Origin of the sequence: Bradyrhizobium sp. Ghvi (genome assembly GCF_900115265.1) — a bacterium.
In the GTDB taxonomy this organism is placed as follows: Bacteria; Pseudomonadota; Alphaproteobacteria; order Rhizobiales; family Xanthobacteraceae; genus Bradyrhizobium.
Genome location: NZ_FOVU01000003.1, coordinates 1 through 454,502, shown reverse-complemented (window position 1 = coordinate 454,502; position 454,502 = coordinate 1). Strand labels below are relative to the sequence as shown.

Here is a 454,502-nt window from a genome sequence, read left to right as displayed (position 1 = left end):
GCATCATTGGTCAGATTGGCGAGGTCGATCTTCCCTTGTTCCGTCAGGGCGGTGAAAGTGTAGCTCACCGAAACCTCCGTCTGCGCGGGGCGGGCCTTCTTGCAACTCACCTCCACGAATCCAAAGCGTGAACTCGGGGTCACGCGCGCATACCGGACCCGGTAGTCAGACGGCTTCCATTCAATGCAGGACCAGAGCGTCTCGTCTTGGTCGCGGCCGGTTCGAAAAACCATGCCTTCGCAGGTCTCTCCGTTCTCGGGGTGGATGAAATCCGGATTCCAGCCCGGCACCCACAGGGTCTCTCCCTTAGGCGTGAAAAGCGGAAACACCTCATTGATGGATCGGGCAACCGTGATGTTGTGACGTCGCTCGATACGGTTCATCAAAGACGCTCTTCATCTCCATACGACCGATGACTATCGGCGGCTGTCAGCTCCAAGCCGTAGATCCGCTTCAGCTGTTCGATCACGCTGAGCGTCTCTTGCGAGAAGGGAATGCGACCCTCGAAGGCGTGCAACACGATACCTTCGATGAGATCGCCCAGGCTCATGTCGCGATGCTCGGCTAATGCCTTGAGCACCTTCAGTAATCGCTTTTCCAGGCGGACGCCGGTCTGTACCCGTTCCAAATCCATTCCCTAATGTACCATGGTACATTGGTACAATAAAGCATGTTTTTGTCCGGTATCGCGTTGCTCGTGGCCCCCGTCGCCATCGCATCAGGCTTACGAGGGCGTCTCCGCGACAGCGGCAACGGAGGCGAATGCCTCGGGGTGCGCCGGCGCCTTCTTCCGCCGCAGCTTGTCCAGGATCAGATACATCGCCGGCGTCGAGTACAGCGTGAACACCTGCGCGACGACGAGGCCTCCCATGATGGTGATGCCGAGCGGCTGACGGATCTCGAAGCCCGGGCCGGTGCCGAGAGCGATAGGCACGGCGCTCAAGAACGCGGCCAGCATCGTCATGGTGATGGGGCGGGCCCGCAAGCGCGCCGCGAGCAGGATGGCGTCGCGGGCGCTGAGGCCGCGATGCCGCTCCGCATCGAGAGCATAGTCGACCATCATGATGGCGTTCTTCATCACCATGCCGACCAGCAGGATGCAGGCGATCGTGGTCACCAGCGTGAACTGGGTGCGCGTCGCCCACAGCGCGACCAGCGCGCCGAAGGCGGTCGGCGGCAAGGTCGAGAGAATGGTCAGTGGATGGACATAGCTCTCGTAGAGCATGCCGAGCGCGATGTAGATCGCGATCAGCGCCGCTGCGAACAGCGCTGCCTGCTTGGCGATCGACTTGTCGGCTTCCTTGGCCTCGCCGCGGAATTCCGCCTTGACCTCGTCGGGCAGCTTTGCCGCTGCCTCTTCCCTGCGGATCGAGGCGATGGCATCGCCGATCGACGTGCCGGGCTTGATGTCGAAAAAAATCGTGGCGGCCGGAAACTGGGCGCTGTGGCGGACCCACATCGCCGCGTGCGCGCGCTGCGGCCGGGTCAGGGCCGTCAGCGGCACCGCTTTGCCGCTGGCGCTCGGGACGTAGATCTGGCTCATCGACTCCGGGCCCGTTGCCGCTTGCGGCTCGACCTCGAAGATCACGCGCGAATAGTTGGTTGGAAAATACAGGAGATTGACCTGGCGCTGGCCGAAGGCATCGTTGAGCGTGTTGTCGACCGCCACAGGCGTGACGCCGAGCATGGCGGCGCGCAGGCGGTCGATGGTCAGGCCGGCCTGCAAGCCGCCGGTCTCCCAGCTCGGGATGATGTCGATGACCTGGGGAATGCCGCGGACGCGGCGGATCATGGTCTCCGCGGCGCGCATCACCTGCTCCTCGTCGATACCCCAGAGCGTATATTGAAAGCGCGAGCCGCTGGACTGGACGCCGAGATTGAGATCCTGGAGCGGCACGAAGAACACCCGGACGCCGTCGATCTGGTTCATGCGCTCGCGCAAGCGCGTGATGACCTGCTGGATCGACTGTTTGCGGATCTCGGGCGGCTTGAGTGCCACCAGCATCTGTCCGACGCTGAGCGCGTTGCCGTTGCCCTCGCCGATGTAGGACGTCAGGCCAGAGATCGCGGGATCTTGCAGGATCGCCTCGCCGACGGCGCGCTGCCGGTCCTCCATCGACAGGAACGAGATGTTCGAGGGCGCAATGGTCCGCACGAACATCACGCCGGTGTCCTGGGTCGGCATGAAACCCTTGGGCAAAAGAAGATAGAGCCAGACGCTGGCCCCGGTCAGCGCGGCGATCATCAAGGCGGTCAGGAAACGGTGGCGTAGCGTCCAGTCGAGGCTGCGGGCATAGAACGTGCGGCGACCCGGGTCTGCATCGGGATTGTGCAGCCGCTGCCGGCCGCGATCGAGCAGATGGCCGCACATCATTGGCGTCAGCGTCAGCGAGATCGCGGCGGAGGACACGATGGCGACCACCAGTGTCACGCCGAACTCGCGGAAATAGCGGCCGACGACATCAGGCATGAACAGGATCGGGATCAGCGCCGCGATCAGGGCGACGGTGATGGCGACGACCGTGAACGCCATCTGCCTGCTACCGTTGATGGCAGCCCGGAGCGCCGGCTCGCCTTCGGACATGCGGCGGATGATGTTCTCGATCATGACGATGGCGTCGTCCACGACGAAGCCGGCCGCGATGGTCAGCGCCATCAGGGAGAGATTGTCGAGGCTAAATCCGCACAGGCTCATCACGAACAGGGTCGCGGCCAGCGAGACCGGAATCGTGACGCTCGGGATCACGGTCGCCCAGAATCGCCTGAGGAATAGCGCGATGACGAGCACGACCAGCGCCGAGGCGACCACGAGCGTGAGCTTGACGTCGTTCACGGCTGACCGGATCAGCGTGGTGCGATCGTAGATCGTATGCAGCTTGATGCCCGGCGGCAGCCAGCGCTGGATCTCCGGCAGCTGCGCCTTGATCGCATCGACCGTCTCGACGATGTTGGCGTCCGACTGCTTGTAGATGAACAGCACGACGCCGCGCTCGGTGCCGTACCAGCCGGCAAGGCGGTTATTGATGACGCTGTCAGTGACCGACGCGACGTCGCCTAGACGAATAGGCGCGCCGTTGCGCCAGGCCAGCACGATGTCGCGATATTCGGACGCCTGGAGCAACTGGTCGTTGGCCTCGATGGTGAAGCGCTGGCCGTCGACCGAGACGGCGCCCTTCGGCAGGTTCTGCGATGCGCTGATCACGGCGACGCGGGCCGCCTCCAGCGACAGGTTCATCGCGGCGAGTCGCGCCGGGGACACCTGGATGCGCACCGCGCTTCGCTCGGCGCCCGTCACGTTGATCCGCGCGACGCCCGGCAGCTGCGACAGTTTTGGCGAGATCACGCCATCGGCAAGGCTGTAGACCTCGCCGGAAGTGAACACGTCGCTGGTGAGCGCCAGCGCCACGACTGCGGCGCCCGCCGGATTCGCCTTCCAATAGACCGGCGGCCATGGGCCTTTCGGCAGGTTCGGTCCCGCCGAGTTGATGGCGGCCTGCACCGCGCCGGCGGCGGCATCGAGATTGACCGAGAGCTCGAACTCCACCGTGATGCTGGTGCCGCCCATGGCGCTGAACGAGGCGATTTCGGTCACGCCCGGGATCAGCGCGAGCGTGGTCTCGAGCGGCTGCGCCAGTGCGCTCGCGACCGTGGCCGGGCTCGCACCGGGGAATGGCGCGTAGATCCCGATCGTGGGCCGCTCCACCGCCGGCACCGAGGCGATCGGCAGGCGCACATAGGCGACACAGCCGAGCAGGAATACGCCGATCATCAGCAGCGTCGTCGCCACCGGCCGCAGCACGAATTGTGCGGTGATGCTCACGGCGCCGGCCGTTCGGCCTGAGCCAAGGCCGCCACCTCGGATGAGGGTCGCCATCCGAACCGGCTGCGCAGCGAGGCGAATGCCAAATAGACGACGGGGGTCGTGTAGAGCGTCAGCACCTGGGAAACGATCAGGCCGCCGACGATGGCGATGCCGAGCGGCTGGCGCAGCTCGGAGCCGGTGCCCGAGCCGATCGCGAGCGGCAGCGCGCCGAACAGCGCCGCCATCGTCGTCATCATGATCGGGCGGAAGCGCAGGATGCAGGCCTGCCTGATCGCGTCGAACGAGGACGCACCGTCCTCGCGTTCGGCGGCGAGCGCGAAATCCACCATCATGATGGCGTTCTTCTTGACGATGCCGATCAGGAGGATGATGCCGATTAGCGAGATCAGGTTGAGATCCTGCCGGTACAACATCAGCGCCAGCAGCGCGCCGATGCCGGCGGAAGGCAGTGTCGAAAGGATCGTGATCGGGTGGATGTAGCTCTCATAGAGCATGCCGAGGATCAGGTAGACCGTGACGATCGCGGCGAGCAGCAGCCATTTCTCGTCGCTGAGCGAATTGGCGAACTCGGCGGCCGTGCCGATCAGCCTGGTGGTGACCGCGTCCGGCAACCCGATCTCGCGTTCGGTCTTGCGCAGCGCCTCCGTCGCCTGGCTCAGCGACACGCCGTCGGCGAGGTTGAACGAGATCGTCGTGGCCGGAAACAGGCCCTGGTGCGAGATCAGCAGCGGCGCGTGCTGCCGCTCGATCCGTGCGAAGGCCGATAGCGGCACCGGCGTGGAGGCCCTGCTGAAGGCGCCGCTGAAGCCGCCGGTTTGCTGATCGATGGTGCTGGCCTGGGCCGCGGCGGCAGTGAGGTAGATCTTGCCGAGGATGTCAGGATCGTTGCGAAGCGCGGGATCGACCTCGACGATGACGTGATACTGGGTGAGGGGGCCGAACACGGTTGCGATCTGACGCTGACCGAACGCATCATAGAGCGTCTGGTCGATCGTGTTCAGGCTGATGCCGTAGCTCGATGCGAGCTGGCGATCGATGGTGACGGACATCTGCAGGCCTTCGTCCTGCCGGTCATCGGCGACGTCGGCGAGCTCCGGGCGCTTGCGCAGTGCCTCGACCAGGCGCCGGCCCCAGAGGCGAAGCTCCTCCTCGTCGAGATCCTGCAGCGCATATTGATATTGCGTGCGCGCGACGCGCGATTCGATCTGCAGATCCTGCGCGGGCTGCAGATGCAGCGCGATGCCGTGAACGCCCTCGACAGCATGTTGCAACCGCGCCATGACGGTGGCGGCGGACGATTTCCGCACGTCGGGGCTGCCGATATCGATATAGAGGCGGCCGCTGTTCAGCGTCGTGTTGACGGAGCCGATGCCGACGAAGCTGCCGACGGTGACGACGTCGGGATCCCCGGCGATAACCGCCGCGAGTTGCTGCTGCCGCTCGGCCATCGCCGCAAAGGAGATGTCCTGGGCGGCATCGGTGGTGCCGATCAAAAGGCCGGTGTCCTGCAGGGGCAGGAATCCCTTCGGGATGACGACGTACAGCATCCCCGTCGCCACCAGCGTGAGCACGGTGAAGGCCAGCGTGAGGTTGCGGTGCCTCAGCACCCAGTCGAGCCCCCAGAGGTAGAAACTCGCGGAGACGTCGAAGCCGCGTTCGCTGAGGCGGAACAGAAAGCCGTGCTGCGCATCAGGGTCCTCGCGTTGCAGCAGCTGCGCGCACATCATCGGCGTCAGCGTCAGCGAGACGAGACCCGAGATCACGACGGCAAGGGACAGCGTGATCGCGAATTCCCGGAACAGCCGGCCGACCACGCCGCCCATCAAGAGCAGCGGGATGAACACGGCGATCAGCGACACCGTCAGCGAGACGATGGTGAAGCCGATCTGCCGCGCGCCTTTCAGTGCCGCTTGAAGCGGATCCTCGCCGTCCTCGACATAGCGCGCGATGTTCTCGATCATCACGATGGCGTCGTCGACGACGAAACCCGAAGCGATCGTCAGCGCCATCAGCGAGAGATTGTCGAGGCTGAAGCCGCACAGCGCCATGACGCCGAAGGTCGCGATCAGCGAGACCGGCAGCGTGACGCTCGGGATCACGGTCGCCCACAGCTTGCGCAGGAAGATGAAGATGACGAGAACGACCAGCGCGACCGTCAGCACCAGCGTGAACTGCACGTCGTGGATCGCGGCCCGGATCGTCGTGGTGCGGTCGCTGACGACGGAGATCCTCAGCGCCGCCGGCAGCGAATCCTGCAGCTTCGGCAAAATGCTCTTGATCGCGTCAACGACCTCGATCGTGTTGGCGCCGGGCTGGCGCTGGATATCCAGCAGCACGGCGCGCTCGCCCTGGAACCAGGCCGCCTGCTCGGCATCCTCGACGCCGTCGATGGCGGTGCCGACGTCGCGCAGCAAGACCGGCGCGCCGTTGCGATAGGCGATCACCGCATCCTGGTAGGCCTCCGCGGTGAACAGCTGGTCGTTGGTGTCGACGTGGAACGCCTGCCTCGGACCGTCGAGCGATCCCTTGGGATTGTCCGCGGTGGTGGCGGCGATGCCGCGGCGGACGTCGTCGAGGGACATGCCGAGCCCGGCAAGCCGGGTCGGGTTCATCTGCAAGCGCACGGCTCGCGTTTGTCCGCCCTCGATGCTGACGGCGCCGACGCCGGGGATCTGCGACAGCTTCGGCACGAGGATGGTCGCAGCGTGATCATTGGCCTCGTGCAGGGCCATCGTCTTCGACGTCAGTGCCAGGATCAGCACCGGCGTATCGGCCGGATTGACCATGCGATAGGTCGGCGGGCTCGGCAGCTGCTCGACCGGGATCCAGCCGGCCGCCGCATTGATCCGCGCCTGCACGTCCTGCGCGGCCGCGTCGATCTTGCGCGAAAGGTCGAATTGCAGGGTGATCTGGCTGTAGCCGTAGGAGCTGGTCGAGCTCATGTCGGTCAGCCCGGAGATCGTGCCGAAATAATGCTCCAGCGGCGCGGTGATCGAGGTCGCCACGACATTGGCCGAGGCGCCGGGATAGCGTGTCACCACCTGGATGGTGGGAAAGTCGACATTCGGCAGCGGTGCAATCGGGAGCTCACGATAGCCGAGCATGCCCAGCAGAACGACCGCGACGATCATCAGCGTCGTCGCGATCGGCCTCGTAATGAAGGGCGCGGACATGGCGGACCTCAGTCAACGCGCGGCTCGGAGCGCGGCTGGGTCGTGGACTGCGCCTTCGCGGTCGGCGTCTGGCCTTCGATCGTGATACGGGAGCCGTTCTCGAGCCGGTAATAGCCGTCGGTGACGACGCGCTCGCCCTTGGCGAGGCCGCGCTCGATCATCGCGCGTCCGTCGAAGATCTGCCCGACCACGACGGGGCGAAAGGCCGCGGTGTCGTCCGGATTCGCGACCCAGACGAAATCTCCGCGCGGTCCGTGCCGCACGGCCATTGCGGGCGCGGTGATCGCGTTCTTGCGCGTGTCCACCGTGATCCGCCCGTTGGCGAAATTGCCTGGCCAGAGTTTCAGCGCCTTGTTGGGAAAGCTCGCCTTCAGCTTGATCGTGCCGCTGGCCTGGTCGACCTGGTTGTCGACCAGCGTGATCGTGCCCTTGTCGAGCTCGGCCGTGTTGTCGGCCGTGAGCGCGACCACCGGCGCCTCGGTCTGGCCGAGGCCGAGCCGGGTCTGGCCGACGGCGGTCGCGGCAAGGGTGAAGACCACCGAGATCGGCTGCAATTGCGTGACGGTGACGATGGTCGCCGGCGACACCGCGCGCACGTAATTGCCCTGGTCGACCTGGCGGATGCCGAGCCGTCCGCTGATCGGCGCACGGATATTGGTGAAGCCGAGCTGCGTGCGCGCATATTCGATCTGGGCCTCGTCGTTCCTGACCTGCGCCTTGTACTGCTCGACCAGCGCATGCTGCTGGTCCACGACCTGCCGCGAGATCGCGGCGGTCTTGATCAGCGCATCGTAACGCTCCATGTCGATCTGGGCGCCGTCCAGCAGCGCCTGGTCCTTCTGCCGGATCGCGATCTGCTGATCGAGCTGGGCCTGGAACGGGCGCGGATCGATCACTGCGATGATGTCGCCTTGTTTGACGTCCTGCCCCTCCTGGAAAAGGATCTGGACGATCTCGCCGTCGACCCGGCTCTGCACGTTGACGGTGTTGGAAGCCTGGATCGTGCCGATGCCTGTCAAATAGATCGGGACGTCCTCCGCTTTCGCGGCGGCGACCTTGACCGCGACCGGCGGCCGTGGCGGAGGTGCCGCAGGGCTTTGCTCGGCTTCCGCCGTCCGCATGAAGGGCAGCGTAAGCGGGAGCTTGAGGTCTCGACCGTAATAATAGGCCGCATAGCCGGCCGGCACTGCGACCATAGCCCCGATGAGGAGTTTTGCTGCGCGTTTCACGTTCAAACTCATCACCTTGGCCGGGCACCGATGTCAGAGACTATCGTCCCGCAATTGAAAACCACTCGGCATGAAGAAGCAACCTGACGTGGTCACGTCAGGCGCCTGCCCGCTACCGCTCGTAACACTAGCACGCGTAGCATATCAAGATCAACGGCGCTTACGGGAGTGAACGTCTGCCTTGCTGATGGTTTTGCGGGGGCCGGGATAACTCGCTAGACGACCTCGACCGTGGCCGCGTCGAATTGGGTGCCGGCGCTCCGATGACGCGCCAGCACCTCGGCCGGCAGCTCCGAGACCTCGTTTTGCGCGGTGCCATCCAGCATCGCTTGAACGCGCTTAGCTGAGGCCTTCAGCACCGCCGGATCGAGCTTTCCGGAATCGACGCCGTTGAGGATCGATTGTGCGAGGAAGCGGGCGCGTTCGGTGTCGGTCAGATGCGAGCAGATCATCAGCATGTCATTGCCCGCGGCCATGAAGCGCGCGCCGGAATCGGGCGCATCCAGCCGCCCGGCCATCGCGCGCATGCCGACGTCGTCGGAAACGATCACGCCGCGGAAATTCATCGCCTCGCGCAGCAGCCCCTGCGTGATCGCGCGCGACAGCGTGACGGGATCGTTGGGATCGAGCTTGCGGTACAGGATGTGCGACGTCATCATCATCTCGATGCCGCCCTCGATCGCGGCGGCGAACGGCTTCAGCTCGCGCGCCTTGATCTGGTCGAGATCGAGATCGAGCACCGGCAATTCGTGATGCGAATCCACCTGCGTATCGCCATGCCCCGGGAAATGCTTGCCGCAGGCCCGAACGCCGCGGCGTTCCATCGCCTTGGCGAACGGCAGCATCGATTTGATCACGTCGTCGGCCGTGCGGCCGAAGGCGCGCTCGCCGATCACGGGATTGGCGGGGTTGCTGTGAATGTCGAGGTCAGGCGCGAAGTTCAGGTTGCAGCCGAGGGAAGCGAGCTCGACGCCCATGGCGTCGCCAACCTGCTCCGCAGTCGAAGCCCAGCGCGCCGCATAGGAAAAGCGCGTGATCGGCGCCGGCGTGCGGCACACGCGACCGCCCTCGTGGTCGATGGCGATGAACTGCTTGTCGCGCTGCGAGGCGTCGCGGATCGCCGCAATCAGGTCGCGGTGAACGGATAGCCAGTCCCGATAGGGCAGGTCGTGACGGAAATTGCTCTTGTAGAGGATGACGCCGGCCGGCCGCAGATCCCGCAGCAAGGCGCGATCCCGGTCATCAAGGACGCTTGTCGGCCGCAGGCCAATGAAGAAATGGTCGCCGACCGTTGCAAGAAGGGAATCGCTCATCCGCCGGGCCGCCACAGATCGTTTCGGTTGATTGGGATGGAGCTGGACGCAACGCGAACTCTCGAGCTCCTGTGCGGGCCTTCAAGCTGCCCGCTTCGCCACGACAATATTTCAGATTCCTTAACGGAATCAATCTTCGAATTTCGTCGCATGCCGGCAAGGTCGGCAATCGCTGCCTTGCCGGCGCGCTTTGCTCAAGCCGCAGCGAGCGCCGGCTGCACCGGCCGCCGGCCGATCATCAGCGAGAGCACCGCCGCGACGATGCCGGTCGCGCCGGCGATCATGAAGGCCTGCAGGTAATCGCCCTGCGCCGAGCGCATGAAGCCGGCGAAGAAGGCGGCGCAGGCCGCGCCGAGCTGATGGCCGGCGACCACCCAGCCGAAGATCAGCGGCGCGTTCTTGTCGCCGAATGCCTCGTTGGCGATGCGCACGGTCGGCGGCACGGTCGCGATCCAGTCGAGGCCGTAGAACACCGCGAATACAGACAGGCTGACGAAGGAGAAATCCGAGTAGGGCAAGTAGATCAGCGACAGCCCGCGCAAGCCGTAATAGAAGAACAACAGCTTGCGCGGATCGAAGCGGTCGGTGAGCCAGCCCGATAGCGTGGTGCCGAACAGGTCGAAGAATCCCATCAGCGCGAGCAGGCTCGCGGCCTGCACCTCGTAGATCCCATGGTCGCCGCAGAACGCGATCAGATGGGTGCCGACGAGGCCGTTGGTGGTGAAGCCGCAGATGAAGAAGGTCGCGAACAGGAACCAGAAGGTCGGCGTCGTCGCCGCGCGCAGAAGGTTCCTGATCGCGGCGACGAACGGATTGCCTTGTGCGGGCGCGGCCGGTTGGTCGTCGTGCGTGCTGCCATAGGAGCGTAGACCGATGGCGGCGGGCCGCTCCGGCACCAGGAAATACACCAGCGGAATCAGCGCCGCGCAGCAGGCGGCGACCGTCAGCACGACAGGCTTCCAGCCGCCCCATTCGACCAGCGATGCGAGGCCCGGCATGAAGATCAGCGTGCCCGTGGCGGTGCTGGCCGTCAAAAGCCCCATGACGAGGCCGCGATTGGTGGTGAACCAGCGATTGACGATGGTAGCGCCGAGCACGTTGGCGACCGCGCCCGAGCCGATGCCGGAGAGCAGTCCCCAGCTCATGAACAATTGCCACGGCGCGGTCATGAAATAGCTCATGGCCGTCGAGATCGACATCAACGTCAGCGCGCCGAGCACGGTGCGGCGGATGCCGAAGCGCTGCATCACCGCTGCGGCAAAGGGACCGGCGAGGCCGTAAAGGAAAATGCCGACGGCGGCCGAGGACGAGATCACGCTCACATCCCAGCCAAAGGCTTTCTGCAGTGGCAGCATCAGCACGCCCGGCGTTGCACGCAGGCCGGCGGAGGCGAGCAGCGCCAGGAAAATCACGGCAACGACCACGAAGGCGTAGTTCTGGCCGAACGGCCGGCGGGAGACGGAGGAGGGTTGCACGGAGGCTTGTTGAAACGAGGGCTGGGGCATGTTACTTACCGGTACGTATGGCGATGCCGTATTAATACGTACCGGTCGGTAACATTGTCAAGCCCAAAGCCAAGCCATGCCCAAGACCAGACCAAGCCGCATGTCGAAAAAAGCCGAGAAGGCCGCAGACGCCCCGCTCCGGGCCGCCGACCGGATCAGAGCCTCCGCCAGCGAACTCTTCTATCGCGAGGGCATCCGCGCCGTCGGCGTCGACGAGGTGGTGGACCGGGCCGGGGTGACAAAACCCAGCCTCTACCGCGCCTTCGCCTCCAAGGACGATCTCGCCGCTGCTTATTTGCGCGACTACGAACGGAACTTCTGGGAGAATTTCGAGCGGCCCGGCGGTAAGGCCTACAGCAATGCCCGCGACCACGTGCTGGCCTATATCGGCCAGCTCGCCCCGCGCGCGGTGGCCAAGGGCTATCGCGGCTGTGGCCTCAGCAACGCCGCGGTGGAATATCCGGCGCGGGACAATCCCGCCCGCCAGGTCGCCGAAGCCCACAAGAAGGTGTTTCGCAAGCGTCTGCGCGAGCTCGCTAGCGCCATGGGCGCGCGCCAGCCTGATGTGCTCGGCGATGCGCTGTTGCTCCTGATCGAAGGCATCTACGTCACCGGCCAGCAGTCCGAAGCCGGCCCCGCACAATCGGCTCTCGCAGCGGCGAAGCTATTGATCGATGCGAGCGTGAAGGCGGGGTGACGTTCCGGCGGACACAATGCGCTCGGCAAGCCGCAAAAAGCGGGCTTGCATTGTCAGCCGGGAGAGCGGCGACTCGCGGCCACGGTCTCGTTGAGGATGTCAACTCGCCAGGGCACAAACCTGTATATATCTCAATTTTAAGACAAGGCGAGTGCAGGTCCGGGCCGGCGTCGCCAAGGGCCGATGCATCCGCGTCACTCCGGCGCTGGTCACCGATGAGGCCGATCTCGACCTCCTCGTCGAGGCGCTGGCCGTCGTTACAGGGACGAAGACAGGGTGAGCCGCGGGCGGCGCGGTCGGTTCGCCTCTCAATGATGGGCATTATTTGCCAGGATGCTGGCTGACGGGCGACGTGAGATTGGGCGGCAGCCGTTCGTGGCCACCGGTCGCATCGTGCGCCGCATTGGTCAGGAGGGGCTCGCTGCCACGCGGCGGACCGATCAGGCAGGCGAGCCGGTCATGCCAGGAGCGCGACCGCCACAGATCGCGCGCCAGTGCCGCCCATTCGTGAAACGCGATCACGATCGGATTGTTGGAGCGCAGCGGCGTGACGAGCCCGTAGCGGCACGGCAAATCGTCGCGCTCCGCGACGAAGGTGCCGAACATGCGGTCGAATAGGATGAAGATGCCGCCGTAATTGCGGTCGAGATATTCAGCGTTGCAGGCGTGGTGCACGCGATGATGCGAGGGCGTGTTGAGCACATATTCGAGCCAGCCGAGCTTCGGAATCCACTCCGCGTGTAGCCAGAACTGGTAGAGCAGGTTGACCGCGGCAGCAGTGAACACCGGGCCCGGGGCGAAGCCGAGCCAGATCATCGGCACGAAGAAGACCGCAGTGCCGGTCAGCCGTCCGGTCCAGCCGAAGCGGTAGGCGGCCGCGAGGTTGAAGTCGTTCGAAGAGTGGTGGATCGCGTGCGTTGCCCAGAACCAGCGCACGCGATGGCTGCAGCGATGGAACCAGTAATAGCTGAAATCCTGGGCAATCACGAGCACGGCCACGGCCAGTGGACCGTTCAGCGGGACGGTGAACAGCCGATGCTTCCAGGCCAGCTCGACCAGTGGCTGCGCCAGGCTGAGCGGCAAAAGCGCGTAGACGAAATACTCCCGGCCGAGCGCGTCGGCGAGGGAAGCCAGATAGGCCCGCCAGTCGTAATCGGACCGGATCACCAGGGCAAGGACCAGGCCTTCCAGCGTCGCGATCGCGATCAGGGCCGGGAGGGCGAATTTCAGCACTTGGAGCAGCAGGGGCATGGCGTTCTCCGCATCGCAGGCTCGCGACCTGCGGGGAGAAAGCTGGCATGGCGAACATGCCCCGGCGCGCCGATTCCTGCAGGCGGAATGGCCGATTTCCGCAAACGGCCCGCCTCGTATCAGGAATCGGTCAGGCCTCGGCCGTATCCGGTCCGACGGCCGCTCCCGCGCCGGAAAGGCGAGCCCGCCGGTACTCCGACGGCGTCAGCCCGGTCTGCGCCTTGAAGGCGCGGTTGAAGGGACCGACCGAGCCGAAGCCTGCATCGAGCGCGATGGTCAGGATCGGAACGCTGGCCTGCGCGGGGTCGCTGAGCGCGGCTTCGGCATCCGCGAGCCGGTAGCCGTTAACGAAGGCGTTGAAATTGCGATGGCCGAGCCGCCGGTTGATCAGATGGCGCAGCCGATATTCCGGGATGCCGAGTTTTTGCGACAGCGACGCGGTGCTCAGGTCCGGCTCGCGAAAGACCTTGTCGTGCTCGAGCAGGTGCTGGAGCGCCAAGAGCTGCGCCGAATCGGGTCCGGCTGCCGGCGCAACGACCTGCGGATCGAATGCAGGCGCCGATGGCCTGGCCTGTACGGCGGCGGACGCCAGCTGCGTCTCCGCCGTAATGATCGAGGCCTGTACGGCGAACAGGAAGATCAGCGCCGTCAGGGCGGCTGCATTGGCGAGGCTGACCGAACTCGCCGAAAGGCCGCCGGGCCAGAGCCAGTCCGCCGCGATCGCGACCAGCGCATAAAGCACCGTGATGGCAGCGTACCAGACGCGAAGCCTCCGTCGCCCTTCAACCAGGTCGATCCCGCGCCCCGACCATGCATGCCAGGCGCCGAACAGCAGGAAGGCCACCGACAGGCCGGTGCGTGCCACGTCGACGGACATCGGGTGCCTGAACTGGTCCATCACGGCGAGCGCCACCAGCGCCAGCCAGCCGAGCGCATGGGACCAGCGCGGCCGAAACTCGTCGGTGAACATCGCGCCCATGGCGATCCAGAACGCGGCCGGCAATCCCGCGCTGACCATTGCGACCGGAATGCGCAGGCTCAAATCAAGCGCACCGAAGCCCGGTGCGGACTCGACGATAAAGGCCGCGATACTCGCGTTCAGCAGCGCGGCATAACGGCTCACGGGGTCGCGCCGCGTATTGCGAGCGGCGACGGCCGCGCGGAGAAGAAGGATGACGACAGCTCCTCCACGCAGTGCAGCTTCCAGGGTCGACATGCAATTCAGGGGTCCGGCAGGGATCAGCTGCGACGCAGAATTGCATCAGGAGCAGTCCTGTCAACAGCATGCGTGACTCTCGCGCAGGAACTTCCATTTTTTCCCGGCGTTGAACCGGTGGCGCCTATCGGCGGCCGGCCCCGCGAGATGAAGAACTTTTCCAACGCCGCATTTTCCCCAGAGGTGATCGAGCTGATGACCAGCGCCCTGGATGCTGCGGTCGCGACCCTGCCGGAGCCTGTGCATTCGTCGCACGTTACCGCGCTCGCCGAATCCATCCTGCGCACCGCAGGCGCAGGCGAGCGCGATGTGGCGAACTTGCAGAGGATCGCCTTGCTGGAGCTGCAACTGGCGCCGCGCAAATGATGAGATCGACATGAAGACGATAGCCGCCGTCACCCTTGCACTAATGCTCGCTTCGCCGGTTCTTGCCCGGGCCGACGCTTGGACGGCCTACCGCATCCCCCAGTCCGGGACATCGGTCGACATTCCCACCTCGATCTTCACGGAACAGGCAGGCAAGCCGGACGGCTACGGCCAGAAATTCCGCACGCCCGACGGCACTGCCGATCTCACGGTGCAGGCCGTTCCTCGCGAGCAGGGGATTTCGCCGGCCGCATTCCTGGCGGCGAAGCATCCGCCGTCCGGCATCGTCTACAAGCGGATTGGGCAAAACTTCTTCGTCGTGTCCAGCATCAAGCATGACAAGATCTGGTACGACCGCTGCAACTTCACCAGCGGCTACGTCCACTGTGTGCTGATCAATTATCCCGCGGCCGAGAAGCGGCAATGGGATGCGGTCGTCACGCGCATCAGCCATAGCCTCAGCGGCGGTTGAACCGGGGCAAAAGAGCTGCCCGATCGGATCGGGCAGCAGGTCGTGAGGATCAAAGCGTTTGTGCGAAGCGCTATCGTGCCGTCGTCGACGTGGTCGACATGGTCGGCTTCGAGCCCGGCACGTGCGACATCGTCTTGGTGGTCGAGCCGACTTGTTCACCGGCCTTCACCTGCGTGCGCGTGTGCGAACGGCTGAACGTGCCGCCCTCATGCGCTTGTGCGCGGGCGTTGGAATTCAGCACCGGGCCATTGCCCTTGTTCATGCTGACACCGGTCTGGCTCTTGCCATTGACGGCGGCGGCGCTTCCACCAGTCGCAATCGACGAGCCTGTGCTGCCGCTTGCCGAGGTCGACGTCCCGCCGGTGCCGACGGTGGAGGCGGAGGTGCCGCCTGCGGCGGCCGAGCCGCCTGATCCGCCGGTGATGCTGGTCTGCGCCAGCACAGGTGAGGTGGCGGCAAGCAGAAGCGCGACCGCCGAGGTCGTAGCGAGTATTCTCATGTTGCAATCCTCTGTTCAGGGTGACGAGGTCGAGATCGTGCAGCCGTTGACGGTGATGGTACTGGCGCTCGTTGAGCCAGGGCCGCCTGCCGTCGATGACGAGCTCGAAACATTGCCGCCGCCGGCCTGCACATGCACCGACGATCCGCCGGCCGAGCTCGAGCTCGACAGCGAACCGCTTGACGCCGTCGATCCGGTCGTGCCGGAGCTAGATGAGCCGAGCGCAGTGATGCTGCCGTCGGCATGTTTCTCGACCGTGACCTTGCAGGTTTCGCCGGAGGCCGTCTTGCCGGTCTTTTCCGTCGTTGCGGCCAGAGCGGTGCTGCCCATCAAAGCCAATGCTGAAATCGCAATGATCGATTTGTTCATGGCAGTTCTCCTCCAACACAGACAAAGGAGCGGCATCGCTGCCGCTCCGTGGACCTTAAGGCGTTAATCCCTGTCCTTGTCCTTCTTCATCTCGTCCTTGTGGTGGCCCTTGCCCTTTTCCATGCCCATCTCGCTGGCATGGCCCGCAGACGAGCCGGCCGCACCAACGGTCGAGCCGCTCTTGCCGCTGCCCGCGGACGAGCCGCCAGTGCCGAGCGTCGAGGCGGAGTTCGAGCCTGAGCCCGCTGCCGAGCCGCCGGTGCCGACGCTGGACGAACTCTTGCCGCCGCCCGCCGACGAACCGCCGGTGCCGAGCGTCGAAGCCGAGCCGCTGCCCGAACCGCTGCCGGCCGCGGAGCCGCCGGTCCCGACAGTCGAGCTGCTCTTGCCGCCGCCCGCCGACGAGCCGCCGGTGCCGAGCGTCGATGCCGAGCCCGAGCCGCTGCCACCAGCCGACGAGCCGCCGGTCCCGATCGTCGAGCTGCTGGTGCCGCCGCCAGCGGACGAGCCGCCGGTACCGACCGTCGAGCTCGATTGCGCAACGGCCAACGCCGTGCTGGCCAGCAGAGCGGCCGCAGCCGCGGAAAGCTTCAACATCCTCATCTCTGTCTCCTCCAGTTTCCAAAAATCGCCAAATCAGGCCCGGGATAAATTGGCAATCGCGCAAACGTTCCCCTGCATGCGCGCCGTTCACGGCTGATCCGCTGTGTCCGCAGTTTCGCGGCGCGTGGAGTGGGCGAACATCGCGGCGTCCATTCATCTGCTGTTCATGCGCTGCTTTCCGCGCAATGCAGACTCGCAAGTTTCTCGTGTGCGAAGCGAACGCGAATGACGGTTCGCTCGATCTCATCGGCTGTCGAAGGTGCAGCAATCGGCGGCAGATTTCCGGATTACAAAAAGCAACCCCACGATCAGTGCGCCTGCGAACGAAAACATCGGATGGTGGGCATCAGGCGCTGCTACGAATCACCAAACGCATACGCGGCGGGCCGCTCCTCCACGACCCGCCGCGGGCGGCGCTAGTCGACTTCCTGGACGACCATGCGCGTCTCGGGATCGACCAGCATCACGTGGCTGCCGGAATAGACGTAACGATACTTGGTGAGCGAGGGACCCCAATCGCTCGGAACGGTCGCGAGCTCGACGTCGCGCGGGACCGGCGAGCCGACCACGATCTTTTCGTGCGTCTCGACCGGGCGGATCTTGTGCTCGGTGACGTAGGAGTGGATCCTGGTGCGATACTCCGGCTCGATCTGCACGGTGGCACCGTGCGCCGCGCCCGTCGTCGTGGTCACGGTGGTTTGCGCCATCGCGCCCGTCGACACGAGCAGGGCGGCGGCTGAAATCAACATCAACTTCTTCATCGCGTTCTCCCTCGCCGCTGGATGCGGCGCTGCGATGAACTCATGATCTGCCTGCGCGTTCCCTGGGGAACCGGGGAACGTCTGCCGCTTCTTGCTATTTTCCTTCGGGAGCAGAATTGGAGGAGAGGACAGATGCCTGTTTTGATTCTTTGGGCCTTGCCCGCAATCCTGGTCGTCGGTGGTGGAATCTATCTCATCGGCCATATGCACTGACTGCTCGGGCCCGTTTTCTCGCTAGAGGAAGCGGGCTTTCCGGCTGACCCCGCACATTGGAGACGAATGCGCCGGCGCTAGGCACGTAAGCGCATGATGTTGGAACGCCGCGTTCCGATCCTCGTTGGGCCGGCATGAAGTGGCTTATCGCCGCGTTCGCCGTCTTGACGCTGTGCTTCTTCGTTTATGCAGGTGTGGCATTCGCTTCGCTCGCCGGCCTGATTGCTGCGGCGCGCAGCGGCGACGCCGATCAGGTGCTTGCCCGGACCGATCTTCCGCGCGTGCGCCACGCTTTTGTTGAGCAGCTGATCGATGCCTATCTTCGCCGCCTCGGGCAAACGCGCCCGGTCAAGCCGTTCGAGCGCCTCGCCATCAACACGTTCGGCGCCAGCCTCGCGGATGACCTCGCAGGCAAACTGCTGACGCAGGACAATATCGCCGTTCTGCTCCGGACCGGGACGGTGCGGAGCAACGTCGAGCTCGGCAGCATTCCGCCGCTGACGGAGATTGACGTCTCGAACATACCGGGAATTGTCCGGCGCTTCACTTTCATCAAGCCGGTGGAGTTTTCGCTGCGGCTCGGTGCCACCAGCGATGCCGGCAGCATCAGCATGCATTTTGCCGGCGATGGCTGGCGGCTGTCGGCGGTGAAGCTTCCGGCCGCGATGTTGGCGAAGCTGGTGGAGCGCCTGCCGACGCGCTAGGGGCGCGCGAGCTGACACGATGTGACAATCTGCAACAGGCATGAAGACGGGCGATACCATCAGATTTCATCCTGCGGATTCATCTACACTTAACTTGTTGACGTGCATACATCGGTTGAAACAACCGTCACATACACGCAACATGATATATAACTCGGGGAGGCCCGTTTGTTGTCCACCTTCAAGAAGTTCCTCGCCGATGAGAGAGCGGTGCAACGGCGATCGAGTATGGGCTGATCGCCGCAGGGATTGCCCTGGCGATCATCACCGCCGTCAACAGTCTCGGCGGCTCCCTGAAAGGCGTTTTCACGAGCGTCAACACTAAGCTCACCACGAAAGCGAGGCGGTCAACGCCGTCCCAGCGGCGACGGCCAGAGGCTCCATCATGGCCGAGCGGTTGGCCGCCTCGCTCCACTTCACACGACCGGCGATGCGCGCGAGGGCGGGCTCGCTAGAAAGCTAGCGCCACCCCAGCGCCGGCGCCACGTGGGTCAAAATCGCCTCGATCGCGTGCGCGCAGTAGTCGACGCCGAGCTGGTTCGGGATGGTCAGCAGCAGCGTATCGGCTTCAGTGATCGCTTCGTCCTGCCTGAGCTGCTCGATCAGCACGTCCGGCTCCGCCGCATAGGAGCGGCCGAAGATCGCGCGGGTGTGCGGGTCGATGAAGCCGATCTGATCCTCGCCGCCGCGCTCGCGGCCGAAATAGGCGCGGTCGCGATCGTCCATCAGCGCGAAGATGCTGCGGCTGACGGAGACGCGCGGCTCGCGCGTGTGGCCGGCTTCCTTCCATGCGGCGCGAAAACTGCGGATCTGCGCGGCCTGCTGCACGTGAAAGGCTTCACCTGTTTCGTCGTTCTTCAGCGTCGAGCTCTGCAAATTCATGCCGAGCTTCGCCGCCCAAACCGCCGTCGCATTCGAGCCGGCACCCCACCAGATCCGCTCGCGCAAGCCGGCGGCATGCGGCTCGAGGCGCAACAGGCCCGGCGGGTTCGGAAACATCGGCTGCGGATTGGGCTCTGCAAAACCTTCGCCGCGGAGCAGATCGAGAAATACTTCGGCGTGGCGCCGCCCCATGTCGGCATCGCTCTGCCCTTCGGCCGGGCGATAGCCGAAATAGCGCCAGCCGTCGATCACCTGCTCGGGCGAGCCGCGGCTGATGCCGAGCTGGAGCCGTCCGCCGGCGATGAGATCGGCGCTGCCGGCATCCTCCACCATGTAGAGCGGGTTCTCGTAGCGCATGTCGATCACGGCCGTGCCGATCTCGATCCTGCTGGTCCTGGCGCCGACCGCAGCCAGCAGCGGGAAGGGTGAAGCCAGCTGCCGCGCGAAATGATGCACGCGAAAATAGGCGCCGTCCGCGCCAAGCTGCTCGGCCGCGACCGCAAGATCGATCGATTGCAGCAGCGTATCAGCCGCCGAGCGCGTCTGCGATTGCGGCGAGGGTGTCCAGTGTCCGAAGGACAGGAATCCGATCTTTTTCATGAGCCCCAAGCTAAGCGTGACCACGGCAATTTGCGATAGGCCGCCTGAATGAAAAGTTGGGCAGGCACGGAACGCGTGTCATCGCAAATGTCGCTGTCTGAGCAGCCCGCGCCGCCATTTGCAACCTGGCCTTTGAGCAGGTCGGCTTGTCAGGGTGGAGCGGAAGCGGCGATGCCTAAACCGACCGAATTAGTTCAGGGCAACGTACCGCCGGTGTGTTATCCTTGGACCGCCAGCGGATGGCCGGCGCTGCGAAATGCTGCTTTTCGCTGGACTAGCACCGTCAGGAGCTGTCGATGACATCCATTGACGAACGGCTTCTCGAAAGCAAGATGACCCAGATCGAGCAGGCCAGAGCCTGGAGCCCGCGGGTCATTTCCAAGTTTGAAACCCTGATCCGTAGTGGCGACGAAGTCAGCATCTTCCGCGCCAACCCCTTGGCGTTCGCTCGAGATCGCGGCGTGGCTGAGCAGGAAGCGATCGACCTGTTCCTCCACGCTGCTCGCGCCGGGCTCGTCGACTTGCATTGGGACATTCTGTGTCCCCATTCAGGCTTGGTCCTGGAAAGCTTCGGCAAGCTGCGAGCGCTTCGGAGCCATTTCGTCTGCGGGCTATGCGATATCGACGGACAGACGGACCTCGACGACTTCATCCAAGCTTCTTTCTCCGTCTCGCCGCAAGTACGACGTCTCGCATTGCACGACGTTGACAACCTCTCGATCGAAGACCTGCATTGGAAACTGAAGTTCGCGGACAGCGGGCGGCTGCCGGGAGGACAAACCCGATTTGTCGACGTCCTGCGCACTCTGGTACGCGGCATGACATATCTGCCACCAGGTGTGACCACGACCCTGCAGACCGAGATCAAGTCCGGCGCCCTTTCAGGCGTTAACGTCCAGACGCAGGCTGGCTTCACGCTTCCCGTGGTGGAGTCCTCGGCACCTTCGCCCGGCACTCCGACCATCATCCGCATCACCTACGATGGGCAGCGCTTCACATCCCCTGTTTCGGCCGTGCCGTCGGGGCGCGCCGTCTTCGAGATCAGCAATACAGGGGCGAAGCGCGGCTCGGTGCTCCTGATCAACTGGCCACCCGAGATCGTAGCCATGCCGGAGAAGCCGACACTCGAGTTTGATCCCTACGTGTCTGGCGGCATGCTGCTGACGCGGCAGACTTTCCGCAAGCTCTTCCGCTCCGAGCGTGTGGACGAGGAGGAAGGCCTCGGCGTCCGCCAGGTGACGCTCCTGTTCACCGACTTGAAGGGTTCGACCGCTCTTTATGAGCATCTCGGAGATCTCAACGCCTATGCGTTGGTCAGGGAACATTTCGCTCTGCTCGACGCAGTCGCCCAACGGCATGCAGGTGCGATCGTGAAGACCATCGGCGATGCCGTGATGGCTGCGTTCTCCCGGCCGGTCGACGCGGTCGCAGCGGCGCTCCAAATGCTGCAGGGAATCGATCAGTTCAACTCCGAACGAGACCAGCCCGCCATTATCCTCAAAATGGGCGCACACTGCGGGCCCTCGATTGCCGTGACCCTCAACGAGAACCTCGACTACTTCGGCCAAACCGTGAATATAGCCGCACGGGTCCAGTCATTCGCGAATGCGGGAGAAATCTGTCTGACCGAAGCGCTCTATACGACTCCCGGCGTTCGCGAACTCGTGATTGGCCACGATGTCGAAGAATTCGACGCGCCTTTGCGTGGCGTGGAGGGTAGCGCGAGAGTCTATCGCATCACTGGTCGATCGTAGCCGATGCGCTCGAACCAAGTCTGCCTGAACGAATTAGCCTCGGACTCTTGCGAACGTTGACCGGACGAAAGTTGGGCGGATGGGAACGTGTGTCATCGCAAGTGGCGCTCTTCGTCGAAGAATGGCCACTTGATCGGACCGGGCGATCTCACATAGACTGCCTGCGCGGGATCAAGCAGACTCCCGGCGAGACTTCGGTCCAAGCTCTGCGCAGCACGCAACACGTGGAGCTTGCGCATGAAGACCGAAAGACGATCCTCCTCCCGACCCGCCGTCGCCATCCTCTCGCGAGGAGATTCTGCTGCCCGCCAGAACGCCACTTCGAAAACCGGTCGCTTCGCCGACGTCTTCGAGGCGCTTGATGCCATCGGCGTCGAAGCACATCCCGCGATTTACGACGAGAGCTTCGCGGATTCCGTCCGCGAACAACTGCTCGCCGTGGATGGCGTGCTGGTCTGGGTCAATCCGATCCAGGACGGCCGAAACCGTGCCGGCCTCGATGCCCTGCTGCGCGACGTCGCCGCGCAAGGCGTCTGGGTGAGCGCCCATCCCGATGTCATCCTCAAGATGGGCACGAAGGACGTCCTCTATCATACCCGCGCGATGGGCTGGGGATCGGACACGGCGCTGTATCAGACTGCAGAGGCGATGCGTGCCGAGCTGCCGACGCGGCTTGCTGCCGGCCCGCGTGTCATCAAGCGCAACCGCGGCAACGGCGGTCAAGGCGTCTGGAAGGTCGAGCGGCTCGAGCCCTCGCCCATGGTGAAAGTGCTGGACGCAACCAAGGAGATCTCGGAGGAATTGACGCTGGACGATTTCATTCGGCGCTGCGCGGAGTATTTCGACAACGGCAGCGTGATCGATCAGGCGTTCCAGCCTCGCCTCGGCGAGGGCGTGGTGCGCTGCTATATGGCAGGCGATCGGTGCGCCGGCTTCGGCCATCACAAGGTCAAGGCCCTGGTGGAGTCGCCGGCTGCGCGTTCCGAAGCCGGACCGCGGCTCTACACCTCGAACGCGGACCCCCGCTTCCAGCGGCTGCGTCTGATGATGGAGGACGAGTGGACGCCGCAGCTGATCTCGCTGCTGGACATCGCGCGATGTGACCTGCCCGCGATCTGGGACGCCGACTTCATGCTCGGCCCGGTTCAGGCCGACGGTAGCGACAGCTACGTGCTCGGCGAGATCAATGTCAGTTCGGTGCATCCCTATCCGAAGGAGGCGCCGGCGGAGATCGCAAGGCGCGTCGCCGATCGGCTGCAGCTCAAGCTTTGACGCATGTTGACGGTCAGCGGACTCAAGCGCCTGCACATCTGCGTGTCATTCGACCTGAGGGGCGGCGAATGCGTCGCCCTGCAGGGGCCTTCCGGCGTAGGCAAGACCTTGCTGCTCCGCTCCATCGCGGATCTCGATCCGAACGAAGGCGCGGTCAAGCTGGATGGAAAGCTGAGAGAATCGATGCCCGCCCCCGCCTGGCGAAAGCAGGTGACCTACCTTGCCGCCGAGCCCGGCTGGTGGTCCGACACGGTGCGGGAGCACTTCACGGCATGGGATGATGCGCTGCCGCTGGTCAAACGCTTGCGGCTGCCGGAGGACTGCGCCTCCTGGCCGATTCAAAGACTGTCGACGGGCGAGCGACAGCGATTGGCGCTTGTGCGCGGTCTCGTGCTGCAATCGCGCGTGCTGCTGCTGGATGAGCCGACGTCGGCGCTCGACGCAGCATCGGCTGCGGCCGTGGAATCCCTGATCGCCGATCGGGTAAAGCAGGGCGCGAGCGTGATCTGGAGCACGCACGATGATGCTCAGGCGCGGAGGGTCGGGTCGAGGATTTTACGGATGAGCACTGGCGGCAGGATCGAGGAAGAGCTGACGTGACCTACATCCCCCTGGCTTACGGCGATCTGATCCTGCCCGCGCTCCTCGTTGTCATGGACGGGGTTCTCTCGCTTGTCCTCCACCTCAAGCTCGAAAGGCAACTGGCGGTCGCCACGGTGCGGATGGTGGTCCAGCTCGTGCTGGTCGGATACGTTCTGACGTTCCTGTTTGCCGCCGTCTCGCCGCTCTGGACCGCGCTTGCGGCCTTCGTCATGGTCCTGTTCGCTTCGCGCGAAATCGTTGCGCGGCAAAAGCGGCGTCTTCCCGGCATCTGGAGCTATGGCCTGGGCGCGTCATGCACGCTGCTCGCCGCCGGCAGCGTCACGATGTTCGCGCTGCTGACGGAGCTGCGACCGGATCCCTGGTATCACCCCCGCTACGCGCTGCCGCTGCTGGGCATGATCCTGGGCAACACCATGACGGGGATCAGTCTCGGACTGGACGTCCTGATCACCGGCCTCGTGCGCGAACGAAGTGCCATCGAAGCCTGCCTTGCGCTCGGCGGCACCCGGTACCAAGCCGTGCTGCCGGTCGTCAGGGACGCACTGCGAAGCGGCTTCACGCCGATCATGAACAGCATGGCGGCGATCGGCCTTGTGTCCCTGCCGGGAATGATGACCGGCCAGATTCTCGCCGGTGTCGCGCCGGTCGACGCGGCAAAATATCAGCTCTTGATCATGTTCCTGATCGCAGGCGGAACGGGCTTGGGAACGCTGGCCGCCGTGCTCGGTGGCGCACGGCTGCTCACGGACCAGCGCCACCGGCTGCGCCTCGATCGCGTTTCGAGCGGAGACTAGGCTCAACCGTTACGTCAAATCCTGCGAAGCAATCGCTCATCGGCAGCTGCCCCCACGAGCCCGCCAGGGGGCCGCTTGCGCCCCAAAGTGGACACATCCGATGAGTGGCGCGGCATAAAATCTGCTCTCGTTCACCACATTTAAACCATAAGTTTCTACGAAGGGACTCACCTGGGCTGCAGCATCATGCGCATAGCCTTCGTACGGAAGCCATCCGTGGACTTCGGGCAATGAAGGTTTGGCAGACCAGCTGCATCGTGGCTCTCATCGCGTCCGTTGGGCTTGGTCTGGCCGCCGGTAACAGACCGGCCGCGACGGTGCCGGATGTCATTCCGGCAGCGGCAGCGAACATGGCGCCTGCGATCGTGGTGACGCCTGCCCTGTACGCCGAGGCATCCGCCAGACTTGCGGCAGCGCTTCGGGCCGAAAGAGCAGAGCCTGGTTCGGCGATATCAGCAGGTTCCGGACCATCGAGCAGCGGAGCCGAGATCGTCGATCAACCCGTCGCGCCAAAATTGGCGTCGTTGGGACAGGACATCGTGCAGCCGCTGCCGGCAGAACCGGATGCATCCAACGCTGCGCCGAAAGCGGCGTCGACGCAGGATTTCCGTTATCTGGTCTACTACGTCTGGTCCGAGCTGCCGCCCGCCGAGAAACCGGCGGAGATCGTCTTGCGTGCGTTCAAGGACATTCCGCTCGGAACGCCGGCCGAAGAGATCAAGCGCGCTGCCGACGCGTTTGGTCTCGATTTCAATTTCATGATGGCGGTTGCCAAGATCGAATCCGGTTTCAATCCCAATCAACGCACCGGATCGTATATCGGCCTGTTTCAGTTGAGCCAATATGAGTTCGGCAAGTTCGGCTCCGGGCAGATTCGCAATGCCAGGGACAACGCCGTTGCGGCCGCCTACAAGATCATTACCGAAGGCGTCCAATTCGGGTGGATCACGCACCGGACGCCGGACATGAGCGATCTTTACCTGATCCATCAGCAGGGCTGGGAAGGCGCCGCTGAGCACATCAGCCACCCCGCTCGCTCCGCCTGGAAATCGATGTGCGCCACCAGCGAAGGCAAGGAGAAGGGCGAGAGGTGGTGCAAACGCGCGATTTGGGGCAATGCGCTTCCGGCGTTCAAGCGCGCCTGGAAATCGGTGGACAACGTGACCTCGGAGGCGTTCGTCGGTATGTGGCGCGGCCGGGTCGCCGAATTCTACACGAAATATGTGGCGACCGCCGCTGCAGCGGCCAGCCAATAATTTTTGTTGTCGCCAGCGCGATCCGGCGGCAGTCAGCCACGCTTGGACTTCCGCGCTTTCGATACAGCGTGGCGCCACGCTATCTCCAGTGCCGATTTCAGCTCGCCCGATGTCAGCTTCGCCAGAGTTGCCGTGGTCCAGCCTTGCTTGCCCCAGGCGTTCGGGACGGGAGCGAACGCCTCCGGCGACGTGAGGCATTTGAACTCCTGCTCGTCTGGCGTGAATTTGAAGTTGGCCGTCTTGCCGTCGGCTGCGAGCGTCACGTAGATCCGGGCCACCTTGAAAGCGGCGCGATCAAAGTGAGGCGCCTCCGTCGTCCCGGAAAGCGACAGGGCTATGCGGCGAAGGTCTGCGCTGGTGGCCATCGGCGACTCGTGGAAAATCAGCTCGTGCGGGGGCGCCGTTGGAGACAGCGGTTGTCCCAGGGCTCCCGGTCGTGCACTTCCTAAACTAATACGGGTTGAGCACACTATCGAGAAACCGCTCCTTTTCGCCAGGCGCATAACCCTGACAAGCGCCGAAATACGGTTCTGGCCTGTCACAGGGGTCGGCGGTCCGGTAGTATTGACGCGGCGCATAGGCAAAACCCGGGGCTCGGCCTGGTGGGTAGATGTGATGATGGGGACGAACCACCGTGTGCCGGTGCCCATGATGCGAAGTTGCCGCGTTCGCGGACCCGCACAGGCCTATCAAAACGCTCAAGGCCAAGATCGAACGCATCGCCTTCTTCCTCCAGAGAATTTTGCCCCGCCGGCTCAATGATCGCCGTGATGCAGCGTTCCAACGCTGGATCTTGCGTCTCTACGTTGGCCGGGCTGTGGCTTACGTGTGTGCTCTTTCGTCGCGTTCCAGGGAGAGCAGAAGGTCCTATGGTGATCACGACATGATCCACGTCCTTGACATCGACCCGCGCATTGCGCGGCGTTGCTTGCACGCCGGACGGCTCCAAGCAGGAGCTTAGCCGGACGGTAGTTGGTGCCGTCCGGATTACCCCCTTCCTTCATCAAACCGATTTGGTGTGTGGCTCTCCCGCGACGAGAAGCCCAAACAAGGAGGCATGTCGTGAACACCCTCTTTTTTCCGACCGTCACTCTTCCGGCGTCTGACCATCGCCGCTTGGAACGGCTCGCGCAGCGGCGCGCAGATCAAGGCGACGTCGACGCACGTTTTCTGTTGAGTGAGATCAACCGCGCGGAAGTCGTCCCTGATCGCGCGGCCAAATTGGACAGCATCGTCACCATGGGTTCGTGGGTGACGTTCCGGATCGCCTGGGGCTTCCCCCACGAGACAAGGCAACTGGTGCCCGAAGACCACACGTCCGAGCGAACCCAAATCTCCGTGATGTCGCCGTTGGGCGCAGCGTTGGTCGGGCTGAAGGTCGGAAGCGAAATCCCCTTCTTCACCGCTGGGCGCACCAACGTCGTCAAGATCGAACGCGTCAGCCGGGGTGATCCGAATGATGTTGTCAGGGCTCTGTTCAGCAATCCAGAGGTCAAGGGCAGGAAGCTCCTTGATGACGATGATCCGGGACCATCGGCCGCCTAGAAAGGACAGAAGATTATGAGCAAGACCAATCGCAAGGGAAAACCTGAAATCGTGTTGCCACCCATCATTGTGATAGAGGATGAGGCGCGGCGTCTTAGCGCTCTAGCCAGTTCAAGCGCGGTGCTCTTCCCGCGCGTGGCCCATTTCCTTGCACAGGAGATAGAGCGTGCAAGCGTGGTGGCGGAAAAGTCCGATCTGCGCGGCGTAGTCAGCATGGGCTCGCAGGTCCGGTACTGCGATGACAAAACCGGTGAAGTCCGGGACGTGGTACTGGTTTATCCCCACGAAGCGGACATAACGCTAAAACGGGTCTCGGTTCTTACGCCGGTCGGAGCTGCGTTGATCGGCCTGTCGGTTGGCCAAGCCATTGAGTTTCAAACCCCGGGCCACAACAAGCGGTCCTTGACCGTGCTGGGCGTGTCCAATTGAAGGAGGCGTCGACATGCGCGACGTCTCAACCAGACAGGCCGCCTTGACAATCATCGGTATCACCATCCTTTTGGCTGCCGTGTTCTATCTTGCGACCTTTTTCAAGGCTTGAAGATCCAACCTCTTGGGGTGGCTCCTCTCGAACTGGGCCACCTCGGCGGCGCGGGCTCCGTGATCGCTGACGTCGATCTGCCGTGTGACCTCACAGGCGAAATACGCCATGCATCCCGAAAGACGCGGCAGGCCGGTGGACCGGTGAGGCTGGCGCGCGTCAAGCGTACGCGACCCAGCCGCGGAAGGTGAAGCCGGTGTAGAACACGGTTGGCGCGGAGAAGCCGGCGCTGCGCAGGATCGCCTCGTCCTGCTCCGGCGGCAGAATGCTCAGTTGCGCGTCGACCGCGGCGCGCGCGGCAGCCGCCTTGTCGGGCGCGAGGCCGGCGGCAGCCAGGAAAGCGGAATAGCGCTGGAGCCAGATCGGTCGCTCATCCTCGCCGGCGGGAATGCTGAAATGGGCCGCCACGAACGGCGCGCCCGGTTTGAGGCGGCGATGGATCTCGGAGGCGATGCGATGCCGTTCCTCGGCATCGACGAAGTGCAGCGTCAAAAGGCACGTCGCGCCGTCGAACGGGCCCTCCGGCGCGCGGTCGATATAGCCTTGATGAAGCTGCGCGCGCGAGGCGAGCGCGCCCAGCGTTTGCCTCGCGAGATCGAGCATTGCCGCCGAGGGGTCCACGCCATCGAAACTCCAGCGCGGCTGCGCCTCCGCAAAAGCCTTCAGTTCGAGCCCGCCACCGGCGCCGAGCACGAGAATGCGCGCATCCTCACGCGCACGCTCGGCCAGCAGGATCGCCGCCATGGACAGCATCGAAGTGTAGCCGGGAACGGCCCGCGGCGGTCCTTCGGTATATTTCGCCACCATGTGCGGATCGGCAAACGCGCTCTGAATGTCGGTCACGATATCGTCCTGCTTGATGGCGTTGATCACCGATGATGCGCGCTGATGCCCTGCTGCTTTCGTGATCCCAGCCGCCGGCCAAGATCCTCGCTCAGCATCGCCAGCGTCACCTCGCCGAGGCGCGCCAGCAGCAGCGCCTCGGCATCGTCAAAGGCCTTGCCGAGGGCCGCATTGACGGCCTTCTCGACCAGGCAACCCGGCGCTTCCGTCCGGTTGCCCATGGCCAGAAGCGCAGGGCTGCCGAGCGCGACGTAAACGTCGCGCAGCGTCACCTTGGAAAGATCACAGGCAAGCGTCCATCCGCCCCCGTGGCCTTTTTCCGAGCGCACGTAGCCGAGGTCCCGCAAGCCCGCCATGATGCGGCGGATCACCACCGGATTGGTGTCCACAGCCTTTGCCAAGGTCTCGGACGTGAAGGGCCCCGGCTGCTGCGCCATGTGCAGCAGGACGTGGAGGACGCCTGACAGGCGGCTGTCGCGTTTCATGTAACTTTGTATGTTACATGATGGAGGAAATGTCAATCGACCACCTGCTTTGCGACCCTTTTTCGACTTGGATGGATCAGCACGTCGGCGGAGATGCCGAGACGTTGGCTAAGTCCGGTTTACCTGTGCAGCCGACCTGCGGATAAGCGGACTCAGGGGCCGCAGCACACAGGCATCTCTGTTCGATCGTCGGCTCGTCCGAGCAACGTCGGCAGTTGTAAGACTTTGTGCTTACGCGTTTAGAGTTCCTGAACGCAGTTCTAATTTGGGCTGTGCCTTTAACTATCTCAGGTAGCGTTGCCGAGTAAGATCTCCAGACGTCTTCAATGACAGTTTGCGAGGCGAAGGATGGTTGGAACGCCTGAATTGGCTGACACACCGAAATTGAGGCAGATCGTATCGTCATCCCAAGAGGTGATCTCGCAAGATCCGCTGGTCGTGGCCGCAAACTTTGTGACCCTCATCACAGGAACACGTCGACCCAACATTTGGCTGACAGGCCTTCGGGAGCCGACGGCTTGCGCGTGTCCGACGAGCGCGGGCGTGTCTTTCCGCTTCGATTCTGAGGAAGGCGTGTCAGGAATTTTCTACTTTTTTCCGGACTTCGCCGCCGTTCAACCGGACGGAGAGGCCCCGGGGCGCCCGCCGATTCCGACCAAGATGATCACAGATCGCGTCGCCGGATACGCCGACGCCCTGGATACTTTGCTGGGAACGACCCCACGTCCTCCCGATCTCAAGAAGCAACCCGCCAAGCGTTCCGGTCTTGCGTGGATACTCAAATATCTTTGAGGTTCAACCGGGCCGCTGCCTTGCCTGAATCTCCGCACAAGGGAGTTCGCTGTGAATTCGCCCTTCACGAAAGCGCTTGATGCAAACCGTCACCCGGCGATCTGGCTGAGAAGGGTGGACACATTTCGTTCGGCCTCCAAACTCGGCGGTCTGCCGTGGCTGCCCAAAGGCGTTGCGTGGCCGCGCCAACTTAAGTCAAAAACGCCGCTGCATTTCCTTGCGCAAATCGATCTCGCCGCGCTGCCAAGGAGCCCGCTTGAGCCCGGCGGGCCCAAGCTGCCCACAACAGGCATTCTCTACTTTTTTGCCGACATGTACGAAACGATGTTGTGGGGAGATGATGAGGTGGGCGCAGTCGATGACTTCAAGTACTCGACCCGCGTCATCTATTCGGCAGCGCCAGGAGCGGCACCGGGCGTTGCGCCAACGGAATTGCCGCCTCAAGTCGCACATGCCTTTGGTCAGGATGGAGGCGGCCGCAGCCGCGGGCTGCGCATTTTTCCAGAGGCGCCCCTCAACGCTCACCTCGTCGATACGTTCGTCGGCTGTCGGGCAATTTTGCGCGACGACTATACGATCGCAGCCGACCTCAGGACGGTTGCGTCCATTGAGCGAGCGACCGGCGAAAAGACACCGATCGTTTCGGTCCCGCCTTTTGATGGCCAAGCGGGCTTGGCCCAGCCCTTCTATCGCACGGAAGGCCAAGATGGCGGCAGAAAATTTAGCGCAACGCACTTCGTTCGCCATCAGATGCTCGGTCCGCCGACGGGTCCACATGGGTTCAGCGATGACGTAGGGTTGGGAGAGGATGTCTCGCTCTTCCAGATCGATACCGACCCGGGGCTCAGCAGGGAGTTCTCGTTTTCACAGGGTGGCCCGGCTCACTTCTGGATCACGCGCGATGACCTTGCTGCAGGTCGATTTGACCAGGCATATGCGACCACGGCCTGAAAGGCGCGATGACTGTCCCATTCTTCTGGCGCAAGAATCGCCGGATATTTCCCTTCCTTACGCGGCCTCCCGATGTCCCTCGCTCAGCAATTGTCGCAACTCCGTCCCCTGATGATTCCGGCCGAGATTGAAGCGCTTCTTGGGCCGGAGGCTACGAAGCGGGCACTGGATAGGTTGGGCCGCTTTGAGAGCGCCACCGGCGTGTCGGTCGATTTTTCGCATGCGGATGGGGTCATCGATTCCATCTTCTATTCGGCCATGTTCAATTTCCCCCGCGACGTGGCGGTGTGCGGCGTACAGATCGGCATGACCGTCGACGCCCTGCGCAAGGCGCTGCCTGAGGTGCGTTTGGCGGACGGCGAGACGGGCTTGCCCAACGAGCGCGGGTTTATCAGGTATCGAGCCAAACTGACTGCCCTGAATGCGAGGATTGATGTCTCCATAAAGGATGGGCAAGTGTATGCGTTCGGCCTGTACCGGGCCGACCTCGACGAGGCGCGGGAGCGGCGACAACGGCAAGATACCGAACGACGCGCGGAAACCAACCGCAAGCGGGAGCTCGCCCACAAATGGAAATCCGTCGAAGACCCCGATCAGATGCTGCTGAGCTGGGCCGAGCATTGTTCGCCCTGGACTAACTACCCGCCCCAGAAATTCGTCAGGTTCGCCCGTTGGCTCATGGCAACGACGGATCCGGATATCTGGCACGTCGTGGCGACGAGGTGGAATTGGGATTACAGCCACGCGCCCCTGTTATGGATCATCAGGCAACAGAAATGCGATATCGCGACCGCGCTCGAGATATTCTTCCTTGCAGAGCCGACCTATTATTTCCGATGGGCCAAGGATCGTTCGGCCGTCCCGACCGATAACCTCGAAATGTTCGATTTTCTGGCGGAGCTTCGCGCGCGACTCGCGCGGGGATTTTACCGGCGGTCCGAAATCGCCTTCGACGGCGAGGAGCATATGTCCTACATCAATCGAGGGCTGCAGACCGCGGAAGAAAGGGGCTTGGCCGAGAGCTTCTTTCCGCTGGAGGCAGGACAGAAGATTCCGGGACGCGACCTGAAGGACAGTGAGGACGGCAAGTTCGGCGAATGCTACGCCATGTTGGCGACCGTCAATTAGGCCTGGCTGGCCGTGTCCGCTAATGGGATGGTCCGGCCGTGCTCCCGCCCTGTAAGCCCTGGATTCCCACAGTCTGGCTACTGTGCATGGGGTTGTTTTCGACTTTGTTCGCGGACGCGAACGCCTGAGGCGCAATTCGGCGCTCGCGCCGCTACTTCATCACGCGCACGCCCTTGGTCGTGAACTTCTGCGTCCTGCCGCCCGGTCGCACCGGCCGCCGCGTGCCGGCAGCCTTGCCGGTGCCGGGCGGCTGGTGCGCCGGGACGAGCTGGTGCGGCTGCGAGCCGATCAGGTCGCGGCGGCCCATCTCGATCAGGGCCTCGCGCAGCACGGGCCAGTTGTCGGGGTCGTGGTAGCGCAGGAACGCCTTGTGCAGGCGGCGCTGGCGCAGGCCCTTGATCGCCTCGACCTTGTCGCTGCCGCCGTGGCGCACGCCGCGCAGCGGATTGACGCCGGTGTGGTACATCGCGGTCGCGGTCGCCATCGGCGAGGGCAGGAAGGTCTGCACCTGATCGGCGCGATAGCGGTTCTTCTTCAGCCACAGTGCGAGGTTCATCATGTCCTCGTCGGTGGTGCCCGGATGCGCCGCGATGAAATAGGGGATCAGGTAATATTTCTTGCCGGCCTTTTCCGCGGCTTCGTCGAACATCCGCTTGAACTTGTTGTAGGCGCCGATGCCCGGCTTCATCATCTTGTCGAGCGGGCCGCGCTCGGTGTGTTCAGGCGCGATCTTGAGATAGCCGCCGACGTGATGAGTGACGAGCTCCTTGATGTATTCGGGACTCTCGACCGCGAGGTCGTAGCGCACGCCCGAGGCCACCATCACCTTCTTGATGCCTTTGGTCTCGCGCACCTTGCGATAGAGGCGGATGAGCTCGTCGTGCGAGGTGTTGAGGTTCGGGCAGATCTCGGGGAAGACGCAGGACGGCCGCCGGCACGCTGCCTCGACCTTCGGGTCCTTGCACGCCATCCGGTACATGTTGGCGGTGGGGCCGCCGATGTCGGAGATCACGCCGGTGAAGCCCGGCGTCTTGTCGCGGATCTTCTCGATCTCGCGCAAAATGGAACCCTCGGAGCGGTTCTGGATGATGCGGCCCTCGTGCTCGGTGATCGAGCAGAAGGTGCAGCCGCCGAAGCAGCCGCGCATGATCGTGACCGAGAACTTGATCATGTCCCACGCCGGGATCTTCGCATCCCCGTACGACGGATGCGGCGCGCGCGCGTAAGGCAGGTCGTAGACCGCGTCCATCTCCTCTGATGTGAGCGGGATCGGCGGCGGGTTGAGCCAGAGATCGCGGTCGCCGTGGCGCTGCACCAGCGGCCGCGCATTGCCGGGATTGCTCTCACGGTGGAGCACGCGTGAGGCGCGGGCGTAGGCTTCCTTGTCCTGCTCGACCTGCTCCAGCGCGGGCAGACGGATCACGGTCGCACCCTTCTGCCGCGTGGCGCCCTCGTCGGCGGAATCGAGATCGTCGGCGTGCAGCTCGGTGTAGTCCGCCGGGACCTTGCGAAACAGCGCAACGCCCCTGATGTCGTCGAGCTCGCGCGGGCTTTCACCGGCGGCGAGGCGATGCGCGACTTCGACAACAGCGCGTTCGGCGTTACCGTAAAGCAGGAGGTCGGCCTTGGCGTCGGCCAGCACCGAGCGCCGCACCTTGTCCGACCAGTAATCGTAATGTGCGATCCGGCGCAGCGAGGCCTCGATGCCGCCGAGCACGATCGGCACATCCTTGAACGCCTCGCGGCAGCGCTGGGCGTAGACGACGGTCGAGCGGTCCGGCCGCTTGCCCCCTTCGCCGCCAGCCGTGTAGGCGTCGTCATGGCGGAGGCGCCGGTCCGCGGTGTAGCGGTTCACCATGGAATCCATGTTGCCGCCGGTGACGCCGAAGAACACCTTCGGCTTGCCCAACGCCTTGAACGGTTCCGCCGACTGCCAGTCGGGCTGGGAGATGATGCCGACCCGGAAGCCCTGGGCCTCGAGCAGGCGGCCGATGATCGCCATGCCGAAGCTCGGATGGTCGACATAGGCGTCCCCAGTCACCAGCACGATGTCGCATTCATCCCAGCCGAGCGCGTCCATCTCGGCGCGGCTCATGGGAAGGAACGGCGCCGGCTTGCGCGGGCGCGCCTGGGCCGTCAGGGGCTTGGTGGCGGCGATGATCTGGGTGTCCATGGGGCCTAGGCATAGGACTCCGGGCGGCCGAATTCAACCGATCGGTGTGCCGACTTTGCCGATCGGGACGTCACGCGCGACTGTGACACCGTCCACATATGGCCCGCAGCCTGCCGCTATCGTCGCGACGCGATGAGCCGAGGGTTCCCGTCCCCTCGGGGATCGCGCACTCGGCTATAGGAACCAACCCGGCCACGGAACATTCTGATGGAGGGTTCGACGCGAGCCCGGTCCGCGTGCGCCTCCACGATGTGGCGCTCGCTGTATCGCCTCGGGCGACGGGGGAGCTGTGAGCACAGTCATAGAGAATTTGCTGCTGCGGAAGCAGAAGCTCGTGGAACAGCTTCAGAAGGCGCAGTCGGTCGAGGATCGCGAGAAAATCGAGCATCAGCTCGACCAGATCAACACCGCATTGGATTTCCTGGACAGGCCGGGACCGGAGGGCGCACGCTAGAAGCGCTCACCCCCTTTGGGTGCCTCGACCTTCAAGGCCTTGGCGTAGATCACGCCTGAATTGGTGATGTGCGTGGTCATGTTTGCCTCGAACGTCGCAAACTCGCCGCGCGCGAACAGGTCGAGCAGCTTGCGGTGCTCGTCGAACGACGAGCGGGTGCGCACGTCGATCGGCGAGGTCAGATTGGTGCGGAGCGCGGCGACGCGGCCGGAGACGAGCTGATAGGATTCGGCGAGATAGCGGTTGCCGCAATGGCTGAATAGCGCCTCGTGAAAGGCGGCGTCGGCGCGGCCATAGGCGATGTTGTCTTTGGCCTCCACCGCCGGCTCCATCGCCGCAATCGCTTCGGTCATCGCGGCGATCGCACCAACGCGGTCATGACGAAAGGCGAACTCGGCGGCCTTGGGCTCGAGCGCGATGCGGAAGCTGCACAGCGCGGTGATGTCTTCTGCGCTTGGCGTGAACACGAAGCTGCCAACCTGCGGCCGGATCACCACGAGCCCCTGCGCCTGCAACTGACCCATCGCCTCGCGCACCGGCGTGCGGCTGACTCCGAACGAGGTCGCCACCATCTCCTCGGAAATGGCAGCGCCCAGCGCGAACTCGCCGTCGATGATCGCCTGCCGCAGCCGCAGCATCACCCGCTGCGACAGCGATTTCGGCGCATCGAGCTTGAGCGAGCGCATCGGGGATCTCAGATCACCTTGCCGGGATTGAGCAGATGATCGGGATCGAGCGCGGCCTTCAGCGTCCGCATCAAGGCGATCTCCGCCTCGCTGCGGGCGTGACCAAGCCATTTCTTCTTCAGCGTGCCGATGCCGTGCTCGGCCGAGACGCTGCCGCCCATGTCGCGGACGAGGCCGTAGATGATCGTATCCATCTCCTCCTTGGGCTGCTGCTCGACGGGAAGGCCTGTGACCCAGGAAACGAGGTGCAGGTTGCCATCGCCGATGTGGCCGTAATAGGCGCTCTCGCAGCCCTTGATGCCGTCAGCCAGGGCCGCCTTGCAACGCGTCGCGAACTCGTCCATCCGCGCCACCGCAAGGCCGATATCGTAGGAGATGTGCGGGCCCAGCACCTGACCGAACTCGGCGCAGATGTCGCGCACGCGCCAGAAGCCTTGCGTCTGCGCCAGCGATTGCGCCACGGCAGCATCCGTGAGCAGGCCGCGCTCCATCAGCTCTTCGAGCCAGGCCTGGAAACGCGGCGCATCGACGCTCTCGTCGGTGCCTTGCGCCTCGACCAGCACGTAGAGGCCATGGCCGGCGGCGACCGGCGGCTTGACGCCGGCGCGGGTCGTGATCACGTCCCAATAATCCGGCCACATTACCTCGAACGCCGACAGCAGCGGACCGAGTCCGCTGCGGGCGGCGCCGAGCAACTCGATCACCGCGGCATAGTCCTTCAGGGCGCAGAGCGCGGCCATGGTCGAGCGCGGCTTCGGAAACAGTTTCAGCACCACGCGGGTGATGATGCCGAGCGTGCCTTCCGAGCCGATGAAGAGATGTTTCAGGTCGTAACCGGCATTGTTCTTCATCAGCTTGTTGAGGCCAGTGATGACAGTGCCATCGGGCAGTACCACCTCTAAGCCCAGCACCAGCTCGCGCGTCATGCCGTAGCGGATCACGCGGTTGCCGCCGGCATTGGTGGAAAGATTGCCGCCGATCGCGCAGGAGCCGCGCGAGCCGAGATCGAGCGGAAAAAAGAAGCCGGCTTCGTCTGCGGCCTTCTGGATCGTCTCCAGCGGCGTGCCTGCTTTCACCGTCATCGTCATCGATGCGGGATCGATCTCCTCGATGCCGGTCATCCGCTCCAGCGAGATCGCGACCCAGCCGGCTTCGGGCGCGGCGCCGCGGCAGAGGCCGGTCAAGCCGCCCTGCGGCACGAACGGCAGGCGCGCCTGGCGGCAGGTGAGGATCGCATCGGCAACGCCCTGGGCATCGCGCGGGCGGATCACCGCCAGCGGTATTTGCGGCAGGCTCGCGCTCCAGTCGTTGCAATTGCGTGTCGGCACATCGCTGCCGGTCAGCACGGCCGCGGCGCCGAGCTTGTCGCGCAACGTTTCGAGCAATGAGGCGGGATGTCCGACGGGCGTCAGCATGTCCATGTGAGACCTCTTGCATATCTGGCCGAGCCGCCCTGGGCGGAGCTACGGCAGGGAATTGCATCTCTCTTGTATGTAAGGTACAAGAGGCAAAGTAAAGCAAAAACAGCCTCATGGGCCCCGAAGACCGTTACGGATCAGGGCCTTATTCGGGATGCAACAATGGGTGGTGCTATGACGGAGGCAATTCGCGGGTTCTGGGTGGCGTCGGCGACGCCGCTGGCGGCGAACGGCAATGTGGACTCTGCGAAGCTCGCTGCGCATGCCAAGCAGCTGTTCAGCAAGGGGGTCGATGGTGTCGTGCTGTTCGGCACCACCGGCGAGGGGACCTCGTTCAATGTTGCCGAACGCGTCGCGACCATCGACGCCGTGCTCAAGGCCGGCGTGCCGGCGGAGCGCATCGGCGTCGGTGGCGGCTTTCCCGCCATCAGCGACAGCATCGCGCTGACGCGCGCCGCACTCGGCCTCGGCCTGCGCCACGTGCTGGTTCTGCCGCCTTACTTCGACCGCAGCGTCACGGCTGAGGGCATCGAGGATGCGTTTGCGGCCATCATCGACGGCGTCGCCGACGATCGTCTGCGCGCCTATCTCTATCATATCCCGCAGATCTCGGGTGTCGCGATCCCGACGACGGTCGCTGCAAATTTGCGCAGGCGCTACGGCAATGTGGTCGCGGGCCTGAAGGACTCCAGCGGCGACTTCAAGCAATTTCAGGCGTTCCGTGCCGCGGCGCCTGAGCTTGCCATCACCGTCGGCAATGAAACCGACATCGCGCGCGCGATCGCCGGCGGCGGCGCGGGGACGATCTGCGGCATGGCCAATATCGCGCCGGAGCTGGTCAAGGCGATGATCGACGGCAAGGATGTCGAAGCGCGCATGCAGGCCGCGGTCGACATCGTGGTGAAGTCGCCATCCTTCCTGACGACGCTGAAGGCCATCCTCGCCGCGCAGACCGGCGATGCCGGCTGGCTGCGCGTGCGTCCGCCGCTACGTGCTTTGTCTGATGGCACCGCGCTCAAGGCGAAGCTGGACGAGCTGACCAGCCCCGCCATCGCCTGAGCTTGCAGCAATGCTGCGACACGTTGCCGCGAATTCGTGCGCGGCGTGTCGCAGCTGCCTTTCTCCGTTGCTCTCAATCTAGAACGATTCAACACTAGAGCTATTCAAGTCCGGCCACGGTTCTCTTCGTTCGCAGCGGCTGCTAGACGCGCCAGCGTCAATGCTGTGACTTGGAAGTGAATCGAAAGTGCGTACCTCTCTGGGTGGCCCTCGCGTCAGCGGCCATCGAAATCGCGCCGGTAACAGCCGCGCAGGTTTTCTCATCGGCGCAGCCGTGCTGCTCGCCGAATCTCCCTCCGGCAGTACGATCGCGCAGGCGCAAACGGCGCTGCCGCCCGTGAACGTGGATGCGCCGACGCAGCGGCCGAAGCCGTCGCGCGCTTCGGAACAGTCGCAACGACGTACGCAGGCGGCCGCGCGCCGCAACCAAAGCACCGCTCCGCCCGCCGCACCGAACCTGTCCGAGCGTGCCGCGGCAGAGGCCGCCGCGCAGCAGGCCGCAAAGCTCGGCTATCGCGCAATGCCGAGCGCGACCACGCTGCGCTCGGGCGCATCGCCGCTCGACACCTCGCAATCCGTCAACATCGTGCCCGCCCAGGTGCTCAAGGACCAGCTGCCACGCAACATCGACGATGCCTTGGTCAACATCAGCGGCATCACGCAGACCAACACGCTCGCCGGTACCCAGGATGCAGTGATCCGACGCGGCTTCGGCGATAACCGCGACGGTTCGATCATGCGCAACGGCATGCCGCTGGTGCAGGGGCGCAGCCTCAATGCTGCAGTCGACAGCGTCGAGGTGCTGAAGGGGCCGGCCTCGCTGCTCTACGGCATCATGGATCCGGGGGGCATCGTCAACACCATCAGCAAACGTCCGGAGTTGTACCAGCACGGCTCAGTTACGCTGCTGGGCTCGACCTACGCCAACAATCGCAACGGCGCCGACGGCACATTCGACGTCACCGGTCCGATCGGCGACGGTGGTCTTGCCTATCGCTTCATCGGTTACGGCATCAGCGAGGACTATTGGCGCAATTTCGGCCGCCACAGGGAAATGCTCGTAAACCCGTCACTCGCCTGGTACGGCGAGACCACGACGGTCCAGCTCACCTATGAGCATCGCGAATTCATCACTCCCTTCGACCGCGGCACCGCATTCGTCAACGGCGCGCCGCTGGCGATTCCGAAGACACGTCGGCTCGATGAACCCTTCAACAATATGTGGGGCACGTCGGATCTGGTGCAGGGCTCGGTCGAGCAGAAGCTGAGCGACAATTGGAAGGTCACGGCAGCCTACAGCTACAACACGGAGACTTACAGCGCCAACCAGCTTCGGATCACCGGCGTCAATGCGAAGACGGGCGTTGAGACCCGCAGCAACGATGGCACCCAGAACTCGCTCAGCAACGCCAGCTACGGCACCTCCTACACGCAAGGGGACGTCTGGGTCGGCGGCTTCCGCAATGAGATTCTGTTCGGCGGCGAGGCGCTGTATCGCACGATCGATCGCCGCGACTTGATCCGGCAGGCGACCCCGAGCTTCAATGTCTACAATCCGGTCTACGGGCTGATCACGCCTGGCACGACCATTTCGCCTGTCGACAGCGAGCAGACCGACAAGCTCGGTACCCGCGGCTTCTTCGCCCAGGATACCTTCCACCTGACTAACTGGCTGTCCGTGGTCGGCGGCGTGCGCTGGATGCAATATGAGCAGCTCGCCGGAAAGGGCCGGCCTGTCTTCGTTACCAACACCAACCTGTCGGGCGACAGGGTGCTGCCGCTCGGTGGCGTCGTGGTCAAGCTGAGCGAAGAGCTCTCTTACTATGTGAGCTATACGCAGTCGTTGAAGCCGACTTCGACCATTGCGGCGTTCACCAGCGGATTCGTCGTCGATTCCACCATCGCGCCCGAAGAGGGGACGCAGTGGGAGACCGGGCTGAAGTTCGACAAGCGGTTGTCGGGCACCTTTGCGGTCTACGACATCCAGAAGAAGAACGTACTGGTGCTGGACGAGATCGGCGGTGGCAGGTCGACCGGGCGCGCCTCGGGCGCGGCCCGATCGCGCGGTGTCGAACTGGACGTCACCGGCAGGCTCACGGATGAATGGAGCGTGATCGGCAGCTACGGCTACACCGACGCGCGCCTGATCGACGATCCCCTCGTCGGCAATGCAAAGCTGCTGAACGCTGCGATGAACACGGCGTCGCTCTATCTCGTCTACGATTTCGGCGACCGCTTGCCCGGACGCCTGCGGCTCGGTGGCGGCGCGCACTATGTCGGCGATCGGCCGGGCGATTCCGCGAACACGTTCTTCCTCCCAGCCTACACGGTTGCCGATATCTTCACGACCTACGACACGACCATCGACAAAGTACCCGTGACGTATCAGTTCAACGTCAAGAACCTGTTCGACAAGGTCTACTACACCTCCACGACCGGGAGCGCCCTGAACGTCGCGATGGGCGATGGCCGGCGCATCTCACTGTCGGCGACGGTGAAGTTCTAGTCATGGCGATACGACAACAGGGCAAGAAGGCCCGCGCCGATGCCTAAGCTCGGGCCCGCAATCAAAGCCGCACTACTTCAGGTCCATTCCGTCGTCGGCCTCGTGCTGGCGTTGCTGCTCTCCTTGATCGCGCTGACCGGTGCGATCATGAGCTTCGAGGACGAGATTGTCGATCATCTGAATGCCGGCATCATGCAGGTCGCGCCACGGACGACGCCGCCACTGCTGCCGGACGAACTGGTATCGCGCCTGAAGGCAGTGCCCGATGCCGGCAAGGTCGCGGCCATCACGCTGTCGAGCGATCCGTCCGCGGCCGTTCACATCCGCTTTGCCCGTGACGAGCAGGGCACGCGGCCGTCCTCGCTCTATGTCGACCCCTATGATGGAACCCTGCTTGGCGTGCCGCGCGGCGAGGACTTCTTCGCGACGGTGCGCAGACTGCATCGCTGGCTGCTCGTTCCCGGCGATGCCAAGGGGTGGGGACGCCAGATTACCGGCGTTGCCGCGCTAGGGTTGATCGTGATGCTGATCTCAGGGCTCGTACTGCGCTGGCCGCGTCGTGCAAGCAGCATGAAGATGTGGCTGAAGCCAAATCTCGGGCTGAGCGGCCGCGGCCTGCATCGCTCGCTACATGCGGTCATCGGCACCTGGGTGCTGCCGGTCTATCTCGTGATGAGCCTCACCGGGCTCTGGTACTCGTTCGATTGGTACAAGGATGGCGTCGTCTGGTTGCTGTCGCGCCCACATGTGGCGGCGGCGAAGGGGCCACCGCATTCATCCCGTCGTCCGGAGCCGAGCCAGCCCGTCGGGTTCGATCGCGCGTGGTCGACCCTCCGGCATGAGCAGAATGAGGGCTTCGCCAGGGTTCAGCTGATGCTCCCGGCTGGGCCGGGCACGGTACTGCGAATACGGTCGTGGCCGAAGGACTCCACGCTCGAAAGCGTACGCGACGAGCTTCGCATCGATGGCGCTACAGGCCAGCTAATCTCCGCGGAGCGCCATGGCGACAAGACGCTCGGTGAGAAGGCGATTGCGAGCGTGTTCGATATCCACCGCGGCGCTGTGCTGGGCTGGCCCGGCAAGATTGCTTTCATGATTGCCGCCGCGTTGATGCCATTGTTCGCGATCACCGGCTTGCTCTTGTACCTGTCGCGCCTCAAGCTGCGGTCCTCACGCCAGCGCACAGCGTTCGGCGATAATGCCGCTGATCGCGCGGGTGAACGGCAGGTTGCAGCCCTCGGCAATACCAAGGGCTAGCTCGACCGCATTGAGCTGCGGCAGGTCCACTAGATCGCCCGCGTGCCTCAGCGATTTGCGGTCGCCCAGCTTGACGGGCAGGGCTGCATAGCCGAGGCCGGCTTTGACCGCGCCGACCAACGCGGAGAGACTGCGCGCCTCGCAAGCGATGGTCCATTCCCGCCCGACCAGGCGCAGGCTGCGGAGCGCTTCGCCGCGATAGGCGCAGCCATCGGCAAAGGTCACCAGCGGAACGGTATCGTCGGAGCGACTTGATGCTGGTGCCTGGCCGAACCACGCCATCGGCTCGAACGCGATCGCCGCGTCAGCTTCGTTCGAGGGCGCACGCTTGTAGAAGGCGAGATCGAGCCGGCCGTGCCCGAGGTCCTCAGCGAGCCGCGCCGAGAGGTCGGTGCGCACCGAGAATTGTACTTTGGGGAAGCGCGATCGGATATGGTCAAAGGCCGACGCGAAATCGCGCTCGAGAAAGTCGGCGGGCATGCCGAGCCGGACCGGCTCGTCCGAAGCCGGCCGGCGCATGGCGGCCACTGCGCGCGCGTTGAGCGCGATCATCTCCCGCGCATGCGTAACGAGCTCCGCGCCCTTGGCCGTCGGCCCGAGCACTCGGCCTCGAATCCGCTCCAGCAGGGGATGACCGACCACGGCTTCGAGCCGGGCGATCTGAAGGCTGATCGCAGATTGCGTTCGTCCCAGCTGCTCCGCCGCGCGCGAAAAGCTCTTCAACTCGACGATGGCGAGCAGCGCGCGGAGTGTATCGATATCGAGGGTTGTCGGCATGGGTAGGCTCCGAACGGCGCCACCGGACCGAGCTCCGGCGGAATGAGATTTATCGATCAAGGCATTGCAGAAATCAATTTCCCCCGCGCGGATCTTGCGGGCTATCAGGTAGGCAGCGCTAGCTGAAATCGAAGGCGCGGGGGAAACGCATGCAACGCCGCAATGTACTTAAAGGGCTGGGTCTGACCGCCACCGCCGCAATCGCCACCACGCCGGCCTTCGCGCAAGGCATGGCCCAGTCGGCGAACGCACCCTCATCTCCCTGGCCGGCGCCGCAACTCGCGACCGGTGGTCGGCTCGGCCATTGCCGCATCGGTAACGGCCCCACGGTCTGTGTGGTGCTGCACGAATGGCTCGGCGATCACGTCAACTGGGAGCCGGTGCTGCCCTATCTCGATCCCGCGCGCTATACCTTCGTGTTCGTGGACCTCAGAGGTTACGGCTGGTCGCGCGGCATGAGCGGCAGCTACACGTTGGACGAAGCTGTGGCCGACGTGCTGCATACGGCCGACGAGCTTGCCATCACCCGCTTCCATCTGGTCGGTCATTCGATGTCCGGCTTGGTCGCGCAGAAGGTCGCGCTTCTGGCCGGAAGCCGGCTTCAGAGCGTGACGCTGTTCTCGCCGGTGCCGCCCACCGGCTTCCGCGCCGATGAGGCCGCGATGAAGGCGCTCAACGCCGTTATCGACGAGGACGAGGCGGCCGGACGCGCGATCACGGCCCGCACGTCCGGTGGCTACGGCGCCGGCTGGCTGCGCCGCAAGCTCGCCATCGCGCGCGAGGCCTCGACGGTCGAGGCCAAGCGCGGCTATCTCACCATGTTCACGAGCTCCGCCATATCAGGCGAGACGCATGGGCTGGCCGCCCCCACGCACGTCGTGACCGGCGCCCTGGACATCCCGTTCTATCGCGGCGAGCCGCTGCGGAATGCCTTCGCACTTGCCTATCCCCGCGTGACATTCGAGATCATCGACGATGCCGGCCATTATTCCATGCTCGAAACCCCGGTGCGGGTCGCCAGCATCATCGAGAAGCAGGTAGCTGGGGCAGGCTGAGACACGCCTGTCGCTTCGAACCTCATCCTGGAGATCCGGTACAAAATCCCGGATGGCTCAGGGAGAGGATGATGTCACCAATCCGACGCTTGCTTGCATGCACGATCTGTCTCACCGCGCTTCTCGGCCTGTTCGATACGCCGAGCCGTGCCGATGCGCTCTGCAACGAGCCGGAAACGGGGTCGAAGGAGGCTCCGATGGTCTCGCCGCCGACGTTGAATGTGGTGACAGGAGCCGGGCGGTTGCAATTCTACTCGGCGCCGAAACCCGACCGTCCGATGAAAGGGATCTTCGTCATCCCCAGGGACGAGCTGATCGTCTATGCCCGAAGCGGCGATGGCTGGTCATCGGTGATGTACATGAATCCGAGAACGCAAGACAGCGTATCCGGCTGGGTCAGGTCGGAGCGGTTGAAGCAGACCGGGACCGTCGCGCCGAAGCAATGAGGGCCTGCGTCCGGAGTGACTAGCCAACGCGGCGGCAATGGTCCAAAAGCGTCAGATCCTTCGACCTTCAGGCGCGCTTTCTTATGACTATTCCCAGCGAAACTCCGGCCGATGTCCGTCGCGCGTTGCTCCTGCGCGAGGAGATCGCGCTGCTCGATCTCAGGCATGAGGCGGCCTTCGCCACCGGCCATCCGCTGTTTGCGGCCAACATGGCCGTGGACCGGATCGCGATCGAAGCCGAGGTTCGGCTGCCGCGCAAGGGTGTGCCGGTCGTGCTCTATGATGATGGCGAAGGGCTGGTCGCAACGGGCGTCGAACGCCTCGCAGGGCTCGGCTACCGCGATGTCCGCTCACTCGATGGCGGAATCAAAGCCTGGCGCGCAGCGGGCTATGAAGTGTTTGCGGACGTCAATTCCTATTCGAAGGCGTTCGGCGAGCTGGTCGAGGCGCGTCGTCATACGCCGTCGCTTAGCGCCGACGAAGTGGCCAAACTGATCGCGGACAAGGCCAACATCGCCATCCTCGACGTTCGCCGCTTCGATGAATATGCGACCATGAATATTCCGGGCTCGGTCAGCGTGCCCGGAGCTGAGCTGGTGCTGCGAGCCGGCCAGGCAGCGCCCGATCCAAACACCACGATCATCGTCAATTGCGCCGGTCGCACCCGCTCGATCATCGGCACCCAGTCGCTCATCAACGCCGGTGTGCCCAACAAGGTGCGGGCCTTGCGCAATGGCACGATCGGCTGGACGTTGGCGCGGCACACGCTTAGCCATGGCGCCGACCGGCGCGGCGGGATCGGCTCATTCGAAAACGGTCCGGCCAATGCTCGCGACGTTGCCTATCGCGCTGGCGTCCGCCATGTCGGCGCGAACGAGATGCCGGCGCTGGTCGCTGCGACCGACCGCACGCTCTATCGTTTCGACGTGCGCGATGCCGAGGAGTATGCCGCCGGTCATCTCCCGGGCTTCCGCCACTATCCCGGCGGCCAGCTCGTGCAGGAGACCGATATGGCCGCGCCGGTGCGCGGGGCGCGCATCCTCCTGAGCGACGACAAGGGCGTGCGCGCCGACATGACGGCCTCCTGGCTCGCCCAGATGGGCTGGGAGGTCTACGTGCTCGAAGGTGGCTATGACCGCACGCTCGAGGTAGGCCCGCCGCTGGCCCTGCCGAAGCCCGACCCTGCGCATCGCTACCGCCGTCCCTATGAGGGAACCGACATCGCCGAGGGCGCGATGCAGGCCTATCTCGACTGGGAATACGGCCTGGTCGACCAGCTCCGCCGCGACGGCACGCACGGGTTCTACGTGATCTGACTGACGACGAGCAGCAACTCCGTCGTCCTGAGGCGGCCGCCCCTTGGCGGCCCTCGAAGGACGACGGGGCCCGGCTGGCAGCTCGGCCGTGCCTCCTTCGAGGCTCCCGGCGCGATGCGCATCGCGCCACTCGCACCTCAGGATGACGGGTCTGGTACACCAAGCGCAGCCATCCCCGCCATCTTCTTCTTGTATCCAGCCCTATTGTGCTGTGCGGCGTCCGCGGTCTATGTCCTGCGACAAAGCCGCCAGTCATGGAGATACTATGTCAGCCCCAGGCCAAAGCCCTGAGCGGAGCGCGAAGGCGCTGCTGCTTGAAGGTGTCAACGACAGCGCCGTGGATCTGTTCAAGGGCGCAGGCTTCACCAATGTCGAGCGTCTGACCAAGGCTCTGGATGGCGAGGCACTGCGCGAAGCGCTCAAGGGCGTCTCGCTGCTCGGAATCCGTTCGCGCACCCAGATCACCGACGAGGTGCTGGAAGCCACCGACGGGCTGCTCGCGGTCGGCTGCTTCAGCGTCGGCACCAACCAGGTCGATCTCCTGGCGGCGCGCAAGCGCGGCATTCCCGTGTTCAACGCGCCGTTCTCCAACACGCGCAGCGTCGCCGAGCTCGTCATCGGCGAGATCGTGATGCTGCTGCGGCAGATCTTCCCGCGGTCGGTATCGGCTCATGAGGGCGGCTGGGACAAGTCCGCGGCCGGCAGCCGCGAGGTGCGCGGCCGCACCCTCGGCATCATCGGCTACGGCAATATCGGCTCGCAGCTCTCGACGCTGGCCGAGGCCATGGGTATGCGGGTGATCTATTACGATCGCACCGACAAGCTCCGCCATGGCAACACCGAGCCGCTCGAGAAGCTCGAAGAGCTGCTGGCGCAGAGCGACGTCGTCAGCCTGCACGTGCCGGAGACGCCGGAAACATCAGGTATGATCGGCGAGAAGGAGCTGAGGGCGATGAAGCCGGGCTCGTTCCTGATCAACAACAGCCGCGGCACCGTGGTCGATCTCGACGCGCTCGCGGGTGCCTTGCGCGACGGCCATCTCGCCGGCGCCGCGATCGACGTGTTTCCGGTCGAGCCGTCGTCGAATTCGGAGCGTTTCAAGAGCCCCATGCAGGGTCTCCGCAATGTCATCCTTACCCCGCATATCGGCGGCTCCACGGAAGAGGCGCAGGAGCGGATCGGGGGCGAGGTGGCACGCAAGCTGGTCGACTACTTCATCACGGGGTCGACGATGGGCGCGGTGAATTTCCCCGAGGTGCAACTGCACCTGCGTCCCTCCGGCGCGCGCTTCAGCCATGTCCATCGCAACGTGCCGGGCATGCTGCGCCGGCTGAACGAGGTTTTCCTCCAGCGCGACATCAACATCGCCGCGCAATATCTGGAGACCGCAGGCGACCTCGGTTACGTCGTGCTCGACGCCGATCTCGGCGGCCAGGATTCAGGCGCGCTGCTGGCGCAGATCCGCGGACTGGAAGGTACCATTGGCGCCCGGCTGGTGTTCGAGCACTAATGCGCCGGCCCGCCGGCCGTCTTCACACGCCGCGTCAGCAGCACCGCGATGGCCGCAAGGATCAGCATGGCGCCAATTACGGCGAACGCGTCCGAATAGCCCATTACCAGCGCCTGGCGCTTCACCGTCTTGCCGAGTGCGATGATCGCCTGCTCACGGGCGGCATTAGGGTCGGGCAGGCCATGGGCCGTGAAGTAGTTCGTCATCTGCGCAATGCGGGTGCGAACTTCCTCGCGGCCGAGCGAGACCGACTGGCCGATGATGTTGGAATGGAACTGCTCGCGCTTGGTGATGATGGTGGCGAGCGTCGCCGTGCCGATCGCGCCGCCGAGATTGCGGAGCATGTTGCTGATGCCGGAGGCTGCGGCCGCATCCTGCGGCGCGATGCCGCCTGTCAGCACCGAGGTCAGCGGCGTCAGCACCATGGCTTGGCCTACCGCGCGCACGATGTTCGGAATCCAGAGCTGGTCGCCGGCATAGTCCGGCGACATCGCGGTGTTCATGAAGCAGCTATAAGCGAAGATGAGGAGCCCGGTGATGGCGATGTAACGCGTGTCGAAGCGCTGCATCAGTTTCGGGATCAGCGGGATCAGCACGAGCTGCGGCAGGCCGGTCCAAGCCAGCACGTTACCGATCTGCTCTGCATTGTAGCCCTGCGCCTGGCCGAGATAGGCAGGCAGCATATAGACCGAGCCGAACAGGGCGAAGCCGACCATCGTCATCGCGATCGTACCGAAGCCGAAATTGCGTTGCGTCAGCAGGCGCAGCCGGATCAGCGGCTTTTCGATCCAGAGCTCGATCGTGACGAACAGCGCGAGGCTGACGGCGGAGATCACGGCGAGCTTCAAGATGAAGGGCGAGGAGAACCAGTCGTCCTTGTTGCCTTCCTCGAGCACGGCTTGCAGCGCCGACAGCCCGATCGCCATGGTCACGATGCCGGCCCAGTCGCCCTCCTTCAGGAGGCCAAGCTGCATCTTCTGCCGCTCCAGCGTCACGTAGAGCGCGGCTACCATCACCGCGGTCGGGATCACGTTGACGAAGAAAATGGTGCGCCAGCCATACGTCTCGGTGAGATAGCCGCCGATGGTCGGGCCGATCGCGGGAGCAAAAGTGACTGACAGCGCGAAGATCGCAAGACCCACCGGCTGCTGCGGCTTGGGCAGCTTGGTCAGCACCAGCGTAAACGCCATCGGGATCAGCACGCCGCCGGCAAAGCCTTGCAGGCCGCGCATCGCGATCATCGACGGGAGATCGTGGGCGAAGGCGCAGGCGACCGAGAAGGCGGCGAACAGCGTCGCGCTTGCCAGCATGTACCGGCGGAACGTGAACACGCGGCTCAAATAGTCGGTCAGCGGGATCACGATGATCTCGCCGATCAGGTACGACGTCGAGATCCAGGAGCCGTTGTCGGCGCCGGTGCCGATGCCGCCCTCGATATTGAGCAGCGAGGCGTTGGTGATCTGGATGTTCAGGATCGCCATGAACGAGCCGATCATGGCGGCCAGCACGGCGATCCAGGTGGCGGCGCTCGCGCGATTCGGATCGGCGACCGGCCGGTCAGACGTCGCGGCCGATGTTGCTTGTGTCGAAGGTGAAAGGCTGTTTGACATGGCAAGACCCTCCGGAAACGAGCTTGGCCTTAGCTGCATCGGCCGCGTTCGCGGTCGGCGCGGTCGAACGTGTTGCGATCGTCGGTATCACGGACATGCCGGGGCGCAGCGCGATCGCAGCTCCGTGTTTGTCGTCGAGCGCGATCTTGACGGGAATGCGCTGCACCACCTTGGTGAAATTGCCGGTGGCGTTGTCGGGCGGCAGCAGGGCGAACTCCTGGCCGCTGGCCGGTGCGATGGAATCGACGTGGCCGTGCACGACCTGGCCCGGGAACATGTCGACCTCGATATCGACGGCTTGGCCGGACTTCACATGGGTCAGCTGCGTTTCCTTGAAATTGGCGACGACATAAGCGGCATCCGTCGGCACGATCGACATCAGCTGCGTGCCTGCCTGCACGAACTGGCCGACGCGCAACGACCGATTTCCCACCACGCCGTCAATCGGCGAAACGACGGTGGTGTAGCCGAGGTTCAGTTCGGCCTGGTGCTGCACGGCTTCCGCTCGTGCCGCGGCCGCCGTGGCTTGCACGATCTCCGCCTTGAGCAGGTCGACCTGCTTGAGCGCCGAGGCGAGATTGGCAGTGTCGCGTTCGAGCGTTGCCTGTGCAGAGGCGATGCGTGACTGCGCCTGTTGCGCATTCTGCACGCTGCCCGAGCCGGTCGCGGCGAGATCGGTGTAGCGCTTGTTGTCTTGTGCGGCGAAGGTGAGGTTGGCCTGATCGACGTCGAGTGTGGCGCGCGCGGCCTTGATCACCGCCTGCTGCACCTCGATCTGCGCTTCCTTGCTGGAGATGGCGGCGTTCGCTGCCGAAACGTCAGCCCTGGCCTGATCGAGCGCGACCTTGAAGTCGCGGTCGTCGATCCGCGCCAGCATCTGGCCTGCCTTCACATGCTCGTTATCGGCGACGAGGACCCCGTTGAGATAGCCGCTGACCTTCGGCGCGATGGTGGTGTTGTCAGCCTTCACATAGGCATCATCGGTCGAGACGAGATACTGGCCGACCGTCCAGTAACCGTAGCCGTACCAGCTCGCGCCGGCGAGGGCGACGGCCGCGGCTCCCATCAGCAAGAGCTTGCGGAGATTGAGCTTTTTCCGGACGGTGCTTGTTGACGCCTTAGGCAAGACGCCCTCCAGCGCCGTCGCGGGGAGGGCGGTTTCGGCGGCAGCGGATGGGGTGGTGTGGACGGTCATGGCCGGCTCCCCTGATTTAGGAAACTTGACGATTTCCAAAATGAGATTAGCTTTGGAATTGTCAATGGAATGACAGGCATCATGTAAAGACATGGCTCAGGCAAAATCGGAAAGCGAAGTCCGTCCGCGCGGACGTCCGCCGGTGCGCAGCGACGAGGAGACGACGCGAATCGTCCTTGAAGCCGCGCGGCATATGTTTGCGGTGGAGGGATATGCCGCGACCAGCACCGAAGAGCTGGCGCGCCGCGCCGGCATCTCGACCAGGACGCTCTATCGTCTGTTCCCAGGCAAGGCTGCGCTGTTCGAGGCGATGTGCGCAGACAGGCTCGAGCGGCTGCTCTCTGCGGTCGATCTCCAAGCCGGCGATGACGTCGATATCGAATCGGGCTTGCGCGCCGCGTTAATCGCCTGCGCCGATCTCGCGCTGGATCCTGAGGTCGTGGCGTTGCAGCGTATGGTGCTACAGCAATCCGCAACCTTCCCCGAGCTCGCGGCAAATTTCTACGCGAACGGCATTGCCCGCACCGCCACGGCGCTTGCCGGCTGGCTGCGCCTTCAGGTCAAGCGCAAGCGAATCGTCATCGACGATGCCGAGGAAGTCGCCGGCATGCTGATCGGCATGGTGGCGTCGGCGCCACAGCGCGCGGCGATCTATGGCGGCCTGCCACTGCCGTCACGCAAACAGATCGAACGCCGGGTCCAGACCTGCGCGGCCCTCTTCCTCGACGGCTGTCGCGCCAAATCGCCCTAGGGGCTCTCCTTTGACAATCCAATTCGCCTCGGCTATCTATTTCGCATGCGAAATAAATCGTCCGAGGCGGGACATCACCGGCTGATCTATCTGCTGAACGTCGCGCAACGACGTTTGCGGCGCTGGATGGCAGCGCGGCCGCAGAACGAGGTCACGCCGGCGCAGGCGGGGCTGCTGTTCATCCTCGGCAAGCAGGACGGCGTCCTCATGGGCGAGGCGGGCGCAGCGCTCGATATGGGGCCCGCCGGCATTTCGGGTCTGGTCGATCGGAGCGCTGCGGCAAAACTGGTCGAACGGCGGGCCGATCGCGAGGACGGCCGCGCCTGGCGGGTGTGGTTGACGCCGAAAGGCCGCAATGTGCTGGCGCAGGCGAAGAGCGATGCGGCTGCGGTCAATGCCGCGCTGACGGAGGGATTCACCACTGCCGAGATCGACGTCGTCGCGCGCTGGCTGGCGAGCATTCAAGAGAAGTTTCCAAGAGACGCCACAAGAGATCCAGAGGAATAAGAGGAGATACCCATGACCGAGCATGTGCAAGTTGAGAAGAACAAAAACGGCATTCTCACGATCACGCTGGCGCGCCCCGACAAGAAGAATGCGCTGACGGACGCGATGTACGGCAAGCTCGCCGATACCATCCACTCCGCCGAGTCCGATCCGTCCACGCGCGTCCTGCTGATCCGCGGCGAGGGCGACATGTTCACCGCCGGCAATGATGTCGGCGAGTTTGCAGCCGTTGCGTCAGGCAAGTCCGAAGGAAGCCGCAATGTCGGCCGTTTCATCCAGTCGCTGGCGCGCTGCAGCCGTCCGCTGATCGCAGCAGTGCAGGGCCGCGCCGTCGGCGTCGGCACCACGATGCTCCTGCACTGCGATCTCGTGGTGCTCGCCGACGATACCCTGTTGTCGACGCCCTTCGTCAGTCTCGCTCTCGTGCCGGAGGCGGCCTCGAGCTTGCTGATGCCGGCGCGCATCGGTTATGCCCGCGCTTACGAGATGTTCGCGCTTGGTGAGACCGTCTCCGCCAAGGCCGCGCTGGCATGGGGCCTCGCCAACCGCGTGGTGCCGCTCGACAAGCTCGATGCCGAGGCGCTTGCGCTCGCCCAGCGCCTCGCGCGCCAGCCGGCTGGGGCACTCACCGCGACCAAGAAGCTGATGCGCAATGGTGAGGCGCTGGTCGCGCAGATGCTGGCCGAGGGCGAGCAGTTTGCGCAGCGTCTGCGCACCGCCGAGGCGCGCGAGGCGTTCACCGCGTTCGCCGAGCGGCGTCCGCCCGATTTCACCAAGGTTTCGTGACCTCCGAAGCCTGCTCAACGGGTTGGGAAGTCCAGAATTCCGGCGTCTGACAACAACCTTAACGGAACATTGGCAAGTCGCGGTGCAGGGTGGCCACGCTTTAAACGTAGGCCCCTTGTGACCCATGGCATTCTTTAAGAAATCGGTAAGCTCGCTTCTCCTGACCTTGATGGCCCTGCTGGCGGCCGGTGCGCTGGTCTCTACGGCCATCCAGATGGTCGGGGCGTTCGGCCGCTACAGCGACAGTCTCGAGACCGCGCGACTCGCCGCCGCCGACAAGGCGATTTTCCATGGCGTCCTGTCCCTGCGCAACAATCGCGGCGACGCCCAGAGTGCGTTGCTCGGCGACGACGACGCCCGCCCAAAGCTGGCTGAGGCGGAGAAAGCGGAGCAGGGCGGCTTTGATGGCGTCAGCGCCGCGATGGCCAGCGTCAACTTCGCTCGGCGCGACGAGCTTGCCAGCACGCTGAAGCAGCGCTGGGGTGAGGCCGCGCCGCAATTCCAGTTGTTCTACGACGAAGCCAAGCGTCCGCGTGCCGAGCGCAAGATCGAGCGGACCAATTCCTGGTACGACGCCGTCACCAAGGTCATCGAGACGGCGAACCTCGCCTCCACGGCGGTGTCGAACCGCGCCTGGATGGACGACCCCTTCATTGCCCGCATGATCCAGGTCCGTCGTCTCGCCTGGCAGGTGCGCGACCGCTACGGAATCCATTGTTCGACATTGCGCTCGAACGTCAATAGCAGCAAGCCGCTCGACGACAATCAGAAGCGCACGCTGGCGCAATGGGACGGCACCATCAGTTCCGGCTGGTCCGGCATGGACGAGCTTTTGGCCTCGCCCGACGTGGCCGCGGAGCTGATCAGCGCCGCCAAGGAGGCGCGCGCCAAGACCGACGGCGCTCTCAAGCAGATCGGGGAGATCACCAAGAATTTTGACGGCAGCGGCAAGCCGGCCATGGCCGCTTCGGATTGGAACGCGCTGTGCCAGTCGCCGTTCGCGCCTATCGTGGCCGTCGCGAACAAGGCGCTGGACCAGTCGATCGCGCGGGCGGAAACGGTGCAGGCGAAGGCGCTGACCAATCTCGTGGTCCAGTCGCTCGCCTTCCTGCTGGCGCTCGCCGTGACCTTGGCCGGCGTCTATGTCGTGCGGAATCGTCTCATGCGCCCGGTGCGGGCCATCCTCGATGCGATCGCCCGTATCAGCGCCCGTGACTATGCCACGGCGGTTCCGCAATCCCGATATCCCGACGAGTTCGGCACCATGGCTGCCGCGCTCGAAAGCCTGCGCGAGAGCGCGGCCACCGCGGAACGTCTCGGCCAGGAGCGCGAATCGCAGCAGGCATTGCAACTCGCCCGTTCGGGTACGGTTGATGCCGCCTGTCGCAGCTTTGACGATACGGTGCAGGCTGTGATCGAGAGCGTCGCCGCGTCGGCGAAGGAGCTCGATGCCACCGCGACCGATGTGCGCTCGCTGGTGTCGGAATCGAGCAGCCAGACCTCCGCAGTCTCGTCCGCTGCCGAGCAGGCGACCAATAATCTCGAGACCATAGCGGCTGCGACCGAGGAGCTCTCGGCCTCCGTCGGCGAGATCTCTGCCCAGGTGCAGTCGAGCGCGCGCGAGGCCCGTGAGGCCGTGGCGCAGGCCGAGCAGACCAACGCGACCGTCGAGATCCTCGATCAGACCGCAGGCCGCATCAGCGAAGTCGTGAAGATGATCCACGCCATCGCGGGCCAGACCAACCTGCTCGCGCTGAACGCCACTATCGAGGCTGCCCGCGCCGGCGAGGCCGGCCGCGGTTTCGCCGTGGTCGCGGGCGAGGTCAAGAGCCTCGCGTCGCAGACGGCGACGGCCACCGAAGAGATCTCGCGCCAGGTCGAGGAGATCCAGGGCGCGACCGGCCAGGCTGTTGCCGCGATCCGCGCGATCGGGGGGGCCATCAGCGGCATCGACGAGAAGATGACCGCGATCGCGGCCGCCGTCGAACAGCAGCGCGCAGCCACCACCGAGATCTCGCGCAACTTCCAGCAGGCCGCCCAGGGCACGCGCGAGGTCACCGACACCATTGGCAGTGTCGCCAAGCTCAACCAGGAAACCGGCAATGCCGGGACGGTGCTATCCCAGTCCGTGACCAAGATGTCGGCCGACGCCGACCGTCTCCGTGTCGCGGTCGAAGGTTTCCTTGGCGCGGTGAAGACCGCCTAGGTTCCACCCCTGTTCAACGGCGCGGATCGGCATTGCCGCGCGCGCGTCCGCCCTGTAAATGGTAGCGGTACCATGGTCTGACGTGCCTTGCTGGCGCATCATGACAAGCGACAGGACTCCAGGGAGATATCTTCGATGCCGGTCACCCCTCACAAGGCCCAGCGCCCCTATCGCGGCGTGTTCCCCGTCGCGCCCACCATCTTCGACGAGCGCGGGGAGCTCGACCTCGAGGGCCAGCGCCGCTGCATCGATTTCATGATCGATGCCGGATCGCACGGTATCTGCATCCTTGCCAATTTCTCCGAGCAATTCGTGCTGACCGACGCCGAGCGCGAGAGCGTGATGCATGCGGTGCTGGAGCAGGTCGCGGGCCGCGTGCCCGTGATCGTCACCACCACCCATTTCAGCTCGGCCGTGTGCGCGGCGCGCAGCCGGCAGGCCGAGGCCGCCGGTGCGGCCATGGTCATGGTCATGCCGCCCTATCACGGTGCGACCTTCCGGGTGCCTGAAAAAGGCATCGTCGAATTCTTCAAGGTGCTCTCGGGCGCGATCAACATTCCCGTCATGATCCAGGACGCGCCGGTCGCGGGTACGCCGCTGTCGGTCGAGCTGCTGGCGCGGCTGGCACGCGAGTTTTCCAACATTCGCTATTTCAAGATCGAGGTCGCAGGCGCGGCGTCAAAGCTGCGCAGCCTGATCGAGGCCGGCGGCAGCGCGATCGAGGGTCCCTGGGACGGCGAGGAAGCGATCACGCTGATGGCCGATCTCGATGCCGGCGCCACCGGCGCGATGACCGGCGGCGGCTATCCCGACGGTATCAGGCAGATCATCGATCCCTATTTCGCCGGCGATCGCGAGAAGGCGAAGGCCGCCTATGAGCGCTGGCTGCCACTGATCAACTACGAGAACCGCCAATGTGGCCTGATCGCCTGCAAGGCGATGATGCAGGCCGGCGGCGTGATCAAGTCAGATGCGGTCCGCCATCCGTTGCAACCGCTGCATCCGGCGACGCGCGCCGGGCTGCTGGAACTGGCCAAGGAGCGCGACGCGCTGGCGCTGCGGTGGGGGAGGTAACTCTCTCCGCCGTCATTGCGAGGAGCTCTCGCGACGAAGCAATCCAGACTGCTCCCACCGGAGAAAGACTGGATTGCTTCGCTCCGCTCGCAACGACGCGTGTGACGTGCGAGCTCCCGGCTAATTCACCAGCTTCCACTCACCAATGATGCGGAAGCGTACCTTCGCGTCGTCCTGCTTGAACAGCGTGATGCGATCGATCTCGAGCGTATCGAGCCTCAGTGCCGCAAATCGCCTGCGCAGCATCTCCAGGATAGGTGCGCGCCGCTCCGCATCCAGCCGTCCCGTCAGCGTCATGTGGAAGCGGAATTCTTCCAGCACGTAAGGGTAGCCCCAGCGATCGAGATATTCGCGCTGGCGCTCGCTAAGCTTTTCGGGTTTGCGCCGGGCGCGGTCTTCCGCCGTCAAGGGCGGGCGGAAGCAATCGAAATCGCGTACGCAATCGGCGGCCAGTTGCTGGAGAGCGTCGACAGGTTCAGCGGGGATGATGGCAAGGAAGCCGCTGATGGCGTCGACGATCGGCGGGATCGTCGGAATCGGCCGTACCTTGCCGGCAAATGTCGCGCACGCGGTCACGAGCTCGGCCTCGGTCCTGCCTGATGCCAGGGCCATCGGAGCCTTCAACGTACCGTGAAATCCGTATTTGCGGGGATCGGCAGTGATATCGCGCCAGTCCGGCGCGATGCGCAACGCCTCATCCGCAAACGGGACCTCGTCCCCGGTGTAAGCCTCATAGCCCAGCAGCTCGGCGCCGAAGCGGGTGAGCGCGCTGTCGGCACCGGCGGCGAAGTAGATCGCGTAGCGGGGAAAACCAGTCATCGTCGCAGCATAACCAAATTATGCCGCAACGACAGTCTCGTGCGGCATTGTTGCCGTCCCGAGCAGCCGCGTTGCATCGGTCAGATGCACGAGCTTTCCGGCCGATATCACCGCGACCAGGCGAGGCCGCAACGGGGCGCTGTCTTCGACGAGCAGGATGTCGGCGCGATGGCCCGGAGCGAGCGTGCCACGATCGGTCAGGCCGGTGGCTTGCGCTGGCGCCGACGAGATCAACTGCCACGCTTGGTTAAGCGGCAACACGCCGTCTGCGGCAAGACGGAACGCGGCGAGCAGCGGTGCCGGATAGTAATAATCCGAGGCCAGCACCGTGCAGAGTCCCTTCGCGATCATGTCAGATGCGTCGGTCCAGCCGGTGTGGCTGCCGCCGCGCACGACATTCGGTGCGCCGTAGACGATCGCGTCACCATGGACCGCGGCTTCGCGCGCCGTCGCCTCATTGATTGGAAACTCGGCGAGTGTCACGCCCATGGCGCGAAAATTCCGCCGCATCTCCGGCGTCGCATCATCATGCGAGAGCATCCGCACCCCGGCTGTGCGAGCAACGGTTGCGAGTCGATTGATCGACGCCGGAACACCGCCGGCGCGCGAGATGATATGTGCCACGAGCGTGTCGAACTCCTCGCTCGACAAGCCGGTGCGCTCCACCATGCGGTTGCGCTTGCGCGGCTTGGCCATGTCGGCGACGGTGCCGTCCATGTGATCGTTGAAGGCGAACAGGTCGACGCGCCCCTCGGCGAGCCATTGGCCGATCTCGTCCTCTGCATCGAGATTGTAGGTCTCGTGGCGCAAATGGAAGCGGGTGTCGGCGGCGAAATGCGGACGCTGCCGCTCGATCGCCTCGAGAAGGCGTCGTGCATTGTCGCCGCTGCGCAAGCCGGGCTCCCACGACCAGGTCGTGGCGTGAAATACCGTGGTGATGCCGTTGCTGATGACCTGGCGGTCAGTCTCGGCCAGCGCCACGTCGATCGGGAAATCGACGCCAGCACGCGGCATCATCTGCCGCTCGAAGGCATCGCCGTGCAGGTCCACGATGCCGGGCAGCACTAGCAGATTGCGTGCATCGATCGCGAGCCGCGCACGGCCGCGAGGCCCATCGATCTCAGCAATGTCGGTACGGGACACCGCGAGCGAGGTTTCGACGAGCTCGGAGCCGATCAGGGTTCGGCCGCCTTCAAGGAAAATGTCTGTCACGCGACCGCGCTTCGTTTGCTGGAGGAGGAGCTTGCTCCTGCTTCGTACGTGGTCAGGAAATCTTTAATCGAGAGCTTGCGGAAATTGGGCAGTGCTTCACGCAATTTGTCGTGATCCCAGTCCCACCAGGCAAGCTCCGCGAGCCGGCCGGCAATCTCCTCCGAGAACCGGCGCCGAACGATGCGCGCCGGATTGCCGGCGACGATGGTGTAGGCCGGCACGTCCTTGGTAACGATGGCGCCGGCCGCGATCACCGCGCCGGTGCCGATGTTGCGGCCAGGCAGCACGATCGCGCCATGGCCGATCCAGACGTCATGGCCGATATGGATGTGATGCTGGCGCCGCCAGTCAAAGAACTCGGTGTCATCGCTCTCGCCCGGGAAGTAAGCACTGGAGCGGTAGGTGAAATGCGCCTGCGTGGCGCGGTGCATCGGATGATTGCCGGGATTGATGCGGGTCATCGCCGCGATCGAGCAGAACTTTCCGATAGTCGTGTAGGTGATCTGCGCGTCGTTGACGACATAGGAGTAATCGCCCATCGTCACTTCATGCAGGATCGTGCGCGCGCCGACCTCGGTGTAAGCGCCAAGCCGCGTCTCGTGCAGCTTCGCGGAAGGATCGATGGTCGGCTCGACCGATAGCACCTTCATCATGTTGCATCCGGAAGTTTGAGGACGGGCGTTCGTCTTCGAGCGGGTTGATGACGACGTCGTGACACAACGATGACAGGGGACGAGATGTGCTGGATCGCCGCACCGCGGACTTCGTGTCACACAAGTGTCAAGCACGCGCGTTAGCGGTTGGCTCCAGCTGCTACTTGGGAGCCCCGCATGCTGGTGTTGGAAGGTCTGACGTGCCGCTTCGGCGCAAAAGCCGCGGTGGACGACGCTTCGTTTCAAATCGCTCCCGGCAGCTTCGTCGGTGTGATCGGGCGCTCCGGCGCAGGCAAGTCGACCCTGCTGCGAACCATCAACCGCCTGGTGACGCCGACGCAGGGCCGCATCCTGTTCGACGGCCTCGATGTCACCGCGTTGCGCGGCAGAGAGCTGCGGCAGTGGCGAGCACGATCGGCGATGATCTTCCAGCAGTTCAACCTGGTCGGCAGGCTCGACGTCCTGACCAATGTGCTGATGGGGCGTCTCGCCACCATGCCGGCCTGGCGGTCGCTGTCGCAGCTCTGGTCCGAGCAGGACAAGGCCCTGGCGATGTCGGCGCTCGAGCAGTTCGACATCGCCGCGCTCGCCGCGCAGCGTGCCGACCAGCTTTCCGGCGGTCAGCAGCAGCGCGTCGCGATCGCGCGGGCGCTGGTACAGCAGCCCGACATCATCCTCGCCGACGAGCCGATCGCCTCGCTCGACCCGCGCAACACCAAGATCGTCATGGATGCGCTGCTGCGCATCAACAAGCATTTCGGCATCACCGTGCTCTGCAACCTGCATTCGCTCGACCTGGCGCGCAGCTATTGCGATCGCCTGATCGGCATGGCGGCGGGCCGCGTGGTGTTCGACGGCGCGCCGTCCGCGCTGACCGACCTCGTCGCGCACGAGCTTTACGATCTCGAGGCCGCCGACGTCATGGGCGCTACGCCTGCGCCGGTGCCCGAGGACGTCCCGGCACTCGGAACGGCCGCGGCGGCCTGAGCGGCGTCGCGTCACTCGCTTTCGTACGAACCGACCTTAACCAAAGAAGGGGCTAACGATGATTACTCGCAGACTGGTTCTTGCCGGCGCAGCCGCGCTGACCTTTGCCGGATCCGCTTCCGCCGAAGACTGGAGGGCGAAATATCCGGAAATCACCTTCGCCGCGATCCCGGCCGAGAACGGCTCCGGCGTGACCGAGCGCTACGCTCCCTTCATCAACTATCTGTCGAAGGAGCTCGGCGTCAAGGTCACGCTGCGCGTCGCCAACGACTACGCTGCCCTCATCGAAGGCCAGCGCGCCGGCAACATCCAGATCGGCTATTACGGTCCGGCTTCCTTTGCGCGCGCCCGTCTCACCGGCGTCAAGACCGATGCTTTCGTCATCGACGTCAACTCCGACGGCTCGAAGGGCTACTACTCCGTCTTCTACGTGCTGGCGAAGTCGCCGTACCAGAAGATCGAGGACCTCAAGGGCAAGAATCTCGGGCTTGTCGATCCGAATTCCACGTCCGGCAACAACATGCCCCGCTTCAAGCTGAATGCGATGGGCATCGATCCCGACGCCTATTTCTCCAAGGTGGTCTTCACCGGGAGCCACGAGAACGCCGTTCTCGCGCTGGCGCAGGGCACCGTCGACGTCGCCGCCAATTGGTGGAACGCGGACGACGATTCCAACCTGACCCGCATGCTCAACAAGGGCATGGTGAAGTCGGCCGGCGGCACCGTGATGAAGAAGGAGGACTTCCGCATCATCGTGAAGTCCGACCTCATCATCAACTCGCCCTACGCCTATCTCAGCGATCTGCCTGAAGACATGAAGGCCGCGATCAAGAAAGCCTTCCTCGAGGCGGCGCAGAAGGATCCCGAGGCGTTCAAGAAGCTCTCTGACGGCAAGAACAAGCCGTGGGAGCCGGTCGCCACCGAGGACTACAACAAGACCATCGAGCTGATTAAGTTCGTCGACAATCTGCGTAAGAAGGCGTCCTGAGCTCGTCGGGACGATGCACTCGAGCCGGGTCGATGGACCCGGCTCCTTTTCTTGATGGACCCTTTACACCGAACACATGACCATCGCGGTCTCGATTCTCCCCGAGCAGCAACTCGCAGGCCTGAATGCTGCCTATCGCAAGGCGGTCGCGCGTAAGCGCCTGCGGTTGTTAGCAGGCCTCGTCCTCTTCGTCGCCGCGCTGATCGTCTCATCGATCGGCGCCGAGGTGAACCTTCGCACCTTCTTCACTTATTTCGGCAATTTCATCAGCTATTTCGACCGCATCCTCACCCTCGACAGCGGCCAGCGGGTCTGGACCAATGTCGGCGAGTGGTTCTGGGGCCTGCACAAATGGCTGAAGCTGCTCGGCGAGACACTGCTGATCAGCTATGTCGGCACGCTGATCGGCGCCGTCTTCGCCTTCGCGCTGAATTTCTTCGCCGCCGAGAACACCTCGCCTGCGCCCTGGCTGCGCTTTACGGTGCGGCGGTTGCTCGAATTCGCGCGCACCGTGCCCGGCATCGTGTTCGCGCTGATCTTCGTCATCGCGTTCGGCCTCGGCCCGATGGCCGGTGTGCTCGCGATCGCGATCCACTCCACCGGCGCGCTCGGAAAGCTGTTCTCGGAAATCGTCGAGAATGCTGACATGAAACCGGTCGAGGGCATCCGCTCCACCGGCGCGAGCTGGCTCTCCTGCATGCGCTTTGCGATCCTGCCGCAGGTCTCGGCGGGCTATGCTAGCTACGCCCTGCTGCGCTTCGAGATCAATGTGCGCGAGGCCTCGGTGATGGGCTTCGTCGGCGCCGGCGGCATCGGCCAGGAGCTGATCGTCGCGATCCGAAAATTCTACTACTCCGACGTCAGCGCGATCCTCGTGACCATCATCGTCACGGTCTTCCTGATCGACATCACCACCGGCTGGGTGCGCGGCCGCCTGTTCGGCAAGGAGGCGCGGACGTGAACAGGAAGCCGGACGTGAATGCGGCGGAGCTCCGCGGGCGCTATCCCCAAGTCTTCGATCGGCCCGCGTCGTCGCGCATGGCGACGCCCGTCGTGCTTGCCGTTGCACTGGCGATCTTCGTGTTCGGCCTGGTCGATCTCGATTTCTCGCCATCGCGCTTCATCTCGGGGCTGAGCCAGCTTGGCTGGATCAGCATGATGATGATCCCGCCAGATCCCGGCTCCTCGCTGCCGATCTATCTGAAGGCGCTGGGCGAGACGCTGTCGATCGCGCTGCTCGGCACCACGCTCGCCGCGGTGCTCGCGCTGCCGGTCAGCCTGCTCGCGGCGCGCAACGTCGTGCCCTCGATCATCCTGCGCTTTCCGGTCCGTCGCTTCCTCGATTCGATCCGCGGCGTCGATACGCTGATCTGGGCCCTGGTCTGGATCAACGTGGTCGGGCTCGGTCCGTTCGCCGGTGTGCTCGCGATTGCCGTGTCGGACTTCGGCGCTTTCGGCAAGCTGTTCTCCGAGGCGATCGAAGGCGCCGACCAGAGGCAGGTCGAGGGCATCCGTGCCTCCGGCGGCAGCGCGCTGCACGAGATCCGCTTCGGCCTGATGCCGCAGGTGCTACCCGTCATCGCAGGCCAGGTGCTGTATTTCATCGAATCGAACACGCGCTCTGCCACCATCATCGGCATCGTCGGCGCCGGCGGCATCGGTCTGCAGCTCGCCGAACAGATCCGCGTGCTGGAGTGGCAGAAGGTGTCGTTCCTGATCCTGATGATCCTGGTCGCGGTCGCGGGAATCGATTTCATCTCGGGCAAGCTGCGCTTTGCGATCATTGGGCGAAGGGCGATAGCCTAGTCAAAGCTGCCGTAGGGGGGTTAGCCGCGGGCGTAACCCACCACTGTTCATCTCCGGGCAGACAGAAGAGGTGGGTTACGCCTTCGGACTGCGCTTCGCGCAGCCGACGTCTAACCCACCCTACGGCGCCGGCGTCGTGGAAAGAGTCCCTTACGGCTCCACCACAAACTCCACCCGCTCCGCCGCGAACCGCGAATGCTTGGTCACCAGCGGCTTGCCGTCGAGATCGTGGTCGGTCGCGTCGACCACCAGGATCGGCCGCCCGAGCGGCAGGTCGAGCCGCGCGGCATCGGTGGCGTCGACGATGCCGGCGGTGATCCTTGTCGCGCCGCGGCGATAGTCGCGAATTCCGTAATGCTCGAGCATCTTCGTCATCGAGCGTGTCGCGGCAAACACCGTGCCCGCGCCCGGAAACAGCTCGGCCGACAGCCAGGTGGTGGAAACGCAGATCGGGATGCGATCGGCGAGGCGAATGGCTTCGATCCGCACCAGCGGCGCGCCGGTCTTCAATCCCAATTCGCGTGCGAGCTCGCGCGTTGCGACATCGTCTGACGCCTCGATCATCCTTCCATGCGGCTCGCGGCCGCCAGCGCCGACGATCTCGGAGAAGCGTGTGCGCGAGCGCAAGGGGTAGGCGAGCTTCTGCGCCTCGACATAGGTGCCACTGCCGCGCTCGGCGCGCACGAGGCCGCGCTCGGCAAGGGCCGCGAGCGCGCGCCGCACGGTGTGCCTGTTGACCCGGTAGGTCTCGGCGATCTCCATCTCGCCCGGCAATTTGTCGCCGGCGGCGAAGCGGCCGTCGGCGATGCCGCGTTCGATGCCGTCGGCAACGAGGCGCCACAGCGCGACGCCCGAGGAGGCGGTGTCCTGCATGCTCATATCGCCGACCAGCCTAGCCCGAAAATCACACCCTTGTCACGAAACAGTCATGGCGCTCCCGTATGAAGTTGTCTAGTATCATAGACAACTTGGATTCGGCAAGTTCTGCCTTCAGTTCGGTGGTTTCGGTGAGCCAACACAATACCCAGCAAGCCCAGCGCCAGGCCGCCATGGCCGTGCTGGCGCACGCGGAGGCGGGCGAGATCGCCGCCCGCCTCCGCACGATTCCCCTGCCAGGCCATCAGGATCTGCGAGCGCCGGAAAACGGCCTCGTCATGCTGCGGGGCCGGGTCGGCGGCGATGGCGCGCCGTTCAATCTCGGAGAAGCCACCGTGTCGCGCGCCGCGGTGCGGCTTGCGAGCGGCGAGGTCGGGTTCGGCTACACGCTCGGGCGCGATGGCGAGAAGGCGCGGCTGATCGCGCTGTGCGATGCGCTGGTGCAGTCGCGCGACTTCGGTGCCGTCGTCGAGCGCGACGTAATCGCGCCGTTGCGCGAGCAGCTTAGGGTCAAACGCAAGCGGCAGGCCGAAGAGACTGCGGCGACGAAGGTTGATTTCTACACCATGGTGCGCGGTGAGGGGTGAGGCCATGACCACGATTGCGGAACTGCCGCCGGGCTTCGCCGACAAGGTGTTGTCGGCGCAATCGACCTTTCGCTCGGTGATGGATGCAATGGCCCGGCCGGGCTCGGTCCAGCGTATCGTGCCGATGGCGGGAACGGCTGGTCCAATGATGCGCGGCACCGCCGCGATCGCGCTGACGCTGTTCGACCACGACACGCCTCTCTGGCTCGATGCACGGATGTCGGACAGCTCCGACGTCCTGAAGTGGCTCAAATTCCACACCGGTGCGCCCGTGGTGCAGGACACCTCGATTGCCTCGTTCGCGCTGATCAGCGACGGTGGCGCGCTGCCTTCGCTCGAACGCTTCGCGCTCGGCACCAATGAATACCCTGACCGTTCGACCACGGTCATCATTCAGGTCGACGCCCTGGACGCGGGGCCCAGCTTCGAGTTGCGCGGTCCCGGCATCGACGGCGTCGCGACGCTGCGGGCCTCGATCAAGCCCTTCGATCTGTTCGAGCGTCTACGCATCAACGAGGCGCTGTTTCCGCGCGGCATCGACGTGGTCCTGGTTGCCGATGAGGCCGTGGTTGCGATCCCGCGCACGACGCGCATCGTGAGCAAAGGAGCCTGACGCATGTATGTCGCAGTCAAAGGCGGCGAACGCGCCATCGAGAACGCCCATCGCCTGCTCGCCAATGTCAGGCGCGGCGACCAAAGCGTGCCTGAGCTCTCGCTCGACCAAATCTCGGAGCAGCTTGGGCTGGCGGTCGACCGCGTCATGAGCGAGGGCTCGCTCTATGACCGCGAGCTCGCGGCGCTCGCAATCAAGCAGGCGCGCGGCGATCTGATCGAGGCGATCTTCCTGGTTCGCGCCTTCCGCGCCACCCTGCCGCGCTTCGGCGCCAGCGAGCCTGTTAACACCGGCGCGATGCGGGTGCAGCGTCGGGTGTCCTCGACCTTCAAGGACATTCCCGGGGGCCAGATCCTCGGGCCGACCTTCGATTATACGCACCGTCTGCTCGATCCCTCGCTCGCGGAAGGGTTCGTGCCTGAGGCGCCGGCCGTGGCCGAAGCTTCGACGGCGCCGACACCGCGCGTGACCGATATTCTGGGTCGCGATGGATTGATCGAGACGTCGCCGCAAGCCGGGGACGGCGCCAGTGTCGGCGACCTCACCCGCGAGCCGCTGAATTTTCCGGCGGACCGCGACCTCCGTCTGCAGAATCTGGCGCGCGGCGACGAAGGATTCCTGCTGGCGATGGGTTACTCCACCCAGCGCGGTTACGGTCGCAACCATCCCTTCGCCGGCGAGATCCGCTTCGGCGAGGTCGAGGTCGAACTTATCGCCGAAGACGTCGGCTTCGCCGTGCCGCTCGGCGCGATCGAGCTGACGGAGTGCCAGATGGTCAACCAGTTCAAGGGGTCGGCAACGGAAGCGCCGTGCTTCACCCGTGGCTATGGCCTCGCTTTCGGACAGAGCGAGCGCAAGACCATGTCGATGGCGCTCGTCGACCGTGCGCTGCGTGCGCGCGAGCTCGGTGAAGAGGCCCTCGCTCCGGCGCAAGATGAAGAATTCGTGTTGTCGCATTCGGATAACGTCCAGGCGACCGGCTTCGTCGAGCACCTCAAGCTGCCGCACTACGTCGACTTCCAATCCGAGCTTGGCCTCTTGCGCAAGCTGCGCAGGGAGTTTGCCGAATCCACTGCGGTGGCGAATGCGTCCAATGCCATGAAGGAGGCCGCGGAATGAACGCGCCGGCCTACAATTTCGCCTATCTCGACGAGCAGACCAAGCGGATGATCCGCCGTGCGATCCTGAAGGCGATCGCGATCCCCGGCTATCAGGTGCCGTTCGCCAGCCGCGAAATGCCCATGCCGTATGGCTGGGGCACCGGCGGCGTGCAGGTGACTGCCGCGATCCTCGGGCCGCAGGACGTGCTGAAGGTGATCGACCAGGGCTCTGACGACACCACCAATGCGATCTCGATTCGAAAGTTCTTCGCCAAGACCGCGGGCGTCGCGACCACGACATCGACTGACCATGCGACCGTGATCCAGACCCGGCATCGTATTCCCGAGGCGTCGCTGCACGAAAGCCAGGTGCTGGTTTATCAGGTGCCGATCCCGGAGCCGCTGCGCTTCCTCGAGCCGCGCGAGACCGAGACGCGGCGCATGCATGCGCTCGCTGAATACGGCCTGATGCATGTAAAGCTTTACGAGGACATCGCCCGCTTCGGCCACATCGCGACCGCATACGCTTATCCCGTGAAGGTCAACGCGCGCTATGTGATGGATCCGTCCCCGACGCCGAAATTCGACAATCCCAAGATGGACAATTGCCCGGCCTTGCAATTGTTCGGCGCCGGCCGCGAGAAGCGCATCTACGCGATCCCGCCCTACACGCAGGTGGTGTCGCTCGATTTCGAAGATCATCCGTTCGAGCCCTACCGCTTCAACGCGCCCTGCGCGCTGTGCGGGGCCGAAGACTCCTATCTCGACGAGATCGTCACCGACGACAAGGGCAGCCGCATGTTCGTCTGCTCGGACACCGATCATTGCGAGGGCCGCCAGGCCGCCGGCCATCGTGGCGCCTTGAGTGCTGCGCCGTACAAGGACAAGGCGCAGGGAGAAGCAAATGGCTGATCTTCTGGAAACCGATCAGCCGCTGCTGATCGCTGACAGCCTGAGCAAGTCCTATGGACGCATCGCCGCCTGCCGAGATGTGTCGTTCTCGCTCTATCCCGGCGAGGTGCTGGCGATCGTCGGTGAATCCGGCTCCGGCAAGTCGACGCTGCTGCAGCTGCTGTCGGGCCAGCTCGCGGCCAGCGGCGGACACGTGTCTTATCGCATGCGCGACGGAGTCACCCGCGATCTCGCCTCGCTCGGCGAGGCCGAGCGGCGCCTGCTGTTCCGCACCGATTGGGGTTTCGTGCACCAGGATCCGGCGCAGGGCCTGCGCATGGCCGTCTCCGCCGGCGCCAATGTCGGCGAGCGGCTGATGGCGGTCGGCTGGAATCATTATGGCCGTATCCGCGAATCCGCCTCCGACTGGCTCACGCGGGTCGAGATCGACGTTGCGCGCATCGACGATGCGCCGCGCACCTATTCGGGCGGCATGCGCCAGCGCCTCCAGATCGCGCGCAACCTCGTCACCGGGCCGCGGCTGGTGTTCATGGACGAGCCGACCGGCGGCCTCGACGTTTCGGTGCAGGCTCGCCTGCTCGATCTCTTGCGCAATCTCGTCGCCGAACTGCACCTCGCCGTCGTCATCGTCACCCACGATCTCGCGGTCGCGCGCCTGTTGTCCCATCGCGTGATGGTGATGAAGGGCGGCCGGGTCATCGAAACAGGTCTCACCGACCAGGTGCTGGACGATCCGCGCGAGCCCTACACCCAGCTTCTCGTCTCCTCGATTCTGCCGCCATGAGCCTTCCTATGACCGCCATGATCGACATCGCCGACGCCAACAAGACTTTTACGATGCACCTGCAGGGTGGCATCGAACTGCCTGTCGTGCGCGGCGTGACCTTCCAGGTCCAGCCGGGCGAATGCGTCGTGCTGTCAGGGCCGTCAGGCGCCGGCAAATCGTCGATCCTGAAGATGATTTTTGGCAACTACCGCTGCGACTCCGGTCGCATTGGCATCCGGCATCGCGGCACGCTGATCGATCTCGCCACCGCCGAGCCACGGCAGGTGCTCAACATCCGCCGCTCCACCATCGGCTATGTCAGCCAGTTCCTGCGCGCCGTGCCGCGGGTTGCGACCATCGACGTCGTCGCCGAGCCGCTGATCGCCGGCGGCACGGCTCGCGCCGACGCGCAGGCCCGTGCCGGCGAGCTCTTGCATCGCCTCAATATTCCGGAGCGGCTCTGGCGGCTTCCGCCCGCGACCTTCTCCGGTGGTGAGCAGCAGCGCGTCAACATTGCGCGCGGCTTCATCTCGGAGCTGCCGATCCTGTTGCTGGACGAGCCGACCGCCTCGCTCGATGCCGCCAACCGCGCCATCGTGGTCGAACTGGTTGCCGAGAAGAAGCGGCAGGGCGTTGCCATGGTCGCCATTGTCCATGACGACGAAATCCGTCATTTGATTGCCGACCGCATCGTCGATGTCACCGGCTTTGCCGCCGCGGCCTGAAGGAACTGGGGACATGAAGCCGAAAGACACAGTGATCGCCAACGCCAGGATCGTGCTGGCTGACCGGGTGATCGAGCAGGGCTGGCTTGCTCTTGCCGCTGGACGCATCGCCGAGATCGGCGAGGGCAGGGCACCCGGTGGGGCGGAGGAGGCCGGCGGCGATCTCATCATGCCCGGCCTGATCGAGCTCCACACTGATCATCTCGAAGCGCACTACGTGCCGCGCCCAAAAGTGTTCTGGAATCCCGTCGCCGCCGTCGTTTCCTATGATGGCCAGCTCGCGACTTCAGGCATCACCACCGTGTTCGATTCGCTCCGGGTCTGGCGCGAGGACGGCGCCGAGGAGGTCGACGGCCGCGCCGGCGTGCTCGCCGCCGCGATCACGACCGCGCGCGACTCGAATCTGCTGCGCGCCGACCACTTCCTGCATCTGCGCTGCGAAATCCCGATGCCGAGCGTGGTCGAGGAGGCCAAGGAGCTGATCGACCGGCCCGACGTCAAGCTGATGTCATTGATGGATCACACGCCCGGCCAACGTCAGTTCCGCGACGAGGTCAAACTGCGCGACTACTACCGCGGCAAGGGCGGCGGCAAGACCGACGCCGAGCTCGACGAGCTGTTTGCAAAGCGCTTCGAGTACCAGAAGAAATATGCTGCGACCAATATGCGCGAGATCGTGGCCCTGGCGCACGAATACCGGATTCCGCTGGCGAGCCATGACGACACCACCGAGGAGAACGTCGCGGATGCCGTGCGTGACGGCGTCGCGGTGGCGGAATTCCCGACTACCCTGGAGGCCGCGCGCGGCTTGCACCAGGCGGGTATCGACATCCTGATGGGCGCGCCTAACGTCGTGCGCGGAGGCTCGCATTCCGGCAACATCGCTGCCGTTGATCTCGCGCGCGAAGGCCTGCTCGATATCCTGTCGTCGGACTACATCCCGTCCAGCCTCTTGATGGGCGCACTGCAATTGCCCGAGCATGCGCCCTCGATCAGCCTGCCGGCTGCCGTCCGCACCGTCACCAAGGCGCCGGCCGATGCGGTCGGCCTCACCGACCGCGGCGAGATCGCCATCGGCAAGCGGGCCGATCTGATCCGCGTGCACATTGCCGGCAGCGTTCCCGTGGTCCGCAGCGTCTGGCGCGAAGGCGGCCGTGTCGCATGAGCGAGACGGAGACCATGGCACAGGACAGGGCGGGCGCGATCGGTCCCGGCCGGCTCGTGCTCGTGGTCGGTCCGAGCGGCGCTGGCAAGGACACGCTGTTGCGGCTCGCGCAGGCGGCCTGCGCCGATGATCGGAACGTCGTCTTCCCGCGTCGCGTCGTGACGCGTGCCTCTTCGGCCGACGAGGACAATATTGCGGTGAGCCCGGACGATTTCGCCCGCGCGCGCGGGCATGGCGATTTCGCGGTGCATTGGGACGCGCATGGGCATTCCTATGCCCTGCCAGTGGAGATCAACGACGACATCCGTGCGGGACGCACCGTTGTCGTCAACGTCTCGCGCACGGTCATCGGCGCGCTGCGCCGGGCCTATGCCAACGTGGTCGTAGTCGCGATCACGGCGCCGCCGGACGTGCTGGCGCAGCGTCTTGCTGCCCGAGCTCGGCACAGTGACGGCGATCTTGCGGAACGGCTCTCGCGCAGCGTCGATGATTCGTCGGCCAATGCCGATGTCACCATCCTCAACGCCGGCAGCGCGGACTATCATGGCCGCCAGCTCGTGCGCGTGATCAGGAATGAAGGCTGGCAAGACTAGTTGCCGGCACAAGAAGGAGAGCGGAATGACGGTGATCGAAACGGTCGAACAGTTAGAAGCCATCTATGGCGCCACAAACGACGCCTCGACCGTGAAAGTCGCCGACCATATCACCCCGCTCTACCGCATCTTCATCGAGAAGGCGCCGTTCGCGGCCCTCGCCACCATCGGCCCCGAGGGCGTCGACTGCTCGCCGCGCGGCGATCTCCCCGGCTTCGTCCGCATCCACGATCCCAAGACGCTGATGCTGCCGGATCGCCGCGGCAACAACCGGATCGATTCACTGCGCAATATCGTGCGTGATCCCAGGGTGTCGCTGATGTTCCTGATTCCCGGCTCCGGCAATGCGGTCCGTGCCAACGGCCGCGCGCATCTCTCGGTCGAGCCCGAGCTGCTGGCCTCGTTCGAGGTCCAGGGCAAGGCGCCGCGCAGCGTCATGGTGATGAGTGTGGACGAGATCTACTTCCAATGTGCCCGCGCCATCGTCCGCGCCGACCTCTGGAATCCCGACAAGCGCGTCGACCCGAATGCGCTGCCGACGCCAGGCCAGATCCTCGCCGAGATGAGTGAGAACAGGGTCGGCGGCGCCACGTATGATCGCGACTGGCCAGAGCGGGCGGCCGCGACGATGTGGTAGTCGTTCTCACCCTTTCCCCTTGTGGAAGAGGGTGGCTCGCCGCGTCAGCGGCGAGAGGGGTGAGGGGTATCTCTCCGCAAACGCACACTTCGAGTTCACGGACAGATACCCCTCATCCGGCGCCATAGCCGAAGCTTCGCTTCGACGTTCTTAAGAACGGCGGCCGAAGGCCGCCTATGCCACCTTCTCCCACAAGGGGAGAAGGAACATCGCGGGTGCCGCGAGCACTACGTCCCCTCAGTTAAACGCCATCCCGCCGCTCAACGCGATCGTCTGCCCCGTCATATAGGCGTTGTCGACCAGCAGCATCACCGCTTTCGCCACCTCGTCCGCGGTGCCGAACCGGCCGAGCGGGATGCGGCTGACGAGTTGCGGCTGGTTGCTCATCATGTCGGTCTCGATCAGTGACGGCGCCACGGCGTTGACGGTGATGCCTTCCTTCACCAGGCGTGCCGCATAGCCGCGGGTGAGCCCTTCCATGCCGGCCTTGGACGCATTGTAGTGCGGGCCGATCGAGCCGGCGCCGCGCGCAGCACCCGAGGAGATGTTGACAATGCGGCCCCACTTCTTCGTGCGCATCGACGGCAGCACCGCCTGCGTGCACAGAAAGGCGGATTTCAGATTGACCAGGATGGTGCGATCGAAATCCTCATCGGTGAGATCGTCGACGCCGCGGGTGATGGCGATGCCGGCATTGTTGACGAGAATGTCGATCGGGCCGAGCCCGGCTGTGACGCGCTCGACCATGCCGGTCACGGCGCCCTGCTGAGAGACGTCGGCTGCGGCGACGATGGCGCGTCCGCCCTGCCGGCCGATCTCGCCCGCGAGCTTCTCGGCTTGGTCGATTCTTTCGCGGCAGTTGATCGCGACGGCCACGCCGGCCCCAGCCAGCGCACGGCAGACGGCCGCGCCTATCCCGCGCGAACCGCCAGTGACGAGCGCGACGCGTCCCTTGAGAGTCTCTGACATGAAAGCTCCGATCGATCCAATCAAGACCGGATCGTCAGCCGGCGGCCGCTCGCGTTCAATTCACAAGGCCGCTACACGCCATCAACTTCGCCGACGCGCCCTGGTGCGTGCCGCCTTCTTCGCGGCGGCGGAGCGGGCCTTGGCGCCCTTGGTGCGGCTCGCTTTCCGCGCGGCGGCCGAGCGGGAGGCTGCGCTGCGGCGGGTTGCGGCGCTCTTGGCTTGCTTCGACAGCGCCTTGCGCGATGCCGTCGAGCGCGGCTCCTTCTTCAGGACATTCTCGACAGCGCGTGACACCTTCGGCCGCCGCTTTGGCGTGCGTTTGCCCTGGCCGGCCTCATAGGCGTACTTGGCGCTGCGGCGCGTCGATTTCTTGGTGCGCCCTTTGCGCGGCGGCGGCAGATCGACGCCGGCGCGGCGCGCCTCGGAAAGGCCGATGGCAATCGCCTGCTTGGTCGAGCGCGCGCCGTGCCTGCCTTTCCTGATCTTGTCGATCTGGTCCTTGACGAATTCGCCGGCCTGCGTGCTGGCCGATTTGCCGGCGCGCTTGTCCTGCCTGGCTTTGCGAATGACTTCTTGTCTTGGCATGGGTCGAGTTCCCTCTGAGAGTTCACAGGGATGTCTGACCGCAACGCATGACGCGGACGATTGATCCGCTCAGTTCCTCAAGGCCGCCAGCAGTTCATCCGGACGCTCGGCCATGATCATGTGGCCCGCGCCCGGCACCACGATCGTCTTCGCTTGAGGGATCGCCGCCGCAAGCGCTTTGCCGGCCTTCGGCGGCGTCATCATGTCCCGCTCGCCGAGGATGAGGGTAACAGGCACTTTCACGCTCGCTGCTGCCTGGAGCGCGTTCGCATAGGCATTGCAGGCCGACAAATCCCGGAACAGCACGCCAGGTTCGCAGTGCTTCAACACCGCCTGCGCGCCGCCATGCATCCACAGGCCCGGCGCGAGGCTGCCGCCGAGCTCGGCCCTGAAGCCGAGGCCCCAGATCGAGACCATGTCGTTCGCATCCTGCGAGTTGGCTTCTGCCGCTTTGAGCAAATCCGGGCCCACCGTCATGGTCGCGGCCGTGCCGATCAGGCTGAGCGCGGAAACCTTCTCGGGGTGCCGCGCAGCGGTCTCCAGCGAGATCAGCGATCCCATGGAATGACCGATCAGGTGAGCCTTCGTGGCTCCTGCCGCATCGAGCAGCGCCGCTGTCCAGTCTGCCATGTCGGCGATGCTTCCCAGTGACGGCCCGGCCGAGCGGCCGTGACCGGGCAGGTCGGGCGCCAGTACGCCAAAGCCGTGATGGGCGAACCAGCGCGTATGCAGCGCCCAGGTGGAATGGTCAAAGCCCGCGCCGTGGATGAAGACGACCGCGGGCAGGGACTTGTCGAACTCGCGGCCGCCGGTTGCGACGAACACCTCAGTGCCGTTGACGGTGAGCTGCATCGTGTCAAACCTTCTGCGAGATGCGCAGCGCCTGCGCGAGATCGTCGATGATGTCGGAAGCAGTTTCGATGCCGACCGACAGCCGCACCAGCTCCTCACCGATGCCCGCGGCCTTGAGCTGCTCGGCATCCATCTGCTGATGCGTGGTGGAGGCCGGGTGGATCACCAATGTCTTGGCGTCGCCGACATTGGCGAGATGGCTGATCATGCGAAGCGACTCGATGAACTTTCGACCCGCGGGCCGGCCGCCCTTGATGCCGAACGAGACGATCGAGCCGGCGCCGCGCGGCAGCAGCGTCTTGGCCAGCTGATAGTCGGGATGGTTCTCCAGGGAGGGATGCAGCACCCAGTCGACAGCCTTGTTGGACTTCAGGGCTTCCAGCACCAGATGCGTGTTCTGCATGTGCCTGTCCATGCGAACCCCGAGCGTCTCGACGCCCTGCAACAGCTGGAACGCGTTGGTCGGCGACAGGCAGGCGCCGAAATCGCGCAGCCCCTCGGTGCGCGCGCGCATGATGAAGGCGGCCGTGCCGAACTGCTCGTCGAAAACGATGCCGTGATAGCCGCCATAGGGCTCGGTCAGCACGCCGAACTTGTCCGATGCGCGCCAGTCGAAGCGGCCGCCATCGACGATGGCGCCGCCAATGGCGATGCCGTGGCCGCCGATCCATTTGGTGGCCGAATGCATCACGATGTCGGCGCCAAGCGCGATCGGCCGGCTGAGATAGGGCGTCGCAAAAGTGTTGTCGATCAGCAGTGGAATCTTTGCCTCGTGCGCGATCGCCGCAACTTTTGGAATGTCGAGCACCTCCAGTCCGGGATTGCCGATGGTCTCGCCGATTACGAGCTTCGTGTTGGGCTTGATCGCGGTACGGAACGCATTGAGATCGCGCGGCTTCACGAACGTCGTGGTGATGCCGAAGCGCGGCAGCGTGTGCGCGAGCAGATTGATGGTGCCGCCATAGAGCGAGCTCGACGCCACGATGTGGTCGCCGGCGTTGAGCAGCGTCGCGATGGCGAGGTGCAGCGCCGCCATTCCGCTCGCGGTGCAGATCGCGCCGACGCCGCCTTCGAGCGCCGCAAGCCGCTCCTCCAGCACGCCGGTGGTCGGATTGGAAATCCGCGTGTAGATGTGGCCGGCGCGCTCCAGGTTGAACAGCGCGGCGGCGTGGTCGGAATCCTGGAACACGTAGGACGTGGTCTGGTAGATCGGCACCGCGCGGGCACCGGTCGCGGGATCCGGATGCTGGCCCGCATGCAGGCTCAGGGTTTCGAAGGCAGGCGGTTTTGGCGCGGGCATGCGTGGCCTCAAAGGTCGGTCGGCGATGGCGGACCTTGTGCCACAAAAACGCGCGTCACGTCAGCCCATTGAATTCCAGCAAAAGATCGTCATGCCCGGGCTTGTCCCGGGCATCCACGTTCTTCGTTCACCCTCCCTTCAGCCCTGAGGGGGCGTACTTTCATCGCGGCAACAATCGTGCCCGCTCACACCACCGGGTGTTTCGCCAGCCTGCCCCTTACCTCCGCCGCGATCTCGAACGAGCGCAGCCGCGCGGCGTGGTCGTAGATCAGGGCCGTGGTCATCAGCTCGTCCGCGGCGGTGTCGGCGATCAGCGCCTTCAGTTTCGCTTCGACCGCATCAGGCGAGCCGACCGCGGAGCAGGCGAGCGACTGGACGATGCCCGCCTTCTCGGCCGGCGACCACAGCGCGTCCATGTCGTCGATCGGCGGCGGCAAAGGTCCGGGCGTGCCGCGGCGCAAATTGATGAACTGCTGCTGCAGCGAGGTGAACAGGCGCTGCGCCTCGGCATCGCTGTCGGCGGCGAACACATTGACGGCGACGATCGCGTAGGGCTTGTCGAGCTGCGCCGAGGGCTCAAACCGTGCGCGATATTCGCGCAGCGCCGGCATCAGCATTTGCGGCGCGAAATGCGAGGCGAAGGCGAACGGCAGCCCCAGCATGGCCGCAAGCTGCGCGCCGAACATGCTGGAGCCGAGGATCCATAGCGGCACCTTCGTGCCCATGCCGGGCACGGCGCGGATCGTCTGGTTCGGTTCGACATCGCCGAGCAACGCCTGCAGCTCCAGCACGTCGTGCGGAAAGTTTTCGGCGGCGGTCGCAAGGTCGCGCCGCATCGCCTGTGCGGTGAGCTGATCGGTGCCCGGCGCGCGGCCGAGCCCGAGATCGATCCGCCCCGGGTAGAGCGATTCCAGCGTGCCGAACTGCTCGGCGATCACCAGCGGCGAATGGTTCGGGAGCATCACGCCGCCCGAGCCGACGCGGATCGTCTTCGTGCCCGCAGCGATATGGGCGATCACCACCGAGGTCGCTGCGCTCGCGATGCCCGTCATGTTGTGATGCTCGGCGAGCCAGAACCGCTTGAAGCCCCACCTTTCGGCATGCTGGGCGAGGTCGAGCGAATTACGAAACGCCTGCGCGGCGTCGGAGCCCTGCCGGATAGGCGCGAGGTCGAGCACGGAGAAGGGGATCATGGGGCGGGTTACCAGTGAGGGGCTGCGCGTCTTGAGAGATCACATGTAGGGTTGGCGCGTCGGATGGGTAGAGCCCGCGCGAGGCTCGCCCATACCGCGTCCTGCTTGTCGCAAATGGTCGCGGAGCGTATCCTCTCGCGATGACCGCCAGTTCCCCCGATCTGAAGGCCTTCCTGCTCGCGACGCCGTTCTTCGGCGGTCTATCGGATGCAAGTCTCGACCTCCTGATCTCGATGCTGGTCGAACGCCACTTCGAGGCCGGCGCGACAATTGTCGCCGAAGGCGAGCCGGGACGCTCGATGTTCATCGTCAAGTCCGGCCGCCTGGCAGTAAGCAAGCAGGCGAATGCGGGCGGCGTCATCCCGCTGTCCGCACTGGAGCCTGGCGACTTCTTCGGCGAGATGACGCTGATCGAAATGCAAAACCGCTCCGCCACGGTGGTCGCGGAAAGCGAGACCGTGCTGTACGAACTGACCGCCCAGAAGCTCTACGCCTGCTACAAGGCCGACATCCACGCCTATGTGATCGTGCTGCAGAACATCAACCGCGAGCTGTGCCGGCGGCTGCGCCGGGCGGATGAGCGCGTTGCGGGGCATCGGGCCGGCGACGAGGAAATCTCTGCGAGATGAATGCGCGCGTAACTCCCGAACTCATCATCTTCGATTCCGACGGCGTTCTGGTCGATAGCGAGGTCATCGCACTGACCGTTTTTGCCCGCATCGCAGCCGAGGAAGGCGTGGCGATCAGCGTGGAGGACGCCGTGCGGTGCTTCCGCGGGGTCAAGATGGCCGATTGCGTGCGCGAGATCGAGCGCCGGCTGGGGCGCGGCGTCCGGGAAAGCTTCATCGCCGACGTGCGACAGGCAACCGCGCTGGCGTTTGATGCCGAACTGAGGCCTGTCGATGGAATTCATGCCGCGCTGGCTGAAATCAATATTCCCGTCTGCGTGGCGTCGAACGGGCCGATGTCGAAGCTCACGCAAGCGCTGGGGTTGACGAAGCTGCTTGGCCACTTCGAGGGCCGCATTTTCAGCGCCTACGAGGTCGGTTCGTGGAAGCCGGATCCCGGCCTGTTCCTGCATGCCGCGCGAACGATGGGCGCGCAGCCGCCGGCTTGCGTCGTCGTCGAGGACTCCATGTCCGGAGCCCGCGGGGCCAAGGCCGCGGGAATGAAGGTCCTCGGCTTTGCCGGAGGTCATCCCGAGGCCGAGCAGGAGTTGGCGGCGATCTGTGACGGCGTCTTTCATCGCATGAGCGACCTGCCGGCGTTGCTGGCATCTCCCGCGGTGAGGGCGTAGGCCGCTCTTCGAGCTCGAAGCGCGGATGGAGCGAAGCGCAATCCGGGGCATGTGTCCGCAGTTGGTGCCCGGATTACGCTTGCGCTCCACCCGGGCTACGAAAGTTCGTTGCCGATGCGGCTACAGCAGCGCCAATGAGTACAGCGAATTTCGATGAAGGCCGAAGGCGACCAGGCCGGAGAGAAGCAACGCAGTCCCAGTCACGATCAGGCAAAACGCAAACACTATTAAAGCCCCTGGTACGTCTTGAATGACCAGGAAAATAATAGATAAAATTTTACCGACAATCGAAACGAAGAATTAACCTTACTTGTGCGGTCGCAGGAGAGTCCGACCCGTCGGGCAAAACACCCGTCTCCCGCCAAACCCCGTCAACCTCTTCTCGCAAAAATATTCCGCTTTACCGAAATTCGGTTTTGCGACATTCTCTCGCCATCCCGGCCCGTTGGAGAGGGGCGATCGTACGTCGTCACGAACGTGGGCTGGGGAAGCGGTGGACGCGGCAGCGCCGGCGCGGATGTGAGGGCAGGGCGGGCAGAGGATTGAGCCGAACCCCGTGAGCCCGGCACAAGCCGTGTCGTACGAACGGCGCCTGAACCCGGCGAAGCCCTCTTGGGCGAAGTCGGGCTGCGTACGGCAAAACCGTGTGGTCCTGGCCGTCGTCGCTACGGTCAAGCCTTTGCGGAGGCGGCACTGGCGTCAACCGGCGCGGTGCCGGTGAATTCCGTGAGGTGAGGGAGGCCAGAAGGAATTCGGCTCCCGGGAGAGCACGGCATAAGCCGTCCAACCATCGCGCAGGGAAGGCCGAGTGTTCGGCGTCACCTGTATGCTGCTGTGCGGTTTCCTTGCGCTACATTTTCGCGCAGCGGACCGCGGGTGCCCGTCGGCACCCGGTCTTCCCTGCGCCCTCTTCAAAGGAGGAGGGCAACAGAGACGAGCAAAACTCGGGCGTTCGGGGCCGCGAGAATGCCAATCCGTGCTTGTTCTGGGAAGAATGGATGGTGCTGCCAGACAGGATTGAACTGTCGACCTCTCCATTACCAATGGAGTGCTCTACCACTGAGCTACGGCAGCATGTGCTGGGATAGAATCGGCCGCCCGAGGGGCCTACCAAGCGGGCCGATATCTGCCACAGGCCTCCCCGCTGTGCAAGCTTGCAAGATCAGCCAAAACGAGAAAATCGGAGCGATATCGGAGGTATTACGGCTGTTTTGGCCCGAAATGACCGACCCTCCGTCGATTTTGGTTCCGCTTCCCCCACCATCTGGCCAGTTGGCCCCTGGAGCGGATTCGACCCATTTTGGATTTCCGCACGTCGGGACCATCCGGGCCTCTTGAGCTGCCGCATTCTCTGGGCATGTTAGCAGCCAAGAGCTGGATGGACCTGTGATGGCTGACGAGACCGACAAGAGCGCGAGACAGGCGAAGTCATCACGCGACGACCGCCTGAAATCGGCGCTGCGGGAGAACCTGAAGCGGCGCAAGGCGCAGGCGCGCGAACGCGCCGCAAGCGGCGACCCCTCGCAAGCCGGTGATGATTCCCTAAATGAGGGGACCGCCGGCGAGGCTGGTGACTAGAAATTTTGGAGTGCAAGAACGTGGCCATGGGGCAGAATGACCAGGACCGAACCGATCGCGACGCGATGATGTCGCGTTTCACCCGCCCCGAGCAGACGTTTCCCGCGCTGACCTTGGCCGAGATCGAGCGCACCAGGAATTTCGGCGAGCTCCGCACGTATAAGGACGGCGAGCTGCTGTTCGAGACCGGCAAGCCGGGGCCGGGCATGTTCGTCGTGCTGAAAGGCCATGTCGCCATCACCCAGCGCGACGGGCTCGGCAACGTCACCCCGCTGATCGAGCAGGGCCCGGGGCAATTTCTGGCCGAACTTGGCCAGCTCTCCGGCCGGCCGGCGCTGGTCGACGGCCGCGCCGAAGGCGATGTCGAGACGCTGCTGTTGCCGCCCGAGCGCCTGCGCGCGCTGCTGGTTGCGGAAGCCGAACTCGGCGAGCGCATCATGCGCGCGCTGATCCTGCGCCGGGTCAATCTGCTCCAGGCCGGCGTCGGCGGCACGGTACTGATCGGTCCCTCGCATTCGGCCGGCGTGGTCCGCCTGCAGGGCTTTCTCACCCGCAACGGCCAGCCGCATCATCTGCTCGATCCCGACCGTGACCGCGATGCCGCTGAGGTGATCGCGCGCTATTCGCCTAAGCCCGAAGATTGGCCGCTGGTCGTCACATCAGACGGCGCGGTGCTGCGCAACCCCGGTGAGACCGAGCTTGCGCGCGCGATCGGTATGATCGGCGGCCCGCGCAACGACCGCATCTACGACGTTGCGATCGTCGGCTGCGGCCCGGCCGGGCTCGCCACCGCGGTGTATGCGGCGTCCGAAGGGCTGTCGGTTGCCGTGCTCGACACCAGAGCCTTCGGCGGCCAGGCGGGCGCCAGCGCGCGCATCGAAAACTATCTGGGATTTCCAACAGGCATTTCCGGACTGGCGCTGACCGCGCGCGCCTTCAACCAGGCGCAGAAGTTCGGCGCCGACATCATGATTCCCGTCACCGTGAAGTCGCTCGACTGCACGCGCACGGACGGCGCGTTTACCGTCGCGCTCGACGGCAGCGATTCCCTGCGCTCGCGCGCGGTCGTGGTCGCGAGCGGTGCGCGCTATCGCCGGCCCGAGATCGCCAATCTCGACACATTCGAGGGCCGCGGCGTCTGGTACTGGGCCTCCCCGATCGAGGCCAAGCTGTGCGCCGGCGAAGAGGTGGCGCTGGTCGGCGCCGGCAATTCGGCGGGGCAGGCGGCCGTGTTCCTGTCGGGGCACGCCAAGAAGGTCCTGATGATCATCCGCGGCGGCGGCCTTGGCGCCAGCATGTCGCGCTATCTCATCGAGCGCATCGAAGCGACCCCGAACATCGAGCTGCTGTTCAACACCGAGGTCACGGCGCTGGAGGGCGACGAAGCCGCGCTGCTGCGACGGATCCGCTGGAAGAGCCGGCTGTCCGATGACGAGGATTCTGCCGACATCAAGAACCTGTTCCTGTTCGTCGGCGCCGATCCCGCCACCTCCTGGCTCGACGGTTGCGGCGTGACGCTCGACCGCGGCGGCTTCGTCGTCACGGGCGCGCAATCCGAGCAGAACCAGGGCCGGCTGGTCGCGCCGCTCGAGACCTCCGTCCCCGGCGTCTACGCCGTCGGCGACGTGCGCTCCGGCTCGGTCAAGCGCGTCGGCGGCGCCATCGGCGAAGGCGCGCAGGTCGTGGCCTCGCTGCACGGCTATCTCGGCGACGCCGCAAAACCGGCGCTTTAATCAAGCAGAAGACAAGCGGACGGCAAGTCGAATGTGACTTGCCATCTCGCCGTGTCCCACGGACTATCGCCACGTCGCGAGATCAATCGCGCGAAGACAAAGACTCAACTGGGAGGACTAAATGGCCGAACTCGTCGTGCTCTACAAAACGCCCAAAGACGCTGCCGCCTTCGACAAGCACTATGCCGAAACTCACATTCCGCTCGCCAAGAAGCTTCCTGGCTTGAAGAAATACGCCGTCAGCACCGGTGCGGTCGGCTCGCCCGCTGGACCGTCAGGCATTCACCTCGTCGCCATTCTCACGTTCGATAGCGTGGGCGACATCCAGAAGGCATTCGGCAGCGAAGCCGGCAAGGCGGCCGCAAGCGACGTGCCGAAATTCGCCAGCGGCGGTGCCGATCTGCTGATCTTCGACACCAAGGAAGTGTGAAGGATCGATTCAACTTTCATCGAAAGCTCGGTCGTCCAAAACTGCCGTCGTTTGCGACAGCGGTGCAAAAAATTCAGCCATGCGTTTTTCGACTCGCACGAACACGCATGGCTGCGCGCGCATGTGTGATGCTAGTGCAGGTGGTAATCCGGTGAGGGGAGTATTATCAATCTCCCGATCTCAATGCAGAGAGTAGGAGAGATGCCATGGTCCTCGGCTTGAGCCTTCCCGCCTTCACATTGGTCCACGTCATCATCAGCCTGATCGGTATCGTCGCCGGTCTGATCGTGATGTTTGGCCTGCTCAGCTCGAAGCCGATGCCGGGTCTGACCGCGATCTTCCTGCTGTTCACGATCCTCACCAATGCCACCGGCTTCCTGTTTCCGTTCAAGGAGCTGCTGCCCTCGTACGTCATCGCCGCCATCTCGCTGGTGCTGCTCGCGATCGCGTGCATCGCGCTCTACGGCATGAAACTTTCGGGCCTATGGCGGCCGGTCTATATCGTGACCGCGATGATCTCGCTCTACTTCAACGTCTTCGTGCTGATCATCCAGTCGTTCCTGAAAGTGCCGGCGCTGGCCGCACTTGCCCCGGCCGTGCCGCCGGCGCCGCCGTCGGGCCCTGTGTTCGCCGTCGTGCAGGTCCTCGTGCTGGTGTTCTTCGTGCTGCTGACCATCGGCGCTTGGCGCCGCTACAAGCCGATGGCGTTGGCCTGATCGTTTCTGACTGAAGGAGTACCCAATGCCGACCATCACCACCAAAGACGGCGTCGAGATCTTCTACAAGGACTGGGGCTCGGGCCAGCCGATCGTGTTCAGCCACGGCTGGCCGCTGTCATCAGACGACTGGGACGCGCAGATGATGTTCTTCGTCACCCGCGGCTATCGCGTCATCGCCCACGACCGCCGCGGCCATGGCCGTTCGGCGCAGGTCGCCGACGGTCACGACATGGATCACTATGCCGACGATCTCGCCGCCCTGACCGCGCATCTCGACCTCAAGAACGCCCTGCATGTTGGCCATTCCACCGGCGGCGGCGAGGTGGTGCACTACATCGCGCGCCACGGCGAGTCTCGCGTGGCGAAGGCCGCGATCATCTCGGCGGTGCCGCCGCTGATGATGAAGACGGACGCCAATCCCGGCGGTCTGCCGAAGAGCGTGTTCGACGGCTTCCAGACCGCGCTCGCCGCCGGCCGCTCGGCGTTCTATCGCGACATCGCCGCCGGTCCGTTCTATGGTTACAACCGCCCCGGCGCAAAGCCGTCGGAAGCGGTGATCCAGAACTGGTGGCGTCAGGGAATGATGGGCGGCGCGAAGGCGCATTACGACGGCATCGTGGCGTTCTCGCAGACCGATTTCACGGAGGATCTCAAGAAGATCAATGTGCCGGTGCTCGTGATGCATGGCGATGACGACCAGATCGTGCCTTACGCCGATTCTGCGCCGCTGTCGGCCAAGCTGCTCAAGCACGGTACGCTGAAGACCTACAAGGGCTTTCCCCACGGCATGCCGACCACGGAAGCCGAGACGATCAACGCGGATCTGCTGGCGTTCTTCAAGGGCTGAGGCGCGGCCTCACGCCAGGATCGCCCTGATCGCATCGAAGGTTCGCTTGACGAATGCCTCCGGCTTGTCCCGTGAGCCTTCGCTGAGCCAGCTCTCGCCGCCGACGCGCATCGCGCCGGTGGCGATCATGGCGACAAGCCGGGCCTTCAGCCGGTCCGACTTGCGGCCCGAGCGTTGCGCGAGCCCGTCCGCCAGCGCACGCTCGAGCTTTTCGTATTTGAGCTGGTCGCGGGCCTGCAGTGCGGGATTGTCACGCTTCAGCCGCGACATCGCCGCAGTCTCGGTCGGGTCGATCCGTTTGAGCGCGGCTGCGATCGCGTTCTCCGCCGCAGTCAGCATGGATTCCTCCGCGGGCCGTGCCAGGATCTCAGTCACGAGGGCCGTTGCGGCATCCTCCTGCCAGGCGGCCACGACGTCCTCTTTCGAGGCGAAATAATGAAAGAAGCTCCGTCGCGACATGTCGGCTGCATCAGCGATGTCGTCGATGGTGGTGGTTTCGAAGCCGTGCTCCAGGAACAGCGCCATCGCCGCTCGCTTCAGCCGCTCGCGGGTCGCCTGCTGCTTGCGCTGGCGCAGACCGGCGGAAGCCGGAAGTTTCTCTCCAGGGATCAAGGGCTTGGGACGTTTCCCGCTCGGCTTCGACGCCTTCAAATTATTTCACCTCTTGCAAAGTTGCACCAAGTGCACATTTAGACCTGTCGCGGGCGGCATTCCAGCCCCGAACGGAGATTGGCATGACCGACTGGACCACGGCAGACATCCCTTCGCTCAGCGGCAAGACCGCCGTCGTCACCGGGGGCACCGGCGGCCTCGGCTATGAGACGGCATTGGCGCTGGCAGGCGCCGGAGCCATCGTCATACTCACCGGACGCAACGACGCAAAGGGCCTGCGGGCGATCGAGGGCATTTGCGCGCAGTTTCCCAACGCTCTGATCGCCTATGAGCATCTCGACCTCGCCAGTCTGTCCTCGGTCGCCGATTTCGCCCGGCGTTTCGCGGCCAGCAACGACCAGCTCGATCTCCTCGTCAACAATGCCGGCGTGATGGCGCTGCCCAAGCGGCAGCAGACCGAGGATGGTTTCGAGATGCAATTCGGCACCAACTATCTCGGCCAATACGCGCTCACGGCGCGCCTGTTGCCGCGCCTTCGCCGCGCCAAGGCACCTCGGGTCGTCAATCTGTCGAGCCTTGCGCATCGCTCCGGCGCCATCAATTTCGACGATCTGCAGAGCGAGCGGTCCTATCGTCCGTTGCGCGCTTACTCCCAGTCCAAGCTCGCCGTCCTGATGTTTTCGCTCGAATTGCAGAGGCGGAGCGATGCGGCCGGTTGGGGGTTGCGGAGCATCGCCGCGCATCCCGGCTTTGCGCGAACCGATCTGATTTCGAACGGGCCCGGCGTGAACACCTTGCAATGGCGCGTGGGGCGGTTGCTCCAGCCCTGGATCAGCCAGTCCGCGGCCGAGGGCGCTTGGCCCACGCTTTTTGCGGCGACCTCGCCGGCGGCCGAGCCCGGCGGCTATTACGGTCCGAGCGGGTTTTACGAATTGAAGGGATCGCCGGGGGTTGCGAGGATCATGCCACAGGCGAAGGATTTTGCCGCGGCAGCCATGCTCTGGGATGCTTCGGCGACGCTGACGGGTGTATCTTTCGACGAGATCGCAGCCGCCGCATGAGCCGCGACATCGATGGGAATGTCCCGATGCAGGTCATCATCTTCGGCGCAACGGGCATGGTCGGGCAGGGCGTCCTGCGCGAGTGCCTGCTCGATGACGGCGTTGATCGCGTGCTGGTCGTTGGGCGTAGCCCGACCGGCGTGCACAACGCCAAGCTGACCGAAGTCATCCATGACGATTTCACCGACTATATGGCGATCGAGGCGAAGCTGATCGGCTATGACGCCTGCTTTTTCTGTCTCGGTGTCTCGTCGATCGGCATGAGCGAAGAACGCTACCGCCGTCTCACCTATGACATTACGCTTGCGGCTGCGACGACGCTGGCGCGGCTCAATCCGCAGATGACCTTTACCTACGTCACCGGTGCCGGCACCGATTCCAGCGAGCAGGGCTCGCGGATGTGGGCCCGCGTCAAAGGCAAGACCGAGAACGATCTGCTCAAGCTGCCGTTCAAGGCCGCCTACATGTTTCGGCCCGGCGCGATCCAACCTTTGCACGGGATCAGATCAAAGACGGCCTGGGTGCAGGCGGTCTATGATGTCACAGGGCCGCTATGGTCGATGCTGCGCCGGATTTCGCCCAGGCTCGTCACCTCGACCGAGCAGATGGGCCGCGCCATGATCCATGTCGCCAGGGTCGGCTATCCCAGGCGGGTGCTGGAGATGGAGGATATCAATAGCCTCTAGTCCGTTTGCCGCGGGATCGCTAGTTTGCGCGGAAATTTCCGCAGTTCCAGGCGTTGAGCCGTATCAGCCCTAGAGGAGAAATGTCGGTGATGTCTCCCCAGCTCAAACTGATCGCGCTCGATGCCGACGATCTCGCCGTGATCTCGACCCATGTGCAGGATGCCCGCATCCAGCCCTCCGACATCATCTGGCGGCAGGGCGAGAAGCGCCTGGTGGTCGGCATGAGCCGGCTGGACTGGGAGCAGACGCTGGAGGGAGAGGCCGAACCGCGCCGGCTGGTCGCGGCGCTTCGCTTCGACCGCGTGCTCGCCTGCAAATCGCGCAACATCGACTTGGGAGCACCGGACAAGATTCTGGACCTCGTCGGCATTGAATTTCATCCACAGGGCGGCCGTGACGAGGAGCCCGGCGGCAGCGCCTTGTTGCTGTTTGCCCATGGCGGCGCCATCCGCCTCGACGTCGAATGCCTGGAATGCCAGCTGACCGATCTGGGGACGGACGAGCTGGGGACGGGAGTTGGAAGCGAGCGGGAGGGGTGAGGTGGCCGGTCTACCAGTCCCCTCGGCTCGGACCTCGTTGGAACGGTAGCTTCCAAGGGTTGGCTGCCAAGGGTTGACGCAGCTTCCCGGTCGCGCCATTGAGCAGGGGGCCGGTGAGCCAGACTGCGCCCCCCTCAACCAGCAGAAGCCAAGCCCCAAATGCCCGTTCGTCTCGACCGCAGCAGCGCCGATTTCGACCAGCGATTTCAGGCCTTTCTCGCCGCCAAGCGCGAGGTCTCGGCCGATGTCGAAGCCGCCGCGCGCGCCATCGTCGACGATGTGGCCAGGCGCGGCGATGCCGCCCTGCTCGAGGCCACCGCCAAGTTCGACCGCTTGAGGCTGGAGGCATCCGGCCTTCGCGTCTCAGCCGCCGAGATCGAAGCAGCGACAAAGGCCTGCGAGCCTGCGACGCTGGTCGCGCTGAAACTCGCACGTGACCGCATCGAGACCTACCATCGCCGCCAGCTGCCGAAGGACGAGCGCTTCACCGATCCGCTCGGCGTCGAGCTCGGCTGGCGCTACACCGCGATCGAATCCGCCGGCCTCTACGTGCCCGGGGGAACTGCGGCCTATCCGTCCTCGGTGCTGATGAATGCGGTGCCGGCCAAGGTCGCCGGTGTGTCGCGCCTCGTGATGGTGGTGCCCTCGCCCGACGGCAAGCTCAATCCGCTGGTGCTGGCGGCTGCCTCGCTTGGCGGTGTCACCGAGATCTACCGGGTCGGCGGTGCGCAGGCGGTGGCCGCGCTCGCTCACGGCACCGCGACGATCGCGCCGGTCGCCAAGATCGTAGGTCCCGGCAATGCCTATGTCGCTGCCGCCAAGCGTCTGGTGTTCGGCAAGGTCGGCATCGACATGATCGCCGGTCCCTCCGAGGTGCTCGTGATCGCCGACGACACCGGCAATGCCGACTGGATCGCCGCTGATCTGCTGGCGCAGGCCGAGCACGATGCCAGCGCGCAGTCGATCCTGATCACGGACTCGGTGCGGCTTGCAGCCGATGTCGAGAAGGCCGTCGAAGCGCAGCTGAAGACGCTCCCGCGCGCTGGCATCGCGGGCCGCTCCTGGGCCGATTTCGGCGCCATCATCATGGTCAAGAACCTCACTGAGGCCATTCCGCTCGCGGATGCCATCGCCGCCGAGCACCTTGAAATCATGACCAGCGATCCCGATGCGCTCGCCGCCAAGATCCGCAACGCCGGCGCGGTGTTTCTTGGTGCGCATACACCGGAGGCCATCGGCGATTATGTCGGCGGCTCCAATCACGTGCTGCCGACGGCGCGCTCGGCGCGATTCTCCTCAGGCCTGTCGGTGCACGACTTCATGAAGCGCACCTCGATCCTGAAATGTGGCCCGGACCAGCTGCGTGCGCTGGGGCCGGCCGCGATGACGCTCGGACAAGCGGAGGGGTTGGATGCCCATTCGCGCTCGATTGGATTGCGCCTCAATCTGTCATGACAAAGCCGCCCGAACAGGACGACTCGACCAATCGCATCGTCGCGGTCACCCTCGACGAGGACTCGATCGGCCGTTCAGGGCCCGACATCGAGCATGAGCGCGCGATCGCGATCTACGATCTGATCGAGCAGAATCTGTTCGCGCCCGAAGGCGCCGACTCGAAGGGGCCGTTCACGCTTCATATCGGCATCAGCGGCAACCGGCTGATGTTCGACATCCGTCGCGAGGACGGCACGCCCGTGGTCGCGCATCTGTTGTCGTTGACGCCGTTCCGGCGGATCGTGAAGGACTATTTCATGATCTGCGACAGTTACTACCAGGCGATCCGCACCGCGACCCCGGACAAGATCGAGGCGATCGACATGGGCCGCCGCGGCATCCATGACGAGGGATCGCGCACGCTGCAGGAGCGGCTGAAGGGCAAGGTGCGGGTCGATTTCGAGACGTCACGCCGGCTGTTCACGCTCATTACTGTTCTTCATTGGAAGGGTTAAAAGCGGATGGCTGCGCCCCCACGCGCACGCGATCCGCAATCAGTGCTGTTCGCCTGCGCGATGAACAGCGTGCGATCGCCGATGGCCGAGAGCCTGTTGCAGCACATGTTTCCGCAAGGCCTCTACGTAAGATCGGCCGGCGCCAGGAAGGGCGAGCTCGATCCGTTTGCCGTCGCCGTGATGGCCGAGCTTGGCCAGGACATCTCCGCGCACAAGCCGCAGACCTTCGAGGAGCTGGAGGACTGGGAGGGGCTGAATTTCGACCTCATCATCACGCTCTCGCCCGAGGCGCATCACAAGGCGCTGGAGCTGACCCGCACGCTCGCCGCCGACGTCGAGTACTGGCCGACGCAGGATCCCACCACCATCGAAGGCAGCCGCGACCAGAAGCTCGCCGCCTACCGGGAGGTCTGCGACCAGCTGTTGATGCGCATCCGCCGGCGGTTCGCCAAGGTCGGCGCCGCGAGCGGATAGGTCGCGGTGCCCGTAACACCCGCGTCACAGACGGAGGGCACAGGCATATCGGTGACCTTCGAATCAGCAAAGTCGGGGTTCCCGGGTTGTGAAATCAGCCCCCTTCCGATAGGTTCCGCGCGCAATTCACCCCTGCCTCATCTCTCCAAATCACCTGATGCTCGGCCGCCCCAAATTCGTTCTTGCCTCCGGTTCGCCGCGGCGCCTGTCGCTGCTCAACCAAGCGGGCATCGACCCGGATGCGCTCCGGCCGGCCGACGTCGACGAGACGCCGAGGCGGGGCGAGCTGCCGCGCGCCTGTGCCAACCGCCTGGCGCGGGCCAAGGCTGATGCGGCGCTGAAATCGGTGCAACTCGACGACGAGCTGCGCGGCGCCTTCATCCTGTCGGCCGATACCGTGGTGGCAGTCGGCCGCCGCATCCTGCCCAAGGCCAATCTCGTGGATGAGGCCGCCCAGTGTCTGCGGCTGCTGTCGGGCCGCAACCATCGTGTCTATACCGCGATCTGCCTGGTGACGCCGCGCGAGGCCTTCCGCCAGCGCCTGGTCGAGACCCGCGTCCGTTTCAAGCGCCTCTCGGAAGACGACATCCAGGCCTATATCGGTTCCGGCGAATGGCGCGGCAAAGCCGGCGGCTATGCGGTGCAGGGCATCGCCGGTTCGTTCGTGGTGAAGATGGTGGGCTCCTACACCAACGTGGTCGGCCTGCCGCTGTACGAGACCACGACGCTGCTCGGCGGCGAAGGTTTTCCGATCCGCTTCGGCTGGCTCAACGCCACTTCTGTGTAAGCACGGTCCGACGAAATCTCGAAAACAACCCCATGCACAGTAGAATCGCCCGGCGGGGCCGATGCGCCTTTGTCGCAGGAACCCGTCTGCCGAGAGGCTCTTGAACCTCGTGACCTCGTGTAGACTGCCGTCATCATGGACGACCAAGTCAAAAAGCCTACCAAGCCCCTCAAAACCTGCCCGATCTGTGGCAAGCCGCAGGTGCAGGCCACCCGCCCGTTCTGCTCCTCGCGCTGCCGCGACGTGGACCTGAACCGCTGGCTAAAGGGCTCCTACGTCATCCCCGGCCGGGACGACGAAGCGGATGATGTTGAATAACTTAATGATATCAAAAGTTTATTCGGGTTGCCGATGCGCCGCGCGTTCGCCGCGGCAGGCCTGCCCGGGCTTGTGCACAACCGGGCCGCGCGGCACGGGGTCAACGGCGAAGCGTGGGTGGACAGGCAGCTCTCGGCCCACTATAAACCGCCCGCTCGATGGGCTTTGGCCCCTCTCTTGGAGCACGCCCAGGTAGCTCAGTTGGTAGAGCATGCGACTGAAAATCGCAGTGTCGGTGGTTCGATTCCGCCCCTGGGCACCAAAACTACGCTTTTCCACGCTGCAGCTCGCTCCTCGCACGATTGCCTTCGCTAGATGACCGGCACGAAGAGCGCTCGTGGATTGTCTCACAAGAGCCGCCAAGTCTCGTAAGTTCAAATTCAGCCTTCGCAACCACGATGCTTGCGATATCGGCGCCGGCGGTCGGGTGGTCAGTCGGGTTCGCCTATTCTCGAGGCCCGATGACAGGGATTGCGTCAGCACCCCGAAAATCGTTCAGCAGGACGCCCGTCATGGCATGCTTGAACGCCAGACCGATCACGCCGACGATCTGCCTCGCCGCGTCTTCCGGTGACAGTCCTGCGGGACGAATATTGGATATGCAGTTTCGGCTCGAATCCATTGTGCCGATCTGCGGCCGCCACGTCACATAGGCACCGAGCGAGTCCGCCGCCGACAAGCCGGGCCGCTCCCCGATCAGGACGACAACCAGCTTGGCGCCAAGCAGTTCACCGATCTCGTCACCGATCGCAACGCGTCCCTGCTCGACAAGAACGAGTGGTCCGATCGAGACTGCTTGCGCTAACAGGAGCCGCCGCAGATGATCGAGCAACGGCAGAAGGTTGGTTTCGATAGCGGATGCGGAGAGGCCGTCGGCGGCGACGATCACGACATCGTTGCCGCGTTGCTGGCCGTCGATGACAAGGCGATCGGCGGGCGAGAGGCGGCGTCCCAGATCCGGGCGGCGCAGATACTCGCCCCGATCGGCAGCGGCGCTCCGGACAGCAACGACACTCCAGTCCCGCTTGCACAATGATTGCCCAATAGAATCAAAATCGAGTGCGGCGTGAACGGCGTCACGTGCGCGCGCATGATCGAGCATGAACCTGAGGCTCGTGGCGGTGAGCTGCCCGGAGCCGGCTCGCCCGAGCCCGATGCGCGCCGGCGTGAATCGTCGCAGGCGCGCGAGCTTGTCGGCTACTACGAGCTGATCGCTCTGAGCTTGCGGCTCGTCTCGCATCATCAGGCTTTCATCGTCTCGATCTGTGCAATGGCCGGGCCGATCGCTCCGGACGCCGGCTTCTCGAGCAGACGACCGTCTGCGTCGGTGAGGCCCATCCGCTGCAGCCAATCCTCGAACTCCGGAGCGCATCGCCGGCCGAGAGTCTGGCGGGCGTAGAGGACGTCGTGAAACGCCAGACTCTGATAGTTCAGCATGACGTCGTCGGCGCCGGGGACCGCGATGACGAAGGTGACGCCCGCGGCGCAGAGCAGCGTCAGCAGTCCATCCATGTCGTCCTGATCGGCCTCGGCATGATTGGTGTAGCAGACGTCACATCCCATCGGCACGCCGAGCAGCTTGCCGCAAAAATGGTCCTCGAGCCCGGCCCGCGTGATTTCCTTGCCGTTATAGAGATATTCGGGACCGATGAAGCCGACGACCGTGTTGACGAGCAGCGGCGTGAACCGCCGCGCGATCGCGTAGGCGCGCGCTTCCATCGTCTGCTGGTCAATTCCAAAATGCGCGTCGGCGGACAATGCGCTGCCTTGTCCGGTTTCAAAATACATGACGTTCCGGCCGACCGTGCCGCGCGCCAGCGAAAGCGCGGCATCATGGGCCTCCGTCAGGACCGACAGGCTGACCCCGAACCCTCGATTGGCTTTTTCCGAGCCGGCTATGGACTGAAAAACGAGATCGACCGGGGCGCCGAGATTGATGGCCTGGATCGCTGTCGTGACATGACCGAGGCAGCAGGTCTGGGTGGGGACATCGAGGCGCTCCCTGATATCGTCGAGCAGGCTGACGACGCGCATATAGTCCTGCAAGGTATCGGTCGCGGGATTGACGCCGATCACTGCATCACCGGCGCCAAACAGCAATCCGTCGAGCAGGCTGGCGGCAATTCCGCGGGAATCGTCGGTCGGATGGTTCGGTTGCAGCCGGGTGGAGAGGCGACCCGCTTGTCCGATCGTGTTGCGGAAAGCTGTGACGATGTTGCATTTGGCGGCGACCGCGATGAGGTCCTGCGCGCGCATGATCTTGGACACGGCGGCGGCCATTTCCGGGGTCAGGCCGGGGGCCAGCGCCGTCAGATGGCTTGTCATGGTCCGCGTGTCGAGTAGCCATTCGCGGAATCCGCCAACGGTCAGGTGGGACACCGGTTCGAATGCCGCCAGGTCATGACTGTCGAGGATCAGACGAGTGACCTCGTCCTCCTCATACGGCACGAGATCGACATTCAGGAAGGTCTTGAGAGGGAGATCAGCCAGCGCCATCTGGGCGGCGACACGTTCGATCGCGCTCTGCGCCGCGAGGCCGGCCAGAGCATCGCCGGAGCGGGCCGGCGATGCCTTGGCGAGCAGCGTCTTGAGGTCATGAAAGGCCCAGCGGGTGCCGTCGATCGTCGTGTGATAAGACATGAGGCCTCACTCGGCCAGGGCGCTGCCGCTTTGCCGCGACCGGCGGCCGAGCAGATTGGCCACGATCAGCAGCAGGATCGACAAACCCATCATCAATGTAGCGGCCGCCGTGATCGCCGGGCTCAATTGCTCGCGCAAGCCGGTGAACATTTCGAGTGGCAAGGTGCGCTGCTGGGCGTTGGCGAGAAACTGTACGACGACGACCTCGTCGAAGGACGTCACGAAAGCGAAGGCTGCGCCGGACAATACACCGGGTAGGATCAGCGGCAGCATGACCCGAAGGAATCCGGTCAGCGGTTTCGCTCCGAGAATCGACGTCGCCCGCATCAGGTTGCGATCGAACCCCGAGAGGCTGGCTCCGACGGTCACCACGACAAACGGGCTCGCCAGCACGGTGTGGGCGAGGATGATGCCGGCATAGGTGTTGGCGAGTCCAATGCGCGCGTAGAAGAGATAGGTGCCGACGGCCGTCACGACGACCGGGACGATCAGGGGCGAAATCAAGAGCGGCACGACGAAGCGCCGCCCCGGGAATTTCGGATCCGACAAGCCGATCGCGGTCAGCGTTCCCAAAAAGGTCGCGAGCACGGTTGCGCCTGCCCCGACCAGCAGGCTGTTGCCGATGGCGGCGCGCCAGCGCGGTGTCCCGAGCACGACTTCGTACCAGCGTATCGAAATGCCCGCGAGCGGGAAGGTGAAGAATGACCCGCTGTTGAAGGACAGCGGCACCGGCACGAAGATCGGCACAACGAGGAAGATCAGCACCAGCACGCACCAGATCCACAGCGCGGCGACGCGGATCCGTTCAGTGGTGGTCGGGTAGGGCGACAACAGCATGGCGCTTCATCCCATCTTGAAGAGGTCGAGACCGAGATAGCGTGTCATTGTCACGTACAGGCCGAGCGTGGACACGAGCAGCACGAAACTGAGCGCCGCCGCCATTTCCCAGTTCAGTTCGACGTTGACGTAGTTGGCGATGAAGTTGCTGATCAGCTGGTCGCTTGCGCCGCCGATCAGGACCGGCGTGATGTAATAGCCAAGGCACAGGATGAACGTGAGCAGGCAGCCGGCCAGAACGCCCGGCATGACCTGGGGCAGATAGACCCTGCGGAACACGGTGAAGGGCCGGGCGCCGAGCGACTGAGCTGCCCTGAGCTGCGACGTTTGCACCGCGCGCATCACGCTGTAGATCGGCAGCAGCGTGAAGGGCAGCTGGATGTGCGTCATCGCGATGATGAGGCCCGTCCGGCTGTACATCAGCTCGAGACGCTCCGACGTCACGCCGAGCCAGAGCAACAGGTCGTTGAGCAGGCCGTACTTCTGCAGGATCACGGTCCATGCCGCCGTGCGCACGAGGATCGACGTCCAAAATGGCAGCAACACCAGGACGAGTACGATGCCGGCAATCACGGGCCGCACATTGGTCATGACGTAGGCGAGTGGAAAGGCGAGCGCCAGCGTCGCCAGCGTCACCAGCGTCGCGATCAGGAAGGTCCGGCCGAAGACCCGGGTGAAGACGGCCTGATGCGCCGGTACCGCGCCGATCGTTCCCTGGTCGGTCCAGCGCAGATCGAACGCGCTGAGGAGAAAGAACGAGGTGAAGCGGTTCGTACCGGTTCGGATCGCTGACCAGCTTTGGTCTTCGCCTAGAAGCGGCGCGGCTTTGATTATCGCCTCCTTGGTGACCCCCCGGTCCTGACCGGCAAGGCGCGCCACGCGCAACACCTGGCTGCGCGCGCCGGGCAGGCGAGTGTTGAGGGTTTTGGCGAATTCATAGATTGCGCCTGCCGCCTGTGCCTCCTTCAGATCGGCCGCGAAGGCGCCGAAGACCGGTTCGCCCGGCACGCCCCTGGCGCTGTCTACCCGTAAAGCCGCGACGGTACGTGGAAGCGCATTGGCAATGGTCGGCTCGTATACGGCGCGCGACAGCAGCGCCACGATCGGCGCGCCGAAGCTGAAGGCGAGCAGGAGCAGTAGCGGCGCGGCCAATGCCAATGGTCGCAGGCTGTCGCTGCGATCCGTCGCGATAGTCCGTGTTTTGAAGCCTGATATTGCGATCGACGACATAAACATCACCTCGCGTGGTCGCTGACGATCGGGCAGGGCCGTCCGATCGCGATGTCGGCGCGCTATCTCACTGGGCGAGCCAGGCGTTGAATCGCTTCACCAGGTCCTCACCATGGTCGCCCCAGAACTCCACGTCTCCGACCAGATAGGCCTTCATGTGGTCCGGTGCCGTCGGCAGTTTCGGCAGCACATCCTTGGGAACGAAGGGCGTCGCATCCGACATGACCGGACCATAGGGAATATGCTGGCCCAGCTGCGCGCTCACCTCGGGTTCGGCTGCGTAGGCGAGATACTTGTAGGCGAGATCGAGGTTCTTTGCGCCCTTCGGAATGGCGATCATGTCGTATTCAACGATCTGGTTGTTCCAGACGATTGCGAACGGCCGCTTGTCCTTGTCGATCGCGTTTTGAATGCGTCCGTTCCAGGCGGTCGTCATCACGACTTCTTTGGATGCGAGCAGTTGCGGCGGCTGCGCGCCGGCCTCCCACCAGACGATGTCCTTCTTGATCGTGTCGAGCTTCTTGAAGGCGCGGTCGACGCCATCAGGAGTTCCCAGCACCTTGTAGACGTCGGCGATCGGCACGCCGTCGGCCATCAGAGCCCATTCGAGATTTTGCGCCGGGGCCTTCCGCATGGCACGCTTGCCAGGGAATTTCTTGGTGTCGAAGATATCGAGCACCGATGTCGGCGCCTCTTTCAGCACGGTAGTGTCGTAAGCAAGGACGTCACCATATACGTCGATGCCGACGCCGCAGTCCAAAGCCGTGCCGGGTAGGAATCGCGAACGATCAGCGATCCTGGAATAGTCGAGGCGGATGAGCACGCCGGCGTCGCAGCCCTGAAGCACCGTCGATGTTTCAACCGTCACGAGGTCGATCGGCACGTTGCCTGTCTCGACCATCGCTTTGATCTTGCCGAGCTCGCCGGTGTATTCCTGCTCGTTGAACTGGATGCCCGCCTTCTTGGCGAACGGGTCGAACCAGGCCTTCCGCAGCGCCGACTGCCATTCGCCACCAGTCGCCATGACGGTGAGCTCCGCGGCGCCGGCAGGCTGGATTTGCGCAACGATCGCGGCGCTTGCCAAGGCAAGCAAGGTCGTCCTGTAGATCAGCTTCATGAAACGCTCCCTGTGTTCGCGGTGTTGCCGTCCGGGGCGACGCCCGCCGGAAAAGCCCGGCAATCGGCCGTGCGCCAGCCAAGGTCGATCGCTTCGCCCGCTGCCATTGTTGCATCGGGGCTAATTTTGACGGTCAGGACCTGCCCGCTCGGTAGACGCGCGAGGAGACGTTGATGGTCACCGTGATAGATCCGTCCGTCGACCGTCGCCTGAAAACGATTGTCCGAATGGTCGCCGCCAGCGCTCGCGATTCGCTCAGGCCGGACCGCCAACTGGACTGGTGCGCCGGGACAAAGGTCTCCGATCGCCATCGCGGTCGTCTTCAATCCCGTAGGCAGCGTGACCAGGCATTGATCGCCCTCGACGCGTTCGACGATGCCATCCAGCGCATTGTTTTCACCGATGAAGCTGGCGACGAACGCGGTGGCGGGCTCGTTGTAGAGTGCATCCGGCGTTCCGATTTGAACGATCGCGCCGTTTTCGAAGATCGCGACGCGATCCGACATCGTCAGCGCTTCGCTCTGGTCGTGCGTCACGTAGACGATGGTTACGCCGAGCATTTCGTGGATCTGCTTCAACTCGATCTGCATATGCTCGCGCAGCTTCTTGTCGAGCGCGCCCAGAGGCTCGTCCATCAGAACGAGGGCTGGCTGGAAGACGAGCGCACGGGCGAGCGCGACGCGCTGCTGCTGACCGCCGGAGAGTTGCGTCGGCTTGCGATCCCTGAAGCGCTCCAGCCTCACCATTTCGAGCGCACGGGTCACGCGCGGCCCGATCTCGGCCTTGGGGACCTTCCGTACCGAAAGCGGGAAGGCGACGTTATCAGCCACGCTCATATGCGGAAACAGCGCGTAGTTCTGGAACACCATGCCGATGTTCCGATCGTAGGGCGGCAGGCGATCGACCGATTTGCCGTCGAGCGTGATCACGCCCTGGCTGGGACGTTCGAAGCCCGCCAGCATGTTCAAAGTCGTGGTCTTGCCGGAGCCTGACGGTCCGAGGAATGTCAGAAACTCGCCGCGGCCGATGCTGAGATTCAGGCGGCGGACGGCTTGAAAATGGCCGTACATTTTCTCGACGTCGATGAACTCGACAAACTTGGCGTCGGTCTGTTTCGCATTCTCGCGACCGGCGGCCGGCTTGCTTGTCGCCGCGGTGCCCGTCTTCCTACCAGCGACGGCTCCTTGCTCGCCCGTAGAGGAGAGCGCGCCTTCGGCCAATGCTTCTCGAAGCGACGAACTTTGTCCGGTTGAAATCATCGCTCCACCTCCAGGGCGCTTTGCCGTAGTTATGTGATCACACAATAGGAGATTGGGTGACCGTACAATGCGAAAATAACGGCGTCAAGCTGGTCAAATGATGCAATTTATGGCAGACATCGTGCCATATAATAGGCTGTCAAAGCCTGTTGGTATGCATACAAGTCTGATTGTCTGGTACTTTTCTCCATGTTAAGAAGGCTTTGCTGACGACAGGAACGGTCGGGGCGCCAAGCTGAAATGCTCGAAAATCTGGAACTGCCGAACAACGATCGACCAATTTATCAGCGTTTGGCGGATGCCATCGGTGAGCGAATTGCGCGCGGCGAACTGGCTGAAGGCGACCGGCTGCCACCGCACCGGGAAATCGCGCGCCTGCTCGGCATCAATGTCACGACCGTCACGCGTGCCTTCTCTGCGCTTCAACAGCGAGGACTTGTGGAGGCGCGTCCTGGCCGCGGGACCCTTGTCGCGGGCAAGGACACCGAGGAAGGCGGCTTCAAATCGGCTCCGAGCGACGAGGCCGGCTTGATCGATCTGTCCGTCAACAGGCCGGCCACGTCGGCCTATCGCGAGGCGCTCGCGCTGCTGCTGCCGCATATCGCCAGGGATCGCAGGTTCAGCGCCTTGCAGGATTACCATCCTCCGGAAGGCCCGGAATGGGCGCGCGCCGCGGTGGCGGATTGGCTCGACGGAGTCGCGGGCGACGGCGATCCAGGTCGTGTCGTGCTGACCGACGGGGCCCAGCACGGCCTTGCCTGCGTGTTGCGGGCCCTGACGCAACCCGACGATATCGTGCTGGCCGATTCCATCACCTATCAAGGCGTCAGCGCACTTTGCCGGTCACAAGGCGTCGACCTGCGCGGGGTGTCGATCGACCGCGAGGGTATGCGGCCCGACGCATTCGAGGCCGCCTGCGCGACCTTGCGCCCGCGTGCGGTTTTCGTCGTACCCAGTCTGCACAATCCGACAACGGTTACATTGAGTGAAGAGCGCCGCCGCGCACTCGCCGCGATCGCGCGCCGCCACAACGTGCTGATCATTGAGGACGATGTCTATCGTCCGTTGCTCGATCGCGCCGTTCCATCTTTCGCTGCCCTTGAGCCCGAACTTACCGTCCACATTAGCGGCCTGTCGAAATGCATTGCGCCTGGATTGCGCTACGGGTTCGTGGTCGCGCCGCGCGCAGTCCTGGGCAATGTCGCAGCCGCCCTGCGGATCGATTGCTGGAGCATCAGCCCGCTCACGGCGCTCATCGCCACCATTTTGCTGGAAGAGGGGACCGCGAAGCGCATCATCGAAGTCCAGCGCGAGGAGTTGCGCCGGCGGCAGGCCATTTTGCGCGATGCGCTCACGGCATTCGATGTTCAGACACAAGAGATGTCGCCTCATGCCTGGCTGCATTTGCCTGAACCCTGGCGTGGCGCGGCGTTCGCCCGCGCCTGCCGTCAGCGTGGCGTCGGCGTGCTTCCCGCCGATGCGTTCGCCGTGGGACGCGAAACTCTCGCCCATGCTGTACGAATCAATGTGGGCGCCGCGCCGTCATCCGGCGAATTGCGGCAGGCGCTTTCGATCATGACCGACCTGCTGAATGCAGGTCACTTCGAAATCTCGGGCGCGGTCTGAGGTGTCGTGGCGGAATTGATCAAAACGGACGTCGCGATCGTCGGGGCCGGAATCATCGGGCTTGCGATTGCATTTCGGCTGGCCGGGGACGGCCGTGAGGTTGTCGTCGTCGACCCGAACGAGCCGGGTTCGGGTGCCTCCTACGGCAATGCCGGGACGTTGGCTCCCTACGCCTGTGCACCGGTCGGCAACCCCGATGTCTTGCGGAATCTGCCAAGCCTGCTTGTCGATCCGGACAGCCCTTTCGCCATGCGGCTGGCTGCCTTGCCCGCGCTCATTCCGTGGCTGTCGCGCTTTCTTTGGCAAGCCTTGCCTGTTCACGCGCGCCGCAACGCCTACGCGCTCGCGGATTTGCTCAAGGACGCGATGCCGGCTTGGCGCGAGCTCGCCGAAGAGGCTCGATTGTCGGACCTTCTTCGATTTGAGGGCTGCCTCTATCTCTATCGGGGAAGAATGCCGCGAGACGACGGCGAATGGGGCGCTCGCTTGCGGAGCGAACTCGGCGTCCGACAGGAGCGGTTGACGCCGGAAGAGGTCGCAAGGATGGAGCCTGCGCTTCCTCCGGCGGCCGGGGGCATTTTTTTCCCAGATGCGGCTCACACCGTCGATCCGGCCGCACTGACCAGCCGGCTGGCGGCCGCGGCCGCGGCAAGAGGCGCTTTGTTCGAGCGCGCGCGTGCCGATCGGCTGGAGCCACAGGACGGCGCAATGTTCCGTTTGGTATGCGGCGATCGCACGATCGACGCGCGTACGGTTGTCCTCGCCGCCGGCGCATGGTCGCGGCCTCTGGCCGAGCAGGCCGGCGAGAATATTCCCCTCGATACCGAACGCGGTTACCACATCGAATTCGCGATGGATGCCTGTCCGATCAAGAGGCCCGTTAGCCCGATCGATCTTGGCTTCTACGTCACGCCCATGGCCGGCCGCTTGCGGGTCGCGGGAACGGTCGAGCTCGGCGGGCTCGAAGCCCCGCTCAATCCAAACCGGATTGCTCTTCTGGAGCGCGGCGTCCGCAAGCTCTTCCCGGATCTCGGACCCGTTCAATCCAAGTGGCTCGGCTTTCGTCCCTCTCTTCCCGATTCCCTGCCGGTCATCGGACCCAGCCGAGGTTACCCGAACCTGATCCACGCGTTTGGCCATGGACATCTCGGCATGACCCTGGCCGGCGTCACGAGCCGCATCGTTGCAGGCCTCGTCGAAAGGCGAAACGTCCCTCCGAACCTGGACGCGTTTCGGCCTGACCGCTTTGCTTGAGGGAGCCAAGCTGCCCGCCAATAACGAAAAGCTCCCCCGCGATCGTGAATTTTCGCGATGTAGCCAACTTCGCCACCTCGCGCCTTCGGATCGTCAAGATGAGCACCCGCTTTCACGCAACATCGCAGCAGCTTCGAAAGGGTGGAATCGGAATAGATCGAGAATGATCCGACGACGGCACCGCTTCTAACGCCGTGAAGGCTCGACTGGCCTTGTCAGGAAACGACGTACGGCTGTCCTGATCCGCAGGATCGCGTTCGTTGTCCTGGGCACCATCCATTGCGATATGTGGCAAGCGAGGCGTCGCCCTCGGATCGGCCGGCGAAGGCAACCGGGAGCCGTCGGCGCAACCCAACGAATGGTCGACGGCAATCATGACAAGCTGAGCGCAAGGAGAATGTGATGATCCCGAGCAGCATCGTTTCTCAGGCAAACGGAGAGGGAACTCATTCAACAATGATGGCCTGGCGCGTGCACGAGTTTGGGTCGCCAGACGTCATGAAGTTCGAGCGCGTGCCGCGACCCGAGCCAGGTCCTGGCGAGGTCCTGGTCAAGGTCGAGGCCGCTGGTGTCGGTCCCTGGGATGGCTGGATCAGATCCGGCAAGAGCGCTTTGCCGCAACCGCTCCCCCTCACTCTGGGCTCGGATCTGTCTGGTGAAATCGTCGCGATGGGGTCCGGGGTTTCCGAACTGCGTGTCGGAGATCAGGTTTATGGTGTTACAAATCCGCAGTTTGTCGGGGCCTACGCCGAATACGCTCTAGCTTCGGGGGGCATGGTCTCGAATAAGCCGACCTCGTTGACCCACGTTGAAGCCGCGTCCGTTCCTGTCGTTGCCGTAACGGCATGGCAGGCCTTGTTTGATCACGCCCGCCTCAAAGCAGGTCAAACGGTGGTCATTCACGGCGCGGCAGGCAACGTTGGATCCTATGCGGTTCAACTAGCTCGTGACGCGGGTTTGCAAACTGTCGCAACCGCATCGACGGGCGATGTTTCCATCCTGCGCACTCTGGGCGCAAACACGGTGATCGACTACCGGACGCAGCGCTTCGAGGACGAAGTTCGGGACGCCGACGCTGTGATTGATCTGGTCGGCGGCGAAACCCAAAGCCGTTCGTTCCAGGTCCTTCGTCGCGGCGGCAAGCTGATTTCGGCAGTGTCCCGCCCCGATCAGGATCTTGCAAAGCGCTACGGTGTTGAAGCCACCTTCTTTTTGGTCGACGTCACGAGCCAATATCTGACGAAGATCGCTCGCTTCATCGATGATGGCAAACTACGAACAAACGTCGGGGCAGTCTTGCCACTCGCGGATGCGCGCGAGGCACATTTGATGCTGGAACGCGTGCGGCCTCAGCCGAAAGGAAAGATCGTGCTCGCCGTCGGAGCAAGTTGATCAGCACGAATTTCGTCGTTGCGCGCAACGCGCAGCCAAGCCCCACGGTAAACTTGAAAGGACGCAACAATGACCATTCGAAATTTGGCCCAGGCTCTCGTCATTCCCGATTCGTTGCTCGCGAAAGAGGCGACAGACATCCTGCGCGAGCATTCCACCGATCTGCTGTTCAATCACTCGATCCGTGTCTACCTGTTCGCCGCCGAGCAGGGTCGTCAGAGGAATCTGCGCTTCGACCGTGAGCTTCTGTACGTCGCCGCCGCATTTCACGATCTCGGCTTGATCAAGAAGTTCTCGAGCCCGGACGAGCGCTTCGAGGTCGATGGCGCAAATGCCGCCAAACAGTTTCTTGGCACCCACAACATCGCTGAAGACCAGGTGCAGACCGTCTGGCAAGCGATTGCGCTGCATACCACCCCCGGCATCCCGAAGCATATGGGGCCCGAAGTGGCGCTCCTCAACTCCGGTGTGCTTCTCGATGTCATCGGGGTGGGATTCGATCAATTTCCCGCGGAGCTACGCGAGGAAATCGTCGCCAAGTACCCGCGCACAAATTTCAAGGAAGGCTTCATTCAGGAGTATTTCGCCGGTTTTGCGCACAAGCCGGCGACGACGTATGGCACCGTCAACGCCGCCGTCTGCGAACGTTTCATCCCGGGGTTCAAGAGCCCCAACGCCTGCGACCTGATCGCTGCATCGCCCTTCCCGGATTCCCAGCATAAGGCTCACCATCATGAATAGGACGCATCCTGCGCTCCAGGAGCTGAATCCCGAGCGCGCGCAAGCTACCGGCGCCGACCCGCTGGCCTCTTCCATCCGGCCATCGGCGCGCAATGAGCTCGCTAGAAGAAGAGGTGCGATGATGTCGATCAGTGGATTTGCCTACCGGGTTGCTGCTATATCAAATCCTCGAGCCATGTCGGCAAAAGCAGCGAGACGAGCGCTGCGAACGGCCGCCGTCCCGCTGATAGCGACAGCGATCGCCCTGGGAGCCTCGCCAGCGATCGCGCAGGATCGGGAGCAGGTGAAAGTCGCCTTCGCGCACGCACTGCCGAATATCGAAGGAAAGAGGCTGGTTGCTGTGACGGTGACTTATCCTCCCGGAGCCAAATCGCTCGCTCATCACCACGCAGCGTCAGCTTTTATCTACGCCTATGTCCTGTCCGGGGCCATCCGCAGTCAAGTCGGCGACGAACCCGCGAAGGTCTATCACGCGGGCGAAAGCTTTTACGAAATGCCCGGTTCACATCACAGGGTCAGTGAGAACGCGAGTGACAACGAGCCCGCCAGCTTACTGGCGGTCTTCGTCGTGGATTCCAAGGACGAGCCCTTGACGACGCCAGACAAGGCGCCGGGATCACAATAGCGGCGCGACAAATTCGCCTGTTTCCGGGATGCGCGGATGTTCGTCCTGTTGCCTACCGGATCGCGCCAGACCTTTTACAGGGTCCGGACTACCTGCATAATGAGGCTCCACGGTGGAGAGGCAGGAGCAGGTGCCGGTACAAGCTGTCGCGATCGTCGTCTGTGAGGGGGTCCAGGCCCTGGACGTGGCGGGTCCGATGGACGTGTTCAGCGAGGCGAACACGTTTCTCGGCAGCGCGGATCGCTACGAAGCCGTATTGGTTGCTGCTCACCGCAATCCGCTGCGCGCGTCGAATGGCATACGCATGGTCGCCGACCTGACCTTCGAAGAGGCGGCGGGCGGCTTCGACATCGTTCTGGTGGCCGGCACTCCGACGCCACCCGAAGCGGAGCCCGAACCGTCCTTGCTTCAGTGGATCAAGGAGCTGCCGTGGCGCTCGAGCCTTTATGGATCGATCTGCACAGGGGCTTTTGTGCTCGGCTACGCCGGACTCCTCGACGATCGGCGGGTTACGACTCATTGGCAGGATGCACAGGCGCTGGCTGTCAGGTTTCCGAAGGCAAAAGTCGAGCCGGACTTGATCTATGTCCGCGATGGACGGCTGATCACCGCGGCGGGCGTGACGGCGGGGATAGATTTGGGCCTGGCGCTCGTCGGGCAGCGCCACGGCGCGGAAACGGCCCTCAAAGTCGCCAAGCGACTGGTCGTGGTTGCCCAGCGGCAGGGCGGACAGTCGCAGTTCAGTCCCTATCTCACGGCGCCTGCCGATCCGGAATCGCCGATCGCGCGCATCCAGGACCATGTCATGGCCAATATTGGGGATCGCCACACGCTGGAGTCGCTTGCCGCTGTCGTCGGCATGAGCGCCCGGAATCTGGCTCGGCATTTCGGGCAGGTGACCGGGACCACGCCGCACGAATTCATCGAGCGTGCCCGTATTGATGCCGCGCGCATGATGCTGGAAGCAAGCGATCGACCGCTGAAGGCCATTGCCTTCGATTGCGGCTTCGGATCGGCGGATCGGATGAGGATTGTCTTCAGCACCCGTCTCGGCGTGACTCCTGTCCAATACCGCGCCAGCTTCCGGCGGGCGGAATCGGAATAGTTCGCGAGCTATCGGAGGCCGATGCCTCCTGTTCCCTGAATGCTCCGAGCGGCCTTTTGTCAGGAAACGACGTACGGCTGTCCTGATCCATAGCATCCCGCTCGTTGTCCGGCGCAGGGCTTCGTTGCTTAATTCCGACAAACAACCAGCCCGTTATCCAACCGAGGAAATTGCGCCATGTCCGAGATCATCGCCGGCATCCGGGTGCCCGACAGTGCAATCGCGCGTGCCGCCACGCAGCTCGTGCGCGATACCGAAGACGACCTGCTCTATAACCACAGTCGCCGCGTCTTCTTTTGGGGCGCGTTGAGCGGCGAGCGCCGCGGGCTGAAATACGATCCGGAGCTGCTTTACCTCGGCGCCATGTTCCACGACATGGGTCTCACCGAGAAATATTCGAGCCCCGATCTGCGCTTCGAGGTCGATGGCGCCAATGCCGCCCGCAAATTCATGAAAACCTACGGCGTGCCCGAGCGTGACATCGAGGACGTCTGGACTGCCATCGCGCTCCACACCACGCCCGGAATCCCCCAGCATATGCGCCCGACCATCGCGCTGGTGACCGCCGGTGTGGAGATGGACGTGCTCGGCGTTGCCTATCACGACTTCACGCATGAACAGCGCGACCATGTCTGCGTCCATCATCCGCGCGAGGCAAACTTCAAGGAGAACATCATCGATCACTTCGCCAACGGCATCATCAAGAAGCCGCTGACGACGTTCGGAAACGTGAAGGCCGATGTCCTCGCGCTGAAGGACATGAACTATGCCCGTCAGAACTTCTGCTCGATCATTCTTGGCTCAGCGTGGCCGCACTGATTCCGTCGTTGGTGTGCGGCATCTCGGTCGGGAAGGCCAAGGTCGAGGAGACAGAAAAAATTGATGCCACGGCCGGTTATTGATGAGTTCGCCACGTTTCAGGGATTCGAAGTGTAAGACTTGATCGAAGAGGAGAGATCACCATGGGAAGCCGGGAAATACTGATCCAGCGGAGCATTTCGTTTCTCCGGGAAGTCAAGGACATGACCCCCGGAGCTGAAATGGAGCGCTGGCTTAACGAGACCTATGGCGAAAACAGCGCGCTCTACCAGGATCTGGCTCGCCTGATCAAGATCGGGGTCGAGGAGGGATGGGCGGCAAACCAGGAGGTGGATGGTCCAAACTACCGGCGCAGCCGCATCCTGGAGCCGACCCCCGAAACGTTCCAGTTCAGCATCACCGCTGTCTACATGAACAGCGCTGATCCGCGCCGCTTCAAGGACGAAGATGAGCACGACGTGTTGCGCGGGCAGTATCACGGCCATCCCTATGGCGAGCTCAATCTTGTGGTGCCCTTGAACAAGGGCGCGGAGTTGAAGGGATTGCAGGGCTGGCAGGGACCGGGCTGGACGGCGCCCGATCCGGGCAGCAGGCACTATCCCGAGGTCAGGGGCGGTGCGGTTATCGCGTTGTTCTACCTGCCGGCTGGACGCATCTCATACGATTTCAAACCCCCCGCCTGATCATCGAACAGCACATCTCGAGCAACGCTACCCTCGTGCCACACGTGTCCAGCTATCAGATCACGCTTTAGGCCGTCAGCCGAGCCGGCACGCTGCGACTACGGCTGATCGCTTCCGCGACGTGATGGGCGTGTGCTGTTGAATACCATGTAGATGATCGCGGCTTATTCTTCCGCCCCTCGCCCTAACCCAGCTTCTTCCTCTGCCCCAAATAACGCAGCGCAAGCTTGATGAAATTGTGCACCACCATCGAGGTCTCGTCTTCTCTGAACACCAGGAAGACGTCGGCCGCGGGCGGTGAGGGGCGGATCGGGCGAAACGCGATGTCGGCTGTCGTGAAACGCGCGATTGATTGCGGCACCAGCGCGACGCCGAAGCCGGCCGCAATCAGGCTCGGGATCGACTGCGCGTCGACGACTTGCTGGGACACTTTCGGCAGGAAGCCGGCGTCGACGCAGCACCTCTGTACATAGCGCGCGAAATCGGAGCTGTCGGGGTCCAGGATGACGTGGTCCTCCGACGCCAGTTCGGCGAGCGCGACGCGCTTGCGTTTGGCCAAATGGTGGCCGCGGGGCACCGCGAGGACCACCTCCTCTCGCCAGGCCAGCTTGCTGGTGAGGTCGCGTTCGCCGGGAACGCCACGAATGAGCGAGATGTTGGTGGTGCGGTTGAGCAGCGCCGCGATCTGCAGCGCCGGCGCCTGCTCATGCACCGTCATCCTGACCAGAGGCGCGACCTCCCGGTAGGCCGCAAGCAGCTCCGCAAGACGACCGCGCAGGATGGAGCCGGTCGCGCCGAGATCCAGCGTTCCGATCAGGCCGGCGCCGATCGAGCGCACCTCGTCTTCCGCGGACTTGACCTGCTGCAGGATGGCCCGTCCGCGCAACAGCATCGCTTCGCCGGCCTGGGTCAGTTCGACCTTGCGGCTCGTCCTGTAGAGCAGCTGGGTGCCGAGCTCGGCCTCCAGGGCCTGGATGTGCTGGCTGAGGGGCGGCTGCGAGAGGTTGAGCCGGCGGGCGGCAGCGGTGAAGCTGCGCTCCTCGGCCACCGCGATGAAGTACCTGACCTGGCGGAGATCCATAGGGAAAACCTATCAATCGTGTCGTTCTATATATTGGACTTGATGTCGCAACTGGTCAACGAATGACCGATGGAGCTATGGTCTGCCGCTGCAGGCGGCGGCTGGCTCTCTCTGCAGTGGCCTCATTGCCGCCGCCAACGACAACATGGCGAAAGGCTTAGAGCCGCCGACCAAGCCAGACCGACACCAGCCACGCGAGCGAGGAAAACCATGCCCAGGATCTTCAAGTCACTCTTCTTCCAGGTCGTCGTCGCACTCGCGCTCGGCATCGTCCTCGGGATGGCTTATCCCCATACGGCGGTGCAGCTGAAGCCGCTGGGTGACGGTTTCATCAAGCTGATCAAGATGCTGGTGCCCGTCATCGTGTTCTGCGTCGTGGTGCAGGGAATTTCGGCAGCCGGGGACCTTTCGAAGGTCGGCAGGGTCGGTATCCGCTCGCTGCTCTATTTCGAGATCGTCACCACCATCGCCCTGATGTTCGGAATTGCGCTGGCCTATTATTTCCAGCCGGGCGCCGGCATGAACATCGATCCCGCGACGCTGGATGCGAAGGCGCTCAGCGGCTTCAGCCAGACCGCGGCTCAGGTCGCCGGCGGCGGCGTCTCCGAGTTCCTGATGAAGCTGATCCCCGGAACGATCGTCGGCGCTTTCAGCTCCGGCGATGTCCTGCAGGTCCTGATCGTCTCGATCATGTTCGGCTGTGCGGTCTCGCTGTGCGGCGAGCGCGCCAGGCCGGTGGTCGATTTCATCGAGCGAGTGAACGAGATCATCTTCAAGATGATGAACTTCGTCGTCCGACTCGCCCCGATCGGCGTGTTCGGTGCGATCGCCTTCACCGTCGGCAAGTACGGCATCGGTTCGCTCAAGCAGCTCGGCGGCCTCGTCGGCCTGTTCTATCTGGCGGTGGTCCTGTTCGTGGTGGTCGTTCTCGGCGCCATCATGCGGCTGTCGGGCTTCAGCCTGTTCAAGCTGCTCGCATACTTGCGCGAAGAGCTGATGATCGTGCTCGGCACGGCCGCGGGCGACAGCGTGCTGCCGCAGACCATGCGCAAACTCGAACTGCTCGGGATCAAGCGATCGACCGTCGGTCTCGTCATCCCGACCGGGTACTCGTTCAACCTGGACGCTTTCTCGATCTACCTGACCCTGGCTGCTGTCTTCATCGCGCAGGCGACCAATACGCCGCTTGCCATGGGGGACCTGCTGGCGATTCTCGGCGTCGCCTTGCTCACCTCCAAGGGGGCGCACGGCGTTCCGGGCTCGGCCATCGTCGTGCTCGCGGCGACGCTGTCGGCGATCCCGGCCATCCCGGCGATTGGCCTCGTGCTGATCTTGTCGGTGGACTGGTTCATTGGTATCGCTCGCGCACTCGGCAATTATGTCGGAAACTGCGTTGCGACGGTCGTTGTCGCCTCGTGGGAAGGCGATCTTGATCGCGCCAAGGCCCATCGTATCCTGAACGGTGAGATGGTTGCTTCGGGCGAGACCCTGCAGGCCGAGCCTGATGCCGCGGCCGCGCCTGCCGCGGGGGTGTGAGGGGCGGAGACAGTTGAGGTTGACGATGGCGACAGTTTCGATCGAACCCCTGACGAAGCAGGCGTTCGCGCCGTTCGGCGAAGTCATCGAAACTGATGGGGTGACACCCCTGTCGATCAACCAGGGCTATGCCAGTCGTTTCAACGACCTCGCCGGCATCGATGTCAGCGCGGAAGGCGGACAGACGAATATCAGCTGGTTTGTCGCCTCGCTGCGTCCGTTGCCGATTGCAATTCGCCTGATGGAGCGCCATCCGCTGGGAAGCCAGCTGTTCATGCCGCTCGGCGGCGTGGACTGGCTGGTCGTCGTTTGCACGGACCCGCGCGATGCTGCGAGCTATCGGGCTTTCGCTGCGACGGGACGCCAGGGGGTGAACTATGCGAGGAACTGCTGGCACCACCCGCTCCTGGTGCTGAAGGACGCAAGCCCCTTTCTCGTGGTCGACCGAAAGGGCGGGGGTGATAATCTGGAAGAATATTGGCTGGACGAGCCCATGCAGCTCGATCTGAAGCCGGATCACCACGAGGCCTAAACGATGTCATCGCGAACCTATCACGTCCCGCAGGGCGGTCTGCCGCCGCAGACGGATCTTCTGGGCGGCCGCGCGGTCTTCACGACCGCTTACGCCGTGATTCCGAGCAGCGTGCAGCGCGATATCGTCGTCAGTTACCTGCCGCACTGGGATAACACGCGTGTCTGGGTTCTCGCGCGACCGCTCTCCGGCTTCGCCGAGACGTTCTCTCATTACCTGATGGAGATCGCGCCGGCTGGCGGCAGCGACATCCCCGAGCCCGAGAAGGACGCCGAGGGTGCGCTGTTCGTCGTGGGCGGGCAGGTCGTCCTCAAGCTGGCAGGCAGGGAAAGCGAGCTGAAGGCCGGCGGCTTCGCCTATGTTCCGCCGGGTTGCGCGTGGAGTTTGCGTAATCGCGGCCCGGGGCCAGCCCAGCTGCACTGGATCCGCAAGCTCTATCAGCGCGTGCCGGGTGTGGCTGATCCCGAGCCGATCGTGACCAACGAACAGTCGATCGCGCCGACGCCAATGCCTGATACGGAGGGGCGTTGGGCCACCACGCGCTTCGTCGATCCCGCCGACCTCAGGCACGACATGCACGTTACGATCGTGACGTTCGAGCCGGGGGCGACGATTCCGTTCATGGAGACCCACGTGATGGAGCACGGCCTGTATGTGCTCGAGGGCAAGGCGGTCTACCGGCTCAATCGCGACTGGGTGGAGGTGGAGGCCGGGGACTATATGTGGCTGCGCGCGTTCTGCCCGCAGGCCTGCTACGCAGGCGGTCCCGGCCGGTTCCGTTACCTTCTCTACAAGGACGTCAACAGGCACATGAACCTGCGGCAGGGCGCGCCGCTGCTCTGATCAAAGCGCCGGATGATGGCGAGCTGATTCCGCCCACTCTCGCCCGGATTTGAGGACTCATCATCAGGCTCGCACAGCGCGCGGGGCAGCCCTTCGGTTCCATCGTGCCGGTTTCGCGCAGCCCTTGTGCTATTGCTGCCTCGCAACGATGCGAGGTCTGCATGCTTCCCCTTCCCGCCGACATCTTCACCGAGCCCGAAGACGTTTCTCCCGACAGTCTTGCCAATCTCGGGCCGCTTCGACGGCTCGCCGGCACCTGGCAGGCAGACAAGGGCATCGACATCAATCCGAAGGCGGACGGGCCGGAGCGGCGGACTTTCATCGAGCACATCCGGATGGACCCGATCGATCCGCAGGCCAACGGGCCGCAACTGCTCTATGGCTTGCGCTATCACATTCACATCAACACGCCCGAAGAAGACATCACTTTCCATGACCAGGTCGGCTATTGGCTGTGGGAGCCCGCGACCGGGCTGGTCATGCAGACGCTGGCGATCCCGCGCGGGCAGGTGCTGCTGGCTTCCGGCAAGGCCGGGCCGGAGGACAAGAAAATCTCCGTCACGGCGAAGCGCGGCGAGACCGCTTACGGCATCTGTTCGACCGATTTCCTGGAACAAGCGTTTCGCACCGACAGCTATCGCTGCGACATCACGTTCAACGACGACGGCAGCTGGAGCTATCTGATCCAGACCGAGTTGTTCGTCCGCGGTGCCCCGTTCAATCATCAGGACAGCAACACGCTTCTGCTTGTTGCGCCGCCCAAGCTCAATCCCCTCGCCGTGATCGTGAACGATCGCGCCAAGGGTAATAGGTCCGCCTGAGAAGGCGGCGCGGAGAATTGTCATGAAGCCCCATGTCATCTGCCTGATGCACGCGAGCCTCGACGGCCGCACCCATCCCAGCCGCTGGCGCCCAAGGGGCGCCGGCACCGACTGGTTCGAGAAGATCCATGACGAACTCGGCGGCGATGCCTGGGTGATTGGCCGCGTCACCGGCTCCGAATTCGCCAAGGGCAAGCCTTATCCCGAGACGCCAAACCAAAAATTTCCCCGCGAAAACTGGTTCGCGCGGCGTGATGCGAAGGCCTATGGCGTGGTGCTCGATGCGCACGGCAAAATCGGCTGGGGCCGCTCCGATATCGGCGGCGATCCAATCGTCGTGGTGCTGACCGAGAACGTACCGGATTCGCATCTGGCCGGTCTGCGCGGCGAGGGTGTGTCCTATATTTTCGCAGGCGGGTCCGAGATCGACCTGGTGCTGACGCTGGATATTCTCAACCGCGAGCTTGGCGTGAAGCGCCTGCTGGTGGAGGGCGGCGGCGTCGCCAATGGTGCGTTCCTGCGCGCCGGCCTGATCGACGAATTCAACCTGATCCTCAGCCCCGCGATCGACGGCGCCAGGGGCGCGCCCTTCGTGTTCGATTCGACCGAGGCGGATAGCGACAAGCGTGCGCCACTCGCCGCGATGACGCTGGAGAGTACGCGGGATCTCGGCGGCGGCGTGCTGCTGCTGCGCTATCTCATCCAGAACGACGCCCCGCGCCGATAGCGAGCTTCATGTCGGACACGCCAGAGCATATCGTCATCGTCGGCGCAGGGGCCGCCGGACTGATGGCGGCACGCGAGCTTGCGCGCGCGGGCAAGCGCGTGACCCTCCTGGAGGCCCGCGACCGCTGTGGCGGGCGCATCCATCCGCTGCCGGCATCGGAGTTCGGCTATCCTGCCGATGCCGGTGCCGAGTTCGTCCATGGCGAGGCGCCGGTCACGCGCGCCCTCGCGCGCGAAGCCGGGTTGACGGTGCGGAGGATCGGCGGCGCGCAATGGAGCTTCGACGGCACGACATTCTCGCGGGAGAATCCGCGCGATCCCCACGACGCCGCGCTTCGTGCCGCCGTGAAGGATCTGACGCACGATCTCACCGTCGCTGACTTCTTGCGCGAGCATTTTTCCGGTCCGGACCATACGCGCCTGCGGCATGCCGTCGAGCGCATGGTCGAGGGCTATGACGCGGCCGATCCCGAGCGCGCCTCGACGCTGGCATTGCGCGACGAATGGATGAACGACGGACATCAGGCACAGGCGCGCATCGACGGCGGCTATGGCGGCTTGATCCATTTTCTGGCCGCCGAGTGCCGCAAGTGCGGTGCTGCAATTCACCTCGGTGCCATGGTCACGGCGGTCGAGGAGAATGGGGAAAAGCTTGGTGTCCGCTGTGCCGACGGCGCGGTGCAGATATGCGATCGCGCCATCCTCACCGTGCCGCTGCCCTTGCTGCGCGAGATCGCGCTGCCCGCAGCCGTGCGCGCGAAGGCTGCGGCCGCTGACGACATCGGCTTCGGCAGCGTCATCAAGATCCTGCTGCGGTTTTCGCGGCCATGGTGGCGCGAGCGGCGCGAAGAGTTTTCGGACATGCTGTTCCTGCTGTCGGACGAGACGATCCCCGTGTGGTGGACGCGATATCCGGATCAGCATCCCGTGCTGACGGGATGGTTCGGCGGTCCGCGAACGGCGGAGCTGTCGCATCTCGATCCGCAAGGATTGGTCGACGTCGGGATCTCTTCGCTCGCGGCGGTCTTCAGCATTCCGCGCGAGGAGATTGCGCGCGACCTCAGGGCAGCCGCAGCGACCAACTGGGCGCACGATCCCTTCGCCCGGGGCGCCTATTCCTGGGCAACGCCGCGGACGCGCGCGGCACAGGAGCGACTGGCGCGCGCCGACGGGCCGGTGCTGTTCTCAGGTGAAGCGCTCTATCGCGGCCGCGACATGGGAACGGTCGAGGCGGCGCTCGCGAGCGGAGTGGAGACGGCGCGCTTGATCCTGCGCGGATAGGAAAGAAGGCCCGCATCTCTGCGGGCCTTTTCGTCTCACCAGCGACTGCCGCCGAAGCTGAAGGTCACGCCGGGACCGCCGCCGCCGTAATAGCCGTAGGGTCCGCCGCCGTAATAACCCTGGGGCCGCGGGTAGTAGCCATAGCCGCCATAGTGCGGGCGATAATAGCCGTAATGATGTGGACGCCAGTGGTGATGGCGGTGCCCGTAATGGTGGCGCCGGTGCTGCGCGCTGATGTCGGTCGATTGGCGGGTTTGCGCGTTTGGCTGAGCCTTTCCACCGGCCGCGTTGGCGGCGGATCCGCCAGCTAACGCCGCGGCGCCAATAGCCATCGCGACAAAGAGGTACTTCATGTCATCACTCCAGTTGAGATGCGAGTGACAACAGATGGGCATCCCTCGCGTTCCGGCGAGAGCGGGCGTCGAAACGACGCAGACGATCGATGCGCAATCGCGCTGAGATTTATTGTCGCATCGCGGTCAGCGAGGCGATCACTTCGCTCGTGGTCACGATGCGGGCAAATTCTCCGTTCAGATTTGACAGCGTCATCGCGTGAATGTCCTCGGCCGAATGCGTGTCGCCGTCGGGGCCTGTGCGGTCGAACGTCCAGGTCGCATCCCGTACGAGCCTCGTGTCGAAGCCGAGATTTCCGGCCATTCGCGTCGTCGTCTCCACGCAATGATTGGTGGTGGCGCCGCAGATCACGAGCGTGGCGATGTCGCTTGCGCGCAGGCGCGTCTCGAGGTCGGTGCCGATGAAGGCGCTGTTGACGTGCTTCACGATCACAGGCTCGCCGGGCCGCTCGCGCGCCTCGTCTTTCACGGCGTAGCCTGGGCATTCGGGACGGAACGTCGAGTTCGGTTTGGTGCCTTCGTGACGGATGTGAAAGATCGGCGCGCCGCTCGCCCTGAAAGCCGCGAGCAGATCGACGATGCGCGCCACCGCATCCGGATTGTTGCGGCGCTTGCCCGCCGCCTCCCATTCGTCGAACGCGCGCTGGACATCGACGACGATGAGGGCGGGGAAGAGATGAGGCATGGCCAGGAATTCCGCAGTTTGGTCGACTATGCGAGGCGATCGCGAGGCCAGGCAATGCCGATTTTCCCTCGTTTCGGGACGGCTCACGGATGCGGATCGGGGAAGCCGTGGCGCTCCGACAGCGCCGCCAGGATAGCATCCTTGTCGGCGATGAACGCACGTCCCTGATGACTGCCGGTCTGGTGTCGCGATGTCGCGCCTTCGGCGAGCACCAGCAGCGGCAGCCACTGGTTCTCTTCGCCGACGAGCGCGATCACGGCCTGCCGCGGCTTCGGCCAGGCGATGCGTTCGACGTCGAGCTTTTCGGCCAGCGCCGGAAACGAGGCGAGCACGCCCTCGATCAGCGCGCAGTGCCAGCAATAGAAGCGTCGGCCGGGATAGGCCGGGTCCTCGAAACCGGGGCGCAGCAGAAAAAGGCGGTCACGCGTCATGGTCGCTCCAAAGCAACGCCCGATTGTGGAATTATAATGCAACCATGGTCGAACGCTACCCCCCGGGCCCGCCGGCCGAAGCTATCTGCACCGCAACATGCAATGATCTCCGTAATGCTACGGTTGCGTCGATGCAGATTCCCGCAAGACGATGGAACAAAAGTTTAAGGCGGCCAGCCTAGGCTTCCGACGAAACGCTGGGACTTTCCCAGGTCGTTCGTTGCAGAAAGGACTGTCCGGGCGACCGGGCAATGAGTTCATGCCGGGTTTCGAGCCGCTATCAACGGCCGGTGGTGAAGTTTCGTCCGGTCACGATTCAGATCGTCGGCATCCCATGATGCGGCTGATCGATGCCGCGCGCCGCGTTGGAGCGAGCGTGGGACGCAGTGTGCCGCTGCAGCTTGCGATGTTCTTTCTGCCGCTGGTGTGGATCAGTTATTTCGCGATCACCAGCTCGGAAAGAACGGAGGCGATGCAGCAGGCGCGGTCGCACGGCGACAGCGTTGCAAAACTATTCCAGGAGAACACCGAGCGGATCTTCGAGCGGGTCGATCAATCATTGTCGATCGTGCGGACGCTTTATGCGCAGGATCCGGCCGGCTTCAACCTGAAGTCCTGGAGCGAAAGGGCGCATCTTGCGAGCGGCGATGTCGTCCAGTTCTCGCTGATTGGTCTCGATGGTTACATGCTTGCCACTACCTCGGGCTATTCCGGTCCGCCGCTTTATCTCGGCGATCGCGAGCACTTCATCAGCACGCTCCGACAGGCCGACGACAGGCTCTACGTCGCGACGCCGGTCTTCGGCCGGGCATCGAACAAGTGGACCATCCAGCTCGCGCGCAAGCTGCTCGATCAGCATCAGGCTCCGCTGGGAGTGGTCGTCGGCTCGATCAGCGTCGACATGGTCGGAAATTTCTACGAGACCGCCAAGCTCGGCGCCGGAGGCACTCTCATTCTCCGCAACGCGAACTACGTGGTGCTTGCCGCGCGCGGCGTGGACCAGAACGGATTCGTCGGGCAAGTCGCTGCCGGGTACATTCAAAGCCGGCTTCCGAACGCCGATGGTCAGTACTGGAGCGACGGCCGCCCGGATCGTAGCAACAGATTGGTCACCGTGCGCAGATCCTCGCTCTTCCCGCTGATCTTCACTGTCGGTATCGCGGAGCACGAAATATACGCGCGCTACGAGTCCAGAAGGGACACCTATCTGGGCGGCGCGCTGGTCCTGAGCCTGGTAATCGTCGTTGCGACGGGGCTGCACTGGCGAAGGCAGCAGGCTCTCGATCGGGCCCAGTTCGAATTGCGCGATTCGCTGGGCAAGTTCGAGGATGCCTTGCGCAACCTGCCGCAGGGCTTGAGCATGTTCGACGGCAATGATCGCCTGGTCGCATTCAATCGTCAGTGGCTCGACATGTACGGCCTTCCACCCGATGACATTCGCGTCGGGATGACCTTCCACGAGGTGTTTGCCCATCAGGATGCCGTGTCGGATCTCGGTGGATATCTAAGCGATCTGAAGCGCCGGCTTGCCGCGTCGGAAAACGAGTCGAATACGCTGACATTCCCCAACGGCCGGATCGTCCACATTTCTTACGGTCGGCGCCGGGACGGCGGCTGGGTTGCGATGCATCAGGACATCACGGAGCGCAAGGCGTCCGAGGACCGGATCGAGAAACTCGCCCACTATGACAGCCTGACGGGACTGGCAAACCGCAATCTGTTCAAGGAACGAATCGACGAGGCGCTGGCCAGGCGCCGGCGGATGAAGACGCCTTTTGCCGTGCTTCTGTGCGACCTGGACAAGTTCAAGTCGGTCAACGATGCTCTTGGTCATCAGTCCGGCGACGCACTGCTCAGACAGGTGGCCGGCCGGATCAAGGCTGAAATACGCGAGGTCGATACCGCTGCGCGAATGGGAGGCGACGAATTCGCGCTGATCGTGATGCCGGGCCGGGGCTCGCTCAAGGACGGCACGTCCATCCTCGCGGACCGGCTCGTCAAGGCGCTTGCCGCCCCTTACGAGATTGACGGCCATCCGGTCGTGATCGGGTGCAGCATCGGCGTCGCTTTGGTGCCCGAGCATGGGACGCGAATCGACGAAATTCTCCGCAATGCCGATCTTGCGCTGTACAAGTCGAAGAATACGGGCCGCAATTGTTTCAACGTCTATTCGCCGGACCTGAAGATCGAAGCCGATCAACGCAGTCTCCTCGAGATTGAATTGCGCGAGGCGATCTGGCGAGAGGAGATCGAGGTCTTCTACCAACCGGTGGTCGAGTTCGGCACGGGCCGAACGGTGTCGGTCGAAGCGCTCGCACGCTGGCACCACGCGACCCGGGGCTTCGTCCCGCCGGCGGAATTCATTCCAATCGCCGAGGAGACCGGGTTGATCGTCGAGCTCGGAAATCTGGTGCTGGCGAAGGCGTGCCGCGACGCCATGAAAATGCCTGACGACGTCAAGGTCGCCGTCAATCTGTCGGCCGTCCAGTTCACCAAGAGCAACCTCGTCGACGTCGTGAAATTCGCGCTCGCCGAGAGCGGGCTTCCCGAACGGCGGCTGGAGCTTGAAATCACCGAGAGCGTGTTCCTGGCCGACAGCGCCGAGAATCTGAAGACGCTCCGGAGCCTGAAGGCCCTCGGCGTGTCGATAGCACTCGACGATTTCGGCGTCGGCTATTCGTCGCTGTCGTACCTGACCGATTTTCCGTTCGACAAGGTCAAGATCGACAAGGCATTCATGGATCGGATCGATCGACCGGAGACGCATGCTGTGCTGGGATCGATCGTTCAGCTCGTGCGGACGCTCAATCTCGCGATCGTCGCAGAAGGAGTCGAGACCCAGCAGCAGGTCGATGAAATAGCCGCGCTCGGCATTCCTCTCGGCCAGGGCTATTTCTTTCGCAAGCCTGTGCCCCTCGCCGATATCGTCTCGCCACCGTCCGCCGCATCCAAGTGGCAGGCAGTCGCCTAGCGAGCCTGCGTGTCGCTCGATCACGGCCTGGCGTTTTGCTCAGGATCAATCTTGCCGGGGAGCGGTCGGCATAGTTTGCGATCCGGTGCGGGAGTCCGGCATATCCTGAGTCAACGTCATTTCGATGCCTCAACTCGATGTGATGCTCGGCATCACTCTGCTTGATCCAACGCAACTTCGCCCCATGCGCGCAGATGCAATGTCGTGCCGAATACTGGACTGCAATCGAGGCGAGTTATGAAGGCATATTTCATTGGTGGCGGCATCGGATCGCTCGCAGGCGCGGCGTTCCTCGTTCGTGATGCGGGGCTTTCGGGGCGCGACATCATCATTTACGAGGCGCAGCCGCTGGTCGGCGGCAGCCTCGACGGCGCGCAGCTTGCGAACGGCGCCTACTCGCTGCGCGGTGGACGCATGCTCACCACCGACCACTACGAATGCACCTGGGATCTGTTGGCGGGCATTCCCTCGCTCGAACGACCGGGCCACAGCGTGCGCGACGAAACCGTCGCGTTCAACACGGAGAACCCTGCGCATTCGCGTGCACGCCTGGTCGATCGCAACCGCTTCAAGATCGACGTCTCGCATATGGGCTTCTCGGCGCGCGATCGGCTCGAATTGTTGCGGCTCACCGAGGCCTCCGAGGAAACGCTCGGGAATAGTCGCATCACCGACTGGCTGTCGCCAGGTTTCTTCGAATCCAACTTCTGGTACATGTGGCAGACCACCTTTGCCTTCCAGCCCTGGCACAGCGCGGTCGAGTTGAAGCGCTATCTGCACCGCTTCATGAACGAGTTTCCGCGCATCGAGACGCTCGGCGGCGTCAAGCGCACGGTCTACAATCAGTATGACGCGATCGTGCGGCCGCTCGAGGACTGGCTGAAGCGGCAGGGCGTGCAGTTCGTGCGCGGGACGCGCGTCACCGACATGGCCTTCGAGCCGCAGGGCGAGAAGCTGCGCGTGCGCCAGCTCGTGCTCGACCGCGACGGCCGCACGGCCAATGTCCGGCTCGAGGACGGCGACCTCGTGTTCTTCCAGAACGGCTCGATGACGGATGCTTCGAGCCTCGGCTCGATGACCGAGCCCGCGCCTTACTTGACCAAGGCGGACAGCCAGGGCTGGGCGCTCTGGGAGACGATCGCCAGGGGGCGTCCCGAATTCGGCAATCCATCGGTGTTCAACAGCTCGATTCCCGAATCCTACTGGCTGTCCTTCACTGTGACCTGCCGCGATCCGCGCTTCTTCGACCGGATGGAAGCGTTCTCCGGCAACAAGGCCGGGACCGGCGGGCTCGTGACATTCAAGGATTCCAACTGGCTGATGTCGGTCGTGCTGTATCACCAGCCGCATTTCACCGGTCAGCCGAGCAACGTCCAGGTGTTCTGGGGCTATGCACTGCATCCCGATCGCATCGGCAATTTCGTCGCCAAGCCGATGTCGGATTGCGGCGGCGCCGACATCCTAACGGAACTCTGCGGTCATCTGAATTTCGATCGCGCCGTGTTCGACGATGCGATCTGCATCCCCTGCCGCATGCCCTACATCACCAGCATGTTCATGCCGCGCAGCATCACGGACCGGCCGTTGCCGGTGCCGGCGAATTCGGTGAACCTCGCCTTCGTCAGTCAGTTCGTCGAGATCCCCGACGACGTCGTCTTCACCGTCGAATATTCGGTGCGCGCGGCGCAGATGGCAGTCTATCAGCTGATGAAGATCGATCGCCCGGTGCCGGCCGTGACGCGCCACGACAAGTCGCTCGCCGTGATCTTCGCGACGCTGGAGAAGGCGTTCGCGTGAGGCCTGCTACTTGAACGGATCCTGGATCGACGGCGACGACTGCCGGATGCGGCGCACGCTCACCGGCGTGCCGTCGGAGACGAACAGCAGTTCGTACGTCCGCCCCTCGTTGTCGGTCGCCGAGCAGGTGACGTCCTTCACCTTCTTGGCGGCGAAATTGCCGGTCTGGCGGCAGACGCCCGTGGAGGTCTGCTCCGCGGGCACCGGAAGGCCGTCGACCTTGGGGCGGTCCTTGGAGTTGAGCAGCATGCGGTCGATCGGCAACTCGTATGAATTGTCATCGGCCCGCCTGCCGTTTTCGCCGGAGAACGACACCACGTGGTGCTCGTCGCTGGGGTCGTCGACAGCGACCGCGAAGTTGACGCGGCCCTTGTCGCCGTGGGCATAGGCCACGGTCTTGCATGCAAAGGTGCGCCCGGCGACCTTCAACGTCTTGCAATGGCCGGACATCAGCGCCAGCAGATCGATGAAGGAATGCTGCCGGGCCGGCGGATTATTCACCGGGATCGCGGTGGAAGACTCGGCAAAACAAGGGCTTGCGAGAGAGACGAGGATGGCAGCCAGGACCGGTCGGCGGAGGCGCATCGTCAGGCTCATGTGCCAGGGGATCGCGGACGGGCAGAAGTTCCGCCCAATAACCATCGAATCGCAAGATGGTTGCGATCCCGTTTGTCCGGCTAAACCCGCTTGGAATACCACCGCGCCACCATCGGCGATTCGCCCCCGATTGCCTCGATCCGTCCGGGTCACTTGCCGCCAGGCCAATGTTTTTTTCGTGGCAGACGTCGTCACGCGGCCCGCTTCATCGTCCGCGCAAACGCCGGATAAGTCTCTGCGAGTTCGTCGAAAACCCGCCCCCGCAGCAGCGCCAGCGTTGCGGCATCAGGCCGTGGCGTTTCCCGTACGACGTCCGGCTCGGCATAGGCGAAGCCGGTGTTCTCCCTGATGTCGGCCGGCGTGAACGGCGGGTGCACCGAGCGCAACGCAAAGCCACCCGCGTCGCGATCGAAGTCGAACAGCGCCATGTTGGTCAGGAGCGCATAGGGGCCGCCCCGGCGCGGGACTTCCGGCGTGATCGCCCGCGCGCTGACGAAATCGACCTTCGGTACGAACACGCGCGGCGAATGCTCCTCGCGAAACAGGATGACGCGCGGCACGAGATGATAGAGGTAGGCCGAACCGAACGAGCCGGGCCAGCGCACGTCGGTTCTTGGATAGTCGCCGGTGCCGACCAGGTTGATGTTGCCCTCGCCGTCGATCTGGCCGCCGCCGAGGAAGAACGCATCGACGCGGCCCTGCGCGGCGCAGTCGAACAGCTCGATACCGCCATTGGTGAAGAAGTTGTGCGCCTGCGATCCCAGGATCGAGATGCGCACCGGCGGCTTGCCGTCACGCTCGTTGCGGGCGCGCAGCAGCATGGCGCCGGCCGCGGGGATCGGCGACGAGGCGCCGACCGAGACGTGACGGATGCCGTCGAGCAGATCGGCAATGGTGGCGATCAGGATCTCGCGCCGTTCGTGATCGGACGACATCAGGCCACCTGCTTGCGATGCGTCAGGAAGGTCGAGAGATAGGCGCGAAAGCCGTCCTCGCTGCGCGCCATCGAAGCGTAACGCGCGATCTCGGCCTCGTCGGCCGGATATTCGTCCCACAGCGCCAGCGGCCAGGCGCCGCGCTCAGCGACGGCGATGGCATCGACATAGAGCGACGGCAGCACGCCGGCGGCGGACTCTTCGGTCTCCAGCAGATTGCGGTCGACGATGCGTTCGACCGTGACCAGCGTCTTCCTGGCGGCGTAGGCCATGGTGGCAAGCTCGCGGAAGCGGCCGATTCGCACGTTTCCCGCGCGATCGGCTTCCGGCGCGTGGAAGAGCGCAACATCGGGCGTGATAGCCGGCACCACGACGACCTTGCGCGCCTCGTCGACCGGACTGTCGATCACCTTCCAGTCGGGGCGCACCTCGAGCAGGTCGCTGCCGATGATGCCGGCGATCGGCATGAAGGGCACGCCGTGCTGCGCCGCCAACAGCCCGGCGTGAATCGCGGGGCAGGTGGCATCGCGCAAGGTCACGGAGCCCGCTCGCACCGCAGCGCCGAACCGCGGCGCGCCGCCGGCTTCGCCGAGCGAGATGGCGCTGGTCTCCAGCGTCTTGACCGCGCCGGCGCCGATCAGGAGATCGGCCTGCAGGCCGCTGATGGGGACGCAGATCAGGTGAAGATTGTCGATGCCGGCCTCTACGATGGCGGCGGTCGCGGCCATCGCGACGCCGGAGCGATCGACCGGAACGGCCAGCGATTGGCCAGGGGCAACGCGCGCAGCCAACGCCTCCAGCGCAACGATCTCGGTCATGGCGTCCTCCGGTGTGTTTTTTTCCATCCTGCCTCAAGCCATTGCCGCCTGCCAGCGCGTATCGCGCAGGGAAGGGCGGCGGTGCAGGCGGGTGTCGAGGAGCTTGCGGGCGCGCGGCAGCTCGCCGCTGCGGATCAAGGCGAGAAGGAATGCGTCTTCGATCATCTCGCGCTGGGCATGGCTGCCGCCGATGCGCACGACGTCGGCGAGGACAGGATCGAGCTCGCGCACGCACGCGGCGTAGTTCTCATCCGCGAAGGCGGCCAGCGCGCGGCAGATCGCCGGCACCACGGGGCCAGCCGGCAGCTTGCCGTCAGCAAGCCGCCGCTCGATCACGGCAAGGCGCGCGGCCAGCGCTTCGCTGTTTTTCGTCGCGGCCGCGAACAGCGCCATATGGACGTCGGCGAAGGGCAGGCCCGATTTCGGGAACAGCTTTTGCGCGGCGTCGTCGGCCTCGACCCAGAGCGGCTTCGGCACGGCATGGCCATAGGCCGACAGGCGCCAGAGCAGCGAGGCACTGTCGGTGATGACGTTGAGCGGCGGGGCCTGCGTGGTGGAGGGCTGCAGCACGTCGGCATAGATTTGCAGTGCCCGTGTCCCCTCGCCGCGTTCGAGCGCGCCGAGTGCCTGGTGCCAGCGGATATGGCCATGCAGGATGCCGGCGCGGTCATAGGTGGGAATCCATTCGTCGACGAGACGGTCCGCCGCCTCGATCGAGCCGTCCTCGAACATCGCATGCAGCACGGCATGTGCGGCGTGGGCGTTGGCCCGGCGCAGATCGAACCCGCGCTCGGTAACAGTGCGGCCGTGGGCAACATCGCCGTTCTCGGTCATCGCCCAGCCGGACATCGTGAGGAACCACCAATCCTCGCCATAGTGATGCGCAACGCGCTGGCACAGCTCATGCCGCGCGCGGTCATGATCGGCCATGCCGGAGAACGCGAACAGGCCGAACGCTCCGAGTGGCAGCGACAGCACCATGGCGTCGCGCGGCCACGCATCGACATGCCCAAACATTGCCGCGATCGCGTCAGGCCCGCGGCCCTCGATCGCAAGCGCCAGCGTCTCGACATGGGAGCGCTCGCGCTCCGTGCCGCTGATGGCGACGAGTTCGCGCGCCAAGGCTGCCTTGCTCCGCGCGAGGTCGCCCTGCTGATAGAACGCATGCACGCGGGCGCGGGCGATATGGGCAAGCGCAAAATCCGGATCGGCCGCAATCGCGCGCTCCAGCGCCTCCGCCATGCCGGTCCACCCAGAAAGCATGAGGTCGACGCCTTCGCGATAGGCGGACGCCGCTTGATCGGACGTCGTGGAAAGCGGCAGCCCGTAGCGGTCTTCAAACGCCATCGTCGCCTCCTCAAGCCGTCCGCGCGCGGCGTCCCTCGATCGGATAGGCGGGGTCGTTGTAGCCGGGTGTCGACGGATGGCCCGGCACGACCAGCCGGTCGATCAGCGCTTCGTCTTCTGCGGTGAAACGGTAGTCGAGCGCGCTGACATAGCCGTCCCACTGCTCCTCGGTGCGGGGACCTGCGACGATCGAGGAGACGAAGGCGGAGTTCAGCACCCAGGCCACCGCGAACTGGCCGGCGGTGATGCCGTTCTTCTCGGCGTGAGTCTTGATCTCCTGGGCCAGCCGGAGCGATTCCGGCCGCCATTCGGTCTGCATCATGCGGGCGTCGTTACGGCCCGCGCGCGTGTCCTTGTCCGGAGCGGCATCGGGCTTGTACTTGCCGGTGAGCACGCCGCGCGCCAGCGGGCTATAGGGCACGATGCCGAGGCCGTAATAAGTGCAGGCCGGAAAATGCTCGACTTCGGGCATCCGGTTCATCGCGTTATAATAGGGCTGGCTCACCACGGGGCGCTCGATGCCGAGCCGGTCGCAGATGTTGCAGATCTCGGCGACTCGCCAGGCGCGGTAGTTGGAGACGCCGAAATAACGAATCTTGCCTGATCGGACCAGGTCTCCCATCGCGCGCACCGTCTCCTCCAGCGGCGTCGCGTAGTCTTCCTTGTGCAGATAGTAGATGTCGATGTGGTCGGTGCCGAGCCGCGTCAAGCTCTCCTCGGCCGCCTGCAGCACCCAGCGCCGCGATAGGCCCACGCGATTGGGATCGTTCCCCATCGGGTTGGCGAGCTTGGTCGCAAGCACCCAGGCGTGGCGATTGCTCGCAATGGCGCGGCCGACGACCTCTTCGGAGCCGCCCTTCGAATAGGCGTCGGCAGTGTCGATGAAGTTGATGCCGGCGTCATATGCCTTCGCAATGATCCGCTTTGATGCCGCCTCATCCGTCGGTCCGCCGAACATCATGGTGCCCAGACAAATCGGCGACACTTTCAGGCCGCTGCGGCCGAGTTGGCGGTATTGCATGGGCTGTTTCCTTGCGGCTTGTTTGGACGGCAGCATAGCTGCCTCATTCCGTCATGGCGAGATGCGGGAGCTACCCCGGCCCCTTCAAGATCTTGAACACGCCGTTGGCCATCACGATGCAGCGATCGTCCACGGTCACCTCGGTGCTCATGAAGATCAGGCTGCGGGTCGAGCGCACCACGCGGGGGCGGGAGATCAGGATGTCGCCGATCTGGCCGGCCTCGACGAAATGGGTGTCGAGCTGCACCGTCGCCATGTACTCCTTGCCGGAGACGTAGCGAGCGGTCATGCCGCAGGTGCGGTCCGCGAAGGTCATCATCACGCCGCCCTGGACCATGCCGCGGCGGTTGTGGTGCTTGTCTTCAGTGGCGAGAGCAAATTCGTAATGGCCATCGATCTTGCGCTCCCACAACGGGCCGACCAGGTGCATGAAGCCCGTGGTCTCCAGGATGGTCCAGCCGTCTGATTTGAGCTTCGCGGCGGCCTTGCTCGTCATCGCTTCGTCCTTGTAACGCGTGTGTCTCCTCGTTTCATCAAATGCGGTCCTGGTGTAGTCAAGCATCATGAGAACTTTCGGCGATGCCACCAGACGGAATATCGCAGCGGCCTGCGCAGCATTTGCGCGGCTGCCCGATGCAGCTGAGTCATCCGTGCTGAAGCGCGCCGCGGTGGTGCTGGCGTTGACTCCGACCACCGACGGCCACGACACCGCGTTTCTGCTCACCAGGCGCGCATCGAATTTGCGCTCCCATCGCGGGCAGTGGGCACTGCCGGGTGGGCGATGCGATGCCGGCGAGACGCCGGTCGAGGCGGCGCTGCGCGAACTCGACGAGGAGCTCGCGCTCCGGCTTCCAGCCGATTCCGTGCTCGGCCTGCTTGACGACTATCCGACGCGCTCAGGCTATCTGATCACGCCGGTCGTGGTCTGGGCGGCCGAGAGCGCCGCGATCGTGCCGAACCCGGACGAGGTCGCCTCCGTTCACCGCATCGCGCTCAACACGATCGAACGCGACGACGCCTTCGACTTTACGGATATCCCCGAGAGCACCCGCCGCGTGATCCGCTTTCATCACCAGATGAGCCTGATCCACGCCCCGACCGCGGCCCTGATCTACCAGTTCCGCGAGGTGCTGGCGGGGCGGCAGACCCGCGTGACCGACCTGGAACAGCCGGTGTTTGCCTGGAAATGAGATGGTAAACGGCGTGTTAACGTGACGGTTACCGGATGCCTGCTAAGACGGCAGCATGCATCACCCGATTCGTAAACATCTGGCGCTGGTTCCACTCGCGCTCGTCTTGCTCGTCCCCGCCGCCCATGGCGGCGAGTCCGACGCGCTGCCATCAGCCGTCAGCAATGCTCATGCCCAGCTGTTGTCGCAGTTCTTTGCGCACAGCGGGGACGCCTCGCCGGCCGTGCTCGAATATCGGCGCAAGCTGGCGGAGTATCAGGCGGCGCGCGCGGCGTTCGACGAGGAGGCCGGCGCTTACTGGAGCCAGATCTCGGAGAAGCGGAAAACCCGCAATGCCAAGCGACGCAGTGGCCAGCAGATCACGCTGGACGATTACGTGCTGGAGCATCCGCCTGTTTATACCGGGCCGAAGCGGCCGGTGAATCCAGAGCCGGAGGAAACGCCGGAACGTCCCACCCGAAAGCCGATCCCCGTCGTCGCCGATCTCCTGCGCGCGGCGCAAGACCTCTATCAGTTCACGCCGCAGCGTCCCTCGAGCGAGGTCGAGTTCAAGCGCGCCTATGCGCGTTACGCGCTCGCGTCAGGCCTGACGCGCGAGCAGGCGGTGCGGGTTTATTCTTTCGAGACCGGTGGCACCGGCACGTTCGACGTGCAGGCGGGCATCGAGCACGGCGGCAAGCGCGCGATCTCGACTGCGATGGGCTACAACCAGTTGCTGACGACTAACAGCGTCGAGCTGCTGGCCGAGCAGGGCCATGAGCTCATTCGTGCGCTCTCCGACAAGGTCGCGCGCACCTCGGGCCCGGCGCGCCAGGCGCTCGAACACAAGCTCACCGTTCTGAAGAAGATGGTGGCGCATGCGAAATCGGTGCCTGACACCTGGTCCGAGCACGAGAAGATCGGCAACACCGCGCAGGGCTGGGCCATGCATGCGATGGTGCTCGACGTCGACATCGGGCCAATGCTGCAGACCCACAAGCTGCTGACCTCGGTGCTGTTCGCCCGCGCCAAGGGCTACACCCGTCCGCTCACCGCCGCCGAGCTCGAGATGATGAATCTCACGGGCGATGGCACCGGCTTCGACATGGTGACGATGCCGCAGGCGATGCGCGAGCAGGTGCCGACCTCGAACTTCTTCCAGCGCAGCGGCTACGAGCGCAACCCGGTCGCGATCCGTCACAACACCGTGGCGAAGCTGCTCGCGGTCACGGATGCGCGGATGGACAGCAACAGCAACAATGCCGGCGCACGGGAGCTGGCGGCGGTGTTTTAGGACGGTGTTGTAGGGTGGGTCAGCAAAGCGTAACCCATCTGCTCTTTCTCAACGGATAGAGCCAGTGGTGGGTTACGCCTTCGGCTAACCCACCATACAAATTCGAGCGCCTACTGATCCGGACCGAACTTGAACCGTCCGTCGCCTTCCAGATATTGCCCGCTGCGCATGTAGAGCTGGCCGTTATGGCCGATGAAGAACAGCGTGCCTTTGGGGACCTTCTTAGCGCCCTTCAAGAGCTCGCCGGCATTGCTGGTGCCCATCTTGTATGAAAAGGTCTTGCCTTCCTTGTCATAGGCATAGCCGGTATCCGGCTTGAGCTCCCACGGCATTGCCGCGTTTTGTGCGCATGCGGGCGCGGCGAACGCGCCCAGCGCGGCCGCGATTGCAAATGTCTTGATTGAAAATGCCATCATTCCATCCTTCCCCGTTGTTCGGCCACCCTCTCGAACAAATCACGAACGGCATTTCCAGGTCAATCCGCGATGACGCCGCAGCGCATCACGTCTTGCCCAGCAGGTTGTGATTTTCCCTTCGTCCCCTCGCGACTATGTTCCGCTTTCCGTCTAGAACGCAATTCGACAAAGATATTGGTAGGGATGATTCGAATGCGCCATGTCGTTAAACTTTGCTGGGCTGCCGTGATGTCGCTGACGGCGCTGGCGCCGGCCGCCCGGGCCGATGATTACCAGCTCAGCCACAACCAGCGGATTTCGTGCAGCCGCGGCCTTGCCCCCGGCAAGCTCAACACCGCAACCTGCAAGTCCTACACCTATCTCTTCAACACCAAGACCTCGGAATATTTTCGCTGCCAGGTCTCGCTGGCCCTGACGCGCGACAACAAGGAAGTCATCAACGTCCAGACCGACGGTGGCTGCACCAAGAAGCCCCGCGTTTTCGAGACCGACGGACACTATGATTTCGACGCGACCGAGACCGAGCCGCCGAACACCAACTCCTTCTTTGGCCCCGGCGGCTATTCGATCTGGGCGGCCGATATGACCGCGCAAAAGATCCGTGGCTGCATCACCATCTCCTCCGGCCTCGGCTCCGATATTTCCAAATGCCTGGACATGACGTTCCAGTAGGGATCACCAGTAAGGCTTGCCAGCGACGGCGGGGCGCGCGACTGCGCCACGTCGCCGCACCCGTCGAGTTCCCTGAAAACCCGAGGCAAAACGGCCGTTTACCGCAGTGCTGTTTTGCCTTTTGGATGGCTTGACCCGCCTCCCTCGTCCGGCCAATTTCGCCGCCGGTTTGGGGAGTATGACAACCATGAAACGGACGATTTTCGGTGCGGCCACGGCTCTTGCTCTGGCGGCGTCGGCGCCTTGCGCGCAGGCGCAATCCTTCATCAACGTGCTGACCGGGGGCACCTCCGGCGTCTACTATCCGCTCGGTGTCGCGATCGGGAAGATCTACGGCGACAAGATTCCGAACGTGAAGACGCAGGTGCAGGCCACCAAGGCGTCGGTCGAAAATCTCATCCTGCTGCAGCAGGGGCGCGGCGAACTGGCGTTCACGCTGGGTGACTCCCTGAAAGCTGCCTGGGACGGCGATGAGGAAGCCGGCTTCAAGTCCAAGCTCGACAAGCTGCGCACCATCGGCGCGATCTATCCGAACTACATTCAGATCGTCGCCACCGCCGACAGCGGTATCAAGACGCTGGCCGATCTCAAGGGCAAGAGCCTCTCGGTCGGTGCGCCGAAATCGGGCACCGAGCTGAACTCACGCGCGATCCTCGCCGCTGCCGGCATGAGCTACAAGGATCTCGGCAAGGTCGAATATCTGCCCTTCGCCGAATCCGTCGATCTCATGAAGAACCGCCAATTGGCCGCGACCCTGCAGTCGGCCGGCCTTGGCGTCGCCTCGCTGAAGGATCTATCGACCTCGAGCCCGATCACCGTAGTTTCGGTGCCGAAGGAGACCGTGGAAAAGATCGGTCCGCCCTTCATCTCGGCGACTATCCCGGCGAACACCTACACCGGCCAGGACAAGGACGTGCCGACCGCGGCCGTGGTCAATTATCTCGTCACCAGCTCCGCCGTCTCCGACGACCTCGCCTACCAGATGACGAAACTGGTCTACGAGTCCTTGCCCGAACTTGCCAATGCGCACGCCGCCGGCAAGGAGATCAAGCTCGAGACGGCCGCGACCGGCAGCCCGGTTCCGCTGCATCCCGGCGCGATCCGCTATTACAAGGAAAAAGGGCTGATCAAGTAAGGTCTCTCCATCGTCATTCCGGGGCGGCTCGTTAGAGCCGAACCCGGAATCTCGAGATTCCGGGTTCGATGCTCTGCATCGTCCCGGAATGACAGGGAGAGTAGATGCCCGGGACAAGCGCCCGGGCATAGTGTTTTCAGGATGCTGGTAAATGCTATGAACTGCACGGGTAAAGCAGGGGGCGATCTAAAAATGCTGGAAAAGGCAGAGGGCACGGCAGCGCCCATCAAGGTCGAGTTCGACAATTTCGAACATGGTTTCCCGGAAGGCTTTGGTCCGGGCTGGTGGGGCATGCTCGCCTACTGGATCGGCATCGCCTTTGCGACCTTCCAGCTCTATGTCGCCGCCTTCAACTATCTGCCAAGCCAGGTCGTGCGCGGCGTCCATGTCGGCTTCCTGATCCTGCTCACCTTCGGCCTGATCGCCAACTTCACCGCGAAGAGCAACTTTGGCCGCGCGCTGGGCTGGGCGATCGGCGCCGCCGGTTTCTTCTGCGGCCTCTATCAGTGGATCTTCTATGCCGATCTGATCGCGCGCGACGGCGATCCGACCAGGCTCGATCTCGCGGTCGGCACGCTGCTCGCGGTGCTGATTTTCGAGGGCACGCGGCGCCTGATGGGCGCGGCGCTGCCGCTGATGTGTGGCGCGTGTCTCGTCTACTGGTTCTTCGGCCAATACCTGCCGTCGCCGCTGAATCATCGCGGCTATGATTTCGACCAGATCATCACGCACCTGTCCTACGGTACCGAGGGCTTTTACGGCGTGCCGATCTACGTTTCGGCGACGTACATTTTCCTGTTCATCCTGTTCGGCTCGTTCCTGGAACGCGCCGGCATGATCCAGCTGTTCACCGACGTCTCGCTCGGCCTGTTCGGCCGCACCCGCGGTGGACCTGCGAAGGTCGCGGTGTTTGCCTCGGGCATGATGGGCACGATCTCCGGCTCCGGCGTCGCCAACGTGGTCACCGTCGGCCAGTTCACCATTCCCCTGATGATCAGGTTCGGCTATCGCCGCGCCTTCGCGGCCGGTGTCGAGGCGACCGCCTCGATGGGCGGGCAGATCATGCCTCCGGTGATGGGCGCGGTCGCCTTCATCATGGCCGAGACACTCGGCGTCCAGTATTCCGAGATTGTCAAAGCCGCGGCGATTCCCGCGATCCTCTACTTTGCTTCCGCATTCTGGATGGTGCATCTCGAAGCCGGCAAGCACGGCCTCACCGGCATGAAGCGCTCGGAAACGCCCAGCGCCTGGAAGGCGCTGGTAAAGGGCTGGTACCTCGTGCTGCCGCTCGCCGCGCTCGTCTACATGCTGTTCGAAGGTTTTACACCGCTCTACGCAGGCAGCATGGGCCTTGCGCTGACGGTGGCGCTGATCCTGGGGGCGAGCATCACGGCCGGCGCCTCCTCGAATGTGATCCGCACCATCTTCTGGATCGGTCTTGCGCTCGTCGTCGCGGCGCTGTCGCGCGACGGCCTGAAGATCGTGCCGGTCGGCTGCGTCGTCGTCGCGCTGATCCTGATCACCGCCTTTGTCCGTGGTGGAATGGCCGCGTTGCGCTCCTGCCGCGACTCGCTTGCGGAGAGCGCGAAGTCGGCCATCACCGTCGGCATGGCCTGCGCGATTGTCGGCGTCATCATCGGCATGATGTCGCAAACCGGCGTCGGCACCATCTTCGGCGGCTGGGTGATCGGGCTCGGCGAGAAGAGCCTGTTCCTGGCGCTGATCATGACCATGCTGCTGTCGATCCTGCTCGGCACCGGCATTCCGACCATCCCGACCTACATCATCACCGCCGCGCTCGCAGCGCCTGCGCTGGCAAAACTCGGCGTGCCCTTGATCGCGAGCCACATGTTCGCGTTCTACTACGGCATCATGGCCGACCTTTCGCCCCCGGTGGCGCTGGCCGCTCTCGCGGCGGCGCCGATCGCGAAGGAAAATCCGGACAAGATCGGCTGGGAGGCGATGCGGATTGCGCTCGCCGGCTACGTCATCCCCTTCATCTTCGTCTATTCGCCGGCGCTGATGCTGCAGGCCGGTGATCCCATGGCGGCAAAGCTCGGCTTCTATGGTGCGGTGGCACTGGCAAGCTTCAAGGCGCTGGTGGCGATCGCGCTGTTCGGCATGGTCGCCATCGGCTTCCTGTTCACCCGGCTGACGCTGGTCGAACGCATCGTGGCGCTCGGCGCCGCGATGTGTCTGCTCGGGGACTTCCCGTTCAGCGATACCGCCGGTTTCATTCTGTCCGCCGCGCTCGTGCTGTGGCAATGGCGGCAGCGTCCGCCTGCTGCGGTCGAGGCGGCGTGAGCCTCTGCTTCGCAACAGCCGGCAGCGTGAAGGCGCTGGCGCTGTCCGCGTTCACGTTGGTGTGGACGCATTCGATCGCCAAGGTCGACTGGCAGGAAGATTGGCGCGTCACGCCCGCGGGTCTCGAACTGGTGCAGGCCCGGGTCAAGGGCACCGGGCCCGGCATGGAGCCGCCGCCGGAGGCGCGGCTGGTCGATGGCTGGTTTCAATGGCAGCCGAAGCGCGCGCCGATGCCGCAGGTCGTGCTCGGCAATTCAGGCGCGGCAGGGGAATGGCGGCTATGCCATGACGGGACCTGCCGGACGCTTTCGGAGATCGTCGGCCATCCCATCGGTGCTAACGTCACAACGATGAGCATCTGCGACGAACGGCAGAAATAAGGGAGACACGTGATGGACCGCCTCAAGGGCAAGGTTGCGATGGTGGTGGGCGCCGGCTCGATCGGGCCCGGCTGGGGCAACGGCAAGGCGACAGCGGTGACCTTCGCGCGCGAGGGCGCGCAAGTGTTTTGCATCGATCGCAACGGTGCGGCGGCCGAGGAGACCGCCAAGATCATCGCCGGCGAGGGTGGCAAAGCGACCGCATTCACGGCTGACGTGTCGCGACCTGCCGAGATCGAGGCAATGGTCGCCGCGTGCCTCAAGGCCTATGGCCGGATCGACGTGCTCGACAATAATGTTGGCATTGCCGAGATGGGCAGCGTGGTCGAGGTCACCGAGGAGAGCTGGGATCGCGTCTTCAGCGTCAACCTCAAGAGCGCCTATTTCGCCATGAAGCACGTGATCCCGGTGATGGTGAAGCAGGGCGGCGGCTCGATCATCAACATCTCCTCGATCGCTTCGATCCGCCACATGGGCATCTCCTACGTCACCTACGGCACGTCGAAGGCTGCCATGAACCAGATGACGCGCACCACCGCGATTGAGTTCGCACGCCATCACGTGCGGGTGAATGCGATCCTGCCCGGCCTGATGAAGACGCCGATGGTCGAGCATTCCGCCGGCCTTGCCAACAGCTACGCCAAGGGCGATGTCGAGGCGATGTGGCGTGCCCGCGACGCGCAGGTGCCGATGGGCCACATGGGCGATGCCTTCGATGTCGCCAACGCCGCACTGTTCCTGGCGTCGGACGAGTCGAAATATGTGACGGGGATTGAGCTCGTGGTCGACGGCGGAATCACGTGCAAGGCGGGGGCCTGATTCAACCCAGTTAGCTCCGTCATCCCGCGCAACGGCGAAGCCGTTGTCGCTGGAGGTGCGAAGGGACGCGATGCGGAGCATCACGCCGAGAGCCTCGAGGGATAAACGGCAGAGATGCAACCGGGCCGTCGCCCTTCGAGGGCCGCTGAAGAAGCGGCCACCTCAGGGTAACGGATTTGAAGGGATGTTTCCGTCCCGGCCTACTGCGCCAGCGCCAGAATTCCGCCGGCGAACGCGTGCCACGCCGCGCTTTCACTGATCGGCCAGTTCAACACCTTCAGCGTCAGCAGCGCGAGTGTGCCGCAGATGTAGACCGGATGGACGCGGCCCTCGTTACGCCAGTCGCGCACCATGGCGACGACAAGCAGGAGCGAGGCAACCACGGCCGGCGCGATCGTCACCGGCACCGGAGGCGGGCCGGGCGGTCCGGGAGGTGCGAGGAAAGTCAGGAACCAGCGCGCGATCGCGGCATCGAGGATCGAGACTGCCGCGAGTAGCATCTGGCGTTTGTGAATCTCGGGTTTGCGCGTGTTCATGATCGCAAGCACGAACACGACGGCGAAGAATGCGATCCCGCTCATCGGCACGATCGCGAAGCCGATGCCGGCCTCGCGCTGCCCGAGCTCCGCGGAATGTTTCATCACATGCACGGATGCCAGGAAGCCGAAGATCGTCATCGCGGTCGCGAGCGAGACCCCGACGACGCCGAACGACCGGTGATTGATCACGCGGCCCGAGGCCGCGAGCCAGGTCTGGACCACGAAATAGACAGACCAGGTGAAGAACAGCAGACCGTGAAAATGAATCACCGGGCTCCCGGAGAACGTCCGGTGGGCGAGCGGCACAAAATAGGTCGGTGCGAAGCCTAGAAACGCAGTGGCCGCACAGGCGAGCGCCATGTGGAAATAAAAATACCGTGCAGGCGACGCATCACGCGCGCGTACACGACGGTCGTCGATCAAGGTCGTCATCTGGGATGAGTCTGGACAGGCCGCATTTGGTTCAATGCGCCGATCTCCCGGCCTGACGCGCAAAGGCAGGTGGGGCGAGAAGGGCTCAGCCCCCCGCACTCAGCTCGGCGCGATCCAGCTCCTCCTCGAGCCGGTGGAACGCGTCATCGCCGATCACTTCGGTCGCGCGGAGCTCGAAGATCGACTTGCGCGCGGCATCGATGGCGCGGCGGCGCAGGGGATCGGCGGGCAGCTCACCGTTGACGATCCCGCCGTGCGGATCGTCGTCGGCCTGCATCAGGATGGCGCGGTATTCGAGGCGCAGGATTTCGGCCTCCTCCGAGGGATCGTCCTCGATCGCATCGAGCGCGGCGCGATAGGCGATGGTGCGTGCGCGCGCCACCTCGATACCGACGGGATCGTCGTCCTTGAGTCCAAAGGCCAGAATCAGCGGCCGCAGCGTCAGGCCCTGGATGATCAGCGATCCCAGCACCACCGCAAAGGCGATGAAGACGATGAAGTCGCGATAGGGAAAATTCTCCGGCAGCGCGAAGGCGGTGGCGAGCGTGACGAGGCCGCGCATGCCGCACCAGGAGATGATGAGGCCGCCCTTGGGAGAGGCGGCGGCGTTGGGATCTTTCGGATGATAGATCCCTTGCGAAATCAGCACGCGTAACGTTGTGCGATAGAACGTCACCCAGAGCAGCCGCACCAGCACCACCGTGAGCAGGATCCAGGCGGCGGCCACGCAATATTCCCAGCGCAGGTCCGTTTCCAGCCGAGTCCAGATCGGGCGTATCTGCATGCCGATCAGCATGAAGGCGAGCACGTTGAGCACGAACACGGTCGTCTCCCACACGGCATAGGACGGCACCCGCAGCCGCGCCGGCATGCGCATCCCCGCTCCGCGCGCCATCGTCATGGCATAGACGACGATGGTGAGAATGCCGGAAAGGCCGAGATGCTCGGCGGCGATCCAGACCAGGAAGGTGGTGGCGAACTGCACGATGATCGCGCTCGGTGCCTCCTTCACCCGTTCAATGAACAGGGGAATGATGCGCCCTGCAAGAAAACCGGCGATGACGCTGCCGACGAGAGCCAGCGCCATGATCGGCGCAACCTGGCCCCACGTCAGATGCTCGGTGACGACAGCGCCGACTGCGATCCGATAGATCAGGAGGGCGGTCGCGTCATTGAGCAGGCTCTCGCCCTCCAGCACCTTCACCATGCGGTAGGGCAGCTTCACCTGGCTCAGGATCGCGACTGCGGCTGCTGCGTCCGGTGGCGCCACGATCGCGCCCAGAGCCACGGCGGCGGCCCAGGGCATGTCGGGCATCAGGCGGTGCGCGACATAGGCGACGCCCGCCGTGGTCAGGCCAACCGCGGCGACGACCAGGGTGGAGACCGGAACCCAGTTGTTGCGCAAGTCCCGCAGCGAGGTGTCGAAGGCGGCATCGAGCAGGACAGGCGCGACAAAGAGGGCCAGCGCCAGGTCCGGCTGCAGCGCCCAGGTCGGGCTATCAGGCACGAAGGCGATCAGTGCGCCGCCGATGGCGAGAAAGGTCGGGTAGGGGACCTTGATCCGCCGCGCCAGCGCCGATAATGCAACGGCGCCGAGTAGGAGCACGATGATCCATTCGAATGTCGACAAATTGGTCCCCGAACCGATGTGAACGGCGCGACAAGCTAGCACCAATCCGGGCCGTATGATGGATAGTGTACCCAGAAAGCAAGGCCTTCCGATTGCAACGAGCATGCGTTTTCAGAAACTCATTCGATTGTTAGCCGTTCTGATGCTCTCTGCACTATGGACCGGCCTGGCGCGAGGTGCGACCGGCGGCGAGCCTGCTGCCGTCGTGCAGGTCGACGTCGCCGCATGCCTCGCTGCTGCCACGACCGACGACATGGACAAAGCGGGCCCGGCCTGCGCGGCCGTCATCGACAACGAGAAGACTGCAAAGCCCGACCTGATCAAGGCGCTGGTCGCGCGCGGCGCGCTGCTGGCGCGCCACGATCAGTTCGACCGGGCCATCGCCGACGACAGCCGTGCGCTGCTGCTCGATCCCACGCTTGCCGACGTCTTCAATGCGCGCGGCGAGCTCTACTTGAAGAAGGGTGATAAGCCGAAAGCCGTGCAGGATTTCGGCGCGGCGCTGAAGATCGATCCGAATCACGAAAAGGCCAAGGCCAATCACAGAGCGATGGCGCGCGAGATCGAGCGGATCGGTGCGCAGATGGCGGTTGCCGGCAAGCCCAGCTTCAATTGCGCGGGCGCGCGCCGCCCCGTCGAGAAGGCGATCTGCGCAAACCGCGAGCTCGCCGACCTCGACCGCGAGATTTATGCAGCCAATGCGCGGGTGGTCCGCGAGGCGCGCGATGCAGGCGAGGCCAGGAAACTCCAGCGCGAGCAGGATGATTTTGTCGCCCGCCGCAATGCCGGGTTTGGCCGGCCGGGATACGACTTGAAGAAAGCGATGCAGGAGCGGCTGCAGCGCCTGAACGGGGTTGACGGATATTGACGGTCTATCGGCCTCATGACGCCGAGAGCTGCCGCATTTTGAACCCATCTCTTGCCCGCCGCGACAACCGGGAAACCCGATGTCACGGAGCCTTCCTCATGTGCGGCACGCGCTTTTCCGCGCAGATATTCCTGTTCGCAAACGTCCCGCTGCGCACTTTCATCCTCGCAGCCGCGATCAGTCTTGTCCTTGCCGTTCCGGCATCGGCCGCCGCCGACTGTGTGACGGGCAGCAAGGCCGCCCCGGCGGAGATCATCACGGCGTGCACCGCCATCATCGACCAGACCTCGAATCCGAATTCCGATCGCGTTGCAGCGCTGCTGGTTCGGGCCGACGCGAATGCGCGGACATCAGGCGGGCTCACGCAAGCGCTGCGGGACATCGACCGCGCCATCGCACTCGACGGCAAGAACGCGCGTGCCTGGCGATTGCGTGGCGATCTGTTGCGGCAGGCGGGCGGAGATCTCAACCGCGCCACCTCCGATCTCAGCAAGGCCATCGAGCTCGATCCGCAGGACGCCGAAGCCTATGAACTGCGCGGCGTCGCCTACACCAATCAGCGCCGGCTCGACCGCGCGATCGCCGATTACGACCTGGCCATCAAGCTGAAGCCGGATGATGCGCAGGCCTGGTCCGATCGCGGCGCGACCTACTATCTCCGCGGCGACAACGAGAAGGCGATCGCCGATCTCAGCGAGGCCTTGCGGCTGGATCCCAACCGGGCGCGCAGCTACACCAATCGCGGCGCTGCGTACAAGAAGCTCGGTCAGCTCGAAAAATCCATTGACGACGACAGCGAGGCGATCAGGCTCGATCCAAAAGTGCCGGAATATTACGACAATCGCGGGCTCTCCTACGCCGCGATGAAGGATTACGACAAGGCGATCGTCGATTACGATCAGGCGTTACGGTTGGCACCGCTGCCGAACTTCTTCACCAACCGCGGCGATTCCTACCAGTTCAAGGGCGAGTTCGGTGCTGCGCTCAGCGATTACGAGGCCGCGCTGAAGCTTGATCCCAATTTTGCGAAAACCTATAACAACCGCGCCGTGCTTTATTCCAAGATGGGCGAGCGCAAGAAGGCGCTGGCCGACTACGAGACCGCGCTGCGGCTCGACCCCGGCAACGAGAACGCCGCGAACGGCCGTCGCACCATGATCGCGGAGATCGCAAAGTTCGGCGCCGAATCGCCGCAGCCGCTGGCCGCGAATTCGGGCAACGGACCGTCATTCGATTGCGCGGATGCCAAGCGCGAGGTCGAGAAAGTGATCTGCGCCGATCCGCAATTGGGCGCGCTCGATCGCCAGATCGCCGAGACCTATGAGCGCGTGCTGAAATCGATGAGCGCTCGCTCGGCGGCCGGCCTGCGCAAATCCCAGCACGAGTTCCTCGCCACCCGCGACGCCAGCTTCCGCCGCCCCGGATATGACCTGAAAAAGGTCATGCAGGACCGCTTGCAGCGTTTGAACGCGATGTAGGGCTAGGTTCTTCGTCTTTCGCCGCAGGCAGGGCGAGGGGGGCTCGCCACCCGTGCACCCGTGCCTCCTCCAAAAAGCCTATCCTTTTCAGCTTGAACCGCGGCGCGTTCCCGGGAAAATAGCTCTCAAACAAGGCCGAACTTGATCCGAGTCATGGCGGGACGCCGGTCCTGCCGCAAGGTTCAGGATGAGGCCAATAAAGGGAACGGGAGCGCCGGAATGAACGTTCAGGGCAAAAGTCGTTATCACGAGGTCCACGCGCGCTCGCTGGCCGATCCCGAAGGCTTCTGGGCCGAGGCGGCGAAAGAGATCGACTGGATCGAGCCCCCCAAGAAGATCTTCGATCCCGCGCAGGGCGTCTACGGGCGCTGGTTCGCCGGGGGTGTCGTCAACACCTGTTACAACGCGCTCGACCGCCATGTCGAACGCGGCCGCGCCGATCAGGTGGCGCTGATCCATGACTCGCCGCTGGCGGGCTCGGTCGCCAAATTCACCTATGCCGAGCTATTGGCCGAGGTGCAGGCGCTCGGCGCCATCATGCAGGATTTCGGCGTCGCCAAGGGCGACCGCGTGATCCTCTATATGCCGATGGTGCCGGAGGCGGTGGTCGCGATGCTCGCCTGCGCGCGTATCGGTGCCGTGCATTCCGTGGTGTTCGGCGGCTTTGCCGCCAAGGAGCTCGCGACCCGCATCGACGACGCGCATCCGAAGCTCATTCTCTCGGCAAGCTGCGGCATCGAGCCCGGCCGTATCGTGCAGTACAAGCCGCTGCTCGACGAGGCGATCAAGCTTGCATCTGCCAAGCCCAGGGCCTGCATCATATTGCAGCGTCCGCAGCTCGTCTGCGATCTCACGGCAAAGCGCGACTATGACTGGGCAAGCCTGCGCCGCAAGGCGATCAACGAGGGCAAGAAGGCGCCTTGTGCCCCGGTCGCCGCGACCGATCCGCTCTACATCCTCTACACGTCGGGCACCACGGGCATTCCCAAAGGTGTCGTGCGCGACAATGGCGGGCATCTGGTTGCGGTGAAATGGTCGATGTTCAACCTCTATGGCGTCAAGCCGGGCGAGGTCTGGTGGTGCGGCTCCGACATCGGTTGGGTGGTCGGCCACAGCTATATCGTCTACGGCCCCCTGCTGCATGGCGCGACCACGATCATGTATGAAGGCAAGCCGGTCGGCACGCCCGATGCCGGCGCGTTCTGGCGCGTGATCTCCGAGCACAAGGCGGTCGCGCTGTTCACCGCGCCGACCGCATTCCGCGCCATCCGCAAAGAGGATCCGCAAGGAAATTTCATTCGGCAGTACGACCTGTCGGGATTCCGCACGCTGTTCCTCGCCGGCGAGCGCGCCGACCCGCCGACGGTGGAGTGGGCGGAGCAGCAACTGAAAGTGCCGGTCATCGACCATTGGTGGCAGACCGAGACCGGTTGGTGCATTGCCGGCAATCCCGTGGGTTTGGGCTTGCTGCCGGTCAAGCATGGCTCGCCGACGGTGCCGATGCCGGGCTATCAGGTCGATGTGGTGGACGAGGCTGCGAAGGCGGTGCCTGCGAACACGATGGGCTCGATCGTGATCAAACTGCCGATGCCGCCGGGCTGCCTGCCGACGCTGTGGAATCAGGACGACCGCTTCAGGGAAGCCTATCTCAGCGAATTTCCCGGCTACTACAAGACCTCGGACGCCGGCTACAAGGACGAGGACGGTTATGTCTTCGTCATGGGCCGCACCGACGACATCATCAACGTCGCCGGTCATCGTCTGTCCACCGGCGGCATGGAGGAAATCCTGGCCTCGCATCCAGATGTCGCCGAGTGCGCCGTGCTTGGCGTCAAGGACGCGATCAAGGGCGAGGTGCCCTGCGGCTTTCTGGTGCTGAAGGCCGGCGTGAAGCGGGCGCCTGCCGAGATCGAGAAGGAGATCATCGCGCTGGTGCGCGACAAGCTCGGCCCCGTGGCCGCCTTCAAGCTCGCCATCACCGTCGGCCGGCTGCCCAAGACACGCTCGGGCAAGATCCTGCGCGGCACCATCAAGAAGATCGCCGATGGCGAAGCCTGGTCGATGCCGGCCACGATCGAGGACCCCAAGGTGCTGGACGAGATCGGGGATGCGCTGAAGGGGAGGGTGTGAGGCTTAGCGTCATCCCGGGGCGGTCCACCAGGACCGAACCCGGCATCTCGAGATTCCGGGTCTGGTGCTTGCGCACCATCCCGGAATGACGGTGTTGCAGACTTACATTCTCCGCATTCCGGGCTAAACAGGTCCGACCAACAGGGGACCTCGTATGCCACTCGCCACCGCGCCGCGCCTGCTTGCAGCCGTCCTGCTCGCCATCGCCCTGTCTGCCTGCTCGGCGCGTTACCAGACGCCGACCGCGATGGGCGGTGACGACGACGACGCGGTGTGCCAGGGCCGCGGCTATGCGCAGGGTTCACCGGAATACGTGGCCTGCCGCAAGGACCGCGACGTCCAGCGCAGCGCGGCAACCGCCCGCTCGGATCGCCGCCAGCGCGATCTTGGCGAATACATGCTGAATCATCCGTAGTGGCCCCGAGATGGCAAGGGAATTATCCTGCGCCGCTCATGGCTCGCCACGTGACACATCTGCAACGCGGCAGCCAAATCGTGTCGCGTTTGTCCTGATTTGATCGGAGTCAAATCCTTCTCCATCCCCTTTCTGCTCAGACGTTGATGTCGCGCAACGAAGCGCGCTTTTGGCTGAAGGGGATTGAAATGCAGAGAACGATAAGAAACCTGGCGCGGCTTGCGACGCTTGGTGTGGGGTTCGCGGCGATTGTTGGCGCTGCGCAGGCAGCCGATTTGCCCGTTTACACCAAGGCCCCGCCGCCGGTTGAGAGTTTCAATCCCTGGATGGTACGTCTGCGCGTGCTCGGCGTGTTGCCGGATGCCGGCGGCTCGACCGTCAATGTCGTGGGCGTGCCGACGCTGTCGTCGCCGAATTCCGGTCTCTCGATCAGCAATCAGGCCGTGCCTGAGCTCGATATCAGCTATTTCTTCACGAAGAACATTGCAGCCGAGTTGATCCTTGGCGTGACCAGGCATTCGATCAGCGGCACCGGCTCGCTTGCGAATCTGCCTGTAGGCAAGACCACGCTGCTGCCGCCGACATTGACGCTGCAATATCACTTCGACAATTTCGGCGCGTTCAAGCCCTATGTTGGCGCCGGCGTGAACTACACGGTGTTCTTCAACACCTCGGCTTCCAAGACGCCTGCTGCGATCGTCGGCCCGCCCGCGATCGTCGCCACCTCGACCGCGCTTCACGTCAGCAATGCTTGGGGCGGCGCCGTGCAGTTCGGCTTCGACTACATGCTCGACCGCCACTGGGGTCTCAACGTCGACGTGAAGAAGCTCTGGCTGCGGCCGGACTACACCGCGACCGTGATTGGACTGCCCGTCACCGGCACCGCGCATATCGATCCGTGGCTGGTCGGCGGCGGCGTGACCTACAAGTTCTGACGTTTTTGCGGCGTCGGACGGGGGGCCCGGCGCCGCAAATCACTGTCCGCTCGCTGCGAGCGGAGACGCCGTTATCCCGCGTGCACCGTTCGCGGATGCCGTTCGTGCAGCAACTTCGCCAGCCCGTCGCGATCATCAGGACGGTCTTTGACGGCGATTTCGAACAGCGCTTCCTGGATGTCCCGGGGCATGTCTCCCCACGCGGCCAGGACAGCGCGTCCCAGCATCACCGCAAAATCGTCTTCGTCGGCCCGCATCGCTGATCCTCCGCGATGGAAACAATGCGACGCAAGCCGCATCGTTCCCGCAGGCGCGCCGTGAAATTCCCGTTGGAAAAACAAAACGCGGCGGATCGCTCCGCCGCGCTCGAACCGGATGCGACAAGGGATGAGGAGTCTACTCCTCGTCTTCCTCGTGCTTCTTGCCGCCAAGGGTCTTCAGCTTGGCGAACACCGCATCGACGTTGAGGTCGTCGCTCGACTTCTCCGACGACTCGTACTCGTCCTTCTTGGTGGTCTCGGAGGCCGGCAGCAGGGTCGCGCCACCATAGGCTGCGTCGATCGGCTTTTCCTTGGCCGCACGCGCCACTTCGAAATCGAGCTCGATCTGCGAGCAGAGGCCGAGGGTCACCGGATCGATCGGTGTCAGTTGGGACGTGTTCCAGTGGGTGCGGTCCCGAACGCTGGCAATCGTGCTTTTGGTGGTGCCGACCAGACGCATGATCTGGGCGTCCTTCAGCTCGGGATGGCTGCGCAGCAGCCAGAGGATGGCGCTGGGGCGCTCGTGACGCCGCGACACCGGGGTGTAGCGCGGGCCCTTGCGCTTGGGCTGAGGCGGCAGCACCACCTTGCTTTCCTGCAGGCGGAGCCGGTAGTCCGGGTTCTTCTCGCCTTTCTCGATCTCCTCGCGTGTCAGCTGGCCATTGGAAAGGGGATCCATGCCCTTGATGCCCTGGGCGGCGTCGCCGTCGGCGATCGCGCGCACCTCAAGGGGGTGCATCTTGGTGAAATCGGCGACCTGGTCGAAGGTCAGCGCGGTATTGTCGAGCAGCCAGACGGCGGTCGCCTTGGGCATCAGAGGTGCGTTGCTCATGGCAAATCTCCTTTGTGCTTCGCCCACCCCCTCAGGAGGCGAAACCGGTGGTCATCAGCGATGACAGGGAATTGCCGCTATATAAGCCCGGAGGGGGTAGCCACGCAATGGTTCTGCTATAGATAGTGCCTTGACAGCGCCCGAAAGGGGGCCCAATTCCCTCTGAAGTCGCTGCAAAGTCCAAGCAGACCTTTTTTAGCCCTTTCCACCCATGACCGCCCCCGCCAGAAGGCGAAACGGGTGATTCGGTCCCGAGATCGCTCAATGTCAGCCAAACCAGACCTCAAGATCGTGCTTTGTTCCCCCCGCGGCTTTTGCGCCGGGGTGGTCCGGGCGATCGACACCGTGGAACGGGCGCTCGATAAGTATGGCGCCCCCGTCTATGTTCGCCATGAGATTGTACACAACAAGTACGTCGTCGATGGGTTGAAGAAAAAGGGAGCGATCTTCGTCGAGGAGCTCGCCGAGATCCCGGAGAACACCACCGCGCCGGTGGTCTTCTCCGCTCATGGCGTGCCGAAATCGGTTCCGGCCGACGCCACGTCCCGTAACCTGTTCTCGCTGGATGCGACCTGCCCGCTAGTGACCAAGGTGCACCGCGAGGCGGCGATCCACTTCAAGCGCGGTCGCGAGATCTTCCTGATCGGCCATTCGCACCATCCCGAAGTCGTCGGCACGCTCGGCCAGCTTCCGGTCGGCGCCGTCACCCTGATCGAAACCGCCGACGACGCCAAGACGATCAATCCGAAGGATCCTGATAACCTCGCCTTCGTGACCCAGACCACGCTGTCGATCGACGACACCGCGGAGATCGTGGCGCTGCTCAAGGAGCGCTTCCCGAACATCAACGGGCCGCACAAGGAAGATATCTGCTACGCCACCACCAACCGCCAGCTCGCGGTTAAGAAGGTGGCGCCGGTGGTCGATGCGCTGATCGTTGTCGGCGCCCCCAATTCGTCGAACTCGCAGCGCCTGCGCGAGGTCGCCGAGCGCGAGGGCTGCAAGATTGCGGTGCTGGCGCAGCGCGCCGCCGACATCGACTGGGACAAGTTCGGCAACATCACCAGCCTCGGTATCACCGCGGGCGCATCCGCGCCGGAGGTGATCGTGGAAGAGATCATGGACGCCTTCGCCGAGCGCTACACGCTGCACGTGGAGACGGTCTCGGCCGCGGAAGAGAACGAGTTCTTCCCGCTGCCGCGTCAGGTGCGCCCCGAAGCCGCCGCCGAGTAGACTTTTATGGCGGTCTACACCGACGTTGCCGCCGACGAGCTTGCGGATTTCCTGAAGCAATACGATCTCGGCGAATTGCTCTCCTACAAGGGCATCGCCGAGGGCGTCGAGAATACAAACTTCCTGCTGCACACGAGCAAAGGCTCGTTCATCCTCACGCTGTACGAGAAGCGCGTGGCGAAGAACGATCTGCCGTTTTTCCTCGCGCTGATGACGCATCTTGCCGAGCACGGCGTCAACTGTCCGCTGCCGGTAAAGGCGAAAGACGGCGAGGCGTTGCACGAGCTGCAAGGGCGCCCCGCTGCGATCATCACCTTTCTCGAAGGCGTCTGGCCGCGCAAGCCGAACGCGACGCATTGCGGCGGCGTCGGCGAGGGGCTTGCCAGGATGCATCTGGCCGGAGCGAACTTTGCGATCAAGCGCGCCAATGCGCTGTCGGTTGCGGGTTGGCGACCGCTGTTCAATGCGGCGGCCGACCGCGCCGACGAAGTGCAGCCGGGCCTGCGCGCGTTTCTCGCGGCCGAGCTCGATTATCTCTCTGGCGGCGTCTGGCCGAATACTCTACCCGAGGGCGTCATTCACGCCGATCTTTTCAATGACAACGTCTTCTTCCTCGGCGACAAGCTCTCAGGCATCATCGACTTCACCTTCGCCTGCAACGACATGCTGGCCTATGACGTCGCGATCTGCCTCAACGCCTGGTGCTTCGAGCCGGATCACTCCTTCAACGTCACCAAGGCGCGCGCTTTCCTCAATGCCTACGGCCGGGTGCGCAAGCTCTCGGAGGCGGAAGAGGCCGCGCTGCCACTGCTGGCGCGCGGCGCCGCGATCCGCTTCCTGCTGACGCGGCTGGTGGACTGGCTCAACGTGCCCGAGGGTGCGCTCGTGAAGCCGAAGGACCCGCTGGAATATGTCCGCAAGCTGCGCTTCCACCAGAGCGTCTCCAGCGTGCGCGATTACGGGCTGATGCCGTCAGGACTGGTCGCGTGAGCGAGCTTCCCAACGTCACGATCTTCACCGACGGCGCCTGCTCGGGAAATCCCGGGCCCGGCGGCTGGGGCGCGATCCTGAAATTCGGCGACAAGGAAAAGGAGCTGAACGGCGGCGAGCGCCACACCACCAACAACCAGATGGAATTGATGGCGGCGATCTCCGCGCTCGAAGCGCTGAAGAAGCCGTGCACCGTCGATCTCTACACCGACAGCCAGTATGTCCGGCAGGGCATCACCGGCTGGATTCACGGCTGGAAGCGCAACGGCTGGCGCACCGCCGACAAGAAGCCGGTCAAGAATGTCGAGCTGTGGCAGCGCCTGGATGCGGCGCTGAAGGCGCATCAGGTGCGCTGGCACTGGGTGAAAGGCCACGCTGGCCATCCCGAGAACGAACGCGCCGATCAACTGGCGCGGGATGGGATCGTAAAAGCGCGATTGCAGCAGCGGGTGGCGGAGTAGGAGCGCAAACGTCGCTCCACTCACAGGTTTCGTAGGGTGGGCAAAGCGAAGCGTGCCCACCGTCTTCTGATGAGGGAAAGGTGGTGGCACGGCGCAAGCGCGCCTTTGCCCACCCTACCGTACTGCCGCTGTGGCCGCCTTACAGCTGCCCCAGCAGCGTATCGCCGCCGGAGACCTCGACCTTGCCGGGCATGGCCTCGAGATTCAGCTTCTTGACCACGCCGTCCTCGACCAGCATCGAGTAGCGCTTGGAGCGGATGCCGAGGCCGTTGCCGGAGGCATCGAGCTCCATGCCGATCGCCTTGGTGAAGTCGGCATTGCCGTCGGCGAGGAAGACGGCCTCGTCGCGCTGGTCGGTGTCGCGCTTCCAGGCGTTCATCACGAAAGCGTCGTTGACCGAGACGATCGCGATGGTGTCGACGCCCTTGTCCTTGATGGCATAGGCGTTGAGGAAGATGCTCGGCAGATGCATCTTGTGGCAGGTGCCGGTGTAGGCGCCAGGCACCGCGAACAGCGCCACCTTCTTGCCCTTGAAGATATCGTCGGTGGTCTTCACCTGGGGGCCTTCCGCCGTCATCACGCGGAATTTCGCCTCGGGCAGCTTGTCGCCAACTTGAATCGCCATCGTCAGTCTCCCTGAAAATCGGTCCCGCTTTTTAGACCGTGGCGCGGGCCTGCACAATATTGCCGGCGAAGGAAGCCGACGGGCCGGCGGCCTTTCACCGTTATGTCATCAACCGGCAAAACCGCCGCCGTCGAGGAAAGCCTGCTCCTCCGGGGTTGTGTCGCGGCCGAGCAGGTGATTGCGGTGGGGGAAGCGCCCGAACCGCTGGATGATATCGGCGTGCTCCCGGGCGTATTTCTGGTTCTCGGTGTTGTCGGTGCGCTCGAACAGCGCAACGCAATGCAGCTGGTCGGGCAGGTGCTCGGAATGCATGAAAGGCATGTAGAGGAATTCGAGCAGGATCGGGTCGATCCTCTTGTCGACGCCCCGCGCGATGGCGCGGCGGGCGACGTCGCGCGCCAGCGCGTCGCTGGAAAAGGCTTCGCGCGTGCCGCGAAACATGTTGCGGGGAAACTGGTCGAGCACGATGACGAGCGCGAGCGCGCCGTCATCGCTGTCCTCCCATGCGGTGAGCTCGCCGGCTGTCGCCTTCTGCCAGAGCGGAACAAAGCGGCGGCGGACCTCCGCATCGAAGGCATCATTGCGCTTGTACCAGCGCTCGCGCCCGGCCTCGCGCCAGAAGGTGAGAATGCCGGATGGCGTGATGTCGCCGATGTCAGTCATGAAGCAACGGCGGCTTTACGCCGCCTGGGCTTTCTTCTCGTCGCGCAGCTCGCGGCGCAGGATCTTGCCGACATTGGTCTTGGGCAGGTCGGTGCGGAATTCGATGTGCTTGGGCACCTTGTAGCCCGTGAGCTGCTCGTGACAGAACTTGATCACGGCTTCGGCCGTGAGGTTCGGGTCCTTCCTGACCACAAAAGCCTTCACCGCTTCGCCCGACTTGGCATCGGGGATGCCGATCACGGCGCATTCGAGCACGCCCGGATGGCTCGCGATCACTTCCTCGATCTCGTTCGGATAAACATTGAAGCCGGAAACCAGGATCATGTCCTTCTTGCGGTCGACGATCTTGGTGTAGCCCTTCTCGTCCATCACGCCGATATCGCCGGTGCGGAAATAGCCGTCCGCGGTCATCACCTTGGCGGTCTCCTCGGGCCTGTTCCAATAGCCCGACATCACCTGCGGACCCTTGGCGCAGATCTCGCCGGGCTGCCCGAGCGGCACTTCGTTGCCGTCGTCGTCGCGGATCGAGATCCAGGTCGAGGGCACGGGAATGCCGATCGTACCCGTGAACTCCGTTGCCGTCGCCGGATTGCAGGTCAGCGTCGGCGAGGTCTCGGACAGGCCGTAGCCCTCGGCGATGAAGCAGCCGGTAATTGCTTTCCATTGATCGGCCACGGGGCGCTGCACTGCCATGCCGCCGCCGTTCGAGATCTTCAGCTTGGAGAAGTCGAGCTTCTTGAAGTCGGGATGATGCATCAAGCCGTTGTAGAGCGTGTTGACGGCCGGGAAGCTGTTGACCTGGTATTTTGCCAGCTCCTTGACGAAACCGGCGATGTCGCGTGGGTTGGGGATCAGCAGGTTGCAGCCGCCGGCGCGCACCGCGAGCAGGTAACAGGCCGTCAGCGCGAAAATGTGATAGAGCGGCAGCGCGCAGACGATCATGAGCTGCTCGACATGCGGCGGCGCATTGAGCGCCGGCTGCAGCCAGGCGTCGTTCTGCAGGACGTTGGCGACGATGTTGCGGTGGAGCAGCGTGGCGCCCTTCGAGACGCCGGTGGTGCCGCCGGTATATTGCAGGAAGGCGACGTCGCCGGGCGACAGCTTTGGCTTGTTGAAGGTCTGTCCGCGGCCGGCTGCGAGCGCATCGTTGAACGAGACCGCGCCCGGCAGCGACCATGCCGGTACCATCTTCTTGACGCGGCGGACGACGAGATTGACGATCACGCCCTTGAAGCCGAGCAGGTCGCCCATGCTGGCGACGATGACGTGCTTCACCGGCGTCCTCGCGATGACTTGCTCGACCGTATGGGCGAAGTTCTCCAGCACGATGATGGCTTCGGCGCCGGAATCCTTGAGCTGATGCTCGAGCTCGCGCGGGGTGTAGAGCGGGTTGACGTTGACGACCGCAAACCCGGCGCGCAGCACCGCAGCGGTGGCAACAGGGTATTGCAGCACGTTCGGCATCATGATCGCGACGCGGGCGCCGCGTTGCAGGCCGCGCCCCTGCAAATAGGCGGCGAGCGCCAGCGACATCTGGTCGAGGTCGCGATAGCTGATCGCCTTGTCCATGCAGATGAACGCCTTGCGGTCGGCGAACTTGGTGAAGCTCTCCTCCAGGAGGTCGACCAGCGATGCGTATTGCGTCGGCTCGATATCAGCGGGCACGCCGGGCGGATATTGTTTGAGCCAGATGCGCTCCATGGAAACTCCCCTCTCTTGCACCAGAGCCCGTTGTGTCTCGGGCTTGCCTCATTGCCGGCAGTATCGAGCCTGCCGGAACGGCTGGCAAGCGGTCGAGGCTTAGGACAAAGGCTGGGGAGTAGCTACTGGAATCATCGCAAATGGCTGCCGCAGGTGCGAAGAGCGGGTTCTGCCTGCAGGTTTGGCCCGGGAATCTAGCTGTTGTTGGCCGTGGGCTTCGGCGCAGGTTTTGTGGACGCCTTGGGCTTGGCAGGCTTGGCAGCCTGATCGCCGCTCGCCGGCTTGTCTGCAGGCTTGGCGGCCGCATGCTTGCTCGCCGCCGGCTTTGCAGCGGTTTTAACCTCGCCCTTTGCATCGCCCTTGGCCGAAGCGTCGGGCTTGGTCGTTGCCGGTTTCGCCGCGGCGGTCTTGTGATCGGCCTTCGCCTCCGTCTTGGCGTCACTGCCGGCGTCGGGCTTCTTGGCGATGCGCGACTTCTTGCCACGCGCCTTCGGCGGGTTCTGCTGGTCGGCGTCGGCTGCGACGGCTGCGACCAGGGCGGCACCGGTGCGGGTCGGGCCGGTATAGACCAGCACGGGCTCCGCGGCCGCAGGCGCTGAAGCCATCAGCTCGGAGGCCTTCATCAGCGGCGGCTGCAGCCCCGCGGTGAAGAAGGTCACCTGGGCTTCGCCACCGGTGGCGGAGGCCGAGCCGCTGGTGCCGCTGGTCGCGATCAGCGCATCGTCGTCGTCGCTGGCGGGGCGCTTGTGGTGACCACCGCACATCTCCTCGCGCAGGTTCGGCGGCGAGGCGTCGACCGGCACGAGGTTCTCGACGGTGCCGAGCGAGGGGCGCAGCCACGACAGATTGTCCTGGCTGAAGCCGCGCTCGAGCAGTTGCGCCGCCTTCACCGCGCGCGCAGTGCCGGAGTTGGCGCCGAGCACCACCGCGATCAGCCGACGGCCGTTGCGCGTGGCGGATGCCACGAGGTTGTAGCCCGAGGCGCAGATGAACCCCGTCTTGAAACCGTCGGCGCCGGGATAGCGGCCGATCAGCTTGTTGAAGTTCGGTGTGATGCGCTTGCCGAAGCGGATCGCCGGGATATGCACGAAGTATTCGTATTCCGGCAGGTCGCGGAGAAACGCGCGCGCGAGGATGCCGAGGTCGCGCGCCGAGGTGATCTGGCCGTCGGCGGGCAAGCCATTCGGGTTGACGTAGCTCGTCTGCGTCATGCCGAGCCTCTTGGCGGTATCGTTCATCATCGCCGAGAAGCCGTCGATCGAGCCGCCGACGCCTTCGGCCAGCACCACGGCCATGTCGTTCGCCGACTTGACCAGCATCATCTTCAGCGCGTTGTCGACGGTGAGCTGTGTTCCCGGACGGAAGCCCATTTTCGACGGCGATTGCGAGGCTGCGGTCGGCGACACCGTGAACAGGGTGTCGAGTGTGATCCTGCCGTCTTTCACCGCCTTCAGCGTCACGTAGGCGGTCATGATCTTGGTGACCGAGGCCGGGTACCAGGGAATGGTCGCGTTCTCCGCCTGCAGCACCTTGCCGCTGTCGGCTTCGATCAGCAGCAACGCTTCGGCGCTCGCCACGCGCGGCGCAAGCAAGGCACCGAAGGCGAGCGTCGCAGCCAACAGGTTGAACAGGGATTTGCGAAGCAGCGGGCGTAAAGCGTGCACTATCCGATTCCGGTCCTTGGAGATCCGCCTGATGCGGACGGCTCTCGTGATCTGATGTTCGGTTCTGAAATCCAGCGCCGCCGCTTGCGGCGTCGCAAACCTATACCGGCTCGTGCGTCGAGAATAGGGGCTTCGCTTGCGTATTCCGCAATGAAATAGGCTGAATTTCGACGGCGCTGCGGGGACTTGTTAAGGCGATTTGGCGGCAGAGGAAGCGGCCTCGGCGGCACTCACGCCGGCCCGCGCCTTTGCCTGCGCCTGTTCCTGCACCATGAACTGGGCCTTGGCGAGCTCGGCGAAATGGCCGCCTTTGGCCACGAGTTCATCGAAAGTTCCACTTTCGATCACGCGGCCATGCTCGAACACCAGGATCCGCGTGGCGTTGCGGATGGTGGAGAGGCGGTGGGCGATCACGAACGTGGTGCGTCCCTTCATCACTTCGTCGAGAGCAGCATTCACCTTGGCCTCGGTGACCGCGTCGAGCGCGCTGGTCGCCTCGTCCAGGATCAGGATCGGCGGGTCCTTCAGCAACGCGCGTGCGATCGACAGCCGCTGCCGTTCGCCACCGGAGAGCATGCGGCCGCGTTCGCCCGCATTGGTCTCAAAGCCGCCGCTGCGATCGATGAAGTCGATGGCCTGCGCGCGCTCCGCCGCCTTGCGCATCTCGGCTTCGGTCGCATCCGGCTTGCCGACGCGCAAATTCTCCGCGATCGAGCGGTTGAACAGCAGCGCTTCCTGGAACACGACGCCGATGTTCCGCCGCAGCGAGGTCAGCGTGACGCCGCGCACGTCCATGCCGTCGATCTTGATGAAGCCGGATTGCGGATCGAAGGCGCGGTGCAGCAGCGCAATCGCGGTGGACTTGCCGGCGCCGGTCGGGCCGACCAGTGCGATGGTCTGGCCGGGCAGTGCGGTGAAGGAGAGGTCCTCGACCGCCGGCCGTTTGCCGTCATAGGAGAAGGTGACGTCGTTGAATTCGACGAGGCCGGAGAGCCGGCCTGCGTCGATGGCGTCGGTCCGGTCGTGAACGGCAGGCACGGCGTCCAGCACGCCGAAAAACTCGCGCAGGCGCGGGGCTTCCATGAACACGTTGTTGATGAAGCTCACCACCTGCTCGAGCTTTTGGATCAGCAGCGTCGCGAAGCTCACGAACATCACGATCTCGCCGACCGAGGTCAGGCCCTGGTCATGCAGCGCGATGCCGAGCGTGAAGATCGCTAGCACGGTGATCGTGGTGGAGGCGCGCGTGATCACGGTGACGAGCGCCCACCAGGACAGCACGGGCATTTGCGCAGCGAGCAGCGCGTCGGCGACGGAGCGCAGGCCCTGCACCTCGGATTCGACGCGGACGAAGCTCTGCACCAGCGCGACATTGCCGAGCGCGTCGGAGGCACGCGCGGAGAGCTCGCTGTATTGCTCCTCGACCGCCATCTGCATGCCGAAAGTCTTGCGCACGACGAAGGTGGTCAGCGCGGTGAAGACGATGCACAGCACGAACAGCAGGATCGCCAGCCGCCAGTTCAGATAGAGCGACAGCGGCAGCAGCACCACGACCGACAGAATCGCGGCAAAGTGCTCGCGGAAGAAGCCGAGCCAGAGCCGCCACAGCGCGTCCGTGCCGTTGAGCATGACCTTCATCAGCCGGCCCGAATGGGTGCCGGAATGGAAGGTCAGCGGCAGCTGCAGGATGTGCTCAAAATAGCTCGTCAGCACCGCCTGGCGCTGACGGTGCGAGAGCCGGTCGGCCTGCAGTGCCACGAGCGCGCTGCAGCCGATCGTGAACAGCCCGAACGCGACCCAGGCGGCCAGGAACGGCCAGGCCGAGTCGGAGCCCGCGACCGTCTTGCCGGAGAGGACGTCGACGATCCGGCCGAACAACACGGGCTCTGCGAACTGCGAGCCCGCCAGCAGGAGGTTGGCGATTGCAAGCAGCCAGCCGAGCCCTGCCTCCTTGCCGAGCAGTTCGAGAACGCGGGTGTAGAGGCGGAGGATGGACATGCGGCAGGCGTTGACCCTGGGCGGTGTGACGATGAGGTTGCATTTTAAGCAGGGATCGCCGGCGAGATACAGCGAAGCTTTTTTGCAGGTTTGGCCGGTGTGTCCTCCCAGCGAGGCTGACCCGGCGTGCTGCCCGGGCCGCATGCTGCGTCCAACCTGAACGGGAGATGAGCGGAGGCTGCGTCATCATCACGCAACCTCGTTCAGCTTGTGTTGGGGTTGGGGAACCCAAGAAGGGACGCGGGTGTTTGAAGGACACGAGCCTGTCTCGACGCACCACTAAAGATCCCAAGGAGGGTCCACGTCATGTTTGACCGAATTTCGAGGTTTACCGGCCGCAAGGCCGTGCTCGCCACCACTGCGGTGCTGGCACTGACCACCGTCGCCCCCACCGCATCATTCGCAGGCGGCCGCCACTGGCATGGCGGCGGCGGTGCGGCCTTCGCCGGTGCGGCCATTGCCGGTGCCATCGGCACTGGCCTTGCAATCGCCGCAACGCGTGACGCCTACGCCTATGATGCTCCGGCTTATTACGCTCCCGGTCCGGTCTATTACGATGACGGTCCCGTCTACTACGGGGATCGGTACACCGGCCCGGGTAGTCGCGAATACCCGGGTAACGGCAGTGTCGGTCGCGACCCCTTTGCCAGTTGCAGCCGCGGCGGCGCAAATTGTTGGTAAGTCGTTGACCACGATAGGCTGGCGCGCGTGTCGCGTCGGCCCATTTTGCCTTTTATTGCAAGCGTTAACGCGTCGACCATTTGTTTAGAGTACTTTTGCCTACATGAGTGATTCGCTTGAGCGGCTATATCTGGCTGTGCTTGCGGCCAGGGATCTTGATCCGGCAACATCGCGCACTGCCCGGCTATTTCAGCGTGGGCCCTCCAAAATGGCGAAGAAGCTGGCCGAAGAGGCGATCGAGGTCGTCATCGATGCGGTCAACGGCGACACGGAGGCCGTGGTTCGGGAAAGCGCCGACCTGCTGTACAATCTCACTGTGCTCTGGGCTTCTGCCGGCGTACGCCCCGAAGACGTCTGGCGTGAAATGTCACGGCGGGAAGACATGCTCGGTATCGCCGAAAAGCTGCCGAAATCGTCGATGAAGCTGCCAAAAGTTGCGCCACAGCGCATCTCTGCCCGGCGTCCAATTGCCCCGCTGGAAGGCCGCGCGGCACGTAAACGGCACTAAAGCGCCACAAACTCACGATGGACAAATCCATCCCGTGGTGCTTCATCGCGGCACCATGCTGAAACGTATCTACGACTGGTGCATCGACGCCGCCCACAAGCCCTACGCGCTCTGGATCATGGGGGCCGTGGCTTTCGCAGAAAGCTCCTTCTTTCCCGTTCCCCCTGATGTGATGTTGATCCCGATGTCGCTGGCGCGCCCGCAGCGCGCCTGGGTCTATGCGGCGATCTGCACCGCAACCTCGGTGGTGGGCGGCCTGCTGGGCTATGCCATTGGCGCTCTGCTGTTTGACTCGGTCGGCCACTGGCTGATCCAGGTCTATGGCCTCGGCGACAAGGTCGATGCTTTTCGTGCATCTTATGCCCAATGGGGCGCGGTGATCATCCTGCTCAAGGGCCTAACGCCGATTCCCTACAAGCTCGTCACCATCACCTCGGGCTTTGCCGGCTACAATCTCGTCCTGTTCATCCTGTGTTCGATCGTCGCGCGCGGTGGACGCTTCTTTATCGTGGCGATCCTGCTCAACCGCTATGGCGACTGGATTCGCGAGCGGATCGAGCGGCATCTCGGCCTGTGGGTGGCGCTCGGCGCCGCGGTGCTGGTGCTCGGCTTCGTGGTGGCGATCAAGCTGATCTAACCCACAAAGCTTTGCCGCCGCGTCCGGTTCGGCTACGGTTGCGGTCATGATGGTTCGATCCGGCAGTCCGGTCCTGCGGCTGGTGACGCTGATGGCTGCGGCGCTTTCGCTCCTGCTGAGCTCCGGCGGGGCCGGCTGGGCGCAATCCGCACCGCCGGCGCTCGGTGTCCAGGAGCCGGGACCGCAGGCCGCAGCACCGTCCTCGACGCCTGCGCCGTCGAGTCCGGCATCAGGCGAGGACAATCCCGGGCTGATCAACGAGATGGGCAAGCTGTTCGACAAGCTGCCCTCGATCCTGCCGCCGATCAAAAGTCCCAGCGAGACCCTCGACAGTCTGTCGCGGCTGGCCAAGCCGTCGACCATGGTCTCGGGACGCGCGGCTTGCCCGGTCTCCTCGAACGGCGCACCCGACTGCAAGCCCGCCGCCGACCAGCTCTGCCAGAGCAAGGGCTACAAGGAGGGCAAGAGCCTCAACACCGACTCCGCCGAGAAGTGCTCGGCCAAGGTTCTGATTCCGGGCCGGCAACGCAAACCGGATGATTGCCGCACCGATACCGTCGTCACCAGCGCGTTGTGCCAGAATTGACGCCGCGCGCGAGCAGCAAGGAGCGCCCATGAGCCGCTACGAGCAGGACTTCCTCGGACAGCGTGAGATCGCCGACGACATCTACTACGGTGTCCAGACCATCCGGGGTAAGGAGAACTTCCACATCACCGGCATTCCGATGAACCAGGAGCCTTACTTCGTGAAGGCGCTGGGCTACGTCAAGAAGGCCGCGGCGATGGCCAATCGCGATCTCGGCGCGATTGATACGAAGGTGGCCGACGCGATCATTGCCGGTTGCGACCGCGTCATCGCCGGCGACATGATGGACCAGTTCGTCACCGACTTCATCCAGGGCGGCGCCGGCACTTCGACCAACATGAACGCCAACGAAGTGATCGCCAATCTCGCGCTGGAGTCGCTCGGCTTTGGCAAGGGTGACTATCAGCACGTCAGCCCCAACGATCACGTCAATTACGGCCAGTCGACCAACGACACCTATCCGACCGCGTTTCGGCTGGCGCTGATCCTGCGCCTGGAAAGCTACATGACGGCGCTGCGCCAGCTGCAGGAGGCGTTCTTCGCCAAGGGCCGCGAATTCGACCGCGTGCTGAAGATGGGCCGCACCCATCTCCAGGACGCAGTCCCGATGTCGCTCGGGGCCGAATTCCGGGGATGGGGCACCACGATCGGCGAGGAGGTCGACCGCATCTCGGAAGCGCGTGCGCTGCTGCGCGAGATCAATCTCGGCGCCACCGCGATCGGCACTTCCGTGACGGCTGCGGTCGGCTATCCCAAGCTCGCGGTCCGGCACCTGAGCGCGCTGACCGGTGTCGACTTCATTCTCGCCGGCGATCTGGTCGAGGCGACGTCGGACACCGGCGCTTATGTGCAGCTCTCGGGCGTGCTCAAGCGCACCGCGAGCAAGTTGACGAAGATCTGCAACGACATTCGCCTGCTCGCCTCCGGCCCGCGTGCCGGCTTCAACGAGATCAACCTGCCGCAATTGCAGCCGGGCTCCTCGATCATGCCAGGCAAGGTCAATCCGGTGATCCCCGAAGTCGTCAATCAGACCAGTTTCCTCGTCATTGGCCTCGACACGACGGTGACGCTGGCGGCCAGTGCCGGCCAGCTCCAGCTCAACGTGATGGAGCCGGTGATCTCGTTCGCGCTGTTCTTCTCGATCCGCACCATGGAGCGCGCCGTCAACAGCCTGCGCGAGAATTGCGTCGTCGGCATCACCGCCAACGAGGAGCACACCCGCAACATGGTGCTGAACTCGCTCGGCATCGTCACCGTGCTGAAGCCGCTGCTGGGCTACAAGCAATGCGCCGAGATCGCGCGCGAGGGCTACAAGAGCGGCAAGTCCTTGCACCAGATCGTCGTGGTCGAACGCAAGCTGCTGACGCAGGAGAAGTGGGACGAGATGTTCTCGTTCGAGCGGCTGATCAATCCGGATTTGATTTCTTGACGTCATTCCGGGGCGCGCGAAGCGCGAACCCGGAATCCATCGGGCGGCAACACGAATGGCAAAATGGATTCCGGGCTCGCGCCAAGTGGCGCGCCCCGGAATGACAAAAGAGGAATTCCGCGCCTTGGAATTGCGGTAGCCACATCCTTGCGGCGTCACAACGCAATACTTGACAGTGGAAAGATTGCCTTGTTGGTATGGCCCCCAACCTCCAATGCGTCTGCCAACAAGGATCGCTCCGCAATGTCCATGCCTGCTCTGTTCAAGGGACGCCTCTCGATTCCCGTGATCGGTTCGCCGCTCTTCATCATCTCGGTGCCCGATCTCGTGATCGCGCAGTGCAAGGCGGGCGTGGTCGGCTCGTTCCCGGCGCTGAACGCGCGGCCGCCCGAGTTGCTCGACGAATGGCTGGCGCGGATTACCGAAGAGCTCGCGGCCTATGATCGCGCGCATCCCGACAAGCCGTCGGCGCCGTTCGCAGTCAACCAGATCGTGCACAAGTCGAACAACCGGCTCGACCACGACATGCAGCTCTGCGCCAAGTACAAGGTGCCGATGATCATCTCCTCGCTCGGCGCGCGCGAGGAGCTCAACCAGGCCGTCCACGCCTGGGGCGGCATCGTCTTCCACGACGTGATCAATCAGAAATTCGCCCACAAGGCGATCGAGAAGGGCGCAGATGGCCTGATCCTGGTTGCGGCCGGCGCCGGCGGCCATGCCGGCACCATCTCGCCGCTCGCCTTCGTTGCCGAGACGAGGAAGTGGTTTGACGGCCCGATCGCGCTGTCGGGCGCCATCGGCAACGGCAAGGCGATCCGTGCCGCGCGCATCCTGGGGGCCGACTTCGCCTATATCGGCTCGGCCTTCATCGCGACCAAGGAGGCCAACGCGGTCGAGAAGTACAAGGAGATGATCGCAGGCTCGAGCGCCGACGACATCGTCTATTCCAATCTCTTCACCGGCGTGCACGGCAATTATCTGAAGCCGTCGATCCTTGCCGCCGGCATGGACCCGGAAAACCTGCCGACCTCCGATCCCTCCAAGATGAATTTCGGCACCGACGCGTCCGGCGAGCGCGCCAAGCCGAAGGCCTGGAAGGAAATCTGGGGCTCGGGCCAGGGCATCGGCAGCGTCGACAAGGTCATGTCCGCCGCCGAATTGATCGCGCGCTTCAAGAAGGAATATGACGAGGCGATCGATCCGCCGTTGTAACCGGTCTCGTGTCCCGGACGCGCTGCAGCGTGCAACGCTGCTGCGCAGAGCCGGGACCCATCGCCGCAAATATGGACCCCGGATTTGCAGCGCACCGCTTGCGCGCTGCGCAGCGTCCGGGGAACGCCAGCGAGATCGAGTAAAGCATGACCGCCATCTATCGCGTCGACGGCAACAGCGTCGTCACCAGCCCCGATGCCGCAGGTCCCTGGGACCGGCGCATGCAGCACGGTTCGGCGCCGTCAGCGCTGGTGACCTGGGCGGCGGAGCGGATTCCGACGCCGGTGCCGATGAGCATCGCGCGGGTGACGATCGACCTGATGCGCCCGGTGCCGGTGGCGCCGCTCACGATCGAAAGCGAAGTTTTGCGCGAGGGCCGCAAGATCCAGCTCTGCGCGGTCAAGCTGATTGCCGACGGCGTGCAGGTCGTCGGCGCCACCGTGCTCAAGATCAAGCAGCAGCCACAGCCATTGCCGGATGACATCGAGCAGTTACCCGTCACGCTGCTGTCGCCAGAGGATTCGCTGGTCGAGGACGGCCACGGCGCGACCAGTCCATTCGCCGGCATGGTTTCGATGCGCGCCGCGCGCGGTCGTTTTGGCCAGGCTGGCGCCGGTGCGATCTGGTTTCGTCTCGACCATCCGCTGGTCGAAGGCGAGGCGGTCTCGCAGGCGGTTCGCGCCGTGGTGGCCGCCGATTTCTCCAACGGAACGGCCTCGACGCTGGACTTCCGGACCTGGACCTACATCAATGCCGACCTCACGGTGAGCCTTGCGCGCCAACCGGTTGGCGCCTGGATTTTGCTCGACGGTGAATCCTGGATTGGCCCCGATGGCGCCGGGCTCGCGATGTCGCGCTTGGCCGATCGACGAGGTTATTTCGGCCGTGCAGTGCAGAGCCTGGTGATCGAGAAGCGGTAAGCGTCACCGGTAAAACATCGACGGCGGCACGCCAAAGTGCCGGCGAAACATCGCCGCAAATGCGCTTTGGCTGGCATAGCCGCAGTCGAACGCGACGTCGATGATCTTCTCGCCGGATGCGATACGGCGCAGCGCGTGCAGCAGGCGCGCCTGCTGTCGCCATTGCGCAAAGCTCATGCCTGTCTGTTTCGCAAATAGCCGATGAACCGTCTTGGCGGTAACGCCCACGCGCTCAGCCCATTGTTCGACGGTCGATACATCCGAGGGATTGTCGGCGATCGCTGAGCAGATCGTACGGAGCCTGGTGTCGTCGGGGAAGGGCAGATGCAGCGGCAGCACGTCGGAGACGCGCAATTCGTCGAGCAATAGCCGCATCAGCCGTCCGTCGCGACCGTCCTCGTCGTAGTCGAGGGCAATGCGCGCGGCTGCGACGATCAGCTCGCGCAGCAAGGGCGACACCGCGATGACGCAGTTCGTCTCCGGCAGATGCGATGCGACACAGGGATTGACAAAGACCGTCCGGATCCGCACCTGCCCCGACATGATCGTCTCATGGTCGAGGCCGGGGGCGAGCCAGACCGCCCGGTTCGGCGGCACGATCCACGTGCCAGCGGCCGACCGCACCACCATGACGCCTTCAATGGCGTAGAGCAGCTGCGCGGTCGGATGTGCATGCACGCCGGTGGAGGCGCCATCGGGGTAGTCCACCTCCATCGCCGTCAGGGCGCGATGCGTGGCGTGGAAGGCGAGATGGCGCGAGGTAAGTTCGTCCAACATGTCTCAATCTCGATAGTCATGGTCAGTCTAGAGCGATACCGTCGCTGACAAAAGCTCTACCTCCGGCTTCACCATTTCGAGCTCAAGGTTGAAGCCATGGCCACCAAGTTCGCCTTCCTCTATCCTTTCTTCGCTATCGTGCTGTGGGCAGGAAACGTCATCGTCTCACGGCTGTCCGCCCACACCATCGGGCCCGAGGCGATCACGTTCTATCGCCTCCTGCTTGCGGTCGGATTGATGAGCCTGTTCGTCGCGCGGCCTGCCTGGTGCAACCGTGCGGCAATCTGGCCCCATCTTGGCCAGTTCGCCGTTCTCGGCTTTCTGGCGATGTGCCTGTTCCAGAGCCTGTCATATCTCGCAGCCGAAACCACCACTGCGACCAACATGGCCGTGTTCACCGCGCTGACGCCCCTGCTCACCGTGTTGCTCGGCGCGATGCTGCTGCGGGAGGCGCCGACCGTAGGCATGATCGGCGGCGGCGTGTTGTCGTTCACCGGCCTCGTTTATCTCGTCAGCGGCGGCGATCCGGCCGCGCTGCTGCGCAACGGCGTGCATCCCGGCGATCCCCTGATGTTCCTCGCCGCGCTGGTCTATGGGCTCTACGGCGTCCTGTTGAAGCGCTGGGACTTGCCCGTCGCGGGCTGGCAATCGACCTACATGCAGGCGCTGTGTGCGCTCGCCATCATGTTTCCCGCCTTTCTCGCTACACCGGCGCCGATGCGCGCGCTCAACGCCCAGACGCTGCCGCTGATCGCCTATGCCGGCGGGCTTGCCTCGATCGTGCTGCCGTTTCTGTGGATTCGCGGCGTGCAGATCCTTGGTCCCAACCGCTGCGCAATCTTCATGAACCTGCTGCCGGTGTTCACCGCGCTTGGTGGCATCATGCTTCTCGGCGAACCCGTGCGCGCCTTTCATGTCGTTGGTGGTGGCGTCGCGCTCGCCGGCGTCGCCTGCACTGCGCTGTTTCGCCGGCCGCTATGGATATCGGCGCCCGCGATGCCGGCGCTGGGCGATTGAACGGCAGACTTCCGCCGCCGCGGAAGGGATGCCCCAGCATCCTGCCAGTTCACAATCCGTAGAAGATCTTGATCTCCCACAGCACCACGATGATAGCCGTGATCAACGTGATCGCGGCGACTGCACTTTCCAGGGAAGCGACTCTCATGGCTTACTCCGCTTCCCAGCCCCGTCAGCGGTCTAGTTGATTCCCGGATTCCCCGGCAATCGTGCAGGCCGCGCGTGCACGCACTCCGTCGGGCGATGTGGTGCCGGGGCCACAACGGCACCGTAAAATCCCGGATAGAAACGCTTCAAATTCCCAGTGTTTCGCGCGATGCGTGTATTCCGAACCCGGCGCTGCAATCAGGGCGCTATCCGACCATCCGGTCCCGTCCGCTCCAGAAGCCCGCGCGCAGCACCTTCTTGTCGACCTTGCCGACGCCCGTCATCGGCAGCTGCTTGACGAACTGGATCTGCTTCGGTGCATGGGCCGAGCCCTTTCGCGTCCGCACCATGTCGATCAGCTCGTCGGGGTCGGGCCTTGTGCCCTCGCGCGGCACGACGATCGCGGTGACGGCCTCGCCCCATTTCTCGTCTGGAATGCCGACGACCGCGACCATTGCGACGTCGGCGTGTTGCGACAGCACGTCCTCGACCTCGCGCGGAAAGATGTTGAAGCCGCCGGTGACGATCATGTCCTTCTTGCGGTCGAGGATGAACATGTAGCCGCGCTCATCCTGGCGCGCGATGTCTCCGGTGTGGACCCACCCGTTCTTCAGCGTCTCGGCGGTGATGTCGGGCCGCTTCCAATATTCCGCCATCACATGCGGCGCGCGCACGCAGATCTCGCCGGCTTCGCCCGTCTTCACCTCCTGATCATTCTCGTCGAGAATCTTGACCTCGCACGCCGCGATCGGGAAGCCGCACGACAAGAACAGCTCCGGCGTCCTTGGATCGTGATCCCGTTTGCGCAGCACCGAAACCGGATAGCATTCAGTCTGGCCGTAAAGCTGCGAGAACACCGGCCCGATGCGCTCGATGCCTTCGAGCAATCGGCTCGGCGACATCGCGGAGGCCCCGTAGAGCACGAGCTCGAGCGAGGAGAGGTCGGTCTTGCTCAGCGCGGGATGATCGAGCAGCACGTAGATCATGGTCGGGACGAACAGCGTGAAATTGATGCGCTCGCGTGCGATCGTAGCCAGCACGGCTTCGGGGTCGAACCCTTTCAGCAGGTGCACCGTGCCGCCGCGCATCAAGGTCGGCAGCACCTTCGTGCCGGCGACGTGGCTGATCGGGGCGACGGTGAGATAGCGCGCGGCGTCGGGGATCTCGAAGTCGGCGAGGATCGCGCCGGCAGCTCCCGCATTCTCGCGGTGGTAGCGTAGCGCACCCTTGGACTTGCCGGTCGTGCCGCCGGTGTAATTGAGCGTGGAGAGATCGTCGAGAGTTGCGAGGCACTTCGCGCTGGCGTGTCCCGCGCTCTCGATCGCCGCGAGCAGATCGACACCGTAGTCGGCTGGTCCCATCGTGAAGACCGCCTTGAGCAGGGCTGCTTTCGCGGCAAGCTCGCCGCCACGGTCGCGGAAGGCCGCGACATCGACCACCAGCACATCGGCTTCGGAATCCTCGAGCTGAAACAGCTGGTCCGCTTCCGATCCCAGCGGATGCAGCCAGGTGATGCAGCACCGCGACAGCTGCGCGGCGACGCCGGCGCACCAGGTGTCAGCGCGATTGGCTGTGAGGAAGGCGATGCGCGCGCCTGGCTGCAAGCCAAGCCGCATGAACACAGCCTGGATGCGTCCGATCTGATCGAGCGTACCCTGATAGCTCAGCGTTCCGCCGGGCCATGCGAAAGCCGTGCGGCCGGGATAGCGCGCCAGCGCCCGTAGCGCCTGCGCACAAGTCGGGGACGATGCGTGGAGCGGATCGGCCATATGTCTCCTCACTGCTTTGTCATCGGCTTCTCGCGTGCCAATGTTGCCGACGACGCTAGCACAGGGAATGCGGGATGGAACGAGAAAGCCCGCGCAGGGAGGCATGGTTGACATTCAATCGACTGCAACGCTTCAGCGATCGCCTGGCTTTGCCGCTGATCGCGGCGCCGATGTTTCTCGTCTCCGGCGTTGAACTGATGGTTGCCGCCTGCCGCAACGGCGTGATCGGCAGCTTCCCTACCGTGAATTGCCGCAACACGGAACAGCTCGATGCCTGGCTCGCCGAGATCGCAATGCGGCTGCGGCAGCACGAGGATCAATCCGGCCGAAAGGCTGCGCCGCTGTGTCCGAACCTGATCGTGCATCGCTCCAACGCGCGGCTGCAGCAGGATCTCGCTGTGCTGCTCAAGCACAAGCCTGAGATCGTGATCACCTCGGTCGGCTCACCGGCTCCTGTGCTGAAGCCGCTGCACGATGCCGGTGCGCTCGTGCTGGCGGACGTTGCCTCGATCCGTCACGCCGAGCGAGCGGCAGCGGCGGGCGCCGACGGTTTGGTGCTGCTCACCGCGGGGGCGGGCGGACAGACGGGCTGGCTCAATCCATTCGCCTTCGTCCGCGCAGTGCGCTCATTCTACGACGGCATCATCGTGCTCGCCGGCGGAATTAGCGATGGCCATGCACTGCACGCGGCCGAAGTGCTCGGCTGCGATCTCGCCTACATGGGCACCAAATTCATCGCGACACGCGAGAGCATGGCCGACGAACGTCACAAGCAGATGCTGGTCGAGAGCAGCGCCGACGACATTCTCCTTACCATCGCGTTCACGGGCTTGCAGACCAGCATGTTGAGGCCGTCGATCGTCGCCGCGGGGCTCGATCCGGATGACCTGCCTGCGCGTGGCGCGATCGACATCGGAGAGGACATCGACGTCGCCGCACGCGAGGCCAGGCCCAAGCGCTGGCGCGATATCTGGAGCGGCGGGCATTCGACGTCGGGCGTGATTGACGTGATCGCCGTCGACGACCTCGTGGCCCGGACGGCCGCCGAATACCGCGCGGCAAGGGGATGATAGCCTTGGGCGCCTCGGCACGGTTAATCCCACATGGCTCAGCAAGTCCGCCCTTAACGGCAGATTAACCATCGCCCGCCAAGAATCCTCCTCACGGCCGCCAATCAGGACGAGAGGGACAGGCGATGGATTTCGATTTTCTCAACAGCAAGTCAGCCGCAACGCTGGACGAAATCCGCGTCCGCGTCGCCCATGCGCTGGCCCGTCATCCGCTCTGCCGCAATGTTCGCTTCGACATCGTCCGCGTTCCCCGCACCCGCCGGGGCGGCAATTGGACGGTGACGCTGCAATCGGTGGAGCCGCGGGCGGTTTGGGAGGCCTCGGAGATCGTCGCCGATATCCAGGATGCCTACGACCTGGCGGTAGCCGCTTGATTTCACTGGGTATTCCGACTTTGTCGCTGAAGGCGGGATGATTGTCGCCGCAAAGGCACACTCAAGCCTTATTTCGTGCCCTTTTCCCAAGCATCTCTAACAACATCGTGAAGCGGTCCTTCCGGAGAGACGTTTGTCCAGAGCCATCACCATCACCGTGCTGACCTGCTTCCTAGTCCTCGGTGCCGCGACCACGGCCATACTCGGCCGCGACAGCGTGCCCAGTGTCAGCGCCGAGATGATTACTCAGGCCCCGCCGAAGCCGCTCGCCACCAACCGCGCCGCCAAGGCCGACCGACTGGTTCCGACGCTGGCGCTGGCCTCCGCGGCGATCGATCCGGTTCAGGTACCGGCCGACAAGCTGTCCCAGGCCCCGGCGCTGACCGAGCCGCTGCGCCAGGCCTTTGCCGCGGCCACGCCGTCTGATTTCCCGATGCCCAAAGCGAGCGTCAACGAGGCGCCCGCGCCTGCGCAAGCCCCCGCTGCCGTGGAGTCCCCGGCCAAGCCGAAGGTGGTCGCGAAGCCGCAGCCGCAGAAAACGTATTCGCTGCTCTCCGATGTGCAGATCGCCGGCATCAGGGACCGTCTGAAACTGTCGTCGTCGCAGGAATATTACTGGCCGTCGGTCGAGACCGCGCTGCGCAATGTCGTGCGCAAGATCTCGGCGAACAAGCTCTCAAATCCCGGCGGCCCGAACGTGCAGATCGATCCGAACTGCGATGAGGTCCAGCAGTTGAAGTCTGCCGCGATGCCGCTGCTGTTCCAGCTGCGCGACGACCAGAAGGAAGAAGTGCGCAAGCTCGCCCGCATCATCGGGCTGGAAAAGGTGGCGCAGCAGATCTGATCCGCAAGTTCCTGCGGGAACTGCGCTGCAATCCGGAACATCCTGTAATTGACAGGCGTTGCACGGTCCAAAGAGGGAGTGGACCAATGCGCGCCTCGACAGCCTATTTCGTCGGTGCCGGGTCGATCATCGCCGCCATCGCCATTGGTCTCGGCGGCGGAATTGTCGCCGGCAACATCATGAATCCGATCGCGCCCAAGCATGGGCCCGATACCAGCAAGATGGCGCAACGCACCGGGGCCGCCGCCGCGGCCACCACGAACGCGCCGTCGGAGCGCGTGCAATATCTCACGGGCTCACAGGCGTTCGGAGCGATGATCGCCGCGCCGGCTCAGGCCGAAGCCAAGCCTGACACCAAGTCCAACACCAAGTCCGACGCCGGAACGACGCAGGCCAATGCCGAGCCGCCGGCGCCGCCGCAGACGGCGGCAGTTGAGCCGGCGAAGCCAGCACCATCGCCGCCGCAGGCGGCAAAGGCTGCCGAACAGCAGGCTGCCACAGAGCCGGCACCTTCTCCTGAGAATGCCTATGCCAAGGCCAGGGACTCTGACGTGAAGCGCGCCGCGTCGGAGCGACGGCGGGCGGAGCGACATGCGCGCTGGGCCGAGCGCCGCCGCTATGACCAACGCGATGCACGCGGCGGGCGCGATCAGACCAATTGGGATGATGTGGCACGCAATATCCGCGAGGATTCCGACTCGCGCGACTATGCGAGCCGTCCGCGCGGCGGCGGCTTCCCGCAAATCCGCTTGTTCGGCTCCGACGATGATGACTAACGCCTGAGACCGCGCACGCGAACGCTGCCAATGGCCAAGCCGAAGCTACGCTTCGGCGTTCATTGATACGGCAGCCCAGGCCGTCTATCGCCACCTTCTCCCCACAAAGGGGAGAAGGTGAAAACGTTACCCGCCGTGCGACTCCACCACCTTGCGGCACGCGTCCGAGAGCTTGGTCTTGTTCTCGCGCAGGCAGGCATTCATCTGCGGCGGCTTGCCGATGTGCTCGGCGCAGAATTTGCTGGCGTCGCCGCGGCAGGCCATCTGCTCCTGCGGGGAGGGACCGGATTGCGCTGAGGCGGGCAGGGCAGCGCCGGCGAGCAGCAATGCGGCAAGAATTGCAGTCTTCATAAAACACCTCTTTGGAATTGTGATTTCTCCCGCTTGGGATCGGGCGAGCCGGACCCTCTCGCGGAGATCGACGGCCGGTCCATGCCATGTTCATGGCATCGGTTCGGAGGCCTGCCCGCAGCACCCCCATCTTCATGGCATGTCTTGGCGCACCGTCTTTTGCCATTGAAGCTGCACGTCGGCTGCGAGACCCGGTGATTGCATCGGGCGCCGAACGCGAAGCAGGAGAGCGAAATGTCGAAAAAAGTGGGAGCGCTGAGCGCCGGGCTGACGGTGATGCTGCTGGCCGGCGCGGCGGCGGTGTCGCTGGGCACGAGCCCGGCGCAGGCGGTGGTCTATTGCAAGACGGTCGGAGTGCCCAAGGGCTGCGTTGTGCGGCCGGATGCGGCGGTGGTGGTTGCGCCGGGCGCGCCGGTTGCGGCTGCGGTCGTGGCGACGCCCGGCGTGGGCGCGCCCGGGGTCGGCGTTCGTGCCGGTACGCCGATGAATCGTGGCGGCCCGGTCAATCGCGTCGGCGTGCGCTGAGGATGGTGTTGAATTGAGCTGATTGCATTCTTTCGGGCCAAGGGAATCTTGCAAGGGAGCTCTGCAAACGCGCCCTGCAAGCGAGCCTGCGAACGAACCCCCGTCCTTCGCGGGCCCTTATGCCGGCCCGGTCCCTCTCTCCGAACGTCCCATGCGTTCGGGGAGAGGTTTCTCAGCCTGCGGCCGCGTCGCTGTCGGGAAATACTTGCGGCAATTGCAGCCGCACGCATGTGCCCGATCGATCCGAGCTCAGAACGAGCACGGCGCCGCAGCGCGTGGCGCGGCTTCTCATGTTGCGCAGGCCGCGCGCGGTCTGGTTCGCGCCCGCGGCTTCGCCGCCGTCACCAAGGTCAAAGCCGCCGCCGTCGTCTGCGACGCTGATCACGCCGTACGGTCCATGGCCGTCGTCGCGCGTGTCGATGGTCACCGTGATGTGACGTGCGGCCGCGTGCTTGACCGCATTGGTCACGGCCTCGTCGAGGATGCGCACGATCTGGATGACGTGCCAGGGCCGCAGTTCAGGATGCAGCGGCAGGCCCTGCGGCGTGGCCACGCGCCAGTGAAGCGCGATGTCATGCGGCCGCAATTGCATCGCCGCACGCTCGCGCCAGGAGCCGAGCGCGAGCATGAGGTCGCCGCCGATGTCGTCCATGGAATCGATGACCAGGCGCAGATCCTTCAGCGCGGCGCGAGCCGCATCGGTGATGGTCGCGCCCTCGTGGCCGCGCTCGGAGAGCGCGACGATGCTGATCAATTGCCCGCCGAGGCCGTCATGGAGGTCGCGCATCAGACGCGTGCGCTCGTTGGCGAGGGCTGCGGCCCTTGCGCGCGCCTCCTCGCGGGCAAAGCTCGCTTTCAGTCGCTCCTCCGCCTCGCGCACGCGCGCGACGAGCTGGCCGGCAAAGCCGTCGACCTGGTTCAGCGCGCGGGCAAAGCGCCACGTCAGTCCGGCGCCGATCGCGACCAGCATCGCCGAATAGGACAGGCGCGAGACGAAGGTGCGTTCGTTGGTGACGAACTCGAACACCGACAGCATGTCGTGAATCCAGCAGGTCAGCACGATGGTCACGGCGCAGCCGATCGTGAGGCTCGCCGCATCCTGCCGCCGCACCACTGCGGCAGCGGTGACGCAGGCCATCAGGACGAGGCTGAACCCCACGGTAGGGATGCCGAGCAGCAGGAACAGGATGCGCGGCAGCGGCGGGCCTGCGATCAGGCCGACCGCGAACACGATCAAGCCCGGCGCGAACAGCAGCATGCCGTAGCGCGGCCACCGCCAGCCGAAGAACAGCACGCCAAAAACGACGATCAGCGCGCTCTCGATCGGCGCAGACGCGAGCAGCACCGAGGCGAGCCGCGATACGGCGACCGGCGGCACCGGAGGCGGCATGAACGCCTGGATTACGCCAAGCACCATCGCAGCCGCCAGCACGCCGTAGACCGGCTCGCGCCGGCGCATCAGCCACATGATCGCGAGGATGACGGCGAGGATCGATTGCCAGGCGGAGAACACCACGGGCAGCGTCACGAACAGCAGCGTGCGGGTCTCGAAGGCCGGACGCAAGGCGGCGTCCGGTCCGACATAGACGGTGTCGAGAAAGCCCTTCAGCGGACCCCACACGAACAACCGCACCGTGATCTCGTTGCTGCCGTCATGGAGCAGCGAGGAGGGGATGGCGGCGATCTCGGGCGTGTTGCGGTCCGGCCGGTTGGCGTTGGTATCGCGACGGGAATCGAGCACGACCACGCCGTTGATCGCGACCTCCACGGCGTTGCTGAAGCGCGGCAGGAACACGGACCATCCGGCATCGCCGCCTTTGAACGTGAAGGCCCCGGTGTAGAGCGGCGGATCCGCGAGCGAGTAGCGCGAGGACGTGAAATGCGGCAGCGTCACCGGGCGTGCCTTGCCGTCCTCCCGGAGCGAAAATCCGCTCAGCGCGAAATCGTCGGGATCGCTGGGCTGGAGCAGTTGCAGCCCGAGAACGGTCGCGATCACGACCAGCGCCTGAAGCAGCAGATACGGCACGAGGCGCCATACGATCAGCCGGCGCTTCGGCCGCAGAGCGACCTTGGCTGCAATCTCGCTCACAGCTTGATCAGGCCCTGCTGTACCGCCTCGAACACCGCTTCGCTGCGCGTGTGCACTTCGAGCTTGCGGTAGATGTTCTTGATGTGGCCGGGCACGGTCTGTCGGGATAGCCCGAGATGGCTCGCGATTTCGGCGTAGCTGAAGCCCTTGGCGATGCCCCAGAGGATGTCGATCTCGCGCGGTGTGAGCTTTGCGGTGTTGAGTGCCGGGCCTGACGGCGGCTCGGATGAGCTCTGCGTCCGCCGCACGATGAAGCGCGCGATCGAGGCCGAGATCGGCGAGTGTCCGGCGACCAGATCGCGCACGGTGGTCGCGATGTCGGTCGGGAAGGCGTCCTTGAGCAGATAGCCGGTGGCGCCGACGGTGATGGCGGAGATCACGCTTTCCTCGTCGCCCAGCGCCGAGATCACCATGATCTCGGTGTCCGGAAGGCGCCGCCTGGTTTCGCGGATCAGCTCGACGCCATGGCCGTCGGGCAGCCGCAGGTCGGTCAGCAGCACGCGCGGCGCGCCGGCGGCGAGCGCGCTGCGGGCTTCGCCCAGCGTGCCGGCCGTGCGCACCTCGTAGCCCGCCTTCACCAGCGCGTCCTGGAGCCGCCAGCAGGTCGGCGCGTCGTCTTCGACGAGGAGGATGGTGATCGCTTCACCGGTCTCGCCCTGGTCCGTCATGATCATGGTCCCGACCGCGTGTCCCCCGCGGCGCGCACGGCAAGTTTAGCCGCGACGCGGCGGACGCGACACCCATAATCATGGGAGCTGGGGCGCTGGCAACCGCTGCACTCGGATCGTCGCCGTTCCGCTGTTGTTTTTGTAGAACTGGGCGCGCCGGCCCTGGACAGGAACGAGCCATTGCGGCGCGTGCCGCGTGGCGATCAGGCGAGGGAAGAGCTGGACGGCGTCGTTGACGTAGAAGAACAATTCGCCAGCCTCGGGCGCCTCGAATTCCGCGACGAACAGCTCTGACAATCCCTGCTTGCGCCACAGCGCCTGCGCTGCCGGCAGCGCAGCTTGCGGGATCGGCTCGAAATCTGCGAATGGCTTCCAGACACGATTCAATTCGCTGCCAGGCGTCTTGAACTCCGGGGAGTCCTCGACATGGATCGGGTAGGTGGCCTTGCTGTCATCTTCATAATCCGGCAGCGTCGCGTTGACCCGCCGTGGCAGGTCGTTCGCCGGCAGCCCGTTGATGGCTTGCAGCGGCAGGTCGTACGATCCGCGCGCGCCGATCCGCACGATTGGCTGGAACCAGTCTGCACCCTGTAGCCGCAAGATGGGAACGGCCAGGCGATGGGGCGGATCCGGCGGGGTCCTGAATCCGTTCAGGCCGGTCATGATGGTGCGGTCGAACCACGGATCGGCCATCTGGATCCAGACGCGGTATTTGCGCCCCTTCTCGACGGCGAGACGGCTGGGCCAGCAGAAATCGCTGACGTCGAACAATTCGCCGTCACGCGCGCTCACCGGCGTGTCCCCCACGGCGCGTGTCGATGCGCTGCTCTTGCAGAAGTCGCCGACGCCCGAGCGCCAGTCGAAATAGCCGCGGGACAGCAGCAGCAGTCCCGAACCGAATATGGCCGCGAGGAAAACCGCCGGCATCAGCACATTGGTGAAGGCCATGCGCACTGGCCAGGCGTGCAGCCGCATCCAGCGGCCGATCGCGAGCAGCCAGCCGGATTTGCTGACCCGCTTTCGCGATGCCATCCGGTCCGGCCGGTACCAGGCCAGTCGGGCGCGCTCCTGAATGCTGTCCCGTAGCGCCGTATTCCTGTTCCAGGCGATCAGAATGATGATGACGAGAACCGTGGTGAGGAAGGGATAATAGAGCGCGATGCCAAGCCAAGGTGCCGCGTAGGACGGCAGTACGCTCGCGAACAGATCGGCGAACGGCTTGACGACGGTGCCCGTGCCGTTGTCGATCGCCGTGATCCATTTGAGCAGAGTGGTATCTTCGAGCCCGTGCGCCTTGGACGAGCCCACGACCGCGCGCGCGATCCAGGGCCACATGGCGAAGATGGTGAGCGCGATCACCAGAGAGAAATAGGCTACGCGGCGCCACCATACGGTGTCGAGGACCTGCCGCGCCATCTCGGAATTTGGCGGGCTCATCGCCATGAATGCGTCGGCTTCGGCCGCCTTGTGGCCGTTGCCTACTCTCTTCGCATAGGCGCACCTCATGGCTTTGCGCGTTTCGTCGCGCGTCAGCGGCAGCACGTCTCCGTTTGGCAGCAGCACTCTGGCATCGGCCGGAAGCATCAGTGGCGCGTAATTGTCGCAGCCATGCAGCATGCGTTCGACCACGGCGAAGTGCACCACCGGCGGTCCGCCATCCTCGACGCGATCATGGATCGGCCGCGGACCGTAGCGATACAGCACGCCAGCACCGCTCCGTGAATCGTGCATCGGCCCGATGGCCGACTGATATTCGCGGAAATGCTCGATTGTGCCGTCCTGGAAACGAAGCTGGTTGCCGAGCTGCTCCGCCATCCACACCAACGGCACAAAGGACAGCGTGGATTCCGGATAGCCGCCGCCAATGTCGGAATGGACGCCCGCAAACCACACCTCCTTCACGATCTGCCCCTTGGCCAGGTCGGCCTGGTCGATCCGCAGCGGATGGAAGGTGGTGCGTTCGTCGTCGAGCGCGAGCGCGTGGCAGGCCTGCTTCACCTTGTCGGAGAGCCGGTAGTTTCGGAACGAGATCGGCCAGATCGCCCAGTCGATAGCGACACGGAGCTCCTCGACCGGCACACCGAACGCCTCGACCGAGTCGAACAGGCCGAGGAATTCGATCTTGACATCCTTGCGGCGGTCCATCGCCTCGCGAACGCTGGCATAAGAGCGATGCCTGAGAAGGAAGTGATAGAGATAGATCAGGATGTTGCGCAGCCACCGCGCGAGCCAGATCGTCGGCAGGCTGTAAAAGCCCACGGACTCCTCGCGGTACTTCCGCCAGGCGGCCATCGTATTGCGCTGCATCTCCGCATGCGACACGGCTACTTTGTCGATCACCGCCGGCACCAGGCCCTGGCTTGCGATCATGGCCGCCAGCGTGCGCGCGGTGAAGGCGCCGCGGCTGAAGCCGAAGATGTAGATTTCGTCGCCTTCGCGCCAGTTCCAGCACAGGAAGCGGTAGAGCTTGCGGACGTTGGCGGGGACGCCGATGCCGGTGGCGCCGTCGAGAGCGGCGAGCGGCGCCCAGCCGGCGGTGCCGACACCCTTGATGTAGTAGGCGATCTGGTCGGGCCGGGTGTGATCGAGCGCCTCGTAGAGCCGCCAGACACTGGATTCCTGGGTCGTGAAGGCATTGCCGGTGCCATCGGCGAACAGCACCAGCTTGCGCGGCGGACGTGCGTCGGCAGCATTCGGCGCGGCGTTCGGATCATCGTGCAGATGGGCTGGCCTCGCAGGGCCGCCATGCTGCGCCCCGTCCTGGTGCGTCATGGAATCCTCCGAAAAATCAGTGGGGATGCTTCAAGCGCCGGTCGGGCAGCATCCTTTGACATTCATCGATAAGTGCGTCATGAAATAAGCTGCGGGTGTATTCCGCCAGAGGGCGCGCTAAGGTAGCAATAAGAATTGCGGTGCCTTGCTCCGGCTGTCTATGATCTGCGCCACAATTGGCAAAAGAAAAGCCCGGGCGAGCCCGGGCACGAACCCCTGTTCGCGAAGTGGCCGCTCGTGTGAAACGGCAGTGCGGCCGGCCCTTATTTGCCGTTGCCTCGGCAGGCGCCGCCGGGGCCGATATGGTAGCCGCGCGGACACCGCCGGTCTGTCCGAACGCTACGTCAACGAGCTCCTGTTCGAGGCCGGTGCGAGCTTCACCACCCGCCTCACCGAGCTGCGCTTGCGCAAGGCGGCCGAGCTGCTCGTCCACCGCGAAGGTCGCATCAGCGACATCGCCTTCGCCTGCGGCTTCAATGATCTCTCTTATTTCAACCGCTGCTTTCGCCGCAGGTTCGGCCTGACGCCGACTGCGGCAAGGGGGAAGTGATCGCGCCTACAACGTCTCCGCCTTCGGCGGCGGATATCGCCGCGCCAGTATCGACAGCGGCAGGCGCCGCTCGTCCATCGACAGCTCCCGCCAGGCCAGCACAAGCGGCCGTTTCCAGTCGCCGACGCCGAACTCCATCGCCACCCATTTCTGCGGCTCGGGCCCCTCGAGACCGCGGACCCAGACGAAATAGCGGGGCAGATCGTCGGCTTCGATGTCCGTCGTGCGTCTCCTGGCCATCACATACTCGCTGCATCGACACGCATTGACCTAGGATATAGGTACTGTCTCGGCGATGTCGAACGTCACGAAGCCGCCGATCGAGCGCTGCGCTTGGGTCCAGAGGAGATGAACTGTGATCGATGCTTGGCGTGACGCGTCGCAGGTGATGGCGCGGTTACCCGGCGCATGGTCGTTCAGCCGGGTCATCGAATGCCAGGGACACGTGCAGGGCCTTGCGACCTTCACGCGGCTGGACGCGCAGAGCCTGGCCTATCGCGAGCAGGGCCGTTTAAGGCTCCTCGACGGTACCGAGCTCGAGGCGGGGCGCGAATACGTCTTCCGCGCGCGAGACCGGGGCTTTGACGTTTTCTTCAAGGAGACCCCGCCGCGGCTGTTTCACACGATCGAACTCGCTGCATCCAATGGCGGCGCCTTGAGCGGAAGCGCCGACCATCTCTGTAATCTCGATCATTATCAATCGACTTACATCTTCCGCGGCGATGGTGGCTTCGTCATTCGTCACGTCGTGTCAGGTCCGCGCAAGGGCTACACGATGATCGCGACCTACACGCGCGTGGTGTGAGGCCTGCCGCCCCCTGCCGTAAACGGTCGTGCGTCAGTCGAACTTGCAAGGAAGCAGGCGTTCACCAAAGGATTCACCTCGCCATATCATTTGCAGGCCCGCGACGATCTCCACCCCGTAGACGGCATAGGGAATTTCAATCGACTTCAGCCAGGGCGCGACCCACTGGTTCAGAGGCGTGCCGTCGATGCTGACGAGATCGCAATCGCCGGGGATCTTCAGGCCGTGTTCAAGGGCGCGTCGGTTCACGCCGTAGGCGATCTGGTCGCTGACACAGAGAATGGCGTCCGGCGTCCGGCTGCCGCCGAATATTCGCGCACCGGCCTCATAGCCTATTTGAAGGTGCGATTGCCCTTCGCCGTCGGCCCGGATGATCGCCTCGTCCGACCATCCGCGCTCCCGCAGTCTGTCCAGGAAGCCTGACACACGGTCCCGCGATGCGGACGAGCCCAGCCGCGGAAAAACGACGGCCGGGGCTCGCCGCCCGAGATCGGCGAAATAGTCGGCGGCGCGCGCACCCGCTGCACGATCGTCGATTCCGACGAACGGGCCGCTGCCGGTCGGATTGCGGCGGGTCACGAACACCGCCGGGGCGCCCGACGCGGAAAGTTCGCTCAACCCGGCGCTGGGCACCGCCGCGACGAGGACATAGCCGCGCACCATCTGGGCCCGCATCGCATGGAGATACTCATCCTGAAGCTCGGGTCGGTCGTGCGTGTCGCAGAGGATCATCACGTAGCCGGCTTCGCGCAGCGCGGCCTCGGTAGAACTTGCGATGGTCGCCATCGCCGGATTGTCGAGATTGGCGGCGATCATCGCCACAAGCTGACTTTGACCGCGCTGGAGCGCCCGTCCCACCGGATTGGGCCGGTAGCCTACCGCCTCAATCGCGTCGAGCACCCGCGCCACCGTGGCCGCGGAGGCGCGGCGCATCTCGCCGTTGACGATCCGCGATACGGTCGAAACCGAAACGCCGGCGCGGGCTGCAACCGTGGCAAGTGAGACGTCTTCCCGCATCGGCTTCCAATGGGTCTGATCCGATCGTCTTTTCATAGACATCCGCAGCGTCCGTTGTCGAGCTTCCTCCCCGACCACCCGCGGGATAGTTTGAATGAGGTTGACATCTTGGCAAACGTTTGCCAAAGCTGTTTTCAGCCTGCATAAGGGTGGGGGTTATCGACCACCCAGCGGCCTGTATGCGCCCAAACGTCTGAGTAAGGCATCCGATCTGAACGGATGCCGATGTCGAAGGAAACGTCTGCGCTGAGGATCCGTCCGAGAACGGACCCGTCGCTTATCTCGCGCGGACCCGCTTGAGGGCCGACGAGCGGAGAGGAGATACGACCATGCGTGTCGCTACGCCCGTTTTCACAACTTTTGTGCTGTCCCTGTTGGTCGCCACCCTGTTGGGTGGCCCTGTCGCGGCTGAGACCACGACGCTGCGAATGACCTGGTACTCGGACGGCAACGAGGGCGAGGTGATGGCTGACCTGCTCAAGCGATTCCACGAGCAGAACAAGGACATCGAAATCGTCCTCGATCAGGTGCCGTTCAAGGCGATCAACGAGACCTTGCCGGTACAGCTGGCCTCAGGCCAAGGCCCCGACATGGCGCGCGTCGTCGATATGGGCGGCCTGTCCCGCTTCGCACTCGATTTGCGCCCCCTTCTCAAGGACCCCGGCTATTGGGAAACGAACTTCGGCCCCTTCCTCGAATGGATGCGCCCGGCTGGCGATACCAAGGCAATTCCGGGCTTCATGACCCAGCTCACCGTTACCGGCCCCTTCGTCAACAAGACCCTGTTCGAGCAGGCCGGCATCGCGATGCCGGGCGAGAAGTCGACCTGGGAGGATTGGGCGAAGGCGGTGAAGCAGGTTGCCGACAAGGTCCAGGCGCCGTTCCCGCTCGCGCTCGACCGCTCGGGCCACCGATTCTACGCGCTCGCGATGTCCCAGGGCACGCAGGTCTTCGGCGCAAACGGCGAGCCTGATGTCGTGGACGAAGGGTTCAAACGCGCGGCGCAGCTCGTCTACGACTGGCATAAGTCGGGCGTGATGTCGAAGGAGCTCTGGGGCTCGGTCTCGGGCACCGCCTATCGCGGCGCCAACGACGAATTCAAGAACGCGCAGGTCGTGATGTACCTGTCCGGGTCTTGGCAGATCAGCCAGTTCGCAAAGACCATCGGTGACGCGTTCGACTGGGTGGCGGTGCCTAATCCCTGTGGGCCAGGCGGATGCAGCAGCATGCCGGGCGGCGCCGGTCTCGTCGCTTTCAAGACGACCCAGCATCCCAAGGAGGTCGCCAGGGTGATGGAATATCTCGCGAGCGAACCGGTGCTGGCGGAGTTCTACGCGCGCTCGCTCTTCGTGCCCGGCCACCTTGGACTCGCGAAGAAGGGCATCGACTATCCGACGGCCAGCCCGGATGCTGCCGCCGCACTGAAAGTGTTCACCGCAAGCGCCGCCCAGATTTCCCCGATCGCCTATCGGACCCAAGGCTACGGCAACAGCCGGATCATTCTGAACGCCGTCATTAGCCGGCTCGGGCAGGCGGTCTCCGGCGAGACGACGCTCGAAGACGCCTACAAGCGCATCACCGCAGATGTCGCCCAGCAGATCGCCGAGCGCAACAAGAAGTAAGACAACTGGTTCGTCGGACCGGAGGATCACTGCAATGTCGGACATTCCGTCCGCCACTCGACCGCAGCGCGGCCTAGCAAACGGCGCGCTCGCATGGCTCGGCGGCGTTGCCGTCCTGCCGGTTGGCGGCGCGCTGCGACTGCTCGATCCGCCAATGCGCGGGATGCAGCGCGTGATCGGCGCGCGGCGCATGGCCTATGTATTCCTGCTGCCGAACTTCGTCTTCTTTGGCCTGTTCGTGTTCCTGCCGATCGGCATCAACGTCGTGTTCTCGCTGACCGGCGGCACGGCCCTGTTTCCGTCGCAGCGCCCCTATGTCGGCGCTGAGCAGTTCACCTATCTGTTCGACTGCGGCTCCTATCTCGATCCGGCGAGTTGCCGCGAGGACCACTTCTGGCGCGGCGTCGCCAATACGGTGAAGTTCATCGTGTTTCAGGTGACGGCGATGGTGCTGTTCTCGCTCGTCACCGCGCTCGTCCTCAACAAGAAGATTCGCGGACGTGGCTTTTTCCGTGCGGTGTATTTCTTCCCCGTCCTGCTGTCGCCCGTGGTCGTCGCGCTGATCTGGAAATGGATCCTGCAGCGCGACGGGCTCCTCAACGCCGCCATCACCACACTCGGCGGGCAGAAGATCCTGTTCTTCGTCGATCCGAGCTGGGCGATGTTCTGGGCGGTGTTCGTTTCGGTGTGGGCGCATATGGGTTTCTATACCCTGATCCTGCTCGCCGGCCTGCAAGCGATCCCGGCCGACCTCTACGAGGCGGCGGAGATGGACGCGACGCCGCGCTGGCGCGTGCTGATACGCATCACGCTGCCGCTGCTGTGGCCGAACATGATCGTCGTGATCGTGCTGGCGCTGATCAAGGGCGCGCAGACCTTCGATGAGGTCTTCGTGCTGACCGGTGGCGGTCCCGGCACCGCGACGCTGATGGTCGTCCAGTACATCTATGAGACCGCGTTCTCCAGCCAGGTGCAGAATTTCGGTCTCGCCGCCGCCGCCTCCGTCGTGCTCGGCGTCGTCCTTTTCGTCCTGACGCTCCTGCAATTCGCCGCCGCGCGGCGCAAAGAGGTCTGAGATGGCAACCACGCGCCTTTCAAGCCTGCTCGGTCAACGTCGCAACGGCCAAGGGCGGCCGCTGCACTGGACCGACGTCGCGGCCTACGTCTATCTCGCGCTCGGTGTCGTCCTGATGTTCGGCCCGGTGCTTTGGCTGGTGATGTCGTCATTCAAGACCGAGAGCGCGCTGCTGGAATTTCCACCCTCGGCGCTGCCATTTGCACAGGTCGAGGTGACGGTACCGGGTCAGCCACAGAAGCTGCCGCTGTTCCGCGTGACACTGCCTGACGGCACGGTTCGGCAACTGGCGCAGGTCCGGCGCATCGGGCTCGTCGCCCAGATGGTCGATCCGGCCAATCCCTCGCAACAATTCCGCGTCGCGATCGACAAGCGCGAACCGGTGCGCCATATCGCGCTTGCGACCGAGAACTACAGCGAGCCGCTGCAGCGCTTCGCCTTCCTGCGATTCCTGTCCAATTCGGTGTTCGTGACATTGGTCGCCACACTGATCACGCTGCTGATCAATTCGATGGCTGCCTATGGGCTCGCCGTCTACCAGTTCCCCGGCAAGCAGGTCGCGACCATCGCGGTGATCGGGACGCTGATGATCCCGATGACGATCATTCTGGTCCCGGTCTATCTGGTGGTGACCGAGCTCGGCCTCACCAACTCGCTTTGGGCGGTGATCCTGCCTGGCGCGGCGACGCCGACGGGCGTGTTCCTGCTCCGGCAATACATGCTGACCTTGCCGAAGGATCTGATCGAGGCGGCGCGCATGGACAAGGCGTCCGAGTGGCAGATCTATTGGCGCATCGTGATGCCGCTGACCCTGCCGGCCCTGGCGGTTCTGGCGATCTTCTCGATCATGTGGCGCTGGAACGAATTCCTGTGGCCGCTCGCGGTGCTGACCAAGACCGAGGTCTACACGCTGCAGATCGCGCTCAATGCGTTCCAGGGCGAGCTCCAGACCCAGTGGCATTACTTGCTTGCGATGACGGTCGTGACACTCATTCCCGTCGCGCTCGTTTTTGTATTCCTCCAGCGTTTCATCACGACGGGCATCGGCTCGACGGGAATGAAATGAGCGATCGGACCACCGGCCATGGCTGAACTGACACTCACGGGCGCGCGCAAATCCTTCGGCACCATCAACGTGCTGCACGGCATCGATCTCGCGGTGAAGGATGGTGAATTCATCGTCTTCGTCGGCCCGTCGGGCTGCGGAAAGTCGACGTTGTTGCGGGTCATCGCCGGCCTCGAAAACGTCACCAGCGGCGAGGTCCATATCGACGGCGAGCGCGTCACCCATCTGCCGGCGTCCGAACGCGGGCTCGCCATGGTGTTCCAGTCCTATGCACTTTATCCGCACATGAGCGTGGCCAAGAACATGGCCTTCGCACTCGAGAACATGGGGCTCAAGCCTGCAGAGATCGAGGCGCGGGTGGCGCGTGCCGCCGCCATGCTGCGGCTCACGGATTATCTCGACCGCAAGCCGAAGGCGCTCTCCGGCGGCCAGCGCCAGCGCGTCGCCATCGGGCGGGCCATCGTGCGCGATCCGAAGATCTTTCTGTTCGACGAGCCACTGTCGAACCTCGACGCCGAACTGCGCGTCGCGACGCGCAAGGAACTTGCCGCGCTGCATGCCAAGCTCGGCGGCACGATGATCTATGTCACCCACGACCAGGTCGAAGCCATGACGCTGGCCGACCGCATCGTGGTGCTCAACGCGGGCCGGATCGAACAGGTCGGCACACCGCTTGAACTCTATAACCGCCCCTCGAACGCCTTCGTTGCCGGCTTCATCGGTTCGCCCCGCATGAACTTCCTGCCGGCCGTGGTGATGTCGGACGACGGCACGCTGCGCCTGAGCGTTGGTGAGCGTGAAGTCGCATTGCCCCGGGCGGCATCCGGCCTCGTCGCCGGAGCGAACGTGACGCTCGGCATCCGTCCCGAGCATATCGACGTCGCGCCCGACAATGGCATGCTCGCCGCCACCGTCGATCTCGTCGAGCAGCTTGGCGGTGAGACCTTCATCTATGCCTCGGCGCCCGGCCTGCCGCAGATCACGCTGCGCGAGGATGGCCAATCGCAGTTCTACCGCGGCGATGCGATCGCGATCCGCTTCGCGGTCGACCATCTGCACATCTTCGATGCAACAACGGGCGCGGCCCTCGCGCGGCCCTGAGAGACCCGGAGCCTGATCTCATGAAAGCCCTGACCCACGGCCGCTTCCGCGGCCTCGATGGCCATGCCGCGCTGTTCGACCTTTCGACCGGTCCGGCGGCAGCCCCGTTCGCCACGCTCCGCATCGCCATTCTCGAGCGCGACATCGGCCGCGTCACCTTGCGCCGGCCGGATGGCTATTGCCTCGATCGTGGCTGGGCGATCGCGCCTGATCGCTCCGAGCCGCCGTTCGAGGGACGGCTGCGCGACGACTTCGCAGGCTTTAGCAATCCGACGCCGACCGTGTCGCAGGAGGGCTCCATCGTCACAGTCCTCGCGGCAGGTCTCAGCGCGCAAGTCCGGCTCGATCCGTTCGGCATCGCCTGGCGCCGCGACGGCGAGGATCAGCCATTCCTGCGCGACCGTCCGACCCAGGCTTATTTCCTGTCGCGCAGGACCGGTGCGGTGCTGCATGCGATGGAACGGCACGAAGGCGAACGCCATTACGGCCTCGGCGATAAAGCCGGTCCGCTCGATCGCACAGGACGCCGCTTCGCCATCGATGCGGTCGATCCCTGCGGCTTCGACGCCGAACTGTCCGATCCGCTCTACAAGATGCTGCCGTTCTTCATCGTCGACGGCGCGCGCGGCGCTCACGGCATCTTCTACGACAATCTTGCGCTCGGCTCGGTCGACCTCGGCTGCACGCTCGACAATTACCACGGCCTGTTCCGCAGCTATCGTGCCGAGGACGGCGACCTCGATTATTATGTGCTCGCCGGCCCGACGGTACCGGAGGTCACGCGCCGTTTTTCCTGGCTGACCGGCGGACAGGCTTTCGCACCGCGCTGGACACTCGGCTTCGCCATGACGACGATGACCATCGCCGACGCGCCGGACGCGGACGCGCGCATCACCGGCTTTATCGAGGATTGTCGGCGCCACGGCATTCGCTGCGACAGCTTTCACTTCGGCTCGGGCTATACCTCGATCGGCAATCGGCGCTACGTGTTCAACTGGAATCGCGACAAGTTCCCCGATCCGGCGGCGACCATGGCGCGGCTCAAGGCCGCCGGCATGCAACCGGTTACCAACATCAAGCCCTGCCTGCTCGACGATCATCCGCGCCTGACGGAAGCCAGGGCCAATGGCATCCTGGTCGCCAACGGCGAGACCGGTGAGCCCGCGGTGGCGCAATTCTGGGACGGCCTCGGCTTCCATGTCGATTTCACCAATCCGAAGGGACGGCGGTGGTGGGCGGACGGTATCCGTGATGCGCTGCTCGCCTATGGTGTGACGTCGGTCTGGAGCGACAACAACGAATTCGAGATCTGGGACGAAGACGCGGTGTGCGACGGCGACGGCCGGCCGTATCCGCAGGCGCTGGCTCGTCCGGCGCAGGCGTTGTTGATGCACAAGCTTGCCTACGAGACCCAGGCCGCCGAGGCGCCCGACAAGCGTCCCTACACGATTACGCGTGCCGGCAGCGCAGGCATTGCCCGTTACGGCCAGACCTGGAGCGGCGACAACGAAACGTCCTGGAAGACGCTGCGCTTCAACCTGACCCAGGGCCTCAACATGAGCCTGTCGGGCCTCTACAACATCGGCCATGACGTCGGCGGTTTCCATGGGCCGTCACCGGGGCCGGAACTGCTGTGCCGATTCGTCGAGTTCTGCGCGCTGTGGCCGCGCATGGTGATGAATTCCTGGAAGACGAGCGGCATCGTCAACACGCCCTGGATGCATCCTTCCGTGCTTCCCGAGGTGCGATCTGCCATGAACCTGCGTCACAGCCTCATCCCCTATCTCTATACCCAGATGTGGCGCGCCGCGGCAGGCGACGTGCCGGCGGTGCGCCCGCTGTTGTGGGATTTCGCTGAGGATGCGATCGCCGCAGCCGTCGAGGACGCATTCATGCTCGGTCCCGATCTCCTCGTGGCTCCCGTGCTGGAGGAGGGCGCGACGACGCGCGAGGTCTATCTGCCGGCCCATCCAGGCGGCTGGTACGAGTGGCATGACGGGACGCCATTCGAGGGCGGGCAAGTGGTCACCATTGCGGCACCGCTCGGCCGGCTGCCGCTGTTCGTGCGCGCGGGCGCGATCGTCCCCGTCGAAGACGAGAACGGACTGATGGCGATCGCGTTCGGAACATCAGCTCACGCGGGCTCCAGCGTTGTCTATATCGACGACGGCGAGACGGCGGATTGGCGCAGCAAAGGCAAGATCATCGAGCTCCGCCTTCGCCCCGACAATGACGGCTTCATCCTCGATGTCGGCGGCGGCGAGTTGGCCGCACCCCTCCGCGCCCGCGGCGTGGGCGTACCGAATCTGCGTCTTGCCGGCACGGCAAAGTGAGCCGGCCGTTGCGATGTCATCTCGGTGGCAGCCGGCGTGGAGGCTTGCGCAACTAGATCTAGGGCGGCCGTGTACGGGAAGTCTGGTCACGCGAAGCGAAGACGGTTCGTTTTCGCCAAGTGGCTTCACCGGGTAAGCTTTGCTGCTTCGGCCTCGCATGGCGCGCCACGCAAAGCCCGAATGGACGAAGCGTGGTGCCCCTGGCCGGAATCGAACCAGCACTCCTTGCGGAACTCGATTTTGAGTCGAGCGCGTCTACCAGTTCCGCCACAGGGGCCCTCGGTCGGCCCCTCCGTGGAGAGCGTCGCGAAGCCGGCGGACTATAGCCATGGGAAGGATGGGGTCAACCCGCGCCAAAGTGATCCCCGGCGTTCTCGACAGGCGCTTGGGCGGGGGGTAGAGGCTTAAACCTCCGCCCTATCCGAAAGAGGCCGCCGTGACGACCCAGAGTGCCGCAATACCTGCGTTTCGCACAGCTAGCGGCGGCCCGGCGCTGACCGCCTCGCTGGCCGTGACCCTGATCGCGGTGGCGACGATCGCCGGCGCCTGGTTCTTCCAGCTCGTCCTGGAGATCCTGCCCTGTCCGCTCTGCCTCGAGCAGCGCTACGCCTATTATCTGGCGATTCCGGTCGGCGTGCTGACCGTGCTTGCGGCGCGGAGCGGGGCGCCGCGGCCGCTGCTGCTGGCGGGCCTCGCGATCCTCGCGCTGGCGACGCTCGCCAATGCCGGGCTCGGCACCTACCATTCCGGCGTCGAATGGGGGCTCTGGAAGGGGCCGACCGATTGCACCGGTCCGGTCGTCAATCTCGGCAATGCCGGCGACCTCCTGTCACGGCTCGACACCGTCAAGGTGGTACGCTGCGACGAGGTGCAATGGCGCTTCCTCGGCCTGTCGCTCGCCGGCTACAACGTGCTGATCTCGCTACTGATGGCCGCCATCGCCGCCTGGGGCTTCGTGCGGACGGCGAAACGAGCTTGATTAGAGCGCGCTTGCGCCTTCGTGCTGGAAGCCGAGATAGCTCGCCGCCACGCGCTCGTTAGCCGCGATATCGCTGGCCTTGCCGCTCAGCACGAACTCGCCGAGCTCCATCACATAGGCATGGTCGGCGATCTTCAGCGCGGCCTGCGCGTTCTGCTCGACCAGCAGCACCGAGACGCCGCTGGCGCGCAGCTCGGTGATGATGCGGAAGATGTCGGCGACGATGATCGGCGCGAGGCCGAGGCTCGGCTCGTCCAGCATCAGCAGTTTCGGCGCGCCCATCAGCGCGCGGCCCATCGCGAGCATTTGCTGCTCGCCGCCCGAAAGCGTGCCGGCGAGCTGCTTGCGCCGCTCCTTCAGGCGCGGAAACAGCGTGTAGACCTGTTCGATCGAAGCCTTGGCCCTGCTCCGCTCGATGCGGAAGGCGCCCAGTTCGAGATTGTCCTCGACATTCATGGTCACGAACAATTCGCGGTGCTCAGGCACGAGGCCGAGCCCCATCGCGACGCGATCCTCGATGTCGAGCCGGGCAAGGTCCTGCCCTGCAAAGGCGACGCGGCCCTTGAGCGGCAAAATGCCCATGATGGCCGACAGCAGCGTGGTCTTGCCGGCGCCGTTGGCGCCGACGATGGTGACGATCTCGTTCTCGCCGACCTCGAGCCCGACCGAGCGCACCGCCTCGACCTTGCCATAGGCGACATGCGCGTCGGTGACTGACAACAGCGCGCTCATGCCGCCACTCCGAGATAGGCCTTGATCACTTCGGGATTGGTCTTGATCGTGGCGGGCGTGCCTTCCGCGATCTTGGTGCCGAAATCGAGCACCACGATGCGGTCGGCCAGGTTCATCACGAAGCCCATGTCGTGCTCGACCAGCAGCACGCTCATGCCGCCATCGCGCAAATCGCGCAGCAGTTTCGCGAGCTGCTGCTTCTCCATGTGGCGGAGGCCCGCGGCGGGTTCGTCGAGCAGCAGCAGCATCGGATCGACGCAGAGAGCGCGCGCGATCTCGACGATGCGCTGCTGGCCGAGCGAGAGGCTGCCTGCGAGCTGATGCATCTGCTCGGTGAGACCGACACGTTCGATCTGGCGGGCGGCTTCCGCCAGCAGCTTCGCCTCATCGGCGCGGTCGAGCCGCAGCATGGAGGCGAGAGGTCCGGACTGGCCGCGCAGATGCGCGCCGATCGCGACATTCTCCAGCACGGTCATGTCGGGGACGAGCTTGACGTGCTGGAAGGTCCTGCTGATGCCGAGCTTGACGATCTCCTGCGGCGGCGCGCGATTGACCTTCTTGCCGAGCACCGAGATCGAGCCCGAGGTCGCCGACAGCACGCCCGTGATCAGGTTGAAGGTCGTGCTCTTGCCGGCACCGTTCGGCCCGATCAGCGCGACGATCTCGCGCGCCTGGACCTCGAAGGAGACGTTGTTGACCGCAACCACGCCACCGAACTGCTTTCGCGCCTTCTCGACCTGGAGCAGGACGCTTCCTCGGCCGGGCGAGCGGGTGCGCGTCTCGAGCTTCAGCGAGGTGTCGGGCTTCCTGCCATTGCTGCGCTCGGGGAAGAACGACATCAGCCACGGCCAGACGCCGCCGGGCGCGAGCTGCAGCAGCGCCACCAGCATGATGCCGAACACGATGGTCTCGACCTGGCCGGAGCCCGGCAGGATCAGCGGCAGATAGCTTTGCAGCACCTCTTTCAGGATCACGACGATCGCCGCGCCGAGCACGCCGCCCCAGACATAGCCGGCGCCGCCGACGACCGCGATGAAGAGATATTCGATGCCGGCATGAGCGCCGAACGGCGTCGGCGTCACCGCACGCTGGAGGTGGGCGTAGAGCCAGCCGGAGAGGCCGGCGAGCACGGCAGCGTGGATGAACACCAGGAGCTTGGCGCGCGGCGTATGCACGCCGAACGCCTCGGCCGCGACATGGCCGCGCCTGAGCGCGCGGATGGCGCGGCCGGTGCGGGAGTCGAGCAAGTTCATGGTAAGCAGCGCCGAGATCAGGACGGCGACCCAGATCGCGTAATAGATCGAGCCCGGTGAGAGCATCCTGAACGCGCCGATCGACAGCGGCGGAATTGCCGAGATGCCATCGTTGCGGCCGAGGAATTCCAGCTTGCTGAAGAGATAGAACAAGCCAAGCCCCCAGGCGAGCGTGCCGAGCGGCAAATAGTGGCCGGACAGGCGGACCGTGATCAGGCCGAGCAGCACCGCAAACAGCCCGCTGACCACGAGCGACAGCGGCAGCGTCAGCCACGGCGACAAGCCGTAGCTCGTCGTCAGCACCGCGGTGGTGTAGGCGCCGAAGCCGACGAAGGCGGCTTGTCCGAACGAGGTCAGGCCGCCGACGCCGGTCAGCAGCACGAGGCCCATCGCGACCAGTGCGGCGAGGCCGATATTGTCGAGCAGCACGATCCAGAACGGCGGCACGCCCGGAACGAACGGGATCGCCGCCATCAGAGCTGCGAAGACGAGAATGGGAAGCCGGCTCTGCATGCGCCTCAGTCCTTCTCTTCTTCGACCGCGGGCGCGGCCAGCGAGCGCAACAGCAGCACGGGAATCAGGAGCATGAACACGATCACCTCCTTGTAGTTGGAGGCATAGAAGGACGAGAACGCCTCGACGATGCCGACGAAGAGGGCCGCGACGGCGGTCAGGGGATAACTGACGAGGCCGCCGACGATCGCGGCAACAAAGCCCTTCAGGCCGATCAGGAAGCCCGAGTCATAGTAGAGTGTCGTGATCGGCACGATCATGATGCCCGAGAGCGCGCCGATGACGGAGGCCAGCAGGAAGGCGATCTGGCCAGACAGCGTCGTGCGGATGCCGGCGAGGCGCGCCCCGAGCCGGTTGACAGCGGTGGCGCGCAGCGCCTTGCCGTAAAGCGTCAGGCCGAAGAACAGCCAGAGCCCGACGATGAAGGCGATGGTGATGCCGTAGACCGTGAGGCTCTGGCCGGTGAAGCGCAGCGAGCCCGCGGTGAAGGCGCCGGAGAGCACTGCCGGTCCGCGCTGGCCCTCGGCGCCGAAGAACAGCAGGCCCAGCCCCTGCAGCGCCAGATGCACGCCCACGGATGCGATCAGCAGCACCAGCACCGAGGTGTGCGCCAGCGGCTGGAACGCGATGCGATAGAGGTAGAGGCCGATCATCGCCACGATCACCAGCGACAGTGCGATGCAGACCGCGACCGGCGGCTTCTGGGCCGCGAAGTAAATCGTCAGTGCCAGCACGATGGCCGGCAGCACGATATTGGCGAGGACGCTGCGCAGGATCAGCCGGCCGTGCAGCGTTTTGCGAGCCACGAACAGGTCGAAGGCGCAGGCGCCGATGCCCATGGCGAGCGCCAGCTTGGCGGTGCCCGGCATCTGGCCCGACGCCAGCGAGGCATACGTCAGTGCGCCATAGGTGACGAATTCGCCCTGCGGAATGAGGATGACGCGGGTGACGGCGAACACCAACACCAGCGCAAGGCCGAGCAGCGCGTAAATCGCGCCATTGGTGATGCCGTCCTGCAGCAGGAACAGCATAATGGTGGTGTTCAAGACCGGACGCTCCCCCTTAAAGACCCGGACCGGTCCTGCGCGATTGCGGTGGATGGTCCGTTCACAGCCATTGAAATACGCTGACGATATTTGATATGGTCCATAACAATTATCAAATATAACATCAAGGGTGGGAAGCGACCCGTCCCAAATTTAGCGGGATTGCGAGCATGAGGCGATGACCGTTTCGAAAACCGCTGAAAAGTCCTCCGAAAAGGCCGGTGACGCGACCCGGGGGCGCAAGGACGCTGCCGGGGGACCACCCGAAGCTCTCCAGCTCGGCGAGCTCTCCGAACAGCTCGGCTATGTGCTGAAGCGGGCGCAGCTCAAGGTGTTCGAGAACTTTCTGCGCTGCATGGCCTCGCTCCAGCTGACGCCGGCGCAGTTCTCCGTCCTGCTGTTGGTCGAGAAGAACCCGGGTCGGAACCAGACCGAGATCGCCTCGACCCTCGGCATCCTCAGGCCGAATTTCGTCGCCATGCTCGACAATCTCGAGAGCCGCGACCTTTGCGCCCGGATTCGCTCCACCAATGACCGCCGCTCGCATATCCTGGTCTTGACCGACAAGGGCAAGGCCGTGCTGGCCCGCGCCAAGAAGCTGGTCGCTACCAAGCACGAGTCCCGGCTCAACGAGTTGCTGGGCCAGGCCAACCGCGAAGCCCTGCTCGAGATGCTGTCGAAGATCGCGAACGAGTTCTGAGAGGGGCACCTATTCTTGGCTGCGTGCGCGCGCGCCCCCGGATTCTCGGGCCGCATTGCGCCAGTGTCATGCCGAGCGTAGCTCCACGGGCGTCGAACGGAATGATGCGCTGCATATAGGAAATGATGCTTGAAACATCATTTTGCGCAGCTTAAGCTTGGCAAGTCAATCACTGTAACTGCCACGGACATCTTCCCCCGTGATCACCGCCGCGCAGCTTAGAGCCGCCCGTGCCCTGCTGAGGATCGACCAGCGCGAACTCGCTCAGCTCTGTTCGCTGTCGCTGCCGACGATCCAGCGCATGGAGGCCTCCGAAGGGGTGATCCGCGGCAATGTCGATTCTCTGATGAAGCTGATCGAGGCGCTGTCGGAGGCCGGTATCGAATTGATCGGCGAGGGCGCAGCGTCGAGTGCCGGGGGCCGCGGTGTGCGGCTGAAGTCTCCACCTCCGAGTGCGGGCGGCCAATAGCGATGACAACGCGCACGCAGATCATGATCGAGGAGAGGGCATGATCGCGGTGGCGCTATGGTCAGTGGCGGTTCTGCTGGCGCTGGCGCCTGCAGGGATCGTGCTGTCGAGGCACCCGCGCGGCTCGATCATCCTTTACGGCGGATGCCTGATCGCCACGTCGGCGCTATGTATTACGGCGCTGTCCGATCTGTTCGATGTCCCTCATCTGACGCAGAGCGCGACCCTGCCGGTCGGGCTGCCCTGGCTCGGGGCCCATTTCCGGCTCGATGCGCTGTCCGCCTTCTTCCTTGTCGTCGTCAATCTAGGCGGCGTCGCTGCGAGTCTGTTCGCGCTCGGCTACAGCCGGCATGAGGACTCCCCTGGCCGCGTGCTGCCGTTCTATCCTGCCTATCTTGCAGCGATGAACGTCGTCGTGCTGGCAAACGATGCGTTCAGCTTCCTGGTCGCCTGGGAATTCATGTCGCTGACCTCCTGGGCGATGGTCGTGTCGCATCACCGGGAAGCCGAGAATGTGCGCGCCGGCTATGTCTATCTCCTGATGGCAAGTTTCGGCACGCTGACGCTGCTGCTCGCCTTCGGCCTGCTCGCGAGCGGTGCCGGTTACGATTTCGATGCGATCCGCGCCTCGCATCCGTCTGCTGCGCTGACCGGCATGGTCGTGATCCTCGTGCTGCTTGGCGCCGGCTCCAAGGCTGGCCTGGTGCCGCTGCACGCCTGGCTGCCGCTCGCCCATCCCGCCGCACCCAGTCACGTCTCCGGCCTCATGAGCGGCGTCATGACCAAGGTCGCTGTCTACGGCTTCGTGCGTATCGTCTTTGATCTCCTGCCCGAACCGGTGTGGTGGTGGAGCATGGTGGTGCTGCTGGTCGGCGGTCCGACGGCGACGTTGGGCGTGCTCTATGCGCTGATGCAGCGCGACATCAAGCGTGTGCTCGCCTATTCAACGATCGAGAACATCGGCATCATCTTCACCGGTCTCGGGCTGGCCCTGGCCTTCAAGGCGGAGGGGCTCGACTGGGTGGCAGCGCTCGCTTTCACCGCGGCGATGTTGCACGTCTTCAATCATGCGCTGTTCAAGAGCCTGTTGTTCTTCGGCGCCGGAGCGGTGCTGGGAGCAACGGGCGAGCGCGACATGGAGAAGCTCGGGGGGCTGATCCATCGCATGCCGACAACGGCGGTCGCGGTCCTGGTCGGCTGCATTGCGATCTCGGCCTTGCCGCCGTTCAACGGCTTCGTTTCGGAATGGCTGACCTTCCAGGCGATCCTGCTCTCGCCGCAACTGTCCTCCTGGGGGCTCAAGCTGATCATTCCGGCAGTCGGCGGTTTGTTGGCACTCGCGGCCGCCTTTGCCGCGGCCTGCTTCGTCAAGCTCTATGGCATCAGCTTCCTCGGCCGGCCGCGCTCGGACGTTGCGGCATCAGCGCATGAGACCGACCGTTTCTCGCTGACCGCAATGCTCATGCTTGCCGCCTTGTGCCTCCTCGCCGGCATTCTGCCCGGGCTGTTCATCGATGCGCTGGCGCCGGTGAGCAAGAATATGGTCGGCAACGTCATGCCGCATCAGGTCGGATTGCAGTGGCTCACCATCGTACCGATCGCGGAAAGCCGCAGCTCCTATAATGGCCTTCTGGTGTTTCTGTTCGTGGCACTCTGCGGGACGGCGGCGGCGTCGGCCATTCACCGCTTCGCCTCCGACCGCTTGCGCCGTACAGCGGCCTGGGATTGCGGCTATCCCGATCCGAACCCAACGATCCAGTATTCGGCCTCCAGCTTCTCGCAGCCGATCCGCCGCGTGTTCGGCAGTGTCGTCTTTGCCGCGCGCGAGATTGGCGAGATGCCGCCGCCATCTTCGCCGCTTCCCGCGCGATTCCAGGTCGAACTGCGCGATCTGATCTGGGATGGGCTGTACGCGCCGATTGCGATCGTGATCGGCTTTGCGACGGACCGTATCAATATCTTGCAGTTCCTCAGCATTCGCCGATACCTGACGCTGGTCTTCGTGGCGCTCATCGTGCTGCTGCTGGTGGTGGCAGTATGAGCGCGCTGCGCGATATCCTCTCCCAGGGCGCCCAGATGTCGCTGGTGTTGGGCCTCGCGCCGCTGCTGACGGGTTTCGTGCGGAAGGTGAAGGCTCGGCTTCTCCGCAGGCGGGGGCCGCCGCTGCTCCAGCCCTATCGCGACCTCATTCGTCTGATGCGCAAGGACGTCGTGCTCGCGGACAACGCATCCTGGCTGTTCCGCGTCATTCCCTATCTGATGTTCGCGGGCACCTGGGTGGCGGTCTCGCTGGTGCCGACTTTCGGCAACGGGCTTCTGTTCTCCTGGACCGCCGACCTCATCGCCATCATCGCGCTGCTCGGCAGCGCCCGTTTCTTCCAGGCGCTTGCCGGCATGGATGTCGGCACCGCCTTCGGCGGCATCGGTTCCAGCCGTGAGGTCATGATCGCCTCGCTCGCCGAGCCTGCGATGCTGATCACCGTCTTCTCGGTGGCGATGATCGCGGGCTCGACCCAGCTCTCCTACGTCGCCGAATTCATGGGCTCGGACGCGGTCGGCCTGCGCGTGTCGCTCGGCATGGCCTTCGTCGCGCTGACCATCGTGGCACTGGCGGAGAATGCCCGCATTCCCGTCGATAACCCCGCCACCCATCTCGAGCTCACCATGGTGCATGAGGCCATGGTGCTGGAATATTCGGGCCGTCATCTCGCCCTGATCGATCTGTCGTCGCAGCTCAAGCTTCTGCTCTACGTCTCGCTGATCGCCTGCGTGTTCCTGCCATGGGGCACGGCAACTGCAGACGCGAGCGTTGCACGGCTCGTTTCTGGCGCACTGCTCTATTTCGGCAAGCTGACGGTCCTTGGCTTTCTGCTCGCGGTGTTCGAGACGTCGATCGCCAAGATGCGCGTGTTCCGGATTCCGGAGTTCCTGGGCGCGGCACTGATGCTGGCGCTGCTTGCCACCCTGCTGCGCTTCGTGTCGGGGAGCCTGTAAGAGATGAGCAGCCTGCAGTTCGACATCGCCCATCTGCTCGCCGGCTCCCTCGTGCTGGCGAGCTTCATGATGCTCTACCAGGACCGGCTCTATGCGCTCCTTAACGTCTATGCGCTGCATGCCGGCGTGCTGGCGCTGTCGGTGGCCTGGCAGGCCTATGTGCAGCAGGCGCCGCATCTTTATGTCACGGCCCTGATCGCGCTGGTCTTCAAAGCCATCATCATCCCGGTCGCGCTGCACCGGATCATCAGGCGCCTCGGCATTCACCGCGAGATCGAGAACGTGATCGGCGTCGGGCTGACCATGATGGCCGGCATCGGCCTTGTCGCGCTTTCGATGGTGGTGATGCTGCGGGTGACGCCGGACGCCGATGCGCTCGCCCGCGAGGATCTAGCCTTCGCGCTGTCGGTGGTGCTGCTCGGGCTCCTGATCATGGTGACGCGGCGTAACGCGGTAAGCCAGGTCGTCGGCTTCATGTCGCTGGAGAACGGGCTGGTGCTGGCGGCAACCGGCGCCAAGGGCATGCCGCTGGTGGTCGAGATCAGCGTCGCCTTCTCGGTGCTGATCGCCTTCATCGTGATCGGCATCTTCCTGTTCCGGATCCGCGAGCGTTTTGACAGCGTGGACGTGCAGGCGCTTGATCGTTTTCGCGGAGAGCGGCGATGATGGACGCCCTCGGCGCAATCCTCTTGATCCCGGCGATCTCGGCCGCGCTGCTCGCGCTCCTGCCGGGCTACAAGCTGACGGCGAAGCTCAACGTCCTTGCGGCGCTTGCGACCTTTCTCACCTCGCTGTCGCTGTTCGTGATCGAGCCGACGTCGGGCCAATACCTGCTGCTTGACGATCTCAACAAGGTCTTCATCGTGCTGACGACGTTCGTCAGCTTCACGACTTCAGTGTTCAGCGCGAGCTACATCCATCACGAGATCGAGACTGGACGGCTGACGCCTGCCTTCCTGCGCTTCTATCACGCGATGTACCAGATGCTGATGTTCGCGATGAATCTCGCGCTCATCGCCAACAATATCGGTCTGATGTGGGTTGCGGTCGAGGTGGCGACGCTGACGACCGTGCTGATGGTCGGCATCTACCGTACCCATGAGGCGCTGGAAGCCGCCTGGAAATATTTCATCCTCGGCAGCGTCGGCATCGCGCTCGCGCTGTTCGGCACGATCCTGGTCTATATGGCGGCGCGCCCCGTGGTGGGCGAGGGGATGGACGGCATGGTGTGGACGGTGCTGGTGAAGCACGCCGCACAATTCGACCCGGCGTTGCTCAACGTCGCCTTCGTTTTCCTCCTGCTCGGCTACGGCACCAAGGTCGGGCTCGCGCCGCTGCACGCCTGGCTGCCGGATGCGCATGCCGAGGGTCCGACGCCGATCTCGGCGGTGCTGTCCGGCCTGCTGCTCAATGTCGCGCTTTATGCGCTCCTGCGCTTCAAGATGATGCTTGCGGTCAACTCCGCGGCGATCACGCCGGCTCCGCTGATGGTGACCATGGGCCTGATCTCGGTGGTCTTCGCCGCGCTGATGCTGTACCGGCGCCGCGACATCAAGCGGATGTTTGCCTATTCCTCGATCGAGCATATGGGCATCATCGTGTTCGCCTTCGGCATGGGCGGCCCGCTCGCGAACTTCGCGGGGCTGTTGCACATGACCATGCATTCGCTCACCAAGTCGGCAATCTTCTTCGCGGTCGGCCATATCGCACAGGTCAAGGGCACACAGAAGATCGCCGAGATCGGCGGGCTCACGGCGACCAGCCCTGCGCTCGGTTGGGGCCTGATGCTGGGCGTCATTGCCATCGTCGGGCTGCCGCCGCTCGGCATCTTCATGAGCGAGTTTCTCGTGGTGAGCTCGACCTTCGCCCGCGCGCCGTGGCTGACGGTGATCCTGGTGCTCGGCATCATCATCGCGCTCGGCGGCCTTTTCTTGCGGATCGGCCCGGTGATGTTCGGCGAGCCCAGGGGCAAGACCGCGCCCGCGGAGGCCTCGTACGTGCCGATGTTCACGCATCTCGGATTGGTGCTGATGGCCGGCATCTATCTGCCGCCGATGCTGGTCACCGGCTTCCAGAACGTCGCGAAGCTGCTGGGATAGGCGATGGGCATTCTCGACAGCATTCCCCATGTCCAAGCGGTGGTGTCGCACCGGCCCTCGCCACGCGCGGTCGTGACGGAGGTGGGTTGGCAGGCGGCGATCGACCGGCTGGTTGAGGGAAGCCTCACGCTGCTCGGCTTCTGGGGCGAGCCGGCCGCGGTGCATATGGCGCTGCTCGATGGCGGCTCGGCCGAGATCGCGGTCGTGACCTACGCGTGTACGGCCGGCACATTTCCAAGCGTGGCCAGCCGTCATGCGCCGGCGCTTCGGCTGGAACGGACGATTCATGACCTGTTCGGGCCTGTTCCAACTGCTGCCGACGATCTGCGGCCAGATCTGCGGCAATGGCTCGATCACCATGCCTGGGGCAAATCCTATCCGCTCTCCGGCCGCAACGCATCGCGCGACGCGCGACCATACCAGTTCCTCCCGGCCGAGGGCGAGGCGTTGCATCAGGTCGCGGTCGGCCCGGTCCACGCCGGGATCATCGAGCCCGGTCATTTCCGCTTCACTGCGAATGGCGAGCATGTCGTGCGGTTGGAGCAGTGGTTCGGCTACACTCACAAGGGCATCGAATCGCTCATGCAGGGCGCGAGCCTCGGGGCCGCGGCAAAGCTCGCCAACCGCACCTCCGGCGACAGCGCAGTCGCTTATGCCTTCGCCTTTGCGCGCGCTGCCGAGGCCGCACTGGACGTGGAGGCGCCGCAGCGTGCGACCTGGCTGCGGGCGCTGATGGCGGAACTGGAGCGGCTCGCCAATCATCTGGGCGACATCGGGGCCATCTGCAACGACGCATCATTCGCGCTGATGCATGCCCAGACCGGCATTCTGCGGGAGCGCTGCTTGCGCGCTGCTGATGTCGCGTTCGGTCACCGCCTGATGATGGACGTCATCGTGCCCGGCGGCGTGACGCGTGACATTGCGCCGGATGGCGTTTCCGCGTTGCGCGCGCTGCTTGCGGAGCTACGCAAGGTCTTTCCGCGCCTGGTCGAGCTCTATGACAATACGGCGTCCTTGCAGGACCGCACCGTCACGACAGGCATCGTGAAGGCAGAGTATGCGCGCCAGTTCGGCGCCGGCGGCTATGTCGGCCGCGCCTCGGGCCGCAATTTCGATGCACGACGCACGCTTGCCTACGCGCCCTACGATCGTCTGTCGTTCGAGGTGCCGGTGCTGGACGCCGGCGACGTGAACGCCCGGGTCTGGGTCCGAATCCGCGAGGTCGAGCAGAGCGTCGAGCTGATCGAGCAGATCCTCGACCGGCTCGGGCCGGGAGGGCTCGAGACCGCGCTGCCTCCCGGGATCGGCCGCGGTGCCTGTGAGGGCATGGCGCTCGCCGAGGCTTTCCGGGGCGACGTTCTGGTATGGCTGCGGCTCGATGACGAGTTGCGCGTCGAACGCTGCCATCTGCGCGACGCATCGTGGTTCCAGTGGCCGCTGCTGGAAACGGCGATCGAGGGCAACATCATCGCCGATTTCCCGCTCTGCAATAAGTCGTTCAACTGTTCCTATTCTGGCGCGGACCTCTGAGCCATGCGCAAGACCCTGCTCGAAAGCCTCACCCACGGTTCGCTGACGGAGCCTGCGCCGGCGCCGGACCAAGCTGCGCTGGCGGAGCTTGCCACCAAGGTCAACCGCGCCGCCGAGGCCAGGCTTGGTCGTTCGCTTGCCATTCGCGAGGTCGATGCCGGGTCCTGCAACGGCTGCGAGCTGGAGATTCACGCGCTGTCCAACGCCTTCTACGACATCGAACGTTTCGGCCTGCGCTTCGTCGCCTCGCCGCGCCATGCCGACGTGCTGCTGGTCACGGGTCCCGTGACGAAGAACATGCAACAGGCGCTGGAGCGGACGTACAATGCGACGCCCGATCCGAAATGGGTCGTTGCGGTTGGCGGATGCGCCGTCGATGGCGGGATTTTCAGAGGCAGCTACGCCTGCGTCGGTGGCGTATCCGAGACCGTTCCGGTGGACTTGCACATCAAGGGCTGCCCGCCGTCGCCAGTGGATTTGTTGAAGGGCCTGCTCGCGCTGCTGGAGCATGTCAGCGCCAAGCGGTGAGGCGTTCGCCTAGGTGCCGGTGTGGCGGCGTTAGTCGACAAGGATCACCCTGATGTCGTTCACGTTGGTCAGCGTCGGGCCGGGCTGCAGCAGATCGCCCGTCGCCTCGAAGAACGTCGTCGCGTCGTTGTTGTCCAGATAGGTCTGCGGCTGCAGCGCCAGCGCCTTCATCTTGGCAAAGGTCGCAGCGTCGATCATTGCGCCGGCGGGGTCGGTGGGGTGGCCGGCACCCCCATCGGCGCCGTCGGTGTCGCCGGCAAGCGCCGAGATGTCGGGCGTGTCCTTCAACAGAGAGGCGAGCGCCAGCGCGTATTCCTGGTTGGGGCCGCCGCGCCCCTGGCCGCGCACCGTCACCGTGAGCTCGCCGCCGGAGAGGATCGCGACGCGCCTGCCTTGCGCGCGGGCCTGGAGCGCGAGCCTGGCATGATCGGCGGCGACCTCGCGCGCCTCGCCTTCGAGGTCGGCGCCGAGATCGATAGTCTCGTAGCCGGCCTCTTTCGCCAGCTTCACCGCGGCGTCGAGCGATTGCCTGGGACGCGCGATCAATTCGAAATGTGCCCGGGCAAAGGCGGCGTCATCAGGCTTGCAGCTTTCATTGGCGGGATCGTCGAGCGCGCGGCGCACGGCATCGTCGATGGCGAGCTTGTATTTCGCGACGATCGCGCGCGCATCGGCAAGCGTGGTCGGATCGGGGACCGTCGGGCCCGAGGCAATCGCGGATGGATCGTCATGCGGCACGTCGGAGATCGCGAGCGTCACGATCTCGGCGGCGTTCTTGCCGGCGCGCGCCAGGCGGCCGCCCTTGATGCGCGAGAGATGCTTGCGGACGACGTTCATTTCGCCGATCGGCGCGCCCGAACGCAGCAGCGCCTTGTTGACCGCCTGCTTCTGCGCGAAGCTGATGCCGTCGCTGGGTGCGATCCAGTTCGCCGAGCCGCCGCCGGTGAGCAGCACCAGCAAGAGATCGTCAGGGCCGGCCTCGCCTGCGAGCGCGAGCGTGTCGGCGGCACCTTTCAGGCCGGCCTCGTCAGGCACGGGATGGCCGGCCTCGACGACGCGAATGCGGCGCGTCGGCACGCCGTAGCCATGGCGCGTGGTGGCGATGCCGACGAGGCGCTCCGGCGGGAGCTCGAGCGTATCGAGATAATGCCGTTCCGCAGCCGCGGCCATCGCGGCAGCGCCTTTGCCCGCGGCGAGGCAGATTACGCGTCCCTTCGGAGCCGGCCGCAAATGCGGCGCCAGAATCGTACTCGGATGCGCGGCGGCAACGGCGGCGTCGTAGAGCGCGCGGAGCAGGGGGCGTCGGTCGGTCATGACGATGCTTTCGAAATGGTGGCGGCGGGCCGCCGTTTCACCTGCCTACCGCATCGCGCCCAAAAGCGTAAGCAGGCTTTCCCATCATTCGATTGTGCAATCGCGTGATGATGATCGGCCGACCAAGCAAGAACCCCCTGCGATCGTCTCGCAGGGGGCTCGTTGTCGTCGCAAGCGAGGCGGTTAGCCGCCGGCGTCGGCGCTGATCACGTCACCGAACAGCTGCCATTTCTCGCCCTTGAAGCGCTCGAGCTGGAGCGAACTGATCGGCGCAAAATCGGTGGGCGAGGTGTTGATCTTGATTCCCGGCAGCAGCAGCTCGGTGCGGAAATCCTTGAGATTCGCGGCTTCCTTCATGACGTTCTCCCGGGTGAGGTTGTCGCCGCACTGCTTCAACACCTGCACCAATGTTTGCGCCACCGCGTAGCCGACGATAGGCTCGCCGGCGAGCGTGTCGCCTTCCGGGAAATATTTCGCCATGAACTCGCGCCACGTCTTCATGCCCGGATCATCCTTCCACTGCGGGTCCGAAGGGTCCTTGAGGTAGGCCGCGGAGATGATGTCTTGCCCGTTCTCGAAACCGGCCGGCTTCATGACGCTGCCGATCGACTGCGAGACGTTGTTGAGGAAGTGTGTCGGCTTCCAGCCGATCTCGGCGATCTTCTTGATCGCTTGCGCGGCGAATTTTGGCGTCGTGATGTTCATGAACACGTCGGCCCCGGTCGACTTCAGCTTGACGATATGGTTGTCGACTGTCGGCTCGGTCGTCTCATAGCTCTCTTCAGCCACGATCATCGTCGAAGCTTTGGCGCCGAGACCATCCTTCAGGCCCTTGAGATAGTCCTTGCCGTAATCGTCGTTCTGGTACAGCACCGCGATCTTGGCGTTCGGCATGTTCTTCAGGATGTACTTGGCGTAGATCTGCGTCTCGCTCTGGTAGTTGGGCTGCCAGCCCATGGTCCAGGGGAAGTCCTTCGGGTCGTTCCATTTGGTTGCCCCGGTGGCGACGAACAGCTGCGGCACTTTCTTCGAGTTCATGTATTTGTGGATGGCCGAGTTCGGCGGCGTGCCGAGCGAGTTGAAAATGAGCAGCACTTCGTCGCTCTCGACGAGCTTGCGCGCCTGCTCAACGGTCTTCGGCGGCGAATAGCCGTCGTCGTAGGAGATGAAATTGATCTTGCGGCCGTTGATGCCGCCTTGATCGTTGATCATTTTGAAGAAGGCCGCTTCGGTCCGACCGATCTGTCCGTAGGCGGAAGCCGGGCCGCTATATGGCATGATGTTGCCGATCTTGATCTCGGTGTCGGTCGCGCCGGTATCGTATTTCTTCTGGGCCGATGCGATGGAGGTCGAGGCCGTGATGAGCGCGAGCGCGAGTGAAGCGGCCGCAAGCTTGCCGATGACAGCGGGCATTCCAATCTCCCTATTTTCTTGGTGTGTGTGCGCTCCTTTTCTTGACGTGATTGTTTTTGGCGACGCGGCCTCAATTCAATACGATTTGCCTGACGGCTTCAACAGAAAGCCCCCGCGACGTCGTCGCAGGGGCTGCGTCTTTAGTAGTCAGGGCCGCCTGTGCAACTGCGAGAAGCGGCGACCGTCTTGAGTTGCCGAGCGAGCGTCGAGCTATTCTGAGTTGCCGTTAGGGGCTGGATTCACTCGAGATGATCTCGCCGAACAATTCCCACGACTTGCCCTTGAACCGCATCATCTGGAGCTGTTCGATCGGCGCGAAATCATCGGGTGCGGTGTTGATCTCGATGCCGGGCAGCAGCGTATCAGGCTCGAAATCCTTCAAGGATGCCGCCTGCTTCATGACGTTGTCGCGGGTGAGGTCGTCGCCGCACATCTGCAGCACCTTCACCATGGTCTGGGCGGCCGCATAGCCGAACACCACGCCGGCATCGAGCTTGTTGGCCTTCGCATCGTACTTCGCGACGAAGTCGTAGAACTTCTTCATGCCCTCGTCGGCGTTCCATTGCGGGTCGGAGCCGTCCTTGATGTAGGTCGCCGACAGGATGCCCTGCGAGACCTCGAAGCCTGCCGGCTCGAGCACGCCGCCGACCGAGGCCGAGACATTGGAGAGGATGTGCATGGGGTGCCAGTTGATCTCGGCCGCCTTCTTGATCGCTTGGGCCGCGAATTTCGGCGTGGTGATGCTGATGAAGACATCTGCGCCCGCGGCCTTCAGCTTCACGACATGCTCGTCGACCGCCGGCTCCGAGGTGTCGTAGGGCTCCTCCAGCACGATCGTCGCGGCCTTGGCGCCGAGGCCGTCCTTCAGCCCTTTCAGATAATCCTTGCCGAAATCGTCGTTCTGATAGAGCACGCCGATCTTCGCATTCGGCTTCTCCTTCATGATGTACTTGGCGTAGATCTTCGCCTCGCTGGCGTAGCTCGGCTGCCAGCCCATGGTCCAGGGATATTCCTTGGGATCGTTCCACTTCGAGGCGCCGCTCGCCACGAACAATTGCGGCACTTTCTTCTCGTTCATGTATTTGCGGATGGCGCCGTTGGTGGAGGTGCCGAGCGAGCCGAAGATCAAGAGCACGTTGTCGCTCTCGACCAGCTTGCGCGCCTGCTCCACCGTCTTCGGCGGCGAATAAGCATCGTCATACGAGATGAACTTGATCTTGCGGCCATTGATGCCGCCTTCGGCATTGACCTTGTTGAAATAGGCCTCTTCGGCCTTGCCGATCACGGCATAGGCGGAGGCCGGCCCGCTATAGGGCATGATGTTGCCGATCTTGATCTCGGTATCGGAGGCGCCGCTGTCGTAGGCCTTCTGCGCCGATGCGAGATTGCTCATTGCAGCGCACAACGCGAATGCGGCGGCAACCACTGCAACCTGAAATCGAACGACCGTCATTGCTCTCCTACCCCAACTGGATCGGCGCAGCATTGAACAAGATTGATGCACGACGTCAACAAAAAGCCCCCCGGCGATCGCGCGCGGGGGGCTCGTCAGTTCGGATGATGGCGTCAGCCCGTCACTCGGAGGCGACGTCGCCGCTGATGATCTCGCCGAACAGTTCCCATTTCTCCCCCTTGAAACGCTGCATCTGGAGCTGCGAGATAGGAGCGAAGTCGGTGGCGCTGGTATTGATCTTGACGCCGGGCAGCAGGGTGTCCGGTGCGTAGTCCTTCAGGCTCGCCGCCTGCTTCATCAGGTTGGCGCGGGTGAGATCGTCACCGCACATCTCCAGGACCTTGGCCAGCGTCGAGGCCGCACCATAGCCGTAGACCGTGCCGGTGTCGGTCTTGTCGGCGCCCGGCATGTACTTGTCGATGAACTCGTTCCACCTCTTCATGCCGGGATCGTTGTTCCACTGCGGATCCGTCGAATCCTTGGCATAGGCTGCCGACAGCACGCCTTGCGAGGCCTCGAAGCCGGCCGGCTTCATCACGCTGCCGACCGAGATCGAGACGTTGGTCAGGATCTGGAGCGGCTTCCAGCTGAGTTCGGCGGTCTTCTTGATGGTCTGGGCCGCGAATTTCGGCGTCGCATAGATCAGCAGCACGTCGGGATTGGCGGCCTTGATCTTGACGATGTGGCCGTCGATCGACGGCTCGGAGACCTCATAGCTCTCCTCCATGATGATCATGGACGAGGCCTTAGGACCCAAACCGTCCTTGGTGCCCTTGAGGTAGTCTTTGCCGAAATCGTCGTTCTGGTAGAGGATCGCGACCTTGGCGTCGGGCTTCTCCTTCATCAGCCACTTCGCGTAGATCTGTGCCTCGCTCTGGTAGGACGGCTGCCAGCCGATGGTCCAGGGGAAGTTCTTCGGGTCGTTCCACTTGGTGGCGCCGGTCGCGACGAACAGTTGCGGGATCTTCTTGGCGTTGAGATATTTCTGGATCGCGCTGTTGGAGGGGGTGCCGAGCGGGTTGAAGACGGCCAGCACCTCGTCGCTCTCGACCAGCTTGCGGACCTGCTCGACCGCTTTCGGCGGCGAGTAGCCGTCGTCATAGGTGACGAAGTTCACCTTGCGGCCGTTGATGCCGCCCTTGTCGTTGATCATCTTGAAATAGGCTTCCTCGGTCTTGCCGATGATGCCATAGGCCGACGCCGGACCGCTGTACGGCATGATGTTGCCGATCTTGATCTCGGTATCGGACGCGCCGGTGTCGTATTTCTTTTGGGCGAGTGCTGCGCCGGAGGTGAGCGTCGCGACCGCCGTTACGATTGCGGCGGTTCGTAGTGTTCTTCCGAAAAACAATTTGGTCTCCTTGGTTGAAACAACAGTCTTGATGATGGGGTCAGTTTCGTCTGAGCCGTCCGGCGAATTGCTGGCCCAGGATCGCGACCTGCCTTGCGCCGTGCGGCACGAGGTAGATGACGATGAACAGGATCACGCCGAACACGGCGCCGGAGAGGCCCTTGGAGACGCCTTCCGCGATATTAGGCACGAAGATGATGAAGGCCGCGCCGACGATCGAGCCGGGCAGCCAGCCGACGCCGCCGACGACCATGCCGAGGAAGAGCTGGATCGCGAGCGTGATGGTGAAGCTGTCGGGGGCGACAAACTGCACCGCGATGGCGCTGAGGCCCCCGGCGACGCCGGTAATGCCGGCGGAGACGCCGAAGGCGAGCGTCTTGTAGAGTGCGACGTTGACGCCCATGGCGGAGGCCGCGATCTCGTTGTCGCGGATCGCCATGAAGGCCCGGCCGGAGCGGGAGCGCAGCAGGTTCACCGAGAAGACGTAGATCGCGAGCACGACGACGAGCGTGAAATAATACAGCCACATGTCCTGCGACATCTTCAGGCCGAACGGCGCGTCGGGCTTGGTGACGACGAGGCCCTGCACGCCACCGGTCCAGGGCTCGAGGAAGTTCAGCTTCAGGAGCTGCGGCATGGCGGTGGCGAGCGCGAAGGTCGCGAGCGCAAGATAGACGCCGGAGAGCCGCAGCGCCGGCTGACCGAACAGGAAGCCCACGCCAAAGCAGAGCACGCCCGCGACCGGCAGGCAGAGGAAGTAGGGGATGTTGAACTGCTCCATCATCACTGCGGTGACATAGGCGCCGATTCCGTAGAACGCGCTCTGGCCGAGCGAGAACTGGCCGCTTCCGCCGGTCAGGATGTTCAGTGCCAGCACGGCGAGACCCAGATAGAGCAGCTGGGTCATCTGGAAGATGATGAAGTTCTTTGCAAACAGCGGTACGGCGACGAGAAGCAGCAGCACCACCAGCGAGGTGCCCAGGCCCAGCGTCATCGCCCGCTTCGGAACGGCCTCAACCGCCTCGTTGCCTTCCGTGACGACGTCTTCGGCTGCGCTCATGATCAAACTCGCTTGACGATGTGCCGGCCGAACAGGCCAGCGGGTTTGACGACCAGGACGGAGATGATCAGCGCGAGCGCGATCGGAAGTTTCAGCTCGTTGCCGACACCGGGAATATAGGTGCCGGCGAGGTTCTCGAAGATGCCGACCAGGAAGCCGCCGACTACGGCGCCGAACGGGCTGGTCAGGCCACCGAGCACGGCGGCGGCAAAGCCGTAGATCAAGACGCCGCCCATCATGTTGGGCTCGAGGAACACCACGGGGGCAATCAGCATGCCGGCGATCGAGCCGATCGCCGAGGCCATGCCCCAGCCCAGCGCGATCATCCAGGAGGTATTGATGCCGACCAGGCGGGCCGATTCAGGCACCGAGGCGGCCGCACGCATCGCAAGGCCGATGCGGGTGTACTGGAAGAAAAAGTAGAGGCCGAGCAGCAGCAGCACGGTGACCCCGATCATGCCGGCCTGGTGGGTCGACACGAGCTGGCTGCCGAGGAACGGCGAGGAGCCGAACGGGGTCGGGTATTGCTTGATGGTGAAGTCCCAGATCAAGCCGGCCGAGGAGTTGATGATGGAGAATAGCGCGATGAAGCCGGCGACATTGGTGAGAACAGGCGCTTTCGCCAGGGGCTTGAACAGGATGCGCTCGATGGCGATGCCGCCGATGAAGGAGAGCACCAGCGTGATGACGAAGGCGGCCCAATAGGGCACGCCCCATTGCATCAGCTGCCAGGAGATGAAGGTCGAGAACATCGCCATCTCGCCTTGCGCGAAGTTGAGATGGTCGATCGCCTGGTAGATCATGACCACGGCCAGCGCCATGCAGGCGTAAATCGCACCGGTGGCAATGCCGGCCAGCACCTGGTTGGTGAACAGCTCCATCGTGCCGGCTCCTTAAAACTTGCCCGATTGGGTTTGAACTGCAACGGCGTCCGCGGTCCACCTCTCCCTTTGGGAGAGGTCGCGCCAAAGGCGCGGGTGAGGGGTTACGGTCTCTCGTTGGAGCTGCGGCCCCTCACCCGATTTGCTGCGCAAATCGACCTCTCCCCGCTGGGGAGAGGTGGAACGAGAGCGCTGATAGATATCGGCCATCTTCCGCTCCTCAGTAACCCAGATAGGATTTGCGGATTTCTTCGTTGTTCGCGATGTCCTTGGCATTGCCTGACATCACGATACGGCCGGTCTCGATCACATAGGCCTGGTCGGCGAGCTCGAGCGCGAGCTGGGCGTTCTGCTCGACCACCAGGATCGACACCTTGTCCTCGCGGTTGATCTTGCCGAGGATGCCGAACAGGTCGCGCACCACCAGCGGCGCGAGGCCGAAGGAGGGCTCGTCGAGCAGCATGAGGCGCGGCCGCAGCATCAGCGCGCGTGCGACCGCGAGCATCTGCTGCTCGCCGCCGGAGAGCGTGCCGGCTTGCTGGGTATGCCGCTGCTTCAGCACCGGGAAATGCGCATACATGCGCTCGATGTCGGAGACGATGCCGGCATTGTCCTTGCGGGTGATGGCCCCGAGCTGCAGGTTCTCCTCCACCGTCATGGTGGTGAAGGTGCCGCGGCCCTGCGGCACATGGGCGATGCCGAACCGTACGATGCTTTCGGTCGAACGGTTGTTCAGCGGCTTGCCGTCGAACTCGATGCCGCCGGTGGAGCGCACCATGTTGCAGATCGCGCGTAGCGTCGTGGTCTTGCCGGCGCCGTTGGCGCCTAACAGTGTCGTCAGCGATCCCTCGTTGAGCGAGAAGGAGAGGCCGTGGAGCGCCTGGACCTGGCCGTAATAGGCGCGCAGGTCCTTGACGTTGAGCAGAACAGTCATTGGTCCTTGCTCCCGAGATAGGCCTTGATGACGTCGGGGTCCGCCTGCACCTGGGCAGGCGTGCCTTCCGCGAGCTTCTTGCCGAAATTCAGGGCGACGACGTGATCGGCGATCGACATCACGAGGCCCATGTGATGCTCGACCAGCAGCACCGTCATGTGGCGCTCGTCGCGGATTTTCCGGATCAGGTCGCCGAGCACGTAGACCTCTTCGTGGTTGAGGCCGCCGGCGGGCTCGTCGAGCAGCAGGATCTTCGGGTCGGCCGCGAGCGCCCGCGCCAATTCGACGCGCTTCTGCGTGCCGAAGGGTAGTCCCGAGACGGTGGTGTGGGCGACGTCCTCGAGGTCGAGATAGGCGAGGATCTCCTGCACCTTCTTGTTCACGCTGGTCTCGCCGCGGCGCACCCAGGCGAGGCGCAGCGAGTCGCTGATGATGTCGGAAGAGGTGCGCGCATGGGTGCCGACGCGAACGTTGTCCATCACCGACAGGTTTGGAAACAGCGCCACGTTCTGGAAGGTGCGGCCGATGCCGATCTCGGCGATGCGGTGCGGAGGCCGCGTGAGGATGCTCGCGCCCTCCATCAGGATATCTCCGGATGACGGCTGGTAGAGGCGGGAGAGGCAATTGAAGAGCGTGGTCTTGCCGGCACCGTTGGGGCCGATCAGTCCGAGGATCTGGCCCTTGTGCATGTCGAAGGACACGCCATTGAGCGCGACGATGCCGCCGAACACGACGCTGACGTCGCGAACGGCGAGCAGAGGCGATGTCCCCTGCGCGAGCTGTGCCTGCGTCATCTCGTCTCGCCCACACGATTCAGTGGGCGATGGGGCGATGCGGACCGCTCCCGATGATCACAAGCGCTATCTGAACCCCTCGGCCACACGAGCAACTTTTCCTCCTGGTTTCAGCTTTTTGCTGATTTCTTTTTTGGATTGCGGCACCAGACCCCCAAGCACCGCTTCAATGTTCCTTACCATCGCGAGCAGACGCGGTCCAATGTCGTTGATGAGACGTTCTTCCGTGAAGCGGAATGCAGGTGCGCCGCAGTTGAATGCGTAAGGCCCGGTTCCGTCATTGAGCTTGAGCGCGACACCTGCGGCGCCGATGTCGTCGTGCCAGTCGCCGACCGACATCGCGAAACCGTATTTCGCAACGGTCTCGCCGGAACGTTCCAGTCCGTCGCGCATCTTGGGCCAGCGGCTGCCGTAATGTTCGCGCAGGACACGCGACAGTTCAGCGCGATCGTCCTCTGTGAGCGACCAGAAGTACGCGCGGCCCATCGCGCTGGTTGCAATCGGCACCCGGGAGCCGACGTCAAGTTGAACGCCGACGGTCTCGCTGCCGCGGCTCTGTCCGAAATAGATCATGCTGTGGCGGTCGCGACCGCCGACGGCGACGGCGCCGCCGGTTGCTCGCATCAATTCCTCGCGGAAGGGTTCGGACAAATGCCGAACGCCGAGATTGGCCAGCGCAGCATAGCCAAGCGACATCGCGGCCGGCGTGAGCTGATACTTCTCGAAGCGGGGAACCGGCGCGAGATAGCCGAGCTTGGTCAGGGTGTAGGTCAGCCGCGACACGGTCGGCTTCGGCAGGTTGGTGCGCGCCGCGATCTCCTGATTGCCGAGCAGGCCGTCATTGGGTTGGAAAGCGCGCAATACGTCCAGTCCGCGGGAAAGCGCGACGACGAAATTCCGATCGGTCGCTGGCTTCTTTCCTGTACGCTTCATCCCTGATCTGCTTCTTGCGCGGAGTCGTTGACAAGCCACGTGCTTCAAAATAACCCTGCCGTCAAGATGCGGAATTAAATTCCGCACCGCGAAATCGAACAAAAGTAAATTCCCCACCAAGGAGGGACACCGTGAGCGAAGTGGTCAAACTTGAGCGTCATGACGAAGTCGGGATCGTCACGGTCGACAGCCCTCCGGTCAATGCGCTGAGTGCCGCAGTCCGCGGCGGTATCTTGGAATGCATCAAGGCCGCGGTCGCCGATCCCGCCATCAAGGGCATCGTGCTGACCTGCGCCGGCCGCACTTTCATCGCCGGTGCCGACATCACGGAATTCGGCAAACCGCCGAAGCCGCCGGCGCTCAATGACGTGCTCGCCGAGATCGAGAATTCGCCCAAGCCGGTCGTGGCCGCGATCCACGGCACCGCGCTCGGCGGCGGCCTCGAGGTTGCGCTCGCCTGTCATTTCCGCGTGGCGGTCAAGGAAGCCAAGCTCGGTCTGCCCGAAGTGAAGCTCGGCCTGTTGCCGGGCGCCGGCGGCACCCAGCGCCTGCCGCGCGCGGTCGGACCGGAACTGGCGGTCAAGATGATCGTGGGGGGTGATCCGATCGGCGCGGCTGAGGCGCTGAAGAACGGCCTGATCGAGGAGATCATCGAAGGCCCGGCTTCGGGCGGCGAAGCCTTCGTGCGCAAGCTGCTGGCCGAGAAGCGTCCGCTGCGCCGCCTGCGCGACGACGATTCCAAGATCGCGGCGGCCAAGGCGGATCGCTCGATCTTCACCAACGCGGTTGCCGCGATGACCAAGAAGTCGCGCGGCCTGGAAGCACCGTTCGCGGCCGCCGATGCTGTCGGCTACGCCATTGACCTACCCTTCGACGAAGGTCTGAAGAAGGAGCGCGAAGGCTTCCTCAAGCTCGTCGCCAGCGATCAATCCAAGGCGCAGCGCTATGCCTTCTTCGCCGAGCGCGAGGCCAACAAGATCGCCGGCGTGCCCGAAGGCACCAAGGGCCGGCCGGTGAACCGCGTCGCCATTCTCGGCGCCGGCACCATGGGCGGCGGCATCGCGATGTCCTTTGCCAACGCCGGCATTCCCGTCACCCTGATCGAAACCGGCGAGGAGCAGCTCAAGCGCGGCATGGGCATCATGCAGAAGAACTGGGAAGCGACCGCCGCGCGCGGCGGCATCCCGGCCGATGCACCCGCCAAGCGCATGGCGCTGATCAACGGCGTCGTCGGCATCGAGAATGTCGGCGATGCCGATCTCGTCATCGAAGCCGTGTTCGAGACCATGGCGGTGAAGAAGGAGGTATTCGGCAAGCTCGACCAGTACGTCAAGCCGGGTGCCGTGCTCGCCTCCAATACCTCGTATCTGAACATCGACGAGATCGCGAAAGCGACCAAGCGCCCGCAGGACGTGCTCGGCATGCACTTCTTCTCGCCCGCCAACGTGATGAAGCTGTGCGAGATCGTGCGCGCCGACAAGACCGCGCCGGACGCGCTGGTGACCGCTGTCAGCATCGCGCGCAAGATCGCCAAGGTGCCGGTCGTGGTCGGCGTCTGCGACGGCTTCGTCGGCAACCGCATGCTGGCCCAGCGCAGCAAGCAGTCCGAGAAGCTGCTGTTCGAGGGCGCCCTGCCGCAGCAGGTCGACGCCGTCGTGACGAAGTTCGGCATGCCGATGGGGCCGTTCGCGATGGGCGACCTCGCCGGCCTCGACATCGGCTGGCGCTCGCGCAAGGATCGCGGCATCAAGTCGGAGATCGCGGACGCGCTGTGCGAAGCCGGACGCTTCGGCCAGAAGACCGGCAAGGGCTACTACAAGTACGAGGCCGGCAGCCGTTCTCCGCTGCCCGATCCCGAGGTCGAGAAGCTGATCGACGAGACGCTGCTCCGTCTCGGCCGCAAGAAGCGCGTCGTCAGCGACGAGGAGATCCTCGAGCGCATGATGTATCCGATGGTCAACGAGGGCGCGAAGATTCTCGAAGAGGGCATCGCGGCCCGTCCCTCCGACATCGATGTGGTCTGGCTCTACGGCTATGGCTGGCCGATCTATCGCGGCGGCCCGATGTTCTGGGCCGACAGCATCGGCCTCAAGCACATCGCCGATCGCCTGGCCTTCTACGCCAAGGAGACCAACGACCCGAACCTGGAGCCCGCCCCGTTGCTGAAGAAGCTGGCTGCCGAAGGCAAGACGTTCGCCTCGCTGGCGGCCGCGTCGAAGGCGGCGTGATCGGATTGACAGTCGCCGCGATGTCTCGCTCCGGGCAACACTCTCTCGGTTCCCTCCCCCCTTGTGGGGGAGGGGCAGGGAGGGGGGTAGCCCCGGGCGCCGGCGTTTGTGGCTACCCCTTTCCCCAACCCTTCCCCACAAGAGGGAAGGAAGCCCGGGCAGTTTGCCCGCCTCACTGCAATCAAGATCTTTAATGACCCATCCCGGCGGACAGTTTTACCCCGAAGGCGTGCATTGGGACGACCCCATCGTCCAGGGCACGCTGCCTGACCTGCTCTCGACGGCCGCCGCAAATTACGGCCCCCGTACCGCGCTGGAATTTCGCGATCGTCCGATCACCTATGCCGAGCTCGCAGCTCAAGCCGAGCGCGCGGCGGCCGCGTTCCTGCGCGAAGGCATCGGCAAGAACACCTCCGTCGCGCTGTTCCTCGGCAACACCCCCGATCATCCCGTCAACTTCTTCGGCGCGCTGAAGGCCGGCGCCCGCGTCGCGCATCTGTCGCCGCTCGATGGCGAGATCGCGTTGACCCACAAGGTGTCTGACTCCGGCTCGCGCCTGCTGGTCACCTCGAACCTCCAGGCCTTGCTGCCGACCGCGCTGAAACTCCTGGAGAAGGGCCTGATCGACCGCCTCGTCGTCTGCGAGGACGATGATTGGGGCAAGGTCGGCACGCCGCAGGCGGCGATCCCAAGCGATCCCCGTATCGTCACCTTCAAGGCCTTCGTCGCGAGCGCGCCGATCCCGGCGCAATGGCCGGTGGTTTCGGTCGATGACGTCGCGCTGCTGCAATATACCGGCGGCACCACCGGCCTGCCGAAGGGCGCGATGCTCACGCATGGCAATCTGACCTCGGCGGTCTCGATCTACGACGTCTGGGGCAAGCCGGCACGTGCCGCGCGCGGCGACGTCGTCGAGCGCGTCATCTGCGTGCTGCCGCTGTTCCACATCTATGCGCTCACGGTCGTGCTGCTGTCCTCGCTTCGCCGCGGCAATCTGATCTCGCTGCACCAGCGTTTCGATGTCGAGGCCGTGATGCGCGACATCGAGGTCAAGCGCGCCACTTACTTTCCGGGCGTGCCGACGATGTGGATCGCGATTGCGGCGCTGCCCGACCTCGACAAGCGCGACTTCTCCTCGCTTAACCTCATCGGCTCCGGCGGCGCGCCCTTGCCGGTCGAGGTTGCGAGCTTCTTCGAGCGCAAGGTCGGCAAGAAGCTGAAGAGCGGCTGGGGCATGACCGAGACCTGCTCGCCCGGCACCGGCCATCCGCCTACGGGTCCCGACAAGCCCGGCTCGATCGGGCTGATGCTGCCCGGCATCGAGCTCGATGTCGTCTCGCTGGAAGAGCCCACCAAAGTGCTGCCGCCGGGCGAAGTCGGGGAGATTCGCATCAAGGGCCCGAACGTCACGAAGGGCTATTGGAATAAGCCGGCGGGATCCGCGGAGGCCTTCGTCGACGGCCGCTTCCTCACCGGCGACATCGGCTATGTCGACACCGATGGCTATTTCTTCCTGGTCGATCGCAAGAAGGACATGATCATCTCCGGCGGCTTCAACGTCTATCCGCAGATGATCGAGCAGGCGATCTACACCATTCCGGGCGTGCATGAGGTGATCGTGCTCGGCATTCCCGACCCCTATCGGGGCGAGGCCGCAAAAGCCTTCATCAAGCTGAAGCCCGGCGCCAAGCCGTTCACGCTCGACGAGCTGCGCGCCCAGCTCGCCGGCAAGCTCGGCAAGCACGAGATGCCGGCGGCGGTCGAATTCGTCGACGATCTGCCGCGCACGCCGGTCGGAAAATTGTCGCGCCACGAATTGCGCCAGCAGCAAAAACCATCACATCTCACGCAACCAGGAGGTCGCTCTTGACCGACGCCGTCATCGTTTCCACCGCCCGCACGCCGATCGGCAAGGCCTATCGCGGCATGCTCAACGCCACCGAAGGCGCCACGCTGCTGGGCCATGCCATCGGCGAAGCCGTCGCGCGTGCGAAAGTCGATCCGAAGGAGGTCGAGGACGTCGTGATGGGCGCCGCGCTCCAGCAGGGCGCGACCGGCGGCAACATCGCACGCAAGGCGCTGCTGCGCGCCGGCCTGCCCGTCACGGTCGCCGGCACCACCATCGACCGGCAATGCGCCTCGGGCCTGCAGGCGATCGCGCTCGCCGCGCGCTCGGTGATCTTCGACGGCGTCGAGATCGCGGTCGGCGGCGGCGGCGAGTCGATCTCGCTCGTGCAGAACGACAAGATGAACGGATTCCACGCCCAGGACCCGGCGCTGCTCAAGATCAAGGGCGAGGTCTACATGCCCATGATCGACACCGCGGAAGTCGTTGCCAAGCGTTACGGCATCTCGCGCGAGAAGCAGGACGAATATTCGCTGGAGAGCCAGCGCCGCACGGCCGCCGCGCAGCAGGGCGGCAAGTTCAAGGACGAGATCGCGCCGATCACGACGCAGATGGCGGTCACCGACAAGGCGACCGGCGCGGTGTCGATGAAGGAAGTCACGCTGTCGCAGGACGAAGGCCCGCGCCCCGAGACCACGGCGGAAGGCCTTGCCGGCCTCAAGCCCGTGCGCGGCGACGGTTTCACCGTCACGGCCGGCAATGCCAGCCAGCTCTCCGATGGCGCCTCGGCCTGCGTGATCATGAGCGACAAGGAAGCTTCAAAGCGGGGTCTTGCGCCGCTCGGCATCTTCCGCGGCTTCGTCTCGGCCGGCTGCGAGCCTGACGAGATGGGCATCGGCCCGGTCTTCGCCGTGCCGCGGCTGCTCAAGCGACACGGCCTCACGGTCGACGACATCGGCCTGTGGGAGCTGAATGAAGCCTTCGCGGTGCAGGTGCTCTACTGCCGCGACAAGCTCGGCATCGACCCCGAGAAGATCAACGTCGATGGCGGCGCGATTGCGGTCGGCCATCCCTACGGCATGTCTGGTGCGCGCCTCACCGGCCATGCCCTGATCGAGGGACGCCGCCGCAAGGCCAAATACGCTGTCGTCACCATGTGCGTCGGCGGCGGCATGGGCGCGGCCGGCTTGTTTGAAGTATTGCAGTAATTTACAGGAGGATCCGATGGATCTCGCATTCACGAAAGAAGAGCAGGCGTTTCGCGAGGAAGTGCGGTCATTCTTCCGCGACAACGTGCCGCCGGATACGCGGCGCAAGCTGGTCGAGGGCCGTCACCTCACCAAGGACGAGATGGTGACGTGGTGGCGCATCCTCAACAAGAAGGGCTGGGGCGTCAGCCATTGGCCGAAGCAATATGGCGGCACGGGCTGGACGTCCGTGCAGCACTACATCTTCAACGAGGAGCTGCAGTCCTATCCGGCGCCGCAGCCGCTCGCCTTCGGCGTCAGCATGGTCGGTCCGGTCATCTACACCTTCGGCAACGAGGAGCAGAAGAAGAAGTACCTGCCGCGCATCGCCAATGTCGACGACTGGTGGTGCCAGGGCTTCTCCGAGCCGGGCTCGGGCTCCGATCTCGCCTCGCTGAAGACCAAGGCCGAACGCAAAGGCGACAAGTGGATCATCAACGGCCAGAAGACCTGGACCACGCTCGCCCAGCACGCCGACATGATCTTCTGCCTCTGTCGCACCGATGCTTCCGCCAAGAAGCAGATGGGCATCTCCTTCATCGTGTTCCCGATGAAGTCGAAGGGCGTCACCGTGCGCCCGATCCAGACCATCGACGGCGGCCATGAGGTCAACGAAGTCTTCTTCGACGACGTCGAAGTGCCCTACGAGAATCTGATCGGCGAGGAGAACAAAGGCTGGGACTACGCGAAGTTCCTGCTCGGCAATGAGCGCACCGGCATCGCCCGCGTCGGCGTCTCCAAGGAGCGGCTGCGCCGCATCCGCGATCTCGCCGGCAAGGTGGAATCCGGCGGCAAGCCGATCATCCAGGACTCGGCGTTCCGCGAGAAGCTGGCAGCCTGCGAGATCGAGCTGAAGGCGCTCGAGCTGACGCAGCTGCGCGTCGTCGCCGACGAAGGCAAGCACGGCAAGGGCAAACCCAATCCGGCCTCTTCGGTGCTGAAGATCAAGGGCTCCGAGATCCAGCAGACCACCACCGAGCTGCTGATGGAAGTGATAGGCCCGTTCGCCGCGCCCTACGACGTGCACGGCGACGACGGCTCGAACGAAGCCATGGACTGGACCGCCCAGATCGCGCCGAGCTACTTCAACAACCGCAAGGTCTCGATCTATGGCGGCTCCAACGAGATCCAGCGCAACATCATCGCCAAGGCGGTGCTGGGGCTGTGATCTGTTCCCTCTCCGCGGAGGCGGGGAGGGCAATGTTTCCACCGTCATTGCGGGGCGCGACGAAGTCGCGAGCCCGGAATCCATCGAGCCGCATACGCTGAGGCGAAATGGATTCCGGGCCTGGCCCTTCGGGCCATCCCGGAATGACGAAGTCAAATAGTCCGGGTACGAGGAACCAAAGAAATGGATTTTGATCTGAACGAGGAGCAGCGGCTTCTCAAGGAAAGCATCGACGGCCTGCTGACCGATTCCTACGATTTCGAGAGCCGCAAGAAATACATGAAGGAGAAGGGCGGCTGGAGCAAAGCGGTCTGGGGCAAACTCGCCGAGCAGGGACTGCTCGGCCTGCCCTTCAGCGAGGCCGATGGCGGCTTCGGCGGCGGCGGCGTCGAGACCATGATCGTGATGGAAGCGCTCGGCAAGGCGTTGGTGCTCGAGCCGTATCTGGCGACGGTCGTGATCGGCGGCGGCTTCCTGCGTCATGCCGGCACCGATGCGCAGAAGGCCGCGCATGTCCCCGGGATCATCGACGGCAGCAAGACGCTCGCCTTCGCCCAGCTCGAGAAGAACTCGCGCTATGATCTGTTCGACGTCTCAACGACGGCGAAGAAGAAGGGTGACGGCTGGGTGATCGACGGCGAGAAGTTCGTCGTGCTCAACGGCGAGAACGCCGACACGCTCGTCGTCACCGCCCGCACGAAGGGTAACCGACGCGATACGAGCGGCATTGGCGTGTTCCTGGTGCCGGCGAATGCCAAGGGTGTCACGAAGAAGTCCTACCCGACCCAGGACGGCCTGCACGCCGCGGACATCACCTTCACCGGCGTCGAGGTCGGCGCGGATGCAGCCGTCGGCAATCCCGAGGATGGTCTCGCCCTGATCGAGCGCGTGGTGGACGAAGCCCGCGTCGCGCTCTGCGCGGAAGCCGTCGGGCTGATGGACGAGTCGCTGAAGACCACCGTCGAGTACATCAAAACGCGCAAACAATTCGGCGTCGCGATCGGCTCGTTCCAGTCGCTGCAGCACCGCGCCTCCGACATGTTCGTCGCGGCCGAACAGGCGCGCTCGATGTCGATGTTCGCGACCATGGCCAACGATTTCGAGGACGCCAAGGAGCGCGCCAACGCGATCGCCGCGGCCAAGGTGCAGATCGGCAAGTCGGCCAAATTCGTCGGCCAGCAGTCGATCCAGCTCCACGGCGGCATCGGCATGACCATGGAGGCTAGAATCGGCCACTACTTCAAGCGCCTCACCATGATCGAGAACACCTTTGGCGATACCGACTACCACCAGCGCCGCGTCGCGGATTCGGGCGGGTTGATCTAGTCGCCACGACGACTGTCATCCCGGGGCATCGCGAAGCGATGAGCCCGGGATCCATCAGGCAGCATCACGCGCGGTGAAATGGATTCTCAGATGCGCAATTGCGCATCATAGTTCGCGCTACGCGCGTCCCGGAATGACGAACTGGAGCGGAGCCCAACCCCAATGAAAAACACCCCGTTCGATCTCACCGGCAAGGTCGCCGTCGTCACCGGCTCCAGCCGCGGCATCGGCCGCTCTTCGGCCGAGTTGCTGGCAAAGTTAGGGGCCAAGGTCGTGGTCTCCTCGCGCAAGGCCGATGCCTGCAAGGAGGTCGCCGACGGCATCAATGCGTCCGGCGGTGACGCCATCGTCATCCCCTGCAACATCGCGCGCAAGGCCGAGGTCGAAGCGCTGATATCAGGCGCCACGAAGCACTACGGCAAGATCGACATCCTCGTCTGCAACGCTGCAGTGAACCCGTATTACGGTCCGCTGCTCGACATCACGGATGAAGCCTTCGACAAGATCATGGGCTCGAACGTCAAGAGCAACATCTGGCTCTCCGCGCTGGCGATCCCGCAAATGGCCGAGCGCGGCAAGGGCTCCGTGATCATCATCTCCTCGATCGGGGGCTTGCGCGGCTCGACCGTGATCGGCGCCTACGGCATCTCGAAAGCCGCGGACTTTGCGCTGTGCCGCTCGCTCGCCGGCGAATGGGGCCCAAAAGGCGTGCGCGTCAACTGCATCGCGCCCGGCCTCGTCAAGACCGATTTCGCCCGCGCATTGTGGGAAGACGAAGCTTTGCTGAAACGCCGCACCGCCACCACGCCGCTGCGCCGCATCGGCGAGCCCGACGAGATCGCCGGCGCGGTTGCCTACCTCGCCTCGGATGCCTCGAGCTTCATGACCGGCCAGACCATCGTCATCGACGGCGGTGTCACCACGGCCGCGGTGTAGCCGCTACCGGTCGCGCCCGGCCAGCGCGCTTTCGATGGCGCGCACGACGAGCAGGGCCGAGCGCTCGTCGAGATGCACGCCATCGGCCCAGCGCAGCTCGCCTCGCGGCGGATCGATCGGCAGCCAACGCCCGCGATCCGGGAAGGCCGCATGGACGATCGCCTTGCTCATGTTGACCATGCGGGAGTCCTCGATCTCAGCCGCGAAGGGAATCTCGAGCAGGAAGGCGCGTGATCCCCGCCGCTCGATCTCGTCGATCAGCTCCTTCATGCGCGCCACATTCACCCGCGTCGGAACGGTGGGATCCTCGTCATTCATCTGTTGCACGGCGCGGTCGAGATAGACCTTGTTGTCGAAACTGCTCGGCGGTTCGCTGAGCAGGCGATCCCGCACCGCGCGCGCCGCTGCAGGATCGGGCGGCGTGTGATTCCAGGTCTCGTAGGCGGCAACAGCCGTCCGCACCGGGCGCAGGAACGGCGCCTCGCTGCGCGCCCCGCCCGAGAATTTGGCGATCAGCGCATCGTCGGGCAGGCGCGTGAGAACATTGGTCTCGATCAGGACGATTTTCGGCAGGCTTGTCTGGCGCGCGATGATGCCGAGGCTCGTTGCCGGTGAGCCGCCGGCGAGAGCGAGATTGCGGACACGGGGCCGCGAGAAATAGTTCTCCTTGAGGCGCCATGCGACCGAGCTGCCGACCAGCACGAGGTCAGGCACGGGCTCACTGAGATAGCGGTTGAGGGTGATGATGGTGCCGTCACGGGTCGTGACGGTCGGCTGCTGGAGTGCCGCGCCGAACCGCACGGTGGCGAGGCCGCAGGCCAGCAGCAGCGCAGCAGCGGCGCCCGCGCATTTGATCAGCCATGGCAGCCCGGATGCGCTTTGCATGGTCAAAACTGGAAATAGATGAAGGCGGCGTCGGGACCTGCCTCGAGCCAGGCCATCGCCGCCAGCGTACCATAGAGATACGGCTCCCATCGCCGCAATCTGCCGTCGAGGAGCGCGCCTATGCCGAGATGCTGGACGAGAACGGGCAGGGCGTAGAGCAGCGCCATGTTGCGATACAATTTTGTCGGGTTTGGATTGTCGATCGGCGAGAACATGCCCGAGAGATAGCCGACCGCGTGATCGAAGTTCGGCAGCTTGAAGAAGATCCAGAGCATCGTCACGCAGAAGAACACCACGCCCATGCGCGCGGCCCGCACCACCGGTCCGGCTTCGCCGAGCAATCTCAGGAACGGGCGCTCGACGACGAGCAGCAGGCCGTGCAGCATGCCCCACAGCGCGTAGCTCAGGCTCGCGCCGTGCCAGAGCCCGCCGAGCGTCATCACGATCATCAGATTGAGGCAGGTGCGGACCGGCCCCTTCCTGTTGCCGCCGAGCGGGATGTAGAGATAGGTCCTGAGCCAGGTGGACAAGGAGATGTGCCAGCGCGTCCAGAATTCGGAGAACGAAACCGAGATGTAGGGCAGGTTGAAGTTGACGGGCAGGCGGTAGCCGAACAAGAGGCCGAGGCCGAGCGCGATCGCCGAATAGCCGAAGAAGTCCGCGTAGATCTGGTAGCTGTACAGGAACACGAGCAGCCAGCGGTCCGGCGTCGCCACGGTCTCGTAGAGCGGATAGTCCATATAGGACGTCATTTCGTTGAGATTGTTCGCGACGTAGAGCTTGAAGAAATAGCCGGTCAGGATCCATTTGGCGGCCTCGACGAGGTCGACGTCGACGAGCCGCTTGGGCGCGATCTGCGGCATGAACTGGCCCGCGCGGGTGATCGGCCCGGACACCAGCTGCGGAAAGAAGATGATGTAGAGGAAGACGTCGCGCAAGCGAGGTGGCTGCTTCTCGCGCGTGAGGTCGACCAGCAGACTGATGTTGTGGAACACGAAAAACGAGATGCCGATCGGCAGTGGCAGCCGCAGCAGCACATCCAGTGGCGCGACTCCGGTCGGGTGAACCGCGGCCGGATCGATGAACAGCAGCTTGTACTTGAAGAACGCCAGCAGGCCGAGATTGAACACGATGCCGACAGGCATCCACACCGCGCGGTTGTCGAACGCCAGCACCAGGCAGAGATAGGTTCCGAGCACGGCAAGCAGCAGCAGCGGCAGCAACGCCGGCTGGCCGGAGCCATAGAACACCAGGCTTGCGAGCACCAGCAGCTGAACCTGGAAGCGGCGCAACGGCGGCAGATAATAGGCGCCGAACACGACCGCAACGAAGAGTGCGAATTGCAATGAGGTGAAAGTCATGCCGCCCCGGATGGTCCGGTCCGGCATGTAGCATCTTCGTCCCCGCCGTCCTAGTCTCGGCGAGGAGCCGCCGAAAACATTGCCATTGCAAACGGGTGTCCTGCGGGGCTTCCCTTACGCTTCTCCATAGGATGGGCTGGAGCGCAAATGGTCTCAACATCGATCCGCCGCGCTGTCGCGAAAAGGCTCCGGGCCAATACGACACCTCACGAGCGGATATTCTGGCGCGCACTCAGGGAACTGCCGCTCGAAGGCACTCACTTTCGGCGCCAGGCGCCGATCGGCCCCTACATCGTCGATTTCTTCTGTCCCGCCAAGGGCCTCATCATCGAACTCGATGGCGGTCACCACAACGAAGATGATGTGGCCGCCAAGGACCTCGAGCGCCAATGTTGGCTCGAACGCGAAGGCTATCGCGTCATCCGGTTCTGGAATTCGGAGATTACCAGCGATCTAACCGCGGTGCTCGAACGGATCTATATCGAGCTATATGGATCGCGCGAAGCAGAACCAACTCCGTTGAAACATCGTAGAACATAGTGCTCCGGACGGCTCTTCTCTTACCCTCCCCTGGAGGGGGAGGGTCGATACGCATGCAGCGCAGCGGAATGCGTAGCGGGGTGGGGTGACGGTCTCTCCGCAATGAACGTTGCCCGTGCTGAGGGATCACCCCACCCCGGCTCACATTTCGCTGCGCTCAATGCGAGCCGACCCTCCCCCTCCAGGGGAGGGTAAGAGAAGGCGCTGCGCATCACACCTTGACCTCTCGGCGGCAATCCCGTTTCTTTGGCCGCGACACAATGACCTCTCGGGCAACGCCAAGGTAAGCTTCCATGTCTTTCGTCCTCGCCATCGATCAGGGCACCACCTCCTCGCGCGCGATCGTGTTTCGCGGCGACATTTCCATCGCAGCGAAAGCGCAACAGGAATTCCCGCAGCATTTTCCGGCTTCGGGCTGGGTCGAGCACGAGCCGGAGGACATCTGGACCTCGACCGTGATGGTGTGCCGCGAGGCGATCGAGCAGGCCGGTATTACGGCGAAGGACATCGCCGCGATCGGCATCACCAACCAGCGCGAAACCACCGTGGTGTGGGACCGCGCGACGGGCCAGGCCGTGCACCGCGCCATCGTCTGGCAGGACCGCCGCACCGCGGACATCTGCTCGAAACTCAAGGCCGACGGCCGCGAGCCCCTGATCTCGCAGAAGACCGGCCTGATCATCGATCCCTATTTCTCCGGCACCAAGGTCGCCTGGATCCTCGACCACGTTCCCGGCGCCCGCGCGCGTGCGGCGCGCGGTGAATTGATGTTCGGCACGGTCGATTGCTATCTGCTGTGGCGCCTCACCGGCGGCAAGGTCCACGCCACCGACGCCACCAACGCCTCGCGCACGCTGCTGTTCAACATCCACACCGGCCAGTGGGACGACGAGCTGCTGGAGATCATCGGCGTGCCGCGCTCGATGCTCCCCGAGGTGAAGGATTCCTCCGCCCGTTTCGGCGAGAGCACGCCCGATTTGTTCGGCGGCCCCATCGTCATCTCAGGCATCGCCGGCGACCAGCAGGCCGCCACCATCGGCCAGGCCTGCTTCCGCCCGGGCATGATGAAATCGACCTACGGCACCGGTTGCTTCGCGCTGCTCAACACCGGCACCACGCCTGTCGTCTCGAAGAACAAGCTGCTCACCACCGTCGCCTACCAGCTCGACGGCAAGCGTACCTATGCGCTCGAGGGCTCGATCTTCGTGGCAGGCTCGGCGGTGCAATGGCTGCGCGACGGCCTCGGCATCATCAAGCACGCCGCCGAAACCGGACCTCTTGCCGATCAATCGGACTCCATGCAGAGCGTCTATCTCGTGCCGGCCTTCGTCGGCATGGGCGCGCCCTACTGGAATCCGCGCGTGCGCGGCGCGCTGTTCGGCCTCACCCGCAACACCGGCCCGGCCGAGCTCGCGCATGCGGCACTGGAGAGCGTCTGCTACCAGACCTTCGATCTCTGGGCCGCGATGCGCGCGGACTGGCCGAGCTCGGAAACCGCAAGCGTCGTGCTCCGCGTCGACGGCGGCATGACCGCCTCCGACTGGACCATGCAGCGCCTTGCTGATCTCCTGGACGCGCCGGTCGACCGCCCCGTCATTCAGGAGACCACGGCGCTCGGCGCCGCCTATCTCGCCGGTCTCAATGCAGGCGTGTATCCCGAGCCGACCAAGTTCGCCGACAATTGGCGCCTCGAGCACCGCTTCAAGCCGAATATGAGCCAGGCGACCCGCGAACGAAAGCTCGCCGGCTGGGCGCGCGCGGTAAAGGGCGTGCTGGCGAGCGACGAGGGGGACTAATGGGCGCGTGTCGCGCCCCAATCAACAACAACGGGACAAACACAATGAACACGGATTTCAACCGCGTCCTCCACAAGCTCGGCAGCGCCGCAATCTCCATCGCGCTGCTCGGCGCGCCCGCCGTCGCGCGCGACAAGCCGAATCCGCTCGAAAGCGCGCGCCAGGTCAAGACTGATGTCGCCGGTCTCGACGCGCCCGCCCAGATCCTGGTCGACGTCTGGGGCATCCCGCACATCTATGCCGGCAACGAGCACGACCTGTTCTTCCTGCAAGGCTTCAACGCCGCGCGCGACCGGCTCTGGCAGATCGATCTCTGGCGCAAGCGTGGGCTCGGCCTGCTCGCCAGGGATTTCGGCCCGGCTTATGCGGCACAGGACAAGGCGCTGCGGCTGTTTCTCTATCGCGGCGACATGACCAGGGAGTGGGCGTCCTACGGCCCCAAGGCAAAGACCTATGCGGAGGCCTTCGTCGCCGGCGTCAACGCCTATGTCACTGATGTGCGCGCCGGCAAACGCCCGCTGCCGATCGAGTTCAGGATCGCCGGCACCATGCCGGATATCTGGACCGCGGACGATGTCGTCCGCATCCGCAGCCACGGCTTGACCCGTAACGTGGCCTCGGAAGTGAAGCGCTCGCTGGTCGCCTGCGCGGCCGGCCTCGAGGCTGATCGCTTCCGCGTCAAGCTCGAGCCGGCCTGGACCACGAAGATCCCCGATGGCCTTGATCCCTGCAGCGTGCCGAAGGCCGTGCTCGCGGCCTATGATCTGGCGACGCGCCCGGTCGCGTTCCCAACGCCGAAGGACAGGCAGGCCGCACTCGCGCACGATCCCGACGCATATCTCACCGAAGCCGACCAGCAGCGCGACAGCATCGGCTCCAACAATTGGGTGATCTCGGCCTCGCGCACCGCAACGGGCCGTCCCATCCTCGCCAACGATCCGCATCGCGAGCACAGCGTGCCGTCGCTGCGCTACATCGTCGGGCTCAATGCACCCGGCCTGTCCGTGATCGGAGCCGGCGAGCCGGCACTCCCCGGCATCTCGATCGGCCACAACGGCACCATCGCCTTCGGCCTCACCATCTTCAACGTCGACCAGGAAGACCTCTACGTCTATGAGCTCAACCCTGAGAATCCCAACCAGTATCGCTACGGCAATGGCTGGGAGGACATGCGCATCGTTCACGAGACCGAGCAGGTGAAGGGCGAGGCGGATAGCGACCTCGAGCTGAAGTTCACCCGGCACGGCCCTGTCATCTTCGTCGATGACGCGAACAAGCGCGCCTTTGCCGTGCGTTCGATCTGGTTCGAGCCCGGCACGTCGGCCTATTTTGGCTCGTCGGACTACATGACCGCGAAGGACTGGAACGGCTTTCTCGCCGCCATGCGGCGCTGGGGCGCGCCGTCGGAGAACCAGGTCTATGCCGACACCAGGGGCAATATCGGCTGGGTCGCCGCCGGCAAGACGCCGCGCCGCGTCGGTTATGACGGCCTGATGCCGGTGCCGGGCGACGGCCGTTATGAGTGGAACGGCTTTCTCTCGCTCGACGATCTGCCGAAGGCCTATCAGCCCAAGCAGGGCTTCCTCGCCACCGCCAATCAGATGAACCTGCCGGCCGATTATCCCGTCGCGGAGCGCAAGGTCGGCTTCGAGTGGGCCGACAGCGCCCGCTGGCAGCGTATCACCGAAGTGCTCGCGGCCAACAACAAGGTGACGCTCGCCGACGCCATGGACCTGCAGAACGACGACACTGCGATGCTCGGGCGCCGGTTGGTCAAGCTGCTGCAGCCGCTGTCCTCCGACGACGCCGACGTGAAGCAGGGTCTCGATCTGCTCAAGCCATGGGACGCGCGCGATGCCGAGGGCAGCGCGGCGGCCGCACTGTACGAAGTCTGGATCGCCAATCATCTCGGCCCCGTGCTGCTGAAGGTGACCGCGCCCAAGGCTGTCGCCCTCATCGCGCCGGAGGCCTCCAGCATTTCGGCGCTGGTCGCCGCGTTGGAAGCGCCAGATAGCTCGTTCGGCGCCGACCCTGCCGCCGCCCGCGATCAGATCCTGCGCGACAGCCTCGGAGAGGCCGTGGCCGATGTCACCAGCAAGCTCGGCCCTGATCCTTCCACCTGGCGCTGGGGCCGGCTCCATGTCGCCAAATTCGACCATGCGCTGATGCCCCTCGCCGACAAGGCCACCGCCGCGCAGATGTCGGTCGGTCCGCTCGCGTTCGGTGGCGCCAGCAACGTGCCGCGCGCGGCAACCTATCGCCGCGCGGACTACCATCTGCTCTCCGGCGCCTCGTTCCGCATGGTGCTCGACGTCGGCAATTGGGATGCCAGCCGCACCATCAACACACCAGGCCAATCCGGCGATCCCTTCAGCGCCCACTACCGCGACCTCGCGCCGCTCTGGGCGACGGGGCAGTACGTGCCGCTGCTCTACAGCCGCAGCGCAGTGGAAGCCGCGACCGCGGAAGCGATCATGTTGACGCCGCGGTGAGTGGGGTTTTCGAATCGGAGTGGAATCAAGCTCAGTCGATACTCTCTCCGTTCCCCCTTGTGGGGGAGGGGAACGCACCGTGCCTTTGGCCTAGACCCAATGAGCCCACCATGATCCTCCCCGACGGCTACTCCGACATCCCCGCCGGCAAGATCGCCGCGATCGTCACCCATCTGGAGATGACGGCGCGCCCCGCGCACCGTGCCGATCCGGCCGGCAGTTGGTCCTTGCGCAAGGTCGATGCGCCGGCGCTTACATGGTACCGTGATCTCTTCCGTCGCGTCGGCGAGAACTGGCTGTGGTTCTCCCGCGCCCGCATGAGCGACGCCGAACTCGCCGCGATCATCCATGCCGCAGGCATCGAGGTCTACGCGCTGGTCGTCGATGGCCGCGACGAAGGCTTGCTGGAGCTGGATTTCCGCGAGCCCGGCCAGTGCGAGCTGGTCTATTTCGGCGTCACCGGAAACCTGATCGGCACCGGCGCTGCCCGCTTCCTGATGAACCGCGCGCTGGAGATCGCATGGTCGCGCGACGTGCGCCGCGTCTGGGTGCACACCTGCACGCTCGATCATCCCTCCGCGCTTGCGTTCTATCAGCGCTCCGGCTTCCGCGCGTTCCGCCGCCAGATCGAGCTGGCAGCTGATCCGCGCCTCGACGGCACGCTGCCGCGCGATGCGGCGCGGCATGTGCCGATCATCGACTAACCGGTAGCCCGAATTGAGCTAAGCGAAGATCCAGGGACAGGATTTCCGCCGAAAGTTCGAAGCGACACCGATATACTGCCAACAATCATGCCAACCGACAGTAAGATGAGCGTCCTTATCCAGCAAGCAAATCAGATTGGAGGGTTTTAACGACGCAGGTACAAGGTACTAGCTCCAGCCCAGATCACGGCAACAACGCGTCTGGTCGGCGGAGAAGATCTCTTCGTTCGCCTCTTCTCGGATTTTGAAATTAGACGAGGTTTTGCTGTTTGGCTAAGCCCTAATCGAGCCGGCAAGAATACATTCGCCATAAGCAAAAGGCTCGTGAGATTTATGTCCCGGCGCCGTCAGGTGAGCGCGTTGTCGATCGACAGTGCAGTGGCCCATCCCAGCGCTTCTCCGACAATGAACTCGATAAACTCAAGATTACTCTCTGATTTGCTGTTCAGAATCTAGTCCAGATGGAACGCAGCGTATTCTGGGACAACGTCCCCGTAATCCGCTCCGCATCATGGAGCTACGCCGCTACCTCCGCGTTGGCCCTCGCAATGACCGCGGGCGCAGCGCCGGCGCGGCGCACGGGTTGGACCTTACCGAGACGCCTGCTGAGCCAACCAGCGTACATTTCAAAGCATCCTGCGGCTTGATAGCTTCCCAATCTGCTAATAGAAAAATATGATTTCGCAACTCATGAATGTAGACGGCTGCCGTGGTGGGCGATGGACAAATTCTTCGAACGGGCAATTTCAAACGTAATTCGGCACGGTGACACTGATATCTTTCCGTTTCCGATCGAGAATCACATTTTCTTCGACAAGAGAGCCCAATGTCTCGACTTGTTGCGAGAGATTCATAGAGATTTTGATGGCAATCTAAATCGGTATCCGCCCGCACACGATGCCGCGCTAGCGCCGGTAAACTATACGGGATTCCGATGGGCTACCCAGATGGATCCCCTCTGGAATCTGTACTTTCTAGCACTTGTGCTTTCAATATCCGACGCAATTGAGCACGCTCGACTTCCTGTCAGCGCAAAGCGCGTCTTTTCCTATCGATCTCGGTGGGCCGACGACACAGCGGATATCTTTGACAGCGGGTCCAACTGGCGCGATTTCATGGAGTGCTCACTAGAACACGCGAAAAAGTTCAAGTTCGTCGTGGTCTGCGATATTTCGGAGTTCTATCCGAGATTGGGCCACCATCGATTGGAGAACGCTCTACTCCAGCTCGCCACCGTTGGTGATGCCCACAGTAGGATTATGTCGTTCCTAAAAAATTACTCGAATACAAATTCGTTTGGTCTTCCGGTTGGCGGTCCTGCGGCTCGAATACTATCCGAACTGGTTCTCAATCAGATTGATCGTCTCTTGGAAATGGAGGGAATAACCTTCTGCCGCTTCGCAGATGATTTCCATATTTTTTGCGATAGCGACGAGGAGGCGTATGCGCGCCTTATCTTTCTATCCGAAAAGCTCCTTCGTACTCAGGGGCTTCAACTGCAGAAATCGAAGACAAGGATCATGTCGAGTGCGGAATTTGCAGCGACAAATCCTCTAAATCCAAATGACGGAGATCGCAGTCCCACCGAGTCACAAGAGCGGGCAAAAGGTCTGATGCAGCTGTCGCTGCGATTTGATCCATACTCGCCGACCAAAAATGAGGACTACGCAGTCCTGCAGGCCGAAATTGAGAGATTCGATATTCTTGGTTTGTTGCGGGAGGAACTCTTAAAGAGTCGCATACACATAGGATTGGCGCGAAAGATCGTCGCCGCGGTCAAATATCTTGAATCGCGAGCAAGAGACGACGCCATTACGACCATGGTCGACAATGCTGAGTTACTATATCCCATATTTTCCAGTGTTCTCACCGTAGCTCGGGCCGTCTTTGATGATCTCTCGCCAGCGGCCCAATTGACCATCCATAAGAAAATCATTGGGCTCATAGAAAATCATTCACACGTTTTGCGTGTTGATCTCAATCTCGCTTACGCGCTTCGCGTTCTGTCCTGTAGGCATTCGCCAGAGGCAGAAGCGGTCCTTGTTCGAATTTTCAAGCTATCGACTTCCTCTTCGTTCTTGCGCAGAGACATAATCTTGACAATGGCGAAATGGAAGAATTGGTATTGGCTTTCTGACTTGAGAGCCAGCTTTCAGTCACTCAGCGTAGCTGAGAGACGAGCCTTTATCGTTGCTTCGTATTCATTGCGGGATGAGGGTAAGCACTGGAGACAGCATACGAGCGATCAGTTTTCTCCGTTCGAGCAATTGGTCCAGCGCTGGGCTAGCGAGAAAGCCAATCAATCTGGCTGGAGCATCCCGCTGTGATCTCCGCATCCACATTTTGCAAAGTTTACTCGTCGTTCTGGAAGAGCGTTGCGCCGACCACAGATATCTTCGTTCGGCGCTTGAATTTGGGACATTACGTGCGCGAATTCCCTGGGATGACAAGCGCCGCTGCGCCCATCCGCAGAGGTTTTATTAATGAAGTCGCCTTTGCTGCGTTTTGCCAAACAGCCAATGATGGCGTTGGTTGGCCCCCGGGAGGATTGAGCCCAGAGGAGCTGGATCGGGCTGTCTCCTACGTTCGATCGTTGCCGATTCGTCGGGAAACCCAGGGTGATATCGCTTCGGAAGGTGGACTCGCGCCCGAAGAAGTTGTCGACATTGACGAACAGCGGCGCCGCCTACTTTGGATGTTCTTGCTCAATAAGCCTGCTGGCTCTCTTCTCACTGAGCCAATATTTCCCGGCTGCGGAATGATAGACTCATGCAAGGGAGATCTCATCGCGTCGGATGCGCTCTATGAGGTCAAAGCAGGTGATCGATTGTTTCGATCTATAGATGTTCGTCAACTAATCGTGTATGGCGCCCTGAATTTTATCGCCAAGCGTTTCAAAATAGAGCGACTGGGCCTATTTAATCCGAGGGTGGGAATCGGAGCGACAATGTCCGCCGATGATCTATGTTTTGAAATTAGTGGGAAGCAGAGTAGCGAACTGTTTTCGGAGATCGCTGCCGCCTTTTCTAGTGGTGAAATGTCACGATAAATTCGTTCGGCGAATCTAGACCCTCAAAACGCCTTGTGCTCAGCCTGCGCCAACGAAAGCCCGTGCCGTATGGTGTTGAAAGAGGTCAGCCCTGGGTTTTCTTGAAAACTAGCTATCGAAATTCACCGCCGTCGTATTCGCCCCGCAGAGCAGCACCGCAATCCGCTCGCCGGGCGAGAGCTGATAACGCCCCGACAGCAGTGCCGCGAACGCAGCCGCACCGCCGGGTTCAGTGACCAGCCGCAGGCGCGACCATAGCGCGGCCTGCGCCTGCCGGATCGCATCGTCGCTGACCAGCACGACGCGCTCGACACGGGCGCGCGCGATCGGAAACATCAATTCGCCGACGCGCCGCGGCGCGAGGCTATCGGCGACGAGGCCGCCGGCTGGCGCGTCGATCGGAGTGCCAGCCGCGAAGGCGCTGTGCAGTGTCGGCGATTGCTCCGGCTCCACGGCGATGATGCGGGTCCTGCCGGCGCTCCACGCCGCGATGCCGCCGATCAGGCCGCCGCCGCCGACGGCCACCAGCAGCGTGTCGATATCGGGGGCGTCCTGCTCCAGTTCGAGGCCAACGCTGCCCTGACCGAGCAAGGTTTCAGCCTGATCGTAAGCGTGCACGGCCATGGCGCCGGTCCGCGCGACGTGCGCTTCGCTGGCTGCAAGCGCATCGGCGTAGCGGTTGCCGACGATCACGAGCTCGGCGCCGTAGCCTCTGATCCGCTCGGCCTTGGCGGGCGAGGTGATGTCGGGAACGAAGATCTTGGCGGGAATGCCGAGCCGCTGCGCCGCATAGGCGACGGCCGCGCCGTGATTGCCGCCAGAGGCCGCCACGACGCCGGCCTTCGGCACTTGCCGCAGCAGGAGATTGGCGAAGGCGCCGCGCGCCTTGAACGATCCGGAATGTTGCAACAGTTCGAGCTTGAAGCTGACGGGGGCTGCCGGGAGGCCGAAATCGGCGAGGTCGGCCGCAAGCAGCGGCGTGCGCCTGATGTGCGGGCGAATGACGGCCTCGGTCGCCGCGATCCGCTCGCGATTGATGTCTGATGTTGCTGTCATGATGTTGTCCTTGATAGCGCATCGGGGCGACGCTGTCGCGGGGCCCTTGCATCAGGTGCAATGCTCCATTTCCAACATCGTCCTTGCGTCGCGCCGATCTTCTCGCGGACACTGATCGGCCCTGCCTCATCCAGCGACTGAGAAGAGCGAGAACCATGTTCCTGATCGGCCAGTATGATTCCCCCTTCGTCCGGCGCGTCGCGATCGCGCTGCGGCTCTACGGCCTCGCTTTCGAGCACAGGCCGTGGTCGACCTTCGGCGATGCCGACAAGATCGCGCCGTACAATCCGCTGCGGCGGGTGCCGACCCTGGTGCTCGATGATGGCGAGGCGCTGATCGAGAGCACGATCATCCTCGATTATCTCGACGAGCTCGTCGGTGCGGAGAAAGCGATGTTGCCGCGAAGCGGCGCCGAGCGGCGCAAGCACCTGCGCATCTGCGCGCTCGCGTCAGGCCTCGGCGACAAGGCAGTGAGCCTGCTCTATGAGCGCGTGCTGCGCAAGGAGCAGCTCGCGCTGTGGGTCGAGCGTTGCCAAGCGCAGATCGGCGACGTGCTCGCCTTGCTGGAGGCCGAGCGCGCCAAGGCGACGTCGCCGTACTGGCTGGGGACGCGCATCGGCCATGCCGACGTCGCCGTCGCCTGCGTCGTTCGCTTCACCCGCGAGGCCCATCCGCAGCTGTTCGACGCGGCACGCTATCCGGCGCTGTCAGCGCACGCCGATCGCTGCGAGGCGCTGGCTCCGTTCAGGGAGATCGTGCAGCCGCTGGCACCGCCGAAGGGGTGAGGCTCTTACCCTACCCTGGAGGGGGAGGGTCGATCGCGCGAAGCGCGAGCGGGGTGGGGTGATCTCTCAACACGGGCAGTGCACAGCGCGGAGAGACTGTCACCCCACCTCGGTCCGCATTTCGCTTCGCTGCATGCGAACCGATCCTCCCCCTCCAGGGGAGGATAAGAACCGCGCATGCAGGAGCAATATCGACCAGCGCGCAACATCCGATCCTGCCTTGATACAGGTGTTTTGCCCGACGGAGCAAGCGATTTTCGGTAACACCGAAATTTCGCCAATCCTTTCAACCCCATTCCTACGGTGCATGGGGTTGTTTTCGCCTTTCGCGCCCGAGGCGCGCCTACCCCGCTCCCGCGCGCTTCTTCTGCCAGACGAGATGCACCGCGCAGGTGCAGCCCGGCGGATGCGAGGCGAGGTCGTTCGAAGCCTCGTCGTTCGCAGGTCTCGCAGCGAAGGCCTTGTCGGCTTCCTCTCGCGACGGGATGTAGTTCAGCACCGGCGCGAGCCAGCGCTCGGTCTCCGCCACGCTCATGCCCTTGCGCGCAGCATAGTCCTCGACCTGGTCGCGCTCGATCTTGCCGACGCCGAAATAATAGCTCTCGGGGCTGGCGAAATAGAGTCCTGACACGGACGAGCCCGGCCACATCGCGAAGCTCTCGGTCAGCTTCACGCCGGCGGTCGCTTCCGCATCGAGCAGTTCGAACAGCGTCGCCTTCTCGGTGTGATCGGGCTGCGCGGGGTAGCCAGGCGCGGGACGGATGCCCTGATATTTTTCGAGGATCAGATCCTCGTTGGAGAGCGCCTCGTCGGGCGCATAGGCCCAGAACTCGCGGCGCACGCGGGCATGCATGCGCTCGGCAAAGGCTTCGGCCAGGCGATCGGCCAGCGCCTTGCACAGGATCGAGGAGTAGTCGTCGTTGGCGCTTCTGAAGCGGTCGGCAACCGCGTCCTCGCCGATCCCTGCGGTGACCACGAAGCCGCCGATATAGTCGGGCACGCCTGAAGGCGCGATGAAGTCGGACAGCGCGGCGTTGAAGCGGCCCTCGCGCTTTTCGAGCTGCTGGCGCAGCGTATGAAGCGTCGCGATCTGCTTCGTCCGGCTTTCGTCGGCATAGAGCACGATGTCGTCGCCCTGCGCATTCGCCGGCCAGAATCCGATCGTCGCGCGCGCCCGGAACCATTTCTCCCTCACGATGGTGTCGAGCATCTTGCGCGCATCGTCATAGAGCGAACGCGCGACCTCGCCGGCCTTGGCGTCGTCGAGGATGGCGGGGAAGCGGCCTGCGAGCTCCCAGGTCTGGAAGAACGGCGTCCAGTCGATGTAAGGCACGAGCTCGGCGAGATCGTAGTCGTCGAAGCTCTTGATGCCGAGGAAGGTCGGCTTCACCGGCCTGCTCTTGGCGAAATCGACCGGCACGCGGTTGGCGCGGGCGTCAGCCAGTTTCAGCCGCTTCTTGTCGGCCTGCGCGCGCAGATGCGCCTCCGAGATCTTGGCGTATTCGGCCCGCACCTCGGCCGCATAGGCCTCGCGCTTCTCGGGCGAGAGCAGCGAGGAGGCGACGCCGACCGCGCGGCTGGCGTCGTTGACATGCACGACGGGGCCGGCGCGATAGCTCGGGTCGATCTTCACCGCGGTGTGCACGCGGCTCGTAGTGGCGCCGCCGATCAAGAGCGGCAGCTTGAGGCCTTCACGCTGCAGTTCGCCGGCGAAGAACGCCATCTCGTCGAGCGAGGGCGTGATCAGGCCGGAGAGCCCGACGATATCGGCCTTCTCCGCCTTCACGGTCTCCACGATCTTGGCGGCGGGGACCATCACGCCGAGATCGATCACCTCGTAATTGTTGCACTGGAGCACGATGCCGACGATGTTCTTGCCGATGTCGTGGACGTCGCCCTTGACTGTCGCGAGCACGATCTTGCCGGCGGACGACGAGCCCTCGGTCCCAATGCCGCTCGCCAGGTTGCGCGCCTTCTCCTCCTCCATGAACGGCATGAGGTAGGCAACGGCCTGCTTCATGACGCGGGCGGACTTCACCACTTGCGGCAGGAACATCTTGCCGTCGCCGAAGAGATCGCCGACGACGTTCATGCCGGCCATCAGCGGGCCCTCGATCACGTCGAGCGGGCGCGAGGAGTTCCTGCGGGCTTCCTCGGTATCCTGCTCGATGAATTCGGTGATGCCGTGGACCAGCGAATGCGACAGCCGCTTCTCCACCGGCCATTCGCGCCATGCGAGATCAGCTTCCTTGCTTTCCGTCTTCTTGCCGCGGAATTTCTCGGCCAGCGCCAGAAGGCGCTCGGAGGCGCCAGGGTCGCGATTGAGGACGACGTCCTCGCAGGTTTGCCGCAGCTCGGGGTCGATGTCGTCATAGACGATCATCTGCCCGGCATTGACGATGCCCATGTCCATGCCGGCCTTGATGGCGTGATACAGGAACACGGAGTGCATGGCCTCGCGCACCGGCTCGTTGCCGCGGAACGAGAACGACAGGTTCGACACGCCGCCCGAGATGTGCGCGCCCGGCAAGTTCTGGCGGATCCAGCGCGTCGCCTCGATGAAGTCGACGCCGTAATTGTTGTGCTCCTCGATGCCGGTCGCGATCGCAAAGATGTTCGGATCGAAGATGATGTCCTCGGGCGGGAAGCCGACGCGGTTGACGAGGATGTCGTAGGCGCGCTTGCAGATCTCGGTCTTGCGCGCGAAGGTGTCGGCCTGGCCGACCTCGTCGAACGCCATCACCACCACGGCCGCGCCATGGCGCCGCGCGATCTTCGCCTCGTGAACGAACTTCTCTTCACCTTCCTTCATCGAGATCGAGTTGACGACCGGTTTGCCCTGCACGCACTTCAGGCCGGCCTCGATCACCGAGAATTTCGAAGAATCGACCATCACGGGGACGCGGGCGATGTCGGGCTCGGCGGCGACGAGGTTGAGGAAGGTCACCATCGCGGCTTCGGAGTCGAGCAAGCCCTCGTCCATGTTGACGTCGATGATCTGCGCGCCGTTCTCGACCTGGTCGCGCGCGACCTGCAGCGCCGCAGTGTAGTCGCCGGCGGTGATCAGCTTGCGGAAGCGGGCCGACCCGGTGACGTTGGTGCGCTCGCCGACATTGACGAAGGGAATTGCATCGGTCAGCACGAACGGTTCGAGGCCGGAGAGCCGCAAGCGCGGCGCGATCTCAGGCACGATGCGCGGCTTGTGCGGAGCCACGGCCGCAGCGATCGCCGCGATGTGATCCGGCGTGGTGCCGCAGCAGCCGCCGACGATGTTGACGAGGCCGTCGCGGGCGAACTCGCCGATCAGGCGCGCCATGTATTCCGGCGTCTCGTCGTACTGGCCGAATTCATTGGGCAGGCCGGCGTTCGGATAGGCGCAGACAAGCGTATCGGCGACGCGGCCGATATCGGCGATATGCGCGCGCAGATCTTCCGCGCCGAGCGCGCAGTTGAAGCCGATGGTGACGGGTCTTGCATGCCGCACCGAATTCCAGAACGCCTCCGGCATCTGCCCCGACAGCAGCCGGCCGGATTTGTCGGTGATGGTGCCAGATACCATCACGGGCATGTCAATGCCGAGCTCTTCGGTGATCTCGGCGATCGCATAGAGCGCCGCCTTGGCATTCAGCGTGTCGAAGATGGTCTCGACCAGCAGCAGGTCGACGCCGCCGTCGATCAGGCCGCGGATCTGCTCGCCATAAGACTTGCGCAAATGGTCGAAGGTGACGGCGCGATAGCCCGGATTGGAAACGTCGGGCGAGATCGAGGCGGTGCGATTGGTGGGACCGATGGCACCGGCAACGAAGCGCGGCTTGCCGTCTTCGGCCGCGACGCAGCGGGCGGCGTTACCGGCGAGGCGGGCGCCTTCGCGCGCCATCTCGTAGACGATGTCGGTGAGGTCGTAGTCGGCCTGTGCGATCGAGGTCGTCGAGAAGGTGTTGGTGGCGACGATGTCGGCGCCGGCGCGCAAATAGGCCGCGTGGATGTCCTCGATCGCCTGCGGCTGGGTCAGGATCAGCAGGTCGTTGTTGCCGCGCAGATCGCGGTGGAAATTCTTGAAGCGCTCGCCGCGGAAGGCGGCCTCGTCGAACTGCAGGTTCTGGATCATCGTGCCCATGGCGCCGTCGAGCACGAGGATGCGCTCGCGCGCGGCGTTGATCAGGGCGGTTCGCTTGGGCGGGGTGGGTACGGTCATGGTGTCTTAAGCCGCCTTCTGCGCGCTCTTGGCGCGAATGCCGAGCAAATGGCTGATCGCGAACACGAGATCGGCGCGGTTCATGGTGTAGAAGTGGAAGGTGTCGACGCCGTGTTTTGCCAGTTTCTGCACCTGGCCGGCCGCAACCGTCGCGGCCACCAGCTTGCGGGTCTCGGCGTCGTTGTCGAGGCCCTCGAATTTCGCGGCGAGCCAGTCCGGCACGCTGGTGCCGTTCCGGGTGACGAAATTGCGCGCCTGCTTGAAATTGTGCATGGGCATGATACCCGGCACGATCGGAATGTTGATCCCGCGGGTGCGGACGCGGTCGAGATAGCGGAAGTAAAAGTCGTTATCGAAGAAGACTTGCGTGATCGCGCGCGTCGCGCCGGCGTCGACCTTGGCCTTCAGAGTGTCGATGTCGGCGTCGAAGTCGCGGGCTTCGGGGTGCTTCTCGGGATAGGCAGACACGCTGACTTCGATGTCGCCGTGACGCTTCTTGATTCCGGCGACGAGCGCGTCGGACGTCTGATAGCCGTCGGGATGGGCCGAGTAGGGCGTGCCGATGCCGCCGGCGGGATCGCCGCGCAAGGCCACGATGTGGCGCACCCCGACCTCGTGATAGCGGTCGACGATCTCGTCGATCTCGCCGCGCGAGGCGCCGACGCAGGTCAGATGCGCCGCCGGCAGCAGCGCGGTCTCCTTGAGGATGCGCGCGATGGTCGAGTGGGTCCGCTCCCGGGTCGAGCCGCCGGCGCCATAGGTCACGGAGACGAATTTCGGCTCGAGAGGCGCCAGCCGGTTGATCGTCTCCCAGAGATTGCGCTCCATCTCCTCGGTCTTGGGCGGAAAGAACTCGAAAGAGATCGCAGGCCGCTTCAGGTGCCCGTTTTGCCCGTCGGCTGTCGCAGGCTTCGTCAGATCAGTCATGGCACCACTCACTCCAAGGCTGCGTGCTCGGCGTCGGTCTAGATGGAGGTGGCAAGATAAGCCAAAGCAGCTGCCCCCGACAGCCCATCAGGGATGGGAAGTGGCCCACTTTGTGAATAATATGACGTATTTTAACACGACATATGACTTCAGTGGGAAAGGCTGGCGATTACGTAATACATATTTATATCAATAAAATAACTGGTATTCGAGTGGCCGCGGTTAGTAGATTCTCCGGTGGGCAATTTGAGGTTCACGCGATTGAGTCGGTATTTATCCCACCAAGGTCGATCGGTGTTACGCCTGGGCTGGCGGCCGACACACGCCAGACCTGCATGGACTGCCCATTGCCGCCGCGCGCCCCTTCACTACGTTAACGCGCCATGATCCCGCTCTCAGTCCTCGACCTGTCCGTCGTCACCACCGGCACAAAGCCTGCCGTCGCACTGCGCAACAGCATCGACCTGGCCCGCCACGTCGACGGGCTCGGCTATGTCCGCTACTGGCTCGCCGAGCACCATAACCTTGCTTCGGTAGCGAGCCCGGCCCCCGACGTGATGATCGGGCAGATCGCGGCAGTGACGAAGCATATCCGCGTCGGCTCCGGCGGCGTGATGCTGCCCAATCACGCGCCGCTGGTGGTGGCCGAGCGCTTCAAGATGCTGGAGGCGTTGTTTCCCGGCCGCATCGACCTTGGCCTCGGTCGTGCGCCCGGCACGGATGGTGCGACCGCTTATGCCCTCAGAAGCCGGCTCGACCGCCGCGAGGGCGACGATTTTCTGGAGCGGCTGCATGAACTGATTTTGTGGGAGACCCGCGAATTTCCCGCGGGCCACCCCTATCACAACGTTGTCGCGATGCCCGATGACAGTCCGTTGCCGCCGATCTGGCTGCTCGGCTCCAGCGACTATTCCTCGGAGCTCGCGGCCCAGGTCGGCATGGGCTTCGCCTTCGCGCATCACTTCGCATCCCACGATGCGGTCGACGCGATGGTGCATTATCGCAACCGCTTCCAGCCCTCGGCCTGGCGGGCGACCCCGCACGCGATCCTCGCCGTTGCCGCCATCGCGGCCGACACCGACGAGGAGGCCGAAAAGCTCGCCAGCTCGTTCGACCTCAACCGCCTGCGCCGCGATCGGGGCCAATATCTGCCGCTGCCGAGCGTCGAGGAAGCGCTGGCCTATCCTTACTCCGAGGCCGAGCGCGTCTCGATCGCACGCAACCGCTCGCGCCTGTTCGTCGGCAATCCGGCGACAGTGCAAAGAAAGCTTCAGCCGCTGATCGAGGCGAGCAAGCCGGACGAATTGATGGTGACTACGGCTGTGTACGACCACGAGGCGCGGAAGAAGTCGTATGCGCTGCTGGCCGAGGCGTTCGGGCTGAGGAAGCAGGCGGCGTAGGCCGCCCTGGTGCCCCGGACGCAGCGCAGCGCTTCTTCAGCGGTGCACTGCAGAGCCGGGGCGCATCGCAGCTTAGGACATCGTGGCCTCTGGATGTGGCCTCTGGATCCCGGCTCGCGCTTCGGGCGTCCGGGACACGAGACTAATCCTGCGTCTCGTTGAACGTCGCGCGGAACGGGTGGCCCGGATACACGCCGACGATGCGGAATTCGCGCGAGAAGAATTTCAGCTCCTCGATCGCAAAGGCGAGGCCCTTATCTTCAGGATGGCCGTCGACATCGGCATAAAACTGCGTGGCGAAGAAATTGCCGTCGACCATGTAGCTTTCGAGCTTGGTCATGTTGACGCCGTTGGTGGCAAAACCGCCGAGCGCCTTGTAGAGCGCGGCCGGCAGGTTGCGCACCCGGAAGACGAAAGTTGTGACCAGCGGGCCGGAGCCTTGCGGGGCCCATTTCGGCTCGCGTGCCAGCACCACGAAGCGCGTGGTGTTGTGGGACTCGTCCTCGATGTCCTCGGCGAGGATGTCGAGGCCGTAAATCTTTGCGGCGAGGCGCGAGGCAATGGCGGCGACGGTCTTGTCATTGCGTTCGGAGATGTCGCGGGCGCTACCGGCGGTATCGGCGTGCACGATTGGTTTGATGCCGAGCTTGCGGATGACGCGGCGGCACTGGCCGAGCGCGTGGACGTGGCTCTCGACGCTCTTGATGTCCTCGAGCCTGGTCCCCTTCACCGCCATCAGCTGATGCCGAACCGGCAAGAACCATTCGCCGATGATGAAGAGGCCGGAGGCCGGCAGCAGATGGTGGATGTCGGCGACGCGACCGGCGACCGAATTCTCGATCGGAATCATGCCGAGATCGGCCTCGCCCGAGGAGATCGCCGACAGCGCATCCTCGAAAGTGGCGCAGGGCATCGGCTCGGCGTCGGGATAGGCCTCGACGATGGCGATGTGGGAATTGGCGCCAGGTTCGCCCTGGAATGCGATCTTCATCTTGCTCATGGTCGGCCTTGTAGCAGCGGCTCAGGATTTGGAAAGGATGCTGCGGGCGGTCTCGAGGTCCGCCGGCGTGTCGACCCCGCGGGGGACGGTGTCGACGATGATGAAGTCGATGCGCATCCCGGCCTCCAGCGCGCGGAGCTGCTCGAGTTTCTCCTGCAATTCCAGCGGCGAGGGCGGCAGCGAGACGTAGCGTTCCAGCGCGGCGCGGCGATAGGCGTAGAGGCCGATATGGTGGTAGCGCGGTCCGTCGCCGGTCGGCGCGGTCGCGCGGGTGAAATAAAGTGCGCGCATGCGTCGACCCCCGAGCGAGGTTCCGATCGCCTTCACGACGCTCGGGGCGAGGTCCTCCTCCTCGGTGTGGATCTGCGACGCCAGCGTGGCGATATCCACTTCAGGGTCTTCCAGCGGTGGCAAAACCTCGCGGATGTTGTCGACCGTGATCGTCGGGAAATCGCCCTGGAGATTGACCACGATCTCGGCTTTCCCCGCCGGATCGAGCTTCTGCATGGCCTCGTGGATGCGATCGGAGCCGGAGGGGTGTTCCGGGCGGGTCATCACGGCCTCGCCGCCATGGGCGGTGACGACCGCGGCGATTTCCGCCGTGTCGGTTGCCACCGCGACGCGACCGATACCGGCCGCCACGGCGCGCCGCATCACATGCACGATCATCGGCATGCCCGCGATATCGGCGAGCGGCTTGCCGGGCAGGCGGGTGGCGGCCATGCGGGCCGGGATCAGCACCAGGATGCGGGAATCAGTCATCAGTTCAAGGGCCTGGAAACGGAGCGTTTTCCGCACCGAGAAATGGGGTGGGGACGGGCTGAAAGCGGGACCGCTTATACGGGTTGCCAGACCCCGGGCAAACCGATATCTCAATGGCAAAACTCGGGGAAACAAGAAGGAACGTTTTTGATTCTCCCGAGGCTCGTCCTGGCGGCCGCCCGGCCGCTTTTTCCTTCTTGCGGTGTGGGGCCTAGCCGGAAATGGACTCTTTCGAACTCAACAAGATTCTCGGTGCCGTGCTTGGCACCTGTCTCATCCTGCTGGTGACGAGCTTCACCGCCAATGCGCTGTTCTCGCCCAAGATGCCGGAAAAGCCGGGCTTCGAAATCGCCGTGAAGGAAGAAGCCGGCGACAAGGGCGGCGCGCCCGCGGCCGCGGCCTCCTCCGAGCCGATCGAAAAGCTGCTCCAGACCGCTTCCGTCGAGAAGGGCGCCGCCGCCGCCAAGAAGTGCGCCGCCTGCCACACCTTCGAGAAGGGCGGCCCGAACCGGGTTGGTCCGAACCTCTATGGCATCGTCGGCGATCACCGCGGCGAAGGCCGCAACGGCTTCAACTTCTCGGCCGCGATGAAGGCCAAGGGCGGCACCTGGACCATCGACGAGCTGAACAAGTTCATTGCCAATCCGAAGGCCGATATTCCGGGCACCGCGATGGGCTTTGCCGGCATCCCGAAGGACTCGGAGCGCGCCGACGTCATTGCCTACCTGAACAGCCTCTCGGACAACCCGAAGCCGCTCCCGACCGCGGCGAAATAAGGCGCTTCAGTCTTCGATTTCGGATATGCGGCCAGGCCCCAAAGCCTGGCCGTTTCCCTATTCGGGCCCCGCGGCGCCGTGATCGGGGCGTTTGGTCGCATCGAAGAGGCCGCCCGGCCTTCCAACATGAGGAAAAAGCAACATATTCCGTCGAAACCTCGCCTATATTGGGAACTTAAAGGAGTAGCCTCCTTCAAGACAGGGATGTTGATTTGGCCATTACCCGACGCGATCTTCTGCTCACCGGCGCGGCCGCTAGCGCGCTTCCCGCCCTCGGCTCTGCGGCGGGTGTTCCCTTGGTCGGATCGGCGGAAGCGCAATCGGCCGGAGACCTGCCCTGGCGCCATGCGCTGTCATTGTTCGGCGACATCAAGTACCCCGCCGACTTCAAGCGCTTCGACTACGTCAATCCGGATGCGCCCAAGGGCGGCGTCGCTCGGCTGATCTCGCTCGGAACCTTCGATAATTTCAACATCGCGGTGGCGGGCACTAAGGGCTCCCTCGCACCGGCCGCCGCGCTGATCTACGAAACGTTGATGACGCGTGCCCAGGACGAGGTCGCCACCGAGTATGGCGAACTCGCCGAATCCGCGCAGCATCCTGACGACTTTTCCTGGGTGGTCTACCGTCTGCGCAAGGAAGCGCGCTGGCACGATGGCAAGCCGGTAACACCTGAGGACGTGATCTTCTCGCTGGAGAGCCTGAAGAAGCTGAGCCCGATGTACGCCTCCTACTATCGTCATGTCACGAAGGTGGAGAAGAGCGGGGAGCGAGACGTAAAATTCACCTTCGATGCGCCGGGCAACCGCGAATTGCCCACCATCGTCGGCGAGCTCACCGTGCTGCCAAAGCATTGGTGGGAGGGTACCGACGCCCAGGGCCGCAAGCGCGACATTGGCGCGACCACGTTGGAGCCACCGCTCGGCTCCGGTCCCTACAAGATCAAGGAATTTGTGGCCGGACGTTCGATCAAACTCGAGCGGGTGAAGGATTATTGGGGCGCCAACGTCCCAAGCCAAATTGGCACGAACAATTTCGACGAGCTGCGTTTCGAGTTCTTCCGCGACAACCTCGTCGCGCTCGAAGCCTTCAAGGCCGACCAGGCCGATTGGATTGCGGAAAATTCGGCCAAGCAGTGGGCCACGGCCTACGATTTCCCGGCGGTGACCGACAAGCGCGTGATCAAGGAGGAATTCCCGATCAACGATTCCGGCCGGATGCAGGCCTTCGCTTTCAACATCCGCCGCGATCAGTTCAAGGACGCGCGGCTGCGCCGTGCTTTCAACTACGCCTTTGATTTCGAAGAGATGAACAAGCAGCTCTTCTATGGCCAGTACAAACGCATCGCGAGCTATTTCGAGGGGACGGAGCTCGCTTCATCCGGCCTGCCGCAGGGGCAGGAGCTGGAGATTCTTCAAACCGTGAAGGACAAGGTGCCGCCGGAGGTCTTCACCACGGTGTACCAGAATCCGGTCGGCGGCAGTCCGGACGCCGTGCGAAGCAATCTGCGCGAGGCGGCAAGACTCCTGAAGGAGGCCGGCTTCGAGGTCAAAGACCACAAGCTGGTAGACGCTTCCGGCAAGCCGCTCACGGTCGAGATCCTGGTGCAGGATCCCTCGTCCGAGCGCATAGCGCTGTTCTACAAGCCCTCGCTGGAGCGCATCGGGGTCAGCGCCTCGATCCGCGTCGTCGACGACGCGCAGTACCAGAACCGGCTGCGCAGCTTCGACTTCGACATGATCATCGATCAATGGGGCGAATCGCTTTCGCCCGGCAACGAGCAGCGCGAGTTCTGGGGCTCGCAGGCCGCCGACATGCCCGGTGCGCGCAACACCATCGGCATCAAGAATCCCGCGGTCGACGCTCTGATCGAGAAGGTGATCTACGCCAAAAATCGCGCCGAACTGGTTGCCGCGACCCACGCGCTCGATCGCGTGCTGTTGTGGAATTTCTACCTCGTCCCGCAATTCACCTACGGCTTCTCGCGCTACGCTCGCTGGGACCGCTTCAGCCATGCCGATCCGCTGCCGAAATACGGCCGGTCCGGCCTGCCGACGCTGTGGTGGTACGATGCTGAGAAGGCGGCGCGGATCGGAAAACGCTCTTGAGGAAGCGATTGCGCATGGCGCAGCTTTCACGCCGGCAGGTGCTGGTCCTCGGTGTCGGCGGCGCGCTTGGCGCCGGCGCACTCCGCAAGGTGAGGGCGTCGGAGGCGGCGGCGGAAGCGGAAGCTCACGGCATCTCGGCCTTCGGCGACCTCAAATATCCGGCCGACTTCCACCATCTGGATTATGTCAATCCCGATGCGCCGAAGGGCGGAACGTTCTCGCTGATCCCGTCGGTGCGATCGTATAACCAGTCCTATTTCACCTTCTCTTCGCTCAATGCCTTTATTCTGAAGGGCGAGGGCGCGCAGGGCATGGACATGACCTTCGCGGCGCTGATGGGACGCGCCAACGACGAGCCCGATGCCATGTACGGGCTCGCCGCCAAGTCGGTCCGGATCTCGCCGGACAAGCTGACCTACACCTTCACGATGCGTCCCGAGGCCCGTTTCCACGACGGCTCGAAGTTGACTGCGCATGATGTCGCCTTCTCGCTCAATGTCCTCAAGGAGAAGGGGCATCCGCTGATCATCGTGCAGCTCCGCGATTTGGTGACGGCCGAGGCGATCGACGACGCCACCGTCGCCGTCACCTTTGCGCCGAACCGCGCGCGCGACGTGCCGCTCTATGTCGCCAGCCTTCCGATCTTCTCGAAAGCGTATTACGCCACGCGCGCCTTCGATGAATCGACGCTCGATACGCCGCTCGGCTCCGGCCCGTACAAGGTCGGCAGGTTCGAGGTCAACCGTTACATCGAATACGACCGGGTCAAGGACTGGTGGGGTGCCGATCTGCCGGTCTGCCGCGGCAGCTTCAATTTCGATACGGTGCGCTACGAATTCTATCGCGACCGCGACGTCGCCTTCGAAGGCTTCACCGGCAAGAACTATCTGTTTCGCGAAGAGCTCACCGCGCGCATATGGGCCACCCGCTACGATTTTCCCGCCGTCAAGGACGGCCGCGTCAAGCGCGAACAGTTGCCGGACGAGACGCCCTCGGGCGCGCAGGGCTGGTTCATGAACCTCAGGCGCGACAAGTTCAGGGATCCGCGCGTGCGCGAGGCGCTGATCTATGCCTTCGACTTCGAGTGGACCAACAAGACCATCATGTACGGCGCCTATGCGCGCACGCGCTCGCCGTTCCAGAATTCCGACATGATGGTATCGGGCCCGCCTTCGCCTGAAGAGCTCGCATTGCTGGAGCCCTTCCGTGGCAAGGTGCCCGACGAAGTGTTCGGTCAGCCTTTCGTGCCGCCGGTGTCGGACGGCTCGGGCCAGGACCGTACTCTGCTGCGCAAGGCGAGCGAGCTGCTCAACGAAGCCGGCTTCGTCATCAAGGATCGCAAGCGGGTTCTGCCCAATGGCGAACCGTTCACGATCGAGTTCCTGAACGACGAGCCCTCGCTCCAGCCGCATCACGGCCCTTACCTGAAGAACCTCGCAACGCTCGGCATCGATGCGACGTTCCGGCTGGTCGATGCCGTGCAGTATCGCGCGCGGGTGGAGGATTTCGACTTCGACATGACCATGGAGCGCTTCTCGATGTCTGCGACACCGGGTGACGCCATGAGGCCGTTCTTCTCCTCGCAAGCAGCCAAGACCAAGGGCTCGTACAACCTCGCCGGCATCTCCGATCCAGTAATCGATGCTCTTATCGAGAAGATCATCGCGGCCCAGAACCGGGCAGAGCTGACCACGGCCTGTCGCGTCTTTGATCGCGTCTTCCGCGCCGGTCGGTATTGGGTGCCGCAATGGTACGCCAATTTCCATCGCCTCGCCTATTGGGATCAGTTCAGCCATCCCGACAAGCCGCCGAAATATGCGCAAGGCGTCGGTGCGCCTGAAAACTGGTGGTATGACCGCGCCAAGGCGGCCAAGCTCGAGCAGGCGCAATAATCATGAGCGCTTATATCGCCCGCCGTATTCTCCTGATGATTCCGACGTTGCTCGGAATTCTGTTCGTTTCCTTTGTCGTGGTGCAATTCGCGCCGGGCGGTCCGGTCGAGCGCGTGATCGCGCAGCTTTCGGGCGCCGATACCGGCGGCAGCTCACGCATCTCGGGCGGTGGCGACTTTGCGCAGCGCGCGCCGGGGCAACTGGGAGCCGGCGGCGATGCCATCAACTCGAAGTACCGTGGCGCTCAGGGGCTCGACCCCGACTTCATCAAGAAGCTCGAGGTGCAGTTCGGCTTCGACAAGCCCGCGCCGGAGCGCTTCGCGCTGATGGTGTGGAACTTCGCCCGTTTCGATTTCGGCAAGAGCTATTTCCGCGACGTCAGCGTGATCCAGCTGATCAAGGAGAAGCTGCCGGTTTCGATCTCCCTCGGCATCTGGCTGACGCTGATCACTTATCTGATCTCGATCCCGCTCGGCATCCGCAAGGCGGTGAAGGACGGTACGCGCTTCGACACCTGGACCTCGGCGATCATCATCATCGGTTTCGCGATTCCCGGCTTTTTGTTCGCGATCCTCCTGATCATCCTGTTCGCCGGCGGTTCGTTCTTCAACCTGTTCCCGCTGCGCGGCCTGACCTCGGACGGCTGGTCGCAGTTTCCGTGGTACTGGAAGATCATCGACTATTTCTGGCACCTCACGTTGCCGCTGATCTCGATGGGTCTGAGCGCATTCGCGACCATGACGCTGCTGACCAAGAACTCGTTCCTCGACGAGATCCGCAAACAATATGTCATGACCGCGCGGGCCAAGGGCTGCAGCGAGAACCAGGTGCTCTACGGCCACATCTTCCGCAATGCGATGCTGATCGTGATTGCGGGCTTTCCGGGCGCGTTCATCCACGCCTTCTTCTCCGGCTCGCTGCTGATCGAGACGATCTTCTCGCTGGACGGGCTCGGGCTGCTCAGCTTCGAAAGCGTGCTCAATCGCGATTATCCGGTCGTGTTCGGCACGCTATACATCTTTTCGCTCGTCGGTCTCGTGGTCAATCTGATCTCCGATCTGACCTATATGTGGATCGATCCGCGGATCGACTTTGAGGCGAGGGAGGTCTGATGACGCTGACCGCCCCAACCCCGATCGAGACGTCGGCCAAGAGCCCGCTCGGCGCGGCCGTGCCGATCACGCGCAAGCCGTTCGCACCGTCGCCGCTGAACAAGAGGCGCTGGGAAAACTTCAAGGCGAACCGGCGCGGCTACTGGTCGTTCTGGATCTTCATGGTCCTGTTCGTGGTGTCGCTGTTTGCCGAGCTGATTGCCAACGACCGGCCGTTCCTGATCAAATATGACGGCCACCTCTATTGGCCGGCTTTCGTCACCTATTCCGAGACGACCTTCGGCGGCGACTTCGAGACAGCGGCCGACTACCGCGATCCCTACTTGCAGAAGCTGATCAAGGACAAGGGCGGCAGCATCGTCTGGCCGCTGATCCGCTACTCCTACGACACCCACAATCTGGACCTGCCGACGCCGGCACCGTCGCCGCCGACCTGGATGCTGACGGAAGCCCAGTGCAAGCCGGTGGTCGAGAAGAAGGGGCTGAAGAGCTGCCGCGACCTCGAATATAACTGGCTCGGCACCGACGACCAGGGCCGCGACGTGGTGGCGCGATTGATCTACGGCTTCCGTATCTCGGTCCTGTTCGGCCTCTGTCTCACCATCGTCTCCTCGATCATCGGTGTCGCCGCCGGCGGCATCCAGGGCTATTTCGGCGGCTGGATCGATCTCACCTTCCAGCGCTTCATCGAGATCTGGACCGCGATCCCCTCGCTCTACCTGCTGCTGATCCTGTCTTCGGTGCTGGTGCCCGGCTTCTTCGTGCTGCTCGGCATTCTGCTGCTGTTCTCATGGGTGTCGCTGGTCGGCCTCGTGCGCGCCGAATTCCTGCGCGGACGCAATTTCGAATATATCCAGGCGGCGCGGGCGCTCGGCGTCTCGAACGGGGTCATCATGTTCCGGCATCTGCTGCCCAACGCGATGGTGGCGACCATGACGTTCCTGCCGTTCATCGTCTCGAGCTCGGTGATGACGCTGACCGCGCTGGACTTCCTCGGCTTCGGCCTGCCGCCCGGCTCGCCCTCGCTCGGCGAGCTCTTGTCGCAAGGCAAATCCAACGTGCAGGCGCCGTGGCTCGGTTTCACCGGCTTCTTCTCGGTCGCAATCATGCTGTCGCTGCTGATCTTCATCGGTGAAGCCGTGCGCGACGCCTTCGATCCGCGCAAGACGTTCAAGTGAGGGCGTGATGGACGCGATCAACCAGCCATTGCTGGCCGTGCGCAATCTCTCGGTGGCCTTCCACCAGGGCGGCAACACGACGCTTGCGGTCGACAAGGTGTCGTTCCAGATCAAGCGCGGCGAATGCGTCGCGCTGGTCGGCGAGTCCGGCTCCGGCAAGTCGGTCAGCGCGCTCTCGATCCTGAAGCTGCTGCCCTATCCGACCGCCTCGCACCCCTCGGGTAGCATCAGTTTCAAGGGGCGGGAGCTGATCGACCAGTCCGAGCAGCAGATGCGGGAGATCAGAGGTAGCGACATCTCCATCATCTTCCAGGAGCCGATGACCTCGCTCAATCCACTGCACACGATCGAGGCGCAGATCGGCGAGATCATCCAGCTGCACAATCCGACCAGCAACGCGGATGCGCGCAGGCGGACGCTGGAGCTGCTGACGCAGGTCGGCATCCCCGAGCCCGAGACGCGTCTGAAAAGCTACCCGCACCAGCTCTCCGGCGGCCAGCGCCAGCGCGTGATGATCGCGATGGCGCTCGCCAACGAGCCGGATCTGCTCATCGCGGACGAGCCGACCACGGCGCTCGACGTCACCGTGCAGGCACAGATCCTGGCCCTGCTCGCCGAGATCCGGTCGCGGCTCGGCATGAGCCTGCTCTTCATCACCCATGATCTCGGCATCGTGCGCCGCATCGCCGACACGGTTTGTGTGATGAAGGGCGGCGAGATCGTCGAGCAAGGGCCGGTCGAGCAGGTCTTCAAGACCCCGAAACATCCCTATACGCGTGACTTGCTTGCGGCAGAGCCGAAGCCGGATCCTGCGCCGCCGCAGCCGAATGCGCCGGTGGTGATGTCGGCTGACGATCTGAAAGTGTGGTTTCCGATCAAGCGCGGCTTGATGCGCAAGACGGTCGGCCACATCAAGGCCGTCGACGGCGTCAGCGTTGCCGTGCGCAAGGGCGAGACGCTCGGCGTCGTCGGCGAATCCGGCTCGGGCAAGACCACGCTGGGCTTGGCGCTGCTGCGACTGATCTCGTCGAACGGGCGCATCGTGTTCCTGGGAAAGGACATCCAGGGCCTGCGCTTCAAGGAGATGCGCCCTTTCAGGCGCGATATGCAGATCGTGTTTCAGGACCCGTTCGGCTCGCTCTCGCCGCGCATGTCGGTCGCCGACATCGTCGCCGAAGGCCTCTCGGTACATCAGCCCAATCTGTCACGCGAGGAGCGCGAGGCGCGCGTCGTCAAGGCGCTGGAGGATGTCGGGCTGAAGCCTGATACGCGCTACCGCTATCCGCACGAGTTTTCCGGCGGCCAGCGCCAGCGCATCAGCATCGCCCGTGCGGTGGTGCTGGAGCCAGACTTCGTCGTGCTGGACGAGCCGACCAGCGCGCTCGACATGCTCATTCAGGCGCAGATGGTCGATCTGCTGCGCGAGCTTCAGCGCAGGCGCGATCTCACCTACATGTTCATCTCGCACGATCTGCGTGTCGTTGCCTCGCTCGCCAGCCATCTCATCGTGATGCGCAGCGGCAAGGTGGTCGAGGAAGGTCAGGCCGCGGAGCTGTTCAAGAACCCGAAGACGGATTACACCCGCGCGCTGTTCGCGGCAGCGTTCCGGCTGGAGACGGCGGGCGGCGGGGCGGTGGCGACGTAGTCTCTTCCCTTCAGCTCTCCCGAAGGAGAGGTGTTTCCTCTGCCGTTGCGAACTCAACCCGATCGCTTGATCGCCGTGACTGCCGGACGCCTGATCGCGCAACGGCCTCTCTCCCAGTCAGACCTGGACCGGAAGAAGCTGCTTCTTTCGCCTTGCAGCCATCTGCTGACATTTCGATAATTTCCGAAGCGATATCGTCTGACGATGATTCATGCGACTATGATCTGTGCGGAGTGGCTAGACTGGAGCTATTTGGAGCTGTCCACCTAAATGCCAAGCAAAGCTTTCTACACACAGGGGGTCGCCATTTTGCTGCGCCAGGCGCCAACCTTGGACGAGGTTGCATCACGCCTCGGCGACTTCACGATTGTCGGTCGACAGAAGGAGTCGAGCGATTGGCGCTTGTCAGGACCGTCGCTCGTTATTGCCTACAAGGCCGAAGTCAATAGTTACGTCCTGGTCGATATTGTTGACCATCGCTGGCCCGATCAAATGGGAGACCCGAACACCGAACCCGAGCTTTTCGGGGCGTGGCACTTGGGCCAATTTGGTCCGGGAACGTGGCCCGGCAGCCTCAAGCGATCGTGCGAGCATGCGTGGACGTGGCCGGACGGTCGTTCGGTTCCTATGCAGCACCAGGCCTTCATCCGCATTCGCAGCAGTTACAGCTTCGGCGCTGAATCTCCGGCCATCCCTTCGATCAACATGCCTGAGAATCACGACGCGGTACACGAATTGAAGTTCGTGACACGCATTGCGGCTGCACTTGTTCAACTGCCGCAGGCCATTTGCTATTTCAATCCGAACGGGGAGTGCTTGAGCCCCGCCTCGCAGTTTCTGGAGCGACTGAGCGACGACCATTCATCAACCGGAGACATGCCGTTGCAGATTTGGTCCAACGTGCGCTTCTTCACATTGCCAAACACGGATCCCTCATGGAGCTCGATGGATACTATTGGCATGAGCCAACTCGATGCGCCCGATCATGAAGTCTTTTATCAATCGAACGCCTACGACCCGGGCGAAGTCGATGCGTTCTTGCGCATGGTGTCTTCCTATATCGTCACCGAGGGGCCGATCATCAAACATGGAGACACGGCGGATGGTCCAGGTAACCAAAGGTGGCAGGGATTCCATGTGAACGAGGCTCTGGCCGCACCGGCGCGTCCGGCCATCCGTTGGTTTCCGCTCGACCGACGAAAGATACCCGCCGAGCTGACAAAGGGACCGGCGCCACAGCTCATGTCGTGGAAGGAAACCGCTCTCTCGATGTTGAGACTTCGCCGGCGGCCAGACAAATAGCCTTTCCCCTCTTTCCGGCCCAATAGTTCGTCTGAGGGCTGCAACCCCAAAAAGTAAGGTCGCCTTCAATCGGCGCGGGCCAGCCATTTGCGGAAGAAGGCGAGCACGGCAGCATTGAATTCTGCATGGAATGCGAGGCGGTCGAATCCCACAGCATCTTCACAAAGTTCGGGCTGTGTTTGGACCAGCGCTGGCGGACACAGGAAGAAGGCGAAATGCCCGGCATTCGAAACCACGCGATAGTCATGTGGCGCCGGTAGGTTTGCGTCCACGGCGGTGACATCGCGAGGCAGCACGCCGTCACCGCCGCGTTCCGACGCCCAGAGTTGAATTGGTGCGTTGACTTGCGTCAGACTTTGCGCCGAGAAGAAGATGGCCAGCGGATCCGCAAGGACCGCAACTTTGATCCTGGGATCGTGCATGAGGGGTTGCAGCGGGTATCCTTTGCTCAGGATTTGTTGGCAGAACCGCCCCTGGCTTTGCTGACAATACTTCGATGCGACCCCGGTCCAGTCCGGATCGGCGCCGAGCAGTATGAGCCCGGTATATCCACCGCGCGAGAAGCCGAAGAAGCCGATCCTGTCGTGATCGATGTTTGCGGCGAACCGCGACGCAGTGATCATGAAGTCGATCAAACGCTTGATGTCAGTAGGCCGCTCGATGAAGACCGAGAGATCGCCCGAACGGCTCAGATCCTGCGCGGTGTCGCCCGGATGATTGATGGCTGCGACCACAAAACCGTTGTCTGCGAGGGTCTCGGCCGTGTCGCGATTGCCGAGAAGCGAGCCGCCTCTCCCATGGGACGCGGCGACCAGCGGGAGGTGGTCTCCCGCGAGTGGACAGTCCTTTGTTCCCGTCAGGACGAAAGCGCCAACAGGAATCTTTCCCGGTGTTTCGGCGCAGGGATACCAGACCATGCCGTGAATCGCCGGGCCATCTGCGCCGGCGGGAATGTCGATCGATCGTAAGCCCGCAGCTTGCGCAAGCGTTGCCGTGAAGCAGAGGCCAATGACGGAAAGCAATCGGTAAACCTGGTTGGAAGCCTGCATCGACGTGTTCTCCCTGTTGCGCGCGGCCGTTCGAATGCAAAAGTCTAAGGCACCTGCTTGATCGCACCTGAACCGGACACGTGCGAATTGATCCGCGCCACGGTGCCGTGCAGTTTCACCACGCTGCTGCCGGAGACCGAGACATCGGCGTCCTGGCGCGGAGCGAGGTCGACATTGCCGCTGCCGTGAATCTTCGCGCTGGCTCGTTCGGTGACCAGCCGGCCGAGATCGGCGCGGCTGGAGCCGGCAGACTCGAGTGACACCTCCTTGGCCGTTCCGCTCGCGGTAATGGCGCCGCTACCGTGCACGGCGATATGCAGAACGTCTTGCTTGATGTCGAGGAGCTTCAGGGTAGCGCTGCCGTGGATGCTCGCACTGGTCTTCTGGGTGACGAGCCGGCCGAGGTCGACGCGGCCGGAGCCGGCGGCATCGAGCGCGGCCTCATGGACCTCGCCGCTTGCCGTGACGACGCCGCTGCCATGCACGGTGATGCGCAGCACATCCTGCTTGAGGTCGGCAAGGTCGAGCTCGCCTGAACCATTCAACGCCCATGCGGTCACGGCGGGGCCGGCGATCTGGACGACGAGATCGTCCGCCGGAGAGCAATCGACAAGGTTGGCCCATTCCACCGTGTCCCACTCGAGCGCGCCGTCTCGCAGGCGCACATGATCGACCAGATCGGCGTTCCCGCTGACGCTGGCTTGTGGCTTGGGTCCTGGCTGATAATGCACCTTCGCCGGAATCCTGATCTTGATGGCGTCGCTGCCGGTCCAATCGAGATCGACTGTGCGGCGCTCGCCCGCGCCAGTCTTTTTCGTCCATGTGCAGCTTCGCAGCGGGGCGGCCCACGATCGAGCATCGCCGTCGATCCAGTCGGTTGCCGAAGTGAGAACCGTGACTATCCCGCAGGCGGCTGCAATGCTCAGCGATACCACCGCAATCCTCACAAGACTTCCGTTCATGGCGAACCTCCGATAGGCGTCAGGTTGGGTCCTGCTCTGGCTTGAGCAGCCGATAGTGCAGCCGGGCGTAATTCCCGAGCATCTTCACCGCGCCGTTAAGCGCCAGCAGCAGCAGTGCGCCGCCGCCGACGCTGCCAGTGATCAACCCGATGCCCGCCACCGCGCGCAGCAGCATCGCGGCGACTGAAGCAAAGTGCCCGACCTTCAGCAGGCTCAGCAGCAATCCGATGCCGACAATGCCGAGCGCGAGGATGACGAGGCCGACCACCAGCATGATCAGCGTCACCGCGAATAGCAGCGGCAGCAGCAACAGGACGTCGACCGTGGCCAATCCTCCGAGCGCCAGCAGGGCGGCGGCAGAATTGCCGAGGCTGCGGTGATTTTCCCACTGGCGTAGCCCGGTCTCGGCGCGCAACTCGCGCGCGAGCCGCCTGGGGTCGCCAAGCGCTTCAGCCACTTCGGCCTCGCTTCGCCCCGAGGTCTCGGCCTCGTCGAAGTAGGACATGTAGTCGGCGATGATATCGTCGATCTCCCGCGCCGGGAGCCCGGCTAGTCCGTCATGGAGGATGGTCAAGAAGGCAACGCGGTTCATTCAGCGTTCTCCCAGCAACTGGTTGACGGCATCTGTGAACGTGCGCCATTCGCGCTTCTGCGCCGCAAAGGCCGCGCGGCCGGCCGGGGTGAGCCGGTAATATTTGCGCGGAGGACCGCTGTTGGATTCGGCAAGGCGGGTTTCGACCAGTCGATCGTCCTGCATGCGCCGCATCAGCGGATAGATCGTTCCCTCTCCGATGCCGACGCCCGAAGCGAGCGTGCTGGCAATCTCGTAGGCATAGCTTTCGCCGCGCGCCAGCAGTGCCAGCACGCACAATTCGAGCGCGCCTTTCTTGAGCTGGATCTGATTGGTTGAGTCGGTCATCGCGGCCGCACGGTTTGCTCGATGCGGGGAGACTATCGCAAGGTACCTGTTATTGCAAGGTACATGTTTATGAACGGTAGCTCTCTAAACGCGAGCGCAGTCAGACGTTTATGTTTTCCGGGGGAGGACCAGGCGATTGTCCTCTAGGGCCGGGGTCAACAACCCCGCACGTCCGGAATTGCCCAAAGCAGACCTGGGCCGGCGGCTTCAATATCGGCTTCCGAGCGCAAAACAGATGCGCTGCATTTTGATGTTCGCGCAGCTCTTCCATCCGGCTCGCAAGTGGTACGAAACGGCCTTCCGCGTGCAAAGTGGAGGGCTGCGACGGGCTGCAAAACAAAAAGCCCCGGTTTGTGACCGGGGCTTTCAGCCTTACATCGACTATCGACTGGGAGCGAAGCTCGAAGCTCCGCGCTTGGCGCCGCGGTCTTGAGGATTTTGAACCGCCGATTGCATCGCGTGTCCTGGCGTTGTCGTGTGTCCCGGGCTGAAGGTTGACGCGCCGTGATGTGCGCCTCGCTCGTGCGGTGCAAAGGTCGACTGCATTGTGTGGCCCGGCGTACCCGATACTCCGTGCCCGACACCCGCAGCGCCATGTCCGCCGGCTCCGCCATGTCCGCCGGCTCCGCCATGACCGCCTCCGATGCCACCTCCGAGACCGGCTCCCGCGCCTCCTGCGCCGCCGCCAACCCCGCCACCACCACCGGCCCCGCCGCCGCCGCCGCCAGCGCCGCCGCCGCCGCCAGCGCCGCCGCCACCACCACCGCCACCACCACCACCGCCGCCGCCACCGCCACCGCCGCCGCCACCACCGCCACCACCACCGCCGCCACCAGCGAGCGATGGGCTAGCGATCAGCAATGCTGGTATGGCGAGTACTGCGATGAGCTTGGCAAATTTGATCATGGTATCTCCTTGGTCCCTAAGTCTGCGCCCATGGTCGGGCCAACGCGTCGTCCCGTGGATGGTTCTTTCGTTCACTCCAATTAGGGCGCCCGGAAGACCGGGATGCAGCGGGAACTAGCGGCCTGGTCGAATCGACGCCAACTCTGATGGACAAATCACGTCGAAGGTATTTTGTTATGGGGAATAGGCGATGCGTGGCTTTTGGCTTTAGTGGACTGCTATTTGTCGGAAAACCGACCTTCGTAAGAATCGCCGCCACAGCGATATCAAGGTTCATTCTTTCGTTGGGATAAGCCAACGTTTTTGGCTTGAGCGCGGATGTTAAAAATGAGCCGGTGCTCATCAAGTTGGTTCAAGCAATCCCAACCGCAGTGTGTTGCTGGCTGTCTCGGACGAACCAGATGCAGCAAGATGCGTGAAGACTACGAAATTGGCGGGAATGACGCGCCTTCCGAGCCTAAGCAGGCGCAACGCATTTTCGACGTCGCGCGCTACAGCCGCTTGATCGCGACAACGTCGCTTCCGGTCTGTTTGATCCGCGCAATCGCCGGTTCGATCGGCTCGATTACCGTGGCCATGTGATGTGCGTTGGCATGGACCATCGTGCTGCTATCGCGCGCGATGGCGACGTGGCCCTTCCAGAAGATCAGATCGCCGCGCTGTAAGCTGCTTCGCTCATGCGGCTCCAGCGCGCGGCCGATGCCGGCCTGCTGCATGTCGCTGTCGCGCAGGCAGCCGATGCCGGCGGCCGTCAACGCGACCTGCACGAGGCCCGAACAATCAATGCCGAGACTGCTCTTGCCGCCCCACAGATAGGGCGTGCCGACGAAGCGTTCGGCGACTGCGACGAAGTCCGGCTCGCGAGAGTCGAGCGGGACGAGATGAGCCTTCGGCAGGAACGCGCCGTCGCGCGTGACCGCGAAAGGGCCGTCCTCGCGCACAATCGTGAGCTTCGATCCCAGCACCAGTGCGTCGGCCGGTGGCAGCTTGATCGAGGGGCCGGGAAAGACGAGCGTCCGCAGCGCACTCACCTTGTGTGTCGGCGCCGCCGCGGGCTTCACGAGCGCGGCGTCGGGCAGCCAACCGACATAACCATCGCTGGCGAGCTGGCCCCAGGCCCAGCCTTCGCCATTGCGGTCGTAGATGGTGACGCGTTCGCCGCGCAGAGCCTCTGTCATCAGCATCGCGTTCGATGACGGCTGCTCGCGCATCGGCGCGATCGCCTCGATGATCTCAAACTCCTCGCCGGTGACATAGCGATCCGCCGGCACTTGGCCTTCGAGATATTTTGCGGCGATGTCGCCGCGCGCCGGCCACAGCCGCGGATTGTAATGGGGATTACGCATAGCGCTCGCTCAGCACCTTGTAGATGGCGCGCGCGGCCTGGCACTCGCCGCCCTCGGGCCGCGCGGGCTTCGCCGACGGCGTCCAGCCATAAATATCCACGTGAAGCCAGCTCTTGGCCTGCTCGACGAAGCGCTGCAGGAACAGCGCGCAGGTGATCGAGCCGGCAAAGCCGCCTGATGGTGCGTTGGTGATGGTGGCCGTCTTGGAATCCAGCCACGCATCGTAAGGCGGCCACAGCGGCATGCGCCACAACGGATCGTTCTCCTGCACCGCGCAGCGCGCGACGTCGGCGGCCAGCGTCTCATCATGGGTGTAAAAAGGCGGCAAATCCGGCCCGAGCGCAACGCGCGCAGCGCCCGTCAGCGTCCCCAGATCGATCAGCAGCTCGGGCTTCTCCTCATCGGCCAGGGCCAGCGCGTCGGCGAGCACCAGCCGTCCTTCCGCATCCGTATTGCCGATCTCGACCGTGATGCCCTTGCGCGACGTGAAGATGTCGAGGGGGCGGAAGGCATTGCCGGCAACGGCGTTCTCCACCGCCGGAATCAGCACGCGCAGTCGCACCTTCAGCTTCGCATCCATCACCATGCGCGCCAGTGCCAGCACGTTGGCCGCGCCGCCCATGTCCTTCTTCATGATCAGCATGCCGCTCGACGGCTTCAGATCGAGCCCGCCGGTGTCGAAGCAGACGCCCTTGCCGACCAGCGTCACCTTGGGATGATCAGGATCGCCCCAACCGATGTCGATCAGCCGCGGCGCGCGGCTGGAGGCCATGCCGACGGCGTGGATCAGGGGAAAGTTCGTCTCCAGCTCCTCGCCGATGGTGCAGGCATAGCTGGCGCCGAATTCGGCCGCGAGCTCTTGCGCAGCGGCCGCCAATTCCTCCGGCCCCATGTCGTTGGAGGGCGTGTTGATGAGATCGCGCGCCAGCATCGCGGCATCGGCCATGCGGTTGATCTCGGCGGGATCGACGCCGTCAGGCGGCACCAGCCGGACATCGGGCCTGTCGACCTTGCGGTAGCGGGCGAAGCGGTAGCTGCCGAGCGCGAAGGCAAGCGCCGCCAGTCGTGCATCGTGCGGTGCATTGGCAAAGCGATAGGTGCCCGGCGGCAGCAGGCCCGGCAGGGCGCCCGGCCTGAACGAATCGCGCGATCGGGCGCCGTCGTCATCGAGGCCGAACAGCACTTGCGCGATCGTGCCATCCGGCGCGGGGAGTGCCAGATAGCTGCCCGGCTTGGCGGTGTAGGCGCTCGCAATGGCGAACTGGCGTTGCGGCGGCGTCAGCGTCTCGCGCACGGAATCCCAGCTCGATTTGGTGACGAAGGTGATCGGGGTGGCAGTCGAGGACGTCTCGAACACGGAAGGCATTGGCAGGTCCGCAAGGTCATTCGGTGGAGGAGACTTCGCAGAGTTTTGCCGTGGCCGCAATCGGCTTTGCAGTCACCCTTCAGCGAGCCGCTACTCGCAGGGAAGCTGTCATGCTAGGTTCCGGCGGCGGTCGAACCGGTGGGCAGAGGGCGCCGGTGACGGACGACGAAGCGTGCCGGGAGGAGTCGCAATGGAATTTGTGTGGAGCGTGGTCACATTCATCGGCCAGGCCATCGAGGTCGTCTTTGGCTATGTCGAGCATCACCACTGGGTCTTCGCCTTCCTTGCCGGCGGCTACGTCTTCTATCTGCACGACCGTTCGGTCCACGCGCGCTTCGACGCACTCGACAAGCGCATCGACGAAATCCGCAAGCGTCTCGCCATCGAATATTGATCGGGCTCCTTGAAACCATCTGCGGCCGCGCTCGCATATCGTTTGAGAACTGCGGTTGACGCGTGCGCGGCCGCAGGGCTTTACTAGCGTTGCGGTTGTGGCATTATTGTCGAATATTTTGAGTTGTAAGGCGCGTCTCTGCACGTGTCGAAGGCCTTCTCTCAATCGTTTGGGCGACGCAGCATTCGCAATGAGCGGCGCAAAATGGATAGATCGTTTGTCATTGCGCAGATCTCCGACCTGCATCTGGACGGGTCAGGCCGGCTGCTTGCAACGATCGACAGGCTCACCGTTGCTCTGCGCGAGCGGATGGCGGCCTTCGCTGAGGTGCCAGACCGCATCCTGCTGATCACGGGCGACATCGTGAACGATCCGACTCCGTCTGCGCTCGACGAAGCACTCGCGGTCATCGCCGCTCTCAGGCAGACGGGACTATTCACCGACATCCAGGCTGTCGCCGGTAATCACGACCTCAAGCGTCCGAGCCAGCGCGGCGGCCGCCACGACGCCTATGACTATCTGCGCCTGCCGCGGACCTCGAAGAGCGTCTATTACCGCCAGGCGGGTCTCGACCTGGTGCTGCTCGACTCAAACAACGCAAGCCTCACGGCGCTTGCCGGGGGCAACGGCGACGAACGGACCTATCAAGCGATGGTCGCGCAGTCCGCCCGGTTGAGCGTAGAGCTTGCAGGCAGCATCGGCTCGGCTGGTCGCGCCGGCTATTCCGAGCCCGCAGAGAAGTTGGTGCGTGTGCTCGCGCTGCACCACCATCCGCTGCCGCAGGCGACCGGCGAGGGGAAGCGGTTTCTCGGCGTTCCGGACGAGCCGTTGATGTATCTCGCCGCGCCCGCGACCTTGCTCGAAGCGGCGACCTCGCTCAACGTCACCCTGATTCTACACGGGCATCGCCATGTCGAGGGGCTCAGTCGCTATTCGATTCCTGATCCACGTGCGACGTGGAGCGGCGGCGAGGATTTCTGGCGCACGATCTATGTGCTGTCCTGTCCGTCCTCCACCGGGCATGGCGGCGACGACGCCGGCTTCAACATCATCCATTTTGGTCCCACGTCCGGTGCTGAGCAGGCCGAGTACCGGTTCGCAATCGCCCGCTATTCGCGGCAGCGCGACGATGCCGGCTTCAGGCCGCTCGATTCGAATCTGCCGGAGGGGCTCATCTGCCTTCCGGCGGGGCGAGACCTGTCCCGCGATCCCGCCGTCCGGTCGGCGATCGAGATCGCCTCATCCGCGTCGCTGTCGCGGGACCAGGTGCTGGGGCTGGTCCGGCGGCTGCTGTCGCGTCCTGCGTTCTACGATGGCTGCAGGCAGGATTGGACGGACCTGCTCTACACCTATCTCGTCACGTCCCATGCCTGGGCCGATCTCGACGGCAAGCTCGCAAGGTCCGCGCAGGGGGGCGATGCCGCGGCGCTGGCAGAGGCGAGGGCGCTGCTCCAGCGGCTCATCGGACAATCAGCCGACATGCTCGGCATCGACCATGCCACGCTCGACGAACTCCGCGCCGATCGCCTCGTCAGTCGTGACGACCTCTCGCGCCGGTGGCCGATGCTGCCCCGCGAGGCCGCCGATATTCAGTTGAGGGAGCAACAGCGGTTGCAATTGCTGCGGGACCTGAACGAGGAGGTGAAGCTGCTCGGCCTCGATCTCGGCCTGGGCGGGGCGATGCCGCCGCAAGGCGGCTGTTCGCGGCGTTAACCGGCCATTAGGGTTAACAGTCTATTGCTGGCGCGTTCGGCTCGATCATCAGGCTCGAGAGTCAAAGCGTCATGCGTCAACGGTTCCGTCCTGCCCGGCTTCTTGCCTCCGCCTCGCTGATTGCTCTGGTGGCCGCGAGCCTCGGCGGCTGCACCGCAATGTCAAAACTGTCCGACGTCACCGGCTCGATCGGGCCGAAGGCGGAAGCCGCGCCGGCCGATCCTGCGCGTGCGGTCGAGGCCTATGGCGAACGCTATCGCGCCAATCCCAAGGACGCGGACGCGGCGCTGGCCTATGGTCAGGCTTTGCGGGCCAATGGCCAGCGCGCCCAGGCCGCCGCCGTGCTCGAACAGGCGACCATCGCCAATCCCGGCAACAAGCCGCTCTTGGCCCTTTACGGCCGCGCGCTCGCAGACAACGGCAATTTCCAGCAGGCCTTCGACGTCTTGTCGAAGGCGCATTCGCCCGACAATCCCGACTGGCGCCTGCTCTCGGTGCAGGGCACCTGTCTCGACCAGATGGGCCGCCACGACGAGGCGCGCGCCTATTATGCGAGTGCACTGAAGATCGCGCCTGAAGATCCCGGCGTGCTGTCCAATCTCGGCTTGTCCTACATGCTGTCGCGGAATCTGCCCAAGGCGGAAGAGGTGCTGCGGCAGGCCTACGCTTCGCCGCGTGCGAGCTCGCGGGTGCGGCAGAATCTCGGCCTGGTGGTCGGCCTTCAGGGCCGCTTCGCGGAGGCCGAGGCCATCGTGAAGGCGGACCTGCCACCGGACCAGGCCGCGGCCAATGTCGCCTATCTCAAGGACATGCTGAGCCGCAGCGATGGTCCTCGCGGCGCGTTGAAGCGCACGCCGGTCGCCTCGCTCAGCCAATCCGACTGATCTGCCGCCTTTGGCGCGATCAGGCGAAATTTGTCCGACACTGCGAAGGCTTATCGCGATCCGCATGGCATAGCGCCGGCGATGGCCGGCTACTGTGCATGGGGTTGTTTTCGCGTTTTTTGGTCCGCGTCAGTGCAGCTCGGAGATCTTGATGCCGGTCGGGCCGAGAATAACGACGAACAGCACCGGCAGGAAGAACAGGATCATCGGCACGGTCAGCTTCGGCGGCAGCGCGGCGGCCTTCTTCTCGGCCTCGTTCATGCGCATGTCGCGATTTTCCTGCGCCATCACGCGCAGCGATTGGCCGAGCGGGGTGCCGTAGCGTTCCGCCTGCTGAAGCGCCAGACACACCGACTTGACGCCCTCGAGCCCGGTGCGTTTCGCCAGGTTTTCGTACGCAACCTTGCGGTCCTGCAAATAGGACAGCTCGGCGGTCGTCAGGGTGAACTCTTCCGACAGCGCGATCGACTGGCCGACGATTTCGGTTGCGACCTTGCGGAACGCCATTTCGACCGACATGCCGGATTCGATACAGATCAGCAGAAGATCGAGCGCGTCGGGAAAGGCGCGCTTGATCGAGAGCTGGCGCTTCGAGATCGCGTTCTTCAGGAACAGCATCGGCGCCTGCAGGCCGAGATAGGCCGCGCCGACGCAGATTCCGATCTTGATCGGAATCGGCCGATCCAGGTGGGCGATCAGGAACACGTAGATCACAGAGCCGACGAACAGCACGATCGGCGCCACCATGCGGGCGAACAGGAAGGTGACGTAAGGCGCCTGGCCGCGATAACCCGCCATGATCAGCTTGTCGCGCGCAGCCTCCTGCGCCAACCATTTGGTCAGGTTGAAGTCCTCGACGACCTTGGAGACGAGCTGCTTGGGCGTCTGGCGCAGCGAGACCTTCTCGCTCTTGTTGAGGCGTTCGCGCTCGCGCTGCCGGATCCGCTCGCGCTCGCTTGCGACCGCCTTCATCCGCTTGGAGAGGCCCTCGCCGGCAAACAGCGGCATCACCAGCGTATAGACGGTGGCGCTGGCGGCGATGGCCGCCAGCAACATGGTCATGAAGTGGACGTCGTGCAGTTTTGTGACGAGCAAATCAACCATACGGCACCATCAAAAATCGAAGTTGATCATCTTCTTCATCACCAGGATGCCGATCGACATCCAGACGACGCAGCCGACCAGCATCAGCTGGCCGGTGGGATGGGTCCACAGCAGGGAGATGTAGCCGGGCGTCGTGAGATAGACGAGGAACATCACGATCGGCGGCAGCGAGCCGATGATGCCGGCCGAGGCCTTGGCTTCCATCGACATCGCCTGGATCTTTTCCTTCATCTTCTTGCGGTCGCGCAACACCTTGGAGAGATTGCCCAGCGCTTCGGAAAGGTTGCCGCCCGATTTCTGCTGGATCGACACCACGATACCGAAGAAATTGGCCTCAGGCAGCGGCATGCGGTCGTAGAGGCGCGAGCAGGCCTCGCCGAGCGGCATGCCGATCGCCTGCGTCTCGATGATGGCCAGGAATTCGCTGCGCAGCGGCTCCGGCGCGTCGGCCGCGACGACCTTGATGGATTCGAACAGTGGCAGGCCGGCCTTGATGCCGCGAACGATGACGTCGACGGCGTCGGGCAAGGCCGCCAGGAATTTGTTCTCGCGCCGCTTCTTCAGGAAGCCGAGCGCCCAGCGCGGCAGTCCGAAGCCGCCGGCAAAGGCGAGACCGCCAGCACCGAGCAGGCCGCCGCCACCGAGCAGCGCGCCAAAGAAGAACACGCCGGCGACGACGCCGGACACGATCCAGAATTTCTGCGGCGTCCAGTCGAGCCCGGCTTGCGAGAGGCGGATGTTGAGCGGAACGCTCTTCTCCTGCGAGCGTCTCGCCTCGAGATCCTTGAGCGAGCTCTCCACCTGCTCGCGGCGCGAACGCTGGGTCTTCTCGGCCTGGCGGGTCGCGGGCGCTTCGGCGCGCGCGATCGAGGCGCGGCGGCTCTCCGCCTTCCGCTCGCCTGAGAGCATCGGATAGAGGAAGACCCAAGCGATGCCGCCGACGGCAGCGGTGGCGAGGAAGGCGAGGGCGAGGACCTGAATGTTCATGGCTGCGCCGGCCCGCTCACGTATTCGGTTTCTTTTCCGCAGCGTCGAGCGCGGCGGCAAGGCGTTTCTCTTCGCCGTAATAGCGTGCGCGTTCCCAGAATTTCGGACGGCCGATGCCGGTCGATCGGTGCTGACCGATGATCTTGCCGTTGGCGTCCTCGCCGATCAGGTCGTAGAGGAAGATGTCCTGGGTGATGATGGTGTCGCCTTCCATGCCCATCACCTCGGTGATGTGCGTGATGCGGCGCGAGCCGTCGCGCAGACGCGCGGCCTGGACGATGACGTCGATCGAGGCGCAGATCATCTCGCGGATAGTGCGCGAGGGCAGGGAGAAGCCACCCATCGTGATCATGGATTCGCAGCGTGACAGCGCTTCGCGGGGATTGTTGGCATGCAGCGTTCCCATCGAACCGTCGTGGCCGGTGTTCATGGCCTGGAGCAGGTCGAAAGCCTCCGGGCCGCGGACTTCGCCGACGATGATGCGTTCGGGACGCATACGAAGACAGTTGCGCACCAGTTCGCGCATCGTGACCTGGCCTTCGCCTTCGATGTTGGGCGGGCGGGTTTCGAGCCGCACCACATGGGGCTGCTGCAGTTGGAGTTCGGCTGCGTCCTCGCAGGTGATGACGCGCTCGTCGTGCTCGATGTAGTTGGTCAGGCAGTTGAGCAGCGTGGTCTTGCCGGAGCCGGTACCGCCGGAGATCAGCACGTTGCAACGCACGCGACCGATGATCTGGAGGATTTCGGCGCCTTCGGGCGAAATCGCGCCGAACTTGACGAGCTGATCGAGCGTCAGCTTGTCCTTCTTGAATTTGCGGATGGTGAGCGCGGGGCCGTCGATCGCGAGCGGCGGCACGATGGCGTTGACGCGGGAGCCGTCAGCGAGGCGGGCGTCACAGATCGGCGAGGATTCGTCGACGCGCCGGCCGACCTGACTGACGATGCGCTGGCAAATGTTGAGGAGCTGCTGGTTGTCGCGGAAGCGGATACCGGTCCGCTGGATCTTGCCGCTGACTTCGATGAACACCGTGCCGGCCCCGTTCACCATGATGTCGGCGATGTCGTCGCGGGCGAGCAGTGGCTCGAGTGGCCCGTAGCCGAGCACGTCGTTGCAGATATCGTCGAGCAGCTCTTCCTGCTCGGCGATCGACATCACGATGTTCTTGATCGCGATGATCTCGTTGACGATGTCGCGGATCTCTTCGCGCGCGGATTCGGAGTCGAGCTTGGCAAGCTGGGCGAGGTCGATGGCCTCGATCAGCGCGCCGAAGATGGTCGCCTTGACTTCGTAATAGTTGTCCGAGCGGCGAGTTTCCATCACCGGCGGGGGCCGGGAGGGGGCGAGCGGCGGGGACGCGACGGCCGGCGGGGGCGGCGCGCGCGACACCGTCGGCGCCGGAGCCGGGGCAGGCTCTGGCGACACGGCGCCGGGCTTGGGAGCCCGAAAGTCGGTGTCTGTTCCGCTACGCTTACCGAACACTTAACAACTCCATGCGGCGGCTTATTTTCCCCGCAACTTCTCAATCAGCGGTGAAAGCAAGGACGACTTTTGTTTCTTCGTCTCGCTGCGGCCGGTCAGGCGCTGGGCGATCTGGAGGAACATCTCGATCGACTTATGGTTGGCGGAGATCTCCGCGATCATTTGACCGTTGTTGGCGGCCGCGCCGAAGGTCTGCGGCTCGAACGGAATCGAAACCACGGGCTGGCTCTCGATCGCCTTGGCGAATTCCGTGGCGGCGATCTCCGGCCGCTTGGGAATACCGACCTGGTTCAGGCAGTACAGTGGCGGGCGGTCGTTGGGGCGTGCGGCCTTTAGCAGGTCGAACAGGTTCTTGGTGTTGCGCAGATTGGCAAGATCGGGCGCCGCCACAATCAAAATGTCGTCTGCACCGATCAGAGCGCGCTTGGTCCAGCCGGACCATTGATGCGGGATGTCGAGCACGATGCAGGGCATGGTCGCGCGCAGCGTGTCGAACACCGCATCAAATGCGTCGGTCCCGAAATCATAGACCCGGTCGAGCGTCGCCGGCGCGGCCAGCAGGCTCAGATGGTCCGTGCATTTCGACAGCAGGCGGTCGACGAACGCGGTATCGACGCGATCGGGCGAGAACACGGCGTCCGCGATGCCCTGCGGCGGGTCCTGATTGTAGTCGAGTCCGGCGGTGCCGAAGGCCAGGTCGAGATCGGCGACCACGGCGTCCATCGCGAGGTCCCGCGCAATCGCCCAGGCGACGTTGTGGGAGATGGTGGAGGCGCCGACGCCACCCTTGGCTCCGACCACGGCGATGATGCGGCCGACCGCCTTGGCTTCGGGAGCCGAGAACAGATTGCAGATCGAGCGCACGACATCGATCGCACCGACCGGTGCGAGCACGTAATCGCTGACGCCGCGACGCACCAGCTCACGGTAGAGCATGACGTCGTTGATGCGGCCGATCACGACGACGCGGGTACCGGCGTCACAGACTGTGGCGAGCTGGTCGAGCCCGGTCAGCAGGTCGCTGCGGGCGTCGCTCTCGAGTACGATCACGTTCGGCGTGGGCGCCGAGCGATAGGCTTCGATCGCAGCCATCATGCCGCCCATCTGGATCTTCAGATGGGCCTTGCCGAGACGACGATCCTCGCCGGCCGATTGCACGGCGGCGGCGGTCTCCACGGTTTCGCAGAAGGCCTGGACCGAAACGCGAGGCGCGGGCGCAATATGCTCCTCGACCGGCGGAGGGGCTTCCGGCTGTTCTTCTTGTGTCTGGCGCGCGTAGCTGATCATTTGCCGGTGTCGCTGAGTTTGGCCCTTTCGGCCTCGGGATAGGTGATTGCCGTCGGATTACCCTTGCGATACTTCTCGAAGGCGGCGGTACGCCGCACCGTATAGGCCGGTGTTTCGGGCCGCGGCTGTTCGAGGTCGGTGGGATTGTCGACCATTGCCGCGAGGTTGCGCTGGTAGGCGCAGCCGAAATTGTAATAGTCCTTGTTCTCGAACCAGCTCTTGTTCTTCATCGAGGGGCCGATGTCCTCCGGCCACAGGCCGCACGGACCCGCAACCGCGGCGATCTTCGAATAGGTCAGCCGGATCGGGGGCAGGAAGCGCTTGTCCTCAGGCTGGTAGGGACGAGCGATGATGCCGCGCGGCGGCACGCCCGCAGCCGCCAGCATCGCCTGAATCTCGTGCATGGATTCCGTCACCGGACGGGCGTTGGGTACTCCCGTCGGCACGTCGATGTGGATGGCGCCGGTGCCCTCGTGCAGCCAGGTCGAGGCCAGGCCCATCACGTCGGCGCGCTGAGCCGCCGTCAAGCCGCCGCGGGAGTGACCGACGAAGAGGACGATCGAGCGGTTCTGCTCCTCGATCGCGATCGGATGACGCTGCTTGTAGTCGTCGGGGATGGAGGCCGTGGTCACTTCGTCGTGCTGGCAACCGCCGAGCGCGAGCCCGATACCGACCAGCGCGCCACCGATGGCGATGGCGCGTTTGCGAATCTGGGGTGGTCTTATGGTCATCGTGAAGTCCCCGTTCCGCCTCAGTCGGTGATGAAGCCGTAGGTGCCGCGGTAGTTGCGAGCCGGCTCGGTCTTGCCGGGTACCCCGTAGATGCGGTTGATGTTGCCAATCAGCTCTGCCTGCGGGTCCGCAGGCGCCGCGAAGCCGTCATCAGGCCGCGACAGGTCCTTTGGCGCCGTAGCGCGAACGACATAGGGCGTCACGATCACGACCAGTTCGGTCGCGTTGTTGACGAAGTCGCGGCTGCGGAACAGCGTGCCGAGGATCGGCAGCTGCATCAGGCCTGGCAGTCCGCTCACCGCCTGCTTGGTCTGCTGCTGGATCAATCCGGCCATCGCCATCGCGCCGCCGGAAGGAATTTCCAGCGAGGTCTCGGCACGGCGGGTCCGGATCGAAGGCACCGTCACCGAGTTCACCGACGTCGAGGTGACGGCCTGGGAGAGCGTGATCGCGTTTTCGTTCGACAGTTCCGAGACCTCGGTCATCACCCGCAGGCTGATCTTGCCTTCGGTCAGAACAACGGGGGTGAAGTTGAGCGAGATGCCGAACTTCTTGAAGCTGATCTGGGTGGTACAGACATGCGTGGTGGGATCGCACGCATAGCCTGCCGGAACCGGAAATTCGCCGCCGGCAATGAAGGTCGCCGATTCGCCGGAGATCGCGGTCAGGTTCGGCTCGGCCAGCGTGCGGATCACGCCCGCGGTTTCCATCGCACGCAGGGTGGCCTGCACCGAGGGGGCCGCGCCGAACTTCGAGGTCAGATTGTTGCCATCGACGAGATTGTGGCCGAGAGCCGTGAACGGATTGGTGTTGGTGAAGCTCACCACCGAGGTGCCGTAGTTCAGGTTTGCGGACAGGTCGATGCCGAGCTGCTTGACGATGTTGCGCTGGACCTCGGCCACCGTCACTTTCAGCATCACCTGGTCGCGGCCGCGGACCACGATGGAGTTCACCACCTTGTCGGCGCCGCCGACCAGGCGCGCGGCGAGATCGTTGGCCTGTTGCGCTTCCAGCGGGTTTGCCGCCGAGCCGCTCAGGACGACTCCCTCGCCGAGACCGTCGATCTGGATGTCGGAATTCGGCAGGATTTGCTTCAGCGCGGCACGCACGCCATTGAGATCGCGCTTGACCGCAATGTCATAGGCCGCGATTTGCTGGCCGGCGGAATCGAAGAACACGATGTTGGTCTGGCCGACCGTGGCGCCGATGATGTAGGCGCGCTGCGCCGAGCGCACGACCGCATTGGCGATCTTGGGATCGGCGACCAGCACGTCCTTGATATCGCGCGGCAGGTCGATCACGATCGACTTGCCGACGCCGAGCGAGAGGAAGCGCGCGTTCATCTGGCCGTCGGCCGCAACCGGCGCCACGGGACGGTAGTCTGCGGCGATCACGGGCGTCAGCGCGGGATTGAGCGTCAGCGCGAGAGCGGCCGAGAACGACAGGGCGCGAACCATCGAAGTTCGCATCGTTGTCAGATCTGCCCCGCATTTCATGTCGACTGTCCTCATTGTGCCTTCGTCGCCTGGGTTGGGACGCCGTAGCGAATGATCGAAACGCCCTCGCGCTTCTGCGCGGAATCATCGAGCGTGATCTCGGTCGTCTTGTTGTCCGCAATGCTGCGCAGCGCCAGCGACAGCGTTCCGGCCTGGCGGGACGAGGACAGCAGCTGGGTTTGTGCAGCATTGAGCTCCAAGGTCACGGTCTTGCCGACCACCGCGTTCTGGCCGTCCTTCTCCTTCGGAGCCTGGTCGATCGCGAGGACGCGGACATTGACCAGGATGATCTCGGACCTGACAATGTCCTGGGCGCCGGGAGTCTGGTCGGGGTTCTTGAGGCGGCGCGTGAGAAGAACGTCGACGCGATCGTTCGGTAGGATGAAGCCGCCGGCACCGGTCTCCGGAGAAATTTCGGTCGAGACGGCCCGCATGCCGCTGGGCAGGATCGCAGCCATGAATCCGGAGCCGTCGGCCTTGACCAGCTTCTGGTCGCGGATCGGCTCGCCCTGGATGAATGGGGCGCGCGCGATCGAGCCGACGACCTGGGTCGCGCCGTCAGGGCGCTCGCTGCGGCGGATGAAGGTGGCGCTGGCCGTTGCGGTCGGCCAGGTCTGCCATTGCACGTCTTCCGGCTTGACTGTCTGGCCGAGACCGATGTCATTCTTGGCGACCAGAACGTCAGTGGTGGGGAGCTGCGCGACCGGAGCCGCTGGAGGCGGCGCAGAGTCCGTGCTGCTCGCCAGATACGCGGCGATACCGCCGGCGCAGATGGCGACCGCCAGGACGACAATGCGTGCCCTATTCATACGCTCACTTTCCACAGAACGCCGCGACGCTGCCGCCGCCGTAATCGGCAGTTGACCAGCTATTCGTCAAAGCATGGTTAATGAGGCGTATCTAAATCGCCTTAACGCCTGGTTTATCCGGGGCGTTCAGCGCAGTGCGAGGTGAGCGAGGTCGATCGCTTTCACCCATTCGGTCTCGGGATAGATCATCAATGCGCCAAGCGCGAGCGCGATGCCGTAGGGAATGCCGCTCTCCTTGGCGTGCAGCCGCGCCAGCCAGGCCTGACCGGCGAGCCCGTAAGGCAGCGGCCATTGCCGAAACTGGAGCAGAAGGAGCGTCAGCGCTCCGCCGAACAGCGAGGCGTAGAGCAGGAAATCCATCAATTGAGCGAAGCCGAACCAGAGCGCCACCGAAGCCGCGATCTTGGCGTCGCCGCCGCCCATCCAGCCCATCGCAAAGCAGGTAAAGGCCACGACGAGGAGCAACGCGCCGGCGCCGACATGGCTCAGCACCTCGTAAGGTGCCATGCCACCGGCGAGAGCAAGCACGAAGAAACCTGCGACCAGCGCCATCGACACGCGGTTCGAGATCGTCATGGTGAAGAGATCGCTGGCGGCTGCAAACGCCATCAGGGCCGGGAAGAGCAGGAGGCGCGCAAGGTCAAGGATCATGGGCTGCGTCTTGAGGCCTTAAGTCAGTTGCCGGATCGGCGCGTCGGCGCATGCTAGCGCGCAGTGCTAAACAAACCGACAACGGCTGCGAGGAGTTCGGAATCGGCAGCCCGGCGCGGGCGCTTCACCACATGCTGGCGATACGGATTGCGAGCATGCCAATGGCGAGCAGCAGCGCCAGACAGACCCAATAGGCCGACGCGTCGATGCGTGCTGTATCCGCCTCGTTCGCCGCAATCGCGGCATCGGTCCTGTGCTTACGCAACGCCACTGGAACTCGCACACACCAGAAAGACAAAGCCCCGGAGGTCCGGGGCATTTGCCGTCGTTTGTCGGTCGGCTTACTTCAGCGAGGCGCTGATCGAGCCGAACTTGGCGTTCAGCGTGGTGCCGAGGCTGTTGACGACGGTGATGATCGCCAGCGCGATGCCCGCGGCGATCAGGCCGTATTCGATAGCGGTGGCGCCGGATTCATCCTTGGCGAAACGCGCAATCATGTGCTTCATGAACTAACTCCATCTGGGTGAGGTCGCCACGTTCGGCGCTGTCTTGACGGGACGACCATGTGAGCCGAGCTCTTTCGGCGGGGTTAATTCGACCAGTCAAACCCGTATCCGGCGTGATGCTTTTGGCCAAAGTGAATTTCGCCTTAAGGCGGGCCTGCGATTCGTTGCAGTTCCGAACGCGCCGCCAACTTCACCGTCCCTTAAATCTCGCGGAGTAGGCGTAGGTCAGATCAGCAGCCCGGAAAACAAGCGATGATGTCGAGCCTGCCCATGCAAGTCGCCCTGATGCTGGGCGAGACCATCGAGAAGGTAATCCCTGTCACGCTCGTGCTCGCGCTGGTGTTCACTGTGCTCGAGCATTTCTGGGCCTGCAATCCCGGTCCGTCGTGGTGGCGCAAGCGCGAGATCGTGACCGACATCTGCTACTGGTTCTTCGTTCCGGTGTTTGCCCGCACCATGCGTATCGGCCTGTTGATCGTCACGGCCGGCATCGTCTTCAACATCCACGACGCCGACGAACTGATCGCCTTCTACGACAACGGCCACGGCCCGCTGTCGCAACTGCCGCTCTGGCTGCAGGGCGTGCTGTTCCTGGTCGCGTCGGATTTCATGCTGTACTGGCTGCACCGGCTGTTTCATGGCGGCGGGTTCTGGAAATATCACGCGGTCCATCACTCTTCGGAGGAGATCAGCTGGATTTCGGCGGCCCGCTTCCATCCGGTCAATCTGATGCTCGGCACGATCGGTGTGGACGTCGTGCTGCTGATGGCCGGCATTTCGCCGAACGTGATGATCTGGGTCGGTCCGTTCACGACCTTCCACTCTGCCTTCGTGCACGCCAATCTGAACTGGACTTTCGGTCCGTTCCGATATGTGCTGGCGACCCCGGTATTCCACCGCTGGCATCACACGCCTCTCGAAGAAGGCGGCGATACCAATTTTGCCGGCACCTTTCCGATCTGGGATGTGCTGTTCGGGACCTATCGCATGCCGAACGGTGAACTGCCGCAGGGCTACGGCAAGGATGAAGCGACCATGCCGAAGGAATTCCCCGGTCAGCTAGCCTATCCGTTCCGACACTAGGCGCCGCCGGGCCGACAAAAAGGCCGTCCGTTCAAACAATAGTCGGCGAATTTGCGGAACGTTCACGAATTACAGGCAGGTTAACCGGGTCGGGCGCCGGCTCCGCTTCTCGATTGATTATGCCGGTTTGTGACGTCCCGGGGTAAGAGTATGCGTATAGAGTTCCTGCGCCGTCATGCGCGCATCTGTCTGCTGGCCACGGCCGCTGTGCTGGCCTCGCCGGCCATTGGCCTTGCTGAGCCCACGGTCGACACCATCGCCGTCAATGTCGACCAAGCCAAGCTGGTGCGGCTGCCCGGCAAGGTGGCTACGATCGTGGTCGGCAATCCTCTGATCGCCGACGTCACGCTTCAGCCGGGCGGGATGATCGTCGTGACTGGCAAGGGCTACGGCGCCACCAACTTCATCGCACTCGATCGTGGCGGTGAGATCCTGGTCGATCGGCAGATCCAGGTCGAAGGCCCGAGCGACCGCCTCGTCACCGTCTATCGCGGTGTCGAACGGGAGTCCTATAGCTGCATGCCGATCTGCCAGCGCCGCGTCACGCTCGGTGACAGCGACAATTACTTCAATACCACGATGAGCCAGGCCGGTTCGCTGAGCAGCAACGCAAGCGGCAACGCCAGCACGGCCCCCAAGGCCAACTAGCAAGGCGACATCATCAGGAACGGCGAAGAAACCGACGGCGGGACCCTCAGCTCCCGCGCGATTCGTCGCCGCGAGCGACGTCGCCTATACCGCACGCGCCAGTCGTCCCTGCGCCTGCTATAGCCCGGACACCGCCTGCACGACCTACTGAGCGCATCCGCTCTTCAGACATGAAAAAGGCCGTGCATCCCGCACGGCCTTTGTGTTGTCGGCGCGCTGACGCTGATCCGTGTGCGCGCCCCGCAAGGCACGCGTGGATATCAGCCCGCGTCGCGGAGATTGTCGGCAGCCGACTTGCCGGACCGGCGATCGGCGACGATCTCGTACGAGACTTTCTGGCCTTCGCGCAGCGAGCCGAGGCCGGCGCGCTCGACGGCGCTGATGTGAACGAACACGTCCTTGCCGCCGTCGTCGGGCTGGATGAAGCCATAGCCCTTGGTCGCGTTAAACCACTTCACGGTTCCCATGCTCACGGGGGTAGTCCCTTCTCAGATACACAATGTAAGTGCCCGCTTGCGCAGGCCGGTTAGATCGAATTTTTGGAAGGGTCGTCAGCGTGTCTGAACCGGCTGTACCGGTGGATGCTAATGTCGTCCGGCCGAAAATCGATTGGTTGATTTTATTGGAATCAAGGCACCAAAACAATCCTGGCACGCACGATTTTTTGATCCGCCGTGAGGCCCACGGCGGATCAGCGTCAAGAACAGCATTTTAGTGCCGCGCCGGGGCGCGGGGCCCATTAACGGCGACGGAACTGGCCGCCGCGCTGTCCGGGACGTGGCGGTCCGCCCGCCGCGCTGGGACGTTCGTCCTTATGACGGAAAATCAGCCGGCCCTTTTCGAGGTCGTAGGGCGACATTTCCACCGTCACGCGGTCACCTGCCAGCGTCTTGATGCGGTTCTTCTTCATCTTGCCGGCGGTGTAGGCGACGATCTCGTGCCCGGCGTCGAGCTGCACGCGGTAGCGCGCGTCGGGGAGGATTTCGGTGACCAGTCCTTCGAACTGGATCAGCTCTTCCTTAGCCATTGATATCTCCAGGTCGTGGACGGCTAGTGCGAATGGGGTTTGCGGTTCGGGTGGCCGTTCGGCCGACTCTCCCGGCGCAAAAAGGCCACGCCTTGTATCCCATCAGGGGCTCCGGCGCTATGCGCGGAACGCTGTTCCGAACGGTCGTTTGGCGAAGAATGCATCTTTCCACCGGACCGGCGGCGGCGAGATCCCTTTGAGCCGTTGCCGGCCCGTGCGTCCGCGTGCCGGCCATCAGCGTGGCGCGCCTCGCCGTGGCGGCCTTCACCGGGCCGTCCGTCACTGGGCTTGCCGGAGCTGTGGTGGCGTCCGTCGCCATGCCGTTCATCGCTCCGCCGTCCGTCGCCGTGGCGTGCGCCTTGCGGACGCTGGCCTGGGCGTCCGCCCGGCCGGCCCTGCCGCTGCTGTGGCGCCGGCGCGCCCGCATCGCGGCGGCCGGCATCGGTGCGCAGATCCTCGCGCGGCAGCGCCACCCGGATCAGCCGCTCGATATCGCGGAGATAGCTGAGCTCCTCGCCGCCGGCGACCAGCGAGATCGCAGTGCCGTCGGCGCCGGCGCGCGCGGTGCGGCCGATGCGGTGCACATAGGTCTCCGGCACGTTGGGCAAGTCGAAATTGATGACGTGAGTGATGCCGTCGACGTCGATGCCGCGGGCGGCGATGTCGGTAGCGACCAGGGTGCGGATCTCGCCCGAGCGGAACTGCGCCAGCGTCCGTTCACGATGGTTCTGCGACTTGTTGCCGTGGATGGCGCTGGCGGCGATGCCTGCCCGCTCGAGCGTCTTCACCACCTTGTCGGCGCCGTGCTTGGTGCGGGTGAAGACCAGCGCGCGGTTGATCGGCTCGTCCTTCAGGAGCTTGGTCAGGAAGGCGGGCTTGGCCGAGAAGTCGACCTGGATGATGCGCTGGTTAATCCGCTCCGCGGTCGAGGACACCGGAGTCACCGCGACGCGGGCGGGATCACGCAGCATGGAATCGGCGAGCTCGGCGATGTCCTTCGGCATGGTGGCCGAGAAGAACAGCGTCTGCCGCTTGATCGGGAGTTTCGCGACGATTTTGCGGATGTCGTTGATGAAGCCCATGTCGAGCATGCGGTCGGCCTCGTCGAGCACGAGGAATTCGACGCTGCCGAGCTTCAGCCCGTTGCTCTGCACGAGGTCGAGCAGGCGGCCAGGGGTGGCGACCAGCACGTCGACGCCCGGCATCAGGGCGCGGACTTGACGGCCCATCGGCACGCCGCCGATGGCAAGCGTCGAGGACAGGCGGATGTGGCGGCCATAGGCGTTGAAGCTGTCGAGGATCTGGCCCGAAAGTTCGCGGGTGGGCGACAGCACCAGGACGCGCGCCGTCTTGGGCTGCGGCTTGATGCGGTTCTCGAGCAGGCGGTGCAGGATCGGCAGCGCGAAGGACGCGGTCTTGCCAGTGCCGGTCTGGGCAATACCGACGACGTCGCGGCCGGTCAGCGCCGTGGGGATGGTCTGGGCCTGGATGGGGGTGGGGGTGACGTAGTTCTCTTCGGCGAGAGCGCGGGCGATGGGTTCGGCGAGGCCGAAGTCCTGAAACGAAGTCAAAAGATGGGTTCTTTCCATGTCAAATGCTGGCGCCCGGCTATCAGCGGGGCGCGCGCAAAAGGGTGTCGAGAAGACACCTGCGTGTTTGGGGTGTCGGATGGCTTGGATGATATGGGGCAAGCCAGAGGCCCGTACGGGCTTAAGAACACGCGGCTTGCTACAACCGCTCGATTCGCAAGCGGTCTCGGCCCTTATATGGAACATAGACGGGGCGCTTTCAAGGCACGCCTGCAACGCGCCTCTATTGCGGTGCAAAAATGATTGTGCCGGATTTTTAGCCAGCAACGACAATTTGCATATAGAATAGGCTGATTGCCGCATAAGCATACATTTCTTCAGCTCAAGTTTTGAGCAGTCGAGTTGCGACTAAAGCCTAAACGCGTCAAAATTACCTAGATTGACCAAAGACTTGGCAGGTGCTCGACCCATGGCATGGTTCTTGCGATTCCATTAACCGCAGGCGGCCGTGGGGCCGTTTCGCAGCGTCTTTTTCACGTCTGCGTCAGGGAGATGATAGATCCATGCTTAACAAATCCACTCACGATATAGCGGCGTCATTTAGCCGCCGTGGCATTCTCGCCGCGACCGCGGGACTGATGCTCGGTCTGGCATCCATCTCCGGCGCGAAAGCTGCTGACGACACCATCAAGGTCGGCGTGCTGCACTCCCTCTCGGGCACCATGGCCATCAGCGAAACCACCCTGAAGGACACCATCCTCTTCCTGATCGACGAGCAGAACAAGAAGGGCGGCGTGCTCGGCAAGAAGCTCGAAGCCGTCGTCGTCGATCCCGCATCGAACTGGCCGCTGTTCGCCGAAAAGGCGCGCGAGCTGATCACCAAGGACAAGGTCGCCGTCGTGTTCGGCTGCTGGACCTCGGTGTCGCGCAAGTCGGTGCTGCCGGTGTTCAAGGAGCTCAACAATATCCTGTTCTACCCCGTGCAGTACGAGGGCGAAGAGTCCGAGCGCAACGTGTTTTACACCGGTGCTGCTCCGAACCAGCAGGCGATCCCCGCCGTCGACTACCTGATGAAGGAAGAGAAGGTGAAGCGCTGGGTGCTCGCGGGCACCGACTACGTCTATCCGCGCACCACCAACAAGATCCTGGAAGCCTATCTGAAGTCGAAGGGTGTCGCCCAGGACGACATCATGATCAACTACACGCCGTTCGGTCATTCCGACTGGCAGACGATCGTGGCCGACATCAAGAAGTTCGGCTCGGCCGGCAAGAAGACGGCGGTGGTCTCGACCATCAACGGCGACGCCAACGTCCCCTTCTACAAGGAGCTCGGCAACCAGGGCATCAAGGCGAAGGACATTCCGGTGGTCGCGTTCTCGGTGGGTGAGGAAGAGCTCGCCGGCATCGACACCAAGCCGCTGGTCGGCCATCTCGCCGCCTGGAACTACTTCGAGTCGATCAAGACCCCGGCGAACGAGAAGTTCATCAAGGACTGGCAGGCCTACACCAAGAACCCGAAGCGTACGACCAACGACCCGATGGAAGCGCACGTGATCGGCTTCAACATGTGGGTGAAGGCGGTCGAGAAGGTGAAGTCGACCGATCCGGACAAGGTGATCGATGCGCTTCCCGGCATCGAGACCCCGAACCTGACCGGTGGCGTCGCCAAGATGCTGCCGAACCACCACATCACGAAGCCCGTGTTCATCGGCGAGATCAAGGGCAACGGCCAGTTCGACGTGGTCTGGAAGACCCCGAGCCTCGTTCCCGGCGACGCCTGGTCGAAGGAGCTCGATGGTTCCAAGGACCTGATCGGCGACTGGGTCGGCAAGAAGTGCGGCAACTTCAACACCAAGACCAATAAGTGCCTCGGCTCCGGCTCCTGATCCGGATCTGACATTCGACTGCACGACGGGAGAAGACGGCTAATCCGCCGCCTTCTCCCCACTTCTGCCGGGGTGATCCAGTGCCAACCAAACTATCCGCTCGTCTCTCGACCTTGGTTCTCTCGCTATTCCTGATCGGGTTCGCGCTGCCGGCGTTTGCCGGGCCGTTCGAGGATGCGGTCGCCAAATTCGCCAACGACGATTTTTCCGATACGGATGAGGCGATCGGCGCGGTCGCAAGCAGCGGCAACAAGCTCGCCTTTCCGATCATCAGCGCTCTCCAGGACGGCCGCCTCATGGCCGATCCCGACAGCAAGAAGGTTTACGTCACCGGCGCCGACGGCAAGTCGATCGATGCCGCGACCGGTGAGGCCGTTGCCGGTGTTCCAGACAGCGCCAGCGCCGTCCGCCTCAACAACCGCCTGCGCCGTAGCGTCGATGCTGCGCTCGGCAGCCTGACGCTCCAGTCGCCGGATCTCGGCGTGCGGCTCCAGGCCGCGCAGTCGGTCTTCAAGTCGCACGAAGAGACCGCGCTCGGGCCCGTCGAAAGCGCGCTCGCCAAGGAGACCAACCGATCCGTCAAAGCCGCGCTCGGCGAAGCGCGCGCGGCGATCCTGCTGTTCAAGCCGGACGCCACCGAAGTGCAGAAGCTCGAGGCCGTCGCCACCATCAAGGCGCGCGGCGACCAGGAAGCACTTGCGTTGCTATCCGATATCGGGTCCGACCAGCCGCCCTCCGTCGCGAAGGCCGCGACGAGCGCGATCGGCTCGATCCAGAACTCGCTCGCGATCTGGTCCACGGTGCAGAACGCCTGGTATGGCCTGTCGCTCGGCTCCGTGCTGCTGCTCGCCGCGATCGGGCTCGCCATCACCTTCGGGGTGATGGGCGTCATCAACATGGCTCATGGCGAGATGGTGATGATCGGCGCCTACACCACTTTCGTGGTGCAGGAGGTGATCCGCACCCGTTATCCCGCTCTGTTCGACTATTCGCTGCTGATCGCCGTGCCGCTCGCCTTTCTCGTCGCCGGCGCCATCGGCGTGCTGATCGAGCGCAGCATCATCCGCTTCCTTTACGGCCGTCCCCTGGAGACGCTGCTCGCGACCTGGGGCCTGTCGCTGGTGTTGCAGCAGGCGGTGCGCACCATGTTCGGCCCGACCAATCGCGAGGTCGGCAACCCCTCCTGGATGAGCGGCGCGTTTGACCTCGGTCAGATCACCATCACCTATAACCGGCTCTGGATCCTCTGCTTCACGCTTGCGGTGTTCGCGATCCTGCTCGCGATGCTTCGCTACACCGCGCTCGGCCTCGAGATGCGCGCGGTCACGCAGAACCGCCGCATGGCGGCCTCGATGGGTATCGCCACCTCGCGCGTCGATGCGCTCACCTTCGGGCTCGGTTCGGGCATTGCCGGCATCGCCGGCGTGGCGCTGTCGCAGATCGACAATGTCAGCCCAAATCTCGGCCAGAGCTACATCATCGACAGTTTCATGGTCGTGGTGTTTGGCGGGGTCGGCAATCTCTGGGGTACGCTGGTCGGCGCCTTCACGCTCGGCATCGCCAACAAGTTCCTGGAGCCGGTCGCCGGGGCGGTGCTCGGCAAGATTGCGATCCTGGTGCTGATCATCCTGTTCATTCAAAAGCGGCCGCGCGGCCTGTTCGCGCTCAAGGGCCGTGCGGTGGAAGCATGACCCCTCACATGCTGACGCGGTCGCTGGATCGCGGCGCGGCGATCTTCCTCGCCATCGTCGTCGCTTGCGGCATCCTGATCCCGCTCTCCAACCTGCTGCTGCCGGCGGGCTCTGTCCTGCAAGTGCCGACTTATCTGGTCACGCTCTGGGGCAAATATGTCTGCTACGCCATCCTGGCGCTCTCGATCGACCTGATCTGGGGCTATTGCGGCATCCTCTCGCTCGGCCACGGCGCCTTCTTCGCGCTCGGCGGCTACGCCATGGGCATGTACCTGATGCGGCAGATCGGCACCCGCGGCGTCTACGGCAACCCTGTTCTGCCCGACTTCATGGTGTTCCTGAACTGGCAGAAGCTGCCCTGGTACTGGCATGGCTTCGACATGTTCTGGTTTGCGGCGCTGATGGTGCTGTTTGTGCCGGGCCTGCTCGCCTTCTGCTTCGGCTGGCTCGCCTTCCGCTCCCGCGTCACCGGCGTCTATCTGTCGATCATCACCCAAGCGATGACCTATGCGTTGCTGCTCGCGTTCTTCCGCAACGATTTCGGCTTCGGCGGCAATAACGGCCTGACCGATTTCAAGGATATCTTGGGCTTCAACGTCCAGGCCGAAGGCACCCGCGCCGCACTTTTCGCGCTGAGCTGCGTGGCGCTGATTCTCAGCTTCCTCATTTGCCGCTCCGTCGTGTCTTCCAAGCTCGGCAAGGTGCTGATCGCGATCCGCGATGCGGAATCGCGCAGCCGCTTCCTCGGCTATCGTGTCGAGTCCTACAAGCTGTTCGTGTTCACGCTGTCGGCCTGCATGGCCGGTGTCGCCGGCGCGCTCTATGTGCCGCAGGTCGGCATCATCAACCCATCCGAATTCGCTCCGGGCAATTCGATCGAGGCGGTGATCTGGGTTGCGGTCGGCGGCCGCGGCACGCTGGTCGGCGCGGCGCTCGGCGCCATCGTCGTCAACTACGCCAAGACGTTCTTCACCTCGGGCGTGCTGGCGCCGTACTGGCTGTTCATGCTGGGGGCGCTGTTCATCCTGGTGACGCTGCTGCTGCCGAAGGGCATCGTCGGCACCTTCAATGCCTGGCGAGAGGCCTCGAGAGAGAGGCGTCCTGCTGCGGCGAGCGCGGCGGCCGAAGACGGCGTCACCGAACCCAAAATTGCGGAGGAGCGGTCATGAACGTCATGGACACCCGCGCGACCTCCGCGATGCTCTATCTCGACGGCGTGCATGTCTCGTTCGACGGCTTCCACGCCATCAACAACCTGTCGCTGACGCTGGAACCGGGCGAGATGCGGGCCATCATCGGCCCCAACGGCGCCGGCAAGACCACGATGATGGACATCATCACCGGCAAGACCAAGCCGGACGAGGGCACGGTGCTGTTCGATGGTGTCACCGACCTGACGCGGCTGGACGAGACCCGCATCGCCGAGCTCGGCATCGGCCGCAAATTCCAGAAGCCGACGGTGTTCGAGAGCCAGACCGTGCAGGACAATCTGCTGCTGGCGCTCAACGTCGATCACAGTGTCAAAGGCACGCTGTTCTGGCGCGGCAGCAAGGCGGAGTCCGAGCGCATCGACAAGGTGCTGGAGACGATCCGCCTCACCGATGCCCGCAACCGCCTCGCCGGCAGCCTCAGCCACGGCCAGAAGCAGTGGCTCGAAATCGGCATGCTTCTGGCGCAGGATCCGAAGCTGCTGCTGGTCGACGAGCCCGTTGCAGGAATGACCGACGTCGAGACGCACCTCACCGCCGAGCTCTTGAAAGAGATCAACAGGACTCACACCGTGATGGTGGTCGAGCACGACATGACGTTCGTGCGCGAGCTCGGCGTCAAGGTCACGTGCCTGCACGAAGGCGCGGTGCTCGCCGAAGGAACCATTGACCAGGTCTCGTCCAACGAGCGGGTCATCGAAGTCTATCTGGGACGCTGAGCGATGCTTGAGGTCAAGGACATCAACCTGTTCTACGGCGCGGCGCAGGCGCTGCGCGGCGTCTCGATCGCGGCCGAGCCGGGCAAGGTGACGTGCGTGCTCGGACGCAACGGCGTCGGCAAGACATCGCTGCTCCGCGCCATGGTCGGGCAGTATCCGATCTCCTCGGGCGCGATCTTGTTCGACGGCAGCGACATCACGGGCCTCAAGCCCTATGAGCGGGCGCGCAAGGGCATCGGCTTCGTGCCGCAGGGCCGCGAGATCTTTCCGCTCCTGACGGTCGAGGAAAACCTCAAGACCGGCTTCGGCCCGCTCAAGCGCCAGGACAAGAACATTCCGGACGACGTGTTCTCGTTGTTTCCGGTGCTGCAATCGATGCTCGGCCGGCGCGGCGGCGACCTCTCCGGCGGCCAGCAGCAGCAGCTCGCGATTGGCCGCGCGCTGGTGATGCGGCCAAAGCTGCTACTGCTCGATGAGCCGACCGAAGGCATCCAGCCCTCAATCATCAAGGATATCGGCCGGGCCATCTCCTACCTGCGCAATCTCGGCAACATCGCCATCGTGCTGGTTGAACAATATCTCGACTTTGCCTGCGAACTCGGCGACAGTTTCGCGGTGATGGATCGGGGCGCGGTGAAATTCGCCTGCGACCGTTCCAATCTCGACCCAAGCGAGATCAGCCGCCAGATGGCGCTGTAACAAGAAATCCTGCCGCAACCGGCGAGGGGAGACGGATGCGCAGCGATGCTTTGGCTGCATCTTCGGTGTTCGAGGCAAATCGCGCCAGGGGCGCGGTGCGGTTCGACGTGCATGCCCGCGACGGCGTGACGCGGCGCGGCGCGTTGCATGAATCCGGCTCGCTCCGCGTGCGCTTTCCCTCGCCGGAGGACGAAGGCCTGTCCGGCGTGTTCGTCAACACCGCCGGCGGCGTTGCCGGAGGCGATCGGTTTGACATCGAGATATCGGCCGCCGCCGCCGCGCGTTTGACGCTGACGACGGCAGCCGCTGAAAAAGTCTATCGCGCGCCGGGTGTTGCGGCGCAGCTCAATATTTCCTTGAAGGTCGGCCCCGGCGCGCATCTCGGCTGGCTGCCGCAGGAGACGATCCTGTTTGATCGCGCCCGCGTCCGGCGTCGCTTCGACATCGAGCTCGACGAGGCCGCCTCGCTCCTGCTTTGTGAAATTGTCGTGTTCGGCCGCACCGCCATGGGGGAGCGGATGGAGCAAGGTGAATTCGTCGATCGCTGGCGGCTCTCCCGTGGCGGCAGGCTGGTCTTTGCCGAAACCGTCAGGCTCGACGGCAATATCGGCGCGAAGCTTGCCCGATCCGCCGTCGCCAAGGCAGGTTCTGCGATCGGCACGGCGCTGATCGTGCCCGGCGACGAGGCTCTGGTCGAGCGCATCCGGGCGGTATCGGACTCTCTCGCCGGCGAGGTCGGGATATCTGCCTGGAATGGCTTTGCAATGGCGCGGTTCTGTGCCCAAGATGCGGCGCGTTTGCGCTCCGACATGATGACCGTGCTGGCGCGCACCGGCGCGGCCTTGCCGCGGCTCTGGCTGAATTGAAGTGTTGAACTGAAGAGATTTCGCATGAACCTGTCTCCCCGCGAAAAGGACAAACTTCTGGTCTCGATGGCAGCGATCGTGGCGCGTCGTAGGCTCGATCGCGGCGTCAAGCTCAACCATCCCGAGGCGATCGCGATCATCTCCGACTTCATCCTCGAGGGCGCGCGTGACGGCCGCACCGTCGCCGAGCTGATGCAGTCAGGCGCGCAGGTGCTCACCCGCGACCAGGTGATGCCTGGCATCCCCGAGATGATTCACGACATCCAGGTCGAGGCGACATTTCCTGACGGCACCAAGCTCGTCACCGTGCACGAACCGATCAGGTAATTTGAATTCGTCATTCCGGGGCGCCCGAAGGGCGAACCCGGAATCCAGAGGTTTTGGTATCGAGATTCCGGGTTCTCGCTGCGCGAGCCCCGGAATGACGAGGAGGATAGAATGATCCCCGGCGAACTCTTCATCCAGGACGGCGAGATCGAGCTCAATGCCGGTCGCAAAACCGTGACGCTGACGGTGGCCAACACCGGCGACCGCCCGATCCAGGTCGGCTCGCACTATCATTTCTTCGAAACCAATCCGGCGCTGAAGTTCGACCGCAAGAAGGCTCGCGGCATGCGCCTCGACATCGCCGCCGGTACCGCCGTCCGCTTCGAACCCGGCCAGACCCGGGAAGTTCAGCTGGTCGCCATGGCCGGCAAGAAGACCATCTACGGCTTCCGCGGCGAGGTGATGAGGAAGCTGTGAGCGGCGCAGGAACGAGCGCGATGCGGCACCGTTGAGGCGAAAACGGAGGAGTTTGCCATGTTGTCACCCGTCCGCCTTGTTTCCGAAGCCGCAGAGCTTGCCGCCCGCCGTCACAATGGCATGGCGCGCAAGGGACGCGGCAAGGAGCCCTACATCAACCATCTCGCTGAAGTCGCGAACCTGCTTGCGACTGCGACCGACGGCGCCGACGCCGAGCTTGTTGCCGCCGGCTGGTTGCATGACTCGATCGAGGATACCGATACCGAACCCGAGGAGCTCGCGGAGAAGTTTTCCGAGCGCGTTGCCGCTCTCGTCCTCGAATGCACCGACGATATGAGCCTTTCGAAAGCCGAGCGGCGGCGCAGGCAGGTCATCGATGCGCCGAACAAATCCGCCGCCGCCAAGCTGATCAAGATTTCCGACAAGGTCAGCAACATCGGAGCGCGGATTCATCCCGATCCAACCACCGAAGAGCGCGACGATCTTCTCGACTACGTCGATTGGGCCGAGCAGGTCGTCGCCGGCTGCCGTGGCGGCAATCAATGGCTCGATACGGCATTCGACGACATGGTACTGAGAGCGAGAACCTCGCTGTGAGTGCCGATCCGATATTCCAACACAAACGGGGCTTGTGATGTCCGTCAAGATGAAGCGTTCCGTCTATGCCGACATGTTCGGCCCGACCACAGGCGACAGGGTGCGGCTCGCCGACACCGATCTCATCATCGAGGTCGAGAAGGATTTTACGACCTACGGCGAAGAGGTGAAGTTCGGCGGCGGCAAGGTGATCCGAGACGGCATGGGGCAGTCGCAGGTGACCAACAAGCAGGGCGCGGCAGACACCGTCATCACCAACGCGCTGATCGTCGATCACTGGGGCATCGTGAAGGCCGACGTCGCCATCAAGGACGGCATGATCGCTGGCATAGGCAAGGCCGGCAACCCCGACATCCAGCCTGGCGTCACCATCGTCATCGGTCCCGGCACCGACGTGATCGCGGGCGAGGGGAAGATCCTCACCGCCGGCGGCTTCGACAGCCACATCCATTTCATCTGCCCGCAGCAGATCGAGCACGCGCTGATGTCTGGCGTCACCTCGATGCTCGGCGGGGGCACCGGTCCCTCGCACGGCACCTTCGCCACCACCTGCACGCCCGGCCCCTGGCACATCGCGCGGATGATCCAGTCGTTCGATGCCTTCCCGGTCAATCTCGGCATTTCCGGCAAGGGCAACGCCTCGCGCCCGGCCGCGCTGGTCGAGATGGTCAAGGCCGGCGCCTGCGCGCTGAAGCTGCACGAGGATTGGGGCACGACGCCGGCGGCGATCGACAACTGCCTGTCGGTCGCCGACGACTACGATATTCAGGTCATGCTGCACTCCGACACGCTGAACGAATCCGGGTTCGTCGAGGACACCATCAAGGCCTTCAAGGGCCGCACCATTCACGCTTTCCATACCGAGGGCGCCGGCGGCGGCCATGCCCCTGATATCATCAAGGTCGCTGGCCTCAAGAACGTGCTGCCGTCCTCGACCAACCCGACGCGCCCCTTCACGCGCAACACCATCGACGAGCATCTGGACATGCTGATGGTGTGCCACCACCTCGATCCCTCCATTGCGGAAGACCTGGCGTTCGCGGAAAGCCGCATCCGCAAGGAAACCATCGCGGCTGAGGACATCCTGCACGATCTCGGCGCGCTCTCGATGATGTCGTCGGATTCGCAGGCCATGGGCCGGCTCGGCGAGGTCATCATCCGCACCTGGCAGACCGCCGACAAGATGAAGAAGCAGCGTGGGGCGCTGCCGCAGGACAAGGGCAAGAACAATGACAATTTCCGCGTGAAGCGCTACATCGCCAAGTACACGATCAATCCGGCGATCGCGCATGGCGTATCGAAGCTGATCGGCTCGGTCGAGAAGGGCAAGCTCGCCGATCTCGTGCTGTGGTCGCCGGCCTTCTTCGGCGTCAAGCCGGATTGTATCGTCAAGGGCGGGACCATCGTCGCTGCGCCCATGGGTGATCCAAATGCCTCCATCCCGACGCCGCAGCCGGTGCACTATCAGCCGATGTTCGGCGCCTTCGGCAAGGCGCGCACGGCATCCTCCGTGGTGTTTAGCTCGAAGGCCGCGGTGGCCGGCGGGCTGGCACGAAAGCTCGGCATCGAGAAGAAGCTCTATGCGGTCCAGAACACCCGCAGCAAGATCTCGAAGAAGAGCATGGTCCACAACGACGCCACGCCGGACATCGAGGTCGATCCGGAGACCTATGAGGTGCGCGCCGACGGCGAGTTGCTGACCTGTCCGCCCGCCGAGGTCCTGCCGATGGCGCAGCGATATTTCATGTACTGAAATAGCGGTTCGACGCATGTCCCCGGCTGGTATCCGGGGATTGCGTTTCCGGTTTTGCGTTCGATCCCGCCTGGTCTAATGTCCCGCCCGGTATCGAACCGTTCAGAAGAAAAGCCGGGAGGATTTCTCGTGATCTACGTTGTTGCCGCCTTGACCATCAAGCCCGAAACCCGCGCCGAATTCATTGCCGCCGCCATCGCCTGCATCAAGGAGACGCGGAAAGAACCTGGCAATATCGCCTATGATCTGCACGAGAGCGTCACCGATCCCACCAAGATGGTGTTCGTCGAGCAGTGGGAGAATGCCGAGGCGCTGGTGCCGCATCGCGCCCAGGAGCATATGAAGACCTTCGGCCGCGTTGCGGTGAAGTGCTTTACCGCTCCGCCGAAGATCGAGATCATCACGCCTGAGAAGGTCGAGACGAGGTAACAGCGCATGATCCGGGCGACGCAGGTTAGGGGACAGCATCGTTTCACGGAAACGCCGGCGGATACGGTCGTGCTCGATTTCGACGATCGGCACCGCCGCCGCATGGCGATGACGGGGACGCGGGGCCTCGAGTTCCTGCTCGACCTGGAAAACGCCGTTGCGCTGCGCGGCGGCGATGCGCTGGTGCTGGAGGACGGAAGGCTGGTCGAGGTCGTTGCCGCGCCCGAACCGCTGCTGGAGATTCGCGGTCGTGATCCGCACCATCTCATGCGCGTTGCCTGGCATCTCGGTAACCGCCATTTGCCGACGCAGCTCATGGCAAAAGCCTTGCGCATTCGCCGCGACCACGTCATCGAGGCGATGGTGAAGGGGCTCGGCGCGCGTGTGGTCGAGATCGAGGCGCCGTTCGATCCCGAAGGCGGCGCCTATGCCGATGCTGGCCATGCGCACGATGATCATGCGCGTCACGACCATGCCCATCATCATCATGGTCATCACGATCATGGCCACCATCACCATGATCATGCCGCGCATGACCATGGCCACGATCACCACCATCACGACGAGCATTGCGACCATCCCGACCATCACCACGGCCACAAGCATGCTCATGACCACAAATGAGACTGCCGCGCGCGGGCTCGCCGAGCGCGAGGCGGCGGCGCTGTATCGGCTGATGACGTGGCTCTCGCCGGCCTTTCCCGTCGGTGGCTTCTCCTATTCCAGCGGTATCGAATGGGCGGTCGAAGCCGGAGATGTCACCGACATCGCGACACTCGCCGACTGGCTCGATGCCATGCTCGGTGACGGCTCGGGCTTTTGCGACGCGACGTTCCTGGTCCACGCTTACCGGGCCGCAAAGGCTGGCGGGGATGTGTCCTTGAACGATGTCGCGGAGCTCGCCGCCGCCTTCGTGCCGTCGCGCGAGCGGCAGCTGGAGACGACCTCGCAGGGCCGCGCCTTCATCGACATCAGCCGCGCGGCGTGGGATGCCGAGGGTCTGGATGCCATGGTCGCGGCATGCCGCGCGCCATTGGTCTATCCCGTTGCCGTCGGCGTCGTCGCCGCGTTGCACGGCGTGCCGCTGGCGCCGACGCTGCACGCCTTCCTGCATGCGCTGGTCTCGAACTGGATTTCGGCAGCGAGCCGCCTTGTTCCGCTCGGCCAGACCGACAGCCAGCGCGCGCTGGTGAAACTGGAAGCTGCTGTTGCCGCGACCGCCAATCGTGCGCTGAATGCGACGCTGGACGACCTCGGCAGCGCCACCTTTCGCGCCGACCTCGCCAGCCTGCGGCACGAAACGCAATATACGCGGCTGTTTCGCTCGTGAGGCACGGGACGACATTAAGAGAGAGAGCAATTACATGACAACTTCTCACGGCCCTCTGCGCGTCGGCGTTGGCGGCCCCGTCGGATCGGGCAAGACGGCGTTGATGGACCTGCTCTGCAAGACCATGCGCGAGCGCTACGACATCGCCGCCATCACCAACGACATCTACACCAAATGGGATGCCGAGTTCCTTGTGCGATCGGGGTCGCTGACGCCGGACCGCATTGCCGGTGTGGAGACCGGCGGCTGCCCGCACACCGCGATCCGCGAGGACGCTTCGATGAATCTGGCTGCGGTGGCCGACATGCGCGCCAAATTCCCCGGGCTTGACCTCGTGCTGATCGAATCCGGAGGTGACAATCTCGCTGCCACTTTTTCCCCGGAGCTCGCCGACCTCACCATCTATGTCATCGACGTGGCCGCCGGCGACAAGATTCCGTCCAAGGGCGGTCCCGGCATCACCCGCTCAGACCTCCTGGTCATCAACAAGATCGATCTCGCGCCCCATGTCGGGGCGTCCCTCGAGAAGATGAACACCGACGCCAAGCGCATGCGCGGCGAGCGTCCCTTTGTCATGACCAACCTGAAGAAGAGCGAAGGGCTCGACCGCATCGTCGGTTTCATCGAGACCAAAGGTGGATTGAAACGGGCGGGCTGACGGGCCGCGGCGACATGGCGCGGGCATTTTCCGTCGTTAACGTCTGAGGCAAAGCGGGCCAGACGGAACAAATTTCGGACACGGCGATTGTCTACCTCCGGTGCCCGGAGCAAAGCCGTTATTGACGAGACGATCGGGGGGCGGAATTAAGCTTTTTGGGCGACCCAAGTTGCGTACAGATGCCTCCTCCGTCATTATCTCGACCACTGGGCTCCCCCCTGTTTCGGCACATGGCCGTTCGAGCGGCGTTGATATGCTCCGTGTTAATTGCCGACCTCCCGGTTTCGGCTGAGTAGTCCCGTGGTCCGGCTGGGTTTCATCATTGGCTTCATCGCTCTGCTCGGAGCCCTGCTCTCCGGGCTGGCCGCCTATCGCGTTCACGACCAGGAGCTGGCGCTGGACCGGATCGCGCTGGCGCGCGCGATCGACGTTCATGCGAGCCTGGTCCAAGACAGGTCGACCGAGCGCGAGCTGCTGGCGCGTGTCGCCTCAGGCCTGTTCCGCGCGCCCTCGGTGCTGAAGCCCAACATGCTGGAGCCGCTGCGCTCGGCGATCTACGCCTTCAAGACCGATTTCGTGGTGGCCGGCTGGGTCGCCCGGCTGCAGCCGAGCGAGCTCGCTGCGGCACAGACCGCGCTGGCGGCCGCCGGCTTTCCGAAGCCGCAGATACGCGATTATGACGAAAAGCCAATCAACGCGGCAAGCCTGACCCAGCCCATCGACGTGCTGATGGACCTCGAGCCACGCAGCGACGAGACCAAGGCGCTGCCCGGCCGTAGCTACGATACCGACCCGGTTCGCAACGCGATGCTGAGGCGCGCGAGGGTCGAGAAGCGGTCGATCGCCTCCGACCCCGTGCCGCTGCTGCGCGACAACGGGCCGATCGGCGTCATCGTAGCGGCCCCCGTCATTCCCGAAGGTGCGACCGAGCCCGCCGGCTTCGTCACGTTTTCTTATGAGCTGGCCTCGCTGATGCTGACCAACGATGATCTGTCGTTGTTTTCGGTTGCGCTGAAGGATCCGCGCAAGGAGGGCAGTGAACTCGTTGCCAACGATCAGGGTGTCGTCTCCACCCGCTTGACGTCGCCGGACGGGCCGGCACCGTCGGCGACTCGCACCATCAGCTTCGGCGGCCGCGATTGGCAGCTCGGCTACTATGCCAAGAGCAATTCGGCCCGCCGCGCCGAGCAGACCGCGATCATCGTGGCGGCGATCGGTTTCGCGATCACTGCGATGGTGTGCGGCCTGTTCGGCTACGTCGCCTACAACAATTTGCGGCTCAGCCGCGAGATCCAGGTGCGGATCGGCTTCGAGCGGCGCCTGACGGCCGTGATCGACGAGCTCAACCACCGGGTCAAGAATATCCTCGCGGTGATCCAGTCGATCGTGACGCGCACGCTACGCCACGGCTCGGACATCGACATCGCGCGCGAATTGCTCATCGGTCGCATTCACGCCATGTCCAACGTGGTGTCATTGCTGAGCGAGAGCCAGTGGCAGGGCGTCAAGCTGAAGGGCCTGTTCGAGGCGCGCGCCATTCCGCACGCCGATCGCATCGCCGTTAGCGGCCCGGACATTGCCGTCAGCGCGCGCGCTGCCCAGAGCCTGTCGCTGCTGTTCTTCGAGCTCGCCTCGCATTCGGACGAAGGCCTCTCGCTGGTCGGCAAGCATCCGCACATCACCGCGAACTGGACGGTGACGGGCGAAGCAAGTGACGAGGTCTTCCACTTCCGCTGGGAGGAGTTCAACACCAGCGAGTCGACGCGCCGACCGGATTCGGATTTCGGCCTGATCTTGCTCGACCGGGTGGCGCCTGAAGCACTTGGCGGCACCGCCAAGCGCTACTTCACCGATGCGTCTTATGTCTACGAGCTGACCGCGCCGATGGAGACGGTCGTGGACATGTCCGAGCGCGACCGTACGGACAAGATCTCGGCGCCGGTGCGGCCTGCGAAATAGATCCCCGTGCCGGAGCCTCAGTTCGAGGTGGGCCGAGCCGCCGTTGCGATCATCTCGAGTTTGACGTTTGGGCCGAGATCGGCCACGCCGACGGCGGCACGCGCTGGCAGGTGAGCTTCGGCGAAGTGCACCTTCCAGGCCGCATTGAACGCAGCCTTCTCGCTCAGGTCGGCCATGAAGATGGTCACCTGCAAAACGTTGGACATGTCGGATCCGAGAGTCTCCAGCAGACGCGACATCTGGCCAAGCACATCGTTTGCCTGGCCAGCCATATCGAGGCTCGTGTCCTCGGGGACAATTCCACCGATATAAAGCACACCTGCATGCTCGACCACTTCGTGGAGCAGGCCTTCGTAGGGCAAGATGCGTTTGATCATTATGAGACTGTTCCTATGGGACCGGACGGGAGGTTTCGGTGCATTCAGAACGCAGTCTAGGCCTTCGGTCGCAGGACCAGATCGACCAGATTGCGCGCGTAAGCCGGCGTGATCGGCGCGATACCGAAGACGTAGCGATAAAACAGGCTGCCATAGACGGCGTCATACAGATCTTCCGGCAGTCCTTCGGCGAGGATGCTGCCATCCTTCTGGCCGGCGGCGATCATCTCCACCAGTGCGTCGCGGCGGAATTGCAGGTAGCGGGCATAGAACAGCTCCGCTGAGCCGGTCTTCGAGATGCATTCGGAGATGACGGCAAGCTGCACCTTGCCGAACTCGCCTTGCAAGGCTTCGGCATACGCCGCGGCATGGCGGCGCGTGCGTGCCGCGGGCGTGCCCGCGCTCACGGGGGGCAGCGGCAGCATTTGGGCCGCGTGGTGGAGAAAGGCGTCGATCAGCAGCGCCTCGCGCGACGTCCACCATTTGTAGATCGTCATCTTGGAGACGTTGGAATGGCGCGCGATCGCATCGATCGTGGTGGCGACAAGGCCGGTCGTCGCCATCAGCGCGTAGGCACTTTCGAGAATAGCGTTGCTGGTCTCGATCGAACGCGGCCGGCCGCGCCGGGGGGCACCCTCGGTCGCATCGCTCGTGCCTTTCGCCATGACCAAGCCTGTCTCTCCTTGTGCGGAGGCCAAATTCCCAGATGGCCGCCTCGTTCCGCATAGCGTAGCTGCGGGCTCCGGCCTAGCGAAATCGCCTCATCGCCCCGGCTAGGCCCGCTGACGCAGGGCCGCCGGCTCGTCCTGCCGCTTCGACCAGGAGATATAATAGGCTACCGCCGTCATCGCTGCGAAGCCGACGAGGCTCACGCCGATCTGCATAGCGACCAGATTGGCGCCGGTGATGAGAATGAGATGTCCGGCGAAGGACAGGAATACGGCGACGCAGAACACTGCCAGCCATTCCTCGCCGCATTTGACGACCATCTGGAGCGGCTTCAATTGCAGGCCTGGATGGTCGGCTGGAATGAGATGAGTTGCGACAAAGGCGAGCGCGAGGAAATGGAGCACGCGATAGGGCGCAAGATTTTCTTTGTCGGCCGGTGAGATGCCGTTGAGCAAGACGTCGGGCAGATAGGCGGACAGCGCCGGCGAATGGCGCATCAAGGTGATGGCCATCGCTGACAGCAGATAAGCACCCGCGAGTGCGCGCAGCCAGGACAGGTTGCGCAAGCCTCGGCCCGAGACGCCGGTGACCGCGAACCAGCCGCCCAGCACCATCAGCATCTGCCAGCAGAACGGATTGAACGTCCATTCCTGGTCGGGATAAGCGTGAAAATTCCAGCCGAACCGGCGCGCCGCGAGATACAGCGCGACCGACGCGGCCAATGTCAGGTTCGGACGTCGCAGCAGACCCCACAAGGCGAACGGGAAGAACGCCATCAACGGAATCATCAGCTGCAGGAGGTCGAGATTGAGCGGCTCTTCCTGGAGCACCAGTCCCCGGACCAGGATGCGCAGCGGGTGCTCGAGAATTCCCGAGATATTGTATTCCTCGATGATATCAGGCGCCCCCGATTGCGAGGCGACATAGGCGATGGTGTCGATATAGATCACGAATAGCACGACATAGGCGGCATAGAGCCGCCAGACGCGCCGAAAGATGCGGGTCGCGGCGACGATATAGCCGCGCTCCAGCGCCATCCTGCCGTAGATGATCGCAACCCCATAACCCACCACGAACACGAACAGGTCGGCAGCGCCGCTGAAGCCGAAATTGCGCAGCGTCAGCAAGTTGACGACGTTGTTCGGGATGTGGTCGACGAAGATCGACCAGTTGGCAATGCCCAGCGTCAAATAGAGCCTGGCGTCGTGTTGAAATGCGGCAAGGTTCGCCTTGACGGACGGTTTCATTGTGGAAAATGACTTCTGGAATCAGGGGCGATGCTTTTAGCGGCAACCGCCCGCCTATCCGAGTAGCGATTGCGTGAAGGCAGGACGGAATTACCACGCCTGATGAAAAATTGCGGGGAGGCGGGCCGTCGAATTTCCGGCCGCCAGCGCATCGGGCTGGCAGCGCAACCTTCTTAATGAGGTCTTACCCTTACTCAGCCGGCTCGGCCGAAGTCTCATCCGCACCGACGCTGCGGCTTGCCATGATTCCGAGCGCAACGCCGCCGATTGCCAGGATCGGCAACAGGCGCTTGACGCCGATGGCGCGGACGATCTGCAGACCTGTGGCGAGCAGCATGGGATCGGCGAGCATGCTGGGGGCCGCCTTCGCGGCGTGCTCGGCGGCGAGACGCGCGCGTGTGCGAATCTCCCGCTTGTAGCCCCAATAGCTGCCCGCTGCGGCAAGTGTCAGCAGAAAGAAAATGCCTGCGCCCGCAAGGCAGGCCGGCACGGGACCGTATTTTTCAAGCACCGAGATAAAGGCCGCCGCGCACAGGAAACAGGTGGTGATGAACAGTGCGAACGCTGCACCCGCCGCCAGCGAGGTCAGTCGCACGGTCGTGCCCGTCGATGCGCTGATGCCGTCGATGATGCGCTGAAACACGGTCTTGCTCCTCCGCTCCCCACAAGCCAATTCGTCACCAGCCGGCCACGGCGGCGCGGGCCGTCGTGCCCCTATAGTCCATCGCGCGCTCTAGCGGCGCCAGGCGATGCCGATCAGGAAGCCGATGCCGAGCGCGACACCGACGGTCGCGAGCGGCCGCTGCGTGATCGCATCTTCCAGCGTCTCCTCGATCGAGCCGTAAGCGTTGTGGGCCGCGTCCATCATCGCGCTGCTGCGCTCCGAGAAGTCGTCGAGCGTCGAATCCATGTTGTCGCGCGCCTGCTTGTAACCACGCCGGGCCTGCTTGCCCGTGGCGTTGGCGAATGTGTTGAGCGCGTCGGTGATCTGGTCGGTAAGGGCGGCGATATCGCTTTTCACGGCTGCTACATCCTTCTCGAGGCGTTCTGTGGTGGCTTTGTCGATCCGGTCTCTCATGCCGGTTTCGCCATTTGTCATTGACATCAAGGGGCTCCCAAACAGTCGGCGGCGGAGATACCCGGAAAACGTTTCGTCTTCGGGTAAGTTCCGTTCGCGTCGGCCGTCACTCCTGCGGGAGCTGGGGCGAATTCTCCGGCAACAAATGCTCCTTCAGGATCAACCCTACGATCAACAGCGGAGACGACAGGAAGGCGCCCATCGGCCCCCATAGCCAGGTCCAGAAGGCCAGCGCGACGAACACGGCAAGCGCATTCAGCGCCAGCCTGCGGCCGATGATGGTGGGCGTGACGAAGTGCCCTTCCAGGAAGGTGATGCCGCCGAAGGCGATCGCCGCGGCGAGCCCGCCGCCGATGGTCGGGAACGTCAAAACGCCGACGAGGGCCAATATGAGGAACATCGCGACCGGCCCGATGATGGGGATGAAGTTGAGCGTTGCGGCGAGGGCGCCGAGGCCGGCAGGATTGGGCATGCCCGTAATTGCGCAAACGACACCGGCTGCAATGCCCACGCCGATATTGATGACGGTCACCGTCAGCAGGTAGTTGCCGAGATGGACCTCGATCTCGTTCAGGATTCGCAGCGTGCGCAGCCGCGCATCGCGCTCGGCGAACGTCATGATCAGCGCGCGCCGCAGGTCGCGCCAACTCGCGATGAACAGGATCAGGGTGGCGAAGAACAACAGGAACTCTGCAAAGGTCGGCGACAGGAATTCCAGCGTCGGCTGCACCCAGTCGAACTTGGGGAGCTGGAAGTTCGGCAGCCCGTCGGAGCCGCCGACCATGCTTTGGAGCTCCTGCCACAGCGCCAGAGGACGGTCGAAAACGTGCATCTTGTCCTTGAGCTGGCCCGCAAGCTGCGGCAGGCGTGAGCTCCAATCCATCACCGGCGACGCAATGAGTGCGAAGATGAAGGCGACGATCGCACTGACAGCGGCCACGATGAGCACGGCCCCGACGGCCCGCGGCACCCGACACTTTTCCAGAAAGGTCGCGGCCGGCGACAGCATGGTGCCGGCGACGATAGCCATGACGACAGGGAGGAAGAACGCCTTGGCGACGTAGAGCACGGCGACGACGGCGATCAGGAGCAGGCCGGCAAGAGCAAAGGCCACGAACTCGGTGCGCCGGATCACCGGGGGCAGTTCGGCATGACTGTCAGGAAGCGGGGTACCTTCGTCGGGGCCGGAAATCAGTCGTTCACTGGGAAGAACGCGCACGATATATCTCCCCGCGCGGAAGTCTCCGTGCGCCCGTTAATGCCAAGGAAACGCGCGAGGGAAACGCGCGAGCGCCGCCGCGGTTCCATCTCGGCTTCGTGAAGTGATGATCGCTTGACTGTGACGCGGCGGCCTCAGCCGTCACCGGAACTTGAGTCGTCACTGCCGCGTTGAGGCGACAGCAGCATCACCCAGATGCACACATCCAACGGGGCAGCACATGACAACGTTCTCCGTAATCCGTCGCAGCTTCTCGCCGCGCGTCGTCACGACTGGTGCATTCGCGACAGCGTTATTGTCCTTGCCCTTCGCGGCTCAGGCACAAACGCCGGGCTATGCACCGATGCAGCCGCAGGCGTATCGGCAGGACCCGGCCTACTCGCAGGGTTACAGCAGCGAAGCGCCGCAGGCCGCCGACGAGGATGCGGCGCTGCCGGATCGCCTCCGCCGGCAGATCGTGAGCTTCGACCGCAACGAGGCGGCCGGCACCATCGTCATCGATACCGCGAACACTTATCTCTATTATGTGCTCGGGAACGGGCGCGCCATCCGCTACGGCGTCGGCGTCGGCCGTGAGGGATTTACCTGGTCGGGCGTGCAGAGCATCAGCCGCAAGGCGGAATGGCCGGATTGGCATCCGCCGGCAGAGATGATCGCGCGCCAGCCCTATCTGCCGCGCTTCGTCGCCGGAGGGCCCGGAAATCCGCTGGGTGCGCGTGCGATGTATCTCGGCTCCAGCGAATACCGCATCCACGGCACCAACGATCCCACTACCATCGGCAAGTTCGTCTCCTCCGGCTGCATCCGCCTCACGAATGAAGACGTGACCGACCTGTTCAGCCGCGTCAGCGTCGGCACCAAGGTCGTGGTGCTGCCGAAGAACGCGCCGCTGATGGCGCGCGGCGGCGACGGCGTGCGCAAGCGGCCGGCGGTCACGACGCTGCCCTCGGGACGTCAGGCGTTGAACGTTCCGGCGTCGTCGGTGGACTGAAGAGCCTAAGTGAGGTCACGTGATGAGACGTTCGATCAGCAGGCCGGCTTGCGGAGCGGCCGCATTCGTCGCGATCGCCTCCATTGGCCTCGCGCTGGCGCCTTCGGCACGTGCGGAGGATTTCTTCTCAGCGCTGTTCGGTGGCTTCCGCATGCGGCCGCCGCCGGAGATCAGGGTGCCGTTCCCGAACGACGACGGGCCGCGCTACGATGCGCCGCGCCAGCGCGCGTCTTATGGTGGCGGCACGGCCTATTGCGTACGTGGCTGTGACGGGCGCTACTTCCCGGCGCAAGGCAATGATGCCGAGAGCAAGGCGCAATCCTGCAAGAGCTTTTGTCCGGCGTCAGAGACGTCTCTGGTCTATGGCAACGATATCGACGACGCCACCACCGACAAGGGAAAATCCTATTCCGACCTGCCCAACGCCTTCCGCTATCGCAAGGAGATCGTCGCAGGCTGTACCTGCAACGGGAAGGATCCGGTCGGGCTCGCGCAGGTCAGGATCGACGACGATCCGACCCTGCGCAAGGGCGACATCGTTGCGGGCGCAGATGGCCTCGTCGTCGCCAATCGCAACGCCAACGATCGCCGCGGCGTCGCGATGAACTTCTCGCCTTTGCCTGACAAGATGCGCGCCAAATTCCGACAGGTGCCCGTGGTGGCGAAGGAGTAAGGGGCTCCATGCCGCACGGCGAAGTCGACATATTTCCAAGAAGTTGCAATGGGTTGCCTCGGTGGAACCGATGCGCGAGACGAGCGTTAGGACCTCATTAGCAATTGCCTGAAGGGGGCTCTGCGATGCTGGTCGGCGTACTCGTCACCTTTCTCGTCGTCATTCTCGTACTCTATCTCATCAATATGCTGCCGATGGATGGTCGCGCCAAGCAGATCGCGCGCGTCATCGTCATCATCATCGGCATCGTGTCGCTGCTGAAATATCTCGCGGTATTTTAGCAGGCTTTCTGATCCCAACAAAAAAGCCCCGGCGGAAGCCGGGGCTTTTGATGTTCGAACAACGGGGTTTCAGCCCGCTGCCTTGGCCTCGCGGCGGCGGGCGGTGAGAATGTATTCCGTGTAGCCGTTCGGCTGCTCGCGACCCTTGAAGATGAGATCGCAGGCGGCCTTGAAGGCGACGCCGTCGAAGGCGGGTGCCATCGGCTTGTAGATCGGGTCGCCCGCGTTCTGCTTGTCGACGACGACGGCCATGCGCTTGAGCGATTCCATCACCTGCGCTTCCGTGATCACGCCCTGGTGCAGCCAGTTGGCGAGATGCTGGCTGGAGATGCGCAACGTGGCGCGATCTTCCATCAGTCCGACATCGTGGATGTCTGGCACCTTGGAGCAGCCGACGCCCTGGTCGATCCAGCGCACGACATAGCCGAGAATGCCCTGGCAGTTGTTGTCGATCTCCTGCTTGACGTCATCAGGGGCCCAGTTCGATTTCGACACGGGAATGGTGAGGATGTCGGAGAGCTTTGCGCGCGGCCCGCCCTTGGCCAGTTCCTGCTGGCGCGCGATGACGTTGATCTGGTGGTAGTGCAGGGCATGCAACGTGGCCGCGGTCGGCGAGGGCACCCAGGCGGTGGTGGCGCCGGCCTGCGGATGGGCCAGCTTCTGCGCCAGCATGTCCGCCATTTTGTCCGGCGCGGCCCACATGCCCTTGCCGATCTGGGCGTGGCCGGGCAGGCCGTCGATCAGACCCATGTCGACGTTCCAGTCCTCATAGGCCTTGATCCAGGCCTGCGCCTTCATCTCGTTCTTGCGGATCATGGGACCCGCTTCCATCGAGGTGTGAATCTCGTCGCCGGTGCGGTCGAGGAAGCCGGTGTTGATGAACATGATGCGCTTGGAGGCGCGCTGGATGCAGGCCTTGAGGTTGACGGTGGTGCGCCGCTCCTCGTCCATGATGCCGACCTTGAGCGTGTTCTCGGGCAACCCCAGCATCTTCTCGACCCGGTCGAAGATCTCGCAGGTGAACGAGACCTCGTCCGGGCCGTGCATCTTCGGCTTGACGATATAGGCAGATCCCGTGCGGCTGTTCTTGACCTTGGAATTGCCCTTGAGGTCGTGAATGGCGAGCAGGCCGGAGACGGCGGCATCTAGCAAGCCTTCCGGGACTTCCTCGCCCTTCTCGTCGAGCACCGCGTCGGTGAACATGTGGTGACCGCAATTGCGCATCAACAGCAGGCTGCGGCCGTGCAGCTTCACTTCGCCCTTTCCGTCCGGCGTCTTGTAGGAACGGTCGGCATTGAGCGAACGCGTCAGCGTCTTGCCGCCCTTCTCGAAGTCGGCCGACAGCGTGCCGTTCATCAGGCCGAGCGTGTTGCGATAGACCAGCACCTTGTCCTCGGCGTCGACGGCGGCAACCGAGTCTTCCATGTCGAGAATGGTCGAGACCGCCGCTTCCATGATCATGTCGGCGACGCCGGCCGGATCGTCCTTGCCGATCGTGCTGTTGCGGTTGATCATCACCTCGACATGCAGGCCGTTGTTGACCAGCAGCACCGCTGATGGTGCGGCCGCATCGCCCTGGAAGCCGGCGAATTGCGCGGCGTTCTTCAGCGCGGTGGCGTTGCCGCTCTTCAGCTTCACCGCGAGCTGGCCCGCGACGACGCTGTAGGCGGTGACGTCGGTGTGGCTGCCGGTCGCGAGCGGTACGGCGGTATCGAGAAACGCCTTGGCCTTGGCGATCACCTTGTCGCCGCGCGCCTTGTTGTAACCCTTGCCGCTCTCCGTTGGATCATGAGGAATCGCGTCCGTGCCGTAGAAGGCGTCGTAGAGCGAACCCCAGCGCGCATTTGCGGCGTTCAGCGCATAGCGTGCGTTGGTGAGGGGCACGACCAGCTGCGGACCGCAGATCTTGCCGATCTCCTCGTCCACATTGGCGGTCTCGACCTTCTGCGTCGCAGGCTCGGGGACGAGATAGCCGATCTCCTTCAGGAAGGCGGTATAGGCATCGAGGTCGAAGGCTTTGCCTTTGTGGGCGCGGTGCCAATCGTCGATCTTGGCCTGGAGCTGATCACGGAAGGCGAGCAGCGAGCGGTTCTTCGGCCCCAACTCCCTGATGATGGCGGCAACCCCGGCCCAGAACGCATCCGGCGCGATGCCCGTTTTGGGGGCGGCTTCCTTGGCGATGAAATCGAAAAGGACAGGGGCGATCTTCAATCCGTGGGCGTCGACGCGTTTCATGATGGGCTTTCTTGTTGGAAATGGCTGTTTTTGGCTGCCTTTGACCCGCCAGCAGCAAAATGCGCCCATAGGGAGCAGCTTTCGGGACCTATTAGCCCCAAAACCGGGGCGCTGAGAAGACCCCCGGAGGTTTGTCAAAATGTCAAGCGGAGGTGAGGCGCGCAGGCATGGCTCGCACCTCAGGATGACGGACTACCGGCCTTGTCATGGCCAGGACGACACAGTGACGTGGCGCGAAGTCGGCCCCTCAAATATTCGCGGCGAGATCCACGACTTCGTCGAACAGCACGCCGGATGACTTCAGCATCTGCTCGATCTCGTCCGCGGCCTCCGCGACCGTGCGCTTCGACGTGTCGATGACGAGCTCGGCTGCCTCGGGCTTCTCGTAGTCGTTGCCGATGCCAGTGAACGAGGCCAGCGCGCCGGCGCGTGCTTTCTTGTAATGGCCCTTGGGATCGCGCTCCTCGCAGACCTCGGCCGGTGTCGCGACATGAATCTCCCGGAACGCGGTGTCGGCGATGCGGCGCGCGATGGCGCGGTCCTCACGGGCCGGGGAGACGGCCGCGACGATCGCGATATGGCCGTTGCGGGCGAGATGCGTCGCGACCTCGGCAAGCCTGCGGATGTTCTCGCTGCGGTCGGCGGCGGTGAAGCCGAGATCGCTGTTGAGCCCGGCTCGCAGCGTGTCGCCGTCGAGCAGGATCGGCGAACCGCCATTGCTGAACAGCCGGCGTTCCAGCGCCTTTGCCAGCGTCGACTTGCCCGAGGCGGGAAGGCCGGTGAGCCACACCACGGCACCGTTGTGATGGTAACGCGCGGAACGCTCGTCGGGCCGCAGCGCGGATTCCACCGGCACGATATCGACGGGCACGGCACGTTGGCCGGCATCGACCGACAGCACCAGGCCGCCGCCGGCGATGCGTCCCGACACCTCGATCACGAGGCGTCCGGTGCGCGGATTCTCGGTATAGGGATCGGTGGCAATCGGGTTCGACAGCGAGATGTCGATCTCGCCGACATGGTTGCGGCCGATCGCCTTGTTCTCGCTGCTCGAGAGCTCGCCGGGGTCGACGGCCTTTTCGATGGCAACGACGGTGGCGCGGCTTTCCTTCGGCCCCGACCGCACCAGGAGCTGGTCGCCCTTGGCGAGCGGCTTGTCGTGCAGCCAGAAGATTCGCGCGCGCAGGCGGCGCGTCTCGCGCGGGGCAGCGTTGGCGTGAGCGATGATGTCGCCACGCTCGATGAACAATTCGCGGTCGAGCGTGATGCCGACTGAACGGCCCGCGCCCTGCCGTCCTGCGACTGGCGTCACCGGCCAGCTCTCGACGGTCTTGATCCTGGCGATCTTGCCGGCCGGCATGATCACGATCTCGTCGCCCGCAACCAGGCTGCCGGACTCGATGCGGCCGGCGACGATGCGGCGGTCATCAAACTTGTAGATCGCCTGCACTGGCAGCCGCAGTGCCAGTGCTTCCAGCGGCCGGGCCGGCTCGAGGGCGTCGAGCGCCTCGACCACGGTCGGACCCTTGTACCAGCCGATGCGGTCGGTACGTTCGGCGACGCCGTCGCCGTCGCGTGCGGAAATCGGGATCACGGCCGTCGGCTTCACGCCAAGACCACTCAGATGCGCCGAGATTTCGTCGCTGATCGCCTTGAAGCGCTCGGCGCTGAAGTCGACGCGGTCCATCTTGTTGACGACGACCGCGACCTGCTTCACGCCGAGCAGGTGCAGGAGATAGCCGTGTCGCCTTGTCTGGTCACGCACACCTTCGAGCGCATCGATGATCAGCACCGCGCCGTCGGCCTGCGAGGCGCCGGTGATCATGTTGCGCAGGAATTCGGCGTGGCCGGGCGCGTCGATCAGCACGATATCGCGCGAATTGGTGCGGAAGCGGATCTGCGTGGTGTCGATGGTGATGCCCTGGTCGCGCTCGGTCTGCAGCGCGTCGAGCAAGAACGACCATTCGAACGGCATGCCGCGCCGCGCGCTGACGGCCTTCAGCATATCGAGCTTGCCCTCGGGCAGGCTGCCGGTCTCGTGCAGGAGGCGGCCGACCAGCGTCGACTTGCCATGGTCGACATGGCCGACGATGACGATGCGAACCTGCGGACGGGTGGTGCCGTTCGGCGTGGCGGGCGAGGTGGGCGTGACGAGCATGTTCATGGCCGCGTGCGTCCTTCAGGGATCAGAGATAGCCGGCGACGCGCAGGCGCTCGAAAGCGTCTTCGGTCTCGTGGTCGAGCGCGCGGCCGGCGCGCTCCGGCACCTTGGTCTGCTCGAGCTCGATCAGGATCTCGTCGATGGTCGACGCATTCGAATTCACGGGGTTGGTGATGTCCTGATCACCCAACGAGCGGTAGCGTTTACCGTTCTTGGCGAGATACAGCGGGATGATCGGGATGTTCTCGCGCTTGGTGTAGGCCCAGATATCGGCCTCGGTCCAATGCAGGATCGGATGGATGCGCAAATGCGCGCCTTGCGGCGGCGAGGCGTTGAAATGATCCCAGAACTCCGGCGGCTGGTCGCGCACGTCCCAATTGCCTTCAAGACCGCGCGGCGAGAATACGCGCTCCTTGGCGCGGGTAGCTTCCTCGTCGCGGCGGATACCGGCGATCAGGCCGTCAAAGCCGTATTTGGCCAGCGCCATCTTCAGGCCTTCGGTCTTGCGCGCAGCGGAACGGGCGGCCGGCGGCAGCGTCGGGTCGACGGCATCGATGGGTGGGCAAGGTTCGACGCGCAGATCGAGATCCCATTCCTTTCCGTAATGGTCGCGGAAGCGATACATCTCCGGAAACTTCTTGCCGGTGTCGACATGCAGGGCCGGAAACGGCATGCGGCCGAAGAACGCTTTCCGCGCCAGCCAGATCATGACGTTGGAGTCCTTGCCGAGCGACCACAGCAGCGCAATCTTCTTCAACCGGGCAAAGGCCTCGCGGAAGATGTAGATGCTCTGCGCCTCGAGCTGGTCGAGATGGTCCATGCTGGGCGCAACGTCGGCAGAAAATTCTTGCGAGCCCGAGCGTCCGATGGGGGCCGGGCTGCTCACTCCGACATCTGCGGAATCGTCCTTGAGAAGATGCATCTCTGCCACTTTGCGTTTGGAGGCGAAAATTCTATAGTTGCAGTGCGGAAGAGAAGAAAAAATTTTCTCTTTGCGCGCTCGAAACGACACATATATAGAAAATAATTCCAGTCAACCCTGAATTGGGGGAAGCGAGTATCGCATGCGGTTCCTGCCGGTGTTTCTCGATCTCAAGACCGGTCCGGTGGTCCTCATCGGCGCGGGCGAGCTGCTGCGCGCAAAATTGCGCGTGCTCGCGGCTGCCGGAGCGCGCGTTCGCGTGCATGCGATCGACCGCGATCATGAACTGGGCCTCAGCGCCGAGGACGCCGCGCGTGTCGAGATCGCGACGGATGATCCGCTGACCGCTGATCTCTCTGGCGTCATTGCCGTCGTCTGCGCGGGAGCGGGCGACGTCGGCATCGCCATGTCGGCGCGGGCGAAGTCGCTCGGTCTGCCCGTCAACGTCATGGACGATCTCGAACATTCCAGCTTCATCTTCCCGGCCATCGTCGACCGCGGCGATGTCGTGGTCGCGGTCGGCACGGGTGGCACATCGCCGGTGGTGGCGCGGCGCGTGCGCGAGAAGATCGAGGCGCTGCTGCCGGCGCGCATCGGCGACCTCGCCGAGTTCATCGGCAGCTTCCGCAAATCCGTCAACGAGCGCATCGCCGAGTTTCCACTGCGCCGCCGCTTCTGGGAGCGCGTCATCGACGGCCCGATCGGCACCGCCGTGCTCGCCGGCCGCAAGGCCGAAGCGGATGCATCGCTCAAGGCGATCTCCGATCCCTCCGCGTTCGCGCGCGCCGACAAGCCGGAAGGCTCGGTCGCGCTGGTCGGTGCCGGCCCCGGCGATCCCGACCTTCTCACCATCAAGGCGTTGCGCGCCTTGCAGGACGCCGACATCGTCTTCCACGACGAGCTGGTCTCGCCCGAGATTCTCGACCGCATCCGCCGCGATACCACGCGCGTTGCGGTCGGCCGTCGTGTCGGCAAGCCCGGCATCGGCCAGGACGCCATCAACAAACGCATGATCGAGGCCGCGCGATCGGGCCAGCGCGTGGTGCGGCTGAAGGGCGGCGATCCCTTCGTGTTCGGCCGCGGCGGCGAAGAGGTCGAAGCGCTGCGCGCGGCCGAGATCGCGTATTCGGTCATTCCAGGCATCACCGCAGGACTCGGCGGCGCCGCCGATTTCGAGGTGCCACTCACCTATCGTCACGAAGCAACCCGGATCACCTTCCTCACAGCGCATAAGGCGCGCGATGCCGAAGCGGTGGATTGGTCGACCTTGACCGACACAAGGATGACCGTCGTCGTTTACATGGGCATGACCGCGGCACCGTCCGTGCGCGCCGGCCTGTTTGCGGCCGGCCGCTCCCCTGAGACGCCGGTCGGCGTGTTCGCCCGCGTGACGCGGCCCGATGCGCAGAGCGCGATCGGTACGTTGCGCGACCTGCCCGAGCTCGTGCGGCGGATCGATGGCGGTCCCGCCATTCTCATCATCGGCGACGTGGTCCGGCATGCCGGCACGCTTCGTCGCCAAACCCTGAAGAAAAACTCAGCCCAAATCATCTCTGACCTATTGGATGCAGCCGAATGACCTCCCCGCTTGAACAGAAGAAGATCAAGATCGCCGGCCCCTCGGTGGTGACCGCCAACCGCACCTGGGACGGCATCGTGGTGTATCGCACCGCCGCCAAGAGCTGGTCCGCCGACCTCTCGGAAGCCGTCATCGTGCGCAACTCCGACGAGGCCAAGGCGCTGCTCGCGGAATCCGTGGCTGATGACGTCGGCGCCGTGGGTGCCTATATCGCCCCGGTGCAGGTCGGCGACGACGGCAAGGTCGAACCCGGCAATCTGCGCGAACAGATCCGCCGCACCGGCGTGACCATCGGACAGCCGGCCCAGGTTTAAGGCGCTCTCTTATGTATGCTTACGACGAAATCGACCGCACGCTCGTCAACGAGCGCGTTTCGGAGTTCCGCGACCAGGTGAAGCGCCGCCTTTCGGGCGAGCTCACGGAGGACGAGTTCAAGCTTCTGCGGCTCCAGAACGGCGTCTATCTGCAACTGCACGCCTACATGTTCCGCGTTGCCATTCCCTACGGCACGCTGGCGACCAACCAGCTGCGGGCGCTGGCCCATGTCGCGCGCAAATACGATCGCGGCTATGGTCACTTCACCACGCGGCAGAATATCCAGTTCAACTGGATCAAGCTCGCCGAGCTGCCCGACGCGCTGGAAGATCTCGCCAAGGTCGGCATCCATGCGATGCAGACCTCCGGCAACAACATGCGCAATGTCACCTCGGACCAGTGGGCCGGCGTCGCCCCCGGCGAGATCGAGGACCCGCGCATCTGGTCGGAGCTGATCCGCCAGCACACCACGCTGCATCCGGAATTCTCGTTCCTGCCGCGCAAGTTCAAGATCGCGATCACCGCGTCGGACCACGACCGCGCCGCGATCAAGATCCACGACATTGGCCTGCGGCTGGTCAAGAACGAGAAGGGCGAGACCGGCTTCGAGGTGCTGGTCGGCGGCGGCCTCGGCCGTACCCCGTTCATCGCCAAGACCATCAAGCACTTCGTGCATGGCCGCGACATCCTCAGCTACATCGAGGCGATCCTGCGCGTCTACAATCAGTACGGCCGCCGCGACAACATCTACAAGGCGCGCATCAAGATCCTGGTGCACGAGCTCGGCATCGAGAAATTCTCGCGCGAGGTCGAGGAGGAGTGGCAGCACATCCGCAACTCCTCGCTCCAGATCGACGACGAGGTGATCGAGGACATCCGCTCGCGCTTCACCTATCCCGCCTACGAGAAGCTGCCGCACATGCCCGACGAGCTGCGCCAGGCCGCGGCCGACCCTGACTTCGAGGCGTGGCGGAAGAACTCGGTGGCCCCGCACAAGGTGCAGGGCTATTCCATCGTCACCATCTCGCTGAAGCCGATCGGCAAGCCTCCGGGCGATGCCACGGCCGAGCAGATGGATGCGCTGGCTGATCTCGCCGACATCTACTCCTTCGGTGAGATCCGCGTCGGCCATGAGCAGAACCTGGCGCTGCCGCATGTCGCCAAGCGCGACCTGCCGGCGCTGTGGAAGGCGCTCGATAAGCTTGGATTGGCGACGCCCAACGTCAATCTGATCACCGACATCATCGCCTGCCCGGGCCTGGACTATTGTTCGCTGGCGAATGCACGCTCGATCCCGATCGCACAGGAGCTGTCGCGGCGCTTCGCCAACCACGAGCTCGCCAACCTGATCGGCCGGCTCCACATCAACATCTCCGGCTGCATCAATGCCTGCGGCCACCACCATGTCGGCCATATCGGCATTCTCGGCGTCGAGAAGAACGGCGAGGAGGTCTATCAGATCACCATCGGCGGCCGCGCCGACGAGGGCGCTGCGCTCGGCACCCTGATCGGCCCCGGTGTCAAGTTCGACGAAGTTGCCGACGTCATCGAAGACGTCGTGGAAGCCTATCTCGCGCTGCGCGAGCGGCCCGAAGAGCTGTTCATGGATACCGTGAAGCGCCTCGGCGTCGAACCCTTCAAGGAGCGCGTCTATGCCACTCGTTAACGGTGGAAAAATCGTCGACGACGGCTACGTCAAGCTTGCCGTCGACACGCCGCTGCCCGAGGGCGGCGACATCCTGGTGCCGGCCGAGCGCTTCATTGCCGAGGCGGATGCGCTGCTCAAGCGCCCCGGCAAGGTCGGCGTGATCTGGCCGAACAACCGCGACATCGACGAAGTCGTGCCGTATCTCGGCAAGGTCGCCGCTGTCGCGCTGGTGTTCCCGACTTTCCGCGACGGACGCGCTTACAGCCAGGCGCGGCTGCTGCGCGAGCGTTACAATTATCGCGGCGAGCTGCGCGCGACCGGCCAGATCCTGCGCGACCAGTTCGTGTTCATGCTGCGCGCCGGCTTCGATTCCTTCGAGGTCAAGAAGCAGGCCGATGCGGAAGCCTTCATGCAGACGGCAAAACGCTATTCGGTGTTCTACCAGCCGACCGGCGACGGCCGCATCACGGCGCTGCACCGGCGCATGCAGCTGCGTCATTCGGAAGGTGTCGGCACGTGAACGCCATCGCGCCCCAGGTCTCGTCCGCTACCCCGCTGCCTTCGGCGGCAGAGCTCGACCGGAGCTTGCGCGATGCCTCGCCCGCCGAGGTCATCGCTGCTGCGCTGAAGGCGGTCGGTCGTGACAAGCTCGCGCTGGTGTCGTCCTTCGGTACGGAATCGGCGACGTTGCTGAAGGTCATGGCGGACGTCGATCCGGCGATCCCCGTGATCTTCCTCGACACCGGCTGGCTGTTCGAGGAGACTCTGGCCTATCGCGATACGCTTGTAGCTACGCTGGGTCTGAAGGACGTCCGCTCGATCAAGCCGGCGGAAGAGACGTTGTCGCGCGAAGATCCCGAGCGCGACCTCTGGTTCTCCGATCCCGATGCCTGCTGCCGTATCCGCAAGGTCGAGCCGCTCACGCGTGCGCTGAAACCGTTCTCGGCCTGGCTCAACGGACGCAAGCGTTTTCAGGGCAATGCGCGTGCCGATATTCCTGTGGTCGAGGACGACGGCGCGCGGTTGAAGTTCAACCCGTTTGCGAATGTCTCTCGCGAGGAACTCGAGGCGATTTTCGTCCGCGCCAAATTGCCGCGCCATCCGCTCGCGGCGTCCGGTTTTCGCTCGGTCGGGTGTATGCCTTGCACCAGCAGAACGGCCGAAGGCGAGGACGAGCGCGCGGGTCGCTGGCGTGGCCGCGCCAAGACAGAATGCGGCATCCACACGATGAAGAGTTCGTAGTACAGTCGCGCTGCGAGCTGGCGAACAAGAAAATCCGGTTCCGTTGACTTGAGAGCGTTTCGCCACGAGTTTCGCCTGCATGCCTTCGTCGACATCGGCGTCGTCGAAGTGAATGGAGATGGACCTGATGCGCCGTATCGTTCCGCTCGTTGCAGGACTGCTTTGGGCAAGCTCGGCTCTCGCCGCTGACATCAATCTTTTGAACGTGTCGTACGATCCGACGCGCGAGCTTTATGTCGAGTTCAACAAGGCGTTCGCGACCGCCTATCAGAAGGAGACCGGCAAGAGCGTCGAGATCAAGCAGTCGCACGGCGGCAGCGGCTCGCAGGCGCGCGCTGTGATCGACGGACTGCAGGCCGATGTGGTGACGCTCGCACTTGCCTATGACGTCGATGCCATCGCCGCCAAAGGTCTCATTGCGGCCGACTGGCAGAAGCGGCTGCCGCAAAATTCCTCGCCCTACACCTCGACCATCGTGTTCCTGGTGCGCAAGGGCAATCCCAAAGGCATCAAGGATTGGGACGACCTGGTCAAGCCTGGCGTCGCCGTGATCACGCCGAACCCGAAGACCTCGGGCGGCGCGCGCTGGAATTATCTTGCCGCCTGGGGCTTTGCGCAGAAGAAATACGGCTCCGCCGACAAGGCCAAGGAGTTCATCGGCAAGCTGTATCAGCAGGTCCCGGTGCTCGACACCGGCGCGCGCGGGGCCACCGTGACCTTCGTCGAACGCGGTGTCGGCGACGTGCTGCTGGCCTGGGAGAACGAGGCGTTTCTCGCCCTGAAGGAGTTTGGCGCGCAGAAGTTCGAGATCGTGGCGCCGCCGCAGTCAATCCTGGCCGAGCCGCCGGTGGCCCTGGTCGACAAGGTCGCCGACAAGAAGGGCACGCGCAGCGCCGCCGATGCCTATCTGCAATATTGGTACACGAAGGAAGGTCAGGAGATCGCCGCGCGCAACTTCTACCGTCCGCGCGATGCCGAGATGGCCAGGAAGTACGAAAATGCCTTTGCCAAGGTCGAACTCTTCACGATCGACGACGTTTTCGGTGGTTGGACCAGGGCGCAGAAGGAACACTTTGCCGACGGCGGCACCTTCGATCAGATTTACAAGAACTGATCGGGTGCTGCCCTAAGGGGCATTAGCAGGGGACTGAGTGAGCGCAATTGCAGCACGACGCCGGACGTTGCCGGGCTTCGGTCTCACGATGGGACTGACGCTGACCTGGCTGTCCGTCATCATCCTGATTCCGCTCGGCGGGCTGTTCCTGAGATCCACCGAACTCAGTCCCGAGCAGTTCTGGGCCATCCTCTCCAGCCGGCGCACCCTGAATGCACTGCGCGTCTCCTTCGGACTCGCGTTTGCGGCGGCCTGCGTCAATCTCGTGATGGGCAGCATCATCGTCTGGGCGCTGGTGCGCTATCGTTTCCCCGGCCGGCGGATCTTCGATGCCATCGTGGACGTGCCGTTCGCATTGCCGACGGCGGTGGCTGGGGTCGCGCTGACCGCGCTGTTCGCCGAGAAGGGCTGGCTCGGCGCGCCGCTCGCCGCGCTCGGCATCAAGGTGGCATTCACGCCGCTCGGCATCTTCGTCGCCATGATCTTCATCGGCATTCCTTTCGTGGTGCGCACGGTGCAACCGGTGCTGCAGGATCTCGATCCCGAGATCGAGGAAGCCGCAGGCAGCCTGGGGGCCAGCCGCTGGCAGACCATCACACGCGTGATCCTGCCCTCGCTCGCACCGGCATTGCTCACCGGTCTCGCGCTCGCCTTCGCCCGTGCTGTCGGCGAATACGGCTCGGTGATCTTCATCGCCGGAAATCTGCCGAATGTTTCCGAGATCGCGCCGCTGCTGATCGTGATCCGCCTGTCCGAATTCCGTTATGCCGACGCGACTGCAATTGCGGTCGTCATGCTCGTCGTGTCCTTCGTCATCATCTTCGCGGTGAACCGGTTGCAGCGTTGGGCGCAGAACCGGGTTCCGGTGCATTGAGGGGGATGCGATGACGATGCAGATCGCCGATTCCGTTTCCCTGTCCTCGCCCGAGGCGAAGGCGCGTGCCCACGCTGCCGCGGCGCGCAACAATCTCCGTACCGAGCCCCGTGCGGTGCGCGTCACCATCATCTCGCTCGCGATAGCCTTTCTCACCGTCTTCGTCGTGATGCCGCTGGTCCTCGTGTTCGCGCAGGCGTTTTCGAAGGGCATCATGGCCTATATCACCGCGCTGGCCGAGCCTGAGGCGCTGGCCGCGATCAAGCTGACACTGCTGGTCGCTGCGATTTCGGTCACGCTCAATTTGGTATTTGGCCTGGTCGCCGCCTGGGCCATCGCCAAATTCGATTTCCCCGGCAAGACCTTCCTGATCACTCTGATCGACCTGCCGTTCTCGGTGAGCCCGGTGATCTCGGGCCTCGTCTTTGTGCTGCTGTTCGGTGCGCAGGGTTATTTCCGAAGTTGGCTCAGGGATCACGACATCCAGATCCTGTTCGCGGTGCCCGGCATCGCGCTTGCAACCACGTTCGTGACCTTCCCCTTCGTGGCGCGGGCGCTGATCCCGCTGATGCAGGAACAGGGCACGCAGGAGGAGGAGGCCGCAATCTCGCTGGGTGCCTCGGGCCTGCAGACCTTCTTCCGCGTCACGCTGCCCAACATCAAATGGGGCGTTCTCTACGGCGTCCTGCTCTGCAATGCGCGCGCGATGGGCGAGTTCGGCGCGGTCTCGGTCGTCTCCGGCCACATCCGCGGCGAGACCAACACGATGCCGCTGCTGGTCGAGATTCTCTACGACGAGTACCAGTTCGTCGCCGCGTTCGCGATCGCCTCGCTGCTCGCCATGCTGGCGCTGATCACGCTGGTCGCAAAGACAGTCCTGGAGCGTCGGCTGGACGGAGGAGAAGACCGTGACCATTGAAGTCAAAAATCTCGTCAAGATCTTCGGCAGCTTCAAAGCCCTCGACGGCGTCGATCTCAAGGTCGAAAGCGGCGAGTTGCTTGCACTGCTCGGCCCGTCCGGATCGGGAAAGACCACGCTGCTGCGGATCATCGCCGGTCTCGATTGGCCCGATGCGGGCGAAGTCTCCTTCAACGGCGAGGACGCGCTGGCGCAGGGCGCGCGCGAACGTCACGTCGGCTTCGTGTTCCAGCACTACGCGTTGTTCCGCCATATGAGCGTGTTCGAGAACGTCGCCTTTGGTCTGCGCGTGCAGCCGCGCGCGGTCCGCAAGGACGAGGCGACGATCCGCGCCCGCGTCAAGGAGTTGCTCGATCTCGTGCAACTCGACTGGCTCGCCGACCGCTATCCGAGCCAGCTCTCCGGCGGCCAGCGCCAGCGCATCGCGCTTGCGCGTGCGCTGGCGATCGAGCCGCGCATCCTCTTGCTCGACGAACCGTTCGGCGCGCTCGATGCAAAGGTGCGCAAAGAGCTGCGCAAATGGCTCCGTTCGCTGCATCACGAGATCAACGTCACCTCGATCTTCGTCACCCACGACCAGGAAGAAGCGCTCGAAGTCGCCAACCGCGTCGTGGTGATGGACAAGGGCAGGATCGAGCAGATTGGCTCGCCCGATGACGTCTACGAGACCCCGGCGACGGCCTTCGTTCACGGCTTCATCGGCGAATCCATCGAGCTGCCGGTCCAGGTCGAAGCCGGCGTCGTCAGGCTGGGCGACCGGCCGCTGCGGCTCGCGGCCGACGGCCTTGCGCCTGGCGCGTCAAAACTGTTCGTGCGGCGACATGATATGTTGGTTGGCCCGCCGGGCTCGGGCGCGTTCGAGGGCGCGGTTCAGCACGTCCGGAATTGCGGCCCCGTGCAGCGGGCCGAGGTCGCACTCTCCGGCGGCGAAACCATCGAGATCGATGCCCCCCGTGACCGGGAACTGCGTGCCGGCGATACGATCGGGCTAAATCCTCGCCGCTACCGGATCTTTGCGGGCTAGACCGTCATTCCGGGGCGCGCGCCAGCGCGAACCCGGAATCCCGAGATTGTCGCGCGAGATTCCGGGTTCGATACTTCGCATCGGCCCGGAATGACAGCTACGATTTTCTTCAAAATTCACCTTTCAGCCATTGTTGGTATGCAACAACGGCCCCTCATTTGGGGGCCTCTACATGCGCGCTGCGGCCGCAATTCTCATCACTTTGCTTCTTGCCGGCTGCGCCGGCAACGAAGCGCCGGTCCAGCAGCCGTCGATGTATGCGGACATGTCGGTCCCGGGCGCCAAGCTCGATGCGCCGGCCGCAGCGATCATGATTTCGCAATACCGCCAGAACAACGGGCTCGGCTCCGTCGAGGTCGACCCCGAATTGATGCGGCTCGCCGAATCCCAGTCCAACGCCATGGCCGCTGCCAACAAGATGGACCATGACGTCCGCGCGCCCCTGGGCAAGCGGCTCAATGCCGGCGGTTATCCCGCGACGGTGGCGGTCGAGAACATCTCGGCCGGCTATCATACGCTGGCAGAAGCGTTTTCCGGTTGGCGCGACTCGCCTCCGCACCGCGCCAACATGCTCAAGAGCGGTGTCACAAAATTGGGCATCGCGGCAAGCTATGCTCCAGGCACCAAGTACAAGGTGTTCTGGACCATGATCCTGGCATCGACCGAGCCCCGATAAGCCAGACTTGATCCCGGGATGCATTGACGCCGCGGCAGACTGTCGCCACGGTGGCTCGCCTTTTGCTATTAGTCCCTTATGACAGATCACAGCCCGGAAGTCGCAACAGTCCCCGCGAAGGCGCAGCGCGTCCTGGTTCTCCAGGGCGGCGGCGCGCTCGGCTCCTATCAGGCCGGCGCCTATCAGGCGCTGTGCCATTTCGATTTCGAGCCTGAATGGGTCGCCGGCATCTCGATCGGCGCTGTCAACGCCGCCATCATCGCCGGCAATGAGGGCCACACCCGCGTCAAGCGACTCAAGGAATTCTGGGAAATGGTTTCCGCGCCGGTGCCGTGGAAGCCGATCGGCAAGAGCGATCACAGCCGCGAGCTGTTCAATTCCACCAGCGCCGCCCTGATCGCGACCTTCGGCGTACCCGGCTTCTTCGTTCCGCGCGTGCCGCCCGCGCCGCTGTGGCCGCCCGGCAGCAAGCAGGCTGAAAGCTATTACGACACTGCGCCGCTGAAAAAGACACTGGAGCGGCTCGTCGACTTCGACCGCATCAACGATCTCAAGACCCGCCTGTCGGTCGGCGCCGTCGGCGTCACCTCCGGCAACTTCAAGTATTTCGACAATTACGAGTTCAAGAAGCTCGGCAAGAAGATCGGCCCGGAGCACATCATGGCTTCCGGTGCGCTGCCGCCGGGGTTTCCGTCCGTGGTCATCGACGGCGAACATTATTGGGACGGTGGCATCGCCTCCAACACGCCGCTCGACTTCGTGCTGGATGCGGAGCTCGACCGCGACCTCCTGATCTTCCAGGTCGACCTCTTCAGCGCCCGCGGCGATCTGCCGAACTCGCTGCTCGAGGCGACGGAGCGCGAGAAAGACATCAGATTCTCCAGCCGAACGCGGATGAATACCGACAAGAACAAGCAGGTGCACAACACGCGCAAGGCGCTGCGCGAGCTGATCGACAAGCTGCCTGATTATCTGAAGAACGATCCGTCGGTCGAGATCCTCAACAAGGCGGCGCGCGAGAGCACCGTCACCGTCGTGCACCTGATCTACCGCAGCAAGAATTACGAGTCTTCGTCCAAGGATTACGACTTCTCCCATGTCGCCATGGTCGAGCATTGGGAGAGCGGCGTGCGCGACGTGCATCTGTCGATGCGCCACAAGGATTGGCTCGAGCGGCCGCAGTCCGGCGAGACCATGGTCACCTACGATCTCACCGGGGACGTCACCGCGCCCCCGCCAAAAAGGAGCGAATAATATGGGTACTCTCTCAGGCAAAAACGCCGTCGTGACAGGTTCGACCAGCGGGATTGGCCTTGCATATGCGCGCGCCTTCGCCGGCGCCGGTGCCAATGTCGTCATCAATGGCTTCGGCTCGCCGGAGGACATCGAAAAGGAGCGTGCCAAGATCGAGTCCGATTTCGGCGTGAGGGCGATCTATTCCCCCGCCGACATGACCAAGCCGGCCGAGATCGCCGGCATGATCGCGCTTGGCGAAAAGACCTTTGGCTCGGTCGACATTCTCGTCAACAATGCCGGCATCCAGTTCGTCTCGCCGGTCGAGGAGTTTCCGATCGAGAAGTGGGATCAGATCATCGCGATCAACCTGTCCTCGGCCTTCCACGGCATCCGCGCCGCCGTGCCCGGCATGAAGAAGAAGGGCTGGGGGCGTATCATCAACACCGCTTCGGCGCATTCGCTGGTCGCTTCGCCTTTCAAGTCGGCCTATGTGTCGGCCAAGCACGGCATCGCCGGCCTGACCAAGACCGTGGCGCTTGAGGTCGCGACCCACAAGATCACCTGCAACTGCATCAGCCCCGGCTATGTCTGGACGCCGCTGGTCGAGAAGCAGATCCCGGATACGATGAAGGCCCGCAATCTCACCCGCGAGCAGGTCATCAACGACGTGCTGCTCGATGCGCAGCCGACCAAGGAGTTCGTGACATCAGAGCAGGTCGCGGCGCTGGCGCTGTTCCTGTGCAGCGACGATGCCGCGCAGATCACCGGCACCAATTTGTCGATCGACGGCGGTTGGACCGCGGAGTAAGGGCGCGCGCACTCTGTCATGCCCCGGCTTGACCGGAGCATCCAGTACGCCGCGGCTATCGATTGAATCACAATTTTTCTCGGAGTACTGGATCGCCCGGTTAAACCGGGCGATGACAGCGAGAGTGAGGCGCCGGCTTCCGCCTAATGGCTCCAGGCCAGCGCCGTCACGATCGCGGATTGCAGGTTCAATTCCGCGAACATGATCTTGCCAGCGACCAGCATGAGGACGCTGGCCAGCGTCAGGCGCAGCACCATTTCGGGCACGCGTGTCGCGCTGTAACTGCCCACGATGATGCCGGGCAGCGAGCCCATCAAGAGCACACCCATCAGGCCCCAGTCGACGTCGCCGAGCGCCCAGTGCCCGATCCCGGCAACCAGGGTCAGCGGCACGGCATGCGCGATGTCCGAGCCGACGATCGTCGCCACCGGCAGGCGCGGGTAGAGCAACAGCAGCACGGTCACGCCGACCGCGCCGGCGCCGACGGAGGAGATCGAGACCAGCACGCCGAGTACGACGCCGGTGATGACGGTCGCCATCGCCGTGGTGCGCTCGTCGATTTGTTCGAGGCGACGGCGATAGCGCTCCATGATCGATTTGCGGAAGATCAGCGAGGTCGCAGTGAGCAGCAGCGCGAAGCACAGCACGATGTTGACGAGGTTGCGCTCGGCATCACTCTTCAGGTCGAGCTTCCACAACACGAGCAGCGTCAGCGCGCTCGCCGGAATGCTGCCAGAGGCGAGCCGCAGCACCGCCGGCCAGTGCACGCTGCGCGACCAGCCATGGACGATACTGCCGCCGGTCTTGGTAGCGGCGGCATAAAGCAGGTCGGTTCCGACCGCGGTGGAGGGATGGACGCCGAACAGCAGGATCAGCAGCGGCGTCATCAACGAGCCACCTCCGACGCCGGTCATCCCGACAAGCAGGCCGACGGCAAATCCCGAAGCGACGTACAGTGGATCCATCATGCCCGCAGAATCTAAGTTGATCTCGTCGATTGAGCAATACGACGTAGAATAAACATTCCCTGCGATGCAACCTCTTGGGCGGAATAAGAAAATTTTCGCTGTCCCTTGGAGGTAGGGAGGTGTTTCGCCTTGTTCGCGGGCTCGTTGCGAAACAGTCGTTCCCCAAGGGAGGGCGGGTCTCGGATGTGTAATTCCTATTTACCAAACGCCAGCACATGCAGGCCCAGACGCTGCCGTACGATCCAGAACAGCAGCACCGTTTCGAAGGTGAGCGAGACCGAGGTCGCGGCTGCGGCGCCCTGACCGCCGAAGCGCGGCACCAGCGCCACGCACAGCACCACGTTCATCACGAACGCCAGCGCGTAGGCCAGCGCGCAGATCTTCTGCTCGCCGAGCATGTTGAGCAGCCGCTCCACCGGCCCGATCGCGGCGCGCACCACGAGGCCAACAGCGGCGATGAACATGATGTCGTAGCCGACAACGAATTGCGGTCCGAACAGCCAGAGCAACGGTTTACCCAATGCGAGCAGCGCGGTCGTCGCGGCGAGAGACGGCCAGAACGTCCAGGCGATGGCATGCGCGACATAGGCCGACAGCCGCGCCTTGTCGCCGCCAGCATTGTATTCGGCAAAGCGATGCGCCGTCGTCGCCGACATCGCGTAATGAATGAACGACACCAGCGCCAGTGTCTTCACTACCGCAAAATATACGCCGACCTCGTCGGACGGGCGGAACTGCTGCAGCACCAGCACGTCGGTGTAGGACAACAGCAGGTAAAAGCTTTCGACCAGCAGGATCGGCAGCGAGACTGCGAGCCAGCCGCGGATGTCGTACGCCTTGGGCCCGGGCGCGATATGATCGGCAAGCTTGCGGTTCAGCACCACCATCTGCCCGGTCATCGCGATCCATACTGCACCAAGGCTGGCGAGCATCGCCGCGACCGCGCCGAGATGAAAGCCGAGCAGGAAGGCGACAGCCGTGATGCCGATGATCAGCGCCTGCCGGATGATGAATTGCGGCATCAGGCCGAGTTGCATCCAGTCATGCGAGCGCGCGATGCCGTCCTGGGTGTTGGCGACGACGAAGGCCGGCAAAGTCATGCAGCCGATATAGAGCGGCAGCTCCTCGGCCGGATCGATCCAGGGTGACAGCAGTCTGACGATGCCGGCGAGCGCCAGCGACGTCAGGGTCGAGACGGCAAAGGTCAGCCAGCGGCTGCCGGAGAGAAAGCCACGCAACAGCGCGTGGTCGCCGCCGGCGCGATATTCCGGAATGATCTTTTGCGCGGAGGCGGAGATGCCGAAGTCCATCATGCTGCCGAGCAGCAGCACCCAGGTCCAGACATAGACGTAGATCCCGTAGTCCGACGTGCCCATCCAGCGCGCGAGCAGCACCTGCGAGACATAGGCGAGGCCCGCACTGATGACGCGGATGAGGAAGATGGTGCCGGCCAGCCGCCGCGTCAGCGACGCTTCGCTCGAGCCGCCGGTCAGTTTGGCGCGCAGCCGCGCGATCAGCCCGGCCGGTCCGGTCGTTGCAGGTTCTGCATCCATCACGGCCAAATCGAGATCCCCAGGCGTCCCGCATGTTGCGGCAGGCTGATGCGGTGGCCTTGGGACTAGCAACCATTCGTTAAGATTCGGTTGGGTGAGGGAGGCGCTGTCGCAACAGCCAACAGTGTCATCCCGCACAAGCGTCAGCGCAGAGCCGGGATCCATAATCCCAGGGAGAAGTTAGCGCGCGAGCGGGCAACTCCGAGTCTTCGCAAAATCGTTACTGCGGCGTATGGGTCCCCGGATCTGCGCTGCGCTTGTCCGGGACGACAGCGGAGGACGAGGCGCCTGTGGCGCACCTCACTCCAAATTCGTATTGAACTCGTACGATTTCTCCGGTCCGACCAGCGTGAACTTCAGCGCCGCGCCGTCGGGCTTGACGCCCGGCGGCAATCCGTCGAGCTCGAACGAAAATCGGTTCACGCCGGGCGGGCTGGGCGCGACCTTTTCAGGGATCGGCAGTGACCATTCGGGCGTCGGTCCCTCCACGAACAGATCGACCTTGCTGTTCTCGGGTGAAACCACATCGACGAGGACGTTCTTGGGCCCGTCGCGCTTGACGTCACGGATGGTCAGCGGATTGGGATCGCCGATATTGGCCGGCTTCGGCACGGTATCGAGTGCTGCGCGCAAATTGGCATCTTCGGTCGAAGCGACGTTGTTGAAGCCGAGCTCGACATTGGCCGCGACGGGAACGCAGAGCTTTTCGCACACCGCGTAATTGATCTCGGCGCGCAACGTCACCGGCTTGTCCGCCGCCTTGGCGACGATGCGCAAGGGGAGCACGATCTGGTCGTGATAGCCGATCGAGTGGCCGCCCGCGCCATCGTCGAACTTCTGCGGCGCCGGCCACATGACGGTCACCGCTTCGACATTGTCAGACTTCGAGAAATCGAACCGCGGCGGAACACCGGAATCGCCCGGCATGCGCCAGTAGGTTTTCCAGCCGGGCTGGATCTGGAACGCGATACCGCCGAGCAGCACTGCACCGCTGCGCGATCCCGCCAATAGCCGCACCGCGGAATGCCCGTCGCGCTGCCACGGCGATGCATCGTCGGCATGGGCTACCGTCGCCGGCGATGACGCAAGCAGGGTTGTCGCGACAGCAATCGCCGCATGCAGGGGAACTCTTGTCAGCATGGCACGTCTTTACAGGGTCCCCCAAAGGCAAACCATTGAATTGCTTGTGATGGATGCACCCGAATCATGTCCCTGCAAGCCTTGATTTGACAGCGGCCCGGGCCAACATCAGGATAGGAATTGAAACCGGAGTGCTTTACCGATGGCTCCCACAGGCAAACGGACGGGCGAAAGCACCCGCGGCGCGAGCCCCGCGCTTCCCAGCTCGGCCGGGTATCTCGACGGACGGCTGCTGATCGCGATGCCCGTGATGGGCGATCAGCGTTTCGAGCGCTCGGTGATCTATCTCTGTGCGCATTCCGCCGAGGGCGCGATGGGCATTATCGTCAACCATCCGGCAGGCAGCATCGATTTCCCGGAGCTGCTGGAGCAGCTTGGCATCATCAAGAAGGGCGAGCATATCAAGCTGCCGGAAAATGCCGAAAGCATGAAGGTGCTGGCCGGCGGTCCGGTCGATACCGGTCGCGGCTTCGTGCTGCATTCCAGCGATTTCTACATCGAGCATGCCACGCTGCGGATCGACGACGGCATCTGCCTCACCGCGACCGTCGACATCCTGCGCGCAATCGCCAACGGCTCGGGCCCCAAACATGCCATCCTCGCGCTCGGCTACGCCGGCTGGGCGCCGGGCCAGCTCGAGACCGAGATCCAGAGCAATGGCTGGCTGCATTGCGACGCGGATGCGGACCTGATCTTCGGCGACGACGTCGACGAGAAATACAGCCGCGCCTTGCGCAAGATCGGAATCGATCCCGGCATGCTGTCGAATGAGGCCGGGCACGCGTAGCGGCATACTCCAGTGTCATGCCCCGGCTCGACCGGGGCATCCAGTACGCTGCGGCCTCTCAATTCAATCACAACCGTCTCGGAGTACTGGATCGCCCGTCAAGCCGGGCGATGACACCGGTTATTGAGCGGTCTTACTCCGCCGCCTGCTGCTGCACGGTCGGCTCTGTTCCCGCGACCGTCGCGCGCCGCATGTCGCGGGGCTGCGATTGGTCGTAGCGGCGGACGCGGTGCATGGTCTGGCGGTTGTCCCACATCACGAGATCATGCAGCTTCCATTTGTGGACATAGACGAACTCTGGCTGCGTTGCGTGCTCAGTGAGGTCGCGCAGCAACAGCCGTCCCTCCGGCACGCTCATGCCAACGATCTTGCCGGCATGCGATGAGAGATACAGCGACTTGCGGTGATGCACGGGATGCGTGCGCACCAATCGCTGCAGCACCGGCTTGAACATCGCCTTTTCTTCGTCGGTATATTCGGTGAAGCCGAGCGATCCCCGCGAATACATCAGCGAATGCTCGCAAACCATGTCGTCGATCTCGGCCTTGGTCTCGTCGTCGAGCGCGTCATAGGCCGCGCGCATGTCGGCGAATTCGGTGTTGCCGCCCTTCGGGTTCACCACGCGTGCCGACAGCAGCGAGAATTTCGCCGGGATAGGACGGAACGAGCTGTCGGAATGCCAAAGGCAATTGCCCAGATTGAACAGATGGGTACGGCTGTCTTTCGCCAGCGGCTTGCCGTCCTTGCCGAGATTGGAGACGTCGTTGAGGCCGGACTGGAGCCGGTAGTCCTTTTCCTTGGTCACCGTGCCGCCGCGCGCATCCTCGCGCTGACCGAAATTCAGCGCAAAGGCCATCTGCTGTTCGTCGGTGATGTCCTGGTCGTGGAAGACCAGCACCGCGTATGTGTCCATGGCGGACTCGACCTCGCGGGCCTCATCGGGTGTGAGAGGCTTTCGCAGGTCGAGGCCGGAAACCTCGCCGACAAAATGCTTCTGAAGCTGCCGGATGGCGATCGTCATGGCGTCTCTCCCGCGGATCGCGAGCGGTTGGCCCCGCTCTGCTCGCGAAAAAGCTACTCCCGCGCCTGTTGATGTCAACGCTCCCCGCGCATGGCTCTTACGCGTTGCGCGCCATCAACCCGCCATCGACCGGGATCACGGCACCGGTGAGGAAGGAGGCCGCCGGCAGGCACAGGCTCAGCGTCATATGCGCGACCTCTTCAGGGTCGCCGTAGCGCAGCAGTGCCGTGCGGCGCTTGGCGTAGATGGTCTTGTGCTCTTCCGAGATGCGCTCGGTGATGGCGGTGCGGATCGGACCGGGACAAATGCAGTTGACGGTGATGCCCTCGCGGCCGAGCTCGACCGCGAGGGACCGCGTCAGGCTCGCGACACCGCCCTTCGCTGCAGAATACGGGCTATGCAATGCGGTGGCGCCGAGCGCCTCGGTCGAGGCGATGTTGACGATGCGCGGGGATTTCGACTTGCGCAGGTGCGGCAGGGCGGCGCGGATGATACGCGGATGCGCCGTCAGCATCACCGCGATGCCTTTGGCCCAGGCCTCCTCGTAGGCCTCATCGTCGATCGCGACGCGCACGGAGATGCCGGCATTGTTGACCACGATATCAAGCCCGCCGAAATGCGCGGCGACCTCGCCGACCACGCGCCTGATCTCGCCGCCGTCGGCAACGTCGAGCTTCCATGCCTTGGCCGAGCCGCCGCTGGCTGCGATTTCCTTCGCGACTGCCTGCGCGCCTTGCTCGTCATGATCGGTCACGGCGACGTTGGCGCCTTCGCCTCCGAACACGCGCGCGGTGGCGCGGCCCATGCCGCTGGCGGCGCCGGTGACGAGAACGGTCAGGCCCTTGACGGAGCGGCTGAGCTCTTTGAACTCGGACATGCTGTTTCCTCGTGTCTCTTGTTTCTTGTGATGAGATGGACAAGGCTGGCGTCGATCCGCAGACAGGTCAAGCAAGCGAGATAAAAGGGGAGGCCGCGATGGCGAACGAGCTCGATTTCTCCGGCAAGCAGGTGCTGGTCATCGGTGGTTCCAGCGGCATCGGCAACGGCATCGCGCAGGCCTTTCGTGCCAGAGGCGCCAACGTCGCGGTTTGCGGTACGCGCGCTCGCGCAACGGAATATCAGGCGGAGCAGGGCTCTGATCTCACCGGTCTTGCTTACGCGCAGCTCGATGTCGGCAACCCCGGCGCGATCGAGGCGTTCAAGCCGTCCTTCGACAAGCTCGATATTCTGGTGCTGGCGCAGGGCGCGGTGATCTATCGCCGCGGCGAGTTCGAGATGGCCGGCTTTCGCAAGGTCGTCGAGGTCAACCTCATGAGCCTGATGGCGTGCGCAACGCGCTTTCATGCCATGTTGCGGGATTCCAGGGGTGCGCTGATCATGGTGTCCTCGACCGCCGCCTATCATTCCACCATGGGCAATCCCGCCTACAATGCCTCGAAGACCGGCGCGGTCGGATTGACGCGGACGCTGGGCGAGGCCTGGGCTGAGGACGGCATCCGCGTCAACGGCATCGCGCCAGGCCTCGTCGACACCAAGATGACGAAGGTGACGACCGACAATCCCAAGCGGCTCGAAGGCGCATTGGCGCGCATTCCGCTGCGGCGATTGGGCACGCCGGCCGACATGGCGGGCGCAGCCTTGTTCCTGGCCTCGCCGCTGTCGTCCTACATCATCGGCCAAACGCTCGTCGTCGATGGCGGGCTCATCCTGTAGCGGGCGCCACTTTCGCAAACGGTTGGAACTGCGCTCCTCCTGATCGGTTACTTGGGCAGACCCCGAGGAGGAGCATCATGGATACGGATCGGATTGTCGGATCGGCCAAGGAATTCGCCGGACGCGCGGAAGGCGCTGTCGGAGACATGGCAGGCGATGCCAAGACGCAGGCGTCGGGCAAGGCGCGGGAAGCCGCAGGCACCGTGCAGAATCTCTATGGCCAGGCCAAGGATGCCGTGCGTGACGCAGCGGACACTGCGACGGGCTACGCCAAGGACGCCTATGAGAACAGCGGCGAGACCTTCCGCGATGGCTCCAAGGCGATCGCGCAGAAGGTGCAGGACAATCCGCTCGGCGCGCTGCTGGTCGCCGGTGGTATCGGCTTCGCGCTTGCGCTTCTGATGTCGCGGCCCGCGCGCCGTCCGCCGCCGCGCTGGCGCTATTACGGCTAGTTGTTCGCGAGCGGTTCCGTGCCCCGGACGCAGCGCATCACGCAGTGGTGCGCTGCTGAGCCGGGGCCCAATCTTTCTTGAACGGTGTGGGAGGAGCTAGGTCCCGGCTCTGCGCAGCAGCGTTACACGCCGCAGCGCGTCCGGGACACGAGGCTAGCGCACGACTTCCGCCGCCCGCCCGACATTCGCCGGTGGACGCGGGACCGCAGGGCCCGGATTCGGGTTGCGCGGCGCCGGCGCGAATTGACGCGGTGTTGGCTGCGGCGAACCGAAGCCGAAGAACTCGCGCAACGAGGGCGTCGCCTGTGCCGGCTGCTGCTGTGGTGCAGGCTTCTTGGGCGCGGGCGGCTTGGGCGGCGCGATTGCGGCGGCCGGCCCCGGCGTGCCCGGCGCACCGGAAGCCGCAGCACCACCTTCGGGCGTCGTCGCCGCAACTGGCGTATCGCCCTTGGCCTGTTCGCGGCCGACTTCGCGGCGCGGCCAGGCATAGTCGTCGGCACGACCTGCGGGCGCGGCCAGCGGCTCGCCCTTCACCAGCGTCCGCGCTGCAAGCGCATCGACGGCGGCGGGACGTGTGCCCGGTCCACCCAGCAATTGATCGGTCGAGATCGAGGCTGCCACCAGTGGCACGATCGGGCCGGCAAGCGGCCGGGGTGCGGGCTTGCCGGGTTCGGCACTGGTGTCGGGCGTTGCCGGTTCGCTCGGCAGAGCAATCGGGCCCGAGCGTCCGGCGAGCAGGCGCGTGATTTCGCGCTCGACATAATGCGCGAGTTTTCGCGCACCCGGCTTGGTGAAGTAGACGCCGTCACCGCTGCGGAGCTGGCGGATCTGGCCTTCGAAGTCCGGGCCCTTCTGCAGGAAGCGGCCGGCCTCGTCGACAAAGCCGTCCCAGACGTCGACATAGGTGATGCCGGCCTTGGCCGCGCCTTCGCGATAGAGCGAATCCAGGAACAGCATGTCCGCGGTGCCCTTCTGCCCGCGGATTGCGGGCAGGCCGACCCAGAGCACGGGCACGCCCTTGCCTTTCAGCACACCCGCGAGCTCCTCGATCTTCTTGCTGTAGAGCTCGACCCAGCGGTCGTCGCGGAATTCGTAAAGGCCGTTCGGGTTGCGCGCGGCCTTCTCGGGCGTCGTCGCAGGCGTATCGGGGTTGTCAGCGTCATCCTGCGGCAGGTCGGTATCGACGGGCTTGTCGTCCGGCTTGGCGGCGGTATCGGGCCTTGCGTCGCCTGGCTTCCCTTGTGGCTTGGCGCGCGCGCCCTTGTCGTTCTTCTTGTCCTTGTCGGCGGGCTTGTCGGTGACGGGCTCGCGGATCGCGATGCGGTCGTTGAGGCCGAGCATGACGACGATGACGTCCGGCTTCTCGGTCTCCAAAATGCCCTTCGCTGCTGCGGCCCAATCCGACGGCTCACCTTTCGGCTGGTACTTGATCAGGCCTGAGGTGGTCCGGTGCTTGCGGATCACGCCCATATCGGGCTGCTCGGTGTAGGCGTCTTCCAGGCCGTAGGCGAGCCAGTCGGCCATGGCGTCGCCGATCACCAGCACGTTCTTTTCAGGGATGGTGTCGCGCTTGGCGGGCGCGGGCGCGCGCGAAAAATCCTGGCGCGGGGCCTGCGGCTGCTGTTGCTGGAACGGCGCGAAGAAGTCGCCGCCGAACCAGCCACCGCCATGTCGCGGGGGCGGGGCCGCGCGTTGCGGCGGGCCGCCGAAGCCGGGGAAGTTGAAGAACTGCGCCGAAGCCGGTCCCGCAATCGAGACGAGGATCGCGAGCGCCGTTCCCAGCGCGATCAGCGGGCCGGTCTCGGTCAGCGCCTTGAAAAATGATTTTGGCTTCGACATGCGATCTCGGGCGCGCGCAGCGGGTCTGGGATTGGCTCGCTATAATAACGGAATCGGGCGCCAAACGGGCAAATTCTCTTGCGGATTCTTACGCCCATACACCGTCGAAGGGCCAAAATCCCCGCTTCAAGGTTACTTTCGGCGCGCTTTTACCGTCCGCGCAGCCGGTCCAGCACGTCGGAGGAGGCAAATCCGTCCGCGGGGGCACCGATCGAGGCTTGGAAGTTGCGCAAGGCGTCCCGGGTCTGGCCGCCGAACTGGCCGTCCGGGGTGCCCTTGTAGAAGCCGCGTTGGGCCAGAAGCTGCTGCAGTTCCAGCCGCTCGTTTCGCGACAGCTCACGCTCCTGTCGCGGCCAGGGCTGCACGAAGGGCTGCCCGCCGCGCAGACGGTCGGCGAAATGGCCGATCGCCAGCGCATAGGCCTCGGCCGGGTTGTATTTCATGATGACCCGGAAGTTCTGCAGCATCAGGAAGCCGGGTCCCTGCGCGCCGGCGGGCGCCAGCAGATAGGCTTTCTCCGCGGGATTCGGGAACGGCTGACCAGTAGCCCGCTTGAGCCCGAGCTTCTCCCACTGCGCAATCGTCATCATCCTGGCGCGGTCGGCCAGCATGTAGTTGAATCCCTGGGGCACCACGACCTCGAAGCCCCAGGTCTGGCCGCTCTGCCAGCCGTCCTTCTTCAGATTGTTGGCGGTGGAGGCGATCAAATCGGTCGGATTGTCGACGACGTCACGCCGTCCGTCGCCATCGCCGTCTACGGCAAAGCGCTTGAACGCCGTCGGCATGAACTGGGTCGGGCCGAACGCGCCGGCCCAGGAGCCGCGCATCTGCTCAGGCCGCAGATCGCCGCGATTGAGGATCTCCAGCGCGGAGAGGAACTCATCCTTGAAATAGGCCTGGCGGCGGCCGATGCAGGCGAGCGTCGCGGTCGATTGCAGCACGCTGCGGTCGCCCATCTGGGTCGAATAATTGGACTCGATGCCCCAGATCGCGGCGATGATGGTGCGGTCGACGCCATAGGTCCTCTCGGCCGCGTCGAACTGCGCTTTGTACTGGGCGAGGATTTCCTTGCCCTTGGCGAGGCGGTTGTCGTTCACGAGGATATCGAGATAGTCCCAGATCGACTTGGTGAACTCGGGCTGCGAGTCCATCAAATCCATGATGCGCAGATCGGGGGCAAGGCCTTCAGTGAAGCGCTGAAAATTCTCCTGCGTGATGCCGCGACGTGCGGCATCGGGCCACATGCCCGCGACGCAATTGCTGAAATTGCCGGCAGCTTCGCGAATTGCGGCCGCCGTCATCAAGGGATGGCCGGACGCGCCGTCCTCGCCGCTCCAGGGCTGGGCACCGCCTGGCGCTGCGGCTTGAGGCGTTGGGCCTGATCCGGAAAAAATGCCGCCGAACAGGTTCGACAAGCCGTTCTGGGCCTGCGCCTGCGCCTGAAGCGGGAACAGCAAGGCGGCCGCAAGCATCGTTGCGCCGGTCAAAGATCCCGTTGCTCCTGTCACCAAATGCCTCATGCCCCACCTGTCCGGCCAAAAATCCGCCTTCAGGAGGCCCCGTTACGGTTGCCAATATCTTAACAAAGGTGAAATTTTGTAGGCGGCCTTGTCATTAACGCCCTTAGCCAAAGGCCCTACATCCGCCTTTGTTACCGGCTGCAAACCGGCTAGCAAGTTCGCATTGCTTCGTTCACGCATCTCTCGAGGTATTCGATCACCACATGAAGATCCGCAAAGCCGTATTCCCCGTCGCCGGCCTCGGTACCCGCGTTTTGCCCGCCACCAAGGCAATGCCGAAGGAAATGCTCACCATCGTCGACAAGCCGCTGATCCAGTACGTCTATGACGAGGCGCGCGAAGCCGGCATCGAGCACTTCGTCTTCGTGACCGGCCGCAACAAGAACGTCATCGAAGATCATTTCGACAGGATGTTCGAGCTCGATGCGACCTTGGCTGCGCGCGGCAAGAAGGCCGAGCAGGAAATCCTGGCGCAGAACCAGCCGGACGCCGGTGCCGTCAGCTTCACCCGTCAGCAGGCGCCGCTCGGCCTTGGCCATGCGGTGTGGTGCGCGCGCGACATCGTCGGCAACGAGCCGTTCGCGGTGGTGCTGCCGGACGAACTCGTGCTCAACACGCCGGGCTGCCTCAAGCAGATGATCGAGATGGCTGCAGCGCTCGGCGAGAAGTCCAATTTGATCGCGGTCGAGGCGGTGCCCGATCATCTCACCCATCAATACGGCATCTGCGGCGTCGGCAAGCGCACCGGCAAGATGTTCGAGGTCGACGGCATGGTCGAGAAGCCGGCCAAGGGCACTGCGCCCTCCAATCTCTCGATCACCGGCCGCTACATCCTCCAGCCCGAGATCTTCAAAATCCTGGAGACCCAGGAGCGCGGCGCCGGCGGCGAGATCCAGCTCACCGACGCCATGATCGGGCTCGCCAAATCGCAAAAGTTCTACGGCGTCGAGTTCGAGGGCGAGCGCCATGATTGCGGCTCCAAGCCCGGCTTCCTCCGCGCCAACATCGCTTACGCTCTGAAGCGGCCGGAGCTGCGCGAAGGGTTGATCGCGGAGATGAAGAAGTATCTGGGGCAGTAGGGCTCCGCCTTCTCGTCATTGCGAGGAGCCCGCGACAAAATTGCGAAGCAATTTTGCGCTGGCGACGAAGCAATCCAGATTGTCGCCGCGGAAAGATTCTGGATTGCTTCGCTTCGCTCGCAATGACTGCGAGGGGGCGGGGGCCTCACGCCACCAGCGACAGCTGCGGCAGGCTCGCCACCACCGCCCGGTTGCGGCCGCCGGCTTTCGCGGCATAGAGCGCCTTGTCGGCGGCGGCGACCAGGATCGCCCAGTCCATGCCGGCGGTGGGCGCGAGGCTTGCGACACCGCAGGAGACGGTCGATGCCGTCTCGCCGTCGGACCACCCCTGCACCTTGTTGCGGATCGTCTCTGCGATCTTGAAGGCATCGGCGGCCGAGGTGTTGGGCAACAGCACGGCGAATTCCTCGCCGCCGTAGCGTGCGACGCAGTCTCCGGCGCGGCGCACCGAATCGGAGATGCAGATGGCGATGCCGACCAGCAACTGGTCGCCGGCCTGATGGCCGAACGTGTCGTTATAGGCCTTGAAATGATCCGCATCGATCATCAAGAGCGCGAGCTGCGTCTTCTCCCGCATGGCGCGTCGCCACTCGATCTCGATGACGGCGTCGAACTTGCGGCGGTTGCGCAGGCCGGTGAGCGCGTCCGTGGTCGCCATCTCCTCGAGTTTGCTTTCGGCCTCGGCGCGGCGGCCGATCTCGCGGGCGAGCACCAGCGTGGAGGCCAGCACGAACAGGATCAGCGCCAGCACCACGGCGCCGATGCGATAGGCTTCCTTCCGCCAGAGCTCGAATACGGCGGCCAGCGGTTTGCCCGCCACCACAAACAGCGGACCGGAGCCGCTGCCGCGCACATAGAGGCGCGGCGTCACGTCGACCGGTCCCTTGCCGGCGTAGGACCCGCCCGCCCTGAGATTCTCGGGCTTCCAGTCCTGCCGCGTTCCCAGATTCTTGCCGATGATGTCGAGATCGAACGGCCGCCGCATGATGATGGTGCGGTCGCGCTTGAGCACGGTGATGGTGTCTGCGGGATCGAGGCTCAGCCGCTCGAACAGCTCGTGGAAAAAGCTGAAGCGGATCGAGCCGGCGACGACCCCGAGGAAGCCGCCGTCCGTGTCGCTGATGCGGCGACTCAGCACGATCGAGTAGGCGCCGCGGAACAGCATCGGCCGGCTGATGAACAGGCCGGCGTCGGGATTGTCGCGATGAATCCTGAAATAGTCCTCGTCGGCGCGGTTCTCTGCTTGCGGATCGAGCGTGGAGGCGTCGATGGTCAGTCTGCCGTCGGCGTCGAACACCTGGATGGCGCCGAAATGCCGCGCCGTAGTGGCATGATCGAACAGGACGAGCTGGCGGACCGGCTTCGAGACCGTGGTGATCTCGGGCAGCAGCATGTTGCTGGCGACCGCCTTCAGCGACAGATCATAGATCTCGATGTTACGGCTGATGTCGGCGTCGATCGTCGTCGCCAGGTTCTCCAGCGTCTGCCGGGCGAGCGCCTCCTCGCCGCGGCGCATGTCGAGCATGACGTTGACGCAAATGGCGGAAAAGCCGATCACCGTCACGACGGACGAGATGATCAGCAGCTTCGCCGAAATGCGCCACGGCCGGCGAGCCGCGACGTCGCGCCACCCAGACAGCATCGATTGCTCCTGACCGTAGTGGATGCGCCTGAAATGTTGCGTAGTGTTTAAGCCGCGACGGCGCCGTCACAATGAGTTAAGGATTGGTTTCCGCGGAGCACGCTTTTGCGCAGATCAGGGCGCGGATGATGGATGAGGACGGCAGTGAACGATTACGACGCGCTACGGGATTACCTGTTGCGGCAGAAGCAGACGGAATTCGTGCTGAGCTTCGAGCAGATCGAGGAGATCATCGGCGCTGCGCTACCGCGTGCAGCGAACCGTGCCTCATGGTGGGACAGCCTGCGCAGCCCAGATATCCAGATGCCGCAACGCGAAGCCTGCCTCGCCGCCGGCTTCGTGGCAACCAGGATGCCGGATGGCCAGAGCGTGCGGTTCACGAAGCGGAAGAAGGACGGGCGAAGGTAATGCGCTAAAATCTCTCGCCGTCATCCTGAGGTGCTCGTCCTGCAACGCAGGACGAGCCTCGAAGGGCGACGGCCCGGCCGCATCTCGGCCGCTCATCCTTCGAGGCTCGCCAAGCGCCGCTTCGCGTCGCATGGCTCACGCCTCAGGATGACGGTTTGATATTGCGCGCGAGCCGAGAGATCAGATCAGCTCGCCGCTTCCAGCCGCACTTCGGTGAGCAGCCGCATCGCCGCATCGGCATCCATCGGCTCGCCGAAGGCGAAGCCTTGCGCGTATTCGCACCCCAATTGATAGAGCTCGACTGCGTCGGAATCGGTCTCGGCGCCTTCCGCCACCACGTCCATGCCGAGATCATGCGCAAGCGCGATGATCGATTTCAGGATCACCGGCCGTGTGCCGCGATTGGTGGTGCGGACGAAGGACTGGTCGATCTTGATGGTGTCGAACGGAAAGCGCTGAAGATACGCCAGCGAGGAATGGCCGGTGCCGAAATCGTCGAGCGACAGCCCGGTGCCGAGCTCGCGGATCCGCGTCAGCATCTGCGCGGCGTGCTCGGGATTTTCCATCACCAGCGATTCCGTCAATTCCAGCTTCAGTGTGCCGCGCGCCACCGAGGAGCGCGACAGCACGGTGCGGATGTCGTGGATGAGGTCATGGCGCAAGAGCTGCCGCGAGGAGACGTTGACGGATGCGAAGATCGGCTCGCGCGAGCGCATCGCGCGCTGCCACACCGAGAGCTGCTTTGCGGTCTGGTCGAGCACGAACATGCCGAGGTCGACGATCAGGCCGGTCTCCTCGGCCACGGTGATGAATTCCGACGGCGCCATGCGCCCGAGCTTTGGATGATCCCAGCGCACCAGCGCCTCGAAACCGGCGACCGAACGATCCTCCAACCGCACGATCGGCTGGTACAGGATCGTCAGCTCCTGCCGTTCGATGGCGCGGCGCAGCTCGCTCTCCAGCGTCAGGCGGTCCGTCTTCCGCGCACGCATCGCAGGCTTGTAGACGTCGATGCGATCGCCACCAATGCGCTTGGAATGATACATCGCGAGCTCGGCGTCCTTGATGATCTCGTCCGTCAGTTGCGTCTGAGGATCGGACAGCGCGAGCCCGATCGACGCCGTCAGGAAGATCTCGCGGTCGTTGAAGGCGATCGGCGCGCGGATCGTCTTGCGGATGGTTTCGGCGAAGGCGGTGATGCGGGCCGGGTCCTGCTCGGACAAAAGGATCAGGCCGAACTGGTCGCCCGCTAGCCGCGCCAGCGTATCCTGCGGCTTCAAGATACGGGTGAGGCGGCGGGCCAGCGTGAGCAGGATGGAATCGCCGACCGCGATCCCGACGGAATCGTTGACCTGCTTGAAGCGGTCGAGGTCGATCACCATCAGCGTCGGCCGCAGCGTCGGCATGGTCTTGGCGAAGTTCGCCACCGCGCCGAGCCGATCCATGAACAATTTGCGGTTGGGCAGCCCGGTGAGATTGTCGTGCACGGAATCGTGCAGCAGGCGCTCTTCGGCGTTGCGCAGCTCCGTGACGTCGGTGAGCGTGCCGACCACGCGCGAGACCTCGCCGTCGGAACCCACCACCGGGCGCGCCTTGAGCGCGAACCACATGAAATGGCCATCGGGAGTGCGCAGGCGGAAATCCTGCACCAGGCGGCCGCGGCGCTGGTCGAGCACGCTGTCGAGCGCGGCGCGGAAACGGTCCTGGTCGAGCGGGTGCAGCACCTCGAGCCAGGAGGCCGCCGGTCCCTCCAGCGTGCCGCGCTTGAGACCGAGCAGGGCTTCGGTCTCGGGGCTGGTGAAGACCTTGTCGGCAGAGACGTCCCAGTCCCAGATCAGATCGCCGGAGCCGGCCAGTGCCAAGGCGCGGCGCTCGATGTCGGAGACCACGCCGGTGGTGGCGCCGCCGCCGGCAAAGGCGTGCTGCATCACCGTGAAGCCGATCAGCATCACGATCAGCACGAGGCCGCCGAGCAGGGCAGGGCCGACGATGTCGTTGGTGACGGAGCCTGCCACCGTCATGCCAGCCGCGACCACCCAGACCACCAGCAGGAACCAGGTCGGGATCAGCAGCACCGCGCGGTCGAAACCGTGAGTCGAGAGATAGACGATCAGCGCGAAGCCGGCGAAGGCGATCAGCACCAGCGAGATGCGGGCGATGCCGGAAGCCACCGCCGGATCGAACAGCGCAAGCGCGACCAGCGAACCAAGGAAGGCGAGCCAGCCCACCGTGATGTGCGAATAGCGCACATGCCATCGACTGAGGTTGAGATAGGCGAACAGGAACACCAGGAGTGTCGCCGCCAGGATCGCCTCACCCGCCGCGCGCCAGATGCGCTCGGCGTTGTTCGACATGTCGAGCACCTTGCCCCAGAAGCCGAAATCGACGCCGATATAGACCAGCACCGCCCAGGCCAGCGCCGCGGCCGCCGGGAACATGATGCTGCCCTTCACTACGAACAAGATGGTGAGAACGAGCGCCAGAAGCCCGGAGATGCCGATCACGATCCCCTGGTAGAGCGTGAAGGAATTGACCTTGTCCTTGTAGGCTTCAGGCTCCCACAGATAGAGCTGCGGCAGCTTGTCGGTGCGCAGTTCCGCGACGAAGGTGACGACGGCGCCGGGGTCGAGCGTGACGCGGAACACGTCGGCGGTCGGGCTCTCCTGCCGGTCGGGCCGGTCGCCCGTGGACGGCGTGATGGTCGCGATGCGTGACAGGCCGAGGTCGGGCCACAGCAGGCCCGAGGAGACGATGCGGTAATGCGGAGCGACGATCAGACGGTCGAGCTGGTCGTCGGTGTTGTTGGCGAGCGCGAACACCACCCAGTTCTGGCCGCCCTCGCGGGCGCGCACCTCGATGCGGCGGACGATGCCGTCGGTGCCGGGCGCGGTGGAGACCTGGATGCGGTCGGAGTCGCTGCGCTGATGCTCGAGCACGCTGGTGAGGTCGATCGCGGGCGCGTCGCCGCGGACGCTGACGGCGTCAAGCGCGCGTGCAGGCGACGCGGCGACAAGAATCATGAGGCCCAGCGCAATGGGCGCGAGGCACCTGATCAGACGCAAGGTCAGTTCTCCGCGTTCGACGCAAACTCAGTCTGCAAGACGATTTCAGACCGGACCGAAGGGGTTCGGCGGTTCGCGATAGATGCCACGAAAGCGAGGAAAATCAAAGGGTTTCCGCCTCGCTTGGTGGCCCGGCGGCCTAGACCTCCAACACAATTTTGCCAATATGTGCTGAGGTCTCCATGCGCCGGTGCGCGTCGGCGGCCTTTTCCAGCGGGAAAGTGCTGTCCATCAGCGGTTTGACGCGGCCATCGCGCAACAGCGGCATCACTTTGGCCTCGATTGCAGCCACCATCGCCGCCTTGTCCGCATTACTACGGGGCCGCAAGGTCGAGCCGGTATGGGTCAATCGCTTCACCATCACCTTGGCGATGTTGGCGGTGATCTTGGGACCGTTGAGGGTTGCGATCTGCACGATGCGGCCGTCGACCGCGGCGGCGTCATAATTGCGGTCGACATAGTCGCCGGCGACCATGTCGAGGATCAGGTTGACGCCGACTTTGCCCGTCTCTTCCTTGATGACAGCGACGAAGTCTTCGGTCTTGTAATTGATGGCGCGGTCGGCCCCGAGCTTGAGACAGGCATCGACCTTGTCCTGCGAGCCCACGGTCACGAACACCTTGGCGCCGAACGCCTTGGCGAGCTGGATCGCCATGGTGCCGATCCCTGAGGAGCCGCCATGGATCAGCAGTGTCTCGCCGGCCTTCAGGCCGCCGCGTTCGAACACGTTGTGCCAGACCGTCATCAGGGTTTCCGGCAGCGCGCCGGCTTCCTTGATCGACAGTGCCGGCGGCACGCTCATCGCCTGGGCGTCCTGCGCGATGCAATACTGCGCATAGCCGCCGCCGGCGACCAGCGACATCACGATGTCGCCGACCTTGTGCCGCTTGGCGTTGCTGCCGACTGCGACCACCTCACCGGCGATTTCCAGGCCAGGCAGGTCGCTGGCGCCGGGCGGCGGCGGATAGGCGCCGGAGCGCTGCGCGACGTCGGGCCGGTTGACGCCGGCAGCCATCACCTTGACCAGGATCTCCTCGGGACCCGGTTGCGGAAGAGGGCGTTGTTCCGGCACCAGCACCTCCGGTCCGCCGGGCTTGGAGATGGCGACCACGGTCATTTGCGCGGGCAGCTTGTCCATGATGTGTCCTTGAGCAAAGGTGCGAGGGTGGAACGAGGCCTTTGCTTAGCCAGCGCGGTCCATGCTGGCAACCGCCCAAGCCGTGTATCAAGCCGTGTGGTCCGGTCCGCGGACGAGAGGAGGAACGACGATGCCGATCGAAGATGACGACCGTCCGCGCAGGAAGGTCACCCACGAAATCGGACAGGATCTCTCACTGTTATCGGTCGAGGAACTGACCGAGCGCATCGCTTTGCTGAAGACGGAGATCGGCCGACTGGAAGAAGCCGCCACCAAGAAGCGCGCCTCGCGCGATGCGGCGAACAGTTTTTTCAAGTCGTAGGATTTGTGCGTCGCGCCGAACTCCACCGTCATTCCGGGGCGGCGCATAGCGCCGAGCCCGGAATCCATAACCACAGACCGTCGTAACAGGCGCGCTGATAGCGACGGGCCATCATTCTGCTCGTGGCTATCGCGCCCCGGAATGACGGCCGAGAGCGCTGTTACACTCGTCCAGTGACCCACATGACTAACGAACTCTCAAAAAATTAGCTCGTTTACGCGCCATTAAGCTTTCGAGTTTATGACTGAACCGTCCTCGTTTGGACACCGAGTGGCTCCTGTCCACTCTGTTTGACGCCTCCCTGTTATCAACTTTCAAAGCCGCCGGTCTCCGGCGGCTCTTTTTTTGCGACCATTTCCGGTTGAATTCCTGGGAATGACCCGCGGAAACCATATCCTCGCTTGCCGCTGGACTCCGCCCGTCGCGCGCGCAATGATTTGTTCATCATAAGCCGGCGCCAAAGCCGGACAGGTAAACTGTTGCGTAAGGGGCGTTAACCATGGAACGTTTGCAAGCCGACGGTGCTCTCGTTCAACTCAGTGAGCGGTTCACCAATTCTGCAGCCTTTGGCGCCCTGTTCCGCGAAGGCATGGATCTCGTCGAAGAAACCGCCGCCTATCTCGACGGGGCCGGCCGTGCCGAGGCCAAGGCGCTCGACCGGGCCGTCAGCCTCACTTACGCGACCGAGAGCATGCGCCTCACCACGCGCCTGATGCAGCTCGCCTCGTGGCTGTTGCTGCACCGCGCCGTAAAGGAAGGCGAGATGACGCTGGTCCAGGCCAACCGCGAGAAAACCAAGGTCAAGCTGAGCGCCGCCGATCCCGGCCCTGCCGACACCATCGAGAAGCTGCCGACGCAACTCCAGGACCTGATCCATCGCTCGATGAGCCTGCAGACCCGCGTGCGCCGCCTCGACAGTTCGATCCACAGCCCGCCGACCGAGCAGATGTCGATCGGCAATCCGCTGGTGCCGCAGCTCAACGCGTTGAAGGCCGCGTTCGAAAGGTAAGGCATCGTCATTCCGGGGCGCGACGAAGTCGCGAGCCCGGAATCCATAACCACGATCGGGAGTATGGATTCCAGGCCCGCGCCAAGAGGCGCGTCCCGGAATGACGGTACAAAACAAAAACGCCCCCGGTTGTCCGGGGGCGTTTTTCGTCTCCAGCCTTTTCGGCGGGATCAATCCTTCTTGAGGAAGCCCGAGAACTTCTTCTGGAAGCGCGAGACGCGGCCGCCGCGGTCCATGATCTGGGCGTTGCCACCGGTCCAGGCCGGGTGCGATTTCGGGTCGATGTCGAGGTTCAGCGTGTCGCCTTCCTTGCCCCAGGTGGAGCGGGTCAGGTACTCGGTTCCGTCGGTCATTACGACCTTAATCGTATGATAATCCGGATGAATTTCGGCTTTCATGGCAATTCCTAGGGCGCCCGGCGCCTTGCTTGAGTGACTATCGAATGACGGATTTGGCGGGGTCTATACCTCAGGGGCCCCCTTAAAACAAGCCATTGTGGGGACTTGAGAACCGGGCCGTCCCCTAAGGGACTTACCGGATTTGCCACTACCCTTGCACCGGCCTATGTGGGGTTATCTTCTCTTCCTTAGGTCCGATCTCATGAGCGCAGTGGAACGGCTTGACGACCAGTACCGCGACGCGCGCGACAGCGCGCCGGCGGAAGCCCCCTCGGTCGAAGCCGAGCTGATCGAGCAGCCCGCCAAGGGCCGCGCCAAGCTTCGCCCGCTGATGGCGCTTGCGCCCTATGTGAGCCGCTATCGCGGCCGCGCGGTCCTCGCCTTTGTCGCGCTCACGGTCGCCGCGCTGACCACGCTCCTGGTGCCGGTCGCGGTGCGCCGGATGATCGATTTCGGCCTGACGCCCGAGGGCATCGAGCTGATCAACAGCTACTTCTCGGTGATGATCGCGGTCGTTGCCGTGCTCGCGCTCGCGAGCGCCTCGCGCTACTACCTCGTGATGACGATCGGCGAGCGCATCGTCGCCGATCTCAGGCGCGACGTGTTCGGGCACCTGCTTTCGCTGTCGCCGTCCTTCTTCGATTCCGCGCGCAGCGGCGAACTGGTGTCGCGGCTCACCGCCGATACCACGCAAATCAAATCCGCGGTCGGCGCCTCGGTGTCGATTGCGCTGCGCAACCTCATGATGTTCTTCGGTGCCACGGCGATGATGGTGATCACCAGCCCGCGGCTGTCAGGCTTCGTGCTGCTGGCAATTCCCCTGATCGTGCTGCCGCTGGTTGCCTTCGGGCGCTGGGTGCGGCGGCTGTCGCGCAACGCGCAGGACACGCTGGCCGATGCGTCCGCCTATGCCGGCGAACTGGTCGGCGCGATCCGCACCGTGCAGGCCTATACCAGCGAAGGACTGGCCGCGAAGCGTTTTGGCGGCGAGGTGGAGCAGGCCTACGAGGCCGCGCGCACGTCGACCCAGGCCCGCGCCGTTCTCACCGCCATCGTCATCTTCATCGTGTTCGCAAGCGTGGTCGGCATCCTCTGGATCGGATCGCATGACGTCCTTACCGGCACGATCACGCCGGGCCGGCTCGGCCAGTTCGTGCTGTATGCTGCCTTCGCCGCCGCGGGCCTCGGCCAGCTCAGCGAGGTCTGGGGCGAGGTCTCGGCTGCGTCAGGCGCGGCCGAACGCCTATTCGAGATCTTGCATGTGCAGCCCGACATCAAGGCGCCGGCATCGCCGCGCGCGCTGCCGGTGCCGGCACGGGGCGAGGTCGGCTTCGATCACGTCAGCTTCGCCTATCCCGCACGGCCCGATGTCAACGTGCTCGATGCGGTGTCGTTCGCGGTGCGGCCCGGTGAGAAGGTTGCGATCGTCGGCCCCTCCGGCGCCGGCAAGAGCACGATCTTCCATCTCCTGCTGCGCTTCTACGATCCGTGCAATGGCGCGATCTCGCTCGATGGCGTGCCGGTGAAATCAGCCGACCCGCGCGATTTCCGCTCCCGCATTGCGCTGGTGCCGCAGGAATCCAACGTGTTCGCGGCGAGCGCCCGCGAGAACATCCGCTTCGGCCGGCCCGATGCCGATGACGCCGAGGTGGAACGCGCCGCCGAGCTCGCGCATGCCGCCGAATTCATCCGCCGCCTGCCGGATGGCTTCGAGACCCCGCTCGGCGAGCGCGGCGTGACGCTGTCCGGCGGCCAGCGCCAGCGCATCGCGATCGCACGCGCCATTCTGCGCGATGCACCGCTGCTGCTGCTCGACGAAGCGACCTCCGCGCTCGACGCCGAAAGCGAGACCTTGGTGCAGACCGCGCTCGAGGAGCTGATGCGCCACCGCACCACGCTTGTCATCGCGCACCGCCTCGCCACCGTGCTGTCCTGCGACCGCATCCTGGTGATGGACCAGGGCAAGATCGTCGAGCAGGGCACGCATGCCGAGCTGGTTGCCGCGAACGGGCTCTATGCGCGGCTGGCGAGGTTGCAGTTCGAGGGGGCGTGAGGCGCTTACCTCAATGACGGTGTCATCGCCCGCCTTGTGTGCCCTTGCGCACTGGGGCGGGCGATCCAGTACTCCGTGACGATAGTGCCGAGAAGCCGCGGCTCACTGGATTCCCCACTTGCCGCCTGCGCTAAAGCTTCGGCGCGCCTGAGACGGAAACCTCGGCGAAGCCTTGGCGTAGCCGGGTCGCGGGGAATGACAGCGGAGCTTATGGGCTGCGCTCGCGGGGTCTATTTACACTTCGGCGAGCCCATCGGCACGTTCGGCCACGGCCAGTTCTTCCAGCTGCCGCCCTCACCGATACAGGCCGATCCGCCGTCGGCGGGAGGCTGGCTGTTCGTCGGAGTTGGCGAGCCCTTGCTCTCACTTGCTGCCTTGGGCTGCGGGGCCAAGCGCTGCTCGACATAAACGGTCGAGACATAACCTGCGAGGATGACGCCCAGGAAAACCGAAGATCCCTTGGCCAGATCGCTCAGCCGCATCGATCCTCTCCATCTGATGTCACGGCCGCCACGCCATCTTCAGCACCGGCCGCCCCGAGGTCGGGTTGACGTCGTCGCCGGCATGGGCAAAGCCGTTGCGCTCGTAGAAACGGATGGCGCGGGCATTGTCCTTGTTGACCAGCAGCGTGACGCCTGAAGGCGAAAGGCGCTTGGCCTCGTCTACCAGCAGCCGTGCCGCGTCCGAGCCCCAATGATCGGGATCGACCACGAGCTGGTCGAGATAGCCGTCCCCGTCGATGGTCACGAAGCCGGTCAGCGCGCCATCTTGTTCCGAGACGACGATCTGGGCCTTCGGCACCAGATCCTTGCGCCAGCGCTCGCGCCACCAGTCGAGCCGGGCGGCGAAGTCGATCTGGGGATAGGCCTGCTGCCAGGTGCGATGCCAGAGATCGATCGCCGCCGCTTCGTCGCCATCAGCGTAGGGGCGGAGGTGGATCGCGCTCACTACCGCTCCGTCAGCTTCAGCTCGATGCGGCGGTTGCGCTTGTAGGCCTCCTCGGTGTTGCCCGGGTCGAGCGGCTGGAATTCGGCAAAGCCGGCGGCGACCAGGCGCTGCGCGGGCACGCCGAGCGAGATCAGATATTGGACCACCGAGATCGCGCGCGCCGACGACAGGTCCCAGTTCGACTTGAAGTTCGGGCCGTTGACCGGCCGCACGTCGGTGTGGCCGTCGACGCGAAGCACCCAGGCGATCTCGCTCGGAATCTTCTTGTCGAGCTCGATCAGGGCGTTTGCCACGGTGTCGAGCTCGGCCTTGCCCTCCGGCAGCAGCGTCGCCTGTCCGGTGTCGAAGAACACTTCGGACTGGAACACGAAGCGGTCCCCGACCACGCGGATGTCGGGGCGGTTGCCGAGGATGGCGCGCAGGCGGCCGAAGAACTCGGAGCGATAGCGCGACAATTCCTGCACGCGCTGCGCCAAGGCAACGTTCAAGCGCGAGCCCAGGTCGGCGATGCGGTTCTGCGATTCCTTGTCGCGCTTCTCGCTGGCGTCCAACGCCTCTTCCAGCGCCGCCAATTGCCGGCGCAACGCGCTGATCTGCTGGTTCAGCACCTCGATCTGCGCCAGTGCCCGCGCCGACACGGCCTTCTCGGAATCCAGCGCCTTGCCGAGCTCGGCGGTCTTGCCTTGGGCGTCGTTGCCGGCATTGGCGAGACCCTCATAGAGACCCTTCATGCGGTCGCGCTCGCTCTCGGCCGAGGCGAGGCCTGCTTTCAACTGCGAGACCTGGTCGTCGAGCGAGAGCTTGCCGAGCTTCTCCAGCGACAAGAGCTCGGTGAGCTGGGCGATCTTGGCGTTGAGCTGCTCCAGCGCCTTGTCCTTGCCGGTCACCTCCTGCGACAGGAAGAACTGCACGACCAGGAACACCGAGAGCAGGAATACGATCGACAGCACCAGCGTCGACAGCGCGTCGACGAATCCGGGCCAGTAGTTGAAGGCGCCTTCGCTGCGGCGGCCGCGGGCTAGAGCCATTCATGTCTCCGTTCTCTCGTGTCCCGGACGCGGTGCAGCGTGCAACGCTGCTGCGCAGAGCCGGGATCCATGTTTCGTTTCTCTGGGCCCCGGCTCTGCAGCGCACGCTGAAGAAGCGCTGCGCCGCGTCCGGGGCACGAGCGCGCCTCTAACTCTTCTCGGGCTGGCGCGCGATGCGCTCCAGCAGGCGGCGGATCTCGCGGTTCTGCTCGCCCTGGCCGTCGGCCCATTCGCGGATCATCTGCTGCTCGGTCCGCATGTGCGAGACCAGGGCCTGGATCGCTTCGGCAAGGCTTGCCATCGCCGCCGTGGTGCCGCGGCTGGCGCTGCCTTCCTCGAGCACGGAGCGAAGCCGCTCGACGGCGGCCTGCAGCTCGCCGTTGGCGACGCCGCCGCCACTGCTCGCGACGGCGGTGACCTCGCTGCTGCCGTATTCGCGCACGGTGGTGGCGAGCCAGTCCTCGAGGTCGGTGTAGAAGCGGTTCTGCGCCTGGCTCGATTGCAGGTCGAGAAAGCCGAGGATCAGCGAGCCGGCGAGGCCGAACAGCGATGAGGAAAACGAAATGCCCATGCCGCCGAGCGGGGCGGCGAGGCCCTCCTTCAGCGTGTCGAACAGCGCCCCGGCATCGCCGCCGACCTTGAGCCCGTCGATCACCTTGCCGACCGAGCCGACGGTCTCGATCAGGCCCCAGAAGGTGCCGAGCAGGCCGAGGAAGACGAGCAGGCCGGTCATGTAGCGGGAGATGTCGCGGGCTTCATCCAGGCGGGTCGCGATCGAATCAAGCAGATGCCTCATCGTGGTTTGCGTGATCGACATCCGACCGGTGCGCTCGCCGCCCAGGATCATCGCCATCGGCGCCAGCAGTTTTGGGTGCCGGGCCGGCGCCAGGCCGGGATCGGCGATGCGGAAATTGTTGACCCAGGAGACCTCAGGATAGAGCCGGATGACCTGCCGGAAGGCCAGCACGATGCCGATGAACAGCACCGCCCCGATCAGGGCGTTCAGCCCGGGATTGGCGAAGAAGGCCTGGATGATCTGCTTGTAGAGAACCACGCCCACCAGCGCACACAGCACCAGGAAGACCAGCATCCGCACCAGGAAGACGCTGGGTGAGGACAGTTTTGTGTACTCGATCTCGATGGTGGAGCGGGGCGAGGCGCCTGGCGGCATGGCCGGTATCATCCATTACGAAAGCTTGCTTGCCTCTGCACTATGGCACAGCGCCCGTCCAAAAAAAGCGGCCGATGTGCGGATTTCGGGAACGAGGCAGGGAACCCAAAGCTGAAAGCGGGCTTTGATACCCACATAGGCTGCAAAACTTCGGCATCCCTCAGGCCGGGCTCGGCTTTTGCACGGCGACCGTGCTTGCTCCGCCCGCCGGGGACTTGACCAGGGGAGGGGCTGCGTGAGCGTCGTTTCCGCGATCATGGGGACTGCCGAACGCGTGCCCTTGCCCGATGTGGTGGTTCGCGCCGCGATCCAGCGCCTGTGCTCCCGCACCGCAACCCGCCTCGCGACCCACGGTGCGGCCGACGATGCCGCCTTTGCCGGACGGATGATGCTCAGGTCGATCGCCGAGCACGCGGACGCCGCCAACACCCAGCATTACGAAGTGCCGTCGAGCTTCTTTGCCGAGGTGCTGGGCCCGAACCGCAAATACTCCTCCTGCTTCTACAGGACCGATGCGACGACCCTCCAGGAAGCAGAGGAGGAGGCGCTGCGTCAGGCGGTCGAGCATGCCGCTCTCGCCGACGGGCAGACCATCCTCGAACTCGGCTGCGGCTGGGGGGCATTGTCGCTGTGGATGGCGCGGCAGTTTCCGCATGCGAGGGTGACCGCAGTGTCGAACTCGCTGTCGCAGCGCGCCTATATCGAAGAGATGGCGCAAAGCCGCGGCCTGCCGAACTTGCGCGTCGTCACATCAGACATGAACGTGTTTGCGCCCGATGGCCAGTTCGACCGTATCGTCTCGATCGAGATGTTCGAGCACATGATGAACTGGCGCAAGCTGATGACGCGCCTGCGGTCATGGCTTGCCCCGGAGGGACGCTTCTTCATGCAGATCTTCACCCATCGCGTCGGCTCCTATCTGTTCGACCACGCCAATCGCGAGGACTGGATCGCGCAGCATTTCTTCACCGGCGGCGTGATGCCGAGCCATCATCTCGTCAGGCAATATGCCGACATCTTTACAATCGAGAAGGAATGGCGCTGGAGCGGCACGCATTATCAGCGCACCGCCAACGACTGGCTCGCCAATTTCGACGCGCATCGCGATGCCATCGAAGCCACCTTGCGCAACGTCTATGGCGAGGACACCGCGTTGTGGATGCGGCGCTGGCGCTGGTTCTTGCTCGCGACCGCGGGCCTGTTCGGCTATGCCGACGGAACGGAGTGGGGCGTGAGTCACTATCGGATGAAGGCGGCGGATTGATTGCGTTGTTGTGTCGCAGCAAGCTGCGATGGAACCTGACTCACAATCAGGTGAATCCGGAAAAACAGCCAGAACTCAGCGCGATAGCTCCTGTGACATTGAGCCGCCCGCACCATGCGTTGCGTCGCAGCACGCCCATTCTATTTTTACCGCATCAGCCGCCCAGGAACCCAGGACAGGCGTTGCGCGGCGTGTGGTCAGTTCAACAATTTTGGGGCACTCAACTTCATGTCAGCACTACGAGCGCGACCGGCATGCGTTGCACTGATGCTCGCGGCCTTTGCGCCGCTGCTTGGTGCATGCGACGAATCCTCATCCGCCGTTTCCGCCGCGCAGCCGATCGAACCCGATGTCAGCATCGTCACCGTCAAGCCGCAAGCCCGCGCCGTAGTGCGTGAGCTGCCGGGCCGGATTTCGCCGACTCGCGTCGCCGAGGTGCGACCGCGCGTGTCAGGCATCGTCGTCGAGCGGCTGTTTCGCCAGGGCAGCGAGGTGAAGGCTGGCGATCCGCTCTATCGGATCGATCCGCGTCCGTTCGAGGTCGAGGTGATGGCGGGCGAGGCTGCGCTCGCCAAGGCTGATGCCGCCTTGATGCAAGCACAGCAGCAGGCGCGCCGTATCGCGACGCTGACCAGCCAGCGCGCCGCGCCGGAAGCCGAGAACGAAAAGGCCATCGCAGCCGAGCGCCAGGCCCAGGCCGAAGTCGAAGGCCGTAAGGCCGACCTCGCACGGGCCAAGCTCAATCTGGATTACGCGACCGTGCGCGCGCCGATCGACGGAGTCGTCGGTGCTGCCCTGGTCAGCGAAGGCGCGCTGGTCGTGCAGAACGAGACCAATCTCGCTACCGTGCAGCAGCTCGATCCCATTTATGCCGACTTCACCCAGTCGGTGACCGAACTCAACCAGCTGCGCCGCGCCTTCGAGAGCGGCGATCTCGACCGCATCGAGGCAGATGCGGCCAAGGTCCGCCTCGTGCTCGACGACAACACGATCTATGCGCTCGACGGCAAGCTGCTGTTCTCCGATGCCAAGGTTGACGCCCATACCGGGCAGGTGACCTTGCGCGGCGAATTCCCCAATCCCAAGCGCGAGCTGCTGCCGGGCATGTATGTCCGCGTCCGGATCGAGCAGGGCCTGGACTCCGATGCGATCGCGGTGCCGCAGCAGGCGGTGCAGCGCAACGGCGGCGGCGGCAGCGAGGTGTTCGTCGTCAAGGATGACAACCGCATCGCGGTGCAGCCGATCCGCACCGGCTCGGTGCAGGATGGCGTCTGGTTCGTCACGGACGGCCTCAAGGCCGGCGACAAGGTCGTGGTCGAAGGCTTCCAGAAGTTCGCCGCCGGCGACAGGGTCAAGCCGCAATCCTGGTCCGAGGCCGAGGCGAGCGCCGACAACCGGCACGCCCTCAAGGTCGCGCGCTGAGCTCGCGCTTGGGGCTCGGAGCACCTCTCCCCGCTGGGGAGAGGTGAACCTCAGACACCGGCCGAACCTAACTTCGAGCCTGAACGAAACAACAAGGGTCAAGCGGCAAATGCCGAGCTTCTTCATCGACAGGCCGATCTTCGCCTGGGTCGTCGCGCTGTTCATTTGTCTGATCGGCGCGATCTCGATCCCGCTGTTGCCGATCGCGCAATATCCGATCATCGCGCCGCCCTCGATCTCGATCTCGACGAGCTACCCGGGCGCCTCGCCGGAAAATCTCTACAACAGCGTCACGCGGCTGATCGAGGAGGAGCTCAACGGCGCCTCCGGTATCCTCAATTTCGAATCGACCAGCGACTCGCTCGGCCAGGTCGAGATCACGGCCAATTTCCAGCCGGGCACTGATACCAGCGCGGCCTCGGTCGAGGTGCAGAACCGCATCAAGCGCGTCGAGGCGCGCCTGCCGCGCGCCGTGATTCAGCAGGGTATCCTGATCGAGGAAGCCTCCAGTGCGGTGCTCCAGATCATCACGCTGAACTCGACCGACGGCAGCCTCGATGAGGTCGGCCTCGGCGATTTCATGATCCGCAACGTGCTCGGCGAAATCCGCCGCATTCCCGGCGTCGGCCGCGCCACGCTCTATTCGACCGAGCGCAGTCTTCGCGTCTGGGTCGATCCCGCCAAGCTGGTTGGTTATGGGCTCACCGCCGACGACGTCAACAAGGCGATCGCGGCGCAGAACGCGCAGGTCGCTTCCGGCAGCATCGGCGCCGAGCCCTCGACCGCCAGCCAGCGCACCTCGGCGCTGGTGCTGGTCAAGGGCCAGCTGTCCTCGCCCGATGAGTTCGGCGCTATCATCCTGCGCGCCAATGCCGACGGCTCGACCGTGCGCCTGCGCGACGTCGCGCGCATCGAGGTCGGCGGCCTCAGCTATCAGTTCAACACCCGCCTGAATGGCAAGCCGACCGCGGGCCTGTCCGTGCTGATGTCGCCGACCGGCAATGCGCTGGCAACGGCGAGCGCCGTCGAAGAGAAGATGAAGCAGCTGTCGCGCTTCTTCCCGGCCAACATCACTTACGAGATCCCCTACAACATCACGCCCGTCGTCGAGGCCTCGATCATGAAGGTGCTGTCGACCCTGCTTGAAGCCGTGGTGCTGGTCTTTGTGGTGATGTTCCTGTTTCTGCAGAACATCCGCTACACCATCATCCCGACCATCGTGGTGCCGGTGGCGCTGCTGGGGGCCTGCACTACGCTTCTGCTCGCCGGCTACTCCATCAACATGCTCAGCATGTTCGGCATGGTGCTCGCGGTCGGCATCCTCGTCGACGACGCCATCGTCGTGGTCGAGAATGTCGAGCGCATCATGGCCGAGGAAGGTCTGTCGCCGAAGGAGGCGACCCGCAAGGCCATGTCGCAGATCACCAGTGCCATCATCGGCATCACGCTCGTGCTGATGGCCGTGTTCGTGCCGATGGCGTTCTTTCCGGGCTCGGTCGGCATCATCTACCGCCAGTTCTCCGTGACCATGGTCGCGGCGATCGGCTTCTCCGCGTTCCTGGCGCTGTCGCTGACACCGGCGCTGTGCGCGACCTTGCTCAAGCCGGTTGCGGCCGGCCACGGTCACGACAGGCGCGGCGTGTTCGGCCGGTTCAACCGCATGCTCGAGAGCGGCAAGGAAGGCTATTCCCGCACGGTCGGCTTTTCGCTCAAGCGCACTGGCCGTTTGATGATGGTCTATGCCGCACTGCTGGTTGGGCTGTCCTGGGCCTTCGTCAGCCTGCCGGGCGGCTTCCTGCCGGTCGACGACCAGGGCTTCGTCACCACCGACGTGCAGACGCCGTCGGATTCGTCCTATCCCCGCACCGAGGCCGTGATCGAGAAAGTCGAGAAATATCTCGCCGAGCGGCCCGGCGTGAAGGACGTGACGTTCCTCACCGGCTTCAGCTTCTCCGGCCAGGGCATGAACACCGCGCAGGCCTTCATCACGTTGGAGGACTGGTCGGAGCGTGGGCCAACGGATTCAGCGGCGGCCATCGTCAATGACATCAACCGCGATCTCGGGGCCTCGATCCGCGATGCAAAAATCTCGGCGCTGCAGCCGCCGCCGATCGACAATCTCGGCAACTCCTCGGGCTTCTCGTTCCGTCTCCAGGACCGCGGCCAGAAGGGCTATCAGGCCTTGATGCGTGCCGCCGATCAGCTGATCGCTGAGGCCAATGCCAGCCCGGTGCTGCAGAAGGTCTATGTCGAGGGCCTGCCTGAGGCCGGCGTGGTCAATCTCGTGATCGACCGCGAGAAGGCCGGCGCCTTCGGCGTCACCTTCGAGGACATCAACAACACGATCTCGACCAATCTCGGCTCGAACTACATCAACGATTTCCCGAACCGCGGCCGCATGCAGCGCGTCGTGGTGCAGGCCGACAGCCGCGATCGCATGAAGACCGAGGACATCCTCAACTACAACGTCAAGAACAGCCGCGGCGAACTGGTGCCGTTCTCCTCTTTTGCCTCAGTCGAATGGTCGCGCGGCCCGACGCAGATCGCCGGTTTCAACTACTATCCGGCCGTGCGCATTTCGGGCGAGGCCAAGCCCGGCTTCACCTCGGGCGATGCGATCGCCGAGATGGAGAAGCTCGCGGGCAAGCTGCCGCGCGGCTTCGGTTACGAATGGACCGGACAATCGCTGCAGGAGAAATTGTCAGGCTCGCAGGCGCCGTTCCTGCTGGCGCTGTCCGTCTTCGTGGTGTTCCTGTGTCTGGCCGCGCTCTATGAGAGCTGGACCATTCCGCTCGCGGTGCTGCTCACCGTGCCGCTCGGCATCGTCGGCGCAGTCGTTGCGGCCATGCTGCGCGGCCTGCCGAACGATGTCTATTTCACCGTCGGCCTGATCACCATCATCGGGCTCGCTGCCAAGGACGCGATCCTGATCATCGAGTTCGCCAAGGATCTGCGGAAAGAGGGCAAGCCGCTGGTAGAGGCCACCATCGAGGCCTGCCGCCTGCGATTCCGCCCGATCCTGATGACCGGCCTTGCCTTCATCTGCGGCGTGCTGCCGATGGCCATCGCCCACGGCGCCGGCGGCGCCAGCCAGCAGGCGCTCGGCAGCGTCGTGATGGGCGGCATGATCGCGGTGGTGATCCTGGCGCTCTTGATGGTGCCGGTGTTCTTCGTCTCGGTGCAGCGCGTGCTGGCGGGGGATCGGGAGGCGAGGGCCGCAAAGGACAGCGACGCATATGGGCCACCTGCGCCCGTGAAGCCATAGGGCACAGTGTCATGCCCCGCGACCCGGCTACGCCAAGGCTTCGCCGAGGTTGAGGTCTGGGCGCGCCGAAGCCCTAGCGAAGGCGGCAGGCGGGGCATCCAGTACGCCGCGGCTCATCGATTCGATCACGACCGCCTCGAAGTACTGGATCGCCCGGTCAAGCCGGGCGATGATGGCGGAGTGTGGGACAGGACTTCCACGGTAAGCGCTTCCGTAAATTCTTCGCTCGAGGGTCGACTCAACAAGATCGGTCCGCTTGCTTTGGCGGGAGCTTCGATCCAGACTGCATCCCTGGATTGAATTCGCAAGCGCGAATGCCGAGCCAGCCTGCCGAAATGAGAGCACCTGATGCGTCCGACCGATATTGCGATCTCGAACTATCGCTCGATCAGGCGGCTCTCCCTCCCAATTCACCCCCTGTCCGTCTTCGTCGGTGAGAACGGCGTCGGCAAATCCAACCTCTACAAATCCCTGTCGCTGTTGCGCGATGCGGCTAGCGGGCGGATCACGCGCACGATCGCCGACGAAGGCGGATTGAATTCGGTCTGTTGGTCCGGCATCCGCAAACGCGGCGAGGATGGACCGCTGCGATTGTCCGCCAGATTCGATCGCCTGAAATATTCCATCGAGATCGGGTTTCCCAGCCCTGTCGCGGCAGCGTTTGCCGGCGAGCCGATGATCAAGGAAGAAAGCATCGAGGCGACGCAGGGCAAGCGAACGGTTTGCCTGATGGAGCGGAAGAACTCGCTCGTGAGCGTTCGCACCGACAGTGGCGCATGGACCAATCACAAGGATGCGGTGCTGCCGTCCGAGCCGGCGCTCGCGGGATTTTACGACGGCAAGCAATGCCCGGAGATCGATCTGATCAGAAACGCGATGCTGGGCTGGCGCTTCTATCACGACTTTCGCACCGATCCGGCTTCACCGATCCGAAAGCCGTGTCTCGCGATCACGACGCCCTCGCTCAGTGCCGACGGCAGCGATCTGGCTGCGGCCCTGGCGACGCTCTATACGATCAGGGGAGACGCAACCGATTTGCAGGACGCGATCGAGGATGCGTTCCCGGGCGCCGAGCTCCGCGCATGGGAAGCCGGCGGCTTGTGCGAATTCGATCTGCAGCTAGAGGACATGCCACGTCCGTTCAGGGCGCATGAACTGTCCGACGGGACGCTGAAATATATTTGCCTGCTTGCGGTGTTCATGGGCTATCGATTGCCGCCGTTCATCGCGCTGAACGAACCCGAGGCCAGCCTGCATCCGTCGCTGCTGGCACCATTGGCCCGGCTGATCGCCAAGGCATCGGGCCGCGCCGACATCTGGATTGTCACTCATTCTGAGCAGCTGATGGAGGCCCTGCGAAACGAGAGTTCGGTCCCGCTTCGCCGGGTGATCAAGCAGAAAGGCGCCACGATGATCGAGGGCCTGACCCTCGGCGGTGAATATCGCGATGAGGAATCCGACGACGACGACTCCTAGGCTGTCATTCCGGGGCGCGCGCAGCGCGAGCTATGGTGCGCAATTGCGCACCTGAGAATCCATTGGGCCTGAGTCGCCGCCGATGAATGGATTCCGGGCCCGCGCCAAGTGGCGCGTCCCGGAATGACGAGCGGCGTAAGAGGCGAGACCTGAGACCTACTTGCGCAAAATCTTCACCAGCTCTCCGTGCACGAACTCATTGCCGCACACGACGTTACCGGTGACCAAGGGATCGCCCGGCGTCGCAATGTCGCTCACCGTGCCGCCCGCTTCGCGCACCATCAGCATGCCGGCGGCGATGTCCCAGGATTGCAGATTGCGCTCCCAATAGCCGTCGAGGCGCCCCGCCGCGACGAAGGCGAGGTCGAGCGAGGCGGCGCCGAAGCGGCGCAGGCCCGCGACGCGGTCCTGGATCGCGGTCATCTCGCGGCGGAATTCCTCGTGGTCGCCGCGGCCGATATGGGGCAGGCCGCAGGCCACCACGCATTCGTTCAGCTGGCGGCGGCCGGCGACGCGCAGGCGCTGGTCGTTGAGGAAGGCGCCTTTGCCGCGTTCGGCGATGTAGAGCTCGTCATTGGCGGGGTTGTAGATCACGCCGGCGATCACGGTGCCTTCGCGGGCGAGGCCGATCGAGATCGCGAATTGCGGAATGCCATGCAGGAAGTTGGTGGTGCCGTCGAGCGGATCGACGATCCAGGTGTGGCTCTTGTCGGTGCCTTCGCGGGTGCCACCTTCCTCGCCGACGAAGCCGTAGCCGGGCCGCGCCTTGGCGAGATCCTGGTAGAGGATCTCCTCGGCGCGCTTGTCGGCGAGCGAGACGAAATTGGCCGGCCCCTTCAGCGAGACCTGGAGGTGCTCGATCTCGCCGAGATCGCGCTTGAGGCTGCGGCCGGCGCGGCGCGCGGCTTTGACCATGACGTTGATAGTAGCGGAATACAGCATGAGATCAGTCTTTGGTGGGGAAGGGGCGCGAAAGAGCGCCATTTGAGGGGATTGGGTGCCCCGCGAGGGGCCAAACGTCAAGTCATTCAGGGAGCTTGACGTCAGCTCATTTGTTCCCGAGCCATTTCTTGGCGGCGGCCTCCGCCTTGGCGCGGTCCTCGGCGGGCAGATCGGCAAGCTCCTTGTCGAGCTCAGGATCGCCCTTGCCGCCGGTTTTGGCCACCAGATGCCATTTGAAGCCCTCGATCTTGTCGACGGGCGTGCCCATGCCGTTGATCAGAACCCAGGCGAGGCGGTTCTGCGCGATCGCGCTACCCTGGCGCGAGGCCTTGCGCAGCAACGCCACGGCCGCGGGCTGGTTCTTCGGCGTGCCGGTGCCGTTGAACATGGCGATGGCATATTCGACCTCGGCATCGACATTGTCGGCGAGCGAGGCCGCCTGCAGCAGCCGCACCGACCGTTCGAGGTCCTTCGGCACTCCGGTGCCTTCCTTGTAGAAGGTCGCGAGCGCATATTGCGCCTCGGGCAGTCCGGCATCGGCTGCCTGGCGCAGCAGCTCGGCGGAGCGCTTGACGTCCTGCGGCAAGGTCTGACCATCAAGATAAAGCAGAGCGAGATTATAAGCCGCCTTGGGCTCTCCGAGCTTGGCGGCGGAAGCCATCAGCTTGACCGCCTCGCCCTTGTCGACGGGGCCGCCGCGGCCGGCGATGCGCAGCATGGCGAGCGCGAACATCGCCTCGCGGTCGCCGGCGTCGGAGGCGCGCTTGTACCATTCCACCGCCTTGGCGTAGTCGCGCCTGATGCCCATGGCATTGGAATAGAGCTCGCCCAGCATGGTCATGGCCTTGGCGTCGCCGGCCTTGGCGCGCTCGCTGGCGAGGTCGAAGGCGGTCTTGTACTGGCCGCGCTGATAGGCGCCGAAGACCAGGTCGACGTTGGAATTGTCGGTCGGCGGCGCGGGGATCACGGTCGCGGGCAGCGTCGGGCTCGGCGAGGCCGACGGCTTCGGCGCGGGCTCCTTCTTCTTGGTGATCGTGTGCGGCGCGACCTTCGGCTTGTCCTTTGCCGGCTCCTTCGGCTTCTGCTTTTCGGATGAAGGGCTCGGGATCGTCGCCGGCGGCGTGATCTGAAGCTGCGCGGCCGCGGGCGTTGCCAGAAGCAGCGCGGCCAGAAGCGTGATGCGAGGAAGCTTCATGGCGGGCGCTAGCCCTGGCCCGCGGCAACGGCCGCGAAGGCCTTCTTGATCGCGGCGTCGGCCTCGATCAGCGCCGCCTTGGGCCCGCGCGGATCGGCCCAGATGAGATCGCCGACCAGCACGAAATCGGCGCCGCTGGCGGCGAAGTCGTGGGCTTCCTCGAACGAGGTCGCGAAGCCGACGCAGGGCGGCTCGAACAGCTCGGCCCACCAGTCCAGCCGCTCGGCGATCGCCTGAGAAGAGGGACGCTGGCCTTTCGGGTCGGGCTCGCCGAACAGCACGTAATCGGCGCCCATCTCGCCCGCATTCATGGACTCGTGCCGCGTGGCGAGCCCGCCGACGCCGGCGATGCGATCGGGCTTGAGCGACGGCATCGCCTCTTCCAGCGCGGCGAGACTTGCCAGATGCGCGCCATCGGCCCCGCCGCGCGCGACGATCTCGGCGTGGCCGTCGACCAGCAGGGCCGCGCCGGCGTTCTGGACGACCGGCGCCAGCGCCTTGATCCGCGAGATCATGGTGCGCTGGTCGGTCTCCTTCAGCCGCACCAGCACGGCCGCGACATCGACGGCCGCGAGCAGATCAGGCAGTTGGGCGAGCAGCGAGGCGGGATCATCGACGTCAGGCGTCGCGAGATAGAGACGCGGCGCGGGGCGCGGCGGAGGCGATTTGTTCGACAAGATCTAGGCTGCTTTCTGTTCCAGGCTGCTTTGCCATTCGCCCCTGGAGGCGAGGCCGTTCATACGGGCGCGATGACTGAATGCAGCTTGTCCGGCCGCGACGTTCTCAGGCCGGCCGGACCAGGCCTTTTGCGGCGCGGCTTGCAGCGCGCGACCATAGGAGAAGGTCAGGCCCCACGGCAACGGGCCGAGCTTATGCATGGCGTTGAGATGCGCCGTCGCCTCTTCATCCGACTGGCCGCCGGAGAGAAAAGCGATGCCGGGCACAGCCGCGGGCACGCAAGCCTTCAGCAGTCGGAGCGTCTTCTCCGCGACCTCCTCGACGGAGGCCTGTTTCGCACATTTCTTGCCTGAGATGGCCATGTTCGGCTTCAGCACCATGCCTTCCAGCGCGACGCGCTGCACGCGCAGCTCCTGGAACGTCTTGTTGAGCACGCGGCTCGTGACTTCATAGCAGCGATCGATGTCGTGGTCGCCATCCATCAGCACCTCGGGCTCGACGATCGGCACGATCTGCGCGGCCTGGCACAACGCGGCATAGCGCGCCAAAGCGTGCGCGTTGACGCTGATCGCGGTCATCGAGGGGATGCCCCGGCCGTCAGTGCCGCTGCCGATGTCGATCACCGCGCGCCATTTGGCGAAGCGCGCCCCGCGCTCGTAATATTTCTTCAACCGCTCGGCCAGCTTGTCGAGCCCGACGGTGACCAGCTCTCCCGGACACATCGGCAAGCCTTGCGTGCCCTCGTCGACCTTGATGCCGGGAATGGCGCCGGCCTGTTCGATCAGCTTGATCAGCGGCGTGCCGTCTTTGGCGTCCTGCCAGATCGTCTCGTCATAGAGGATCACGCCGGAGATGTACTGGCTCATGGCCTCCTTGGAGCGGAACAGCATCTCGCGATAGTCGCGGCGGTTCGTTTCCGTCGATTCCACGCCGATCGCGCCGAACCGCTTCTTGATGGTGCCGGAGGATTCGTCGGCGGCAAGGATGCCCTTGCCCGGCGCGACCATGGCGGTCGCGATCCTGTTGAGCTCAGTCAGATTCATCGAGAGGTCCTCCCAAAACGATTCTGCCCTTGCCCGTGAAAATAGACCGTTCTCGGGCAATTGCCGAGACAACGTTGGTCGCAGGGGAGAGGGGGGAGGGGTGTCGTGCCACAAGAAGACTGTCATTCCGGGATGCGCCGGCAGGCGCAGGCCCGGAATCCATAACCCCAGGGTGTGGTTATGGATTCCGGGCTCGCCGCTTTGCGGCGCCCCGGAATGACGGAGAGGGTGTGTATTGGATCACGCCACCTTGGGATCCAGCTCGCCCTTGGCGTAGCGCTTGGCCATTTCGGCGGGGGTCAGGATCTTCTTGAACTTGGCGGCCTGGCCTGCGGTGTTGAACTCCTGGAGCCGCTGCTTGCACAGCTTGGTCATGGCTTCCATCGCCGGCTTCAGATATTTGCGCGGATCGAACTCTTCCGGATTGTCCTTCAGGACTTTGCGGATCTGGCCGGTCATGGCCATGCGGTTGTCGGTGTCGATGTTGATCTTGCGTACGCCGTTCTTGATGCCGCGCTGGATCTCGGCCACCGGCACGCCCCAGGTCGGCTTCATCCTGCCGCCATAGGCGTTGATGATGTCCTGCAGCTCCTGCGGCACCGAGGAGGAGCCGTGCATGACGAGATGCGTGTTCGGCAGCTTGCGGTGGATCTCCTCGATCACGTTCATGGCGAGGATGTCGCCATCGGGCTTGCGGGTAAATTTGTAAGCCCCGTGAGACGTCCCCATCGCGATCGCGAGCGCGTCGACCTTGGTCTCCTTGACGAACTTCACGGCCTCGTCCGGATTGGTCAGGAGCTGGTCCTGGGAAAGCTTGCCTTCGGCGCCGTGGCCGTCTTCCTTGTCGCCCATGCCGGTTTCGAGCGAGCCCAGCACGCCGAGTTCGCCCTCGACCGAGATGCCGCCGAGATGGGCCATGTCGGTCACGGTCTTGGTGACGCCGACATTGTAGGCCCAGTCGCCGGGCGTCTTGCCGTCGGCCTTGAGTGAGCCGTCCATCATGACAGAGGTGAAGCCGGCCTGGATCGCGGTCATGCAGGTGGCGGCCTCGTTGCCGTGGTCGAGATGCACGCAGACCGGAATGTGCGGGTAGATCTCGGTCACCGCGTCCATCATGTGCTTGAGCATGACGTCGTTGGCGTAGGAGCGCGCACCGCGCGAGGCCTGGATGATGACGGGCGCGTCGACCTGGTTGGCCGCGTCCATGATCGCCAGCGCCTGCTCCATGTTGTTGATGTTGAAGGCCGGTACGCCGTAATCGTTCTCAGCCGCATGGTCGAGCAATTGACGCAACGTGATCCGAGCCATCTCTGTCTTTCTCCCGTTTGGGCCTGTCGGCCGCCTGTTTACTTGATACGCAGGACTTCAACGCCGGGCAGGGGCTTGCCTTCCATCCATTCCAGGAATGCGCCACCGGCGGTCGAGACATAGGTGAAGTCGCCGGCCACATGGGCCTGGTTGAGGGCCGCGACCGTGTCGCCGCCGCCTGCGATCGAGATCAGCTTCTTCGCCTTGGTGCGCTCGGCGGCATGCTTGGCCGCCGCGACGGTGCCGCGGTCGAATGGCTGCATCTCGAAGGCCCCGAGCGGTCCGTTCCAGACCAGCGTGGCCGCATCGTCGATCGCCGCGTGCACCCGCGCGATCGATTGCGGACCGACGTCGAGGATCATGCCATCGGCCGGAATCGCATCCAACCCGTAGGCGTGCGAGGGCGCGTTGGCGGCGAAATGATAGGCGACCGTTGCGTCCACCGGCAGGATGATGGCGCAATTGGCGGCTTCCGCCTTCTCCATGATGCGCACGGCAGTCGCGGCGAGATCCTTCTCCGCCAGCGACTTGCCGACCGCGACGCCCTGGGCGTGCAGGAAGGTGTTGGCCATGCCGCCGCCGATCACGAGCGCGTCGACCTTGGTGACGAGGTTTTCGAGCAGGTCGATCTTGGTCGAGACCTTGGCGCCGCCGATGATGGCGATCACGGGCTTGGTCGGCGAGCCCAGCGCCTTCTCCAGCGCATCGAGCTCGGCCTGCATGGTGCGGCCGGCATAGGCCGGCAGCTTGTGGCCGAGGCCTTCGGTGGAGGCGTGGGCGCGGTGCGCGGCAGAGAAGGCATCGCTGACCCAGATATCGCCGAGCTTTGCCAGCTCCGCGACGAAGGCGGGATCGTTCTTCTCTTCCTCTTTATGGAAGCGGGTGTTCTCGAGGCAGAGGATGTCGCCATCCTTCATGTCAGCGACCGCCTTGACCGCCGGCTCGCCGATGCAATCCTCGGCGAAGGCGACCGGCTTCTTCACGACCTTCGACAGCGCCTCGGCCACGGGCTTGAGCGAGTCCTTGGCATCGCGCCCCTTCGGCCGGCCGAAATGCGCGAGCAGGATGACCTTGCCGCCCTTGTCCGAGATTTCGGTGATGGTCGGCGCGACGCGCTCGAGCCGGGTCGCGTCGGTCACGCGCCCATTGTCCATGGGCACGTTGAGATCGACGCGCAGCAGCACGCGCTTGCCCTTCACGTCGACGTCGTCGAGGGTGCGGAATTTGTTGGTCATCGGAGGCCCTTGTCCCGGGCGCATTGCGGCACGAAGTGCCGCTATGCAGAACCGGGACCCAAATTGCGGCGAGTCCCGCGGTTATCATGGGTCCCGGATCTGCGAAGCAGCGTTTCACGCTGCATCGCGTCCGGGACACGAGAGCGGAGTTAAATCACCTTCGCCATAGCGACGGCGGTGTCGGCCATGCGGTTCGAGAAGCCCCACTCGTTGTCGTACCAGGACATCACGCGCACCAGCGTGCCGTTCTGCACCTTGGTCTGGTCCTCGTGGAAGGTCGAGGAGTGCGGGTCGTGGTTGAAGTCGATCGAGACGTTCGGCGCATTGGTGTAGCCCAGGATGCCCTTGAGCTGCTGCTCGCTGGCCCGCTTCATCGCCGCGTTGACTTCCTTGGCGTCGGTTGAGCGCTTGGCGACGATCTTGAGATCGACGACCGAGACGTTCGGGGTCGGCACGCGGATCGCGACGCCGTCGAGCTTGCCCTTCAGCTCGGGCAGCACGAGGCCGATCGCCTTTGCGGCGCCGGTCGAGGTCGGGATCATCGACATTGCAGCCGCGCGGCCGCGGTAGAGATCCTTGTGCAGCGTGTCCAGCGTCGGCTGGTCGCCGGTGTAGGCGTGGATCGTGGTCATGAAGCCGGTCTCGATGCCGACGAGGTCGTTCAGCACCTTGGCGACCGGCGCGAGGCAGTTGGTGGTGCAGGAACCGTTGGAGACGACCAGATGATCTTTGGTCAGCGTCTCATGATTGACGCCGTAGACGATGGTGGCGTCGGCACCATCGGCAGGCGCGGAGACCAGCACGCGCTTGGCGCCGGCGGTCAGATGCGCCGAAGCCTTGTCCTTCGAGGTGAAGATGCCGGTGCATTCCAATGCGATGTCGACGCCGAGGTCCTTCCAGGGCAGCTTCGAGGGATCGCGCTCGGCGCTCACCTTGATCTTGCCGTTGCCGAGGCTGATCGAGTCGCCCTCGACGGTCACGGTGCCGGGGAAACGGCCATGGACGCTGTCGTAGCGGAGGAGATGCGCGTTGGTCTCGACCGGGCCGAGATCGTTGATGCCGACGACCTCGATGTCCTTGCGGCCGGACTCTGCGATCGCCCGCAGGACGTTGCGGCCGATGCGGCCAAAACCGTTGATTGCCACGCGGACTGCCATGTTTCGTCTCCTTCAATGACCGTTGTCATCCCGCACAACGCGCTGGTAACGCGCTTGCGAGGGTTTTTTAGGGGCGGACGCCCGGTTCGGCCGGGCGGTGCTTGATCATATGAGAGCTTTGGTAGTCCTTTTTTCGGGCAAGCTCAACACTCAGGAAACGCGCTTCAGAACGGCGTTAACCGCAGCCTCGGCGGTAATGCCGAAATGCTGGAAGATCTTGTTCAGCGGCGCGCTGGCACCAAAAGAGTGCATGCCCACGAATTCGCCATCCTGGCCGATCACGGCATCCCAGCCCCAGCGCACCGCGGCCTCGATTGCGACCTTGATCGGCGCGTTGCCGATGATGGCGTCGCGGCGTTCCTTTGGTTGCGCTAACAACAGCTCGAGCGAGGGCACCGAGACCACCCGTGTCGGAATGCCGCGCTCGGCGAGCTGCTTCTGGGCGGCCACGGCCATCTCCACTTCGGAACCCGAGGCGAACAGCGTTGCCTTGGCTTCGCCTTGGGCGGCGACCAGCTCATAGGCACCGTGCTGGCACGGATTGTCGTTCGGCGCTGACGTGCGGAGCTGCGGCAGGTTCTGGCGCGTCAGCGCCAGCACGGTCGGGCCGTCGATGCGGCTCAGCGCAAGCTCCCAGCACTCGGCCACTTCCATCGCGTCGCAGGGACGGAACACGCGCATGTTCGGAATGGCGCGGAGCGCTGACAGATGCTCGACCGGCTGATGGGTCGGGCCGTCTTCGCCGAGGCCGATGGAATCGTGCGTCATGACGTAGACGACGCCGGCACCCATCAGCGCGGCGAGGCGCATTGCGGGACGTGCATAGTCGGTGAAGACCAGGAAGGTCGCACCGTTCGGCGCGAAGCCGCCATGCAGGAAAATGCCGTTCATGGCAGCCGCCATGCCATGCTCGCGGATGCCGTAATGGATGAAGCGGCCCTTCGGCGTCTTGGCGGAGAAGGCGGTCGCCGACTTCGCCTTGTTGTTGTTGGAGCCGGTGAGGTCGGCGGAGCCCGCGAGGAACTCCATCGGCATCGCGCCGGCGATCACTTCGATCACCGCTTCCGAGGACTTGCGGGTCGCCGCGGTCATCGGCTTTTCCAGCAGCTCCTTCTTGTAGGCGCGCAGCGCCTTGGCGAGCGCGGCGGGACGTTCGTGGCGCAGGCGGCGCTCGAACTCGGCGCGCTTGCGACTGCCGAGCTCGCCGAGCCGCGTTTCCCATTCCTGCCGTGCGGCGGCGCCGCGGCTGCCGGCGGCACGCCAGGCCTTCAGCACGTCGTCGGGCACCGAGAACGGCTCCAGCGAGATACCGAGATTTTCCTTGGCGGCCTTCAGCTCGTCGGCGCCGAGCGCTTCGCCATGCGCCTTCGCGGTGCCGGCCTTGTGCGGCGCGCCGAAGCCGATCGTGGTGCGGCAGGCGATCAGTGTCGGCTTGTTCGACTTCTTCGCGCGGGTGATGGCGTCGGCAATTGCAGCCTGGTCATGACCGTCGATCTTCTCGGCGGCCCAGCCGGCCGACTTGAAGCGCTTCACCTGGTCGACCGAATCGGAGATCGAGGTCGGGCCGTCGATCGAGATGCCGTTGTCGTCGTAGAGCACGATCAGCTTGTTGAGCTTCCAGTGCCCGGCCATCGCGATCGCTTCCTGCGATACGCCTTCCATCAGGTCGCCATCGGAGGCGAGCACGTAGGTGTGGTGATCGACGATCTTCTTGCCGAACTCGGCGGCGAGCATCTTCTCGGCCAGCGCCATTCCGACCGCTGTCGAGATGCCTTGGCCGAGCGGACCGGTGGTGGTCTCGATGCCCTTGGTGTGGCCGTGCTCGGGATGGCCCGGCGTCAGCGACCCGAGCTGGCGAAAGTTCTTGAGCTGGTCGGTCGTCATCTCCGGGCTGCCGAGGAGATGGAGCAGCGAATAGAGCAGCATCGAGCCGTGGCCGGCCGACAGCACGAAGCGGTCGCGGTCGGGCCAGTCGGTCGCGGCGATGTCGAATTTCAGGAATTGCGTAAACAGCACCGTGGCGATGTCGGCGGCGCCCATCGGCAGGCCGGGATGACCCGATTTCGCCTTCTCGACAGCGTCCATCGAGAGGCCACGGATCGCGTTGGCCATGCGGTTGTGGTCGACTTGCGTCATGTCTGAAATCCGTCTGAAATGAGGCGCTTGGCGGTGGTGCGGGCCGCGCGGGAAAGATTTGGCGGCAGCTGAAGGTCGGGGCTGGATAGCACCTCGGTTCCGGGAGTCCAAGGCAATCAAACGCGCCCCGGCGCGAAAAGGTGCTTAAGGCATGATCCGGACCCGCAGGGCCGCGTTAGCGCAAAGTGGAGGCCGGTTTTCCGGCCAGATCATGCCGCAAGATCGGTGCATAGTTTCGCGGCGGCGTTGCGCTCGGCTAGCTTGCTTTGTAAATTTCTGCTTCTAACCGCTTGCCGAACCGAGTCTTTTGCCGGACGGCAGCTCTCGAGGTAAAGGCCACGGGCTTAAGCCCATCAGGTTCCGCCGTTGACTGCATGAACGATCGCGTATCCAAAAGCTCTGCCATGACGGAGTCGTCTGCCGTCGAGATCGAGATCGCGACCCGCAGGCTCACGGCGGCGCTCGACGCGCTCGAAAGCGCGGTCGAGCGACGGCGCGACGCCGATCGCGACGAGAATGAGCTTGCGATCCGAATCCAGGCGTTGGGCGCGGACCGCTCGCGCCTTGCCGACGAGCTCGACGGCGCGTTGGTGAAGGCGCGCAAGCTCGAGCGCACCAACCGCGAGATCTCCGACCGGCTGGATTCCGCAATCGTCACGATACGCTCGGTACTCGATACCGGAGAGGACGGATGAGCCACATCAACGTCACCATCAACGCGCGGCAGTACCGCATGGCCTGCGAGGAGGGCCAGGAGGTGCGGCTGCTCAAGCTCGCCGAAAGCCTGGAGACCCGCATCCAGTCGCTGCGCGGAAAATTCGGCGAGATCGGCGATGCGCGCCTCACCGTGATGGCGGCGCTGACCGTGTGCGACGAACTGGTCGATGCCGGCAACCGCATCCGCACCATGGAGCAGGAGCTGACCGAGCTCCGCGATTTCCGTAACGCCGCCGTCGAGCGCGCGCGGATGACGCAGACGGCCGTAGTGAACGCCCTGAACGCCGCCGCCGACCGCATCGAGAAATCGACCCAGGTGTTGAACCGCACGGTCGGCAACGGAATCGCGATCGGGTGATCGTGGGTAGAACGAAGCATCGCGACCCGGCGGTCCCCACCTCTCCCGGAGGGAGAGGTCGGATCGCATCGTAAGATGCGATCCGGGTGAGGGCTTAAGGTCCCTCTGTATGCCGCGGCCCCTCACCGGATTGCTCAGGCGCGCAACTGCGCGCCTCAGCAATCCGACCTCTCCCCGCTGGGGAGAGGTGGGCGCCGAGACCGCACCCGCTCTAGCGATTCGGCAGTATCGTTGTTACATTGCTCCAGCGAGGCTGCGACGCGCGTCAGGAGCCATATATCCCCGGGGCCTTATCGATCCTTTAGGGAACTGTCCCTGGCCGGACCCGTGGGCCCGGACATATGGTGCCCACCTACTTTCGTAGGGAACTCCGGGATCGAGTGCTTCAACGGCGTCCGCGGCTTCGCACTTTTGTTTGCTTGGTTTGTGCCTGTTGAACGACTGCGGCCAGTTTAGCAGGTGGTGTCATGCCCCGCGCAGGCGGGGCATCCAGTACGCCGCGGCCTTTGTGTGATCACGACCGCCTCTGGAATACTGGATCGACCGCTCCGGTGCGCGTTGCGCACAAGGCGGGTGATGACCTTGGGGACCAGCACATGCCCAACAGCAAATCCGAACTCCGCGCCAAGGCCCTCGCGGCGCGCGATGCGCTGAGCGAGAAGAAGCGCACCACCGCCGCGACAAAACTCGCCGAGCGCGGGCTGCCGTTCAAGCTGCTGCCCGGCAGCATCGTCTCCGGCTATTCGCCGATCCGCAGCGAGATCGACCCGATGCCGCTGCTGAAGAAGCTCGCGGAGGAGGGCGCAAAGCTGGCGCTGCCCTGCGTTACCGCGCGCGGCCAGTCGCTGATCTTCCGCCTCTTCCATCCGAACGACCGCCTGATGCTCGGCCCGCTCGGCATTCCCGAGCCGTCGCCGGCGGCCGCCGAAGTCGCCCCCGACATCATGCTGACGCCGCTCGCTGCGTTCGACCGTCTCGGCCATCGCATCGGTTACGGTGCCGGGCATTACGATGTCACCTTCGCGCATTTGCGCAAAGCCAAGCACATCGTCGGCATTGGGCTGGCTTTTGCAGCGCAGGAGATCAAGGCGGTTCCAGCATTGGCCCACGACGTCGCGCTGGATTATGTGCTAACGGAATCGGACGTGTTCGATTTCCGGAGTTCTGAAGTTGCGCATTCTCTTCGTAGGTGATGTCGTCGGCCGTAGCGGGCGCAACGCCGTCGCCGAATATCTGCCCGGCATGGTCAAGGACTGGTCGCTCGACTTCGTCGTCGTCAACGGCGAGAACTCGGCCGGAGGATTCGGCATCACCGAGGCGATCTACCAGGAGTTTCTCGACGCCGGCGCCGATGCGGTGACCTTGGGCAACCATTCCTGGGATCAGCGTGAGGCGCTCGTCTTCATCGAGCGCGCCGAGCGCCTGGTGCGGCCCGCGAACTATCCGCGCGGCACGCCCGGCCGCGGCGCCGCTCTGGTCGAGACCAAGAACGGCAAGCACGCGCTCGTCGTCAACGCGTTGGGGCGCGTCTTCATGACCCCGTTCGACGATCCCTTCGCGGCGCTGGAGCGCGAGCTCGGGGCTTGTCCGCTCGGCGTTGCTGCGGACGCCATCGTCGTCGATTTCCATTGTGAGGCGTCGAGCGAGAAGCAGGGCGTCGGCTTCTTCTGCGACGGCCGCGCCAGTCTCGTCGTCGGCACGCACACACATGTGCCGACCGCCGATCACCAGATCCTCTCAGGCGGCACCGCCTACATGACCGACGCCGGCATGACCGGCGATTACGACTCCATCATCGGCATGCAGAAGGAAGAGCCGCTGCGGAGATTCACCTCGGGGATTCCCTCGGGCCGCTTCGAGCCGGCCGCGGGCACCGCGACGCTGAGCGGCGTCGCGGTCGAGACGGATGACGCAACGGGCCTCGCGCTGAAGATCGCGCCGGTGCGCGTGGGCGGAAGGCTGGAGCCGACCACGCCGATGTTCTGGTTGAGTTGAGACGCGCGGCAAATCCCGCTGTCGTCCCGGCGAAAGTCAGGACCGATACGCCGCAGCAACAGTTGTCGCGCGAGATTGTCATGACTCATCTTCGCAAAACTCTTGCCGCGGCGTATGGGTTCCGGATCGGCGCGCGCTTTGGGCGCGCTTGTCCGGGACGACGGCAGGGATTGACGCGCGCCGTTGCACATCAATCTCGCCGCAGATGGCAGTGCGCTACTCCGCCGTCTGCTCCCGCAGCTCCGCTACGTCTTTCGCCGTCAACTTCGATCCCTTCGCACCGAACCTTGCCGTGACGTAGTTCGCCACCGCCGCGATCTCGTCGTCGCTATACGCATGGCCGAACGCCGGCATCGACAGCGCACCATCGGGCGTGTGCCGCTTCGTGCCTGAGATCACGATCTGCGCGACATTGGTGGCGGCGGGGTCGTTGACGGCCCAGGTGCCGGTGAGCGTCGCCATCGGTGACACCGGGCTTTCGCCGCTCCAGCCGTGGCAGCTGGCGCAGGCGCTGGCGAACACTTTCTTGCCGCGCGCGTCCGCCGTGATGCCTTCCTTGTGAGAGGCAGGCGCGACCGGCGCCGTGGTGGCGGGCAGGTCGGGTGAGGGCTGTGCCGGCACGCTGCGCAAATACGCGACGATGGAACGGATGTCCTCCGGCGCGAACTGGCTGAAACTGTGGTCGACCGCTTCGCCCATCGGGCCCGAGGCCGAGCCGTGGCCGGCCGCGTGGCCGAGCGACAGATACGCGATCAGATCCGCATCGCTCCAATTGCCGAGGCCAGTCGCCTTGTCGGAGGAGATGTTGAAGGCGTGCCAGCCTGCTGTGATCGCGCCTGCGAACTTCTTGCGGTTATCCAGCGCGAAGCCGAGATTGCGCGGCGTGTGGCATTCGCCGCAATGGGCGAGCGCTTCCGCCAGATACGCACCTCTGTTCCACTCCGGGCTCTTCGACGTATCGGGCGCAAAGCGCGTGTCCGGATTGAACACAGCCGACCAGAACGTCATCGCCCAGCGCTGGTTGAACGGGAACGATAGCGTGTTCTCGGGCGCCTTGACGCGCACCGCCGGCAGGCTGAACAGATAGGCCTTGACCGCCAGCACATCCTCGTCGGTCATGAGGGGGTAGGACGTGTACGGCATCGCGGGATAGAGCCGCGCGCCGTCACGGCGCTTGCCGTGCTGAACCGCGTTCAAAAAGTCCTGGTCGCTGTAATTGCCGATGCCGGTGTCCTTGTCAGGCGTGATGTTGGTCGAATAGAGCGTGCCGAACGGCAGCTTGAAGGCGAGCCCGCCGGCATACTCTTTCTCACCGGGCTTGGTGTGGCACACCATGCAGTCGGCTGCCTTCGCCAGATACTCGCCGCGTTCGACAAGGCTTGCCGTCTCCAGCTTGGCCGGCACGCCGGTCGGCTTGCCGGCGCGATAGTCCGCCAGCGCCACCTTCGTGCCGCCGGCAAAATCGAGCGGACCCGGTCCGCGGATGATGAAGACACCGAGCGCCACCGCGACGATGGCGATCACAACGAGCCTTGCAAGGATACGCATTGTCCGGCTCATGCCTTCTTCCCCACAGCCAGCAGTGTCCGATCGATCGGCAGACGCCGCAGCGCCACGCCTGACGCGGCAAGAATCGCGTTGCGTAGCGCTGGTGGCCCGGCATTGACGCCGGCCTCGCCGATGCCGCCGGGCGCTTCGCCGCTCTTGACGACGGTCACATCGATCTTCGGCGTCTCGTTAATGCGCATCATGCGGTAGTCGTGGAAGTTCGACTGCTGCACGCGGCCCTTGTCGATGGTGATCTCGCCATAGAGTGCGGCGGTGAGGCCGAAGATCAGTCCACCCTCGATCTGCGCCTTCACCGTGTCGGGGTTGACAGCGATGCCAGTGTCCACCACGGAGGTGACGCGGCGGAGCACGATCTCGCCGATGTCGTCGATCTCGGCTTCCACCACGGTCGCGATGAAGCTCGCGAATGACGGCTGCACGCAGACGCCGCGGCCGACGCGTGGCGGCAGCTTCTCGCCCCAGCCGGATTTCTCCGCGACCTGATTGAGCACCGCGAGCATGCGCGGATTCTTCGTCAGCATGGCCCGGCGGAATTCGATCGGATCCTTGCCGGCCTTGCGCGCGAGCTCGTCCATCGCGCATTCGACCGCGAACACGTTGTTGTTCGGGCCGACGCCGCGCCAGAAGCCTGTCGGCACCGACAGCGGTTCGGCGCGGACATATTCGACGTGGAAGTTGGCGAAGTCGTAAGGCGCATCGACTGCCGCATCGATCGCGTCGATGTCGATGCCCTTCTGGAACGCCGGCGGCAACCAGCGCGCCAGCACGGCCGAGCCGGCGACCTTGTACTTCCAGCCCGAGACCTTGCCGTCCGCCAGCGAGGCCGTGATCTGGTCGCGATAGACAGGACGATAAACGTCGTGCTGGATGTCCTCCTCGCGGGTCCAGATCACCTTGACGGGATAGTCGACCTGCTTTGCGATTCTGACCGCCGCAACGACCATGTCAGGCTCGAGCTTGCGACCAAAACCGCCGCCGAGCAGGTGCTGGTTGACGATGACCTTGTCGACCGGAAGGCCCGCGGCCTTCGCCGCCTCCGACTGTACCCGCGTCATGATCTGCGTGCCGGTCCAGATCTCGCAGGAATCCTTCGTCACCCGCACGGTGGCGTTGACAGGCTCCATCGAGGCGTGCGCCAGGAACGGCAGCTCGTAAGCTGCCTCGAACCTGTCGCCGGACGCGAGCGCCTTGGCGATGTCGCCGGTCGATTTCGCGACCACGCCAGCCTTCGCACTGGCCTCGCGCAGGTTCTGCCAGATGTCTTTGGTCGTGATCGCAGCGTTCGGGCCCTCGTTCCACGCGATCTTGAGCGCTTCGAGACCCTTCTTCGCCGCCCACATGTGATCGCCGATCACGGCAACGGCGTCGTCGAGCACGACGACCTTGCGCACGCCGGTGACCCTCATCGCCGCGCTGTCGTCGACCTTGCCGACCTTGCCACCGAACACAGGACAATTGGCGATCGCTGCGATCTTCATGTCGGGCAGGATCGCGTCGATCCCGTAGAGCGCCTTGCCGTTGACCTTGTCGGGCGTGTCGAGCCGCTTCAGCGGCTGGCCGATCAGGACGAAATCCTTGGGGTCCTTGACCGCGACGTCCTTGGGCGGCGTCTGGCCCTGCGCGGCATGCGCCAATTCGCCATAGCCGAGCTTGCGGCCGCTCGCTTCATGCGCGACCTCGCCCTTCGACGCCTTGCAGCTCGAGGGCTCGACGCCCCACTGGCTGCTTGCCGCCTGCACCAGCATCGCACGGGCGGTGGCGCCCGCCTTGCGCAGCGGCGTCCACCAGGCACGGATCGAGTTGGAGTTGCCGGTGACTTGCAGGCCGAAGGTCGGATTGCCGTAGAGCTTGTCGTTCGGCGGCGCGTGCTGCACCTCGACCTTGCTCCAGTCGGCATCCAGCTCCTCGGCGAGCACCGCCGAGATCGAGGTATAGGTGCCCTGGCCCATCTCCACCTGCGGCATCATCAGCACGGTACGGCCGGTCTCGTCGATGCGGATGAAGGCGTTGGGCGCGAATTTGCCGTCGGTCACGTCCTTCTGCTCCGGCTCGTTGGCGGCGCGCAGCGGCAGATGGAAGGCGAGCAGGAAGCCGGTGGCGAGGCCGCCGGTCAGAAGCGCGCGGCGGGAGACGTCGTGGTGTGCATTCATGGCGGATCTCACGACTGGCGGCCGTTGGCGGCGAGCTTGATGGCCTCGCGGATGCGTACATAGGTGCCGCAGCGGCAGATGTTGCCGGCCATCGCCGCATCGATGTCGGCATCATCAGGTTTGGGTGTCGAAGCCAGCAGCGCCGCGGCGGACATGATCTGGCCGGACTGGCAGTAACCGCACTGGATTACTTCGGCCTCGAGCCAGGCCTTCTGCACCTTTGAGCCGGCCGGCGTGCTGCCGATATGCTCGATGGTGGTGATGGCGCGGTTCTCGACCGCACTCACGGGCAGCACGCAGGAGCGCACCGCCTTGCCGTCGACATGCACCGTGCAGGCGCCGCATTGCGCGATGCCGCAGCCGAACTTGGTGCCGGTCATGCCGAGGATGTCGCGCAGCACCCACAGCAGCGGCATATCAGGTGGCGCGTCGAACGATTTCGTTTCGCCGTTGATGGTAAGTTTCGTTGCCATATGCATTTCCTTCTTCGCCTGATCGCTCGCGGCGATCGGGTCGGCGAATTTTCCACGCGAGCATAATCATACCGATGCGAAACGATGAAGCTTCCAAATTCGTAGCAATGCATATCTGCGCGTTCAGCGCGTCAGGCCATGACGTTCACGAATTTGTGCGGCGATGCGTGGCGCGGTTTTGAGCTATTTGATATGATAATCGTCATTTTTTGACGCTTTTTCGTCATGCGCGTCATGGATCGCGGCAGGCCATCGTGCGAACGCGCAAAATCGTATGATGACGAAGATTCGTGCGCTCAGGAAAAGTTGGACATTGAGCGAGCACGTCCGACATTGCTGTGCCCTCTCCCCCTGTGGGAGAGGGTAGCGACGCCGGTAGACGCAGACTCACTCGGGTGAGGGGTCTGTCTCCACATATGAGCCTCTTTCATTCCGAAGCAGCTTTGTCCGCCGCTGGAGACCCCTCATCCGGCGCTTCGCGCCACCTTCTCCCACAAGGGAAGAAGGGAAGAGGAGTGCATGCCGATTTCGGAATAATAGCATTATGCGCCTGTTTTGCCCGACAGGTCAAGGATTCGTCGGGGCCCGGGACGTGACGAGGCGCTAAGGCATTGATTTCACACGCCCTGGCTACTGTGCATGGGGTTGTTTTCGAGATTTTGTCTCAGCCCTGCCGGAATCCCATCCGGAACGCGCCCCAGTGCTTGCCGCGGATCATGATCGGCGACGACAGATCCTTCATCAGCACGAACTGCCCGCCGCCCATGTCGCGGCGATAGGTCTGGAGCAGGAAGGGTTTTGTGTTGGCCGCGACCTTCTTCACCGCGCGATCGGTGAAGAGGCGGCGGTTGCGGCAATTGGCGTTGTTCCAGACCGGGTCCTTGCCCTGCGGCAGGCGATAGTTCGGATTGTGAGTCGGCAAATAGCCGCCTCTGGCCCAGGCGACGCAGAACACGATGCGGGGATCGGACTTCTGGATCGGATCCTGGATGGCGGGCAGCACGCGGTCGGTGAAGTCGACATAGGCGGTGGTGTACTGCTTGGGATCGGTGCCTGATATTTCCCGGTAGTTCTCGTCCATGAGCTGGTCGAGCGTGATCTCGCCGCGATCGATCGCGGCTTCGAACTCGGCCGAGATCCTCTTGGCGGTATCGACGACGACGCGGATCAGCGGCGCATCCGACGTCTCGACGCCGCTGTCGGCGATCAGCGCGATCAGGGCTTCGGAGGTGTCGAGCAGTTTCGTCACGCGCTGGTCGGCGCTCCTGAGATCGCGCGAGGAGAGGTCGACGCCCTTGGCGAGCTCGTTGAGCTCGCTGATCACGGTATCGCAATGGCCGAGATTGGAGCTCGCCGCGCGCGTGACGCTGTCGATCTCGGCTTCCACGGAAGCAAAGCCCTGCTGGACGCGCGAGATGATGCCGGAGATCGCTTGCGCGCCTTCGCCGGCGGTCTTGGCGCGCTGCGAGGCATCGCTGCTCTCGCCGATCAGGCCTTCGATCTGGCCGTCGAGATCGCGCACGGTATCGGAGATCTGGTGCGTGGCCTGGCGCGTCGCCTCCGCGAGGTTCTTCACCTCGCTGGCGACCACGGCGAAGCCGCGTCCGGCATTGCCGGCACGGGCGGCTTCGATCGTTGCGTTCAGCGCCAGCAGATTGGTTTGCTTGGCGATCGCCTCGATCGAGCCGGAGACTTTTGCGACCTGCGCCAGCGCCGAGCCGACCGCGCCGAGACGCGCTTCGATCCGCTCCACGGCCGCGACCAGCTCGGAGATGTGACTGACCGCGGTATCGACCGCGCTGCGCGACTGCGCGATCTCGCCCACGGCCGCCGACGTGGTCGACTGCACCGCCTGGGATGCATTGGCGATGTCGTGGTTGGCCGAGACCATGGTCTCGGCGGTCTTCTGGAGGTGGTGGAATCGCTCGGACTGGTTGGCGACCCGGTTAGCGACCTCCTGGACGTTGCCGGCGACGTCGGCCAGCTCAACGCCGAGACCGCCGATGCGGTCGGCAAGCTGGTCGATCAGCCGTTCAGCGAGCGTCCTGTTGGAGCCGGTGTCCAGGACTGCAAGTTGTGCGAGCGACATGTTACGGGTTTCTCCAGGCGGAGCCGTTCATCGGCTGACCGCGGCATTCCCATTCCAATATCGATCTTACAGGATGATTCGCGCCCGGCGTCTTGCCTGAGCGTGCACTACAGTTTGTAAGCCGTCCTGAATCCGCCCCAGTGCCGGCCCTGCACGCGGATCGGGACGTCGATCTCGCGCATCATCACCGTGTTGCCGTTGCCCATGTCGCGCGCATAGCTCTGGACCAGGTACGAGCGCAAGTTGTGCGCGGCCGCCAACCCCGCCGGATCGTTGAAGATGCGGCGGTTGCGGCTGTTGGCCGTATTCCAGGCGACGTCGCCCGGCCGCTGCGGATGCGAATAGATCTTGTTGTGGACCGGCAGGAAGCCGTTACGGTCGACCATGGCGCAGAACGCCATGCGCGGCTCCCTGGCGAGAAAGGCTTCCTGGAACGGCGGTAGCGCGCGGTCGGCCCAATCGAGATATTTGGTGCGGTATTGCTGCGGATTGGTGCCGGCGATCTCGACGTAATCCGTGTCGAAGAGCTCGTCCATCCGGATCTCGCCGCGCGCGACCGCCTGCTCGAATATCCGGCTCAGCGCGGTGCCCGCTTCCATCGCGCGGGTGACGAACTCCGTGTTCTCCTCGTGGATCGACCAGAGCTTGTCTTCGATCTTTTCGCGCAAGCCGGCATCGGGGCTGACGAATTGCGCGCGGGCGCCGGCCTTGGACTGCTCGATCACGCGCAGGCGGCAGGCGCCGACGTCCGCGAGAGTGCCCTCGATGATGGCCTGAGATGCAAGCCGGCCTGCTTCCGCTCCGCCGATCAGGACGCCGTCCATTGAGATCTCGTAGACCGGCAGCACGCCGCGCGCGCTCTCGAATTTGAGATGGCAGGGCAGCCGCTCGGTCTTGCGACGGTCATCGTGCTCGCTTCTCTTGAGCAGCACCGCGCAGCGCGATTTCAGCTTCTGCGCAAAGGTCGTCACGGCCTTGCCGGCGCTGGCGACGTTCTCGCCATGGGTCTCGGCGGCCTTGGTCGCGGCATCGATCTCGGCCGCGCTCTCGCCGACCGAGCTGATGAATTGCGAGGCGCTGGTCGCGTTGTCGGAGACCTCGCTGGTGGTGGCGTTCTGCTCGGCGACCGCGCCGTTGACGGTCTCGAACACCGGGCGGATCGCCTCGATGGCCTGCGAGATCCGATGCACCGCGTCGGCCGAGCCGGCGGCGTCGCGCTGGAGCGCGTCGATCTTCTTGGTGATCTCCTCGGTCGCGCTTTGCGTCTGCACCGCGAGCGCCTTGACCTCGGTCGCAACGACCGCAAAGCCCCGGCCGGCTTCGCCCGCGCGCGCGGCCTCGATGGTGGAGTTGAGCGCGAGCAGCGTGGTCTGCCGTGCAATCTGGGCAATCAGATTGACGACATTGCCGATGGCGGCCGAAGATTCCCGCAAGCGATCGACGTTGGCGCGGGCTTCCTGCGCGGCGGCGCTGGCCTGGTCTGCGAGCTTTCCGGCCTCGCGGACCTGTGCGCCGATGCCTTGGGCGGACTGGGTGAACTTGTCGGCGGCATGGGCAAAGCCCGAGGCGTTCGACTGCGCGGCATTGGTTCGCCCGGTCAGCGCGTCGGTGCGCTGGCGGATATCCGCAAGCGTGGCCGCCGTTGCCTCCGCGCCGCCCGCCACCGAATTGGCCGCCCGCTCGAGCTGACGGATCATGGCGCCGAGCTCGAGTTCCAGCAGTTCCAGGATCTCTCGCGCCGAATCAGCCTCGGTGGCGGGGGCCGGCTCGGAATGGGCCGCCGGCTGCGCAGCCTGTGGGGCCGTCGCAGGCGCGGCCGTTTCCGGCGGACGCTTCCGAAATAATGCAAACGCCATCAGGTCACTCTTGTCGGGAGATGGGTGGGCGTTATTTTCGCCGACCGAAATGAAGTCACGGTTAACGTTGCCTGACATCTAGGCACCGGCCACTACAGTGATACCCTGTGGCGCCAAAGACCTCTTTCATTCCGGTGGGGTGGCGGCCTATAACGCCGCGCTTCCCACGCTCGCTGGCGGACGATTCCAAAGAGACCAAGAGACCACGCATGGCCGGACATTCCCAATTCAAGAACATCATGCACCGCAAGGGGCGGCAGGATGCCCAGAAGTCGAAGCTGTTCGGCAAGCTGGCGCGGGAAATCACCGTCGCGGCCAAGCTGGGCACGCCCGATCCGGCCATGAACCCGCGCCTGCGCGCCGCCGTGATCGCCGCGCGGCAGGAGAACATGCCGAAGGACAATATCGAGCGCGCCATCAAGAAGGCGCTCGGCAGCGACGGCGAGAACTATGACGAGATCCGCTACGAGGGCTATGGCCCGGGCGGTGTCGCCGTGATCGTCGAGGCGCTGACCGACAACCGCAACCGCGCCGCCTCCGATATTCGCTCCTTCTTCACCAAATCCGGCGGCAATCTCGGCGAAACCGGTTCGGTCTCCTTCATGTTCGATCGTACGGGCGTCATCGAATATGACCGCAGCGTCGCCGATGACGATGCGGTGCTGGATGCCGCGATCGAGGCCGGTGCAGATGACGTGGTCTCGGGTGAAGGCGGCCACGAAATCTACGCTTCGACCGAGGGTTATCGCGACGTCGCCAAAGCGCTCGAAGCCAAGTTCGGCGAGCCGCGCAAGGCCGCGCTGATCTGGAAGCCGCAGAACACGGTCGCGGTCGACGACGAGACCGGCGAGAAGCTGCTCAAGCTGATGGATCTGCTCAACGAGCACGACGACGTCCAGAACGTCTACGCCAATTTCGAGATTTCAGACGCGCTGGTTGCGAAGATGGGGGGGTAGGGCGGCAACGTCCTTTCCCCTGGGACTTCTGTTCTGTTTCTGTTTCGCTATCATGGGCCAACCGCTATCACTGGCCCATGACCCCGCTCCCGATTCGCCAACCCGTTCGCATCATCGGCATCGACCCCGGCCTGCGCCGCACCGGCTGGGGCGTGATCGAGGCCGACGGCAACCGTCTGGTCTACGTCGCCTGCGGTTCAGTGGAGCCGCCGGACGATCTGCCGCTGTCGAGCCGGTTGCTGGCGATCCATGAGGGGCTCTCAGCCGTTCTCTCCAGCCACGCGCCGATGGAAGCCGCGGTCGAGCAGACCTTTGTGAACAAGGACGGCGTCGCGACGCTGAAGCTTGGCCAGGCCCGCGGCGTCGCCATGCTGGCGCCCGCAATGTTCGGCATCTCGGTCGCCGAATACGCGCCGAACCAGGTGAAGAAGACGGTGGTTGGTGCAGGTCATGCCGATAAGCAACAGATCGCGATGATGCTGAAGATCTTGCTGCCCAAGGCCGAGCCGCCGTCCGCCGATGCCGCCGACGCCCTCGCCATCGCCATTACGCACGCCCATCACCGCCAGAGCACGGCGCTCAGGCTGAAGGTCGCGGGATTATGATCGGCAAGCTCAAGGGTCTGATCGATTCCTATGGTGAGGACTATGTCGTCCTCGATGTCGGCGGTGTCGGCTATCAGGTGCATTGCTCGGCGCGGACGCTGCAACATCTGCCCTCGCCGGGCGAAGCCGCCGTGTTGTCGATCGAGACCTATGTGCGCGAGGACCAGATAAAACTGTTCGGCTTCCGCACCGATCAGGAGCGCGAATGGTTTCGCCTGCTCCAGACCGTGCAGGGCGTCGGCGCCAAGGTCGCGCTCGCCGTGCTCGGCACGTTGTCGCCGGCCGATCTCGCCAACGCGATTGCTCTGCGCGACAAGGCCGCGGTGGCGCGCACGCCCGGCGTCGGCCCCAAGGTTGCCGAGCGCATCGTCACCGAACTGAAGGACAAGGCGCCGGCTTTCGCCAATGTCGATCCCGCCGTCGTGCATCTCGCCGGCGCCGTCGACGATCAGCGCGCGCCGCGTCCCGTCGCGGACGCTATCTCCGCGCTGGTCAATCTCGGCTACGGCCAGCCGCAAGCAGCTGCCGCGATTGCATCGGCCTCGCGCAGCGCGGGCGAAGGCGCAGAGACGGCGCAGCTCATTCGCCTCGGTCTGAAGGAGCTCTCGAAGTGAGCGACCCCAAGTCCAGCCGCATGGTCTCGCCCGAGCGCCGCAGCGACGATGTCGGCGATACCGCGCTGCGGCCGCAGTCGCTGTCCGATTTCGTCGGCCAGCAGCAGGCGCGCAAGAATCTCTCGATCTTCATCGAGGCGGCGCGCAAGCGCGGCGAGGCGCTGGATCATGTGTTGTTCGTCGGTCCCCCCGGTCTCGGAAAGACCACGCTGGCGCAGATCGTGGCGAAAGAACTCGGCGTCGGCTTTCGCGCCACGTCAGGTCCTGTGATCGCCAAGGCCGGCGATCTCGCGGCATTGCTGACCAATCTCGAAGAGCGCGACGTGCTCTTCATCGACGAGATCCATCGCCTCAGTCCCGCGGTGGAGGAGGTGCTCTATCCCGCGATGGAGGATTTTCAGCTCGACCTCATCATCGGTGAAGGCCCCGCGGCGCGCTCGGTCAAGATCGAGCTGTCGAAGTTCACGCTGGTCGGCGCCACCACGCGCGCCGGCCTCCTCACCAATCCCTTGCGCGATCGCTTTGGCATTCCGGTTCGGCTGAATTTCTACACGATCGAGGAATTGGAGAGCATCGTCACCCGCGGTGCGCGCGTGCTCAATGTCGGCATGAGTGCCGACGGCGCCAACGAGATCGCACGCCGCGCCCGTGGTACGCCACGCATCGCGGGCCGGCTGCTGCGTCGCGTGCGCGATTTTGCATCGGCTGCGAATGCCGACAAGATCGATCGCAAGATCGCCGATCACGCGCTCAGCGCGCTCGAGGTCGACGCCGCAGGCTTGGACGCGATGGACCGCCGCTATCTCACGACGATCGCGACGAACTATGGCGGCGGCCCGGTCGGCGTCGAGACGATGGCGGCGGCACTGTCCGAGCCGCGCGATGCGATCGAGGACATCATCGAGCCCTATCTCATTCAGTGCGGCTATCTCCAGCGCACCCCGCGCGGCCGCCTGCTTACCTCGCACGCCTTCCGCCATCTCGGCATTGCCGAGCCCTCGCGCGATTCCGCGGCCCAGTTCGGCCTGTTCGGCACCGAGGACGACGACGACTAGTCCGCGCGACCGCACGGGTACGGCCGCCATCATGAACTCCCGGCAAGGTTTGCGGAGGTCTGCACGGCGATGCAGATGATCTGCACGTACGCACCCCAATTCCGCTCCAATCGGATATCATCAAGACGCTGCATCACCATCGGGCTTCCATGATCACGCGTCGTCATCTCATCCGTTCCGTTGGCGGCCTGTCGGCCCTTGGCGTCTCGACCGCCGCTTATGGCGTCGGCGTCGAGCCGGTGCTTCGGCTCCGCGTAACCCGCTATCAACTGACGCCGCGGCAATGGCCGGCGGACTTTCCGCTGAAGATCGCCGCGATCGCCGACATCCATGCCTGCGATCCCTGGATGTCGCTGGAACGGATCGAGGCCATCGTCGACCGAACTAATGCGCTGAACGCCGATCTCATCGTGCTGCTCGGCGATTACGTCGCCGGTCTTCACCAGGTCACGCGCTTCATCCCTGCGAACGAATGGGCCAAGGTGCTGGCCGGCCTCAAGGCCCCGCTGGGCGTTCATGCGGTCATGGGCAATCACGACTATTGGTCCGACAGGACCGCGCAGCAAATCGGGTACGGACCGACGGTTGCGCACCGCGCGCTGGAAGTGGCCGGCATTCCCGTCTACGAGAATGACGCCATCCGCCTTGCCAAGGAGGGCCGCCCGTTCTGGCTCGCCGGTCTTGGCGACCAGCTCGCCTTTCTGCCGGCACGGCGCTCCCGGAGCACGGGGCACTTCGGCGCCGACGATCTCAGTGCGACCCTTGCCAAGGTCACCGATGACGCGCCGATTATCCTGCTCGCGCATGAACCGAATATCGCGCCGCGCGTGCCCGCTCGCGTTGCGCTACAATTGTCCGGCCATACCCATGGCGGCCAGATCCGCCTGCTCGGCTGGTCGCCGGCCGTGTCGCGGGAGCACGGCCTCCGCCTTGCCTATGGCCACTTTCGGCTGAAATGCGATGTCATCGTCTCCGGCGGGCTCGGTTGCAGCATCTTTCCAGTCCGCGTCGGCGTGCCGCCAGAAATCGTGGAGGTGAATTTGGGGCGGGCACCCATGCCGACTTTGTCCTAGCCGCGCTTGCGCGGCCGGCCGTTTTTGCGCAAAACGGACCGGTAGCGATAAGCGAAGAGGCTTCCGACGTGACAGCTCATCTCGACGGCGAGATCCGCGACGGCCGCCACCACATGCAGGTCCGGGTCTATTACGAGGACACGGATTTCTCCGGCATCGTCTATCATGCCAATTATCTGCGCTATATGGAACGTGGGCGTACCAATCATCTCAGGCTGATGGGCGCAGAGCAGCAGGCGTTGTTCGACCAGCCCGAAACCGAAGGCGCCGGCTTTGCTTTCGTGGTGCGATCGATGCATCTGGACTTCCTGAAGCCTGCGCGGATGGACGACGTTCTCGACGTCGTGACCTGGCCCATCGCCGTGAAGGGCGCCTCCATCATGCTGGCTCAAGAGGTGCGCCGCGGCGAGGACGTGCTGGTGAAAGCGGAGGTGCGCGTCGCCTTCATCAGCGGCGGCCGGGCGCAGCCGATCCCGAAATCGATCCGTACGCTGATGAAGGCCGATTTGGTTTCGTGATCGGTCGATAGGCGATCGCCTCTCGACTCCATCGTATGCAGGGATAGATTGCGGCTCCCAAACCGATGAGGCCATCATGTCGCGCCCGCCGCTTCCGCCGTTTACGAGAGAAACTGCCGCGCAAAAGGCGCGCATGGCCGAGGACGCCTGGAATTCGCGCGATCCGGTGCGCGTCTCGCTCGCCTACACCGAGGATAGCCGCTGGCGCAATCGCTCGGAAGTATTCCAGGGCCGCGAGGCCATCGTCGCGTTCCTCACCCGTAAATGGGAGAAGGAGCAGGACTATCGGCTAATCAAGGATCTCTGGGCCTTCGACGAAAACCGCATCGCGGTGCGCTTCCAGTACGAATGGCACGATGCCGGTGGCCAATGGTATCGCTCCTACGGCAACGAGCAGTGGGAGTTCGACGAGCACGGCCTGATGCGGCGGCGCGAGGCCTCGATCAATGACATCGCAATTGCGGAGCAGGATCGCCGGTTTCACTGGCCCGCGCCAGGGCCGCGGCCGGCGGATGTGCCGGGATTGGGAACGGACCCGTTCTGAGCTTCCCACGAGTGATGCTGCTTCACGCTCTCCTCTTCCAAGGGGAGAAGGGAAGAGGAGCGTGCCGCAGCTTCGTAGCTAGGTGCGCCGCGCCAGAAACCGCGTAATCGCGCCACCCAGCTTTGCGCTGTCCAGCGGCTGGGCGAGAGAGTCCCTCGCCGCGGCCACGACATCATCCGGCGCCTTGCCGTCGCGCAGCTCGCAGCAAATTTGCGCAAACTCGACGTCGAACTCCGGATGCGGCTGCACCGTCAGCGTCGCGCCGTTGGCGTAGAGCAGGCCGGCGTGCGGGGTGAACTCTGACGAAAGGATCGTCAGCGCGTCATCAGGCGGCTCGATTACCTGATCCTGATGTGAGGCGGCGATCGCGACCGCCTCACCCTCGATGACGCCGTTCTCCGGCAGCACTTGATAGACGTGCGGCCTATGCCCCAGCCTTTCTCGGATTTGCGCACCGTGCCGCCGAGCGCTTGCGCGATCAATTGATGGCCGAAGCAGACGCCGACCATCGGCGTCTTGTTGGCGTAGGCGGTGCGCACAAATTCCTCCAGCGGCGCAATCCAGTCGTGCCCGTCGTAAACGCCGGCGGCCGCACCGGTGATCAGCACAGACTCGAGCTTGCTTGGATCGGGCAGCTCGTCACCATTGGGAATGCTGACGACGTCCACGGTCGCCGTCGGATCCTCGGCTCGGACCATCCGCTCGAACATGTCGGGAAACGAGCCGTGCTGCTCGCGGTATTTCTGCGGAACCTCGCCGGTCTCGATGATGGTGATGCGTGCCATATGCCCTCAGGTAAGAGATCAGCCTTATCCATGCAAGCGTTCGATTATCCCGGCGCGGGCTGATCGTCGAATTCAGCCAGCGACTTGCGCACGGTCTCGACCAGATCCAACGCCACCGGCGAGGGACTGCGCTGCGCCGGAAACACTGCCGAGAATTCGAAGTCGATGCGCGGCAGGAAGCGGCGCACGACGACGCCGCGGGTGGAAAACTCCTGCGCGGTGAAGGGATCGCAGATCGCAACGCCAAGTCCTGAGGAGACCAGGCCGCACATGATCTCGGACAACGCAGTCTCCACGCGCAGCACGCGGCGGACATCGTGATGATGGAAGACCTGGTCGACGAGATGTCGGCTCGATGACCCCGCCGATAGCGAGACGAATGTCTCGCCTTCGAAGTCGCGCGGCTCCAGCACTTCTTTTTCCGCGAGACGATGACCTGTCGGCAGCACCGCGACGCGGGCAGGTGCCGGCAACTTCATGCTCGGCAAGCCGGAATGTGCGATCGGCACCTCGGCAAAGCCGACATCGCACTGGTTGTTGAGCACCCAATCGACCACGATCGGCGAGATCACGCCGAAGAAGGCGAGATTGAGATTCGGCCGCTCTTTTAGAAAGTGACCGGTGAGCCGCGGCAGATAGCCGTTCGCCAGAGCTGGTAGCGCGGCGATGCGCAGCGAGCCGGTGCGGCGGCTGCGGATTTCCTCGGCGGCGGCGGTAATGCGTTCGAGACCCACGAAGGAGCGCTCCACCTCGGTGTAGAGCGCCATTGCCGCGGCGGTCGGCACCAGCCCGGTGCCGCGCCGCTCGAACAGCTCCATCTTCAGCAGCGCCTGCAAGTCGCGCAGCAATCGGCTGACCGCCGGTTGCGTCACCTTCATCAGTGCCGCTGCCTCGGTCACGCTGCCGGTCAGCATCGTCGCCCGAAAAGCCTCTACCTGCCGCGAATTGATCCGGGCCATCCCGACTTCCATTCATAACATTTTGGCATGTAGATGGTGCCATTATTCATTGGACGATGGAAGTATAGGTTTGCGATCTTTTTCATCAGGACTGCAGACAGCCCGCTTTTTCGGCAGATTGGAGATCGGACCACATGAAGACTCTCAGCCTTCTCACAGCGGTCAGCATCGTCGCGCTCATCGCCGCCCCGACGGCCGGCTCGGCTCAGCAAAAGACGCTTTATGTGGCCGGCTATGGCGGCTCGTTCGAGAAGACCATTCGCGACGAGGTGATCCCGACCTTCGAGAAGGAGAACGGCGTCAAGGTGGAATACGTCGCCGGCAACTCCACTGACACGCTGGCCAAGCTTCAGGCCCAGAAGGGCAATCAGCAGATCGACGTCGCCATCGTCGATGACGGTCCGATGTACCAGGCGATCCAGCTCGGCTTCTGCGGCAAGCTCGATGGCCTGCCGACCGATCTGTATGAGGCCGCGCACTTCAAGGACGACCGTGCCGTGGCGATCGGCATCGTCGCGACAGGTCTGATGTACAACACCAAGGTGTTCAAGGAGAAAGGCTGGGCGCCGCCGACTTCGTGGAACGATCTGAAAGACACGAAATACGCCAAGCAGCTGGTGATCCCGCCGATCAACAACACCTACGGCCTCGAGGCGCTGGTGATGCTGTCGAAGATGAACGGCGGCGGTGAGACCAACGTCGATTCCGGTTTCAAGATCTTCAAGGAAGAGATCAATCCGAACGTGCTGGCTTATGAGCCCTCGCCCGGCAAGATGACCGAGCTGTTCCAGTCGGGCCAAGCCGTGATCGCGGTGTGGGGCACGGGACGCGTGCAGAGCTTTGCCAATACCGGCTTCCCCGTCGACTTCGTCTATCCGAAGGAAGGCGCCGCTACGCTGCTGACAACAGCTTGTCCGATCAACAAGCCCAATGCCTCGCCGTTGGCCTCCAGCTTCGTGAAGATGCTGCTCGATCCCAAAATCCAGCTCGTGATGCTGAAGGACTATGGCTACGGCCCGGTGCTGAAATCGCTGAAGGTGCCGCCGGAGCTCGGCAAGATGGCGCCGATCGGCGAGCGCGCGGCCAAGCTCTATAATCCTGATTGGACCACCATCAACGAGAAGCGCGAGGAGTGGACCAAGCGCTGGAATCGCGAGGTCGAGCGCTGATCTGATCGTCGGTAGCGGAGACAGCGCATGGCCTATCTCGAGCTCGATCGGGTCGCAAAGCAATTCGGCGCGCAGACCGTGGTCGACGATTTCAGCCTGTCGGTGGGGAAGGGGGAGTTCATCTCCTTCCTTGGCCCGTCCGGCTGCGGCAAGACCACGACGCTGCAGATGATCGCGGGCTTCCTTGATCCGACGCGGGGCGCGATTCGCCTCGAGGGCAAGGACCTGATTGCGGTCCATCCGGCCAAGCGCGGGCTCGGCATCGTGTTCCAGAGCTACGCGCTGTTTCCGCACATGACGGCGGCCGAGAACGTTGCCTTCGGCCTCGAGATGCGCAACGTGCCGCGCGCCGAACGGGCCGAGCGCGTCCGTGCCGCGCTCGCGATGGTCGGCCTTGCCGGTTACGAGGATCGGCATCCCCGCCGTATGTCCGGCGGCCAGCAGCAGCGCGTCGCGCTGGCGCGCGCGCTGGTGATCAAGCCGAGCGTGCTCCTGCTCGACGAGCCTCTGTCCAATCTCGACGCAAAGCTGCGGGAGGAGATGCAGATCGAGTTGCGCCAGATCCAGCGCACCATTGGCACCACGACGATCCTGGTCACCCATGACCAGAACGAGGCGATGTCGCTGTCCGACCGCATCGTGGTGATGAGCCAGGGCAAGATCGAGCAGATCGGCACGCCGCAAGAGACGTATGAGAGACCGGCCTCGGCGTTCGTCTCGCAGTTTCTGGGCAAGACTAACGACTTTGCGGGAACGATCGACCGCGCCGTGACGCCTTCGCAGCTGGTGGCGGGCTCCTGGAGCGCGCCGGCCCCGGCTGGGCTGAACGGTGCAGTCACGATCAGCATTCGTCCGGAAAGAATCGGATTCGGCGATGCCGGCCTCAGTGCAAAGATCGTCACACGAATCTTCCAGGGCAATCACTGGCTGTTCCAGTGCGACAGCGAATGCGGCCCGGCGATCGTGATCCGCCAGAATGACGGCACGGCGCAGCCGGCCGAGGGGGAGGCGGTTCGCCTGACCTGGCGGCCCGAAGACATGAGCGTGCGCGCGAGGGCAGGCGCATGAGCGCGGTCGCCGAGGAACGCGGCGCGCGTGCGCCCTGGGCGCTGACGGCGCCCGCCCTGATGCTGTTCGTCGGCGTGCTGCTGATTCCGCTCGCGATGACCGTGATGCTGTCGTTCCACGATTGGGGTCAGTACAAGGGTATCGAACCGGTCTTCATCCTGAAGAACTGGAAAGAGATCGCGACCGACCCCTATTACGCCGAGATGTTCTGGCGGACCTTTCGCATCGCGATCCTGACCACACTACTGACCGCAGTGCTCGGCGCGCCCGAAGCCTACATCCTGAACCGCATGAGCGGCCGCTGGAAGAGCTTTTTCCTGTTGGTCATACTCGGGCCGCTCCTGATCTCCGTGGTGGCGCGCACGCTCGGCTGGGCGCTGCTGTTCGGCGGCAACAACGGTCTGGTCAACAAGCTCCTGATGTCGTTCGGCGCGATCCGCTCACCGATTCCTTTCATGTTCACCGAAACCGGCATGGTGGTCGCGCTCGCGCATGTGATGATGCCGTTCATGGTGCTGTCGGTGTGGGCGGCGCTGCAGCGGCTCGACCCGCAGATCGAGAACGCCGCGATGTCGCTCGGGGCCGGTCCGGTCACTATCATCCGTCGCATCATCATGCCGCAGATCATGCCGGGCGTGCTGTCGGGCGCGATCATCGTGTTCTCGCTCTCGGCCAGCGCGTTCGCGACGCCCGCAATCATTGGCGGCCGCCGGCTCAAGGTCGCAGCGACGCTCGCCTATGACGAATTCCTCAACACGCTGAACTGGCCGCTCGGCGCCGCCGTCGCCACGCTGTTGCTGGTCGCGCTGGTGCTGATCGTCGTCGGCAGCAATGCGCTGATCGAGCGCCGTTATGCGGAGGTGTTCCGATGAGACGGAACGGCCCGCTCGCGCTGATCTTCCACACCATTTTCGTCGTGGTCATGGTGGCGCCCATCCTCGTAGTCTGCCTCGTCGCCTTCACGCCCGAGGGCTTCCTGTCGCTGCCGACCAACGGCTTTTCGCTGCGCTGGTTCAGGACGATTGCCCAATATCCCGAGTTCATCCACGCCTTCTGGGTCAGCCTTGGCCTCGGCGCGCTCTCGTCTTTCATGGCGCTACTGTTTGCGGTACCGGCGGCGCTGGCGATCGCGCGGTACCGCTTCCGTGGCCGTGATGCGCTGGCGGCACTGTTCCTGTCGCCGCTGATGATCCCGCATGTCGTGCTCGGCATCGCCTTCCTGCGCTTCTTTACATCAGCTGGACTTGGCGGCAGCTTCGCCGCGCTGATCATCGCGCATGTCATCATCGTGTTTCCGTTCGCGCTGCGGCTGACCTTGGCCGCCGCGACCGGCATGGACCGCACGGTCGAGATGGCCGCGGTCTCGCTTGGCGCTGACGGCTGGACGCTATTCCGCCGCGTGACCTTGCCGCTGATCCTGCCCGGCGTCATCAGCGGCTGGGCGCTGGCTTTCATCCAATCCTTCGACGATCTCACGATGACCGTCTTTCTCGCGGCGCCCGGCACCGAGACGTTGCCCGTGCGCATGTTCCTTTATATCCAGGACAACATCGATCCGCTGGTGACGTCGGTGTCGGCCTGCGTGATCGCTGTGACCATGACCGCCCTCATTCTGCTCGACCGCTTCTACGGCCTCGACCGCGTGCTCGCCGGCAAGGGCGATACGGGACGATAGGAGAGACTATGCGAATTGAATACGACGTCGCCGTTGTCGGTGGCGGATTGCTCGGCTCCGCCATTGCCTGGGGCCTCGGTCGGCTCGGCAAGAGCGTCGCCGTGCTCGACGAAGGCGACATCACCAAGCGCGCCTCGCGCGCGAACTTTGCGCTGGTCTGGGTGCAGAGCAAGGGGCTCGGCATGCCGGCCTACACGATCTGGACCGTGCAGGCCTCGCAGGCGTGGGGACGGCTTGCCTTCGAGCTGAAGCAGCAGACCGGGCTCGACGTTGCTCTCCAGCAGAATGGCGGGTTTCATCTCACGCTCGGCGAGGACGAATTCGGCCAGCGCACCGAGCTGGTCAAGCGCATGCACAATCAGACCGGTGCGGCCGACTACAAGATGGAGATGCTCTCGGCATCTGAAGTGAAGAAGTCACTGCCGCTGATCGGGCCCGAAGTATCCGGCGGCAGCTATTGCCCGCTTGACGGCCACGTCAATTCGCTGCGCACCTTCCGTGCCTTCCACACCGGCTTCAAGGCGTTCGGCATCGACTATTTTCCGGAGCGTCCGGTCTCGGCGATCGGCAAAAGCGGCGGCGAATTCCGCCTGACCACCCCGACGGGCGAGCTGCGCGCCGCCAAAATCGTGCTCGCCGCAGGCAATGCCAACCAGGCGCTCGCGCCGATGGTCGGACTCTATGCGCCGATGGGACCGACCCGCGGCCAGGTTGTCGTGACCGAGCGCACCATGCCCTTCCTGCCACATCCGCTGACCACGATCCGCCAGACCGACGAGGGCACGGTGATGATCGGCGACAGCAAGGAAGACGAGCTGGACGATCGTACGCTGAAGCCTCCGATCAGCGGCGTGATGGCCGACCGTGCCCAGCGCATGTTTCCGCATCTGTCGCGGCTCAACGTCGTCAGGAGCTGGTCCGGCATCCGCGTCATGCCCCAGGACGGCTTTCCGATCTACGACCAGTCGGAGACGCATCCCGGCGCTTTCGTCGCTTGCTGCCATTCCGGCGTGACCCTCGCCTCCAACCACGCCTTCGAGATCGCGCGCATGGTTGCGCAAGGCGCGCTCGAGCCGGAGCTGGTCGGCGCGTTCTCCGCCAGCCGTTTTGGTCGCGCGGGCGCCGCGAACGACAGCGGTTACTAGAGTTACTGAAGGAGCCAAGAGGCATCCCATGTTTAGACGATCCGAACAGGACAGACGCCCGCAGGTGCAGATCTTCGTCGACGGCGTCGCCGTCGCGGCGCGCCAGGGCGACACCGTCTCCGCCGCACTGCTGGCCTCCGGTCGCGATGCACGGCGATCTACGGCGGTCAGCGGTGCGCCGCGTTTGCCTTACTGCATGATGGGCGTTTGCTTCGACTGCCTCGTCACCATCGATGGCGTCGGTAACCGCCAGGGCTGCCTCGTGCCCGTCGCCGAGGGCATGCAGGTCGAGATCCAGAAGGGCAGGCGGGAGATCGGAAGATGAGTGTGGCTCCGAAGCGCGAAGACTACGACGTCGTGGTGATCGGCGCCGGCCCCGCCGGTCTTGCCGCCACCGCGACCTCCGCCGAAGCCGGTCTCACGACGCTTCTGCTCGACGAGAATATCGGTCCCGGCGGCCAGGTGTTTCGCGCCATCTCCTCGACTCCGGTGACCGATCGCAACCAGCTCGGTGCCGACTATTGGGTTGGCGCCGATCTCGTCCAAGCGTTACGTGCAAGCAATGCCGAGGTGATCCATCGCGCCACTGTCTGGAGCCTCGACCGCAATCTCGACATCGCTGTCTCGACCGGCGGCGCGTCCGCCTTCGTCAAGGCCAAGCGCGTGATCCTGGCGACCGGCGCGCTGGAGCGGCCGTTTCCGATTCCCGGCTGGACGCTGCCGGGCGTGATGACCGCGGGGGCGGCGCAGACCATGCTGAAGTCGTCGGGGCTGGTGCCGGACGGACGCACTGTGATCGCTGGGCAGGGGCCTCTGCTGTGGCTGCTCGCCGCGCAGATCCTGCGCCTCGGCGGCCGCATCGACCGCATTCTCGACACGACCGAGCGCCGAAATTATTTCGCGGCGTTGCCGCACGCCTTCGCTTTCCTGACCTCGCCCTATTTCACCAAGGGCTTGGTGATGATGCGCGAGGTGAAGGCGAAGGTGCAGGTCGTCTCCGGCGTCACAGAGCTCTCTGCGTCCGGTGAGGGCCAGCTCGCCAGTGTGAGTTATGTCGCCGGCGGCAAACGCGAGACCATTCCTGCCGATCTCCTGCTGCTGCACCAGGGCGTCGTGCCCAACGTCAACCTGGCGATGGCGGCCGGCATCGAACATCGGTGGGACGATCTGCAACTCTGCTGGTCGCCGGTCCTCGATGCAGGCGGTAACTCCTCGGTCGCGGGCATTGCGGTCGCCGGCGACGGTGCCGGCATCGGCGGTGCGAATGCTGCCGTGGTGCGTGGCCGTATCGCGGCGCGCGCGGCGGTGGAAGCACTCGCGCCCGCGGCTGCTGCAAAGCTTGCCACGATGGCGGCGCTCCGTTCCGATCTCGCCAAGGCCGAGCGCGGCCGCCCCTTCCTCGACACGCTGTTTCGCCCCGCATCGCAATTCCGCATTCCCTCTGACGACACCATTGTCTGCCGCTGCGAGGAGGTCACCGCGAAGGACGTTCTCGATTCCGTCGCGATCGGCGCGACCGGGCCGAACCAGCTCAAGGCCTATCGCCGCACCGGCATGGGCCCATGCCAGGGCCGGCTCTGCGGTCTTACCGTCACCGAGCTGATGGCGCAGGCGCGCGGCAAGACTCCGCAGGAGATCGGCTATTACCGGCTTCGCGCGCCGGTGAAGCCGATCACGCTCGCCGAGCTTGCCGCAGTCCCGAAAACTGAGGACGACGTCAAGGCCGTGGTGCGCGGATGACCATGAACGTGGATGCGATCGTCGTCGGCGGCGGCATCCACGGATGCTCGACCGCGCTGCATCTGTGTCTTGCCGGTCTGAAGCCGGTGCTGATCGAGAAAGACTATGCCGGCCGCCACGCCTCCGGCGTCAATGCCGGCGGCGTGCGCCAGCTTGCGCGGCATATCCCCGAAATCCCGCTCTCGATCCGTTCGATGGGCATCTGGGAGAAGATCAACGATCTCCTGGACGACGATTGCAGCTTCGAGAGCTACGGCCAGGTGTTGGTCGCCGAGAACGAGGAGGAGCTTGCGGTCTGCCGCGCGCGCGTTGCCGAGCTCAATGCACTCGGCTTTACCCATGAAGAGCTGATCGATGCGGCTGAGCTGCGGTGCCTCGTGCCGGCGGTCGCCGAGACCTGTCCCGGCGGCGTGGTCTCACGCCGCGACGGCGCCGCCAATCCGGCGCAGACGACCACCGCGTTCCGCCGCAAGGCCCAGCAGCTCGGCGCGATCGTGCGCGAGGGCGTCGCCGCCAGCCACATCCGCTACAGTAACGGCCTCTGGCATGTCGATGCCGGCATGGAAACCTTCGCCGCGCCGGTGCTCGTGAACGCCGCCGGCGCCTGGGCCGGCAAGATCGCGGCTGATCTCGGCGAGCCCGTCCCGGTCGAGACCGTGGCGCCGATGCTGATGATCACCTCGCGCGTACCGCATTTCATCGACCCCGTCGTGATCCTGCGCGGGCGAAAGCTGTCCTTCAAGCAGTTCAAGAATGGCACCGTGCTGATCGGCGGCGGCCATCTCGCCACGCCGTATCAGGACCGCAACGAGACGGTGCTGGACTGGAAGAGCCTTGCGACCAGCGCGCAGACCGTGTTCGAGCTGTTTCCGGTGATGCGCAGTGCGACCATCGTCCGCGCCTGGGCCGGCATCGAGGCGAAGATGAAGGACGACATTCCTGTGTTCGGGCCAAGCTCCCGCCACAAGGGGCTCTATCACCAGTTCGGCTTCTCGCTGCACGGTTTCCAGCTCGGTCCCGGAGCCGGTGCCGTCATGGCGGAGTTGATCGTCAATGGCGGCACCCAGACCCGCATCAGCGATCTCGGCATCGACCGCTTTCATCCCTCCGCGTTCTAAAAACAAGAGGATATCATGAGCATCACCCGCAGCATCCGCACGCCCATCATGCACCGCGCCGTCGAAGCGAATGGCTTCGTCTTCCTCGGCGGCACCATTGCCGACGACACCTCGGTCTCGATGGGCGAGCAGACCCGCAACATCCTCGGCAAGATCGCCGGCTATCTGAAGGAAGCCGGCACCGACAAGAGCCGGGTCGTCAGCGCCTCGATCTTCGTCACCGACCTCTCCAGGAAGAAGGAAATGGATGCGGCCTGGACCGAGTTCTTCGGCGACCATCTGCCGACCCGCGCCACCGTCGGCGTCGCCGATCTCGGCGGCGGCGCGCTGATCGAGGTGGTGGTCACCGCGCTGAAGGGCTGATCCGGTCAATCAGACCTTGCGAACATCGCGACCAGCGTCTCGCGCAGCCAGCGCTGTGCGGGAACGGTGTCGTTGCGCTGATGCCAGAACAGGCTGACGATGCGCGGCGGTGCCTGCAGTCGCAGCGGAATCGCCTGTAGGAACGGTGCGTGGCGAGACTCCGAGCGCAGATCGCGCGGCAGCACCGCGATGAGATCGGACTGCCGCACGGTCTCGTAGGCCGCGCTGTAATGGTTGACGGTCGCCACCAGATTGCGCGACAGCCCGCGTGAGGCGAGGAACAGGTCGTAGGACGGCTGCGTCTTGCCTGCGAGACTCACATCGATATGCCGGGCGTTGAGGAAAGCGCGCGTGCCCAGCCGCTTCCCCGTGGCGAGCGGATGGCCGCGTCGCATGAAGCAGGCATAGTCGACGGTCCATAGCGAGCGCGAGCGGATCGCGGCGGGCTGCTGCGCCTCGTTGACATAGACGCTGAGCACGCAGTCGACCCTGTTGTCCTCGAGCTGGTCGGCGATCTCCACGACTGTATTGGGCACGGTGTGAACGCGGGCCTTCGGCGCGACCTTGTCCAAATGCTTCAGCAGGTCCGGCATCACCAGGGAAGACACGTAGTCCGACATCGACAGGATGAACTCGGTCTGGGCGCGACCGGGATCGAACACCTGCTCGTCGAGCGCGCTGCGCACGCTTTCCAGCGCTTCGCCGATCGGCTCCCATAGCACCACGGCGCGCTGGGTGGGGCGAATGCCGGTGCCCGATCGCACGAACAGGGGGTCGCCGAGCGCTTCGCGCAGACGCGCCAGAGCGTTGCTGACGGCGGGCTGGGTCATGGTCAGCGTGCTCGCCGCGCGCGTGACGCTGCCCTCGGTCATCAGCGCCTCGAAGACTTTCAGCAGGTTGAGGTCGAGCGCGCGGAACGACACACATTCACCGTGGTGATATATTAGATCAAGATTATAAATTATGACGATAATGTCACTTTGTCTATGGTTTCCTCCCGAACGAGGCGCGGCGTGCCGGGCCGCAAGCGAGGGGGACTTCCATGTCAATGATATCGGCGCGCATCGAGCGCCTTCCGTTTGCACGCTTCCACACGCACCTGCTGCTGATGGGCGGGCTCGGCTACATGTTCGACGCCATGGACGCGGCGGTGCTCGCTTTCATCCTGCCGGTGCTGCGCACCGCGTGGAATCTGTCGAGCGTCCAGATCGGCGTGCTCGGCAGCAGCACCTATATCGGCTTCCTGTTCGGCGCGCTGTTCGCCGGCACGCTCGGTGACCTCATCGGGCGCCGCGCGGTGATGATGTCTGCGCTGGCGCTGTACTGTGCGGCGTCCATCGCCAGTGCGTTGGTGGACACCTGGCCGGCTTTCTTCGTCGCCCGCATCGTGGCCGGCATGGGCACCGGCGCCGAGAGCGCGATCATCGCGCCTTATCTCGCGGAGTTCGTGGCGCGACGCTACCGCGGCAGTTTCACCGGCGCACTGGCCGGCTTCTTCTCCTTCGGCTTCGTCGCCGCAGCCCTGCTCGGCTACTTCATCGTGCCCGCTTACGATAATGGCTGGCGCGTCGTGCTGGTCATCACCGCGGTGCCGGTCGTCATGCTGCTATGGTGGCGCCGGGCGCTGCCGGAATCGCCGCGCTGGCTGGAAGCCCGCGGCCGGGAGAAGGAAGCCGCGGCCGTCCTCGACAAGATCGAGGCGGGCTTTACGCGCGAAGGCCGGGTCCTGCCGCCGCCGGTGGTCGAAGCCGCTGCGCCCACTGGCACCGGTGGAACGCTGCTCGCCAATTTCGCGGCGCTTCTCGCCGCCCGCCAGGCGCGCATCACCATCATGACCTGGATCATGTGGCTTGCGATCACCTTCAGCTATTATTCCTTCTTCGTCTGGATCCCGGGTCTCTTGGTCCAGAACGGCATGAGTATCACCAAGAGCTTCGGCTATTCGATCGCGATCTATTGTGCGCAGATCCCCGGCTATTTCAGCGCGGCGTATTTCAATGAGCGCATCGGCCGGCAGGCGACGATTGCGACCTACATGCTGCTCGGCGGCGCCAGCGCGCTTGGCCTCGCCTTCGCGCAGACGGATCAGCACATCATGCTGGCGGGCATTCTGCTGTCGCTGTTCATGAACGGCACCTATGCCGGCGTCTATGCCTACACCGCCGAGGTATTCCCGACGCCGATCAGGACCACCGGCGCCGGGCTTGCTTCGGCGATCGGTCGCATCGGCGCCATCGTTTCGCCGATCCTGGTCGGCTACCTCTATCCCAATTTCGGCTTCGCCGGCGTGTTCGGCGTCACCACCACGGTGTTGCTGCTCGGGGCGATCACCGTCGTCTTGATGGGCGTGCCGACGCGGGGGCGTTCACTGGAAGAGATCGCCGCGGGCGAGGTCGCATGAACCGGACTAAGGCCGAGGCCGATCCCTGGCTCGGCGCCGTCGCAGCGGCACAGGGCCAAGTGGACCAGCCAGATGCGTTGTTTGCTGCGCTCGACCGCGCCCTGAAATCAGCGATCGGGCACAAGCTGTTCACGATCCTGACTTACGACGGCGAGACCGGCGAAGCCGCGCGAATCTATTCCAACCTTCCCGGCCCCTATCCCACGGGAGGACGCAAGCGTCTGGCGCCGGGGCCGTGGACCGAAGCCGTGCTCGACCGCGGCGAAGCCTACATCGGCCGCACGCAGGCCGATTTGCGCAACGTGTTCTCCGACCACGAGCTGATCGCCTCGCTCGGCTGCGAAAGCGTGCTCAACATGCCCGTGCGCTGGCGCGGACGTACGCTCGGCTCCCTCAATCTGCTCCACGAAGCGCACTGGTACGGTGAAGACGACGTCGCTGCGTGTCTGCCCTTTGCCCAGCTCACATTGCCGGCCTTGCTTGCGCCGGCCCGATCCTGACAGGAAACCGCGATGCCCAGCATCCTCTTCAAGAATGCCGCTCTGCTTGACCCGCTCCAGCCGGAACTGCTGGCGGGCCATGACGTGCTGGTCGAGGATACCATGATCAAAGAGGTTTCGGACCGGCCGTTGCAAACGTCCGCCGATCGAACGATCGATTTGAAGGGCAAGACCCTGATGCCCGGGCTGATCGATCTGCACGTGCACACCATCGCGGTCGAGCTCAATCTGGCGCAGCAGGTGCATATTCCCAACGTGCTGGTGACGCTGCGCTCGACGCTTCTGCTGCGCGGCATGCTGCGGCGCGGCTTCACCACCGTGCGCGATGCCGGCGGCGCCGGCCACGCGATGAAGCATGCGATCGAGACCGGCCTGACCGACGGACCTCGGCTGTTCGTGTCCGGCCGTGCGCTGAGCCAGACCGGTGGCCATGGCGACATGCGGGCGCGCTCGGACTATCTCGCCAGCGATACGCCCTGTCCCTGTTGCGTGCGGGTCGGCGCGCTGGCGCGCGTGGCCGACGGTGTCGACGGCGTGCGGAAGGCGGTGCGCGAGGAGCTCCAGATGGGCGCCGACCAGATCAAGATCATGGCCTCCGGCGGCGTCGCGTCGCCGACCGATCCGGTCGGGGCCTTCGGCTACTCCGAGGACGAGATCCGCGCCATCGTCGAGGAGGCGCAGGGCCGCCAGACCTATGTGCTCGCCCATGCCTATACCGCCGCGGCGATCGCGCGCGCGGTCCGCTGCGGCGTCCGTACCATCGAGCACGGCAACCTCATCGACGATCAGACCGCGCGCCTGATGGCCGAGAAGGGAGCCTATGTGGTGCCGACGCTCGTGACCTACGAAGCGCTCGCCAATGAGGGCGCGCAATACGGCCTGCCGCCGGAGAGCGTCGCCAAGATCGCCGACGTTCGCGACGCCGGCCTGCGCTCGCTCGAGATCTATCGCAAAGCCGGGGTGAAGATGGGTTATGGCAGCGATCTGCTTGGACCGTCGCAGCGCCTCCAGAGCGACGAATTCCGCATCCGGGCCGAAATTCTGGGCGCGCGCGACGTCATCGCCAGCGCCACGGTCATCGGTGCCGAGGTGCTCGGCATGGAGGGCAAGCTCGGCCGCATCGTGCCTGAGGCGATTGCGGATCTGCTGGTTGTCGACGGCAACCCGCTGCGGGACGTCACGTGCCTGCTCGGTCAGGGCGAGCACATTCCCCTGGTGATGAAGGCCGGGAAGGCCCAGTTCGACAGGCTGGCGGCATAGCGGCCGCTTGCACCTCGCTTGATCTCCAGCTGCAGCTGGATTAATGAACAGCTCTCACCAAAGGATATTCGCAGCCATGGATTTTACCCCGACCGCAACGCCGATCCGCTTTGCTCACGGGGAATTCCATGCCTCCTTCGATCATCCTGTCGCGCCTGTCGCTGTCCACGCCTGACGGTCGCTCGCTTCTCTCCAACATCGATTTGACCTTCGGCGCGGAACGCGCCGGCCTCGTCGGCCGCAATGGCGTCGGCAAGACAACCTTGCTCAGCGCGATCACGGGCGCGCACGTTCCGCAATCGGGGCGCGTGATCGTCAACGGCACCGTCGGGCTCCTGCGCCAGGACGCCCAGCTTGGTGCTGGCCTGAGGGTCGTCGACCTCTTCGGCGTGGGCGCTGCGCTGGACCGGCTCCGCCGGGCGGAGCGCGGCGATGCCTCGACCGAGGAGGTCAGTGAGGTCGACTGGACCCTCGAGACGCGGCTCGCAACGGCGCTAGCGCGTGTCGGCTTCGATATCGCGCCCGATACGGAATTGGATCGCTTGTCCGGCGGGCAGGTCACGCGTGTTCGTCTCGCTGCGTTGCTCTTCACCGCGCCGGACTTCCTGCTGCTTGACGAGCCGACCAACAATCTTGATCGCGACGGGCGCAAGGCCGTGATCGATCTGCTTGCGGGCTGGCGTGGTGGCGCGATCGTCGTCAGCCACGACCGGGCCCTGCTGGAGACCATCGACGCCATCGTCGAGCTGACCTCGCTCGGCGCGAGGCGCTATGGCGGCAGTTGGAGCAGCTATCGCGCGCAGAAGGCGGTCGAGCTCGCCGCCGTCAGGCACGACCTTGCACACGCCGAAAAGCATCTGTCGGAGATTGACAGCCAGGCGCAGGCGACGGCGGAACGCAAGGCGCGCAAGGACAGCAGCGGCAAGAAGAAACGCGCCAAGGGTGACATGCCGCGGATTCTCGCAGGCGCGCGCAGGGATCGCAGTGAGGACAGCGGCGGCAAGGCCGCGCAGAGCACCGAGAGGCGGCGCGCGGAGGCGATTGATGCGGTCGACGCCGCGCGCCGGCGCATCGAGATCCTTCAGCCGCTGTCCGTGAAGCAGCCCTCGACACAGTTGCCGGCGGGGAGGGAAGTGATCTGGCTCGATCGGGTCAGTAGCGGCTATCATCCGGAGCGGCCGATCTTGCGCGATCTCTCGCTCACCATCGTTGGGCCTGAGCGCGTCGCACTTGTCGGGCCAAACGGCTCCGGCAAGACGACGCTGCTGAAGCTGATCGCAGGCGAGCTGCGCCCTTTGTCGGGTGCCGTGCGGGTCAGGCCGGACTTCGCGCTGTTCGACCAGAAGGTCAGCCTGCTCGATCCCGCAATTTCGATCCTCGACAACTTTGAGCGCCTCAATCCAAGAGCGGGAGCGAATGAATGCCATGCGGCCCTGGCGCGATTCATGTTTCGCGCCGATGCCGCCCTGCAAGAAGTTGGCAGCCTGAGCGGCGGGCAGCTGTTTCGGGCGGGCCTCGCCTGTGTTTTGGGCGGATCGAGGCCGCCGTCGCTATTGATCCTGGACGAGCCGACCAATCATCTGGATCTCGAGTCGATTGAAGCGGTCGAAGCGGGCCTGCGGGCCTATGATGGCGCGCTGCTCGTTGCCAGTCATGACGAAGCGTTTCTGGGGGCCGTTGGAACTACGCGCCGACTCGATCTGGCCATCTGAGGTGTTGCTCACCAACGGCGGGATCATCTGATCCCGCTCGGCCGATCATGTGATAATTCTACAAATACCCGACGCCCTGCCCCCAGCGCGTCGGGTGGAATGAAGGAGTATCAATCGGTGATCCCAACGCCGTTGTTGTGACTCGCATCGCACCAATTTTCCATTCCGGGAAACTACCGCAATGGAACCGGGCCACGCGTGGCTCTCGTTGCGGCTCTACGCGCTGCCGCCGGGCTCCAGCGCTTCGCCGATCTCCAGCGGATGCGTCATGGTCGCGTGCAGCGCCTCGCGATCGAGCTCTCCTTCCGAGATGCTGATGCCGACGCAGTAGCCGATGAGCACGCAGCGCCATCGCGATCAGCACCTGGACGTGGAGGATCTTGTACCAGGGCTGGTGCCGCCGGTGAATGGCTGGCTGGATCGCTATCCGTGTCATAAAGTGAGTCTCGAATGCATGGAGCTTGCGTGATTTACATCATGTGATGATCGCCGCATGAGCAAATGGGGGGAACATGTCGAACGCAACGGGCACCGGCGAGCAGGCACAAGGCTATTTCCCGCGTTGGAAGCTCAAGACCTCGGGCGTGATCATGCCGGAGGAGCGGCTGTCATGGGGCCAGACCATCGTCTCCGGACTCCAGCATTGCGTCGCGATGTCGGGCTCAACGATCATCGCTCCGCTGCTGATGGGGTTCGATCCCAACGTTGCGGTCCTGTTCTCAGGCATCGGCACGCTGATCTTCTTCGTCATCGTCGCCGGGCGCGTGCCGAGCTATCTCGGCTCGAGCTTCGCCTTCATTGCCGTCGTTCTCGCCGCCACCGGCTATGCCGGACACGGGGCAAACCCAAACATATCAGTTGCACTCGGCGGCATCGTCGGCGCAGGGGTGCTGTATGGCGTGATCGCGCTGGTCGTGATGTGGTCGGGCGTCGGCTGGGTCGAGCGGCTGCTGCCGCCGGCCGTCACCGGCGCCGTGGTCGCCGCGATCGGCCTCAATCTCGCGCCCGTGGCAGTCAAGGCCGTAAGCGCGAACGGATTCGATACCTGGATCGGGCTTGCGACCGTTCTGATCATCGGCGTTGTCGCCGTCGCAGCTCCGGGCTTATGGCGTCGGTTGCCGATCATTCTCGGCGCGATCGCTGGATATCTCCTGTATCTGCTGTTCGCGAACGGGCTTGGCTTCGGCAAGCAGATCGACTTCGCGCAGCTGGCTGCAGCGCCGTGGTTCGGCCTGCCGAACTTCACGACACCGACCTTTCATGCCGATGCGATCTTTCTGATTGCGCCGGTCGCGGTCATCCTCGTCGCCGAGAACCTCGGTCACATCAAGGCCGTCGGCGCCATGACGGGCCGAAGCCTCGATGCCTATCTCGGCCGCGCCTTGTTCGCCGACAGCCTCGCGACGATCGTGGCCGCCTGCGGCGGCGGCACCGGCGTCACCACCTATGCCGAGAACATCGGGGTCATGGCGGCGACCAAGGTCTATTCGACCTTGCTGTTCGCCTTCGCCGCCACGGTCTCGATCCTGCTCGGTTTCTCGCCGAAATTCGGCGCGCTGATCCTGTCGATCCCGGGTCCGGTCATCGGCGGCCTGTCGATCGTGCTGTTCGGTTTGATCGCGGCGATGGCGGGCCGGATCTGGGTCGAGAACAAGGTCGACTTCGCCGATCCCGCCAACCTGATCACCGTCGCCGTGGCGCTGACCGCGGGCGCGGGCGATCTCACGCTCAAATTCGGCGCGTTCACGATCGGCGGCATCGGCACTGCGACCTTCGGCGCCATCATCCTCTATCAGATCCTGACCTCACCGATCGCACGCCGCGCGGAATGAATCCCAGCGATGCGCCTGCGGGATGGAACAAAACGCCGGTTCCATCCATGATGAAGCATCCCGGAGAAAGCTTATGCCGCAGACCGATCTCTCGACCGCCTTTCCGTCACGCCTTGTCGGCCGCCATGTGCTGGTGACAGGTGCCTCACAAGGCATCGGTCGCGCCGTTGCCGTCAGGCTCGCCCAGGAAGGCGCGACTGTCGCCATCAACTATATCGATCATCCCGGGAAGGCGGAGGAGACGCTGTCGCTCGCGAGGACGGGATCGAGCGATCGCGGCCACGGCAAGCTCGACCATGTCATCGTCAGGGCCGACGTCAGCAACGAGCCGGAGGTCGCGGCCATGTTCGAGACCGTCCTGGCGCGCTGGAAGCGACTCGATTGTCTCGTCAACAATGCCGGCTTCCAGCGGGAATCGCCGAGCGAGGCGCTCGACATCGAAACCTATCGCCGCATCATTGACGTCAATCTCAACGGTGCCGTGCTGTGCGCGCAGAAGGCGCTCGCGCATTTCGTCGCGCGCGGCGGAGGCGGCAGCATCATCAACTGCTCCAGTGTCCACCAGATCATTCCGAAGCCGGGCTATCTCGCCTATTCCATCAGCAAGGGCGGCATGGCCAATCTGACCCGCACGCTGGCCCTGGAATTTGCCGGCCGCGGCATTCGCGTCAACGCGGTCGGTCCCGGCGCAATCGATACACCGATCAACGCGGCCTGGACCGGCGATGCCAAGAAGCGGGACACCGTCACCAGCCATATTCCGCTCGGGCGCGTCGGCACGCCGGAAGAGATCGCCGCCGTGTTCGCCTTCCTCGCCTCCGATGATGCCAGCTACATTACCGGGCAGACCATCTATGCTTGCGGAGGGTTGACGCTCTTTCCGGAGTTTCGCGAGAACTGGGCGAGCTAGAGGGCGATCTGGCGAAATGCCGGGGCGTAGACTACATCTGCACCATGACATACGCTCCGTCGGCAAGCCCTCCGCTCCAGGAATTCGTTGAACGGCACGAAAAACTGTTCGTGCTGACCGGCGCCGGCTGCAGCACCAATTCGGGCATTCCCGACTATCGCGATAGGGATGGCAATTGGAAGCGGACCCAGCCGGTCAATTTCCAGGCCTTCATGTCGGAAGAGCCGACGCGCCAGCACTATTGGGCGCGCAGCCTGATCGGCTGGCGGCGGTTCGGACAGGCTCGGCCGAACGATGCGCATCGCGCACTCGCCCGGCTCGAGGCTGGCGGCCGCTGCGAGATGCTGCTGACGCAGAACGTCGATCGGTTGCATCAATCTGCGGGTCACCGGCAGGTGATCGATCTGCACGGGCGGCTCGATCTGGTCCGCTGCATGAGCTGTGGCCGCAAGACGCTGCGGAGCCACTTCCAGGATGCGCTTGGCCGTGCCAATCCCGAATGGCTGACGCTGGAGGCTGCGGATGCGCCCGATGGCGATGCCGATCTGGAGCACGCGGAATTCTCCTCGTTCAAGGTGCCTGCTTGCGAAGCCTGCGGCGGCATTCTCAAACCTGACGTTGTGTTCTTCGGCGAGAACGTCCCCCGCGACGTGGTTGCTGCTGCGCAAGACCATCTGTCGCAGGCCGACGCCATGCTGATCGTCGGCTCGTCGCTGATGGTCTATTCCGGATTTCGCTTTGTGCAGGCTGCGGCGAAGCGCAACATTCCGATCGCCGCGGTCAATCTCGGACGCACCCGCGCCGATGATCTCCTCACGCTGAAAGTCGAGGCGCGCTGCGAAGCGGCGCTTGCATTCCTGCTCTGATCCCGCTCCAGGCCAACATGACTTGCCTATTGCATAGGTGCCAAGCAGAATAGCTTGGCGCAGCCATGTCTCGGCATGCTCGATGGCATGGAAATTGCTGCGTTTTCACCTTGAGTCTTGACGATCAGCACGGAGATTTCTGGAATGCTTGAGGGAGCCGAGGTGCGGCTTGCCGTCGATATCGGTGGCACGTTCACCGACATCGTGCTGGACGTGGGTGCGGTGCGCAAAACCCGCAAAGTCCTGACGACGCCCCAGCGCCCGGAGCAGGCGGTGCTGGATGGGATGCGTCTCATTCTCACCGACGCACGCGCGCATATCAGCGATATCGACGTCTTCATTCACGGCACCACGCTCGCGACCAACGCCATCATCGAGCGCCGCGGCGCCAAGACCGCGCTGATCGCAACCGACGGTTTTCGCGACGTGCTCGATATCGGCACCGAGAGCCGTTACGACCAGTATGATCTCACGATCGACAAGCCGACGCCGCTGGCGCCGAGGAGCCTGCGCTTCACCGTGCCCGAGCGCGTCGATGCGCACGGTGGCGTCCGCCTTCCACTCGACGAAGCGGCGGTCCGCGCGCTCGTCCCGAAATTGCGCGCGCTGAATGTCGAGAGCGTTGCGATCGCTTTCCTGCACTCCTACGCCAATCCGGAACACGAGCGCCGCGCGGCCGCGATCATCGCTGAGGAAGTGCCTGGCATCTCCGTGACCATGTCGTCAGCCGTGTGCCCGGAGATCCGCGAGTACGAACGCACGTCCACCGCGGTTGCCAACGCCTATGTCCAGCCGCTGATCGACGGCTATCTCGCGCGCATGGCGGATGCCTTGCAGGTCGAGCAGTTCCGCGGTGCGATCTATCTCGTCACATCGGGCGGCGGCGTCACCTCGATCGAGACGGCGCGGCGCTTTCCGGTGCGGCTCGTCGAATCCGGCCCTGCCGGCGGCGCGATCTTCTCGGCGCAGATTGCTGCGCGTCTTGGCGAAAGCAAGGTGCTCTCCTTCGACATGGGCGGTACCACTGCAAAGATCTGCCTGATCGAAAAGTACCAGCCCGAGACCTCGCGGGTGTTCGAGGTCGATCGCGCGGCGCGCTTCCTGAAAGGCTCGGGTCTGCCGGTACGCATCCCCGTGATCGAGATGGTCGAGATCGGCGCCGGCGGCGGCTCGATCGCGCATGTCGACGCGATGAAGCGCGTCACCGTCGGCCCCGAGAGCGCCTCGTCGGAGCCGGGGCCTGCCTGTTACGGCCGTGGTGGCCAGCGTCCGGCCGTGACCGACGCGGACGTTGCACTGGGCATGATCGATCCGGGCGCCTTTGCGGGTGGCACGATCAAGCTCGATCCGGAGCTGTCGAAGCAGGCGCTGCTGCGTAGCGTCGGCGAGCCCCTGGGCCTGTCGGCCGAGACTGCAGCCTATGCGGTGCACGAGGTCGTCTGCGAGAACATGGCGAGCGCGGCGCGCGTGCACGCGGTCGAGCGCGGCGAGATCGTCGGCCAGCATACCCTGATTGCCTTCGGTGGCGCGGCGCCGCTGCACGCGGCGCGCGTCGCCGAGAAGATCGGCGTTTCCCGCGTGATCGTGCCGTCGAATGCCGGCGTCGGCTCGGCAGTCGGATTCCTGGCGGCGCCGATCGCCTATGAGCTGGTGCGCAGCCGGCACGTCCGGCTCGACGATTTCGACACCGAAGCGGTTTCAAGCCTCTTGCAGGAGATGGCGACGGAGGCCCGTGCGCTGGTCGAGCCGGGCGCTGCCGGCGCGCGGGTGCGCGAACGGCGCGCCGCCTTCATGCGCTATGTCGGCCAGGGCCATGAGATCTCGGTCGAGCTGCCGAACCGGCCGCTGACATCGGCGGATCTCGCAGGTCTCCGCCAGAAGTTCGAGGCGGACTATTCCGCGATGTTCGAGCGTCCGATCCCGGGCGCGGCGATCGAAGTGCTGAGCTGGTCGGTGCTTGCGACCACCGAGGCGCGCAATCCGCCTGCGGCGGCGGCCGTCACGCGCAAGCCCGCGGGCAAAGCGTCCGGCAGCCGAAAGTTCTTCGACGGACGCGCAGGGGAAGTGATCGAGATCCCGCTCTATCGGCGCGAGGACATGGCGCCGGGTGCGACCATTGCCGGCCCTGCCGTGATCGCGGAGGACGAGACCTCCACCTTCGTCTCGACCAGTTTTGACGCCCATATCGACGGTGCCGGCAGCATCGTCATGGAACGGAAGGCGGCCTGATCATGAGCAAGGCAAGCGGCGCGAGCCTGATCGACCTTCAGATCATGTGGCACCGGCTGATCGCCGTGGTCGAGGAGCAGGCGCAGGTGCTGCTTCGCACCGCCTTCAGCCCGATCGTACGCGAATGCGGCGACCTCTCGGCCGGTGTGTTCGACCTCAAGGGGCGGATGCTGGCGCAGGCGGTGACCGGTACGCCCGGTCACGTCAACTCGATGGCGGAATCGGTCAAGCACTTCATTGCGCACTTTCCGATCGAGACGATGAAGGAAGGCGACGCCTTCATCACCAATGACCCCTGGATGGGCACCGGCCATCTCAACGACTTCGTCGTGACAACGCCGTGCTTCAAGGACGGCAAGCCGGTGGCGTTGTTCTCGTGCACCAGCCATCTGATGGACATCGGCGGCATCGGCTTCGGCCCCGACGCCACCGACGTGTTCATGGAGGGTCTCTACATCCCGATGCTGAAGCTGATCGACCAGGGCGTCGTCAACGAGACGCTGATGGCGATGATCCGCACCAACACGCGGCTGCCGATCGATACTGAGGGCGACACCTATTCGCTCGCCGGCTGCAACGACGTCGGCTGCGAGCGTCTGGTCGAGATGATGACCGAGTTCGGGATCGACACGCTCGATGAGCTCGGCGATTACATCTGCGACCGCTCGCGCGAGGCCGTGCTGGCCGAGATCGCAAAGCTGCCGAAGGGCAGCTGGCGCAACAGCATGGTGGTCGACGGCTACGACGCGCCGGTGACGCTGGCGGCGACGCTGACGATCTCAGAGCAGGGCATTCACGTCGATTTTGACGGCACTTCCGCCGCTTCGAAGTTCGGCATCAACGTGCCCTTGTCCTACACCACGGCCTATACCGTGTTCGGCCTCGGCTGCGTGGTCGCCTCGCAAATCCCGAACAATGCCGGCTCGCTCTCGCCGCTGACGGTGTCGGCGCCATCAGGCGCGATCCTCAATGCGCCGAAGCCGGCACCGGTGGCCTCGCGCCACATCATCGGCCAGATGCTGCCCGACGTCGTGTTCGGCTGCCTGCGCCAGATCATTCCCGAGCGCGTGCCCGCAGAAGGCACCTCGTGCCTGTGGAATCTGAACGTGCGCGGGCAGACGCGCTCGGGCGTCGGCGGCAATTATGGGTTCTCGATGGCGGTGACCTCCAATGGCGGCACCGGCGCGCGCTTTGCGAAGGACGGGCTGTCGGCCACCGCCTATCCGAGCGGCGTGCGCGGCACGCCGGTCGAGATCGCGGAGACGCAGACGCCGTTGATCTTCTGGCGCAAGGAGTTGCGACCCGACTCCGGCGGGGCAGGACGCACCCGTGGCGGCCTCGGTCAGATCATCGAGGTCGGCAGCGGCGTCGATGCGCCGTTCGACATTCTCGCCGCCTTCGACCGCATTGATCATCCGCCGCGCGGGCGCGATGGCGGCATGAACGGAGAGGCCGGCTATGTCGGCCTGAAATCGGGCAAGAAGCTGCGTGGCAAGGGCTTCCAACAGGTGCCGCCGGATGACCGGCTGGTGGTGATGACGCCCGGCGGTGCCGGCATCGGCAACCCCATGGAGCGGGATCGCGCCGCCGTCAACGACGACGTCGCGAGCGGTCTTGTGTCTTCGGACAACGCGGTCGCAGTCTACGGTTACGGCCGGTGACGTATCAGGCGTCGTGCGCCTAGCAAAGCGAGGGGGAAAATGATCACGCGAAGGAATTTTACCGCGGGCGCGGCGACACTACTCGCCGCCAGCCACATCTCGACCCGCGCGCGGGCCGCGACCGTGAGCTGGGACATGTCGACGGTGTGGCCCGACGGCAATTTCCACACCCAGAACGCGATGGCGTTCGCGGACGAGGTGAAGAAGCAGACCGGCGGCGCGGTCGCCATTACCGTGAAGGCCGGTGGCCAACTCGGCTTCAAGGGACCCGAGCATCTCCGAGCGGTGCGTGACGGCCTCGTGCCGCTCGCCGATGTCCTCAACATCCAGCAGGTCGGCGACGAGCCCTTCATGGGCGTGGAGAGCATCCCCTTCCTCTGCGGCTCGATGGACGAATTGAAGGTGCTGCACAAATACGTGCGGCCGGAATACGAGAAGGTCGCCGCGCGCAACAACCAGAAGATCCTCTACATCGTGCCGTGGCCGACACAATATCTGCATCTCAAGGTCAAGATCGCCGACGTCGGCGGGTTGAAGAACATCAAGATCCGCGTGCCTGACAAGAACGCCGTCGACATGCTGAACGCGATCGGCATGGCGGCGGTGATGATTCCCTGGGGCGAGACGATTCCCGCACTGGCCTCCGGCGCTGTCGCCGGCGTCTCCACCTCGGCGGTATCAGGCGTCGACGGAAAATTCTGGGAATTCCTGAAATACGTCTACCCGACCAATCACGTCTGGTCGTCGCAGATGCTCACCGTCAATCTCGATTCCTGGAAGGCGCTGAGCGCCGACCAGCAGAAGCTCGTTGCCGATATCGCAGCCAAGATGGAGCCGGGCTTCTGGGCCAATTCGCTCAAGGCCGACGTCGACAGCCTCAATCGGCTCAAGGAGGGCGGTATGGAGGTGGTGCCGGTCTCGGAGGCGATGATGGCGGACATTCGCAGCAAGACCGCGCCGCAGCTCGACGCGTTCCTCAAGCACGTACCTGCTGCCGACAAGCCAGTGCGGGCCTATCTCGCCGAAATGAAGCGCGGCTGAGGGTGACGCCGTGGTGAGCGTCTCGCCCGAAGCTCCGCAGAGCCTCAACGCAGCGGCGCCGGCGCCGCTGCGCATCCTGCTCGATGCCATCGACCGGCTTGGCCGGCTCGACGGCTGGATCGGCGGCGGATGCCTGCTGACCCTGACGCTGCTGATGCTGTGCGAGGTCGCAACGCGCTTCCTTTCGAATTTCCTGCCGTTCTTCCCGCCGACGATCTCGATCGCCTGGGAATACTCTTCCTATCTGATGGCGGCCTCGTTCACTTTCGGCGCTGCCATGACCTTGCGCGTCGGCGGTCACATCCGCGTCGTGCTGCTGCTGAAGAACGCACCGGCACCGGTGCAACGCGCGCTCGAAATTCTTTCGGCCGCGGCCGGCTTTGCCTTCATGGCGTTCCTGACCTCGGCGATGGCGAAGTTCGCTTTCGGCGCCTATGTGCGTGGCCAGGTCTCGACCTCGAGCGACACGCCGCTGTGGTTTCCGCAAAGCGTCGTCACCTTCGGCATGCTGCTGCTCACGCTCCAGTTCCTCGCGCGTGCGATCCAGGCCGTGCTCGGCCTGCCGCTGGAGGATCATCGCATGAAGGCTTCTCCCGTCGAATGATCGCGCCAGCGCCCGGATATTCATGAGCATCGAAGTCGTCGCCCTGTTCGGGATCCTGTTTGCACTGCTGGCGTGCGGCGTCTGGATCGGCCTCACGCTGGCGCTCACCGCGACGCTGCTGCTCGCGATGTTTCGCTCGATCCCGCTCGACAAGCTGCTGCCGCAATACGCCTGGAACATCCTGACCACGCAGGAGCTACTGGCGCTACCGCTGTTCATCCTGATGGGCGAATTGTTGTTTCGCACCCGCCTGTCGCGCTCGCTGTTCCAGGGTCTGGCGCCATGGGCCGGCCTTTTGCCGGGCCGCCTGCTACATGTGAACGTGATCGGCTGCACCATCTTCGCGGCGATCTCCGGCTCCTCGGCCGCGACGACGCAGGTGATCGGCCGCATGTCGCTCAACGAACTCATGCGCCGGGGCTATTCGCGCGATATCGCGATAGGCTCGCTCGCCGGCGCCGGCACGCTCGGTTTCCTGATCCCGCCGTCGAACATCATGATCATCTACGGCGTGCTTGGCGACGTTTCCATTCTCAAGCTCTTCACCGCCGGCGTGCTGCCCGGCCTGCTGCTGGCCGCCACCTTCATGGGCTGGGTGATGCTGCACACGAGCCTCAATCGCGGCATGGTGCCGGAGACAGAGACCAAGCTTTCGCAGGTATCGTGGGGCTCGCGCTTTGCCGCGCTGAAAGATCTCGCGCCGGCATTGTTCCTGATCGCCTGCGTGCTCGGCTCGATGTATGGCGGGCTTGCGACGCCGTCGGAGGCCGCCGCCGTTGGCGTGCTTGGCGCAGGGCTGGTTGCCTGGGCGCAGGGCTCGATGTCGCAACAGGTGATGCGCGACGTGTTGATCGGCTCGGTCGTGACCTGTTCGATGATCGCGCTGATCGTGCTAGGGGCCTCGATCCTCGGTAATGCCGCGGCCTTCCTCGGTATCCCACAGGCGGTCGCCGCGTTCGTGAAGGGGCTTGGTCTTTCGCCCTTCATGCTGATCGTGGTGCTGGTCTTTTTCTACCTGGTCCTCGGCTGCTTTCTCGATGGCTTCTCGATGATCGTGATGACGTTGCCGATCGTGCTGCCGATCGTGAAGGGGGCCGGTTTCGACGAGATCTGGTTCGGTATCTTCCTCGTGCTCGCCGTCGAGATGGCGCAGATCACTCCGCCGGTCGGCTTCAACCTGTTCGTGATTCAAGGCCTGACCGAAGACGGTCTCGGCTACATCGCGCGCGTGACGATGCCTTATCTGCTGATCATGATCGGCTTCGTGCTGCTGCTGACGCTCTGGCCTGGCATTGTCACTATTTTACCGCGGGTGCTGTACGGGTAGATGTCGATCGCCCCGACCCTGAGACCGGGGCGACGCTTTTGACCGGATCGCCTATGCCGCCGCTTTCTTGCGCGCCTGCTCGGCCTTGTACAGCTCGAACTCCTCCGCGATCGCCTTTGCCACCGACGGCCGCTGGCGCAGGCGCTCGTAATAGGCCTTCACGTTCGGCCATTTGGCGAGCTCGATCGGCGGCGTCGCCATGGTCCAGTTGATGACCGTGACGAGATAGGCATCGGCGACGCTGAAACGGTCGAGCAGGAACTCGCGTCCTTTCAGGTAATTGTCGAGATGGTCGAGCCGCGACAGATTCTTCTCCAGCACATAGGCCTTGGCTTCCTGCGGCGCCTTGCGATCGAGCACGGGAATGAAAAGGCCCTTGTGAAGCTCGGTGCCGATGAAGCAGAGCCATTGATGCAGCCGGGTGCGCTCGATACCCGCCGCCGCGCCGAGGCCGGATTGCGGGAAGCGGTCCGCGACGTATTGCAGGATCGCCGCATTCTCGGTCAGCACCACCCCCTCGTCGGTGCGCAGCGTCGGCACGAGACCGATCGGATTCACGGTTCGGAAGTCGGAGCCGTCCTTCAGCACTGTCTTGGTCGGCGAATCGACTTCGAAATAGTTCGCCTCGGCACCGGCTTCATAGAGCGCGACGCGGGTCGCCATGGAGCAGGCGAGCGGCGAGAAATAAAGATCCATCTGTAGCCTCCTTGGGCAATTCCTTTTGCGGTGTCGCTCAACCTGGCCAGATTGATTTTTGTACTGTCTTGCATAATATAGGGCAGGTCAAGGATTAATTTGCGAAATGGTACAAAAATCGAAGCCGCCAGCTGCTACCAATGAGCCCGGGCGCCGCAGCGAGCCGAAGCGCCGAGGCCGGCCACGCGCCTATGAGCCGGACGTCGCTTTGGGCAAGGCGCTCGACCTGTTCCGCAGGCAGGGTTTTGCCGCGACCTCGCTCGACGATTTGAGCGAAGCCACCGGAATGAACCGGCCGAGCCTTTACGGTGCCTTCGGCGACAAGCGCGAGCTCTACATCAAGAGCTACCAGCGTTACCGCGAGGACGCGCGGGCTTCGATGACGGCGATCTTCCGCGAGGAGATGCCGCTGCGTCAGCGGCTCGAGCGCATCTTCGCCTCGGCCCTCAACATCTATCTCTCCGGCGACACCGGCCCACGCGGCTGCTTCACGGTGGTGACCGCGGCATCGGAAGCCGTCGGCGATCCCGAGATCCGCGCCATGGTGCTCGACGGTCTCACCGAACTGGACAAGGCTTTTGCCAATTGCTTCCGCCGCGCCAAGGAGAAGGGCGAATTGCCAGAGAGCGCCGATCCGGCCGTGTTGGCGCAGATTGCGTCTGCGACCGTGCACACCGTCGCCATCCGCTCGCGCGCCCGCGTGCCGCGCAAGGAGCTCGAGGCGATCGTGTCAGGCGCGATCGACGTGATGGTGGGGACCAAGCCTTAGCCTGACTAAGCCGCACGGATCTGCGCGAGGAAGCGATCCACCTCGTCGCGCAGGCGCTGCGACTGCTTTGACAGCTCGATCGCCGAGACCAGCACTTCTTCCGCGGCCGTACCCGTCGCCGCGATGCCGTCGGTGACGCCGGCGATGTTGTGCGAGACCTCGCCGGTGCGCGCGGCGGCCTGCTGGACGTTCTGCGCGATCTCCTGCGTCGCCGTGCCCTGCTGGCCGACGGCCGCTGCGATCGCGGCGGAAATTTCATCGACCTCCCGGATCGTCGCGCAGATCGACTGGATGCCATTCACCGCCCCTGATGTTTCGCCCTGAACGGCCGTCACCTGCGCGCCGATCTCCTCGGTCGCCTTCGCGGTCTGGGTCGCCAGCGCCTTGACCTCGGAGGCGACCACCGCAAAACCGCGGCCGGCCTCGCCCGCGCGCGCTGCCTCGATCGTCGCATTCAACGCCAAGAGATTGGTCTGGCCGGCGATGCCGTTGATGAAGGAGACGACGTCGCCGATCTTTTGCGCAGCATCCGCGAGGCTCTGGACGCGCGCGTTCGACGCCTGTCCGTCGCTTGCGGCCCTGCCCACCACTTCGGTCGCGTGCGCGAGGCGGCGGCTGATCTCGGTCATCGACGATGACAATTCCTCCGCCGCGGCCGCCACGGTCTGCACGTTCTCCGAGGCGAGTGCCGAGGCCGACGACACCGTGCGGGTCTGCTGTCGCGACTGCTCGACAATGGCCGACATCGAGCGCGCAGTGTGCTCCATCTCGACCGCAGCCGAAGATACCGTCGTGACGACGTCGCGGATGGATGCCTCGAAGTTGTCGGCGAGCGCGGCAAAGGCGCGACGTTTCTCGGCCTCGGATTGCACCTTGGCCTCGAGCTGATCGGCCTGGAGCTTGCTGAAGTTGATGGCGTTGTCGCGGAATACCGCGACCGCCTTCACCATTGCGCCGACCTCGTCATTCGTCCTGCTTTCGGGAACGGCGACGTCGAGCCGACCGTCGGCGAGTTCACGCATCACGTTCGTGATCGAGAGGATCGGCCGCGAGATTCCGCGCGCGATGAGATAGCCGACGATGGCGGCGAGGATCAGCGCGAGCGTGGCGATGCCGATCGAAAGCAGCCAGGCGCGGTCGGCGGAGGCCACGTAGTCGGTGTTGTCCATCACCAGTTCGACGGCGCCGAGCGGCTTTCCGGAAAAGTCCTTGATCGGGGCGAGCAGGGCGGCGACCGGGGTGGTGTCGAGCTTGCCTTGGCGTACCGTGAACTCACCGCCGGTGGCACGGCCGTAATCGGCGGCCTCGAAGAAGCTCTTGCCCTTCAGCGTGCCGCCGAACAGCTTGAAGCCCGAACTGTCGGCGAGATGGAAGGCGATGTCGACGTGGCGGTTGACCTTGAAATCGTCGAGGAAGGATTGGCCGAAGGTCAGGCCGAATTCCACTGAGCCGAGATGCTTGCCCGCTTGCGCGATCGGGACCACGCCGCGGATGCCAAGTCCGGCGACGCCGCCTTCGAGGCCGACCACGACCTTGCGCTCCTGATTGGCCTCGACGACGGTCTTGCGGAAGCTCGAGAGGTCGTCGCCGAACTTCGCCGGCTGGTGCACGCGCAGGAAGGAGGTCGCCGGAGGCGTGTGGAACTGGAACTGCTCGACGCCGTATTCCGATTTGGTAGCGGCGAACACTGGCCCGAACAGGCGCACCAGGGCCTCGCGGTCCTGCTTGGCCATCGCTTCCTGCGTCGCCGGCATTGCAGCCACGACCGTGCTCATGGCGGCGGCGCGGTGGGACTCTTCGGCGATCCGCGACAGCAGCGCATCATAATGACTGCGCAATTCCCGCTGGTCGGCGCGGTCAATGATCCCCGCAATGATCCACATGGCGCCGAGCACGGCAATCAGCGCGGTTGCCGCCGCTGTCACGGCCAGCGCAACCGTGATCCGCATCCTGAGGCCGAGGCTCGTCCGCATGTCCAACTCGTTCGTTGAGCGTTGATTAACAACGCCTATCAACTTCTCGCTAAAAGAGGGTGAACGGGATACCGGCGGAGCGGAAATTGTGCGGGGGCTTCAGACGGACGATGGGAACCAGAAAACCTCGAACGTCGTCCTGGCTTTCGGCAGGACGACGTCAGCCTGGCGGAGCTACCGAGTCCTAATATCCCCTCCCGCGGTCCACCACGTTCTCCAGCGCGCCGCCCGCCTCGAATGTTGCGATCTGCTCGGCGACATAGGCCGAGATCGCATCCGCATCGGTGTCGGCGGCGTTGTGTGGCGTCAGCATCACCTTGGGGTGGGTCCAGAAGCGGCTGTTCTCGGGCTGCGGTTCCTGCACGAACACGTCGAGCGAAGCGGCACCCAGCGTGCCGTCGTCGAGACAGGCGAGGATGTCAGCTTCGTTCTGCAAGCCGCCGCGGCCGGCATTGATCAGCACGGGCGCGCCGAGCGGGCTCGTGCGGTTGAGCTTGGAGAAGACGTCGCGGTTGAGGATACCGTGCGTCTCAGGCGTCAGCGGCAACAGCGACACCAGGATGTCGGTCTTGCGCAGGAACGCGTCCATGCCATTGCTGCCGTGAAAGCATTCGACGCCCTCGATCGTGCGCGGGCTGCGGCTCCAGCCGGTGACGCGGAAGCCGAGCCGCTGCAGCACGTCGGCGGCATCGGCACCTAACGTGCCGAGGCCCATGACGCCGACGGTGACCGCGCTTGCCGGCCATTGATATTTCGGCTCCCAGCGCCTGGCGCGCTGGGAGTCGCGCAGGTAAAGCTCCTGGCGATGGTGCATCAGCACGTGCAGCACGACATATTCGGTCATGCGATTGGTGAGATCAGGCACCGCGACGCGCACCAGCGGCACATTGGGTAGGCTCTTGTCCGCCATCAATGCATCGACGCCGGCGCCGAGATTGAAGATCGCCCGCAGATTGGGGAATGAGCCAAGATCGCCCGGCACCGGCTTCCACACCGCGGCATAGTGCACTTCGGCTGGATCGAGGGAGGCATCCGGCAGCAGCACCACAGGGCGGCCGCCGCAGACTGCGTCGAACCGGGCCTTCCAGCGCTCCGGAAGCCAGTTCTGCTGCGTGCTGTTGATCAGGACGGCCAGTGTGCCCATGCTCATTCGAAGTGCCTCGTCGGGTTCCGCAATTGAGGCCCTCCTTGGCACGATCCGTCGGATTTTTCTTGCAATTTTTTTCCGCAGCCCTGTCGGGGCAGGGCATAGTGGATCGTCTTCACAACAAGCATTCAAGGAAGGTGCTGCCCATGCTTTATGCGATCCTTTGCTATCATGACGAGGACTTCGTCGGCTCCTGGAGCAAGGACCAGGACGAGGCCGTGATGAAGAAGCTCGCCGTGGTGCAGGAGAAGCTCACCCAGCAGGGGCGGCTTGGGCCGGTGGCCCGGCTGCTGCCGACGACCGCGGCGGCGACATTGCGGAAGGAAGACCCGCCGCTGGTGCTCGACGGTCCCTATGCCGAGACCAAGGAGCAACTGCTCGGCTTCTACATCGTCGACTGCAAGAATCTCGACGACGCCCTTGATGTCGCGCGCGACCTTGGCGCTGCCAATCCTGGTGGTGCCTATGAGGTGCGTCCCGTCGGCGTGTTCCGGCCGGGAGGAATTTCGGCGTGAGCGACACCGACACCGCCTGGATCGAGACCGCGCTGACCTCGGCGCGACCCCAGGCGGTCGGCGCATTGCTGCGCTATTTCCGCGATCTCGATACAGCCGAGGAAGCCTTTCAGAACGCGTGCCTGCGTGCGCTCAAGACCTGGCCGCAGAACGGGCCGCCACGCGATCCTGCAGCCTGGCTGATCATGGTCGGCCGCAACGTCGCGATCGACGAGGTCCGCCGCACCCGCAAGCAGCAGCCGCTGCCCGAGGACGACCAGGCGATCTCAGACCTCGACGACGCCGAAGGCGCGCTCGCCGAGCGGCTCGACGGCTCGCACTACCGCGACGATATCCTGCGGCTGATGTTCATCTGCTGCCATCCGCAACTGCCGGCGACGCAGCAGATCGCGCTGGCTTTGCGGATCGTCTCCGGGCTCACGGTGAAGCAGATCGCGCGCGCCTTCCTGGTCTCGGAAGCCGCGATGGAGCAGCGCATCACCCGCGCCAAGGCCAAGGTCGCGGAGGCCGGAACGCCGTTCGAGGCGCCCGGCGCGATCGAGCGCTCCGAGCGGCTCGCCGGCGTCGCCGCGATGATCTATCTGATCTTCAACGAGGGCTATTCGGCGAGCGGCGACACGGCCGAGATCCGCAAGCCGCTGTGCGAGGAGGCGATCCGGCTGGCGCGGCTGCTGCTCCGGCTGTTTCAGAGCGAGCCGGAGATCATGGGCCTGACGGCGCTGATCCTGTTGCAGCATGCGCGGAGTGCGGCGCGCATTGCCGCGGACGGCTCCTTGATCCTGCTCGACGACCAGGACCGCTCGCTCTGGAACCGCACCATGATCGCAGAGGGTCTCGCCTTGATCGACAAGGCGATGCGCCACCGCCGCAGCGGTCCCTACCAGATCCAGGCCGCGATTGCCGCGCTGCATGCGCGCGCCGCGACGCCTGATGAGACCGACTGGACCCAGATCGACCTGCTCTATGGCGCGCTGGAGGTGGTGCAGCCCTCGCCGGTGGTGACGCTCAACCGCGCCGTTGCCGTCTCCAAAGTGCGCGGGCCGCAGGCCGCGCTCGACCTGATCGAGCCGCTGGCGCCGAAGCTTGCCAATTATTTCCATTTCTACGGCGTGCGCGGTGCGTTCCTGATGCAACTCGGCCGTAACGACGAAGCCCGCGTCGCCTTCGATCGCGCCATTGCCCTCGCCAACACCTCCGCCGAGGCCGCCCACATCCGCATGCACATCGATCGCCTGATCCGCGACAGCCAGCCGAAGGGGACGAGGGCGGGTTAGCCGGTGTCATTCCGCGCTCATCGCTTCGCGATGCCCCGGAATGACGCTCGACAATCAGACGAAAAAAATTCATCTCCAAATTGTCGGCGTCTGCCATCTCCCCTTCGTCTTAATCCCGTATCAGGGGAGCCATTCATGCTGAAAGCTGTTGCCATCATCGCCATCGTGCTCGCGGTCGGTATCGCGGGCGTTCTCGGTTTCGCAATGACAAAGCCCGACACGTTCCGGGTCGAGCGCTCGCTGGCGCTGAAGGCGCCGGCCGATGCGATCTTTCCACTCGTCGCCGATTTCCACTTCTGGACCGGCTGGTCACCCTATGAGGAGCGCGATCCCGCGATGAAGCGAACCTATGGTGGAACCGCAGCGGGCAAGGGCGCAACTTATGCCTGGGACGGCAACAACAATGTCGGTGCCGGCCATATGGAGATCCTCGAGGCGAACGCGTCATCGAAACTTCGTATCAAGCTCGATTTCGAACGTCCCCTCGAGGGCCACAACACCGCCGAGTTCACCTTTGTGCCGCAAGGTGATGCCACACTGGTTACGTGGGCGATGTACGGTCCGGCGCCGTTCATGTCCAAGGTGATGCAGGTCTTCGTCAACATGGACAGGATGATCGGCAAGGATTTCGAAACTGGCCTCGCCAGCCTGAAGAAGCTCACCGAGAAGTAACGCGCGTACTGCCCAGAGAAGCGAAAAGGAGAGAAACGATGCTCAACCCCTATCTGTTCTATCAGGACACCTGTGAAGCTGCGTTCAACTACTATGCCAAGGTTCTCGGCGGCAAGATCGACGCGATGATGCGCGCCTCCGATGCCCCAGCGGAGGTGCCTGCCGCGCCCGGCCGCGAGAAGACGATCATGCATGCCCGGATGTCGTTGCCCGATGGCAGCGTGTTGATGGCCTCCGACGCGCCACCCGAGCATGCTCAAAAGCTCCAGGGCTTCTCGATCTCGCTGACGATCGCGGATCCCGCCGAGGGCGAACGCAAGTTCAATGCGCTCGCCGACGGCGGCAGCGTCACCATGCCCTTCAGCAAGACGTTCTGGGCCAAGGGCTTTGGCATGTGCGTCGACAAGTTCGGCATTCCCTGGATGGTGAACTGCCCGGCCGAAGGCATGTGACGGGCGGCCTCGCTAATGTATTGCGGCTTCCTCTCTTGTGATGAGAGAGGAGGCTCGCTCTGTCAGCGGATCGATCCGGTCGTGTCCTCGCCCGGCGGCTGCGTCACGCAGCTGCGGCAGATCACGAGCTTCGAGCCGAGCTGCCTGTCGTTCTCCGCCTCGATCTCGTCGTGGACTGCCCACCACGCGTCGGAATATGGCCGCAAGGTGGAAAGCACCCTTTGCCGCTCCAGATTGGGATCATTCTCCGGAGCTGCGTGATTGGCGACGTGTCGTCTTGTGACAGACGCACGATTCGGATCCTGACCAAGTCCATCCCACGCGATGGAGCGACGCTCAGCTGCGGACGCACTTGTGCATCCCGCAAGCGCTGCGCAAAAACTGAGCAAGGCGAGAATGTGTCGGGTCATGCCGGACCTTCCGCGCAATCCGCGTGGATAACTTTGCATCGCGACGCTTAGCTCGGACTTGAGGGAAAACGACGTCGCTGGCATGGCCGAAACGAGATTCGTGCGCTCGTCGTTATCTTTGAGAAGAGCGCGAGCGGCTTTGCGACATGGCCTGGACCGCATCGCACAACAACTGGCGCAAGATTAGGCTGTGAACTTCGTGCCCGAATCGCTAATCATATTCATAATAACTACAAATTAGGGCGGGCGTGACTTGGAAGGGAGCGACCGATGGCGGCGGCGCTACAAATCAATTTTGCTCTGTGGGGAATGCTGATCTGCGCCAGCGTGAAGCTCGCGCCGGTGATCCAGGTTGTCCTCTACTAGAAACAGCCAATTTGGGATGGCTGTTGGTCGGCGCATATCTCCGTGAGGATTCATCGCGGTCACACCGGCATCTGAGGTCGAGATGTCATCGACAGCGTGGATAAATCGCGGCGAGGTCGTGGCCCTTCAACAGGAGCAGCCGTGAGGTGAGGCCGCCGCGGCGGCTGATCCAGTTGCGGACCGGGCCGGGATAGGCCGCAAGCACGGCTTCGGATGCTTCCGGCTCGGCATAAAAGCGTCCACGCCGGTCGATTGAACGCGCGGCATGGAAGCCGAGCACGGCGCGTTTGGTGACGCAGATGCGCTCGCCCGGCACGATGCTGAGCACCAGCGTACAGGCCGACAGGCAGGGACCGTCTATCACCACGCGCTCGCCGCTTTCGCGCACCTTCTCGAACAGGTCGAGGAACGGCCCGACTTGTCCGCCAGGGCTCTGAATGATGCGGATCTCGGCCCGGGCCGGGATAGAGAACAGCAGGGCTGCGAAGAGGAGCAAGACCTTGGCGAATGTGACGCATCGCATGAAGCACTCCACGAACTCGATTCCGTAGGGTGAGTTAACCGAAGGCGTAACCCACCCTCCAGGTCCTACCCGTTCCTTCGTTCGCCACGCAGCGTCGGCAGGCCGATGCCGGCCGCATCGAAGCCGCCATCGACGGCCAAAATTTGGCCGGTGATGTAGCTCGCCCGTTCCGAGCACAGGAAGAAGATCGCCTCCGCGAGTTCCTCCTCCAGGCCGTAGCGGTTGAGCGGAATGGCGTCGTGATAGTCGGCGCGGATCTCCTTCGTGTGCACCTGCTTCGCCATCGCGGTGTCGACCGGCCCCGGCGCGACCGCGTTGACGCGGATGTTGAGGGAGGCGAGCTCGACTGCGAGCTGCTTGGTGAGATGCGCGAGCCCGGCCTTGCTGGTGCCGTAGGCAGAACGCAGCGTCGAGGCGCGCACAGCCGAAATCGAGGTGACGTTGACGATGGCGCCGCCGCCTTGCTCGCGCATCAGCGGCGCGGCCGCCTTGGTGCAGAGGAAAGGGCCGGTGAGATTGACCGCCATGATCCTGTTCCAGTCGGCGTCGGTGGTTTCCAGCACCGGAGCGAACACGGCAACGCCGGCATTGTTGACGAGAGCATCGAGCCGACCGAAGCGGCTCATCACCGCGGCCATTGCAGCTCCCACGGCGGCTGGGTCGGACACGTCGCAGGTGATGGCCAGTGTGTCATCAGGACTTTTCAGCGCCGCTGCTGCGCTGGCCTGCAGCTCTCCGGCAATGTCCAGCAGCGCCACGCGCCAGCGTTCGGCAAGAAAGCGCTTCGCTGTGGCCAGTCCAATCCCGCGTGCGGCACCGGTGACGAGGGCAACTTTGGCGGGGGAGGGGGGCATGACGCGGTCCTTTGGTCGAACCTGCGGCATGACAGTTTAGTTGGCCCGGCGCAAGCGATGAGCGACCTCCGAAATAATTTCATGGGCATGTCGGTCTTGCAGGAAGCCGTTCGTCTTACAAAGGGAACGACGAAGCTGGTGAGGAACCGCATGCGATTCATGATGCTGATGATCCCGCTCGGCTACGAGACCGCGCCAGCGGATGTGCAACTCGATCCCGAACGCGTTGCCGCGATGATGCGCTACAGTGAGGACCTGAAGGATGCCGAGGTGCTGATCACCCTGGATGGGCTGCATCCGCCGTCGACGGGTGCCCGCGTCTCGTTTGCGACCGGCGCGCCTGTCGTCACCGACGGTCCGTTCGCGGAAGCCAAGGAAGTGCTGGGCGGCTATTGGATGATCGAGGTCGGCTCGCGCGATGAGGCGATTGCCTGGGCGAAGAAGTGCCCGGCCGCGGCCAACGAGATCATCGAAATCCGCCAGGTGCAGGAAATGGCCGACTTCCCGCCCGATATCCGGGCCGCCGCTGCCGGTTTTGCGATTTGAAGATGTAAACAAGGGAGAGAACCATGAGCACCGACACCTATCTCGCCGTCTTCCTCGGCAGCAAGACCGGGCCGAAATGGGCGGCATGGAATGCGATGTCCGAGGCCGAGCGCAAGGCGAAGGAGCAGGAAGGCATGGCGGCCTGGAAAGGCTGGGTCGAGAAGCACCAGGGCGCGATCCAGGCCATGGGCGGTCCTCTCGGCAAGACCAAGAAGGTCGACGGCAAAGGCATCACCGACATCGCCAACGAGATGGGCGCCTTCACGGTGGTTCGCGCCGCCTCGCACGAGGCGGCCGCAAAGATGTTCGAGAACCATCCGCATTTCGCGATCTTCCCCGGGGAGCGCGTCGAGATCATGCCGGTACTGCCGATCCCGGGCGGTTAGGCGGTCTCGTCCTTCCGGGGCGGTCCGCGGGACCGAATTATGGTGCGCAATTGCGCACCTGAGAATCTCGAGATTCTCGAGGGCGCGATTGCGCCCGAGAGTTCGATGCTGACGCATCGCCCCGGAATGACGGGGAGAGGGATAGTGACCTTCGCGCGCAGCTCATGTAAAAGTCGTTCACATGAGCTGGCGCAAGGAGCAGCGCCGCGCCGAGCGCGGCTATCACCACGGCAATCTGAAGGAAGCACTTCTGCAGGCCGCCCTCGGGCTGATCGCCGAGAAGGGGGCGGCCGGGTTCACCTTTGCCGATGCCGCACGCATGGCCGGCGTCAGTGCTGCGGCGCCTTACCGGCATTTTCGCGACCGTGACGAGCTGTTGTCCTCGATCGCTCAGCGTGGTTTTGAGCAGTTTGAATCGCGCCTCACCGCGGCCTGGGACGATGGGCGGCCCGACACGGTCACGGCGTTCGAGCGCGTCGGCCGGGCCTATCTTGCCTTCGCCCGCGAGGAGCCGGCCTTCTACAACGCGATGTTCGAATCCGGGCTGCCGGTCGACGCCAATCCGGCGCTGCAGGCTGCGAGCGAACGCGCCTTCAACATCATTCGTGCTGCCGCCGAGCGGCTCGCGGCGCTCGCGCCGCCGGGCACGCCGCGTCCACCGGCGATGATGATGGCGCTGCACATCTGGTCGATGTCGCACGGCGTTGCCTCGTTGTTCTCGCGTGGCGATGCCGCGCGCCGAAAGCTGCCGATGTCGCCGGACGAGCTGCTCGAGGCCGAGGTGCTGATCTATCTGCGCGGGCTCGGCTTCCCAACCGATCGCCGGCCGGCGGGCAAGGGCGCCGAGCCGCCCCCGGTGCCGCCGGAGGCCTCCTCCGGTTCTGGCGTGCCGCCAGGCGGGCCGTGGGGTAAGCCGAAATAAAGTTGCGCAAATAATCCCGAGACCGTGTCTGGCGGCCAGCTTGACAAAACCGCGGGATGGTCTAGCTATGTAAATGTTATTTACATTCACAACGGCGCTGATGCCGTGATGGAGAAGGGAAATGGCCTACACCGCTGATGTCAATCGCTGGCGCGGCCCCTCGGACCAATACCAATCCTACGAGCGGCCCCACATGCTCGATACGCCCTGGCATCCTGGCTGGATTGCCGTGACCATCCTCGGCTTCATCATCTGGTGGCCGATCGGACTTGCCCTTCTCTTTTTCACACTCGGGAGCAGAAGAATGTCGTGCTGGAGCAACCAGGATCGCTGGCAGAACAAGATGGAGAAGATGCAGTACAAGATGGACCGCATGCGCGACCGCATGGAGCGCCGCGGCTTCGGCTTTGGTTTTGGCCCGCCGTCCTCCGGCAACCGCGCCTTCGACGAGTACCGCTCTGAAACGCTGCGCCGTCTCGAGGAAGAGCAGGTCGAGTTCAAGAACTTCCTCGATCGTCTGCGTCACGCCAAGGACAAGGAAGAGTTCGACCAGTTCATGGCCCAGCACAAGACGCGTCCGACCCCGCCGCCGACCGACCAGCAGCAGGGCTGAGACCTCTCAAAGCCTTCAGGCGCATGCCCCCAAAGTCCTGATGGCCTCAAGCCGCCCGCCTGCGCACCTCGCAGGCGGGCGGTTTGGTTTTTGGTGACGGAATCCGCGCGCTCCTTCGCGGTTTGCCGGGGAACCAGGTCGAGATCGCCGTCAAGGCGCTCGGTCAGCGCCGGCTGAAACGTCCTGCTCCTGTTTGCGTTCAATGTATTGGAGGTGTGCCCTCTCGCTTTAACGCCGCGGGATTCCGGCCGCGCCTCCTCGCCATCCGCTCTTGCGAACCGAGGCTTTGATGACAAAACCCCGCCTGTTGATTGCGACGTCTCTCTGTGCCTGTCTCGTTGCCGTCCCTTTGTTCGCCGCCGTTGCCATGCAGGGCGACGAGTCTCAGGCCGCCGATCTCGGCTTGATCGGGGGTGTCATCCAGCTCGTGAATCGCAGCTATGTCCATCCGATCGGTTCGGATGAGCTGACCAAGGACGTGCTCAAGGGCATGCTCAACCGCCTCGATCCGCACTCCGATTACATGGACGAGGCTGAATTCAAGCAGTCTCAGGCAGACATGGCGGGCCGGTTCGGTGGGCTGGGCATCCAGATCAGCGAACAGGACGACTTGCCGAAGGTCATTTCGCCGATTGACGGCACGCCTGCGGCGCGCGCCGGAATCGAGCCGGGTGACCAGATCCTTCTGATCGACCACGCCAGCGCGCGCGGCATGCCTCTGAGCAAGGTGGTCGCGGTGTTGCGCGGCAACCCGGGCTCGAGCGTGACACTGACACTGCTCCGCGGCAAACAGGAGCCGCTGGAGGTCACGTTGACGCGGGAAATCATCAAGGTGGAATCGGTCAAGTCGAAGCTGGAGCCGGACGGCGTGGGCTACGTTCGCATCAGCCAGTTCGGCGAAGACACCTCCGGCGGATTCAAGAGCGCGTTGGAAAATCTTCAACGCGAGTCCAATGGCAAGCTGAAAGGACTGGTGCTCGATCTGCGCAACGATCCGGGCGGACTGCTGACGGCTGCTGTCGACGTCGCGGGCGACCTGCTCGACGGCGGCACGGTGGTGAGCATCCGTGGGCGGGACGCCAGCGAGAACCACAGCTTTGCCGCACCCGCCCACGGCGACATGCTTGCCGGCGTTCCGGTGGTGGTGCTCATCAACGGCGCTTCCGCCTCGGCATCGGAAATCGTAGCCGGCGCTTTGCAGGACCGTCATCGTGCCACGGTGATGGGCACCCAGAGCTTTGGCAAAGGATCGGTGCAGACAGTGATCCCGCTGAAAGGGCACGGCGCGGTCAGATTGACGACAGCGCTCTATTACACGCCGTCCAATCGCTCGATCCAGGATGAAGGGATTGCGCCCGACGTCGTAGCGGAGGCGCCCAAGGATCAGCAGATCGCGGGTGGCGCAGTGCTGCGGGAAAGCTCGCTCACCGGCGCACTTGCCAATCCGGGCTCGCTCAACGGGAGCCCGGCGCAGGCGCAAACCGGCCAGGCCAAGCCGATCTCCTCACCGCCGATCAAGGCGGAGCTGATCGGGAAACCCGACGACGCCCAACTCAAGCTGGCGCTGGCCTATCTCGATCACAGCAATCAAACCAACGGGCCGGCGCGGTGAGATGGAGGAGGCGCGCCTGTGAGACTCACGCGCGCGCCGTTTGCCCGGGGCGATTGGGCGACTTTCAGATCACCGTGGCCACCCGGGCGCGAACCGAGGCCAGAAAATGTTCGTAGGCGTGATCCACGATTTCGTTGAGCGATCTCGTTCGCGCAAACATCGCGCGAGCCTCGGCCAGAAATTCCTCGCGGGTCGGAATCTTCGGGAGATGCAGATGCGTCAGCGCATCGACGCCTTCATGGGCCCGGTTGAGGATATCGTGCAGCGACGGCAGTTGCAGCTGGGCGCGATCAGCCCGGTGCAGCGCCGACGAGATCGCGTGCGCCAGCGCGTGCGCGTCGAACCGCTCGGCAAGCTCGCGCGCTGCGCGATGGATGACTCGCGCGCCGAGCGGCTGCTCGTTGCGCAGCACCACCTCGGGCGGCGCCTTCATGTTCCAGACGATTCCGCACCAGGATAGGATTTTCAGGGCGTAATAGGTCACGTCGATTTCCCACCAGCGAAAGCCCTGTCGGACGCTGCTCTGATAGGCGTGATGATTGTTGTGCCAGCCCTCGCCCAGAGTGAGCAGTGCCAGCAGCCAGTTGTTGCGGGAATCGTCGCCCGTGACGTAGCGCTTGCGTCCATGCACATGGGCGAGCGAGTTGATGCAGAACGTCGCGTGATAGACCAGCACCGTGCTCCACAGGAAGCCGACGACGAGGCCCGACCATCCCGCAGCCAGGAAGCAAAGCACCGCAAGCGTCACGGCCGGCAGCAGCTCCAGCCGATGCAGCCACATCAGCTCCGGATAGACGGTGAGATCGCCGACTTTGACGAGGTCGGTCGCATCATGCTGCCGGTGAAAAATCCAGCCGAGATGGCTGTACAGGAAGCCGCGCTGACGCGGCGAATGCACGTCGTGTTCAGTATCCGAATGCAGATGATGGTGCCGATGCTTGGCCGCCCACCACAACACGCTCTTCTGCGCGCTGCTTTGCGCGAGGCAGGCGAGGATGAATTGAAACAGCCGGCTGGTCGCAAAAGCCTTGTGGGAGAAATAGCGGTGGTAACCGGCACCGATTCCAAACATGCGCACGACATATAGCGAACCGCAGATCGCGAGCGCCTGCCAGGTGATTCCCGACCAGATCGCCGCGATGCAGCCGAGATGGACCAGCAGGAAAGGCACAGCGGACGGGTACATGATGTCGTCGTGTTGGTCGTCGGCGGGCGCGTTGGGCAACATGTCTTGGCGTAGCCTCTGATATTGGTATCTGGGATTTGCTTCGGCCGGGCCGAAGACCATCGGGTACGAAAAACCCGCGGGATGGCGGACCACCGCGCGGGCTTGAATGAGATGCTCTGGACATCCCGGCCAACACTGCGTCGGCCGAAAATTCGCCGGACTATATGGGCGTGAGCATCTGGCCCGCAAGCTCGTAGCCTCACGGGGGAGCTGCGGCATGATGCTCGGCTCAGTCACGCTGAAGGCGGGGCGTTGCGCCCACTTGCGCAGATCTATTTAGGAGGCATCAAAATACCGGAGGCGAGGATGGCAGAAGCTGCGATCACGGCGTCAGCATCCATCCTGCCGCGGCAATCGGATCGGCCGTCTATCTCGACCATGCCAGCGGCATCGTCACCGGCGCCAAGGTCGTGATCGGCGATTGCGTCACCATTCTGCAAAACGTCGGCATCGGCCGCACCGGTGAACTGCCCGACGCGTTCGCCGCGCATCGGCCGCCATGTCTATATCGGCGCCGGCGCGAGCATTCTGGGCGACGTCAACATCGGCGATTTCGCCAAGGTCGGCGCCGGCACGGTCGTCACATCGGATGTTCCCGCCGGCTGCACGGCGGTCGGCAATCCGGCGCGACTGACCAATTGCCCCGAACCTGTCGCTTCGGCCTGACGCGCTCTTCGCTCAAGCGGCGCGGCGGTGACTTTCGCCGCCATGATGCGGCGTGACCGGCTCTGAACTGGTCTGGCCCGGCGCGTCCAGCACCGCGACGTGATGGCGGTAGACCATCTCCCAGCCCTTCCATCCCGTGAACAGGAGAATGCCGACCACCACCAGCGAGAGCACCACGCCCCAGGGCTTGATCGCAGCCTCGGTGCCTTGCGCGTAGCGCAGGTAGAAATTCACCAGCGCCAGTACGACCGCCGCAAGGTTGCCGATCATGTGGTACCAGGCGTCGTTCAGACTGCGAATGCGGGATTCGTTGAAGAAGTCCGTAAAGCCGGCTGCTGCTGCGACCAGCGCCATAACGATGCCGGCGCCGATCAGCCACATGGCGGCCCGGGCCCAGAAGGCGTCGCCGGTTCCGACGAAAGCCAGGTCGGCGAGGGGCGCGCCGACCAGGAACGCCACGGGGAACGGGATGATCATGGGGTGGAGTGGATGGTCGCCGATGGCGGCGGTCGTCTTGGGGTTGATGCTCATGGCAAATCCTCGCCAAAAGTGATTTTCGGGATAATTTACCGCGGCGTTCACTGGTTCCTTCGAGCGGAAATCAGCCAGGGAGGAAGCGGAACTCTGTGCCCCCGGACGCAGCGCGGCGGCTTCTGGATCCCGACTCTGCACGGCAACGCCAAGCGCGTTGCAGTGCGTCCCGGACACGGGATCGTGTCTCCCATCCCTCTGGGCCGCCTTCCTTTCCCGGAACCAAATTCGTCTCTGGTAACCCGGCATTAACCATCGCCGGGCTCTGGTATTTCTGGACAATCACGCCCGGAGCTGTCGTCGAGGCCCATAGTTTTGACATCTTGGCAGGGAATGCAGGCGGCGGCTTTGGACGAGCCCCTGCATCCCAGAAAGACAAGGCTTTGAGCGGGCTTGCCGGCCGCGCCGGTTCTAGCGCGGCTAAACGGGAACCGGCCGCCATTTGGCCGACCGGGACACAGGTAACGATCGCCTTGAGAGGATATTTCTGATGAATCCGGCCGACGTGGCTCAGTCCGCCCTTCCGGTTGCCGCCTCCGCCGACGTGTCGCTGATCGCGCTGTTCTGGCAGGCTCACTGGATCGTGAAATGCGTCATGCTGGGCCTGTTGTCCTGCTCGGTCTGGGTCTGGGCGATCGCGATCGACAAGATCTTTCTTTATGCGCGCACGCGGCGCTCGATGGATCGGTTCGAGCAGGCGTTCTGGTCCGGCGAGTCGATCGAGGAGCTCTATCGCACGCTCTCGGCCAAGCCGACCCATTCGATGGCGGCCTGCTTCGTCGCCGCAATGCGGGAGTGGAAGCGCTCGTTCGAGAGCCACGCCCGCTCGGTCGCGGGCTTGCAGATGCGGATCGACAAGGTCATGAACGTCTCGATCGCCCGCGAGGTCGAGCGGCTGGAACGCCGGCTCCTGGTGCTCGCGACCGTCGGCTCGGCCGGTCCCTTTGTCGGCCTGTTCGGCACGGTCTGGGGCATCATGTCGAGCTTCCAGTCGATCGCGGCGTCGAAAAATACCTCTCTGGCGGTGGTGGCGCCCGGTATCGCGGAAGCGCTGTTTGCGACGGCGGTCGGCCTTATCGCCGCCATTCCTGCCACTATTTTCTACAATAAGTTCACGTCCGAGGTGAACCGGCAAGCCCAGCGGCTCGAAGGCTTCGCTGATGAATTTTCGGCCATCCTGTCCCGCCAGATCGACGAGCGGGGCTGACGGGCGGCATGTATAGTGTGAAGGCGAGATTGGGCATCAAGCCATGGGCATGAACGTAGCTAGTTCGTCCGGAGGCGGCGGCCGTCGCAGCCGGCGCAAGCCGGTCATGGCCGAGATCAACGTCACGCCGATGGTCGACGTGATGCTGGTGCTGCTCATCATCTTCATGGTATCGGCGCCCCTGCTCACCGTCGGGGTGCCACTCGATCTGCCGCAGACCCAGGCCAAGAGCCTCGACCAGAACGACCAGAAGCCGCTCCAGATGTCGGTCGACGTCAAGGGCAAGGTGTTCATCAACGACGCGGAGGTCGCGCTGACCGATCTGATCCCGAAGCTGAAGGCGATCACGGATGCGCGAGGCGGGCTCGAGGAACGCATCTATCTGCGTGCCGACAAGAAGGCGGATTACGGCACGGTGGCCAAGGTGATGGGGCTCCTGTCTGGCGCGGGCTTCAAGAAGCTGGCGCTCGTCACGGAAGTGGATCAGGGGTCCTAGGCCAGTGAAGGTGAATGTCGACAAGACACTGGTTGCGTCGATTGCCCTCCACGTCCTCGTGATTGGATGGGGCCTGCTCACCTTTAGCAGCAAGGCCTTCATCGCGCCGGAAGAGTCGCTTCCGATCGACATCATCTCCAGCGATCAGCTCGCGCAGATCACCAACGGGCAGAAGACCGGCAAGAAGGAAGAGCCGAAGCCCAAGGTCGAGAAGATCGCCGAGGCCAAGCCCGAGGAAGATGCCGTCGGCAAGGTCACCGAGAAGAAAGAGCTGATCAAGACCAACTCGACCCCCGATACGCCGCCGCCGAAGCCTGTCGAAAAGCCGGTCGAGAAGAAGCCCGAGCCGCCGAAGCCGGTCGCCGAGGCCAAGCCGAAGGAAGAGCCGAAGCCGCAGGAAAAGAAGCCTGATCCGGCCAAGGAAGATCCGATCGCGGAGTTGCAGAAGAAGCTGGACACCAAGAAGCCGCCGCCGAAGCCGGTGGAGCAGAAGGTCGCGGCGGTGCAGCCGCAGCCGAAGCCGAAGGAACGCACCTTCGATCCCGCGCAGATTGCCCGCGATCTCGACAAGCGGGCTGCGACCCGGCACGAGCTGACGGGCTCGACACTGAATGCGTCGGCATCGCTGGGCTCGACCTCAGGGACAGCCGCCAACAATGTCGCGACTTGGCAAGGTGCATTCCAGGGCGCCGTCAAGCGCTGCTTCACGCCCACCTATAACGGGCAGGACGCCAATCAGTACGAAGCCGATATCGACATTCCCATGAGGATTGACGGATCGCTCGCGTCCGAGCCCGTCATCGTCGCGGTGCGCGGACCGTCGCGCTCGATCGCCCAGGCGGTGGCGGAGAGCGCCAAGCGTGCCATCGTGCAATGCCAAGTCTATTCGTTCCTGCCGAAGCAGCAATACGACAGCTGGAAGGTCATTCCGATGACTTTCGGTCTGAAAGATATGTTGTGACATCCAAACAAAAGAATTTTGCGATGAATGACGTCCGATCGATGAACCGCCGCCGTTTCATGACCCTGACGGGATCGACGCTCGCGATGCTCGGGGGCGGGCATGCCTTGGCTCAAGGCCAGCCGCGGCTTCGCATCGATCCCACCGAGTTTCGCCCGATCCCGATCGCGATCACCAATTTCGTGCCGGGCTCGCCGGCCGACGGCGATGTCAGCAACGGCGTCACGCAGGTCATCACCAACAATCTGAAGCGCTCGGGACTGTTTGCCCCGATCGATCAGGCCGCCTTCATCGAGCGCATCAACAGCATCGACGTCGCGCCGCAATTCCAGAACTGGAAGACCCTCAACGCCCAGGCGCTCGTCACCGGCCGCATGACGCGACAGCCGGACGGACGGCTCAAGGCCGAATTCCGCCTGTGGGACGTGATCACCGGCCAACAACTCGCCGGCCAGCAATATTTCACGTCGCCCGAATATTGGCGCCGCATCGCCCACATCATCTCGGACCAGATCTACGAGCAGATGACCGGCGAGAAGGGCTATTTCGACAGCCGCGTCGTGTTCGTCGACGAGTCCGGGCCGAAGGAGCGCCGCGTCAAGCGGCTCGCGATGATGGACCAGGACGGCGCCAATGTGCGTTATCTCACCCGCGGCGCCGACCTCGTGCTCACGCCGCGCTTCTCGCCGAATTCGCAAGAAATCACCTATATGGAGTTCGGCCAGGGCGATCCGAAGGTCTATCTCTTCAACATCGAGACCGGCCAGCGCGAGATCGTCGGCAACTTCCCCGGCATGACCTTTGCGCCGCGCTTCTCGCCGGACGGCCAGCGCGTCATCATGAGCTTGCAGCAGGGCGGCAATTCCAACCTGTTCGTGATGGATCTGCGCTCGCGCTCGACCACGCGTCTCACCGATACGCCGGCGATCGACACGTCTCCGTCCTACTCGCCTGATGGCACCCGCATCTGCTTCGAATCAGATCGCGGCGGCCGGTCGCAGATCTATGTGATGGCGGCGGGCGGTGGACAGGCACAGCGCATCTCCTTCTCCAAGGACGACAACAACGCCACCTATTCGACGCCGGTGTGGTCACCGCGCGGCGATTACATCGCCTTCACCAGACAGGGCGGCGGGCAGTTCTCGATCGGCGTGATGAAGCCTGACGGTAGCGGCGAGCGTCTGCTCACCTCCGGCTTCCATAATGAAGGCCCGACCTTCTCGCCGAACGGACGCGTGGTGATGTTCTTCCGCGATCCCGGCGGCAATTCCGGACCGTCGCTGTTCAGCGTCGACATCTCCGGCCGCTTTGAACAAAAGGTCCCGACGCCGGGCTTCGCCTCCGACCCGGCGTGGTCGCCGCTCTTGTCCGCCACCGCGGGCCAGTAGATCGATCGCGCGGCTGGCAACGCGCGATCTTTTCGAAAAAGAACGCCGATTTTTCCGCTTTCTGCGAACGCGGCAAGGTTTCCTTCACCTTGCGCTGGGCAATGCTTGCCCAGTTGTTTGATATTTCAGCGGAAACGGTTTCGCTATTGCCGAAAAACAACCCGACTTTAACGATGTTCCCTCAGAAAGGCTTCATCTGGTCTGGGTAAAACTGCGCGCAGACAGGACGCGTGCGGCCCGAAAAATGCAACTTGCAAGTCAAAGCGGACAGCCTGATCGGTGGCCGACGTCATCTACGATTTCGGCGGCGCTGCTCGATTCGTTGTTTGAAGCACCGGGTCCTTTGCTCGCCGGTCTGGCCTTCGCAGTCATCGCGGCCTCCCTGACCGCGCTGAAGACGGAAAGCGTTGTCATCTGGGGCTGTGTGGCGCTGCTTGTCCTCACGGGAGTCCTCCGGGCCTTTGGGCTACGCCGCTATCAGCAACGCAAATCTCCGCTGACCGTCGACGAAGCTGCGAGGTGGCAGACGTGGTCACAGCTCGGGACGACGGTCCAGGCCGCTGCGATCGGAATCTGGTGTTCCGCCACGCTCTTGTGGACCGACGACGCGGTCGCCCACATGATCGCCCTGTCGGTCACCACCGGGCTCGCTGCGGGCGGCGCGGGCAGGGCTTACGGACGGCAGTGGGCCTTTCAGATTCAGGTGAGCCTGATCTTCGGTCCGACCGTGATCGCGCTGGCCTTGCGCGGGACGCCTTACTACATAGCCATGTCCGTCGTGAGCGCGGTCTTTCTCGTGACCCTGGTGAAGCTCTCGGCCAATCTGCATAGAATCTTCATGCGGGCGGTCATAGCGCGCGAGCGCGAAGCGGCGCTCGCTGGTCAGTTCGATACCGCACTGAACAACATGCCGCACGGGCTGTGCATGTTCCGCGCCGATGGACGGCTGGCGGTGATGAACCATCGCTTCGTCGAGCTGATGGAGCTGCCGAACGATCTGGTGAAGCGCGGAGTCAATGCCGCTGATATCGTGTCGGCCTGCATCTCCGGTGGGGCAATCTCGGCGGACAGTGGTGAGCTGATCCTGCACAGCGTCCGCGAGGCAGAGATCAAGGAGATCGTGACTGCCGATCCCCATTCCGGGCGCGGCCGGACCTTGTCCTGGACCATTCAGCCGATGACGGACGGCGGCGCCGTCGTCCTGCTGGAGGACATCACCGAGCGCAAGAACGCCGAGGCGAAGATCAGCCATCTCGCCCGCTATGACGAGCTCACTGCGCTGCCCAACCGGGTTTCCTTCCGCGACGAGATCGAGCGCCTGCTCGCCTACGCCAACCATGCCGAGCGCCTTTCCGCGCTGCTATTCATCGATCTCGACCAGTTCAAGCAGGTCAACGACACGCTCGGCCATCCCTGCGGCGACCAGCTGCTCTGCGCGGTCGCCAATCGTTTGCGCGAGATGCTGCGGCCGGAGGATTTCGTCGCTCGCTTCGGTGGCGACGAGTTTGTCGTGTTCCAGCAGAACATCAATTCGCCCGAAGACGCCGCGAGCCTCGCCCGCCGCATCGTCGAGCGGCTCAGCGAGCGCTATCGCATCGACAACCATCTGGTGGAGATCGGAGCCAGCATCGGCATCGCGCTGACCTCGCCGGGCAGCGGCAGCGCCGACACCTTGCTCAAGAATGCCGACATGGCGCTGTACCAGGCCAAGGCCGACGGCCGCGGCACCTTCTGCTTCTTCCGCGACGAGATGGCGGCGACCGTCGAGGCGCGCCGCATCCTCGAGCTCGACCTGCGCAAGGCGCTCGCCAACGAGGAGTTCGAGCTGTTCTATCAGCCTCTGGTCAATCTGAAGTCCGGCAAGATCACCACCTGCGAGGCGCTGCTGCGCTGGAACCATCCGGTGCGCGGCACGGTCTCCCCCGTCGACATCATCCCGGTCGCGGAGGACATGGGCCTGATCGTCGATCTCGGCCGCTGGATCCTGCGCCGCGCCTGCATGGAATGCATGAAGTGGCCGGAGGGCGTGAGCGTCGCCGTCAACTTCTCGCCGCAGCAATTCCATCAGCGCGACGTGCTGAGCGAGATCCGCTACGCGCTCGAAGTGTCGGGCCTGCCGGCGAATCGCCTGGAGATCGAGATCACCGAATCCTCGCTGCTGCGTAATACCCAGCTCACCCACGACGTCCTGTCGCAGCTGCATGCGCTCGGCGTGCGCATTTCGCTGGATGATTTCGGCACCGGCTATTCGAGCCTCAGCTATCTGCATAATTTTCCGATGCAGAAGGTGAAGATCGATCGCTCTTTCCTCGAGGGCATCGATACCGATCGGCCGCTGACGTTGCTGCGCGGTGTGGCGCGGCTCGCCGCCGATCTCGGCATGTCGGTCGTGGTTGAGGGCATCGAGACCAACGAGCAGCTCGAGCTGATCAGCGCCGACGGTACGATCCGCGAAGGGCAGGGCTATCTGTTCAGCCGACCGGTGCCGGCGGTGCGGGTGCGTCAGCTTCTCAACGCCTCGCATGGCCGTCGCGTGGATGAGCCGCTCGTCGCGATCTCCTCGCGCTCGTTCGCCTGACATCCCGATTTCTCTCAAATCTCGCGTCGTTTCAATCCGTTGCAGCGTCTCCGTAGTCATACGGAGGTTAACCCTAATCAATTCAAGCCTTTGCAATCCTGTTAAGGAGTCATTAATCTTTCCAAACTCGCGGAAGTTGTTCATCGCGTTTGGAGCATCAGATGGAATCCCGGGCCGAGCCGCGCGCCCCGCTTTCTATGCGGGGGGCAGGGATTTTCGACAGAATCGATTACCGCCTCATCGAAAGTCCGGAAGACAGAGATCGCATCTGCGCGCTGCGCTACAGAGGCTATCTGCACGGCGGGTTGATCTCCGAATCGGAGTCTCAGCGCGTCACGGATCCTTATGACGATGCGCCCAACGCGTGGACGTTCGGGGTCTATGTCGACGGGGAACTTTGCAGCTCTCTTCGCCTCCACGTCCTGACGTCGGAATGGCGAATCTCCCATACCAGTGACCTGTTCAGCGATGTGCTTTACCCGCGCCTCGATCGGGGCGAGATTTTCGTTGACCCGTGTCGTTTCGTTGCTGACCCCGAGAAGGCCAAGAAGTTTCCCGAGCTCCCCTATCTGACGCTGCGGCTCGCTTATCTTGCCTGCGAACATTTCAGGGCCGATACCGGGCTTGCCGCGGTTCGTGCCGAACATCAGGCGTTCTACCGTCGGGTCTTTCTCCACAAGCCCATCACCGGGCCGCGCTCGGCTCCGAACCTGCACATCAACGTTGCATTGATGACGTCTGATTTCCGCAGCCTGCGCGAGCGCGTCCTGACCCGCTTCCCCATCATGCGCTCAAGCGCGTTCGAGCGGCGGATGCTGTTCGAGCGGGGCAATGTCCGCGCCGCCGTGCCGCGCCCGGTGCTCGTGGCAGGCACCGCTCGGGCCTCACGTGCGGCGGCTCTTGAAGGCCTCCTTCCATCCTCCTGATGGAAAAATCGGCTAAAACGCGAGCGGAATCGTCGTTTTTGCGTGTCGACCCGGCTTGCCTTCACCCTCGCGCCACATTTACAACCCATTAACCATGATGGGTGCTTTTCGCTGGTTGGGGGCATTTGACCGGCTGAAGCAAGGTTCCGTCAAGGTTGACGGAACGTTCGCTTAACCAACCCCCTGTAGACCGGACAGCAGTGGACGAACGTGAGCGTGGAGGCTCCGGAATGATGAATCCTATGCGTATCCTCCAGGGATTGAAGCTGGCTGCAGTGGTCGCGATCGCGCTGTCGATGGGCGCCTGCGCCAAGCAGAACGCGGGCCTGGACGCCAATGCGAGCGCCGCGACGCCCGGCAGCCAGCAGGACTTCGTGGTGAACGTGGGCGATCGCGTGTTCTTCGAGAGCGACCAGACCGATCTGACCCCGCAGGCGATCGTGACCCTCGAGAAGCAGGCGCAGTGGCTGCAGACCTATCCGCGCTACTCCTTCACCATCGAAGGTCACGCCGACGAGCGCGGCACCCGCGAATACAACATCGCGCTCGGCGCACGCCGCGCCCAGTCGGTGCGCTCGTTCCTCACCTCGCGCGGCATCGATCCGAACCGCATGCGCACGATCTCCTACGGCAAGGAACGCCCGGTGGCCGTGTGTAACGACATCTCCTGCTGGTCGCAGAACCGTCGTGCCGTGACCGTGCTGAACGCCAGCTCCTGAGGCTTCAGGCGCCGTTCATCTTTGCAAACCGAATATGCCGGCGCCCTCACGGGCGCCGGTTTCGTTTCAGCGACCTGTGATTTAAAACCCCTTGGTGGCAGCCACAGTTTTGGCGTACTCCCCTTCAATGTGTGGCGCGTCGCATGTTCCGTCGCAGGCCATTTCGCTTTCGTCGTCAGGGCAAGATGTCATCCAGATTTAAGGTCTTTACCGGCACCGTGGCCATCGCCGCGCTGCTCCCCTTGTGCACGCCCGTCTTCGCCCAGCAGGACGATGATCCGGAGATGCGGATCGAGCGGCTGGAGAACCAGCTGCGCCAGCTCACCGGCCAGAACGAAGAGCTGCAATATCGCAACCGCCAGCTCGAGGATCGCATCCGCCAGCTCGAGGGCGGGGCGCAAGGCGCGCCCGGGCAGGCGCCCAATGTCGCCGCGATGCCGCCGGCCCAGATCGCACCGAACCCGGTCGCCCCCGGCTATCGCCAGCCGCCGCCGCAGCAGCAGGCCATGCAGCCGAATTACGAACAGCCGCAGATCGCCTCTCCCGCACCGATCGTCCAGGAGCAGCCGGGCCCCGGCGCTCCCGGCAGCCGCCGCCGCGGCGATGCGTTCGACCCGAACCAGAATCCGAATGCGCCAGGCGCGCCGCGCGCGCTCGGCGGTGGTCAGCAGCCGCTCGATCTGAGCGCCAATGGCGGCCGTTATCCGCAAGCCGCAGCGCCGACCCAGCCAGCCTATCCACCCGCCCAGCAGGGCTATCCGCCGGCCCAGCAAGGCAGTCCCGCGCAAGGTGGTGGCCCCGCGCTCGCGACATTGCCGCCCTCGGCCACACCGCGCGACGAGTTCGATCTCGGCATCGGCTACATGCAGCGCAAGGACTATGCGCTGGCCGAGCAGACCATGAAGAATTTCGCAGCCAAATATCCTAACGACCCGCTGCTCGGCGATGCGCAATACTGGCTCGGCGAAAGTTATTTCCAGCGCCAGCAATATCGCGATGCCGCCGAATCCTTCCTCGCCGTCACCACCAAATACGACAAATCGGCCAAGGCGCCGGATGCGCTGCTGCGGCTCGGTCAGTCGCTCGCCGCGCTGAAGGAGAAGGAAGCAGCCTGCGCCGCCTTCGGCGAGGTGGGCCGCAAATATCCACGGGCCTCGGCCGGCGTGAAAGCCGCCGTCGACCGCGAGCAGAAGCGGGTGAAGTGCTAGAGAGTTAGACTTGGCGCGCGCATCGTGCTTCACCTCTCCCCAGCGGGGAGAGGTGAAGCATCGCGGGCGGCGCTCGCGACCGATCGCACCGTGCGGACGCTGACAACGCGGACGATGCTGCGCTAGACTTGCGCCGCCATTCGCTGCTGCCAGGGCCGCGTCATGTCAGACGACGACAATTCTCCGATCTCCGCGCGCGCGGCGAAGCAGCTCTTCGCCGAGTTCAGAAACGCGCCGGCGCTGGTGCTCGCGGTGTCCGGCGGCCCCGACTCTGTCGCGCTGATGTGGCTCGCGGCGCGCTGGCGGCGCAGCCTTGCACGCGGCCCGGAACTCTACGTGGTCACCGTCGATCATGGCCTGCGGACGGAGGCGGCGCGCGAGGCGCGCGAGGTCAAACGGCTCGCGACCGAGCTCGGCCTTGCCCACCGGACGCTGCGCTGGCGCGGCGCCAAGCCGACGACGGGATTACCCGCCGCCGCGCGCGAAGCACGCTATCGCCTGCTGGCGCAGGCCGCGCGCATTGCCGGCGCGAGCCACGTGCTGACCGCCCATACTCGCGACGACCAGGCTGAGACGCTTCTGATGCGGCTGCTGCGCGGCAGCGGCATTGCCGGGCTGTCGGCGATGGCGCGCCTGTCGATGCGCGACGGCATCGTGCTGGCCCGGCCGCTGCTCGACGTGCCCAAATCGCAGCTGATCGCGACGCTGAAGCGCGCCAGGATCGGCTTCGTTGAGGATCCCACCAACCGCGACGCCTCTTTCACGCGGCCGCGGCTGCGGGCGCTGCTGCCGCAACTCGCGGCCGAGGGCGGCGATATCAGAACCTTCGCGCGGCTCTCGGCGCGGCTTGCCCGGGCGAACGCTGCCGTCGAGGTGCTGACCGATGGTGCCGAGCGCTTCCTCCGCCTGCGGGATCGCGGCCCTGCGCCGCAGCCGGGCGTTCGCAGCTTCGAGGCCTCGTCCTTCGCGAGCCTGCCGGAAGAAGTCCGGCTGCGGCTGCTGCTGCGGGCCATCAACGCCCACGGGCACGAAGGGCCGGCGGAACTCGGCAAGGTCGAGGCGCTCCTGGCCGCGCTGGATCAGGCCGTGGAGCTGGCGACGACCGGAAAGCCCCGTGCAGGCGCAAAGGACCGTGCCCTTTTGAAGCAGACCCTTGCGGGAGCCTTGATCAGCCTTGCCGGGGGGCGTATCCACGTCGCGCCTGCGCCGGCCCGGCGGTCCAAAGCGGGATTCAGGGGGCAATGAGGGCGGATCATGACACCGGCTGTTTCTGCGGCCTGCCGTCAGGACACCTTAACCAGGCAGGAAAAACCCCGCCTCGGGCGCCATTATTTCAGCGGGAATCGCGCTAAGATGAGCTAAATAGTCCCATCGCGTTCCCTTGGCAGCGACCGGGGCGGCACCTAAATTGTATGCGTCTAACGATGAGGATTCCTTGGGGATTTCCTCGTAGAGCCCAAGGATGAGGCCGCGATCCGCGCGACCACGAAGGAAGATCGATGAACGCCAATCTGCGCAATTTCGCCCTCTGGGTCATCATTGTTTTGCTGCTGTTGGCGTTGTTCACGCTCTTCCAGAATCCGGGTCAGCGGGCCTCCTCGCAGGACATCGCCTTCTCCCAGCTGCTCAGCGAAGTTGACCGCGGCAACGTGCGCGACGTCGTGATCCAGGGGCCTGACATCCACGGCACCTTCACCAACGGCTCGAGCTTCCAGACCTATGCGCCGAACGATCCGACGCTGGTGAAGCGCCTGTATGACAGCAAGGTGCAGATCACGGCCAAGCCGCCGGGCGACAACGTGCCGTGGTTCGTCTCGCTGCTGGTCTCCTGGCTGCCGTTCATCGCGCTGATCGGCGTCTGGATCTTCCTGTCCAGGCAGATGCAGGGCGGCGCCGGCAAGGCGATGGGCTTTGGCAAGTCGCGCGCGAAGATGCTGACCGAAGCGCATGGCCGCGTCACCTTCGAGGACGTCGCCGGCGTCGACGAGGCCAAGCAGGACCTGCAGGAGATCGTCGAATTCCTCCGCGACCCCGGCAAATTCCAGCGCCTCGGCGGCCGCATTCCGCGCGGCGTGCTGCTGGTCGGCCCTCCCGGCACCGGTAAGACCCTGATCGCGCGTGCGGTCGCGGGCGAAGCCAACGTGCCGTTCTTCACCATTTCGGGTTCGGACTTTGTCGAGATGTTCGTCGGCGTCGGCGCGAGCCGTGTCCGCGACATGTTCGAGCAGGCCAAGAAGAACGCGCCTTGCATCATCTTCATCGACGAAATCGACGCGGTCGGTCGTCATCGTGGCGCCGGTCTCGGCGGCGGCAATGACGAGCGCGAGCAGACGCTGAACCAGCTGCTGGTCGAGATGGACGGCTTCGAGGCGAACGAGGGCGTGATCCTGATCGCCGCGACCAACCGTCCTGACGTGCTCGATCCCGCGCTGCTGCGTCCCGGCCGCTTCGACCGTCAGGTCGTGGTGCCGAACCCCGACGTCGTCGGCCGCGAGCAGATCCTGAAGGTTCACGTCCGCAAGGTGCCGCTGGCGCCGGATATCAACCTCAAGACCATCGCGCGCGGCACGCCGGGCTTCTCCGGCGCCGACCTGATGAACCTCGTCAACGAAGCCGCTTTGACCGCCGCCCGTCGCAACAAGCGCATGGTGACCCAGGCCGAGTTCGAGGAGGCCAAGGACAAGGTGATGATGGGCGCCGAGCGCAAGTCGCTCGTCATGACCGAGGAAGAGAAGCTTCTCACGGCCTATCACGAAGGCGGCCACGCCATCGTCGGCCTCAACGTGCCCGCGACCGATCCGATCCACAAGGCGACCATCATTCCGCGCGGCCGTGCGCTCGGCATGGTCATGCAGCTCCCCGAGCGCGACAAGCTGTCGATGTCCCTGGAGCAGATGACCTCGCGGCTCGCCATCATGATGGGCGGCCGCGTCGCCGAAGAGCTGATCTTCGGCCGCGAGAAGGTGACCTCGGGCGCCGCCTCCGACATCGAGCAGGCCACGCGCCTGGCCCGCATGATGGTGACGCGCTGGGGCCTGTCGGAAGAGCTCGGCACGGTCTCCTATGGTGAGAACCAGGACGAAGTGTTCTTGGGCATGTCGGTGTCGCGGACGCAGAACGCCTCTGAAGCGACCGTGCAGAAGATCGACTCCGAGATCCGCCGCCTGGTCGAGGAAGGCTACAAGGAGGCGACCCGCATCCTCACCGAGAAGCACGCCGATCTCGAAGCCCTGGCCAAGGGCCTGCTCGAGTTCGAGACCCTGAGCGGTGACGAAATCGTCGATTTGCTCAAGGGCAAGAAGCCGAACCGCGAGTCCGTGCTCGAGCCGGCAACGCCCCGTGCCTCCGCCGTGCCGCCGGCCGGCAAGTCGCCGCGCCCACGACCCGATGCGGATCCCGGTCTGGAGCCGCAGCCGCAGGCATAACGGCTGCGCCTCATGGCCGGCACGTCCGGCAAACCGTTAGTGCAAAAGCTCGGCATCAAGCCGGGCTTTTGTATTTTCGTGGACGGCCTTAGCGCGCCCTATCGCGATCTCGTTGGCGAACTGCCTGACGGGGTGAGCATCGCGAGCACCGCCAAGGCGCCGCTCGACATGGTGCATCTCTTCGCAGCCGAGGCGAAGGGCCTCGGCACCAAACTGCGCAGCTACCGCAAGGCGATCGCACCCGACGGCATGATCTGGGCGTCCTGGCCGAAGAAGGCCTCAGGCGTCGCGACCGATGTCACCGAAGCCCTGGTGCGCGAGACCGCGCTCGCCAATGGCCTCGTCGATATCAAGATCTGCGCCGTGAGCGACGTCTGGTCCGGCCTGAAGCTCGTGATTCCCGTGAAGGACCGCGCGAAGGTCGTCGAGTAACTCCGCTCTCGTAGGGTGGGCACGCTGCGCTTTGCCGACCCGCGATAGCTGCGCTCGCAATGACGATGTGGATGCAGATGCGCCACAACTCAGCCCTCGTGCCCCGGACGCAGCGCAGCGCGTCGCCCTTGCGACGTGGTGCGCTGCAGAGCCGGGGCCCATCCTTCCGCGATCTCGCTTGGGGCTTTCTGTCCCGGCTCTGCGCGGCAACGCGCGCGTTGCAGCGCGTCCGGGACATGAGAGCGATGCGCGGCTCACTTCGTCGCACCGGCTCCCATCTCACGACGCCAACCGAAGCCATACGTCCTGGCTCGCCAGCGTGCCATCAGGCGTGGCGATCTCCATGTCCACGACATGCAGGGAGCCGGGTTCGTCCCCGTAGATGTATTTGAGATGCCACACGAGCCCCAACTCCGGCGTGATCACGAAATCATCGAGCCCGTCGGTGATCGCCCGGACAGCCTCGCGGTGCGTCAGCGGCGCCGAGAACATCGCATCGAGCAAATTGGCCAGGCTCATGCCTTCGACCAGCATCAGTCGCGCGACGTCGTCGCCGTGGACGTGACGAAGCGCCGACACGATGGCAGCAACTGCGTCCGGATTTTTCAATGACACAAAGAAACGAGCCTCCGCCTCCATGATGCCGGAGGGGTATCAGTCCGCGCAAGTGCTCTCTCGACGATGCCGCCAGGCATCCGGCTCGCCTGGCTCGCGCTCCCTTACTTGTGCACGCGCCAGACGGTCCAGCCTGGTTTCGATACCGTCTGTACCGGCTCCAGATAATCCGGAGCTTCGCCGCGGCCGAGCTGCGCGGCGAGACCACCAGGCGCGAGGCGCACGAGGTCCTGCTGATCGACAGAGCCGTTGCATGTCAGGATGTAGTCGACCTCCCGGGCGCGGAGCATGTCGCGCGCGGCTTGCGGTGTATCCATCATCGTGTGCACCATGACGAGGTTGCCGTCATTGTTGCGGTGGTAGGGACCGGCAAAGACGGAGTGTTCTGTGGCGGCGAGGATCGCAGGACCGGAATCGATTGGCGCCATCACCCACCCGGGCGGCAGGTCGGCGAGCGGCGCGACGCTGGAGATGGTCTGGCAGGACGTGCCGAGATCGGGCGTCGCGATCCCAGGCCCGGCCGTGCGGGCGGCGAGTGCCGGCCAGACCGCCAAGCCGATGCCGCCAAGCGTGGCGGGCGACACGAGCAGCGCGACACGGACCAGCCGCCAACCCGCCACGACATTGGTGCGAAGCCTGACGATTCCGGCGACGCATAGCGGCGCAGCAACGATGTTGGCGGCAGCGGCGCCGCGCAATTCCCACAGGCTCACGCCGAACAGCGCTGCGAGCGTGATGGTCGAGACGATCCAACGAAAGCGCGCTTGCGGGCTGCAGCCGATCACGGCCGCAACACACAGGCCGAGCGACAGCAATGGGAACGCATAATAGCCCAGCAGTTTCTGCGGCTGCAGCTGGGCCACTTCGCTCACCGGCATGGTTTCGGCGACGCGGCCAAGCCAGAAGCTGACGAGCAGGGGATCGACCTGCGCATAAGGTGACGCCACGCAGCCCGGGTACGACTTGAAGAACGCGCCCAGCAGGAGCGCGCCGGCGAGCGCGCTCGCCGTCAGCCGCGTCCACGAGCCCTGGCGCAGATGGCTCACGCCGGCAACCGCGAGCAGCGCGATGCCGCCGCCCGCGCACAGCAGCAGGATGGGGCCGCCGAAGGCATCGCAGACCGGATCGAAGAGACTGCCCATCGGGAGCAGCAGCTGCGCCAGCAGCAATGACGAGACGGTCAGGCTTGCACCAAAGGCGCAGACGGGACGCAGGACATCGGTGCCTTTCCACACCAGAAGCGCCGCCACGGCCGCGCTCGCCACGGCGATGGCGGGGAGCATTTCCAATCCGATCGACAGCGAAAGCGCCGCGAGGAATCCCGCCATGGCCGCCCTGGCCGGATGGTGTTCGGAATCGGAAACGCAAAGCACGAAGCCGAGCAGCAGCACCATCTGCAGATTGTGATGATCGATCGCGCCGGCACGGAAGTGGATCAGGGCCGGGATCGCAAGCGCCGTGACCAGAATGGCCGCAAGCCGTGTCCGCGGCCTGTCTGCCGGGGCGCCTGCCTGACTTGCGATCGCCGCTGCAAGCCAAAGCGCGGCGCCGATCAACAGCGAGGGCCACAGTACCAGCGTGAGCGCTTCGGCCTGGTGCTGGCCGAGCAGTGGGCGGAAAAGGAGGATCAGCATGGCCAGCGGCGCATCGACGATGCGGGACCAGTGCATGGCAATCCCGGGCGGGTCGAGCCGGTATTGGGTCAGGTCGAACCAGCCCTGGCCGACCAGAAGATCGCGCACTTCGACCAGGCGCATGGCGTCGTCGGTCGACAGCGCGTCGAACACGCCGGTCTTGATCGCGGGAAGGCCGAGCGCCGCCACGATGACCGCCCAGGCGATCATGAACACGATCGCAGGCTTCGGCGCCGCGGTCGATCCTTGCCCGGTCGGTGGCACGAGCGGCGACATCGTCCGGCGGTTCAATTCGACTGCGCGGACATCGGCGCGTTGCCCGTGCCCGGCTGGTCATCGCGCACATGAATCACGGCGACGTTGTCGGCATAGAGCCGCTTCCAGCCCTTGAGGTGATCCAGGATCTGCGGAGCCGGCGTATCGGCTCCCAGCAGCGTCGCGTCGATCTTGTACTCGTCCAGCAGGCGCGGCAGCAAGTCGGGCCTCTTGCCCTCGGCGGCCTTGAAGAAGTCCATCACGAATTTTTCGCCATAGAGCTCGGCGCGGCCATCGACGAACACCGGCACGTCGCGCGAGATCAGATAGCCGCCGAACTGGTAGCCGTTGAAGACACGCTGCGCCTTGCGTTCCCGGAGCAGGTCGACGGCGGCGACCGGCGTCTGGTCCACCGTGAAGGTGAAGCGGTGATGCGACATGTAGATCGAGGTCGAGGTCCAGATCGCGACCGCGATCATCAGTGCGCCCATGATGGTGACGTAGCGCGCCGCCCAGCTTTGCGTAGCCAGCGCGTCGAGCTGCGGCAGCGGCGATCCTTCGCCGAGGGGCTTGGCCAGCACGAGCGGCACCAGAAAGGCAAAGGCCTCGATGCTCCGGACATGGGTGAGCCCCATCCAGGTGAAAAGCAGGATCAGCAGGATGCGCGGCGGCGACAGTGTCAGGCCGCGAAACAGACCGAGCGCGATGAGGCCGAGGATCGCGGCTTCGAACGCGGAGAACGAAGCGAAATTCGCCGGCGTCCATTCGGAGATGACCGACAGCAGCTCGCCGAGATTGAGGATGTTGGTCGCGCCCAGCAGCGTGCGCCAGCCATACGGCGTGACGCAGGCGGCCGCCATCGCGGCGACGCCGAACACGAACCAGCGCGCGAGCAGCCGGACCTGCTCGCCGGATTCCAGCGTCCAGATGGCTTCGATCGCCATCGGGCCGATCAGCGCCAGGCCGAGCACGAAGCCGCCATGCAGGTTCGCCCACAGCGACATCAGCGGCAGCCAGACCCAGGACGGTGCGACCTTGCGGTCGGCCGCATTCATCAGCACGCCGACCCAAGCGATCATCACCGGCAGCGCCAGCATGTGCGGGCGCGCCAGGATGTGGTGCAGCGACAGCACGATCGCCAGCATCGCGAACAGCACCGAGCGCGGAATTTCGAGATTCGCGTCGAGCAGATAAACCAGAATCGCCGCCGACGCCGCAATCGCAAGCAGGGTAAGAACCACGGGGCCGGCCCAGTCCCATTGCGCATAGGAGGCGGCGAACAGGACTTGCGACAGCCACGAGGTCGAAATCCAGGGCTCGCCAGGTCGGGTGAAGGAATAGAAATCGGTATAGGGCAGGGCGTGGTGATCGACGATCCACTGACCGATCTTGATCTGCCAGAACGAGTCGGAGTCCTGAAGCAGCGTGTCGCCGAAATAGAGGAAGAACAGATAGGCGCCCGCACCGACACATAACGGCACCAGAGCCCGTGCGCGGCCCTGCGCGGCAATGCTGTTGGTAAAGGAAAGGGACATGCCGCCTCGTGTTGTTCTTGGGGTGTTGGCCGAGCGGGCGGCATTGGACCATAGCGGTCATAACTTGGAGTAAATCGGCGTGATGAGAACGCGCTGCGACGGGACTCGGTCACCGCCGCGACAAAGGTCTGTTCCCTCCCCCCTTGTGGTGAAGGCGAATTGGTGTCTCCGCAATTTAACCGATTGTTTTAGACTTCGGTTTACCATCGCCGAATACGTGCAAACCGTTGCGTGTTTACGCAGCCGGATTAACTACGGCGCAATTCTTTGCCCCTAAGTTGGGTTCCATGGTCGGGCGGCGCTGGGAAGCCGGAATGACCAGACCATTAAGCCTCGTGTACCTTTTTTGGAGCAGTCTATGAAGAACCTCGTTTCGCGTTTCGTGAAGGACGAATCCGGCGCCACCGCCATCGAATACGGCCTGATCGCCGCCGGCATCGCGCTGGCGATCATCACCGTCGTCAACCAGCTCGGCACCACGCTGAACGCCAAGTTCGGCTCGATCTCGGCGAGCCTCAAGTAAGCCAGACGATCGACGGAATAGCGAAGAGCCTCGTCATGGACGGGGCTCTTTTGCTTTGCCCGGCGCGTCGGCGCTGGCGTGCGCTTAAGCCTCCTTCAAGTCATCAGGGTGTATGGCTTGAACGCATCCGTCGTCATATTGCGTCATAAGGAAGCCGCATGGCCGAAGCTTCGTCAGTCCCGCATGCCGTTGGTCGTCACGATGCGATCCCTGCGACGCTCCTCAACGTCTCCTTCGTGCTGGCGATCATCACGCTGGCGTATTTTCCGGCGGCCTATCTGGCGCATGCGTGGATCTTCGACGCGGAAGGTCGCGGTATCCCGACGGATTTCGTCAATGTCTGGGCGGCCGGAAAGCTGGCGCTCGCCGGCCATCCCGCGCAGGCCTGGGACTGGGACATCGAGAAGCAGGTCGAGCTAGCGCTGCTCAAGCAGGATTTCGTCGGCCATTTCGCCTGGCACTATCCGCCGCCCTTCCTGTTCGTCGCCTCGTTGCTCGCGCGATTTCCCTATGCGGCGGCCTTCATGGGCTGGGCCGCGTTCAGCATGGTGCCCTATCTCGCCGTGGTGCGCGCGATCATCGGGCGCAATGCGGGCCTGGTGATTGCGCTTGGATTTCCCGCCGTCTTCCTCAACGTCCTGGTCGGACAGAACGGCTTCCTGACGGCGTCCCTGATCGGCGGCGTGCTTTTTCTGCTGCCGACGCGGCCGGTGCTGGCCGGACTCTGTCTGGGTCTCCTGAGCTACAAACCCCAATATGGACTGCTTTTCCCGCTGGTGCTGCTCGCCGCCGCGGAGTGGACGGTGCTTTTCACGGCCGCAATCGTCACGGTGACCATCGCAGGTGCGTCCTGGCTCGCGTTCGGGACCGAAAGCTGGCAGGCCTTCTTCCATTGGATTCCGATGTTCTCGCAGGCCTTCCTGACCGAAGGCAGGGCACCCTGGTTCAAGATGCAGAGCATCTTCGCGCTGGTGCGCTACCTCGGCGGAACCGAGCAGCTCGGCTGGATCTTCCAGTGGGTTTTGACGGCAGCAATTGCCGTGGTGCTGGTGGTGGCGTGGCGGAGCAGGCTGCCCTACGCGCTGAAAGCGGCGATGCTTGCGGCGGCGGCGCTGCTCACGACGCCCTATCTCTTCATGTATGATCTGGTCGTGCTCGGCATCGCGGTGGCGTTTCTCATCCGCGCAGGACTCGATGAAGGTTTCGCGCGCCACGAGATGATGGCCCTGGCGCTCGTCTTCGGGCTGCTCGCAAGCTTCCTTTTTCTCGGCCAGCCCGTGGGCTTCCCCGCAATCCTCATCGTCTTCGCTCTGATCCTTGGCCGGTGCGCGGCCTGGCGAACGGCCGAAGCTGCATCGACGCAGCTCGCAATCACACAACCGAACTGAGAAGCTCGACCAGGCTCTGACGGACTAATCACTGCACTCCCCGCGCCAATGTCGAAGCGGCGCAAGCCATCATCGCGCTTGCGACAGCGGATTGCTGCGTGACCTATCATCTATGATAACGTCTGATTCACAGGGTTTGCGCCGGGGACACCATGGGGAACTTCAACGCCTGGGCAGGCAAACCAGTGCTCTATAGGCTCGCGCTCTATTTCATCTTCGTCGCCTACAGTGTGATTGGATTTCGGAAAGCGCCGGGCGACGACCTGTCGTCATCCTATATCGGCTGCCGTATGCTGGCTCAGGGGAGTGGCGGGCACCTCTACGACTTCCATCCGAACCTATTCCACGTCGTCGACACGCCCGCATGGGTGAGCGCCGGGGCGGACGCGGGGTTCACTGGATTCTTGCATCCTTATGTCCAGACCCCGCTGTGGGCCTGGATGCTGCAACCAATGTGCAGCCATCTGACGTTCGGCACCTTCGCCCTCATCTTCCTGTGTATCGCCGCATTCTCGCTGGCGGCGACGATCGAGATTGTCGCGCGGAACTGGGCCGGCAATTTCCTGCGGCCCCTGCCGCTTTCGATCCTGCTCCTGGCGATCGCGATCAGCACGCCGTTCCAATATGCGATGTGGCTGGTGCAGACGCACGCGCTCTTCCTGGTGATGACCGTACTGGCCCTGGCGTTGGCGGAGCGCGGCCGGGCAGTGGCGCCGGGCGCGCTGCTGGCCGCCGCCTGCGCAGTAAAAATCACGCCGGGATTTCTCCTGCTCTACTGGCTCGCCGGCGGCCGTTTTCGCGCTGCGTTCTGGTTCATCGTGTTCTCGCTGGTCCTGGCCGCCACAACCGTTGCGGCCGCGGGACTGGACCTTACGCTCGACTATGTTCAGTCGATGCGGCGGGTATCGAACGTGCTGCTGGTAGCGTTCAACAACCAGTCGCTGGCGGCTTGGCTCGGCTCCTCATTCGGCATGCAAGCCGAGGTCGGAAACTGGCGGATGCTGCCAATGTCGGCGGCGATGAAACTGACGTCCCTCGCGGCCGCGATTGTCGGCGTGGCAATATCCGGTTGGATGTCGCGGCGGCAGGCCTGGCGTGGCGCCGCGGTGGGCGTGGCCCTCGTCAGCATCACGATATTCACTCCGATCGCCTGGACCCATTATTTCGTATCGCTGATCCCCGCAGTGATGGTCCTGACCAACGCCGGAGGTGCGTTGCCTTTGGCGATTGCGGTCGCCACATTTGCACTCAACGCGCGTCCGATTGCAATCGATCCGGGTGCCCCTGACTTTGGATCGATCGAAATCCTACGAAGTCATTTTTTCTCGGCGATCATCTTGCTGATCGCGCTGATCTTGCGGTGCCGCCTTCCCGACCGGCTTCGCTATGCACCCACCTCGGCATAAGGATCGTCGCTCCGAAATCCTCGACGCCTGGTTTGGGTCGCCGCGCCGAGGCGCCATGGGCAGCACCTCCCGCTTGGTGCTCCACAACGAAAGGACTAGAACCTTTCGTGGAACCTTCCGGACCTCTCGCCAATATCAACGGTGAAATTCGGTGAAATCCTGCCACGTACTTGGCAGATAGAAAGAGGCCCGTCTTCGGGACCTGAGCTAACAGGCAACTAGCAACCCGAAACTCAGAAGCAAGCGGGCGTCCCTGCCTCGATGAGTGGCCGATCACACCAGGCACATCCGTGCCGGTAACAGGGACGGAACATGACCACAGCAACCATTGACTCCCGATCACCCGCAATTCCGACAACACGACGGACTCAGCTCATCTGCTGTGTTCTATGCATGATACTGATTGCCAATCTGCAGTACGGTTGGACGCTATTCGTCAATCCCATCAGCCAAGCGCATGGCTGGTCGATCGCCTCGATCCAAGTTGCTTTCAGCATCTTCATCGCTCTCGAGACCTGGCTCACGCCGATCCATGGGTGGATCGTTGACAGTCTCGGTGGGCGACGTGGCGCCAAGCTGGTCGTGGCAGTTGGAGGTATCCTGGTCGCTCTCGGCTGGATTATCAACGCGTATGCAGACTCCCTCACAATGCTCTATCTCGGTGCCGTGGTCGGCGGCACCGGAGGCGGCGCGGTGTACGCCACCTGCGTCGGTCAAGCCGTCAAGTGGTTTCCAGACCGACGAGGGTTGGCCGTCGGTCTTACGGCTGCTGGATACGGAGCCGGCGCGGCGCTGACCGTCATTCCTATTCGCGCGGTGATTGAAGCTGCCGGCTATGAAGCGGCTTTTTTCTGGTTCGGGCTGGTTCAGGGTGGACTTGTTTTCGTCCTGGCGTGGTTCTTACGGGCGCCGGATCCCGACGAGATGGTCGGCATCGCTGCGCCAAGAGTAATGCAGACGACGCGCAGCTATACGCCTCGGCAAGTATTGGGCACCGGGGTATTCTGGCTCCTTTACATCATGTTCATCATGGTATCGGCGAGCGGGTTGATGGCGACTGCGCAGATCGCACCTATCGCCAAGGACTTTAATGTTGGAAACGTAGTGATCCTGTTCGGCGCGTCGGCATTGAGCGTGGCGCTGGTCGTCGACAGCATCTGCAATGGGGGAGCCCGGCCTCTATTTGGCTGGATCTCGGATCAGATCGGCCGCGAATACACGATGGCCATCGCGTTTGGTCTGGGCGGCGTGGCGTATTGGTTGCTGGGGACTCTGGGTCACGCCCCCTGGGCATTCGTTCTTTTCGCTGCGTTGATCTTCCTGACGTGGGGTGAGATCTTCAGCCTATTCCCGTCCACGTGCACGGACACTTTCGGAAGCAAATTTGCGACCGTCAATCTCAGCCTGCTCTACACTGCCAAAGGCGCGTCGGCCTTCCTTGTGCCGGTTGCCAACCTCATCAAATCAGCAAGCGGCGGTTGGCACCTTGTGTTTGTATTGACTGCCATCTTGAACTTCGTCGTCGTGGGATTGGCTCTATTTGTACTCAGGCCGTTGCGGCTGCGATTCCTCAGCAACGGTTGAGCCGAGGCCGTCAATTCGAGGCGCTTGCTGGCAAAGTGCTCGCGCTCGCGCGGGGCTTCGCGGAAAGGAGGCGTTTCCCTTGCCCACTGAGCTGCCAGGCAGAACCCGATCCGCGCTGGCGTCCGAGTTCGAACTGATGGCGCCGGCCTCGCTTCTGCCATGGTGCTTGAGCCTGCTCCTCGCCTACCACAATTCCGCTGTTGCACACGCATTTCTGCTCACCGGGCAGCTCGGCTGATCAGGCGCGGAGCCGCTGGCGGCCTGATGTCCGCTTCACCCCGCAACAGCGGCGGAAAGGGATTCTGTAGAAAAAGGGCGGCAGTATTTCATTGTAAGGGCTTCGTCGGATATCCCTACTGCAACGAAAGGAAGAGCAATTGCGTTCGGTCGACCGCGTCCGCTTTGCGCGGATTCGTTGACATTGATCGGTGCCGTTGCATACTTGACGCGGCTTCGCGCACCATCGCCGCGACATGATCGGCGAGCCTCACTTGTTCGGTGGTGCTAGGAGGCCCAATCTGACCTGACCAAAACTTTGATATCAGCAGCGTCAAAAAAGGGAGGATTTCGTGGTGAAGCAGCAAGAGCATGACCAGCATCCCGCAATGCACCCGACCCGGCGAACGGTGCTCAAGAGCGCGGCCGGGGCCGCCGCACTTGGCACGACCGGCGCGCTCGGCACGTTCTCCGAGCTTGCATTCGCGCAGGCCAATCTGCGCGCTGAGATCACGAAGATTCCCGGCGTCGGCAAGGGTGCGCCCACCGACGCCGACTGGCAGAAGGTCGGCGAGCTCTGCCTCGGCCCGACCAAGGCGAGCATCAAGGAGGGTGAGTTCAAGGGCGTCGAGCTCTCCTTCATGGGACTGAATAATCAGAACTTGCACAATCTGCTGTTCCGGGGCTTCCTGAAGCCCTGGGAGGCCTATACCGGCGCGAAGATCTCCTGGATCGATCTGGCGCAGGCCGACTATAACCCACGCCTGCAACAGGCGATCGCAACCGGTACCGTCGACTTCGACATTCTCGAGATGGGAGCGCCCTTCGAGGGCGACGTCTGCGGCAAGGGCCTCGCCTCAGAAATGCCGGACTGGGTCAAGAAACAAATCGATATCGACGACTACGTCGCTTACCTGAAGCCGCCGGTCGGCACCTGGAACGGCAAGACCTATCGCGTCACGATCGATGGCGATTGCCATAACTTCAACTATCGCACCGACGTGTTCTCGGACGCCACGCTCGCCAAGGCCTGGAAGGATGCCGGCAACACAACCGAATGGGGCGTGCCGAAGACCTGGCAGCAGGTGCAGGCCGTCACGAAGTTCCTCAAGGGCCAGAAATTCAAGGGCCAGAGCGTCTATGGCTATCTGGACGCGCCAAAGCCCTGGGGTGGGTTCGGCTTCTATTTCCTCGGCAGCCGCGCCACAGCCTACGCCAAGCATCCCGACGACAAGGCATGGCTGTTCGATATCGACACGATGAAGCCGCGCATCAACAATCCGGCCTGGGTGCGCGCCATCCAGGATGTGATCGATGCGTTGCCCTCCGAGCCGGCCGACCAGCTCAACGCCGATCCGAACACCACCGGCTTCCAGCAATTTTTGGCCGGCATCGGCTCGATGATCCCCTGGTGGGGTGACATCGGCCAGGTAGCGAAGGCGAGCGATACCTCCGTCATTGGCGATACCGTCGGTTTCGACATCCTGCCGGGATCGGACGACGTCTACAATTCGAAGACCGGCAATTGGGACAAGCTACCGAGCGGGCCGAACCATGCGCCGAACTGCGCCTATCTCGGCTGGGGCATCTATGTGATGGCGCGGGTCAATGGCGACGAGAAGAAGCACAAGGCGGCCTGGAGCGCGGCGGCGCATCTCGGCGGCAAGGACCTGTCGCTCTGGATGGTGATGTATCCGTCCGGTTTCCAGGTCCACCGGACCAGCCACTCTCAAATCGATGAATGGGTGGCGGCAGGTTACGACAGGAAGTACATCACGTCCTATCTGAACTCGCAGTTCAACTCGTATAACCACCCCAATCGGGCGGTCGAGCCGCGCATTCCCGGTATCTTCCAGTACTACAGCATCGCCGAGGACGAGCTGACGAAGATCTTCTCCGGCAAGGTCGATGCGCAGACCGGCGCCAATAACATTGCCGCCGCCTGGGAGAAGCTGACCGACCAACTCGGCCGCGAGCGGCAGATCGGACTCTACAAGGCCTCTTTCGGCGTATAGGAAGGATGACTTCGCGGCAGAGCTCGAAGCCAGACGCGCTCCTCCCCCGGGCGTGCGGGGAGGGTCGGGGAGAGGAGGCGTCCTCATCAGGATTTCCGAGGTGAATGGTGCCCTCACTCGTGCCTTCGGCATAGCCGGGGCTTTGGCGTCGGCGTTTCTCGAGAGGACGGTCGTCGAAGGCGGCCTACGCTCTCCCGCACGCGGGATAGGTGAAGCGGGGTCCGACGAGATCGAATTCGATGCAAAGTTCCGTTGACATAGCCGACGCCGTGCCCCCGAGAGCAGCGATGAAGCGTGCAGTGCGCCGGCGCGCGACGGTCGGCCGCATCCTGATCGGTCTCGCCTCGCTCGTGTTCCTGCTCGTGCTGATCGTTCAGGTCCTGCATGCAGCCGGCGCGATCGCCGCCGGCTTTTCGACTTGGCGGCCGATCCTGATCGTGTACCTGCTCTGGGCCACCGCATTCGGGACCGCGCAGGTGCTCATGCGCGGCGAGCGCGGCCAGCGCGCGCTGTTCCTGCTGCCGGCCGTGTTCTTCACCGTCGCCGTGGTGATCTTTCCAACCATATTCGGGCTCTACATCGCCTCGCTCGACTGGAACCTGTCCTCGATCGAAGGCCCACACTTCAGCGGGCTCGACAACGTCAGGGCGATGCTGAATGACACCTACTACTGGAACGCGCTCAGCAATATGGTGTTCTACTCCCTCGCAGTGCTCGGCGAGTATGCGATCGCGTTCGCGCTCGCGCTGCTGCTCAGCGCTGAGATCCGCGGGCGGAAATTCTTTCGTGTCGTGTTCCTGCTGCCGATGATGCTGAGCCCCGTCGCCGTGAGCTGGATGATCGGCAAGTCGCTGTTGGAATATCGCTTCGGTCCGGCGGCGACGCTGGCGCGCTATCTCGGCTGGGACAACCCGGCCTTTTTCGCCTCCCCCTGGATGGCACGTTTCACAATCCAGGCGATGGACGCCTGGGTGTCCATTCCCTTCATCATGATCATCCTGCTCGCGGGCCTCCAGGCCATGCCCAAGGAGGTGCAGGAGGCCGCCAAGGTCGACGGCGCGAATGGTTGGCAGTCGTTCTGGCACGTGACGTTTCCGATCATGCTGCCGGTCAGCATCACCGTGCTCATCATCCGCATCATCTTCAAGCTGAAGCTCGCCGACATCGTCATCAACGTCACCGCCGGCGGTCCTGGCGGCGCGACCGACACCGTCTCGAGCTTCATCTACCGCGTCTACCGCGACCGCTCGAACGTCGGATACGGCACCGCGCTCGCCATGGTCTATCTGCTTCTGATCATCGTGCTGCTGACGCTGATGCTGCGCCTGTCCAAACGCTGGACGCAGCGGGTTACTTGAGGGAGTTGCTCACGTGGCTGTCACGACCGCGATAACCGCCCACAGGCACCCCGTCGCACCGCGCGTCAAGCGGATGGCGAACCGCGCGCTGATCTATGCCGCGCTGCTGTTCTGGACATTCATTTGCCTGTTTCCGATCTACTGGACCGTCACGACCTCGTTCAAATCGGCGGTCGACGTGACACAAGCGCACCTGATCCCGTGGGTGGACTTCCATCCGGACTGGAAGGGCTGGCGCTCGCTCGGGCTGTCGCCGGATACGCTGTTCGAAACCTCCACCGCCCGCTCCGAGTTCGTCAATCGCTTCATCAACAGCATCATCACCTCGATCGGCGCGTCTGTCCTGGCGCTGATCCTCGGATCGCTGGCGGCGTATGGCTTGAGCCGATTCCGCTACAAATTCGCCTGGATGCGCAATGACGATATCCTGTTCTTCTTCATGTCGCAGCTCATCCTGCCGCCGGTGGTGCTCGCCCTGCCCTTCCTCGTGCTCTACAAGGCGCTCGCGCTGCTCGACACCACCTTCGGGCTGATCCTGCTCTATACGTTGACGGTGCTGCCGATCGTCATCTGGATCATGCGGGACCAGTTCAATGCAATACCGGTCGAGCTCGACGAGGCGGCTTTCGTCGATGGCCTGTCGACCTGGGGCGCGTTTCTGCGCATAATCCTGCCGTTGGCTTTTCCTGGCATGGCGGCAGCTTTTATTCTCTCGCTGGTGTTGTGCTGGAACGAGTATTTCTTCGCTGCGCTGCTGACCAGCACGGATGCCAAGACCTTGCCCGTGATGGTCGCGAGCCAGACCGGCTCGCAAGGCATCAACTGGTGGTCGATGGCGGCACTATCGACGGCCGCAATCGCGCCCCTCGTCCTGATCGGCATCTTCCTGGAGCGCTACATCGTCAGCGGCCTGACGACCGGCGCGGGCAAATAGGTGACGAGCGACCTGCTTGCACCGGCACAGGCGCGCCTGCCTCGAGCGCGCGCACGGCCTTTAGTCGGCCGCCAGGGACAGCGGCGTTGATCTCCATTTCCGCTGCCTCGGAGGCGCCTTGTTGATAAGCGCGTGGATCGCCCGCAGGCGCGGTCTGCTATTCGGGGCAGAGCAGACACGTTCGGTCCGCTCTGCCGCCAAAAGCGGACCACGCCTGCGATCGGCGAAGGGTCAGCTAAGGGCCACAAGCAGACGACAAGGCAGCCGCTCAAGAGCGTTAGGAGGAAGCCCACCATCCGTCGGGAAATGGCTCAAGCACCGTCCATTCGATTTGATTGTCGTTCTGAATCGTGAGACCTCCTGCATTTCTGCTTGCTGGTGTGTAGCCGCGAAGGCGGACAGACAGGGCGCCGAGATCGCGACCTCGAAGGCGGCGCGAAGCATGGCGTCTAGGGCGTAATGCAGGCGCACCGCGGGCGTCGCGCTCTGCATCTTCGACCAGACTTCGAAGATCTTCCAGTTCTGAGAGCTGAGAGGCGAGCTCGCCAAGTCGTTGCAGAAAAAGTATTGCGCGAGAGCTTCGCATAATGTCCTCCACAGTACCAAAAAGCACTACTAGGACGGCGTCAAAGCAACCGGGATAAAGTGGCAATCTAGCATCGGTGGAAATCGGCGTTCAATACGTCAGGCTTATTGCCCGATCCGAGGGGCTATCTTGTAGGGGCGTCCGGTACGAGCACCGCGAACACCACCACCACGACGACTAGCGACCCGGCAACTTTCCGAAGGAGCTATGAGGCCGCCTTGCAAGGCGGCCTCAATCAATTGGGGCCAAGTTCTCTCGCAGCCGTCTTCGCGATCGCGTCCGGGTCATGAATGCCCGCGGCGTCGATCTCGACTACCTTCCGCGCGACGATCTCGCAGACCGGATCGTTGCGATCAACCAAATGCAGTGATTTCAGCGTGGCAGCGAACGCTTGACGGAGTCGTTCGGCGTCTGCCGAGCTGGCATTCCCCAAGATGAGGATCAACTTAGGTGCGACCAGGTGACGTTCTATTGGTCGGCGGAGGTCATTCGCGACGTTTGGCCTCGCGCCAGTCGTATCCAATCTGATCAGCGTCAACAATCTCGGGGAAGGCTCGGCTTCACGCAGGTTTTCGGAGCTGTCGCGAGGAAGCCATCTCGGTCTCCGCCTCCTTTATTGTTTTGAGAACGTTTTTCACGGACGCTTCCAAATTGGATTCAAGATCGGGATCCGCTTCGATCCGCGGTGGACACAGTAAGTAGACGGGGCGAGCATCGTCGAGGCGTGCTTCGGAGCGACGCCTCACAGCATAGGCTAACACGCGTTGGGCATCCTTATGGTGAAAGAGCAACGGGATGCCAAATGCGAGGAGTGCCATCATCATCGCTACCAGCCCGTCGAGTGACCGCGTTGTCGAGGCGTCCTCATGTTCAATAACGGAGGGCGGGCTGAGTTGAGCGACTTCCGCCGAGGCGTCTACGAATGCCGCGCCGATCGTTTGCTCGCTTTCGCGCTCGATCGCGGGCGGCGGGGCGACCTTAACCACATCCGCCGAGGCATCTACCGGCGCCGCCCCAGTCGTTTGCTCTTCCTTACGCTCGATCCCGGATGGCGGCGCGTCCAATGAGGTTCGCGTCCCGAACGATCGCACAGATTTCTGGTCCGACAGCATCTTCCGCATTTCGTGCGGCTGGAGCCTTCTTCGCTGAGCGTTGTGAAGCCTGTGGAGGTCAGACACGGGCGCTGCGTGCCTCCACATGCCCCACCCCAGCCGGGGCACGCGTTCGCGGAACGGATAAAAAGTATCGTCACGAACCCAGCCAGCACCAGACCAAGCCTTGCTCCTTTGGATCAGCTGCATGTTCGTGCCCAGCCGGCTGGAATAGGGCAAGCTGGATGCACCGGCATCATAATGGCCCCCGCCATAACCGCCACCGGCACCACCGTTGGCAACTCCCGCACCACCACCGGCACCCGCACCACCAGCGCCACCGGCACCAGCGGCACCACCGCCGCCAGCTCCAGCACCACTAGCGCCACCAACGCCAGCTCCAGCTCCAGCGCCACCGCCACTACCGCCAGCTCCAGCGCCACCGCCGCCAGCTCCAGCACCACCGCCGCCACCGCTGCCAGCTCCAGCACCACCGGCACCACCGCCGCCACCGCCCGCGCCCCCGGCACCACCACCACCGCTCCCGTGGCCAAAGGCCTGTGTGATGACCGGCGGGATAATCAGAGTGATCAACAACGTTGCTATGACCGCAGACTGGATCACCGACCTGAGCATATCTGCCTCCAATGCGCCCTACTCTTTGGCGCGGCAGCACTCTTCAGAGGCCAATAGGTCACCAGAAGCTGAAGCTGGCCGAGTTCATTAAGCGCTAAGCGGCGCTTATTGCTGCCCGACCCGGCTTTTCATCTGATGAAAATCGGGTCGAGCTTCTGCTCAGCCTTGAGCACTCGTTCGCGAAGCGCTTCCAGTTCGGCGAGCTGAGAAGCGAGTGCTTCGAAACGGTGACGAAGCATAGCAGCAGCAGCATCCGCCCAAGGATTGCCCAAGGGCAACTCGGCCGATTGGAAGAGATCAGCCCGTACGGCCGACGGGGAAGTCTGGAGATAATGGAGACCACTCATGGTCGGGTCCTCCGCGTGGCGACGTACCTAGGGCTCGAAACCTGAGCACGTTCGCACCGATTTCGTCGCGAAGAGAGATGGAGCCGTAAGCCGCGCCCCGTCGGCGACCCTCAGCTAATCTTCATCGTGTTTCAGCTAACTTTCACCGTGTTTATGATGATGGTGGTTCGTAGGCCCCCGGGCCCCCGCGCCTCGCCGCCAGGCGCCGCGACCCAGTTGATGTCGACACCAGCATGGTCACGGCAGGAGGGGTTACGGCGGCGAATTTTCCGCAGGTCTTCAAAAACTCGCGCCGGTAGTCGTGTTCGTACGAGGACATGCCGCCCCCTCATGGCTATTGCAATTAAACACGTCTTCCAGTCTGGATAATTAAATCAAGTTAATCGAGTTCAATCACTAAATATAACAAGACACGGCTTTCGCGTCCTAGTTCTTCGCCGGGGGGGTCCTCGCCGGTTCGTTCGAGTTTGCTCCTTGGCCGAGCTGATCGAGCCGCTTTTCTAGCTCGCGCTTTTCTGCAAGGAGTCTCGCCGCGAGGATCTGATCGACCTCCGTGTGCAGCGCCCACAATTCATCAATGGACAACGTGTCAAGGTATTCTCGATCCATGCCAGCCAGCTCCATACGGATAGAACGAGTTTGGGCAGCTAGAGCACGTGCCCGCGCGCAACGCCCTGGCAAAAGTTTGCTCGAGTACTGTCGTGCTTTACATTGTTTAATATTTTCAATAATTAAATTAGATTAAATCAAGGATAATTAACTTCTTCCCGTCATGTGCTCTGGCGCGAGAATTAACCAACGAGCAGCGCGAAAACGACGTGCTGGAGATAGGCGACTTATTACCTTTTCTCCGGCGAGAGGTCCGCATCGGGTCGCAAGCAGCGGTCATGGCAAGCGCGGCCCGCGTCCGGTCTGGCGCCGATGGCCGACACGGTGACGGGCCTTCCCTTTGGTCGGGTCAAAGCCGAGAAAGTTTCCCCGGGCGGATGTTCTCCGCTCGGCCATGGGGCGCCGATACGCCTTTATAAGCCCACGCCCTAACGCGAGGTCCGCTCGATCAGCGGACAGCTTTCGAGCACGGTGCCGGGGCGGGCGCCCTCGATGGCGACACAAGGCCGCGAACGATCGATGGTGAGCGCGTAGCGGTCCAGCAGCGTGCTGCGGTCGGGTTCGCCGCGCATGTGTAACTCGCGGACGCCGCCGGGCAGGGGGTCCTTCAGCCCGGCGCGGATACGCTGATCAAAGATGCCGCCGGGCACGATGGGCACGCCGATATCGGCGAGCTGGTAGAAACGCGACTGCGAAGGAAGCTGCGGCGCGATATAAGCGAGCGGCTTGCCGAGGATGAAGTAGGTCGCAGGCTGCGCGAGTTCATCGGCGATCTCAGGTCGGTAGGTTTCGGACCAGGGACGGCGCCACCAGTCCGCGGGCTGCGACCACAATGCGATCGCGGCTCCAACCGTCAACATCAGTGCGTTCGGCGGAGAGGGAGATGCCGCAGGCCATGTCGGGCCCGCGCCCGCTGCGAGGCGCGCGAGCAGCAGAACGATGAGCGGGCCGCACAACAGTTCCAGGACGACCGCATAGCGCTGGATCGAGAACAGGCCGAGCCAGGCCAGGTACGAGACACCAAACATCACCACGAGCTGGACGTCACGTCGTGTGAGGATCGCAGCACCTCGCGCGATCCGCGCGAACACGCCGAGCACGAACAGCACCGTCACGAACGCGAACCGCGCGTCGCGGAACGGATGCTCCGCGCCTCTGTGGTCGCCGACCAGCCAGTAGAAGGGATAGGCGAGTGCGTCGAGCACGCCATGGGGCATGAACTGCGCATCCATCAGATTGACGGCCGCCACCTCGCCTGACTGGAACACTGCATTGAACAGCGGAAAGATCGGATTGCCGGTGTCGCGCCACGTGATCAGGCACCATTCGCCGCCGGTGAGCGCCGCGCCGATGATCCCGCCGAGTGCAAGAAGGATGGTCGCCCGAAGGGGCCGCGCGGCAGCGAGCACTGCGGCGGCTGCACCGATCGCGTAGACGACATTGGTCAGCTTCAGCCCGACGGCGGCGCCGATCAGCAAGCCAGCCAGCAGATAGCGGACGACGGGCCGGCGATCTGCCACCAGGATCAGGAGGAAGCCGCCGATGACGGGCAATGCCAGCAGCACGTCGGAAAAGCTCGTGCCCACCTCCGAGAGCGTCATCGGTCCGAAAGCCGCGATCACAACCGCCGCCGCGACCGCCGCAACGGTTGCGGCCTCGCGCAGCACCAGGCGTGCAAACAGGCAAACCAGCGCGAGGTTGAGACCGTGAATCGCGCCGATGATCATCAGCCCATACGGCGAGGGCAGGAAGTGCCTGAGATAATAGACCGGAAAATAGACGATCGGATTGAAGTAGGTCTGAAAGCCCGGCGGGACCGCATCGATGTCGTAGCGGCCGTTCAGCAAAGCCCAGACATTGTATTCGTGATAGTTCTGCCAATCCCAGTTGACGTCCTCGCCCATCGCGAGCGTGTAGAGCGCCCCTAGCAGCATCGAGCAGACGACGATGGCGATAGACGCAAGCGCCTTCCCGCGCAGGTCCGTCATCCCGCGCCGTCGCAGGCTTTGGGCCGCGGGCATGGACATGGCGTCGGGAAAGTCAGCCGCGGGTGCCGTGCGTGGCAGCATCAAGACGCCACGCCCGAGGGGTGCAGCCCATCTTCGGCAAGGCCATGCGACGCAGAAAGCGGACTTATGGAGCGCATTCCAGAATTCCGGTTGATGCCCGTAGGACTATGTCCAGCCAGTTAAGGTCGCATGAATCACCGCAGGAAACGTCATGCTGGGGCATGTCAGAGCGGCGCCGTTGGTCCCGCGAGCCGTCCATGTCGAGCGCGGCCGGACGAGCGTGATCCGTCACGCATTTGCTTCTTGTCATCTCTCCTGAATAGTTGTTCAGTCCTTGCGGGGCGATTTGCGGCGATATCAGTGACGAAACGTTCGGCCGCAGGGCGTGCGGGCGGCGTCTGGGACAGGAAGCGCGCCATGGTTTATCGGCGGACGCATCAAGTGGTTAAGCGCCTTGCGGCTCGGCGCAGCGCCATCCTGACGGCGGCAAGGGAAGCTGCAGCCGAAGGCGGCATGGCGGCGGTGCAGATCGCACCGGTTGCGGTCAGGGCCAACGTGGCGGCCGGCACCGTCTATCGCTACTTCCCCTCCAAGGCCGACCTGATCTCCGAACTGATCGCCGAGGTCTCCCGCGACGAGCTCGCGGCTATCAGGCGGGCGGCCGATGCCGCGCCGGGGCCGTCCTCGGCGCTGGCGGCGGCGGTGACCACCGTGGCGGTCCACACCTTGTCGCAGCGCCGGCTGGCCTGGGGCATTCTGGCCGAGCCCGTCGATGTCGATGTCAGCGCCTCGCGCCTCGCCAGCCGCCGCGAGATCGCAGGCGAGATCGCGGGGCGGATTGACGCCGCGGTGCGCGCGGGTCATCTGCCGGCGCAGGACACCTCGCTTGCCGCGACCGCGCTGTTAGGGGCGCTGCATGAGGCGCTCGTGGGCCCGCTCGCGCCCGACAATCTCGAAGATCCCGTTAGGATGCGTGATGCGGTGCAGACCGTGACGCTGCTGGCCTTGCGTGCCGTCGGCGTCATGGACGCCCGCGCCCGGGGCCTCGTGGTGCAGCAGACGCTGCTGCCGACAACCAAGGCGCTGGTCGGGGCTTGAAAGGCCGCAGCAGAGGCGAGCGGGGACCTGACCGCGCTCAAGTCGTTGCCTGAACACGCTTTTTCCGAAAAACCGAGCAAAGCAGCCGGGTTCAGCCGGCTACTGTGCATGGGGTTGTTTTCGCGTTTTGTGCTGGTGGCGGCCTGCCGCCTCACATATTCGCGTCGCCTTCGGGGCCGACCGAGGCGATGCGCACCATGTTGGTGGTGCCAGGAATGCCGAGCGGTACGCCGGCGACGATGATCACGCGCTGGCCGGCGCGGACAAAGCCGTCGCGGAAGGCGATCTGGCCGGCGCGGTTCACCATGTCGTCCTGGTCGCGCGCATCCTCAGCCACCACACAGTGTACGCCCCAGACCGCCGCGAGCCGGCGGCCGGCGGTGATGTTCGGCGTGATCGCCACGATCGGCGGCTTCGGCCGCTCCCGCGCCACGCGCGTCGCGGTCGAGCCGGATGAGGTCCAGCAGATCAGCGCCGGCAGGTCGAGCGTCTCGGCGATCTGCCGCGCGGCGTCGGCAATGGCGTCGCCCGCGGTCGATTCAGGCGAGGGGCGCTGCGCCGTGATCACCGACCGGTAGGTCGGGTCGCGCTCGACCTCCTCGCCGATGCGGTTCATGGTCGAGACCGCCTCGACCGGGAATTTGCCGGCTGCCGATTCCGCCGACAGCATGATGGCGTCGGCGCCCTCATAGACGGCGGTGGCGACGTCGGAGACTTCGGCGCGGGTCGGCACCGGCGACTGGATCATCGATTCCAGCATCTGCGTCGCGATCACCACCGGCTTGCCGGCGCGGCGCGCCATGCGCGTCATTTGCTTTTGAAGGCTCGGCACGCGCTCCAGCGGCAGCTCGACGCCGAGATCGCCGCGCGCCACCATCAGCGCGTCGGAGGCATCGATGATGTCGGCGAGGCGGTCGATCGCCTGCGGCTTCTCGATCTTGGCCATCACCGCGGCGCGGCCGCGGATCATCTTCTTGGCTTCGAGCACGTCGTCGGCGCGCTGCACGAAGGACAGCGCGATCCAGTCGACGCCGGTGACGAGCGCGGCCTCGAGGTCGGCGCGGTCCTTCGGCGTCATCGCCGACACCGGCAGGTCGGTGTCGGGCAGGCTGACGCCCTTGCGGTCGCTCATCTTGCCGCCGACGACGACACGCGTCACCGCGTGCTCCTTGGAGGTCTCCTCCGCGATCAGCCGCACCTTGCCGTCGTCGAGCAGCAGCGCATGGCCGGGCCGCAGTGCAGCCAGGATCTCCGGATGCGGAAGATTGACGCGGGTGCCATCGCCTGGTGTCTTGTCGGAATCGAGCGTGAAGGTCTGGCCGTTCTGGAGCTGGACCGAACCTTCGGCGAAGGCACCCAGCCTGAGCTTCGGGCCCTGGAGATCGACCAGGATGCCGATCGGGCGGCCGTAGCTCGATTCGACATTGCGAATGGTCGCCACCAGCTCCCGCATCTTGTCATGCGGGGTGTGGCTCATATTGATGCGGAACACGTCGGCGCCAGCTTCGAACAGGCGGCGGATCATCGCGAGGTCTGAAGAGGCAGGTCCCAGGGTCGCGAGAATCTTGATACGGCGAAGACGCCTCATGGCTTATTTCCAGGCGGGGGCGAGGGCGGGGCGGCGGACGGTGGCAGGCCGGGCGAGCCCGGGGGCGTAGCACCGGGCGGGCTATTGGGCAAACCCGGAACGCCACCACCAGGGCCCATAGGGCCGGGCATGCCGGGGACGCGCTGCTGCGACGGTTGCTCATTGGCGTCGGTGAGCTGCACCGTCCAGGCCCGCTGCTCGCCGGTGTCGACCTCGAAATAGCCGGTCCGGTCGTAGCCGCGCGCCAGGCAGTCTTCAGTGCCGCGGATGGTGAATTCCTTGTCGCGCGAGCACATGAAGGCCTGCCCCGACCATTCGCCGCCGCGGTCATAGTCGATCGCGTAAATGTAGTAGTAACGTGCGACCAGCGTTCCCCTGAGCAGGGTCTCGCAGGCGCGGGACGAGATGTTCCACCAGCCCTCGGTGGTCCAGCCGTCGGCATCCTTGTAGCCGAGCGCAATGCCGACCCGGCTCGAGGTGTTGTTGCAGAGCCGGAAGTCGGCCGAGGCCGGGCTGGCCCAGAGGCACATGAGAGCAGCCGCCAACACCGGGACCAACCAGGCGAGCAGGCGAAGGGGGGAACGGGGAGATTCGGCGATCATTGTCGCGGAACGTATACCAGATGATTGACGATTTGGCGTAGGGGAGGGGGGAGTTGCCCAGACGCCGGCTTAGCGGCCGTTTGCGCCGCGATATGGCAAAATCTGTGACAGGACCCCACCTGATCCCGTAACGGTGACCACCATCGAGGTCAGAAACAGCCGAGAGGTCCAGCCATGGCAATCGACGACAAAATCAGAACGGAGCTCGAGGCGGCCGCTTTCCGGCGTCTGGTCGATCATCTGAAGACGCGGACCGACGTCCAGAACATTGACCTGATGAATTTGGCGGGCTTCTGCCGCAACTGCCTGTCCAACTGGCTCAAGGAGGCCGCCGATGCCCAAGGCGTGCCCCTGAGCAGGGATGAGAGCCGCGAGGCGGTCTACGGCATGCCATACGAGACCTGGAAATCGAAGTACCAGGGCACGGCCACGCCCGAGCAGATCGAGGCGATGAAGAAGGTCCATCCCCACAATCATTGATGGGGCTGTCCGGGGCGGGGCTGAGTCGCACCACACAACAGCTTTCTTTGCACTTCCGCAGGAAGGTGTGGGCGCGCTGTGGACGAGCGTGTTGCTTGCTTGAACGTGGCAGGCACGAACCCTAACAGTTCTGCCAGCACGCGCGGTGAGGATGCCGGCGTCACCTCGTTTTGCCAGTTCCATTGGGAGTACCAAGATGGCCACCTCCGCCGCCGTCCGCGACGACGAGCCCGCGACGAAATTTGCCAAGGACCAGCTCAAATCCATCATCGAGCGCATCGAGCGGCTGGAGGAAGAGAAGAAGGCGATCTCCGACGACATCCGCGACGTCTATGCCGAGAGCAAGGGCAATGGCTACGACGTCAAGGCGCTGCGCACCATCGTGCGCCTGCGCAAGCAGGATCCCAACGAGCGCGCCGAGGCCGAGACGATTCTCGAGACCTACATGCAGGCGCTGGGGATGATCTGAGGCCGGCAATCGTCCTTGCTTTCCGCCAGGACGACGAAGCAGTGAAATGCCGAAGCGTCAGCGCAGCGCGGCGGTGCGCATGACGAACGAGGTCGTCTCGGGCTTGACCGTCGCGCTGCCCGAGAAACTGTCGCAGGACAGGCCCTGCATGGGATCGTCTGTGAAGCCCATTGCGATCACGGTCTGCGGCTTGATGAAATAGCCGCGCAACGTAACCATATCGAGCTCGCCCATCAGCGTGACCGACATCGCGCGGCTGGCGCTCGGCGACAGCATCACGATCTTGAGCCAGATACTCTCGTTCTTGGCTGCGGACAGCCGTGTCGCTGTCGCGACCATGCCGTCGGTGCTCTTGCCGACGACGCTGCTGATCTCGGTGGCCGGCGCCTGATTGCGCGCGGTGGCCGGGCGCGCCGTGCGCGGAATCGGCGCGGACGCGGCGACCACTTTGGCGTGATCCGGTGAGGCCGCCGGCGCGAAAGCCAGCGCCTGCAGGGCTGCGTTGGAGACGCTCGCGGTCGGTTGCGGATCGGCGGCCGCGGCAAGCGCCTGACGGGCTTTCAATGCGGCGACCTGGGCCGGCGTCGCCTGCTGCGGCGCGGACGGGACATCATCCCAGAAGCCGCGGGCATTGATGATGTCGGCCGGGGTCTCGGGCTTGCTGGCTGCCGGCCTGTCAGGCGCGGGCTTCGGCTTGGGCGGCGCCACGAGCTGCGCATCGGCGGCGGCGAGCTGTATCGCCGAGGCCGCTGACGGCTTGGCGCGCGGGGTCGGCACCGGATCGGCGGGCTTGGCCGCAGCGGCGACCACGGTCGGTGCCACGGGCTTGGCGGCCGGGGCGGGCGCGCCCTCGTCATCCTCTTCGCTGCTGGCAGCTGCCGGAGCCGACTTGCCCTTGAACAAGGCGGCGAAGAAGCCCAGCTTGCTGGCGCCGTCGCCATCGCCGCGCCGCTCGATGTCGGCCTTCGCGAGCTCATAACCTTTCAGCGGCACGCCATCGGTCGGGATATGGACCGTGCGTTCGTCCGGAAAGACGCGGACGAGCTGGTCATGCGTCATGCGCGGCCAGTGCCGGACGTTGCCCGTGTCGAGATGCACAAACGGCGAGCCTGATGTCGGGTAGAAGCCGACGCCGCCACGCTGCAGGCGCAGGCCCGCGAAGCGGATCTGTTCCAGCGGCACGCCGGGAATATAGAAATCCATCGCATGGCCGAGCATGTGCTGGCTGAAGCGCGCCACGCCCGTATGGGCGGAGCGGCGGCGGAGCATGGCGTTGGTGGCGGGGGAGCGATAGGAGGAGATGATCTGGATCGGCTGCTTGGCGTCGACGTCGCGATAGACTTCCCAGAGGATGTCGAAGAGGTGACGGTCCATCACCGTCTCGTCCTGGGTGCGCCAGTCGCGCAGGAAGTGGTTGAGCGTTTTCAGCGCGGCTTCGTCGTAGCGGCCGTCGCGCTTGAAGGTGACGGTGAGATCTTCGCCAGAATGGGTGTGGTGGAAGGAGAGCGTCTTGGTCTCGTTCAGCGCGGCTGCGTTATGAACCGAACCGGCAGCCGCAAGCAGCACCAGCGAGGCAAGGCCGATCCGAGATCCGACCTTGACGCCCGCATGGAACAACGACGACGCAGCGAATTGGCGTGCGAAACCAGCCAGCACGTATGAGCCCACCCAGTCGACGAGCGTTCAAAATGGACTCTCCCGCCAACCCCGTTGGCACGCGAAAGAGGATGAACGCTTTCTTAAAGCGAGAAGGTTAATTCGAGGTTGACCTTCCCACCCCCAAACCAAGTCAGGCTACAATCCTAAACGGTTGACTGTGGCAAAAAAACGCCGGGGTGGCGGGACCCAGGTGCGGAATGGTTAACGTAGAACGGCCCCGCCGAGGGGGGGGACGGGGCCGTTGATTTCATTGAGAAAGCTCAGAAGAGCGCGGGGCGGCTCAGCGGGTGAACACCCGCTGGGTCCGGCGGCCGACCGGAGCGGGCGGCGGCGTCGGAGCCCCACCACCGAACAGCCGCTCGAAGAAGTTCAGACCGGACGAGCCGCCGCCATTGTTGGCGATCGCAACGCCGCTCGGCAGCGTCGTCGCCGGACGCGAGTAGCTCGGCTGCGAATGCGCGACGACCATTTCGAGGTCCTTGCCGCGGCTGTTCTTCAGGATGTTGATCATGGTCGCGTCGCGGCCATAGACATCCTTGCGGAACTGCAGCTTGCCGGCGTCGTCCACGAACGCGGTCTGGTAGGTGATGTTGACCGGGATCGGCGTCGGGAATTTCAGATCGATCTCGCCCGAGCCGTACATGCCGCGCACGCGCTCCGGCGTGTAATGCTCGTTCGGCATGGCGATGTTGAGCAGGACCGAGGCGTACTGATCCGGATATTGCACGCGCATGCAGCCATGGCTGAAAGCGCGCTCGTCCTTGGCAAAGAGGTACTTGTCCGGCGTGTCGTGCTGATAGACCAGGAACTTGTTCGGGAAGTTGAAGCGGATCCGGCCGAGCGCGTTGGCTTCGCCGGGCGGCTGCGAGATGTGCACCGAGCCGTCGCGGTTCTGCTCGAGCTTCAGGCCCATGCGCTGAAGCACCGTCGGGTCCTGCTGCAGGGCCGGCAGATATTCGCCATAGACGATCGACGGCGGCACGTTCCAGGTCGGGTTGACCGTGATGTACTTCATCGTCTCGGTCAGCAGCGGGGTTGCGTGCTGGCCCGGCTTTCCGGTGACGACGCGGGTGGTCCAGACCTGCTGACCACGTTGCATCACTTTCAGCGTGTAGTCGGGAATGTTGAGGATGACATAGGCATCGCCCAGCGAAGGCACGCCGAGATCGCGCGGCAGCCAGCGCCAGCGCTCCATGTTCACCAGCACGGTGTCGATCTGCTTGTCACGCTTCGGGCTGTTCAGCGCCTTGACGGTCTTGTCGTCGAGCACGCCGGTCGCCTTCATCTCGGCGCCGTCCTGGAACCTGCGCACGGCTTCGGCGACCGTCGCGTCATAGTGGTCGTCGCTCGCGTTCTCGGTGATGCCGAGCTTGGCGCGGAGCTGCGGCACGCGCGGATCCTGTACGACGATCTCAGCCTGCTTCTTGCCCTTGGGCGTGTACTTCAGCGTTGGGCCGTCAGCGATCTCGATCGCCGGCCCGTCACCCTGGCCGCGCAGCTGCGCGAGCTTGGCCTTCAGCTCTTTGTAGAGCTTCTGCGGCGGGTTGTAGCTGTCGAGCGCGGCTGAGGCATCCGCTGCGGTCGTCACCTTGGTGAGCACCTCGTTCGGATCGACCGGATGTTCGGGATACTGGATGTCGGCGCTGACCTGCGACCAATGCATGCGGCCGCTCTGCGCCTGACGCGCATAGTCGAGCATGCTTGCGGTGAGCTTCAGTTCGGCATCGGCGAGCGCATCGGGCGTCGTCGCGGCGGCGAAGTCAGGCACGGGATAATCGGCGGGATTGAGACCATCGGAAGCCGCATCCTTCAGCCGCGCGATCACGCCCTTGGCCGGAGCACTCAGGGCGCCTCCCTGCGTCCAGACCGGCGCGAAGTCGCGGGCGCCGTAGAATTTCTCGACGGCGGCGCGCTCGTTCTTGCGCTCGAAATGGCGCGAGGTCTTGGCGCCGAGGATGTCCTTGATCTTGTCGGCGACCGGCTGATCGGCGGCGGGGACGTTGCTCGCGGCCTTCACCGGCTCGGCGGCTGGCGCGGCTGCTGCCGCAGGGGCTGCGGGAACGGCCGCCGGTGCTGCCGCGCTGTCAGACTTTGCAGGCTCAGCCTTGGCGGGCTCAGTTTTGGCAGCCTCAGATTTGGCAGGCTCGGATTTCGCGGGTTCGGTCGTGGCCGTCTCGTTCTTGGGTGGCTCGTTCTTGGGCGCATCGGCTGCCGGCGTGGTGGCGACGTCTGCCGGCTTGGTCTCGACCTTGATCGGGGCGGGAGCAGCTTCGGTCTTGACCGGCTCCTTGGCGACTTCCTTCGTTGCGTCCTGCAGGGTGGCGGTGGTGTCGAGCTTGATGTCGGACGCGGTCGGGGGTGGGACGTTCGCGGGCTCGGGGCGCGGGATCGCGGCTTCGATCGCGAGCTCCGCCGCGCTGCTGCGCGCCTGGTCCTGTGCCAGCGCCGAGCCGGCTGATACCGTCAGGAAGGTCGCTGCGACCGTCGCCAAAACGCGGTCAAATCCTGCACGGTGGTTCAAACAGTCACGCATTGTGTCGCACCCCTCGGGTGAACTGTCCCTCGTGGAACAGCTTTCGTTATCGCCTAATTGAGTTTTCGGCTAAACCGCGCCGGCCTCACGGAAGTTGAACGCCTGCACGCAACGATTCATACGCAGACGATATACAGGCCCGGTTTTGGCAGCTAGCGCTAGCCCGGGAAACTCACGACAAACTGACTTCAAGACAGCCCGTTTGCAACGGATTGTGCGCCTTCGCCGCGCGCTTTTCCCAATCTCTGTCACTTCCAAGTCACGGTTTCATGTGCCGCCGAATTTCGCCGTAATTCAACGGGTTGAGGGCACATCGTCGTCTCGCGCGAACCTCCGTTCGCATCAGGTTCAGTGCGTCTCTTCACCGCTTTTCCCGCCATGACCGGGAACCCCGGCTTCGTCGAGTTTGCGATACAGCGTGGACCTGCCGATCTTGAGGCGACGCGCCACCTCGGACATCTGCCCGCGGTAGTGCGAGATCGCAAAGCGGATGATCTCGTTCTCCATGTCCTCAAGTGGCCGCACATCGCCGGTCGGGGTCAGCATCGAGAGGGACCCTGCCAGCGGCAGCGGCGCGATCGGTATTTCGTTACCTGAGACCACCGGGGGCGCCGCGATCGGCTCGATCATCAACGGGGCGGTCGGAATCTCCGTTGCAGAATACGTCTGCGACGCCAACAGCGGGAAATCATCGAGACCGAGCTGATCGCCCTCGCTCATCACCACCGCGCGGTAGACGGCGTTCTCGAGCTGGCGGATGTTGCCGGGCCAGTCGAGCTGGGTGAGATGCGCCACGGCCTCGCCAGAGACGCCGGAGATCGTGCGGTTCTCCTCGGCCGCAAAGCGCGCCAGGAAATGCCTGAGCAGGTGCGGGATGTCCTCGCGCCGGGCCCTGAGCGAAGGGATCGTCAGCGGCAGGACGTGAAGGCGATAGAACAGATCTTCGCGGAAATGACCCTGCTTGACCCGCTCCAGCAGCTTGCGGTTGGTCGCGGAGATGATGCGCACGTCGACCTTCACCGGCTTGCGGCCGCCGACGGCCTCGACTGCGCCCTCCTGAAGAGCGCGCAGCAGCTTGACCTGCGCGGTCAGCGGCAGCTCACTGACCTCGTCAAGAAACAGCGTGCCGCCATGGGCTTCGAGGAACTTGCCCGTGTGCCGTTCGGTCGCGCCGGTGAAGGCGCCTTTCTCGTGGCCGAACAGGATGGATTCGACGAGGTTGTCGGGGATCGCGCCGCAATTGACTGCGACGAACGGCTTTGCCTTGCGCTCGCCGCTGCCGTGGATGGCGCGTGCGAACATCTCCTTGCCGACTCCGGACTCGCCTTCGATCAGCACGGGGATCGAGGAATTGGCAGCCTTCTGCGCCGCGCGCATCACGCCAGACATGGATTCGGCGCGCGTGATGATGTCGGAGAAGGTCAGCCGGCCCTCGCGGCTGTGGCGGATGCGCTGCAATTCGCCCTTGAGCGCGGAGACGTTGAGCGCGTTGCGCAATGAGACTTGGAGCCGCTCCATGCCGACCGGCTTGACCACGAAGTCGGCCGCGCCGGCGCGCATCGCCGAAATCACGTTGTCGATGCCGCCATGAGCGGTCTGCACGACCACGGGCACGTTGAGGCCGGCTTCTCGGATTTTCGCCAGCACGCCCATTCCGTCGAGGCCGGGCATCACCAGATCAAGGATCACGGCATCGATCGCGGGTGCGTCGGGGGCGGTGAGGGCGGATATCGCGGCGTCGCCGGACTCGACAACGATCGTCTCATAGCCGCATTTCTGCACCATGTTCTCGACCAGCCGGCGGGCTACAGCGTCGTCGTCGGCGATCAAAATACTGGCAGCCATGGTGTTCCCCGCACGCTACTACTATCTGTCTCGAATCGGGTCACTCTGGCCGAAGCCGATTAACGCCCTCTTAAGCCTTGCTGCCCCCGCCCGCCGTCGCGACTGTTGAACACAGGTTTTCCACACGATGAATTCGCGCCTCAGCTCCGCTCTGAAAAAGCCCGCCCTTCGCAAGCCAGCCACAGAGACATCCGTCGCCAAAAAATCTGTCGCCAAGAAATCAGCCGTCAAGGCAAAACCCTCCGCAACGCCTGCGAGCAAGACTGGCAAGCTTCCGGAGTGGAACCTCGCCGATCTCTATTCCGGAATCGATGCGCCGGAAGTGGCGCGCGATCTCGAAAAGATGGATGCCGATTGCGTCGCGTTCGAGACCGACTACAAGGGCAAGCTCGCAACAGGCACAGCAAACGAAGATGGCGGAAAATGGCTCGCAAGAGCCGTGCGACGCTATGAGGCGATCGATGATCTCGCCGGCCGCCTGGGCTCTTATGCCGGTCTCGTCCACGCTGGCGATAGCGTGGACCCCAAGATTTCAAAGTTTTACGGGGATGTCTCCGAGCGGTTGACGGCTGCGTCGACGCATCTCTTGTTCTTCGCGCTCGAGCTCAATCGCATCGATGACGATCTTTTGACCCGCGCGATGCAGGCGCCCGAGCTTGCGCATTATCGTCCCTGGATCGAGGACCTCCGCAAGGAAAAGCCGTATCAGCTCGACGACAAGCTCGAGCAGCTGTTCCTGGAGAAGGCGCAGACCGGCTATTCTGCTTTCAACCGGCTGTTCGACCAGACCATTTCGAGCCTGCGCTTCAAGGTCGGGTCCAAAGAACTGGCGATCGAGCCGACGCTGAATCTCCTGCAAGACCGTGACGGCGCCAAGCGCAAGGCTGCGGCGGAAGCGCTGGCAAAGACGTTCAAGGCCAACGAGCGCACCTTCGCGCTGATCACCAACACGCTCGCCAAGGACAAGGACATCTCCGACCGCTGGCGCGGTTTCAAGGATGTCGCCGATTCCCGCCATCTCAACAATCGCGTCGAGCGCGAGGTGGTGGACGCGCTGGTCGCCTCGGTGCGCGCAGCCTATCCGAAGCTGTCGCATCGCTACTACGCGCTGAAGGCGAAGTGGTTCGGCAAGAAGCGGCTGGCCTATTGGGACCGCAACGCGCCGCTGCCCTTCGCCGCCACTGATGTCATCGGCTGGCCCGATGCGCGCAACATGGTCCTGACGGCCTATCGCGGCTTCTCGCCAAAAATGGCCGACATCGCCGAGCGCTTCTTCACCGATCGCTGGATCGATGCCCCGGTGCGTCCGGGCAAGGCGCCGGGCGCCTTCTCGCATCCGACCACGCCCTCGGCGCATCCCTACGTCCTGATGAACTACCAGGGCAAGCCGCGCGACGTGATGACGCTGGCGCACGAGCTCGGTCACGGCGTCCACCAGGTGCTGGCGGCGAAGAACGGCGCGCTGATGGCACCGACGCCGTTGACGCTGGCCGAGACCGCGAGCGTGTTCGGCGAGATGCTGACCTTCCGGCGGCTGCTGGCGCAGACCAAGAGCGCCAAGCAGCGCCAGGCGCTGCTCGCGGGCAAGGTCGAGGACATGATCAATACCGTGGTGCGGCAAATCGCGTTCTATTCGTTCGAGCGTGCGGTCCACACCGAGCGCAAGAACGGTGAGCTCACCGCGACGCGGCTCGGCGAACTCTGGCTGTCGGTGCAGGGCGAGAGCCTGGGGCCGGCGATCGAGATCAAGGCGGGCTATGAGAATTACTGGATGTACATCCCGCACTTCATCCACTCGCCGTTCTACGTCTATGCCTATGCCTTCGGCGATTGCCTCGTGAACTCCCTCTATGCCGTCTACGAGAACGCGGCCGAAGGTTTCGCCGAGCGCTATCTCGACATGCTCGCGGCCGGCGGTACCAAGCATTATTCCGAGCTGCTGCGACCGTTCGGGTTGGATGCCAAGGACCCCAAATTCTGGGATGGCGGACTTAGCGTCATCGCCGGGATGATCGACGAGCTGGAGGCGATGAGCTGACGACGAGGGTGCCTCATTTTTGGGCGGACGCCGTCAAACATTTGTTGAACGGACCCTCCGCCAATGTTATACATCTGTATAACATTGGCGGAGCAAGGCATGAAGATCGAGATCAAAAAGATCGGCAATTCCGATGGCCTGCTGCTGCCGCGTGAATTGATGCAGAGGCTTGATCTCAAACGCGGGCAGCAATTGCATATTGTTGAATTACCTGGCGGCGGTTTCCAGGCGCTACCTTACGACCCCGATTTCGAGCGGACGATGGAGATCGCCGACGAGGTGATGGACAAGTATCGCGACACTCTCGCCGCGCTTGCGAAATAGGTTTGCTGCAGAGATGAGCGATCCCCAGGAGCCGCTGTGGATCACCTACGAGCAGGCGGTCGCAATCCACAGCCGCCAACTTCGGCGCTTTGGCGGCGCGGCAGGGCTGCGAGACGAAGGCATGCTGCGCTCGGCCCTCGAGCGACCGATCAATAAATGGCGCTATGAACAAGCGGCGATGGACGAACTCGCCGCAGCATATGCATTCGGCCTGGCAAAAAACCACGCATTCGTCGACGGAAACAAGCGCCTCTCCTTCATGGCGATGATGGTGTTTCTGCGCAAGAATGGCGTGGCTTTCAGTCCCGATCCCGCGGAAGCGACAACCATCATCCTCTCCCTCGCCGCCGGCGAAGTCAGCGAGCCGAACCTCGTCCGCTGGATCCGCGATAATCTGGATTCCAAATGACCTGATTTGCGGGAAAACCACGCTCCCGTGCCGTTGCCCTGCTCAAAGCTTTGCGGTATCCCAGCCGAAGAATTCGACTTTCGACTGGGGACATCCATGGCAGATCATAGCGAAGTTGCGTACAGCACCGCCGACGGCAACGACTACGTTGCGCACGAGCAGACCTACGAGGGTTTCATCAAGCTGGTGAAGTACGGCACCGCGTCGGTCGCCCTGATCGTGATTCTGATGGCGATCTTCCTCACCTAAATCGACTTTGGCAGCTGCCCACGCTTGCGGCGGCAGCTGCCCACAAAATTTGCAAACAAGCCGGTGGCAAAGCCGGTAAGCAACGCTGCGGGAGTAACGCTATTTTTTTGTGCGCGCGCTGTCCCGCGCCGCCGGAGGACCTATGAAGATCGCCGTTGCCAAGGAAATCGATCCGTCTGAGCCGCGGGTCGCGGCTTCGCCCGATACGGTGAAGAAGTTTAAGGCGCTCGGCGCCGAGATCGCGGTCGAGCCCGGCGCGGGCATCAAGTCGGGCCTGCCGGATTCCGAATTCACCGCCGTGGGCGCCACCGTCAGCGCCGATGCGCTCAAAGATGCCGATATCATCATCAAGGTAAAGCGTCCCGAAGCCTCCGAGCTCTCGCAATACAGGCGCGGCGCGCTCGTCATCGCGATCATGGATCCCTATGGCAACGAGGCCGCGCTGAAGGCGATGGCTGACGCCGGCGTCTCCGCCTTCGCAATGGAATTGATGCCGCGCATCACCCGTGCGCAGGTGATGGACGTGCTGTCTTCGCAGGCCAATCTCGCCGGCTATCGCGCCGTGATCGAGGGCGCCGAGGCTTTCGGCCGCGCCTTTCCGATGATGATGACGGCCGCCGGTACCGTTCCAGCCGCAAAAGTGTTCGTGATGGGCGTCGGCGTTGCCGGCCTGCAGGCGATCGCGACCGCGCGCCGCCTCGGCGCCGTTGTGACCGCGACCGACGTTCGCCCTGCCACCAAGGAGCAGGTCGAATCGCTCGGTGCGAAATTCCTCGCCGTCGAGGACGAGGAGTTCAAGAACGCGCAGACCGCTGGCGGCTACGCCAAGGAAATGTCGAAAGAGTATCAGGCCAAGCAGGCCGCCCTCACCGCCGAGCACATCAAGAAGCAGGACATCGTGATCACCACCGCGCTGATCCCGGGCCGTCCGGCGCCGAAGCTCGTCAGTGCCGAGATGGTCAAGTCGATGAAGCCCGGCTCGGTGCTGGTCGATCTCGCCGTCGAGCGCGGCGGCAATGTCGAGGGCGCCACGGCCGGCGAGGTCGTCGATCTCGATGGCATCAAGATCGTCGGCTACACCAACGTCGCCGGTCGCGTCGCGGCGTCGGCCTCAAGCCTCTACGCACGCAATCTGTTCTCCTTCATCGAGACGATGGTCGACAAGAAGGAGAAAAAGCTCGCCGTCAATTGGGACGACGAACTCGTCAAGGCCACTGCGCTGACCAAGGACGGCGCGGTCATCCACCCGAACTTCCAGCCGAAGGTTTAAGGAGACCCGTCATGGAGCATGCTGCACAGGTCGTCGACCCCTTCATCTTCCGGCTGTCGATCTTCGTCCTCGCCGTCTTCGTCGGCTATTTCGTGGTGTGGTCGGTGACCCCGGCCCTGCACACGCCGCTGATGAGCGTCACCAACGCGATCTCCTCGGTGATCGTGGTCGGCGCGCTGCTTGCCGGCGGCGTCGCCAACGTATCGAGCGGTTCGGGTTGGGCGCGCGCCTTCGGTTTCGTCGCGCTGATTTTTGCCTGCATCAACATCTTCGGCGGCTTCCTTGTCACCCAGCGCATGCTGGCGATGTACAAGAAGAAGTCGAAGTGAGCGGCCACCTCGGGCTGATGGGATCAATGGGGACCTGAGATGAGCGCTAATCTCTCTGCATTCTTGTATCTCGTGGCGGGGGTGCTGTTCATCCTGTCGCTGCGCGGACTTTCGAGCCCGGCGTCGTCGCGCCAGGGCAATCTGCTCGGCATGATCGGCATGGCGATTGCCGTCGCCACCACGCTGGCCAACCATCCGCCCGCGGATGGTCTCGCCTGGGTGCTGGTGATTGTCGGCATCGCCATTGGCGCTGCCATCGGTGCGGTCATCGCCCGCCGCGTGCCGATGACGTCGATGCCGGAACTCGTCGCAGCCTTCCACTCGCTGGTCGGCATGGCCGCGGTGCTCGTTGCGGCGGGTGCATTCTATGCGCCCGAAGCCTTCGACATCGGTACTCCCGGCAACATCCACACCCAGAGCCTGGTCGAAATGTCGCTCGGCGTCGCGATCGGCGCGCTGACCTTCACCGGTTCGGTGATCGCGTTCCTGAAACTCTCCGCACGCATGAGCGGCGCTCCGATCATCCTGCCGGCTCGCCACGTGATCAACGTCGTGCTCGCGGTGGCGCTGGTCGCCTGTATCGTCGGGCTCGTCGTTACCGGCAGCCCGGTGTTCTTCTGGCTCAACGTCATCCTGGCGCTGGCGCTCGGCGTGCTCATGATCATCCCGATCGGCGGCGCCGACATGCCGGTCGTGATCTCGATGCTGAACTCCTACTCCGGTTGGGCCGCGGCCGGCATCGGCTTCACGCTCGGCAACTCGGCGCTGATCATCACCGGCGCGCTGGTCGGCTCCTCCGGCGCGATCCTGTCCTACATCATGTGCCACGCGATGAACCGGTCCTTCATCTCGGTCATCCTCGGCGGCTTCGGTGGCGAAACGGCTGCGGCCGGCGGGGCGACAGGCGAGCAGAAGCCCGCCAAGCTCGGCTCGGCGGACGATGCGGCCTTCATCATGAAGAACGCCTCCAAGGTCATCATCGTGCCCGGCTACGGCATGGCGGTGGCGCAGGCCCAGCACGCGCTACGCGAAATGGCCGACATGCTGAAGAAGGAAGGCGTCGAGGTGAAGTATGCCATTCACCCGGTCGCGGGCCGCATGCCCGGCCACATGAATGTGCTGCTCGCCGAAGCCAACGTGCCCTATGACGAGGTGTTCGAACTCGAAGATATCAACTCCGAGTTCGCGCAGGCCGACATCGCCTTCGTGATCGGCGCCAACGACGTCACCAACCCCGCCGCCGAAGAGGACAAGACCTCGCCGATCTACGGCATGCCCGTGCTCCAGGTCTGGAAGGCCGGCACCGTGATGTTCATCAAGCGCTCGCTGGCGTCGGGTTACGCCGGTATCGACAATCCGCTGTTCTACCGCGACAACACCATGATGCTGCTCGGCGACGCCAAGAAGGTCACCGAGAACATCGTCAAGGCGATGTAACGCGAGCCGTGCGTCGACTTGCACGCCGCCGCTGCGGCGGCGTGCGCCTGCCGCGGAGGCCAGCGATGACATTCCTCAAATGGATCGCCATCGTCCTCGCGGGCAGTTATTGCGCCGGGCTCGTCCTGCTGTTCGCGAAACAGCGCACCCTGCTGTTTCCGATTCCGACCATCGAGCGCACCGCGCCTGCCGCCGCAGGATTTCCGCAGGCTCAGGAGCAGGTGCTGACCACGTCCGATGGCGAAAGGGTCATCGTCTGGCACGTACCGCCCAAACCCGGCCATGCCGTGGTGCTGTTCTTTCATGGCAACGGCGATTTCCTCGCGGGACGAGTCAGCCGCTTCAAGGGCATCACGGCCGACGGCACCGGTCTCGTTGCGTTGTCCTATCGCGGCTATGCCGGCTCGACGGGCGCACCGAGCGAGCGGGGTCTGTTGCTGGACGCCGCAGCGGCCTACGCCTTCGCTACAGAACGGTACGAAGCAAGGCGCATTGTTGCCTGGGGTTTCTCGCTCGGGACCGGCGTTGCAGTCGCTGTCGCTTCCGAGCGCCCGGTCGGCAAATTGATTCTGGAGGCGCCCTATACGTCGACAGTGGACGTCGCGGCCTCGCTCTTCCGCTTCATCCCGATCCGCCTCTTGATGCGCGACCAATTTCACTCAGACGAACGCATCGCGCGCGTGACCGTGCCACTTTTGATCATGCACGGCACCGACGATCAGGCGATTCCCATCGCATTCGGCGAGCGCCTGTTTGCACTCGCACACGAGCCGAAGCAGCTGGTCCGGCTTCCTGGAGGAGGGCACGAAGATCTCGACAATTTCGGCGCCCTGGAGATTGCGCGAGGTTTCATCAACGAACCCTGAGGGCTGACGGGCGCGATCTTCTCGCGCATAATCAGTCTGTCTAATGAGGGATTCGCCTGCATGAGTGCGCACGGACCGATGCCGCGGTCGTCCTGGATCTTCCCTGCCCTGGCGGTGCTGCTGTTCCTCATCGTTGCCGTGAGCGGCTACAGCTTCACCCTGTCGGCCCGCGGCGGCCTGTTCGCAATCGTCCTGCTGGTCATCCTGTTCGGCACCGTGTTCGCGGCCGTGCATCATTCAGAGGTGATCGCGGAGCGGATCGGTGAGCCCTATGGGACGCTGCTGCTCACGCTCGCGGTGACCATCATCGAGGTCGCGCTGATCACCACGATCATGCTGGGCGACAAGCCCGCGCCGACGCTTGCGCGCGACACGGTCTTCGCGGTGGTGATGATCGTCTGCAACGGCCTGGTCGGCCTCTGCGTCTTCATCGGCGGACTTCGCTACCGCGAGCAGGGTTTTCAGGTCTCCGGCGCCAACGTCTACCTCAGCGTGCTGATTGCGCTCGCGACGCTGACGTTGATCATGCCCAACTACACGCTGTCGACGCCGGGGCCGGTCTATTCGACACTCCAACTGGGCTTCGTCGACCTCGTGACCATCGTGCTCTATGGCGTGTTCCTTTACACCCAGATGGTCCTGCACAAGGACTATTTCGTTCACGAACGGGCGAAGGGCGAGAGCGGCGGAGCCCGTCTGTCGAGCACGATGCTGGCCCTGAGCATCGCGCTGCTCCTGATCTCGCTTCTGGCCGTCGTCCTCCTCGCCAAGAAGTTCTCGCTGGTGGTGGATGCCGTCGCCGACAGGATCGGCGCGCCGCCGGCGTTCGCGGGCCTCCTGGTCGCGCTCCTGATCCTGATGCCGGAGGGCGTTTCCGCGATTGCGGCGGCCCGCAAGAACGACCTGCAGAAGAGCATCAACCTGGCGCTCGGGTCCTCGCTGGCCACCATCGGCCTGACCATCCCGGCAGTCGGGCTCGCCACCTATGTGATCGAGCAGCCGCTGGTGCTGGGCCTCAATCCGCAGAACACGGCGCTGCTGGCGCTGACATTCTTGCTGAGCATGCTGACCTTCGGCACGGGCAGGACCAACGTGCTGTTCGGGCTGGTCCATATGGTGTTATTTGCCGTCTACACGTTCATGGTGTTCGTGCCCTGAACCGCTTCCCCGAACGAGGTTCCAGATGCTTGCCGCCAGGTCCGAGGTCCAGGTCGACAACGAAGAGGTCCGGGTGACCGAATGGCGGCTCGCCCCCGGCAGCGCGACCGGGCACCACACCCACGGGATGGACTACGTGATCGTTCCCGTCGTGGCCGGCGAAATGACCATCGTGGCGCCCGGCGGCGAGCGTTCCAAGGCGCAGCTTGCGGCCGGGAAATCCTACTTCCGCAAGGCCGGTGTCGAGCACGACGTACTTAACGAAACCTCAACCGAGATCGTGTTCCTTGAGATTGAGCTGAAGCCATAAGGCACGTGTAAACTTTGCCATCGATCCGTCGCAGTTGATCCCTTACAATGCCCCAAAGTTCCCGCATCAGATCGCGCGGGGAGTGGCCGAGAAATGTTGAAATACCTCGCTAAAATCTCGATGGATATTTTCCCCTCGGTGCTCGCGACGATCATCGGGGCCTACATCGTTAATCACTACATCAACGCCAAGCCGGCGGCGGATACGCCAGCCGCGGTGGTGGCGCCCGCCAATGCCGGCAAGAACGGCAAGCCCGCCGATGTGGCCAACCTCCCGGCCCCCGGCGTCAAGGCCAAGGGCGTCTCCGAGAAGAGCATTTCCGAGAAGAGCACGTCAGATAAGCCGGCGGCCGAGAAACCCGCCGAGAGCAAAGCTGCTGACGTCGCTCCCGGCGAGTCCGCTCCGCACGGGCGTACCCCGGCACATGAGAAATCGGTTGCCAAGTCCACCCCGGCGGCGCCCGTTGCCGCGCCCGTGGTCGAGGCCAATTCGGCGCAGGCTGCTGCGTCTTCGACCGCGACCCCCGACGCCAACGATCTCGCGCGGGCCGCCATCGAGCGCCTGCGGAAGTCGCCGGAGGGCAAGGCCGCCGAGAAAGCTGCCGAGACCAAGGCCGCCGAGCGGACGCCCGAACCTGCGGTGCAGGAAGCGTCGCGGACACCGGAGGCCCCCCGCGTCGTGACCGCGGCGCCGTCGACCGTGCGTCCATTGCCGCCGCCGATCAATGTGTCGACGCCGGCGCCCGAGGCCTATGGGAATGGTAGCGCCTCGCAGGCGAATCCGCCTTACACGGCGTCGGTCGGCAACGACGATCCGAATCGGCTGACGCCGCCGGCCGATATTCCAGTCCCGATGATCGCTCCGCCGCTCGACCTCCGCGCTGATGCCAGCTCGACCGCGCCGCGGCCGAAGACCAATGTTGCCGACGAGATGCTGTCGGGCATGAAGTCGATGTTCCACGCGGTTCTGCCGAAGAGCGGTACTCCCGATTAAGACGGCTTGCGCCGCCCCGGGGCGTTTTCCCGCGACGTGGATGCGGGTTGGCGTCGAGAAGGCACGTCAGATCCAGGCTTAAGGAATTTGTCAGCCGCCGACGCGGGCCAAACCGCTGCGAGCGGCGTCATCACGTGGCCGCAACGCGACGGCCTTGTTGTAGGACGCCGCCGCCTTTGTCTTGTCGCCGAGCCGTTCATAGGCCTGTCCCCGTGTCGTCCAGACCTGGGCGTTGTGCGGATCGGCTTCGGAGGCCTCGTCGAGATCGGCAGCGGCTTCCTTGACCTTGCCAATGGCGAGATAGCTGACGGCACGGCCGAGCAGGGGTTCGGCCTTCTGTGGATTGAGTCCGTTCGCGGCACCGAAATCGGCGATCGCGAAGTCGTGCTCGTTGTTGCCCTGGTAGAGCAGGGCGCGGCCGTAAAGCGCCTGCGCGTTGTAGGGATCCAGCGCGACGGCGCGATTGAACTCGTCCAGCGCCGCCTGCGTCTCGCCCGACTTGGCCAGTGCCTGCGCTCGTGCCGTGTGGGTCTGGGCCTCGGTGACGTTGGCGGCACTGACTGCGCTATCAGGTGCAGCCGCTGCCTTAGGCGCTTCTTGCGGCTTGTCCTTCTCCGGCATCAGCGAGCCCAGATCGAAGGAGCAGCCGCACAATGCGATCCCCATCAAGATCAGCGCGAACGGCTGACGCCAGATCCGGCGCAACCGCACCAAGCCGGGCTCGGGGAAAGGGGAGGCCATCTACGGTTCGCTCGCGCTGGTGCCGCATCTGTAGTGCCCCGTCCCGGAAAGGCACCGCTCACAAAACAAATAACGCGGGCTTGGGGCCCGCGTCATCGAAAACTCAGTCCTGCACGATCGGCAAGATCAGCGCGGTCCGCGCGGACCAGCACCCGGACCGCTGCGCCCACCACGCTCGCCACCGGGGCCGGCGCCGAACACCGGCTTCGGCTTCATCGGCAGCAGGCCTTCGCGCTGCAGCTTCTTGCGGGCCAGCTTGCGCGCACGGCGCACGGCTTCGGCCTTTTCGCGGGCCTTCTTCTCGGAGGGCTTCTCGTAGTGACCGCGGAGCTTCATCTCGCGGAAAATGCCCTCGCGCTGCATCTTCTTCTTCAGCGCCTTGAGGGCTTGGTCGACATTGTTATCGCGAACGAGAACCTGCACGCGGCATCCTCTTCAGTGGATCGGATTTGAATTCTGGTAAGTCAAAGGGGATGGCAGAAAGCGCAAGCCCTTAACCTTGAGGGCGCGGATGTATCAGACAAAACCCGAGATGTCCACCGCTGTCGCGGCCTTTCGGACCAAGTTCAGCCATTAAATGCGGCGAAAATGCCCTCGAACGGCCCCGATTTGGGTGGTTTGGCGCCAATGGTGGGGCCGTTCCCGGAGCTTTGATCCGGAAGTTTTTGGAAATCAGGGGAGACGCCCAATGGACATGAAGAAATATGCCGCCGAGGCTATCGGCACGTTCTGGCTCACATTCGCAGGCTGCGGTAGCGCGGTCATCGCGGCCGGCTTCCCGCAGGTCGGAATCGGCCTGGTCGGCGTGTCCCTGGCTTTCGGCCTCAGCGTCGTCACCATGGCCTATGCGATCGGCCATATCTCCGGCTGCCATCTGAACCCGGCCGTCACGGTCGGTCTCGCCGCCGGGGGACGGTTTCCTGCCAGCCAGATCCTGCCTTACGTGATCGCGCAGGTCTGCGGGGCGATCGTTGCCGCCGAGCTGCTCTATGTGATCGCCAGCGGTGCCCCGGGGTTCGACGTCACCAAGGGCTTTGCCTCCAATGGCTACGACGCGCATTCGCCCGGCCAGTACAGCATGATCGTCTGCTTCGTCACCGAGGTGGTGATGACCATGATGTTCCTGTTCGTCATCATGGGCGCGACCCACGGCCGTGCGCCCGCAGGCTTCGCACCGCTCGCGATCGGACTTGCGCTGGTGATGATCCATCTCGTCAGCATCCCCGTCACCAACACGTCGGTAAACCCGGCGCGCAGCACCGGCCCCGCGCTGTTCGTCGGCGGCTGGGCGTTGTCGCAGCTCTGGCTGTTCTGGGTCGCGCCGTTGATCGGCGGCGCACTGGGCGGAGTGATCTACCGCTGGCTCAGCGAGGAGCCCGCTGGCGTCGTCGCGGGCGTGAAGACCGCCTAGAGCGTTTCATTTTTTGATGGAAGCGTATCCGGCATTAACGAAGTAGTTGCTGCATTCGCCGGGCAGAAGGCTTCTGACGAGGTGGCCAATG

Annotated in this window: 429 protein-coding genes, 3 tRNA genes, 1 other RNA gene and 4 pseudogenes (1 of these 437 running past the window's edge); 265 read left to right on the top strand and 172 right to left on the bottom strand. The window is 64.1% G+C overall.

From position 1 onward, the window contains the following. The 7 genes from BM374_RS13380 to BM374_RS13350 all read right to left on the bottom strand — a co-directional run. A protein-coding gene (locus BM374_RS13380; protein WP_092292741.1) for a hypothetical protein crosses the window boundary here: on the bottom strand, positions 1-383 show its 5' portion. 76 nt of this gene lie to the left of the window's left edge; only the first 383 of its 459 coding nucleotides appear in the window; its start codon is at positions 381-383; its stop codon lies off the left edge, out of view. Further along, on the bottom strand, positions 383-634 hold the full coding sequence (locus BM374_RS13375; protein WP_092292739.1) for a hypothetical protein: 252 nt from the start codon (positions 632-634) through the stop codon (positions 383-385). Before BM374_RS13375 ends, BM374_RS13380 begins: the two co-directional genes overlap by 1 nt. A 90-nt stretch (positions 635-724) precedes the next feature. Next, complete coding sequence (locus BM374_RS13370) at positions 725-3,820, bottom strand: efflux RND transporter permease subunit (RefSeq protein WP_177248272.1); 3,096 nt, start codon at positions 3,818-3,820, stop codon at positions 725-727. Then, on the bottom strand, positions 3,817-6,996 hold the full coding sequence (locus BM374_RS13365) for an efflux RND transporter permease subunit (protein ID WP_092292735.1): 3,180 nt from the start codon (positions 6,994-6,996) through the stop codon (positions 3,817-3,819). Before BM374_RS13365 ends, BM374_RS13370 begins: the two co-directional genes overlap by 4 nt. Before the next feature lie 8 nt (positions 6,997-7,004). Then, complete coding sequence (locus BM374_RS13360) at positions 7,005-8,225, bottom strand: efflux RND transporter periplasmic adaptor subunit (protein ID WP_177248271.1); 1,221 nt, start codon at positions 8,223-8,225, stop codon at positions 7,005-7,007. Positions 8,226-8,440: 215 nt separating this feature from the next. Next, entirely contained in the window at positions 8,441-9,538 is a 1,098-nt protein-coding gene (locus BM374_RS13355) for a glycoside hydrolase family 3 N-terminal domain-containing protein (protein ID WP_092292731.1), read from the bottom strand. Between the two features lie 194 nt (positions 9,539-9,732). Next, on the bottom strand, positions 9,733-11,043 hold the full coding sequence (locus BM374_RS13350) for an MFS transporter (RefSeq protein ID WP_092292729.1): 1,311 nt from the start codon (positions 11,041-11,043) through the stop codon (positions 9,733-9,735). A 100-nt stretch (positions 11,044-11,143) separates the two neighbouring features. Between BM374_RS13350 and BM374_RS13345 the strand changes: the two genes are divergently transcribed. Both BM374_RS13345 and BM374_RS39965 read left to right on the top strand, forming a co-directional pair. Then, complete coding sequence (locus BM374_RS13345) at positions 11,144-11,740, top strand: TetR/AcrR family transcriptional regulator (RefSeq protein ID WP_092293444.1); 597 nt, start codon at positions 11,144-11,146, stop codon at positions 11,738-11,740. A 151-nt stretch (positions 11,741-11,891) separates the two neighbouring features. Continuing rightward, a complete protein-coding gene (locus BM374_RS39965; RefSeq protein ID WP_283807079.1) occupies positions 11,892-12,020 on the top strand; it encodes a hypothetical protein in 129 nt (42 codons plus the stop codon). A 41-nt stretch (positions 12,021-12,061) separates the two neighbouring features. On the opposite strand, the gene BM374_RS13340 is transcribed toward BM374_RS39965, so the two are convergent. Then, on the bottom strand, positions 12,062-12,991 hold the full coding sequence (locus BM374_RS13340) for a sterol desaturase family protein (protein WP_092292727.1): 930 nt from the start codon (positions 12,989-12,991) through the stop codon (positions 12,062-12,064). 130 nt (positions 12,992-13,121) lie between these two features. Then, complete coding sequence (locus BM374_RS13335; protein ID WP_177248270.1) at positions 13,122-14,114, bottom strand: AraC family transcriptional regulator; 993 nt, start codon at positions 14,112-14,114, stop codon at positions 13,122-13,124. Between the two features lie 240 nt (positions 14,115-14,354). Between BM374_RS13335 and BM374_RS13330 the strand changes: the two genes are divergently transcribed. Together BM374_RS13330 and BM374_RS13325 are read left to right on the top strand one after the other, a co-directional pair. Continuing rightward, complete coding sequence (locus BM374_RS13330; RefSeq protein ID WP_092293442.1) at positions 14,355-14,573, top strand: hypothetical protein; 219 nt, start codon at positions 14,355-14,357, stop codon at positions 14,571-14,573. Positions 14,574-14,583: 10 nt separating this feature from the next. Next, a complete protein-coding gene (locus BM374_RS13325) occupies positions 14,584-15,045 on the top strand; it encodes a hypothetical protein (protein WP_092292723.1) in 462 nt (153 codons plus the stop codon). 70 nt (positions 15,046-15,115) lie between these two features. On the opposite strand, the gene BM374_RS13320 is transcribed toward BM374_RS13325, so the two are convergent. The 4 genes from BM374_RS13320 to BM374_RS13305 all read right to left on the bottom strand — a co-directional run bounded on the left by BM374_RS13320 (position 15,116) and on the right by BM374_RS13305 (position 17,277). After that, on the bottom strand, positions 15,116-15,544 hold the full coding sequence (locus tag BM374_RS13320) for a hypothetical protein (protein ID WP_092292721.1): 429 nt from the start codon (positions 15,542-15,544) through the stop codon (positions 15,116-15,118). Between the two features lie 15 nt (positions 15,545-15,559). Continuing rightward, positions 15,560-15,913 (bottom strand): hypothetical protein, encoded by a 354-nt coding sequence (locus BM374_RS39180; RefSeq protein ID WP_092292719.1) that lies wholly within the window; start codon positions 15,911-15,913, stop codon positions 15,560-15,562. Positions 15,914-15,976: 63 nt separating this feature from the next. Further along, a complete protein-coding gene (locus tag BM374_RS13310) occupies positions 15,977-16,516 on the bottom strand; it encodes a hypothetical protein (RefSeq protein ID WP_092292717.1) in 540 nt (179 codons plus the stop codon). 416 nt (positions 16,517-16,932) lie between these two features. Then, positions 16,933-17,277, bottom strand: a complete 345-nt coding sequence (locus BM374_RS13305; protein ID WP_092292715.1) for a DUF1236 domain-containing protein — start codon at positions 17,275-17,277, stop codon at positions 16,933-16,935. 347 nt (positions 17,278-17,624) lie between these two features. Between BM374_RS13305 and BM374_RS13295 the strand changes: the two genes are divergently transcribed. Together BM374_RS13295 and BM374_RS39380 are read left to right on the top strand one after the other, a co-directional pair. Next, entirely contained in the window at positions 17,625-18,194 is a 570-nt protein-coding gene (locus BM374_RS13295; protein WP_092292711.1) for a DUF2939 domain-containing protein, read from the top strand. Between the two features lie 221 nt (positions 18,195-18,415). Further along, positions 18,416-18,523 (top strand): annotated as a pseudogene (locus tag BM374_RS39380) (Flp family type IVb pilin); the annotation flags it as partial. A gap of 130 nt (positions 18,524-18,653) precedes the next feature. On the opposite strand, the gene BM374_RS13285 reads toward BM374_RS39380, so the two are convergent. Next, positions 18,654-19,676 (bottom strand): LLM class flavin-dependent oxidoreductase, encoded by a 1,023-nt coding sequence (locus tag BM374_RS13285; RefSeq protein ID WP_092292709.1) that lies wholly within the window; start codon positions 19,674-19,676, stop codon positions 18,654-18,656. A gap of 296 nt (positions 19,677-19,972) precedes the next feature. Between BM374_RS13285 and BM374_RS13280 the strand changes: the two genes are divergently transcribed. The 5 genes from BM374_RS13280 to BM374_RS13260 all read left to right on the top strand — a co-directional run bounded on the left by BM374_RS13280 (position 19,973) and on the right by BM374_RS13260 (position 25,355). Next, positions 19,973-21,430, top strand: coding sequence for an adenylate/guanylate cyclase domain-containing protein (locus BM374_RS13280; protein WP_092292707.1), 1,458 nt, complete (start codon positions 19,973-19,975; stop codon positions 21,428-21,430). A 237-nt stretch (positions 21,431-21,667) separates the two neighbouring features. Then, on the top strand, positions 21,668-22,702 hold the full coding sequence (locus BM374_RS13275) for a Cj0069 family protein (RefSeq protein ID WP_092292705.1): 1,035 nt from the start codon (positions 21,668-21,670) through the stop codon (positions 22,700-22,702). Positions 22,703-22,705: 3 nt separating this feature from the next. Continuing rightward, positions 22,706-23,302 (top strand): ABC transporter ATP-binding protein, encoded by a 597-nt coding sequence (locus tag BM374_RS13270; RefSeq protein WP_092292703.1) that lies wholly within the window; start codon positions 22,706-22,708, stop codon positions 23,300-23,302. Continuing rightward, positions 23,299-24,099, top strand: coding sequence for an ABC transporter permease (locus BM374_RS13265; protein WP_092292701.1), 801 nt, complete (start codon positions 23,299-23,301; stop codon positions 24,097-24,099). Before BM374_RS13270 ends, BM374_RS13265 begins: the two co-directional genes overlap by 4 nt. 230 nt (positions 24,100-24,329) lie before the next feature. Then, entirely contained in the window at positions 24,330-25,355 is a 1,026-nt protein-coding gene (locus BM374_RS13260) for a lysozyme family protein (RefSeq protein ID WP_092292699.1), read from the top strand. 32 nt (positions 25,356-25,387) lie between these two features. Here the strand turns inward: BM374_RS13260 and BM374_RS13255 are convergent, their stop codons facing one another. Continuing rightward, positions 25,388-25,720: an MmcQ/YjbR family DNA-binding protein gene (locus BM374_RS13255; RefSeq protein ID WP_092292697.1), complete on the bottom strand. Its 333-nt coding sequence runs from the start codon at positions 25,718-25,720 to the stop codon at positions 25,388-25,390. A 697-nt stretch (positions 25,721-26,417) separates the two neighbouring features. On the opposite strand from BM374_RS13255, the gene BM374_RS13250 reads away from it, so the two are divergent. Continuing rightward, positions 26,418-26,900 (top strand): GreA/GreB family elongation factor, encoded by a 483-nt coding sequence (locus BM374_RS13250; RefSeq protein ID WP_092292695.1) that lies wholly within the window; start codon positions 26,418-26,420, stop codon positions 26,898-26,900. A 15-nt stretch (positions 26,901-26,915) separates the two neighbouring features. Continuing rightward, on the top strand, positions 26,916-27,329 hold the full coding sequence (rnk, locus tag BM374_RS13245) for a nucleoside diphosphate kinase regulator (RefSeq protein ID WP_177248268.1): 414 nt from the start codon (positions 26,916-26,918) through the stop codon (positions 27,327-27,329). Positions 27,330-27,600: 271 nt separating this feature from the next. On the opposite strand, the gene BM374_RS13235 is transcribed toward rnk, so the two are convergent. Together BM374_RS13235 and BM374_RS13230 are read right to left on the bottom strand one after the other, a co-directional pair. Next, a complete protein-coding gene (locus BM374_RS13235; RefSeq protein ID WP_502689440.1) occupies positions 27,601-28,248 on the bottom strand; it encodes a class I SAM-dependent methyltransferase in 648 nt (215 codons plus the stop codon). 62 nt (positions 28,249-28,310) lie between these two features. Continuing rightward, on the bottom strand, positions 28,311-28,769 hold the full coding sequence (locus BM374_RS13230) for an Rrf2 family transcriptional regulator (protein WP_092292691.1): 459 nt from the start codon (positions 28,767-28,769) through the stop codon (positions 28,311-28,313). 366 nt (positions 28,770-29,135) lie between these two features. Here BM374_RS13230 and BM374_RS13225 point away from each other — a divergent pair, with 366 nt between their 5' ends. The 3 genes from BM374_RS13225 (at position 29,136) to BM374_RS13215 (ending at position 31,640) form a co-directional block, all read left to right on the top strand. Further along, entirely contained in the window at positions 29,136-29,561 is a 426-nt protein-coding gene (locus BM374_RS13225; protein ID WP_143270179.1) for a hypothetical protein, read from the top strand. Positions 29,562-29,612: 51 nt separating this feature from the next. Continuing rightward, the gene (locus BM374_RS13220; protein ID WP_177248267.1) at positions 29,613-30,512 is read left to right on the top strand and encodes a DUF1963 domain-containing protein; all 900 of its coding nucleotides are present in this window, start codon (positions 29,613-29,615) and stop codon (positions 30,510-30,512) included. Positions 30,513-30,584: 72 nt separating this feature from the next. Further along, positions 30,585-31,640, top strand: coding sequence for a DUF4274 domain-containing protein (locus tag BM374_RS13215; RefSeq protein ID WP_092292684.1), 1,056 nt, complete (start codon positions 30,585-30,587; stop codon positions 31,638-31,640). 151 nt (positions 31,641-31,791) lie between these two features. On the opposite strand, the gene BM374_RS13210 is transcribed toward BM374_RS13215, so the two are convergent. After that, on the bottom strand, positions 31,792-33,813 hold the full coding sequence (locus BM374_RS13210) for a YgiQ family radical SAM protein (protein ID WP_092292682.1): 2,022 nt from the start codon (positions 33,811-33,813) through the stop codon (positions 31,792-31,794). Between the two features lie 289 nt (positions 33,814-34,102). Here BM374_RS13210 and BM374_RS38555 point away from each other — a divergent pair, with 289 nt between their 5' ends. After that, positions 34,103-34,267, top strand: a complete 165-nt coding sequence (locus BM374_RS38555; RefSeq protein ID WP_177248266.1) for a hypothetical protein — start codon at positions 34,103-34,105, stop codon at positions 34,265-34,267. Here BM374_RS38555 and BM374_RS13205 read toward each other — a convergent pair. Both BM374_RS13205 and BM374_RS13200 read right to left on the bottom strand, forming a co-directional pair. Then, positions 34,264-34,953, bottom strand: a complete 690-nt coding sequence (locus tag BM374_RS13205) for a GntR family transcriptional regulator (protein WP_092292680.1) — start codon at positions 34,951-34,953, stop codon at positions 34,264-34,266. The two genes, BM374_RS38555 and BM374_RS13205, sit on opposite strands and share 4 nt — an antisense overlap. Positions 34,954-34,961: 8 nt before the next feature. Further along, positions 34,962-36,374: an FAD-binding oxidoreductase gene (locus BM374_RS13200; RefSeq protein ID WP_092292678.1), complete on the bottom strand. Its 1,413-nt coding sequence runs from the start codon at positions 36,372-36,374 to the stop codon at positions 34,962-34,964. 171 nt (positions 36,375-36,545) lie between these two features. Here BM374_RS13200 and BM374_RS13195 point away from each other — a divergent pair, with 171 nt between their 5' ends. The 3 genes from BM374_RS13195 (at position 36,546) to BM374_RS13185 (ending at position 41,193) form a co-directional block, all read left to right on the top strand. Beyond that, the gene (locus BM374_RS13195; protein WP_092292676.1) at positions 36,546-37,430 is read left to right on the top strand and encodes a dihydrodipicolinate synthase family protein; all 885 of its coding nucleotides are present in this window, start codon (positions 36,546-36,548) and stop codon (positions 37,428-37,430) included. 187 nt (positions 37,431-37,617) lie between these two features. Next, on the top strand, positions 37,618-39,936 hold the full coding sequence (locus BM374_RS13190; protein ID WP_092292674.1) for a TonB-dependent siderophore receptor: 2,319 nt from the start codon (positions 37,618-37,620) through the stop codon (positions 39,934-39,936). A 39-nt stretch (positions 39,937-39,975) separates the two neighbouring features. Beyond that, a complete protein-coding gene (locus BM374_RS13185) occupies positions 39,976-41,193 on the top strand; it encodes a PepSY-associated TM helix domain-containing protein (RefSeq protein WP_092292672.1) in 1,218 nt (405 codons plus the stop codon). Here BM374_RS13185 and BM374_RS13180 read toward each other — a convergent pair. Beyond that, positions 41,107-41,970 (bottom strand): LysR family transcriptional regulator, encoded by an 864-nt coding sequence (locus tag BM374_RS13180; RefSeq protein ID WP_092292670.1) that lies wholly within the window; start codon positions 41,968-41,970, stop codon positions 41,107-41,109. The two genes, BM374_RS13185 and BM374_RS13180, sit on opposite strands and share 87 nt — an antisense overlap. Positions 41,971-42,119: 149 nt before the next feature. On the opposite strand from BM374_RS13180, the gene BM374_RS13175 reads away from it, so the two are divergent. The 4 genes from BM374_RS13175 (at position 42,120) to serA (ending at position 46,297) form a co-directional block, all read left to right on the top strand. After that, positions 42,120-43,025 (top strand): alpha/beta fold hydrolase, encoded by a 906-nt coding sequence (locus BM374_RS13175; RefSeq protein WP_092292668.1) that lies wholly within the window; start codon positions 42,120-42,122, stop codon positions 43,023-43,025. 71 nt (positions 43,026-43,096) lie between these two features. Next, positions 43,097-43,471, top strand: coding sequence for a hypothetical protein (locus BM374_RS13170; protein WP_092293436.1), 375 nt, complete (start codon positions 43,097-43,099; stop codon positions 43,469-43,471). Between the two features lie 83 nt (positions 43,472-43,554). Continuing rightward, positions 43,555-44,787, top strand: a complete 1,233-nt coding sequence (locus BM374_RS13165; protein WP_092292666.1) for a rhodanese-like domain-containing protein — start codon at positions 43,555-43,557, stop codon at positions 44,785-44,787. A 265-nt stretch (positions 44,788-45,052) separates the two neighbouring features. Beyond that, complete coding sequence (gene serA, locus BM374_RS13160; RefSeq protein WP_177248265.1) at positions 45,053-46,297, top strand: phosphoglycerate dehydrogenase; 1,245 nt, start codon at positions 45,053-45,055, stop codon at positions 46,295-46,297. Here serA and BM374_RS13155 read toward each other — a convergent pair. Further along, positions 46,294-47,907: an MDR family MFS transporter gene (locus BM374_RS13155; RefSeq protein ID WP_210188577.1), complete on the bottom strand. Its 1,614-nt coding sequence runs from the start codon at positions 47,905-47,907 to the stop codon at positions 46,294-46,296. The genes serA and BM374_RS13155 overlap by 4 nt on opposite strands. Beyond that, positions 47,855-49,102, bottom strand: a complete 1,248-nt coding sequence (locus tag BM374_RS13150) for an HlyD family secretion protein (protein ID WP_177248264.1) — start codon at positions 49,100-49,102, stop codon at positions 47,855-47,857. The genes BM374_RS13155 and BM374_RS13150 overlap by 53 nt, the downstream gene beginning before the upstream one ends. A 91-nt stretch (positions 49,103-49,193) precedes the next feature. On the opposite strand from BM374_RS13150, the gene BM374_RS13145 reads away from it, so the two are divergent. The 5 genes from BM374_RS13145 (at position 49,194) to BM374_RS13125 (ending at position 54,426) form a co-directional block, all read left to right on the top strand. After that, entirely contained in the window at positions 49,194-49,853 is a 660-nt protein-coding gene (locus BM374_RS13145; protein WP_092292658.1) for a TetR/AcrR family transcriptional regulator, read from the top strand. A gap of 45 nt (positions 49,854-49,898) precedes the next feature. After that, entirely contained in the window at positions 49,899-50,360 is a 462-nt protein-coding gene (locus BM374_RS13140; RefSeq protein WP_092292656.1) for a MarR family winged helix-turn-helix transcriptional regulator, read from the top strand. A gap of 12 nt (positions 50,361-50,372) precedes the next feature. Next, positions 50,373-51,146: an enoyl-CoA hydratase gene (locus BM374_RS13135; protein WP_092292654.1), complete on the top strand. Its 774-nt coding sequence runs from the start codon at positions 50,373-50,375 to the stop codon at positions 51,144-51,146. A 124-nt stretch (positions 51,147-51,270) separates the two neighbouring features. Beyond that, positions 51,271-53,352: a methyl-accepting chemotaxis protein gene (locus tag BM374_RS13130; protein WP_092292652.1), complete on the top strand. Its 2,082-nt coding sequence runs from the start codon at positions 51,271-51,273 to the stop codon at positions 53,350-53,352. A 135-nt stretch (positions 53,353-53,487) separates the two neighbouring features. Then, positions 53,488-54,426, top strand: coding sequence for a dihydrodipicolinate synthase family protein (locus BM374_RS13125; RefSeq protein ID WP_092292650.1), 939 nt, complete (start codon positions 53,488-53,490; stop codon positions 54,424-54,426). A gap of 120 nt (positions 54,427-54,546) precedes the next feature. Here BM374_RS13125 and BM374_RS13120 read toward each other — a convergent pair whose 3' ends face one another. The 3 genes from BM374_RS13120 to BM374_RS13110 are packed head-to-tail and all read right to left on the bottom strand — an operon-like array spanning position 54,547 to position 57,110. Then, entirely contained in the window at positions 54,547-55,245 is a 699-nt protein-coding gene (locus tag BM374_RS13120) for a DUF1045 domain-containing protein (RefSeq protein ID WP_092292648.1), read from the bottom strand. Between the two features lie 18 nt (positions 55,246-55,263). Continuing rightward, positions 55,264-56,457: an alpha-D-ribose 1-methylphosphonate 5-triphosphate diphosphatase gene (locus tag BM374_RS13115; RefSeq protein ID WP_092292646.1), complete on the bottom strand. Its 1,194-nt coding sequence runs from the start codon at positions 56,455-56,457 to the stop codon at positions 55,264-55,266. Further along, entirely contained in the window at positions 56,454-57,110 is a 657-nt protein-coding gene (locus BM374_RS13110; RefSeq protein WP_092292644.1) for a transferase hexapeptide repeat family protein, read from the bottom strand. The genes BM374_RS13115 and BM374_RS13110 overlap by 4 nt, the downstream gene beginning before the upstream one ends. 177 nt (positions 57,111-57,287) lie before the next feature. Here BM374_RS13110 and phnC point away from each other — a divergent pair, with 177 nt between their 5' ends. The 4 genes from phnC (at position 57,288) to phnE (BM374_RS13090) (ending at position 60,891) form a co-directional block, all read left to right on the top strand. After that, the gene (gene phnC / locus BM374_RS13105; RefSeq protein ID WP_092292642.1) at positions 57,288-58,097 is read left to right on the top strand and encodes a phosphonate ABC transporter ATP-binding protein; all 810 of its coding nucleotides are present in this window, start codon (positions 57,288-57,290) and stop codon (positions 58,095-58,097) included. A 58-nt stretch (positions 58,098-58,155) separates the two neighbouring features. Then, entirely contained in the window at positions 58,156-59,085 is a 930-nt protein-coding gene (gene phnD / locus BM374_RS13100) for a phosphonate ABC transporter substrate-binding protein (protein WP_092292640.1), read from the top strand. Between the two features lie 76 nt (positions 59,086-59,161). After that, positions 59,162-60,046, top strand: coding sequence for a phosphonate ABC transporter, permease protein PhnE (gene phnE, locus BM374_RS13095; RefSeq protein WP_092292638.1), 885 nt, complete (start codon positions 59,162-59,164; stop codon positions 60,044-60,046). A 77-nt stretch (positions 60,047-60,123) separates the two neighbouring features. Then, a complete protein-coding gene (gene phnE, locus BM374_RS13090) occupies positions 60,124-60,891 on the top strand; it encodes a phosphonate ABC transporter, permease protein PhnE (protein ID WP_502689439.1) in 768 nt (255 codons plus the stop codon). A 150-nt stretch (positions 60,892-61,041) separates the two neighbouring features. Here phnE (BM374_RS13090) and phnF read toward each other — a convergent pair whose 3' ends face one another. After that, positions 61,042-61,770 (bottom strand): phosphonate metabolism transcriptional regulator PhnF, encoded by a 729-nt coding sequence (gene phnF, locus BM374_RS13085; RefSeq protein WP_092292634.1) that lies wholly within the window; start codon positions 61,768-61,770, stop codon positions 61,042-61,044. Between the two features lie 170 nt (positions 61,771-61,940). Between phnF and phnG the strand changes: the two genes are divergently transcribed. Genes phnG through BM374_RS13040 form a run of 9 tightly spaced genes read left to right on the top strand, consistent with a single transcriptional unit; the run spans position 61,941 to position 68,865 of the window. Beyond that, on the top strand, positions 61,941-62,354 hold the full coding sequence (phnG, locus tag BM374_RS13080; protein WP_502689438.1) for a phosphonate C-P lyase system protein PhnG: 414 nt from the start codon (positions 61,941-61,943) through the stop codon (positions 62,352-62,354). Between the two features lie 4 nt (positions 62,355-62,358). Then, positions 62,359-62,967: a phosphonate C-P lyase system protein PhnH gene (gene phnH / locus BM374_RS13075; protein WP_177248263.1), complete on the top strand. Its 609-nt coding sequence runs from the start codon at positions 62,359-62,361 to the stop codon at positions 62,965-62,967. A 3-nt stretch (positions 62,968-62,970) separates the two neighbouring features. Then, positions 62,971-64,086 (top strand): carbon-phosphorus lyase complex subunit, encoded by a 1,116-nt coding sequence (locus tag BM374_RS13070; RefSeq protein ID WP_092292628.1) that lies wholly within the window; start codon positions 62,971-62,973, stop codon positions 64,084-64,086. After that, complete coding sequence (locus BM374_RS13065) at positions 64,083-64,979, top strand: alpha-D-ribose 1-methylphosphonate 5-phosphate C-P-lyase PhnJ (protein WP_092292626.1); 897 nt, start codon at positions 64,083-64,085, stop codon at positions 64,977-64,979. Before BM374_RS13070 ends, BM374_RS13065 begins: the two co-directional genes overlap by 4 nt. Next, positions 64,972-65,763, top strand: a complete 792-nt coding sequence (phnK, locus tag BM374_RS13060) for a phosphonate C-P lyase system protein PhnK (protein WP_092292624.1) — start codon at positions 64,972-64,974, stop codon at positions 65,761-65,763. The genes BM374_RS13065 and phnK overlap by 8 nt, the downstream gene beginning before the upstream one ends. Positions 65,764-65,771: 8 nt before the next feature. Continuing rightward, complete coding sequence (phnL, locus tag BM374_RS13055; protein WP_177248262.1) at positions 65,772-66,470, top strand: phosphonate C-P lyase system protein PhnL; 699 nt, start codon at positions 65,772-65,774, stop codon at positions 66,468-66,470. Between the two features lie 13 nt (positions 66,471-66,483). Next, positions 66,484-67,635: an alpha-D-ribose 1-methylphosphonate 5-triphosphate diphosphatase gene (locus BM374_RS13050; RefSeq protein WP_092292620.1), complete on the top strand. Its 1,152-nt coding sequence runs from the start codon at positions 66,484-66,486 to the stop codon at positions 67,633-67,635. Beyond that, the gene (gene phnN / locus BM374_RS13045; protein ID WP_092292618.1) at positions 67,632-68,228 is read left to right on the top strand and encodes a phosphonate metabolism protein/1,5-bisphosphokinase (PRPP-forming) PhnN; all 597 of its coding nucleotides are present in this window, start codon (positions 67,632-67,634) and stop codon (positions 68,226-68,228) included. Before BM374_RS13050 ends, phnN begins: the two co-directional genes overlap by 4 nt. A gap of 25 nt (positions 68,229-68,253) precedes the next feature. Next, positions 68,254-68,865 carry a pyridoxamine 5'-phosphate oxidase family protein gene (locus BM374_RS13040; protein ID WP_092292616.1) on the top strand — a complete coding sequence of 204 codons (612 nt, stop codon included), beginning with the start codon at positions 68,254-68,256 and terminating at the stop codon, positions 68,863-68,865. Between the two features lie 237 nt (positions 68,866-69,102). Here the strand turns inward: BM374_RS13040 and BM374_RS13035 are convergent, their stop codons facing one another. The 5 genes from BM374_RS13035 to BM374_RS13015 form a co-directional block, all read right to left on the bottom strand. Next, complete coding sequence (locus BM374_RS13035) at positions 69,103-69,834, bottom strand: SDR family NAD(P)-dependent oxidoreductase (protein WP_092292615.1); 732 nt, start codon at positions 69,832-69,834, stop codon at positions 69,103-69,105. A gap of 81 nt (positions 69,835-69,915) precedes the next feature. Next, positions 69,916-70,419 (bottom strand): DUF6496 domain-containing protein, encoded by a 504-nt coding sequence (locus BM374_RS13030; protein WP_092292613.1) that lies wholly within the window; start codon positions 70,417-70,419, stop codon positions 69,916-69,918. A 69-nt stretch (positions 70,420-70,488) separates the two neighbouring features. Next, positions 70,489-71,271, bottom strand: coding sequence for an alpha/beta fold hydrolase (locus BM374_RS13025; RefSeq protein ID WP_092292611.1), 783 nt, complete (start codon positions 71,269-71,271; stop codon positions 70,489-70,491). A 4-nt stretch (positions 71,272-71,275) separates the two neighbouring features. Then, positions 71,276-72,571, bottom strand: coding sequence for an O-acetylhomoserine aminocarboxypropyltransferase (locus BM374_RS13020; RefSeq protein ID WP_092292609.1), 1,296 nt, complete (start codon positions 72,569-72,571; stop codon positions 71,276-71,278). A 185-nt stretch (positions 72,572-72,756) separates the two neighbouring features. After that, positions 72,757-73,764 carry an LLM class flavin-dependent oxidoreductase gene (locus tag BM374_RS13015; RefSeq protein ID WP_092292607.1) on the bottom strand — a complete coding sequence of 336 codons (1,008 nt, stop codon included), beginning with the start codon at positions 73,762-73,764 and terminating at the stop codon, positions 72,757-72,759. A gap of 140 nt (positions 73,765-73,904) precedes the next feature. Between BM374_RS13015 and BM374_RS13010 the strand changes: the two genes are divergently transcribed. Then, positions 73,905-74,393, top strand: a complete 489-nt coding sequence (locus BM374_RS13010; RefSeq protein ID WP_092292605.1) for a Crp/Fnr family transcriptional regulator — start codon at positions 73,905-73,907, stop codon at positions 74,391-74,393. Beyond that, positions 74,390-75,061: an HAD family hydrolase gene (locus BM374_RS13005; protein WP_092292603.1), complete on the top strand. Its 672-nt coding sequence runs from the start codon at positions 74,390-74,392 to the stop codon at positions 75,059-75,061. The genes BM374_RS13010 and BM374_RS13005 overlap by 4 nt, the downstream gene beginning before the upstream one ends. Before the next feature lie 999 nt (positions 75,062-76,060). Here the strand turns inward: BM374_RS13005 and BM374_RS12990 are convergent. After that, positions 76,061-76,135: transfer RNA gene (locus BM374_RS12990), tRNA-Thr, on the bottom strand. Between the two features lie 315 nt (positions 76,136-76,450). On the opposite strand from BM374_RS12990, the gene BM374_RS12985 reads away from it, so the two are divergent. From BM374_RS12985 to BM374_RS12965, 5 genes are all read left to right on the top strand, one after another. Next, positions 76,451-76,639 carry a hypothetical protein gene (locus tag BM374_RS12985; RefSeq protein ID WP_092292601.1) on the top strand — a complete coding sequence of 63 codons (189 nt, stop codon included), beginning with the start codon at positions 76,451-76,453 and terminating at the stop codon, positions 76,637-76,639. Positions 76,640-76,665: 26 nt separating this feature from the next. Beyond that, positions 76,666-78,372 (top strand): FAD-dependent oxidoreductase, encoded by a 1,707-nt coding sequence (locus BM374_RS12980; protein WP_092292599.1) that lies wholly within the window; start codon positions 76,666-76,668, stop codon positions 78,370-78,372. Between the two features lie 121 nt (positions 78,373-78,493). After that, entirely contained in the window at positions 78,494-78,802 is a 309-nt protein-coding gene (locus BM374_RS12975; protein WP_092292597.1) for an EthD family reductase, read from the top strand. Positions 78,803-79,008: 206 nt separating this feature from the next. Further along, positions 79,009-79,518: a hypothetical protein gene (locus tag BM374_RS12970; protein ID WP_092292595.1), complete on the top strand. Its 510-nt coding sequence runs from the start codon at positions 79,009-79,011 to the stop codon at positions 79,516-79,518. Between the two features lie 25 nt (positions 79,519-79,543). Continuing rightward, positions 79,544-80,368, top strand: coding sequence for an alpha/beta fold hydrolase (locus BM374_RS12965; protein ID WP_092292593.1), 825 nt, complete (start codon positions 79,544-79,546; stop codon positions 80,366-80,368). 9 nt (positions 80,369-80,377) lie between these two features. Here the strand turns inward: BM374_RS12965 and BM374_RS12960 are convergent, their stop codons facing one another. After that, positions 80,378-81,019, bottom strand: a complete 642-nt coding sequence (locus BM374_RS12960) for a TetR/AcrR family transcriptional regulator (RefSeq protein ID WP_092292591.1) — start codon at positions 81,017-81,019, stop codon at positions 80,378-80,380. Between the two features lie 83 nt (positions 81,020-81,102). On the opposite strand from BM374_RS12960, the gene BM374_RS12955 reads away from it, so the two are divergent. The 9 genes from BM374_RS12955 (at position 81,103) to BM374_RS12915 (ending at position 87,056) form a co-directional block, all read left to right on the top strand. Beyond that, on the top strand, positions 81,103-82,041 hold the full coding sequence (locus tag BM374_RS12955) for an SDR family oxidoreductase (protein WP_092292590.1): 939 nt from the start codon (positions 81,103-81,105) through the stop codon (positions 82,039-82,041). A 26-nt stretch (positions 82,042-82,067) separates the two neighbouring features. Next, positions 82,068-82,727, top strand: a complete 660-nt coding sequence (locus tag BM374_RS12950) for an NAD-dependent epimerase/dehydratase family protein (RefSeq protein ID WP_177248261.1) — start codon at positions 82,068-82,070, stop codon at positions 82,725-82,727. Positions 82,728-82,816: 89 nt separating this feature from the next. Continuing rightward, the gene (locus tag BM374_RS12945; protein WP_177248319.1) at positions 82,817-83,266 is read left to right on the top strand and encodes a DUF2948 family protein; all 450 of its coding nucleotides are present in this window, start codon (positions 82,817-82,819) and stop codon (positions 83,264-83,266) included. A gap of 159 nt (positions 83,267-83,425) precedes the next feature. Then, entirely contained in the window at positions 83,426-84,721 is a 1,296-nt protein-coding gene (gene hisD / locus BM374_RS12940; protein WP_092292586.1) for a histidinol dehydrogenase, read from the top strand. Further along, the gene (locus BM374_RS12935; RefSeq protein WP_092292584.1) at positions 84,718-85,215 is read left to right on the top strand and encodes a UPF0262 family protein; all 498 of its coding nucleotides are present in this window, start codon (positions 84,718-84,720) and stop codon (positions 85,213-85,215) included. The genes hisD and BM374_RS12935 overlap by 4 nt, the downstream gene beginning before the upstream one ends. A 6-nt stretch (positions 85,216-85,221) precedes the next feature. Then, complete coding sequence (locus BM374_RS12930; RefSeq protein ID WP_092292582.1) at positions 85,222-85,689, top strand: arsenate-mycothiol transferase ArsC; 468 nt, start codon at positions 85,222-85,224, stop codon at positions 85,687-85,689. Positions 85,690-85,846: 157 nt separating this feature from the next. Then, positions 85,847-86,476: a Maf-like protein gene (locus BM374_RS12925; protein WP_092292580.1), complete on the top strand. Its 630-nt coding sequence runs from the start codon at positions 85,847-85,849 to the stop codon at positions 86,474-86,476. A 135-nt stretch (positions 86,477-86,611) separates the two neighbouring features. Continuing rightward, positions 86,612-86,794: a DNA gyrase inhibitor YacG gene (gene yacG / locus BM374_RS12920; protein ID WP_092292578.1), complete on the top strand. Its 183-nt coding sequence runs from the start codon at positions 86,612-86,614 to the stop codon at positions 86,792-86,794. 186 nt (positions 86,795-86,980) lie between these two features. Continuing rightward, a tRNA-Phe gene (locus BM374_RS12915) sits at positions 86,981-87,056 on the top strand. A gap of 183 nt (positions 87,057-87,239) precedes the next feature. On the opposite strand, the gene eutC is transcribed toward BM374_RS12915, so the two are convergent. The 6 genes from eutC to BM374_RS12885 form a co-directional block, all read right to left on the bottom strand. Further along, positions 87,240-88,037, bottom strand: coding sequence for an ethanolamine ammonia-lyase subunit EutC (gene eutC / locus BM374_RS12910; RefSeq protein WP_210188576.1), 798 nt, complete (start codon positions 88,035-88,037; stop codon positions 87,240-87,242). Then, complete coding sequence (locus BM374_RS12905) at positions 88,037-89,434, bottom strand: ethanolamine ammonia-lyase subunit EutB (RefSeq protein ID WP_092292576.1); 1,398 nt, start codon at positions 89,432-89,434, stop codon at positions 88,037-88,039. Before BM374_RS12905 ends, eutC begins: the two co-directional genes overlap by 1 nt. A gap of 6 nt (positions 89,435-89,440) precedes the next feature. Then, positions 89,441-90,271 carry an ABC transporter permease gene (locus tag BM374_RS12900; RefSeq protein WP_092292574.1) on the bottom strand — a complete coding sequence of 277 codons (831 nt, stop codon included), beginning with the start codon at positions 90,269-90,271 and terminating at the stop codon, positions 89,441-89,443. Positions 90,272-90,277: 6 nt separating this feature from the next. After that, positions 90,278-91,372 (bottom strand): ABC transporter permease, encoded by a 1,095-nt coding sequence (locus tag BM374_RS12895; RefSeq protein WP_244552581.1) that lies wholly within the window; start codon positions 91,370-91,372, stop codon positions 90,278-90,280. 196 nt (positions 91,373-91,568) lie between these two features. After that, entirely contained in the window at positions 91,569-92,618 is a 1,050-nt protein-coding gene (locus tag BM374_RS12890) for an ABC transporter substrate-binding protein (RefSeq protein ID WP_092292570.1), read from the bottom strand. Beyond that, positions 92,615-93,877, bottom strand: coding sequence for an ABC transporter ATP-binding protein (locus BM374_RS12885; RefSeq protein ID WP_092292568.1), 1,263 nt, complete (start codon positions 93,875-93,877; stop codon positions 92,615-92,617). Before BM374_RS12885 ends, BM374_RS12890 begins: the two co-directional genes overlap by 4 nt. A gap of 240 nt (positions 93,878-94,117) precedes the next feature. Between BM374_RS12885 and BM374_RS12880 the strand changes: the two genes are divergently transcribed. The 8 genes from BM374_RS12880 (at position 94,118) to BM374_RS12845 (ending at position 102,122) form a co-directional block, all read left to right on the top strand. After that, on the top strand, positions 94,118-95,503 hold the full coding sequence (locus BM374_RS12880; protein WP_092292566.1) for an aminotransferase-like domain-containing protein: 1,386 nt from the start codon (positions 94,118-94,120) through the stop codon (positions 95,501-95,503). Between the two features lie 6 nt (positions 95,504-95,509). Continuing rightward, positions 95,510-96,757 carry an NAD(P)/FAD-dependent oxidoreductase gene (locus tag BM374_RS12875; protein ID WP_092292564.1) on the top strand — a complete coding sequence of 416 codons (1,248 nt, stop codon included), beginning with the start codon at positions 95,510-95,512 and terminating at the stop codon, positions 96,755-96,757. 402 nt (positions 96,758-97,159) lie between these two features. Continuing rightward, a complete protein-coding gene (locus BM374_RS12870; RefSeq protein ID WP_092292562.1) occupies positions 97,160-98,149 on the top strand; it encodes an NADP-dependent oxidoreductase in 990 nt (329 codons plus the stop codon). Between the two features lie 69 nt (positions 98,150-98,218). After that, positions 98,219-98,890, top strand: coding sequence for an HD domain-containing protein (locus BM374_RS12865; protein ID WP_092292560.1), 672 nt, complete (start codon positions 98,219-98,221; stop codon positions 98,888-98,890). Positions 98,891-99,092: 202 nt separating this feature from the next. Further along, positions 99,093-99,515 (top strand): cupin domain-containing protein, encoded by a 423-nt coding sequence (locus tag BM374_RS12860; protein WP_177248315.1) that lies wholly within the window; start codon positions 99,093-99,095, stop codon positions 99,513-99,515. 130 nt (positions 99,516-99,645) lie between these two features. Then, positions 99,646-100,620, top strand: coding sequence for a GlxA family transcriptional regulator (locus BM374_RS12855; protein ID WP_092293428.1), 975 nt, complete (start codon positions 99,646-99,648; stop codon positions 100,618-100,620). 177 nt (positions 100,621-100,797) lie between these two features. After that, on the top strand, positions 100,798-101,439 hold the full coding sequence (locus tag BM374_RS12850) for an HD domain-containing protein (RefSeq protein ID WP_092292558.1): 642 nt from the start codon (positions 100,798-100,800) through the stop codon (positions 101,437-101,439). Between the two features lie 143 nt (positions 101,440-101,582). After that, positions 101,583-102,122, top strand: a complete 540-nt coding sequence (locus BM374_RS12845) for a 4-hydroxylaminobenzoate lyase (RefSeq protein WP_092292556.1) — start codon at positions 101,583-101,585, stop codon at positions 102,120-102,122. Between the two features lie 184 nt (positions 102,123-102,306). Here the strand turns inward: BM374_RS12845 and BM374_RS12840 are convergent, their stop codons facing one another. Next, positions 102,307-103,203 carry a LysR substrate-binding domain-containing protein gene (locus BM374_RS12840; protein WP_092292554.1) on the bottom strand — a complete coding sequence of 299 codons (897 nt, stop codon included), beginning with the start codon at positions 103,201-103,203 and terminating at the stop codon, positions 102,307-102,309. A gap of 210 nt (positions 103,204-103,413) precedes the next feature. Between BM374_RS12840 and dctA the strand changes: the two genes are divergently transcribed. The 6 genes from dctA (at position 103,414) to BM374_RS12810 (ending at position 108,942) form a co-directional block, all read left to right on the top strand. Continuing rightward, positions 103,414-104,739 (top strand): C4-dicarboxylate transporter DctA, encoded by a 1,326-nt coding sequence (gene dctA / locus BM374_RS12835; protein WP_092292552.1) that lies wholly within the window; start codon positions 103,414-103,416, stop codon positions 104,737-104,739. 25 nt (positions 104,740-104,764) lie between these two features. Then, the gene (locus BM374_RS12830) at positions 104,765-105,271 is read left to right on the top strand and encodes an ureidoglycolate lyase (protein ID WP_092292550.1); all 507 of its coding nucleotides are present in this window, start codon (positions 104,765-104,767) and stop codon (positions 105,269-105,271) included. A gap of 3 nt (positions 105,272-105,274) precedes the next feature. After that, positions 105,275-106,114 carry a bifunctional allantoicase/(S)-ureidoglycine aminohydrolase gene (locus BM374_RS12825; protein ID WP_092292548.1) on the top strand — a complete coding sequence of 280 codons (840 nt, stop codon included), beginning with the start codon at positions 105,275-105,277 and terminating at the stop codon, positions 106,112-106,114. A gap of 161 nt (positions 106,115-106,275) precedes the next feature. After that, a complete protein-coding gene (locus BM374_RS12820) occupies positions 106,276-106,935 on the top strand; it encodes an FABP family protein (protein WP_092292546.1) in 660 nt (219 codons plus the stop codon). Between the two features lie 22 nt (positions 106,936-106,957). Continuing rightward, entirely contained in the window at positions 106,958-107,662 is a 705-nt protein-coding gene (locus tag BM374_RS12815; RefSeq protein ID WP_092292544.1) for a RibD family protein, read from the top strand. Positions 107,663-107,670: 8 nt separating this feature from the next. After that, on the top strand, positions 107,671-108,942 hold the full coding sequence (locus BM374_RS12810) for a flavin monoamine oxidase family protein (protein WP_092292542.1): 1,272 nt from the start codon (positions 107,671-107,673) through the stop codon (positions 108,940-108,942). Between the two features lie 35 nt (positions 108,943-108,977). On the opposite strand, the gene BM374_RS12805 is transcribed toward BM374_RS12810, so the two are convergent. The 3 genes from BM374_RS12805 to BM374_RS12795 all read right to left on the bottom strand — a co-directional run bounded on the left by BM374_RS12805 (position 108,978) and on the right by BM374_RS12795 (position 110,411). Continuing rightward, positions 108,978-109,295 carry a hypothetical protein gene (locus tag BM374_RS12805; protein ID WP_177248260.1) on the bottom strand — a complete coding sequence of 106 codons (318 nt, stop codon included), beginning with the start codon at positions 109,293-109,295 and terminating at the stop codon, positions 108,978-108,980. A gap of 109 nt (positions 109,296-109,404) precedes the next feature. Further along, positions 109,405-109,980: a cysteine hydrolase family protein gene (locus BM374_RS12800; RefSeq protein ID WP_092292540.1), complete on the bottom strand. Its 576-nt coding sequence runs from the start codon at positions 109,978-109,980 to the stop codon at positions 109,405-109,407. 83 nt (positions 109,981-110,063) lie between these two features. Further along, positions 110,064-110,411, bottom strand: coding sequence for a DUF3088 domain-containing protein (locus BM374_RS12795; protein ID WP_092292538.1), 348 nt, complete (start codon positions 110,409-110,411; stop codon positions 110,064-110,066). 376 nt (positions 110,412-110,787) lie between these two features. Between BM374_RS12795 and BM374_RS12790 the strand changes: the two genes are divergently transcribed. Both BM374_RS12790 and BM374_RS12785 read left to right on the top strand, forming a co-directional pair. Then, positions 110,788-113,382: a bifunctional diguanylate cyclase/phosphodiesterase gene (locus BM374_RS12790; RefSeq protein ID WP_177248259.1), complete on the top strand. Its 2,595-nt coding sequence runs from the start codon at positions 110,788-110,790 to the stop codon at positions 113,380-113,382. Between the two features lie 237 nt (positions 113,383-113,619). Then, positions 113,620-115,179 carry an oleate hydratase gene (locus tag BM374_RS12785; protein WP_092292534.1) on the top strand — a complete coding sequence of 520 codons (1,560 nt, stop codon included), beginning with the start codon at positions 113,620-113,622 and terminating at the stop codon, positions 115,177-115,179. 6 nt (positions 115,180-115,185) lie between these two features. Here BM374_RS12785 and BM374_RS12780 read toward each other — a convergent pair whose 3' ends face one another. From BM374_RS12780 to BM374_RS12755, 6 genes are all read right to left on the bottom strand, one after another. Next, complete coding sequence (locus tag BM374_RS12780) at positions 115,186-115,764, bottom strand: hypothetical protein (protein ID WP_092293425.1); 579 nt, start codon at positions 115,762-115,764, stop codon at positions 115,186-115,188. Between the two features lie 203 nt (positions 115,765-115,967). Next, entirely contained in the window at positions 115,968-116,711 is a 744-nt protein-coding gene (locus tag BM374_RS12775; RefSeq protein ID WP_092292532.1) for a CoA-transferase, read from the bottom strand. After that, complete coding sequence (locus BM374_RS12770; RefSeq protein ID WP_092293423.1) at positions 116,711-117,529, bottom strand: CoA transferase subunit A; 819 nt, start codon at positions 117,527-117,529, stop codon at positions 116,711-116,713. Before BM374_RS12770 ends, BM374_RS12775 begins: the two co-directional genes overlap by 1 nt. Positions 117,530-117,562: 33 nt before the next feature. Then, positions 117,563-118,876: a tetratricopeptide repeat protein gene (locus tag BM374_RS12765; RefSeq protein WP_092292530.1), complete on the bottom strand. Its 1,314-nt coding sequence runs from the start codon at positions 118,874-118,876 to the stop codon at positions 117,563-117,565. Between the two features lie 10 nt (positions 118,877-118,886). Next, positions 118,887-119,897, bottom strand: a complete 1,011-nt coding sequence (locus BM374_RS12760; protein ID WP_092293421.1) for an aldo/keto reductase — start codon at positions 119,895-119,897, stop codon at positions 118,887-118,889. Between the two features lie 70 nt (positions 119,898-119,967). Then, positions 119,968-120,393 (bottom strand): PaaI family thioesterase, encoded by a 426-nt coding sequence (locus BM374_RS12755; RefSeq protein ID WP_092293419.1) that lies wholly within the window; start codon positions 120,391-120,393, stop codon positions 119,968-119,970. Positions 120,394-120,457: 64 nt separating this feature from the next. Between BM374_RS12755 and BM374_RS12750 the strand changes: the two genes are divergently transcribed. Together BM374_RS12750 and BM374_RS12745 are read left to right on the top strand one after the other, a co-directional pair. Then, entirely contained in the window at positions 120,458-121,087 is a 630-nt protein-coding gene (locus tag BM374_RS12750) for an NUDIX hydrolase (protein WP_092292528.1), read from the top strand. Between the two features lie 55 nt (positions 121,088-121,142). Continuing rightward, positions 121,143-122,360, top strand: a complete 1,218-nt coding sequence (locus BM374_RS12745) for a hypothetical protein (RefSeq protein ID WP_092292526.1) — start codon at positions 121,143-121,145, stop codon at positions 122,358-122,360. Between the two features lie 110 nt (positions 122,361-122,470). On the opposite strand, the gene BM374_RS12740 is transcribed toward BM374_RS12745, so the two are convergent. Further along, positions 122,471-122,773 (bottom strand): hypothetical protein, encoded by a 303-nt coding sequence (locus BM374_RS12740; protein WP_092293417.1) that lies wholly within the window; start codon positions 122,771-122,773, stop codon positions 122,471-122,473. 195 nt (positions 122,774-122,968) lie between these two features. Between BM374_RS12740 and BM374_RS12735 the strand changes: the two genes are divergently transcribed. The 5 genes from BM374_RS12735 (at position 122,969) to BM374_RS12715 (ending at position 128,086) form a co-directional block, all read left to right on the top strand. Continuing rightward, a complete protein-coding gene (locus tag BM374_RS12735) occupies positions 122,969-123,448 on the top strand; it encodes a hypothetical protein (protein ID WP_177248257.1) in 480 nt (159 codons plus the stop codon). A gap of 187 nt (positions 123,449-123,635) precedes the next feature. Next, a complete protein-coding gene (locus BM374_RS12730) occupies positions 123,636-124,583 on the top strand; it encodes a TAXI family TRAP transporter solute-binding subunit (protein ID WP_092292522.1) in 948 nt (315 codons plus the stop codon). 192 nt (positions 124,584-124,775) lie between these two features. After that, positions 124,776-126,887, top strand: a complete 2,112-nt coding sequence (locus BM374_RS12725; RefSeq protein ID WP_177248256.1) for a TRAP transporter permease — start codon at positions 124,776-124,778, stop codon at positions 126,885-126,887. Next, the gene (locus BM374_RS12720; protein WP_092292520.1) at positions 126,848-127,267 is read left to right on the top strand and encodes a DUF1850 domain-containing protein; all 420 of its coding nucleotides are present in this window, start codon (positions 126,848-126,850) and stop codon (positions 127,265-127,267) included. Before BM374_RS12725 ends, BM374_RS12720 begins: the two co-directional genes overlap by 40 nt. A 12-nt stretch (positions 127,268-127,279) precedes the next feature. Further along, positions 127,280-128,086: an SDR family NAD(P)-dependent oxidoreductase gene (locus BM374_RS12715; protein ID WP_092292518.1), complete on the top strand. Its 807-nt coding sequence runs from the start codon at positions 127,280-127,282 to the stop codon at positions 128,084-128,086. A gap of 200 nt (positions 128,087-128,286) precedes the next feature. Here the strand turns inward: BM374_RS12715 and BM374_RS12710 are convergent, their stop codons facing one another. Further along, positions 128,287-129,057: a hypothetical protein gene (locus BM374_RS12710; RefSeq protein ID WP_092292516.1), complete on the bottom strand. Its 771-nt coding sequence runs from the start codon at positions 129,055-129,057 to the stop codon at positions 128,287-128,289. 85 nt (positions 129,058-129,142) lie between these two features. Next, positions 129,143-130,687 (bottom strand): cation:proton antiporter, encoded by a 1,545-nt coding sequence (locus tag BM374_RS12705; protein ID WP_092292514.1) that lies wholly within the window; start codon positions 130,685-130,687, stop codon positions 129,143-129,145. A gap of 103 nt (positions 130,688-130,790) precedes the next feature. Here BM374_RS12705 and BM374_RS12700 point away from each other — a divergent pair, with 103 nt between their 5' ends. The 5 genes from BM374_RS12700 (at position 130,791) to BM374_RS12680 (ending at position 136,513) form a co-directional block, all read left to right on the top strand. Then, a complete protein-coding gene (locus BM374_RS12700; RefSeq protein ID WP_177248255.1) occupies positions 130,791-131,555 on the top strand; it encodes a tetratricopeptide repeat protein in 765 nt (254 codons plus the stop codon). A gap of 98 nt (positions 131,556-131,653) precedes the next feature. Next, entirely contained in the window at positions 131,654-133,033 is a 1,380-nt protein-coding gene (locus tag BM374_RS12695) for a tetratricopeptide repeat protein (protein ID WP_092292510.1), read from the top strand. 219 nt (positions 133,034-133,252) lie between these two features. Further along, the gene (locus BM374_RS12690) at positions 133,253-135,163 is read left to right on the top strand and encodes a propionyl-CoA synthetase (RefSeq protein ID WP_092292508.1); all 1,911 of its coding nucleotides are present in this window, start codon (positions 133,253-133,255) and stop codon (positions 135,161-135,163) included. Positions 135,164-135,317: 154 nt separating this feature from the next. Next, positions 135,318-135,578 carry a hypothetical protein gene (locus BM374_RS12685; protein WP_092292506.1) on the top strand — a complete coding sequence of 87 codons (261 nt, stop codon included), beginning with the start codon at positions 135,318-135,320 and terminating at the stop codon, positions 135,576-135,578. A 188-nt stretch (positions 135,579-135,766) separates the two neighbouring features. Further along, complete coding sequence (locus BM374_RS12680) at positions 135,767-136,513, top strand: OmpW/AlkL family protein (protein ID WP_092293413.1); 747 nt, start codon at positions 135,767-135,769, stop codon at positions 136,511-136,513. Between the two features lie 71 nt (positions 136,514-136,584). Here BM374_RS12680 and BM374_RS12675 read toward each other — a convergent pair whose 3' ends face one another. Further along, positions 136,585-136,770, bottom strand: coding sequence for a hypothetical protein (locus tag BM374_RS12675; RefSeq protein ID WP_092292504.1), 186 nt, complete (start codon positions 136,768-136,770; stop codon positions 136,585-136,587). 139 nt (positions 136,771-136,909) lie between these two features. Beyond that, positions 136,910-137,605 carry a DUF1013 domain-containing protein gene (locus tag BM374_RS12670; RefSeq protein ID WP_092292502.1) on the bottom strand — a complete coding sequence of 232 codons (696 nt, stop codon included), beginning with the start codon at positions 137,603-137,605 and terminating at the stop codon, positions 136,910-136,912. Positions 137,606-137,869: 264 nt separating this feature from the next. Here BM374_RS12670 and ispH point away from each other — a divergent pair, with 264 nt between their 5' ends. The 3 genes from ispH to rnhA are packed head-to-tail and all read left to right on the top strand — an operon-like array spanning position 137,870 to position 140,289. After that, entirely contained in the window at positions 137,870-138,838 is a 969-nt protein-coding gene (gene ispH / locus BM374_RS12665) for a 4-hydroxy-3-methylbut-2-enyl diphosphate reductase (RefSeq protein ID WP_092292500.1), read from the top strand. A gap of 6 nt (positions 138,839-138,844) precedes the next feature. Continuing rightward, positions 138,845-139,828 carry a homoserine kinase gene (locus tag BM374_RS12660; protein WP_092292498.1) on the top strand — a complete coding sequence of 328 codons (984 nt, stop codon included), beginning with the start codon at positions 138,845-138,847 and terminating at the stop codon, positions 139,826-139,828. Then, on the top strand, positions 139,825-140,289 hold the full coding sequence (gene rnhA, locus BM374_RS12655) for a ribonuclease HI (protein WP_092292496.1): 465 nt from the start codon (positions 139,825-139,827) through the stop codon (positions 140,287-140,289). Before BM374_RS12660 ends, rnhA begins: the two co-directional genes overlap by 4 nt. 139 nt (positions 140,290-140,428) lie before the next feature. On the opposite strand, the gene BM374_RS12650 is transcribed toward rnhA, so the two are convergent. The 5 genes from BM374_RS12650 to BM374_RS12630 form a co-directional block, all read right to left on the bottom strand. Continuing rightward, complete coding sequence (locus BM374_RS12650; protein ID WP_092292494.1) at positions 140,429-140,914, bottom strand: peroxiredoxin; 486 nt, start codon at positions 140,912-140,914, stop codon at positions 140,429-140,431. A gap of 108 nt (positions 140,915-141,022) precedes the next feature. After that, entirely contained in the window at positions 141,023-141,577 is a 555-nt protein-coding gene (locus BM374_RS12645) for a DUF924 family protein (RefSeq protein ID WP_092292492.1), read from the bottom strand. A gap of 15 nt (positions 141,578-141,592) precedes the next feature. Beyond that, positions 141,593-143,278 carry a long-chain fatty acid--CoA ligase gene (locus BM374_RS12640; RefSeq protein WP_092292490.1) on the bottom strand — a complete coding sequence of 562 codons (1,686 nt, stop codon included), beginning with the start codon at positions 143,276-143,278 and terminating at the stop codon, positions 141,593-141,595. 194 nt (positions 143,279-143,472) lie between these two features. Further along, on the bottom strand, positions 143,473-144,942 hold the full coding sequence (locus tag BM374_RS12635) for a serine hydrolase (RefSeq protein WP_092292488.1): 1,470 nt from the start codon (positions 144,940-144,942) through the stop codon (positions 143,473-143,475). A 189-nt stretch (positions 144,943-145,131) separates the two neighbouring features. Continuing rightward, a complete protein-coding gene (locus BM374_RS12630) occupies positions 145,132-146,940 on the bottom strand; it encodes a glucan ABC transporter ATP-binding protein/ permease (protein WP_092292486.1) in 1,809 nt (602 codons plus the stop codon). 306 nt (positions 146,941-147,246) lie between these two features. Between BM374_RS12630 and BM374_RS12625 the strand changes: the two genes are divergently transcribed. From BM374_RS12625 to BM374_RS12595, 7 genes are all read left to right on the top strand, one after another. Next, entirely contained in the window at positions 147,247-147,621 is a 375-nt protein-coding gene (locus BM374_RS12625) for a hypothetical protein (RefSeq protein WP_244552580.1), read from the top strand. Between the two features lie 103 nt (positions 147,622-147,724). Continuing rightward, positions 147,725-148,129 carry a phosphoribosyl-ATP diphosphatase gene (hisE, locus tag BM374_RS12620; protein WP_092292484.1) on the top strand — a complete coding sequence of 135 codons (405 nt, stop codon included), beginning with the start codon at positions 147,725-147,727 and terminating at the stop codon, positions 148,127-148,129. 55 nt (positions 148,130-148,184) lie between these two features. Beyond that, positions 148,185-148,766 (top strand): YqaA family protein, encoded by a 582-nt coding sequence (locus BM374_RS12615; RefSeq protein WP_092293411.1) that lies wholly within the window; start codon positions 148,185-148,187, stop codon positions 148,764-148,766. 46 nt (positions 148,767-148,812) lie between these two features. Beyond that, positions 148,813-149,352, top strand: a complete 540-nt coding sequence (locus tag BM374_RS12610; protein WP_092292482.1) for a hypothetical protein — start codon at positions 148,813-148,815, stop codon at positions 149,350-149,352. A 28-nt stretch (positions 149,353-149,380) separates the two neighbouring features. Beyond that, positions 149,381-150,781 carry an aspartate ammonia-lyase gene (locus BM374_RS12605; protein WP_092292480.1) on the top strand — a complete coding sequence of 467 codons (1,401 nt, stop codon included), beginning with the start codon at positions 149,381-149,383 and terminating at the stop codon, positions 150,779-150,781. Positions 150,782-151,024: 243 nt separating this feature from the next. Continuing rightward, positions 151,025-151,993, top strand: coding sequence for an NAD(P)H-dependent flavin oxidoreductase (locus BM374_RS12600; protein WP_092292478.1), 969 nt, complete (start codon positions 151,025-151,027; stop codon positions 151,991-151,993). A 146-nt stretch (positions 151,994-152,139) separates the two neighbouring features. Then, complete coding sequence (locus tag BM374_RS12595) at positions 152,140-152,913, top strand: thioesterase family protein (RefSeq protein ID WP_092292476.1); 774 nt, start codon at positions 152,140-152,142, stop codon at positions 152,911-152,913. A 3-nt stretch (positions 152,914-152,916) separates the two neighbouring features. Here the strand turns inward: BM374_RS12595 and BM374_RS12590 are convergent, their stop codons facing one another. Then, on the bottom strand, positions 152,917-153,690 hold the full coding sequence (locus BM374_RS12590; RefSeq protein ID WP_092292474.1) for an AraC family transcriptional regulator: 774 nt from the start codon (positions 153,688-153,690) through the stop codon (positions 152,917-152,919). 96 nt (positions 153,691-153,786) lie between these two features. Between BM374_RS12590 and BM374_RS12585 the strand changes: the two genes are divergently transcribed. Then, positions 153,787-154,707, top strand: coding sequence for a DMT family transporter (locus tag BM374_RS12585; protein WP_092292472.1), 921 nt, complete (start codon positions 153,787-153,789; stop codon positions 154,705-154,707). A gap of 353 nt (positions 154,708-155,060) precedes the next feature. Here the strand turns inward: BM374_RS12585 and BM374_RS12580 are convergent, their stop codons facing one another. Next, a complete protein-coding gene (locus tag BM374_RS12580; RefSeq protein ID WP_092292470.1) occupies positions 155,061-156,623 on the bottom strand; it encodes an AMP-binding protein in 1,563 nt (520 codons plus the stop codon). A gap of 107 nt (positions 156,624-156,730) precedes the next feature. Here BM374_RS12580 and BM374_RS12575 point away from each other — a divergent pair, with 107 nt between their 5' ends. The 4 genes from BM374_RS12575 (at position 156,731) to BM374_RS12560 (ending at position 159,687) form a co-directional block, all read left to right on the top strand. Then, positions 156,731-157,693 carry an NAD(P)H-dependent flavin oxidoreductase gene (locus BM374_RS12575; RefSeq protein WP_092293409.1) on the top strand — a complete coding sequence of 321 codons (963 nt, stop codon included), beginning with the start codon at positions 156,731-156,733 and terminating at the stop codon, positions 157,691-157,693. A gap of 125 nt (positions 157,694-157,818) precedes the next feature. Next, on the top strand, positions 157,819-158,067 hold the full coding sequence (locus BM374_RS12570; protein ID WP_092292468.1) for a hypothetical protein: 249 nt from the start codon (positions 157,819-157,821) through the stop codon (positions 158,065-158,067). A 133-nt stretch (positions 158,068-158,200) separates the two neighbouring features. Next, a complete protein-coding gene (locus tag BM374_RS12565) occupies positions 158,201-158,911 on the top strand; it encodes a hypothetical protein (RefSeq protein ID WP_177248254.1) in 711 nt (236 codons plus the stop codon). An 86-nt stretch (positions 158,912-158,997) separates the two neighbouring features. Next, complete coding sequence (locus tag BM374_RS12560) at positions 158,998-159,687, top strand: hypothetical protein (RefSeq protein ID WP_092292466.1); 690 nt, start codon at positions 158,998-159,000, stop codon at positions 159,685-159,687. Between the two features lie 126 nt (positions 159,688-159,813). Here BM374_RS12560 and BM374_RS12555 read toward each other — a convergent pair whose 3' ends face one another. Then, positions 159,814-160,038, bottom strand: a complete 225-nt coding sequence (locus tag BM374_RS12555; RefSeq protein WP_092292464.1) for a cysteine rich repeat-containing protein — start codon at positions 160,036-160,038, stop codon at positions 159,814-159,816. A gap of 234 nt (positions 160,039-160,272) precedes the next feature. On the opposite strand from BM374_RS12555, the gene BM374_RS12550 reads away from it, so the two are divergent. Continuing rightward, positions 160,273-160,563, top strand: a complete 291-nt coding sequence (locus BM374_RS12550; protein WP_092293405.1) for a hypothetical protein — start codon at positions 160,273-160,275, stop codon at positions 160,561-160,563. A 172-nt stretch (positions 160,564-160,735) separates the two neighbouring features. Here BM374_RS12550 and BM374_RS12545 read toward each other — a convergent pair whose 3' ends face one another. The 3 genes from BM374_RS12545 to BM374_RS12535 form a co-directional block, all read right to left on the bottom strand. Beyond that, positions 160,736-162,652: a sensor histidine kinase gene (locus BM374_RS12545; RefSeq protein ID WP_092292462.1), complete on the bottom strand. Its 1,917-nt coding sequence runs from the start codon at positions 162,650-162,652 to the stop codon at positions 160,736-160,738. Beyond that, positions 162,649-163,320: a response regulator gene (locus BM374_RS12540; protein WP_177248253.1), complete on the bottom strand. Its 672-nt coding sequence runs from the start codon at positions 163,318-163,320 to the stop codon at positions 162,649-162,651. The genes BM374_RS12545 and BM374_RS12540 overlap by 4 nt, the downstream gene beginning before the upstream one ends. A 78-nt stretch (positions 163,321-163,398) precedes the next feature. Beyond that, complete coding sequence (locus tag BM374_RS12535) at positions 163,399-166,092, bottom strand: T6SS phospholipase effector Tle1-like catalytic domain-containing protein (protein ID WP_092292458.1); 2,694 nt, start codon at positions 166,090-166,092, stop codon at positions 163,399-163,401. Between the two features lie 313 nt (positions 166,093-166,405). On the opposite strand from BM374_RS12535, the pseudogene BM374_RS12530 reads away from it, so the two are divergent. Then, positions 166,406-166,642: pseudogene (locus tag BM374_RS12530) on the top strand (helix-turn-helix transcriptional regulator); the annotation flags it as partial. Positions 166,643-166,648: 6 nt separating this feature from the next. Here BM374_RS12530 and BM374_RS12525 read toward each other — a convergent pair. Further along, positions 166,649-166,882 (bottom strand): hypothetical protein, encoded by a 234-nt coding sequence (locus BM374_RS12525; protein ID WP_092292456.1) that lies wholly within the window; start codon positions 166,880-166,882, stop codon positions 166,649-166,651. Positions 166,883-166,997: 115 nt separating this feature from the next. On the opposite strand from BM374_RS12525, the gene BM374_RS12520 reads away from it, so the two are divergent. Further along, positions 166,998-167,447, top strand: a complete 450-nt coding sequence (locus tag BM374_RS12520; protein WP_244552579.1) for a DUF6314 family protein — start codon at positions 166,998-167,000, stop codon at positions 167,445-167,447. Between the two features lie 33 nt (positions 167,448-167,480). Here the strand turns inward: BM374_RS12520 and BM374_RS12515 are convergent, their stop codons facing one another. Continuing rightward, entirely contained in the window at positions 167,481-168,590 is a 1,110-nt protein-coding gene (locus tag BM374_RS12515; RefSeq protein WP_244552578.1) for a LacI family DNA-binding transcriptional regulator, read from the bottom strand. A 203-nt stretch (positions 168,591-168,793) separates the two neighbouring features. Here BM374_RS12515 and BM374_RS12510 point away from each other — a divergent pair, with 203 nt between their 5' ends. The 5 genes from BM374_RS12510 to BM374_RS12490 all read left to right on the top strand — a co-directional run bounded on the left by BM374_RS12510 (position 168,794) and on the right by BM374_RS12490 (position 175,661). After that, positions 168,794-170,086, top strand: coding sequence for an ABC transporter substrate-binding protein (locus BM374_RS12510; protein ID WP_092292452.1), 1,293 nt, complete (start codon positions 168,794-168,796; stop codon positions 170,084-170,086). A gap of 154 nt (positions 170,087-170,240) precedes the next feature. Then, positions 170,241-171,161, top strand: coding sequence for a carbohydrate ABC transporter permease (locus BM374_RS12505; protein ID WP_244552604.1), 921 nt, complete (start codon positions 170,241-170,243; stop codon positions 171,159-171,161). A gap of 1 nt (position 171,162) precedes the next feature. Next, positions 171,163-172,227, top strand: a complete 1,065-nt coding sequence (locus tag BM374_RS12500; RefSeq protein ID WP_092292448.1) for a carbohydrate ABC transporter permease — start codon at positions 171,163-171,165, stop codon at positions 172,225-172,227. 18 nt (positions 172,228-172,245) lie between these two features. Beyond that, complete coding sequence (locus BM374_RS12495; protein WP_092292446.1) at positions 172,246-173,328, top strand: ABC transporter ATP-binding protein; 1,083 nt, start codon at positions 172,246-172,248, stop codon at positions 173,326-173,328. Between the two features lie 20 nt (positions 173,329-173,348). After that, positions 173,349-175,661 (top strand): glycoside hydrolase family 31 protein, encoded by a 2,313-nt coding sequence (locus BM374_RS12490; protein WP_092292444.1) that lies wholly within the window; start codon positions 173,349-173,351, stop codon positions 175,659-175,661. Between the two features lie 192 nt (positions 175,662-175,853). Here the strand turns inward: BM374_RS12490 and BM374_RS12485 are convergent. Beyond that, positions 175,854-175,938, bottom strand: a tRNA-Leu gene (locus tag BM374_RS12485). 159 nt (positions 175,939-176,097) lie between these two features. On the opposite strand from BM374_RS12485, the gene BM374_RS12480 reads away from it, so the two are divergent. After that, complete coding sequence (locus BM374_RS12480) at positions 176,098-176,640, top strand: disulfide bond formation protein B (protein ID WP_092292442.1); 543 nt, start codon at positions 176,098-176,100, stop codon at positions 176,638-176,640. Here the strand turns inward: BM374_RS12480 and BM374_RS12475 are convergent, their stop codons facing one another. From BM374_RS12475 to BM374_RS12465, 3 genes are read right to left on the bottom strand one after another with little or no spacing between them, the layout of a single operon-like run. Next, positions 176,641-177,372, bottom strand: a complete 732-nt coding sequence (locus BM374_RS12475; protein ID WP_092292440.1) for an ABC transporter ATP-binding protein — start codon at positions 177,370-177,372, stop codon at positions 176,641-176,643. Continuing rightward, entirely contained in the window at positions 177,369-179,138 is a 1,770-nt protein-coding gene (locus BM374_RS12470; RefSeq protein WP_092292438.1) for a branched-chain amino acid ABC transporter ATP-binding protein/permease, read from the bottom strand. Before BM374_RS12470 ends, BM374_RS12475 begins: the two co-directional genes overlap by 4 nt. Before the next feature lie 5 nt (positions 179,139-179,143). Then, on the bottom strand, positions 179,144-180,184 hold the full coding sequence (locus BM374_RS12465; protein WP_177248252.1) for a branched-chain amino acid ABC transporter permease: 1,041 nt from the start codon (positions 180,182-180,184) through the stop codon (positions 179,144-179,146). A 178-nt stretch (positions 180,185-180,362) separates the two neighbouring features. On the opposite strand from BM374_RS12465, the gene BM374_RS12460 reads away from it, so the two are divergent. The 8 genes from BM374_RS12460 (at position 180,363) to BM374_RS12425 (ending at position 188,504) form a co-directional block, all read left to right on the top strand. Continuing rightward, on the top strand, positions 180,363-180,884 hold the full coding sequence (locus BM374_RS12460; protein ID WP_092292434.1) for a MarR family winged helix-turn-helix transcriptional regulator: 522 nt from the start codon (positions 180,363-180,365) through the stop codon (positions 180,882-180,884). Between the two features lie 199 nt (positions 180,885-181,083). Further along, the gene (locus BM374_RS12455; RefSeq protein WP_092292432.1) at positions 181,084-181,353 is read left to right on the top strand and encodes a transcriptional regulator; all 270 of its coding nucleotides are present in this window, start codon (positions 181,084-181,086) and stop codon (positions 181,351-181,353) included. A gap of 40 nt (positions 181,354-181,393) precedes the next feature. After that, complete coding sequence (hyfB, locus tag BM374_RS12450) at positions 181,394-183,394, top strand: hydrogenase 4 subunit B (protein ID WP_092292430.1); 2,001 nt, start codon at positions 181,394-181,396, stop codon at positions 183,392-183,394. Further along, positions 183,391-184,347 carry a respiratory chain complex I subunit 1 family protein gene (locus BM374_RS12445; RefSeq protein WP_092292428.1) on the top strand — a complete coding sequence of 319 codons (957 nt, stop codon included), beginning with the start codon at positions 183,391-183,393 and terminating at the stop codon, positions 184,345-184,347. Before hyfB ends, BM374_RS12445 begins: the two co-directional genes overlap by 4 nt. Positions 184,348-184,350: 3 nt before the next feature. Further along, a complete protein-coding gene (locus BM374_RS12440; protein ID WP_092292426.1) occupies positions 184,351-185,013 on the top strand; it encodes a hydrogenase-4 component E in 663 nt (220 codons plus the stop codon). Further along, positions 185,010-186,446: a hydrogenase 4 subunit F gene (locus BM374_RS12435; protein WP_092292424.1), complete on the top strand. Its 1,437-nt coding sequence runs from the start codon at positions 185,010-185,012 to the stop codon at positions 186,444-186,446. Before BM374_RS12440 ends, BM374_RS12435 begins: the two co-directional genes overlap by 4 nt. A gap of 3 nt (positions 186,447-186,449) precedes the next feature. Next, positions 186,450-187,976, top strand: a complete 1,527-nt coding sequence (locus BM374_RS12430) for a hydrogenase large subunit (protein WP_092292422.1) — start codon at positions 186,450-186,452, stop codon at positions 187,974-187,976. A 3-nt stretch (positions 187,977-187,979) separates the two neighbouring features. After that, positions 187,980-188,504 (top strand): NADH-quinone oxidoreductase subunit B family protein, encoded by a 525-nt coding sequence (locus tag BM374_RS12425; RefSeq protein WP_092292420.1) that lies wholly within the window; start codon positions 187,980-187,982, stop codon positions 188,502-188,504. 30 nt (positions 188,505-188,534) lie between these two features. On the opposite strand, the gene BM374_RS12420 is transcribed toward BM374_RS12425, so the two are convergent. The 9 genes from BM374_RS12420 to BM374_RS12380 all read right to left on the bottom strand — a co-directional run bounded on the left by BM374_RS12420 (position 188,535) and on the right by BM374_RS12380 (position 198,637). Next, positions 188,535-189,818, bottom strand: a complete 1,284-nt coding sequence (locus BM374_RS12420) for a glycerate kinase type-2 family protein (RefSeq protein ID WP_092292418.1) — start codon at positions 189,816-189,818, stop codon at positions 188,535-188,537. Between the two features lie 183 nt (positions 189,819-190,001). After that, positions 190,002-191,231 carry an ABC transporter substrate-binding protein gene (locus tag BM374_RS12415; RefSeq protein WP_092292416.1) on the bottom strand — a complete coding sequence of 410 codons (1,230 nt, stop codon included), beginning with the start codon at positions 191,229-191,231 and terminating at the stop codon, positions 190,002-190,004. Between the two features lie 226 nt (positions 191,232-191,457). Continuing rightward, positions 191,458-192,684 (bottom strand): ABC transporter substrate-binding protein, encoded by a 1,227-nt coding sequence (locus tag BM374_RS12410; protein ID WP_092292414.1) that lies wholly within the window; start codon positions 192,682-192,684, stop codon positions 191,458-191,460. Between the two features lie 121 nt (positions 192,685-192,805). Continuing rightward, positions 192,806-194,035, bottom strand: a complete 1,230-nt coding sequence (locus tag BM374_RS12405) for an ABC transporter substrate-binding protein (RefSeq protein WP_092292412.1) — start codon at positions 194,033-194,035, stop codon at positions 192,806-192,808. A 40-nt stretch (positions 194,036-194,075) separates the two neighbouring features. Further along, positions 194,076-195,095 carry a branched-chain amino acid ABC transporter permease gene (locus BM374_RS12400; RefSeq protein ID WP_092292410.1) on the bottom strand — a complete coding sequence of 340 codons (1,020 nt, stop codon included), beginning with the start codon at positions 195,093-195,095 and terminating at the stop codon, positions 194,076-194,078. A 2-nt stretch (positions 195,096-195,097) separates the two neighbouring features. Then, entirely contained in the window at positions 195,098-195,976 is an 879-nt protein-coding gene (locus tag BM374_RS12395; RefSeq protein ID WP_092292408.1) for a branched-chain amino acid ABC transporter permease, read from the bottom strand. A 220-nt stretch (positions 195,977-196,196) separates the two neighbouring features. After that, a complete protein-coding gene (locus BM374_RS12390) occupies positions 196,197-196,910 on the bottom strand; it encodes an ABC transporter ATP-binding protein (protein ID WP_092227025.1) in 714 nt (237 codons plus the stop codon). Next, complete coding sequence (locus BM374_RS12385; RefSeq protein WP_092292406.1) at positions 196,907-197,704, bottom strand: ABC transporter ATP-binding protein; 798 nt, start codon at positions 197,702-197,704, stop codon at positions 196,907-196,909. The genes BM374_RS12390 and BM374_RS12385 overlap by 4 nt, the downstream gene beginning before the upstream one ends. A gap of 66 nt (positions 197,705-197,770) precedes the next feature. Further along, a complete protein-coding gene (locus tag BM374_RS12380; protein WP_177248314.1) occupies positions 197,771-198,637 on the bottom strand; it encodes an IclR family transcriptional regulator in 867 nt (288 codons plus the stop codon). A 131-nt stretch (positions 198,638-198,768) separates the two neighbouring features. Here BM374_RS12380 and BM374_RS12375 point away from each other — a divergent pair, with 131 nt between their 5' ends. From BM374_RS12375 to BM374_RS12350, 6 genes are all read left to right on the top strand, one after another. After that, entirely contained in the window at positions 198,769-200,865 is a 2,097-nt protein-coding gene (locus BM374_RS12375) for a 3-hydroxyacyl-CoA dehydrogenase NAD-binding domain-containing protein (RefSeq protein WP_092292404.1), read from the top strand. A 193-nt stretch (positions 200,866-201,058) separates the two neighbouring features. Further along, the gene (gene pimA, locus BM374_RS12370; protein WP_092292402.1) at positions 201,059-202,735 is read left to right on the top strand and encodes a dicarboxylate--CoA ligase PimA; all 1,677 of its coding nucleotides are present in this window, start codon (positions 201,059-201,061) and stop codon (positions 202,733-202,735) included. Further along, positions 202,732-203,919: an acetyl-CoA C-acyltransferase gene (locus tag BM374_RS12365; protein WP_092292400.1), complete on the top strand. Its 1,188-nt coding sequence runs from the start codon at positions 202,732-202,734 to the stop codon at positions 203,917-203,919. Before pimA ends, BM374_RS12365 begins: the two co-directional genes overlap by 4 nt. Before the next feature lie 16 nt (positions 203,920-203,935). After that, entirely contained in the window at positions 203,936-205,126 is a 1,191-nt protein-coding gene (gene pimC, locus BM374_RS12360; RefSeq protein ID WP_092292398.1) for a pimeloyl-CoA dehydrogenase large subunit, read from the top strand. A gap of 183 nt (positions 205,127-205,309) precedes the next feature. Next, positions 205,310-206,452: a pimeloyl-CoA dehydrogenase small subunit gene (pimD, locus tag BM374_RS12355; RefSeq protein WP_092292396.1), complete on the top strand. Its 1,143-nt coding sequence runs from the start codon at positions 205,310-205,312 to the stop codon at positions 206,450-206,452. A 162-nt stretch (positions 206,453-206,614) separates the two neighbouring features. Beyond that, positions 206,615-207,388 carry an SDR family NAD(P)-dependent oxidoreductase gene (locus tag BM374_RS12350; protein WP_092292394.1) on the top strand — a complete coding sequence of 258 codons (774 nt, stop codon included), beginning with the start codon at positions 206,615-206,617 and terminating at the stop codon, positions 207,386-207,388. A 3-nt stretch (positions 207,389-207,391) separates the two neighbouring features. Here the strand turns inward: BM374_RS12350 and BM374_RS12345 are convergent, their stop codons facing one another. Both BM374_RS12345 and BM374_RS12340 read right to left on the bottom strand, forming a co-directional pair. Beyond that, a complete protein-coding gene (locus BM374_RS12345) occupies positions 207,392-208,273 on the bottom strand; it encodes a hypothetical protein (protein WP_092292392.1) in 882 nt (293 codons plus the stop codon). A 2-nt stretch (positions 208,274-208,275) separates the two neighbouring features. Further along, complete coding sequence (locus BM374_RS12340; RefSeq protein WP_092292390.1) at positions 208,276-209,661, bottom strand: MBOAT family O-acyltransferase; 1,386 nt, start codon at positions 209,659-209,661, stop codon at positions 208,276-208,278. Between the two features lie 120 nt (positions 209,662-209,781). Between BM374_RS12340 and BM374_RS12335 the strand changes: the two genes are divergently transcribed. The 6 genes from BM374_RS12335 to BM374_RS12310 all read left to right on the top strand — a co-directional run bounded on the left by BM374_RS12335 (position 209,782) and on the right by BM374_RS12310 (position 218,215). After that, complete coding sequence (locus BM374_RS12335; RefSeq protein ID WP_092292388.1) at positions 209,782-210,174, top strand: endonuclease domain-containing protein; 393 nt, start codon at positions 209,782-209,784, stop codon at positions 210,172-210,174. Between the two features lie 293 nt (positions 210,175-210,467). Then, complete coding sequence (gene glpK / locus BM374_RS12330; protein WP_092292386.1) at positions 210,468-211,970, top strand: glycerol kinase GlpK; 1,503 nt, start codon at positions 210,468-210,470, stop codon at positions 211,968-211,970. Positions 211,971-212,014: 44 nt separating this feature from the next. After that, the gene (locus BM374_RS12325) at positions 212,015-214,462 is read left to right on the top strand and encodes a penicillin acylase family protein (protein ID WP_092292384.1); all 2,448 of its coding nucleotides are present in this window, start codon (positions 212,015-212,017) and stop codon (positions 214,460-214,462) included. Between the two features lie 110 nt (positions 214,463-214,572). Next, the gene (locus BM374_RS12320) at positions 214,573-215,166 is read left to right on the top strand and encodes a GNAT family N-acetyltransferase (protein WP_092292382.1); all 594 of its coding nucleotides are present in this window, start codon (positions 214,573-214,575) and stop codon (positions 215,164-215,166) included. 719 nt (positions 215,167-215,885) lie between these two features. Beyond that, complete coding sequence (locus BM374_RS12315) at positions 215,886-217,493, top strand: RNA-directed DNA polymerase (RefSeq protein WP_092292380.1); 1,608 nt, start codon at positions 215,886-215,888, stop codon at positions 217,491-217,493. Next, positions 217,490-218,215 carry a hypothetical protein gene (locus BM374_RS12310; RefSeq protein WP_143270178.1) on the top strand — a complete coding sequence of 242 codons (726 nt, stop codon included), beginning with the start codon at positions 217,490-217,492 and terminating at the stop codon, positions 218,213-218,215. Before BM374_RS12315 ends, BM374_RS12310 begins: the two co-directional genes overlap by 4 nt. A gap of 108 nt (positions 218,216-218,323) precedes the next feature. Here the strand turns inward: BM374_RS12310 and BM374_RS12305 are convergent, their stop codons facing one another. Beyond that, positions 218,324-219,271 (bottom strand): threonine/serine dehydratase, encoded by a 948-nt coding sequence (locus BM374_RS12305; protein WP_092292376.1) that lies wholly within the window; start codon positions 219,269-219,271, stop codon positions 218,324-218,326. Between the two features lie 155 nt (positions 219,272-219,426). On the opposite strand from BM374_RS12305, the gene BM374_RS12300 reads away from it, so the two are divergent. Further along, positions 219,427-220,056 (top strand): glutathione S-transferase family protein, encoded by a 630-nt coding sequence (locus BM374_RS12300; protein WP_092292374.1) that lies wholly within the window; start codon positions 219,427-219,429, stop codon positions 220,054-220,056. A gap of 343 nt (positions 220,057-220,399) precedes the next feature. On the opposite strand, the gene metH is transcribed toward BM374_RS12300, so the two are convergent. Beyond that, a complete protein-coding gene (gene metH / locus BM374_RS12295; RefSeq protein ID WP_092292372.1) occupies positions 220,400-224,251 on the bottom strand; it encodes a methionine synthase in 3,852 nt (1,283 codons plus the stop codon). Positions 224,252-224,257: 6 nt separating this feature from the next. Continuing rightward, on the bottom strand, positions 224,258-225,178 hold the full coding sequence (metF, locus tag BM374_RS12290) for a methylenetetrahydrofolate reductase [NAD(P)H] (RefSeq protein ID WP_177248251.1): 921 nt from the start codon (positions 225,176-225,178) through the stop codon (positions 224,258-224,260). A 383-nt stretch (positions 225,179-225,561) separates the two neighbouring features. Here metF and BM374_RS12285 point away from each other — a divergent pair, with 383 nt between their 5' ends. Next, a complete protein-coding gene (locus tag BM374_RS12285; RefSeq protein ID WP_092292368.1) occupies positions 225,562-226,578 on the top strand; it encodes an LLM class flavin-dependent oxidoreductase in 1,017 nt (338 codons plus the stop codon). A 142-nt stretch (positions 226,579-226,720) separates the two neighbouring features. On the opposite strand, the gene BM374_RS12280 is transcribed toward BM374_RS12285, so the two are convergent. Together BM374_RS12280 and BM374_RS12275 are read right to left on the bottom strand one after the other, a co-directional pair. Further along, positions 226,721-227,578, bottom strand: a complete 858-nt coding sequence (locus BM374_RS12280) for a prephenate dehydratase (RefSeq protein WP_092292366.1) — start codon at positions 227,576-227,578, stop codon at positions 226,721-226,723. 21 nt (positions 227,579-227,599) lie between these two features. Further along, complete coding sequence (locus BM374_RS12275) at positions 227,600-228,340, bottom strand: 3-deoxy-manno-octulosonate cytidylyltransferase (RefSeq protein ID WP_092293399.1); 741 nt, start codon at positions 228,338-228,340, stop codon at positions 227,600-227,602. A 221-nt stretch (positions 228,341-228,561) separates the two neighbouring features. Here BM374_RS12275 and BM374_RS12270 point away from each other — a divergent pair, with 221 nt between their 5' ends. The 7 genes from BM374_RS12270 (at position 228,562) to BM374_RS12240 (ending at position 238,353) form a co-directional block, all read left to right on the top strand. Beyond that, positions 228,562-229,116, top strand: a complete 555-nt coding sequence (locus tag BM374_RS12270; protein WP_092292364.1) for a c-type cytochrome — start codon at positions 228,562-228,564, stop codon at positions 229,114-229,116. 212 nt (positions 229,117-229,328) lie between these two features. Next, positions 229,329-231,224 carry an extracellular solute-binding protein gene (locus BM374_RS12265; protein ID WP_092292362.1) on the top strand — a complete coding sequence of 632 codons (1,896 nt, stop codon included), beginning with the start codon at positions 229,329-229,331 and terminating at the stop codon, positions 231,222-231,224. 14 nt (positions 231,225-231,238) lie between these two features. Further along, a complete protein-coding gene (locus BM374_RS12260; protein ID WP_092292360.1) occupies positions 231,239-233,116 on the top strand; it encodes an extracellular solute-binding protein in 1,878 nt (625 codons plus the stop codon). Positions 233,117-233,118: 2 nt separating this feature from the next. Next, positions 233,119-234,228: a microcin C ABC transporter permease YejB gene (locus BM374_RS12255; RefSeq protein WP_092292358.1), complete on the top strand. Its 1,110-nt coding sequence runs from the start codon at positions 233,119-233,121 to the stop codon at positions 234,226-234,228. Continuing rightward, the gene (locus BM374_RS12250) at positions 234,228-235,406 is read left to right on the top strand and encodes an ABC transporter permease (RefSeq protein ID WP_092292356.1); all 1,179 of its coding nucleotides are present in this window, start codon (positions 234,228-234,230) and stop codon (positions 235,404-235,406) included. Before BM374_RS12255 ends, BM374_RS12250 begins: the two co-directional genes overlap by 1 nt. Positions 235,407-235,413: 7 nt before the next feature. Next, positions 235,414-237,051, top strand: a complete 1,638-nt coding sequence (locus BM374_RS12245; protein WP_092292354.1) for an ABC transporter ATP-binding protein — start codon at positions 235,414-235,416, stop codon at positions 237,049-237,051. 270 nt (positions 237,052-237,321) lie between these two features. Next, positions 237,322-238,353, top strand: coding sequence for a DUF4261 domain-containing protein (locus BM374_RS12240; protein ID WP_092292352.1), 1,032 nt, complete (start codon positions 237,322-237,324; stop codon positions 238,351-238,353). Between the two features lie 65 nt (positions 238,354-238,418). Here the strand turns inward: BM374_RS12240 and BM374_RS12235 are convergent, their stop codons facing one another. Genes BM374_RS12235 through BM374_RS12220 form a run of 4 tightly spaced genes read right to left on the bottom strand, consistent with a single transcriptional unit; the run spans position 238,419 to position 241,283 of the window. Beyond that, on the bottom strand, positions 238,419-239,402 hold the full coding sequence (locus tag BM374_RS12235) for an alpha/beta hydrolase family protein (protein WP_092292350.1): 984 nt from the start codon (positions 239,400-239,402) through the stop codon (positions 238,419-238,421). Positions 239,403-239,446: 44 nt separating this feature from the next. Continuing rightward, on the bottom strand, positions 239,447-240,364 hold the full coding sequence (locus BM374_RS12230; RefSeq protein WP_092292348.1) for a GIN domain-containing protein: 918 nt from the start codon (positions 240,362-240,364) through the stop codon (positions 239,447-239,449). 19 nt (positions 240,365-240,383) lie between these two features. Beyond that, complete coding sequence (locus BM374_RS12225) at positions 240,384-240,956, bottom strand: DUF1700 domain-containing protein (protein WP_092292346.1); 573 nt, start codon at positions 240,954-240,956, stop codon at positions 240,384-240,386. Continuing rightward, positions 240,957-241,283: a PadR family transcriptional regulator gene (locus BM374_RS12220; protein ID WP_092292344.1), complete on the bottom strand. Its 327-nt coding sequence runs from the start codon at positions 241,281-241,283 to the stop codon at positions 240,957-240,959. A 573-nt stretch (positions 241,284-241,856) separates the two neighbouring features. Here BM374_RS12220 and BM374_RS39960 point away from each other — a divergent pair. Next, positions 241,857-242,273 (top strand): hypothetical protein, encoded by a 417-nt coding sequence (locus BM374_RS39960; protein ID WP_177248250.1) that lies wholly within the window; start codon positions 241,857-241,859, stop codon positions 242,271-242,273. Positions 242,274-242,680: 407 nt separating this feature from the next. Here the strand turns inward: BM374_RS39960 and BM374_RS12210 are convergent, their stop codons facing one another. Then, the gene (locus tag BM374_RS12210; RefSeq protein WP_092292340.1) at positions 242,681-243,535 is read right to left on the bottom strand and encodes a C40 family peptidase; all 855 of its coding nucleotides are present in this window, start codon (positions 243,533-243,535) and stop codon (positions 242,681-242,683) included. Continuing rightward, positions 243,528-244,901 (bottom strand): leucyl aminopeptidase family protein, encoded by a 1,374-nt coding sequence (locus tag BM374_RS12205; protein ID WP_092292338.1) that lies wholly within the window; start codon positions 244,899-244,901, stop codon positions 243,528-243,530. The genes BM374_RS12210 and BM374_RS12205 overlap by 8 nt, the downstream gene beginning before the upstream one ends. A gap of 190 nt (positions 244,902-245,091) precedes the next feature. On the opposite strand from BM374_RS12205, the gene BM374_RS12200 reads away from it, so the two are divergent. The 3 genes from BM374_RS12200 (at position 245,092) to BM374_RS12190 (ending at position 247,892) form a co-directional block, all read left to right on the top strand. After that, positions 245,092-245,295: a hypothetical protein gene (locus BM374_RS12200; protein WP_092292336.1), complete on the top strand. Its 204-nt coding sequence runs from the start codon at positions 245,092-245,094 to the stop codon at positions 245,293-245,295. A gap of 204 nt (positions 245,296-245,499) precedes the next feature. Beyond that, positions 245,500-247,008 (top strand): metallophosphoesterase family protein, encoded by a 1,509-nt coding sequence (locus BM374_RS12195; RefSeq protein WP_092292334.1) that lies wholly within the window; start codon positions 245,500-245,502, stop codon positions 247,006-247,008. 71 nt (positions 247,009-247,079) lie between these two features. Then, on the top strand, positions 247,080-247,892 hold the full coding sequence (locus BM374_RS12190) for a tetratricopeptide repeat protein (RefSeq protein WP_092292332.1): 813 nt from the start codon (positions 247,080-247,082) through the stop codon (positions 247,890-247,892). Positions 247,893-248,021: 129 nt separating this feature from the next. Here the strand turns inward: BM374_RS12190 and BM374_RS12185 are convergent, their stop codons facing one another. The 10 genes from BM374_RS12185 to BM374_RS12145 form a co-directional block, all read right to left on the bottom strand. Next, positions 248,022-248,996: a type II secretion system F family protein gene (locus tag BM374_RS12185; RefSeq protein WP_092292330.1), complete on the bottom strand. Its 975-nt coding sequence runs from the start codon at positions 248,994-248,996 to the stop codon at positions 248,022-248,024. A 9-nt stretch (positions 248,997-249,005) separates the two neighbouring features. Then, complete coding sequence (locus BM374_RS12180; protein WP_092292328.1) at positions 249,006-249,983, bottom strand: type II secretion system F family protein; 978 nt, start codon at positions 249,981-249,983, stop codon at positions 249,006-249,008. A 16-nt stretch (positions 249,984-249,999) separates the two neighbouring features. Continuing rightward, entirely contained in the window at positions 250,000-251,463 is a 1,464-nt protein-coding gene (locus tag BM374_RS12175) for a TadA family conjugal transfer-associated ATPase (protein ID WP_092292326.1), read from the bottom strand. Positions 251,464-251,484: 21 nt separating this feature from the next. After that, positions 251,485-252,750, bottom strand: coding sequence for a CpaE/TadZ family protein (locus tag BM374_RS12170; protein WP_092292324.1), 1,266 nt, complete (start codon positions 252,748-252,750; stop codon positions 251,485-251,487). Then, complete coding sequence (locus BM374_RS12165; protein WP_092292322.1) at positions 252,747-253,481, bottom strand: CpaD family pilus assembly protein; 735 nt, start codon at positions 253,479-253,481, stop codon at positions 252,747-252,749. The genes BM374_RS12170 and BM374_RS12165 overlap by 4 nt, the downstream gene beginning before the upstream one ends. Positions 253,482-253,501: 20 nt before the next feature. Beyond that, positions 253,502-254,977 carry a type II and III secretion system protein family protein gene (locus BM374_RS12160; RefSeq protein ID WP_177248313.1) on the bottom strand — a complete coding sequence of 492 codons (1,476 nt, stop codon included), beginning with the start codon at positions 254,975-254,977 and terminating at the stop codon, positions 253,502-253,504. 11 nt (positions 254,978-254,988) lie between these two features. Next, positions 254,989-255,786, bottom strand: a complete 798-nt coding sequence (gene cpaB, locus BM374_RS12155) for a Flp pilus assembly protein CpaB (protein ID WP_092292318.1) — start codon at positions 255,784-255,786, stop codon at positions 254,989-254,991. A 126-nt stretch (positions 255,787-255,912) separates the two neighbouring features. Continuing rightward, the gene (locus BM374_RS12150) at positions 255,913-256,437 is read right to left on the bottom strand and encodes an A24 family peptidase (RefSeq protein WP_092292316.1); all 525 of its coding nucleotides are present in this window, start codon (positions 256,435-256,437) and stop codon (positions 255,913-255,915) included. A gap of 124 nt (positions 256,438-256,561) precedes the next feature. Beyond that, positions 256,562-256,702, bottom strand: coding sequence for a hypothetical protein (locus BM374_RS38550; RefSeq protein ID WP_177248237.1), 141 nt, complete (start codon positions 256,700-256,702; stop codon positions 256,562-256,564). 76 nt (positions 256,703-256,778) lie between these two features. Beyond that, positions 256,779-256,943, bottom strand: coding sequence for a Flp family type IVb pilin (locus BM374_RS12145; RefSeq protein ID WP_092292314.1), 165 nt, complete (start codon positions 256,941-256,943; stop codon positions 256,779-256,781). Positions 256,944-257,198: 255 nt separating this feature from the next. Here BM374_RS12145 and BM374_RS12140 point away from each other — a divergent pair, with 255 nt between their 5' ends. Beyond that, on the top strand, positions 257,199-258,026 hold the full coding sequence (locus tag BM374_RS12140; RefSeq protein WP_092293397.1) for a sterol desaturase family protein: 828 nt from the start codon (positions 257,199-257,201) through the stop codon (positions 258,024-258,026). 150 nt (positions 258,027-258,176) lie between these two features. After that, positions 258,177-258,674 (top strand): pilus assembly protein N-terminal domain-containing protein, encoded by a 498-nt coding sequence (locus BM374_RS12135; RefSeq protein ID WP_092292312.1) that lies wholly within the window; start codon positions 258,177-258,179, stop codon positions 258,672-258,674. A 260-nt stretch (positions 258,675-258,934) separates the two neighbouring features. On the opposite strand, the gene BM374_RS12130 is transcribed toward BM374_RS12135, so the two are convergent. The 3 genes from BM374_RS12130 to BM374_RS12120 all read right to left on the bottom strand — a co-directional run bounded on the left by BM374_RS12130 (position 258,935) and on the right by BM374_RS12120 (position 261,290). After that, a complete protein-coding gene (locus BM374_RS12130) occupies positions 258,935-259,147 on the bottom strand; it encodes a cold-shock protein (RefSeq protein WP_057759442.1) in 213 nt (70 codons plus the stop codon). A 266-nt stretch (positions 259,148-259,413) separates the two neighbouring features. Further along, the gene (gene infA, locus BM374_RS12125) at positions 259,414-259,701 is read right to left on the bottom strand and encodes a translation initiation factor IF-1 (RefSeq protein ID WP_092292310.1); all 288 of its coding nucleotides are present in this window, start codon (positions 259,699-259,701) and stop codon (positions 259,414-259,416) included. A gap of 23 nt (positions 259,702-259,724) precedes the next feature. Further along, positions 259,725-261,290: a DEAD/DEAH box helicase gene (locus tag BM374_RS12120; RefSeq protein WP_092292308.1), complete on the bottom strand. Its 1,566-nt coding sequence runs from the start codon at positions 261,288-261,290 to the stop codon at positions 259,725-259,727. Between the two features lie 503 nt (positions 261,291-261,793). On the opposite strand from BM374_RS12120, the gene urtA reads away from it, so the two are divergent. From urtA to BM374_RS12045, 15 genes are all read left to right on the top strand, one after another. Then, on the top strand, positions 261,794-263,116 hold the full coding sequence (gene urtA / locus BM374_RS12115; protein ID WP_092292306.1) for an urea ABC transporter substrate-binding protein: 1,323 nt from the start codon (positions 261,794-261,796) through the stop codon (positions 263,114-263,116). A gap of 80 nt (positions 263,117-263,196) precedes the next feature. Continuing rightward, entirely contained in the window at positions 263,197-264,807 is a 1,611-nt protein-coding gene (gene urtB, locus BM374_RS12110) for an urea ABC transporter permease subunit UrtB (RefSeq protein ID WP_092292304.1), read from the top strand. Further along, positions 264,804-265,976, top strand: a complete 1,173-nt coding sequence (gene urtC / locus BM374_RS12105; protein WP_092292302.1) for an urea ABC transporter permease subunit UrtC — start codon at positions 264,804-264,806, stop codon at positions 265,974-265,976. Before urtB ends, urtC begins: the two co-directional genes overlap by 4 nt. Further along, positions 265,973-266,734: an urea ABC transporter ATP-binding protein UrtD gene (gene urtD / locus BM374_RS12100; RefSeq protein ID WP_092292300.1), complete on the top strand. Its 762-nt coding sequence runs from the start codon at positions 265,973-265,975 to the stop codon at positions 266,732-266,734. The genes urtC and urtD overlap by 4 nt, the downstream gene beginning before the upstream one ends. A 3-nt stretch (positions 266,735-266,737) precedes the next feature. Next, on the top strand, positions 266,738-267,433 hold the full coding sequence (gene urtE, locus BM374_RS12095; protein WP_092292298.1) for an urea ABC transporter ATP-binding subunit UrtE: 696 nt from the start codon (positions 266,738-266,740) through the stop codon (positions 267,431-267,433). 35 nt (positions 267,434-267,468) lie between these two features. Next, positions 267,469-268,299, top strand: coding sequence for an urease accessory protein UreD (locus tag BM374_RS12090; protein WP_092292296.1), 831 nt, complete (start codon positions 267,469-267,471; stop codon positions 268,297-268,299). Positions 268,300-268,323: 24 nt separating this feature from the next. Further along, positions 268,324-268,626, top strand: coding sequence for an urease subunit gamma (locus tag BM374_RS12085; protein WP_092292294.1), 303 nt, complete (start codon positions 268,324-268,326; stop codon positions 268,624-268,626). 111 nt (positions 268,627-268,737) lie between these two features. Continuing rightward, positions 268,738-269,043 (top strand): urease subunit beta, encoded by a 306-nt coding sequence (locus tag BM374_RS12080; protein ID WP_092292292.1) that lies wholly within the window; start codon positions 268,738-268,740, stop codon positions 269,041-269,043. Positions 269,044-269,100: 57 nt separating this feature from the next. Continuing rightward, positions 269,101-269,640, top strand: a complete 540-nt coding sequence (locus BM374_RS12075) for an HD domain-containing protein (protein ID WP_092292290.1) — start codon at positions 269,101-269,103, stop codon at positions 269,638-269,640. 37 nt (positions 269,641-269,677) lie between these two features. After that, the gene (ureC, locus tag BM374_RS12070) at positions 269,678-271,393 is read left to right on the top strand and encodes an urease subunit alpha (protein ID WP_092292288.1); all 1,716 of its coding nucleotides are present in this window, start codon (positions 269,678-269,680) and stop codon (positions 271,391-271,393) included. A 129-nt stretch (positions 271,394-271,522) separates the two neighbouring features. Then, positions 271,523-271,822: a putative quinol monooxygenase gene (locus BM374_RS12065; protein ID WP_092292286.1), complete on the top strand. Its 300-nt coding sequence runs from the start codon at positions 271,523-271,525 to the stop codon at positions 271,820-271,822. 6 nt (positions 271,823-271,828) lie between these two features. After that, positions 271,829-272,446, top strand: a complete 618-nt coding sequence (locus BM374_RS12060; protein WP_092292284.1) for an urease accessory protein UreE — start codon at positions 271,829-271,831, stop codon at positions 272,444-272,446. Further along, positions 272,427-273,152 carry an urease accessory protein UreF gene (locus BM374_RS12055; RefSeq protein ID WP_092292282.1) on the top strand — a complete coding sequence of 242 codons (726 nt, stop codon included), beginning with the start codon at positions 272,427-272,429 and terminating at the stop codon, positions 273,150-273,152. Before BM374_RS12060 ends, BM374_RS12055 begins: the two co-directional genes overlap by 20 nt. Before the next feature lie 34 nt (positions 273,153-273,186). Further along, positions 273,187-273,810: an urease accessory protein UreG gene (ureG, locus tag BM374_RS12050; RefSeq protein WP_092292280.1), complete on the top strand. Its 624-nt coding sequence runs from the start codon at positions 273,187-273,189 to the stop codon at positions 273,808-273,810. Positions 273,811-274,110: 300 nt separating this feature from the next. Beyond that, the gene (locus tag BM374_RS12045) at positions 274,111-275,769 is read left to right on the top strand and encodes a CHASE domain-containing protein (RefSeq protein WP_092292278.1); all 1,659 of its coding nucleotides are present in this window, start codon (positions 274,111-274,113) and stop codon (positions 275,767-275,769) included. A 17-nt stretch (positions 275,770-275,786) separates the two neighbouring features. On the opposite strand, the gene BM374_RS12040 is transcribed toward BM374_RS12045, so the two are convergent. The 6 genes from BM374_RS12040 to BM374_RS12015 all read right to left on the bottom strand — a co-directional run bounded on the left by BM374_RS12040 (position 275,787) and on the right by BM374_RS12015 (position 280,359). Then, complete coding sequence (locus BM374_RS12040) at positions 275,787-276,146, bottom strand: RidA family protein (protein WP_092292276.1); 360 nt, start codon at positions 276,144-276,146, stop codon at positions 275,787-275,789. 56 nt (positions 276,147-276,202) lie between these two features. Next, entirely contained in the window at positions 276,203-276,811 is a 609-nt protein-coding gene (locus BM374_RS12035; RefSeq protein ID WP_092292274.1) for a TetR/AcrR family transcriptional regulator, read from the bottom strand. A 108-nt stretch (positions 276,812-276,919) separates the two neighbouring features. Continuing rightward, positions 276,920-278,062, bottom strand: a complete 1,143-nt coding sequence (locus tag BM374_RS12030) for an OpgC domain-containing protein (RefSeq protein WP_092292272.1) — start codon at positions 278,060-278,062, stop codon at positions 276,920-276,922. A 190-nt stretch (positions 278,063-278,252) separates the two neighbouring features. After that, positions 278,253-278,705 carry a hypothetical protein gene (locus BM374_RS12025; RefSeq protein ID WP_092292270.1) on the bottom strand — a complete coding sequence of 151 codons (453 nt, stop codon included), beginning with the start codon at positions 278,703-278,705 and terminating at the stop codon, positions 278,253-278,255. Positions 278,706-278,795: 90 nt separating this feature from the next. Continuing rightward, positions 278,796-279,167, bottom strand: coding sequence for an ElaB/YgaM/YqjD family protein (locus BM374_RS12020; protein ID WP_177248249.1), 372 nt, complete (start codon positions 279,165-279,167; stop codon positions 278,796-278,798). Between the two features lie 79 nt (positions 279,168-279,246). After that, positions 279,247-280,359 (bottom strand): AI-2E family transporter, encoded by a 1,113-nt coding sequence (locus BM374_RS12015; protein WP_092292266.1) that lies wholly within the window; start codon positions 280,357-280,359, stop codon positions 279,247-279,249. A gap of 220 nt (positions 280,360-280,579) precedes the next feature. On the opposite strand from BM374_RS12015, the gene BM374_RS12010 reads away from it, so the two are divergent. The 3 genes from BM374_RS12010 to BM374_RS12000 all read left to right on the top strand — a co-directional run bounded on the left by BM374_RS12010 (position 280,580) and on the right by BM374_RS12000 (position 282,304). Further along, a complete protein-coding gene (locus BM374_RS12010) occupies positions 280,580-281,350 on the top strand; it encodes a L,D-transpeptidase (protein ID WP_092292264.1) in 771 nt (256 codons plus the stop codon). A 19-nt stretch (positions 281,351-281,369) separates the two neighbouring features. Beyond that, positions 281,370-282,023 carry a DUF2865 domain-containing protein gene (locus BM374_RS12005; RefSeq protein WP_092292262.1) on the top strand — a complete coding sequence of 218 codons (654 nt, stop codon included), beginning with the start codon at positions 281,370-281,372 and terminating at the stop codon, positions 282,021-282,023. A 125-nt stretch (positions 282,024-282,148) separates the two neighbouring features. Continuing rightward, complete coding sequence (locus BM374_RS12000) at positions 282,149-282,304, top strand: Thivi_2564 family membrane protein (protein ID WP_008546817.1); 156 nt, start codon at positions 282,149-282,151, stop codon at positions 282,302-282,304. A gap of 69 nt (positions 282,305-282,373) precedes the next feature. On the opposite strand, the gene BM374_RS11995 is transcribed toward BM374_RS12000, so the two are convergent. The 3 genes from BM374_RS11995 to cysD form a co-directional block, all read right to left on the bottom strand. Next, complete coding sequence (locus BM374_RS11995; RefSeq protein ID WP_092292260.1) at positions 282,374-284,539, bottom strand: malate synthase G; 2,166 nt, start codon at positions 284,537-284,539, stop codon at positions 282,374-282,376. Positions 284,540-284,786: 247 nt separating this feature from the next. Beyond that, a complete protein-coding gene (gene cysC, locus BM374_RS11990; protein ID WP_092292258.1) occupies positions 284,787-286,703 on the bottom strand; it encodes an adenylyl-sulfate kinase in 1,917 nt (638 codons plus the stop codon). Between the two features lie 22 nt (positions 286,704-286,725). Continuing rightward, on the bottom strand, positions 286,726-287,520 hold the full coding sequence (cysD, locus tag BM374_RS11985) for a sulfate adenylyltransferase subunit CysD (RefSeq protein WP_092293395.1): 795 nt from the start codon (positions 287,518-287,520) through the stop codon (positions 286,726-286,728). A 244-nt stretch (positions 287,521-287,764) separates the two neighbouring features. Between cysD and cysG the strand changes: the two genes are divergently transcribed. From cysG to BM374_RS11925, 12 genes are all read left to right on the top strand, one after another. After that, a complete protein-coding gene (gene cysG, locus BM374_RS11980) occupies positions 287,765-289,201 on the top strand; it encodes a siroheme synthase CysG (RefSeq protein WP_092292256.1) in 1,437 nt (478 codons plus the stop codon). After that, positions 289,198-289,515: a DUF2849 domain-containing protein gene (locus tag BM374_RS11975; protein WP_092292254.1), complete on the top strand. Its 318-nt coding sequence runs from the start codon at positions 289,198-289,200 to the stop codon at positions 289,513-289,515. Before cysG ends, BM374_RS11975 begins: the two co-directional genes overlap by 4 nt. A gap of 11 nt (positions 289,516-289,526) precedes the next feature. Beyond that, positions 289,527-291,182 carry a nitrite/sulfite reductase gene (locus BM374_RS11970; protein WP_092292252.1) on the top strand — a complete coding sequence of 552 codons (1,656 nt, stop codon included), beginning with the start codon at positions 289,527-289,529 and terminating at the stop codon, positions 291,180-291,182. Continuing rightward, positions 291,169-291,684: a DUF934 domain-containing protein gene (locus BM374_RS11965; protein WP_092292250.1), complete on the top strand. Its 516-nt coding sequence runs from the start codon at positions 291,169-291,171 to the stop codon at positions 291,682-291,684. The genes BM374_RS11970 and BM374_RS11965 overlap by 14 nt, the downstream gene beginning before the upstream one ends. Beyond that, complete coding sequence (locus BM374_RS11960) at positions 291,681-292,406, top strand: phosphoadenylyl-sulfate reductase (RefSeq protein WP_092292248.1); 726 nt, start codon at positions 291,681-291,683, stop codon at positions 292,404-292,406. The genes BM374_RS11965 and BM374_RS11960 overlap by 4 nt, the downstream gene beginning before the upstream one ends. A gap of 112 nt (positions 292,407-292,518) precedes the next feature. After that, positions 292,519-293,520 carry a sulfate ABC transporter substrate-binding protein gene (locus BM374_RS11955; RefSeq protein ID WP_092292246.1) on the top strand — a complete coding sequence of 334 codons (1,002 nt, stop codon included), beginning with the start codon at positions 292,519-292,521 and terminating at the stop codon, positions 293,518-293,520. A gap of 37 nt (positions 293,521-293,557) precedes the next feature. Next, positions 293,558-294,394, top strand: coding sequence for a sulfate ABC transporter permease subunit CysT (cysT, locus tag BM374_RS11950; protein WP_092292244.1), 837 nt, complete (start codon positions 293,558-293,560; stop codon positions 294,392-294,394). Positions 294,395-294,404: 10 nt separating this feature from the next. Further along, positions 294,405-295,313: a sulfate ABC transporter permease subunit CysW gene (gene cysW, locus BM374_RS11945; RefSeq protein ID WP_092292242.1), complete on the top strand. Its 909-nt coding sequence runs from the start codon at positions 294,405-294,407 to the stop codon at positions 295,311-295,313. Then, positions 295,303-296,337 (top strand): sulfate/molybdate ABC transporter ATP-binding protein, encoded by a 1,035-nt coding sequence (locus BM374_RS11940; protein ID WP_092292240.1) that lies wholly within the window; start codon positions 295,303-295,305, stop codon positions 296,335-296,337. The genes cysW and BM374_RS11940 overlap by 11 nt, the downstream gene beginning before the upstream one ends. Before the next feature lie 172 nt (positions 296,338-296,509). Continuing rightward, positions 296,510-297,013 carry a CAP domain-containing protein gene (locus BM374_RS11935; RefSeq protein WP_092292238.1) on the top strand — a complete coding sequence of 168 codons (504 nt, stop codon included), beginning with the start codon at positions 296,510-296,512 and terminating at the stop codon, positions 297,011-297,013. Positions 297,014-297,091: 78 nt separating this feature from the next. Next, positions 297,092-298,267 (top strand): DUF3734 domain-containing protein, encoded by a 1,176-nt coding sequence (locus BM374_RS11930; RefSeq protein WP_092292236.1) that lies wholly within the window; start codon positions 297,092-297,094, stop codon positions 298,265-298,267. Between the two features lies 1 nt (position 298,268). Next, positions 298,269-299,057 carry a 3-hydroxybutyrate dehydrogenase gene (locus BM374_RS11925; protein WP_092292234.1) on the top strand — a complete coding sequence of 263 codons (789 nt, stop codon included), beginning with the start codon at positions 298,269-298,271 and terminating at the stop codon, positions 299,055-299,057. Positions 299,058-299,200: 143 nt separating this feature from the next. Here BM374_RS11925 and BM374_RS11920 read toward each other — a convergent pair whose 3' ends face one another. The 3 genes from BM374_RS11920 to BM374_RS11910 form a co-directional block, all read right to left on the bottom strand. Beyond that, positions 299,201-300,025 (bottom strand): sulfite exporter TauE/SafE family protein, encoded by an 825-nt coding sequence (locus BM374_RS11920; RefSeq protein WP_092292232.1) that lies wholly within the window; start codon positions 300,023-300,025, stop codon positions 299,201-299,203. 194 nt (positions 300,026-300,219) lie between these two features. Continuing rightward, positions 300,220-301,587 carry a flippase gene (locus tag BM374_RS11915; protein WP_502689429.1) on the bottom strand — a complete coding sequence of 456 codons (1,368 nt, stop codon included), beginning with the start codon at positions 301,585-301,587 and terminating at the stop codon, positions 300,220-300,222. A gap of 291 nt (positions 301,588-301,878) precedes the next feature. Next, positions 301,879-302,718: a protein-disulfide reductase DsbD domain-containing protein gene (locus BM374_RS11910; RefSeq protein ID WP_092292228.1), complete on the bottom strand. Its 840-nt coding sequence runs from the start codon at positions 302,716-302,718 to the stop codon at positions 301,879-301,881. A 142-nt stretch (positions 302,719-302,860) separates the two neighbouring features. Here BM374_RS11910 and BM374_RS11905 point away from each other — a divergent pair, with 142 nt between their 5' ends. Beyond that, positions 302,861-303,505: a YqgE/AlgH family protein gene (locus tag BM374_RS11905; protein WP_092292226.1), complete on the top strand. Its 645-nt coding sequence runs from the start codon at positions 302,861-302,863 to the stop codon at positions 303,503-303,505. A 133-nt stretch (positions 303,506-303,638) separates the two neighbouring features. Here the strand turns inward: BM374_RS11905 and BM374_RS11895 are convergent, their stop codons facing one another. Beyond that, on the bottom strand, positions 303,639-304,526 hold the full coding sequence (locus BM374_RS11895) for a TauD/TfdA dioxygenase family protein (RefSeq protein ID WP_092292222.1): 888 nt from the start codon (positions 304,524-304,526) through the stop codon (positions 303,639-303,641). A 97-nt stretch (positions 304,527-304,623) separates the two neighbouring features. After that, positions 304,624-305,403, bottom strand: coding sequence for an SDR family NAD(P)-dependent oxidoreductase (locus BM374_RS11890; protein WP_092292220.1), 780 nt, complete (start codon positions 305,401-305,403; stop codon positions 304,624-304,626). Positions 305,404-305,501: 98 nt separating this feature from the next. Between BM374_RS11890 and BM374_RS11885 the strand changes: the two genes are divergently transcribed. Together BM374_RS11885 and BM374_RS11880 are read left to right on the top strand one after the other, a co-directional pair. Beyond that, entirely contained in the window at positions 305,502-306,239 is a 738-nt protein-coding gene (locus BM374_RS11885) for an SDR family NAD(P)-dependent oxidoreductase (protein ID WP_092293393.1), read from the top strand. Between the two features lie 77 nt (positions 306,240-306,316). Next, positions 306,317-306,691: a CsbD family protein gene (locus BM374_RS11880; protein ID WP_092292218.1), complete on the top strand. Its 375-nt coding sequence runs from the start codon at positions 306,317-306,319 to the stop codon at positions 306,689-306,691. Positions 306,692-306,844: 153 nt separating this feature from the next. Here BM374_RS11880 and BM374_RS11875 read toward each other — a convergent pair whose 3' ends face one another. Together BM374_RS11875 and BM374_RS11870 are read right to left on the bottom strand one after the other, a co-directional pair. Next, positions 306,845-308,530, bottom strand: a complete 1,686-nt coding sequence (locus BM374_RS11875) for an SGNH/GDSL hydrolase family protein (RefSeq protein WP_092292216.1) — start codon at positions 308,528-308,530, stop codon at positions 306,845-306,847. A 149-nt stretch (positions 308,531-308,679) separates the two neighbouring features. After that, entirely contained in the window at positions 308,680-310,017 is a 1,338-nt protein-coding gene (locus BM374_RS11870) for a lytic murein transglycosylase (RefSeq protein WP_092292214.1), read from the bottom strand. A 236-nt stretch (positions 310,018-310,253) separates the two neighbouring features. Between BM374_RS11870 and BM374_RS11865 the strand changes: the two genes are divergently transcribed. Beyond that, on the top strand, positions 310,254-311,129 hold the full coding sequence (locus BM374_RS11865; protein WP_092292212.1) for a UTP--glucose-1-phosphate uridylyltransferase: 876 nt from the start codon (positions 310,254-310,256) through the stop codon (positions 311,127-311,129). A gap of 145 nt (positions 311,130-311,274) precedes the next feature. Here the strand turns inward: BM374_RS11865 and BM374_RS11860 are convergent, their stop codons facing one another. After that, positions 311,275-312,771 carry a sensor domain-containing diguanylate cyclase gene (locus tag BM374_RS11860; protein ID WP_092292210.1) on the bottom strand — a complete coding sequence of 499 codons (1,497 nt, stop codon included), beginning with the start codon at positions 312,769-312,771 and terminating at the stop codon, positions 311,275-311,277. Between the two features lie 144 nt (positions 312,772-312,915). Between BM374_RS11860 and BM374_RS11855 the strand changes: the two genes are divergently transcribed. Further along, a complete protein-coding gene (locus BM374_RS11855; RefSeq protein ID WP_164938977.1) occupies positions 312,916-313,179 on the top strand; it encodes a DUF7662 domain-containing protein in 264 nt (87 codons plus the stop codon). A gap of 185 nt (positions 313,180-313,364) precedes the next feature. Here the strand turns inward: BM374_RS11855 and BM374_RS11850 are convergent, their stop codons facing one another. Then, positions 313,365-316,241: an EAL domain-containing protein gene (locus BM374_RS11850; RefSeq protein ID WP_177248247.1), complete on the bottom strand. Its 2,877-nt coding sequence runs from the start codon at positions 316,239-316,241 to the stop codon at positions 313,365-313,367. Between the two features lie 139 nt (positions 316,242-316,380). Next, positions 316,381-317,379: an NAD(P)H-quinone oxidoreductase gene (locus tag BM374_RS11845; protein ID WP_092292204.1), complete on the bottom strand. Its 999-nt coding sequence runs from the start codon at positions 317,377-317,379 to the stop codon at positions 316,381-316,383. A gap of 130 nt (positions 317,380-317,509) precedes the next feature. On the opposite strand from BM374_RS11845, the gene BM374_RS11840 reads away from it, so the two are divergent. Both BM374_RS11840 and rcdA read left to right on the top strand, forming a co-directional pair. Beyond that, positions 317,510-317,701 (top strand): DUF1192 domain-containing protein, encoded by a 192-nt coding sequence (locus BM374_RS11840; RefSeq protein ID WP_092292202.1) that lies wholly within the window; start codon positions 317,510-317,512, stop codon positions 317,699-317,701. Between the two features lie 499 nt (positions 317,702-318,200). Then, a complete protein-coding gene (gene rcdA / locus BM374_RS11830) occupies positions 318,201-318,710 on the top strand; it encodes a protease adaptor protein RcdA (RefSeq protein ID WP_092292200.1) in 510 nt (169 codons plus the stop codon). A 170-nt stretch (positions 318,711-318,880) separates the two neighbouring features. Here the strand turns inward: rcdA and rpmE are convergent, their stop codons facing one another. Then, positions 318,881-319,108: a 50S ribosomal protein L31 gene (rpmE, locus tag BM374_RS11825; RefSeq protein ID WP_011084323.1), complete on the bottom strand. Its 228-nt coding sequence runs from the start codon at positions 319,106-319,108 to the stop codon at positions 318,881-318,883. Between the two features lie 202 nt (positions 319,109-319,310). Here rpmE and BM374_RS11820 point away from each other — a divergent pair, with 202 nt between their 5' ends. Then, complete coding sequence (locus BM374_RS11820) at positions 319,311-321,161, top strand: ABC transporter ATP-binding protein/permease (RefSeq protein WP_092292198.1); 1,851 nt, start codon at positions 319,311-319,313, stop codon at positions 321,159-321,161. Between the two features lie 230 nt (positions 321,162-321,391). On the opposite strand, the gene BM374_RS11815 is transcribed toward BM374_RS11820, so the two are convergent. The 4 genes from BM374_RS11815 to BM374_RS11800 form a co-directional block, all read right to left on the bottom strand. Beyond that, positions 321,392-321,643 (bottom strand): hypothetical protein, encoded by a 252-nt coding sequence (locus BM374_RS11815; RefSeq protein WP_092292196.1) that lies wholly within the window; start codon positions 321,641-321,643, stop codon positions 321,392-321,394. 19 nt (positions 321,644-321,662) lie between these two features. Beyond that, positions 321,663-322,109, bottom strand: coding sequence for a GNAT family N-acetyltransferase (locus tag BM374_RS11810; RefSeq protein WP_092292194.1), 447 nt, complete (start codon positions 322,107-322,109; stop codon positions 321,663-321,665). Then, positions 322,109-323,137 carry a peptidoglycan -binding protein gene (locus BM374_RS11805; protein WP_092292192.1) on the bottom strand — a complete coding sequence of 343 codons (1,029 nt, stop codon included), beginning with the start codon at positions 323,135-323,137 and terminating at the stop codon, positions 322,109-322,111. The genes BM374_RS11810 and BM374_RS11805 overlap by 1 nt, the downstream gene beginning before the upstream one ends. 148 nt (positions 323,138-323,285) lie before the next feature. After that, positions 323,286-324,308, bottom strand: coding sequence for a flagellar motor protein MotA (locus BM374_RS11800; RefSeq protein WP_177248246.1), 1,023 nt, complete (start codon positions 324,306-324,308; stop codon positions 323,286-323,288). A gap of 235 nt (positions 324,309-324,543) precedes the next feature. Here BM374_RS11800 and BM374_RS11795 point away from each other — a divergent pair, with 235 nt between their 5' ends. The 4 genes from BM374_RS11795 to BM374_RS11775 all read left to right on the top strand — a co-directional run bounded on the left by BM374_RS11795 (position 324,544) and on the right by BM374_RS11775 (position 331,735). Then, positions 324,544-325,572 carry an SAM-dependent methyltransferase gene (locus BM374_RS11795; RefSeq protein WP_092292188.1) on the top strand — a complete coding sequence of 343 codons (1,029 nt, stop codon included), beginning with the start codon at positions 324,544-324,546 and terminating at the stop codon, positions 325,570-325,572. Positions 325,573-325,800: 228 nt separating this feature from the next. After that, on the top strand, positions 325,801-326,994 hold the full coding sequence (locus tag BM374_RS11790) for an efflux RND transporter periplasmic adaptor subunit (RefSeq protein WP_092292186.1): 1,194 nt from the start codon (positions 325,801-325,803) through the stop codon (positions 326,992-326,994). 109 nt (positions 326,995-327,103) lie between these two features. Further along, positions 327,104-330,259: a multidrug efflux RND transporter permease subunit gene (locus BM374_RS11785; protein ID WP_092292184.1), complete on the top strand. Its 3,156-nt coding sequence runs from the start codon at positions 327,104-327,106 to the stop codon at positions 330,257-330,259. 348 nt (positions 330,260-330,607) lie between these two features. After that, positions 330,608-331,735, top strand: a complete 1,128-nt coding sequence (locus BM374_RS11775; protein ID WP_092292180.1) for an AAA family ATPase — start codon at positions 330,608-330,610, stop codon at positions 331,733-331,735. 156 nt (positions 331,736-331,891) lie between these two features. Here the strand turns inward: BM374_RS11775 and BM374_RS11770 are convergent, their stop codons facing one another. The 8 genes from BM374_RS11770 to tkt form a co-directional block, all read right to left on the bottom strand. Further along, entirely contained in the window at positions 331,892-332,677 is a 786-nt protein-coding gene (locus BM374_RS11770; RefSeq protein WP_092292178.1) for an inositol monophosphatase family protein, read from the bottom strand. 106 nt (positions 332,678-332,783) lie between these two features. Beyond that, positions 332,784-333,872 (bottom strand): tetratricopeptide repeat protein, encoded by a 1,089-nt coding sequence (locus tag BM374_RS11765; protein ID WP_092292177.1) that lies wholly within the window; start codon positions 333,870-333,872, stop codon positions 332,784-332,786. Between the two features lie 8 nt (positions 333,873-333,880). Then, on the bottom strand, positions 333,881-334,549 hold the full coding sequence (locus BM374_RS11760) for a thiamine phosphate synthase (protein WP_092292176.1): 669 nt from the start codon (positions 334,547-334,549) through the stop codon (positions 333,881-333,883). A 3-nt stretch (positions 334,550-334,552) separates the two neighbouring features. Further along, on the bottom strand, positions 334,553-335,593 hold the full coding sequence (locus BM374_RS11755) for a class I fructose-bisphosphate aldolase (RefSeq protein WP_092292174.1): 1,041 nt from the start codon (positions 335,591-335,593) through the stop codon (positions 334,553-334,555). A gap of 240 nt (positions 335,594-335,833) precedes the next feature. Continuing rightward, positions 335,834-336,901, bottom strand: a complete 1,068-nt coding sequence (gene fba, locus BM374_RS11750) for a class II fructose-bisphosphate aldolase (RefSeq protein ID WP_092292172.1) — start codon at positions 336,899-336,901, stop codon at positions 335,834-335,836. Between the two features lie 38 nt (positions 336,902-336,939). Then, positions 336,940-338,136, bottom strand: a complete 1,197-nt coding sequence (locus BM374_RS11745; RefSeq protein WP_092292170.1) for a phosphoglycerate kinase — start codon at positions 338,134-338,136, stop codon at positions 336,940-336,942. A gap of 149 nt (positions 338,137-338,285) precedes the next feature. Continuing rightward, positions 338,286-339,293, bottom strand: coding sequence for a type I glyceraldehyde-3-phosphate dehydrogenase (gene gap, locus BM374_RS11740; RefSeq protein ID WP_092292168.1), 1,008 nt, complete (start codon positions 339,291-339,293; stop codon positions 338,286-338,288). Positions 339,294-339,443: 150 nt separating this feature from the next. Further along, positions 339,444-341,429: a transketolase gene (gene tkt, locus BM374_RS11735; protein ID WP_092292166.1), complete on the bottom strand. Its 1,986-nt coding sequence runs from the start codon at positions 341,427-341,429 to the stop codon at positions 339,444-339,446. A gap of 404 nt (positions 341,430-341,833) precedes the next feature. On the opposite strand from tkt, the gene BM374_RS11730 reads away from it, so the two are divergent. The 5 genes from BM374_RS11730 to BM374_RS11710 all read left to right on the top strand — a co-directional run bounded on the left by BM374_RS11730 (position 341,834) and on the right by BM374_RS11710 (position 344,499). Next, a complete protein-coding gene (locus tag BM374_RS11730; protein ID WP_092292165.1) occupies positions 341,834-342,124 on the top strand; it encodes a DUF4164 domain-containing protein in 291 nt (96 codons plus the stop codon). Next, the gene (locus BM374_RS11725; protein ID WP_092292164.1) at positions 342,121-342,504 is read left to right on the top strand and encodes a cell division protein ZapA; all 384 of its coding nucleotides are present in this window, start codon (positions 342,121-342,123) and stop codon (positions 342,502-342,504) included. Before BM374_RS11730 ends, BM374_RS11725 begins: the two co-directional genes overlap by 4 nt. 247 nt (positions 342,505-342,751) lie before the next feature. Beyond that, positions 342,752-342,912: non-coding RNA, 6S RNA (ssrS, locus tag BM374_RS11720), on the top strand. A 188-nt stretch (positions 342,913-343,100) separates the two neighbouring features. Next, the gene (locus BM374_RS11715; RefSeq protein WP_177248244.1) at positions 343,101-343,697 is read left to right on the top strand and encodes a 5-formyltetrahydrofolate cyclo-ligase; all 597 of its coding nucleotides are present in this window, start codon (positions 343,101-343,103) and stop codon (positions 343,695-343,697) included. After that, positions 343,675-344,499, top strand: coding sequence for a TIGR00282 family metallophosphoesterase (locus BM374_RS11710; protein ID WP_092292162.1), 825 nt, complete (start codon positions 343,675-343,677; stop codon positions 344,497-344,499). Before BM374_RS11715 ends, BM374_RS11710 begins: the two co-directional genes overlap by 23 nt. A 216-nt stretch (positions 344,500-344,715) precedes the next feature. Here the strand turns inward: BM374_RS11710 and BM374_RS11705 are convergent, their stop codons facing one another. The 5 genes from BM374_RS11705 to BM374_RS11685 form a co-directional block, all read right to left on the bottom strand. Next, the gene (locus BM374_RS11705; RefSeq protein ID WP_092292160.1) at positions 344,716-346,059 is read right to left on the bottom strand and encodes a c-type cytochrome; all 1,344 of its coding nucleotides are present in this window, start codon (positions 346,057-346,059) and stop codon (positions 344,716-344,718) included. Next, positions 346,056-348,218 (bottom strand): xanthine dehydrogenase family protein molybdopterin-binding subunit, encoded by a 2,163-nt coding sequence (locus BM374_RS11700; protein WP_177248243.1) that lies wholly within the window; start codon positions 348,216-348,218, stop codon positions 346,056-346,058. The genes BM374_RS11705 and BM374_RS11700 overlap by 4 nt, the downstream gene beginning before the upstream one ends. Positions 348,219-348,226: 8 nt before the next feature. Continuing rightward, positions 348,227-348,691 carry a (2Fe-2S)-binding protein gene (locus tag BM374_RS11695; RefSeq protein WP_177248242.1) on the bottom strand — a complete coding sequence of 155 codons (465 nt, stop codon included), beginning with the start codon at positions 348,689-348,691 and terminating at the stop codon, positions 348,227-348,229. Positions 348,692-349,355: 664 nt separating this feature from the next. Beyond that, on the bottom strand, positions 349,356-350,780 hold the full coding sequence (locus tag BM374_RS11690) for a methyl-accepting chemotaxis protein (protein WP_092292154.1): 1,425 nt from the start codon (positions 350,778-350,780) through the stop codon (positions 349,356-349,358). A 107-nt stretch (positions 350,781-350,887) separates the two neighbouring features. Beyond that, the gene (locus tag BM374_RS11685) at positions 350,888-352,636 is read right to left on the bottom strand and encodes a methyl-accepting chemotaxis protein (RefSeq protein WP_092292152.1); all 1,749 of its coding nucleotides are present in this window, start codon (positions 352,634-352,636) and stop codon (positions 350,888-350,890) included. A gap of 209 nt (positions 352,637-352,845) precedes the next feature. On the opposite strand from BM374_RS11685, the gene BM374_RS11680 reads away from it, so the two are divergent. From BM374_RS11680 to BM374_RS11650, 7 genes are all read left to right on the top strand, one after another. After that, entirely contained in the window at positions 352,846-353,592 is a 747-nt protein-coding gene (locus tag BM374_RS11680; protein WP_092292150.1) for a YebC/PmpR family DNA-binding transcriptional regulator, read from the top strand. A gap of 77 nt (positions 353,593-353,669) precedes the next feature. After that, on the top strand, positions 353,670-354,197 hold the full coding sequence (ruvC, locus tag BM374_RS11675) for a crossover junction endodeoxyribonuclease RuvC (RefSeq protein WP_092292148.1): 528 nt from the start codon (positions 353,670-353,672) through the stop codon (positions 354,195-354,197). Beyond that, entirely contained in the window at positions 354,194-354,811 is a 618-nt protein-coding gene (gene ruvA / locus BM374_RS11670) for a Holliday junction branch migration protein RuvA (RefSeq protein WP_092292146.1), read from the top strand. Before ruvC ends, ruvA begins: the two co-directional genes overlap by 4 nt. Beyond that, positions 354,808-355,866: a Holliday junction branch migration DNA helicase RuvB gene (gene ruvB, locus BM374_RS11665; protein ID WP_092292144.1), complete on the top strand. Its 1,059-nt coding sequence runs from the start codon at positions 354,808-354,810 to the stop codon at positions 355,864-355,866. The genes ruvA and ruvB overlap by 4 nt, the downstream gene beginning before the upstream one ends. A gap of 149 nt (positions 355,867-356,015) precedes the next feature. After that, positions 356,016-356,939, top strand: coding sequence for a metallophosphoesterase (locus BM374_RS11660; protein WP_092292142.1), 924 nt, complete (start codon positions 356,016-356,018; stop codon positions 356,937-356,939). Positions 356,940-357,007: 68 nt separating this feature from the next. Further along, complete coding sequence (ybgC, locus tag BM374_RS11655) at positions 357,008-357,457, top strand: tol-pal system-associated acyl-CoA thioesterase (protein ID WP_092292140.1); 450 nt, start codon at positions 357,008-357,010, stop codon at positions 357,455-357,457. A 76-nt stretch (positions 357,458-357,533) separates the two neighbouring features. Then, entirely contained in the window at positions 357,534-358,001 is a 468-nt protein-coding gene (locus tag BM374_RS11650; protein WP_092292138.1) for a nuclear transport factor 2 family protein, read from the top strand. A gap of 78 nt (positions 358,002-358,079) precedes the next feature. On the opposite strand, the pseudogene BM374_RS11645 reads toward BM374_RS11650, so the two are convergent. After that, positions 358,080-358,786: pseudogene (locus tag BM374_RS11645) on the bottom strand (type 1 glutamine amidotransferase). Between the two features lie 44 nt (positions 358,787-358,830). Continuing rightward, the gene (locus tag BM374_RS11640) at positions 358,831-359,745 is read right to left on the bottom strand and encodes a LysR substrate-binding domain-containing protein (RefSeq protein WP_092292136.1); all 915 of its coding nucleotides are present in this window, start codon (positions 359,743-359,745) and stop codon (positions 358,831-358,833) included. A gap of 134 nt (positions 359,746-359,879) precedes the next feature. Here BM374_RS11640 and BM374_RS11635 point away from each other — a divergent pair, with 134 nt between their 5' ends. From BM374_RS11635 to BM374_RS11595, 9 genes are read left to right on the top strand one after another with little or no spacing between them, the layout of a single operon-like run. Further along, positions 359,880-360,914 (top strand): ABC transporter substrate-binding protein, encoded by a 1,035-nt coding sequence (locus BM374_RS11635; protein ID WP_092292134.1) that lies wholly within the window; start codon positions 359,880-359,882, stop codon positions 360,912-360,914. A 27-nt stretch (positions 360,915-360,941) separates the two neighbouring features. Further along, entirely contained in the window at positions 360,942-361,982 is a 1,041-nt protein-coding gene (locus BM374_RS11630; protein ID WP_092292132.1) for an ABC transporter ATP-binding protein, read from the top strand. Beyond that, positions 361,979-362,854, top strand: coding sequence for an ABC transporter permease (locus tag BM374_RS11625; RefSeq protein WP_092292130.1), 876 nt, complete (start codon positions 361,979-361,981; stop codon positions 362,852-362,854). Before BM374_RS11630 ends, BM374_RS11625 begins: the two co-directional genes overlap by 4 nt. Continuing rightward, positions 362,851-363,657 carry an ABC transporter permease gene (locus BM374_RS11620; protein WP_092292128.1) on the top strand — a complete coding sequence of 269 codons (807 nt, stop codon included), beginning with the start codon at positions 362,851-362,853 and terminating at the stop codon, positions 363,655-363,657. Before BM374_RS11625 ends, BM374_RS11620 begins: the two co-directional genes overlap by 4 nt. 8 nt (positions 363,658-363,665) lie before the next feature. Then, positions 363,666-364,802, top strand: a complete 1,137-nt coding sequence (locus BM374_RS11615; RefSeq protein ID WP_092292126.1) for an NAD(P)/FAD-dependent oxidoreductase — start codon at positions 363,666-363,668, stop codon at positions 364,800-364,802. 28 nt (positions 364,803-364,830) lie between these two features. Beyond that, positions 364,831-365,127, top strand: a complete 297-nt coding sequence (locus BM374_RS11610; RefSeq protein ID WP_092292124.1) for a (2Fe-2S)-binding protein — start codon at positions 364,831-364,833, stop codon at positions 365,125-365,127. After that, positions 365,124-366,542 carry an NAD(P)/FAD-dependent oxidoreductase gene (locus BM374_RS11605; RefSeq protein WP_092292122.1) on the top strand — a complete coding sequence of 473 codons (1,419 nt, stop codon included), beginning with the start codon at positions 365,124-365,126 and terminating at the stop codon, positions 366,540-366,542. Before BM374_RS11610 ends, BM374_RS11605 begins: the two co-directional genes overlap by 4 nt. After that, positions 366,539-367,660, top strand: coding sequence for an NAD(P)/FAD-dependent oxidoreductase (locus tag BM374_RS11600; protein WP_092292120.1), 1,122 nt, complete (start codon positions 366,539-366,541; stop codon positions 367,658-367,660). The genes BM374_RS11605 and BM374_RS11600 overlap by 4 nt, the downstream gene beginning before the upstream one ends. Positions 367,661-367,675: 15 nt before the next feature. Then, positions 367,676-368,023, top strand: coding sequence for a RidA family protein (locus BM374_RS11595; RefSeq protein WP_092292118.1), 348 nt, complete (start codon positions 367,676-367,678; stop codon positions 368,021-368,023). Positions 368,024-368,028: 5 nt separating this feature from the next. Here the strand turns inward: BM374_RS11595 and BM374_RS11590 are convergent, their stop codons facing one another. Continuing rightward, positions 368,029-368,895: a LysR family transcriptional regulator gene (locus tag BM374_RS11590; protein WP_349509990.1), complete on the bottom strand. Its 867-nt coding sequence runs from the start codon at positions 368,893-368,895 to the stop codon at positions 368,029-368,031. Positions 368,896-369,065: 170 nt separating this feature from the next. On the opposite strand from BM374_RS11590, the gene BM374_RS11585 reads away from it, so the two are divergent. The 4 genes from BM374_RS11585 (at position 369,066) to BM374_RS11570 (ending at position 373,896) form a co-directional block, all read left to right on the top strand. Further along, complete coding sequence (locus BM374_RS11585; RefSeq protein WP_092292114.1) at positions 369,066-370,424, top strand: MFS transporter; 1,359 nt, start codon at positions 369,066-369,068, stop codon at positions 370,422-370,424. Beyond that, a complete protein-coding gene (locus tag BM374_RS11580; protein WP_092292112.1) occupies positions 370,421-370,924 on the top strand; it encodes a GAF domain-containing protein in 504 nt (167 codons plus the stop codon). Before BM374_RS11585 ends, BM374_RS11580 begins: the two co-directional genes overlap by 4 nt. Positions 370,925-370,936: 12 nt before the next feature. Next, positions 370,937-372,184: a metal-dependent hydrolase family protein gene (locus tag BM374_RS11575; RefSeq protein WP_092292110.1), complete on the top strand. Its 1,248-nt coding sequence runs from the start codon at positions 370,937-370,939 to the stop codon at positions 372,182-372,184. A gap of 128 nt (positions 372,185-372,312) precedes the next feature. Beyond that, on the top strand, positions 372,313-373,896 hold the full coding sequence (locus BM374_RS11570) for an ABC-F family ATP-binding cassette domain-containing protein (RefSeq protein ID WP_092292108.1): 1,584 nt from the start codon (positions 372,313-372,315) through the stop codon (positions 373,894-373,896). A 216-nt stretch (positions 373,897-374,112) separates the two neighbouring features. Here BM374_RS11570 and BM374_RS39955 read toward each other — a convergent pair whose 3' ends face one another. Then, the gene (locus BM374_RS39955) at positions 374,113-374,238 is read right to left on the bottom strand and encodes a hypothetical protein (RefSeq protein ID WP_283807078.1); all 126 of its coding nucleotides are present in this window, start codon (positions 374,236-374,238) and stop codon (positions 374,113-374,115) included. A gap of 170 nt (positions 374,239-374,408) precedes the next feature. Between BM374_RS39955 and BM374_RS11565 the strand changes: the two genes are divergently transcribed. The 8 genes from BM374_RS11565 (at position 374,409) to BM374_RS11530 (ending at position 384,366) form a co-directional block, all read left to right on the top strand. Continuing rightward, positions 374,409-375,728 (top strand): solute carrier family 23 protein, encoded by a 1,320-nt coding sequence (locus tag BM374_RS11565; RefSeq protein ID WP_092292106.1) that lies wholly within the window; start codon positions 374,409-374,411, stop codon positions 375,726-375,728. Positions 375,729-375,801: 73 nt separating this feature from the next. Then, entirely contained in the window at positions 375,802-376,638 is an 837-nt protein-coding gene (locus BM374_RS11560; RefSeq protein WP_092292104.1) for an SDR family oxidoreductase, read from the top strand. A gap of 44 nt (positions 376,639-376,682) precedes the next feature. Further along, the gene (locus tag BM374_RS11555; protein ID WP_092292102.1) at positions 376,683-377,504 is read left to right on the top strand and encodes an NAD-dependent protein deacetylase; all 822 of its coding nucleotides are present in this window, start codon (positions 376,683-376,685) and stop codon (positions 377,502-377,504) included. A 144-nt stretch (positions 377,505-377,648) separates the two neighbouring features. Continuing rightward, the gene (locus BM374_RS11550; RefSeq protein WP_092292100.1) at positions 377,649-379,733 is read left to right on the top strand and encodes a hydantoinase/oxoprolinase family protein; all 2,085 of its coding nucleotides are present in this window, start codon (positions 377,649-377,651) and stop codon (positions 379,731-379,733) included. 2 nt (positions 379,734-379,735) lie between these two features. Then, positions 379,736-381,394, top strand: coding sequence for a hydantoinase B/oxoprolinase family protein (locus BM374_RS11545; protein ID WP_092292098.1), 1,659 nt, complete (start codon positions 379,736-379,738; stop codon positions 381,392-381,394). Between the two features lie 39 nt (positions 381,395-381,433). Continuing rightward, positions 381,434-382,435 (top strand): TRAP transporter substrate-binding protein, encoded by a 1,002-nt coding sequence (locus BM374_RS11540; protein ID WP_092292096.1) that lies wholly within the window; start codon positions 381,434-381,436, stop codon positions 382,433-382,435. A gap of 10 nt (positions 382,436-382,445) precedes the next feature. After that, positions 382,446-383,039, top strand: a complete 594-nt coding sequence (locus tag BM374_RS11535) for a TRAP transporter small permease subunit (protein WP_092292094.1) — start codon at positions 382,446-382,448, stop codon at positions 383,037-383,039. A 22-nt stretch (positions 383,040-383,061) separates the two neighbouring features. Then, positions 383,062-384,366: a TRAP transporter large permease gene (locus tag BM374_RS11530; protein WP_092292092.1), complete on the top strand. Its 1,305-nt coding sequence runs from the start codon at positions 383,062-383,064 to the stop codon at positions 384,364-384,366. Between the two features lie 51 nt (positions 384,367-384,417). Here the strand turns inward: BM374_RS11530 and BM374_RS11525 are convergent, their stop codons facing one another. Next, the gene (locus BM374_RS11525; protein WP_092292090.1) at positions 384,418-385,062 is read right to left on the bottom strand and encodes a glutathione binding-like protein; all 645 of its coding nucleotides are present in this window, start codon (positions 385,060-385,062) and stop codon (positions 384,418-384,420) included. Between the two features lie 106 nt (positions 385,063-385,168). Here BM374_RS11525 and BM374_RS11520 point away from each other — a divergent pair, with 106 nt between their 5' ends. Continuing rightward, positions 385,169-385,831 carry a TetR/AcrR family transcriptional regulator gene (locus tag BM374_RS11520; RefSeq protein ID WP_092292088.1) on the top strand — a complete coding sequence of 221 codons (663 nt, stop codon included), beginning with the start codon at positions 385,169-385,171 and terminating at the stop codon, positions 385,829-385,831. Between the two features lie 5 nt (positions 385,832-385,836). Here BM374_RS11520 and BM374_RS11515 read toward each other — a convergent pair whose 3' ends face one another. Together BM374_RS11515 and BM374_RS11510 are read right to left on the bottom strand one after the other, a co-directional pair. Then, positions 385,837-387,804, bottom strand: a complete 1,968-nt coding sequence (locus BM374_RS11515; protein ID WP_177248241.1) for a methyl-accepting chemotaxis protein — start codon at positions 387,802-387,804, stop codon at positions 385,837-385,839. Between the two features lie 184 nt (positions 387,805-387,988). Beyond that, positions 387,989-388,954: a 2-hydroxyacid dehydrogenase gene (locus BM374_RS11510; protein ID WP_092292086.1), complete on the bottom strand. Its 966-nt coding sequence runs from the start codon at positions 388,952-388,954 to the stop codon at positions 387,989-387,991. A 143-nt stretch (positions 388,955-389,097) separates the two neighbouring features. On the opposite strand from BM374_RS11510, the gene BM374_RS11505 reads away from it, so the two are divergent. The 4 genes from BM374_RS11505 to BM374_RS11490 all read left to right on the top strand — a co-directional run bounded on the left by BM374_RS11505 (position 389,098) and on the right by BM374_RS11490 (position 391,864). Then, positions 389,098-389,466, top strand: a complete 369-nt coding sequence (locus tag BM374_RS11505) for a YciI family protein (RefSeq protein WP_092293391.1) — start codon at positions 389,098-389,100, stop codon at positions 389,464-389,466. Then, entirely contained in the window at positions 389,463-390,740 is a 1,278-nt protein-coding gene (locus tag BM374_RS11500) for an RNA polymerase sigma factor (protein WP_092292084.1), read from the top strand. The genes BM374_RS11505 and BM374_RS11500 overlap by 4 nt, the downstream gene beginning before the upstream one ends. A gap of 135 nt (positions 390,741-390,875) precedes the next feature. Continuing rightward, complete coding sequence (locus BM374_RS11495; RefSeq protein ID WP_092292082.1) at positions 390,876-391,412, top strand: SRPBCC family protein; 537 nt, start codon at positions 390,876-390,878, stop codon at positions 391,410-391,412. A 38-nt stretch (positions 391,413-391,450) separates the two neighbouring features. Then, on the top strand, positions 391,451-391,864 hold the full coding sequence (locus tag BM374_RS11490) for a VOC family protein (RefSeq protein WP_092292080.1): 414 nt from the start codon (positions 391,451-391,453) through the stop codon (positions 391,862-391,864). Between the two features lie 62 nt (positions 391,865-391,926). Here BM374_RS11490 and BM374_RS40110 read toward each other — a convergent pair whose 3' ends face one another. The 3 genes from BM374_RS40110 to BM374_RS11475 form a co-directional block, all read right to left on the bottom strand. Beyond that, entirely contained in the window at positions 391,927-392,082 is a 156-nt protein-coding gene (locus BM374_RS40110) for a hypothetical protein (RefSeq protein ID WP_349509989.1), read from the bottom strand. 643 nt (positions 392,083-392,725) lie between these two features. Then, positions 392,726-393,163, bottom strand: coding sequence for a hypothetical protein (locus BM374_RS11480; RefSeq protein WP_092292076.1), 438 nt, complete (start codon positions 393,161-393,163; stop codon positions 392,726-392,728). A 65-nt stretch (positions 393,164-393,228) separates the two neighbouring features. Beyond that, positions 393,229-394,017 carry an SDR family NAD(P)-dependent oxidoreductase gene (locus BM374_RS11475; RefSeq protein WP_092293389.1) on the bottom strand — a complete coding sequence of 263 codons (789 nt, stop codon included), beginning with the start codon at positions 394,015-394,017 and terminating at the stop codon, positions 393,229-393,231. A gap of 150 nt (positions 394,018-394,167) precedes the next feature. On the opposite strand from BM374_RS11475, the gene BM374_RS11470 reads away from it, so the two are divergent. The 5 genes from BM374_RS11470 to BM374_RS11450 all read left to right on the top strand — a co-directional run bounded on the left by BM374_RS11470 (position 394,168) and on the right by BM374_RS11450 (position 398,096). Further along, entirely contained in the window at positions 394,168-394,563 is a 396-nt protein-coding gene (locus tag BM374_RS11470) for a YciI family protein (protein ID WP_092293387.1), read from the top strand. A gap of 23 nt (positions 394,564-394,586) precedes the next feature. Beyond that, on the top strand, positions 394,587-394,949 hold the full coding sequence (locus tag BM374_RS11465) for a YciI family protein (RefSeq protein WP_092292074.1): 363 nt from the start codon (positions 394,587-394,589) through the stop codon (positions 394,947-394,949). Between the two features lie 181 nt (positions 394,950-395,130). Further along, on the top strand, positions 395,131-395,871 hold the full coding sequence (locus tag BM374_RS11460) for a TetR/AcrR family transcriptional regulator (RefSeq protein WP_092292072.1): 741 nt from the start codon (positions 395,131-395,133) through the stop codon (positions 395,869-395,871). Positions 395,872-395,992: 121 nt separating this feature from the next. Further along, entirely contained in the window at positions 395,993-396,484 is a 492-nt protein-coding gene (locus BM374_RS11455) for a DUF2852 domain-containing protein (protein ID WP_092292070.1), read from the top strand. 289 nt (positions 396,485-396,773) lie between these two features. Beyond that, positions 396,774-398,096: a S41 family peptidase gene (locus BM374_RS11450; RefSeq protein ID WP_092293385.1), complete on the top strand. Its 1,323-nt coding sequence runs from the start codon at positions 396,774-396,776 to the stop codon at positions 398,094-398,096. Positions 398,097-398,160: 64 nt separating this feature from the next. On the opposite strand, the gene BM374_RS11445 is transcribed toward BM374_RS11450, so the two are convergent. After that, entirely contained in the window at positions 398,161-399,324 is a 1,164-nt protein-coding gene (locus tag BM374_RS11445) for an acyl-CoA desaturase (RefSeq protein ID WP_092293383.1), read from the bottom strand. 329 nt (positions 399,325-399,653) lie between these two features. Between BM374_RS11445 and BM374_RS39950 the strand changes: the two are divergent. Then, positions 399,654-399,990: pseudogene (locus tag BM374_RS39950) on the top strand (serine O-acetyltransferase); the annotation flags it as partial. Positions 399,991-400,002: 12 nt separating this feature from the next. Here BM374_RS39950 and BM374_RS11435 read toward each other — a convergent pair. After that, entirely contained in the window at positions 400,003-400,521 is a 519-nt protein-coding gene (locus BM374_RS11435; RefSeq protein ID WP_092292068.1) for a DUF2231 domain-containing protein, read from the bottom strand. Between the two features lie 490 nt (positions 400,522-401,011). On the opposite strand from BM374_RS11435, the gene tolQ reads away from it, so the two are divergent. The 12 genes from tolQ to BM374_RS11380 all read left to right on the top strand — a co-directional run bounded on the left by tolQ (position 401,012) and on the right by BM374_RS11380 (position 413,861). Further along, entirely contained in the window at positions 401,012-401,728 is a 717-nt protein-coding gene (tolQ, locus tag BM374_RS11430; protein WP_027532430.1) for a protein TolQ, read from the top strand. A gap of 43 nt (positions 401,729-401,771) precedes the next feature. Next, the gene (gene tolR, locus BM374_RS11425; RefSeq protein WP_092292066.1) at positions 401,772-402,224 is read left to right on the top strand and encodes a protein TolR; all 453 of its coding nucleotides are present in this window, start codon (positions 401,772-401,774) and stop codon (positions 402,222-402,224) included. Positions 402,225-402,228: 4 nt separating this feature from the next. Further along, positions 402,229-403,185: a cell envelope integrity protein TolA gene (gene tolA / locus BM374_RS11420; protein ID WP_092292064.1), complete on the top strand. Its 957-nt coding sequence runs from the start codon at positions 402,229-402,231 to the stop codon at positions 403,183-403,185. A gap of 41 nt (positions 403,186-403,226) precedes the next feature. Next, positions 403,227-404,573, top strand: a complete 1,347-nt coding sequence (gene tolB, locus BM374_RS11415) for a Tol-Pal system beta propeller repeat protein TolB (protein ID WP_177248311.1) — start codon at positions 403,227-403,229, stop codon at positions 404,571-404,573. Continuing rightward, positions 404,537-404,782, top strand: coding sequence for a hypothetical protein (locus BM374_RS37840; protein WP_143270176.1), 246 nt, complete (start codon positions 404,537-404,539; stop codon positions 404,780-404,782). The genes tolB and BM374_RS37840 overlap by 37 nt, the downstream gene beginning before the upstream one ends. Positions 404,783-404,817: 35 nt before the next feature. Further along, positions 404,818-407,151, top strand: coding sequence for a putative bifunctional diguanylate cyclase/phosphodiesterase (locus BM374_RS11410; protein WP_092292060.1), 2,334 nt, complete (start codon positions 404,818-404,820; stop codon positions 407,149-407,151). Positions 407,152-407,312: 161 nt separating this feature from the next. Next, positions 407,313-408,077: an N-acyl amino acid synthase FeeM domain-containing protein gene (locus BM374_RS11405; protein ID WP_092292058.1), complete on the top strand. Its 765-nt coding sequence runs from the start codon at positions 407,313-407,315 to the stop codon at positions 408,075-408,077. Positions 408,078-408,307: 230 nt separating this feature from the next. Continuing rightward, positions 408,308-408,796: a peptidoglycan-associated lipoprotein Pal gene (pal, locus tag BM374_RS11400; protein WP_092292056.1), complete on the top strand. Its 489-nt coding sequence runs from the start codon at positions 408,308-408,310 to the stop codon at positions 408,794-408,796. A 185-nt stretch (positions 408,797-408,981) separates the two neighbouring features. Beyond that, the gene (gene ybgF / locus BM374_RS11395) at positions 408,982-410,004 is read left to right on the top strand and encodes a tol-pal system protein YbgF (RefSeq protein WP_092292054.1); all 1,023 of its coding nucleotides are present in this window, start codon (positions 408,982-408,984) and stop codon (positions 410,002-410,004) included. A 162-nt stretch (positions 410,005-410,166) separates the two neighbouring features. After that, a complete protein-coding gene (gene tilS / locus BM374_RS11390; RefSeq protein ID WP_092292052.1) occupies positions 410,167-411,249 on the top strand; it encodes a tRNA lysidine(34) synthetase TilS in 1,083 nt (360 codons plus the stop codon). 254 nt (positions 411,250-411,503) lie between these two features. Next, positions 411,504-413,429 carry an ATP-dependent zinc metalloprotease FtsH gene (gene ftsH, locus BM374_RS11385; RefSeq protein ID WP_092292050.1) on the top strand — a complete coding sequence of 642 codons (1,926 nt, stop codon included), beginning with the start codon at positions 411,504-411,506 and terminating at the stop codon, positions 413,427-413,429. A 12-nt stretch (positions 413,430-413,441) separates the two neighbouring features. After that, the gene (locus tag BM374_RS11380) at positions 413,442-413,861 is read left to right on the top strand and encodes a DUF3052 family protein (RefSeq protein ID WP_092292048.1); all 420 of its coding nucleotides are present in this window, start codon (positions 413,442-413,444) and stop codon (positions 413,859-413,861) included. Between the two features lie 279 nt (positions 413,862-414,140). Here the strand turns inward: BM374_RS11380 and BM374_RS11375 are convergent, their stop codons facing one another. From BM374_RS11375 to BM374_RS11365, 3 genes are all read right to left on the bottom strand, one after another. Continuing rightward, positions 414,141-414,500 carry a hypothetical protein gene (locus BM374_RS11375; protein WP_092292046.1) on the bottom strand — a complete coding sequence of 120 codons (360 nt, stop codon included), beginning with the start codon at positions 414,498-414,500 and terminating at the stop codon, positions 414,141-414,143. 80 nt (positions 414,501-414,580) lie between these two features. Next, positions 414,581-416,386 carry a hypothetical protein gene (locus tag BM374_RS11370; RefSeq protein ID WP_092292044.1) on the bottom strand — a complete coding sequence of 602 codons (1,806 nt, stop codon included), beginning with the start codon at positions 416,384-416,386 and terminating at the stop codon, positions 414,581-414,583. An 11-nt stretch (positions 416,387-416,397) separates the two neighbouring features. Further along, complete coding sequence (locus BM374_RS11365; RefSeq protein ID WP_092292042.1) at positions 416,398-417,900, bottom strand: hypothetical protein; 1,503 nt, start codon at positions 417,898-417,900, stop codon at positions 416,398-416,400. A gap of 358 nt (positions 417,901-418,258) precedes the next feature. On the opposite strand from BM374_RS11365, the gene BM374_RS11360 reads away from it, so the two are divergent. The 7 genes from BM374_RS11360 to BM374_RS11325 all read left to right on the top strand — a co-directional run bounded on the left by BM374_RS11360 (position 418,259) and on the right by BM374_RS11325 (position 427,324). Beyond that, positions 418,259-418,423, top strand: a complete 165-nt coding sequence (locus tag BM374_RS11360; protein ID WP_092292040.1) for a Flp family type IVb pilin — start codon at positions 418,259-418,261, stop codon at positions 418,421-418,423. Between the two features lie 158 nt (positions 418,424-418,581). Next, positions 418,582-419,811, top strand: coding sequence for a glycosyltransferase family 87 protein (locus BM374_RS11355; protein ID WP_092292038.1), 1,230 nt, complete (start codon positions 418,582-418,584; stop codon positions 419,809-419,811). A 152-nt stretch (positions 419,812-419,963) separates the two neighbouring features. After that, positions 419,964-421,217, top strand: coding sequence for a glycosyltransferase family 87 protein (locus BM374_RS11350; protein WP_092292036.1), 1,254 nt, complete (start codon positions 419,964-419,966; stop codon positions 421,215-421,217). Positions 421,218-421,529: 312 nt separating this feature from the next. Beyond that, entirely contained in the window at positions 421,530-422,801 is a 1,272-nt protein-coding gene (oxlT, locus tag BM374_RS11345; RefSeq protein WP_092292034.1) for an oxalate/formate MFS antiporter, read from the top strand. 605 nt (positions 422,802-423,406) lie between these two features. Continuing rightward, positions 423,407-425,032, top strand: a complete 1,626-nt coding sequence (locus tag BM374_RS11335) for a type 2 periplasmic-binding domain-containing protein (protein ID WP_092292030.1) — start codon at positions 423,407-423,409, stop codon at positions 425,030-425,032. 287 nt (positions 425,033-425,319) lie between these two features. Further along, positions 425,320-426,390, top strand: coding sequence for a carbohydrate ABC transporter permease (locus tag BM374_RS11330; RefSeq protein WP_244552575.1), 1,071 nt, complete (start codon positions 425,320-425,322; stop codon positions 426,388-426,390). 73 nt (positions 426,391-426,463) lie between these two features. After that, positions 426,464-427,324 (top strand): carbohydrate ABC transporter permease, encoded by an 861-nt coding sequence (locus BM374_RS11325; RefSeq protein ID WP_092292026.1) that lies wholly within the window; start codon positions 426,464-426,466, stop codon positions 427,322-427,324. 821 nt (positions 427,325-428,145) lie between these two features. On the opposite strand, the gene BM374_RS11315 is transcribed toward BM374_RS11325, so the two are convergent. The 6 genes from BM374_RS11315 to BM374_RS11290 all read right to left on the bottom strand — a co-directional run bounded on the left by BM374_RS11315 (position 428,146) and on the right by BM374_RS11290 (position 432,581). Further along, on the bottom strand, positions 428,146-428,448 hold the full coding sequence (locus BM374_RS11315) for a hypothetical protein (RefSeq protein ID WP_143270175.1): 303 nt from the start codon (positions 428,446-428,448) through the stop codon (positions 428,146-428,148). 22 nt (positions 428,449-428,470) lie between these two features. Further along, a complete protein-coding gene (locus BM374_RS38545) occupies positions 428,471-429,022 on the bottom strand; it encodes a hypothetical protein (RefSeq protein WP_177248240.1) in 552 nt (183 codons plus the stop codon). 179 nt (positions 429,023-429,201) lie between these two features. Then, positions 429,202-429,537 (bottom strand): hypothetical protein, encoded by a 336-nt coding sequence (locus BM374_RS38540; RefSeq protein ID WP_177248239.1) that lies wholly within the window; start codon positions 429,535-429,537, stop codon positions 429,202-429,204. A gap of 228 nt (positions 429,538-429,765) precedes the next feature. After that, the gene (locus BM374_RS11300; RefSeq protein WP_092292018.1) at positions 429,766-429,984 is read right to left on the bottom strand and encodes a hypothetical protein; all 219 of its coding nucleotides are present in this window, start codon (positions 429,982-429,984) and stop codon (positions 429,766-429,768) included. A 426-nt stretch (positions 429,985-430,410) separates the two neighbouring features. Further along, positions 430,411-430,593 carry a hypothetical protein gene (locus BM374_RS11295; RefSeq protein WP_143270174.1) on the bottom strand — a complete coding sequence of 61 codons (183 nt, stop codon included), beginning with the start codon at positions 430,591-430,593 and terminating at the stop codon, positions 430,411-430,413. Between the two features lie 428 nt (positions 430,594-431,021). Next, entirely contained in the window at positions 431,022-432,581 is a 1,560-nt protein-coding gene (locus BM374_RS11290; RefSeq protein ID WP_177248238.1) for a glycosyltransferase 87 family protein, read from the bottom strand. Between the two features lie 438 nt (positions 432,582-433,019). Between BM374_RS11290 and BM374_RS11285 the strand changes: the two genes are divergently transcribed. Beyond that, positions 433,020-433,700 (top strand): TetR/AcrR family transcriptional regulator, encoded by a 681-nt coding sequence (locus BM374_RS11285; protein WP_092293381.1) that lies wholly within the window; start codon positions 433,020-433,022, stop codon positions 433,698-433,700. Between the two features lie 151 nt (positions 433,701-433,851). On the opposite strand, the gene pyk is transcribed toward BM374_RS11285, so the two are convergent. Together pyk and BM374_RS11275 are read right to left on the bottom strand one after the other, a co-directional pair. Further along, the gene (pyk, locus tag BM374_RS11280) at positions 433,852-435,288 is read right to left on the bottom strand and encodes a pyruvate kinase (RefSeq protein ID WP_092292012.1); all 1,437 of its coding nucleotides are present in this window, start codon (positions 435,286-435,288) and stop codon (positions 433,852-433,854) included. Further along, entirely contained in the window at positions 435,285-435,890 is a 606-nt protein-coding gene (locus BM374_RS11275; RefSeq protein WP_092292010.1) for a DUF1036 domain-containing protein, read from the bottom strand. Before BM374_RS11275 ends, pyk begins: the two co-directional genes overlap by 4 nt. A gap of 174 nt (positions 435,891-436,064) precedes the next feature. On the opposite strand from BM374_RS11275, the gene BM374_RS11270 reads away from it, so the two are divergent. Together BM374_RS11270 and BM374_RS11265 are read left to right on the top strand one after the other, a co-directional pair. After that, positions 436,065-436,370, top strand: coding sequence for a DUF1244 domain-containing protein (locus BM374_RS11270; RefSeq protein ID WP_092292008.1), 306 nt, complete (start codon positions 436,065-436,067; stop codon positions 436,368-436,370). A gap of 196 nt (positions 436,371-436,566) precedes the next feature. Next, positions 436,567-436,839, top strand: coding sequence for a DUF2312 domain-containing protein (locus BM374_RS11265; RefSeq protein WP_008546273.1), 273 nt, complete (start codon positions 436,567-436,569; stop codon positions 436,837-436,839). Between the two features lie 57 nt (positions 436,840-436,896). On the opposite strand, the gene BM374_RS11260 is transcribed toward BM374_RS11265, so the two are convergent. The 3 genes from BM374_RS11260 to BM374_RS11250 form a co-directional block, all read right to left on the bottom strand. Further along, positions 436,897-438,495 carry a peptidoglycan L,D-endopeptidase MepK gene (locus tag BM374_RS11260; RefSeq protein WP_244552574.1) on the bottom strand — a complete coding sequence of 533 codons (1,599 nt, stop codon included), beginning with the start codon at positions 438,493-438,495 and terminating at the stop codon, positions 436,897-436,899. A 283-nt stretch (positions 438,496-438,778) separates the two neighbouring features. Further along, positions 438,779-441,031 (bottom strand): L,D-transpeptidase family protein, encoded by a 2,253-nt coding sequence (locus BM374_RS11255; RefSeq protein WP_092292004.1) that lies wholly within the window; start codon positions 441,029-441,031, stop codon positions 438,779-438,781. Positions 441,032-441,379: 348 nt separating this feature from the next. Then, positions 441,380-442,876, bottom strand: coding sequence for a sigma-54-dependent transcriptional regulator (locus tag BM374_RS11250; protein WP_092292002.1), 1,497 nt, complete (start codon positions 442,874-442,876; stop codon positions 441,380-441,382). Positions 442,877-443,003: 127 nt separating this feature from the next. Here BM374_RS11250 and BM374_RS11245 point away from each other — a divergent pair, with 127 nt between their 5' ends. The 11 genes from BM374_RS11245 to BM374_RS11195 all read left to right on the top strand — a co-directional run bounded on the left by BM374_RS11245 (position 443,004) and on the right by BM374_RS11195 (position 452,259). Next, positions 443,004-444,914 (top strand): M3 family oligoendopeptidase, encoded by a 1,911-nt coding sequence (locus BM374_RS11245; RefSeq protein WP_092292000.1) that lies wholly within the window; start codon positions 443,004-443,006, stop codon positions 444,912-444,914. Positions 444,915-445,013: 99 nt separating this feature from the next. Continuing rightward, complete coding sequence (locus tag BM374_RS11240; RefSeq protein ID WP_027545558.1) at positions 445,014-445,238, top strand: AbrB/MazE/SpoVT family DNA-binding domain-containing protein; 225 nt, start codon at positions 445,014-445,016, stop codon at positions 445,236-445,238. Positions 445,239-445,251: 13 nt separating this feature from the next. Then, positions 445,252-445,647 (top strand): type II toxin-antitoxin system death-on-curing family toxin, encoded by a 396-nt coding sequence (locus BM374_RS11235; RefSeq protein WP_092291998.1) that lies wholly within the window; start codon positions 445,252-445,254, stop codon positions 445,645-445,647. A 96-nt stretch (positions 445,648-445,743) separates the two neighbouring features. Next, a complete protein-coding gene (locus BM374_RS11230) occupies positions 445,744-445,896 on the top strand; it encodes an aa3-type cytochrome c oxidase subunit IV (protein WP_018317799.1) in 153 nt (50 codons plus the stop codon). 142 nt (positions 445,897-446,038) lie between these two features. Further along, positions 446,039-447,166: a Re/Si-specific NAD(P)(+) transhydrogenase subunit alpha gene (locus BM374_RS11225; RefSeq protein WP_092291996.1), complete on the top strand. Its 1,128-nt coding sequence runs from the start codon at positions 446,039-446,041 to the stop codon at positions 447,164-447,166. 11 nt (positions 447,167-447,177) lie between these two features. Next, a complete protein-coding gene (locus BM374_RS11220) occupies positions 447,178-447,495 on the top strand; it encodes a proton-translocating transhydrogenase family protein (protein WP_014492434.1) in 318 nt (105 codons plus the stop codon). Between the two features lie 39 nt (positions 447,496-447,534). Further along, complete coding sequence (locus BM374_RS11215) at positions 447,535-448,932, top strand: NAD(P)(+) transhydrogenase (Re/Si-specific) subunit beta (RefSeq protein ID WP_092291994.1); 1,398 nt, start codon at positions 447,535-447,537, stop codon at positions 448,930-448,932. A gap of 65 nt (positions 448,933-448,997) precedes the next feature. Further along, positions 448,998-449,798 carry an alpha/beta hydrolase gene (locus tag BM374_RS11210; RefSeq protein WP_092293379.1) on the top strand — a complete coding sequence of 267 codons (801 nt, stop codon included), beginning with the start codon at positions 448,998-449,000 and terminating at the stop codon, positions 449,796-449,798. Between the two features lie 60 nt (positions 449,799-449,858). Then, positions 449,859-450,956: a calcium:cation antiporter gene (locus BM374_RS11205; RefSeq protein WP_092291992.1), complete on the top strand. Its 1,098-nt coding sequence runs from the start codon at positions 449,859-449,861 to the stop codon at positions 450,954-450,956. A 25-nt stretch (positions 450,957-450,981) separates the two neighbouring features. Then, complete coding sequence (locus BM374_RS11200; RefSeq protein ID WP_092291990.1) at positions 450,982-451,266, top strand: cupin domain-containing protein; 285 nt, start codon at positions 450,982-450,984, stop codon at positions 451,264-451,266. 93 nt (positions 451,267-451,359) lie between these two features. Then, positions 451,360-452,259, top strand: a complete 900-nt coding sequence (locus tag BM374_RS11195; RefSeq protein WP_092291988.1) for a hypothetical protein — start codon at positions 451,360-451,362, stop codon at positions 452,257-452,259. Positions 452,260-452,349: 90 nt separating this feature from the next. Here BM374_RS11195 and BM374_RS11190 read toward each other — a convergent pair whose 3' ends face one another. Together BM374_RS11190 and rpsU are read right to left on the bottom strand one after the other, a co-directional pair. Then, positions 452,350-453,000 (bottom strand): tetratricopeptide repeat protein, encoded by a 651-nt coding sequence (locus BM374_RS11190; protein ID WP_092291986.1) that lies wholly within the window; start codon positions 452,998-453,000, stop codon positions 452,350-452,352. A gap of 126 nt (positions 453,001-453,126) precedes the next feature. Next, on the bottom strand, positions 453,127-453,423 hold the full coding sequence (gene rpsU, locus BM374_RS11185) for a 30S ribosomal protein S21 (protein WP_092291984.1): 297 nt from the start codon (positions 453,421-453,423) through the stop codon (positions 453,127-453,129). A gap of 265 nt (positions 453,424-453,688) precedes the next feature. On the opposite strand from rpsU, the gene aqpZ reads away from it, so the two are divergent. After that, a complete protein-coding gene (gene aqpZ, locus BM374_RS11180) occupies positions 453,689-454,411 on the top strand; it encodes an aquaporin Z (protein WP_092291982.1) in 723 nt (240 codons plus the stop codon). Positions 454,412-454,502: the final 91 nt, after the last annotated feature.

Excerpts from the sequence above, each read along its gene's own strand:
- BM374_RS11565 (WP_092292106.1), top strand. The coding sequence starts at position 374,409 with ATGTCGAACGCAACGGGCACCGGCGAGCAGGCACAAGGCTATTTCCCG.
- BM374_RS12600 (WP_092292478.1), top strand. The coding sequence starts at position 151,025 with ATGTCCATGCCTGCTCTGTTCAAGGGACGCCTCTCGATTCCCGTGATC.
- BM374_RS12495 (WP_092292446.1), top strand. The coding sequence starts at position 172,246 with ATGGCTGAACTGACACTCACGGGCGCGCGCAAATCCTTCGGCACCATC.
- BM374_RS12580 (WP_092292470.1), bottom strand. The coding sequence starts at position 156,623 with ATGGCCGATCCGCTCCACGCATCGTCCCCGACTTGTGCGCAGGCGCTA.
- BM374_RS11365 (WP_092292042.1), bottom strand. The coding sequence starts at position 417,900 with ATGTCCCTTTCCTTTACCAACAGCATTGCCGCGCAGGGCCGCGCACGG.
- BM374_RS12730 (WP_092292522.1), top strand. The coding sequence starts at position 123,636 with ATGAAACGGACGATTTTCGGTGCGGCCACGGCTCTTGCTCTGGCGGCG.
- BM374_RS12205 (WP_092292338.1), bottom strand. The coding sequence starts at position 244,901 with ATGCCTTCCGTGTTCGAGACGTCCTCGACTGCCACCCCGATCACCTTC.
- BM374_RS11355 (WP_092292038.1), top strand. The coding sequence starts at position 418,582 with ATGGCCGAAGCTTCGTCAGTCCCGCATGCCGTTGGTCGTCACGATGCG.
- BM374_RS12560 (WP_092292466.1), top strand. The coding sequence starts at position 158,998 with ATGCGCGCCTCGACAGCCTATTTCGTCGGTGCCGGGTCGATCATCGCC.
- BM374_RS11730 (WP_092292165.1), top strand. The coding sequence starts at position 341,834 with ATGACGGAGTCGTCTGCCGTCGAGATCGAGATCGCGACCCGCAGGCTC.
- tolQ (WP_027532430.1), top strand. The coding sequence starts at position 401,012 with ATGAATCCGGCCGACGTGGCTCAGTCCGCCCTTCCGGTTGCCGCCTCC.
- BM374_RS11610 (WP_092292124.1), top strand. The coding sequence starts at position 364,831 with ATGTTTAGACGATCCGAACAGGACAGACGCCCGCAGGTGCAGATCTTC.
- BM374_RS12335 (WP_092292388.1), top strand. The coding sequence starts at position 209,782 with ATGGTCTCAACATCGATCCGCCGCGCTGTCGCGAAAAGGCTCCGGGCC.
- BM374_RS12795 (WP_092292538.1), bottom strand. The coding sequence starts at position 110,411 with ATGACGCGTGACCGCCTTTTTCTGCTGCGCCCCGGTTTCGAGGACCCG.
- BM374_RS12250 (WP_092292356.1), top strand. The coding sequence starts at position 234,228 with ATGACGCTGACCGCCCCAACCCCGATCGAGACGTCGGCCAAGAGCCCG.
- urtA (WP_092292306.1), top strand. The coding sequence starts at position 261,794 with ATGCTTAACAAATCCACTCACGATATAGCGGCGTCATTTAGCCGCCGT.
- BM374_RS12550 (WP_092293405.1), top strand. The coding sequence starts at position 160,273 with ATGTCGAAAAAAGTGGGAGCGCTGAGCGCCGGGCTGACGGTGATGCTG.
- BM374_RS12475 (WP_092292440.1), bottom strand. The coding sequence starts at position 177,372 with ATGAGCGCGCTGTTGTCAGTCACCGACGCGCATGTCGCCTATGGCAAG.
- urtD (WP_092292300.1), top strand. The coding sequence starts at position 265,973 with ATGAACGTCATGGACACCCGCGCGACCTCCGCGATGCTCTATCTCGAC.
- BM374_RS11845 (WP_092292204.1), bottom strand. The coding sequence starts at position 317,379 with ATGGACAAGCTGCCCGCGCAAATGACCGTGGTCGCCATCTCCAAGCCC.
- BM374_RS12460 (WP_092292434.1), top strand. The coding sequence starts at position 180,363 with ATGACCGTTTCGAAAACCGCTGAAAAGTCCTCCGAAAAGGCCGGTGAC.
- BM374_RS11295 (WP_143270174.1), bottom strand. The coding sequence starts at position 430,593 with ATGGATCGAGAATACCTTGACACGTTGTCCATTGATGAATTGTGGGCG.
- BM374_RS11680 (WP_092292150.1), top strand. The coding sequence starts at position 352,846 with ATGGCCGGACATTCCCAATTCAAGAACATCATGCACCGCAAGGGGCGG.
- rnk (WP_177248268.1), top strand. The coding sequence starts at position 26,916 with ATGAGCAAGACCAATCGCAAGGGAAAACCTGAAATCGTGTTGCCACCC.
- BM374_RS12555 (WP_092292464.1), bottom strand. The coding sequence starts at position 160,038 with ATGAAGACTGCAATTCTTGCCGCATTGCTGCTCGCCGGCGCTGCCCTG.
- BM374_RS11570 (WP_092292108.1), top strand. The coding sequence starts at position 372,313 with ATGCCTCCTTCGATCATCCTGTCGCGCCTGTCGCTGTCCACGCCTGAC.
- BM374_RS12715 (WP_092292518.1), top strand. The coding sequence starts at position 127,280 with ATGGACCGCCTCAAGGGCAAGGTTGCGATGGTGGTGGGCGCCGGCTCG.
- BM374_RS11975 (WP_092292254.1), top strand. The coding sequence starts at position 289,198 with ATGACCTCCCCGCTTGAACAGAAGAAGATCAAGATCGCCGGCCCCTCG.
- BM374_RS12240 (WP_092292352.1), top strand. The coding sequence starts at position 237,322 with ATGCCAAGCAAAGCTTTCTACACACAGGGGGTCGCCATTTTGCTGCGC.
- BM374_RS11925 (WP_092292234.1), top strand. The coding sequence starts at position 298,269 with ATGGGTACTCTCTCAGGCAAAAACGCCGTCGTGACAGGTTCGACCAGC.
- ftsH (WP_092292050.1), top strand. The coding sequence starts at position 411,504 with ATGAACGCCAATCTGCGCAATTTCGCCCTCTGGGTCATCATTGTTTTG.
- BM374_RS13025 (WP_092292611.1), bottom strand. The coding sequence starts at position 71,271 with ATGCAGCTCACCGTCAACGGCACTGAGGTGTTCGTCGCAACCGGCGGC.
- BM374_RS11700 (WP_177248243.1), bottom strand. The coding sequence starts at position 348,218 with ATGAATGCACACCACGACGTCTCCCGCCGCGCGCTTCTGACCGGCGGC.
- phnL (WP_177248262.1), top strand. The coding sequence starts at position 65,772 with ATGACCGCCATGATCGACATCGCCGACGCCAACAAGACTTTTACGATG.
- BM374_RS13305 (WP_092292715.1), bottom strand. The coding sequence starts at position 17,277 with ATGAAGAAGTTGATGTTGATTTCAGCCGCCGCCCTGCTCGTGTCGACG.
- BM374_RS11350 (WP_092292036.1), top strand. The coding sequence starts at position 419,964 with ATGGGGAACTTCAACGCCTGGGCAGGCAAACCAGTGCTCTATAGGCTC.
- BM374_RS11725 (WP_092292164.1), top strand. The coding sequence starts at position 342,121 with ATGAGCCACATCAACGTCACCATCAACGCGCGGCAGTACCGCATGGCC.
- BM374_RS13375 (WP_092292739.1), bottom strand. The coding sequence starts at position 634 with ATGGATTTGGAACGGGTACAGACCGGCGTCCGCCTGGAAAAGCGATTA.
- BM374_RS11690 (WP_092292154.1), bottom strand. The coding sequence starts at position 350,780 with ATGTCGCTCGCACAACTTGCAGTCCTGGACACCGGCTCCAACAGGACG.
- BM374_RS12385 (WP_092292406.1), bottom strand. The coding sequence starts at position 197,704 with ATGACGCAGGCACAGCTCGCGCAGGGGACATCGCCTCTGCTCGCCGTT.
- BM374_RS11410 (WP_092292060.1), top strand. The coding sequence starts at position 404,818 with ATGCAACTTGCAAGTCAAAGCGGACAGCCTGATCGGTGGCCGACGTCA.
- BM374_RS12845 (WP_092292556.1), top strand. The coding sequence starts at position 101,583 with ATGGGAAGCCGGGAAATACTGATCCAGCGGAGCATTTCGTTTCTCCGG.
- ruvA (WP_092292146.1), top strand. The coding sequence starts at position 354,194 with ATGATCGGCAAGCTCAAGGGTCTGATCGATTCCTATGGTGAGGACTAT.
- BM374_RS12760 (WP_092293421.1), bottom strand. The coding sequence starts at position 119,897 with ATGCAATACCGCCAACTCGGCCGCAGCGGCCTGAAAGTGTCGCCGATT.
- BM374_RS13340 (WP_092292727.1), bottom strand. The coding sequence starts at position 12,991 with ATGCCCCTGCTGCTCCAAGTGCTGAAATTCGCCCTCCCGGCCCTGATC.
- BM374_RS12230 (WP_092292348.1), bottom strand. The coding sequence starts at position 240,364 with ATGAACGGAAGTCTTGTGAGGATTGCGGTGGTATCGCTGAGCATTGCA.
- BM374_RS12315 (WP_092292380.1), top strand. The coding sequence starts at position 215,886 with ATGGACAAATTCTTCGAACGGGCAATTTCAAACGTAATTCGGCACGGT.
- BM374_RS12185 (WP_092292330.1), bottom strand. The coding sequence starts at position 248,996 with ATGGTTGATTTGCTCGTCACAAAACTGCACGACGTCCACTTCATGACC.
- BM374_RS12350 (WP_092292394.1), top strand. The coding sequence starts at position 206,615 with ATGAAAAACACCCCGTTCGATCTCACCGGCAAGGTCGCCGTCGTCACC.
- BM374_RS12720 (WP_092292520.1), top strand. The coding sequence starts at position 126,848 with ATGGCGGCAGCGTCCGCCTGCTGCGGTCGAGGCGGCGTGAGCCTCTGC.
- BM374_RS11785 (WP_092292184.1), top strand. The coding sequence starts at position 327,104 with ATGCCGAGCTTCTTCATCGACAGGCCGATCTTCGCCTGGGTCGTCGCG.
- pal (WP_092292056.1), top strand. The coding sequence starts at position 408,308 with ATGATGAATCCTATGCGTATCCTCCAGGGATTGAAGCTGGCTGCAGTG.
- BM374_RS13235 (WP_502689440.1), bottom strand. The coding sequence starts at position 28,248 with ATGGTGGCGAAATATACCGAAGGACCGCCGCGGGCCGTTCCCGGCTAC.
- BM374_RS12815 (WP_092292544.1), top strand. The coding sequence starts at position 106,958 with ATGAAGCCCCATGTCATCTGCCTGATGCACGCGAGCCTCGACGGCCGC.
- BM374_RS11875 (WP_092292216.1), bottom strand. The coding sequence starts at position 308,530 with ATGTCGAAGCCAAAATCATTTTTCAAGGCGCTGACCGAGACCGGCCCG.
- BM374_RS11885 (WP_092293393.1), top strand. The coding sequence starts at position 305,502 with ATGGCGAACGAGCTCGATTTCTCCGGCAAGCAGGTGCTGGTCATCGGT.
- BM374_RS12975 (WP_092292597.1), top strand. The coding sequence starts at position 78,494 with ATGGCCGAACTCGTCGTGCTCTACAAAACGCCCAAAGACGCTGCCGCC.
- BM374_RS13165 (WP_092292666.1), top strand. The coding sequence starts at position 43,555 with ATGACTATTCCCAGCGAAACTCCGGCCGATGTCCGTCGCGCGTTGCTC.
- BM374_RS13270 (WP_092292703.1), top strand. The coding sequence starts at position 22,706 with ATGTTGACGGTCAGCGGACTCAAGCGCCTGCACATCTGCGTGTCATTC.
- BM374_RS11820 (WP_092292198.1), top strand. The coding sequence starts at position 319,311 with ATGAGCGCAGTGGAACGGCTTGACGACCAGTACCGCGACGCGCGCGAC.
- BM374_RS11545 (WP_092292098.1), top strand. The coding sequence starts at position 379,736 with ATGAGCAAGGCAAGCGGCGCGAGCCTGATCGACCTTCAGATCATGTGG.
- BM374_RS11880 (WP_092292218.1), top strand. The coding sequence starts at position 306,317 with ATGGATACGGATCGGATTGTCGGATCGGCCAAGGAATTCGCCGGACGC.
- BM374_RS11705 (WP_092292160.1), bottom strand. The coding sequence starts at position 346,059 with ATGAGCCGGACAATGCGTATCCTTGCAAGGCTCGTTGTGATCGCCATC.
- BM374_RS11685 (WP_092292152.1), bottom strand. The coding sequence starts at position 352,636 with ATGGCGTTTGCATTATTTCGGAAGCGTCCGCCGGAAACGGCCGCGCCT.
- BM374_RS11895 (WP_092292222.1), bottom strand. The coding sequence starts at position 304,526 with ATGACGATCGCCATCCGGCAGCTTCAGAAGCATTTTGTCGGCGAGGTT.
- BM374_RS12850 (WP_092292558.1), top strand. The coding sequence starts at position 100,798 with ATGTCCGAGATCATCGCCGGCATCCGGGTGCCCGACAGTGCAATCGCG.
- BM374_RS11235 (WP_092291998.1), top strand. The coding sequence starts at position 445,252 with ATGAGCGATCCCCAGGAGCCGCTGTGGATCACCTACGAGCAGGCGGTC.
- BM374_RS12145 (WP_092292314.1), bottom strand. The coding sequence starts at position 256,943 with ATGAAGCACATGATTGCGCGTTTCGCCAAGGATGAATCCGGCGCCACC.
- BM374_RS12080 (WP_092292292.1), top strand. The coding sequence starts at position 268,738 with ATGATCCCCGGCGAACTCTTCATCCAGGACGGCGAGATCGAGCTCAAT.
- serA (WP_177248265.1), top strand. The coding sequence starts at position 45,053 with ATGTCAGCCCCAGGCCAAAGCCCTGAGCGGAGCGCGAAGGCGCTGCTG.
- BM374_RS12490 (WP_092292444.1), top strand. The coding sequence starts at position 173,349 with ATGAAAGCCCTGACCCACGGCCGCTTCCGCGGCCTCGATGGCCATGCC.
- cysC (WP_092292258.1), bottom strand. The coding sequence starts at position 286,703 with ATGAACATGCTCGTCACGCCCACCTCGCCCGCCACGCCGAACGGCACC.
- pyk (WP_092292012.1), bottom strand. The coding sequence starts at position 435,288 with ATGAGGCGTCTTCGCCGTATCAAGATTCTCGCGACCCTGGGACCTGCC.
- BM374_RS11510 (WP_092292086.1), bottom strand. The coding sequence starts at position 388,954 with ATGAGCATGGGCACACTGGCCGTCCTGATCAACAGCACGCAGCAGAAC.
- BM374_RS12300 (WP_092292374.1), top strand. The coding sequence starts at position 219,427 with ATGTTCCTGATCGGCCAGTATGATTCCCCCTTCGTCCGGCGCGTCGCG.
- BM374_RS12970 (WP_092292595.1), top strand. The coding sequence starts at position 79,009 with ATGGTCCTCGGCTTGAGCCTTCCCGCCTTCACATTGGTCCACGTCATC.
- cysW (WP_092292242.1), top strand. The coding sequence starts at position 294,405 with ATGACGATGCAGATCGCCGATTCCGTTTCCCTGTCCTCGCCCGAGGCG.
- BM374_RS12945 (WP_177248319.1), top strand. The coding sequence starts at position 82,817 with ATGTCTCCCCAGCTCAAACTGATCGCGCTCGATGCCGACGATCTCGCC.
- urtE (WP_092292298.1), top strand. The coding sequence starts at position 266,738 with ATGCTTGAGGTCAAGGACATCAACCTGTTCTACGGCGCGGCGCAGGCG.
- tolR (WP_092292066.1), top strand. The coding sequence starts at position 401,772 with ATGGGCATGAACGTAGCTAGTTCGTCCGGAGGCGGCGGCCGTCGCAGC.
- BM374_RS11890 (WP_092292220.1), bottom strand. The coding sequence starts at position 305,403 with ATGTCCGAGTTCAAAGAGCTCAGCCGCTCCGTCAAGGGCCTGACCGTT.
- BM374_RS12905 (WP_092292576.1), bottom strand. The coding sequence starts at position 89,434 with ATGTCTTATCACACGACGATCGACGGCACCCGCTGGGCCTTTCATGAC.
- ureG (WP_092292280.1), top strand. The coding sequence starts at position 273,187 with ATGACAACTTCTCACGGCCCTCTGCGCGTCGGCGTTGGCGGCCCCGTC.
- BM374_RS12150 (WP_092292316.1), bottom strand. The coding sequence starts at position 256,437 with ATGATCCTTGACCTTGCGCGCCTCCTGCTCTTCCCGGCCCTGATGGCG.
- BM374_RS12870 (WP_092292562.1), top strand. The coding sequence starts at position 97,160 with ATGATCCCGAGCAGCATCGTTTCTCAGGCAAACGGAGAGGGAACTCAT.
- BM374_RS11290 (WP_177248238.1), bottom strand. The coding sequence starts at position 432,581 with ATGACGGACCTGCGCGGGAAGGCGCTTGCGTCTATCGCCATCGTCGTC.
- BM374_RS12830 (WP_092292550.1), top strand. The coding sequence starts at position 104,765 with ATGGCGACAGTTTCGATCGAACCCCTGACGAAGCAGGCGTTCGCGCCG.
- BM374_RS12280 (WP_092292366.1), bottom strand. The coding sequence starts at position 227,578 with ATGAGCAAGATGAAGATCGCATTCCAGGGCGAACCTGGCGCCAATTCC.
- BM374_RS11530 (WP_092292092.1), top strand. The coding sequence starts at position 383,062 with ATGAGCATCGAAGTCGTCGCCCTGTTCGGGATCCTGTTTGCACTGCTG.
- ureC (WP_092292288.1), top strand. The coding sequence starts at position 269,678 with ATGTCCGTCAAGATGAAGCGTTCCGTCTATGCCGACATGTTCGGCCCG.
- BM374_RS12225 (WP_092292346.1), bottom strand. The coding sequence starts at position 240,956 with ATGAACCGCGTTGCCTTCTTGACCATCCTCCATGACGGACTAGCCGGG.
- BM374_RS11745 (WP_092292170.1), bottom strand. The coding sequence starts at position 338,136 with ATGACCAACAAATTCCGCACCCTCGACGACGTCGACGTGAAGGGCAAG.
- BM374_RS12345 (WP_092292392.1), bottom strand. The coding sequence starts at position 208,273 with ATGCAAAGCGCATCCGGGCTGCCATGGCTGATCAAATGCGCGGGCGCC.
- BM374_RS12470 (WP_092292438.1), bottom strand. The coding sequence starts at position 179,138 with ATGCAGAGCCGGCTTCCCATTCTCGTCTTCGCAGCTCTGATGGCGGCG.
- phnN (WP_092292618.1), top strand. The coding sequence starts at position 67,632 with ATGAGCGAGACGGAGACCATGGCACAGGACAGGGCGGGCGCGATCGGT.
- BM374_RS12810 (WP_092292542.1), top strand. The coding sequence starts at position 107,671 with ATGTCGGACACGCCAGAGCATATCGTCATCGTCGGCGCAGGGGCCGCC.
- BM374_RS11330 (WP_244552575.1), top strand. The coding sequence starts at position 425,320 with ATGAAGCGTGCAGTGCGCCGGCGCGCGACGGTCGGCCGCATCCTGATC.
- BM374_RS12245 (WP_092292354.1), top strand. The coding sequence starts at position 235,414 with ATGGACGCGATCAACCAGCCATTGCTGGCCGTGCGCAATCTCTCGGTG.
- BM374_RS12695 (WP_092292510.1), top strand. The coding sequence starts at position 131,654 with ATGTGCGGCACGCGCTTTTCCGCGCAGATATTCCTGTTCGCAAACGTC.
- BM374_RS11605 (WP_092292122.1), top strand. The coding sequence starts at position 365,124 with ATGAGTGTGGCTCCGAAGCGCGAAGACTACGACGTCGTGGTGATCGGC.
- BM374_RS12210 (WP_092292340.1), bottom strand. The coding sequence starts at position 243,535 with ATGCGTAATCCCCATTACAATCCGCGGCTGTGGCCGGCGCGCGGCGAC.
- BM374_RS12570 (WP_092292468.1), top strand. The coding sequence starts at position 157,819 with ATGGATTTCGATTTTCTCAACAGCAAGTCAGCCGCAACGCTGGACGAA.
- BM374_RS11805 (WP_092292192.1), bottom strand. The coding sequence starts at position 323,137 with ATGGCTCTAGCCCGCGGCCGCCGCAGCGAAGGCGCCTTCAACTACTGG.
- BM374_RS11590 (WP_349509990.1), bottom strand. The coding sequence starts at position 368,895 with ATGACCGAGGGCAGCGTCACGCGCGCGGCGAGCACGCTGACCATGACC.
- BM374_RS13155 (WP_210188577.1), bottom strand. The coding sequence starts at position 47,907 with ATGTCAAACAGCCTTTCACCTTCGACACAAGCAACATCGGCCGCGACG.
- BM374_RS11630 (WP_092292132.1), top strand. The coding sequence starts at position 360,942 with ATGGCCTATCTCGAGCTCGATCGGGTCGCAAAGCAATTCGGCGCGCAG.
- BM374_RS13120 (WP_092292648.1), bottom strand. The coding sequence starts at position 55,245 with ATGACTGGTTTTCCCCGCTACGCGATCTACTTCGCCGCCGGTGCCGAC.
- BM374_RS12020 (WP_177248249.1), bottom strand. The coding sequence starts at position 279,167 with ATGTCAATGACAAATGGCGAAACCGGCATGAGAGACCGGATCGACAAA.
- BM374_RS12615 (WP_092293411.1), top strand. The coding sequence starts at position 148,185 with ATGCTGAAACGTATCTACGACTGGTGCATCGACGCCGCCCACAAGCCC.
- BM374_RS12775 (WP_092292532.1), bottom strand. The coding sequence starts at position 116,711 with ATGTCGTCCGATCACGAACGGCGCGAGATCCTGATCGCCACCATTGCC.
- BM374_RS13345 (WP_092293444.1), top strand. The coding sequence starts at position 11,144 with ATGTCGAAAAAAGCCGAGAAGGCCGCAGACGCCCCGCTCCGGGCCGCC.
- BM374_RS12605 (WP_092292480.1), top strand. The coding sequence starts at position 149,381 with ATGAGCCGCTACGAGCAGGACTTCCTCGGACAGCGTGAGATCGCCGAC.
- BM374_RS12410 (WP_092292414.1), bottom strand. The coding sequence starts at position 192,684 with ATGACGGTCGTTCGATTTCAGGTTGCAGTGGTTGCCGCCGCATTCGCG.
- BM374_RS11770 (WP_092292178.1), bottom strand. The coding sequence starts at position 332,677 with ATGCTGTATTCCGCTACTATCAACGTCATGGTCAAAGCCGCGCGCCGC.
- BM374_RS12890 (WP_092292570.1), bottom strand. The coding sequence starts at position 92,618 with ATGAAGCTGATCTACAGGACGACCTTGCTTGCCTTGGCAAGCGCCGCG.
- BM374_RS11660 (WP_092292142.1), top strand. The coding sequence starts at position 356,016 with ATGATCACGCGTCGTCATCTCATCCGTTCCGTTGGCGGCCTGTCGGCC.
- BM374_RS11245 (WP_092292000.1), top strand. The coding sequence starts at position 443,004 with ATGAATTCGCGCCTCAGCTCCGCTCTGAAAAAGCCCGCCCTTCGCAAG.
- BM374_RS11970 (WP_092292252.1), top strand. The coding sequence starts at position 289,527 with ATGTATGCTTACGACGAAATCGACCGCACGCTCGTCAACGAGCGCGTT.
- BM374_RS12430 (WP_092292422.1), top strand. The coding sequence starts at position 186,450 with ATGGGCATTCTCGACAGCATTCCCCATGTCCAAGCGGTGGTGTCGCAC.
- BM374_RS12255 (WP_092292358.1), top strand. The coding sequence starts at position 233,119 with ATGAGCGCTTATATCGCCCGCCGTATTCTCCTGATGATTCCGACGTTG.
- BM374_RS12930 (WP_092292582.1), top strand. The coding sequence starts at position 85,222 with ATGGCTGCGCCCCCACGCGCACGCGATCCGCAATCAGTGCTGTTCGCC.
- BM374_RS13330 (WP_092293442.1), top strand. The coding sequence starts at position 14,355 with ATGAAGAACTTTTCCAACGCCGCATTTTCCCCAGAGGTGATCGAGCTG.
- glpK (WP_092292386.1), top strand. The coding sequence starts at position 210,468 with ATGTCTTTCGTCCTCGCCATCGATCAGGGCACCACCTCCTCGCGCGCG.
- BM374_RS12510 (WP_092292452.1), top strand. The coding sequence starts at position 168,794 with ATGCGTGTCGCTACGCCCGTTTTCACAACTTTTGTGCTGTCCCTGTTG.
- BM374_RS12590 (WP_092292474.1), bottom strand. The coding sequence starts at position 153,690 with ATGTTGGACGAACTTACCTCGCGCCATCTCGCCTTCCACGCCACGCAT.
- BM374_RS12135 (WP_092292312.1), top strand. The coding sequence starts at position 258,177 with ATGCGTATAGAGTTCCTGCGCCGTCATGCGCGCATCTGTCTGCTGGCC.
- BM374_RS13230 (WP_092292691.1), bottom strand. The coding sequence starts at position 28,769 with ATGAAACGCGACAGCCGCCTGTCAGGCGTCCTCCACGTCCTGCTGCAC.
- BM374_RS11585 (WP_092292114.1), top strand. The coding sequence starts at position 369,066 with ATGTCAATGATATCGGCGCGCATCGAGCGCCTTCCGTTTGCACGCTTC.
- BM374_RS13195 (WP_092292676.1), top strand. The coding sequence starts at position 36,546 with ATGACGGAGGCAATTCGCGGGTTCTGGGTGGCGTCGGCGACGCCGCTG.
- BM374_RS12285 (WP_092292368.1), top strand. The coding sequence starts at position 225,562 with ATGATCCCGCTCTCAGTCCTCGACCTGTCCGTCGTCACCACCGGCACA.
- phnH (WP_177248263.1), top strand. The coding sequence starts at position 62,359 with ATGACCACGATTGCGGAACTGCCGCCGGGCTTCGCCGACAAGGTGTTG.
- BM374_RS12535 (WP_092292458.1), bottom strand. The coding sequence starts at position 166,092 with ATGACGCACCAGGACGGGGCGCAGCATGGCGGCCCTGCGAGGCCAGCC.
- BM374_RS12645 (WP_092292492.1), bottom strand. The coding sequence starts at position 141,577 with ATGACTGACATCGGCGACATCACGCCATCCGGCATTCTCACCTTCTGG.
- BM374_RS12320 (WP_092292382.1), top strand. The coding sequence starts at position 214,573 with ATGATCCTCCCCGACGGCTACTCCGACATCCCCGCCGGCAAGATCGCC.
- BM374_RS11905 (WP_092292226.1), top strand. The coding sequence starts at position 302,861 with ATGGCTCCCACAGGCAAACGGACGGGCGAAAGCACCCGCGGCGCGAGC.
- BM374_RS12415 (WP_092292416.1), bottom strand. The coding sequence starts at position 191,231 with ATGCCCGCTGTCATCGGCAAGCTTGCGGCCGCTTCACTCGCGCTCGCG.
- BM374_RS11965 (WP_092292250.1), top strand. The coding sequence starts at position 291,169 with ATGCCACTCGTTAACGGTGGAAAAATCGTCGACGACGGCTACGTCAAG.
- BM374_RS11380 (WP_092292048.1), top strand. The coding sequence starts at position 413,442 with ATGGCCGGCACGTCCGGCAAACCGTTAGTGCAAAAGCTCGGCATCAAG.
- BM374_RS13015 (WP_092292607.1), bottom strand. The coding sequence starts at position 73,764 with ATGATCCCCTTCTCCGTGCTCGACCTCGCGCCTATCCGGCAGGGCTCC.
- BM374_RS12010 (WP_092292264.1), top strand. The coding sequence starts at position 280,580 with ATGACAACGTTCTCCGTAATCCGTCGCAGCTTCTCGCCGCGCGTCGTC.
- BM374_RS11555 (WP_092292102.1), top strand. The coding sequence starts at position 376,683 with ATGACATACGCTCCGTCGGCAAGCCCTCCGCTCCAGGAATTCGTTGAA.
- BM374_RS12710 (WP_092292516.1), bottom strand. The coding sequence starts at position 129,057 with ATGACGACCTTGATCGACGACCGTCGTGTACGCGCGCGTGATGCGTCG.
- BM374_RS12965 (WP_092292593.1), top strand. The coding sequence starts at position 79,544 with ATGCCGACCATCACCACCAAAGACGGCGTCGAGATCTTCTACAAGGAC.
- BM374_RS12650 (WP_092292494.1), bottom strand. The coding sequence starts at position 140,914 with ATGGCGATTCAAGTTGGCGACAAGCTGCCCGAGGCGAAATTCCGCGTG.
- BM374_RS11600 (WP_092292120.1), top strand. The coding sequence starts at position 366,539 with ATGACCATGAACGTGGATGCGATCGTCGTCGGCGGCGGCATCCACGGA.
- BM374_RS11695 (WP_177248242.1), bottom strand. The coding sequence starts at position 348,691 with ATGGCAACGAAACTTACCATCAACGGCGAAACGAAATCGTTCGACGCG.
- BM374_RS11215 (WP_092291994.1), top strand. The coding sequence starts at position 447,535 with ATGAGCGCTAATCTCTCTGCATTCTTGTATCTCGTGGCGGGGGTGCTG.
- BM374_RS13175 (WP_092292668.1), top strand. The coding sequence starts at position 42,120 with ATGCAACGCCGCAATGTACTTAAAGGGCTGGGTCTGACCGCCACCGCC.
- BM374_RS13005 (WP_092292603.1), top strand. The coding sequence starts at position 74,390 with ATGAATGCGCGCGTAACTCCCGAACTCATCATCTTCGATTCCGACGGC.
- BM374_RS11465 (WP_092292074.1), top strand. The coding sequence starts at position 394,587 with ATGAGCACCGACACCTATCTCGCCGTCTTCCTCGGCAGCAAGACCGGG.
- tilS (WP_092292052.1), top strand. The coding sequence starts at position 410,167 with ATGTCAGACGACGACAATTCTCCGATCTCCGCGCGCGCGGCGAAGCAG.
- BM374_RS12305 (WP_092292376.1), bottom strand. The coding sequence starts at position 219,271 with ATGACAGCAACATCAGACATCAATCGCGAGCGGATCGCGGCGACCGAG.
- BM374_RS12420 (WP_092292418.1), bottom strand. The coding sequence starts at position 189,818 with ATGACCGACCGACGCCCCCTGCTCCGCGCGCTCTACGACGCCGCCGTT.
- BM374_RS12680 (WP_092293413.1), top strand. The coding sequence starts at position 135,767 with ATGCAGAGAACGATAAGAAACCTGGCGCGGCTTGCGACGCTTGGTGTG.
- BM374_RS11325 (WP_092292026.1), top strand. The coding sequence starts at position 426,464 with ATGGCGAACCGCGCGCTGATCTATGCCGCGCTGCTGTTCTGGACATTC.
- BM374_RS11205 (WP_092291992.1), top strand. The coding sequence starts at position 449,859 with ATGAGTGCGCACGGACCGATGCCGCGGTCGTCCTGGATCTTCCCTGCC.
- BM374_RS12435 (WP_092292424.1), top strand. The coding sequence starts at position 185,010 with ATGATGGACGCCCTCGGCGCAATCCTCTTGATCCCGGCGATCTCGGCC.
- BM374_RS13320 (WP_092292721.1), bottom strand. The coding sequence starts at position 15,544 with ATGAGAATACTCGCTACGACCTCGGCGGTCGCGCTTCTGCTTGCCGCC.
- BM374_RS11935 (WP_092292238.1), top strand. The coding sequence starts at position 296,510 with ATGCGCGCTGCGGCCGCAATTCTCATCACTTTGCTTCTTGCCGGCTGC.
- BM374_RS12925 (WP_092292580.1), top strand. The coding sequence starts at position 85,847 with ATGCTCGGCCGCCCCAAATTCGTTCTTGCCTCCGGTTCGCCGCGGCGC.
- BM374_RS11515 (WP_177248241.1), bottom strand. The coding sequence starts at position 387,804 with ATGCGGACGAGCCTCGGCCTCAGGATGCGGATCACGGTTGCGCTGGCC.
- BM374_RS12440 (WP_092292426.1), top strand. The coding sequence starts at position 184,351 with ATGAGCAGCCTGCAGTTCGACATCGCCCATCTGCTCGCCGGCTCCCTC.
- BM374_RS12500 (WP_092292448.1), top strand. The coding sequence starts at position 171,163 with ATGGCAACCACGCGCCTTTCAAGCCTGCTCGGTCAACGTCGCAACGGC.
- tolB (WP_177248311.1), top strand. The coding sequence starts at position 403,227 with ATGAACCGCCGCCGTTTCATGACCCTGACGGGATCGACGCTCGCGATG.
- BM374_RS11595 (WP_092292118.1), top strand. The coding sequence starts at position 367,676 with ATGAGCATCACCCGCAGCATCCGCACGCCCATCATGCACCGCGCCGTC.
- BM374_RS12090 (WP_092292296.1), top strand. The coding sequence starts at position 267,469 with ATGCGCAGCGATGCTTTGGCTGCATCTTCGGTGTTCGAGGCAAATCGC.
- BM374_RS39180 (WP_092292719.1), bottom strand. The coding sequence starts at position 15,913 with ATGAACAAATCGATCATTGCGATTTCAGCATTGGCTTTGATGGGCAGC.
- oxlT (WP_092292034.1), top strand. The coding sequence starts at position 421,530 with ATGACCACAGCAACCATTGACTCCCGATCACCCGCAATTCCGACAACA.
- dctA (WP_092292552.1), top strand. The coding sequence starts at position 103,414 with ATGCCCAGGATCTTCAAGTCACTCTTCTTCCAGGTCGTCGTCGCACTC.
- BM374_RS12505 (WP_244552604.1), top strand. The coding sequence starts at position 170,241 with ATGCGCGGGATGCAGCGCGTGATCGGCGCGCGGCGCATGGCCTATGTA.
- BM374_RS12085 (WP_092292294.1), top strand. The coding sequence starts at position 268,324 with ATGAACCTGTCTCCCCGCGAAAAGGACAAACTTCTGGTCTCGATGGCA.
- BM374_RS11495 (WP_092292082.1), top strand. The coding sequence starts at position 390,876 with ATGCTGAAAGCTGTTGCCATCATCGCCATCGTGCTCGCGGTCGGTATC.
- BM374_RS12200 (WP_092292336.1), top strand. The coding sequence starts at position 245,092 with ATGGAATTTGTGTGGAGCGTGGTCACATTCATCGGCCAGGCCATCGAG.
- hisD (WP_092292586.1), top strand. The coding sequence starts at position 83,426 with ATGCCCGTTCGTCTCGACCGCAGCAGCGCCGATTTCGACCAGCGATTT.
- BM374_RS11230 (WP_018317799.1), top strand. The coding sequence starts at position 445,744 with ATGGCAGATCATAGCGAAGTTGCGTACAGCACCGCCGACGGCAACGAC.
- BM374_RS12160 (WP_177248313.1), bottom strand. The coding sequence starts at position 254,977 with ATGAAATGCGGGGCAGATCTGACAACGATGCGAACTTCGATGGTTCGC.
- BM374_RS11240 (WP_027545558.1), top strand. The coding sequence starts at position 445,014 with ATGAAGATCGAGATCAAAAAGATCGGCAATTCCGATGGCCTGCTGCTG.
- fba (WP_092292172.1), bottom strand. The coding sequence starts at position 336,901 with ATGGCTCGGATCACGTTGCGTCAATTGCTCGACCATGCGGCTGAGAAC.
- BM374_RS11580 (WP_092292112.1), top strand. The coding sequence starts at position 370,421 with ATGAACCGGACTAAGGCCGAGGCCGATCCCTGGCTCGGCGCCGTCGCA.
- BM374_RS11620 (WP_092292128.1), top strand. The coding sequence starts at position 362,851 with ATGAGACGGAACGGCCCGCTCGCGCTGATCTTCCACACCATTTTCGTC.
- BM374_RS11200 (WP_092291990.1), top strand. The coding sequence starts at position 450,982 with ATGCTTGCCGCCAGGTCCGAGGTCCAGGTCGACAACGAAGAGGTCCGG.
- phnD (WP_092292640.1), top strand. The coding sequence starts at position 58,156 with ATGATTACTCGCAGACTGGTTCTTGCCGGCGCAGCCGCGCTGACCTTT.
- BM374_RS12235 (WP_092292350.1), bottom strand. The coding sequence starts at position 239,402 with ATGCAGGCTTCCAACCAGGTTTACCGATTGCTTTCCGTCATTGGCCTC.
- BM374_RS13365 (WP_092292735.1), bottom strand. The coding sequence starts at position 6,996 with ATGTCCGCGCCCTTCATTACGAGGCCGATCGCGACGACGCTGATGATC.
- BM374_RS11615 (WP_092292126.1), top strand. The coding sequence starts at position 363,666 with ATGCGAATTGAATACGACGTCGCCGTTGTCGGTGGCGGATTGCTCGGC.
- BM374_RS12610 (WP_092292482.1), top strand. The coding sequence starts at position 148,813 with ATGATGGTTCGATCCGGCAGTCCGGTCCTGCGGCTGGTGACGCTGATG.
- phnK (WP_092292624.1), top strand. The coding sequence starts at position 64,972 with ATGGCTGATCTTCTGGAAACCGATCAGCCGCTGCTGATCGCTGACAGC.
- BM374_RS11930 (WP_092292236.1), top strand. The coding sequence starts at position 297,092 with ATGACAGATCACAGCCCGGAAGTCGCAACAGTCCCCGCGAAGGCGCAG.
- hyfB (WP_092292430.1), top strand. The coding sequence starts at position 181,394 with ATGATCGCGGTGGCGCTATGGTCAGTGGCGGTTCTGCTGGCGCTGGCG.
- BM374_RS12670 (WP_092292502.1), bottom strand. The coding sequence starts at position 137,605 with ATGAGCAACGCACCTCTGATGCCCAAGGCGACCGCCGTCTGGCTGCTC.
- BM374_RS12075 (WP_092292290.1), top strand. The coding sequence starts at position 269,101 with ATGTTGTCACCCGTCCGCCTTGTTTCCGAAGCCGCAGAGCTTGCCGCC.
- BM374_RS11300 (WP_092292018.1), bottom strand. The coding sequence starts at position 429,984 with ATGAGTGGTCTCCATTATCTCCAGACTTCCCCGTCGGCCGTACGGGCT.
- BM374_RS11285 (WP_092293381.1), top strand. The coding sequence starts at position 433,020 with ATGGTTTATCGGCGGACGCATCAAGTGGTTAAGCGCCTTGCGGCTCGG.
- rcdA (WP_092292200.1), top strand. The coding sequence starts at position 318,201 with ATGGAACGTTTGCAAGCCGACGGTGCTCTCGTTCAACTCAGTGAGCGG.
- rpmE (WP_011084323.1), bottom strand. The coding sequence starts at position 319,108 with ATGAAAGCCGAAATTCATCCGGATTATCATACGATTAAGGTCGTAATG.
- BM374_RS12060 (WP_092292284.1), top strand. The coding sequence starts at position 271,829 with ATGATCCGGGCGACGCAGGTTAGGGGACAGCATCGTTTCACGGAAACG.
- BM374_RS12170 (WP_092292324.1), bottom strand. The coding sequence starts at position 252,750 with ATGATCAGCTACGCGCGCCAGACACAAGAAGAACAGCCGGAAGCCCCT.
- BM374_RS13185 (WP_092292672.1), top strand. The coding sequence starts at position 39,976 with ATGCCTAAGCTCGGGCCCGCAATCAAAGCCGCACTACTTCAGGTCCAT.
- BM374_RS13140 (WP_092292656.1), top strand. The coding sequence starts at position 49,899 with ATGCGAAATAAATCGTCCGAGGCGGGACATCACCGGCTGATCTATCTG.
- BM374_RS11255 (WP_092292004.1), bottom strand. The coding sequence starts at position 441,031 with ATGCGTGACTGTTTGAACCACCGTGCAGGATTTGACCGCGTTTTGGCG.
- BM374_RS12900 (WP_092292574.1), bottom strand. The coding sequence starts at position 90,271 with ATGCTGTTGTCGCCCTACCCGACCACCACTGAACGGATCCGCGTCGCC.
- BM374_RS11505 (WP_092293391.1), top strand. The coding sequence starts at position 389,098 with ATGCTTTATGCGATCCTTTGCTATCATGACGAGGACTTCGTCGGCTCC.
- BM374_RS12985 (WP_092292601.1), top strand. The coding sequence starts at position 76,451 with ATGGCTGACGAGACCGACAAGAGCGCGAGACAGGCGAAGTCATCACGC.
- BM374_RS12040 (WP_092292276.1), bottom strand. The coding sequence starts at position 276,146 with ATGATCAAACGCATCTTGCCCTACGAAGGCCTGCTCCACGAAGTGGTC.
- BM374_RS11525 (WP_092292090.1), bottom strand. The coding sequence starts at position 385,062 with ATGGATCTTTATTTCTCGCCGCTCGCCTGCTCCATGGCGACCCGCGTC.
- BM374_RS12735 (WP_177248257.1), top strand. The coding sequence starts at position 122,969 with ATGCGCCATGTCGTTAAACTTTGCTGGGCTGCCGTGATGTCGCTGACG.
- yacG (WP_092292578.1), top strand. The coding sequence starts at position 86,612 with ATGGACGACCAAGTCAAAAAGCCTACCAAGCCCCTCAAAACCTGCCCG.
- BM374_RS11220 (WP_014492434.1), top strand. The coding sequence starts at position 447,178 with ATGGAGCATGCTGCACAGGTCGTCGACCCCTTCATCTTCCGGCTGTCG.
- aqpZ (WP_092291982.1), top strand. The coding sequence starts at position 453,689 with ATGGACATGAAGAAATATGCCGCCGAGGCTATCGGCACGTTCTGGCTC.
- BM374_RS13260 (WP_092292699.1), top strand. The coding sequence starts at position 24,330 with ATGAAGGTTTGGCAGACCAGCTGCATCGTGGCTCTCATCGCGTCCGTT.
- BM374_RS13355 (WP_092292731.1), bottom strand. The coding sequence starts at position 9,538 with ATGAGCGATTCCCTTCTTGCAACGGTCGGCGACCATTTCTTCATTGGC.
- BM374_RS12220 (WP_092292344.1), bottom strand. The coding sequence starts at position 241,283 with ATGACCGACTCAACCAATCAGATCCAGCTCAAGAAAGGCGCGCTCGAA.
- BM374_RS13020 (WP_092292609.1), bottom strand. The coding sequence starts at position 72,571 with ATGCCCGCGCCAAAACCGCCTGCCTTCGAAACCCTGAGCCTGCATGCG.
- BM374_RS13295 (WP_092292711.1), top strand. The coding sequence starts at position 17,625 with ATGAAGTGGCTTATCGCCGCGTTCGCCGTCTTGACGCTGTGCTTCTTC.
- BM374_RS11460 (WP_092292072.1), top strand. The coding sequence starts at position 395,131 with ATGAGCTGGCGCAAGGAGCAGCGCCGCGCCGAGCGCGGCTATCACCAC.
- BM374_RS12640 (WP_092292490.1), bottom strand. The coding sequence starts at position 143,278 with ATGGAGCGCATCTGGCTCAAACAATATCCGCCCGGCGTGCCCGCTGAT.
- BM374_RS11955 (WP_092292246.1), top strand. The coding sequence starts at position 292,519 with ATGGAGATGGACCTGATGCGCCGTATCGTTCCGCTCGTTGCAGGACTG.
- BM374_RS13110 (WP_092292644.1), bottom strand. The coding sequence starts at position 57,110 with ATGATGAAGGTGCTATCGGTCGAGCCGACCATCGATCCTTCCGCGAAG.
- BM374_RS12785 (WP_092292534.1), top strand. The coding sequence starts at position 113,620 with ATGAAGGCATATTTCATTGGTGGCGGCATCGGATCGCTCGCAGGCGCG.
- BM374_RS13125 (WP_092292650.1), top strand. The coding sequence starts at position 53,488 with ATGCCGGTCACCCCTCACAAGGCCCAGCGCCCCTATCGCGGCGTGTTC.
- BM374_RS12585 (WP_092292472.1), top strand. The coding sequence starts at position 153,787 with ATGGCCACCAAGTTCGCCTTCCTCTATCCTTTCTTCGCTATCGTGCTG.
- BM374_RS13285 (WP_092292709.1), bottom strand. The coding sequence starts at position 19,676 with ATGAAAAAGATCGGATTCCTGTCCTTCGGACACTGGACACCCTCGCCG.
- BM374_RS13150 (WP_177248264.1), bottom strand. The coding sequence starts at position 49,102 with ATGACCGTCCACACCACCCCATCCGCTGCCGCCGAAACCGCCCTCCCC.
- BM374_RS11775 (WP_092292180.1), top strand. The coding sequence starts at position 330,608 with ATGCGTCCGACCGATATTGCGATCTCGAACTATCGCTCGATCAGGCGG.
- cpaB (WP_092292318.1), bottom strand. The coding sequence starts at position 255,786 with ATGAATAGGGCACGCATTGTCGTCCTGGCGGTCGCCATCTGCGCCGGC.
- BM374_RS13035 (WP_092292615.1), bottom strand. The coding sequence starts at position 69,834 with ATGTCAGAGACTCTCAAGGGACGCGTCGCGCTCGTCACTGGCGGTTCG.
- BM374_RS13180 (WP_092292670.1), bottom strand. The coding sequence starts at position 41,970 with ATGCCGACAACCCTCGATATCGATACACTCCGCGCGCTGCTCGCCATC.
- metF (WP_177248251.1), bottom strand. The coding sequence starts at position 225,178 with ATGACTGATCTGACGAAGCCTGCGACAGCCGACGGGCAAAACGGGCAC.
- pimC (WP_092292398.1), top strand. The coding sequence starts at position 203,936 with ATGGATCTCGCATTCACGAAAGAAGAGCAGGCGTTTCGCGAGGAAGTG.
- BM374_RS12885 (WP_092292568.1), bottom strand. The coding sequence starts at position 93,877 with ATGATTTCAACCGGACAAAGTTCGTCGCTTCGAGAAGCATTGGCCGAA.
- BM374_RS11275 (WP_092292010.1), bottom strand. The coding sequence starts at position 435,890 with ATGATCGCCGAATCTCCCCGTTCCCCCCTTCGCCTGCTCGCCTGGTTG.
- BM374_RS11815 (WP_092292196.1), bottom strand. The coding sequence starts at position 321,643 with ATGCGGCTGAGCGATCTGGCCAAGGGATCTTCGGTTTTCCTGGGCGTC.
- BM374_RS11265 (WP_008546273.1), top strand. The coding sequence starts at position 436,567 with ATGGCCACCTCCGCCGCCGTCCGCGACGACGAGCCCGCGACGAAATTT.
- BM374_RS12630 (WP_092292486.1), bottom strand. The coding sequence starts at position 146,940 with ATGTCCATCCTCCGCCTCTACACCCGCGTTCTCGAACTGCTCGGCAAG.
- BM374_RS12950 (WP_177248261.1), top strand. The coding sequence starts at position 82,068 with ATGCAGGTCATCATCTTCGGCGCAACGGGCATGGTCGGGCAGGGCGTC.
- BM374_RS11480 (WP_092292076.1), bottom strand. The coding sequence starts at position 393,163 with ATGCGATGCGTCACATTCGCCAAGGTCTTGCTCCTCTTCGCAGCCCTG.
- BM374_RS12980 (WP_092292599.1), top strand. The coding sequence starts at position 76,666 with ATGGGGCAGAATGACCAGGACCGAACCGATCGCGACGCGATGATGTCG.
- hisE (WP_092292484.1), top strand. The coding sequence starts at position 147,725 with ATGAGTGATTCGCTTGAGCGGCTATATCTGGCTGTGCTTGCGGCCAGG.
- BM374_RS13205 (WP_092292680.1), bottom strand. The coding sequence starts at position 34,953 with ATGCGCTCGCTCAAGCTCGATGCGCCGAAATCGCTGTCGCAGCGGGTG.
- BM374_RS11625 (WP_092292130.1), top strand. The coding sequence starts at position 361,979 with ATGAGCGCGGTCGCCGAGGAACGCGGCGCGCGTGCGCCCTGGGCGCTG.
- phnE (WP_092292638.1), top strand. The coding sequence starts at position 59,162 with ATGACCATCGCGGTCTCGATTCTCCCCGAGCAGCAACTCGCAGGCCTG.
- BM374_RS12400 (WP_092292410.1), bottom strand. The coding sequence starts at position 195,095 with ATGAGCGCAGCCGAAGACGTCGTCACGGAAGGCAACGAGGCGGTTGAG.
- BM374_RS11550 (WP_092292100.1), top strand. The coding sequence starts at position 377,649 with ATGCTTGAGGGAGCCGAGGTGCGGCTTGCCGTCGATATCGGTGGCACG.
- cysG (WP_092292256.1), top strand. The coding sequence starts at position 287,765 with ATGCGGTTCCTGCCGGTGTTTCTCGATCTCAAGACCGGTCCGGTGGTC.
- BM374_RS11650 (WP_092292138.1), top strand. The coding sequence starts at position 357,534 with ATGTCGCGCCCGCCGCTTCCGCCGTTTACGAGAGAAACTGCCGCGCAA.
- BM374_RS12275 (WP_092293399.1), bottom strand. The coding sequence starts at position 228,340 with ATGACTGATTCCCGCATCCTGGTGCTGATCCCGGCCCGCATGGCCGCC.
- gap (WP_092292168.1), bottom strand. The coding sequence starts at position 339,293 with ATGGCAGTCCGCGTGGCAATCAACGGTTTTGGCCGCATCGGCCGCAAC.
- BM374_RS12190 (WP_092292332.1), top strand. The coding sequence starts at position 247,080 with ATGCGTCAACGGTTCCGTCCTGCCCGGCTTCTTGCCTCCGCCTCGCTG.
- BM374_RS11250 (WP_092292002.1), bottom strand. The coding sequence starts at position 442,876 with ATGGCTGCCAGTATTTTGATCGCCGACGACGACGCTGTAGCCCGCCGG.
- BM374_RS11455 (WP_092292070.1), top strand. The coding sequence starts at position 395,993 with ATGGCCTACACCGCTGATGTCAATCGCTGGCGCGGCCCCTCGGACCAA.
- tkt (WP_092292166.1), bottom strand. The coding sequence starts at position 341,429 with ATGACGCAAGTCGACCACAACCGCATGGCCAACGCGATCCGTGGCCTC.
- BM374_RS12770 (WP_092293423.1), bottom strand. The coding sequence starts at position 117,529 with ATGACCGAGATCGTTGCGCTGGAGGCGTTGGCTGCGCGCGTTGCCCCT.
- BM374_RS12625 (WP_244552580.1), top strand. The coding sequence starts at position 147,247 with ATGTTTGACCGAATTTCGAGGTTTACCGGCCGCAAGGCCGTGCTCGCC.
- BM374_RS13325 (WP_092292723.1), top strand. The coding sequence starts at position 14,584 with ATGAAGACGATAGCCGCCGTCACCCTTGCACTAATGCTCGCTTCGCCG.
- BM374_RS13030 (WP_092292613.1), bottom strand. The coding sequence starts at position 70,419 with ATGCCAAGACAAGAAGTCATTCGCAAAGCCAGGCAGGACAAGCGCGCC.
- metH (WP_092292372.1), bottom strand. The coding sequence starts at position 224,251 with ATGACCGTACCCACCCCGCCCAAGCGAACCGCCCTGATCAACGCCGCG.
- BM374_RS12000 (WP_008546817.1), top strand. The coding sequence starts at position 282,149 with ATGCTGGTCGGCGTACTCGTCACCTTTCTCGTCGTCATTCTCGTACTC.
- BM374_RS11490 (WP_092292080.1), top strand. The coding sequence starts at position 391,451 with ATGCTCAACCCCTATCTGTTCTATCAGGACACCTGTGAAGCTGCGTTC.
- BM374_RS11865 (WP_092292212.1), top strand. The coding sequence starts at position 310,254 with ATGAAGATCCGCAAAGCCGTATTCCCCGTCGCCGGCCTCGGTACCCGC.
- BM374_RS11210 (WP_092293379.1), top strand. The coding sequence starts at position 448,998 with ATGACATTCCTCAAATGGATCGCCATCGTCCTCGCGGGCAGTTATTGC.
- BM374_RS12035 (WP_092292274.1), bottom strand. The coding sequence starts at position 276,811 with ATGGCGAAAGGCACGAGCGATGCGACCGAGGGTGCCCCCCGGCGCGGC.
- BM374_RS11190 (WP_092291986.1), bottom strand. The coding sequence starts at position 453,000 with ATGGCCTCCCCTTTCCCCGAGCCCGGCTTGGTGCGGTTGCGCCGGATC.
- BM374_RS11370 (WP_092292044.1), bottom strand. The coding sequence starts at position 416,386 with ATGTCGCCGCTCGTGCCACCGACCGGGCAAGGATCGACCGCGGCGCCG.
- BM374_RS11920 (WP_092292232.1), bottom strand. The coding sequence starts at position 300,025 with ATGATGGATCCACTGTACGTCGCTTCGGGATTTGCCGTCGGCCTGCTT.
- BM374_RS38545 (WP_177248240.1), bottom strand. The coding sequence starts at position 429,022 with ATGCTGTCGGACCAGAAATCTGTGCGATCGTTCGGGACGCGAACCTCA.
- pimD (WP_092292396.1), top strand. The coding sequence starts at position 205,310 with ATGGATTTTGATCTGAACGAGGAGCAGCGGCTTCTCAAGGAAAGCATC.
- BM374_RS13310 (WP_092292717.1), bottom strand. The coding sequence starts at position 16,516 with ATGAGGATGTTGAAGCTTTCCGCGGCTGCGGCCGCTCTGCTGGCCAGC.
- BM374_RS11360 (WP_092292040.1), top strand. The coding sequence starts at position 418,259 with ATGAAGAACCTCGTTTCGCGTTTCGTGAAGGACGAATCCGGCGCCACC.
- BM374_RS11640 (WP_092292136.1), bottom strand. The coding sequence starts at position 359,745 with ATGGCCCGGATCAATTCGCGGCAGGTAGAGGCTTTTCGGGCGACGATG.
- BM374_RS12820 (WP_092292546.1), top strand. The coding sequence starts at position 106,276 with ATGCTTCCCCTTCCCGCCGACATCTTCACCGAGCCCGAAGACGTTTCT.
- BM374_RS12685 (WP_092292506.1), top strand. The coding sequence starts at position 135,318 with ATGCCACTCGCCACCGCGCCGCGCCTGCTTGCAGCCGTCCTGCTCGCC.
- BM374_RS11860 (WP_092292210.1), bottom strand. The coding sequence starts at position 312,771 with ATGCTGTCTGGGTGGCGCGACGTCGCGGCTCGCCGGCCGTGGCGCATT.
- BM374_RS12780 (WP_092293425.1), bottom strand. The coding sequence starts at position 115,764 with ATGCGCCTCCGCCGACCGGTCCTGGCTGCCATCCTCGTCTCTCTCGCA.
- BM374_RS13350 (WP_092292729.1), bottom strand. The coding sequence starts at position 11,043 with ATGCCCCAGCCCTCGTTTCAACAAGCCTCCGTGCAACCCTCCTCCGTC.
- BM374_RS12660 (WP_092292498.1), top strand. The coding sequence starts at position 138,845 with ATGGCGGTCTACACCGACGTTGCCGCCGACGAGCTTGCGGATTTCCTG.
- BM374_RS12270 (WP_092292364.1), top strand. The coding sequence starts at position 228,562 with ATGGACTCTTTCGAACTCAACAAGATTCTCGGTGCCGTGCTTGGCACC.
- BM374_RS12445 (WP_092292428.1), top strand. The coding sequence starts at position 183,391 with ATGAGCGCGCTGCGCGATATCCTCTCCCAGGGCGCCCAGATGTCGCTG.
- BM374_RS13135 (WP_092292654.1), top strand. The coding sequence starts at position 50,373 with ATGACCGAGCATGTGCAAGTTGAGAAGAACAAAAACGGCATTCTCACG.
- BM374_RS12805 (WP_177248260.1), bottom strand. The coding sequence starts at position 109,295 with ATGAAGTACCTCTTTGTCGCGATGGCTATTGGCGCCGCGGCGTTAGCT.
- BM374_RS12325 (WP_092292384.1), top strand. The coding sequence starts at position 212,015 with ATGAACACGGATTTCAACCGCGTCCTCCACAAGCTCGGCAGCGCCGCA.
- BM374_RS12700 (WP_177248255.1), top strand. The coding sequence starts at position 130,791 with ATGCGTTTTCAGAAACTCATTCGATTGTTAGCCGTTCTGATGCTCTCT.
- BM374_RS11575 (WP_092292110.1), top strand. The coding sequence starts at position 370,937 with ATGCCCAGCATCCTCTTCAAGAATGCCGCTCTGCTTGACCCGCTCCAG.
- BM374_RS11715 (WP_177248244.1), top strand. The coding sequence starts at position 343,101 with ATGCCCAACAGCAAATCCGAACTCCGCGCCAAGGCCCTCGCGGCGCGC.
- BM374_RS12725 (WP_177248256.1), top strand. The coding sequence starts at position 124,776 with ATGCTGGAAAAGGCAGAGGGCACGGCAGCGCCCATCAAGGTCGAGTTC.
- BM374_RS13200 (WP_092292678.1), bottom strand. The coding sequence starts at position 36,374 with ATGGACATGCTGACGCCCGTCGGACATCCCGCCTCATTGCTCGAAACG.
- BM374_RS12745 (WP_092292526.1), top strand. The coding sequence starts at position 121,143 with ATGCATCACCCGATTCGTAAACATCTGGCGCTGGTTCCACTCGCGCTC.
- BM374_RS11755 (WP_092292174.1), bottom strand. The coding sequence starts at position 335,593 with ATGAATCTGACTGAGCTCAACAGGATCGCGACCGCCATGGTCGCGCCG.
- infA (WP_092292310.1), bottom strand. The coding sequence starts at position 259,701 with ATGGCTAAGGAAGAGCTGATCCAGTTCGAAGGACTGGTCACCGAAATC.
- phnG (WP_502689438.1), top strand. The coding sequence starts at position 61,941 with ATGGCCGTGCTGGCGCACGCGGAGGCGGGCGAGATCGCCGCCCGCCTC.
- eutC (WP_210188576.1), bottom strand. The coding sequence starts at position 88,037 with ATGATGCGAGACGAGCCGCAAGCTCAGAGCGATCAGCTCGTAGTAGCC.
- BM374_RS11335 (WP_092292030.1), top strand. The coding sequence starts at position 423,407 with ATGCACCCGACCCGGCGAACGGTGCTCAAGAGCGCGGCCGGGGCCGCC.
- ruvC (WP_092292148.1), top strand. The coding sequence starts at position 353,670 with ATGACCCCGCTCCCGATTCGCCAACCCGTTCGCATCATCGGCATCGAC.
- BM374_RS11270 (WP_092292008.1), top strand. The coding sequence starts at position 436,065 with ATGGCAATCGACGACAAAATCAGAACGGAGCTCGAGGCGGCCGCTTTC.
- BM374_RS12825 (WP_092292548.1), top strand. The coding sequence starts at position 105,275 with ATGTCATCGCGAACCTATCACGTCCCGCAGGGCGGTCTGCCGCCGCAG.
- BM374_RS11470 (WP_092293387.1), top strand. The coding sequence starts at position 394,168 with ATGCGATTCATGATGCTGATGATCCCGCTCGGCTACGAGACCGCGCCA.
- BM374_RS11405 (WP_092292058.1), top strand. The coding sequence starts at position 407,313 with ATGGAATCCCGGGCCGAGCCGCGCGCCCCGCTTTCTATGCGGGGGGCA.
- BM374_RS11435 (WP_092292068.1), bottom strand. The coding sequence starts at position 400,521 with ATGAGCATCAACCCCAAGACGACCGCCGCCATCGGCGACCATCCACTC.
- BM374_RS12055 (WP_092292282.1), top strand. The coding sequence starts at position 272,427 with ATGCTCATGACCACAAATGAGACTGCCGCGCGCGGGCTCGCCGAGCGC.
- BM374_RS13255 (WP_092292697.1), bottom strand. The coding sequence starts at position 25,720 with ATGGCCACCAGCGCAGACCTTCGCCGCATAGCCCTGTCGCTTTCCGGG.
- BM374_RS11840 (WP_092292202.1), top strand. The coding sequence starts at position 317,510 with ATGCCGATCGAAGATGACGACCGTCCGCGCAGGAAGGTCACCCACGAA.
- urtC (WP_092292302.1), top strand. The coding sequence starts at position 264,804 with ATGACCCCTCACATGCTGACGCGGTCGCTGGATCGCGGCGCGGCGATC.
- BM374_RS13040 (WP_092292616.1), top strand. The coding sequence starts at position 68,254 with ATGACGGTGATCGAAACGGTCGAACAGTTAGAAGCCATCTATGGCGCC.
- BM374_RS12260 (WP_092292360.1), top strand. The coding sequence starts at position 231,239 with ATGGCGCAGCTTTCACGCCGGCAGGTGCTGGTCCTCGGTGTCGGCGGC.
- BM374_RS11520 (WP_092292088.1), top strand. The coding sequence starts at position 385,169 with ATGGTACAAAAATCGAAGCCGCCAGCTGCTACCAATGAGCCCGGGCGC.
- BM374_RS12595 (WP_092292476.1), top strand. The coding sequence starts at position 152,140 with ATGACCGCCATCTATCGCGTCGACGGCAACAGCGTCGTCACCAGCCCC.
- BM374_RS13210 (WP_092292682.1), bottom strand. The coding sequence starts at position 33,813 with ATGGACACCCAGATCATCGCCGCCACCAAGCCCCTGACGGCCCAGGCG.
- BM374_RS13050 (WP_092292620.1), top strand. The coding sequence starts at position 66,484 with ATGAAGCCGAAAGACACAGTGATCGCCAACGCCAGGATCGTGCTGGCT.
- cysD (WP_092293395.1), bottom strand. The coding sequence starts at position 287,520 with ATGGACCATCTCGACCAGCTCGAGGCGCAGAGCATCTACATCTTCCGC.
- BM374_RS12340 (WP_092292390.1), bottom strand. The coding sequence starts at position 209,661 with ATGCCGGACCGGACCATCCGGGGCGGCATGACTTTCACCTCATTGCAA.
- ispH (WP_092292500.1), top strand. The coding sequence starts at position 137,870 with ATGTCAGCCAAACCAGACCTCAAGATCGTGCTTTGTTCCCCCCGCGGC.
- BM374_RS13065 (WP_092292626.1), top strand. The coding sequence starts at position 64,083 with ATGAACGCGCCGGCCTACAATTTCGCCTATCTCGACGAGCAGACCAAG.
- BM374_RS11475 (WP_092293389.1), bottom strand. The coding sequence starts at position 394,017 with ATGCCCCCCTCCCCCGCCAAAGTTGCCCTCGTCACCGGTGCCGCACGC.
- BM374_RS13010 (WP_092292605.1), top strand. The coding sequence starts at position 73,905 with ATGACCGCCAGTTCCCCCGATCTGAAGGCCTTCCTGCTCGCGACGCCG.
- BM374_RS13145 (WP_092292658.1), top strand. The coding sequence starts at position 49,194 with ATGGCTCAGGCAAAATCGGAAAGCGAAGTCCGTCCGCGCGGACGTCCG.
- BM374_RS12800 (WP_092292540.1), bottom strand. The coding sequence starts at position 109,980 with ATGCCTCATCTCTTCCCCGCCCTCATCGTCGTCGATGTCCAGCGCGCG.
- BM374_RS12525 (WP_092292456.1), bottom strand. The coding sequence starts at position 166,882 with ATGGCCAGGAGACGCACGACGGACATCGAAGCCGACGATCTGCCCCGC.
- BM374_RS11225 (WP_092291996.1), top strand. The coding sequence starts at position 446,039 with ATGAAGATCGCCGTTGCCAAGGAAATCGATCCGTCTGAGCCGCGGGTC.
- BM374_RS12840 (WP_092292554.1), bottom strand. The coding sequence starts at position 103,203 with ATGGATCTCCGCCAGGTCAGGTACTTCATCGCGGTGGCCGAGGAGCGC.
- BM374_RS12390 (WP_092227025.1), bottom strand. The coding sequence starts at position 196,910 with ATGACTGTTCTGCTCAACGTCAAGGACCTGCGCGCCTATTACGGCCAG.
- BM374_RS12865 (WP_092292560.1), top strand. The coding sequence starts at position 98,219 with ATGACCATTCGAAATTTGGCCCAGGCTCTCGTCATTCCCGATTCGTTG.
- BM374_RS12880 (WP_092292566.1), top strand. The coding sequence starts at position 94,118 with ATGCTCGAAAATCTGGAACTGCCGAACAACGATCGACCAATTTATCAG.
- BM374_RS12540 (WP_177248253.1), bottom strand. The coding sequence starts at position 163,320 with ATGACGGACCAGGGCGAGACCGGTGAAGCGATCACCATCCTCCTCGTC.
- BM374_RS12740 (WP_092293417.1), bottom strand. The coding sequence starts at position 122,773 with ATGGCATTTTCAATCAAGACATTTGCAATCGCGGCCGCGCTGGGCGCG.
- BM374_RS12675 (WP_092292504.1), bottom strand. The coding sequence starts at position 136,770 with ATGCGGGCCGACGAAGACGATTTTGCGGTGATGCTGGGACGCGCTGTC.
- BM374_RS13070 (WP_092292628.1), top strand. The coding sequence starts at position 62,971 with ATGTATGTCGCAGTCAAAGGCGGCGAACGCGCCATCGAGAACGCCCAT.
- BM374_RS11910 (WP_092292228.1), bottom strand. The coding sequence starts at position 302,718 with ATGCTGACAAGAGTTCCCCTGCATGCGGCGATTGCTGTCGCGACAACC.
- BM374_RS12955 (WP_092292590.1), top strand. The coding sequence starts at position 81,103 with ATGACCGACTGGACCACGGCAGACATCCCTTCGCTCAGCGGCAAGACC.
- BM374_RS12165 (WP_092292322.1), bottom strand. The coding sequence starts at position 253,481 with ATGACCATAAGACCACCCCAGATTCGCAAACGCGCCATCGCCATCGGT.
- BM374_RS12690 (WP_092292508.1), top strand. The coding sequence starts at position 133,253 with ATGAACGTTCAGGGCAAAAGTCGTTATCACGAGGTCCACGCGCGCTCG.
- BM374_RS12380 (WP_177248314.1), bottom strand. The coding sequence starts at position 198,637 with ATGAAGCGTACAGGAAAGAAGCCAGCGACCGATCGGAATTTCGTCGTC.
- phnC (WP_092292642.1), top strand. The coding sequence starts at position 57,288 with ATGCTGGTGTTGGAAGGTCTGACGTGCCGCTTCGGCGCAAAAGCCGCG.
- BM374_RS11445 (WP_092293383.1), bottom strand. The coding sequence starts at position 399,324 with ATGTTGCCCAACGCGCCCGCCGACGACCAACACGACGACATCATGTAC.
- BM374_RS11995 (WP_092292260.1), bottom strand. The coding sequence starts at position 284,539 with ATGAAACGCGTCGACGCCCACGGATTGAAGATCGCCCCTGTCCTTTTC.
- BM374_RS12425 (WP_092292420.1), top strand. The coding sequence starts at position 187,980 with ATGCGCAAGACCCTGCTCGAAAGCCTCACCCACGGTTCGCTGACGGAG.
- BM374_RS11375 (WP_092292046.1), bottom strand. The coding sequence starts at position 414,500 with ATGGAGGCGGAGGCTCGTTTCTTTGTGTCATTGAAAAATCCGGACGCA.
- BM374_RS13130 (WP_092292652.1), top strand. The coding sequence starts at position 51,271 with ATGGCATTCTTTAAGAAATCGGTAAGCTCGCTTCTCCTGACCTTGATG.
- BM374_RS11540 (WP_092292096.1), top strand. The coding sequence starts at position 381,434 with ATGATCACGCGAAGGAATTTTACCGCGGGCGCGGCGACACTACTCGCC.
- BM374_RS12395 (WP_092292408.1), bottom strand. The coding sequence starts at position 195,976 with ATGGAGCTGTTCACCAACCAGGTGCTGGCCGGCATTGCCACCGGTGCG.
- pimA (WP_092292402.1), top strand. The coding sequence starts at position 201,059 with ATGACCCATCCCGGCGGACAGTTTTACCCCGAAGGCGTGCATTGGGAC.
- BM374_RS11560 (WP_092292104.1), top strand. The coding sequence starts at position 375,802 with ATGCCGCAGACCGATCTCTCGACCGCCTTTCCGTCACGCCTTGTCGGC.
- BM374_RS12030 (WP_092292272.1), bottom strand. The coding sequence starts at position 278,062 with ATGAAACCGTCCGTCAAGGCGAACCTTGCCGCATTTCAACACGACGCC.
- BM374_RS11800 (WP_177248246.1), bottom strand. The coding sequence starts at position 324,308 with ATGCCGCCAGGCGCCTCGCCCCGCTCCACCATCGAGATCGAGTACACA.
- BM374_RS12140 (WP_092293397.1), top strand. The coding sequence starts at position 257,199 with ATGTCGAGCCTGCCCATGCAAGTCGCCCTGATGCTGGGCGAGACCATC.
- BM374_RS13275 (WP_092292705.1), top strand. The coding sequence starts at position 21,668 with ATGAAGACCGAAAGACGATCCTCCTCCCGACCCGCCGTCGCCATCCTC.
- BM374_RS11790 (WP_092292186.1), top strand. The coding sequence starts at position 325,801 with ATGTCAGCACTACGAGCGCGACCGGCATGCGTTGCACTGATGCTCGCG.
- BM374_RS13280 (WP_092292707.1), top strand. The coding sequence starts at position 19,973 with ATGACATCCATTGACGAACGGCTTCTCGAAAGCAAGATGACCCAGATC.
- BM374_RS13215 (WP_092292684.1), top strand. The coding sequence starts at position 30,585 with ATGTCCCTCGCTCAGCAATTGTCGCAACTCCGTCCCCTGATGATTCCG.
- phnE (WP_502689439.1), top strand. The coding sequence starts at position 60,124 with ATGGCGACGCCCGTCGTGCTTGCCGTTGCACTGGCGATCTTCGTGTTC.
- BM374_RS11450 (WP_092293385.1), top strand. The coding sequence starts at position 396,774 with ATGACAAAACCCCGCCTGTTGATTGCGACGTCTCTCTGTGCCTGTCTC.
- BM374_RS11765 (WP_092292177.1), bottom strand. The coding sequence starts at position 333,872 with ATGAAGCTTCCTCGCATCACGCTTCTGGCCGCGCTGCTTCTGGCAACG.
- BM374_RS11635 (WP_092292134.1), top strand. The coding sequence starts at position 359,880 with ATGAAGACTCTCAGCCTTCTCACAGCGGTCAGCATCGTCGCGCTCATC.
- phnF (WP_092292634.1), bottom strand. The coding sequence starts at position 61,770 with ATGAGCATGCAGGACACCGCCTCCTCGGGCGTCGCGCTGTGGCGCCTC.
- BM374_RS12195 (WP_092292334.1), top strand. The coding sequence starts at position 245,500 with ATGGATAGATCGTTTGTCATTGCGCAGATCTCCGACCTGCATCTGGAC.
- BM374_RS12755 (WP_092293419.1), bottom strand. The coding sequence starts at position 120,393 with ATGACGAGCAAGGCCGCCGCGAAGCTCAAATCAGACGGCTGGACCATC.
- ybgF (WP_092292054.1), top strand. The coding sequence starts at position 408,982 with ATGTCATCCAGATTTAAGGTCTTTACCGGCACCGTGGCCATCGCCGCG.
- BM374_RS12935 (WP_092292584.1), top strand. The coding sequence starts at position 84,718 with ATGACAAAGCCGCCCGAACAGGACGACTCGACCAATCGCATCGTCGCG.
- BM374_RS12120 (WP_092292308.1), bottom strand. The coding sequence starts at position 261,290 with ATGGAAAGAACCCATCTTTTGACTTCGTTTCAGGACTTCGGCCTCGCC.
- BM374_RS12180 (WP_092292328.1), bottom strand. The coding sequence starts at position 249,983 with ATGAACATTCAGGTCCTCGCCCTCGCCTTCCTCGCCACCGCTGCCGTC.
- BM374_RS12765 (WP_092292530.1), bottom strand. The coding sequence starts at position 118,876 with ATGGCGTTTGAAGACCGCTACGGGCTGCCGCTTTCCACGACGTCCGAT.
- BM374_RS11195 (WP_092291988.1), top strand. The coding sequence starts at position 451,360 with ATGTTGAAATACCTCGCTAAAATCTCGATGGATATTTTCCCCTCGGTG.
- BM374_RS13170 (WP_092293436.1), top strand. The coding sequence starts at position 43,097 with ATGTCACCAATCCGACGCTTGCTTGCATGCACGATCTGTCTCACCGCG.